Source organism: Chryseobacterium sp. Bi04 (assembly GCF_918698085.1).
Classification (GTDB): Bacteria; Bacteroidota; Bacteroidia; order Flavobacteriales; family Weeksellaceae; genus Chryseobacterium.
Genome location: NZ_CAKKLP010000004.1, coordinates 1 through 362,565, shown reverse-complemented (window position 1 = coordinate 362,565; position 362,565 = coordinate 1). Strand labels below are relative to the sequence as shown.

The window sequence follows — 362,565 nt, the reverse complement described above, 5'->3', positions numbered from 1 at the left end:
CCCTGCAGTACCAAAAAACCAATTACCTTTTCCTGTAAGGCTATACCAATTACTTGATACATTCACAGCATACTTCTCCATATGACTTCTAAACTGATCAGCCCAAGTAGATTTTTTTCCTACAAGAAGAACTTCAGGAATTTCAAAGCTAGGTCCATCATTCGGATTCTTCTTACCAACTCCATTAGCCATATTGCTATATCCATTGTAATTGGTTGGGTTTCCGTCATAATCCATTTGTCCCCCCAATTATTGGTAAAGCCATTTCCTGTGTTTGTCCACGTAGTTCCGGGAGGAGCGTCCAATAGTTCATCTATAAATGCTTGTGATCCATTCCGTTGGGATCAAACAAATTGATCGGGTTATTCATCACATAAGCATAAGGAGAATGAGAATAATAACTTTCTGCTAACTGGTCTATGCCATTCCATCTGGCAATATCCGGCATATATTCTCTCCAGCCGTAGCTGTACATTCCGGTTTCCTGCAGTTCCTTACCGTTGTACTTATTGCTTTTATAGCTGCCCTGTGCAAAATAGGAATTCCCGGTTTTTAAATGATTCATCCCAAATGGGTAGTAATCATTGGAATCTGTAATCTCAAGAGCTCCTGTGCTGTTTCTTCCGTAAGAAACCCTTACATTTCCCAGCTGGTCTATGTATTGGTAAATATCTTATAATCCCAAATAATAAACTCAAAAACATTTCTGGATTAAAGTTCTCTTTAGAATGCAAATCAATCATTTTAAAATGTAAAAACCTCACAAAAGTGAGGTTTTGGTATATTAGCTCAAAGTTATAAACTTTGCGCAGCTAGGTCTATGTATTGGTAAATATAACTAATTGTTAATAAAAAATGCCACACGAAAGGATTCGTGCGGCAGCGTAGGGTAGCATTGCCACTTTTAAATTTAATGTCTTATAATAAAATTAAGAACATTAAAAATTACATACCATGTTAACTTTTCTAGTTTTAACATATAAATCCCAGAATCTTTTTTAACAATTTCTAAACTTTCACATTCTGAATTCTGCTTTCCTTCGTCGAAAACTTCAGGAATATTAATTATTTCGATATCATCGAGAGGAATAATAAAGTTATTTGTTATCAGTCTGATATCTGTTAATAACCAGTAGTTATTTGCAGAAACAAAATAACCAAGAATAGGTATTTCATTTTCTAAAAATAAAATATTATTATTTATCTGATATTGTAAATTTTCATCTAAGTTTTCATACAAATCTGTTTTAAAAAAATCTTTCTTAATTCTTTTAAATTTAGCTCTAACAATATTTATATTTTTTATCATTTTAAAAATTTCACTAATTCTATACTATTTTTGCTGAGTTCCGCTGTTATTATACACTAAGACCTCTTTCTCAGAAACATAATAATTATGATTACCTTCTACTTCAAAGTTATAAACTTTTACTTTTTAATTTAAAACAAAATATTCCCTTACTAAAAACAGTAAAGGAATATTTATTAAAAAATTATTGAGTAATATTTTTAGATAATTTTAATTCTGGAATATAAAATGAGAAACCATATTCGTCAATTTTAGTTATTAATTTCTCATCTACAAGTTGATTCATTATTTCTGTAAATTTATCTTGTTCAATATATCCATATACAATTTTTATATAATCATAAATTGAAGAAATAGAGAAAATAGGAATATTTTCATTTTCTATTTGGGGAAAATATTGAAAAGAATACCTTATTTCATCAAAAGTAAAAGTTATACCAGTACCATGTACATGGTACTCAACATTAGTCTGATTTATTGAAAAAAAGTCTTTATAAATTATAAGCTTTTTTTTTACAGCTGCTATAGGTAATACAAAATGATTATAATCACTCAATTCAGGAATATTTTGTAATTGATAATTTATAATCAAATGTTCGTTGTAAAACACACATTTTAAAGCATATTCCCTTATCTTATTATATAATTTATGATAGTTCATTTTTTCTTATTTCTTTATAGTTTTTAATGACCAAATGTTTCTAAAAGTTCTCCAATATTTCTAAAAATAGAATGCTCAGATATTTGCCCTGCAGGTATTCTCTGATATGGTATTGACCCTTCATAACCAGCTTTTATAGCAGCTTGAATTCTATGATGTCCATCCAATATAAACGTCTTTCCCTCAGCTTCTACTACTTTTATTGGTTCTTTGAAAACATAAGGATCATTTTTCAGCAATTTCGCAGTAATGTCATCAATTGCTTTTGAACCTTGCATTCCAGGTTCAGTAGGAATCCATCTTTTAACTTGGCTTAATGAGCCTTCTAACCATTCGCAATTATTATGCACTAAAATTCCTTTCTCAGAAACATAATAATTATGATTGCCTTCAACCTCAAAGTTATAAACTTTTACTTTCTCATCCAAAAATGTAATAGATTCTACAGGAGAAATTTTTCCGTCTAAAGTAGTAAGAGGCATTCCTTTGGTAAGGTCTTTAGCTTCTATCCAGCTTCCTCTTACATAAAATGGATGTTCTGGTGTACAGCTAATTTCTGTATCATTTACAGAGATTCTCACCAATGAAGAAGAAGTATTACGAGATAAGGCTATCACTCTTTTTAATTCTTTTTTACCTGTTTCTTCATTGTAACTCCAGACAAGGTCACCTTCTTTAATGTCTTCAATCTTTATATTTCCGTTTTCTGCTACAACCAGTGTGCCCTCTGTAAAACAGATCTTTATCAAACCATTGGTAAGTCTTCCAAGAGGACCACAGATAATTTTACTTAGTCCGGCAGCCCTCCAACCAGCAGATAAGAGTTCGCCCCCTACAAAAGAACCCGGTAATTCCAAAAACAGAAACCTTTCAGCAGCTGATACCGACTGTCCTACTTTAGTGTTCTCTATGGCATCATAAAGCAAGGAGTTATTTTGATCAAATGTAAACTCTCCCAAAACTCCTGTAAATTTGCTATACATTAACAAACTGTTCTCGCCAATATTTTTATGATTGCTCCATCCTGACACACCTCCCTTGGCTTTAATAATAACTTCAGGAACTTCGAAGCTAGGTCCATCATTTGGATTCTTCTTACCAACTCCATTAGCCATATTGCTATATCCATTGTAATTGGTTGGGTTTCCGTCATAATCCATCTGTCCTCCCCAATTATTGGTAAAGCCGCTTCCTGTGTTTGTCCACGTAGTTCCGGGAGGAGCGTCTAATAGTTCATCTATAAATGCTTGTGATACCATTCCGTTGGGATCAAACAAATTGATCGGATTATTCATCACGTAAGCATAAGGAGAATGAGAATAATAACTTTCTGCTAACTGGTCTATGCCATTCCATCTGGCAATATCCGGCATATATTCTCTCCAGCCGTAGCTGTACATTCCGGTTTCCTGCAGTTCCTTGCCGTTGTATTTGTTGCTTTTATAGCTGCCCTGTGCAAAATAGGAAATCCCCGTTTTTAAATGATTCATCCCGAATGGGTAGTAATCATTGGAATCTGTAATCTCAAGAGCTCCTGTGCTGTTTCTTCCGTAAGAAACCCTTACATTTCCCAGCTGGTCTATGTACTGGTAAATATACTGATCTTTTGCATAATCATAAAATCCTTCTGCGGTGGCAAAAAACTGAAGATCCGGAGTTTTAGGAGCAACCCTTCTTGTTTCATCAATTGAAAAAGCTTCCGGCTCCATGGCCCTGCCGGATAAAGAAAACATCTCTATGCCGGTGCCTCCCCCTGTATCTACATTTTCAGTGGTCAGATACTGAAAGCCATCCAGGTAATCTGTCGTTTTTTTGGTAGTAGTAGATCCTACAACGCCTGTTATACTGGTACTGCTCTCTTTTCTTAATTTTGTTCCGTCTGCCCTGTATAAGGTCTTTACCGCAACAAGCTCATTACTGTTTTTGGTCATGAGCATTTCAGCGGGAAGATCAAGGAAATTATATTTAACATATTGTATTCCTTTATCCAGCATGGTGAGCATATTTCCATTCGCATCATAAGTGATGGGACCTCCACCCCCTTCATAGCCTGCAAAGTTTTGAGAATCATCGGTAATCTTTATCGCCTGATTCCCCGAATAGGTATAGCTCAGATTGTCTATTACCTTAGCGGTATTGCTTCCGGATGCTATTACCGAAGTCCTGTACAGGCTGTTGATATTCCCATTCAGGTCATAGTCTAAAGATTCCGTATTCTCTTTGCTGTAAGGATTATTCGGGTTTTGGTAATATCCTGCCTGAATCCTGTTCATACTGTCATATGAATACCCATATCTTTTTGGGGTCAGGGATGGATTTACCCCTACTGTTTCTACAGCTCTCCAGTCGATCTCCGCAATGCTTCCGTCGTATCTCGGAGTCACGTTCTTTCCTGGGAACTGAACCACATCAGGATTATCAATCCCTTCTTTTTGATGGTATTTGATTTTGTAAGCAAATAACTTCCCTCCAAGATCAGCTAGTCCCATCTGGTTTTTATTAATGTCTGTCAGCCAGCCCCGGACATTATAGGTATAATCAATACTCTGAAGATTGTTTCCTACTTTTTTGTTGATCAGTTGGGAAAGCTCATTATAGGTATTTTCCGTCAGCAGTTCCTCCGGCTTAGTGTTGACCTGATGATAATGCTGTTTAAGCCTTTTCTGGGCATCATAGATGAACCGTTCTTTAATGGTTACCCCAGGTTCATTTGCTTTACGGGCATGATAGGCAATGGATTTTTGCGGTGTTCCGGAAAAATCCAGTTCAGCTTCTGTTTGCGTAAATCCCCCTAAATGATTTTTACCATAGGTTCCAATTATTCTTCCCAGTGTATCATACCAGATAAATGCTGACGACCAGCTGTCATTTTCAACATTCTTGGTATAGCTTGCGGTAGAAAGTGTTTTTGTGCTTCTCACTGAGCTTAGACCGTTAGAAACAATGGTTGTTGGAACAGATGCTAAAGTAGCCTGGTTTTGTATTAGTGCCGGTTGGTCTGGTGATCCTACAGGATATTCATCATAATAATCAACACTCAGAATCGTCATACTTTCTGTTGGGAAAGCTGTTTTTGTATAGTAAATATCCATCCCGTTAAGGGTAAATGGAGTGGTACTTTGAGTTTCATTATTATTGGCATTGGAAGACATATTATTCAATGCAGCCTGCATTGCCGGTCTTTCTACTGTACTGGCAAAGAATCCGGTATAGACTGTTCTTCCGAATTTGTCGTACTTCGTAAACAGCCAGCCTCTTTTTGTGAAATTATTGCCTGCCGTTCTCAGGTTAGCATCCTGAGAAAGCACAAGACGGCCCTGCTGATCATATACCAGGTATTCCCAGCCCCTTCCAGGAAGTTTCTTTTCTATAACCCTGTGGTATTTGTCATATTTATACTGGTAGCAGAACTGGTCCTGTAAAGCTGGAGTTAATGCTGAAACTGAGGCTTTCGGGGGAATCACCAGCGAAAGATTGCCAAATTCATCATATACATAATAGGTATCTACATTTTCTGTAGTTCCATTGGCTTTTTTATTAATCTTTCGCGATAACAGGATTTGCTTTCCTGAATTAATAAATACCTGGGTCTCGTTATCATTCTCATCCTTAGTAACCGTTTTATATAATGTATTGGCATTATAATACCCATTGGTGGTATACGCGTCATTCGGAGCTGTAATAATAGAGACATCATTGATTTGAGCCGATGCATTCCAGCTGGTTACCGCTTTATATCTTTTAACTTCACCCGTATTATTGGATAGATACTCTAACTTCTGAGTATGAATACCGTTCATCTGCCACTCAGCTCCGGGAGCGGCTGCTTTTACCGCTCTGGATAAGGGAGATTGCTCATACTGAATTTCTGAATAGGCATTGGGAACCCCATAATAGGCATTTATTGAACTTTCTCCTATGCCCGGAATATACGCTCCATTTTGGCTGTCTACAGGCTGAGGCATAAAATCTTTGGTCTTCCTGCCTGACTGATCATACATAACCGGAACGGCTACATCTTTGCCATTGGGAGATGCTTTAATGGCAATACTTTGGGTAGTTCTTCCCAATCCGTCAAAATACTGGACTCCCTGAATCTGTGCAGCACCAGGCTGTTCTGAAGTAACAGGCTCTAAATAGGTCCTGCTGTATATATAATTTTCTGTAGTTGTTAAACTTTGCGCATGAAACAAAGCCACAACAAGAAAAGATATGATTGATATTATTTTTTTCATAGCTGATTAATTGTATAAATTATTATAGCTGCGGCTTTGTATTGTACTTGTAATCTTTAATAATATTTCCGTTAACATCCACTACTGAAGTTAATTTCCCGTTTTTATCATATTTATAAATCTCCCTCATGCCTCCCGGAGTTGTCACTGAAGTGACTCCAATTAAAGGATCATAGGTATAGGTAGTAATGATGAAATTCTTTACACCAGGATTACTTCTGAAACTGTCTAATGCATTCATGAGAGTGACTTCAGAAGAAGCATCTACATCTGCATTGGACTTTAAAACAATATCGTCGGCCAGGGTTCCGATATCTGAAAGTTTTGCCCCTTCTATTTTGGCAATAGGAAAGCTTTGATTGTACCCCCAAATGATAACCGACGGATTTCCTCCTGCAACATCAGGATTCGATGTCATTTGTTTTATATTTCCTTTGGAATCATATTCGTCATACCTAACCACTGTTTTTATACTATTGTCATTAGGATTGACAGCGATCACGGAAGATGGATATACTCCAATGGAGCCATTGTATTTCACTTCTGTTCTTGAAATGACCTTACCATTATTTTTTATTTCAGTAATTACAGGAACTCCGGTCATATTAGCATTCTCAAGATTTTGATACCCTGCTAATCCTATAGGATAGCTTATGTATTTTTCTGAAATACTACCATCCGACGAAGTTTCCTTTACAGAGGCTACTCTAAAGTTCGTGGTATTAAACTCAGTTTCTACTTTGTTTTCTACATATTGGTTATTATCCTGATAATTCTTAGTTGTGATTTTTGAACTTTTCAGGTAAGCCTTTTTAGTAAAACCTCCATCCACAGCGATATCCGGAAAATCATTTAACGTTTCAAAACTAAAATCATAATGAGAGGCAGAAACCAGTTTATTCTGGGCGTTGTATGCTTCGTTCTTTTCCTGTACACCCGATTTGGTTATATTATAGTACGGCCAGAAATTTACTGTGCTTCCATTATGGGTATATGGAAATTTAGGGTAATCATTGGGCGTTTTGAAATAGTAGTTGATATATCCATTGTTTCCACTGTTAGTCACTTTTACATTTTTATATAATACAATAGGAGTACTTACAGTTGAAGAACTTTCTCTTTCGGGATAAAAAATGCTTCCACTTACACTGTTCGGATCGCTGAATACATTGTAACTATAATCAGTTGATTTCTGTAAGGTAGGATTGAATTCAGAATTGTAATATTTCACATTCTTTATACGGATTCCCAACTGTGGATTATTGTTACTGGCATTTCTAAAAGGAGCCGGAATATTTTTTATTTCCTGAATCGTCATCTCTCCATGGCCTCCGGTACCTGACATTGTAATAGTATAAGTACCCGGGTAAAGGTCGAAGTTTTTTAATGACCTTGCATTTCCTTCTAATTCAGGATCATTATAGTTATAGCAGGTATAGGCAGATCCAGATCCTCCAATACTATAATCCACAAAAGAATCATCAGCAAAAACAGGTTTATATTTCGTCGCTTCAAAAGTTATATAGATCCTTTTTAATACTCCCGGATCTCCTGTCACCTGAAAAGTATAAGTATTGGTTTGTTTGGTGTCAACAGCTATTCCTTTAAATGTACTCATGTATTGCACACTGGGATCGTTAAAATAGCTGGGTGTTGCATAACCAGGAAGACTTTTATTGGTATAATATTCATTTGCATCGTAATTATACTCTATCATTCCTCCTGTCGGCATAACCATCTTATTAAGGGTTTTTACGGCATATCGAGCTAAATTTGTTGCCTCAGTAGCATTACATGGATCTCCAGGGCCATAACTGTTTTCAGGTGAGAAATAGGGCAGCTGACTATAAAGCAACTTAGTGGTTTCCAGTGGTGGCCCTGTCAGATTTTCTAAATTTATTTTATGAATACGCGTGAGGGTCCTCTTACTTGTTTCTTCGATAGATCCAAAAATACTGTATCCCATCATTATGTATTCAAAACCATATTGTCCTATTACATTTCCAATACTATTTTTAAGAGAAACTTTTGTAATACTATACGGGTCATTCATTGTATTTTCCAACGTCTGATCATAATTATAATCAAAAACAATAGACCCTAATCCCGGAGATGTAATATTCTTTACCTTACATATCTGATATAAAATATTAGTACTTCCCGGTACCATTTTATTCTCTTTTTGATATTCAAAACCAAGTAGCGCCACACCGGCAGCATTTTTAACCTGAGTAAGATAAAAAGCTGATTTATACAAGGTCCCACTCGTAATGGCATTTCTATAACTTCTACTCTGACCGTAGTCATTGAATAAATACTTAAAACCATTACCATCAGTTATAGTAAAGGAATTGATAATTAAAGTAGCATTATTGCTAGTCCTGGTATACTCAATCTTAACATTATTAGGAGTTAGGTTAAGTACTTTAAAAGTGTTATTATCTGTATTTCTTTCTATTTTGAATTTACCTGATATTCCCGGAAGATTGTAATAATAAACGTCATTAAATTTATTCTTTTGATAGTACTGCCAACTGGCATCATCATATCTTTCATCCAATTCATCAACGACTTCTCTTGAGATCACTCCTCCGGAAAACATCGTCCATCCCATACCAACCTCACTACCTGCCTGTGTTTCATTCATATTAGCCGGATGATACTGCAGCAATAAATTCGCAGAAATACTCTTGTCATTAGTTAGCAGCCTTAGTAAAGGATAATTAATATCCGGTATTCCTGTTGCCAACGATATGGGTGATTCAGTATAAGTAGGTAATGAAGATACTGAGGGAACTGGTCGTGGCAGATCTCCAAAATTAATATCTCCCTGTTGAGCATTTACGATAATGGACATCATAAAATTTATGATTATCCCTTTCATTAAAATAGAGTTCCTTCTCATTATATTATTTTTTAATCAGTTTAGCATTCGCCGTTTTATTTGTATCCGTTTTTATGGTCACCAGATAAGCACCTTGTACAAGAGCCTGTGTACTCAATTTGGTAACATTGTTTTTAGTTTTTATATTCTGAAGCTGTCTTCCACTCATATCATACAGCACAATATCAGCTTCTTTGAAATTAAAACCGATTTCTACATAAGCATAATCTGATACAGGATTCGGATAGATCTTGATATCATGTTTTTCTATTAACTGATCAACCTGTTTGTCTCCCAGCTTTACAATCTTCCAGTTTTCTTTTCCTAATTCTTCAGCACTGGTTCCTGCCAGAATAATAGAGCCGTCCCTATTTAATTTCAGATCCGAAAGTCTCTCCTCTCTTTTTCTGGAGTCTCCATTTACATGTTTTCGCCACTGCTCATTTCCGTTGCCATCAAGATAGAGCATCCAAAAGGTTTCATCATCTTTCTCTATTCTTCCTTCCGCCTGCGTATAACCACCCAACAATATTCCTTTGGTAGTATCCTGGTTCTTGGTTCTTAATTCTTGATTCTTGGCTCTGAATCACATTCATTCCCATTAAAATATCTCTGTTCTTGAAATTGTAGGATTTCTGCCAGATCTCTTCGCCTCTTTCGTTCAAAGAAATAAGCCAAAGGTCTGTACCTTCTTCGATACCTACTGATTTATTTCCGGATCTTTCGGATCTGGATTCTCCTCCGATAATAAAACCGTTTGAAGTTAAAGCCAGGGTTCTGATATGGTCATCCCCTTTTCCGCCGAAGTTCTTTTCCCATTCTAGTTTTCCGTTTTTATCTAGTTTGACGATCCAGTAGTCGCCTTCACCGAAGTTGCTGCTGGCTTTTGGCAGCTGGCTAATGGCTATTGAGTTAGCCGGTTTTTCAGTTGAAGGTTTAATCTCAGAATTCCCAACCTCGGAACTCCTTGAGTAGATTCCCAGTAATGCTCCACCGTCTTTTGTTGGGATCATTTTCTCTACTTCATCCAAGCCTCTTCCTCCCAGAATAAGCTGAGACAGTTCTTTTCCGTCTTTATCCAATCTCGTAATCCAGACATCTTTTGAACCATAGCCTTTGGATGAATTTTGAATATTTCCGGCTACAAAAAATCCTAGATCTGTGGTTTGAATGACAGCTTTGGCTTCTTCATCTGAAGATGTCCCCAAGGTTTTCTGCCAAAGTTCATCACCAAATTCATTCAGCCTGATCAGCCAGATATCCGATCCGCCTTTGGAATCGTCTTTTTTATCCAGGCCTTTTCCTGAATAAGAAGTTCCTGATACGAGAAACCCTCCGTCTTGTGTAGTTACTGTTGCGGATAAATAATCGTGGTTTTGTCCCGCAATATATTTCTCCCAAACCTGTTCGCCCTGCTGGTTGAGTTTGATCAGGTGAAAATCGTAGCCGTTGTTTTGCTTTTGGCTACCAGTAGCTGGCGACTGGCTTTTAGCCTGAATAGAGCTTCCGGTGATAAGATATTGCTGATCAATAGTGGTGATTACCTGATTGAGAAAATCCTGAGTGGAAGATTTGATGTCTTTCTGCCAGATCACTTCCTGGGCAGAAAGGCCCAAGATGGTGCATAAAGTCAATGCACTCATGTAGAGTTTTTTCATGGATTGTGTAATTATTATTATTTTAATTCGATTGCAAAAGTATTACTTTTACCTCACTGTGAAAAGATTTATTTTATCATATTGATTGTGAAATTTATTACAATACAATACTTTACTGTTTTATATGTGCAAGATATAGTTTCAAAGCGACAGAACCTGTCGTATTTTTTAGCTAATAAAGAAAAAAACGAATAGTAGAAAATGCTTCTGTAATTCATACATCTTCCCATCCAACCCTTGGAAATTGGGAATGTTTTGCTATAACTTTGCTGCCACGTTTTAAAATAGAAGCAGCAATGGGTGTCCTGAAAAAATTGGAGATAAAAAAGAAGAATCAAAAAGCAGAGGATAAAAATCTGTCTTTCCGGGTTTTTGATTTGACCGTGGGAAATCTGAAAGAATATACCCAACCACATAAGAAAGACCATTTCTGTATTATTGTGATGGAAAGTGGAAGCCTTAAGATTCATATTGAAGAAAAAATACACCTGCTTAAAGCCGGAAAAATTTCTGTCATATTTCCTGAACAGGTTAGCTTCGTTTCTGCCGTAAGCGACAGTCTTAAAGGAAAAATAATTTTATTTGAAGAAATATTATTCTGTTCTGACATTCTTAAAAATGAATTAAGCACCTATAATGTCAATCTTTCTACCCAATTGAACTGTACCATTCTTTCACCCGAAGATCTTAAACAAAGTCTACATACCATTTCAATCATTCAGAAAATTTATCAACATCCCAGTCTTATCAAAAAAGAGCAGGCAAGATTTCATATTAAAGTTTTCCTGTTGGGACTCATTGAATCGGTGCATGGGCTCCATCCTATTCTTCATAAAGATACTGCAGACAAGCCCATATATGTCCGGTTTAAAAAGCTCCTGAATGAGCATTACAAACAACACAGGACGGTCCAGTATTATGCTGAAGAATTAGCTGTTAGTACGAAAAAGTTAAACTCTATTACCAAAAAACACTGCAGTGAAACTGCTATTCAGGCCATCCACAACCGGATTTTAATAGAAATCAAACGTCAGTTGATGTTTTCTGATCTTTCACATAAAGAAATTGCTTTTGATCTCGGTTTTAATTCTCCCTCGGCTCTCAACAAATTTGTAAAAGCAAAACTTAAGGAAACCCCTACGGAACTTCAGCAGGAGCTGGCACAAATGTATAACGGATAGTCCTGTTTGTATAACATTACCTGTTTCGTCTTATCTAATTTTGTTTCATCAAAAATTAACTAAGAAAAATGAGTAAATTATTTATCGCAGGAGAAGTTTTCCATGGAGCGGGAAGCCTTGAAGAATTAAAGAATATTACCGGTAAAAAAGCGGTTATTGTAACTGGAGGAAGCTCAATGAGAAAGAGCGGAACATTGGATAAAGCAGTTGCTTACCTTACTGAAGCAGGTATTGAAACACAGATTTTCGAAGGTGTGGAAGAAGATCCGTCTTCCGGAACTTGTATGAAAGGGGCTGAAGTAATGAAAACTTTTGAACCTGACTGGGTGATCGGATTGGGAGGCTGTTCAGCCATTGATGCTGCCAAAATCATGTGGGTGTTTTATGAGTATCCTGATGCCGATTTTGAAACCATGATCAAACCGTTTACGGTACCGGTTTTAAGAAATAAAGCTAAATTTATTGCTATTCCTTCTACCAGTGGAACAGGAACTGAAACTACAGGTTTAGCCGTTATCACAGACCGTGAAAAAGGAGTAAAATATCCCATTGTTTCTTATGAACTGACTCCGGATATTGCAATTGTGGATGGTGAAATCTGTGCTTCCATGCCGGCTCATATCACTTCAAATACAGGACTGGATGCTTTGACACACTGTGTGGAAGCTTATGTTTCAAATATTGAGAATAACTATGCTGATGCCCTTTCAAAAGGAGGGTTGGAAATTGTTTTTGACAATCTTAAAGAAGCCGTAAACCATCCTGACAACATTAAGGCCCGTCAAAATATGCATGATGCCTCTTTCATGGCTGGTCTGGCATTCAATAATGCATGGTTGGGAATCGTTCATTCTTTATCCCACCAGGTAGGAGCTTTATATGGAATTCCTCATGGGGCTTCCAATGCCATCTTCCTTCCGAATGTGATCCGTTATAATGCTCTGGCAACAGACCGTTATCCTGATCTGGCTAAAGTAATCGGTAAGGAAACGGCTGAAGATCTTGCTCAGGCTATTGAAACATTACGTTCTGAGGTAAATAATAATGCTTCTCTTAAAGCATTTGGAATTTCAAAAGAGGATTGGGACAAAAACCTTGATTATATCACAGCCAATGCTTTGGCAGATCCTTGTACGGGATTCAATCCACGTGTTCCTTCATTAGATGAATTAAAAGCAATATACAATGCTTGTTATGAAGGTGTTGTTTATGCCGAAGAGGCAGTAGCTGCCTTCTAAAACTTAATAAAACGAGGAATGACAGGCTGATCATTCTTCCTTAAAATAAAAACAGGAAATCGAATTGATTTCCTGTTTTTATTTTTTATTGATAGATTACTACATTATCCTTTTTAAGCTGATAGCCGCTTTTTTTGAAAGGAACCAGTACATAACCGTCTTTTTTCCAAGCTTTTGCTTTTCCCGCTCTGGTAAGAATGATGCTTCCTGCTTCAACGTCTTTAACGAAAACCTCCGCTTTTTTCTTGTCTTTGCTGAAAATAACTGCTGCAATATAACCTCCGTCTGAAGAAACCTCTTTTAATTTGATTTTTTCTTCAAAAGTTCTTATACAGTCTTTTTTGATTTGAGAATACGTATATCCTGCTGAACCGATACATCCGTGAGCATCTCTATCGCCACCTAATACGGGTGTTTTTTGTGCGAATACTAAAGAACCAAGGAACATTGTGCTAAGTAAAATTGTTTTTTTCATGTTTTGTCGTGTTGTTATAACTATCGTGGTATTATTAAAAATCGTGCCAAAATACTTACAACACACTTACCTGTGAAAACTTTTTCGGATGTCCATTATAGAATTTCATTCTCGGGGTTGCTCATATTTTAACGATTCTTCTTTGGAACTGTTATCCCTGTATCGGTGTAATAGTGTCTGAACATTCGTCATTAAATAAAAAACAGGAAATCGAATTGATTTCCTGCTTTTATTTTTTATTGATAGATTACGACATTATCCTTTTTAAGCTGATAACCGCTTTTTTTGAAAGGAACCAGTACATAACCGTCTTTTTTCCAAGCTTTTGCTTTTCCCGCTCTGGTAAGAATGATGCTTCCTGCTTCAACGTCTTTAACGAAAACCTCCGCTTTTTTCTTGTCTTTGCTGAAAATCACTGCTGCGATATAACCGCCATCTGAAGAAACCTCTTTTAATTTGATTTTTTCTTCAAAAGTTCTTATACAGTCCTTTTTGATCTGAGAATAGGTATACCCTGCAGAACCAATACATCCGTGAGCATCTCTATCGCCTCCTTTTATGGTCATTTCCTGTGCGAATACTAAAGAACCAAGGAACATCGTGCTAAGTAAAATTGTTTTTTTCATGTTTGTTGTTGTATTGTTATAATACCTATCGTGGGTACTATAAAAAATCATGCCAAAAACACAAACAAAACACTTTGATGTGAAAAATCTCCTCCAGCTTCTTACTTAGTCCAGGTGATTTTTGAGTGCTTCACCTCGTCAGAATTTGTTCCGATCATCACATCAAATTCTCCTGATTCCCAGTCGTATTTCAGCTCTCCGTTATAGAATTTCAGATTCTCAGGGCTGATCTCAAAGGTTACTTTTTTGGATTCTCCTTTTTTCAGAAATACTTTCTGGAAGCCTTTCAGTTCTTTTACCGGTCTTGTAATACTTCCCACCATATCTCTGATATAAAGCTGAACCACCTCTGCTCCATCATAGTTTCCGGTATTAGACACGGTCACAGATGCCTGAATGGTTTGGTTTCCTTTTGGATTAGCATTAGAAACAGTCATATCCGAATAACTGAATTTTGTATAGCTTAATCCATATCCGAAAGAATATAATGGAGTATTACATTCATCCATATAATTGGAACGGAATCTTTGATATTCACATTTATCAACAGACTTCTGATCTAAAGGACGGCCTGTATTTTTAGCATTGTAATAAATAGGCACCTGACCAAGGCTTCTTGGGAAAGTCATCGGAAGTTTTCCTGAAGGGTTTACTTTTCCGAATAATACATCAGCAAGTGCGTTTCCTGCTTCTGAACCCGGGAACCATGCGTTTACAATAGCGTCGGGAATATCTTTTACATTCGTTAAAGCTAATGGACGGCCTGTGAAAAGGACCATTGCAATAGGTTTTCCGGTCTTTTTCAATTCGTTTAGCAAATCAACCTGAGACTGAGGGATTGTAATTTCACTTCTTGAAGAAGATTCCCCGCTCATTTCTGCAGATTCTCCGATTGCTAAAACAATAACATCGGCTTTATTGGCAATATCCACTGCTTCTTTTAACAATTCTTCTTTGGAACGGCTATCTCTGTCGGTTTTCTTTCCGTGAGCTGCGTAGATTTCTTCTAATTTTGCATCATAATCGATGTTCGTCCCTTTAGCAGAAAGGAACTTAACTTCCTTACCATAATTAGCCTGCAGCCCCTGTACCAGATTAACAGAAATATTATGTTTTGTAGCTACACTCCAGGTTCCGGCCATATTCATTGAATTATTAACCAATGGTCCGATAACAGCCACTGTTCCTGATTTTTTCAAAGGCAACACCTGGTTTTCATTTTTCAGTAAAACCATCGACTGAGCAGCAGCATTTCTTGCCACATTACGGTTTTCCATATTGTAAACCTCTTTTGCCGCCAGCTTGGCATCTCCATGTTTGTATGGATTATCAAATAAGCCTAAATCATATTTCGCTTCAAGAATTCTTTTGGCAGCCATATCAATTTCGGCCTGTGTCACTTTTCCTTCTGATAAAGATTTTTTTAAGGTTGTTAAAAAACCTTCTCCTACCATATCCATATCCACTCCGGCTTTTAAAGCCAAAGCAGAAACCTGCTGAATATCCCCCATTCCGTGATCAACCATCTCGTTGATACCGGTATAATCGGTTACTACAAAACCTTTGAATTTCCATTGGTTCCTCAGCACTTCAGTCTGAAGCCATCTGTTTCCTGTTGCAGGAACTCCGTCCACCTCATTGAAAGAGGCCATCACAGAGGCTACACCGGCATCAACAGCTGCTTTGTAAGGCGGAAAATATTCATTGAACATTCTTATATGGCTCATATCTACGGTATTGTAATCTTTACCCGATTCGCCTGCTCCATATAGTGCGAAATGCTTTACACAGGCAAGTATATTGGTCCCATTGGCTAAATCTTTCCCCTGGTATCCATACACCATATTTTTTGAAATTTCACTTCCTAAATAAGGATCTTCGCCCGAACCTTCAGACACTCTTCCCCATCTTGGTTCACGGGAAATATCAACCATGGGCGAAAAAGTCCAGTTAATTCCGTCTGAAGCAGCTTCTCTGGCAGCCACTCTTGCAGACTGCTGTACCAGGTTCATATCCCATGATGCAGCTAAGCCTAATGGAATTGGAAAAGTCGTTTCATAACCATGGATAACATCCATTCCAAAAATCATTGGAATTTTCAAACGGCTTTTTTCAACAGCTACTTTTTGAACGGCTTTGATTTTGTCAGCTCCTTTTATGTTGAACAATCCGCCTACCAATCCTTGCTCTACTTTTTTTCCAATATCGGAACTTTGAGCCATTCCTGTAGTAAAATCTCCAGAAGTCGGCAGGTTGAGCTGACCGATCTTCTCGTCCAAAGTCATTTTAGATAACAGATTATCTACAAAGGCTTTCTTTTTTGCCTGATATTGGGCTGTCTGATAAGACTGTACGGGTTTATCCACCATCTCCTGTGCCGAGAATACCGGCGAAAGGGCTAATGCAGCGAGTACGATTAGTTTTTTCATAAATCTAACTTCTTATTGTTCTATTATAATTAACGTGAGAACGTTATTTTTTGACTGATTGTATCTGATTGACCTATTTTTATTGTCTCCAAAAAAGACAATATTCAAAAATATAAAAATTATTCAATATGCCTTCAATAAAATCAAGGTTTTACGACGACTGAGCATTGTATTTCTTTAAGTCCTGTCTATTTTTCTTTTTTCTTTGATAACATCCATTCATACAGCTGAGGATTTGAATACGCCGAATCCCAGGAGTTGTGGTTATCATTCGGGAAGATCACCAATTCTGCAGACGGATTTACCGGATGCAGTTTCTGATAGAATTTAAAGGCATTTTCGGGCAGTACAATATCATCCATTCCGCCATGATATATTTTCATATTCAAATTTTTATACTGCTGAATATTGGCTGTCATCACCTGATCTGTAGGTGCACATACTGAAACTACTGCAGCAAACATTTCAGGATGCTCCATAGCTAATTTCAAAGTACCCCAGCCTCCCATGGAAAGTCCGGTAAGATAAATCCTGGAAGCATCAATTTTATATTTCTTCTGAATTTCTTTTATTAAATTATAAATGGTCACCGTATCCCACCACGAATCTGCAGGACATTGTGGCGCCAGAATAGCCACCGGCTCCTTGATCAGTTCTTTATAGGTGAAAGGGCTGTGTGCTTTTACCATTTCCAGGTTGCTACCTCTTTCTCCCGACCCGTGAAGAAATACAATTAAAGGAACATTTCCTTTTGATTTTTGAGGGTAATCCAGAATGTAGGATATTTTTTCAGGTCTTTTAATTTCTTTGTTAAGTTCGGATTTTATTTCCTGGGCCTTCATCTGTAATGAAAGGGGAAGGAGCAAAAAGGGAAGGTGTTTTAATTTTAATTTCATATTGTTATTTAGGTTTTGGCTAAAGCTATTGGATAGCTTTTTGTTTATTTAAACGGGCTAAAGCCCGTTTCTATTGATGTTAAATACTCATTATCATAGATTGGCTTCTTTGCGTAAACGGTATAAAGCCCGTTTTTATTGATATCAAAGTAGCCACGGGTGCACAATGATCCTGCACTCGTGGCTCATTGAAAGGTATCTATTTTATTCCGTATTTCGGGGACTGAAAGCTTAATTTTTTTAATCCCTGCTGAATTTCCGGTGCATTCATAAACAGTTTCCAAAGGAATCCTGACCTGTAGTTTTCTATCATTGGAGCTATTGTCCCCTGATCAATCGCCAGGTACCTTGGGGTAGACCAATTGTTATAATGAATAGAAGTAGCATCATAAGGTCCGGCGCTTCCTATAAATTCAGGTTTTTTGGTATACAGAAACCTCAGGAAATTCATTGATTCTTTTGGGGTGTATGGGAAACTGCTTAAGGCAGCTGTAGGGGTGATCACTCCGTTATCATTGGTGGGCATATGAGCCGTGTAGCCCGCAGTTCCGTCTTCATTTCTGGTATAACCAGCTGTCAGCCCCCAATAATTGGGACCATACCCTTTCCATTGCTTTGGATTTTCCACGCAATATTTGTAATCAATAAGAGTTTGGTTTTTATTTAATTCAAAATAGTTTTTGATCAGTTTATCGGAAAGTCCGGTTGGATCAAGTCCTATATATGAATATTGTGACCAAAAAAGCGGTCCGCCATATTCTTCGGCGTAATTATGTTTTACGTAAAGTGGTAATCCGTATTTTGTTTTGTCGGTAAGGTAGGTTCCGTTTCTGGTCCAGCCTTTATAGTAGGTTTCTGCATCAATGGCATACGTAGGTGAAGATGCTGCCAGGATATAGGTAATTAAGCATTCATTATAACCTTCCAGAGGAAAATTCATGTCCCACTGATATTCCGGAGACCAATGCCAGTATAATACTTTTTCGCCTCCTTTTGTATACCAGTTCCACTGAATCCCTTTCCAAAGCTCGTCGCATTTTGCGGCTAACGCTTTTTCTTCGGCATTTCCATTTTTAAAATACTCACGGGTCATCAGTATCCCTGAAGTAAGGAATGCTGTTTCTACCAGGTCTCCTCCATTATCTTTTTTACCGAAAGGTACGGTCTTACCTGTTTCACCATTAATCCAATGCGGCCACGCCCCTTTATGACGGTCTGCTTTTGCCAGAAAATCCATGATATGGGAAAGTCTTTTTACGGCTTCTTTTCTTGGAATAAATCCTCTTTCTACTCCAACCAGAATGGTAGCCAATCCAAATCCTGAGCCGCCGGTGGTGATTACATGTTTATCATTATCCGGGTAGATATTATCTTCGTGATAACGCTCTCTCCCCAACATTGAATTGGGTTCTGCATAATCCCAGAAGTAGGTAAGAGCATCTTTCTGTACCTTATCCATCAACTGTTCATCTGTAATACTGCTTTTGACTATTTTATCCTGCGAAGCTTCCTGTTTGGAACCCTGGATGTTTTTGCATGAATACACAAAAAACAGGGAGGCTACTGCAGCTGATACTACGATCCTTTTCATTGGTAAATGGTTTACTGGTTTATAAAATGAGAGGAGAATTTTCACTCTCCTCTTGTTTATGTATGTATTTTAGTAATTCGGGTTTTGCTGAGACAATCCTCCGGCTTCCATGATAAACTCATAAGGAAGCGGGAATAATTCATGTTTTCCAACAACGAATTTCTTATTACCGTCTGCTGCCATAGCTGCCTGTGCCTGCCCCGTTCTTACAAGGTCAAACCATCTGTCGTGTTCGAATGCCAGTTCCAGTCTTCTTTCTTTCCAGATAGCCATTCTTACATCTGCCTGGGTGGTAGCTGTTGTTTCTGCAATTTTAGCTCTTGTTCTCACCTGATTCAATAATGGAATTGCCACACTGGTTTGTCCTAATTCATTAAGTGCTTCTGCCTTGATCAACAAAACTTCTGCATATCTGAGATAACGGATATTGGTATCTGTAGCATCTTTGTCATAGAATGCTGATGAGTATGCCTTATAATTATAGAATTTATTTTCTACAGTATTTGGAATGTATCTTCCGTCGTATAACGTCATATCTCTGTGAATGATCGTGGCATCTCTTCTTTCTGTATCTCCTTCTGCTGTGTAAGCATCATACAAACCTTGTGTAGGGGTTGCAAATCCCCAGCCCCAGCCTCCGGAACCACGAACTCCCTGTACTTTACTGTACTGCTGGATTGCTCTTCCGGCATCACTTCCTGACCCCTGGATTTCAAAGATAGATTCTGCATTATTTTCCCCTGAAACTTTATAAATATCAATAAAATTAGGAGTCAATGAATATCCGGTAACTAGATCGCACTGTTCTGCTGCCAGCTGCCACTTCTTCTGGTAAAGATATACTTTAGCCAGTAATGCGTGAGCGGCCCCTACTGAAGCCCTTCCCACATCAGTAGCTCCATATGCAGATTTATTAGGTAATGCTTCTATAGCATCTTTCAGGTCTTTTTCAATAAATGCATAGATCTCTTCTTTGCTTACTCTGGTAAGCTGCATCTTTTTATCTACTTCATTTCCAAGAACCGGAACACGGTCTACTAAAGGAACTCCTCCAAAAGATCTTACCAGGGTAAAGTACATAAAAGCTCTCAGGAACTTAGCTTCTCCCATCAGTCTTTTACGTAATTCAGGATTAGCCTTATCCAGTTTTGGAATATATTGTAAAGCCTGGTTACACCTGTTTATTCCCTGATAGTTAGAAGCAAAAAGCTCCTTAAAGGAAGGTGTGGTTGCAGTAATATTGATGGCATCAAGAAGATTTTTATCTGATCCTGTGTCTCCTTCTGATGATCCTTTATCAGCATCATCAGAGATAATGGAAGTTACCCCTATCCAGGCAAACGTACTCATATTCCAATCTAAGAATTTGGCATAGATAGAATTTACAAAATAAGTTGCCCCATTGTCATTATTAAATTTTTCAAGGTCATCAATCGTCATTGACTCTGATGGTTTTACATCGATAAATTCATCACTGCAGCTTTGTACAGCAGCTACAGAACCTAATAACATTAAAGATATTAACAGTATTTTATTTCGTTTCATTTTTTTAAAAGTTTATGTTTACACCGAATACAAAAGATCTTAACGTAGGGTATGCATTCAATTCTACCCCTGCCATTTTATAAGGATCTCCCTCTGTTTTTGCATCAGTAGGGTTATATCCTGACAATTCTGTTGAATACCCCGAATATTTCTGCCATACTACCGGGTTGATAGCACTTACATAAAACTTTATAGACCTTACGTAGTCTACAATATCTTTTACGGTATATCCGATTGATATATTATTAATTCTGAAATAATCTCCGTCTTCTAAGAAATAGGTAGAAGCAATAGGATTATCTGTATAAGGCTTAGGGTTGTATGAATTAGAGTTAGAAGGGCTCCAGTAATCCTGTGCTACTGAAGATTCAACATTAATACTGTTTCCTCTCTGCGCTTTCTTACCGTTGTATACTTTAAATCCGAACGCTCCATATCCATTGGCTGCAAAATCCCAGTTTTTATAGCTTAATGATACATTGATCCCCAGGGTAGATTTTGGAATATAAGAATCGAAATACTTTCTGTCTTCGGCGTCAGCACTTCCTGTAACCCCGTTTCCGTTAAGGTCTTTATATTTCATATTTCCACTGGCATCTACTCCATCATACTCCCATAAATAGAAACTTCCCAACGCATGTCCTACTGTAGAACCGTTAAATAGTTTTACCCACTGCCCGTTACCCAGATCTCCACCACTCAACTGAGCAATATTCTTTTGAGTATCCACTCTGGTAAGCTGGTTTTGATTGAAGGAATAATTGGCTCCAAGAGAGTATGACCAGTCGTCTCCTACTTTATCAGCCCAGTTCAGGGAGAATTCCATCCCTCTGTTTCTTACTGCACCTACGTGAGAATAATAAGTTTCTGACTGACCGGAAGTTGTATAATTGGTAATTCCTAAAATAAGGTTATTTGTTTCTCTGTTATAAGCATCAATGCTACCTGTCAGTCTTTTGTTGAACAATCCAAAATCCAGTCCTGCAGAAGATTCTTCGGTAACCTCCCATCCTAAAACAGGGTCAAAACCTTTGTTTACGGTGATTCCGTTACTTACAGGATTTGCATTTCCATATCCATAGTTATAAGGAGTACCTGAGTTTAGGGGAAGATAGTTCAGAGGAACTCTTTGGTTTCCTAATTTACCCCAGCCTCCTCTCAGTTTTAAAAGATCAAAGAAGCTGTCTTTCATGAAATCTTCTTCAGAAATGATCCAACCGGCTCCAAATGATGGGAAAGTTCCCCATTTCTGTCCTGCGGCAAACTGTGAAGATCCGTCGCGTCTTACCGTAGCACTCAGCAAATAACGATTCATCAATTTATACTGTGCTCTGGCAAAATAAGAAACCGTAGTATTTCTATCGTATTTTACAGAATTAAGGGTCTGAACATTATTTACATAGTTCGTGTCCTTAATGTTCCAGTAGTTCTGATCATTTAAAAGTAAGTTCTTTCTCTTTACAATCAGCTGATCGATACCGTTTCTTACGGTTGTTTCCGTACCAATTGTGGCTTCAAGATCATGAACCCCGAATTTTTTATTATAAGTTAAATAATTTGTTAAAGACCAGTTGTAATAATCTTCTCTTGTATTTTCCAGGGTATTGTATGGATTGCTATTGGAGAAACCTGCTGCCGTCCTTGTAGGATCTTCTGCAAGCCATATTGCCACTTCATCTCTGAAATTATAGGCTTTATAATTAGAATACTCTCCATTAAACTGAGAAGTAAACTTCAGTCCTTTAAGGATATCAATATCCAATTTTAACCCTCCCTGCAATAATGTATTTTTATTTTGCTCGTTATTCAGCAACAGCTGGCTTACCGGGTTGGTTACATCATTAAATTTATTTCCTGTATAATCTACAAGACCTGTGGAAGTGTTTACATAAGGCATTCCAAACTGTCCTGACGGATAGTAAACGGGAACCATCGGAGACTGTTTATATGCTGTTGTAAAAGCATTAAAAGGTTTCGGGGTAGTTTTTGTAAAAGCTACACTGAAATTTTGCTGTAACGTAATCCCTTTAGCAATTTTAAACTCGTTGTTGGATCTGATGGTGGCACGGTTATAATCTGTACCTCTCAGAATCGACTGTTCGTCATAGTTACTTAAACTAAAGAAATATTTTACGGCTTCTGAGGATCCTGAAATAGAAAGGTTATGCTGATTATACACTCCTGTTCTTGTAATTTCTTTAAACCAGTCTGTATTTACCGGCTGGTCTGTAGAAAATCTGTTAACCCCTAAGGCTGCATTATTATAAGTGGCAAATTCTGAAGCATTGGCCATTTTTACTGTTTTCAATGGAGTTCTTATCCCCATTAACCCGTCATAGGAAACACTCAGTTTTCCTTTTCCGCTTTTTGTGGTAATAATGATTACCCCGTTAGCGGCTCTGTTACCATAGATGGCCAGGGCTGCTGCATCTTTCAGGATATCATAGGTAAGGATATCATTAGAGTTGATATTATTAATATTCTCTAAAAACATACCATCAACTACATAAAGTGGCGACCGTCCTCCTGTTACCGTTCCCAGACCTCTGATTAATACAGAAGGTGTAGATCCCGGCATATCCGAAGCTGTAATCTGTACCCCGGCAGCTTTTCCCTGAATAGCCTGCGAGGCATTTAAAACTTTAGTTTTTGTTACTTCTTCGGCACTGATAGAACTGATGGATGTTGTATTATCTACCTTTTTACGGCTACCATATCCAATCATTACGACCTCATCTATTTTCTGGACTTTAGCAGAATCTTGTGTAACCTGCGCATCCACGTTCATACCAAAGTATAAAACAGCAATAAGGCATGAATACTTTAAATTACCTTGTTTCATATAGTTTCAATTTTATTCGTACAATCAAATTTTGTGAAATGTCCCTATTTGACAGCAATTCAATTTCTCAAAAAAAGACATTAGCCAAAAATATAAAAAAAAATGAACAATGTTAATTTATCTTAAAAATTGAAAAAAAATTACATAATTTTACACAGAAACAGACGAACAGTTTAATTTTATGAATTTAAGATCAGAATATTTATCAATTTATCATCATATTATTAATTGTAAAAACAATGTTTTTACAATATAATTCACCAAATGACGGTGCTGAATTTAATATTTTGTTAAATAGATAATAGTATCTACCTTTGGTGCAGTTTTTGAAAAACCTAGAAAAAGGATCAATGAAAAAATATATTGTTGCAGCCGCTTTCATTATTGGAACCGGAGCAGTTATTACTACTACTGTACAATCCTGTACAACGCTGGCTACCTCTGATATGGGACTTTCCATTATCAAAAAGATGCTTCTCAACGGAATAGACAAAGGAATGGGTATTTATGCAAATAAGGAGGCTTTCCTACAGAATAATATGGTGGATAAAGCCCTTCCAAAAGAGCTCAGAGACATGAATTCTATGCTTGAAAAGGTAGCACCGTCATTGGTGGCTAAAGAAAGAGATTTTATTGCCCAGGCTGCCGCCTATACTGTAAATACCTCAAAACCGATCTTACAGGGTGCCGTTAACAGTCTGAATGCACAGGATGTAACCAGGATCATCCAGGGAACAACAGCTACACAAATCCTAAAAGAAAAAACATCTCAGCAGCTTGTTGCGGCTATTGCTCCAAAAGTAGATGAAAAACTGAATGAATACGGAATCGTTAAAACCATCAACACGGCTTTATCAGGGAGCAACTTTTTGGGGAATCTTTTAGGAGGCAACAGCAACACTGTAAATGCAGGCGGGCTGAGCCAGCTTGCTTCTGAACAGCTTGTGAATGGAATATTCAACATTATTGAAGACTACGAGAACCAGAACTCCAAAGCCCTGTTGGGACCATTTGGAAAATAAGGGAAATTTCGTTATATTTATATTATATTAATAATTGCAGATGGATATATTACAAGGAAATCAACACGCAAGTCCTGAGGATTTTTACAAATCTTTAAAGGAAAAACTGGAGGATCATCATGATTTTCCGGAGGATTATTTATTTAAATTTATTATCCCTACAGACCAGGCAAAGCTTACTGAAATATATAAGGTTTTTGACGGTATTAAATTTACTCTGGGAAACCGTGAAAGTAAAAATGGAAAATACACAGCCTGCAATATCAGTGCATTTGTTTTGGATGCTGATCAGGTGGTAACAATTTATCAGGAAGTAGCCAAGATAGAAGGCGTTATCCTATTATAAAAAATTTCAGCCACATACATTTGTGGTTATAAACCCGGCTGGCTTATTTATAGGTCAGCCGGGTTTATTTATACAACCATCATGGAACTTTTCAGTAAGTAAATTATCCCGGAATATTTTACTCTACTGCCAAAACTATATTCATTCTCTTTGTCATCCCGGAGGGATCTCAATCGCAAGCTTTAAAAATAATATTTAGATTCTTACAGAACAAATGGAGTGTTTAAAATTGCCTATTACTTCTTATTTGAAGAGAAACCAGCGAACGTCAGTAAGACACACAAATCCTTTATAAACAAAAAAGAGGCTGCTTCAGGTGGAAGCAGCCTCTTTGTATCTGGTCTTTATTTATTATTTCTCAATAAAGAACTTCACATTGTCTATAGGTCTACCCAACATAGCTACAGAGCCTTTCACCAGAATAGGTCTCTGTATCAGGGATGGATTTTCAGATAAGATTTTGATCCATTCTTCTTCAGAAAGGTTTTTATCTGCATAATTTTCGATATACAGCTTTTCTGTTTTACGGATAATATGAAAAACACTTTGATTCAGTTTTTTCAATACTGTTTTTATCTCCATCACGCTCAACGGATCTTCAACAATATTGATAATTTCAAAAGCTACCCCATTTTCATCAAGATACTCTAATACAGCATTTGATTTCGAACAGTTCCCGTTATGTAAAACCTTAACTACCATCTTCTATTGTTTTAAATTAAAACTTGCTTTCTTACAAATTTAGTAAGAATCTGACTGATCTTCTCTTAATAGTCTGGTAAATATTTGTTAAAACAGCCCGTGTAATTCGGCTTCAATTTTTTCCAGAATAAGTCCAAAATCCTCCGGCTTTTCTACAAAATCCAGGTCATCAACTTCAATAATCAGCAGCTTGCCTTCTGTATAATTGGAGATCCATTTTTCATACTTCTGATTAAGCTTTGAAAGATATTCTATACTGATAGATGCTTCGTATTCGCGTCCTCTTTTGTAAATTTTCTTTACAAGATTGGGCACATCAGATTTTAAATAAATTAACAGGTCCGGTGCAGACACAAAACTCTTCATTAAATCAAAAACAGATGAATAGTTACTGAAATCTCTGTCGGAAAGGAGTTTCATATCATTCAGGTTTTCTGCAAAAATGTGAGCATCTTCATAAATGGTACGATCCTGAATAATATTCTTCCCACTTTCTCTGATCTCCTTTACCTGACGGAATCTGCTTCCCAGGAAGTACACCTGCAGTGCAAAGCTCCATTTGCTCATATCCGAATAAAAATCTTCCAGATAAGGATTATGATCTACGTCTTCAAATTGTGCATCCCATCCGTAATGCTTGGAAAGCATTGTGGTTAGGGTTGTTTTTCCCGCGCCAATGTTTCCTGTAACTGCAATATGCATATTTTTCCTTTGTATTTGCTTATTAATTGATAAGTTTTTCTACCCCTTCAGTCTGAACTGCTGAAATATCTTCTACCAATTTCTCTAAGGTATGGTCTGAAGATTTCACTTCCGGCAGGGTCTCATCTGCTGTTTTTTCAGTGCTTTCTGCCGATTGTCCTGTAGGTTCCTGAATAATTTCCGGTTGAGATTCCGGTTGTTTTTCCTGTTCGGGTTTGCTTACTTTTTCAAAGCTGTAAAGATAAAGTTTGTTCCCCTTGATTTCAAAATAAGAAAGGATATTTTTATCCACAATTTGTGCTTCCGGATCTTCAAAAACAGTAGTCATCCCTTTTTCAGGAATATATTTTAAAATAGAATTATTGGTGATCACCAAAATAGTATCATTTTCTCTCCTGAATCTTTTCCCGTTTACGAGGGGAACTTCAAAAATTTTCTCAAACTTTGGCGTGTAAATTCTAATGTGATTCCTTGTTAAAATGTAGATTTTATTTTCATAGACCAGCATATCCGTAAGATCCTCAAAACTGATATCAAAAGGATAAGAGTTGATGGTTGTATCATTTCTGAAATTATACTGTATCAGCCGTTTTGTACTGTCATCTAAAAGCCATAACTGCTGCTGATCTTCAGCGTACACCATTCTTATAAATCCAAATTTCTGCTTAAAATCAATCCGCTGGATCTCATTCATATTCTGATCAACAAATTTCATTTCCTGGGCATTTTCTGAAAATAAAGGAACGTTCAGTGGATTCTGAACATTTTGTACTTTATAAGGAACAGTAAACATCAATTTCCCAAGCTGCTTCCCTAACGAATCATACTTGGTAAAACTGAAGTCTTTACTTTTATAGATATACAGATTTCCATAATCATCCGCAAGCATATCTTTAGCTTCCTTCAGCTTCAGGGTATCCAAAGGAAAAACTTTCTGCGCTGCGGATGAGCAGAAAACGAAAATCAATAATAAATATATTAGCTTCAAATTGTATGGTATTAAAGATAATCCTCCTTGTTGGAATGCCGGCAATTTACATACTTTTTCTGTAAACTGAAATTAAGTTTTCAATGGTCATTTATTTTATAGCAACCTCATAGATTTTAGCCCAGTTTTTTCCTGTCACCAACATATTTTCACCCTTAAAAGCAATTCCGTTTAACACATTGTCATCATTCCCCTGATTATTTTCTTTGGTTATTTGGGTAAAATCAAATTTTCCGACAGCTTCTCCCGTTTCAGGATTTATTTTCAGAACAAAAGGTTTAAACCAGACATTGGCATAGATAAAGCCATTGTGATATTCAAGTTCATTTAATTTTTCGTATGTCTCCGTATTTCCTGCTACGGAAACCGTTTTTACCACTTTGGAAGGATTACTGACATCCAAAAAGTAAAGATTCTTTGAACCATCGGTAGCGATGAGGTTTTTTCCATCATAAGTTAGCCCCCAGCCTTCTCCGATAATATTGGGTAGAGGAAATTCTGAAATTTTTTCCAATGTATTTTTATGGTAAACAAAGCCAATTTTACTTTGATAGGTCAACTGGTAAATCTTGTCTCCAACCACCGCACAGCCTTCAGAAAAAATATCGGCGGGTTGTTTTTTCACCATTGCCGGAGTTGCAGAACCCAGTGTATATTTTATCAGCTGGGAAGCTCCTTTCAGTCCATCACTTTCATATATGGTATTGCCTTCTGCCAAAAATCCTTCTACAAAGAAAGTAGGGTCATGCGGATAGTCTGCTATTATGGTATACGAAATATTTTGTTCGGGATTTTTAGCAAAAACATTAATGGTAGCATCCTGACTCAGGGTTTCTCCATTTTTAGTTTTAATTACAAAAACCACTTTATTGTCTCCTAATTCAAAAAACTGAGGATCTACTGTAAGATTGGCTGTTTCTTTATCTCCAAAGCTTATGCTGATACTTTCTGCATTATTTGTCACTTTTTCCGGAAGGTCCAGCTTATCTCCAAAATGATACCCTTCTGCCTCCTTTGCATTATTATAATCAGCCAGGGAATCAAGCATTTTTTCATTATTATTACAAGATACCAGCAGAAGAACTGCTGCAAGGCCGGTTATTATATTTCGTCTTATCATTTTTCAAAAATACTAAATTTTAGTCCTTACATAAAAATAGCGCTCCATGGGAACGCTATTTTTATACTTTATCTGTGAAATTATTTCACCTGAACTTCATAAATTTTCGGCCAGTTTTTACCTGTTACCAGCATATTTTCTCCTTTAAAAGCAATTCCGTTCAACACATCATCACTTCCTTTGGTATTCTGTTTTGCAATATCTGTAAAATCAAATGTTCCCACCACTTCTCCGGTAGCCGGGTTGATCTTTAGAATGATAGGCTTTTGCCACACGTTGGCATAGATAAATCCGTTATGATATTCAAGCTCATTAAGCTGATCATATGCCTGGGAACTTCCTGCCACCGCAATATACTTAATCAGTTTTGAAGGGTTAGCCGGATCAAGGAAGTATAAAAGTTTACTTCCGTCTGATGCGATAAGGTTTTTCCCGTCATAGGTTAATCCCCATCCTTCTCCAAACAGATTTGGATACGCAAATTCTGAAAGCAGTTTTAAAGAATTTTTATCATAGATATATCCTTTTTTGCTCTGCCATGTCAACTGATATACTTTATCTCCTACAATGGTACTACCTTCAGAAAAATCTTCCGGAGCCTGCTTTGTAGAAGCAAGTGGTGTAGTGGTTCCCAACGTATATTTCAGAATCTGTGAGGATCCGTTCTGCCCGTCACTTTCATAAATTGTATTTCCTTCAATCTGAAAGCCCTGAACAAAATTCTTAGGATCGTGAGGATATTCTGCGATAATCTGATAGGCAATATTTTTTTCAGGAGTTTTTGCAAATACATTGATGGTAGCATCCTGATTGAGTACTTCCCCCCCTTTTGTTTTAATATTGAAAGTAACAGCATTATCTCCCAATGTGAAAAATTTCGGATCCACAACAAGATTGGTTGTTTCTTTATCTCCAAAGCTTATGGTAACACTTTCTGCATTCTCCGTCACCTCTTTTGGAAGTTGAAGTTTATCACCGAAGTGATATCCTTTTGCTTCCATAGAATTATTATAGTTGCTTAGTGTATTAAGGATCTCCTTATCCTTATTACAAGATGCCAATAATAAAATCGCTGCGAAACCTGCTATTATATTTTTTTTCATTGATATTCTAAATATTTCTCCAAAAATAGCAAATTTTATTCCGTATTGCCAACATTATCCACAGCTTCACCAAATTGTAATATATACCCGTTATTGTCATAGATTGCAAATTCCCTCATTCCCCATTCAAAAGTTTCTATTTCATAGCAGATTTCTGCTTTTGCATTAAGTTCTTCCCAAAGTTCATCCACATTATTTACATTAAAATAAAATGAGCCTGTAAAACCTATCCCATGGTTTTTCTCATGTTTATTGGGTTGGGAAACCATAATATATACTTCATCTTTACGAAGCGAAGCCCATTGCCATTCATCATTTCTGCCCATTAATGTAAAGCCCAGGATATGCATATAAAAACCGATGGTATCATCCATATTTTCTGTCCACAACATAGGGCGCAGTGCTTTAAATTCTGTCATGATTCCTGTAATTCAAAATTTGTTTTATTGATTTTCATATTAATAGACAGCCATGTTTCACCATCTATATTCACTTCACTTTGGGTTTCCGGATCAATCCCGAAACCTACTTTCCGGTAGCATTCAATAGCTCCTGTATTCCAGTCATATACATTAAGTTCAGCGGTTTCTTTATCGAAATGACTGAACCCATATTCGAGCAGTTTTTGTACTACTTTTCTGCCATAGCCTTTTCCTCTGTTATTTTCATCCCAAATTAAAATTCTTCCCAACAGGAACGTATTTTCTTTTAAACAGATCTGTGCATGTCCAATGGTATGGTGGTCTCCATCCGTTATTTTAAATAAGGTCCTGTTTTCATCCAGAAGATCGGTTTCCAACTGTTTTTCAGTTAAAGGAAAGTGATAGGCAGGACCGGCAAACTGAAGAAGCATTCTTTCATCTTTTACTTTTGAAATTAATTCTGATGCATCCTCAGTGGTAAATAAAAATAAGTCGATCATCGTTTTAATTTTCTAAAAATCTTTTTAAACTTTCTCCAATAATCATATTCCAGCCTTCCGTAAAGCTTTTTCTTGAAAAACCTTCACCCAAATCGTCGAAACTCTCAATACCCTCATGAATCAATGTAACCACTGTTGCGTTGTGTTCGGAAAACATTTCCCATGTTACCACGGTTTTCAGTGGTGAAAAATCGGGATAAGCCCAGCTATATTTCAATATTTGAGAAGGAACAATCTCTAAGATCTCACATTGATGGTGATATTTTTTAGCATCTCCGGGTTCATAAAAATTAAATATTTTTCCTACTTCCGGTTCAAAATCCGGAATATTGAAATACCAGGATTTCATTTCGTGTTTATCCGTCAAGGCCTTCCAGACCTTTTCCGCCGGAGCATTTATCTTATATTGGACAACGATGGGTGTATTCATATTAAATTAACTGAGGTTAAGATTAATGTCAGAAGGTGTACAATGATCAGTGTGCAAACCCTGTAATTTTTGCTTCATCAAAATCCAGCTGCATTTCAATAGCCCTCATCACATGGTCATCAAATATTTTTTCCTTCTTCATTCTGTGAAGCTCATTTCTCTGAGCCTGGATCACCTGGCGCAACACATCTTTATTTTCGTTGATTGCCGTCACATAATCACCTGTAGAAGCCATACACTGAGCTTTATCGGCCATCAGCATCATTTCATTTTCAAGTTTATGTTTTTGGTGTCTTACCAAGCTGTTTCTCTCCGCCAGTTCAGAAAAATCATTATCTAAGGTATGCAGCGCGGTTTCCTTTAGTTTACGCATCAAAATCACTTCCTGTTTTTCTTCAGGCAGTTCACTTCCTGCATCTTTTATATTCAGCAGTTTCAGAATGGGCGATAATAATAATCCCTGTCCCACCAATGTGATCAATATAATAACGAAAGTTACGAATAAAATAATATTCCGGTGCGGGAATGCCTCTCCATTGGGAAGAAAGGCAGGAATAGAAAGTGCTGCAGCTAATGAAACCACTCCTCTCATGGCGGCAAAACTGATGATAAAAGGTTCCCGCCAGTCCGGTTTTGGGGCTTTTAGCCTCAATTCTTTTGAACAAAGCCTTGGAAAATACATCAAAGCGTAACTGTACAGTATTCTTGTTCCGATAATCGCTCCTCCAATGACCACACTATAGAAAATTCCTTCTGAGAATGTATAATCTGTCAACCCTTCCACAACAATAGGCAGCTCAAGGCCAATCAGGATAAAGATGATCGTATTCATTAAAAATATCAGCACACTCCAGACATTTCCGGACTGGATTCGTGAAGTATGACTCAGGTAGCAATGCGAATTATAAGACATTAGCAATCCTCCGGCAACTACCGAAAGGACTCCTGAAAAATGGAAATGCTCTGCTCCTACATACATGATGTAAGGAACAATAAGTGTAATAACGGTATCTATATTAGAATTGGTAGGTATCATTCTCAGTAAGGCTCCAAACAGAAAACCTATAGCCACTCCCATAGCGATCCCACCGATGGCCATGGTAAAGAAATCCTGCACGGCATCTCTCCAGATAAACTGCCCTGAAATAACTGCCGCTAAGGCAAACTTAAATACAATTAAACTGGAGGCATCATTAATAAGACTCTCCCCTTCCAGGATGCTGGTTATCTTTTTCGGGATTTTCATATGCTTCAATACAGAAGTAGCGGCTACTGCATCAGGTGGTGAGTTTACTCCTCCCAACAGGAATCCCATAGCCACTGTAAGCCCCGGAATAATAGAGGATGAAAGATAAGCCACCACTATGGATGTTAAAAATACAAGCCCGAAAGCCATAGAAAAGATCTGCTTTCTCCATTTATGAAAATCCTGCCACGAGGTAAACCATGCGGCTTCAAATAAGATAGGAGGCAGAAATATAAGAAAAACAAGATCGGGTTCTATCTCGATACGCGGCATTCCCGGAACAAGGCTTATTAACAGCCCTGCAATCACAAGAAAAATAGGATAAGCCACTTTCAGCTTCTGCCCAATCATTACTAATATCATTACAGAGAGCAGTACTGCAATAGATATAATAACATAACTGTGAATCATTTTGATTTAGTTTTTTTAAGTGTTATTTTGTTAACTCAATAAAAAGTTTCTATCCATCTCACAGATCTTCAAACCTCCGAAAAGAAGAGAAACCTTCAATCTTTTACCCATCGTTTAATCCGGATATCCTAGAGTACAATATTATTTTTCGGGAGAATTGCCGGCGGAAGGTCAGATTCATCCAGCATATCTCTCATATCAATTTCAATGGTACGGCTGATCTGCGTAATAGGTACATCATTAGGACTTCCTTCAAAAGGATTTACAGAAGCTTCCCCTACACTGTCCAAAGTATGGAAACACCATGTCACCAATAATGAGAATGGAATATTAAACCATACTGTCCATCCTTCCAGCGTTGTTCCTTCTCCTAATTTATCAAACTCTTTCAGTAATCCAAAGGGAACGAAAACAATGAATAACAGCAAGAGATAAGTGGTAATGGATGAAAAATTACGTGGATAAGGAAAATTTTTAATTCTTTCTGCTTTCCCCTGGCTATCTGTAAACTTTACCAACTGTTGATTGATCTGCGTCCACTGAAAGTCGTTAATCTCTCTTTTTTCATAAGCTTCGGAGAGTTCTTTGCTTTGGCTGGCCATCAATTGTGTGGCTCTGTTTTTTTTGCTTACAATATACTGAAGTTCCGTTTCCGAAAGATAGTTTTTCAGCTCATCCTCCAGTTTGGAAAGTTTTTCCGGAACATCATATTTCCTTGAATATTCATCAAACTGTACGGTGTTCATATTTTCCCAAGCTCTCGGTTCACGAAGCTGAAATCTTAAAGCCGTAAGCCAGGCATAATGCCGAAGAAACATCTCTTTTACTTTATGGGAATTTTTTGAAGAGAGCGCATCCCTTAGAATATATCCAAAACTACGGCTGTCATTAATGATAGCTCCATAAATCTGTCTCGCTTCCCAAAGCCTGCTATAACTCGCATTATTTTTAAATCCTACAATAAAAGCGACTGCTGTTCCCATGATTGCTATAGGCTGCCATGGAACATACAGAAATTTCCATCCCAAAAAATACAGTAAGGTGGGAATGGCTGATAATAAGGTTAAAACGTAAATACTGCGCCTTGTCCAAATAATGAACTCGAGGGTTCCAAATCTTTTTCCTGAATGCATATATGCTTGTTTTTTGTGTTAATTAATCTATTTAAAATAATGACTTTTTCATCAGGCATTCAGCATCATCGGGTCATTACTAATTTTTCGTAAACGGGATATTATTATAAAAACCAATCTGAATCTGGCCCCTGTTTCTGTTTTCCTGAATCTGGTTCATATAGCCCGCTTCTATCCTCATATTCTTATTGATGACATATCCTAAGGCTCCGTAAACCCTGTTTCTATCGAACACAGGACTGTTGAAGTGGAGAAATATTTCATTATATACAGAGGCATACAGGGTTTTCGGCAGCATTTCTTTTTGGGTAATCGGTATCGTTACTCCCAGCATATAACGGAATCTCATTCTAAAGTCTTCTTCCAGAAAGCGTTCTTCCAAACGGTAACGGTGCTGAAGATTGAAACGTCCAAACTTCTGTTTTGTAATAAACTGCTGGAAAATCCTGTGTTCTATATTTTCTTTTTTCTCTCCGTTTACATAAGGCTGGCTTAAAATAAAACCATATCCCAACAAAACATTATTGTTATTCTCAGTAAGGTCATATCCAATTCCCGTACGGATTAAAAGCTGTTCCAGATTTCCGAGTCCATCAAAGTTTCTGTACTGGATCTCATTATGGAAATTCAGCTTTTTGCTGATCTTATTATTTCCAAAATACATATACCATGCTCCAAGGTCACTTTTCTGTGCCCATGTAAATACCGAGCCCAATCCTAATATAGTGAATGCCAACTTCGTAAAAACCTTTCTCATATTTATCAATTACTATTATCTATCGTTTTAACAAAACTAATAATTTAAATCAATAATAACAAACAATATTTACATACACTTTAGATTAAATCCCTTTAAATCTGACACTTTCATATATGCTGTAAGTTTATCCCGGGATCTGTTCTATCAGAACTTCATCATTATTTTTACTGAAATAAGTACAGGTCATGGTGTTCAGGTCCATTTTCCAGCCTTCCACTCCATACTCTGCACAGTCATTACAAAACGTCATATAATCAGTTCCTCCCTGCTGATGAAGTTGTAATCTCCTTTTAAAATTTTCAAGGTTTATATTTTCTGAAACGGTGATGTTCTGATATTGGCTTCCGGTTTGTATCGACTGGTGGTTTGTATCGAAATATTCGGTATGCCCATCGGATACGTAAGTGATATAGTGGGAAACACCTAACCTTTTTATGGCCTGGATATAGGGAGGGAAATCTGCACCGCTCTTTACCTTTTGATGTTCTGTTTTAATGTCTTCAAGTCTGAATTTCATCTATTTAATTTTTAACGAACAGATCGTAAGTCTCTGTCTGTTCAAATTTAAAAATTTTTGGAATGCCAATTATTGTTCAATAAAAAACCGGCAATGTGACTGCCGGTATATTATAATTATTCAGAATACAGAATATAATTTTATGGATGCTGCTGCATTTTAGCAGGGTCATCATAGTTTACCATCCAGTTGATTCCAAATTGGTCCGTGAACATTCCGAAATAAGCTCCCCAGAAAGTATCTGCCATTGGCATTGTTACCTGTCCGCCTGCAGAAAGCCCATTGAATAACTTATCGGCTTCTTCTTTGGATTCTGTATTGATAGAAATGGAAAAATTGTTTCCTTCTTTAAAGTTTGAAGCCCATTCTCCACCGGTATCGCTTCCCATCAGTACTGTTTCTTTAGAAATAGGAAGCGCCACATGCATGATTTTATTTTTGTCTTCTTCAGAGGTTTCTTTGCCTTCCATTGGAGGCATTTCTCCAAAAGTCCCGATATAAGGGTATTCTCCTCCGAAAACCGATTTATAGAAATCAAATGCTTCTCTGCAGTTTCCATTAAATGTTAAATAAACGTTTACTGTTGCCATGATGTTTAAAAGTTAAGTTTTAATTAGTTTTTGATTTAGATTTTTGTATTTTAGGAGTAGAAACTACCTGTGCTGATCTATCAGGATCATATTTCCATCCGGATCTTTAAGGTAGATATGTTCCGGCCCTGAAGTACTTTCATCCGCTGGCCTTTCAATCTCTATTCCATTTTCTTTTAAGTGTTTCTGTATGGTTCTTACATCATCAAAAGAGTCAAGATTCTGGGCATTCTGGTCCCATCCCGGATTAAAAGTAAGCATATTACCATCAAACATTGCCTGAAAAAGACCTATCAGGGTAGATCCGTTTTTCATGATCAGGTAATTCTGTTCTGTATCTCCTGCCATTGAGGTAAAACCCAGTTTTTCATAGAAGTCTTTAGACTTTTGAAGGTCTTTTACACTTAAGCTGATTGAGAACGCTCCTAATTTCATATTTTTTTTGTTTTTAAAGCGAATTGGCTCCCTGCCATTACCAGTATCCATACCAGTATTCCTAAAACCCAGAACCAGATTGGAGTAGGTAAAGATGCCATCATATAAATGGTGATCAGTAAAAAAATGCTTCCGCAGATTATTGCTGCAGTATGTTTTCCGCTGTTAGAAATTTTTGTGGCTGTAAACCCTGAAACAAAGGCAGCTAAAGCATATGCCATAATAATAAAGAACAGAGCCATGAAGGGCGCTTCCCTTACATATTCCTTTAAAGCCTCCATATCATTAGGATCTGTACCTACAGGAGGTGGATATAGTTGATGGCCTATATTCTCAACAATCGTAATACCGATAGAACCCACGATAAGTCCTACCACAATAGCCAATATTTGTCTCAGGATACTCATTGATTTTTCAGATTGGTTTTAAAATCCAGACTACCGTCATAGCTTTTCCAATCACCCACAAATTCAATATACTGCCCTTCTACCTGTTCTGTTTTCTTATTCCATCTGAAAGTATAAATGAATTTACCTTTAAACACCCCCGAATGTTTTCCTTTATTTTCTTCTGCCCACTCATATTCTCCGAATACCGTTCCTTTTTTCTTGGCATCTTTATATTTTGAGATGGTAATTTTCCCTTCAAATTTTGCATAATTAGCATCTACCAGAGAATACCCGGATACAAAATATTCCTGATCATTCTTTTTATTCTGTTCAGAGATAGTAATTTTCAGTTTCAGCTCCTTTGCTTTGTTTCCTATCACACCAGCATAAGGTTTACTGTTGTTTAACCACACATTCGAAATATCAGGCATTTGCCCCAACACAAAATTGGCAGCAAGAATGAAGACTAATAAAAGTTTTTTCATAGATTATTTTTAAACACCAAACTGTGCTAAGTGGTGATTAAGATGTTTTGCAAACATATTATTCCACTCCTGAGCATTTAGTTTTCCAAAAGAAAAAGATTCCTTACCGTCAAAAGCAGCAGCTCCCAACTGTTGTGTTTTTTGGATAAAACCGATTAATCTGGTTTTCTCTTCTTCAAAGTTTTTTCTTCCTGTAATCAAAAACTGAGGAGCTGTTGGGGAGTCTCTGGGATACGCTTTTTCTCCAACGATCTTAGGTTTCAGAAACGTTTTCAGAATAAATTTCGCAATAGCTCCCGGCTTTTTATGTTTTTCAGGCTCATATACCATTTCATAAGTTACACTACAGTGGGCCAGCATCTGGTCGACGGTCATCTTCCCCCATAACCCGTGGGTATCTTCAACAAGCTTATGTATTCTATCAATATAGTTCTGAGCATCTTTTGCGTCAAACACGTTTTCCATATTTTCTCTAATTAAATAAAGACAAATATATCAGTTTTTTCTTTTTGATTTTATAGTTAATAAAAAAATGAATTGTAAATGATAAAATGATATCATGGATGGAAAAACTGACGCCATCAATAGCCACTAAGCCTAGTACCGATCATTAACAAGGAGTGAGATCAGACCCCAGTAGTGAAGACCACAAAGGTCAGGATAAGACAGTTGAGATGATAACCACTGTTTTTTATTGACATCAATCACTGCAAACCAGCAACTAGCAACTAGCAACTAGCAACTAGCAACTAGCAACAAAATTCAACTAAAAAACACTAGTCCACATCCTCTTGAGAAGCAGTCTCCACTATTGTTTCCTGAGGCACCTTTTTAAAAATAAGCCAAAGTTTAATCTTTAAAGCGATCCAGCCTATAACGGCATATACTACTACAAGAATGCTCAAATGTTCCAGATAAGGAAAAGTAAGCTCTACTGATCCTTTTTGAATCAATAAGATTTTAAATGCCTGTAAAAAAGGTGTCAGTGGGATAATATTAGCTATAAACTGTACAAAGGCAGGCATTGCACTTAACGGCCATGTAAATCCACTGATAATGAATGCAGGTGAAGCGATAACCATCAGGATTTGAGTCGCTTTTAAGGCATCCGGAATCAATATACTGATAAACACTCCCAAAAATGATGCAGATCCTACAAATACCGCAGTAAGAAGGATAAAATTGAGTATTCCTTCCGGCATCGGAACTCTAAAAACCATGTGCATAAAGTAGTAGATTCCCACAATAAGAATGGAAGATATCCATATTGGAATCACTTTAATAAGCATTGTTGGGAATGCCCATTTTTTCATTTTAAGATATTCTTTTACAAAAGACCCTCTTTCAAATTCTGCAGCAAAGCTTACCGCCATTGCCAGCAGTATGACCTGTTGCAGTACGACAGCCAGCATTGCCGGCCACATAAAGATAAGATAGTTTCCTGTAGTATTGAACAGCGTGATATAATTTGCTTTGAAAGGCTCATATTGTGTAGCTGCCTTTGCTGCCGGCATTCCGGCTTTCTGTAATGCTTTAATGGAAGCGCCAGCCGAGAAAGTTCCTATAGTAAGCTGAAGGGCCTTGGAGGCAAAGTTCGCTGTAAGAACGTTCCCGGTGTTGATATACACATTCAGTTCAGGATATTTTTTCTGAAGCATATCTCCTTCAAACCTGGAGGGGATAATGACTACCGCTGCCGCCTCATGCCTGATCACTTCATCTTTAATACTCAGCGGTTCCTGAAGGTATTTGATAATTTTAATGCTTTTGTTATCATCCAGCATTTCCGTCAATTGGTTAGATAAAGGAGTATTATCCCTGTCAACCACCAGGACAGGGGTATTTTCAACTTTTCCGCTTTTGTAGACAAACCCCAGCAAGGTTGCATAAAAGACCGGTGCCAAAAAGAACACTGTCCTTAAGGTAGAATTGCCGATAAAAAGCTTGAACTCACGTTTTAAAAGACGGAAAAATTCTTTCATTTATTTATATTTTAAATGACCAGATGGTTACGTTCTAAGAAAGTTATCCATCGTGCTCCGTTTCATATTATTTATTAAGGATAACATTAGCATTAACCAGGATATTTTTAGCCTTATTCATATCTTTAGGCTTTACTTTGATCTCATAAATGGCATCCTGCAGCTGGTAGTCAGGATAAGCTGTGGTGATATCCGCATATTTTGTCAGCTGTTTGATGTATACAATATTTCCCTGTAGGTTTTCTTTGTTATAAACGACCTGCATACTGACATCCTGTCCTTTTTTATATTTTGAAATGGCGCTTTCCGGGATCGTAAACCTGAAGAAAGTACTTTCCGGAATATATCCGTTGAATAGTGCAAAACCGGCTGTCGCCAATTCTCCGGTATTCAGGCTTATGGTTTCAATCTCCATATTATTGGTGGCAATGATATACCTTTCTGAATAGGCAACATTAGCTTCCTGCAATGCTCCTTTAGCCTGGGATGCCTGCCCTGCGGCCATTTCCACTTTTTCAACACGGGTTCCTCTTGTCACATCGTCCAGCTCTGCCACTACGGCATCATATTGGGCTTTTGCTCCCTGAAGTTTTGCATATACCTCATCATGAGCCTGTGGAGACATCAGGCTGTCACGGAACATATTGTTGGCTCTGCGGTAGGACTTTTGTGCAAAATCATACTGCTCTTTAAGACCCTTATATTTTGCCTGAAGCTGTCTCAGCTGATCTGCTGTGGCTCCGTTTTTAGCCATCTGTTCCTGGGCTGTTGCAGCGCTTACCGCTCCCTGAGCCTGAGCTATTTTTGCGGAAACTTCCGGAACATCAAGCTGCGCAAGGGTATCTCCCTTTTTTACAGTCTGTCCTTCGGAAACATATATTTTCACAATTCTTCCGGTCACTTTTGGGGCAAAAGAAATCACATCTTTTTTAGTCTTTCCTTCCGGTTCTTTTATTTTTTCATTTTTACTACAGCTTCCGAACAGAAACAGGGCAGCAAAGAGTACAGCTATATTTTTATGCATCATTTTAATTTTTAAGGGATTAAATAAAATTTGGTGATATCCAGCTCCTGGGTAGACCTCATCAGCTCTATTCCCGCTCTTCTCTGGTTGAAAATTGCATTCTGGTATTCCAGTTCCACGGATTCCAGATCATTTTCAGCTTCAATAAGCTGTGAAGATTTGCTCATACCATAACGGAATTCCTTTTCAGCCTGTACTAAAGCATTTTTTGCCAATTCTTTTTCCTTTGCTTTCAAAGTGATTTGTGCGGTAGCAATATCATAGTTGGTTTGATTGTTGGCAAGATTCAGTGTTAATTTTTTTAAAGCATCTTCTTTTTGATTCTGCAGCACTTCTTTCCCCACTTTAGCAGTTTCTTCAGCATGTTTCCCTTCTTTTCCGTCAAAAATCTCCCATTTAAAGCCTACTCCGGCTGTAATTAAAGGAAATACATTGATATTGTTAGGATTCCAGTCCAGCTTTCTTCCTTCATATCCTAATACCGGAACAGCAGGCACTACATTTTCAGAAGACTTAATCCGGTTTCCGTACAGTCCGATATAATAAGCAGAAGCCATCAGCTGTACTTTAGGAATCATCCATGTTCTTTCAGATTTTATCTTATAATCTGCAGCAGTAATCCCATGTTCCAAAGCACGGACCTCCGCCCTCTGCTCTATTCCTTTTTCCGGAGAAAGTAAATCTACCGGAGTCAGGACAGGCTCTATCATTCTTAGCCTTTCTCTATTGATTCCTGTGAAAATATAAAGCTGGGTAAGAAGCAATTCTTTTTTCCCTTCATATTCTACCATTTTTGCATTCAGAGTTGCCTGGGCAAGTTCTATTTTCTTATGATCATAAGGAGTGATCAGCCCATATCCTAAAGCTTTATCAGCTGTTTTTTTATTGATATCGAGTCTTTTTTTGCTTTCATCCAATACTTTTTTAGACTGATGGATCAATGCCAGCTGGTCATACGCTCTCGAAATACTGGCTGCCACTTCATCTCTTGTTTTCTCCAGAAGAATATCTTCAGACTTTTTCTTTTCTTCTACGGCTTTCTTAAGGTATTTTACCTTCCCCCCGGAATACAGCAGCATTTTAGCTTCAGCTTTGGCTACTCCCGAGAACCCGGATACATTAAAATTATTATTGAAAGTTCCTTCCGGAATACTGATAAAGGGAGCCAGGTTAATTTCCGGCGACGTCAGTCTTGCTGTTCCGTTTAGATACCCCACCTCTCCATTTAGTTCCAGAGTAGGAAGAAAGATATCTTTCAGCTTATGCTCGTCAAGATCGGTAAGTTTATTTTGGGTAACCTGCATTTTCAGGTTCGAATCCCGAACCATTGCACTGTCTAAAAGTTCTTTAAAATCCGGCGCAGACTGTGCCCAGCCAAAAGCAGGAAAAGCAAAAAAACCAAACGTAAAAATCAATAAATTGTTTTTCATGGTTTATGTTTATAACAAATATAATGCAAAATATGTTAAAAATCTCACAAGTAAGTTAAAGAAAACACTGAATATGGACTAAGTTTAAAACAAGTTTAACCACAATCATTTATTTATCAAAGTCCTCTCAAAATCGTTTAATTTTAATTTGAATTCTATTTAAGGGGTAAAAAAAAATTAGTTCTGTTGTTTATGGGAGGAGAAGAGCATCTTAATCTAATACAAATCAGGTTTAATAAATTTCTAATTTAATTTATATTTAAATAATGATCAATAAAAGCAGGCCCTCTCTTACAACAGAAATGCTCCGATAAAATATCGAAGCATTTCCTTCCTTGATTATAAAAAAAGTAAACAAACAAGTCTACTACCCCATTTTCTGTTTGATGTTAAAATACCTCAGCGGCCAGTGAGTACATTTCATCACTTCCATCCTTTTGAGGACCTGCTGCAATAGAATTTCCATAACCACAAATTCCATATAAGTTCATGGCAAAATCTTTAGGGCTTTTTACCGCTCTTATTTCACTTGAATAAAGCAGGTAATAGTACCCCCACTGGTTGTTCCAGGCTTCGGTATCCGTATTCTGCCACTGATCAAAATTAGCAGAAGTAAATGATAAGTTCACTCCCCTGCTATTGTGGGTAACTGGTCCATGCCAATGTGAGTAACTGGTAATCGTTACATCCGTCGATGGCTGATTAATTAACCTTACCTGAAGTCTGTTATTCCCAGTCAGGGCATTAGTTCCTGAGGTGGTAGATCCTCCTACAATTGCAAAACGAACCATTAAATTTAATTCAGGAATAATGAGATCCGGTTTTGAATAAACACCAGCTGAATTGGCAGCATTCCTACCCCGATATTTAGCCTTATACACAGTGCTTCCATGAGTTTCTGAATTTTCCTGCCCTCCAACTGATTTTGTCCATTTTGGTGCGGTGGGCGTACCAATATTAACATAAATTCCAGCTCCCATAGAAGCACTTCCTTTATGGTAGACTACCAGGCCTGTTGCCGGATTAGGAATGGTTGTCCCATCTGTAGACGATATAAGTGTAAGTCTGGTAGGTAAAAATCCTTTATTAGGTGATTCCAGATGCAATATTGCAGAAAGATCCGGTGTACTGGTATTTATTCCCACTTGGCCATTAACTAGGCTTAGACAGCAAATTGCGCACATTGCTAATATTTTTCTCCCTTTCATTTGATAATTGTGTTTTAAAAGTCCTTTTTTCGTTATGTGTTTGTTCTAATAATTGTAATAAATAATATCTCTTTATCCTGAATTATAATAAAAATAAGAGGGGCTCATCGGTGTGTGTTTTTAGAATCATTATTTTTAAATTTTTAATCACCCCTCTTTTTCTGTACATAATGAATACACCTTTTATCTGTATCCATTATTGATATAAAAATTTCTTTTAGAAGATTATGATTTAAAAAGAGTGAGAAAATTGCTACAAAATAATTTTGAATAATCACTCACCCTACAAAGCATCAAATCAAATAAAAAAAATTCATGACTGTTATAATCCAGATAATAATTATGACTTGCTTTCTGCTTTCCAATCTTTTTCACCTAATATTTCATTCATCAAAACGAATCATTTACATCAAAAAATCACTTTCTATGTAATTTGTATTATTAGATAGGTTATATTGAATAAAATGTGTGAAAAAGTGTAAAAAATTCATTTTCCATACAAATAAGTCATTCAACTATCATGTTTTTTTATAATTTTACATGACAAACTTAGTGGTACCGTATCTAAAATAATCAACAAAACAAAAAAAGATAAATCCATAACAAAAAAAATAATAAAACACTGAAAATGAAAGAATTAAATTTTAATTTTATATTTTCATACACGATAATATCCTCCATAATCGCATATGAGTTTATAAAAAACAACTTCTAACTATAATGATATTGTATTATGGAAAACATTAAAGACAAATTACGTGAGTTAGAATATTCATTTGCTAAAAAGCTCATATTTTTACTCTTACTGAAACAGGTTATCATTGTATTTTCTGATCTTTATTTTGTGGGCAGCCGTTACTTATTTTATGATGTGGTTTTAATATTAACCGTTACTCCCTGTTATGTATTCACGTTTGTTTCGGAAAATTATAATTTTCAAAAAGTAGGTAAGTTCGCGGTAAGCTATTTAATGCTTTTAAATATCATTTTCAGTATATTATACTATAAAGACTTTCCGAGCGTCATTTCCTACATTTTTATGTTTCCTGTAGCCCTGACGTTTTATTATAACATCCGGAAATCTATTTATATTTCAACAATTTTCTTTCTGACTATCCCCTTAAGCTTGTTATACAACTATTACTTTGTACATAACGTAGAGAAAAGTGATCCTTTGTATTACAATTTTGCAAATACCTATACACTAGCCTGTGCATTTATCTTGTTTTCCGTTTGCTTCTATTATCTTATACAGATTCAAAAGTTAAAAGCAGTTTTAGTTTTTTTAGAGGAAAATACTATTACAATTGATCCCTTTCCTGTGCTGGAAAAGAAAGAAAAAATCAAACTTGTTCAGGAATTTTCTTTGGAAGAGACAGATTTCCCTATCCCGTTTTATGAAGATTTATTTTCAAAAATTGAAGATCATATGAAAATCCAAAAGCCCTGGAGAAATCCGGACTACAATCTGAAACAACTCGCTAAGGATATAAGCTCTAATACCCAGTATGTTTCTTCAGCAATCAACAGCTGCACCAGAAACAACTTCAAATCTTACCTGAATGATTTCAGGCTGAATGCTTTTATAACGCTTATTAATAATAAAAATGAAGAATTTTCATTGGAAGATGTATATCTCACCATTGGTTTCTATAACAGATCAACTTTTAACAGGGTTTTTAAATCTAAATTCCAAATGACCCCCCAAGAGTATATCAGTACTAAATCCATCTAAATTATAAAGCAGTAAAGCTTTTATAAAACCAGATTAAAATAGTGAGAGTATTCCTGAAATAAGGTACAACAAAAAACTCCCCACATTGCTGTGAGGAGTTTTTGTTTATATAAGCGAGCTGATTATTTCTGAACTGCTTTTTTCATATCAGCATCCGGACGTAAAACTCTGTAGCGCACTTCAAAATCTTTAGGCACATAGAATACAATTGGTAATTTACTGTTGTAGCCCATTGTTTCCGGCTTAAGAGTCACAAACTTTTTTGTGAGCTTCTGTCCCGGGCAACCCATTAATGTTCCTGCGGTCTCTCCTTTGGATTCCACTTCATAATAGTTGTATCCCCATCCCTGAAGATCCTGGTTTTTCATTTCTCCCATCATGAAGTACTTATTACAGTCCAACATTTTTTCAGCCCCTACAAAAACCTCAACTTTTAAATCGTTTTCATTTTTTGCTACCGGCAACTGAATATATACTTGTTTATATCCTTCTTTAGCTTTTGGGAACATTTCAATCTGTAGTTTTTCAAACTTTTCAGCTTTCTTTTGTGCGAAAGCATTTACCCCAGCCATCAATATCAATCCTGTAATTAAAGTTTTTGAAAATTTCATTTTATTTGGTTTTAAAATTCTAATTACCTCCCTATAGCCAAAAATCATTCCAAAATCTGAACAGCAGTTCCTTTTGTATGGGCATTCATCTGCGGAGCATAGTAATTCTGCATGGTCGTGATCCCGTTAGAGAACTTCCCGGATGCATTGGCAACTACATCATATTCAAAAACATATTTTCCTTTCGGCATGTACTGGATATAGAAGTTGGTAGAAGCATCTTTTGCTGACTGGTAATAGCCCAGATTATTTTTCCACTGATAGCCTGACAATGCATCTATGGGTTCAAAACCTGCAGCACGCATATCTTTAATATGAATAAATTCCATAGCTCTGTCTGTATTCAGAATCATTCTTACCGTCACTTTATCTCCTACTTTTAATGGGGTTTCAGGGGAGATTTTCTGAAGCTCTTCTCCGTTTACTGTTTTTACTTTTTTATACAGCTCTTTGGTTACGGAAATATAGTTTTCTGAAGATTTAATCTTATCAAGATCTTCATAATACTGCCAGAATAATCCTCCCTGAACAATTCCGGGACCAGGTTTGGTAACCGTCACACTAGCCAGGTTTTTATCTATTCCATCTGTTTTTATCGTTGATTTCACATAGCCTGTAGCCTGAGTCTGCGGAACCAGCTCTTTTCCACCCCAAATAATGGTTGCTTTATCACTTTCGGCACCGGTCCATGATTTTCCTGAATTTAATAGGGTAAAGATCACTTCTGAAGTTCCTCTTGAGCTTCCCCATGAATTCACTTCTTTCTGTGTCACCAGCCAGATCTTCATTTCTTCAATCAATTTCTGATCGTTAGGTTTTAGTTTATTGAAAGCCTCCAGTGCACCTGCATGGTTCACGACTTTTGAACTGAACCAGCCCCAGTCGTTTAGATTCTGCTTCCAGTATACACCCTGTGTTTGTGTATCTGTAGACGTTTCTTTAAGGTAAGTCATTAATTTATCCGATACATCTTTCAAGCCGTAATCATTCATCAGTAATGCAGCACGGTGAAGGCCGAAGAATGTAAAGTCAGTAATTTTTGCCGTTTTTGCTTTCTGTTTTACCAGCGATTTCAATGTGGCTCCTTTACCCTTCAAAGGATATTGTTTTTCCCAATAGTTTCGGGTATCCAGATAATCTATAGCCCAGTTATTCCAGATATCTCCATTCTTCGGATCATAATATTTGCTGATCTCATTATCCACATACTGAATCAGGTTGGCCACTAAACTCTTCTGCTCTGAACTTTGGTAGTCTTTCAGATTATCTTTTACCCATGAGTTGATTTTTCCCAGGTTTTTAAGAATGTATAATGAAGTTCCGTAAGAGCTTGGATATCCCGCATACCATGAAAAGCCTCCGTCAGGATTTTGAAGCTTTTTAAAATCATCCCAGTCCTGGTTGATTGAATTTCTCATGGTGTTGGCATCAAACAATAATGCCAGTTTCTGCATTTGCTCCCCTTCATTTTTACTTTCCAATACCCAAGGAGTCTCTTCTAATAACAACTGCTTCAGCTCCTGATTTTTTTCAAGATTGGAGTTTAATAATCCTTTGTTCTGATATTCTTCAAAAATGGTTTTCATTTTCGGATTAGCCTTGAAAATTTCAGAGGCCACTACATCTGCAAACCACTTATTGAAGATTACATCAGCAGAGCTATTTGAGTCATTTTTAAGACTTGGAAGGGCAAACATAATTTCCCAGATCGGATTGGTAGTCAGTTCCAGGGTATTGGAAACATTAGACGCCGTTGCAGACGTATTATTTTTAAGGTTATCCAGTACAAATGTTTTTGTTTCGCCTTCTTTTACAAAAACCGGAACAGCATCCGTCACCAGCATTCTGTTTGGCAATACTGCTACAGCCTGCTGTTCTCCGTCAGAATAAGCTCCTGCTTTTGCCACTACTTTTAAAATAATAGAAGATACATTATCCGGAACTTTTAATTTCCATGTTAATGCGCCGTTCCCGTTTTCAGGAAGATCAAAATTCTGTGTTCCTGATACCACTCCAAATTTTGAAGAGATATTTTCATTGGTAAACGCATCTATAATCTGCAATTCTGCAGAACCATTTAGCTTTTTATCCGTTAGGTTAGATAATTTTGACTGTAAATTCAACTCATCCCCTTCTCTTAAGAATCTAGGATAATTTGGAGTAACAGAGAATTCTTTCTGTGTTACCACTTCTTTTTCCAGGGTAGCTGTTCTTGCATCTTTGGTATGTGCCAGGAACATCAGCTTCCATTTTGTAAGGGCTTCCGGAGAAGTAAACTCAAAGTTTACATTTCCTTCGGCATCAGTTTTAAGATCGGGATAGAAGAATGCTGTTTCGTTCAGGTTCTGACGAACAGGAACTTTATCTAAGCTTTCGGCAGACTCTTTTTGTGCACCACCATAAGCCGCGTCTGCTGCTAAGGCTTCATGTTTTGCAATTGGTGCAGACGGTACAGCCATCGTTGCTTTCCTCATAGATCTATAACTTGTAGCTTCTTGAGCAATAGTATTCAAAGGTTTAGGACATCCATTATATTGAGGCAACCCAGGAACCGTAGGACAAGTATCCTCTCCATCAGAAATACCATCTCCGTCAGTATCATCCCCAGTCCCTAATCTTCCATCAAGCCAGTTAAAACTTGGAACCTCTATATAATTTCCATTGAAATATTCCAGTCTTTTCTGATAACTTTTCTGTTGCAGATAATTTCTGACATCATAAGAGGTAAGAATACTAAATGGTACATATAATTTATTCCAGCTAAAAGTATTGGCAGCAAACTGATCCAGGGACATATCGTACATATTGGCTAATACCTCAGCATTTACCTTTTCTTTCTGATTTCCTGTTACTTTTACCGTCCATTTTTCTTTCGAATCAGGTTCCAGCTTATCTCTGAATGTTATGGTTTCAATTTTTAAAGGCTGTTCGGAATCTTTTATTTTTAAAGCTACGGCCTGGGTATTCACATCATTAAACGCAACGACCTGGAACTGAATATTCAACTGTGAAACTCCTTTGTCTTTTGGAACATCAGCAGTATATTCCAACAGTCCTTTTTTAAGCTGATGGGTTTCTGAAACTGTTTTTCCTGATCCATCCTGAACAAAGACATTCACCCACGCATCAGGAATCGCAGAGTACACATATATTTTCACTTTCTCACCCCTTGACACTTCATCTTTCGGAGCTATAACAGTCAGGAATGTTTTTTGTACAGGTTTCAAAGAAGTTTTGTCCCAAACACTGAAATATTGGGAAGATTTTATGGTATCCTTTCCTTCTATATTGAATAGCTCCAGCTGATAATCTCCTGCCTCAAGCTTTCCTAAATCTAACTGAGTTGAAAGCTGAGCATTATCAGTTGATGCAGGCTGCTGTTTTTCAATCAGAACTTTTTCTGTTTTCCAGTTTTTAATTTCATCATTCTTGTCAAACAGATCATGCGGAAACTTGCTGATAAATTCTTCTTTTGAATATTTCGGAAGATTTTGAATTTCAGACTTAAAATTATCCCTGAAAATACGATCCGGTGCGCTAAGTTTAGATAATTTAACCTGGTAAGATTTCTTAAGATTCTGTTCGTTATAGTTCTTTGTTTCTACTTTCAGGTTTACATTTTCACCAGTGAATGTATTTTGAATATTATCGGCTTTAATGTAGTGAGAAACTGAAGCTACTTTCAGCTGGGTATTGGCAGACTGTGTCTCCCCATTAATGTCTGTCACTGAAGCATTGATCTCGTAATTATCAATCTGTATGCCTTCCAGCTTTTCATCTTTTTTAAGATCCAAATGAATCACAAATTCTCCTTTTTCATTCGTTTTAGTCTCTCCAAGGATAGAATTTTCATTGGTATCATTCTGTGGATACCATGAGAAATACCTCCACCTGATATTGTGCTTCTTAATTTCGTAATGCACAGTGGTATTGCTTAATGCCACTCCCGAAAACATCAGTGTTTTTCCTTTCAGATCTATGGTTTGTCCATATTTATATTCATCTTTTACAGGATCGAAACTTACTTCAAACTTAGGTCTTTTGTACTCTTCAACCCTGATGTCTTTATAACCCTGGGTTTCTCCGTCTGTTCTCAGGTAAAAAGTACCGTTCAGCTTACCTTTTGGAAGAATAAAGCTGCCATGATAAGAACCAAACTCATTGGTGGTAAAGTCTTGTGAGGAAACGTCCTGGCTATTGGTATCCACCAGCGTTATTTTCTGCTTCCATCCTGAAAGTACAGATTCCACTTCTTTTTCCAGCTTCGTATTGACTACTTTGAAGTAAACTGTCTGACCGGGTCTGTATATCGCTCTGTCTGTAAAGATCTGCGCCGTAGTACGGGATTGTTTGTTCGGATTATAATCTTCCACATTTCCTCTGTTTCCGTACACCTGCATCATCTGGAAATCATTTGTCTTAGGCTGTTGGATCAGGAAGGTTCTGTAATATTCATTGCTTGCTGTAGAAGGAAATTTAAAAACTCCTTTTTCATTGGTTTTACCCTCTACTTTATTTAATGTTTTATTCGCTATAAATTCATAAAACACAAGATTTTCATTCACTGCAGGCTTTCCGTTTCCACTATTCACCAATTTCAATTCGTTGGAAAGCGGATTTCGGTCTGTTTTATTCTGATAGATAATTTTGTTCCCGGACACCAGGAAGTAAAAATTCTGTTTAGCATCTATATTCTTTAAATCTGCTCCTGCCACCGAATATTCCACAACATATACCCCTGAAGGAAGGGGCTTTATCTCCAGAGAAGTTTTGTGAAGCTGATAATCTTTAGGATCCGAAAGCTGATACGTTTCTTTTCTTACCAGATTCTTTTTAACCTTCTCAAATGTATTGCCGTATGAGTTTTGAATATACTGGAGCAGTGAAGTGAAATTATCTTTTACTTCATAAATATTCAAAGAAAACTCTTCAACATTTTTATATTCTGCCATAAAGTGGATCGGCAGGTTGTTCTGGGTCTGCTGCTCATATTTAATGTTCAGCAATGGGTTGACAATCTGATTTTCCTTATTTTTAATATTCTCCAGAAACGGAGATTTTGGATATTCGCTTTTAGCCTGTGCAGCAACGGCAATGGCTTCTTTTGTTTTCTTTTTGGCAATCAGCTCATTCATGATATCTTCCATGATGAGCACTTTATAATCGCCTTCTACATTAGATTTTACAAGCGCCTGCAGTTGTTCAAGTTTATCTTTACATTGATTAAAATTACAGTTTTCAACCAATTTTTCTTTCATAAAGTATAACTTCGGGTTCCCTTCATTCTGTGCGATCAGTTCGTCAAAGACCGCATTGATTGACGTACGGTTTTCTGCAAGTTCATTCTTTGTGAATATATTGTTTTCGGACAGAAAAGAGATCTTCTTCAACGCATACCAATCAAATAATGTAGGAAAATAAGCTATGTTTTTAACCCCTGAAAATACTTCCTTATATTTTGTTAGGGAGATTTTTTTCATTTCTGCCTTCTGCTGATCGAGATCCTGATAAGCTTTGGTTAAATAATTTTTAAAATCCAGTTTACTCCAGGTCTCAATTTGTGAAAGATCCTGGGAATTGATATTCGTTCTGCCGTCTATTTTCCAGGAATTTTGGTTATAATAATCCAGAAAAAAGCCATTTAACAGAACTTTGTATACCAACTTTTCTTCTCCCTTCAGCTTTTCCTCCGCTTTCTGAAGTTTTCCAAAGAATTTTGAAGCAGCATCATTCTGATCATCATCTACGGTTTGGTTTACAATACTGAATTCCGCCTTTAAAGAACGGATCAGCTGGAGTGCATTATTTTCTTTCATTGCCTGGTTTTGTATGTCTAAAATAATGGGAAGATTAGATTTGTAAGCTCCCTTGGTACTGTTTTCAACAATTTTTTTCCACTGGGCATCATAATATTTTTGCGCAAAAGCCGGTGAAAAGCACAGCATTAGAAGCAAAAGCATAAATATCTTGGAAAATCTTTTCATATATATTAATTTTGAAAAATGAACATTTTAAAAATACTGAAAAAAACCGTCATAGACAGCCAAATTTATGTCTCTTTAATGGGAACTTTTTTTGCAGTATTTTTCATGAAAGAGCAAAACACATTCCGTTTACCTACAATCCTGTTAATTTTCATCACGTATTTCAGCGGGTATCTGTACACTAAGTATCAATACACTAAACATTTTCTCAAAATACTGATCTTAAATGCTATAGCCGGGATCATTTGTGCTTTTTTAATCATACATAATCACAATGAAGTAAGACTTCTGAAATGGTTTATTATTGTTGTACTTGGATTACTCTACAACAGCTTTTTTCTAGATGTGTATATCCGGAAGATTCCGTTACTGAAAGTTTTTTATGTAGGATTAGTCTGGGCATTGGTCAACTGCTGGCTGACACTTCCTGAATTTGATATTCCTATTTTTCTGATCAGTTTTTTCTTTATCACGGCATTGGTTCTTCCTTTTGATATCCGGGATATGAACAGTGACACGGTAAAAACATTTCCGATGCTGATAGGGGTCCAGAATACCAAATATATTGCTTACGCTCTGGTGTTCATCAGTACTCTTCTTGGAATTTTTTACCTTCAGCCCCTGTATGCCGCAGCATTTTTCTTATCCGGCATCTTCACTTATATTCTCATCTATTTCGCTGATAATAAAAGAGATGACGCTTATTTTTCATTTGGAGTGGAAACCTGCTCTGCACTTCCTTTTTTATTTTTACTAATAATGGAGTATTTTTGACGAATGATTATCAAGAAACTCTCTCTTTACAATTTCAAAAACCATTCAGAAAAGAAGTTTGAATTTTCGCCGCAAATTAACTGTTTCGTTGGAAATAACGGTGCGGGAAAGACCAATATTCTGGATGCCCTGCACTATTTATCGGTAGGGAAAAGTTTTTTGGGAAACACCGACCTCAATAATATTAAAAGAGAAAAAGATTTTTTCACCATCGACGCTGAAGTGCAGCATGAAGACAGTGAAGATATCATTAGAATCACCCAGCCTAAGGAAGCTAAGAAGGTGATCAAAAAAAATGATAAAAGCTACGATAGGATGGCCGACCATATTGGGTATCTTCCGAGTGTGATGATCTCTCCTTATGACTCCAATCTTATTTCAGATTCAGGGGAAAGCAGACGGAAGTTTCTGGATTCTATGATCTCTCAAACAGATTCCGAATACCTTTTTGACCTGATCCAATATCAGAAAACCATCCAGCAAAGAAATGCATTGTTAAAATATTTTGCTAAAAACAGAGTATGGGACAAGGATTCACTGGAAATTTACGATAGTCCGATTACCCAATTCGGAACCAAAATTTTTAAGAAAAGAAAAGAGTTTGTAGAACAGTTAAATCCTATTGTCCAGAATTTTTATCAGATTATTTCTGGAGGAAAAGAAACGGTATCGGTGATCTATGAATCTCATTTATTAGAGAAGTCTTTTGAAGAGCTTTTAAAAGAAAATATTGATAGAGACCGGATGCTTACCTACACTTCAAAAGGGATTCATAAAGATGATCTTCTTTTCGAAATGGACTGTGTTTTAATCAAAAAAATTGGTTCCCAGGGGCAGCAGAAATCTTTTCTGATCTCCTTAAAACTGGCGCAGATGAGTCTTGTAAAGGAGCTCACCCATAAAACACCTATCCTTCTCCTGGATGATATTTTTGATAAGCTTGATGACACCAGGGTTTCCCAGTTGATTGAACTCGTGAATAAGGAAAGTTTCGGACAGATCTTTATTACCGATACCCATAGGGAACGTACCGAAAGTGTGGTAAAAAAAATTAACGAAGAAAGTATAATTTTTGAGATATGATTCAAAGAATTTACATCATTATATTTTCACTGCTTTTTTTCTTTTCTTTTAGTCAGAAGAAAAGAAAAAAAGCAGTAGATCTGCTGGATGATTATCATTCTCATCAACATGGTGAAGTTAATAAAGATTTCAAGCCTATCCCACTACAGAAGAGAATCAGCAGGTTTCCTTTTAATAAAGCTGCTAAAATTAAAATTATTTCTTATAATCTGGATTTTAGTGAAAAAAACAACTATGTACCTCCTCCACCCACTCCAAAAACAAAATCAGACAGTTCTGATCTCAAGGGATATTATGAAAGTTTTAAAAAAAGTCCTGAGCCTGTTGAACTAAGAGAGTTGATTGAAAAAGAATATCATGAAGGAATAAAGGAATCAAAAACCTTAACAATCACAGAAATATCAGAACTTACTGCGATCCTATATGATACCTGCAACAAGTATTATATCGATTTCACCTCTAAAAGCGGATGTTTTTTCCCAAGAAATGCCATACTTTTTTATGATGAGAATGATAAGGTTTTTGCTTACTTTGAGATTTGCTTCGAATGTTCCGAAATAGAATCTTCTCCAAAAGGTATGTTGGAACCCATCGAGACCTGTGAATTTCTTTATCCTTATTTAGAAAAGTTTTTCAAAAACAAAGGATTAACAACTGACTATCTACAGAAAAAACAGCATGAAGAATAAGAAAAAACGTGAATATCAATCGTCTGAACTTGTAAAATCTTTTGCCAGAATTTATGGTTTTGAGGATAAACTGGTGGCCTTTGAAATCAAAGATTTTCTGGAAGATTATCTTGATGCCAGTCTCTTCAATGAAATCAGAAGTGTAAATATTGAAAAAGGATGCATCATGATTAAAATAGACTCTCCCCTATTGAAAAATGATTTTAAAATGCGTAAAAGCTTTTATCTGAAAAAGTTTCAGGACAAATTCGGAGCAGATAAACTGAATGACCTTCAGATCCTGTAATTTCTTTTTACAAAGATGAACTCATAAAAAAATGCTACCTGAAGTAGCATTTTTTTATGTATTGTATCTATATCCTGAAACAGTTTAATGTTCTTCAGATTTATTAGAGATCGTATTGCTCATGAGGTCATCTGCTTTTTTATCCAAGCCTGAACTCAATGGCAGGAAGAACTTCAGCGGATGTTTCACAAAATACCTGAATATTTCTTTATAGATTTCGCTCACCTGCCCGAAATTCATTTTTCTTGATCTAAAGGCTAAGAACATCGATAAACTAAAACTCACCAGGAAGTTGAAGAATCCTATCAGGAATACGGTAAAGAAAGATATCCAAAAAGTATAGGAATCTACTGAGAAATCTTTTCCGTAAAGTCCTAACGCAAAGTTTCCGGCAGCAAAAGTAATGTGTCTTATATCAAGGTCCAGTCCGAAGAACATTCCTACCGGAGCAGTGGCCCCAAGGAATACACCAAACCAGAAATTGGAAACAATTCCGGGCCAGTTTTTAGCATAATATTTCGACAGTCCTTTCGCAAACTTCTTTCCGAGAAAATTTCTGATAGACAAATTTTTGGCAATTCTTTCCGGGATCTGATAAAATACAGAGTTGTTCCCAATATTCCCTGAGATGATTCCTGAAATAAAAAGATAAAATCCAGCAATACTCGCATGCAAAATTGCTTTGGATTTGAAAGGATCGAGGTCTTTTAGCAGCTTATCGGATCTCTCTACTGCAAGATTTTGAGAGAAAAAGACATCCAAACCATAAATAATGGCAAGGGCAATAGGGAAAGCCAGCAGTACATTTCCTACAAATGCTATAAACTGGCTTCTGAATAGTTTTGATACCAGATGGGCAAATTCCGTATTGTGTCTTTTGCTGTTTCCTTCTTCAGACAGTACTTTAGTCATCGTAGCGGCAGTCATTGCAGGCTGTTTTGTGGCCAGAGTAAATCCCATCAGGTAAATCATCACAAATCCCATGGCATAGTTCATAGAGTATAGGAATGCGTGCGAAAAATCACTTCCGGGGATATATCCGTATAGCATTTTTAATACACAAAGCGCTCCTACAATAATTCCACCACCACTCGCTTTATAGAACATAGTCATATATTCTTTACGGGTAGAGGTGATATAATGGGTTCCTGCTTCTGCCGTATGGTTGGTAATAAGATGGGAAATCAACCTTGTACTGTCGTTGATCAGGTCTGCTATATTATTTTTATGAGATTTATAGTTCAGGATATTAAAGATCAATTGCTTTGATTTGATCATCACATCTTCCTCCGTATCAATAACAAGCAACTGCACAATTTCATAGATCCTTTCCGTCTGCTGGCGGATCTTCAGCAATGATTGATTAATCTTTCCTGAAATACCATATTTAGCTGAATTTTTAAAAGCTATGTTTACAAATTCCTGACAATGTTCTGTATAGATTTTGATCTGCTTATACCGGCTATCTTTAGAGTGCAGCTGTAAATCGGGATCTGTAGTAAGGTCTTCGGCTAATGCCTCCAACTCATTCTGAAGGGCAAGAAACGGATTATCAAGATTTCTGTACTGTGGGGCCATTCTCACCACTTCCACTTCCATAGCCATCCCTGTAACCCTCCAGGAAAGGATATTCATAGAGAAAATAAGCTCCTTTTTAATGTTGGGCTTGATTATAAAATCAGAAGCTCCTAACATTACCAAAAATTCATCCATCTCATTTTCAGGAAGATTATGCATGTATTTCAGATCCGTTTTAGGCCTCATACTTACATTATCAATCATATACCACACCGTCTTTTCATTTTCTACGGGAGGTAAAACCTTATTCAGGATCCTTTTTTTAAGTTCCGGAAAGAAAGCATTTTCAGAAAGGATATTGGCTTCTGTCAGGGACAGGTTGAAAGGCCTGCCTCTAAAAATATTGTGTATATAGTATTTAAAATTCTCAGCAAAATTGGGATTGCTTCTGAGAAAATTAAGCACATAAGTAAAATCTGCCCTTTTAATGCTCTCTAAAAACTCTGCAAAAGGTTCTAAAGAAAGGGTTTCGTTCTTAAAAGAAAAGTATTTTTTAAGAACTGACTCAAAATTTGTGCTGGAATTAAACAATTTCATTAGTACAAAGATACTATTTCAAACTCACATTCCTCATCTGCCTCATGATCCAATTATGTTTCTTCCTTAAATAAGGAGATGGATTTTTAGGATCATATTTTTTCGGATTGGGCAATACTGCGGCAATCCACGCTGCATCTGAAGCACTTAAATCCCTGGATGATTTACCAAAATAATATTGAGCTGCAGCTTCTACTCCAAATACACCCTGCCCCATTTCAATAGAGTTCAGGTACCTTTCAAGGATAATATCTTTGCTCCATACTTTTTCAATAATAAAGGTATATACGGCTTCCAATCCTTTTCTTATCCAGCTTCTGCCCTGCCAAAGAAAAACATTTTTTGCCGTCTGTTGGGAAATCGTACTTCCTCCTCTTATTTTTTTGCCCTGTTCATTATGCTTCATTGCTTTTTCAATCGCAGTATAATCGAATCCGTTATGATCAAAGAATTTCTGATCTTCGGAAGCAATGACTGCCTTTTTCACATTATTTCCCATTTCATCATAGGAAATATAATCTCTGTGTAATTTTCCGTACTCAAAAAGCCCTCCTATCTGGGTAATGGTAACAGGCGGATTGAAAAATCTACCCCAAATGATAAAAACGACATTCAGAACAAGAACAATGAAAATCAGCTGTTTAATTTTTTTCCACATAAGTTATCGTAAAAGGAAGTGCAAAAATAAGCAAATAGTACGAGTTACTGCAACTCTTTCATATAGGTTAGCTGATAATCCGGCAGAAGTTCGGGATGGAAGATTTTAATATAATCTTTAAGGATAAGATCTGCTCTCACCACTCCACTTTCAAAGAAATCATTGGCTTTTTGTTTTTCTTTTCCGGCAATGGTATATATTTTCCCTTTATTGAATACATCCAGTTTTCCATAGAAAGCATTCATTTTCAGCATTTCTTTTTTAGAAGCGTGGCTTCCTGCATTCACCCAATACTGTACATTGCCTGTTTTTGCGTAGACTTCTTCAAAGCTCATCGTTAAAGCCTTTTCATCTTTATTGTCCTTTAAGATATAGGAAGCATTGGCATCAGCAATATAATGGGCAACAGAGGTATTACCCCCCGGAAGATACCATACATTACCATACATTTCATTAGCTAAAACAACAGGTTTTTCTTTTGCTTTTAATGCCAGCTTTTTCAGATCACCATAATTCTTTTCCACTTCCTGGTATGTTGCCTCCGCTTCTTTTTCTTTTCCTAAAAATTCTCCGAAAAGCTTTATATATGCTGTTTTTTCCAAGGGTTGCTGCTCCATGTACTCATCGAGAAATATCACCTGAATTCCGTTATTTTTTAACAGTTCGTATGTATTATCGAAACTTGCAATATGATTGGTAAAAATAGCATCCGGTTTCATAGAAATAATCTTCTCTACATCGTATTTCTGCTCACTCCCTACATTTTGGATCTTTCCTTCTTTAAGCAGGTTCAGAATTTTTTCCGAATAAATATACTCCGGACTTGAAACTCCAATGATTAGGTTTTCTGCTCCAAGGGCTGAAATATAGCCAGCCATACTCGCATTTAACAGGATGATTTTCTTAAAAGGAGTCTGGTTTTTATTAAAATTATAGGTAAAATTTCCCGATTTCAGTTGCAGAGCCCCGTCATGCTCTTTAAATTGGGTACGATTGGAGATATGGGTCCAATCTAAGGACGAAATTTTTGATTCTCTTTTACAGGCAATTAGCGAAAAAACCGTGAATAGAAGTAAAATTCTTTGTTTCATCTTTCAAAGAAAAGAAAAAAGTGCTATATTTGCAAACCCTTAAACAACAAGGTAACACCGGCCTCGTGGCGCAACTGAATAGCGCATCTGATTACGGCTCAGAAGGTTACAGGTTTGAATCCTGTCGAGGTCACTAGACCGACATTAGAAGTTTTCACTCTCTTATGTCGGTTTTTTTTATTTCCTAATCCACTGTTATACTGGTAGATACATTGAGCAACAATATTCATTTTAGGTGTTTGAAAACTTTTTCCGTCAAATTCGACTTTTTGAGGAAATATTAAACACCCTATCGTTCTTTTTGTAAGCAGATCACCCTGCTGGTAAAGGTTTGAAAGGTTTTCCATTGAATCTAGAGCGTTTTCTATTTTTGTCTTGATGTCAAGTTCTTTACTTTCTGAGACAATGTGCTGAAGTTCCAATTCTAGCTGTTCGATTTGGGTTTTTGTGAGCATTTTTATCTCTTTATAATCATCTTCATCTAACTTATCGGCGAGATATTTATCCCTCGCATTAAAAATTTTTTCATTGAGCAAACTGATCTCTTTTGAAATAGATTTTCTTTTCACATCTATATCGTAAGTGAACTGCTTATAATTGTCTAAAAGGATCTCTTTCATCAGGTCTTTGATCATTGGATTATATTCCAATTTTGAAATTTCATTTTCAAACAGTTCATTTAATCTTTCGGAGTTAAATCTAAACCCGCACTTATAATGGCAGTGATAGTAATAATAGGTTTTAGATTTACCTTTGGCACCACTTGCAGTAAGATTCTTTCCACATCTCGGACAGATCAAAAGACCTCGAAGCGGAAAACGGTCATTTCCAAATACACGTCCTCCCGGACCTTCTACTCTTCTTTTTTTGTCCATGATCTGCTGCGCTTGATAAAACAGTCTTTCGCTAATTAACGCTTCGTGTTTTCCATCAATATAATAAGCTTCTTCCTGCTTATAATCTTCTATATAAATCTTACCGCAATACACCGGATTTCTCATGGCTTTGGCAAATGCGCTTCTCGACATAGAAACACCCTCTCTTTTATTCATTTGCAATCTCACATGGTCAGCAGGAATATGCCCTTTCGAAATCTCATTAAATGCCCATATAATATTTGAAGCCTCCGGTTCTTTTATGGCAATATACTTTTTACCATCTTCGTGACTTCTGTTAACATATCCGTAAGGAGCTATTCCCATCAATCGCCCCTCCTTTTTTGCTCTTCTCATTCCATGGAATGTATTCAAGGCTCTTCTATCATTTTCAACTTCAGGGGTTGATAAATAAATTGCCAACATCAACTTATTTTCAGGAACTGACATATCCAACGGTTGTTCAATGGCTTGAGGAATGATGTGGTTTTTCTGGAGAAGGCTGATCATTTGATAAGCATCTCCAGTATTACGGCTAAACCGGTCCCATTTCGTAAACAGAACAAGACTGCTTTTATGACTTCTCTTTTTGATTTCAATCAGATATTTTTTCCATTCAGGGCGTTCAAAGCTCTTGGCTGAATGATCTTCGTAAATGACCTTGTTGATTAATATATTGTTGTTTTCACAATATTTACGTAGTCTCTCGTTCTGATCTCTCTGGGAATAGCCTTTTTCAGCCTGTTCATCAGTGGAGACTCGGATGTATAGATCTGCTATATTCATAGTGTTGATGATTTCATTAAAAAAAATTTTAGGTGGTAACACTGAAAAAAAAGTCACCGTAGAAATTCATCATTCTAATATGTCACTAAAATACAAATAATCAGTCAGATGTAAAAAATTCTTTAAGGGTAAGTTTTACAACAATATATAAAAACTCCATTATTTCTTCTGATTGTTCCTCGTTTACATCATAACCCGACTTTCTCAGAACTGACAAGGCTTTATCAGGAGGAATTCTCTTTAATTCAATAGATGGAATATATTTTTTGACGCCCGAATATGATCCCTTACTATGTTCTTTATGTTTTTTCATGATGATTGGCTTAATGATTATAAATCATTATTAATATAGATCATCAATCCTGGGATGTATTGAAATGTCTTCAGAATGGATATGATGGCGTTCTGTTGAAGTTAATTAACCATAGCTTTTTTCCATCAAAAACATCTAATTTTTGTAAGATATGCAAGAACAAATATTAATTTGCTTGATCACTGTTATTTAAAAAAGGATTGGAGCAAATAATTAAAATGGATTCTAGTAGCAACACGAAAAATAGTCTTCTTAAATATTTTACAATGCCTTTATCGGCAAAAATTGATAATTAAACGAAAGAAAATTTATGGATTTTTGCCGATAAAGGCAAGTTTTATAATCTAATAATATATTTAAATAAGGTGTCCGGTAGTACGAAATCATATCCTAACTCAAATTATCAACAGTTTTCATAATTGTTCTTTACAGGGATGGATAGCATAATTTCTATTTTTTTTCAGAAAAAATCGGTAAAAAGGCAGCTAAGGTATTGTTGCCAGCCATCGCTTGTGCCCTCAAAAGACTACGGCATAAACGGTTTCCTCCCTCAAGGTACCCTCCAATTATTCCGTTTCCTTTTGACTTTTTTCATTGTCAACACTTCATATCTGCTTTCTTTTTTCCGGTTTTCTTTTGAAAAATATTGATTAAAGCCTGACAAGGCTTGGAGAGAAAAGGAAGGAGAGAAGATTGAAAAGCTTTTGACCTAATAAAACAGGTACGGAGCAGTTCAATCATATTTTAAATAAATGCTGTTTAACTTAAGTACGGGAAATACAAGGCTCTGCCGTGCTCAGAGCAATAACAATGAAATATAATATAGTGAATGAGATCAAATTAATCTATACAAGAAAAGGAAATACCGAAAAAAAAGTACTGAACTCACAGGATGCTACAGATATTTTCCGGGAACATTTTGATGCAGATCAGATCGATTACAGAGAGTCATTTTATTCAATGTATATGAATCAGGCCAATAAGGTTTTAGGAATACAAAAAATATCAGAATCCGGGATTACCTCTTCTCTGGTTGATATAAGAATTATTATGCAGGGAGCTTTATTATGCAATGCCGTGTCATTTATTATAGCTCATAACCACCCTTCCGGTAACCTGGCACCTTCCCGTGAGGACATAAACATTACACAGAAAATAAAGGAAGCAGGACAACTATTAAATATTAATTTATTGGATCATTGTATAATAACCTCTATGGACTCCTTCTCTTTCGCAGATGAAGGTATATTATAAGAATCTTAACCTTTTGAAAAATAAAGAATCCAGAGCCAATAATCGGCCTGGATTCTTGTGACGTCGCGAAAAGGTGATTGCCCTTCAATGGTCAACCATCTTTTCGCAAGCATTAAAACATAATTCTAATTCTCCCCTTTTATCAAAAATTTATCAGCTAAAGACACTTGATTTGTTATTCTATTTTTTTGTTGTTAAACTGAAATTCAATTTTCTTCTCATTTCCAAAACTATCAGAGATCCATACCGTAAATGATTGTGAAACTTCCGAGGTTGAAGTATAATACAATCTGAACTCTTTCTCATAAAGAGGATAGCTATCATCAGGAAAATAGGGCTTTGTATTATAATACTGCAGCTTTCCTGTTCCTTCAAACTGAAAATACCTCAGATAATATTTCGTGTCAGAAAAATTACCTTCAGGAAGTATTGTAATACGTATCTCAACATAATCATCTTTAGCTATGTCCTTAGGAACCGGCATAACAGACACTTCAAAAGGAAAATTCTGCTGAATTTCTAAATCATCTTTCTGGCAAGATTGAACAAGTAATCCGATAATGTACAGTATTAAAGAAAACTTGAATAGTGTTTTAATTTTATTACTAATTATATTTTTCATTTTATATTATTTTTAAAAATTATATCTTATTCCAAAACCCAACAGAGGGTGAAACTGTGCCATTTGACTATTTTTTAAAAAGCGCAGCTGCCCGTTCACAAGAAATACCCAATGTTCCGTCAGATAGCTTTCAAGCAACAACTTACCACCCACACCATAAATAAGTTGATCTGCAGAGCTAAGCATTGAGCCATCGTAAATTAATTCATTACCTCCATTAACCTGCTCATAACCAACCAGTGCTCCAATTCCTAGATTAAGATTGACATTTCTCATGAAATCTCCCCATACATAAAAGCTGTAGCCACCGCCCAGCAGAAATGTATCTATCGGAATAGCATAGTTGGTGTATTTATAATTTTTCCTGCTATATTCTGCCAGACCAAAAAAGTAATTCCCATTCTTTACGTAAGAAACAAACCCCATACTTACTATATAATTTTGCTTTTTAGGAGATTTTGGAAATACTGAATAGGAAATTTCAACACCGGTTTGTCCGGGAATCATCTGCTGGGCAAATGATTTTACATTCATTGTACTTATGAAAAGTATTGCTATCAATAATTTGTTCATCTCAATTGGTTTTAAAATTTAAACTATTGATCAGTCTTGCATTGATCAGCTCCTTATTCTCAAGTTGAACTTTTTGATGCCGCCCTCCATTTCTTTCCAGAACTTCAATTTCTAACACCTGATCCTTTAACAGGGTAAACTGCTCCAGTAAATAAACAACTGTTACACTCGAATTATGTTTTGAGGTCATCACCGGCGAATAAATCCTGGTTGGTTGTAACAGCTTATCCTGAATAACAGTTCTCTTTAAATTCTTCTTATCTACAATTTTAAAATTGATTAATTCAATATCATACTCTACATTGCTTTTGTTATCAACTTGCAGGGTAAAGTAGAATTTATTGTCATTGACATGTAATGCACGAACAGAAAACTGAATACCGAAGCTCTTTGCTGCAATATGCTTTATTTCTTTTTTGCTCTTACGATACAGGTTTTCCATAATCAATTCTGTGAAAGATGAAGAGCTTCCTTTGAGATCTTCAAAAAGTACATCGGTTGAATTTTCAGTGTTTCTCTCCATCTTTACAAGATCGTAACTGAGGATATCAGGAGATGCACTGTAAAAAACATCGAAACTGTAAAATTTTCCATCTTCAGTAATAACCGAAAAATTGGTTTCCTCTTCAAAATCTCTGACTGCAGATTTGACTCTGAGAACATTGCCGATAGGCTCTGCCTTATTGGCAACCAACAGATCGCTTCCAAGATCAACATACCGTATAGATGAAGGAAATACCAGATGGGTCGTTTTACTGTAAGTAACCTGCAACCTGAAAGGTTCCAGCTTAGCCTGTTCCAATGAAACATAAGTCATCACGGAATCCTGACCCAATACCTTGCTTGCCAATAGAAGCAATAGTATTATGAGAATATAATGGCTCTTTTGCGTATTCATTCTTTAATTTTTTTATTAGTTATTTTTGGGCATGAGTAAAACCTGATGGCCAGCTTTTACAGTGATTTTTAATTGTCTCACTCTTTTTTGAAAATAACCCGACAATCCTTGCACTACTCCCCTGCTCAGATCAGCTGCAACCTGTTGTCCTGCCGATTGGGTCATCATAATATTGGTGCCTGAAGTCTGGCTCATGTTGGCAACAATATCACCTATTGCATTCCGCTCCGGTGAATACGGAACGTATAATCCCAATTGTCCATCATTATCATGAATATTGATTTCCACAGGATAGACATTACCTTGAGATTGGATGGAAGAGATTTTTAACTGAAGTCTTCCAGCCTGAAATTTAACTGCTGCAACCAGCATAGTGCCTGGAGGAATTTCAATACTTCCGAGCTGCATCGCTTCTGAAAGCCTTATAGATAATGTACTTTCATTAACCAATCTCTTAGTCTCATAGACCATACCTCTAATTGCATTTTTAGATTGGCCTAAAATCGTTTTTTCATTTTGAGCGTTATAAAACCTGTTCTTATTCAAACCTGTAATAAAAGCACTGTCAGACGGCTCTCTGTATAGCGAGGAAACAACACTGGAATGCCCCGGTTTTACCGATGTCAGTGTAATGTTCTTCTCAACAGGCTTTTCAACATCTTCTTTTGATTCAGACTCTTTCTGCTTTGGAGCTGTTGGAAGATATTTAGCAGCCATCTGATATGATTTTTCCATCAGTTCTAACTGGTCATTCATACCAAGGCCTACGGGAACAGAATTGTTTTGCATCGCTTCATTCTTTAGTCTTGAAATTTCTTTCCTCAGGTTATTGACTTCAGAATCGTCCTTGCTATAGAATGAACCCAAAGTCTGCTGTGCATTGCGGTAACTGTTCACGGCATTCTGATCGGATTGCTGAAGAGTACTCGTATTAGAAATTGAAGCGGAAGGATTACTAGTAGAATGTAGAGTGTTCTGGTCATTCCAATAGTCTGATAAGTCCGTTAACGCATTTCTTTTCTCTTCATTTTTTTTTTCCAAAAGCTGCTGTTCGTAAGCCTTTTGTTTGTCCGACTGCAGATGTCTATCTTTTGCTTGCGGAATGTCCGCATTAAATCCTGCCTCTTCAGCAATGGTATTATTAGATTTTGGTTTAAAAATAAGATATAAGCAAATTGCACATACGGCAGCCATCAAAAGATAGATGATAGGCTTTTTCAGTCTCTCCCATTGGACTTTCGGATGATCGTTCAACTCATTTTGAGGAAGATCATTTTCTGTGATTTTAATTTTCTCTGAATCTTTCATTCTCTATTCTTTTGTTGGTGAGTTTACTGTATCATTCTGTCCTGAATCTTTTTCGAAAGTTTTCTTAGAAATTCCATCAATGTGATCAATAGACATCGTATTACTTCTTTGGCCTGTAGAAATGCAGACATTGATAATGACAATAATCGTCAGCACAACATAACTACCGAAGAAAACCTTGGTCAGGAACCTTTGACGCTCTACCGGAAGAACTTTCCAACGACTTTCAACCTTTACAACATAATTTTCGATTGTATCTCTTAGTTTTTTCATTACTTTCCTTTTAGCGTTCAACCGTTTCTACATCTCTATTTTCAAGCACGTTGAATTTTTCAATGGTAAATCCCTGCGGATTGCTGTCAGACCGTACAGAATTAACCAATGAACAGGAGGTGATTAAATTTCTGATGGTAAGATTGCTGGATCTGATAATGAACTGCCTGGAGTACGTTTTTACGGCATAAGGATAACTTTCGAAGTTCGCAACAACGCTGTCCACTTCAATCCTCTGCTGAATATTTCCTGAAATGATCCTGTTATAGTAACCTTTTTCCTGAAGGTCTTTATAGTAGTTAAATGCAGATTGATCAGCCAAATTGAAAGCCCTTTTTACATTGCTTTCAATAGCATTCTTATCAGGAGCGATTGTGAAGAACAATTCATGAAATCGTCTTACATGCTCTCTCGCTTCCACAGGCCTGTTAATCGACATATCCTGCGATAGCGCTACCATTAATGATTTACCGTTATCCAACACATAGATCTTTTGACGCTGCTCTTCTGCAAACTGGTAGGACTTGAATACGACCACGCCTACCACACCAAAACATAACACCGCAAAAACAAACGTAAACAAACGAATCTGCTTGAAGCTGTTCTCAATATTTCTTAAAGTTTTAAATTCCATAGAACTGTATATTTATTTTAATAATCTTCCCGAAATATTTCCTGTTGCCGAACCTACTGCGGCTCCCGCAACATTGCCGGACTTTGAAGCGGTCTGGTTTACATTACGCATAAAATTACCGGCACCTCCTGCCTGAATCACCCAGCCTGTCACTGTTGGTACCGTAAAATAGCCTATGATCCCAATCACCATATAGATGATGTACACCGTATTGGAAGTATCAGGAATAAAGGTAGGATCTGCCAGCATTTCGATATCCCGTTCTAAAATCAAGGTTTGTATTTTGGCAAGAATCGCACTGAATATATCCGCAACAGGAAGCCATAGGTAAACACTGACATATCTGGTCAACCATTGGGTTAAAGTGGTCTGAAAGCCATCCCATACTGAAATCGCAAATGCAATGGGTCCCAAGATTGATAGTACGATCAGAAAGAAGGTTCTGATGGTATCAATAACTAAGGCTGCCGATTGAAACAATATTTCAAGAAACTCCCGAAAACCATCTCTGATATCTTTCTTGATGGCAAACATCTGCCGTTCAATATACATTCCGGACATCGTGACCAAATCTGAAGGTGACCATCCCAGCTCTTCCAGCTTTTTGTCAAATTCTTCATTGGAAATCAAATAGGCCATCTCTGGGTTTCTAAGCATGGCTTCACGCTCCAAAAGATCTTTCTTTTGCTGGAGGTCATTCATATCCATTACTTGATTTTCCAGCATGGCATGACTGCCCTGAACAATGGGACTCATCACCCCATTCAAACTTCCTAAAACCAATGTCGAGAAAAACATAATGCAGATGCCAATGGCAAATGGTCTCAACATGGGAAACAAATCAATAGGTTCCGCACGGCTCAATGACTGCCAGACTTTTAATGCCACATAAAACAAAGCGCCTAAACCTGCAACTCCTTTTGCGACAGCCGCCATATCGGCGCACATCGGCATCATTTCTTCATATACGGTACGCAGTACTTCGTGTAAGTTGTTAGGTTCCATTTTACCAGTATTTTTGGTTCGAGGTTCCGTAAAGATCTAACACCCTTTGGGTATTGTTTTGTTTTTTAGCTCTCAGGTAGCTGACCGAAATATTCTTGTTGGTGTAGTATCTTACCAGATTATGATACGCTTTAACCTCTTTATACACCCGGTCAACAACATCCATCCTTTCTTTATCATTAAGTGATAAGCCGCTGGAAGTAATAATCTCCTTCAGCTCTTTCAATAGCTCCGTACTTTCTGTAAGAAGCGCAGAATAACCATTGGCAATAGAAGCTAATTCCTGAGCACTGAAGTTGGGGTCATTCAGCATTTTACCGAAATTATTCACATACATTTCAGAAACATCACCCACCAAAAGAACAGTCTGCTGAACTTTTCTGGCATCTTTGACAAGGTTGTTGACCGCTTTAAGCTTATCGTAATATTCTTTGCCCTGCTCATACACCTTTTTGACCTCATTGAAGTTCTTAACGACGTTGGAAACGGTTGATGAAGTCTGCACAATTTCGTTGGCTGAATTCAGAATTCCGGATGCCAGATTAGCAGGATCTGTTACGACAAATTGCGCTTGTGCAAATGTTACGGTAGTGAAGAATGCTACCATCATGGTTTTGATGATTAAGTTTTTCATTGTTGTAAAATTTTAAATGATTTAATTGTCTTTCGTATTCGATTTGATTCTCTTTAGAGAAATCCGCTTGATGGCATGTTCGACATTCCCATCAAGTTCTGATGCAAGATTCATCACTTCCATCTTTTCTGTTTCTTCAGTAGTATAAGCCAGATATTCTTCGGTAGAAACTTCAGTCGCATAGACCGCAGAGTGCGTTCCTCCTAATCCAATCCAGACTTCCTTATACAATCTTCGTGGATCATTGTTCATATTGATAGAAAGTACCTGAGCTTTTTCCTTATCAGTCAATCCCAGCATGGCCTGAATGTCATCGAACTTGTTCATATACTTACGCTGATCGAGAAGGATTTTACAGTCCGAATTGTTGATGATACTTTCCTTCACAATCGGTGATTGTATGATGTCATCAACTTCCTGAGTCACCACAATAGCTTCTCCGAAAAATTTTCTGACTGTTTTGAAAAGATATTTGATATACTCTGCCATTCCCTCCTTTGCAATGGCTTTCCAGGCCTCTTCGATAAGGATCAGCTTTCTGATTCCTTTAAGTCTTCGCATCTTATTGATGAAAACTTCCATGATGATAATGGTCACAATGGGAAACAGAATTTTATGATCTTTAATGGCATCGATTTCAAAAACTATAAAACGTTTGGATAATAAGTCAAGCTGCTTTTCTGAATTGAGCAGATAGTCATATTCGCCTCCTCTGTAGTAAGGTTCCAGCACATTGAGAAAGTTGGCAATATCAAAGTCCTTTTCTCTCACTTTCTTCTGCTCCAGAACTTTCTGATAATCCTCTTTTACATACTCGTAGAAACCGTTGAAAGAAGGATGCTGATCATTGGATTTAATCTTTTCAATATATCCGCTGACTGCATTGGAAAGGGCCACCTCCTCTGAACGGGTCGGTGGTTCATCATCTCTTTTCCATAGTGTCAGAATCAATGTTTTAATACTCTCCCTTTTTTCGATGTCAAAGATTCCGTCATCGGTATAGAATGGATTGAAGGCAATAGGATTGTCTTCTGTATAAGTAAAATATACCCCGTCCTCTCCTTTGGTTTTACCTTTAATCAGTTCACATAATCCCTGGTAGGAATTTCCGGTATCCACCAGAAGAACATGAGCGCCCTGCTCATAATACTGTCGTACCATATGGTTGGTAAAGAAAGATTTACCGCTGCCTGAAGGACCAAGGATAAACTTATTTCTATTGGTGATAATCCCCTGCTTCATCGGCAGATCTGAAATATCCAGGTGAATAGGCTTTCCCATTAGGCGGTCAGCCATCTTAATCCCAAATGGTGAAGGCGAATCCTGATAGTTGGTTTCTTCAGTGAAAAAACATAGAGCAGGTTCAATAAATGTGTAGAAGCTTTCTTCACTTGGAAAATCGCCTGCATTCCCCGGAATGCCTGCCCAATATAATGTTGCTGTGTCGGTTGTATTATGACGGGGTTTACATTCCATTAATGCTAAAGCACTGCCTGTATCATTTCTTAACTGCTTTAGCTCAGCAGGATTATCGGACCATGACATGACATTGAAATGAGCGCGGATAGATTGCAGACCGAAAGAATGAGCTTCGTTCAGATACTTTTCAATCCACTCCTTATTGATCTGATTGGCTCTGCTGTACCGTGCAAGCGAATGCATGTTCCTAGCAGATTTTTCAAACTTGTTCAGGTTCTCATCACTGTTGTCAATGAACAAATACTGATTATAAATGTGATTACAGCTTAACAGAAGTCCTACGGGAGAAGCAAATGACAGAAGACAGTCACTGCGGTCTGTACTTAACTTTTCATAACGGCTGTGAGATGTAACAGTACCGGGCAGATCTTCTGTATCCGATAAGGTGTGCATAGTGATGCGATTGTTACCAATCCGCATTTCTTCAGATCCGAGCTTAATATCCTGTAATGATGGATGAGTATCTCGTGATAAAGTAAGATACTGTTCCAATAGTCCTGATCTTTCGCGGGTTCCTGAGATCTCATCTTCAGTCAGCCTTTCCAAATGAATGTAACCACTGTCATTCATGATCCGCTCCAGCTGGTCGACCGCTTCAAAAAAACGACTGATTACCTCTTTATCCTTAATCTCTTTGGGAATCAGCCTGCCTTTGCAGAGAGATGAGAAGTTGCTCTGCATCCGCATTCTTTCCTTACTGGTTTTTGTAATGAACAGGTAGCAGTAATGATTTAAAAAGGGTCTCTCATTGAAATGCCTTTCAAATGATTTTGACAAAAAACTCTGATCTTCTCTCGATAAATCAGGATTGTAGTTTTCTTTAATAAACCAGTCCTGTTTATGGACGACCGTAAAATCAGGCAGTGTTTTAATCGCCTTGAACCAGGCGGAATGCATAGCTTCGTACTCAGCGGAAGCAACGGTAAACAGTTCTGGAAGTTTTACTTTAAAGCAAATCGTAACATCAGCGTCCTTTGAAATGATGCAATCATTTTCAATCGCAAGCAATGGAAATTTACTCTCCAACGTTGCTGCTTTGGAAGAATTTCTCATACGTATGCTCTTTTACGGTTAGTTTTCAGATACCGGTAAATACTCTTACGGCTGATGATATATTTGGGATGTTTCTTGCGGGCGCCTGCTTTCATCAGACCGTACTCACCGTATTTTCTATTCAGTGCGAAGGTCTGCCAGATCAAAAGTCCACTGCTGGCTCCTCCAAGAATTAAGCACAGATACATATTAACGCCAGCCATATACATGATCATTACGGATACAAGTATCCCTAATAGTCCGCCTGAAAAAATAAAAAGGTATTGTGCTTTAAGACCCTTAAATTCTACCGTCCTGCCTATTCCCTTATTAATGTGATAGCTATTCATAATCATCATTTTAAAGGAAGAATGAGCGAAGAATAGTTGCGGCAACAATTAAAAAGATACATGCTCCGAACCAACTCGCAGCAGTCTTACTGGTGTCTGGATCACCGCTGCTGAACTTGTTGTAAACCTTAACACCTCCAATGAGTCCTACTACCGCACCAATCGCATAGATGAGCTGGGTAGCGGGTTCAAAATAAGAGGTGACCATCTGTGTAGCCTCGTTGATTCCAGCTGAACCGTTACCTTGACCGAAGACTGAATTAATTGTTGCCAATACTAAAACCGCATACAGCAATTTTTTTCTTTGTTTTTTCATAATGAATAGATTTTTAATGATGAAACCCGCACTTTACGGGCTTGAAGACAAAGATGTAATGGACCCGGAACTATTTGAGAGGGATGGCAGCAGGAGGAACCTTTTGGCCGTTAACTAACAGTATCCTTCTCGGCATTTGATTACAATTAATTGTAAATTTGTAGGGAATTTCAAAAAAGAAATCATGGATAAAAGATTCACTGACATTATTGAACTCATCAACCGATCTCGAAACAATGCGATAAGAAAAGTCAATGAAGAACTGATCGATTTATACTGGAATATAGGGGAATATATCAGCAAGAAGGTAGAACTGAGCGAATGGGGACAATCGGTGGTCAAAGAACTGTCTCAATACATCCAAGCCCATGATCCTCAGATCAAAGGTTTTTCCGATAAAAATCTCTGGAGAATGAAGCAGTTCTATGAGTCCTATAAGCAATTTCCAAAAATCTCAACACTGTTGAGAGAAATTAGCTGGTCTCATAATTTGTCCATTTTTTCCAGATGTAAAACTATTGAGGAACGCGAATTCTATATTAAGCTGACTAAACGTGAGAACTACAGCTTTCGTGAGCTTGAGAGACAGATTTCCAGCAGCCTGTTTGAAAGGACGATGATCGGAAATTCAAAACTCTCAACAGTGTTGAGAGAAACCAACGCAGACATTGCCAATACCTTTAAGGACAGCTATGTCTTTGACTTTTTGAATTTACCTGAAACGTTTAATGAAAGTGATCTCCAAAAAGGACTCATTCAGCAGATGAAAAACTTCATCCTGGAATTAGGTAGAGATTTTTTATTCATCAGTGAAGAATATAAAGTACAGGTAGGTAATTCTGATTTTTATATTAATCTTTTATTCTTCCATAGAGGTCTGCAATGCCTGGTCGCATTTGAACTTAAAGCAGATAAATTCAAACCCGAACATTTAGGTCAGCTCAACTTTTATCTGGAGGCACTGGACAGGGATGTCAAACGTCAGAATGAAAACCCAAGCATTGGCGTACTGCTGTGTAAAGACAAAGATAGTGAGGTGGTAGAATATGCGCTTAGCAGAAGTCTGTCTCCTACCATGGTCTCTGAATACAAGACCCAGCTTCCGGACAAAAAAGTTCTTCAGCAGAAGCTCCATGAATTGTTTGATAACAGACCAGATTGAAGTTTCTTTAAATAGTAAAGGGGAATTTGTTTAGACAAATTCCCCAATGTCGAAACTGTCCGAAGAATTATTACGTCTAAAAGAAATGATCTTGTCATCATCCGGAATGCTCGCTGTCACTAAAGTGGCAATTCTTTTCGAAGCATCTCCTAATGAATTCTCTAAGAGATCAAAAAGCTCGGTTTCCTGAATTTTTTGAATGATCTCTACTGCTTGCTGTTCTAAGTCAGTATCCAGCATGTCCTGCTGAAGCAACTGACCCGCAGTACTCAATTCCTGAAAGGTAACCCCTGTAGCGAACCCGCTTTCAATAGTAGAGTTTTCATCTATCCAATCTTCATACTCCTCCCATTCATCATTTTTGATGAGAATATCATTGATATTTTTACTCTGGTCAATAGGCTCAAATTCCTCTTCTTTGGTTTCTGATTCAAAATTATCAACAGTAAGTATATCAGATTCACCTTGTCTTTCCCTGGCATCGATTGGCAAAACCTGTCCTTCTCTTTGCTTTGTAGCTCCCATAATGGAAGGCACACTCTTATTGGTATCACTGTGATTTTTCCCTCGGACATTGACCGAAAATTTTCTGTCTAAAAGAATCAGCATAATAATGATGAGCAAAAAGATGATGATGAGTTGTTCCATATGATTAAGAATTAAAAGATTGGACGGTATTTATTGTTGAAATCATCAGTAATTTCCTTTTCAAACATTTCAAAATGATATGCCAGAATATTATCCAGATAAGCATACAATGGAATCTGGTCTTCTGCAATAATCTGAATAATACGCGAAAGCCGCTCATGATATTCAGGACGGATATAGATGCTTTTATCACCACGCTTAGTCATTGTATGATGAGTAAGAAACTGCTCCATATAAGTTATATCATTGCTCTTCTTACTCTTCAACTTATTTTTTTGTACTTCTTTTTCCTTTGAAACGTCAGCATTTTGAATCGGTAATTCTTTCTTTGGACCTCCCGCCATAATAGACATCAAATACTGCTCATCGATACCATTTTCCTTATTGTTCTTTTTTTCATTTTCCATACTGCTATAATTTGACAATTTTCAGAAATTCTTCTACAAACTGATCAAGCCTGCATTGCGTTAACAGCTTAGCATCTGCAGGCAGTAGTGTAGACCGAAAAACCGTCTTTGCTGCCGGCTCCCCTTCTTTCCGAAATCTTTTACTATCTGCAATGGTCGTTTCCATAAGCTGAAGCCTTAAGTCTGTAATCACTTTGCTGTAATTTTTGTACAACATGGTCCTTTCTCTTCCATCAAACTGATTCCAAAAAAGCCGGATGGTTTTTATTTCCGTATGTTTTTCTTTCATCAGTACATTAATCAGTACATCTGTAAAACTTAAAGTACTTTCCAATACAATACGATCTGCTGTTATGGGGGAAAAGATATGATTGACACTGGTCAATGTTTTCAGTATACCTGCGGTATTGACCGTGCCAGGTAAATCTAAAAATATGGCATCAGGGATTGTATCCGTATTATTGATGTACCGTTCAACCTCATTCATTACTGTTTCACTGCTGCTTTTAAAGATAGGATATGCTTTTTTGTTAATGGTAGTAAACTGTCTGTGTGCTAATTTTTTAAGAATCTCATTTTGCATCACTGTCTTTAAATCCCGTTCTCTCATCTGGAGTAAACTATACTGTGGAAAATCACAGTCGAAAACGGCAACATTATATCCTAAACGATAATGAAGAATACTTGCCAGAAGTACTGTAAATGTACTTTTCCCTACTCCACCTTTTTGAGTGGAAAATGTAATAATGGATGGTTGTTTTTTCGTTTCCATTTTGCTTGAATTTGAGTTAAACGTAATTTGAAAGAATGACTGAATGCAGGCCCCTGGCAGTCAATACTTCAGGTTCTCTGCCTTGTTTTCATTATTGCTGGCTGGGATTCTTGATATCTGCATTGACTTCTATCACTATTCACTGACTGCCATCCATCTTGCCATCCTGGGAGAATGATTTCCTGATTCCCATTTCTCACATATGATATCGTGATGGCTTGAATTCAGGAAAGCTGGAAAGCCGGATTTCCTCTGTTCAATATTTCTGTCAGATCTTCAGCTATGAAGTCATGCGCTCAATCTGATGCAAATGAATAGTATTTCTTTGGGGGATGTTTTTTCATGGTTGGTTTTGGCTTTAAGTGACTGTCCTTGGCATTCTTTCCAATACTGTCTCTTTAAAGCATAGTGATTTACTTTGTTCCAGAAAGCTGAGTGGTCAGGGGAAATTTACCGGTCTTCATACTACGCAGTATGACATCTGCTCTCTTAGTGATATTTCCTTTCACCCGAAAGGGGCAAGTTATGTTTTGAGTGCCTCATAACTTTTTTCGTGCCTCAAAACAACTTGCCCTGGCTGGGGCTTTAAAAACCACTCCGAAGTCGTGATTTTCTTAACATTAAATTAGAGAATATGGAAACAAATAGAAACAATAAAGGAGGGCGTAAGCCTAAGCTAAACCCAAGTAAAAACAGGTATGTATTTCGATTGACAGATGAAGAAAATGTTGGTTTTCTAAAATTATTTGAAGCTTCAGGCATGAGCAACAAAGCAAAATTTATTACAACAATTTTGCTTCAGAGAGAATTAAAAATTATAAAAGTTGATGTTTCAACGATGGATTATCATACTCAACTCACTAAATTTTTCTATCAGTTTCAGTCGATTGGAAACAATTACAATCAGATTGTAAAAATTTTATATCGAAATTTTACTGAGAAAAAAGCTTCTCTCTATCTCTTTAAACTGGAAAATCATACTAAAAATCTAGCTGTAATCTGTAAACAGGTGATAGAACTCACGAAAGAATTTGAGCAAAACCATATTCAAAAAACTACTTATAAATGATCGCAAAAATTGGAAAAGGTGAAAATCTTTGGGGTGCGCTTACCTACAATCAGCAAAAAGTAGACAACGAAAATGGAACGGTTTTATACACTAATAAGATTCCCGATTTGTGGGATCGACCTTATTCGGTCAAATTTTTTCATCAGTATTTTGAACCCTACTTGATTGCCAATAACAAAACTGAAAAACCGGTAAGACATATTTCTCTTAATCCTGATCCTAACGATAAGGTGGATGATAAAGATTATAGAGAAATGGCTCAGCAATATATGACGGAAATGGGGTATGGCAACCAACCCTATGTCGTTTTTAAACATACGGATATTGATAGAACTCACATCCATATCGTCACCACCTGTGTACAGATCGATGGGAAGAAAATATCAGATCGCTATGATCACCCCCGATCAATGGAAGCCTGTAGAAAACTGGAAAAACAATATAACCTGAAAGTCGCTGGTGAGAACAGAAATTTAAATCAAAGCTCTATTTTTAAACCTGTAGATTATACTAAGGGAAATATCAAAACACAATTATCATCCGTAATAAGACATATCCCTAAAATCTATGGCTTTCAAAGTATGGGTGCTTATAACGCTTTACTCTCTCAATTTAATATTTCCTGTGAAGAGGTTAGCGGAGAACTGCATGGAAAGATGAGAAAGGGAATGGTTTATTTTGTAACGGATGAAAATGGAAAAAAAATAAGCAATCCTTTTAAATCATCCCTTTTTGGTAAGCATGCAGCAGTAGAAAACATTCAGGTGCTCATTGAGAAATCTAAAGTGAAAATGAAAAATGATCCTTCAAAACATATTCTTAAAAGAACGGTAGAAACTGCACTCAGCACGAGTAAATCGGAAGCTTCTTTTAAGTCTCAATTTTTGGAACAGGGAATTGCTACAGTTATTAGAAAAAATAATCAGGGAAAAATATACGGAATTACATTCATAGACCATAACTCCAAATCTGTTTGGAATGGTTCACAGTTGAGTAAAGAACTTTCAGCCAACTCATTCAATACACTGTGGAATGAGGTAGAAATAAAGCGTGAAACAAAATACGATCATAATGATCACTTTAATTTATCTCAGGAAATATGCAAACAACAATTTCTTACGGATAGCATCAGCGGAGTTTTTGACGGATTTTTTAGCAGTTTATTATCTTCAGATACTAATGAGGATCAGGAGGAACAAATTTTCGAATCACAAATGAAAAAGAGACAAAGAAAAAGAAGAAAAAAATAATATTCTTTTGATAAACTACCTTTATAATTATACTCTCAGAGACATAGTCAGCCAATGTATTCTTGCAACGGCTCATTCATAATTAAGAATGTGCAATCCAGTATTTATGCGTCTAAAATGTAATATGCAGGGTGAAGACGATTTAAGAGGGCTTGCCAAAATCATGGCGTTTATGCGAGCGGTCAGCATTATCATGGTACTAATGCATCTGTACTGGTTTTGTTATGGATTTTTTGCACATCAACAATGGACACTGGAACTCATCAATAAGATACTTCATCATTTTAACAAGACAACGGGTCTTTTTTCTCAACCTATTTATTCTAAGCTGTTCACAATAGTTTTACTGGCTTTGAGTTGCCTCGGAACAAAGGGAGTCAAAAATGAAAAGATCACTTGGAAAAAAATTAGTATTGTTTTTTCTATTGGTTTTGTCTTATTCTTTTTAAACACAATCCTCTTACAATCTGCCAGCAGTTTCACTTCTGTACTTTATATTCTATCTACCGGTTCCGGATACATCTTCCTGATGCAGGCAGGAGTCTGGATAAGCCGTTTACTCAAAACCGACTTAATGACCGATGTTTTTAACAATGAGAATGAAAGCTTTCAGCAGGAAACCCAATTACTCTATAATGAATACTCTGTTAACCTTCCTACACAATTCTATTATCAAGGGAAGTGGCATCAGGGATGGATTAATGTGGTGAATCCTTTTCGTGCCACCATTGTCTTAGGAACTCCAGGCTCAGGAAAATCCTATGCTGTTGTCAACAACTATATAAGACAACATATTGAAAAAGGATTTTCCATGTATATCTATGATTTTAAATTCGATGATTTGTCTACTATTGCGTACAACCATCTTCTCAATCATTCTGCTGCTTATACCGTAAAGCCGAAATTCTATATCATCAATTTTGACGACCCCAGAAAAAGCCATCGATGCAATCCCCTAAACCCCAATTTTATGACAGATATTTCAGATGCATATGAAGCTGCCTACACCATTATGCTGAATCTTAATAGAAGTTGGATCCAGAAACAGGGTGATTTCTTTGTCGAAAGTCCCATTATATTGTTAGCGGCAATCATATGGTTTCTTAAAATTTATGAAAATGGTAGATACTGTACTTTTCCACACGCTATTGAACTGCTAAACAAAAAATATGAAGAGGTATTTACGATATTAACATCGTATTCTGAATTGGAGAATTACCTCTCTCCTTTTATGGATGCATGGCAAGGAGGTGCCCAGGATCAGCTACAGGGACAAATCGCATCGGCTAAGATTCCTTTGTCTAGAATGATCTCACCACAATTGTACTGGGTAATGACCGGCGACGATTTTTCTTTGGATATCAATAATCCCAATGAACCTAAAATATTGTGCGTCGGAAATAATCCTGATCGTCAGAACATCTATTCTGCCGCTCTGGGACTATACAATTCAAGAATTGTTAAGTTAATCAATAAAAAAGGACAATTAAAAAGTTCTGTCATTATTGACGAGCTTCCCACTATTTATTTCAGAGGCTTGGATAATTTAATTGCTACTGCCAGAAGTAACAAAGTTTCTGTATGTCTTGGGTTTCAGGATTTTTCTCAGCTAACAAGAGATTATGGAGACAAGGAAAGTAAAGTGATTCAGAATACGGTCGGCAATATTTTCAGCGGTCAGGTGGTTGGGGAAACAGCAAAAACCTTATCCGAACGCTTTGGAAAAGTACTGCAAAAAAGACAAAGTATATCCATCAATAGGAATGATACCTCTACCTCCATCTCTACGCAATTGGATAGTTTGATTCCAGCTTCGAAGATTTCTACCCTGACTCAGGGATTTTTTGTAGGTGCAGTATCAGATAACTTTGACGAAAGGATTCAGCAGAAGATTTTTCATTCGGAGATTGTTGTGGATAGTATTAAGCTTTCTCAAGAAATGCAAAACAATCAGAATATACCGCTGATTCGATCCTTTATTGATCAGGAGGGCAATGATTCGATGACCAAACAGATCCAAGATAATTACAAAGAGATTAAGACTGATGTTCTTAGCATCATCACGAATGAGATGGATCGAATAAAGAATGATCCTGATTTGCAGTATTTAATCAAAAATGATTAAAATAGAAACCTCAAATCATACTGTATTTGAGGTTTAATTTGATCTTCAGTTATTCAGCTTCATGAGTCATAAAATGCTGGTTGAGATTGTCACCAACCAGTTGAAGGAATTTGGTAGGTCCCTGTTTTCTGGTGCGGATTTCAAAGACCGTTTTATGGAAATTGCCAAGATCACAATCCAATGACTTTTCAACAAATTTTATGACTTCGCTTAATTCTATATTCCCCCCATTAAAACAACGCATTTGGTAAAGGGCATAGATCAGTTCTATAAGACCTACCTTTGATCCCGACCAGCTAAGAGGAGAAAGTAGTTTTGATGCTGTATCTTCACTAGAACCTTCAATCTGCCTTTTTACATACTGATCAAATTGCTGATTGGAAATAAATCTGGCGATCATATGATCGTGTGATGTTGTAAAATTGGGATCATAGTTATAAAAACCTGATGATAGCTTCATTTTCAAATCATATGAATTACGGACAAATATCTTATGGTCGAGATAAGTCGCCTCACGTTTATAATAGCTGTAGAATTCGGAATGTTCCAAATAGAAGTTTTTTAACTTCTCTTGCTCTGCCTCATAATATTTTTTTAAAGTTTTATTTCCTGCAGCCGGCTTATGGGCCTCAATATCCAGTACCGAAGAGTAATAAATAAATTTTGAAATAAACTGTGGTTTTAGCTTTTTAAAAAAAAGTACTTCTTCAGCAATATGATCAAAATGATGATCGGAAACCAGAAGTTTCAATTTCCTTATAGACTCGTCAATGATGAGTAAAGCCTTTTCAGAAATTTTGATCATATCATTTCCATCTGCGTAGACTTCATTAATCTTTACATCCAGATCTTCCAATAACTGTGAAGTTCTTTTAAAAATAGTTTTTGTTACCATGTCCTTTTTTCAGGAATTTACAAAAATTCGCTAAAGCAGGACTTAATCAACTAATACCCAGCTCCTTCTTTCGATTTCTTATATAATCTGCCGGGCGGATACCGTTGATATCGAAAAATAGATCTGAAAAATGCTGGCGGGTTGAAATACCCGATTCTTCCGCAAGAGCTTCAATGGTATACAAGAGATATTTTCTTTCTGAGTTGAGTAAGTGTGTGATATAAGAAATTCTGAGCCCATTGATATAGGTCTTAAAATTGGTGCCTTTGTTTTCATTGATGAAAGTTGAAAGATAAGATGTATTGGTGTTCATTTTAAGAGCTAGTATCCCTAATGTTAACCCCTTTTGTGTAAATCCGTTTTCAATTTCAAATTTCTGGAGTCTCAGATCCAATTCTTTATAAAGTTCTTCAGGAAGCCCCGTTTTTATAGTATTTACGCTAATATCCTGTTTATCAATAATTAATATATCGTATTGCTTATTATTGAGTTTGTCCTGCAATAACAGATATTTCAATTTTATATTTTGTTCCTTACGGTACTTTATAACGAAAAGACACAGAAAGAATATTGTCGATACAATAAATATAAGAATATACGTCATACGGCGCGAACTCATATTCTCCAATCTGTTTTTGCTTTCAGTGAGTAATCTTGTATCGTACTCTCTATGTATTTTCGACGATAGGTAGGTGAAATCTTTGTTAATAAGTTTATCAACCTTCAATAGCTGCTTGGTATAATACAGCTGTTTGTCCCGATCGCCTTTTTCCGAATAGTACGTTATAAGATCTTCGTACGCCGGTCTTACTTCAGGAAGAATAAATGTATGCCGGTTAAAAATCGAATCAACTTTCTCCAGATAATATAATCCTTTATTCTCGTTACTTACCATATGGTTCTTTCCCAAGTAGTAATAAATTACGGATAACCACGAAAAATCATTTGACTTTACCATCTCTTGTAAAGCAGAATGCAGATCATGGATACTTCCTGCATAATTTTTATGGTGATATGCGGAGATGCCGCGGCATTTCAACAGATAGCTTTTTTCCAGTAAAAACCGATCCTGATCAGCAAGATGCAGAAGTGCTTTATCAACGAGATCGTCTGCCATTTCATACTGTTTAAGATTTCGATAACAGATCACCATTTGATGTATCGAATTAAAATAGCCTCTTTTAAAATTGAATAAGGTATTCGGATGACTTTTTTCTTTACTTCTTTTTTCAAAGAAGGCACTGCATTGTTTAAACAAATCTAAAGCTTCCTGATAAAATCCCAAATAACTTTTTACAACACCCAGATGATATATGATTTTTTGATGCAGATACTCATCCTTACCATTCTTAGAATATTCATAAGCTTTCAGATACTCTGCCAGAGCAGGTTCATATTTCTTAAGGTTAAAGTAATAAAAGATTCCTTTGCCCAAATAGGCATCACCGATAAGCTCCGGCTGCTTCGACCTTAATGCTGCATAGATTGTACTGTCTGCATAGGAAAGTTTTCCTTCGTTGGACGGAGTGAAATAGACGGCAAATTTATAAGCTTCAGAAAGCCTTACAAAATCAGAATCCTTCTTTGCTTTTGATATATAAATTCTTAAATACCTGAAAGCCGTAGAATCATTCTTTTCAAGGTTTTCATATTGACTTCTCAGCCAAACATAGCCATTCCTGCTTTTCTCCGCATGGAAATCAGTGATGGGCAAAAACAGCAGCAATATGATCATGATACATTGTGAGGTCGTCATGGTGATTAGTTTTTGGCTGAAAGAGTCAAATTTAGCCAAAAAAAGACAATAAAAGCCAGATAATTAAGTAAATCACAATTATGTGTAATATTTATTGAAAATCATTTATCCATAAAGAGATTTTACAGGATTATAACCGTCATTATTTATAAATGGTGACGTCTTCTTTTGAAAAGCTGATCCAATATCAGTTTTTTATGCTCCGGTTTCAAAATACCTTTGGTCTAAGAATTCTAATAAATACCCCTAACCGGTTGGGAATAACTTAAATCAATATCAATATGAAAAAGTATATTCCTTACATCATTTTAACGATAGCAGTAAGCATAGCAACTTTAAGCTGCAGGCAGAACGATATGATGGATGAAGTTGAATCACAGATCATCTGCAATCCTGAAGACAGTAAATATTTTTCCCAAAAACTCAGGACACAACGAGAACAGAAATACATCCGGCGTCAGATCCCCCAATAAAGGATACCCACGACTGGCGGATCAATGGAAATAATCCTTAAAATATTAAGATATGATTCCCCATCACTTACCCCTGATCTGCAAAACAGGCTTACCATGTCCAAGAAGTGGCATTTGGGAAAGTATGGGGAATTTCAAAACAACCTGTCCGGTTTCCAAAGGTTCCAGAATGCCAGATTACTGCGGAGAGAAAATAAAGTGGATCCTGATAAGAGCAATTTAAATTAAATAATTACACCATGAAAATATCAACAATATCCATCAGCATTATAAGCTATTTCTTTATCTTATTATTTGTATATGCTGCCGTGAGCAAAATACTTGACTTTGAAAACTTTCAGATCCAGATTGCGCAGTCACCTTTATTGAGCACCTATGCAGGTATCACTTCATATGCTGTGATTATTGCTGAGCTTCTCATATCCTTTTGTCTCATACTTCCAAGATATCGTATATATAGTTTATACAGTTCACTTGGGCTCATGACCTCTTTCACAATATATATTTATCTGATTATTCATTACAGTGAATTTGTACCATGCTCCTGTGGGGGTATTCTCGAAAAACTGGGTTGGGATGAGCACCTTATTTTTAATATTGGCTGTGTTATCATGGCAGCCATAGGCATTTATCTCACTGTCAAGCTCAAACAAAGATTTTTAAAAACCTCCGTATGGATTATCTCTACGATCATTTTTAGCTTTTCCCTGGTACTGATCCCCTTCATTTCCTCCGAACAGATGATGAAGAAAAATAATAATTTTATAAGACGTTTTCCCCATCATCCGATTTTACAGGATAAGAGCCTTGATTTAGGAGCTAATTCTTATTATTTTGCAGGCATAAGTAACGGAAAAGTAATTCTCGGTAACTATATCAGCCCGCTTACCATTACGGAGATTGATTCTTCTTTCACAACTTTCAGCCAGCATACCATAAAGCTTGATCACTATGATCATCCATTTAAATCTTTAACGCTTTATATCCGAGATTCACATTTGTACCTTGCTGACGGAAGCGTGCCCGTCATCTATCGTGGAAATCTCAATACTTTTTCTGCAAAAACTGTGAGTTACAAAAAAATGTATTTTGACCAGCTGCAGGTATTGGACTCTACACAGATTGCGTTCAGAACTTTTAATCCTAATACCAAAATTCGTTCGTTAGGAATTTTACAATCAATCTCAGGCAATTATCATCTAAACGATAACATTATCAAAAAACAAAAGGATGGTCTTTTTGATACGGATGGCCAGCTTATAGCAGACAGCCGTACCAATACCTATTATTACATCTACTACTACCGTAATAAAATTGTTACCATAAAAACATCGGAAAATTCTTTCTCCGAGCAAAATACCATCGATACTACCCATATTGCAAAAGTTCAAAGCACCATACTATCCAATGGAAAAACAAAGATGACTGCTCCGCCCCTTGTGGTAAACAAAATGGCAACGGCCTGCCTGGGAGTAATTTTTAACCAATCGAATCTCATGGGAAGGTTTGAGAATAGGGACCAATGGAAAACCAATGCTATTATTGATATATACAATGCCGAGAATAAAAGTTATAGCGGAAGTTTTTATGTTCAGAACCAGCATAAAAATAAAATGACAGGAATGCTGGCTGGCGATAATTACTTCTATACACTTATAGGCAATGAGATCATCCGGTATCGTTATGCGCAGACGATCATGGAAGATTTCAGAAAAGGGGAAGCCGAAAACCTTAGATCAGAGTAGGCAAAACAACAAATCCAAATACTATGAAAAAGTTCATTCTGCCTGTCTTCATTGTCATGATAGGCGCAACATCTGCTCTGGCTAGCAATGTTAACAAAAGCAGCACGAAAGTCCCTGCAACAGGGTACGTTTTTCGCCCTGCCGAAGCTATTAAATGTGTCAATGCTCATGTGACATGTGACACATCAGGTAACGTTATGTGTACTGCAGATCTCGGAAATGGCCCTGAACAGCTTTTCCAAAGGATCAATAACACCTCATGTCCGAACTCACTTTTTGTAAAACCTTAATTTAAAAAGGATGCCCAAAAGGCATCCTTTACTTGTTAATCAATCCTGTTTATCACTTCCTTTCATCCAATCTGCTTTTGCCCCATCTTTAAGGTGATATTCAAACCACTGCTCGACTCTTCGGGCGATATCTATTTTATTGGACCGCTTCAGGAATCCATGAGCTTCATCCTGATAAAACAAAACGACAGCTTCTTTTTTATTTCTTTTTAATCCTATATAAAACTCCATTACCTGATTCCAATCTATATTTTTATCATTGATTCCTGTCCAGAGGAATATGGGTGCACTGATTTCGGATACATTGTAAATCGGGCTGTTTCGAATATACAATTCCTTATAATCTTTAAAACTTCCCGGCATTTTATACTGTCCGTTTTCAAACTGCCAATAAAAAGGTCTCAGGAAATTGTAATTATATGAAAAATAAGACCGCATCAAATCACTGTTTCCCGCTCCCGAGGCATAGGCTTTAAACCGGTCTGAATGGGTGGCTATAAAATTACTCTCATATCCTCCATGGGAATACCCGATGAGTCCCAGTCTTGTAAAATCAATGGACTTCAATCCGGATACAGCATCCAGGGCACTGTTCACACAATCCAGAGCCGAGAATCCCGTCCCTCTTTTGTCAAAAACAATATCGGGAAGAAACACAAAATACCCACCCTCAAGATAAGAACGTATGTTTAGGCCCTCAGTACGCTCGAAAAACCCATCACGCAAATACTGATTGCCTAAGTGGCTTTGTCTCTCATATACAATAGTGATCATGGGATAACGTTTTTTATCACTAAAATCCAAAGGGTAGTATAAAATACCGGTAAGGTCTGCTCCTTCGGAATTTTTATAGCTGATCCTCTCACTACGAATCCTTCCAACCTCTATATCATCCCGGTTGCTCTTATAAATGATTTTTGCTTTCGAGCCGTTAAATGCCTTAATATAGGTTGGAACATTATAATCCTCAATACTGACAGCCAGCAGCCTGCCATTCTTATGTTCAATTTTATCGATCCGTTCTCTTGTAGGAGCCAGCAGCATAACCTTTTTACCGGATTGGTAAGAATAAGAGAGGATGGCTGTCAGATCATTTTTTTTATCATACATTTTTATAATCAGGGGCTCTTTGCTGTTATATAGATTCTTATTCCCATTGGGGTAACTGCTTATACCCTCTCCTCGAATTGGATTTACAATGGTAGAATGGAACCCATCCCGTAAGGGAATTTTCACCAAATCACCGATGTCTGTTTGATACCGCAACAGCCCGCCCTCCGTTTCAAACATGATATATTGATCATCCTCTGAAAAATAGGGATCTCCGGCATCCGCTATTTTCAACTTTTTTTCAGTTAGTGCATAAATATCATAAAGCACCCAATTATTGCGGGGATTAGACAATACAAACCTTCCTGTCGACCCGTAATAGAGCATATACCCTCCCTTTCCGATATATTGCCGCTTCCCATTCTCCACTTTATAACGGTACAAATCAAACTCAGGATATTGGTGAATATAATCCTGCGTTTTATAGTAATTATAACCGATAACATACACGCTGTCTCCAATATTTATTTTCTCCAGCGCTGTATCATCAGAATCCATTCTTAGTCTGCGGAGCTTCGGGTCCCAGACCGCTATTTCTTCCGACTCCCCACCTTGAAACTTCACTTCCAGTTTACGGTCATCCGCATTCCAGATGTCAGGATTACCAGGTAACTTAGCTGGATCAGCAGCGTAAGTGAGCCCAACCAGAAAACGCTCTGCGGTCCCCAGCTGGGAAATTGAAGCCGTCTTAAAATCCCGGTTCATATCACTGCTCAAATGAAATGCTTCATGGTTTCCGCTAATATAAACCAGATCCGTTTTTCCATTCTTTTCTGTAACCCATGCACTGGCTCCCTTGTCAGACCAGCTGCAATCCAGTATTTCCTGATCAGATGAATAGATTGCTTTTTCCGGCATTTTCAGATCATACAGCAGGTTTTTCCCTACCTCCTTTTTCATAAAAAACACATCACTCCCCTTTACAAAAAACCTTGTAATATTTTTATATCTGTCTTTCAGATCCCCTTCTTTCCAGATTTCCAGATCTGTTCCTGAAGATGAAGCTCCCCGTAATACTACCCACTTATTCTGAGACTTTATAAATTCCGAACTGACCACATGATTCCAGCTTTTACTCACTCCGGAATTAAGGTTGATCATCTCAGCACTACCTTTTCTTATTAAAAGAAGATTTGAATGGCCGGTAAAATAAAACCTGGACACGCCTGCATACTGTTTCACGGTCTCAGGCTTTTTATGATCTACCAAAACAACGGTGTCCCTGCTTTCCTCATAGGTCTTCCGAAACGCTGTCCACTTTCTATCCGGTGATGTTTCCTGAAACATAATCGTGTATCTAAGATTATGATACCTGGGATTAAATCTATCCTTTTTAACAGTCTGGCTTATACCGGGTATCCAAAAAAACAGAATGACGATGTATAATAGTTTAATAGCCTTCATTCTGGGGATTTAAATTAGGGTTGAGTAATAGTTCATTCAGCGGTATAGGCCAAATCCTGTGGTAAGATTTCCAGTTGGGCTTTACAGCGAGAAGCCGATCTAACTTATCCATTCTTTTCAGATCAAAGAACCGCTGTCCTTTCTCCGTAAAGAATTCCCGTCTTTTTTCCTCCAGGAGTTCATTAAGAAACATATCCTGTGTAAGTCCTGTTGCAACAGCGGCAAGACCTGCCCTCTGTCTGATATGATTAAGATAAACAGCAGCTGCTGCTATTTTTCCCTGCCTGGCCATCGCTTCAGCCACAATACAATATCCCTCTTCCAACCTGAAAATAATCGAGTACTCTGTCGTATTGGGGTCTAGGCTTTTATATTTATAGGCCCTGTACCATGTCTGTCCGTTAAAGCTAACAGGAAGTGTCCAGTACTGTTTTCTAAGGTCTGTATCAGAGAAAGACGTCATAAGATCCGTTGAAAGCGCATAGGAAGAAGGCGCTGCATTGGTAAAATAATACAGCAAAGCCTCCGCGGTGCCATCATTCTCATTCTGAGGTTTCATCTGCCAGAGAATATGTTTTCCGGTCTTCAAAAACACTTTCTTTACATCCTCTTCAAAAGTATATAGCGGACTATTAACTACTTCCTTCCCCATCTGTTCTGCCTCTGTCCATTTTTTCCGGGACAGGTACACTTCAGCTAAAACCAGCTGTGCCACCTTACGGTTAGGGTACAGCCTCTCAGCATTCTGAAATTCATCAGCCAGCATTTCCATAGATTTTTGAAGATCTTTTTCAATATGGTTCAGCACTTCATTTTCAGGCATCCTTTGAAGGCTCTTATTGATCTTAAAATCTGTTGTTTCCGTATAGGGAATATCACCAAATAAACGCTGAAGATTAAAATAGATCATTGAACGCACCAGGAGCGCTGTGCCGGTAATGCGCTGTCTGTCCTTCAGCGGTATTGCAGAAGCCCCTTCCAGACCCTCTACAATCGAATTGGTCATATAAATTTCTTTATAAGCATTACGCCATATCAGTTCCACACTGATATTCCCGGCAAGCTGCTGATTATGATAAATATCCTGGCAGCATTGGTCGTACTTGTGAAGTAGGCATCCAGTTCATCCGTATAGCTTGATAAAAAAGCTGAAAGCCCGTTACTGCCTCCTGAAAACATGGAGTTATCCCTCACTTCTGCCAGCAGATTTGCCAATGCTGCATCGGCGGTATGGGTGTCTTCAAACACCGCAGCTGTACTGATCTGATCAGTGGGCGGATCAATTTCCACCATTTTTTCACACCCCGGAATAAGGATCAAAAAAAGCATCCCCGCCCCTATTATTTTAACGATATTGTATTTCATGATTTGATATTTAAAAATTAAGCTGTATCCCAAAAGCAAAGGTTTTAAGCGGCGGCAGATATCCGGGTACAGTAAACTCGGGATCCAGTCCGAAGTATTTTGTCCATGTCCAGAGGTTTTGCCCCTGCACATAAAGCGTTGCATTTTTAAAGAAGCTGTCACGGCCCTCAATACGGTAATTAAGCTGTATATTTTTAAGCCTGATGAAAGAAGCGTCTCCTATGGCTGCCGTACTATTCCTTAAGTTAGCCGTCAAACTGTTTATGGCGGTATTTCCACCCGCTGAGTAAGGCATAATGAGTCCTCCCGGATGATCCGCTGACCACACATCCAGAAAATCTACAGGCATATTATTCATGGTACCTGGCACAGCCATTCCTCTTATATAGTTCCAGCTTCTCTGTTTCACGAAATACAGCAGAAATGAAAGGCTTATATTTTTATAGGAAATCTGGTTCTGCCAGCCTCCGTAATATTTCATGCCTATATTTTCTATCGCCTGCGCATCTGCCGGAGCTGTAATTTTCCCATCCCCGTTAAAGTCTTTAAACCTGTACTGCCCTGTTACCGGATCAATTCCTTCATATTCAAAAACCCGTACCATGGAGGTAGGATACCCCACTTTATAGGTATTGGCATAGGTAGACCCTTCCAGTCCCGGAAATTCAATAAGCTTGTTTTTAGGAATACTCAGATTAAGCCCCATCTCCCATCGCAGAGGGGTCGATTTAAGAATATTGACGTTGAGTGATAGCTCCCAGCCTCTGTTTTCCACTGTAGCTCCAAGATTGGCCGTTACATTTGAAAAACCTGTGATAGAAGGCAGGGGAATCCCCACCAGCTGATCCGTTGAACGGTTTCTGTAAAAGGCAGCCGTCAGCATGATTCTGTCTTTTAGAAATCCCAGTTCCAGAGCCGTTTCCAGCTTCTTTGTCTTCTCCCAGCTATAGGCAGGATTATAAAGCCTTGACGGATACAGCCCCGTTATCCCGTCATAATTCGAATCCCCTATTGTATAGGTATTCAGAAACTGGTAATCTCCTATAAAATCACTTCCTGTTACGCCATAACTTGCCCGAAGCTTTCCGAAGCTCAGCCACTTCCAGGAATCGAATATCGGTTCTTTAGTAAAGAGCCAGGCAAGCCCTGCCGCTCCGAATTCCGCTACCCGGTTGGAGGGTCCGAATCTGCTTGAGGCATCACGGCGTCCTGTAATATTGAGTATATACCGATCCTTCCACTTATAATTAATCCTGGCATAGAGGGCTGCATATCGATAAGGATTGGTTACCTGATTGGAGATTATCTTCGTTGAGGCAGCGCCTATGTTTCCAATGAGGGCATTGCTCGGAAAACCTACCCCCGTCATTGAAGAAAGTTTAGTGGTTGTCTGCTGAAAAGTAGTTCCTACCAGAATATCCAGTTCATGATTTCCCAGTTTCTTTGCCCACGAAAGCTGAGGTTCTATAATATAGGAGAACATCGTATTGCTGCTTTTGGAAGCTGAAGAATTCTCTGAAGTCATTCCATAGGCCGGATTGTACATGGTACTGGGCAGTAAGGAAAGTTCCTCCAGGTTCTGGTAATTAATCCCGCCATTGGCCTTCAGTACAAAGTCTTTCCAAAATCGATAGGATAGGTTCACACTGGAATTCCACTGCCATACTTTATTCGAATAGGTACTCTCCAACGCTGCAAACGGATTGGTGAAGGTATTGTTCTCCCAGTTAAGGTTTCCATCCGCTCCATATAGTGCAGGCGCATTGGGACTCAGGGTCAGTGCCTTTAAAGTAAGATCCGTATTCACCACATTATTGGAAAGCGATGAAAACATATTGGAAGCCTCTATTCTGAATCTTCTATCCGCTGAGCTATGGCTGAATGAGGAATTCAGTATATTGGTTTTATAATGAAAATCCCCCGGAAATACCGTCGTCTGGTCATTATGGGAAAAGCTTACCAAAAAGGTGTTATTTTCTGTCCCGCCACTAAGGCTTGCCTGGGTTATGCTTCCTGTCGCCGTCTTCCCTATCAGTTCTTTCTGCCAGTTGGTATATCTTCCCTGATCCCAGACTCCATTCACATCATAAGCATTGGAAGGGAACGTCATTATCCCGTCATTCCTGTAAGCATCTCTACGCATGGAAAGATACTGCTGGGTATTCATCATTTTCATACGGCTTCCCACACTGCTTATACTGTAAGCGGTACTGATCATCCCGCCTAATCTCCCTTTCTTACCTTTCTTGGTGGTTACAAGTACCACACCATTGGCTCCCCTTGATCCATAAATAGCTGTTGCATCTGCATCTTTCAGAATCTCTATGCTCTCTATATCATTAGGGTTGATGGCATTGAGCGGACTTATATTTTTAAGCGGAACCACTCCCACTGAAAGAGCTGAGTTCAGCTGCCCTCCCACCGGAATTCCATCAATCACATATAAGGGCTGATTTCCGTCTACCACACTATTGGAAAGATTCCGCAGACTGTTCCTGCCCCGGATCTGGATATCATATCCGCCTCCTGCTACCCCTGAATTCTGGGTAATACTTACTCCTGCCATTCTACCCTGTGCCGCAGAAAGCACATTGGTTACAGGTTGATTTTCGATATCTTTTGCTGAAACTTTGGCGATACTACCGGTTCTTTCTTTGTCTTTAACCTTATAGTAGCCAGCGTTGAGAATAACTTCTTCGATTCCCTTTACTTTTTGTTCTAAGCTGATATTAACGACCTTCTGATTAGTAAGTGTGAATTTTTCTTCTGTATAATCAGGGTGTCTGAACAATAGGACGGTATTTTCTGCTGAAACCTGTAAAGTATAGGTTCCGTTGTTGCCGGTCATGGTTACCTGATCACTGCCCTCTTGGGAGATGACAACTCCTGAAAGGGGTTTGCCTGATGAGGTTATGGTACCGGAAATGGTGCGTACTTGGGCTTTTGTACCAATGCTTACAGCGGTAAACATAAGCCCAAAGAAAATGCCTCCTATATGGTAATAGGAATTTTTCATAGATTTGTAAAGGTTTTTAATTTTTAATTAATGACTTAACCATGCTCTTTCCTGATGTTTTAGTCGACTTACGGGAAAGGGCTTTTTTATTTGTTTCTGTTTCTTATTTTATCTTTTTGTTATTACTTTTTTGTAGTCCTTTTTCCAAGATGAGATAAGCTGCATCCAGCATCTTTGAAAGATGGATATAAGGTCTTACCAGATTGCTTTCCGGCCCATGCCTGTACATTTGCTGTGAAAAATAGACAATACCGGATATAAAATAATCAAACTCCTGAATGCTGTATTCCTTAAAGGCTCTTTTGAAAACCAATATTGGGTTTTCATATTCTTTATCAGACAGAGAACTTTTCATCATTGGAGAGCCGATATCAGACGGTGCATTCACCTGCCATTTCTTTGTCTTTTTACTTATCATATAACCTTCATGGATGAATATGCACAATGATTTATGAAATTGTAAAATGACAGAAGGATTTTCCTTTATCCAGCCTTTTCCGTTTACTGCATATTGCATCATGGAACTGAGTAACTGTTTAGCTGTAACGAGGTCATGGGTCTGAAAGAAAGTTTCAATAAACTGTAGTTTTCTACACTTCTTTCTAGCTGATCCAACAGCTGTTTTTTTGTTTTTCAATGGTTGTTTTACTGTAAATAATAGTTTTAAAGACCATGTAGGAGAAATCATAATGCTCCTCCCTACAAGGTCAAATGTGAATATGAATGAATTTGTGTTCCCGTGAAAGCTTTTTAAAGCCGCAATAGGTTGTACATTCCTATTGTATCGTATCAGTATACCTCTATTTTGTGAAGCGGCTTAGAATAAAAGATAATTGTAGAAAAGCAGAACTGCATAAATAAAAAAACGGCATGGGACTCTACATTATCCAATTCGGGGTACTGGTATACCTTTGACACAGATAAGAGAGCCCACGCCTAGGTCGTGAGCTTCCTGCTTATCGTCTCGTGTCATAAAAATTACCAGTTTTCGAATTGAGATTCTAAGCAATAGCTTCTAATATTTCGTTGAAGTATCGCAAAGTTACATTTATTATAACTTGTTATACAAATATACATAAAAAAAACAAAAGTGGGTAACAAAACCCACTAGTTTTAATATGTTTCTCTTGAAATTGCTATCAATTAAATTTGATATGTCTACAACAATAGAAAAAACAGCGTTTTTAAAGAGTTTTGGAAAAAGAATTGAAGTATTACGAAAAGAGAAAAAATTAAGTCTTAGACAATTATCCCAAAATTGTGATATTGATTATAGTGACATAAGTAAGATCGAAAAAGGGTTGAGAAATATTCAGATATCTACAATACTAGAACTTGCAAAAGGTTTAGAAGTACATCCCCAAGAATTGTTTAATTTTAAAGTAGATGGAGAGTCTTAACAAAATTTCAGGGTTCTTAATCTTTTAAGTAGCAAAATATTCAATAACTAATAATAAAATATTATATAAATTTCAAATCATCTTTAACATTAGCTGTCAAATCAATTCGACATTTAAAAAAGATTTCAATATCTGCCATAACAAATTCATTCTATAAGTTCCTAAAGAGATATAATGATCGAGATCATAGTAAAAGGAAAACGCAGTTTATAATATATAATCTGTGTTTCGGTTATTTAATTACATTGGTTATAAATATTGTCGAATTAACTTTTTAGCTAAAAAAAGTATCTGGCTTAAATCATAATATGTTTAAGCAACTAGGATATTATTAAATATCTCTTTGTTATGCAACGTCTTATTAGATAATTAGACATAAACTATATATGTTTTTGTTAAAATAAATTTAGCAGTAACTTAGTTTTTTAAATTAATGTATGATTAATGCTGCTATTATTTTAATTAAATTTGAAATCTATTTGCGAACTAATATAATTCTTCAGTAAAAAATATATGATCACTGATATAAGTTTTAAAAATTATAAACTGTTTAAAGAACAACAGACACTAGTATTAAAGCCATTAACTATATTAATTGGTAAAAATAATACTGGTAAAAGTGCTCTTTTAAAGCTGTTACCGCTACTTGAGGGAAGCCTAAGTACTCGATTTGACCATCCTATTGATTTAAATAATAATGAAGTTTCTCTTGGAGAATTTCCAAAAGATTTAATATACGGTCAATCTAACAAAGAGTTAGAATTTGAAATAAAGCAATTAAATTGGAAGAACGAAAATGAATTTTTAAAAGTAGGACTATATGTTCAAGATGATGAATTTAAAATTTCCCAATGGAACTGCAATAACATTATCGATTTAGAACTAGACAGTGCGGATAATAACAGTTATTTAAATAAAAAAACATCTAAAGTTATAAACGCTAAATTCCAAGGTTTCAATCTAAAATCAATGGAGTATAATGATGAATTATTACAATTACCTAAGTTTAGTTTAAACAGTGATTACATTGGAGGTATTAGACAAAAAGCAGAAACGTACTATACGTTTAACAATATAATTACTGAAAAGTCTGCAGCAGATGGTTCAAATCTTTATAATTTTCTTATAGAAGATTCACAAACTACAAATAAAAAATATTTTACCTTAGTATCCAATTGGTTAAAAGAAAAATTTGAAGGTTGGGAACTTAGAATAGAATATGATGGATATAGAAAAGATTTACCTGCAAGAATTTTTTTAGAAAAAGATACACTTAAAGTAAATTTATCACAAACAGGAATGGGTATATCTCAGATTCTGCCCCTAATTATAAGAGCATATAAACCATGTAGTAAAGAAACTGTTATTGTATTAGAAGAACCAGAAGCTCACTTACACCCCTATGCACATGCACAAATTGCACAATTATTTTTTGAATCTGTAGATCTAGATAAAAATAAAAAGTACTTAATAGAGACCCATTCACAAAATTTTGTATTAAGATTGAGAAGATTGGTTGCAGAGGGAAAACTTAGGCCTGATGATTTAAATATTTATTATGTAGACTATGATGAAGATCAAAACTTTAGTGAGTTAAAACCTATTGTCATTGATGAATTTGGTAAAGTAGATTGGTGGCCTGATGTCTTTGGAGAGACCTTGCAGGAAGCATCAGCAATTAGAACTGCGCAAATAGATAAGGGAAATGTGGATTAGAATAGACTGCTCATTATTTGAGACAAACCAACATATTAATAGTTTGAGACAGTTGTTGCAAATTATGACATATAAATCAAAATTTAATTTTTTTATTGATATTGGTGCTATTAAAAATGAAAGTATTTTCGATTTGTTTTATCCAGAAATAAATGAAATCATTTCGCATAATTATAGTCTGTTCATAAGTAGTAGTCCTACATGTAATATTACAATTAGTGAAAATCAAAGTGGACTTTCTATTGAAGAAGCTATCATTTTTCTAAGTAACAAATTTTATATCATACTGGAAAATAGTACATACGATGCACATTTCCTTCAAGCATTATTAAGGGAGTTTAAAAGCAAAAGTAAGAAAATAAATAACCATAAAGAAAACGGATGGCTGGATTTTCAAATGGGTGGAGGAGCAGAAAATATTATTCCATTTTTAAATGGCAAAGATTTAAAAACATATAGATGTTTTGTTCTAGTTGATAGTGATAAAGAATTTCCTCTAGAATCTAATAAAAAAACAGTGTTAGAAAATTTTTGTATAACAAATAATATCCCTTACCATATTCTGGAAAAAAGAGAAATGGAGAATTATATGCCTTCAGATATAGTCGAAAATATCAACCTACTGAGCCAGTCAATAAAGTCATATATTTTATTAAATAGTGCTCAAAAAGATTTTTTTGATTTAGAAAATGGCTATGCGATGAGCAGACCAAATTTAGAAATTAGAAAAAAATTAGTTCATACATTCTATTCTGATGTTTCTGATCCGAACTACGATAATCTTAGAAATGGACTTAAAAGTGAATTTCAAAATTTTAAAAAAGAATTTTCAGAATTATTTATTTCTGCAACCCAAGAAGGCTTACTCCAGCGAACCGCTGAACAAAACAATCCAAATGAATTAAGAGATATTCTTCAAAAAATAACAATTCAATTATGAAATCAGCATTAAAAATAGACACAAGGGTCCGTTCCTTAAGGAGTTATTTAGATGAATTCGAAAAAGGCGTATTTCAGGTGCCTGAATTTCAAAGAGATTTTTTATGGAGCACCGATGACATAATCCAACTGTTCGACTCTATCAGAAATAAATATCCAATTGGCTCCATACAATTTTGGCAACCAGTTTATGGTAACAGTGATATTTGGTTAGAAAGCAACAATTATATTGGTCCATATAAAGTCAAGAACACTAGTACAGAGCCTAAACCTATATATATATTAGATGGATTACAACGTCTTTCATCTCTCTTTGGTTGTTTAATAAATCCTGAAAAATATAACACAGACAGATTGTTGTTAGATGAAAACATATTACTAGAAAAATTCAGAATTTATTATGATTTGGAGAAAGAAGAATTTTTTCCTTTAAGAAAAAATCAAAAATATACAGATAATCACCAAGTACCATTACACGTTCTAATTAATACAGCTGATTTTCGAAAATTTGCGAGGGACAAATTAGAAAAAATTGATGATAAAAGTAAGATTGATATTTATTTAGACAGAGCTGATGAACTAAGTAAAATTATTTCAGAATATGAAATATCTTCTGTTGATATTCTGAATGCCACTCTTGATGAAGCTGTTGAAATCTTTTGGAGAGTAAATAAAAAAGGTATTCAAATATCTAAAGATTGGATTGTAAATGCACTAACAAAAGGTTCAAACTTCAGTCTAAAGGACGAAATTGACAAACTATATGAAACATTGAAATTTTATAATTTTCAAAATATTAGTAGAGAATTAATTTTCAATTGTATTCAAAGTTCATTTGGTAAACTCTCGTTCGATGTTGATGTAGTAAATCTTATAAAGGATGACAAAAATACATTCATTCAAATATCAAAAAAAACTCTTTTATCAATAGAAAAAGCTGTAAAATTTTTGTTTGAAAATCTGTTTGTTGTTGATAATAGACTTTTACCAACAAATTGGCATTTAATTTTTATAACTGAATTTTTTAACATATGTCAAAATCCCTCAATTATACAGCTTGAGGAATTAAAAAAATGGTTTTGGTTCACAACATACTCTAATTATTTTACCGTTTACAGTCCTAGCAAAAGAGCAAAAGCATTTCAACAATTCAGAGATTTTTTATATGGTTTTAATGATGAAATACTATATATAGAAAATAAAGATAGTAGATTTCAAGTACCAAAATATAAACCGTCCAACTTTGGATCAGTTAGATTTTGTGCAAACGTTCTTTTTCAATTAAGTAAAGCAAATGAAGAAATAAAGGTTGAAAACTGTTTAGGCTTTGAATCTATTAAACTTATAGAAGAAGAAAAAGAAACTTTGGGAAATTTAGTATATAAACTTTTAATTGTAAATGATACCATTTTAAATTATAACGGCATAAAGCACACAAGTTTATCTTTTCTCTTAACTGAGAACGTTTTTGAACAATCATCTGAGGGACTTTTTATTACTAATGAAATGCGACATTTGTTTGCTCAAAATAAAAATAGAGAATTAATTAAGTCGCGAGAAAATCTAATTAAATTACAAGAACAAGATTTTATCAAGAGTCTAGGTTTAGAAATTGAAATATAATTTATTATAAATAAATTAATAAAAACTCCGATATATTTAAAAAGTATAATTTAAATATATCCACTACAAAAATGATTTAAATTTATGGTCTAAAGTCTAAGAGTAGCATCAATAAGTCAAGGCTTGCAAAAGATTAGCTTAAATCTATTTAGGGCCAAAGATGGTAAAAAAACAACTTTACTCTGCAAAGACTTACAAAATCAACACTTCACATTTAAATGGTAAAGTAAAAGGGGTACAAGAAATAAATTCTACTAAGAAGCAATCTGCATGCAATAGCCTTTATAGATATACGGAAAAGGAGACCGAAAAGGTCTCCTTTTTTATTTACAGCATCTTGTATGATTAAGAAAGCCTAATTCAGTAATCATTTTACGGTTTACCATAAAATAATCTCATATAATTATCTTATTTTAGCTTAATATGACTTTTACTAACCAATCACAAATGAATCAAGAATATCATAAATGGCTCATCTACTGGAAAAAGAATTTAGCAGACTCCCTTAATACCAATATTGAAATTGACGGTTCCCAGCATTTTGAAATTGAAGATTTCAAAATTGAAAACAACTTTATTACAGATCTTCAAAAAATTAATACGCTCATTGATTTTGAAGAAAGAAGAATCAATGAAAAAAGAGGGATTAAAAATAAAGATGATGAAGAGTGGATCACTATAGACCATATATTTGTAGTAATAGCACCCTTTAAGCTTAAGCCCGCATCAGACCATCTTGTTCATCTCAAAGATAAGAAACCTAAATTTCCCTTCTGGTACTCTGCTTATTTAGACAGAAACGGGAAACTTTATATTCCTGATGAAATGTTTCCTCTGTTCCAAAGACAATATCTGGAACCCCTTGCTGATGAACGTACTGAATTTATTTTTGCGAACATTGAAGAAGTAGATTTAGCTACTACTCTAGGGAAAGAAAACTATTCAAAATATCCTGAGTATATACAATACGTTAAGGATGTATTTAAAAAAGTTATCGGTCAGGAGCTATACAAATATCAATCAGGAGCTTATGAAACGATCTTTAATGCTATAGTACTACTTCCACAAGAAGAAATGAATGCAGCAATGGGAATCATAGAGCTGTATGAAAAAATTCTTCACCAAAAGAATCTTCCCGAACTTTTACAATCTTTCATAACCTTAAACAACAATCAGGAAAAGTTACCTATCACTGTCCCTGATTTAATAAACACCAATGATTTGCACCTCGGGCAGATGGGTTTTGATTTTCCTATTTCCATTTCACAAAGAAAAAGTTTAAACACACTTTTAGGATCTAATGAAAAGGTTTTTGCAGTCAATGGTCCACCAGGTACCGGAAAAACAACGCTATTACAAAGTATAGTTGCCAATAAGATGGTTGAAAGCGCGCTTAGGGATGAAGATGCGCCAATTATTTTAGCATGCTCTACCAACAACCAGGCAGTTACCAATATTATAGACAGTTTCTCAAGATCCAACACAAGAGAAGGAAAATTACAAGGCAGATGGATTCCAGATGTTGATGGTTATGCTACTTACCTTCCCTCTACCAGTAAAAAAGAAACTGAATTAAAAGGTATTAATTATAAAAAACTGAATGGTAGCGGCCTTTTTAACGACATAGAAAATTTAGAGTTTCTACAGGATGCTAAAGAATATTTTTTAGAAAAAAGTAACGAATACTTTAATTCTACCGCCCTCAGTATATCTTCTGTAGTACAAAAATTACAAACAGAAATTTCAGACATTGAACAGATCCTTAAAGACTCTGGTGATACGTGGAAGGATTACTTACAATCCGAACATGTATTTAAGTCTAATTACCTTCTCAATAATTCGAAAGTTTCCAATTATTATCAGGAAGATTTGCTCAATGAAGATGTACTCAAAAATGATGTTGAGGACCTGACTAAAACTGAACAAAATATTATTACATATTTTAACAATGAACCATTTTTCAGAAAAGTTTTTTGCTTTCTGGGAATACAGTCTGCTCTAAAAAACCGAGCTTCGGAAGTAAAAATAATTCTTAGAGATTCCCAAATTGCAATTCCTGAAAATTTTGTGTTCAAGAAAAATGAAATTCTTGATACAATAGATTCTAAGATAAATACCGCTAAAAAGATTATTGGTTCCATTGAAAAATGGAAACTATGGAAGAATAACAATTCAATTAAAGGTAACCCTCCACGTTCAGAAGAAAAGTATTGGGAAAGTGAGCACCTAAAAATAAAAGAAAAAATAAGTGCTAACTGTTTTTATGATGAACTTGATATTTCACTGCGCCACAAAGCATTTCAATTGGCTTTACATTACTGGGAAGGAAGGTATCTACTACAACTTGAAGCAGATCTTCGTGATCCCAAATTTAATGGGAAAGGGAAAGAACCTATGATTAACAGATGGAAAAGACATGCAATGCTTACACCATGCTTTGTCAGTACATTCTTCATGGCGCCAAAGTTTTTCAGTTTTTATAAATTTTTAAGGATGACCGGAGAAGGCAACAAAATACATGATAATCCACCTCTATTTAATTTTATTGATCTTCTCATTGTTGATGAAGCAGGCCAGGTTTCTCCTGAAGTAGGTATTGCCACATTTGCTTTAGCTAAACACGCTGTTGTTGTAGGAGATGTAAAACAGATTGAGCCCATTTGGAACGTTACCCATAAAATTGATATTGGTAACCTTAAAAAGTGTGAAATTATCGAGGACTATGATGATATTGTTTACGAAAAACAATTTGACCCTAAAGGTTTTCTTTCTTCTACCGGAAGTATTATGAAAATGGCTCAAAATGCATCGGGATTTAAAGAGCCAAATTTGCATGAAAAAGGGGTCCTGCTAACAGAACATAGAAGATGTTATGATGAAATTATTAATTATTGTAATGTTTTAGCTTATGACGGAAAACTTATTCCATTAAGAGGAAAAGCAGAAAAAGATTTGCTTTTCCCGCCAATGCATTGTATTCATGTTGAAGGCCAATCAACAAGAAACCCAAATGGCAGCAGGTTTAATATTGAAGAAGTTAAAACAATTATTAACTGGCTGACAGACAACAAAACAGAAATTGAAAAGAAATATAAGTCAATTGAACACGCTGTTGGTATTATTACACCATTTACAGGACAAAAAAACAGCTTAAAATCGGCTTTAAAAGATGCAGGATTTAAAGTTGAGGACTTTAAAATAGGAACAGTTCACGCGCTACAAGGTGCTGAAAGACCTATTGTCTTATTCTCAATGGTCTATGGTGATGAAGATAAAGGCACATTATTTTTCGATAGAGACAACAAACCGAATATGCTCAATGTTGCTGTTTCTAGGGCCAAAGATAATTTCATTGTTTTTGCCAATACCAAGATTCTTAATAAAAATGCTAAAACCCCTTCAGGAGTGTTGTCGAACTTTTTAAAGTACCATACTCAAAATTAACCTTTCCATGAAAAATTATTACTGTTTAGACCTTAAATTTAAAGATGAAAGAATATCTGATAAAGAGCACCATGCTCATCTTTTTGTCTCAGATAAAGAAATATATATCCAAATTATTGAAAATGATATCACCTCAAGAATAGATGCTTATTATTCTAATTCAGAAAATCCTTTAGGTTTATTTGAAGAGAATTTTCACATTATTGACTCTAAAGTTTCATTAATTCTTGATAAAAGTAGAATTTATAAGGTCTTATCATTTCAAACCAATGAACAATATCGATATTTTACAATATGGTTAACCAATATTTGCATTATTAAGGATAATACAGATAAAGAAAATATCAACAATGGTATTACCTTTCTAAATAAAAATGGTTTACAAGTTGTTAATGAATTTTATTCTTTTTTCACTAATCTTCGTAATAAAAATATATTTTCAATATCAAGGATGGATGGTATGTCCAATTTCTATAAAATTGACAATATGTCTTTCAGACCAGAACTAGAATATACAAGTAATGAGCATAGAGGGAGTGAAGAATTTACTGTAAAAAAGCAAGGAACAATTAACTTCAAATTTGAAAACATTGACTATGATGAAATTAAGCATCACATTGAAATTATTTGCAATCTATTTTCATTCTTTTTCAATGTTAGAGTTACAATGGAAAAACTTATTTTCCGTACAGAAAAAGATATATATATATTTCGAGATACAGAGCCAAATAACCAAACATATGTTTCAGACATGGAAACGGTATCCATTTTTCTGAAAAAAAATAATCGAATTGACAATTTTTTGAAAAAGAAGTGGTACCTTAAATATAGTCAGAATGAAAAGAAAATTTCAAAAGCTATTGATAATATCCTTCATTCAAGGGAAGTTGATTTTTCATCAGCGTTTCTGCTTCTCTTCAATATTATTGAGATTTTTAATATTAAGCAAGAACAAGAAAAGTTTGCCTTTAATACTGATAAAAAATCTATTTCAGATCAGGTATATGAAACTCTAAAAAATTATCTGGTAGCTAAAAAAGATCAGATGGAATTTGAAAAGAAAATTAGAGGTATTATTGATAAGTTAGAATTTAAACCATTTAAGAGCCCATTAGAAGAGACTTTACGAATCAATAATGTTGATCCTGAAATTTTCGGGTATCCTTTTGCAAAACTAAAGAAAACAAGGGATGCTATTACACATGGGAGCCTCAATTCTATAAAACCAGATCAGCTACAACTACAAGTTTATTGTTTAAGAAAAATTGCAATATGTATAGTATTATCCCAACTTGGATTTAAAAACGATTTAAATAAAGAATTTCCTGACTAATAAAATTTTACACCTAAATTATAATAAAACATTTAAGAACAGGAAAATTTTCTGAAAGTTTTAAAATTACTATAATCCCTAAATCTATTTAAGATACTTTAATGAATAATATCATTAAGCTTACCCGTACAGAACTCTATGATAAGGTGTGGGCTACACCTCTAACTAAATTATCTAAAGAATTTAATTTGTCTGATAACGGACTAAGAAAGATATGTAAAAAATTTGACATCCCTTTACCTCCTATGGGATACTGGCAAAAATTACAATTTGGAAAGAAAGTAGTAAAAACCCTATTGCCTCAACAAGAAAATGAAAAAGAGATAAAAATTCATGTGGATAGAACTAAAAATGATCCTAATCCTATAAATTCACTCAAACAGATTGTTACCGAAAAAATCAAAAGCAATTCCGCATTAATTTTAAAAGTATCCGAACGGTTAAGTAGGCCGGACGAAATCGTTAGTAACGCACAAGCTAACCTTGACAAGAAAAAAGTTCATGATTCTTATGAAAAGATAAAAGGAACTATTTCTACTGATAGAGGGTTACCTAATATTGTTGTTTCTCCAAAAAATGTGTCTCGTTCATTAAGAATATTGGATAATCTGATAAAGAATTTTAAAACTTTAGGATATAAGGTAAGTGTAGATTCTGAAGGATTAAAATTTGCAGCATATGAAGATAAAATTGCACTATATATTAAAGAAAAAAGCAATATTAAAGATACAACGAATGAAAGAGGATGGAAAAGCAGAGATTTAATAGCAAATGGAAAACTAGCAGTTAAGATCGTGCAATATGGGACTATTGAATTTGCAGACACAGATAAGTTACTCGTTGAAGATCAAATTGAAAAAATTTTGATAAAAGTTGAAACTGAGTTTCAAAGAATGGCTGAAAATAGAAGAGTGTGGAAAATTGAAAGTGAAAAGAGAGAGGAGCTTAGAAAGATTGAAGAAGCAAAACAAAAATTGAAGGATGAAGAGCTTACAAAATTTATTTATTTCTATAATGATGCCCATCGATGGAAGAAGTTTATGATTTTAAAGGAGTATTTTGAGCATTTGAAATCTACTAATACTACAGACAAAGAATGGCTTGATTGGGCTGAAAAAAAACTCGATTGGTACAATCCGGCTAAAAATACAGAAGACAATTTAATGGAAGATGTTGATAAAAATTCGTTAGAAATCAAGAAGAAAAATAGATGGGAATGGTAAAGAATAAATTAATATACAAATCAGAATGCTATAGTAACGCTCTATTATAAAGAATTTATTAGAATATTTTCAGTCATATAAATCCATGAAAAAAAATAAAGAATTCAAAGGACTTTGGTACTTGCCAAGCAATCCAGAAAACAAAATTGGCGGAACATTAATAATCAAGCCTGAAAAGATAGTGTTAGAATTATTTGGTTGCTATCATACAGAATCAGAAAGTATAAAAAGAATATTGGAAAATAAGGTATCAACAGTAGAAACAATATATGGTGATATTAATGATAATAAAAAAATAACCTTATTTAATTGTCGAGAGTCATTAAATATAAATTCATTGAATTCTGTCCACTTAAGTACTTATGAATGCCTATACACCTTAGAAGGTTTACATTTAAATTCTACTGAAGATAAATTCTTTGATAAAATTTCTTTATTCTCTCCCATTTTTTCTCAATGGAAACAGCCTGCCATTATTGAAAAATCATTTTATTTTGGTGAACTTAATAATAAAGTGAAAAAAGTAGAAGTTTCTACGGATCAAGATTCCTACTGGAAAAAGAATTTTGATATCACAGAAGGATATCAATTGACCCTTAGCGGTGAGAGTCAATTTAATGGAAATTTTGAAAACACAGAATTTAATTTTAGCCAAACCACGGCTCTATCAATAGTATGTAAAGAAAAGAAGAGTTTTTCAGTTTTATTAGAAAAGGTATTTCTTACTTGTAAATTTATAACGTTAGCAACACAAATTCCTGTTCTAATAACAGAACTTTTTTTATATAATCAACAAAATATTCCTCAGAATTCTGATCCTATAAAATTATATTTCATAAGTAAGAAAAAGTCTACCCAAAAAGTTGATTCTACAAATTTTTTATTTACTTATGATGACATTTCTGATATTTTCCCTGAAGTAATACTAAAATGGTTTAAAGAAAGTGATCGCCTCACCCCAATTCGAAATCATTTAATAGCTAGTATTCAACAAAAAGGATACTTTTCAAGTCTTGATTTCCTAACTATTATACAGTCTTTGGAAGGTTATCATCAGAGATTTATAGGTACTGATAAGATTCTAAAGGAGAGAATAAACGATTTAATAAATAATTTCAATGCCGTACACCTTATTCGAAATAGCAATATTAAAGTTGACAGGGTAGTAAAAACTAGAAATTATTATTCTCATTTTTACGATCGTAAAGGAAATGAGTTATTAGGGCAAGAACTATTGGAGGAAACTAATAAACTACGAGTTTTACTAACTTGCTGCGTACTTTCACTAATAGGTATCGATAATAGTAAAATAAATGAAATTTTAAATAAAAAGAATTCCATTAAAAGATTATTTTAATTGTAATAGCTAAGATTGAATTAGTTGAATGAGTCAATACTTAATCTGACAGTTATAATCAAATTGAATAACTTTAGAATAGATTAAGCATTATGACTACGCAATCTATTTGCGCATTTACCTTTGATGGTTCGCCATTATATATCTTTTATAAGACATATTAATTCTTTATTTTACTCTCTCGAGTATTATATCGGATTCGCCAGCCAATAATAGCTTATAAAGCTCGATAACTTCATTCCAATCTTTAGGCTGATATTTAGTTTGTTCCCCTGCAAAAATTACCATAAGTGATAAATCTTTATTTACTTCAATTACATTTTCATCATCTGTAATAACCGAAACCCAAAATGCTCCATGTTCTTCATCCATCAATTGGAGATCTGATATAGCTTGTATAATATCCTGTCCATCTATATTGTCTTTTTGATAGCCGTCTGCATATTGAATATAATTTTCTGTCATATTATCATTTTTTTAGATTTTTGATTTATGTTAGCTGTCTCTATGGATAAACAAAACCTGGGTATTTTCTATCAAAATCTAATAACTTTTCATCGTCATATTTATCAAAAACGTATCCCGTGAACAAATCTATTTCACCCAAACCAAAATACAGCTTTTCAGTTTCGTAATATCTAACCTGGTTCTCCTCAAAATAGAGCAATGTGGTTTCTAAAGCATCCCCAGGACGATTTATTAGTTTTTCTTTGTTGATCCAAAACAATTTGTAGTCAGCATAACTTGCCTGAACTGTTATTTGTGCAGTTTCAAAGTCCAAATTGCTTAAAATGTCCTCAAATTCTTTCAAAAATGCTTTAAGCTCAATTTCATTATCAACAAAATACTTTGCTGTTCGCCCAAAAGAAATCAATATGTTTTCGTAAAAATAAGGGTATTCACTTTCTCCTAATGAGAAAATATTCGGGTGAAAATAATAGTATTTCTTTTTAATCATTTCTCGTATTATGAAATCCTTTGAAAGGTCATAATCTCTATCTATTAAAATAGCTCCATGAAAATAATTATATTCCATAATCTTATAGGAACGCCACAGGTCCTGATCTCTAATATAGTGAATTAAAAGAAATATCTAACAATTAATGCTTTTTTTATTAAATATCTGAGAAAAAATCCCGAATGATTAGGCTTGGGATTCAGGCAGACTTTTTCTCCAAAATCAATAGAATTCTATCTTATCTAATAACACCCTTTACATTTACTTTTATCAACATATACTTTATTACCGGATGAGTTGGTGTAATAACAGCCTCCTTTATCTCCCACATGTAAAGTATGACCATTATAAGAACATCCTGAATTGCCATCACAAGAAACCAAAAATAATGACACAAGCTAATAGTAGAATTATTTTTTTCATTTTACGATATATTATTTATTGCAAAAATATATAGCTTTGTCATTGATAAAATACGGCTATCCGTAATGCTTCTATATGGAGTCATTCTACATCACCCTCTTAGAAATCTGTTATTAGATTTTTCCAGATTAAGTCCTGAAGAAGAATGTTGCGCCAGGCATCACGCTACACATTTTGAAAGAGAGGTAGATTACGGCTTAACAATGCTGTAATTTCAAGATTTACAAGACTACGGAAAACCGTAATTAGTTCCTTTAAAGTTCATTTAGATTTGTAGATATAAAATTAACTACAATGAAAAAATCATTACTTTATCTTGTATTACTTCTCTCCGTTATTTCATGTACCAACTATTACACTGTTCGGCTACAGGAAGATACACCTCTTTATTCCAGCAGTGACAGCAGTAGATTAGTTACCATTATTCCTAAAGATACAGAAGTTTATTTATCATCAAAAGTGAATAAGAAAAATTATAGAAAGCTTAAATGGGGAAATTATTACGGGTGGGCTAATAAGCACAGCTACACCACTTACAGCAGCTATTCTAAAACATCATCGTATTCTTCTCCATCAGTAAGATCATCCTCTGGTTACAGTTCTCAATCAAATTCAGGCGGTTCAATACATGTTAAAGGTTATACGCGAAAAGACGGAACTTATGTTAGCCCACATACAAGGAGTGCTCCCAGAAGGAGATAAAGTTGCCATCAAAATTGCTTTTTCAACCCTTTAGAAAGCAATGATTACGGATTTCCGTAATAAAAGTAATGACCAAAAATTTACTTTTGATCTGGTATTAATCTGTTTTGATATCAAAATAATTATTAATTAATCTTTATTGTACTATGAATACAATCGAAGCAATCAAGCCAGGACCCAAGCCTAAAAAACCAGATGGAGAACCCGACAGAAGAAGAAGGGTAAACCCACCCAATCAACCAAAGCATCCAAAGCTAAAACCTCACGAACATGAAAGAGGAGATTAGACTTGGATAAAATGTAGAAGCAGCTCATTGGCTGCTTCTTTACTATATTATTTTTTTGAAATTAATTCTTATTTCCAAATTCAAATGATGTACTGAAATCATTTTTTAGAATGATAAAAGCATCAAACTTTTTACCGTTTTTACTTTTCATGTTTTTGATTAATGATGTTTTGTTTTGAGTTAACAGTAAAGTAAGATCTTTAATGCTGAGTTGTATTCCGCAAATAGTTCTGAAGAGAATCCAGTTACATTGTTCATCAGGACATTTTACGATTTTGTCTTTAATGACGAGGTTATACTGCTGGCATTTTGGGCATTTGAGCTCTAGGGTATTTTCTTGGGAAATATGAAGAGATAAAAGTTCATTGATGATTTCAGCTGTGTAGTCTTGGATGTCATTGATGAATTGATTTCTATTGAGCTCACCTTTTTCAATTTTATCCAATGCTATTTCCCATTCTGCGGTCATTTGGACATTGGCTATTTTTTTGTCTTTGACAAGGTTGTAGACCTGTAAGCCTTTATCGGTGGGATGCAGCGTTTTGCTTTTTCTGGTGATGTAGTTTCTGCTGAGCAGCGTTTCAATAATGGAGGCTCTGGTGGCTGGGGTTCCGATGCCAATATTGGATATCGCTTTCTGTTCTTCTTTATTTTCAATATATCTGCCAGCGTTTTCCATCGCTGATAAAAGATCAGCTTCTGTATAAAGCTTGGGAGGTTGTGTAGTTTTTTCCAGTAAGTTGGTTTTTGAAATCTTCAACTCATCGCCGATTTTGAGTTCTGGAAGTTCTGTAAGAGCTTCAGCATTATCCGGAATTTCATTATCAGATAAAATTCCTTTGATGGCACGCCAGCCTTTCTCCAGGATTGTAGAACCTTTGATCTGGAATTCATAATGATGTACTTTTATCATGATGTGGCTGACTTGTTTTGTACAGGCATGGGATAATGACTCCAATAAACGGTAAGCAATCATATCATAGATAGCTTTTTCATTTGCAGTAAGTGCGGATGGAACTTTCGTAGTGATGAGTAAACCGTGATGGTCCGTTACTTTTACATCATTAACGATTCTCTTGTTGAAGTTTCCGAATTTTAAAGTAGATATGGCTGATTTAAATTGATCGTTTGTATTGAGGATTCTGACCAGTTCAGGAATCTCTGTCCATAAATCTTCAGGAATATATTTGCTGCCGGTTCTGGGATAGGTAATGAATTTCTTTTCATACAGGCTTTGGGCAATTTTTAAAACCTCATCTGCAGAAAGGCCCAATTTTCGGTTGCCTTCTTTCTGTAATTCTGTGAGATCGAAAAGTAACGGAGATTGTTCCTTCACTGTTGTAATAGATACATCCTCGACAACAGCTCTCCCCTCCCGATCTATGGATTTTTGGATTTGTTCTGCCTGCTTTTTTTCTTCCCATTGTAATAGTGAAAGGCTGGTGAAATCTGTATATTCTTTTCTATGGCTCAGCTGAATTTGAAAGTACTTTTGCTTGGTGAAGTTTTGATACTGAAGAAATCGTTGACAGATTAAAGCAAGGGTTGGTGTCTGCACTCTGCCTAAAGAATATACATCTTGGTTTCCTGCTATAGTTAATGCCTGGGTCGCATTGATTCCTACCAGCCAGTCTGCTTCACTTCTGGCTTTAGCAGCTTCATACAAACCGTCAAAGGCTGAGCCTGATTGCAGGTTTTTAAAACCTTCCTGTATAGCTTTTTCAGTAAGGGAACTAATCCAGAGTCTTTCAAAAGGTTTATTGCATTGTATGTAGTGATAGATATAGCGGAAGATCAGCTCTCCTTCCCTTCCTGCATCTGTTGCTACTATGATACTGCTGCATTGATTGATAACTTGCTTTATTGTGTTGAGTTGTTTTAAAGCTGAAGGATCAGTCTCATAGCCGTTTGCTTTCTTTAGTTTTTTGGGAGTCAGAATAAAAGGATTGGGAAAGATAGGCAAAGAGGCTTTGTTAAAGCCTCTTATACCATAATCCTCCGGCATTCCTAATGCGATCAGATGTCCCAATGCCCAGGTGACACAATATCCGTTACCGGATAGATAACCATCTTTCTTTTGATGGGCTCCTAACAATTGTGCGATTTCTCTTGCGACACTCGGTTTTTCTGCGATGATTGCTTTCATATGATGGATTTAGATGTTTATTATAGTTTTTGTCTTCTTGGTTTTCTAACCTTTTTTTGCTGATCCTCCTGTTGTTTATTGGCAGGTTGTTGCTGTTTTGATTCTAAAGGTTCTTTGATATTTTTAGTCGCTTCATTGGTTTTACCCTGAGAATTAACAGCAGTTTGGGTTTTATTATCTTCTATAGGTTTTGCCTGCTCTTTAAGTTTATTAGGATGAGTGAATGAAAAGTCGGTTTTGGAAGTTTCTTTGTTGAAGGTAATGTAGCCTTGATAGGCTTTACCTTTAGCATCGGTAAGGCCATCAACGTACACGGTTTGCCCGGCTTTGAACTTTTCATATTGTGAATCGTCCAGCACTTTTCCTCTGAATACTCTGGGTGATTCTTGATCCGTATTTTGAGTTTGTTGTTGATTGTGTTGTTGGCTTTGTTGCGGCGCTTGATTATTGTTGAACAAAAATTCTACATACCGTTTATCTGCATTGAATTGTACGGTGGCATCGAAAGATTCTCCTTTTTTAGAAGTCATTCCTTCAAGATATAATGGTCCACCTTCGAGTAAGGTTTGCTTCTGATGTTCATCGAGTTGTATACCTTTGATTTCATTAGGAATTTTCATGTACTCCGCTCTATAAGCAACCAATTCGTTGGTGAGGCGGTCACGGCTGATGACTGATGGAATGATTTCATCGGTTTTAGGATTAACCAAATTTACTACCCTGCCCATATTTCCGGTTTCCTTTAGGTTCTTTTTGTCTTCATCACTGAACTGATGACCCAAGAATTTATTATTGAGGTTAGGTTCTTTTCGGATACCGTGCAGATGAACAGCAACTTGTCCGGTATCTCCTGTTTGAAGGGATAGTCGAACATCCATCTTGCTAACCGCCGTTCCCAGATTAATGGTAATGGGAATTAACGTATTTGTTTTAAAGCCTCGGAGTAATGAATCCATGGCATTCATCTTTTCAAGCTTTTCCTTATTAAGTCCGAATTTTTCCATCGTTTTCCAGTCGATTTGCTCAGGCTGAAAACGATATTCCTGATTTTCTGTGTTGTTGTCCATTGTATTTTGATTTTTTGGATTGTTGTTATGTTTAGGTAAAACTTCGTAGTCCTTCAGCTTTTCTTTTTCTTCAGGGGATGCCTGATCAACATAGTTCTGAAGATCCTTGGCGGTATTGACAGCATCATATTCTGAAACTTTGAAAAAGTTGAAATGCGTGGGATTTTTAAGCTGCCGATAAAAGTTGGAAAAGAAGTTGGAGAATAGATCGCCGTGTTTATCAACTCTGATCAGCGGGTCACTATCCTCCTTTTCTTGTGGAGGAACTTTTTGAAGGTTTCCTTCTTTATCTACACCTTTGACCATCTCAACCTGATTGGTATGAATGTTCAGGACAAGGAGTGTGTCTGCTGATGGTTTGAGTTCATCGGATTCCTGAGCGTTTATTATTTCTTGTTCCATTTTGTTTTATTTAATGGAACGAAGGTATAGGCTTAATTAAGTGACTGATAAAGATTGGAATGGTGATGAATGATTTGGCTGTGGATGTCTTGTTACTATCAAGAGTTTAAACATTCTCTGATCAATTGATGGACATCCGAAAGCTTATAGTACAGCTTTCCGCTGATGGTATAGTAAGGCAGCTTTTTATCAGTCCGGTACCGCTGTAATGATCGGGAGCTTATTTTTAAAAGCTGTAAAACATCCTGGTTATCCAGAAGCTGTTCTCCGTCTACTTCTATAAATCTGGACTGGTTCTTAAGCATCTGCTCTTTCAGTAGGTCAAATCTCTCTATGATTCTCTCCATCCAGGCTATAAATTCTGTTCTCTCAATATTCATAATAGTGATTTTTATGATTGCTGGTGATGTAAAATTGATCAACAGAAATCATATAAAATCACTACTTTTTCGTAGTAACGAAAAGATTTATTTTATTAGCAGTAAATCTTTTATCAAAAAAATCGATATTTATAGTAAAATAATAAAGACTATGGGCTTAACTGAACAGCTTTTTGGAAATGGTGCTGAAAGATTTTCAGACTGTGTTGAAATTAAAATAGCAGAACTTAATGAAAAATATAAAGATTTTCTTTCTAAAGAAAAAATAGATCTTTCAACAGCGTATATGATTTCGTTCGGACAGTCTGGAAGCGGTAGAGTCGGATTTGGCAGGACACAAGATATCTCCCCTGAGATTGATTCGGAAATTGACAAGATTTTACACGAATGTGCCGAAAAGCATTTGCAAAAATTATAACATACTCTTGAACAGGTTTATTCTTAAGACTTTATTAATCGAAAAGTCAGATTAATTCGTTCTTTCATTCGTATCGTTGATTTGGCAATGCGATGTTCCCAATTTTCTTGTAAGTCGCCCTTCATAATAAGGAGTGAGCCATTAGGAAGTGGCAAACTGTATTTGCTTTGATGATGATCTTTCTTTCTGAAATCAAAGTTTCTGGTTTGTCCAAGGCTGATGGATGCAATGACAGGTCGTTTTCCATATCGGCTTTCCTTATCCCGATGCCATGCTACCGAATCATTGTTATCCCGGTAAAAGTTGAGCAGGACACCATTGAATTGATAACCGAACTCTTTTTCTATTCTTTTTTTTAAAGCATAAAGTTCAGGAGTCCACTCATTTCTTTTAGCGGTATTATTATCGGCTGAATCATAAGATTGTGCATCACCATACCAGGCTGTTAATCGTGGAGTGAGAACCATCTTATCATACATCTTCTGAGTACGCTGTTCCCATGAGGCAGTTTGAAGCAATTGATCTTTCAAAAGATCTGCTTCTTCCTTACTCAGGAAATTCTCTCTGTATTCCAAAAGATCTTTTGGAAACTCATACAACTCTTCTGCATCAAATAAACTAAGCTGACTCATTGTAATTTTTCTTTAAATCATTTAACTTTGTCTTATTCCGTTTCTACGGAATAATTTTTTTTCATCATTTGTGTTTTTACTTCCCCTCGGGGAAGTTTTTTGATTATGCCATGTACTCAAAATAAATTCAATTCTTATCTCCCATTTTTTCTTTGATCTGTTTGATATCAGTTTTAATTTCTGTGATAAAGTTTTGAATATGATGTTCTGAAAATTCATCAGGCCCATATTCTTTGGTATTAATACTACAGGCAAATTCCCAGATTTCTTTAATTTCAGGCAATGGAATTTTATAAGGCTCATAAAATTGATTGTCAGCCTTCACCCATATACCATCTGCTTCATGAAACTGAAACCTTTTGTAACTGATTCCATCATTGGTGGTAATGAAAACATACGTTCTGTCTGTTTTCAAGTCCGAAAGATTTTCTACATATTTTCCCACGATATAGGTTCCGTTCTTATAGGGGGGCATTGAATCTCCATCAGCTGGAAATGCCCTAAACTTACCACCTTTTAAAAAAGGTAATGATATGATCTCCAGACTTTCTATGTATTCCGGATCTCCATAGCCATTCAAGTAGCCCATAGAAGCTTTTTGGGGGATAATCTCAATCTGATTGTTTCCATCTTGATCAACCTTTATAGGCAGAACGATCCTATTCTCAGGAAGTTCCATGAGTTCATCAATAGAAAATTTTCTGACATCTACAGTCAATAGTAGGTCAATGCTGATGTTATAGAATTTTGAAATTCTAAGCAATATTTCAATAGGAGGTTCTGTTCTGCCATATTCATAGGCAACATATCTGGATCGGGTAAGAAATAATAGATCTGCCAGTTCTTGCTGGGTCATATTTTTCTTTCCTCTCAAAAACACGATGTTATCAGAGAATTTCGACATTGTTACAATTTTAGACAGCAAAAATACAAAATTTGTTTCAAAACGTGACTAATTTTGTCACATGGAAAGAGCAATTGTACATATGGATCTGGATACGTTCTTTGTTTCCTGTGAAAGGCTGAAAAACTCCGAACTGGAGAAAAAGCCTGTGATCATAGGAGGTGGAGACCGTGGTGTAGTGGCGTCCTGCTCTTATGAGACCCGTTTTTTCGGAGTCAGAAGTGCGATGCCGATTAAAATGGCTTTACGGTTATGCCCTGAAGCAAAAGTAATTAAGGGAGATATGGAAATGTATTCCAATATGTCCCATATGGTAACAGAAATTATTCAGGAAAAAGTTCCTGTTCTTGAAAAGGCAAGTATCGATGAATTTTATCTTGATCTTTCCGGAATGGATCAGTTTTTTGGATGTTACAGGTGGACTCATGAAATAGCAGATAGCGTACAGAAAAATACAGGTTTACCTATAAGTTTTGCTTTATCCACCAATAAAACCGTATCCAAAATCGGAACCGGGGAATCAAAACCAACCGGAAGATTGGAAGTCAAACACCCTGATATCCAGCCGTTTTTAAACCCGCTTTCGGTAAAGAAGATTCCTATGGTTGGCGATGTTACTTTTCAGCTGCTGTCAAGACTGGGAATCAGAACCATACAGACTCTTTCTGAAATGCCTGTTGATGTACTGTGGCAGCTGATCGGTAAAAACGGAAATGAGCTCTGGAAAAAAGCACACGGAATTGATGAGACTCCTGTGGTTGCCTATTCGGAAAGAAAATCCATCTCTACAGAAGATACTTTTGCTCAGGACACTATAGATATTCGGGGGATCAAAAGTATTCTTTCCGGAATGGTTGAAAAGCTCTGCTATCAGCTTCGGGCAGAGAAATGGCTCGTATCGGTAGTGGTGGTAAAACTAAGGTATTCCAATTTTGATACGGAAACCAAACAATGCAGGATTCCTTACACCTCAGCTGACCATACCCTCCTCAGGTATGTTTTAGAACTCTTTAAAAAGGTATATACCAGACGTATGAGAATCAGGTTAGTTGGAGTAAAGTTTACCGGACTGGTTCACGGATGCCATCAAATGGATCTCTTTGAAGATACGGAAGAGTTGATATCACTGTATCAGACAATGGATAAAATCAAGAACAGGTTTGGAACTTCAAGCGTAGGAAGAGCTTCAGGTTTATTAAAATAATTACAAGATGTTTCTGAATTGTCATTCTTATCACAGCCTTCGGTATGGAACCATTTCTATTAAAGAACTGGTTAAGCAGGCCGTACGGTTTAATATTAAAACCCTGGCTCTTACCGATATCAATACCATTACCGGGATCTATGATTTCTACAAGCTTTGTCAGGATCATAATATCAAACCGATCGTCGGAGTGGAAATAAGGCTTCAGGATGAACTGTATTATATCTGCCTGGCCCGAAATCAAAAAAGCATTGCAGAAGTCAACAGGCTTTTAACCGCATATAACTGTGAAGGCATTGAAATCCCTAAAGCAAATCCTGATTTTACAGATACTTTTGTTATTTACCCACTGGAGAATATTCCCGAAAAATTAGCAGATCATGAATTTATAGGCATCAGACAGAACCAGTTAAACCTTTTGATTAAACCGGAATTAAAACAGTTCATTCATAAAATGGTTATTCTTCATCCGGTTACCTTTACCACCCCTGAAGAATATGAACTTCACAAAATACTAAGGGCTATTGATCACAATACATTGATCAGTAAGCTTACAGAAGCTGATTACTGTAAAGACAACGAAATGTTTACTGATAAAAAAGAGCTTCTGGCTCAATTTTACCATCAGTCACAAATTATTGAAAACACGAAGTATATCGTCAATAGCTGCCATTTTGATTTTGATTTTTCAACGCCTAAAAACAAAAAGCATTTCACTGACAGCAAAGAAAATGATTCTAAGCTTTTAAAAAAGTTAGCCTATCAGGGACTTTCTAAAAGATACTCCGAAGATAATCTGCAGGCGAAAGCAAGAATGGATAAAGAATTGGGGGTTATTGACCAGCTTAATTTCTGTGCTTACTTTCTCATCACCTGGGATATTATCCAATACAGCAACCGCATGGGTTTTATGCATATAGGAAGAGGCAGCGGTGCCAATTCTATTGTCAGCTACTGCATCGGAATAACTGATATATGCCCACTGGAACTGGATCTCTATTTTGAGAGGTTTTTAAACCTCAACCGTAAAACGCCTCCTGATTTTGACATCGACTGGAGCTGGCAGACCAGGGATATCATCCTTGAATATATTTTTGATAAATATGGTAAAGACCATGTTGCCTTCTGTGGAACCAATGTCGAATTTAAGTACCGTTCTATTTTCCGGGAGATAGGAAAAGTTTTCGGACTTCCCAAAGATGAGCTGGATACACTAGCAACAAAACCGATTCAGGAACATGATAATAATTCGGTATCCAGACAGGTTCATTACTACGGAAAACTTTTAGAAAAGTTTCCTAACCAGAGAAGTATGCACTCGTGTGGAATTCTGATCTCAGAAGAACCTATCACCAATTATTCAGCATTGGAAATGCCTCCCAAAGGTTTTCCGATTGTACAGTTCGATATGTACACTGCTGAAGAGATTGGTCTTGAAAAATTTGATATCCTCTCACAAAGAGGATTAGGAACTATAGATGACACTGTAAAGCTGATTAAGGAAAAAAGAGGAATCGATATTGATATCCGGGACACTTCCCTCTCAAAAGACGAAGCCCGATGCAATGAATTTTTGAGTTCCGGAAAAACCATCGGCTGTTTTTATATTGAATCTCCTGCCATGAGAGGATTACTCCGAAGACTGAAATGCGACAACTATAAAGTGCTGGTAGCTGCCTCTTCCATTATCCGGCCCGGAGTTGCCCAAAGCGGAATGATGCGGGAATATATTTTCAGACATAACCATCCCACAAAATTTGAATACTTTCATGAGGTTTTTGAAAAGGAATTAGGAGAAACCTATGGTATTATGGTGTATCAGGAGGATGTTATTAAAATTGCATTTCATTTCGGTGGGTTATCTGCCCCTGACGGTGATGTGCTGAGAAGAGCCATGAGTGGTAAAGGCCGGTCTTTATCCGCTTTACAGAGAGTAAAAGATAACTTCTTTGAATCCTGTAAAAAACTGGGACATCCTGAACAATTATCCATGGAGGTATACCGGCAGATCGAATCTTTTGCAGGCTATTCATTCTGTAAAGCACATTCTGCTTCCTATGCTGTGGAAAGTTATCAGAGTTTATATCTCAAGGTTTACTATCCTATTGAATTTATGGTTTCCGCGATCAATAATGGCGGAGGATTCTATAGAACTGAAGTCTATATTCATGAAGCCAGAATGTCGGGAGCCACTATTCATAATCCCTGTGTTAATTTAAGCCAGTATCAGACAACGGTGTATGGTTCGGATGTTTATTTAGGATTGATGCATATTGAAAGATTGGAAACGAGATTAGCACGGTTGATCCCTGAAGAAAAAGCTCAAAATGGAGATTATACTTCCCTGGAAAATTTTATTAGGAGAATTCCTATTGGTATCGAAACATTGCAAATTTTAATCTTTATCGGCGCATTCCGCTTTACCGGAAAACAGAAACATGAACTGCTGATTGAATCAAGATTTCTTCTGGGAAATAATAAAATTGCATTTAGACATCCAACATTACTTGATGAGCCACAGAAAGATTATCAGCTTCCCTCCATAGTTAGAAATCCATTTGAAGATGCTTTTGATGAAATAGAGATATTAGGTTTTCCCGTTTCTTTCAGTCCTTTTGATTTGCTACAAACCCGCTACAGAGGTAGTGTAATGGCCAAAGATCTTATAGGGTTTCACAAAAAACAAATTAAAATGCTCGCTTATCTCATTTCAAGAAAGCATGTTCCCACCAAAAAAGGAACGATGTATTTCGGAACCTGGATCGATGCTGAAGGAGAATATTTTGACACGGCTCATTTTCCGAACTGCCTCGAAGAATATCCTTTTCAGGGTGGTGGCTGTTATCTTCTATTGGGAACAGTAGAAGTAGAAGTCGATTTCCATTTTCCTACTGTTACCATTCATAAAATGTCCAAAATGCCTTTCATTCCGGATCCAAGATATTCAATGGATAAAGAAAAATCATTGGAAGCTCAGGGTAACCTGCATGAAGATATCAGTATGACATGGCGAAAACCTTATCCTCAGGAACATGAAATAGGATTGCCACGCAATAAGATGACTGAATAGTACAGAATAATAATCACTTAAGTTAAAATACACTATTGGCAAAAAACTTATTTACTTATATTTAATAATTATAAGGTCATTTTGCAGAAAAAACTTATTTATGAAATTAATGAAAAACCAACAATAGCCATTTAATACCAAAGGAATATATATACTAATAAATTTTAATATAGTATAGATATCTGTATCCAATGTCAGCTATAAATCCGCGAATGTATTATAACAACATGGAACTGTAAAATGTTTTTTTTCTTGCAATTTTAAACTTTTCAAAAAATTTGACCACTAAATCGTAAATTCATTAAAGCTATGCTATCTTTCTCTCACTCATTTATAAAGAAGTCTGATAATTTTTTTTTACAGTTTCAGTTTTCCGATAGATTAAACTGCAGCATTAATATTGTTATTTTCAAAGTGCCTAAAAAGATTCTGCTTTAGCCCGATCAAATATAAGAATAATCCCCGATATAAAAGTACCCAAAATTCTCTGTAATCCTAGTCCAATCCCGACCCTAAGGGCACCAATGATAATACAAACCTTATCAAATGGCATACCAGACAGCAAGAACGTAGCCTCCAATAATTAATATTAATCTGCTGACCAGCAATCTCGAATATTGTTTCTTGTTAATATTATCCTCCTCCTCATCTTCAAATAAAATACATGGTTATTTCTGTAAAAAGGAATTGACCATCCGTCGGTAATCATTGTCACTTATGTCGGATACTTTGATTTTAATCCTGAAGGGTGTTTCTTTTTCCTTTAGATCAATATCGATTACAATTACATCAACGAATACAGATCTTTCGATTTTAAGTGACCGTAAATAGTCCACCGGATATTCAACCAGAGGGGATACGATTCCTTTTTTTAATGGATGATAGGATTTGATTGAAAAAACTAAACCACTATTTTCGAACTGAAAGATTCTAAGATTCACTATTTTTCTAAGTATTAATATACTAATCACGAAAAACAGTATGGCCCATGGCCATCTTAAGCTAACCAGTATGAAAGATTTTAAAGTATATCCAACTAATACTAAACCACAATTAAACGCAAATAGGAATTGCAAAATCTTCATTTTTAGTATCACCCAATCTTTATTTGTTAAGATCATAAATTTGTTAATATTTTAATAGGGCTTGTTAAAACTAACTCTTTTCAGGGAGCTAGTATTTATATTCTGCATATGTCATTCGGATATTACAATATTTCTGTAGATTAATGCTTTTCAATTCATTTTTTATATAATGTCACTGACAGAATTTTGTAATCATTGATCTCTTAATACTGTTTTTTATTGCTGTCAATTATTGCAAGTAGAAATGATCATTATCTTAATAAAGATATTTTCTGAATTTTGGTAATACAAAATAATTTGGTCTCTTGTAATTTATCCCCGGAGGAGCTAATCATGTTAAGTTTTGCAAAAAATAGTTAATTAAGTAATAATAAAGAAATCTGCCAAATCTTTTCCTAAATAAAAGATGATTGAGGATGAACTTAAAAATGGATAATCAGACATCGTAGCATTAACAATTCTGAAATAAACATTTTGTAGTCCAAACACTTATTAATTCTTTTAAAGTAAACATTAAATTTTAAAAAGTAAAATGACTTTTTGATATTTCTAATCGTCTCTAAAGCGAATTTTAATTACTTAAGTAATGATAATGAATACTCTAACTCTGGATCTTTTTTTTCGGTTAATGCTTTTATAAAATATTTAGTCTCAATTGTATGAGTTGGAAATACACCCCTACAATCAGAAGCCATTGTAGCATTTTCATTAAAAAATATTTCAGATCGCGGGATTGATAAAATACTCTTTGTATTTGGTAATTTATAGTTAATAAACCAAGCTGCTGTTGTAAAATTACTACAGGAACCAGTTTCTTTTCCTACAAGATCCCCCCTCTTTTCCCTGCTGAATAGTGAAGCAAAATAAGCCGCTGCTGAAAAAGTCCCATTATTAATAATCAAGACTACTTTTCCGTCAAAAAACAGATTGTCTCTTGGATAGTTTTTTATATAGGTATCATCTAGTCTTGCATTACCGAAATAATAATCAGCTTTATCATCTTTTTCGAATCGTTGTCTCATAAAGTTATTCTGATCAATAATATCCTTATCAGAAAAGTATCTATTTGTTTGTAGATCAATTAAATAATCTTGATAAAGGATGTCAATAACTTTAGTACCGTATTTATACGAGGTATTAATTTGTGGGTGTTTAGTAATAAAAGAATAAAGTAAGGGAATATTACTTAAGGAGCCGCCATCGTTATCTCGTATATCTATAATTAGGTTTTTAGATTTAATACTTCTTATCTCTTGAAAATATTTAGAGAGTCTTTCATAAAAAGTACTTTCATCATAGTTAAATGATTTAATAGATAGATAATAAGTATCAGAATTAACTCTATATCCATACACACCATAGGCCGTGGAAATCAAATCCATTGGCAATATAGAATGGTTATCTTCATAATAAAATTTACTATATGTAATCCCACTAAGCTTGGCAACTTTTTGTTCACCTTTTAAAGTTTTGTACTTTATAGTATAAAGGCCTGTATCGTTGCTACATCGCAATGAAGCAATTAAGCTAAAATTTATGTTCTCAACCTTTATATTCCCATCTGCTTTTTTACCGCCTTTATCCAGTATATAATTAACACTGTAGTTATTAATTTCAAGAAGTTGGCTACCGATTTCAATATTGTATTTATTCTCGCCATTAACAAACACATTTCCGTTATGTATATAAGTTGCAATGGGAAATAATGAGAAAGAATTTAAGAAACTTTCTTGATAATTAGAATCAGGAATAAAAGTAACATGTCCATCTCCCAAAATTTTATTTGGAATATTGGCATAAAAATTAATAAAAGTTGGTTTTTTTTCTATTTCTTTCCGAAGGGAATCTACCTTTTTCTTAAAGGTTTCTTGGTCATTAAACCGATAGGGATTGGGATGTTGTTTCTGAATTATGTCAATAGCTATATCAAAATCTTTGAGATATCCATCTTTAGAAATTTCCGATACTGAGTATTGGGCGATTCCTAAAGTATAATTCATCAATACAATAATAATAAATATTTTTTTCATTTTCTTATTTAATATCAATTGATTATATTATTAATATTATGAGGTACTAAATTTAATTTTAATGTCGTTTAAACTAATAATCATCGAATATCAGATATCAAGATTTTATAAGTTTAATTTTATTATTACTATTCATATCTTATTCTAGTATCAAGTTAATATTTTTAAAACCAGGCAACGTTTTAGATTTGAAATCATTAGTATTTACATCGTTTGCCTGGTTAAACAAAAAAATGAAAAAAATCTACTTAGAGATTGTTTGTCTTAATTTAATTGACATTAGTTATTTAAAGATATTTTGCTTAAAAAATTATCATACTTTATAACAGATTATTTTTCCTATTTTATTAGATTAGCCTCTTTATCGAAATATTTTACCGGATAGCCTAATTTTTCCAGCCCTTCAGAAATATCCGATGCTTTACCGGCGATGAAAATTCTGCTTTGGTTGGGAAGAATCGTTGTTTTCACAGCATTGGAAACATCTGCAACGGTTACTTTGTCAATAGATTTTAAATAATTAGTATAAAAATCTGAAGGAAGGTTCTGAACTTTTTGGTTTACGGCAAATCTTGCTATTGTCTCAGGTTTTTCCAGAGACAAGATGAATGAGCCTTTCAATTTTGCTTTGGCATTTTCCAGTTCCTCAGGCTTTACGGTAGAAATGGCATTGAGCTCATTCATTAATTCTTTTACGGCTTTATCCGTCACCTCATTTCTTACGCTGGTTTCAGCGTAAAATATTGGAGAATATTTAGTCGTTTGTAATATTGAAACGACATCGTAAGTAAACCCGTTTTTCTCTCTAAGGTTCATGAAAAGCCTAGCTTCAGGCCCGCCTCCCAAAATATTGTTGGCTATGGTAGCCGGGAAGTAATTAGTATCCTTCATTGTAATGGTATTCAAATTGAGTACTGATAACACCGACTGTACTGCGGTGGGAACATCCACTACATTCACTTCTGTTTTGGAAACATTTGAAGCCGGTTCTAAGGCTGCAAATTGAGTATTAGATTTTTCCCAGTTTTCAAAAGCCTTTTCAATCAAAGGTTTCACCTGATCAAATTTTACATCTCCTACAATCACTAAATACGCATTATCCGGAGTGTAATATTTGTTATAAATATTTTGTACATCTGCCAGCTGGATTTTGTTGATAGATTCTACCGTTTCAAACTGACCTCTTGATGTATTTTTTCCATACATCAATGCATTAGATAATCTTTCAACGATGAAAGAAGCATTCTTCTCATTTGCCCTTAAAAGTTGAATAGTACCCTCTTTGAAGTTTTGAATCTCTTTAGCAGAAAACCTTGGATTAACAATTGCATCGGCCATAAGTCCCAATACTTCCGGGAAATATTTTGAAAGCGAGTTGGAAGTGGCTCCCTTTGAACTAAAATTAACATTTGCTCCTAGGAAATCAATTCTTTTATTAAATTCGCCTTTACCTATGCTGGCTGTTCCGTTTTTGAACTGTTTTGCCATAATTTGACTTACCCCTGTTACATTTCCTTCAAAGTAGGGAGGTACATCAATGGAAAGCATAGTATTTACTCTTGGCAGTTTGTTGTTTTCAACCACCATTACGGTAAGCCCGTTGCTTAGCTGGAAGGTTTTGGGTTGGGCAATGTTGATGGCAGGGGTAGGCCCTGGTTTTGGCATTGCATTGATATCAATTTTTTGTGCAGAAAGCATTCCTGCAAATAAAAACGCTGCTGCTATATAGGTAAATTGCTTTTTCATGGGTAAATTATTTTTTCTCAGGAACGTAGTTGATAATGATTCTTTGATTGGAATTCAGATATTTTTTAGCTGCATTTTGAAGATCTTGTTTGCTGATAGATCTGTAAATGTCTATTTCCTTATTGATAAGATTGGTATTTCCCATCAATACGTGATTGGTAGCTAAAGATGCAGCTATTCCCTGAATGCTTGAGTTCTGGTTGACAAACTGATTTTCAAACTGGTTCTGAAGCTTTTGATAATCTTCATCAGAAATTAAAGTTGTCTGAAGATTTTCAATCTCTGCATCAATATCAGCCTGTAAAATCTGTTTGGTAGTCTGTCCCATCGGAATAGCAAAGAATGCGAAAATACCGTAATCTTCAAGCCCTACATTGAATGCATCTATCTGAAGTGCTTTTTTATCCTGATCTACTAATTTTTTATATAAAACAGATGATTTTCCACTGCTTAAATAAGAAGAAAGCATGCTAAGAACGTAAGCATCTTTCTCTTTGTTGGTCGGTGTTCTGTATGCGAAAACATAAGCCGGAAGCTGGATGTTGGGATCAGTTGCCGTCACTTCTTTTTCCTGAGTGATAGGAGCGTCTTTAGGGAAATTTTTTGGATAAAGAGTTCCTTTGGGAATACCTCCGTAATATTCCTGAATCCATTTTTTTGTTTGTTCAGGTTTGATGTCTCCCGCCACCACTAATGTAGCATTGTTGGGAACATAGTATTTTTTATAAAATGCCTGGAATTCTTCAAGCTTTGCTGCATTAAGATCATCCATAGAACCAATAGTTGGCCAGTTGTATGGGTGATTGGTAAAAAGGTTTTTCTGAATGGTCGGGAAAAGATTTCCATAGGGCTGGTTATCCATTCTCATTCTTTTTTCCTCTTTTACCACCTCTCTCTGGGTATCTACTCCAATTTGATTGATTACAGAAGCACGCATTCTTTCTGATTCCATCCAAAGACCTAACTGTTCGTTGTTGGAAGGGAAGGTTTCGTAGTAATACGTTCTGTCGTTGGTTGTATTGGCATTGTTCTGTCCTCCGTTTGAAGAAACAATCTTAAACCATTCACCTCTTTTGATGTTGGAAGTTCCTTCAAATAAAAGGTGTTCAAAAAAGTGTGCAAAACCGGTTCTGCCCTTCACTTCATCCTTTGCTCCTACATGGTACATAACCCCTGTAGTAACTACCGGCGCAGAATTATCCTGGTGAAGAATTACATGAAGACCGTTCGGAAGATCATACTCTTCGAATTTGATTTGCTGAGCATTCAGTATCATTCCGAAGAAAGCTACGGCAGCGGCAGAGAGAAATTGTCTTCTTGTTCTCCTAAATTTTGTTATCATTTTAACAAGTTATTATTAATATTACACCTTTTCTTTAATTTACCCCTCTCTGATCTTAGTAAAATCACTTAGTTGATTTTTTCAACTGTGTCCTCATAAAGATAACTTACAAAAGAATTAATTATAATCACAATTATAGAGCAACCATTTAAATATTACAAAAAATACAGTATCACATATATATCACACGAAATCTATCTTAAAATTAATAGGATCTTGACTGAGAATTACCAACTGAAATTACAGCAAGAAATATTTTCATCAATTAAATCTATTTAAATATTAAAAACAATTGGAACTTCCTGAAAAGACAAAACAACATAATTAATCTTAGTTACCTTGTAATCTTCCCCAAGAACAGGTATGTATAAAAATATAGTTTCTAAATTTGGAATGCTATGAAAAACAGTAAATTTTCAGAAGTTCAGATTATTAAAATTTTGTCTGAGCAAAATCAAGGAAAAACGGTAAATGATATTTGTCGATAGCGCGGTATCAGCCAGCCAACTTTCTACAAATGGAAGAGTAAATATTGAGGGCTGGATGTACAACAGCTCTCTAAAATGAAATAATTAAAAAGAGAACTTTCTCAGTTAAAAAAAATCATGACAGAGTTTACTCTGGAAAATATAGTGATGAAAGATGTGATTGCAAAAAAGCTTTAACGCCTTATAAAGGCAGGAATTAGTTGCTTATTCGAAGGCAGCATTCAATATGAGTTCTCGCAAGGCATAGGATATTTTTGTCATTAAAAGTTCGGTTTTTATTACAGAAAGAATAAAAACGAAGAAGATAACAACATTCGGGAAGAGCTGTTTTTGCTTTCAGCATCATACATATATGGGGATTTTGGACGCTGCACCATCGATTACGAAGTTTGGGGTTTAGATCGAATCACAAGCGGTTTACAGGATTTACAAACGATGAAGCTGAATTTAAAAGATAAGCGTAAGAAAAGGCTTCCAGCAAGGGTAAAGAACCATTACTTCGTCCCATCTATCCAAACATAACTTGGAGTATGGACTTTATGCACGACACTTTGGAATGCGGCAAAGCGTGAGAAGCTTAAATACATTGACGATTTTAACAGAGAAATTTTGAATATCACTATTGATACGAGTTACCGTCTAAAAAAGTAATGAACGGCCTCAAAATGCTCTGCAATATCTCACACCAAGAGATTTTTGTTGAAATATGGAAAAATCAAAAATATCATCCAAAAGATTTTCCCACATTTCAACAAAACTTTAACAACAAGAAGTGATTAACAAAAAAATACTTTTGAGTGTCCTTAAACATGGTAAAATTACAGATCACGCAGAAATTATACGAATTAATAAGTTTAAATAATTCTTTTGCGATCAAAATACTATTGCAATGTGATTAAATTGGCCCTTATCAATTCTCATAGACTTTAAACCAAAATTATCACCATTGCAATAGATAAAATAATAACTAAAGAACGTCTACTCTTGTTAAACTTAATGACTATTCTTCTACTTACTCCTTCAAATACAACAAAATATTTGAAAAGCAAAAATATTAGAATGAAAAAAATCCGTTTACTATTGAAATCAAAAAAAAAAATTATATTTAATGATATACACCATGGTATAATATCTATCCACCTTATAAAGATCTTATGTCCATTCACCTATAAGACAACAAGTCATAGATCTATGTACACAATTTCTATTATATAAAAAAAACATAACCACTTCCAATTTTTATAAAATTTTAAAAATAAAACCGCAAAATACTCCTTCAAAAACTTTACAGGTCACATGCAAAATCATTTACTTGGCTTTGGTGGTAATAAATGTAAGCAACAATCACCTGGCTTATCATTTGGGTATTCATATATATATCCAAAAATCCTAACCCTATTGTCTGATTCTTTTTTTTCTAAAGCTTCTTTATTAGTAGTAACTTCGTTTTTTATGAAAACTTGTGACGTACCCTCTTTGAAGTTTTGAATCTCTTTAGCAGAAAACCTTGGATTAACAATTGCATCGGCCATAAGTCCCAATACTTCCGGGAAATATTTTGAAAGCGAGTTGGAAGTGGCTCCCTTTGAACTAAAATTAACATTTGCTCCTAGGAAATCAATTCTTTTATTAAATTCGCCTTTACCTATGCTGGCTGTTCCGTTTTTGAACTGTTTTGCCATAATTTGACTTACCCCTGTTACATTTCCTTCAAAGTAGGGAGGTACATCAATGGAAAGCATAGTATTTACTCTTGGCAGTTTGTTGTTTTCAACCACCATTACGGTAAGCCCGTTGCTTAGCTGGAAGGTTTTTGGTTGGGCAATGTTGATGGCAGGGGTAGGCCCTGGTTTTGGCATTGCATTGATATCAATTTTTTGTGCAGAAAGCATTCCTGCAAATAAAAACGCTGCTGCTATTATATGTCCAAAAATCCTAACCCTATTGTCTGATTCTTTTTTTTCTAAAGCTTCTTTATTAGTAGTAACTTCGTTTTTTATGAAAACTTGTGACATAGTTGCACAACTATTAAAAATAGCAAGCAACGGCAAAACAAATAAAATTTTGTAATTCATTTTCATAAAATCTTTAGTGTCAATATTAACCTTACAATTCATCAATTCTATCCTTTGTTATTGACTCATTAATGCAATTCTTAAGAAGTTTTCTCCTATTAATTATAAAAATAATCCAAGCATTAAATAAGCATACATCGTACATGCTGTATTTAATGCTATAAGATTAATCATATGTGAATTTAGAATCTTATCATAAAGTACATTATTACATCAACAAGAAAAATTAAATACCTTATTATTCTCCTGCAAATAGAATAATAAAATCAGAGAAAAGAAAAAAGATAAATATCACATACGTATCACATCTGATAAATATACTGACAATCGTTGGGTGAAGACTTCCTCAAACCTTCGCACTTAGAAATATAGTTATAATAGGATAGATATGAAAATAGTAAACTATCAGAAGTTCAAATTATTAAAATTCTATCTGAACAGAACTCTATATGAAGTATATCTAACTGTTTGGATAAACGGAATTGTTTTTAAGGTTAGTTAGAACTAAAAAGTCATTAACAAAACCATTTATTTGGCTATTGGTTTAAACCGTGAAGGGAAAAAGAAATCCTAAAGGATGTGGCTCGGAAAGAATGAAAGCTCCAGCTTTTGGATGAGTGTTCTGGTAAACTTCCCTGTTTTTGCTCAGCTTTTCTAGAATCTCAAACTCGCATCTGTTTAGTTCACCAGATAAAAATGCCTGTAAATATGTCGTTTGAAAGATAGAAAAGAATTTTCTACTGATATGAAAAACATCTACATTGTTCTCACAAAAGAAGCTGCAAAAAGCAGCTTTGGATAATTTTGCACACAAATGGGAAAATAAATATTTATAGCCAATACAATCACGGGGAAACACTTGGGGTGAATTAACCGTCTTTTTCAATTTCCAATCGAAATACGTAAAATCATTTACACCACTAATTTAATTGAAAATCTCAACGGAAATATCAGAAAATACACCAAAAACAATGTCATTCACAACAGGTGATGCCATATTAAATCAGTTATCTCGAGGTAAAAGAAGCAACCAAACAATGAACGACGACCACTCATAATTTGGGGATTTATTTTAACCAATTTATGCTTATTTTTGAAAATAGACTCATATTTTATAGTCTGAGCCCTGACTTTTTAACTTATGCACTTCCTGTGATAATGTCACAAAAAAAGTCCGATACAATATCGAACTCTTTACTTTATTTTACTTATTTCCGAAAGATTATCTGAATTTGGTTAAACTACTGGACAAAGTTTGTTTTTTTAAAACAACATTATTTTATTATCTTCTTTCTTATTAATTATTCTTCCGTAGTATTAATTATTATCACTTAAACGTTCAATAAAGAAAACAATTTTTGCATTTTCTTGATTAATATTTAAGTTTGGTACTGCGGGTAAGCTGCTATTCATGATCATTGATATTCTGTAAATATCATTAGTAGCATGTAAAATTAAGTTTACAGTACCTACATCTCTCTGATTAGGATTATAATCATAATCAATTTCAGTCCATCCAATTGTATCATTTGCTATAACAGGAGAAACTCCAATAGTCGTTCCAGCTTGATATCTATCATATTTTCCGCCATTTCCCAAAACTTCTGTGGCACTTGTCCAATATGTTCCTAATCCACTTGTATTATTGAAACGGAACTGTAATCTACCTCCAACATAGGAACTGGTACATCCAACAATTGGAATAGATGATGTGCAGACTTCACGACTACGATACCTGAATGAAACGTCGCCGATGGTTATAGAACTTGTGTTAATATCTTTAGCCGGCGGAACACTAACTGTGCCTGTAACATATCTAATGGTAGATATCGATGGCAAATCTACATTAAACCTTTCAATTGGAACATAGTCAATATTTCCAGCACTATCTCCGATCAATATTCTATTGTAAGCATTATTACCATCTTTGTTGTCAAGTGTACGAATTCTCAAATTCCCATTAACATCTAACGTTCGCTGAGGGTCAGTAGTGTTAATACCAACCCGACCTGTTTGTCCATAAAAAATAGCCGCAAGAAATAAGGGCAAAATAAATACTTTTTTTTTCATAATATTGTTTGTTTTATTATTTACTTAAATGATATAATCGTCAAAATATATAAAAGGATATGGGAAGATATTTTAATTAAACAGATAAAAAAATACTTTTGTAGATTACTTCTAAAATAGAATCTATGAAAAATAGTTTTAACGTCAATTTTCTAATTAAAGTTATGGTGTTAAATAAAACTTGGCCACGGAAATAATATTTATTTTCGACGCGGAGGCTCAAACCATTTTGCAATACAAATCAAAACCCGTTTGATAAAAACTTTAATTTTAAACTGGATCAAAACTAATTAGACTGAACGATTCATTTCAAATGAATACTTAAAATTTCACTCAAAATTAAATCTAGCAGATATGTTTTAAATTTTGCTAAAATTTATTATCAGTTATTATCACTCAAACGCTCAATAAAGAAAACAATTTTTGCATTTTCTTGACTTATATTTAAGTTTGGTACTGCGGGTAAGCTGCTATTCATGATCATTGATATTCTGTAGATATCATTAGTAGCATGTAAAATTAAGTTTACAGTACCTACATCTCTCTGATTAGGATTATAATCATAATCAATTGCAGTCCATCCAATTGTATCATTTGCTATAACAGGAGAAACTCCAATAGTCGTTCCAGCTTGATATCTATCATATTTTCCACCATTTCCCAAAACTTCTGTGGCACTTGTCCAATATGTCCCTAATCCACTTGTGTTATTGAAACGGAACTGTAATCTACCTCCAACATAGGAACTGGTACATCCAACAATTGGAACAGATGATGTGCAGACTTCACGACTACGATACCTGAATGAAACGTCGCCGATGGTTATAAAATCTGTATTCATGTCTTTGGCTGGTGGAACACTTACTGTTTTGGTAGCATATCTAATGGTAGATATCGATGGTAAATCCACATTAAATCTTTCAATTGGAACATAATCAATATTTCCATCGCTATCTCCGATCAATATTCTATTGTATACAGCATTATCAACTTTATTGTCAAGTGTGCGAATTCTCAAGTTCCCGTTAACATCTAACGTTCGCTGAGGATCAGCAGTGTCAATACCAACACGACCTGTTTGTCCATAGAAAATAACAGCAAGAAATAAAGGCAAAATAAAGATCTTTTTTTTCATATGACTTTTGTTTAATTGTTAATTTTTCAGCTCTAAGTTTTATCTTAGTTCATAGGAGTACAAAATTTACTAATGACTATCAAAATCTCATACTTTTTGTTACCGTACAAAACTAGAACTTAAAATATTCTGCCAAATAAAAACAGATATCACACATGTATCACATCGACAAAAATCATATAATGCAAAGCAAATAATATCTCATGAAATATAAACCTAAACCCTTTAACTGTAAATTAAAATAATAAAGTTCTATAAAAACCAGCATGAAATGATAAAACTAAAAACCTTTTTAAGCATTCATATTCAACATAACCAATTATTATTACCTTCTGTAAGAAAACCCTAATCTGTTAAAAATTGGAAAACAAATCAAATACCATCTCTGTATGAATTTTATTGTCCAAGTATTTTCAGCAACTATAGCCTAAGAGAAATAAGTAATCTCATTTATTTTCTCTTAGGCTTAAATTAATGGTTTATTTCAAAACAACAATTTAAATAGTGTCAAATAAATGTGACATCTAGGAGATATTTAATTAATTTTAAAAAACAATATTACGATGTACATTTGCAGCAAAAGTGATAAAACTAAACATAAAAATAACAGTTACTTTAAGAGAGATGTTAACTATTCTTATAACAAATATAGTATAACATGTGTCTTTGATTATTCAATAAAGATTTAAAACTTCTGAGAAAAACAACAGAGTAATAGTTAACAATAGTTCATTATCAGAATATTACAAACTCAAAGTTTACATTTAACCCGGAAAGATATAATGTGGATAGTTTAGACCTAACACAAAAATTTTAAATACAACAAAAATACACTAATGAAAAAAAAAGAACAGTTTAATTATTGTTTAGACTCGATTGATAAGCAAATTATCTACATGTTAACAGATCACACGAAAACATCTGTTGTTCATATTGCCAACAATTTAAAAATTTCACCGAGAGCAATTCAAAACAAGATTAAAAAGCTTGAAGAAGCACAGGTTATTGACTGCTCTACAACTCAGTTAAATTCAAAAAAAATTAGCTACGATCATATTTCATTTATAGGAGTTTCTTTAGATCAAAGAATCAGTCATTCTGATTTATTAAAATCATTGTACGAAATCAATGAAGTAGTAGAAGCGCATTTTACTACAGGAAATTATAATTTTTTCCTTAAGGTTATCTGCAAGGATAATAATCACTTATTACAAATTCTTGAAAAATTGCAAAAATTGGATTTGAAAACAGAAATTTTCATTGCTTTAAAACAAGCAATTTATAGATGATTGAAAGTATAGACTTAAAGATTTACTCGACCACATATTATTAAGTTTTTATAAAAAAATAATTCTTATTTACAGTCTATACTTTTTTAACTACTAAATAATAAGGAAAACTATTTAAATTCAATTCTCTTTTTTATAACAAAAATTTTGTTGGTGAGGACAAAAATAAATATAATATCAAAAAATTTGGACACAATACATGTAATTATAAATCTTATATACAGTCTTAAGGTTCTTTTCAAAACTATAAGAACACCTCTCATATTGATCGAACTACCTAATGCCTATTGTTTTCTTTGACTAAGCATTCGTTGGTAAGCTTAAATAGTCAATAAATGAAGAGGATGCTGGCATGTGATATCTTTGTGATAGTTAAATTAAATCAATATTTTAAAGTAAACCGTTTCTTTGCGAACAATATTAATTTATTAATTTATTAATTTATGAACAATATTAATTTTATTAATTCGAAAAAATGGATATAAAAGTGTATTTTCACGATTCAAACTGTCAAAAGAATTTATTACCATGAAATTTTTATTTCTCCTAATTTCTATATTGTTTTTCTCTAAAATGATGTTTTCACAAAAGACATTTGAACATAGAACAGTGCAAAAAAAAGAAATACAGATACTTTTAGATTCAGCGCACAATCAACAAAAAAAAGTAAATATACAAGAAAGCTATCTTTATGCACAAAAAGCATTGGCAAAGAGCAAAAATATTAATGATTCATACGGGATAGCTTATAGTAACTTTTATATGGGTCAGGCTTTATATGAATTAGGATATTATAATAAAGCATTAAAAAGATTGCTTCTTGCAGAAAAACAAGAATATTCTGCTACTGACACACAAATCATGGCTGAAATAAACAATACCACAGCAAAAATATACAGCATTCTAAATTTACCTGATCATGCATTGCAAGCCAATTATGAAAGTTTAATGTATATAAGTAAAACAACTAATACGATAAACAAAAAAATATTACAAATTAAAGTATATACCGATCTAGCTGCAAATTATTGTGATAAAATGGTAATTGACTCGGCCCAAAAATATATTTTAAAAAATCAAGAAATTATAAATCTAAATGAATTTAGTATTCCTCCACAACAATTAACTGACTTTTTTGCTCTTAAGGGATATTATTACTTTTTTAAAAAAAAACATGACTCATCAGCTTACTGCTTTAAAAAATCCTTATCAGTAGCAAAAAAATATAAATACAGAGGTGTGGGAGTAACATTTTTAGTTTGGGGAATGACAGAAACACTTCGAAAAAAACCTGATTCAGCTCTTTTTTATTATATGAAAGCTCTGAAAAATTTTCAAGAATTAAATTACAAAAGTTTAATTCCACGAACATATTATTTAATTTCAAATACTTATAATACTTTAGGAAATGTACAAAAAGCAAATGAATTTCAAGCAAAAGAATTCCCCTTACAAAAACAAATAGCTAAAGAATATTTTGAAGTAAATAATACAGCATTTGGCAACTTACTCCATGAGCAAGAAAATAAAACAAACATTAAAATAAAAAAACAAATTACTATTCTGGTTGTTTTCAGTATTTTATTTATAATTATTTCAACGTATTTTATTTTGAGAAAACAAAGGATCGTAAAGAAAAAAATAGATTCTCAAGAGGAGCTTATTGCTCAAAACAAAGAAAAAAATTATTTGTTAGAACTGAAAGTAAATGAAGCTTTTGACGATTTAATACAATTAGCTAAAGAAAATAATCCTGAATTCATTACCAGATTTCGGGAAACCTATCCTACATTTATTTCGAACTTAATAAAGATCAATCCAAAAATGCAAATCGGGGATTTAACTTTTTGCGCTTATTTATATTTAAATTTTTCATCTAAAGATATTGCTCAATATACATTTGTCACACCCAGGGCAGTTCAGATCAGGAAGAATCGCCTACGAAAGAAGTTAAATATAAACTCCGAAGAAGATATATATTTATGGATTAAAAACATTATATAATTTGAATTAGTCAATACTTAATCTGATAGTTATAATCAAATTGAATAACTTTAAAACAGATTAAATATTATGACAACACAACAAAAAATCATCAAAAATAAGTTAGGCGTACTTGAATTAGTACAACATTTAGGAAACGTATCCAAAGTCTGCACGGATTGGGTATTCCCGAGACAGCTTCTATAGATTCAAAAAACGGTATGAACAAGGAGGCGAATTGGCGCTATTGGAAATCTCCAGGACAAAGCCAGTATTAAAGAATCGTGTAGATGAAGCTATAGAAAGAGCTGTTGTTGATTTAGCCATTGAAAACCCTGCTTTGGGGCAGCTTAGAGTAAGTAATGGGCTTAAAAAGAAGGGCCTTATTGTACCTTCAGGCGGAGTTAGAAGTATTTGGTTTAGACACGATCTACTACCTTAACTACGATTAAAAGCTCTGGAAGCAAAATTTGCTCAGGACGGTATCGTTCTTACTGAATCTCAACTTTCAACACTAGAAAGAGCCCAGGAAGAGTTTTATACTATAGCTTTCAGAAAGAAAATTTACAAAAGCATTGAAGAACTACAATTAGACCTAAACAGCTGGTTGTCCTATTACAACAATGAAAGAACACATACAGGAAAATATTGTTATAGTAAAACTCCAATGCAAACATTTTTAGATAGTAAAACAATGGCAAAAGAGAAATTGTTGTAAAATCTTGCAAAAGAACAAAAATCTTACTTTTGGAAGTAAGGACAATATTGAATAACTGACAATTATTTTACCCCTTAACTGTCAAATAAAGTCGTGGCTATTACATATAATTGGAAAAAGCAAATTCTATAACAATTTAGAATGCAATTGAATATCACTATGATATCAAAAAAAACAATATGATTATTTTATAAACATCTTTTTCCATTTAGCAATAGTGTTTCTACTAATTTTATAATGAAGTGCTATTTGACTATTATTTAAATGATTTGCTTTTTGATATTCTAAAATTTCAAGAATGGTATGTAGATCATAAGAGCGATGATTTTGATTAAAAGAAGCTGTGGCTCTGTTTGGTATTCCAAATATCAATTGATTAATTTTTATGATATCCAACCCGGAAAGTTTATCTTTATTCAATATTCTACACATTTCTGCAGATTTTTCGGTTTTCTTATTTTCAATAATATCCGAATATATTTTCTTATAGTTCACCAATCCAAAATCTTCTTTAAATTTTGTCTTACTCATAATATATAATTTATTTTGCAAGGCTTATGTTCGTAAATCGTAACAGCAGAATTAAAAGCTCATCATAATTAGCCTTTTAAGAATTTGGTGAATATTTTCTAATCCAAGTATATAATGTCGTTTTTGGGATTCCATACTCCACAATCACCTCATTTTTAGTCATTTCGCCATTTAAAATAATTTCAAGTATATAATCAATCACCTCTTTGGTGTATATATTTTTTCTGAACTGAGGAATAGCTGATGCTTTTTCCCGTATATCATTATTTTGACTATTTATCTTCCTGGGCGGGGCATACATAATTAAGTGTTGAGAATATATTCTGAAAAGATCATATTCTAAAAGTTTACTTAATCGTAAAAGTAATTTTGAATCCAAACTTTCAGCTAAAAATATTTGTTCAACTTCTTTTTCAGTACAATTAACGAAATTACATATACGCGACATATCAATATCGGATTCAGTGACTAAAAGCCTAATTATTGTTCCAATATGAATTTCTTTCAAGTTTGTCATATTGTGGTATTATCTACTAATTTTATTAATAATATTTACAGTGCAAACTTATTAATAACATTTAGTTAAGCACAAAAAGTCAATATCACATGTATATCTCATTTGGTATGTTACTCATTTTTTAGTAAAGATTAGATTCAGTTTTTAAATAAAAAAACTTTAAATTTTCAAAGAGCGGGAACTTTTAAAGAACGCAATAGAAATATGCTGTAAACATAAATGCTGGATAATGGATTTTTATAAACGATAGTTATATGATGGAAGAAGATTTAGAATATTAAATATAGCTGATCATTATAACCAGAAATTGCTTTCTATGGAAAAAAATTGGTAAAGCATCTGCTCTGCAAGAGTAGTAAGAGTTTTTAGATTGTTTAAAATAGCAGAGAAGTAAGCATAAACGCATAAGAGTTGAAAATGGTCCCGAGTTTATATCTAAATCTTCAGTTATGGGCTCCAGAGAATTAATAGAAATTCATTATATCAACTTGAGAAATCTACTCAAAACAGTCTCATAGAAAGGTTGAATAAAAGTTGTAAAACTGAACTTCTTAATATTCATGTCTTTAAAAATTTACAGGATACTGAAGAGAAAGCAAATTAATGGAGGATTGAATACAATTATAACAGATCGCACAAAGCATTAGGGAATGTAAGCTCTAAAAAAATATAACAAAAAAATGAAAGAATCTATCATTTAGGATGAATTAGTCAATACTTAATCTGACAGTTATCAACAAATTGAATAACTTTAAAATAGATTAAGTAGTATGACAACACAACAAAAAATCATCAAAAACAAATTAGGTGTACTTGAATTAGCACAACATTTAGGAAATGTATCTAAAGCGTGTAAAGTAATGGGTTATTCCCGAGACAGTTTCTATCGATTTAAAGAATTGTATGAACAAGGCGGGGAACTTGCTTTACAGGAAATATCCAGAAGAAAGCCTGTATTAAAGAATCGTGTAGATGAAGCTATAGAAAAGGCTGTTGTTGATATAGCCATTGATAACCCTGCTTTGGGACAGCTTAGAGTAAGCAACGAGCTTAAAAAGAAAGGTTTAATAGTGTCACCAGGAGGAGTTAGAAGTATTTGGCTCAGACATGATCTGCATACTTTTAAATTGAGGTTAAAAGCGTTGGAAGCAAAATCCGCTCAGGATGGTATTGTTCTTACTGAATCTCAACTTTCAGCATTAGAAAGAGCGAAGGAAGAGAAAAAAGCTCATGGAGAGATTGAAACTCATCATCCTGGATATTTAGGAGCACAAGACACTTATTATGTAGGTAATATAAAAGGTGTTGGGCATATTTATCAACAAACTTTTATAGATACTTATTCTAAAGTTGCTTTTGCCAAGTTATATGACCGTAAGAATGCACTCATTGCAGCTGATATGCTCAATGATCAGGTCGTTCCTTTTTTTGAACAGCAGGAGCTTCGTTTACTTAGAATTTTAACAGACAGGGGAACTGAATATTGTGGAATAAGAGAACAGCATGAATATCAGCTTTACTTAGCTATTGAAGACATTGATCACACGAAAACCAAAGCTAAAAGTCCCCAAACCAACGGTATCTGTGAACGTTTCCATAGAACGATACAAGAAGAGTTCTATGCCATAGCTTTCAGAAAGAAAATTTACAGAAGCATTGAGGAACTACAATTAGATCTAAACAGTTGGCTGTCGTATTACAACAATGAAAGAACCCATACAGGAAAACATTGTTATGGTAAAACACCAATGCAGACGTTTTTAGATAGTAAAACAATAGCAAAAGAGAAACTATTGGAAACACTTGCTGAAGAACAAAAAATCCTTACTTTTGGAAGTAAGGACAATATCGAATAACTGACAAATATTTTTAGAACCAAACTGTCAGATCAAGTTGTGGCTATTACATTTAGGATGTCACAAAATTAGCTTGATTACATTGTTCGAATAGATTTTTAATGTTTGTACCTCGTGTTAAACTGAATATTTATTCTCTTATTTTCTGCTGAAATTCTCATTTCTTAAGGTACAATAACAAATAATTATAACATCCTGAAAAATTCCGTAGAAATCCCTGTTTATTTTTAATCATTTTAGTCTATATTTTCCTCTATTAAAAAAATTAATATTATAAAGCCCGGAACGGATACTATAATAATCCAATATCGCATATTTTAATATCATAATCCGTTTTATTAGCCATCTTGAATTAGCAATTTCAAAGCTACGATGCATTCTAATAATGTGAGTCTTTGCTTCTTTAGAAATTTCTACCTCACTCTCTGCCCAATCCTTTATTTCTTTCCATAATAAAACCCTAGTCTTTGCTGGCTTTTCTTCTCTTGTTTCAATTTTAGTAATCCGATTATTTTCGTGAATTCCTCTCATAGCTACTGGCCTATCCAATATACCTGGATAAAGATCTAAATAGTAAGATAAACGAAATAAAAATTCCGTATCTTCGTGCATTCGGAGAGATTTAAATAAAATGTTCATCTTAAATAAGGCATCTTTCCTTATTGTTAATGCATCTACACTGAATAACCCAAAACTTCCAATCATTCCTATTTGCCCTGGAAAAACATCTTCAGGCTTATATCTTTTATATACAGTTGTTAAACGCTCGCCAAAAACTTTATAGTATTTATTTTTAGCCTTTTGCGAATAATAACATACTCCGATCGCCCCATAAACCCCTTCTACTTTTGGATCTTTAAATAGCTCTTTTTCAGCATTGAATCGGTTAGGGAGGTAAAAATCATCTGCATCAAGAAAGGCTATAAAATCCCCTACAGCATTTTTAATTCCCAGATTTCTACTAAGACCCGCCCCACAATTTACATTATCTTTGTGCCGATATAGTTTTACTTTATTATGTTTTGACGTTAATTCTTTGCAAATCGCCAATGCATTATCTGGCGACTGATCTTCTATTAAAATAACTTCGCAAACCTCTTCAAGCCGTACAGCAGATTCTACTGCATTACGAATAAATTTCTCTGCATTATATACAGGAATAATTACTGATATTTTCATTTTAATATTCTTATGAACATTATTTATATGATCATTTAATTTTTTTTTCTCCTTATGATTGTACCTAGCAGTCCCTTTTGCCTTTGATATATCTGAATTGAAAATTTCACGTTGAAAAGTATATGCTGATAAATACAAGTACATTAAGAAGTAACATAACTACAAAAAAAATTATTTCACCACTATACCGTTCTTAGACTACCCTTCTGTTTGATTGCAAAAAAAATATTCTAGTTCTCCTTTTTTTATTTTGTGCATACGAATGCAATAACACTAGCGCAAGTAAGAAGGATACCGAACAGTATAGCAAAATCTAAGGATAATTACTACTTTTTTCTACTTACTTTTTTACTTTTTTCGTAAATAAGCCGGTTTTAATTCCGACTAGGTATCGTGAACAATAATAATGAAAGCAAATGTTGTTTGGACAATTTTAATAATAACTTAATCTCTCTATCCTTGAAAAGTTCTATGCTTATCTATAAAACTAGCAATAGATATTTCTTATTGTAATGTTAATATATAATCATATTTAATTTTTACAACTTCTGCTACTTTTTTATTTACAACTTTGGGAATTGTTATCTTAAAATCAATAGGCTTTACAACAAAGCTTCCCTGAAAATAAATCTTACCATCTTTAGTATAAATTGTTACTGGTGATGAAATAACCTTATCTGCTCCATGAAAGTTTAATATTCCTTGAATGGTAAACTTTTGCGGTGAAATAGTTATTTTTTTTTTGTCAAAATTTAACACTTTACCTTTAAATGTTACCTTGGGATATTTACCTGTTTCAGCATAGTTCTCATTAAAGTGTTCTTCCATTAAAGCTACTGTGAACTTAAAGTTTTTCACAAAAGAAATAGAAGCTATTCCACCTGTATCTGTATCGAATATAAAAACATTGTTATTTTCCTTAGCGCTAATGTCTTCAAATAATGGAACTGACGCTTCAAATGTTACTTGACCCTTTTTAGAGCTATATTTTTGGCCCAGTAGATTATTACTAAGCAGTAGTAGTATAAGAATTGATAATAAATTTTTCATGATTTTATCATTTAATTTTCAACAAGGCCACCTGCCTTCCACTGAGTGAAAAAGTTAATTTGACTTTGGGAAAGCGGTGCTGCTGGAGGCATTCTTCCCGAAGCGCCAGCCGGTCGTTGTATTCTATCTATAATATTATCTATATTATTTTTTGTTTGTTCATAGTTTGTTAGAAGCAGGACTGACCCAGGCCCACCTACTGAATGACAACCCATACATCTACTTTCAACAATAGGCTTTATTTCTACATTATAACTTACATCTTTAGTGATGACCGGTATATTATCTGAAATTTCCCCGTAGGTTCTACTGTCACAAGAAATTAACATAGCAACTAATGGCATTGTGTACACTATCTTTTTCATATTAAAAAACTCTATATAAATTAAACCCAAAATATATATTTCCTTTGCCCCAATTTCCTAGAGCATTGCTAAGGTACCCAGTATCTGAATTTAAAAATGAATTAGTAAATACCATTTGAAAAACATGTCCCCCAGTTTCCAAATCCATTCCTATTGATAAAGGATTTTTATAAAAACCATTTTTATCAAAATTCAGAAAATACTCCGCATTGATAGATATTCTCTTTGATATTTTATATCTCCCCCCCACTCCAGTTAAAAATTGATTTTTATTTTCAATATTTGGATCATAAAGATTTTTGTGAAGATATGACGGCGTTAACTGCACTGACAACTTATCACTAAATCTTCTGGAGATAAGAGCTTGGGTAAGATAAGTAAGCCGATCTCTAAACTCTAAATTTGAATAATTATCTCTGCTTAATTCCGTATTAAGGGCAACTACATTATAACCAACAATTTCAACAGGTGACTTATCATTTTGTTTCAGTAATCTATATTTAGCCGCGAATTCAAATGTTTTGAGATTTGTTTCCCTTGCGGCGCTCAACGATAACCAATCTTTAAGTCCATAAATTACACCTAATTTAGTAGATGACTCATCTAAACCAAAGAAGTTTTTAAATCCGTCACTAATATCTCCAAAACGGTGAGCGACTACCATATACCATTCTCCCTTTGCAGCAAGCTTAGTAGATTGTGCTGTTACAATTTGTAAAGCTTTAAAAGCAGGTTGGGAATTTTCTGGAACTTTTACAGTATCGATATCCTTTAATAAGTCTTGCTGTGAAAAGGCAAAATTTGAAAAAGACATTAACAAAAGTAATATTGATTTTTTCATAATATCATTTAATGTTTTTTTAGTTAAATTAGAATGGAGAGCTGGTGGTTTGAGCAATATCAACTATTAATTACTTTAGAAAACTATGGACTGCCCTAATATTAAGTAATAAGTGTCGTTTTTTTAGACAACTTTCAATAGATGAGTAATATTTCTACAGCAATAATACATTAAAAAAAAAAAATATAAAGAAAATCTAAATCTTACATACATATCTCAGCTATAAATATTCCCTCTTTTATTAATATTTTCAGCCAAATTATTTAAGCATAAAATAAAAATTATGATGTATTGTCGACCTGAAACTATATTGCAAAAGAACTGATAAATATGAATTATCAAATTGGCCGTATCAATGCTATGATATTGGTAAGGTTAAAAAAAACACATAGAGTACATTTTTAAACATTAATAACAAATATGGAATATAAATGGTTTTGGGACTCTTTAAAAAGAAAAATTTAACAAATTTACATTAATAAACACGTCTATAATTCCAGAATTCTTAATTGAGATAGGTATGTTGTATCAATATCTTTTTTCTAATCATTTGACTTCTATAAATTCGCTATTCAATATAGGTGCTTACCATGCATCTGAAATTTATATATGTAAAGTACATTTATATTAGTTACTAGATTATGAAAAAAAAATTCCTTTTTAGTGCATCCTTCTGTTTCTATGCCTCTGTCCATATTTTTGGACAAACAGAAAGAGAAAGAAGTGAAATTGTAAAAAATTATGACCAAATAAAATTGTTAAAGTTATTTGAGACCTTTCATGAAAAAGAAAAAACAGATAAAGCAGAAGCCATAGTATATGCAAAAAAAAACAATATTCCGCTTATTATTAAAACGAGGAAAGGATCACTGAGAGAATTAATAAGGATTGAAAACGGTAAGCCTGTCTATTATACTACCGATAATATAAATGCAGCAAAATCCACCAGAACAAATTTCCTTAATAGTGGAGGTGCTCTAGATTTAAACCTTAACGGAGAAGATATGGTCATTGGTGTATGGGATGGAGGAGCTGCTCGGGCAACACATATTGAATTTGATAACAGAGTCACAATAAAAGATAATGCTACTTTTAATAACATTAGTAACAGTGATCATTCAACACATGTTGTTGGGACCATTGGAGCAGCAGGGGTAATATCAAAGGCTAAAGGTATGGCTCCAAAATCCCAAATAGATGATTATGATTGGAACTCCGATAAATCTGAAGTGATTGCAGCAGTATCCAGAGGGTTACTATTATCAAATCACTCCTATTCGCTTCTATCAGATACACTTGATGATTCATTATTTGGAGCCTATACAGAAGACTCGAAAAACTGGGATGACATTTTATTTAATGCCACCTCCTACCTTGCAGTACACTCAGCAGGGAATGATGGGACTAATTATTATAATACTATTGGCAATGCAAAAAAAATAATTAATGCAAGTCCAATGGGTGGACCAACTGATTTGTTTGATAAATTAACTGGAGCCGGAACTTCTAAAAACGCTTTGATTGTAGCAAACGCACAAAGTGTTCTTGTAGATCGTTGTGGTAATTTTATAAGTGCATCTATTAATGATACGAGCAGTCAAGGGCCAACAGATGATCTAAGAATTAAACCCGATATTACAGGTTATGGAACGAATATATATTCTTCCGTTGCATTTAGTGGTTCATTAAGTAGTAATACTAATTATGATTCAAAGACTGGGACATCAATGGCTTCACCGAACGTAACAGGTACTTTAGCATTAATACAACAACATCACAAGAATGTTCAACAAAGATATATGTTGGGCGCAGAAATTAAGGGACTAGCCTTACATACTGCCGATGATGCTGGAATACAAGGTCCGGACTCGATGTTTGGATGGGGTTTACTGAATGCAAAAAAAATGGTAGAAACCATTAACGAAAAAGGAAAGGCCTCACTTATCGAAAATAAAACTCTACGTAATAACGCAAAAGAAACATTTACCATAAATTATGACGGAGTAAAAAATTTAACAGTTTCTATTTCGTGGTATGACAAGGGAGGAGTAATACAGGCACGAAATGAGCTAAATAATAATACAACAAAAAGATTGGTTAATAATCTGGATCTAAAAGTAACTCGAGAAAATGACAATACGGTTTACCAACCTTGGGTCCTAACATCTCGCTCTACAAATACAAGGGCAGAAAATGATAATGACAATTTTGAAAGAGTAGATCTTGGGATTGTTCCAGCCGGAAAATATACAATAGAAATCAGTCATAAAGGAATTTTGGATGGCGGATTACAAAATTATACATTGATTGTAACTGGTATAGCTACAGAAAGTATAGGAGACACGTTGATTGCTACGTCCCAGCCATGTACTAATAAAGACAATTCCAAAGCCATCATATATCCTAATCCTGTAGATACAGAGATTAATCTTCTTAATGTAGAAGATGGCACTCTTTATGTAATTTATGACCTGTCAGGAAGAGCTATACTACAAAGCACTCTTAAGGAAGCTAAAATTAATGTATCCTCTTTAATAAGTGGTAGATATATCTTAGTACTAGATGAAAATAGTTATAAGTTTATAAAAAAATAATTTCAATTATTTAATTAAAGCTATCGTTTTGAGACATCTTTTTGTTATCAGATAGCAAAATAGTTTTGAAAAAATATTTGTCCAATAATTTCAATCCTATAACTGCGTGGGATAGCAAAAAATCTATTAGACAAGTTGTAATTCAGAAGTTTAAATATTATATAAGTAATTTTTAGCTTTCCGAATTTAAAAAACATCATTACTAGTACTAGAATATACTGTTCATTTTAATAGTAATGTGATTGAAACAAATGCATAATATTGAATTTCATATGTAATCACTGGTTTTTCATTTTCTACAATAAGATTCATATCTTACATAATCATTAATTAAATAATCTTATTGTACGATAGAGAACAAAAAATTGCTTTCCTTTTTGAAACTAGTTTCAAAAAGGAAAGCAATAGTGATAATATTCTTTGTTAATTTTATTTTTGCTTATAGTAAACTAAACAATTACATTTTCTTTAACAAATTTAAATTAATATTATGATTACAATTAGATTAAAAAACTTTTCTAAATTATTTTTAAGTGTCTTTACATTATTGGCAATGGCCCTTATTTCGTTTTCTTGTGACAATAGTAATGATGAGGAAATCACGCAAAAAGTGGTTGACAATAACCTTGCAAATATGGAAGTTGTAAAGAAAAATTATGCTGCTTTTGGAGCAGGAGATATTCCTGGAGTACAAGCAGTAGTTTCCGAGAATACTGTATGGATCTATCATGGTGCCCCCCCTATCCCGTATACCGGAACCTATAACGGAAAAGAGGGCGTAAAAACATTTATAAATAATATTATAAATAATGTCAAAGTACTTAATTTCAAAGTTGATAAAATGGTTGCTGGAGAAAACAATACTGTGATTGTGACCGGAGAAGAAACACAGGAAATAAATTCGAATAAAAAAATCCTTACCCAAAAATGGATTCATGTCTATACGGTAGAAAATGGACTTATCACAAAATTAGAAGAATTTGCAAATACTGCAGCTGCTGTTGAAGCATTTCAGAATTAATTAATAAAGATTTTTCTAACAATTTAATTTTCAGTTTTTCTAAAAAACAGATAATAAGAATTTCTTATTGTCTGTTTTTTTTGAAATATGTGCTATTTGACCAATATTCATTTTTCTATTAACAAAGTATTTAATTTCTGTTAAGTTTTTTAGCAGATTTTTCTTTTTATCTACGAAGTAATCATAATCCATTAAAACAGCACAATAAAATTATTTATAGTATTACCAATGAGATATTTATGTGATAGACACTTTTTTTTAAAATAACTCCATACTTTATAAATTTGCTTTATATTATAAAAATTGATTGTCTATAAGGAGTTTCAATTATAAACAACTTTGGTAATAGATATTGATAGCTTTAAATTTGAGATCAAAAGACAAATGTTAAAAGAGATCATTTCTAAGCGTAAATAATGGTTAAAAATAAAATTTTAAAAATATGCAAACTTGTAAACAGGAAATAGCAGCTATTAAGGATACCATAGAAATTGTTTCAGGAAAATGGAAACTGCATATTTTGGGAACATTGGCTCGCACTGGAAAAATGCGTTTTATGGATCTACTACGTGATGTTGATGGTATTGCCACAAAAATGCTATCAAAAGAATTGCAAGATATGGAAATGAATCACTTAATAAGCAGAACTGTTGTAAGAACTAAACCAATCACAGTTGAATACAATCTTACAGATTTGGGAAGAACATTAATACCAATCATTGGTGAAATAACAAAATGGGGTATTGATTATAGGAGAGCACTTTATGAGGATTCAAGATCAAGCATGTAATATCATTAGATTAACTTCTGATAATAATATCAACATAAGACAAGATCAATAAGATTTCAACTGGAATAATGTAGAGATATTTCTGGAACTTATTTGGAATTTACATAAATATTTATTGTAAATTCAATATCAATAAAAATAGTAGAGCAAGGCAGCCCCGTCATTTGTACAAACTTGAAAAATAATAGCTTCTTTACAACGGTTTAAACTAAATATAGCATCATCAAGATAAAAATTGATTAAATGATATAACTTTGCTAATCCTGCTCTACTTTTTATTTTCAAAAAAGAAGTTATCTATTCTTTACAAATCCAAAACTTGCCTTAAAATGACAAGGCTTCGGTACTTACTGGTCACGAAACATTTTCTATAGTTGATAACTAAAGAACTATCTGTAAGTAACAATAATTGTAATAAGCAAAGTAATTTTAATTACTAGTAAAACTACAGATAACTTTTAAACCTACTATAAGCATCAATATTTAAGAGTATATTTATCAAAACAATTCTAAACACTACTCTTATTGAATTCACAAGATAATTTGCCTTATATTTTGAATATCATAAATTACTACATTATTCATTGCTTATATGATCTTCCGAAAAAAGTAATATTTAAAATATATTTCTGACTTGCGATAAATCTGGAAAAACAGTAATTTTTAGAAGTTTTTATTAATATCATTTTATCTGTATTGAAGAAGGGAAAACAGTTAATGAACTTTACTGGGAACACAGGATCAGCCAGCTCGCCCTTTTTCAGGTAAACAGCAAATGCGTTGGATTTAACACACAGCAACGCTCAAAAAGAATTGGAAGAGGAATTTTCACAGTACAGAAAATTGTAACAGAACCTACTTTGGAAAATCTTTTGATCGGAATGTGATTTCAAAAAAGCTTTAACATGCTCCGAAGCAGGAATTAATTGTTTATTGTGAAGCAAGTATACAAAATTCACACCTTAATTGAGGAATAAAAGGTAGAAACGTCTTCACTCACGGTAAGGTAAAAGTATCTTTCGTCGGATTATCCGAATATAAACTTAAGTATTGATTTTTATGCACAATACTAATGTGATGAAAGCGTAAGAAAATATCAGTAAATAACAGTCCTGAGTTTATTGCACAAAATCTGAAATCGTAATGCCAAGAATAGGAAATACAATCGCATTATTCCGACTGAAACGCCTACACAAAATTTCATAATGAATGATGTAACCTGAATCCTTGGACAGAATTTTAAGATTTTTATTTGTTCGAGAATATAAAAACAGATAAGATCATATGCGAAATCTTGATTTAGCTGCACAATAACGAACTGCGTATAACTTACATCAGTACTACCTTACACCTAATTATAACTCCACAACAAATATCAAAAAGAATTTATGCCTGCTTGAATTAGCACAACATTTAAGCAATATATTCAAGGATGTAAAGTAATGCCCTATTCCCGAGACAGTTTCTGTCGATTTAAAGAAATGAATTGACAAGATGGCGAGCTTGCCCTGCAGGAGGTTTCCAGAAGAAAACCTGTATTAAAAGAATCGTGTAGATGAGGCTTTTGAAAAGGCTATTGTTGACATAGTTATGGGAACTCAGAGTAAAAACGAATTCAAAAGAAAGGTCTTATTATTCTACATGCGAATTTAGAAGTATTTTGCTCAGAAATGATTTGCATATTTTCAAATTTAAATTACAAAGCGCTAGAAGATTTAAGATGGCAGAGGTCCTTTCACATAAGATAGAGCTAAAGAAAATCCGTGCAGAGATCGAAATACACCATCTGGGATATTTACATATATCATGTGAGATATAAAGAGGTCTGTTACATTTATCATCAAACTTTAATAGAGAATTATTCAAAAATTGTTTTGCAAAATTTATATAATTGTAAGAACGCTCTTATTTCTGCCTATACCCTCAATGATCAGGTGATTCCTTTCTTTGAAAAGCAATAGCTTCCTTTACTTAGAATTTTAACAGACAGGGGAACTGAATATTGTGGAATAAGAGAACAATATGAATATCAGTTTACTTAGCAATTGAAGACATTGATCACATGAAAACCAAAGCCAAAGATCCTCAAAACAATGGCATGTATGAAAGTTTTAATGGAACTATAAAGGAAGAGTGTTATGTCATAGCTTTCAGAAAGAAAATTTACAGAAGCATTGAAAGGCTACAATTGTATCCAAATAAATGGCTGTCATATTGCAACAAATAAAAAATACATACCGAAAAGATTGTTATGGTAAAACTCTATACAAAAGCTTTTAGACAATAAATTTATGGTAAATAAGGAATTATTGAAACTTATAGAAGAACAAAAAATCCTTACTTTTGAAAGTAAGGATAATATGGAATAACTGACAATATTTTAGAACCTAATTGTAGTATAAAGTTGCAGCTATTAAAATTTCTTTTCAGATCTTATTCTTCCATAAAGGACAAATCTCCATTTCGATTATAGATTAAAACCTTTGAGATCTTATCAACTAATTCCTTGCCGTGAATACGTTCTATTAAGTATAAAGAACTATCTAATCCTGAAGTAATTCCCGCTGCTGTAACTATCTTTCCATCTTCTACAAATCTGACCTTTTCAATGATTTCCACTTTAGAGTTTTGCCTTAATTTATCTAGTGCTTGATAATGTGTTGTAGCTTTTTTGCCATCTAGAATTCCAGTCTTTGACAACAATAAAGCTCCAGTACAAACAGACATCGTTACTTTTGTTTTTTCGTTTTGCTTCTTAATCCATTCAAATAGCTCAGAGTTTCCATTTAAAATACCATCAATTGTTTGAGGTCCACTTCCTGGAATAATTAAAATATCAGCTTGAGGCGCATTTTGAAACGAATATGTTGATTTCATCATTACAACATCTGCCTCTGTTGGAATTAAACGTTCTGTAGATTCTGAAACAGTGTATAAATTATAACTAGGATCTATCAAATTCGCTTTTGCAAAGACATCTACAGGTCCATTTAAATCCATAGCTTCTACATGATCATAAACAAGGAATGCTACATTGATTTTCTTTTTTTCCTTTTTCATTTCCTGAACAGCTGAAATCTGTGCTTTGCTAATTGCAGCAAAACCAAAAATTGAAATAAGAATAATGAGGGATTTTAATAATTTCATTTTTTATTGATTTAATGAGTTATGTTAATTATTTTATTATAGTTATTAAATATATTTTTAAGAGTAATTTCCATCTCTTAAATTTTATAGCATTATATCATTTTGGAATTGATTTTTAGTTTTTTTGTTGCTTTGATAGTATGAAGGTGTAATATTAAAGTGCCGTAAAAAAGCTTTACCCATAATATTGGAATTTGAGAACCCACAGTTTTCAGCAATTTCTTTCAAAGAAAGGTCTGTTTCCTGTAAGAGTCTCATGCATGACTCTATCCGTAATTTTTCAATATACTTAGCAGGAGTAAATCCAGTTTCTGAAAGAAATACTCTTGCAAAATTTCGAGGACTCATGTTCAGGTGAGAAGACAATCTTTCGACATTAAGCTTTTCTTGCAGATGTTTAGCGATCCATAATTGCAGGTTTTGTATCGGCTTTTTACTTGAAAGTTGTTGACTAAGTAGATTGCTAAATTGTGACTGATTACCGGGTCTCCGAAGATACAAAACAAGATAGCGCGAAATTCTTAAGGCTGCGTCAAGACCCTGATCTTCCTCTACTAAAGCTAAAGCGAGATCTATACCAGCAGAAGCCCCAGCAGAAGTATAAATATTTTGATCTTTGACAAAAATTGGGTCCGAAAGAACATTAATTTCTTTATACAAGTCTTGCAGTTCCTGACTATTTTTCCAGTGTGTCGTAGCCTGTTTATTATTCAATAAGCCGGTTTCGGCTAATACAAATGCTCCAACGCATATTGACCCTATTCTCCTTATCTTAGTAGCATGCTTCTTTATCCATTCTACTAATATTGGATAACTTTTCCACTTTTTATGACTGGGAAAACCAGCAATTAATAATGTATCAATTTTTAGCTTAGTATTAAATAAAATACTTCTTGTTAGAATCTTAACGCCACTTCTTGTTATAACCTCAAGTTCGTTGGTAGGAGAAACTATATGAACTTCATAATTAATATCATTATTTTGATCATTTGCCATAGTAAAAACATCTGCAGGTCCTGTAATATCAAGCGTCAATGCGTCAGGCATAGCGACAATAACAATCACATGTTTTTTCATTATCTCGATTTATTACAAAGGTATAGCTCATATAATAAGTTTACAAGGCCAATTTTAAATTGATTCCTGCCAAATGTGACTTTAATACAATATTTGATTAAATCCTTGTGCTGTGATACCTTTATTTATAACTGATTCTGATATATTACTATTTTTCTCTAATATTTAGTTTCCTGTTGGTAATTAGTTTCATATAGGAAAGTGATCGTGTTATTAAGGTAGCTATTGCCTAATATTGGAAATATAATTATCAATATATGGATTTTGTTTTATTAAGTAAAAAATCACTTTTTGTGCTTGTAACAGGATCGTTATTAATTTCCTGCAACGGGACAGGAGATGATAAAATGACGAAAAAGAAACGAGAATATGAAAAAAAACAATTGAATATTGTCAATCCAGATAAGTTGTTTGATCCGCTGCCTTATAGCTTTTCTCACAGCATTTCTGTAGATGCCCCTTTAAAATTTTGTTTTATAGCAGGGCAGAGTGGTGGTATTGGAGAACAGCAAATTCTCTCTAATAATTTTCGGATTCAAGTTAAAAATGCTTTGCAAAATTTGAAAGTTGCATTAAATAGTCAGTCTATGACCATGGATAACGTTGTTAAAGCTAACCTTTTAATTGTCAATTACGATCAAGAAAAATTGAAGATCTGGGAAGAAGAAGCAAAGAAAGTATGGAGAAATTCGCAATTTCCAACAAGTACCTTAATCCCAGTAAGCCAATTAGCACTGCCTAATATGTTATTTGAAATAGATGCAATAGCAGTGCAGGGTAAGTAATATTAATGGCTTTTTTATTGATAACGAAATTATTTATCATTTTAACTAAAGACTATTCATTGAATATAAGAGAATTAATCATTGGCAATATAGTTTGTAAGGTAAAAAGTATCAATAATTACAATCTTACAAGGATGTTATCATATTGATTTTAAGAAAAATAATACAATTACAAAAAGTTTTAATGAGGATTATCCGTAATATTAAAAATATGGAAATAAAACAATTAAATTTTATTAACCTGGTAGAATTAAATGCTCCAATATGCTTTGTAGAAGGTCCGTTAAAACTGTGTTTTATTGCGGGACACAGTAGCAGAACAGATGTAGAAAAAATTCTGACTAATGATTTTCGAACCCAAGTCCAAAACGCATTACATAATCTGAAAATTGCATTACAAAGGCAATCCATGACTAGTGAAAATGTTGTGAGGACTAATCTTATGATTGTTAATCCTAATCAAGACAAATTGAAAATTTGGGAAGAAGAGGCTAAAAAAGTATGGAGAAATTCACAATGTCCAACAATCACTCTAATTCCAGTAAATCGATTACTTTTTTTTAATATGTTATTCGAAATAGATGCAATAGCAGTGAAGCATGAATATTGTTAGTCGTTAATTCCAAGTCGTGTTATAACAATAGATTCGCTACAAATTAAGAGAGGGTTTTCTTAGCCATAGAAGATGCCGAAATAAAAAAGGAGACCTTTTCGGTCTCCCTTTCCGTATATCTGTGCTATAACAATAGATTCGCTACAAATTAAGAGAGGGTTTTCTTAGCCATAAAAGATACCGGAAATAAAAAGAGGAGACCTTTTGGGTCTCCCTTTCCGTATATCTAAAAGCCTGCTGCTGGTAGGTTGCTCCCCAGCAGAGCCTACTTCCTCTTGGGCTTTGAAACTAAATTAATATTTTTATGTTTTATATAACTTAAGTAAGTATAATTTCTGGGCAATATTACTTCATTCGAGTCCCAAAATTTTGCAGTAACATCAGGCTGAATAGGGATGAGATGTTCCAACAACTGTAACTTTTCCCAAGGCGTTTTTCCATTCAAAGAAGAGTGTGGTCTTTTCTTATTGTAGAACTCCTGCCATTCAATAGCTAAAGCATTTAAATCAAGATCTGGATCAGATAAATCTATTAGTGACCAGAATTCGGATTTGTCAGTCTGTTGGGTTCTTTCTACTTTACCATTTAAATGAGGGGATCTAGGCTTGATGGGCCTGTATTTGATAAAATGCTCATGCAATTCGTATTGAAAGGAATAATTAAAAAATTCCGTTCCCCAGTCAGTTTGAATATGCTGTATAGGAAAATAGAATGTATCCAAAATTTCACCTAAAAAATGTATCGTACTTTCTGCTTTTTTATTAGAGTAGATCCTAATAACTTTCATTCTTGTACAGTCATCAATAGCTGTAAATTGATAAGCCTTATTCCTGATTTTAGTGACATCCAGTTGAACTCTATCCCCTGGAACTTCTTTGCTGTATCTTTTGTAATCAGATTTTTTACGCCTTTTGAATACAGGATTAACTTTATGTTTAAAGAGTACCCGCCAAACAGTCATTGCAGAAAGCATGATTCCTTTTCGAAGCAGATGAATTGAGATTCTTGCTGCTCCCCATCTTTTTTTCTCTCTTAAATCAAGGATAATAGATTCAGTTTCTTTTGTAACCTTAGTATTAGTAAGGGTTTTAGGACGTCTTGACTTATCTGACAGTCCTTGTTCTCCTTCTTCTTTATATCTTTTTATCCATCGGTGAAGTGTTGATCTTGCAATTCCACAGCGTAAGGCCGTTTTCGTGACAGAACCCGATTCTAAATAGATTTTAAGCCAATCTTTGCGAGCCTTAACTTGCTGTTGTTGTTTATTCATGGATAAAGGTTTTAAACTTTACACCATAAATTTAAGTCATTTTTGTAGCGGATCTATTGATACTTTACAGTATATCTAAGCTTATTGCTGGCAGGTTGATCCCAGTGGAGCTACTTCCTCTTGGTCTTTGAGACTAAATTACTATTTTTTTGTTTTATACAACTTAAATACGTATAATTTCTGGACAATATTACTTCATTCGGGTCATCGGAGAAAGTATGATCCCTTTTCGAAGCAGATGGTGAGATTCTTACAGCTTCCTATCTCTTCGCTCTTTCTCAAATCAAATATCGAAATTCAAATTTCTTTTGTAACCTTAGTATCGGTAAGGGTTTTAGGAAGTCTTTACTAATCTGAAAATCTTGTTCTCCTTCTTCTTTATACCTTTTTATCCAACGGTAAACTGTTGATCATGCAATTCCACAGCGTAAAGCCATTTTTGTCACAGCCCCGATTCTAAATAGATTTTAAGCCAGCCTTTGTGAGCTTTGACTTGCTGTTGCTGTTTATTCATGGGTAAAGGTTTTAAAATTTACTCCATAAATTTTACTCACTTTTGTAGCGGATCTATTGATACTTTATATCTATGCTTTGCTAAAGCAGATATTTCAATGGCCATATTAGCAAAAATCTAAAAATAGATCCTTTAGCACACTTTTATTACAGGTTTTCCTTCTAATACCTTTTTTATACTCGAAATGATAAAATATTTCGGATTCTAATTATCAAAAAAAACTCTATATCCATTCGTTATCCTAATAGTTCCCTATTCTTCTATTAGAATATCTTTCCTTTAAAATACTAATAAGTCTCCATTTGATAGTGCTAGTTTGATCTGAATCAAAAATAATGTTTTCAATATTTTTGCTTTCTTTTCAAACTCTTATTTATGATACTAACAATCCAAATGAAAACCAGTTTCTTGGAGTGATTATGACTAAAAATCCTCCACTAAACAAATCAATTATGGAAGTTAATAAAGTTTATATCCAAGAACATTCAACTCTGTTATCGAGTCTGTCTATTTCTTTTGGGCAGACTCTTTTAATTTTTTTGACAGAATGTCTAGCTATTTCCACTTGCTTACCACAATAGGATATGTATATTTTAGCATTATAATTTTCTCTATATCAATTATAAATTTGTTTTTCATGGATATCTATTATGCTTCAAAGTATTTTATGATCATGATAAAAGCTGTATCATACTGTTAATTTGAAGTTTAAAAAAAACTTAACCGAATTCATATCTCATTGCTATATAAACTTTGTTTTCTTTATAGAAACTAAGACTCTATTTTCTTAGAACATCAATTTCAGTACATGGTGTGAGCAAGACCTAAGTGAAGCTCAATGCAACCTAATTTCAGATCAATGCTAAGCTTTCTTTCCTATGCATAAAAAAAATACCCCTAAAAAGTGTCTAACTTTTAGGGGCATTCCATTTTTTTTGGGCGGATTCTTTTATATATACTACTTGGTAGAAATATATTGTATGGCTGCTTCCAACACTCTATCTACAAATGTTTTTGGAGAATTTTCCATTTCTGACAACTCGGCATCTGAAGGTGGTGCCACATATATATCTGGTTTTATCCCAATTCCTTCAATAACTTCACCGTTTGCATCTTTGTGGGCCATTACCGGCATATAAAACTGTAGATAGCCTCCTGCTATTTTTTCTTGGGTACCTCCATTGAATGCATCAGACTCTGTTGTTAACCCGGCCAGTCCCCCTGCACTGTAATCCCCTACAGAAATAACATGAGATCCCTGACTTTTTAACATCAATGTTGACATTTCAGACATGCTCATACTTCCCTTATCAATTAAAATAACAGTTGGTATGTTGGATGGAATTCCAAATTTATGTGGATTGACATGCATAGGTATCCACGGAGTATAATTAAACCGGCCAGTTCCTTCTTTTGTTCTTTGATAGCCTACCAAAGCATTTTGAGTAATAAAACGATCGGTCCAGAATCTTGCATCAACTAAATAACCACCACCGTTGCCTCTCAAATCAATGATGACTTTTTTAATTTCTCCTTTATGCAATGCATTAAGAAATTGTTTGTAGAAAGGAGCGTTATTAATTATTCCTTGTGCATGCCTCTGAAATAATGGTAAATCATATCCATGTTTAGCATGAGTATCCATCCAGTTTTGAAACCACAATATGTAAGCTCGACTTTCGGGGGTTAATATATCAGCTGGATAAGTGCTATCTTTGTTATAAGCAACTAGGGTTTTTGAGTTTGCTAATGCTTTTTTCGTAACATCTAAAAAAGCATCTGATATGATTTCAGTATTTTTAAATGTGCTAATTTGATCATTAAAAGATTTTACTTCAACAGAATTAGGAAACGAATTCCATTGGTTTAATATATTGATTGTAAAGTTTTCTACTTTATTTCTTAAAGCTACATCGCTAATAGCATTGAGTTGTACTGAATTTTTAATAGCGGTTGTTGTTAAGACTAGTCCATTACCTGGATCCGGTTTTAGATAGGTGTCCAAAAGGTCAATTTTTAACGCATTTGATAAACTAAAGTTATTGAAACTAAAATAATAAGTATCCGGATTGGATTTTAGACTTCCCATTTGATAAGTGAACGTTCCTGTTCCTCCCAGGGAATCGAGCTTTATATTTCTAGTTATTGAGTCATTTCCAAGTTTATCCATCATATACGCTGTCTTTACTTTAAAGTCATATGTATTATTAGGTTGGCTCTTCATTTGCCCTCTGAATTGAATGTTGTTGGATTTCGATTTTGAATATGGCAATAAAACCAGCAGACTAAAATGACGGTCCATAATAGGGTCTACTATATCAGTGAAATACTGTATTGCTTTTTCTCGCCCTTCTAGAATTTCCTTATCATTACCTTTATTAAAAGTTTTTAATGCTTCAAATTTAGGATAATATTCTCTGTAAACGGCATCCCAGTCCATACCATCTTTTCTTTTCTGTTCATAAAAATAATTATATCGCTCGTCCATCACTGTCCAGAATACCTTAAAAAGGTCTGCGTAGGATTTTATATCATCAGCTGTATATCTTGCTGGTTCCTTTGTTGAAAGTTCATCTTCTGCAACACAAGAGTTAAAGGTTATAGCAGATAGAAGTATTCCGAATATAAGAACTAATTTTCTTGTCATATTATATTTTATTTAAAAGTTAATGAAGCTGGACATTAATTAAAATGATATGCAATACCTAGTGAAATCGTGTAAGATCTCATGGTCATTTTTTGACTTTTATTTGTTGCTGCTTTATTAACATCAGAAAGTCCATATTGATAATTGTAAGATCCATAAATATTAAATTTTTTGAGCGAGTATCCCAACTGAGCTTGTCCCTGTAGTCCATAACCAAACCTATTGAGTTGATTCTCATTCTTCTTAAAATCATAAGTATCTGATACTTTTGCATAATTTCTATGCTCATTTTCCTGAATTTCTGACAGAACTGGATATTGGCCGTTTCTTTCCATGTTTACCCAATATTCTGTATACATGCCTCCAGCCAATTTAATCCATACCCCCTTACCTTCATGTGGATTATTAAGAATATAACCTCCAACCAATAAAGGGAAAGCCAAAAAATCATTATCATATCTAGTAAACCATCCAGACTGAATTCCCGTTCTTTCAAATTGATAATTTTTTTGTAGATAGGATATTCCAGTAGAAACAAAAAGAGATTTCCAAATAATATATTCTGCAGAAAGGTTTACTCCGAAGCCATAACGTGCAGTATATTTGGAGTCCACTAGACTAGATAAATTAGCATTCATGGCTGAATATGTATATCCTCCATCAATAGCCACTCTAAGTTTATTTTGGGCAGATAGGCCCAAGCTAGTTAATAAAAACAAAGACAAGTATAGAACATTCCATAATTTATTTTTCATAAATTTCTATTTAATTCTGTTAGAAATATTTTTAATTATTTAATTTCAATTTTATAAAATCATGATAATGAAAGATATCTTTCATTATCATGATAATTATTGAAATCTAGAGCTATTTTTTAATAATTTTTTTAATAGTTTTTTCGTTCCCATTGTCCAATGACAGAATATAAACTCCTTGAATCAATGACTCAACATTGATAGAATGGCCTTTTGTTTCTCCAGACAATATTGCTCTTCCATGAGTATCTGTAAATTGGTATTTAAATTCTGCGGATGAAGAAGAACTAATCTTAATAACATCTTTTACAGGATTTGGATAAATATTTATTTTCTTGCTATCATCTAATGGGTTGACAGCAATTAACGAATTAATAGGGTTGACATTGCTAATTCTTAACATATAGTCTTCAACTTCACCAAAACCGAAATCCTCACATGGCGAAGTTGGTAAAGAATTATATTTTAATATCACCCTCATTTGCACATCGCCTGTTACTGCAGTTAAGGGAATCATTATATTACCCGAAACAAGATGATCTTTATTTGGAGCTTTAGACCAAGCAAGCTCTCCAGCATCAGTAAAGTCACCATCTCCGTTATAGTCAATGTAAACCGCATATGCATCATTAGCTTTCGGATGTCTATAAAGAAACGTATATTGTTCTAACCACCATGGCGTTATCGTAATAGTATAGGTATTTCCTTTTACTACATTCCCGATAACAGAAGTGAAATTCTCGTATCCGGACGGATTACCTTTTGAAGATTTATTAATGCCTGCAAAATTCACATTAACAATAGCTTGATTCGTCGTATTTACCCCAGCTGGAGCACATTTGGTTATTGTTTGTACTTTATTACTTTCAACTGAGATATTTCCTGCAGCATCTTTTGCTTTTATAGAGAAGCTATACGGAGTAGAAGGTAATAGCCCTGACACAGAATAAGTTGTTGCAGAAGTTGTAGAGTCGAGTAAGTTTGGTCCTTTGTAAATATCGTATCCTGTTACTGCTACATTATCTGTGGCTCCAGTCCACGATAGAGTCGTAGAATTGGATGTTGTAGAAGAGACTGTCAATTGTGGTGCAGCAGGTGCTTCTAAATCTGCCCCAGCAGCTGGGCCTGTGTATTCTTGACCCAAACCTACAGCATAAAATGCATTTTGAGTAGCTATAAGTTCCTGAGAATTTGCTCCAAAAAGATCTTTTGCGGATTGAATTCCATATAGTAAAGCACTTGCATAGTTGGAATTTGCTGTAAGATAAGACGTTTCTAACCTGTAGACTATTTTTGCTGCTTTTTCAAATCCTATACCTGTAACATTATAGCTATTTCCAATATCGTTTGTCCCTGATCCTCCCATTACTAAAAGGTAGTACCAGTAGTTTAAGACACCGCTATTGTAATGAACCCCACAATTATCATTGTAGTAAGGACTATTTTCATTCCCATTTGGAATACAGGTATTACTGGCATCTTTCCAATAGGTTCCTTTGTAGGTATCCGGCTGTTTTGTATATCCTGAATTGGGATTACTTAGTGATCTTAAATAATTAGGAGCTACGTTGGTAATATCCTCACCAATTAAGAAGTTCTGCTTCTCGGGTGCGTAGGCATTTTCAACCACGGCTCCCCAAATATCAGAAAATGCTTCATTTAAAGCTCCGGATTCTCGTTGATACACGAGTTTAGCCGTTTCCTGACATATTGCGTGGCCTAATTCGTGAGCGGTTACATCAAATGCCCCCAAAGGCTTAAGTTCATTATTTCCATCGCCATACATCATTGCGTTTCCATACCAAACTGCATTTCCATAATTGGTTCCTACATGTACGAAGCTATTAAGAGCAGCTCCTTGATTATCATAACTATTTCTGTTAAATGCAGTTTTGAAATAATCATAAGTTTTGCCTACTCCCCAATGAATATCCAGTGCTACATCATTCCCTGTTGATGAATGTTCTGCTGTTGTCCAGTTGTTGTCAGTATCAGTAATATTGTTTTTTGTAAGATTGTTAAGGTCCGCATTATTATTATTGTAGGTATTGACTCCTCCACCTCTTGTATTGTCTTTTAATGCATATGTTCCACTAACAAGAGTGGTTTCAATTGATTTTGTCCCGCTGTATTTTGTTTGGGCACTTCCGGTAACAAAAATTGAGGCAAAATCCTGTTTTGATTGGTTTTCCGGTCCGGCAGGAGAAGTACCACTCATTCCTTTTCCGTGAGAATGTTCTCCCGCATGCTTCATAATCTGGTCATTAAGCAATATTGCTCCGGATTTAGCATCTACATACACATGGGATCTTACGAAAGGTTCAGCAGAAAAGATATCAAACTTGTAGGACAGTAAAAGTCTGTATTTACCATTGGAAGCTTCAACCGGCAATAATACAAGTTCTCCTTTAGGTTGATAACCAATGTCTTTTCCGTGTTCGGTATCTGTCATTAAAGTTTTGCTACCCAGGTATTTCATGGCTTTATCAAGGGCTGTAGCTTCTGAAATACTTGCCTGAGTATTGACATTGCTCGCATCGTATATTTCACCATTCATACTTACAAGGTTTCCTTTTATATAGTGTAATATATAATTGGCAAATTCAACCTTTATACCTTTGTGGTAAAGCTGGTACCTGTCATCAGAAAAATCACTGAACAGTTTTGCCGATTTAGTTTTAATCATTGTAGATCCGGTGGGCAGAGCCAAAACCTCTGAGAAAAATTTTCTATTGTCCGAGCTTGCTAATTCTTTAGCTGTAGTTCCGGGGTTAAATATAATTAGTGAAGATCTGCCATCTTCACTTTTAATTCTTCGCTCAATAAATCGTTGAGCATTTAGAGCCATTCCACTCACTAAAAATGGAATACAAATAGCAAAAGTTAATTTGTTTTTCATAATAAATATTTTTTTTAATTGGTACGAATATCAATTCACTTCGCTATTTTAAGATATATTTTGCCCTAATTCATCATTTTATGATATAACATAAATATCACAAACAGTATATTTTATTGAAAAAAATACACTATTTATGATATTTCTTTTGGATATTAGAAATTAGAGACTAAGTGTTAATACCTTTAATGGTTATCAAATTATTATTTTTACAGATATTCACAATAACTGGGCATTTACATTCTGAATGAGTTATTTCTATGATGTTTTCTTTTAGATAAAAGGATAAATGAAATAGTAATTGTTGCAATGAATATTATTCTGATATTATTTCCATTTTAGTTATGCTGATTATAGATATCAATCAGTACTTATTAATATTAAAAAACTCATCTACTTGTAAGCGAAAAATGACCTTGAAGATAATTTATGTAAAGGATACTATTTGTTATGAATCAACATCTCCAATAAATAGGGTTAATTTTACGTATTCCTGATCCTCATATCTTTTAACAAGTAACATGAGGAAAATTTAGACTTGGAAATCTATATTTTTTACACAAAAAAATCCGCCTCACTTTTAAAGTTGTAAGACGGACTTATATCAAATAAACAAATATTAACTTCCAATCGTTATATTAATGTAGTTATCAAAATTAATCAATACCCATTATTTTGTTTAGCATTCGGGTTTGCCGAAATTTCCCTGATTGGAATAGGCAATGTATATCTGTAATCACCATTCGGAAGATTCTTCATCGGAATAATATCATCCGTATCATTTCTATCCATAGTGACATTCGCAGCTACTGCAAGCCTTTTCAGGTCCAAATAACGATGTCCTTCCAACGCCAATTCAATTCTACGCTCTTTTAAAATATCTGCATAAGCTACTTGTGGGCTCGTATAGTTATTCGTTACTGCAGCTCCTTGGTAATTTCTTGCCTCTCTCACTTGCTGAATAAGATCCCGAGCAATTGAAAGATTTCCTGCCGCCACTTCTGCTTCTGCCAAAATGAAGTACATTTCTGATAATCTGAAAACTTTAATATCATTTCTTGTAGGCGTACTTGTTTTACCAGGATATTTATCAATAACCAATGCATCCGTTCTGGTAGTACCAGATGTTGCACTTGCATAATTAGCGTTTGGATTTGACGTTGGATCTGAATAGGCATACTTTCTGATATCTCCTGGAATAGTCTGGAATAAATTATATAAATTTCTTCCCCAGAACCACATTGGAGTACCTGTTATATTCGACTGATTTGTATTCCATCTTGAACCAATCGTTTCACCAGCTCCTAGAGGAAGTCTGTTTAAAGAGAAGATAATTTCACCTCTTGATGAGTCATTCCAGAGATTTCTGTAAGGATTGAAAGAACTGGCAACACCATAAAATCTTTCATTCCATTTACTTGATCCGATCACTAAATCATTATTAAAATCAGGACTTTGTGAGTCGTCATTTTTAATAGTAAATGGAGTAGCTTGAGTTAATGATAAGTTTGAATTTGATATTACATCCTGAGCATATTGTTTTGCTAAGGCTGTATTTCCCCTGTACAAATTAAAACGAGCACTAATAGCGTTTACAAATCCTTTGTCTGCAAAATATCGGCCTGCAATAGTGGTAGAATATGCTAATATTTCCCTTGCATAATCCAAATCAGCATTAATGAAATCATATACATCCTGATTTTTGACCCTTGGTAGCTGAGCATCGGTAGCTGGAACATCTTTTAAAAGAATTACCCCTAAAGCATCAGGATCTTTCATATCAGTGGAAAAATATGCCTCCAACTGTACATAGCAATATGCTCTGACGGCTCTAGCCTGCGCAAGGATACTATTGTATTCTTCCTTTTCACTGCCAGAAGCAGGGTCAATATTCTTCGCTCCTTCAAGCAGCCTGTTAACTCTGTTGATTACTTTATAGTTGTTCATCCATATTCCAGCACTTGTATCATTATTTACGGTCCCTCCTGCTACAACAGCACTTGAAGCATCAAGAAAATGTCTGTGTAATGAATATTCCTGTCCTCCGCTTCCGGAACCCGGTTTTACTTCGTCTGTAAATACAGCGGTAAAATAGATCTCATCAATAGGATCTAACTGAGCATACACAGATCCATTTAAAACTTCTCTTAAATTGGAGATATTTGTATATATCTCCTGCTCCTGTAATTCTCCTGCCTGTTCGATATCTAATGCATCCTGACAACTATTCAATGTAAATGCAGCAGATGATAAAGTTGCAGTAACTAATACTGTATTTATAATTCTTTTCATAATTCTTCTATATTAAAAATCAACATTTAAACCTGCTGATACGGTTTTGGGGTTAGGATAGACAGTTTGTGAAGATGAAGTAACGGGCTCCGGATCAAATCCCTTCCAACTTGTCCAAGTAAGAAGATTCTCTGCCTGAATAAATATTTTAATACCTTTTACCGGTAGTTTACCTAATTGATTCTTAGTAAAGGTATATCCAATATTAATATTCTTAAGCCTGATAAAATCCGACCGGTGTAAGAACCTGTCTGAAGAGTCTGAATTTAAGTTAGCTGCTGTTAATGCAGGTACATCTGTGTCTCTATTTTGGGGAGTCCATGAGTTCAACAGATCAGCAGAAAGGTTTCTGCTAGCAACTGAATTTGGATCCATGATCCATGACTGTAGATTATCATCAATCCATCCTCCTTGTTGGAAAGAGAATAATGTATCAAGGAACCAGCCTTTGTGTTGGAAATTCAATCCGAAGCCTCCTGTAAATTTCGCAAATCTTGACTTTCCGGTTAGTAACCTGTCGGCAGATGTTGGTGCTTCGGTAACGCTTCCGTTTTTATCAAGGAATTGCAAGTTTCCATTTTCACGGTTTACACCAACATATGAATATAACTGATATTGACCAGCAGGACCGCCAATTGCGTTGACCACATCTCCAGCAAGATTTTCACTATTCATTGAAACAATCTTATTAGAGTTATATGCAGCATTTGCAAAAATAGACAATTTAGTATTTTCGGTTCTGATTACATTATATTTAATCAATCCTTCAATACCTTTATTATCAAGAATTCCGTCATTTCCTCTGATTAAATAAGCACCAGTAACTGATGATCTCTGAAGGTCGTTGAACATTCGTGATGTTCTTTTTTGATAATAATCTACACTACCTTCGATCAATCCTTTGAAATTAAAATCCAACCCAATGTTGCTTTGCTTTACCTCTTCCCACTCTAAATAAGGGTTTGATAAATTAACAAAATTGTATCCCAGCAAATTCTGATATCCCGATATACCGCTATACCGATCAATAAAGTTATTCGGAAGCAAAGTTAAGAGGTTAGCGTTATCACTAGAAATTCCTAAATTTTGATTACCGGTAGTACCAATTGAACCTCGTAGTTTCAGTAATTTAAACCCTGAATTAGCCATGAAGCCTTCTTTGTCGATATTCCATCTTACTGCTACTGACCAGAAAGTCTCCCATCTGTTGGCAGGAATGAAACGGTAAGAACCATCTCTTCTCACAACTCCACTTACTCCATACTTATCTTTGTAATCATAATCTATTGTACCGAAGTACGCTAATGTGCCGGCAGTTACTTTTGAAGCCATATTAGAAGGTCTGTAAATATTTGGTGTATCCGGGTTAAAAGGAATATAACCGGTTCCTGCACCAAACTCCCACTGTAGTGGGTTTAAGCCATCCTGTCTCTGAAAGGTTTCATTAACATGGGCTTTAATGTAATCCATATAAGCTGCTGCGTTAATTGTATGGTCTCCAAAGGATTTATTAAATGTTACATTGGTAATGCTGTTAAATGTTAAATCTCTTGTGGTTGTAAAATCTTCATACCCTCCATATCTGGAACCGTTCCCATTTGATACAACAATCGAAAGATACCCAAGAGGTGACCTTGCAAAATTTCTTTCATATTGTTTATATTCAATACCAGTTCTATTTCCAACACTTATTAAATCTGTAATTTTGTAGTTTACATTCGTATTGGCTGAGATACTTAGTTCTGTGAATCTGTTTCTGATACCACCATTGATATTATCCTGAAGTATCCATTCCCTGTTGTTTGTATTCGACTTAATAGCATTAAACAATTCTTGACCGTTTGCATATGGAGAGGCACCGATATATGGTCTTGAAAAAACGCTTCCAAATAAAGGGTTTTGAATAATATTATTGGAAATTCCAGTGTTTGTTTCACCATCTAACTGGTTTCTTCTGGAATATCCTAAGCCAATAATAGATCCGAAAGTTAGTTTTCCATTCTTAGATTTACCATTAAGGTTATTTCTCATTGTAAATCTTTTGAAATCTGTAGACCTTACGGTACCTTCACTATCCAGGTATCCTAATGAGAAAAAGTTATTGATATTTTCTCCACCTCCTGTAATTGACAGGTTGTGTTGTTGAGAAATACCGATACGGGTAAATTGTTTAGTCCAGTCTGTGTTAATTCCCCAATTATTAATCTGATCCTGTGTCAGGGTATTCCCTAGCCCTGTTTGTAAGTTTTTTTGAATTTGTAACAACTCTCTACTGCTTGCCATATTGTAGTTCGCACCAGGTAATTTGCTGAATGAAGTCAGTACATCATAAGAAACTTTCAATCCTGAATTGAATTTCCCCCCTTTTGTTGTAATGACAATAACTCCATTCGCAGCTCTGTTACCATAGATAGCTGTTGCCTGAGCATCTTTCAGAATACTGAACGTTTCAATATCATAAGAGTTCAGGTTTCTGAACTGAGAACCGGACGTAATTACTCCATCTACAACATACAAGGGATCCGTAGAACCTTCAAGGGAACTTGTTCCTCTTATTAATATATTGAATCTACCAGAACCTGGAGATCCTGAAGCTGAATTAACAACCATTCCCGGAGCTGTACCCTGAATTGAATTTAATACCGAAATATTAGGCCTGTTTTCCAACGTTTCTGCACCCACTGTTACAGATGAGCTAGTGGATTTAGCCTTGGTAGAGGTTTTGCTATATCCCAGAATAACTACTTCTCCAATCTTCGTTTCCTGTTTTGTAGTGTCATTTTTTTTTTCCTGGGCAAATACCGCTTGCCCAATGAAGAACAGCGCACCTACACTCAATACATTTAATTTAATACTCATTAATTATTTTATTTTTGAAATTATAAAAAATACAATCCTTCACATATTGTAGTTAATATGTTGACGGCATATCAGAAAGGACTATAGTTGTAAAGTAAGAATGAATCAATAGATATATAAGTTTATCAAGTCTTTTTTTGTTAGTATTATAGTTTTTGAAGATTGGGCTAATAGATATCTAGCTCAACATTCATTAGATTAATTTTCAATTATATTTAGAATAATGTTCCAGACGCTAAAGACATCATCACACAAAGTAATCTGTCGACGGATATTATAAACTGCTTTATTGATATATGTATAAAGTTTGCTGGGTGTAGAAGCGAAAATTATCAAATACTTATTGAAAAGCTTTTTTTAGAAACATTTTTTTGATATTTTTTTTGAATCTAAATTTGGGTGTTTTTTTTATGGAACATTTGCCAACTATAATTTTTTATTGAAAGAATTCCACAAGAACTAACATATTAAAAAAATAAATGTTCCTGTTATACCTTAATAAATGAAACAGAGAATAGATAAATAATGACTTTCCAAACTGGAAGAATAGTTAAATGTTTAATATACACCAGCTGCCTAATAATATATCGCTTAATGCAAGTACCCCTAACAAAGAAATTTTGTTGGCGATATTTTTTTTACTATCAATTTTCATCCTTTGATTATATATTTTAACTTTTTATCAATTGTCGTATTGGCCCAAATCACATCTCAAGCTACAACTTCACTCCTTTAATTTTATTTCTTTAAAAAATTATAACTTCATTGCAATACTACAGTAAAAAAATAATTATAAAAAATAGATACATATCACACATGTATCTCAATTAACGAAGCTGCTTTAGGTAATGATTAAGCTAGGTTTTTAGGCATAATTTGTTTTATAAAAATAATCTTCCCAAAAAAATCGTAGCACCTAAAAAGATAGTTTTCAAATTTGGAATGGATATAGATAACAGTAAATTTCAGAAGGTGGGATTATTTAATAATTTATCTAATCACCAACAAGGAAAACAATTAATGAGCTTTACAGGAAAGACTTGTACGGCTGGAAAAGGAAATTTCTAAGTACAAAACATCGTAGAGGAAACATACTCTTGGAAAATGTTATACTAAAAGAAGTGATTTAAAAAAGTGTTAACACTTCTTAGAAACGGGAACTAATTGTTTATTGGAACCTAGAATACTGAACAAGCACTCCCATTGGACATACAATAAGGAATCATTAAATGGTTCATTATAACCCTTGCATCACGATATTATTTATTGAAATATAGAAAAAGTAGCCTCAAAAGGGAAACGATTTTTTACTTCCATCAAATCATTTATTACAACAACAATAAATAATGAAAAATCTGTGTCTACATGTGCATTACAACACTTTCAATTGCCTGTCAATCCCTTGTTCTAGAGATATAAATGTTTCAATTTTTGCCACACCCTTTATCTTCATAAGATTTTTAAGAAGTTGCAGTAAATGATCATTATCTTTACAAAGAACTTTTAAGAAAAGTGTATAACTTCCAGCTGTGAAATGAGCTTCAACTACTTCATTAATATCCTGTAATGAATTTACAACTTCTGTATATTGTTTTGGATAATCTAAACAAATACCAACATAGGAACTTATTTTATATCCTATTCTTTTTGGATTTAAGATAGATACTGAATTATTGATTACCCCAGCAATTTCCATTTTTTTTATTCTTTGATGTACAGTTACCGTTGAAATTCCTACATTTTTTGAAATCACAACATGCGTTGATTTTTCATCTTCTGTCAGCATATAGATTATTTTCTTATCGATTGAATCTAGGTAGATCTCGAAATTATCAAATTTTTTCATTTTTTTCTAGTTATAATGGTTTTAATTTATTCAATTAGAAAGGGGGCAGATGTAGAATCTAAATCGACTTATAGATCATAGATTTCTGTTTCTTGTCAATTAGAAAAAGAGCATGAATTCTAAGCAAGGCATATACCCCAATCATTTCTAAGGAATGATAAAAAAAGATATTTTTGAGATTTACTGATATATTGAATTAATTACTGAAAATTCATTACATAAATACTATAATCAGGGAGAGCCCTAAATGTTATATATCCACCTACATGTATAAATCTGTGTTATTCATTTTTATCTAGTCCTAACTGGCAGCGCCGGATTGATCATACTTGGAATATTATTGCAGCTAACAAAAACAACAGTAACAGCTGTACGTCTACTTTCACAACTATCAGATGTTTGAGTAGCATAATAAGTTGTTCCTGCAGTAATAATTGTGTCTAATGGTAATTCAATAGTAGACGAACTACTAGAATACCATTTTACATTATTTCCCGACACCGAAATGTCTGCTAATGTATTGGTTGTTTTTATACAAACTGTTGAATTAGCAGTAAGATCATCTGTCTTTTTAATAATATTAATTTCATCTGACACAACACAGATAGTAGAAGCTCCATCAGTATAAGTAACCTCTACTTTGTAAGCACCATAACCAAAAGGACGAATATCCAGTGTAGAAGCTGTTCCTATTATCATATTATAATTGCTGTCGTTTAGTTTGTACCAGCTATACTTAGTATTAATATTTCCGTAAAACGATGATGTTTTAAGAGTATAAGTACTGGGGTCTTCGCTATCAATATAATGGCATCGCCAATCCTCCCCCAAACCTTCAAAAGATCCCGCATTGTATGGGTCATAGGTAATGTTATTATTGTTTTGGTTAGCAATAGTACTTTGTGCCCCAAAGTGAAATGTCTGCCCTGATGCATTGATGTCTTTAAGATTCCCAAAGTTGAAATCTCTGTTTCCTCCTGTTATGTTGATATTAGCTCTTGTACCTGTAGAATTACTTGTTATGTATGTTACTGCGCACGGAGTCCCGCCTAAGAACCAGTCTCCTATGGTTTGCGTTTTATTTACTTGCAATGTATAAGCCTTTCCGCTACTGAAAATCAATTCTTTATATTGGTTATCTCCAAATATGGCACCATCCCCTTTGAACTCTACACGGTTGAAATAAACCGTTCCTGAGTGAACCCCTCCCAAAGATCCTCCCCCGTTAACAGCAGTATTTCCAAAACTTACATTGTAGAAAGTTTGCCCCGAATAAGGCTGTAATCCACGAATTGGAAAATTAGAAGCATTAATAAAATCGGTAAAACGAATATGAGAAGTACCAGCGTTCAATGTAACATTGGGTGAGGATGTACTGAAAGATGAGGATGTGTCTTGCATATATACATTAGAACTTCCCAAATTGAGCATTCTTGCCTTTGTACCATTGTTTCCATAGAAGCTCAGCTTAATGGTTACATCATTTCCATTGGTACTAAATGTTCCTGCCTGATGAGAAAGACCTCCGCCAACAGAAAAGGCATCGGAAAGACTGAGGGAATTTTCTTCTTCAAAATATATAACTCCATTAGTACTACCCGTAACAACACCATTGCTGCTAATAGTTTTATCCTCTCCGGTATGGCGGTAGTAAATATTAGAAATATTAATAGAAGGCATACCACTCTGCCATACACTTGACCCATAAATATTAAAAGTCTGACTCACACTATTCTGTGTGAAAACTGGAGCTACAGCACTTCCTGTAAAAGTGATGTCATGGGTATATGAAACATTATCCACCATTACCGTTCTATTACTTGCTGTAAAACCAGACCCGGCATCAAAAAAAGTATTATTTCGGGGGCCAGGTACACAATACCCCCCCGCTCCCCCACTGGTTTGTGACCAGTGAGCTTTATCATTCCAGTTACCACTACCTCCTACCCAGTATAGGTTTTGTACACTATTGGAAAGGAAGGACCAACCCGTATTATTCCCATTATCTACAGAATTAGCAGACGTAAACGTAGCTCCTCCCGAAGCCTTGAGATCTTTCATAATTGCTCCCGACACATTGATCGTAACTCCAGATGCAGCTACAATATTAGCTTGTGTACCCGCAACACTAGAGCTGATAGTAGACCAGCCTCCACATTGCGGAGTGTTAGCAGAAAATAGCATGGTTATGGTTTGTGTTTTATTTGCTTGTAAGGAATAGGTTTTTGTGGGTGCTAAAATCAATTCTTTATATTGGTTATCTCCAAATATGGCACCATCCCCTTTGAACTCTACACGGTTGAAATAAACCGTTCCTGAGTGAACCCCTCCCAAAGATCCTCCCCCGTTAACAGCAGTATTTCCAAAACTTACATTGTAGAAAGTTTGCCCCGAATAAGGCTGTAATCCACGAATTGGAAAATTAGAAGCATTAATAAAATCGGTAAAACGAATATGAGAAGTACCAGCGTTCAATGTAACATTGGGTGAGGATGTACTGAAAGATGAGGATGTGTCTTGCATATATACATTAGAACTTCCCAAATTGAGCATTCTTGCCTTTGTACCATTGTTTCCATAGAAGCTCAGCTTAATGGTTACATCATTTCCATTGGTATTAAATGTTCCTGCCTGATGAGAAAGACCTCCGCCAACAGAAAAGGCATCGGAAAGACTGAGGGAATTTTCTTCTTCAAAATATATAACTCCATTAGTACTACCCGTAACAACACCATTGCTGCTAATAGTTTTATCCTCTCCGGTATGGCGGTAGTAAATATTAGAAATATTAATAGAAGGCATACCACTCTGCCATACACTTGACCCATAAATATTAAAAGTCTGACTCACACTATTCTGTGTGAAAACTGGAGCTACAGCACTTCCTGTAAAAGTGATGTCATGGCAGTTCCCCGGAACATCTAATATTACCGTTTTACTGTTTGCTGTAAACCCAGAATTCGCATCAAAGAATACATCATCAATAGGTCCTGGTACCACACCCGGAAAAGTTGTTCCTCCAGAGTTGGTACGCCAGTGATTGATATCACTCCAGTTACCACTACCTCCTACCCAATAGTATTTGGCTGCAAATGCATGATTGAAAGACATTAAAAGTAACAGAATAATTGGAATTGTTTTTATTTTTTTTTGTGTAAAAGTCATGATCTAGATGTTAGTCCACTTACTAGTGAGCAATAATTAACAATTTGAAAAAAGAAACAGATTATTGTTTTACTACGAAAACAACGTTCATATAAGTGGGTTTGCTAGTATCCGCGGTACTCAATATACTGTATGTAAGTACACCGTTTGAATTAATTACAACATTATTGAAAATTGTATTATCGTACCAAGTTACATAATACTCTAGCTGGTTAGCCGCAAAGGTGGGAATAGAACCTGTAGAACCTGTGCTACTCGCCATAGGTGTAGTAAACTGATTTTTGTAATTAGAGTAGAGATCTATAGAACTAATAGATAAACTTGTATTAATTGGGACTGAAGGCGAATAGAAAAATTTTGGAGCATTAACAAGTAATGGTTCCCATTTATCAATTGGATTTTTCCAATACCAATATCCTTCGGAAGTAACATCTTTAATCACCTCAGAAGATGCCCCTGTACTGTACACCAATGTTCCTGACCTGATTCCTATTGTATTAATTGCCTCTATTTGATTACCCGAAAGCTGTGGGATTGTTATCCCTGCTTTAGAACCTTTGATATAATTTGAAGGTAAAACAATATCAAAGGTTGCTTGAGGTGTGTCCGTATTAACTCCAATTTGAGAGCTGAAGAGGTTTATTCCCAAAAACAAAATAGTGGAAAAGAATGCCTTTTTCATAAAATATATTTAAAAAAATTTCGCACAAAACTATTTAAATTTAACCGCATCTATATAATTATTAACAGCCTTTATCTGGAATAACAATAAATGAGATATCTATGTGATATATAGAAGACTTACCCCCTTTTACAACCAGTTATTAAATATAAAATATACTAAAATTTCTTCAGCATATAACCATGGAGTAAGGCCCTTTAAAAATTATGCTAATGACTACTAATCAGTCTGTCGCTCCTAAGAAATTGCATCTATGTCCTTTAGAAATCCAAACACGCATCCAAAACTTCTTCTATATATTGTTTAACCGTTCTAAACATCCATTTTAACCAGGTTCCAGATTATATATACTGCCACTCAATGTAACTATATGTACAGAAACAGGTAAAACTTTAAATAGAAGTTCACGACCATTGTCAGTTCTCTTGCGATTACGTTTTGGTCTGTATGTAATTAATTCTTTAATTTTTAGCAATTTGGTTCTTGGAGGAATAGAAAGCTTAATTAATAAATTATTCCTATTATAACATCAATGAAATGCATCTTCTGAATCTCATAATATTATGAAATATAACTGCCGGCCAAATATATAATATATCATTTATAAAATTTGCAAATGCTTTGATGCCCACGTTAAGCATATGCAATATACAGAGTTATATTTTGAAAGTAATAAAGTAATGAAATATAGTTTACTTTTTAAAAATTAATTTTTTTTTGATTATTTAGATGATTTTAATTCTAAAAGCATCATGAAGTTTACCGATAGGTAGTATGTGAATGCTAGTAGGTACAAAGCCATTCCCCCAGATCATTTCCAAAAGACCGGCTTCGGAACAATACCAAAAAATTACAATTTTCAAATGAGATATATGTGTGATACACCTATGTTTTTTCAATCCATTTATCTTATATACATTTGGTACTTGATATTAAATTGCTTACCATTTAACTTAATATATTATAAATGAGGACATCTCATTAAGGGAATTGATAAAGATCAATAAAAGTGATATACTAACCTAATAATTAACTGATAATGTATACACAGCGCGGCTCAATGAAATGCTTTTTTTTAAAGTTTCAGTGAAATCAAAAAAGTTAATCTCACTTTATCGCAAAAAAAATGTCAAGGATAATAATGTAAAATCTACAATTACACATTATTATTAATAATAGGCAAGATGAGAGAATTAATGTCGACCAAGAAGTAGATCCGAAAATTGGATAACTTTTGAGGAAGTTGATATTGAAATGATATTGATGCAAAGAAGTAAGGTCAAATAATTGAGTGCACATTTCATTTAGATATAAGAGCCACTCTTACTTTTTACGAGACCTTATTTTGAATCATTTTTTGGTTTTCCATTTTCCAAAGAATTATGATTTTCTAAAGCTCAATACAATGCAATAAGTAGAAAAGTGTGTCACAACAATGCTCACATTTTTACCAAAACAGTTCTAGCTCATTATATAAAAAACTGAAAAATTTCATCATTGTTATACAAATATAGTTTATATAATTAATTTTATGGATAAAAGAAAGATTCTATTCAGATTACGTTCTATGGAAATGGGTGGTGTACAAAAAGTATTACTGGATCTTTTAAATAGATTAGATCAAAATAAGTTTGAAATTCATTTACTGCTCAACATATATCAGGGTGACCTGAAAAAAGAGATTCCCAAACACGTTAAGCTACATTATTTAGTAGAAGGAAGAGAAGAACTTTCAGAAAAAAAAACAATTCTATTTATTCAATTGGTATTAAGAAGGTTAAATCTGATAAAATATAAATATATCCCATCTCTATTTAAAAAAAGAATTGGAATAATACCTGATGTAGAAGTAGCTTTTATGCATGCTAATTTGCAGGATATTGTGAATAGTCCCTTTACAAAATCAAAAAAAATAAATTGGTTTCATTCAGACATCCGCTTTTTCGAATCCAAAAAGCAAGCAAACCAGACAATTAAATTTATGAAGCAATGTGATACTACAGTTTTTGTTTCTCGCACTACCCAAGCAAATGTCGAGTTATATTCTAAAGGTAGTATAGCAAATGGAATTTGTATATACAATATCTTTGATCACCAATCTATTCTGTCAAAGGCAAAAGAATCTATTTTTGATACTAAACAGCTAAAAGGTAAAAAGCACATCTTTGTATCTACAGGAAGATTGGTTTTTCAAAAAGGATATGATGTTCTTCTGGAAGCACATATAGAATTAATTCGCCAAGGAGTTGAGCATTATATTCTTATAATTGGGAACGGATTTGATTATAAACAGTTAAAGAAAAAAGTAATCTTGGAGAATGTAGAAGATTCATTTATTCTAATAGGGCAGAAAGACAATCCATATCCTTATATCTCCGGAGCTGACTATTATATTCAACCATCTCGCTATGAGGCATATCCTTTAGCATTAGGTGAAGCATTGGCTTTGAATAAACCCATCATAAGTACAGACGTAGGAGGAGTAAGAGAAATGATTATCCACAATAAAACAGGTTTAATTGTAGATTTTTCCATAGAAAGGTTAAAAGATGCGATGATGGTATTTATTAACAATCGAGAACTTGTGGAGTCCATCAAAGAAAACCAGAAAAAAATTAGTTTCAAGCTTCACAACCAAAAGATTGAGCAAGAAATATTACATATTCTATCATAGGTCATAGCCAAGTGAGGAGATCGTACCAACTTGCTAATTATTATTACTTTTAAAAGCTAAATTGAAGCCAACTAAAGATTTACTATTCCACTGCTGCTTGCTATTAATTTTTAGAATTAAATAGCCATAGACAAAAACTAAAAGAAATTATTTGATAAATATAGAGTTTGTAATTCTTGTTTAATTTGGCTTAATCGAACCAAATCATCGATAAAAGTGTTTGAAGATACACTCGTCTTGTTCACTGAAGGAGACAACTATTTGATAGTTGTCTCTTTTTTTTACCCATAAATATCTCTTTATCAAACTTTTGCAAATCTGACTTTTGGTGTTCGATATTTTAAATGTAAAATACTGAGCATGCTTGAAATAAACAGCCTGAAAGTACCACAATAGGCTTTTAATCTACAATCATTACGTATTCGAAATCTCCTTAAGGTTAGAACTTTTTTCTCTCTTTTGGCTTATTGTAGTTTTTTGCTATTAAAATATAGTAATTCCAATATAATTTTAGCATCCTTCTCATTTACCTGAATTCCATTCTTGGTTAAAATAATAATTGCTTGCTCATCGTCATTAAATAGTGTGTACTGATTAATTTAATTGTATCTATATATAGGACGACTGAAAAGTAAAAATAGCCTTAAAAAATTAAAAATAATTCTAACCAGCAATAAATACATTGGTACAATCTGTTCCAAGATTGGTATTAGATTACGACTTTAAATTATAAATACAACTACCTTTGGATTAGTAATTATCAGTTTATCAAGCAATTGCCATTCAACTGTCCCTCAAAAGCAGTAATAATCTATAAGTCAATGAGGTTCATTTTTTGTATCGAAATATTAAAAATTGTCAACAGGATTCAAACAAAAATATAAATAATTCATTTTCAAATACATATTTCTAAAATATTTTCTAAATCAGTAAAAAAAGAGTTTGGACAGCATCCTCTTAAGTTCACAAGACTACAAAGAGTCCGTCTCACAACTAGTGAAAACGGACTCTTTTTATGATTTCTCTCGACCTCCTTGTCAGAGAATGGTTTTTAAATAACGGATTCTCAACCCACATCATTTAGTTGTGAAACAAATTCCTTTTTATTTCAGGGTCTCCAAAACGTCCAAACTGTACCATTATAGACCGCTAGCTGTCTCTTTACAGTATCATACACCAGCATTCCGGCACTTGGATTGATAATATTTAAATGAGGGCTTGCTACTTTGGGCAGTATCATTGCTTTATCTGCATCAGCAAGTACCAGGATTCCTTTTGTGGTGTCTGTTCCTCCTGCAGCTGTACTTATACAAACCTTAGCTCCCGGCTGCTCTTCTCTATCAGCCGCCTGAATACTCAGATCTGCAGTTCCTGATGAGTCTACGCTCAGATCAAACCATGTGTTGGCATCTTTTAAGTATTTTACTTTATGATCTGTTGTATCAAAAAGAACAGTTCCATTTTCGGTAATTCCGGTTTTATCTGTAACATAGGGAAGAAGAAGACCTTTACTTTCGTTATCTCCAAATTCTAAAGAAACCGAACCGTTGCTTACGCTTTCTCTGCTTATTCCTATTTGTGCCTGTGTAGAAGCAGCCATTAAAAAACTGCCTAGTACTATTATATTTTTAACCATTGTAATTTTAGTTTAAAGGAAAACGAGAACCTAAATATTGCATTACTTTTCTGAGGCTCTCAAAAATTATATTTAATCAGGGCAGGTTTGTGTACTGATACAAAACCATGCAAATGAACCTCCATTCTGAGAAGTATACATTTTCAGACATTTATTGGTGGTATCATACACCAACATTCCTTCAACAAAATCAGCAGCCGGAATTCCTTCCGGGTTTCCAGAAGTGTCAAAAGGCATTCTGTTCACAACAAAACCTTTCGTTCTGGCTTCCAGAACCAGCCAAGCTCCGTTACGAACTGCCGGCCAGTTATCTGAATTCTGAATCCCGGCTCTTGTCAATGAACTGATTCCTACCTTACTAATCAATGCCGGGTTTCCTGCTGTAGCAATAGCTCCAGGCTTATAACAGACTTCAGTAGTTAGTACACCGAACGTGAAGTATCTTTTTGTGTTTTCAGAATCGAAATTATGATTGAATATCCATTTGTTACCTACTTTGGTACCAGGAATCAATAGTCTATTGGTTGTAAAGGTATCATCATCGCCAATTACCATATAAACAGTAGTACCAGGAATATTGAATTGGCCTTCGTAAGCGGATAGATCTGCTTGGAAATAGGTGTTTTCTAGGGTGCCTGTTCTCTGCGAAAGCCATTTTCTCTGTATGATTTTACCAGTATTACTGCCCAAAGTCACATTCACCATAGGTAGATCTGTGTCATTGTTATCACCAGCAATGAAGAACTCCTGATCATCAGAAATAACTGTTCTGGACGCATCAAGGTTATCTGTAACAAAATCATTACTAGTCGCCATCGTAAGGATGGCTGCGTTGTTAACACTTACCGATACCTTTTGATGCAAAGCACTGATGTCATCTCGTCCAAGACCAAATATATTGCTGTTATAAGATGTATTCTGAGCGCCATTCCATACAACAGTTTCTGCTGAAGATAAATAATGGTTTGTGGCAGTACGTCCCAAAGTAAGACCATATTTGATTGCCAAATAGGAATCTACTCTTCTGCGTTCTGTTTCGGTAAGGTTACCTGATCCGTAAATAATAGCTTCGCCTATATGACCAGCAGCATTATCGTTATCAGACCCATTACTATTGAATATTGTAGAACCAAAAACATGTCCACCTGTTAATATTCCTCTTGGACTAAATACTCCATTAGCTCCGTTGGCACCTCCATTTAAACCTCTAGACACAGTGGTATTTCCAAATCGATTATACATTATACTAGGAATAGTGGCCGCAAAATTAATACCGCCCGGTACAGCAAGATATCTATCTGTGATGTTTACAGTTACACTTTCTACCTCATCAGCTGTATTACCTGCAAATCTTTTATTAACTCCTATACCATCCCAATAAGCAATATCCCCTCTTTGAAAATTGATATTTGCCAATGCGCTGAAAATTCTATTATTAGCATTATTCAGAGGTGCCCATCCTTCTTTTGTAAAAGTAAAAATATCATAATCCGTGGAGGTTACCGTAGATGCGATCTGATCATTACCTAGCGATTGCTTTACTGCCGTAAAATTGATCCCTGGGTTATAATTGAAGTAATTGGCTGCACCTTTTACATATTTTGGAAATGTATTTTCATACATTTTGGAAGAGACCGTCCCAGAAAAGAAATCTGTCCATGATGTAACATCAGTTCCTTCACCTGTATTCACCGCATTTTTATCTGCTCTGTACCAATAACCTAAGTTATTGACTACTCCCCCAGGAGCATGAGCATAGCCAGCGAAAGTGAAGAACTCTCCGTTATTAAAAGTCACCGTTGCCATATTGTAAACCACACCATTCAACGTCGTTTCTAAAGTCATTGGGATAAACTGATCCGCGGCATCGAAACTTTCATTTGTTGAACGAACCAAATGAAGATTAGAAGTTCCTTTAGGCCAAGCAATAGTTACAGTCCCTGTATTCCCTGTGTTCTGAACCTTCCAGACAGAAGAAAACCTGTTATTAACTTCTCCGCCTGGTGCAGTTGGATATAATAGAGGAATGGATAATGATTGTTTTAATCCATTATCTCCCACAATAAGGAATTGTCCATCTATTAAAGTATTGGTGTTGGCGGAATTCGTATTAAATAGTGAATTTCCTGCTCCCACAATTAGTTTCTGACTAAGATTCACACTTTTTGATTGCTTCTGGTATAAAGTGCCAGTATCATCGCGGGCAATTCCGAAAACGTTATGGTAATAAGCTGTATTGATAGTTTCATTCCAGACCGTAGAACCTGTAGAGGAAACATAATTCTGCGACGCTTCCAGTGTAATACCATATTTGATTGCCAAATAACTGTGTATCTTTTGAAGATCAGCATCAGTCAAATCGCCTCCTGAAATGCTATGGTATAAAATTACCTCTGCAATATCTCCCTGAAAGTTATCTCCCGTAGTTCCGTCTGCACCCAAATAAGCACCGATACCGGTAGTGGGTAAAGCGTACGCCCCACCCGTTATAGGATATGGCGAAGTATAAATTTTTCTTGTTCCACTATTAAAACCTCTTTGAGAACCTTGGCTCGTTGTTTTAGGCAATATCGCCGAATATATACCAAATGTATTAGTTGACGACGGACCAGCCGCCGGGTAATTAAAATTATTACCAATTGTTGGCATTGGATAGACTGTGTTACTATTCACAGCCAAGAAAAACCCATCATCATTTCCGGCTATGGCAAATAAATTCCTATATGCATTTGTCATACTGGAAAGTCTTGCAACTGCAATATAATGTACAGAACCAGCAGGGTTCAAATAAGCTGTTGTCGTGTTTCTTAAGTAATTATTCGTTCCATCATAAGATAGCGTTGGGTTAAAGTTCCACATATTGGTATAAGTGGTCTGATCATTATATGGGATATATGCTGTACCACTTGGAGTCAAAATTACTGAAGTAGGTGAGGAAGAGTCCCATTGTGTCACCTTCTTGGAAGCATTGGTTGTAATACCAGCATCAGCTTTGTACCATACAGATAAATCCGTTGATACCCCACCAGGAGACTGACCGTAAAGCCAGACAGAAGAAATAACTGAGACGAAAAGAAATAATTTAAATTTTCTCATTTGTTTTATGTTTATAAAAATTGCTATTGTTGGAAATTATGCTCAACATTGGGCTTATCCAATGAAGAGGTCAGAATTAAGTCAGTCTGACCTCTTATATATAAAGACATTTGTGTGTTAAACTTATAGAAATATAAAGGGCGGCTGTACCTATCAGCCAAACTTATTTTTACCAATACAATATTAAAAACAAACATCAGAGCTAACAAAAAAAAAGCCACTCACATATACTCATTAGCTTACTTACATTTACTTGAAATCCATATTTGTTTAAAAATCAACGCATTAAATCCAATTAAATTAAAATGTAACGATCATATATGAATTGAGGTCTGTTTCAGAAGACAGATTGAGCTTCTTCCGTATCCTGTATTTTTTATTTTCTACAGAACGAATTGTTGTATTAGTTGCAGTCGCAATATCCTTAGTACTTAGGTTTAATTTTAGCAAAGCACAGATCTCCAATTCTGATGCAACAAGATTTGGACAGAATTCTAAAATTCTTTCGAAATAATCCGGAAATTGCGACTTGAAATAGGTAATAAATAAGGAATTTCTACTTATAGCCAGTTCATACAGATTATTGGATAAACTTATCTTATCAGTCTTTTTAATAAGATCATTCATTTTTTCTTTTTCGACGTAATATTTAATGACTATTTTCTCTTTCCTGTTAATAAAATACATCCCGACAAACGTACAAAAAGCAATCTCCATTGCCTTATAAACCCGAACGTACCATTGTTTTTCAGGTGAAAGATTCTGCTGCAAAAAAGTCAGTACAGAATAATCCGTAATGATGTTTATCAAAAAAAACAGTACATATAGCCCCAAAAGCATAAATACGATAACTCTGTCTCTATCATAATCAAAAAAAAATGCTACGGCAATTGATAATGATATATAACTTAAATAATTCATCACCCCTCTCCCACTTACTGTATCGCAATAAAAAATAACAACCCCCAAAAATATAAAGAGCAACATCAGTACGTGTCTATTGAATCGTATTTTGTTTGACAAAAAAATTGTGCAGAACATACATAACCCCATTCCCAAAAATATTGCTGCATAAACAGGTTCCTCAAGAAAAATAAGGTTCAATAAAAAGTTACTGATCAAAATAAAAACAAGAACAAGCGTATAAACATCAAATAAAATACTTTTCTCATATTCGATCTCATCGATGGCTAGGCGCTTCTTTTCTATTAAAGAAGAAAAAAAATTTGTGTACATAATAACTGTAATAAAAACTGCTCTAAACTGCTTTCAATTATAAACCTAGAACTCCCAAAATTCGTCATCATCTTCATATGATGTTTTGCTCAGATTCATATTCAATTTGGCTTGATATATCTCCCAACCGAAAACCAAGAAATTATTTCTCAAATTCTATGATCAATTGATTCGTAGCTCTTTGTTAATCTATCAGTAGAATTGTAAACTAAAAGTTCTGTTTTAGGATTTATAACCGGAGAAAGACTGCTTGTTGAAACCAATGCGGGTCTAAGGCCAAGAAAGCCTCTATTGGATGATTCCCCATGTAGCATAGCTGAAAGATCGGGGAAATTACCGGGTGGTACATTACTCGCTGCGATCATCCCCACCTGACCATATAGAAAAATGGTTGCCATGAATGCTAAATACAACAATAATTTTTTTTTCATGATTTTTGTTTTTTTGTAATTAAAAAAGTATTGTGTTTTAAAATAGCTGATTACCTAGGTTCATTGCCATAAATTTTAACAATATTATAAAATATAACTACATAACTTAAAGAAATGCTTGTGTGTTTTTCTGAATATATAACAACATATTTTACTGAATTATTTTATAATAACGCAACCACAGAAAGGCTTTCGGAATGATGCTAGGTAAGAAACAGCACTGCCTAACCTGTAATAGAATAAAAATAAAAAGATGGTCTTTAATAATAATATTATAATATACATCCGACCAACCCTTTATTTCAAAATTACTGGATTTGGCAGAGAGAAAGAGAGAGAGAGAGAGAGAGAGAGCCTACTAGGGGATTTGAAACCTATTATGGCCAGATAGGGAAACTGAAGATACATCACTTTAGATTATAACTGATTTCATCACAAGAATTATAAACAACGATATATCCGTGACCGGACAGTGAAGGTCCATAAATCAGCTTCTTTTACCCACACCACCCTTAATTATTAATATTTATATTATCTTTCAACCTCTTACAACAGCCAATTTGCTTGAAATATTCTTATATTTGTCAGAACATCATTTTAAACAAATTACCATTGAATTCAAATCGAATGAGAGCTTATCAAGCTATTCTATTTCTCATTGTCTTACACCTATTCACTTTAGGAAAAAGCCAGAAAATATCCGAAGAACAATTAAAGAACGAATTACATCAGATACAAAACAAGATCGGTGGCACAAGTGTCGTAAACAGCACCATAAAACAGCTGGAAAAATGCTACAGGACAGCAAAGGAAAATAAATACAATATTGCATTCCCCATTGGTACTGAACTAATGCGAACATATTCAACATTGGATAATGCGGAGAAAGTCATTGAAGTAGCAACGGACCTGGAAAGCTATATCAATGAAGATTCATCTCCACAGGACGTATCTAATATGTACAGGACGAAGGCGGAATCATTGGGAGATTTGGGATTTCTGGAAGATTCTCACAAAGCATATCAGGCTTCAAAAAAATATTTGGAAAAAATCAAGGACAATGATGTTCGTCATTATTACAGCAGCTTATTTTATTCCAACTATTCCAGTTATTTTGATCATAGCAAAAAACAACCGGACTCTGTACGCTTATGCCTTATAAAAGGGTTAGATGAGGCAGAAAAAATATCCGAAAAAAAGTCCAGTATATCACTGAGACAGAAATATGATTTGATTGTTTCCATACAGGCAAACCTAACATTGTATTATTTATGGATCATTCAGCCCGCCGAACCAGGGACGGCAGAGACCTACCTTTTAAAATCATTGAAGATTGCAGAAAACAGGGAAATAAGCTCGCTTAATGAAATGAACCTATACCGAACCGCAGGTGATTTTTATTTTGACCAAAAAAATAACGACAAGGCCATACACTATGCCCAAGAAGGCTTAGAGCTGGAGCGAAAAATTTCATCCCCTTCCGGCCGGGAAATTTTCTACGAAATCTTAGCGGAGGCCTATTTGGCTAAAAATAATACTATCGAGGGAAAAAAATACAATCAACTTCTTACAAAGCTCAGGGACAGTATTAGAATTGCAGAAAAACATTCGGTGAATAAAGTTACCACAGCAATAAAAAAAGAAAAGGATAAAGAAAAAAATAACACCCTCAGAAACTACCTCTATGTATTCCTCATTTTAATAATGCTGGGATGTGGTGGCATTTGGTACTATTGGAAAAACAGGAATAAGGTCCAACAACAGAGATTTCAGGAACTCATTACAAAAATAAAGCATGAGTCAGAAAACCGAAAGGATGAAATGGAGAAGGATGGAGAAAAAGCAATAAAAGCTCCGAATACAATTGCTGAGGAAACAGTCAATCAACTATTGAGTAAGATATCCAAATTTGAAAAAAGAGAAAAATACCTAAAAAGCGATATCACAATAGCCAGCATGGCAAGTAATTTTGGTACCAATACAAAATATCTTTCAGAAGTCATAAAATCCTATAAGGACAAGAACTTCAATCATTACATCAACAGCCTTAGAATTGAATACATTACCCGGAAACTGTATGAGGATGAAGTATACAGAAAGTATAAGATCACTTCTCTGGCAGAGCTATGTGGCTATGCCAATCATAGGGTCTTTCAGAATGCATTTAAAAGAGAAACAGGTCTAACTCCCTCGGATTTCATTAACAATCTGAAAAAAGAGACTGAACCGGAAATGCTGTAATACAAAACAATTTGAAGAAGTAGTAGCATCAATACGCTGGAATTTACAATATTACTCTTATACAATCAAAATTTTAATATTTTTCTTAAACCAAACAAAAAAAATCCCGCATTAACGGGATTTTAATTTCTTATATTTAAACTTATTTGATTTCTACAGGAACTGAGATCTTATCCCAATCCATGGTGAATCCATTACTGTTTATTTTATACACTAAAGTTTCCTGTGTTGCCGGTAAAGCCTTTGTTTTTACATCCACACGTAAAGCATCTTTAGATTCTTCGTATTTATAGGCGCCCCACTGTTTTGGCTCTTTGTTAAAAATCGCAGTCCAGGTTCCGCTTTGTTTAGGGATTAAGAAAAAGCTGTATTTACCTGCAGGAAGTTTTTTACCCTGAACGGTAATGTCTTTATCCGTTTCGAAAGTAGTTGCTTCATTGGCGCCTGCACGCCAAACTTTATCATAAGCTTCTAAACCACCCCAGATGGTACGCCCTTTAACAGAAGGACTGCTATAGGCTATGGTAATGGTTGCATCTTTAATTTTCCCCGTAGCAGTAGCCGGAGGGCTTGCAGGTTTTTTAGTTTCCTGTGCAAATGCATTTACTGAAATCGTCATTGCAGCAAAAACTACAGCAACAGTTTTAATCATTGTTTTCATAATATTTTTGTTTGTATGTTTATTTTGTTTGATTACGAATTTACTGCTTTCTGCTTATAAAACAATAAACCAATTGCCGAAAATATAATGACGGCCGCCGCCCCGATTACGTTAAGCCAAAGGAAAGAAACGATATCGAAATTGTAAATGGCAATAACCGTAATTTCTGATAAAATAGCTGAAATAAATACATTGGATCCGGTGATTTTTTTATAGTAAAAGGCGACCAGAAAAATCCCCAATATCGGGCCGTAGAAAAGAGAACCCAATACATTCACCGCTTCAATAAGGGAACCCATTTGGGTGGCAAACATGGCTACACCGATTGAGAAAATCCCCCAGGCTAGAGTGTGCAGGCGACTGTACTTCAATTCGGTGGCATCATCAGGAATTTCTTTTTTAAATATCAGATGAACATCTTTTAATGAGCAGGCGGCAAGGGAATTCAGCGCTGCGGAAATTGAGCCCCAGCTAGCCAGAAAAATGACGGCAAACAGTAAACCAATCATTCCTACAGGCAAGGTATTTTTTACGAAATACAGGAAAATGTAATTGGTATCTGTTTTCTCGGCATTATAGTTTGATGTATTGATAGCCTCTTCTACCCTACTGTGAAGTTCTTTTACCTGGGTTTGTGTGTTTTTAAAATCCTGAATTGTTTTATTAAGCTGGGGAGAATGAGTTTCTTTCAATTGTAGAATTTCCTTAGATTCTGCATTAAATTTTATTTGCAGATCCTTATGCTCTTTTTCAAAAACCGCAGCCTGTTCAGGTTGTGTTTCCTTTAAATGCTGATAAGAGCGTTCGTTAAAATAAATCGGAACCGGTTTCAGAGAAAAGAAAGCGAAAAGTAAGGCACCAATCAGGAGAATAGAAAACTGCATCGGAATTTTAACCAAACCATTCAACAGCAAGCCCATTTTTGCATTGGTATTATCTTTCGCAGTAATATACCTCCCGACCTGACTCTGGTCAGTCCCGAAGTAAGAAAGTGCCAGAAAAAACCCGCCGATTAAGCCGCTCCAGATATTGTATTTATCTTTCCAATCGAATTCTGTGGTGATTACATTGAGCTTTCCGGATTTCCCCGCCAGGTACAACGCATCGTTAAAACCAATTCCATTCGGCATATTCTGAATAAGCAGATACCCTGCAAAAGCCATGGTTCCCAGAATTATGAGAAACTGTAATTTTTGGGTATGAGCGATTGCTTTTGCACCGCCAACATAAGTATAAATCAACAGAATGCCACCTGTTAAAACATTGGTTAAGTAAATATTCCAGTTTAAAACACTTGACAAGATAATACTCGGAGCGTAGATGCTGATTCCCGTTGATAAACCTCTCGAAAAAAGAAAAAGCAGTGAAGTGAGCACTCTTGTTTTTTTATCAAAACGGTTTTCTAAATATTCATAAGCAGTATAAACATTTAAGCGCTGAAAAATCGGGATAAAGGTGATACAGATCACAATCATCGCCAATGGCAGACCAAAGTAATACTGCACGAAACGCATGCCGTCTGTATACGCCTGGCCCGGTGCTGAAAGAAATGTAATGGCACTTGCCTGCGTCGCCATTATACCTATAAGCACAATGTACCAGGGCATTTTATTATCTGCTTTCAGGTAGGATGCGTTGCTTTTTTGGCCACGACCGATGAATACGCCGTAAACAACCACTGCAACCAATGTAAAAATAAGAACGGTCCAATCTATAGTACTCATGCCCAGAATTTAGTAAACAAATAATAAAATGCGATCTGGAATACCAGTGCAACTGCCAATAATATATACCAGATATTCCAGTTTTTAAGTTGATTGTTCATCAGTTTTTCTGTGCAGATAAAAAGTTTAAAAATAAACGTGCTGCCCCAACATTTCCTGCAGGCAGCTGTCTGAAAAATGCCAACGGGGTGTAAATAAAATTACCCTTCCCGTATTGGGCATATAAAGTTGATCCCTGCAGAGGCTTTTCACCTGTATCATGCATTTCAAAAAGCGGTTCATACGCTGCATCCCATTGATCAGGGAAATACGCGCCACGCTCCTGTACCCAGCCTTTAAAATCATCCGCAGTAATTTTGTTCGGAAAGTTCAGTAATTTATGATTGGGATTTAACAACGTAACCTCAGCATTTTCTTCGGTAACCCGTTTATTGGCAATGCTGAAATTGTACATCCCCAATTGGTCTACGGCTGTATCCTGGCTGGTGTTATACTGCATCACCAAATTACCTCCGCCTTTTGCATAAGACCATAAAAAAGGCATCCAGCGGCCGAGCTTTTTCTCCGTGTTATTGGCACGAATACCAAGTACAATCGCATCATATTGAGATAATTTGTTTTGACTGCCGTTTCCGCCAGATTCATCTAATTTGCCATAAAAATCTTCGTCTTTCAAGACATCCACCTGAATCCCTGCCATGCGTAGGAACTCAGGAATGAAATCGCCCGCACCTTCTATGTACCCCACTTTTTTAACCTTCGCCTGAATATCGCCTTTCATTACGGTTACCGTGGCAGGCGCAAAATATTGTAAAGAAGGTAAATGCGGATACTGAATTAATATTTGTTTTTTATTATAAGTGACTTCATCGGCAACAAAATTGGCATCCAGTTGCAAACGAGATGAGTTTATTGTGGCAAGCTTAGCTTTTGGAATAACGTAATCGATGGTAATATCTTTCCCGTTGAGCGAACTTACATCAGCACCACCTAACAGTTCTCCGTTATACATCAGGTTTACTTTACCATTACTGATTTTTTTGCTGGAATTAACCTTTACATTTAAACTCAAATGTAAATCTTCATTTTCTTTTACTAAATAAAGTGGTTGTGTAAATTTAAGTTCCAATGCAGGAACAATGCGCAAGGCTTCGACCACATCACCACGCACCGGGTCTAATTTCTTGAAAGATAAAGGAAGTTTAACCTGAAACTTTTCAGAACCGATTTTTAAACCAACCCAAACATTGAGTGGTGATTCTGCCTCAGGCAAACCGATTAAAGTATCATTCGGAACTGAAAAAGTGGCGGCGTCCTTGGCCGGTTTTGCCAACCAATACGGTTCTGTGAGTGCTGTATCTGCAGGAATCTGAATGTCATGCTGAATGGTAATTAAAGAATCTTTTGATAGCTTTCTGTTGAAGCTTTCTGACTGACTTAACCATTGTACATTGTCTAAAATGACAGGATTTGCAGTTCTTGAAATCAGATTTAACCTGAAACTGTAATGGTCCCCGGCAACGGCTTCAGCCTGATTGGTCACTACCTCTCCCATAAAGCCTGCACAGCTTACAATAATATTGTCGAGAGATTTAATTTTATCCTTTTTAAGGTCTCCATCAGGTAGCGCCATGACCTTTTTCCGCAAAGCAAGCAAAGCAGGTAAACTGAGGTCTGGATTATTGAAATTGAAAGTTGAAATAATTTTATCTAATGATTGGTCAATATCAGTGTTTCCTTTTGCGGTCCACGTTTTAACAACTCCGTCAAAAAGTGTTGCTTTTGCAGGCTCGCCAGTAACGTGGGCAAAATATTCAGTTCTGATGCCGGCTACAGACTGTGTTCCCGCACCCTGGCTTTTATGTAAACTTCTGCTTAATCCCGCCAGTTCACCATAGCCCATTCCCAATTGCGCATCATATTGCCCAACGGTAACTTTCAGTTGATTTTCAGATGTTGTATTGACCCCGCCAAAACGGAAAGTATTCCACAATACGCGTTTTGGCTGCCATACATTAACATATTTCAGTTGATCTGGGAAAGCAGTTTTATCGCCTGCCAGCTTAAAAGCTTTTTCCGCCACCACGGCCGAAGCAGCATGCTGTCCATGGCCTGCCGCAGCAGTAGGAGGAAAACGGCAAATGATAACATCAGGACGGAATTGGCGGATTACCCAGACTACATCCGCTGTAATGTTGTCTGCATCCCATTGTTTAAAGGTGTCGGCCGTATTTTTAGAGAACCCGAAATCAATTGCCCGGGTAAAAAACTGTTGGGCGCCGTCTAACTTTCTTGCCTCTAAAAGCTCATGCGTTCTGATTAAACCCAATGCAGCCCCCTGCTCTGTGCCTAATAAATTCTGACCGCCATCACCTCTGGTTAAAGACAGATAGCCCGTTTCTACATTCTGGTCGTTGATCAACCAGGAGAGTAATCCTGTATTTTCATCATCGGGATGAGCCGCAAGGTATAAAACTTTAGGCAGCTGTTTAAGTGTTTTGATTTCACGGTAAATTTCAGATGATTTGGAGGGCCGAACCTGCTGGGCCGAACAAAAAACCGTATAAAAGCCAAGAATAAATACAGCGCTTACTTTTTTGTACATTTGAATTTGCTTTGCGGGGTAAATATAAGTAAATCGTTTTTCTTTCAACCTTAAAAGAAAAGCAACACTCTTTTTGCTATGTCAACTTCGATTGTTTTTAATGCTTAAAGTTAAATTGCAAGAAGTTTTATCAACAAAAAAATTTTTATTGACTAGTTTTTAATTCAAATTACTTGTTAAATTTGTTTAACTAATGATTAATTTGCATTAATGGACATACAACAGCTCAAATATTTTCTGGCATTGGCAAAAGAGCTTCATTTCTGGAATACGTCTGCGAAAATGAATATCACACAATCTGCTCTGAGCCGTCACATTCAGTCTTTAGAGAGTGAACTGGGAGTTCAGTTGTTTTACCGCGATAAGCGAAATGTGAAGCTTACTCCTGCAGGAAAGTTTTTGCAGGAAAAATGGGGCGAAGAGCTTAGCCAGATGGAGTCTTTTCATCAGTTGGCCCTACAGATTCATTTAGGCGAATCGGGAACGATAAGAATTGCGCATCCCGATTCTATTTCTTCTTCAGTCTTACCTGATTTTATAAAAAAAGTTTCCGTAGCTTTTCCAAATCTTAATCTGGAATTGTTTCAGCTGACAAATGACATCCAGGAAGATTATCTTAAAAATTACAAGATAGATCTGGCATTTTCACGGGATATCAATACGTATTCAGCCATTAATGAAAAGAAATTATGCCATGAAAATCTATCTTTCGTTGTTCCCGAAAATCATCATTTTAAAACCCTCTCTGATATTTCTGAAGAAACATTGAAAGAGCAAAAATTTCTTCTGACAACAGGCGATGACGGCAGCAGCTACAATGTACTGGTTCAGGAAGTTATTGATTTTTATAAAATCAATCTTGACTCTTACATTCGCTGTGAGTTTGGATCGACCGTTATTTCATTGATTAAAAACGGATTAGGCATTTCGATTCTGCCGCATTCTTATCATCTTCACCAAAATACCGGAATCCGCTTTATACCGCTTCCCTTTGTTACCGATTTGTATATCCAATGGCGAAAAGACGACCCTAATCCGATTCTTAAAAATATTCTGGAATTAGTTTAAAACCATTTCTATGTGCGGAATTCCATCTTCATCATAAGGCTTCCCTACTTCTTTGAAGCCCAGAGAATTGTAAAATTTCAACAGGTACAATTGTGCACTGATTCGAATGGTTGATTCTCCCAGAATATCTTTACAACCTTTGACAGAATGTTCCATCAGCTGTTTTCCCAATCCCAATCCTCTATACTCCGAACCGATAACAACACGACCAATTGAAGCGTCTCCGTAGGTTAAACCAGGAGGAACAATTCTGGTATATCCCGCCAGATTTCCATCCGCCAAACACATCAGGTGATGGCATTTTAAATCTTTATCATCTATATCCTGATACACACAATTTTGTTCTACAATAAATATTTCGTTTCTTAATTTTAATATTTTATAAAGCTCGATAGAGGACAGTTCTTCGAATGATTTTACAAAAAATTCAATTTTCATTTTTTATTATTTTTCAAATTCAACTTCATCATAATATCGGTCTGCTCCTCATTTCCAAGCCTGAAAATATGCTTGTCAAATTCTTCAAATCCATTTTTCTTATAAAATCTGATAGCCCGTACATTATTTTCCCAAACGCCCAACCAAACGTAATCTACATTTTTTTCTGTAGCAATGGCCATCGCTTTGTCATAAAGAGCCTGCCCTACTTTCTTTCCGTGAAAATCTTTAGAAACATATATCCTTTCAATTTCAAGCGCATTATGATCTTTAATTTCAGTTTGTGAAGAGCCGGTATTGAGCTTTACATATCCGATAACGTTATGATCTACCCTTGCCAGGTAGAATTCGGAGTTTTTATCGTTCAGTTCAGCACTAAGCTTTTCTGTTGCAAAACTTGTTTCAAGATATTGCGCCATACTTTCTTCCGTATTATTCTCAGCGAATGTTTCAGAGAACGTTTTTTTGCCAATCTCCTGTAATACTGCTATTTCGTTTTCTTTAATTTTTGTTATGCTAATTTCCATTTTCTATACATTCCATTCGTAATTCAACCAATCCTTATTTTCTTTTGCACCAAGACGATGATAGAATCTTTGTCCGGCATTGTTCCAGGGTGCAACGGTCCATTTTATTTGCGAGCAATTGTTTCTTTTCGCTTCGGCTTTCAAAGCATCCATAAGCTGTTCCCCAATTTTCTGACCACGGTAATTTTCATCTACATACAGCTCTTTCATATAAATAGAAGGTCTGTTCTCCGCAGTATAAGGAAGAAAATAATACACCAATATTCCTGCAATTTTACCTTCATCTTCCGCAACCCAACAATAAAAATCCGGTGGACTTTTTCTAAATCCGGATTCTTTTACAATTTCAGGGGTAATTTCAAAACTGTCGATGTAATTTTCGAAAATGGCCAGTTGCTCCATCAAAAACCAGATTTTCTCACTGTCGGATTCTATTGCTTTTCTGATAATACTATTTATACTCAACTCAATCAATTTATTGCAGCAAAATTAGCGTGTTAAATAATGCGAAAAAATGCTATTTTTTGATTATTTGATTTGATTTTCGCATTAAAGAGTTTCTATTGGTTGAGCTTATATGGCAATAAAGATTTAAATTATTCTCAGCTTTTTTTGATCGATTACAAAAATTAAACGCAAAGTTTCATTACTAATTCCGCTTTATTGTAAGTGGGCAAGGAAATGATCTTATTTACTAGCTCAAAGTCGGGAAGCCTTTGCGTGGCAGAGAGGAAATCTTCATTCACATATAAAAAGCTCCCGAAAGAGGCTGAATACATTAGATAGTCGATTATTCGAGTAATCGACTATCTAATGTATGAAAAAAATCCCCGGATCTCTCCGGGGACATATACTCTAACAATATATTTTTTTAATATGAATGAAAGGTAATTCCTTCATAAGTCCACCCATTTCCACCAGTACCAAGTTCAGCAAGATTTTTTGTGTAGAAATGACCATTTTTTGAAGATCTGTAATACCTGTAAACAGGAAAGGTTCCGGGTGCTCCTGGTTGTGCAGGCCAGCCTAATTCTTCTCTTAATACATAACCTGATGCCTCTAAGTAAGTTCTATCGTGAATGCTTACAGCTATTACCATATCTAGATTATTTGGATTCACATATAATGCTAAACCATACAAAGTAGTAGGAGCCTTTGAGGTTTTAAATGCCAACCCTTCATTGGACCAATTATACTGACCAATCGGACCGGTTTGGGAGCCATAATAATGTTTCATTAGTGAATTGCTATAGTATCTATAAATATAGTTCTGGTCAAATATATCCTTTAAAGAACTATCCTCTTTTTTTGATTGTAAGGACGCAATTGTTTTTTGATTTTCGGCTTGGATCTCAGATTCCTCTCTTCCGCATGATAATAATGTTAATGCACAGACTGATGCAAAAAATAGTTTTTTCATAGTTATATATAGTTTTTAATACGCTGCAATAATACGAAAAATAAATATTTTATATCATACATTAGGGAATAATAAAAAGATAAGTTCCCCTATGCGTCTGGAATCACGTTCTCCTAAATCTCCTGACTTTGGAACAAGTTTAAAAGAAATGATCTTAATCAATAGCTCAAAGACGGGAAACTCTACGCAGCAGAGGAAAAAGCAACACGATTTTTGCTGCTAATAAATTAGAATTCCAAGGAAAATATAAAAACCACTTATGTTTTTCTAATTGTATTCCGCGTAAGATAGATATAATTAAGCATGCAAAATGTTGCTGCCGCCCCAAAGGTATGCCATAAAAAGTGGGTTCCGAAACTCAGCCATTCCCATTTGTCGGCTATACGGAAGGTCAGGGCAAGAACAAACGACAATAAAGCAAAGCCTACCCATTTACCGGCTTTCCATTGGGTATACATCAAATACCTCAATACCGAGAAAAGTACAAATGAGGCCATGATTGCATAATTTAGGTTGATAAAAAGAGAAGTGTTATTAATTAAAATCCAGTTTCTTAAACCCAACATAAGTACCAGATATCCCAGAACCATTACAACAGCATAGTACCATCTGGTACTCTGAGCTACAAAATAAAATCCGGCAGATAAACAGAGCAACATAATGGGCATCCAGTCCATCATAATAAATACCGGCCATTGTCTGAATGAATGGTAAACAGTTCCCCCTATGGCACCAATATATAATAAAACTAAGCAGTAGGTTAAAAAAGGATATTCTTTAAAATTACCCTTCATTTTAAGGGTCCAAAAAATAGCTATGGCTAAAAATAATACAGCAGTTACTGCATTGAATGGCTCAGGGAAAAACTGAGCCATATCTGTTTCTTTATATAAGAGGCCTCCGTCCGGAGGTATTTGGTTTATTGGCATTGTCTTTTTTTATATTATATTTATATACTTGTTCTAAATATAGAAAAATTATGGTATTAAATAGAAGGCAAAATTCTATACAATGGACGCTCAAAAAACAGGCACTAAAATCTCGTACCAGACTTATGGATTACAATATAAACTGAAATAAAAAAAAATATTGCCTCAAAATTAGGAACAACAGAAAATAATAAAAACTTCATCTTGCAAAATGTAAATGTAGATGAAATTCATAAATCGGTAAACGACCTGGGAAATCCAGAATATTATATAAAAGCTTTTACTGAACTTAAAAACTCAAACATACAATCTTCAGTAGACCTCATAAATTACATTGCTAACTTACTTATAATGGAGATAGGAACAGCAATTATACATGCATTTATAGAAATGAAATTAATGGCCGAGAAAATGACATTTGAAGATCAAATCAATCTATTAATTGATCTTAAGAGTACTAAAGACATAGATAATATCCAGCATGTTATATCTAATTTGTTAGAGCAAAAAATAAATTCTAATTCGTAAGTAGAAGATATGAATTAAAAGAAAAGCCCAGCCCTCCGAAATGTTCTGGCTTTAAAATAAGTTTAAAGGAAATGATCTTATTTACCAGCTCAATGCAGCAAAAATCAAAACAAAAAATCCCAGCTTTTTTCGTTGGGATTTGTTTAAACAAACAACCTACAATTCTATCCTTGCAGGATTTACATTATTTTTTCACCAGCTCCACTCTACGGTTTTACGCCCTCCCTTCTTCAGAACTATTATCTCCATTTAGCATTTGGATAAAATCATCTATACTTCTTTAGGCTTTCCTATTTAAATATTAAATTGCACCTACTTTAAAAATCCATGGACAAATACAGCTTTTTGGAAGTAGCAGCGCTTATAGGGATATTTTTGGTGCTGTTTCTTGCCTTATTTTTGTTTACTGTTAAAACAAAATATAAATTAAGAAATCGCCTTCTCGCTTTCTTTCTTTTTACAAATGCTGTAGATGCATTAAAATTTCTGATGCGTGATTTCCCGGTTAATTTCATCAATCTCGAGGCGTTTCGCTGGAGTATTAACTATTTGGTTCCGGCATCGTTTTATCTCTATGTATTGTCCGTTTGTTTTTCCAACTTTCGATTAAAACCGAAACATTTATGGCACACCATTCCGTTTATTGCGTTCAATTTGTATATGGCGTATGGGATTTATTTTGAAGACAGAGCTTCGAAAGTGAGTTTCATCAATGCTTTAAGCGAATCACCTATCATGCAGTTTTTTCATATCCTTTTCGAAGTTCTATTTCAGGTTTATTTTATTGCTTCATTTTTGGTGATTAAAAAATCTAAAACCATCTATCTCGAGAATTATACAAATCCGGATATGTCTATCCTAAATGCACTTTATAAAATAACAATTCTATATTACATTTTACATTTTATAGTCCTTATAAGATGGCTGGTTACTTTTATCTTTGGGATGGGCGAGATCCGGGCCTGGATTGTAACCCTTGATGGGTTTGCGTTTTTATTCTGCACCTGCTGGTATCTATTTGTTGCGTTAACCAAACCTGAATTTTTCAGGGGAGTGAATTCCGACCTGAAACCTATTAAAGAAGTTATTCCGAAACAGAAAACCAACCCTTTAACAGTTGAGGAAAAAAATAAGGAAATCCAATTTTTAAAAGATTTTATGGTGGAAGAAGAACCTTACCTGGATTCGTCATTAACTATTCAGGACTTATCTGAGCAGGTAAAAATTCCCGTAAAAGATTTATCTACTCTGATTAACCTGTATATGGATAAACACTTTTTCGATTTCGTGAATGAATATAGAATTGAAAAAGCAATGCAGATCCTGAAAGATCCTTCTCAAAAAGAACTGACTGTTTTGGAAATTTTGTACCAGGTTGGCTTTAATTCCAAATCTTCGTTTAATACTTCTTTCAAAAAATATACGGGAAAAACGCCAACAGATTTTAAAAAACAAGCTTTGTAAAATCCGATTTTTTCCGGAAAATGAGTTCGATTTTTTTTAATCGGTCGCATATTAACGTGCTCTGGCGTATTTTTGCAGCAAAATAATTAAAAATAAAATGAATTACTATCAAAAAGTTTTCTGCAGCTTTGGTTCACCCATCAAGAAAATTGTTGTACTCAAGTTTATCAAAAGAATAGCATAAAATCAAATTCAAAAAATTACTAATGAAAAATATAATTGTAACCTTTCTTTTTCTTTTTTCAATACCTATATACTCTCAAAAAATTGAGAAAAACAGTCAAATCGTCAGGAATCAAATTGATTCTTTAATGACAAAATCCTATGAAAGAGGTTTATTTAATGGAAACGTCCTTATCGCTAAAAATAATAAAATCATCTATCAAAAATCATTTGGCTTTACCGATGAAACGAAACAATCCCTTTTAACTGATCAGTCAATATTTAACCCAGGCTCTATTGCAAAGGAATTTAATGCGGTCTCCATCATGATTCTAATGGAACGAGGTCTCCTTAATCTTGATGACCATATATCTAAATTTAATTTGGGACTGCCGAAATGGTCAGAAAAAGTTACCATAAGACACCTTATTAATTATGCCAGCGGTATTCCTAAAATCGAAAACAAACTCATAATTCCGAAAAATGATGAAGAGGCCTGGAAGATTCTGAGAAATAATGATACCTTGTTATTTGAACCCGGGACCAGTTACAGCTATGACAATAGCAATGTGTTTTTGCAAAGAAGAATCATTGAAAAGGTAACCGGAATGTCCTATCAGGAATTTGTCACTAAAAATATAATTAAACCGTTGAAAATGACCAATTCAGTATTCGATCCAGAATTGGGTTATAAAAACAGAACCTCTTGTTATGATATGGATAATGTCCGATGCCCGGAATTGGAATTTATAAGCGGCTGGCTTTGGGTAGACAGCAATGATCTGTACAAATGGCTTCATGCAATGAATTCTAATCGTTTAATATCCAAAAAATCCTTTCAGACTTTGTTGAATAATCCATACGCAAAAGACGAAGGCGGATCACTTGGCAGATACTTTGAAAAAGAAGACCTACAAAGACACAATGGTGTATCATATAAATTTGAATCCATTTTTTTAAACGATTTTAAAAATAACATTACGATCATTCTATTGTCCAATAACCTCAATAGAGCTTGGGATCTGGGGCATATTATTCACAACTTAATGCTGGGAAAAGAGTATGAAATTCCTAAAAAATCTATTTATCAAGCTATAAGAAAAGAATCTTTCATCGACATCAATAAAGCTATAGCAACTTACGATTTACTCAAAGAAAATTCTGAAAAAGAATATAGTTTTGAAAACCCAAGTGAACTGAATAAATTAGGATATGAACTGTTAAGAGGTGGAAATGTAGATTCAGCTATTAAAATTTTCAGTCTTAATGTTTCTGTGTTTCCTCAATCAGCCAATGTTTATGACAGCCGTGGGGAAGCTTATTTCAATAAAAAAGAATATCAATTATCAAAGGATGATTATCAGAAATCATTAGAGTTAGACCCAGCCAATAACAATGCAAAGGAAATGATTTTAAAAATCAATCAACTTTTGCCCACTAAAAAGTAAATCAACGACAAAAGTGTTTGTATAAACATGCGTTAAATCACTTAAGGAGACAACTATTTATGGGTTGTCTCTTTTTTATGCCCACTACAAGTTTATCTGTAGATCCACTGAAACTATTTTTAAAAGATCTATAAAAATTTCTAAAATAGATTACTTATACCCTATTTTTACAAAAAGATTACATGGACAAACTAAGTTTTCTGGAAGTTATTGCTGCGATAGCCGTTTTTGTATCACTGCTGCTTGCCGTATTTTTGTTAACGGTAAAAACAGAAAGAAAACTGGAAAACAGATTATTTGCGGCGTTCCTTATCATTAATGCCATTGATATCAGCGGACTTTTCATGCACCTTTTTGTGGATAGTTATAATCTGAAAGCTTTCAAAATATCTGCTTACTTATTGGTAATGCCGCTTTTCTATCTGTACGTAAATGCCGTTTGTTATGCTGATTTCACCTTAAAAAGAAAGCACTTACTGCATCTTATTCCTTTCATTGCCGCCAATTTAATTTTAGTTCCACGGCTTTATCTGGCAGAAGGTGCTGCTAAAGAAGATTTCTTTAAAGTGATGTGGCATTCCCCTGAAATGTTTTTTTATCAACTCATCGGAGAGCTGCAGTTTTTCTTTTATATCGTCGGTATATTCCTTGTCCTTAAAAAATACAAGAAGATTTACCTCGAAAATTATACCAACCCCAACACTTTGTTATACCAATGGCTGTCTCAGCTTGCCGTGATTTTCTTAATTATCCATGTATGTATTATTTTAAAAAACATCGTAAGATACACCCAACATAGAGATCTATTTATATGGTTGAATATTGTTGCGGGAACCGTGTTTTTATTGACTGCCTGCTGGTTTATATTAAAGGCATTACATTATCCTGAGCTTTTTCGCAGAATTGATTCTACCTTACAACCGACAAAAAATTTTGCTGAAACTTTTGAAACTGAAAATAAAACTGACGAAACAAAAAATATTCAGATCGAACAGCTTAAAAATTTCATGGTTGAAAAAGAACCTTTTTTAGAGCCTTCATTAACGATTCAGGAATTGGCGGATCAGCTGAACATTCCCGTTCGTGAGTTGTCTGTATTAATTAACCATCACCTCAATCAGCATTTTTTTGATTTTGTGAATGAATACCGCGTTAAAAAAGCAATGACCCTTCTGAAAGATCCCACGAAAAAAGAATATACGGTGCTAGAAATTTTATATGAAGTGGGGTTTAATTCAAAATCTTCTTTTCATACCTCTTTTAAAAAATATACGAACCAAACGCCAACAGCATACAGAAACAATTGATAACTAATCGATTGTAAATACTCAAACTCCGGATTGCAGATAATCAGACTCATTTTATTTGATTAAAATGAGTCCGACTTTTTTATACGGACTTTTTTCAAGATTCTCTACAGCATATTTGCATCAGATTATGAATATCAAATTAAAATTCTGTCCATGAAATATGCAACCCTTATTTTATTTTTTGCCGTACTTGGGTGTAAAAGTGTTCAGCCAACCCATACACAAAATATTGAAAATGCAATTATCAAAAATGCACTTCAGTTATTAGAGGACAAAAGATTTCATTCTGTTTCCATTGCAGTGCTTAAAGATGGAAAATCCACCATAAAACATTTTGGAGAATTAACTATTGGAAAAGGAAACAAACCCAACGATTCTACCCTTTATGAATTAGCTTCTGTCACTAAAACCTTTACGGGGTATATAGCCGCTAAAGCTGTACTTGATCAGAAAATAAATGTAGAGGATGATATCAGAATCTATCTTAACGAACCTTATCCCAATTTAGAGTTTAGAGGTGAGCCTATAAGAATCAAACACCTCATCACCCATACCAGTGGATTTCCTAATTTCCCGATAAAAAGCGAAAATAAAAAAGCCTTTTTTGAAGGATTAAAACTCATCAACATTGAAACGAAACCCGGACAAATCTATTCCTATTCAAACACAGCTCCGGAGTTGACAGCCTATATCCTTGAAAAAGTGTATCAAAAATCTTATGAGGAACTGGTCAGTGAATTTGTGTTGAAACCCAATAATATGAATCAAACCAAGTTTACACTCAGTGAAAATGACAGAACAAGATTGGTAAAAGGCTATAACGATAAAAACGTGTTAATGCCTAATTTTAAAAGAACTTTATGGGGTGGAATTTCAGGATTGCACTCTACCACTACGGATTTGGTGAAATATATGAAACTGCAGCTTGACCCATCCAATCCTATTGTCAACGAATCTCATCAAAAACTATACAAAGAAGGTGCTGATTTTTGGGAAGGTTATCATTGGTACATCATAGAAAATGGTAATCAATTACTATACAGACATCACGGAGGGATCTACGGAATGCAGAATTGGTTTGTGATTTATCCTAAACAAAATATAGGAATATCCATATTGACCAACACCAGCTTTAATGAAACAGGAGAAATTTTAGAAAAAGTAGTTAACCAGTTGTTTGATGATATAAAGGTCAATTAAACCTAATACTTTCACCAATAGCCCGATAGCGCCGTTTTTTAATTCGCCAAATCTGTTTTTACATTTATTTTTCACACCAATTCATCAATCATTTCAGCTGAGCAGATTTCCTAACTCTTAAAAAAGTTAATTCTTTTTATCAATCCTTATGAAAGAGGTACATTTAGCCACCATAAAACCTTATAACCACTTTTATACAATTGATCTATACAACACTTTTAAATATTGCGATTTTTCAGGGAATAGTCTTAGGCGTAGTTATTTTAAAATCTTCCCTATTCAATAGTAAATCAAATAAGTATTTAGCGTACTTACTGTTTGCACTTTCCATGGTTTTACTGAATTATGTTTTTGAACTTGAGGGTGCATTTAAGTCCTATCCTTTGCTGTGTTTTCTGGACTATATTGAGTGGATATTTTTACTGCCTGTCTTCATCTTCCAGTTTATAATAAACCGAATTGATGATACCGTAAAGAACAGACAAAGAACTTATTTGTATTACATTCCGTTTGCCTATTCCTCTACTTTTGTTATTCTATACCATCTTAATGATATTTTAGGAATTTATAAAATCCCAGGCTCAGGCATTTTTATCATCAATATACTTAGACTGATTCAGCTTTTATTTGCCTTTATCATCATACTCTTTCCACCTTTTTATTCTTATTTTATGATAAGGCATTTAAAAGACCCACAAGAGAAAAAATGGGTCATCACCTTATTAACGACGCTCTATTTATTATTATCTACCTGGCTAATTACGTATATGACCGGCTTCTTTTTGGGAATAGACATTTCCTCTACCATGAGTGTACTGGCTTTATCGGCTACATTTATCATGCATTGGACAGCCTATATAGGCATTTACAAATACAAGCTTGCCAAAAATAAAGATGCTGTCTACCATTTTCTAAATAATGATTCAGCTGTTTTGTCTCCCAATCTGCCAATTGTAGAAGTTAGTATACCACAAGAGTATAAGGAATCTATCACGGCAGATAATCTTTATTTTCAAAAACTGGAACTTCTCTGCAAAGATGAGCACATTTATACCGACAGTACATTAAACAGGGAAAAAGTAGCTGAAAAACTAGGCATAAGTGCAGGATATGTTTCACAAATTGTAAACACGATAACGGGAGACAACTTTGCCCACTACATCAATCAATACCGGGTGGAAGCTGTGAAGGAAATGATATCGGATCCGGAATACGAAAACTATACGTTGCTTACGATGGGACTAGAATCCGGGTTTACTTCAAAAACAACTTTTTATAAAGCCTTTAAAAAAGTAACCGGTCAAACACCCAATGAATACAAAAATACCAGCAAATAGGTACCATTTTCTCCATTTTTAAGCTTTTGAAACCCGTTCTAATTTGAATTATTTGAGTTTTGCACTTCAATAATTCAAATTAATTTTTTATGAAAAAGAACTTTTTACTACTCATCATGTTGTTTGCTTTTTATTCTGTTAAAGCTCAAAATGAAAATGGAACTGATGCAAATCCTTATCAGAAAAACAATGAAATTAGATTAAATTTAATCGCGCCATTAGCCGGTGCTGTGGAAGCAGGTTTTGAAAGACATCTCAACAAAAACTCATCACTCGGAATTTCTGCATTTTTCGTTTATGATAATACAGAAAATGAGGATCTGAATTACTACATTTCCCCATATTACAGGTATTATTTTGGAAAAAAATATGCTTCCGGTTTTTTTGTCGAAGGATTTGGAGCATTTACTTCCATTGATGGGAAAAAAATATACGCAGCGGACAACGTGACATTCACTGAAAAGAAAGATGTTTATGATGTTGCGCTGGGTGCTGGTCTGGGCTATAAACTCGTCACAAAAAAAGGATTGGTTTTTGAAGCTAATGCAGGCTACGGAAAACTATTGTTTAATGCAGACAAAACGGATCATGACGTGGTTGCAAAATTTGGTTTGAGTATTGGCTACCGGTTTTAATATCAAATATTCTTAAATCACAACAAGGATTTTTTGTGGCAGGTAAGGAAAGAATAAAATCCTGGCAAGAGTTGGGATTTGTTTCTAATTTTCTTTGTGCTTTCACTGGAGATATAAATACCATTATGGTATTATTTATTTGTGAAATAATACTATAATTAACACAATATACAGAAAATTAGGCAAATATTTCTATCAAATTTATTATACAGTCCTCCAGTTTTTAACAAATAATCGTTCTAACCGCTGAAGAGATAAAGAACTACCAAAACATCACCGCCGAAGAAGAGCATCTCAAGCTCAATGCTGCAATAGAATTTAAATAAGAGAAAACTCCCATAAACACAGGAGTTTTCTTCTATTATCGAAATATTTGAAATATGATGGGCTGATCAATAAGCATTCTGTTTCAAAAATGCATCAATTTCAGAATTTTCTATCTTAGGATTGGCCCCGGAATAACTTGCGACCAAAGCACCGACGGCACTTGCAAAATTAAGAGCTTCATCAGGATTTTGATCTGAAAGCAGTTTCGCAATCAGGCTGGCCAAGAAAGAATCTCCTGCTCCTACTGTATCTGCTACTTTCACAGGATAACCTTCGTGTCTGTACAATTGATTATTCCACAAGAGGATAGATCCGTGTTTTCCTAAAGTTACACAGATTGCAGGCGTGTTTGTTTTTTCTGATATAAACTTGATGTTTGATTCCAGATCCTCGGATTCAAATCCCATTCCGGCAGCAATTTCCAATATTTCCTCATCATTAAATTTGATAAAGTCTGCCCTGTTCATAAGTTTTTCCAGAAGCTGAATATTGTAAAAGGGCTTTCTTAGATTCACATCAAAAACTTTAAACATTTTATCATTGGAATCTAATATGGAGAAAAGCGTCTTTTGAGAAACGTCATTTCTGCAGGCAAGACTTCCATAGAAAAAAACATCCGCCTCTTTTACGGTATCCATTATTTTTTCATCAACACTGATAAAATCCCATGCAGAAGGAAATTTGATCTCGTACGTTGCAGAGCCGCGTTCATTTAAAGACACCTGAACAATTCCTGTATTATATTCCGGAGAAACAATGATTCCTGCAGTTTCAAGAGCATTTTCTTTGGTATGATCCAGAATTACCTTTCCTTCTTCATCATTTCCTACGGCACTGATCATAGCAACGGGAAAGCCATACGAAGCTGTTCTGAGAGCTAGATTGAGAGGAGCTCCCCCGATTTTTTTCTCTTCTCCAAAAACGTCGAAAAGGACTTCTCCAAAACTTATTACATTAATTTTCTTATTGATAAACATTAATTATATTTTTGATATTGATATTATAGAATAGTCTCTGAAGTAATAAAAATACTTCATTTTCTATTAATACTATTATAAATTCTGTTGGTGAATATCGTTTTCATTTCTATCTTGTTTTTAATATCCTTTATTTTGTTTATACAGTCCCTGGCTGAAATTGATCTGTGCCAAAGGAATCGGACAGTATTCTTCAATTCCTTGGTCAAATCCCGCCTGCGAATAGTAAGATCTTTTAGTTTTCTCAACAGAATAATAGCTGTTCATTGTTCCTGCTGTAACGCCCCATCTTACGAGGTCAAAGAAACGGCTTCCTTCCATGGCAAACTCCATTCTTCTCTCCCATCGCAATGCTTTTCTTGCGAAATCCTGGTTCCACGTACAGTTCACGCCCGGCTCATACTTACTGATCAGATTGTTGGTGGTATAACTTCCTGTAAGAACCGTACTATTGGCAGCCCGCTGTCTCACCTGATTGATTAATGGCAATGCTTCGTTGATTTGTCCCAGTTCAATTAAGGCTTCAGCTTTCATCAGCAAAACATCAGAATATCTGATGATAATCCTGTTTTTGGAATTTCCGTAGAAAGGGTCCACATTCACGGTACAGCCACATCCTACAGGCACATTTTCTTTTAATGAAGAATAATACCCATACGTTCCCGGGCTTCTGCTCCAGCTTTCCTGAAAGATTTTGTTTTCGTCGTATTTCCACGGCAGCCCTGGCAAAGCAACGGTGTGATATAATCTCGGATCTACTTTATAACTGTTCAATTGGTTGTAATTCAGATCCGAATCGTTAAAAGTATCGAACATCGGCAGCCCCTGCGATGTCGTTTTGAATGCGTTTACCAGATTCTGGCTTGGCTTATGAAAATCACAACATCCCAAACCTTGCGGCACAGAAAGCATATCTCCGAAATTAAGCCTTCCGAAAAGCGTTCCGTCATTATCAGAATATTGAATGGAAAAGACAGCTTCCGGGCCGTTCTCGTGTGTTCCGGGCATAAAATTATATCCGAAATCCGGCTCCAATGTATAATTTCCGATCACCTGATTGGCAGCATCAATAGATTTCTGAAGCGTAACCGGATTTACCTGTGTTACCGTATAGTTATCATCCTGCTCATACGCCTGGTAGAGCCTTACTTTAGCAAGATAAGCATAGGCAGCACTTTTCTTTGGCCTTCCCACTTCCGCCTGTATAGCAGGCAGATTAGCGGCTGCGAATTCAAAATTAGAAGCAATTGCTTCCCATAACTGCTGGTCGGTTTTTGCTCTGTTGGAGATTTTCGGATACTCATCAATCGGTGTATTTTCATCCACATAAGGCACATATTTAAATAACGTTTTCAGCAAAAAGTAGTAATGTCCTCTCACGAAGCTCATCTCGGCAATCCGCTTTTGCTTGTTCGGATATTCGGAATCTGAAAGCTGCTTAAGTGCGGCAATCGCTTTGTTACATCTTGAAATTCCCACATAATTGAGATACCATAACCTGTCTAATTCGCCAAAATCTGAACGGATGTTGTTTGAAATTTCAAAAAAGTGAAAGGTCTGGATATCATTGGTTCCGCTTCCTCCTTTGTAGGCATCATCAGAACGGACATTTCCATAGGGCCAAAGACTGAAAGGAGTATCATAATGGTCGTTTCCAAGAGATGCGTAGGCTGCAACCACAAAACCATCCACATTCTGAGGCGTTACTACATCGGCTTCGGAAAGTACACCTCTCGGCTCATTGTCTAGAAAATCGTTGCAGGAAGTAGTTCCCAGCAAAAAGGCAAAAGCTATTGTTAAAAGTATATTCTTTTTCATTTTTTATTATTTAAAAATTATAGGGAAAAATTAACTCCAAAATTGAACGTCAGCGGTAACGGATAACCGAATGCCGGTGTTTCGGGATCTATTCCTGTAAAGCTTTTGGATTTTATTGTCCAGAGATTCTGAACACTTGCATAAATCCTGAAATTAGCAATGTTATACTGCTCCATTAAAGATTTCGGAAATGTGTAACCCAACTGTAAAACCCTCAGCTTCAGATAACTTCCACTTTCCACATAATACGATGAGAACCTGGATTCTGCATTGCTGTCCACCGTCGTAAGTGCAGGAATATCCGAATTTGGATTCTGTGGCGACCACGCATTCAGAAGCCTTGTCCCTTTATTGGAACCTACATCATCCACGCTCCAGAAATCAGTCTGGTATTTTTTTGAATTGATGACATCTACATCGCCGATGCCTTGCCAGAATGTTGAAAGATCAAAGTTTTTATATGAAAAGTTGAGGTTGATACCATACATAAATTCCGGATTCGGATTGCCAATCCATGTTCTGTCTTTGTCGTCAATCATTCCGTCACCATTTAAATCCGCATAGCGGATTCTTCCCAAGCCTTTACCTGACTGAGTTGCAGAATTATCCACCTCTGCCTGAGTCCTGAAAAGCCCATCAGCAACATAACCGTACATTGAGTTGACCGGGCGTCCCAAGATATTATCCGTTGTTCCGTTTCCTCCATAATTATTGATAACAGATTGTGGAAGCTCGGTAATTTTGTTACGGTTCATCGAGATGTTCCCTGAAACTTCGTAGCGGAAACCTCCTGCGGTTTCATTCTGATAAGACAATGCAACTTCAATCCCTTTATTCTCCATCGATGCACCATTGATCCATCGGTCTCCTCCTTCTCCGATTACACCAAGATAAGGCGGCAATACCAGAATGTCTTTTGTTGCTTTTTTATACACATCGATACTCCCTGTCAGTTTTTGATTAAAGAATCCGAAATCCAGACCAAGATTGGTCTGCGTGGTCGTTTCCCATCTCAGGTCATCATTTTTTGTTTGAGTTGCGATAAATCCTGATGGCAGTAATCCGCTTCCAACACCGGAAATATCGTAAGCCGTACCGTAAGATGTTGCCCACGTTGGATTTCCTCCCGCATAATTTGCTATATACAGCGAATAAACCGCTGAATTGCTGATTTCCTGATTTCCGGTCTGTCCCCAACCTGCTCTTAACCTCAAATCTGAGAAAAACGGAATCAGATTTTCTGCAAAATGTTCTTTATTGATTCTCCATCCAGCCGAAAATGCAGGGAAAGTTCCGAAACGGTTATTTTTACCGAATCTTGAGGAGCCGTCATAACGTATTGTTGCTGAGAAAAGGTATCGGTTGTCATAATCATAAGAGAATTTCCCGAAGTAGGACAACAGGCTGTAATAGGTGGAGCTTCCGCCGTTGAACGCATCTCCTGTTCCTGCATCGGGATACATATAATCCGGTGTTTCTATCAGAAATCCTTCTTTTCTCAGCCAGGTATTTTTATATGTATCCCGGTACATTTCCATTCCGCCCAAAACATCAAAATGGTGATTTCCAGCTTTTGCGGTGTATTGTGCGGTATTTGACCACGTCCATTTTTCTGTGTCCGACTGGTCGATATTCACTGCATTGGTTTTGTTTTGCAGGTAGCCCGAAACATAGCTTCTTTGCAGCATTCTTTTGTAATAATTGGAAAGATCGATTCCGAAGCTGGATTTTAAGGTCAAATTTTTCACAGGCTGCAATTCGGCATAAACATTTCCGAAGAATCTTTGGTATTGGTAGCCGTTGTCTTTATTGTATTCCAAAAGTCGGACAGGGTTTTGCCTGTCATTCATTCCGCCAACCGGTCCGCCCCACCCGATTCCGTCTACAGTATGAACAGGAATAATGGGCAAAGCACGTAATGCGGGATCTAAAACGCCTGGATCCATCAGCTCATTGGTTTTATTGAAGGTGAAATTTTCTCCGATTTTCAGTTTTCCGTCAAAAAAATTATAAGAGGTATTGACACGGGCAGACAATCTTTTGAAATTGGTGAGCTTCACGATTCCATCATTGTTATAATATCCCAGAGAGAAAAAATAAGAACCTTTGTCCGAAGCGCTAGAAGCAGAAACATCCAGCGAATTAGCAACACCTGCCTGCGAAACCTCATCATACCAGTTGGTATCGGCAGATTTAATGGTTTTTGCAGCATCCAGATATTCAGGAACGTTGCTGTGGTATAAGGTTGGAACACCATTCTGAACACCCCAGTCAAAACTGTAGCTCAGATTATTGCTATTCGGATTAAGTCCGTCATTGATGTTCGCCTGCCAAAGTACCTGTCCGAATTGTTTTGCGTTCAGAACCTCTGTTTTTTTGGTGTATTGTGAATACGCCGTATAATAATTAAGGTCGATTCTCATCTTCCCTTTTTTACCTTTTTTGGTAGTGATAATGATCACACCATTAGCCGCCCTGGAACCGTAGATACTTGCTGAAGATGCATCTTTCAGCACCTGCATTGTTTCGATGTCACTTGGATTGAGTTCGTGCATTCCGGCTTTTGTAGGAACACCATCTATTACATACAATGGATCAGTATTGTTCAGGGTTCCAACCCCACGAATCAACACTTTTGTATTACCGCCGGAAGGAGATCCGTCGGCTGTTATGTTAACACCGGCTACTCTTCCCTGCAAAGATTTGATAGGATTAGGTTCGGCCTGCTTGTTCAGGTCTTTCATATCCACCACGGAAACCGCACCCGTAATGTCTGCTTTTTTCTGCTTGGTATATCCGGTTACAATGACCTCATCAATGTTTTTTATTTTCTCTGCAGCTAAAACAATGTTAAGAACCGTCTTTTCATCCACAACCACTTCACGGGTGGAATAATCCGGATAAGTGAAAACTAAAGTGTTGCCTTTTTGCAGGTCGTTGATCTGAAATGCACCACTGCTGTCTGTTGTAGTATTGGCACCTGTTTCCGAAACGGTTACGATAACCCCGCTCAACGGTTTCTGATTGGAGGAAACTACCTTACCTTTAATTACTTCCTGTGCAAATACAAATGAAAAAGGCAGAAGGCAGAAGGCTATGGCTATTTTGTATTTTTTCATAGTATAGTTTTTTTATTTGATCTTAAGCTGATGAGCATTGATGTTTAGAGTACTTCCTTTGGTATCTGTGGATAAGCTCAGCTCCGAAAAGCTTTCATTAGGGAAGAATATTTCGGTCATTACCTTTTCTCCGTTATTGAAGAAAATTTCGATGGACGTTTTATCCAATACAATTTTAAACGTTCCGTTTTGGTAGCTTTTTGCTAATGGCGCCTTTGAGATTTTGTCTGCAAAATTGTTCTTAAAATCTACTTTCCCGGATTTGGTACGGTCAATAAAAAGTTCCTGCTTATTATTATCAATTCCGAAAATCACTTGCTCTCCCAATGAATTTTTCAAAGCAAAACTGTAAACTCCTTTGGTCATTTTTTTAAGATCAACATCTATAACTGCTTTGGATAGGTCTATTTCTCCTTTGCTGACGAGCTTTTTATCAGAAACAAGGTTAATTTCTTTTTTAACGGCCTTCCCTTTGTAATTTTTAAGCTGGGAAACAGGAATATTTTTCAAAGTGTAACCCTCTTTGGACTTTTTTAAAGTCACTTCACGAGGAATAGTAGAGCTTCCTCGCCATTTTTCCGTAGGTACATTCGGCGAATAGTCCCAATTTGACATCCATCCGATAATTACTCTTTTATTATCCGGAACATTATCAAAAGAAACACTCGCATAATTATCTCGTCCCCAATCCAGCCAGACCACTTTTTCTTTTTCGAGCTGCTTTGTAAAAAGATCATCCATTTTGAAGGTTTTTCCGTCAAAATCACCTACAAAATACTGTGCTGCAGAACCTCCATTCGGACCACCCGGATTGATATTAACGATAAGCACCCATTTTTCTTCATGGGTTCCTTCTACCTTGATCGGGAAAAGATCCGGGCATTCCCAAACCCCGCCGTGCCCGCCGACATCTTTACCAAATTCTGAAAGGAATGTCCAGTCTTTCAGGTTTTTTGAGGCATAAAAATGCTGTCTGTCCTGTGCTGCCACTCCCATTACCCATTGTTTTCTTTTATCATTCCAAAAAACCTTAGGATCCCGGAAATCTTTTATTCCCGGATTTTTCAGTACAGGATTATTGCTGTATTTAGTCCACGTTTTCCCATTATCCAAAGAATAAGCTATAGCCTGAGATTGTGCATCGATTGCTCCAGCCTGCTCTTTTTTCATATCGTGGTACGTAAAAATGGCTACCACGGGAACATTCTTCCCATCGCCAAACCCAGATGTATTATCCTTGTCCACCACTGCACTTCCGGAAAAAATTGCCCCTTTTTCATCATAGGCAATTGCAGGAGCCAGTTCTTCCCATTGGATAAGATCTTTACTGATGGCGTGTCCCCAATGCATCTTACTGAAATCAGGCACACTCTGAAAAGGTGTATACTGATAAAATAAATGATAGGTTCCATTGAGATAAAACATCCCGTTCGGGTCATTCATCCAGCCTTTTTGAGGGGTAAAGTGATAACCAGGCCTGTATAGTTGCTCTTCAGGCGTTTTCGAGCCCGACTGTGCATTAAGCCCGGAATAAAATGTAGCAGCAACAATTAGAGTTGATATGATTTTCTTCATTATGATTATTTTAAAAAGAGTTTTTGAATTATTTAATCTGATTTCGGATAAGAATTGCTTGTAAATATTTGATTATTTGTTATTTATTCTTAATGCTATGGTCAAAAAGAAAGGCTAATTGCATACACAGCTGAGTAGAACGCCGTTGCGAACGGAAATGTTTTCAACTCCAAATAAGTCTTTGTGGCCATAGCGTTAAAAAGTTTACAACAATTCATTATCCCGAACTGAGCTTATTTAAAGACACATTATTCCATTTATATAAGCATTCTTTCGATGATTATATTGATTTTTAAATCTATTTGGTTAGTGTTCTGCTTAATTTCTCCAGTGATATACCTTTGGTTTCCGGCATCATAAACATCACGAATAATAATTGAAATACCATTGCCACGGTAAAGACTAAAAATACAGTCCCGGCTCCGATGGTAGAAAATAATGTAGGAATCAAGGATGGAATAATCGCAGCCAAAAGCCAGTGTGTGGAACTGCCGAAAGCCTGCCCCGATGCCCTAAGATGGTTGGGAAAAATCTCTGAAATGAAGACCCAGATCACGGTTCCCTGACCAATAGCGTGCGAAGCAATAAACAAGAATAGGAAAATAGGAATAGCCAATCCCGACCAATGGAAATAAAACGCCATAGAAACCAGCCCTAAAGAAATAATATAACCAACGGAACCTAGATACATCAATGTTCGTCTTCCGACCTTATCAATGAGATTAACGCCAACCAGGGTGAAAACCATATTCACAACGCCAATCCCGATACTGCTGAGTAGTGCTGTTTTCTCCCCCAAACCTGCTTCACCAAAAATCCTTGGTGCGTAATACAGGAATGCGTTAATCCCCGACATCTGATTGAAAAAGGCTACAAGAAAAGCCAGCATCAGCGGAAAACGGTATTTTTTCATAAAGATGTTTTCCTTTGGCGATTCTGCGTGGTCATCTTCCATCTGCATGATTAAAGTTTCAGAATCCTGATCCGGGCTCAGGATTTTCATCACTTTTTTCGCTTCTTCTATTCTGGAATGGGAAACCAGCCATCTTGGGCTTTCAGGAATGGTGAATACACATACTGTATAAATAGCCGCGGGAATTGCCTGTACTCCAAGCATCCATCTCCAGTCGTTATCGCCGATTCCGCTTAGTAAATAATTTGATAAAAATGCAATCAGAATCCCCAGGACAATATTGAACTGGTACAGGGAAACCATTCTGCCACGATCTTTTGCAGGTGCAATCTCTGAAATATAAGCCGGTGCAGCAATTGTAGAGGCACCAACGCCCAAACCACCGATAAACCTGAAAAATGCAAACAGATAAGGATCATTGGAAAGTGCAGTTCCTATTGCTGAAAGCGCATATAAGACACCAATGATCAGTAGCGTTTTTTTACGTCCTAATGTATTAGTCGGTATTCCGCCAAAAATAGCCCCTATCACTGTACCCCATAATGCCATTCCCATCACGACGGCTCCGTGAAATGCATCTGAGCTGTTCCAGAGGGTCTGCAGTTTTTTGTCTGCGCCGGAAATCACTACCACATCAAATCCGAAAAGAAATCCTGCCAAAGCTGCCGTGATAGACCACATAAGAATTTTATTCATCTGTTAAAATATTTATTTGTTTGTGGCTAATATATCCCGGGGCGGCAACCTGAAGGTTTAATTATGTAACTAAATGTTTCAGCAAGGTTAACTATTTGTTAAATAATCATAACTAATTAAATATCAATATATTATTTAATGAAAATTTTATTAAAGTTTAATCATGTTTCAAAAATGTAACATTGTTTTATAAAAATGTTACGTGTTTTTTGCTGTTTTTATGGTTTAAGAACAATTAATGTTATGAAAATTTTAACCGAAAAAGGATCAAGGTGTAGACTTTTTGGATAGTAACTTTTGGGAATTACAATTGCTCTGAGAAAACTGTTTTTCATCCGAATGAAGATGCGTTGTTGAAAATGTGTAATAAAAAAGCAGCAGTTTAAGCACTGCTGAAAAATATTAGATGTGAAGATTTTTTTCATTGTTGCCCTCTAAAAATTGTAAACAAATTGACTAATACAATGTTTATGGGATAAATTAACAGTTCGCTCCTAAGGAGCTTTGCTTTTTTGACTTTATTTTTTTTTATTAACAGTAAGTCCTTACAGGACGAAATGCAGCTCCAATAGGAGCTAAACTGTTAATAGAAAGAAAGTAATTGTATTTAAATTAAGCTCCAGAGGAGCGACCTGTTAATTGTATTTTTATTTTCATCGCACAACAATAATTTTTTTTATCTAAATAAGATTAAAGTATCAGATTTTGTTATTTATTGTTAAAAATCATATTCCGTAATTTTTTATCACTCCTTACCTTCAGACTTTCTAAAAGCATTCGGTGATACGCCAAACTTATTTTTAAAAACAGTGGAGAAATAATTCGGGGAAGAAAACCCGGTTTTGTAAGCAATCTCAGAAATCGTCAGTTCAGGATTTTGAAGCATTGATTTAGCTTGCTCCAGACGGAAATTGTTGATATAATCACTCACATTTACATCAAACATCGCTTTTATCTTTCTATACAGCTGAATTCTGGAAATATGGAGCAGGTCTGCAAGATTTTCTACTGAGAAATCGGGATTGTCGATATTCGTTTTGATGAGCTGGTTCAGATTGTTCACAAAGGTTTGTTCTATGCTTCCGAACGACTTGCTATCCACAATTCTGCCAATATTGTTTGTATAATAGTAACGCAGTTTTTCACGGTTGTAAAGCAGCGCACGCAGCGACTGTATCAGAATCGGGTAACTGAAAGGTTTTGTAAGATAAAGATCAACGCCGGATTTCAAACCTTGAAGGTAAGATTCTTTATTATCCAAGGCTGTCAGAAGAATGACCGGAATATGGGATGTGCGAAGGTCGTTTTTCAGGATTTCGCAGATTTCAAAACCATTTTTGTCAGGAAGATTGACGTCACAGACTATAATATCGGGAATTTCACTCAATGCCTTATCAATCGCATCCGTACCGTCAGAAACCATCACCTCAAATTCATTCTGAAGTTTGTTGCTTAAAAAGAAGGACAAATCCGAATTATCCTCTACCAAAAGAAGCGAGTAGCGTTCGCCCTGAGATTCCTGATTTTGAGTAATCGTCTCATCTTCCAATCCTGCAAAAGCCGCATCTTTTACCAGACTTTCGGCATCTGCGAGACTGGGTTCTTTTACCATCTGGTCTTCGTTAAAATGCTTGTTTCCCTTGTAAAGGCTGATGGTAAATTCTGTTCCCTGAAAAGAGCTCACTTCTATCTTCCCAAGATGAAGCTCTATGAACTGCCTGCTGAGATGAAGCCCAATCCCTGAACTGTTTTTTCTGTTGTTGGAACCTTTGAAATAGGCTTCAAAGACATTGCTGATCTCTTTTTCGGGGATTCCTATTCCGTTATCTTTAAAGCTGATGACTGCCTGATTGCCTTTTTCCTGAATCGAAATTTCAATCTTTCCATTGTCCGGCGTAAATTTGAAAGCATTCGACAAAAGGTTGAAATAGACTTTATCCATCAGGTTTCTGTCTATGTAAAGCTCAAGGCTTTTGTTCTGTGAATGAATTTCAAATTTAATATTTCTTTTCTTCGCTTCATTTTCAAAATCTCGGAAAATTGCATACGTAAAATCATAAATATTCGTCCTGGAAACTCTCAGATTAAAAGTCTGATTTTCTATTTTTCTGAAATCCAGCAGGTTATCTACCAACCTCAATAATCTGTTGGAATTTTTATTGATCAGCTCCAACTCATAGGATGGCTTTGTGCCTTTAGTTTTGCCGGAATCCATCATAGATTCCAATGAACTGAGGATAAGCGTAATGGGTGTTTTAAATTCGTGAGACAATCCTGTAAAAAAATTAACCCTCGCTTCATTACTGTCTTTCAACTCGTTGGCAATGGTTTCGATCTGGTTTCTTTGAATGGTAATTCTCTCGTTGGTAAGGGTAAGCTGCTTATTTTTTATCTTGATCGCATAGATAAGGTAAATAGAATAGGCCACGAGGCAAAACATCAAAATCAGCAATATGATAGACCAGCGGAACAATTCTTTTTGCGAAGAATAAAGTTCGATCTGCTTTTTAACCGCCTGTACCTGATTTTCTATAACACCCTGTTGTTCAATAATTTTATCAAACTGATTGCGCATAATTTCCGCATTCATCCTGTCGATGACCGTTGTGCTGAGCTTGATCCGTTTCGGAACGGCAACACCGTTATGAATTTTAATGGCAGTCTCAATGGCTTCTGCTCCACCTGTCGGATACAATAAAGTGGCATTCAGCTTTCCGTCCAGAACCATTTGTATTCCGCCGTCTTTTGTATTCAGCCCGTCAACCCCGATAAATTTGATTTGATTTTCTAAACCGGCATTCCGTGCAATCTGCCACGCATTAGTGGCAAGCTCATCATTAAATGCGAAAACATACAGACTTTGATTTCCCAGGGAATCCAATGTTTTCCGGAAAGCGTCTACAGGAAGGCCTCTCAATGTTTTTAAAAGATCTGCGTTAGGATTGTTTTTGATGATTTCCTGAAAGCCAAGGCTTCTTTCTACGGTTGGTGAAGATTGGTCGTCACCTCTTATTTCGATAACTTTTTTATAATTTTTGGAATCTGAAAGAATGTAATTGGCTGCTTCTTTGCCAATCTCCATGTTGTCTGCGCCAATATAGGTCGTATATTTTTCTGAATTGATCTTCCTGTCGAGCAAAATAACCGGAATATTTTTGGCAACCGCTTTTTCTACTACAGGAACCAAGGATTCCGGATCAATGGGTGAGATGATAATCACATCCACCTTACGGTCAATCATTTTTTGTATGTCCTGAACCTGCTTGCTAACCGAATTTTCTGCTTTCTGTATATTCAGCTCTACTTCGGAATGAAGTGATGCCTGTATTTCCATAGCATGGTTCATGGCCAATCTCCAGGGGTGATTTCCAAGTCCCTGTGAAAATCCGATACTAATTTTATCTGACGTTTTCTGAGATTCTTTACAAGAAGCAAAAAGAAGGAACAGAAAGAATAACATTTTATAAGCTTTAGGAAAGCCGGAAACTTTCAAAAATTTTATTATTAACATATTGACACAATATTAATAAAGTTGTTGCAGACAGGCAATTTTTAGTGATACTATTTTGTATTAAATCTGCTGTATTGAGTATGTGTATATATTTTTAATAATTCACCGTTTATACTTGCTGTAATAATAAAAGCTAAAGTGGGTGAGCTCAGCTCCTGTAATAAAAATTGTATTTAGTTATTGCTCATTCTTTGCCTATAATTACATTGTGGGTACAGCCCCGATTTGAGTCAGTAAACCAAGCAAATCAGGTTGTCCTACTTCTTCTATAATCTTGTTTTCAGACAAACGGTAAAAATTCACTGCACTAACTGCAATCGATTTTCCAGTTGCGGGTACGCCAAAAAAGGTTCCTTTATGGGTTCCTTTCATGGTAAATCTAACCGCTACTTTATCATTCTCAGCGATCATTTCTTCAATACTCCACTGAATATCCGGAAAGCCGTTGCGCATCATTCCAATAATCGTCAAATAACCTTTAGGTCCCTGCAATGGGTCGGCCTGGAAAGGTACGTGGAAACTCGCTGCCGGGCTTATTAACTGTTGTGCCAGATCTTCGTCAGCAGTATTGATGAACTGTAAAAATTGATTAAAGAATTCTTTTGTTACTTCCATTTCTATTTTTTTAGTTTGTAATATTGATTGGTTTTACAATGCAAAGATGGTTCACAATTGTCTTTCCTAACCATAAACAAGCTTAAGAAATAGTCTTAATATAGTTTAAGAATACCTATTATTTTAATGTTCTGTTTTTCCTGATCTTGCTGAGAAATTCAGGTGTAATGCCCAGGTAGGAAGCTATCTGAGTGTTGGGTAATCTTAAAGCGAGCTCGGTATATTGTTCCAGGAAATCCAAATACCGTTGCTCTGCATTTGAACTGAAATTTTGTAACAAACGGTTTTGAAGTTCAATGAACTTTTCCTCCACGATCACCCGAAAGTTTCTGTCAAACTTTGGTGAATGCACAAAAAGATAGAGCAGGTCCTGCTTCTCAATTTGCAGAATGGTCGAAGGTTCAATTGCCTCTATGAACAGTTTGCTTGGTTTTCCGGAATAGAAACTTCCCAGGTCAGCAACCCAATCGTTTTCTGCTGCGAACATCAGATTATGTTCTGTCCCTTTTTCATCGATACCGTACATTTTAAAGCAGCCTTTCTCAACAAATGTATAATGTTTACAAACGAAGCCTTCCTGCAAGATCATTTGTTTGCGTTTTATGTTTCTAGGTTTTATTCTTTCGGCAAGCAAAATTATATCCTCCGAATTTAAAGGAAGGTATTTTTTAAAATATTCGATTAATGGTTGTATGCTCAACTTTTGATATTGATTAGGATGAGTATTTAAATAAATTGCCGCTTTACAAAATTGAATTGTAAAAGATACATCAAATTAATATAACTTTTATACAGATAATATATAGGAGAAGTGAGTATAAGCAGATAGAATACCTTAACAGATGAACTGTAGTGTTTGGTGATAACAGTGTACAATAGCTGCTTTAACAAATCAATGTTCCTTTTGTAAGAGATTCTCTAAAAACAGGCAACCTCTTTTAAAAGCCAGCCTTTACAAGAGAAATTCACCCTTCCGGCAGGCATTTTTACTATTTCTGTTTGCAGAAACACTGATTTTACTTTTCAGTTAAACGACTGCCTGAATTTTAAAGGAGAAACGTTTGCCTTGGCCTTGAAAAATTTACTGAATGATTGTACATGTTCAAACCCCAATTCATAGGCTATCTCGCTCATGGAGAGGTCAGTGGTAGATATTCTTTCTTTGGCTCTTTCCATTAGCTTGTTGTGGATGTGTTGCTGTGTATTTTGTCCGGTAAGTGTTCTGAGTAAGCTGCCTAAATAACCTGGCGAAACGTTCAATTTTTCGGCAACGTATTGAACTGTCGGCAAACCTTCTGAAATCAGATCCTCGTTCTTAAAGTAGCCTGTCAACAATTTTTCAAGACGTTCTAATAGCTGATGATTGGCCTTTTCTCTTGTAATGAACTGGCGGTTGTAAAAACGTTCAGAATAATTGAGCAGTGCTTCAACGTGGGAAATGATAATCCGTTTGCTAAACTTGTCAATATTGGCACCGTACTCTTGCCTGATACTTTCTATGATCCCATTGAGTGTTATTTCTTCCTTCTCTGATAACAGCAACGCTTCGTTTACTGAATAATCAAAAAAATCATACTGTTTTATGCTCTTTGCAAGTGGCGTATTCCAAATAAAATCAGGATGAATGAGCAAAATCCAGCCTGAAGATTCTGGAGCATCTTCTTTCTCACTGATTTCAATATTGAGAATCTGATCCGGTGACATGAAGAACAATACACCGTCGTCTTCAAAATCGTAATGCAGCTGCCCATATCTATACTTTACACCGGCCATCCTTTTCAACGCAATAAAATAAAAATCAAACACAGCATTCATAGTGCTTTGACCGGGCAATCCGATAAAATCATCTTTTGTTACTATACTGATCAGCGGATGTTCAGGTTTGGATAAACCCCGTAACCGATGAAATTCGCTGATTGATTTTATTCTGACTGGTTTTGTATCTTCCATATACAAAGGTAGTTATTGTTCATTGTATGCTTTTGCAAATTCCTCAGCAAAAGCTTTCAATTTCGTTTTTCCCAGTTCGGGTCTGTTTTTTAAATAATTCTCAAATGTTTTTCCGCTGTGTGTCTCGGCCTGCATTCTTACGAAATCATGGGCAAGCTGTTGTGGAAATCCAGATTGAATTAAGCCGTTTAACAGCTGCTCTTCCGGTAGTGCTATCCATTTCAGATCAGGTTTGCCAATAGCTTCGCCTAAAATTTTTGCGGCTTCATCACAGCTCAACTCTTCGCTCGCCACATAACGGACTTTTTTTCCCTGAAAAGGTGCAGTCAGTTCTTCAAAAGCCACCCCGGCAATATCATTGGGTGAAACAAATGCAATTTTATCATCTCCACCATAGCCGGACATCAGCGCATCATGTTCTTTTATGGTTTGGATATCATTGTAAAAATTGGTGTAAAAAAAGCCGGGACGTAGCTCGGTGACCGTTCTGTCTGATAGCTGATTAAGCAGCAGAGAATCACTCGTATCAGCCGCCCAACCGGTTAGAAATACAACTTTTTCAATTCCATTTTGCCTGATTGCTTGTACATAGTTGGTTTCAATTCTTTTAAAATAGGCTGCTTGGTCTTCTTCCATAAAATTGAAAGGGATCATACAATACACAGCATCTGCCCCTGCAAAGGCTGTTGTTAGAAAATTGATGTCTTCCAGTGACCCGATTGCCGCTTTGGCACCAATGGATTCAATTTCCTTTTGTTTGTCGGCTTTGCTGCTAATAACGGTTACCGAATGTCCTTCTGCAATCAACGCTATTGTAAGTGGCTTGCTGATATTGCCTAATGAGCCTGTTAAAACGATATTCATATACTTTCATTTTTGTTTATACAAAGGTGCAACACTGTCCAAAAACGGATGTAGCCAAAACGACTGTTTTTTAAGTCAAAATGAAAAGTCTTTGCAAGGAGTCAAATTTGTTTTGGCTGGTGGATCCAAGTGACTTTTCTTTCTACCGTTTTTATCAGTCGGCTCTTCTTTGCCATCGAATCCTTTGTGGTACAAGAGTTTTATTACCATTCCTGAAACGGGCGATATCCTATCTCAGAACCTACAAAAACTAAAAATCTTACCAGATCCTTGAAGTATATCATAAGTTAAATTGTAGGTAGGTTAAACATTATACAGAGACTTTCAGCTGTTCTACAAAATAAGAAGGAGTAAAACCTGTTTGCTGTTTAAAAGCATTGACAAAAACCTTTGGTGTAGCATAGCCGCATTCCTCCGCCAAATAGGTTATTTTATATTCCCTGTAAATTGGGTCTTCATAAAGCTTCTTAATGATATAGTTGATGCGAAGCTCGTTAATATAACTTGTGAAGTTATGGTTCTTATAGGTTTTTATCACTTCTGAAAGATATTTTGGATTGGTAGTAAGGCTATTGGCCATCCAGGTAAGACTCAAATCCTTTCGGAGATATTTCTTTGAAGCCTCAAATTTTTCAAGCTTAAGAAGTAATACCTTTACTGTTTCATCTATAATTGTAATTGAGGATTTTATTCCATTGCTTTTGTTATTCTTTTCCGAGGTCAATTCTATTTTATTGACCTCAGCTTCATGGTGTATTTTAGCGATCAGATCTTCATATTTTTCATGAATGATCTTATGGCTTCTTCTACGGTGTATCATCATTCCTCCGGTAATAAGGATAAGAACAGAAGAAGAAATAACAGCAATTCTCTGTATCTTTTTCTCGCCATTGATTTTAGTTTCTGAAATCATTTTTTTGACAGGAGCTTCTACGGCTTGCTTTTCTGCGGAATTAATACTGTCATTCAATTTTGAAAAAAGATCGAGATATTTTTGTGAGCGTGAATGATCACCAATTCCCAGATAAGATTTTGCCAATACCATATATCCTGCTCTCCGGTTATAAGGCATACTGTTGGACTTCTCCAAAGCCAGCATATTCTCTCCATATTCTATTGCTTTCCTGTAGTCTTTTTTCATCTGGTAAAACTCCTGAAGTGACTGATATAAATCTATTTTTGTATCAGGACGTATTTCCCCTTTAACTACATCAAGCTGTTTCAAAGCTTCCATAAAATAGAATTCAGACAGCCCGACATTTCTTCCTTTATTTTTGGAATCCCTGAAGTGAATCCCCAGGTTTATATTTACAGAGATCAGCATATCAACCTTTTTCTCTAAAGGAACATCTTTACTATTATCACTTATTTTCAAAACTTCTTCCCTGCTTTTTTCCAGATAATACAAAACCTTTTTATCTGACCGTTCCTGAAAATACGGAGTCATATTATAATAAATAAAAGAAGTCTCGTAATGTCTCTTATCAGTTTCAGCAATCAGTTTTGCATATTTCAATGCAGCATCATACTCTTTTAGACTCTCATCATATAAACCCAGATTTTCATATAATGTTGCTCTTGTACAATATAAAGTGGTTAATATTTTATAATTTTTCTGATGAACTGCCAGATCTCTGACTTGGTTTGATATTTTCAAAGCTTTTTTATAATCATACAATTGGGAATAGACCAACATTATATTTTGAATCGTATTCAGTTCTCCTTTTTCACATCCTACTGACTTGGCGATATCATTAGCCTTTTGAAGCAATCTGAGGGCTTCTTTACTTTTTCCGGTGCTGTTAACAGAAATTGCCTGATCTATTAATTGATCTATATTTTTATTTTCAGGACATAAAATTGTTTCTGCATTTGCCATGGAGAAAAAAAGAAAAAACAAAAAAGAGATAAAAATAGTGTGTAACCTTTGAAAAAACAGATGGCTGCCTTTCCAGACAAGGCAAGATATCCGCAAAGATAATTTTTCAGACATAATATTATATTTTATAATGAGTTTGTATTTTTCATGATCCTGACAGTCAGCAACGGGATCTCCTTTGTTTTAAATCTATGGATTTTCTTAGATGTATTTCAGTTTCTCAATAATGGTATCTCATGGATTCAGCATCTATCTGTTTTACATTTTGTGTGAATGCTTATAAAAATAAATATACTTTCTTCATTAATTCTATGAAATTAATTCTTTCATATTATTAATCACATTCATAATAATTATCATTTATGCAAATTTAATGAAATATATATCCCAAAAATTCAAATACCTAGTTGGGATTTTTTTAAACGCTGCATAAATAAAGCAATAAAACACAACCAACTGATTATCAATATAGAAAAATTGTAAAACAGATTAAACAGCATATGAAACTTTCTGAATTATTCCAGTATTAAGCTTGTGCAGACATTACGGTAGTCATAATATTGCACCAAAATGACAACCGATTCTGAAAATAACATGATGAACAAGCTCTTCTCTCTGCATTCAATTGGAGGGGGAAGATTTTTCTTATTCATCCTGTTAATACTCAACTTTCAGATCGTAAAGGCTGTTTGTAAGCATAGTGAAGATTATTCATCAGATGCTCCTTCGTCATCCGCTATTCTATTTATATCAGAGGGTACTGTAGTTTCAGGTAAGGAACAGGTATATATTGATCAACCGGCAAAAAAGAAGGTAAAGAAGAAGTACAAAAGAAAAAGTGTATTCATATCCGGCAAAAAAAAGCAAAATAAAGAGGAAAGCCTTTCTCAACCTGTTAAAAGCAGCAATAAAACCATATTAAGTTTCAGCAGAGATACCCAATCAGAGAAATCTTTAATGGCTGGTTCTGACAATGAAAAGCAAATCATAAGGCCCAATCAGCATATAATGAAGTTCCATTTATTGGGGTCTGAAAACAGCATGATTCTCCAAATCTATCTCTTAGATAGTTTTCTGAAAACAATCTATAGAAACCATGGCCTTTCAAATGTAAGGTTTCTAAAAAACTTTAACCGGCCTCCACCACTTCTATACATGGCTATCATGTAACAAAATCAGATAGCTTTTATTCAACGAAAATTTCCACGTCATTCATTCATATTCGCTGGCTCATCCGATGCGAACAGGTAAGATCATTTCTTACTGTCAATAAAAAAGTAATCAAAAAAAATTTAATGCAATAGCCTGCATCATGCTTTGTATTGTCAACCACAGATTGAAATCGGAAAAGAAGAACAGGACTACCAATAGACCTTCATTGGTAAGATTTCCAATCGTAATAAATCACGGAAGAATAATCATTGATATCTACAGAGCAGCAAGCACTACAATAATAAAAGACCACCATCCTGATACATCTTTTGGAAGGAAACCAATACCATGAAAGAAAACATTCCATTTATATAAATCTTAAAAATCATGAAAAAACAACTTTTGCCCATAGCAATTCTACTTGCTGTAACGGGTACTGTAAAGTCTCAGATTGCCATAGGAAAACCGACAGTAACCAATACTTCGGTGTCTCTGGAATTTGCAGATACAGAAAACCGGGGACTGATACTTCCCTATGTAGAAACGAAAACAGGAATTACAGACAACGGCACCATCATTTATGATACCACCGACTACAAAGTAAAATACCTGAAGGACTCCGGTATGTGGACTGATTTAAGTGTCGACAACACCGGAACAGCCAATATTTTGATCCAGACTAACAAAACGGAATCTACGACCGCAAAATCAGTCATCGGATCAGCAGCTGCCACAGACAGTACACCCGGAATGTTGGTTTTATCCGATACCGACAAGGCGATGATATTACCCAAAGTGGCCAGTCCACACCTCAACATTATCGACCCTGCTCCCGGAATGATGGCTTATGACACCATTAAACGACAACTTGCTGTATATAATGGCACAGTCTGGACTTTCTGGAAACCTTAAATAATTAAAATATGGAAAAAATACACTTTTATTAATCCCAACTTTTATAAATACGGCTGCTTGCAATCAAGTAGGTATTAATAGCAAGTCTTCAAAGGCTGTATTGGAAATCGGCAATTCTTATCGATTTCCTCTAATGCTTCAGTCGTAAAAGCCGTAGTCCTATTTATAAAATATCACATTACAAAACACATTTGTCGGAAATCCGGCTAAAACTATTAAATCATGAAAAAACAAATCGTCTTTTTCTTCATATTCCTCATTATGGGCAATATGATGATTTTGGCACAAAACTGCAACATCAATGCAGGAGCCAACACCGTCATTTGTGGCACATCTGCCAATCTATCGGGGAGCCCCGGGGGAAGCACACTTGGAAATCCATTATGGACCCTTGTATCTAAACCTTCCGGTGCACCAGACCCGATTATCGTAACCCCTACAGGTTATAATACCAATGTCACAGGAATGACCTCCCCGGGAAATTATGTATTCCAGATTGCACAGAACTGTACTACAGGAACAGCAGCCTCACAGGTAACCATTACGGCACCGGGAGCTGTGTCTACCTTCACTGCAGGGCCTGACATCACTAATGTTTCTGCAAGTACCGGCACTGCAACCTTAAATGCAGTAATACCGGCAGGATATACGGCTTCGTGGACGTATTACAACATCTATAATAAAGAATATTATGGTCAGAACACCACCACGAATGCCACCATGTCTAATGCGACAACGGCAAGTCCTACCCTGACCCTTATAAAGAAAGCTAATCATGACATTGATCCGGCTTATCGTGCTGTTTTAAGGATAACATCCGTCAACAATCCGAACTGCTGGTACGAAGATGACGCCATTGTAAGGTTCATTCCCAATCCACAAATCAGTCTTTCGGCAACCCACAACAGATGCTATTCATCAACAGAAACCAACCGGTATATCAGCTTGAGTGGAACCTCACCAATGTTTGCAAGCAATACGGCGAATTCATCCGGAAACCCCACATTTGGGACAACAGTTACCTTAAATGTTATCAGCCAGCCGGCAGGAGGAAATATTTCATTTTATCAAATAAGGAATGATTCAGTCTACTTCAATGGTGTAAATGTTACAGGTAGCTATGTATTCACCATGACCATAACAAATGCAAACGGAACTTATACAACCCCTCAGATAACCTACAACTACAACGGAACAGATCCAAAGTTAGTCAGTTTTATTGATTCCTCATATCCTGAGCAGATGATGGTGTACTCTTCAGGTGGCAGTGGAGGTGCAGTATATTGCAATATGGTGGGTAAAACAACCCCTATCACATTTTATTTTAAGATTGATCCTTCGAATCAAGCATCCATAACCACTACAGTCAATAATTCAGGAATTACACCTCCTGGAGGAAATCCTACCCTGGTTTTGAACGGAGCAGGCACAATGAATAGAAATGTCATTGTAACTCCTCCTTCCGGAGGATGGAGAGCTGGGACTTATATTGTGGGATTATCTATAGGTGATGGCCTATGCAAGACCTCTCAGTCCTATTATATCCATATTTCAGATGGCAGCCGTCCGAATGTGTCTGTACCTAATACTACAATATGCTATTCAGGATCTGGTGTTGTGACGGCAACGGTTCCTTTACCTGCTGTATATCAGGGAGCAGTCAACAGCAGCTATCTTCAGGGATTTTCCGGCAGATATGATTTCACTTTGGTTTCCAAACCAGCCGGGGCTGCCAATCCTGTTTATGAATCCGGTAATCTCAGAACATTTACCAATACTTCTACCACGATAAGTAACCTGGATAAGCAGGGAGAATATATATTCAAGATAAAGGCCGTTCCTGGTGCAGGAGGAGTGGATCCCAGATTCCTTGATAAAGAATATGCCTGCTCAGGATCTTCCTTAGAAGGAACATTTTCAATATTCGTATCCGCACAGGTGGGTGCTAATGCAGGATCTGCTCAAACTTTGATAGGAGCAACACAAACCTCTTTTAATGCAAATAATCCGGAAGTTGCTGCTACAGGTGCCTGGACACTGTTAACAAAACCTGTTGGGGCTACCGATCCGGTAATTGTAACACCATCGGCATACAATACCAATGTTACAGGATTTAATTCTCCGGGTACCTATACCTTCAGATGGACAGTAACTACAGGTACCTGTACCAGCACAAGCGACTTGACGGTAAATGTTATAAATGCAGTTGCCGGAGGAGTTTACGGAGCAGATTTCTGGGTAAAATCGGATGATGCGGGGACTATTACCACAGCATGGAAAGACCAGTCTGCCAATGCAGACAATATCCCCAATGTAGGAGGAATAACGCTGTCTCCTGCAGACAGGGCACACAACTTCCATCCTTATACGACGGGATATTCTGCTTCAAAATACTTTTATAATACCAATAGTGTACTCAATACGACTAACGTTTATACGGACCCATCAATGAGAAGTTCGGTATCTGTTTTCTCGGCAGTAAGACCTACATCTACGAACGGAACAGGTCGTATTACAGGAATTGACGATGATGCGAATGCATCTGAACCAGGCATTTCTATTAATTCAGGAATACCTCATTTGTACAAATATTTTGGAAATGGCGGAGCTCAGGCAAATAGTAACACAATGAGTGCTGCTAATGCGTTTACGACAAATAAGAGCTCAGTATTCTCTGCAATTCAAGATCAGGCACTTAATTCGGGAAGAGGAGAAAGAAGACTTGGGTTAGACGGAATCTACGAAGCCTTTAATTTGGGCAGTACAACAAATACCTTTAATGTGCTTGGAAAACACTTAAGAATAGGACATGCCGGCTGGGATTCTCCAGGCGCTTTTCCTGGTGACATCATGGAAGTCCTGTGGTTCAAAAGAGCACTTACACCTGACGAGCAATCAAGAGTAAACTCTTACCTTGCTGTAAAGAATGGTACTACATTAAACGAAAATTACCTTTCTACAATCAGCAGTGTAGTATGGGACAGAACTAATAATGCAGGTTATAATAATAATATCTTCGGTATTGCAAGAGATAATATTACAGCATTGCATCAGAAACAGTCCGGAAGTACAAATATTGGACAGAAGCTTGTAATTTCCACTACCGGATTTGCAGACAGTAACAGTGCAAATGCAACAGGCTTAGCCAACGATTTACAATTCCTTCTTACAGGAGATAATGGTTTAAATCAAAGCCTTACAACGCCATTGAGTTACACTGCTGGTTCTAACGGGGCAACTAACTACCGTTTTGAATCAATCTGGAAAGTACAAAATACAAACACTGTTGGAACTGTAACAGTTGCATGGCCTAAGGGCGTGAAAAACCTGTATTTAGTACAGTCATCTGATGCAGCCTTCGATGGTACAGATACTTTTACACCGATGGCCACAGAAGTGACTGTAAATGGTGTAGTGTACAACACAGCAAATGTAACTTTACCAAACGGGCAATTCTTCACATTTGCAGGTTTTGCACAGGCTCCGGGAGGAGTTATGGGTCCTGATTTCTGGGTAAAATCGGATGATGCCGGGGCCATTGCCACAGCATGGAAAGACCAGTCTGCCAATGCAGACAATATCCCCAATGTAGGAGGAGTAACTTTATCACCGGCAGACAGAAACCATAATTTCTATCCGTTTACTACGGGATATACCACTTCTAAACTCTTTTATAATTCTGCTTCGGTAATGAATCCTTTGGGTAATGTTGAACTGCCTGGTTCCAATCCATCTATTTTCTCAGCTGTAAGACCAACAGCAGCCAACGGAACCGGACGTATTACAGGAATCGATGATGATACAAATGCTTCCGAACCTGGTATTTCGATTGCCAATGGAAAACCCAGACAGTATGAATATTTCAATACAACAACGTCCTCAGATTTTTCTGCAGCCTTCAACACCGGGGTTTCCAATGTATTTTCAGCAATTGCCAATAATACGGTAGCCAATGGTGGTACTTCCTCAATTGCCGGAGGAGAAAAGAGATTAGGCTTAAATGGCTCCTATGAATCTTTTTCCGGTTTTGCTACAGGTAACAAATTCCAGATCTACGGTACAAATCTGCGGATAGGTCATGCAGGATGGGATGCTCCCGGTGCTTTCCCGGGTGACATCATGGAAGTGATCTGGTACAAACGTACCTTAACCGCCAATGAACAGTCCAGAGTGAACTCTTATCTTGCGGTAAAGAATGGAGTAACCCTGAATGAGGATTACCTTTCTACCAATAATGATGTAGTATGGGACAAAACCATCAATACCGGTTATAACAACAATATTTTCGGTATTGCAAAAGATGAGGTTACCGTATTGAACCAGAAACAATCAGGAAGTGTTAATACTGGACAAAAGCTCGTTATCTCAACAACAGGGTTTGCAGACAATAATGCTGCCAACACTACTGATTTACCAAACAATCAGCAATTCCTGATGGTCGGAGATAACAATCTGAAGCAAGGGCTGAAAACGCCACTGGTATATACCGGCGGTGCCCATGGAGAAACTAATTTCCGCTTCGAATCGGTTTGGAAGACACAGAACACAGGAAATGTAGGACAGGTAACCGTTGCCTGGCCAAAGGGAATCAAAAACTTATATCTGGTACAATCTTCAGACGAAACGTTTGATACAACGGATAGTTTTACCCCAATGACAACGGAAATTACCATCAATGGAGTGATCTATGAAACAGCCAATGTAACATTAAGCAATGGGCAGTTTTTCACTTTTGCAGGTTTTGGACTTGCTCCGGGTGGAGTTGTGAATAATCTTTCTTATTGGTACCGAGCTGATAAAGATGCCATTAACACAGGAGATGGAACAGATATTACGGCATGGACAGACCAGTTCTCAGGGACCACTTCAGGACAGTTGGGAACCAATGCCCTACCAAAATTCAAGGTGGGCGGTGCCAATTATTTCAACTTCAACCCGGGAGCTAACTTTACAGCAGGAACACAAACTCTTGGTAATATCAATGTCCGAACATTTTCCGAAGATTCTTATGATGTATTTACATTAACTAAAGAAGGTATGACCAGCGGAGGTTCTCACTCTAGTATCTTCAGGTCTCTTGTGGATAATGCATTGCTTACCGGAGATATCCGCAGATGGGATGGACTGGGTATAGTAATGGATAACAGAATAGAACGACTTTCTAATACAGGTGGAAATACTGATTATTATGGAAGTCCGGCAGGAGCATTTTCCACAACAATCCCAAGTATAATGTACCATACGTTTACAGCACTTACAACGACTAAGGCTCTTAACGGAAGTGCTAATTTTGCAACAACCAACCATGCAGGAACTGGTGTAAGGAACCTGAATGGAGGACATTTATTCGGTGATTCCCAATTTGGAGGTAATGGCAGTGATAACCGTGGGTTCATAGGTAATTTAGGTGAAACCATTATCTACGGTTCCGGTAATCTTACACCGGCCGAACGTAGAAGAGTTGATTCCTATCTTGCCATCAAGTATGGTATTACGCTGGGACAGGTTAATACTGATCATTATCTGGATACAGATGGAAATACAGTATGGAACGGAGCAGCCAATACCACGTTCAATAATAATATCTTTGGAATATCTCGTGATGATGTTGAAATGCTGGAACAAAAAGTATCGAAAAGTGTCAATGCAGGAACAATTCTCACCGTTGCCACAATCAATGACTTTGCTTCTGCCAATCAACTTGCAGCGCGAACAGGATTTGCAAATGATAAAACATACTTCCTCCTTGGAGACAACAATATTACAGCAACACCGCTTGTCACCACTACGATTGCCGGAAATACAATGAAGAGAATCCAGAGAATATGGCTTTCTCAACGTTCAAATACTCCGGACGCCTTATATTTTGAAGCCGACCTCTCTGCCTACGGAACTACTTTCTCCGCAGGAAACAACATCCAGATGATTGTAGCAGATGATGAAGCTTTTACAACGAACGTAAAAACAATTACTGGAATATTTACAGGTGGAAGATGGGTATTCATTAATGATTTCAACCCAGATAGTGCTTTAAGGTACATTACATTTGCTGAAGGACAAACCTATTGCTATAAACCTGGAGCTACTGCTACTGCCGGTAATCCTGCCTTATCTACAAAAGTGGGAATTACTTCTCTTGGAAGAGCCGGAGCTGAAAGTACAGACAACTGGCCTATGGTAAGAAAAGGTGGCTGGCTGGCTTTGGAAGCAAAAACAAAAGGTTTTGCTCCGAACAGGGTTAAGTTCAATGCATCCAATCAACCTGTTGCTGCTGATGGGGTAACTCCTGTCATTACAGCTCCGGTAGAAGGTATGATGGTGTACGATACCACCAATAAATGTATGAAGATTTACACTCTTAAGGAAGGTGATGCATCCATGGCTTGGCACTGCATATCTACACAGACTTGCCCTGACTAACAAGAAGCAAGCTTTATCATTGATAGCTCCTTAGCTCCGGGAAGTAGGTACGGAACAGAGCTAAGGCTATCAATTTTAAATCAGTCTATTACAAAATGAAATGAATGATGATACACTATAAACAATACTACATGAATGATGCGGAATTGCATATACTTATAACACTTTAGGCTCTGAAATCAGATAATGACAAAAAAACGGTAATAATACCCTATCAACAATATTTTAAGTAAGGCATTTATGGAGCAATATCATCCAACTATTGAAATGTCCTTCTCTTTCCTTTTAAAAGAAATACTGCTTATGAATTCAAATTTTAGAAATATTCATATTGGAAAGTTCATACAACTACGGGTTAAGGAAAACAACATTGACTTACCTCGTATCTGCAACTTTATGAAATGTACAGAAATTGAAATCAACGAAATGTACATGCAGGAAGATCTATCCACTAATAATTTATTGAGATGGAGCAAACTGCTTGAATATGATTTCTTCAGACTATATTCCCAACATCTGATCCTCTATGCCCCACCTTCTGCTTCAATCCGGGAATCCAATGTTTCAAAACTTCCCCGTTTCCGGAAGAATATCTATACTCAGGAAATGATAGACTTTATTTTGGAACTCATAGAGAAGCAAGAAAAGACCAAGCGCCAAATTACGGATGAATACGGTATCCCGTATACCACCTTATGCAAGTGGATAGCAAAACATAATACCATAATAAATAACAGCATCAAATCAGAAATCAGAAATGAAAAAACAGAATCAACCTAATTATAAACTGATCTATTCAGACATTATTGAGCAAAAATACCCACATAAGAAAGCAGAATGCGAAAAATTATTAGAAAAAAAAATGCTTTCCGCCTTAGATATCCTGGAACTGAATAACAGAATATTTGGTACCAAAGACCAAGATCTAAAAAAAATGAATCAAAAACTTCGTTCTTATAATGAAACAGATATTTTACGCATCCTCGATTACCAAAAAAATCATAGAATAAATAACCTTCAGGTAGCCAAACATTTTGGATTGAGCAGAAATACAATGACCAAATGGCGAAGGATTTATCAATAACAAACGAAACGTTTTATAGGATTACTGAAATTAATAAAGGAGCTCTTTCAAAGCTCCTTTATTGTAAAATGATTGATATAGTTATCTTACTATTAAATAGGGATCTTTAATATTCAGTACTTGGTGAAACCAATGATTGCATCAAAAAAGTATTTTTTTTGAGAACAGCATAGTTTTTGACATTGTTATATTTTAAAAAAGATTAAAAAAATGTACAGCAATAGTATATGATAAGCTGTTGAAATTATATTAATTATTGGTTGTTATAAAAAATGCTAATTACTAATCATAAATTTTATTACTATGTCATTATTTTCAAACGATTTGAGCAAAGAGCCTGTATTTGACGGCATTGGTTACGAACCGTCATTCTTTTCAAGAAAAGCGATGGTATCTTCAAAAACAGATTACAGTAAAAAATCCTATAGCGATGGCAATACGGATCCAACAAAAAAGATTCTTGTTGTATGTACCGAGGAACGCTATATGACAATGAAAAATGGTAAGAAATTCTCTACAGGTAATCATCCGGTAGAAACACTTGTCCCGATCCTCCACTTTGAAGAGGCTGGGTATGAAGTTGAATTTTGTACGCCAACAGGACACTCTGTAAAATTTGAAATGTGGGCGATGCCCTATGAAGATGAGGATATTGGTAAGATTCTCGAAAAGTATAATTCACAATTAGCAAGTCCCAAAAGTCTGAAAGACTTCGTTGCCAGCAATATGAAGTCTGATGCTGAGTATGTGGCTGTTTTTATTCCTGGTGGACATGGTGCAATGCTAGGATTACCGGAAAACGAAGATCTTAAAAAACTCATCAAATGGGTAGCTGCTGAAGATAAATATCTATTGGCTATCTGCCACGGGCCGGCAGCAATGCTGAGTGCCGCAACTAATGGCAGCGGGACAGATTTTCCTTATAAAGGATATAAAATCAATTCATTTCCTGATGAAATGGACCTTACTTTACCGGAAAGCGGTTATCAGCCGGGAGAAATGCCTTGGTTTTACGGCCAAAAGCTTAAAGAACTTGGCATAGAAATTTTAAATAAGGAAATTGCAGGAGATTGCCACGTTGATAGAAAGCTGATTACGGGAGACAGTCCACTGGCAGCCGATGAATTTGGTAAAGTCTGTGTAAGGGAACTTCTTGCCAATGAAAAATCAAAATTGACATAAGCATAGATTAGCTTTTACTTTTAACAGCTAATCCAATACTGTTAAAATTCAAATATTAAATTATAAACGGCATCCTTTGAAGATGCCGTTTTACATTCTTACTTTTTAGATATATTATATGGCGTAAAACGATCCCATTCCCAAGGTGTAAAGGTATCGCCAATCAATTTTTCCAGCAATTCCTTAAATATTCGTTCACCATTTCCACTATTACACATTATTACGATAGCTATTTTCTTTTCAGGGAAGCTAATACTGTAATTACGCCAGCAGTCATCATGACCGCCTTTGAAAAATGCCTTTCCATAAGGTGTATTGATAACGCCTAAGCCTAAGCCATATGACAGGTTAATTTTATCATCGCGATGCGTAGTTTCATCGAGCATGGTTGGAAATTCATATAGTGAGCGGATACGAACCTGTGGCTTTACCATTTCCTTAAAAGTTTTAGCGCTCAGTCCTTCCCGACGCAGGACATACGAAATAAAGCGAGAATAATCACTTATGGTAGTAAGCATCGATCCAGCTCCGACTGCCTTTCGTGAACGGACTTTACCGCCAGCGTTTCCGTCTTCATCATAACCAATGGCAGAATTTGTTTCAAATTCAGTGCGCCAGAGATAACTGGTTCTGTTCATTTTAGCTGGCACAAATAGTTCCTCACGTGCTAAAGTTTCAAGATCTTTTCCCAGATATACTTCCTCAATGCGCTGCAGCAGTTTGAAACCTTCACCGGAATAAGCATAGCGGCTTCCCGGCTCAAAATATAATCTGTTTACCAGCGTGGTATCCCGTATTCCGGTCTTAACATTCATCCACCAAACATTCGGTAAACCTGTGGTGTGGCTCAAGCACATTCTCGGGGTAATTTTCTTCCAGCGTTCATCCTTTTCGAGCTCCTCATAGTTACCGTATTCCCTCAGCGGCTTTTTTAAGTAGTTAAACAAAGGTTTATCCAGATCAATAAGACCTTTCTCTGCCAGCCTCATATTGATATAGGCGAAAACAGCTTTACTGAAAGAAGCACCGTACATCACCGTGCTTGTATCCAATGGGATATTCTTTTCTTTATCTTTGAAGCCGTAGGCTTTCTGATACGTTACCCGGTTATTGTTTATTACAGCAAGCCCCAGCCCTTCGACCTTTGCAGCTGTCATCAAATGTTTAACAGTACTGTCAATCTGTGAAACGGTCAATGAAGTTCCATCGAGACGTTTGATCGATCTGGTTTGTCCTAAAGCTGTTGTGTTTTTTACGCACATCAGCAGAATTATAAGAGTTTTAATGCAAACGGATTTCTTTTGTAAATTAAGTATTTCCATACACATAAATTTTTAAGATTTATACTTATTAGTTTTATTTTTTTTCTGCCAACATGATATGGGGACTGAAACATAGCAGCTCCCGGTCCTGTTCCGTTAATTTAATCAATTCCAGAAGTTTATTTCTTTTCGTCATTTCTGCCCAGCTTTCAAAAAAATTACCGTCCAGCCAGGCAATTCCCTCTACAGGCAATACATCGAGCTGTTCAAATCCAGCCATTTCAAACTCCTCAATTAAGTCAGAGGGCCGATGACAGAAGCCTTTCGGAAGCATTAACGGATAATTTTCCGGCGGGAAGTGATCACCGGACTGTAGTTCGCTAATGCACATAGCAAAGAGCTTTTGATCATGGATAAGCCCACTTTGTAGAGCAGCTATTGCGGATGCCGAATGCGTTATGGCAAAACCCAAAAGAACGCCCCCTTTTTTTAATATTCTTCCCGCTTCTTTAAGTGCAGCCAGACGTTCATCTAACTGTTGTAAATGATAGAGAGGTCCATGAAGAAGGACCAGTTCCTGGCTTAAATCTGATAAAGGTAAATTACGGGCCTCCCCATGTAGACATGTAAACTGAAAACCGCGCGCTGAGCGCTTTTTTGCCTGTTCAATATGCTTTTTTACAGGGTCAATTAAAGTTACGCTATGCCCCATTCCCGCAAGCCACTGCGCATAATGGCCGGTGCCTCCGCCGATATCTGCAATGTGAGATGATTTATTGAGGTAACAGTTGATTAATATTTTAGTACGTTCAAATTCTAACGGACCTAAGCCGGTCGAAAGTCTATTTTCTTCTTGCCTTTTAGTGTAAAAGCTATCGATTGAAGGATCTATAAGATTCATATTGTTTCATTAAAATTAATACAGAATTTGTTGACCAGTCCTGGAAAAGGCCGGCAATAATGACGTCGAATGCGTCTGAATACTATTTAAGAAACAATTTTGATACTGTAAATATAAAAATTTCAAGTGTATGGAAATCATCATTTGTAATAATTTCTTATTTTTTGTATTACCCTTCTTAATGTCATAAAAAATAGCTTCTGAAAATTTTGAAAAGATTGAGGTTCTCTGCAACATTCCAAAAAACCTGTTTGTGCCCAAAATGCCCTGCTCTGGGGGTAGGCAAGGTAAACTTACAAGTCAGATTAATCATTTAGTAATTTATTATTCTCTATGTGAATTTTACGGAAAATACCTAAATACAGCCTTCAATATGACATTCAGAAATATTGAATATTTTTTATATACTCTAACTCATTCAGCTATTACCTAAAATGATCCTTTAGTCTTGCGTCTACAAATTTTTCATGGCATCATAAAAGAACAGAGCCACATTTATTCACGAATATTAATAACTTAATATACTTTTTAGTATATTTGCTTCATAATTCAATATCAATGTTGACCAAAGCTGAAAAAACAAAACAATTTATCCTGGAAACAGCTGTACCTCTTTACAACAAAAAAGGTATCTCGGGAGTGAATATTGACGATGTATTAGAAGAAACGAAACTAACCAAAGGCTGTCTCTATGGTCATTTCGAAAATAAAGATGACCTTACTACACAGGTGGTTGAATTAATGCTGAAAAAGATTTCCGATAAAATACATTTGGCAGTTTCAAATTCGAAAACGGCTAAAGCGAAAATTTCCGCATTCCTGGATTTTTACAAAGATCCTATAAATACTTATATTTCGGGTGGGTGCCCTATCTTCAATACAGCGGTAGAAGCAGATGATAATTTTCCGGCTATTAAACAAAAGATAGCAACATTAATCAGGCTTGGACAAGAGGAACTTAGTTCTATTTTAAGAGAAGGAATTGACAACGGTGAGTATTCTTCCAGGCTCGATCCTGTTGTTTTTGCATTTAAATTGGTAGCTTCTGTAGAAGGCGGTATTGTGATGTGCCGAACGATGGATACCATGAAACCTATGCAATCACTGATCAAAAATCTAAAAGCAGAATTAGAGCAATACACTTTATAATTTTTTTTAATAAAAAATAGACTAAAAAGTATATTTTAGAACATATTTAATAACATAAAAAATTTAGAAATGAACTTAAAAGGAAAAACCATCCTGATTACCGGAGGCGCATCAGGCATCGGATTTGAAGCGGCCAAAAAATTTTTAGCTATTGGTGCTAAAGTGATTATTACCGGGAGAAATCAGGCAAAGCTCGATGCTGCCAAAAAAGAACTCCCATCCATCATTACCATACAAAGTGATGCCGGAAAAGAAGCTGATGCCCAGGCTCTTTTAAATACTGTGAAAGTATTAGGAGGAATTGACATCTTATACAATAATGCGGGGGTTCTGGTACCACCCTTGAACCTGGGTATCCCCAATGCTAAGCATCTTGAAGGTGCGGCTTACGAAATGGAAGTGAATTATCTTGGTGTCATCAGGCTTAATAATATATTTCTGGATATGCTTACATCCAGAAATGAGGCTGCAATCATTAATACTACATCCATCTTAAGTATGACGCCTTCGTTGATTGAGGCAACTTACTCTTCCTCTAAAACAGCATTGGCATTTTATACGGTATCACTTCGTGAACATTTAAGGATTATCGGCAGCAAGGTGAAAATTTTTGAACTGATCCCTCCCCTTGTAGCCACCGAAATGACTGCAGATAGAAATGATAAAAAAATAAGCTCCCAAGAGATGGTCAAGGGACTGATCAATGGCTTGTCAAAAAATCATTACACAATTCGCGTGGGTGACTCAAAAATCTTTAATTTTATCAATAGATTTTTCCCGGGAATTGCATTTAATATCATTAATCCAAAACAGAATCATCAACTTTTAAAAAATTGAAAATGAAAGCATACATTATAAAAAAATACACGAAAGACGGTCTTCAGCTTGCGGATGTTCCGATGCCAAAAGCCGGTGACAATGATGTTTTGGTAGAGGTTCATTCAGCGAGTTTAAATCTTCTGGATTCTAAAATTAAAAAAGGAGAATTTAAACTGTTGCTGCCATACAAATTCCCATTGATATTGGGTCATGATGTTGCAGGAATAGTTACACAGGTTGGGAAGAAAGTAAGTAAATTTAAAGTTGGTGATGAGGTCTACTCAAGGGTGCAGGATTTCCGTATCGGAACTTTCGCAGAATATATTGCCATCAACGAAAGTGATGTGGCGCTTAAACCAAAAAACCTAACGATGGAGGAATCTGCCTCTATTCCATTAGTAGCACTCACTGCGTGGCAGGCATTAGTTGAAAATGCAAATTTAAAGAAAGGACAGAAAGTATTCATCCAGGCAGGATCAGGTGGTGTGGGAACTATAGCGATTCAACTTGCCAAATATTTTGGAGCTACTGTTGCCACTACCGCTAGTACAAAAAGTTTCGAACTATTGAAAAGCTTGGGAGCAGATGTTGTGATTGATTACAAAACACAGGATTTTGAAACGATGCTTAAAGATTACGATGTTGTTCTCAATAGCCAGGATAATAAAACATTAGAAAAATCAATCAGCATATTGAAACCAGGCGGTAAGGTCATTTCTATCTCGGGTCCGCCAACGCCAGAGTTTGCAAACGAAATAGGATTGCCCTGGTATTTGAAGATTGTATTGTCATTACTCAGTTTAGGGATCAGAAAAAAAGCAAAAAAACAGCATGTCGATTTCTTTTTCCTCTTTATGAGAGCAAATGGGAGCCAGCTTGACAAAATAACCCAACTAATTGAAGCTGATGTCATCAAGCCTGTGATTGACAAGATCTATACTTTTGAACAGACCCCTGACGCTTTGAAATATGTTGAAAGTGGACGCGCGAAAGGAAAGGTTGTGATCAAAGTAAAGTGACTCTAGCCGGAAAAGGAAAAATCAACTTGAAATCTCCCAGTAAATTAAAGCTGGTAAGTCGGATCTCAATTTTAAAAGTCATCCATATTACTATCCATCCGTTTTACCAATTCATATTAACGTGTTGCAGGGACTTATGTTGTTCCTGAATCTGGCATTGGTAAATGACCTCTGTAATTCTCCTTTCATCTTACTCATATTATTTTGTAAATATACCATAGAATCTGGAATCATAAGCGGGTTTTAAAAAGTGTAAATATTTTTTTGATAGTATATACATTGTCCCAAAATATCAAAAAACCGTCTTAATAAGACGGTTCTTCCTAAAATAATTAAAACTTGAATCTGAATATATTCATATATCTTGCTTAAAAAATATCAGTAAAATTAAAGCTTTATCTTTTCTACTATATACAAAACATCTTTTTCCATTTCATTACAGAATTACGGCTCAGATAGAAATGGCGTGCCAGCTGGCTATTATTGATTTTGTGTTTTTTTTGATAATCCAGCATTTCTAAAATATCTGATCTGCTGTATGACCGGTGTTTCTGGCTGCGTTTCACACTGGAGATATCTCTACCAAATATTTTCTTATTCAGGGTTATAATATCCAGTGCAGACAAGATTTCTTTTTGCAGTAGACTTTGACATTCTTCATATTTATGAGGAAATTTTTTCACAAGAATATCTGTATATATTTTATTATAATCAGGAAATTTTTTTTTCATCAATTATCGTGTTTATGATCCATATTTTCCAGTTATGGGCTGACTGTACTTTTGGAAGAGTACATTTATCCTTTATATTTTTCTATCCATTTATAAAGAGTAGATTTAGGAATACGGTATTCTTCTATGATCTGGCTTTTACTTTTTTCTCCGGTATGCACCAATTCCATAATAAAATCTATTATTTCCCTTGTATAAATGCTTTTTCGGAAGCTGGGAAGTATTGATTTTTCTTTTTTATCGCTTCCTGAGGGAGGTGAATACAATATTAAATGTTGAGAATAAACTCTAAAAAAGTCATACTCTAAAAGTTTGCACCATTTAAGCAGAGTATCCGTAGAAAGATCTTTTTGCTCAAGCATTTTTTTTACCTCTTCTTCTGTACAATTAAAAAAATTACAGATGCGAAGTGTTTTTACAGATACTTCCTCTATTCTCTGATGGATGAGTTTACCGATGTGTATATCTTTAAAGTGTGTATTCATTTTTTCTGTCGGATAATGCAGTCTGAAGCAAAATAACCGGAATCATAGCAATAGACTGGGATTTTTAATGTAACGTGATATTTCTATGTACTCTTTAGTTGGGAATTAAATGCAGGAAAACCCGTTCCTCCCAATGCATAGAGGTTTCCATCCACAAACCAGCCCAATACCCTATTGTTACTTTTTTTGGGGGGGGAGTTTCAGGTGTAATATTGGGATTCCAGTCTGCATATCCCAGTACGCCATTAGCATCTGCCACTACCATTTTTGTTGCTATAAATGTTTGGTTTTTAGTATCCGATTTTGTCCCGTCCGGTTTTGTAAAATGGCATTCGGACTGTTATGTTTAGAAAGTTCCCTTATCCTTTCAATACCATTAACATCAAGAGTTTCCGTAGGATTGGAAGTACTAATACCTACCTGGATAAAAACATTGCAGAGGTAAAACCTGCTATTAAAAATAATCCTTTTTTCATTTGTTTATATTTTAAAAATTAATTTTATTGGGGAGATTAAGCTTTACGGGTCACTGAGATAAATATTTTCTTTTCTCCACTTACTTCCATGCACCACCATTTGAATTCATACCACCTGTAGGTATTACTATCTATCTGTACCTGGAGATTGGTGGTTTCCACTTCAGCTGCATTAGTAGCCCAAAACACTATATTATTGGCATCAATCTGCAGATAGCTTCCTGCCAGCAGATTATTATTAAGTGAAGTTTCGTTCTCATTTACCTGGGTTGCAAATGATTGATAGCTTACAAGTTTGGGACTGTCTGATATGTTATAAATCCGTGGATCATAATATGTTGAATTGACCCCTTGCAGGTTCATTTCCAAACCGTCAATAGAAGGTAAGGCGGGAAGGCTGTTTGCTGTTATATAGGTTTTTAAATTAAAAGTACTTGCCTGTGCTGTAGTTACAGGTACAGAATATATCCTTGTAATGGCTTCTCCTATAGGCAGAACCCCACCATCATTTATTTTAGGAAGACCTTCAAGATATCCCAAAACACCGTTTACGTCCGCAACTAAAGTTTTTGTTGCAGTAAAATTCTGATTTTTAGTTTCTGATCTTGTCCCGTCGGGTTTTGTAAAAATGGCATTGCTGGTATTATGCTTGGGAAGCTCTCTTATCCTTTCAATACCGTTAACGTCAAGTACTTCTGTAGATACAGCAGTTTTAATACCTACTTGTGACCAAAGTGAGGAACAGGCCGAAACGGCCATTAGTAATAATCCTTTTTTCATTATGTTTTATTTTTGAATTGTGAAAGCCGGTAATGAGGGCATTACTAAACGGCTAAAATCCTGTGCAATAATAGGAAGATGATGATTAGAAAAATAATGGTAGGTGTTATGAATTACGAAATTCTCGTGTGCTTTTTAAAGATATAAACTAGTATTTTACAAAAAATGCATACTAATAATCAACTTGTTACAAAATACAGCATTCTTTCAAGGATTATTGTAATGGTGTTATATGATTAATGATGTTCTGTTAATCCGTATTCACCATATTTCATCATTCAGATTTTAAAATAAAAAAAATGGATAACGGATTTTATTTAAAATCACAATTATCCATATAAGTAATACTGATTAATTAATCAAAATTATCTTGTAGTATATCCTCCGTTGGCAAAAATAGTCTGCCCGGTGATCCACCATCCGTCAGTGACTAAAAATTCTACCAAAGGTGCAATGTCTTTAATATCGGTCAATCCGCCTAATGCCGCTGCTGATTTATGGTAAGCTACAGCATCAGTACTTTCCTGTCCGTAGAAGAAAGGAGTATCCATAGGACCTGGCGCTACTGCAGTTACAGAAATTCCTCTGTCACCAAATTCTTTAGAAGCTGCCCTTGTGAAATGCTCTACCGGTGCTTTGGCACCCGCATACGTTGAATACAGTCCCGTATATGCAGCTAACAAAGAGGTCACAATGGTACAGATTTTACCATGATCGTTCACTTTTTTACCTGCTTCTTGCAAAAAGAAATAAGCTGATTTTGAATTGACTCCGAACATAGCGTCATATTCAGTTTCGGTAGTTTCAATAAATGGTTTTTTCAATACCATACCAACTGTATTAATTGCAATATCAATACCCCCGTAAGTTTCTATAGCTTCATCAAAAAACTTTGTGATATTTTCTATTTTAGTAAGATCCCCCTGAAATAGAAACGCTTCAGCTCCTAAGGCCTTTACTTCAGCTAAGGTTTTTTCGCTTTCTGCTTTTGAACTTTCACTGTTATAGTGGATAGCGAGCTTAGCTCCTTTTTTGGCAAAATCTCTGCTTAATAATCCACCAAGGTTTTTTCCACCTCCTGCTATAAGCACTACCTTTCCTTTTAAATCATTGTGTGTCATAATCTTATTTTTAAGTTAAGTTTTATTTACATCTATAATAACTGATGAATATTCCTTCAGTTATTATGGGAAATTTATATTTTGATTGAGCACCAAGACATCTTTAAAACATCTTATCAATTTGTTACCTAGTCATAAGCTTTTGGTGAGATTGACATTATGAACATAGAACAATATTATAAAACCCAAAAAAAGCTTACAACAAATTGATGATAGGATATCTGAATTTCTCTTCATATTTTCTAAAGAAAACCACGTGATATCGTAAAACTTTCAATACTTTTTTTATGCAAATATTTCCATTGCGTCACTGCATTATTGGAGCTTTTAGGAATATAAAAAAGGCAATTGGAAATAAATTCTGAATACATTTTTAAATTTTTTTAAAACTATATCTTCCCTCTTTAAGAAAATCCATACAAATAAAAAACATAAATAAATAACTGAAAAACAAAGAATTATAAAAATTATTTAAGTGATTAATTCCGAAAAGCTAACATATTTACTATGTATTAAATCATACATTAGCCCTTACTTTGCTCAGAAACACACTTCAATGACAAAAAAAGTTCTATTCTGTCTATACCTGTTGTTTAATGTTACTGATGCACAGTGGAATAACAAATCAAAAATTGATACTGAAATAGAAAATACAAAAGACTTATTTGAAAATGAACTCAAAATTATGGAACTCACTAAAAATGGTAATCAAATTTCAAGGGACATAGATTATAAAAAAAGAATATCAGAAAGAAGTGAGCTTCTTTTGGATAGGTATTTTAATATGGAAAGTTTAAATTCAGAGAAAAAGGAAACTTCAAAAAAAAGTACACATCTTTACAAAGAATTGAATGACAGCATTAAAAATACAGAAAAAAAAGCTGTAAATACTCCTGTTAATTATATAATAGGTGAACAAGGAGAAGCGTATTCCCATAATATTGTAAAAATAGTTATTGCACCATCAGTTGTGATTATTTTCTTATTAAACAGCTGGGTTTTATGGAAACATAATCAAAAAAAGCCTGGTAAGGGAGATAAAATGATCGTTAATCACTTAAAAAATGAAACGAAAACCACGGAGTTTACATCCATCCCGGTAAAAGATAAAGATAAGACTCCGGATCATAATATCAGTATCTCTGAAGATACTACTGCATCTTTGCTCAATAAACTTTCAAAGTTTGAGAAGTCGGAAAAATTTTTAAAGAAAGATTTAACTCTCACCAATTTATCAAATTCATTACATACAAACCCACGATATCTTTCAGAAATCATTAAGCAGCATAAAGGTAAGAATTTCAACAATTACCTTAACGGACTCCGGATACATTATATTACCGATAAGCTCTATAACACACCCGTCTTTAGGGAATATAAGATCAGCTATCTTGCTGAAGCTTGTGGCTTTTCTTCCAGGGAAGTTTTTTCTGTAATATTCAAAAAAGAAATGGGTGTTACTCCCTCCTATTTTATAAGCCAACTCAAAAAAAATGAAAATGATAGGGAGTAATATTCATGAATAGTACAGTTATACCATGGATTTTTTTAATCACATTAAAACAGTAATCAGTATTATTTTAAGCTTAGGTATCGGCAGCTTACTCAATGGTACTGTGAAATTTATCCAACATCCCGGAAGAACAAAGCCCTATTGGGTCCATCTGCTGTGGATATTGTATATATTTCTATTGATGATTCATTTTTGGTGGTGGGAATATGGTCTCAGAGAGGTGAGAATATGGACATTTACTGAATATATATTTATCATCATGTACATTATTCTCTACTTTACATTATGTCAGCTTTTATATCCATCTGATGTTAAAGATTACGATGACAATTATAAGAATTACTTTTTTTCAAGAAAGAAATGGTTTTTTCTATTGCTCATTGTGATTTATTTTATTGATATTTTTGATACTTTAATCAAAGGGCCTGCTTATCTGGAAAAGCTGATGCCTTTATACGCAATAAGAATGGTCAGCCATATTTCATTATGTGCCCTATTTGCATTTTTAAAAAACCGCCAGTCAGTTTGGTATGGAGGTATGGTAGTATTTTTTATTCTGTTTGAATTGTATTTTATCGTTGACAAATTCTATAATGATTAATTTCCAGCCAGATCGTTTTATATTTTTTATAAGACCTGTAGAAACATGAATGTTCTTTGGAGAGGCCAGCAAGATTTTCTTATTCTCAAGATTTTCTTATTCTAATAATACAATCTTTATTCTTTTTCCCTGTATTTATGTTCCTGCAGTTTTCTTAAAATATACATGAAACGGAATGACAAACTCATGCAGGTGTAAGCAGTTGAAATTTCAAAAAAAACAAAAACTTCAGCTATACCTTTCTTGTTTTTAAATTGACGATGCATTAAAAATTATAATAATCATATTATCAGATACTATAATTTGTAAAACATTTGAAATCATAAATAAAAGTATCAACAAATGATCAGCAAAAAATTCACTTATTTACACTCTATTTTGATGTAATAAATTATGAAAATATCACATACTGCCTTTAAAAAGCCATATAATCTAGGGTAAACAATACTACATTTGGTGATATAACTAAATATAAATTTATGGAAAATTCATTAAAAGCATTGTTCCTCGCAATGGTACTCATTCTTTTACATTCATGTGGTTCCGTTACAACCTATGATGCACCTCTTGAGCCTGGGCAAACTGTTTACCAGAGACAGGATCCAAAGTTCAGACAAACTGAAACAAGATCAGAAAACAACAGCATCCCTGAGCCAGGACAGATAGAAATGAAATCTAATAACGAAAACAACAATGACAATATTCCGGAACCAGGACAAACAGAAATGAAGTCTAATGACGAGAACAATAATGATAATGTTCCGGAACCTGGGCAGACAGAAATGAAAGATGCAGAAGAACAGTAATCTCAGTAACTGTATTTAACCTACGAAAAATAATTATGATAAGCAGAGTTTTTATAATAACAGCAGCAATATTATCAAGTATTTGTGCATCCAATATAACCGCACAAACAGGAAAAGTATTTTCAGGAAAATTTTCCAGCGAGGGTGATGTTACGGCATCAGGAATCATGACACTGGAACTATCACAAACAGGTTCTAAAATAGAAGGAGTATCAAATTACCAGAGTGTTACTGATGATTCCAACAGTGGAATGCTTTCAGTAAATGGGTACGCTAAAGACAATGTAGCTTATATACGGTTCAGGGATCAGAGGGGAAATGTGGTAGCTGATGGCAGTGTGAGTCTAAAAGATGCAGCAACACTGTATTTTAAACAGACTACAAATTCCTCAATGCTCCCTTCAGTAGCCTATCTGTATGGGAAAGAAAGCCATTCTAATACACCTAATGTATCAGTAAGAAGCTATACAGGATCCTATTCCAACGAAGGAGATACCACGGCAAAAGGAATTATTTCATTTGATATATCACAATCCGGAAGCAAGATAGAAGGTACAGCAAATTATAAGACTAACGATGATCAGCTGGATACAGGTCTTTTATCTGTAAATGGCTATGTAAAAGGCGATACCGCTTATATTAGGTTCAGGGATCAGAAAGGACAAACTGTAGCGGATGGAATTTTATATCCGAGTGGCTCTAATACTGCTTTCAAGCAAACAACATCTTCTAATAGCCTTCCTTACAAAGCTACTTTGTACAGGTAATTAATAAATATATAAATAAAATGGAAAAATACAGGAAGTTTACATTTTTAAAGCAATGTAAAAGTACATTACTGATAGCTGGTTTAATAGTAGTGGTTAGCTGTGCTCCAACTGTAAATTACATTGGGAAAAATTATAACCCTACTGAAAATATTGATGTATTTTTAGATACGAATGATGTAAAGAAAAACTATGAGGTGATAGGAAAAGTGGATGGTATTTCGGGAATACTGGGTTCAAGTTATCAGGATATTCAGGATAAAATTGTTCAGAAAGCTAAAGAAAAAGGAGCTGATGCCGTCATTCTTTATAATATGGAACAAAGAATCATTGGTTCCACATCTTCATCGAATACTGAGCATAGACAATGGATGAAAAATACAACAACATCCTCAACTAATGTAACGGAGGATGTTTTGCATGCTGATTTCATCAAATATATTCCATAATTCCGGCTATCTTTACGGTTAGTCTATAATTGAAATTAAAAAATGAAATTAAAAGTCATACTTATAAGTTTATTTACAGTTGTTATTGCAGCAGGCTGTACAGAAAAAACAACAAAAGAAATAACCAAAACAAAAGCTACAGATAAAAAAGATAATCAACAGCCGGATAAAACGGCTTTGCCTTCAAAAGAAGGTGGTCTTACAATAGAAGGAGATCGTGTGATCATTCCCAATTTCAAAATAGAAGTCAACCTTTCTGATAAAGCCGTAGAGTTATTGCAAAAAAATAAAGAATCCATAATAGCTTCTTTATTTTTTTATGGTGATGTTCGCGATGAGAACTCCCTGCCGGAAGATATAAAAAAAGAACTGGGTCCTAATGGGTTAAAGCTTATGGTTTTTGATATGGAAAAGATAGATGTTACCCAATCCAATGAATTGGAAATTACCAATCTAAGCTTCCCTAAAAAATTATATGATGCTCTTGCCAGCAAAGATATCTATGTTAACATCAATGTATTCAGTGGGAGAAGGACGTTTAAAGATAATATTCTCGACATGGAATTTTATGATTCCAAACTCAATGAAATCATTTCTCACAGTAGTTTCATCAATTTAAACGGACGTCTTCTGACAGAGGATAAGAACTAAAAAAATTGTTATTTTCAAGCTCTTCCTTTTGGTATTGTACCGGTAAAGGAGGAGCATATTTTATATGCATGATCGAATTAAAAAATATTATTGAGGTGTTAAATCATGAATGTTTATTGCATTATCTTTTCTCAGATTATTAATAAAATAGGAAGGGGTAACGCCTGCCTCTTTTTTAAAGGTAACAGCAAAGACCTCTCTGGATGAAAAGCCACAAGCTTCCGCTAAGTAACTTATCTTATATTCTCTGTAAATAGGATCTATGCAGAGTTTATTAATGATATAGTTTATCCTCAGTTCATTAATATAATTATTATAGCTCTTCTCTTTATACTGCTTTATTATTTCTGAAAGATATCTGGTATTGGTATTCAGATCATTGGCCAGAGAGGTAAGGCTAAGATCTTTTTTAAGAAATTTTTGAGACTTTTCAAATTTTTCTAATTTTAACAACAGGGTTTTGACGGTTTCATCGGTAATATTAATGCTTCGTTCTATAGCAATATTTGAATTAGAAGCAGTGGCATTTGCCGTCTTTAGATTGGTGATGATTAATTCATATTTCTTATGCAGTTCTTTCTGTTTTCTCTTCCAGAAAAACCATCCGGCAGCCGAGAGTGTAAGAATAAGGATGAATATTGCTGCTAATATCTTCTGAATATTGCTGTTATGAATTTCACTTTGCTCATCTATAATGTGTTTCACCGGAGTGTTTATAGTTTTCTTTTCTGCATTTACCAAACTGTCATTCAGCTTTGTATAGAGATTCATATATTTCTTTGAAATTTCCTTTTCTCCCAGTTCTACACAAGATTTAAAGTAGACTTCATAGATATCCCTGCGGATGTAAGGGCTACTGACCTGTTTTTCTAATTTCTCTGCCTTTTCAGCGTAACGCTTAGACTCACTGTATCTTTTCTGGTCATAATAAAGCCATGCAAACTCATTCAAGGTGGCAATTTCAAGATTTTTGTTTGATCTGTATGTTTTATTTTGACATAGTTCCAATGCCTTTGAAAAAAAGGATTCAGCATCTTTTGCTTTATGCATTGCAATACTTGTCTTTCCTAAATTGATATACGCCAAAATAAGAGAATGATTCTTTTTATTAGCAAAATCCTTGCTATCATTCACTTTATTAATAGTTTCAAGGCTTTTTCTCTGATAATAAACTACAGAATCTACAGGTGCATTAATATGAGCTGAATAACTGGCTAAACCAATATATATAAGGGACTCCTGATAATATTTATAGTTATCGGACTCTATTTTGTGAATAGTATTTAAAGCTTTCCGAAATTCTTTAAGACTCTCAGCATTAAAGCCAAGCTCTGTATAAGAAGCAGCTCTAAGTCTGTATATATTTGATAATATCTCATTATCCTTCATCTCAATTGCCAGCCCCTCTGTGGCCTTGCTTAGCTCTACAACTTTTTTAAAATTTCCCAAATCGTAGTATTTAGCCATCATAAGGTTACTGCTTTCCAGTATTCCTTTTTTATATCCTGCATTTTTAGAAACACGATAGATTTCTTCCGAAAGCTGCAGCGATTTACCCGGCTCTTCTGAAGACAGTTCTTTCGCAAGAATTATTTTATTATCAATTTTCGAATTAGTAATTAACTGGCCATGTATTAGACTACAAAATACACAGGTGATAATGAAAATAAATTTCTTCATAAGGTTTTAATGATTAAAAAGGAAATGCTAATGCTAATTTATAACTAAAAAAATTACAAGTTACTAGAGTTAATATTTAATTTATTGTAACATTAAAGAAAAAGTACAGTGCTGCAATAAACCTACGTCTGTCCGGGAAATAAATTATCTTTGTTACCAGCAGAAATTACCTCAATTATGAAGTTAGAATTATACCAAATAGATGCCTTCACAGAAGAGATTTTCCATGGAAATCCTGCATGTGTTGTCCCATTACAAAACTGGTTACCCGATGAAATACTCTTAAAAATAGCCCGTGAAAATGCTGTGGCAGAAACGGCTTTCTTTATTGATAATGGCAATAGCATTCATCTGAGATGGTTTACCCCTGAAATAGAGATGGACTTATGCGGGCATGCTACTCTTGCTACGGCACACTGCTTAGCTTCCATCTTACATTATAAGAACAACAGAATTGTTTTTCAAACCAAAAGTGGTGAGCTGACCGTCGATATAAAAGATGGATTTTATTATATGGATTTCCCGTCAAGAATGCCCGAACCATCTACTCTTCCGGAAAATATAACAAGGTCTCTCAATATACAGCCTAAGGAAGTCTTCAAATCAAGAGACTATGTCCTGGTATACGAGTCTGAAGAAGACATAAAAAATATCAACATTGAAAGATCTGTTTTTGACATTATCAATCTGGATCCAGGGGGTGTTGTTGTGACAGCAGCAGGTACAGACAGTGATTTTGTTTCAAGATATTTTACGCCGCAGTCTTCAATTCTTGAAGATCCTGTTACCGGCTCTGCGCACTGCTCACTTATTCCGTTCTGGTCATTAAGATCAGGAAAAGATAAGCTTTTCGCCCGCCAGCTATCAGAAAGAGGCGGCCAGCTTTATTGTGAAAACAAAAATGAAAGAGTAATTGTGGCAGGTAAAGCCAGAACTTATTCTATCGGAAATCTATGGATAGAATAACGTTATTCTGATCAGGCTGTATGGCCTAACAATATCCTATCTTACCCACAAACGACAATAGGGCGTTAATTTTGTTAAATTGACGCCTGTTTTTATTGTTAACTACCAGGAAACTAATTTATTTCCAGTTACAATTTTCATTGTTATAGTTAAATATTCCAATAAAAATTAATGCTTTTCCTATATGAAAAAAATAAGTCATATTATGACTGAAATAATAATACAGCTAACAGCATTTTATTAATTTTATAACAGATTGGATCCCGTAGAATGAGAATTTTTATAAGGCTTCAAATCAGCTTTCCTTCCCGCTGGTTATTTTAAAATATAAGAATCTAAACTTTCATATGGGTCCATAGAATTTTTTTAACCCACTACATAGAAATTGATACAACCATTACAAAAAATATATTATGAAAACAGAACAAACAGTATCCGTACTTAATGATTTGTTGCAAATCACGAACGACAGAATAGAAGGATTTGAAAAAGTGGAGGGAAAAATATGGGAAATGTATCCTCATATCAAGGATGAATATGACCGGATGATCTCCCAGTCAAAAATTATGAAAAATGAGCTGATGAATCTGATCATTGAAAAAAATGGAGATCCTAAAGATTCAACTTCACTTGCAGGAGCAGTCCACAGAACATGGATAGATATTAAAAATTCATTTACGGTAGGCAATATTGAAGAATCTACCCTTGAGAATGTGGTATTTGGAGAAAGAGCCGCGATAGAAGCTTATCAGGCAGCCCTTGACAGCGGAGATCTTTGTGAAAAAAGTAAAGAGATTGTTTCAGAACAATTACACAGTCTGAAAGAATCCTATAATCAGTTTAAAAAAATTGAAGAATATAAAAAGAAAGAAAATTAGTTAACATATCACTCACCTCTTAATTTTGCTGAAATATCCAGACCGCAGTACTTTTATAAATTCCTGTCAATTTATATTTGGCTTCAGGATTAAAGATGCCATATAGACCTCACAGCCTATATGGCATTAGAATTAAATGCATCTAATCTTCCTGTTCTGCATCAAGATTAATGAATGTCTCTGCAATTTCGGTAAGATTATAATCTGTATCTTCTTCTTCCTGAAGTGTTTTTTCAAGCAGATCGGCAGCTTTATCATGTCCCATGGTAATGGCAAGCTGAGCAAGGCCTCCGTAGGTGGCAATTTCATAATGCTCCACTTTCTGTGCGGCAATAATGAGAGCTGCATCTCTGGTCATAGATCCTTCTTTGGTAGATTTTATGGTTTCTTCCCCTTCTTTTATAATTCCTTTTATAGCTTCACACTCCTTTTTCTCAGGTTCCTCGTCAATCAGTTTGAATACTTTCTCAAGCCGGCTTACATGTTTCTTGGTCTGAAGCTGATGGTCTTCAAAAGCGTCTTTCAATTCTTCTGTTGTTGCGGCTTCCTGCATTTTTTCCAACGCCTCTATAATGGCATTTTCTGCGAAATAAATATCTTTAAGAGCACTTACAAAGAATTGATGAAGAGAAGAGTTTTTCATGCCTTCCTTTACCGAAGCATTGTCTGCTTTCATTTTTTTGTCTGCTGTGGCATTTCCTCCGGATGTTGAAGCCGATGCAGTTGTATTGCTATTTTCTGTTGTTTTTGTTGCCATGATATGATGTGGTGTTTGAATTGAGTTAAAAGATTACCTCTTTAAAAAGTATAAAGAGGTAATCTAAAAAAATTATGAATTATTACGTCTTCCGCCAAATCCTGATCTTCCTGATCCTGAAGATCTTCCGCCACCATGAGAGGCCTGGCCTCCCATACGGGCAATTCTGGTACGCTCTGCTTTACTCATCGATGCAAAACCTCTTCTTGAAGTTCCATTTCCTGAGCTGGAGCCACGGCTTGAGCCTGAATTACTGTTATTTCCGGATCCTGAGCCTGATCCTCTTGAACCGCTATTGGAACCTGAACTTCCTGAATTTGAATTGGAAGATCTTCCGCCACCGTGAGAAGCTTCACCTCCCATACGGGCAATTCTCGTACGTTCTGCCTTACTCATGGAAGCAAAACCTCTTCTTGAAGTTCCATTTCCGGAACCTGAAGAAGACCTTCCTCTTCCTGATGAGCCAGATCTGGAGCCTGAACCAGATCTCGATCCTGAACCGGATCTGGATCCTCCTCTTCCTCCTGAAGTGAATCTACCCTGACTGTCTCTTTGTTGGTTACCACCACGGGAACCTCCTCTGCCACCAGAGTTTCTTCCCCTATTATCATCGTCATCATCATAGTCGTCATCATCGTAGTCATCGTCATCATAATCGTCGTCATCATAGTCTTCGTCATCATCATAATCTTCGTCATCATTGTCGTAACTATTATCATAGTCATCATAATAATCCTCATAATCAGAGAAATCATCATCATAATCTTCATCTTCAGAAGCATCACTATAACCATGGTCATAACCTAATTGATAAACTTCCTCCAAAGTAGATCTTTCATGGTTTGAAGAATTACTTCTTGAGCTACGATTGCTTGAATTTCTAGTGTTCATAACTGAATGTTTTAAAAATTAATATATAAGTGATGTATTGCTAATCTTAACTAGTATCAGAAAAGCAATGGTTTGGTTTTTGGTGATAATTTTCATTAAGCTGAACAGCTTATGTAACTTCCATAAAAGGAAGACTATAGATCTTTAATCAGATTGTTAGACCAAATTTACAACAGAATAATCCTGTCTTTTATGATTGGCATCATATTGATGCTAATTAGTATAAAATTTTTCTGTTAATGACTTTTAAACTTTTATTTCTCCACTTGAAGAAATCTTTTTTTCACAATCTGGGAATAGTGTACACAGAGATAGCAACAGCATTCATTGGATATAGTTTATCCCCAGATAACAATGACTCGCCAAAACTTTGTCCATCAGATAAAATAGTCTGGATAGATTCTTTTCCTTCCGCATTACAATTATTCAGTTTGGCTTCACCATCTACTGTTTTATAATAATATAATGAGGGTATCTTCTTTGGGAAAATAGTTTCTTCGGGATTATTCTTTACAGTCTATAACCATATTATCTCAGCATGTAAAGACACCTCAAAAAGTTGACTTAAACAATTAAACAGCTGTAAACTAGCTTAAGGAAACAGAAAGCCCTGCGTCGAAAACCACTGTAGCAAACATCAAAAAGAATAATAACAATGGTAAAAGCCAGCTATCCTATATAAAAGGATTAAAACATAAAGGTTAAAAACTGATTGGAAATTACTTTTTTAAAAATTTAATGGTAATACCGATTTGTCCGAGATGGTAAAAATCGTGGTGGATAAGTCCCGTAACCAGATACTGGAAATTATGCGGGAAAGACGGTTTGGCAAATAGATAAGGACTATCCAGATAGTCGTCATATTTTTCTTCCAGAAATGATATAATCTGTTGCTGACTGGCATAAAATTCTTTTAACAGATTTTCCCAGCCCTTTACTTTAAGATCCTCATTACTTCGCCAGTTAGCGGCATCTGTCATTTCAAGACCTCTTGGATTTCCTTTAAGCCTGCTAAAAGCCTCTTTACGCCATTCCGTTAAATGTGAGATAATTTCCGCAACACTGTGCATATCCGGAATAGGGTGCTCAAAAGCCGTTTGCTCATCAACCTGTAAAAGTTTTTTTTCGAAGTTTTCGTCAATCCACAAGTCAGCATTTTCAACATCTTTCAATTGCTGAATTAAATCTTTAATCAAAATATTTGTCATTTTTTTAATGTTTAAAGAGTATGATTTTATTCTGAATCTGTTCCAGCAGCTTTTGAAGCCATCTTTATTATTGCAACACAGCTCAAAATGAAAAGAAATCATTGGTTACGGGTGAGCATTTGACTAATTTAATAATAGATCTGCCGGTCTTTAATATTAACCAGTTTATCCTTTTCCATTTTTTTTACCGCACGAATTACCGTTTCTACCCGCAATCCTGTCAGGTTTGCAATCTGCTGTCTGGTCAGCGGGATCTGGTACTGTTCTCTTTCCCTGCTAAAATATTCTTTATAATAATCCAGCAGTGCTTTGATCTTGGACTGTGGGTCTATCGCTGAATTATTAAACAGCATGATATACTTATAATAAAGCCTATCTGAGAGGTGCTCGAATAGTCTAAACATAATTTCCTGATTGTTTGAGATCAGTTGAAGAAAGCTGGATTTTGCTAACTTCAGTACCTTGGTGTCGGTCTTTGCAATAGCGTTCATCGGATACTTTTTATTTCCAAAAAGCAGAGATTCTCCTATGCTTTGTCCTTCAGAAAGAATGTTTAAGGTGAACTCCTTACCATCCTCGTGGTAATTATTCAATTCTACAGTTCCACTTATAATCTGGAAATAATAATACGGTGTATCTCCATTCTGGTAGATAATTTCCTTTGCGGAATATTCCTCATATACTGCTCCATTGTCGAGCAAAAGATTTTCATCGATTATCATATCTTTAATAATATTTTGTTATGGTTACAATGTTGATCTTAGTAAAATTGGAAACAAACTGAATACAAATTTCAGACCATATCTATTTAATAATTTACCTTATAAAAAGTTGGGAACAGGCTTCCAGCTTCAACTGGGTATCTTATCTCAAGGTCGTATTTTTTTCAGAAAACATACTAAAACAGAGATATGGCTTTACAACCTGTTAAAAGAAGTGAATCAAGAATAATTCAATTGGAAATTGATTTTGATGAAGCAGATTTTTCTTAAACGCAAAGAAAAGATTCAAATCTTTTATTGATAAGGAAGCTAAGAGGGCGACAATGTCGCTGATGAAGCTGTATGGGTTATGCGTGCGCTTAGAAAGAATCAAGGAAGTTGATTCTACTTTTTGCTCCTTAAAGGATTACCATTATGCTATTAAGTCTTAGCATCCTCTATTCATAGTTGATCTATACTCAAAGAACTTTCTTTTAGTATATCTTCTGAAACGATCCAATAAAATCTCTTTTCAGCCATAGCCAGGCATATCATTCTATAGATTTCAATAAAAACAACTTTATATTGTCAATAACAACTATAAGTAGTGTAAATACAACTATATGTTTTGTGTATTTTGAGACTCTATTAACACATCTATTCTACCTTTGTAGTGTCGAAAAACTAAAATAAAAATACGATATATGTTAAATACTAAAATGATCGGCAGTAAAATTGTTGAGGCCCGAAAGAAAATAAATATTTCTCAAGCCAGGCTTGCCGAACAGCTGTTCATCAGCCCTCAGGCTGTAGGAAAGTGGGAACGCGGGGAATCAATGCCGGATATTATTACTTTAAACCGTCTGGCAGAAATTCTAAAAGTTGATCTGAACTATTTTTCGGAAAACCCAGGCTTTGAGAGTACAGAAATGGAGGCAGCGATACCTGATATGACACAGGTGGATGAAATGTCATCTATAAAAAAGGAGAAAAAACTGATCTGGGATATGTCAAATGGCAGCTGGGTGGATACTGACTTTTCGGGGTTGAAAAACCTGCATGAAAAATTCAGTTCCTCCAATATGCAGAAATGTCTGTTTATAGGTTCAGAAATGTCGGGGCTTCTTTTAAAAAACAATAATGTAGAGGGCTGTGATTTCTCAAATTCGGATATGGGCAGCAGTCATATTCAGAACTCCCATTTACTCAACAATACCTTTAGGAATACTTCGCTGAAAGAAGCTGAATTTTCAAAAAGCTATGTCAAAGGATGTGATTTTTCCGATGCGAATTTCAAGGGAGTAAACCTTCAAAAAAGCAGCTATATTGAAGGGTGCAACTTCTCCCATTCAGATTTTGGAAACAGCCGCATTCTCAATTCCCATTTATCCGATAATATCTTTGCTGTCTGCTCGCTCAAAGAAACTGAATTTTCTGAAAGCCATATAAATGAATGTGACTTCACGGGTGCTGACTTTACCGGAGTGGTTATTAAATCCGGCGGACTGGAAAAAAGCATTCTAACAAAGGCGATTTGGAACGGTACCTCTTTTTATGCAACACAAATTGCAGATCTGGTTTTTGAAGGTACATTAGAAGACTGCTGTTTTGAAAACTGCAGTTTTAAGAGAGTCATATTCCAGAATACAACTCTTATTAATACTTTCTTTAAAAACAACAATTTAAAACGTGTTCAGTTTATAAACTGCAAAGTGGATAAGATCACCTATGCTTTTTTAAAAAATGGAAAGGCAGATTTGACTGAAGTCACCATACTAACATTATAAAAAACACCTATGTCACAAAATAAAATGGCCATCTCGGTGAAGGGTTTGAGAAAATCCTATAAAAACGTTCCTGTATTGGCAGGAGTAGATATTGACATCACAGCAGGCAGTATTTTTGCGCTGCTAGGCTCCAACGGTGCAGGCAAAACTACGGTTGTTAAAATCCTTACTACCCTATTGAAACCGGATAGCGGGAAGGTTACCGTAAACGGATTCGATGTAGAAATGAGCCCCGAAATGGTGCGGCAGTCGATTAGCCTTACCGGGCAGTCAGCAGCTGTAGATGAGATCCTCACAGGAAGGGAAAATCTAATAATGATCGCCAAGCTGAGGCACCTCAGAAGTCCAACACTGGTTGCAGACCTTCTGCTGAAACGTCTCGGATTAACTGATGCTGCCAATAGGAGGGCTTCTACCTATTCAGGAGGGATGCTTCGTAAGCTCGATATTGCCATGAGCCTTGTAGGAAAATCACAGATTATTTTTCTTGATGAACCTACAACAGGGCTTGATCCGGAAGCCCGTATTGAAGTTTGGAAAATTATTAAAGAGCTTGCTGATAAGGGCACGACTGTATTCCTTACCACCCAGTATTTGGACGAGGCCGAACAACTTGCTGACAGGATTGCCATTCTGCATAAGGGTCAGATCATTGTAAACGGCACACTTGCTGAACTGAAAAAGCTATTTCCGCCAACAAAAGTAGAATATATTGAAAAACAACCAACCTTGGAAGATATATTTCTTTCAATCATTGCATAAAAAAAGAAAATAATGGAAACTATTAAAAGCTATTTTTTTACAGATATGAGCGTTATGCTTGGCCGGTCCATGCGCCACGTAATGCGCAGTGCCGATACGATCATTACAGTCACCATCATGCCAATTGCACTTATGCTGGTATTCGTCTATGTGCTAGGAGGCGCAATAAAAACAGGATCAGACAATTATGTAAATTACTTATTGCCGGGCATACTGATCATTGCTATTGCCAATAGCATTGGTTATGTCTCCTATCGTTTGTTTAATGATGTGCAGCGGGGCATATTTGAAAGGTTCCATTCCATGCCGGTTGCACGTTCAGCCGCAATATGGGGACATATTATGACTTCACTGATATCTAATCTTTTTTCACTTGTTATTATTGTTCTCATTGCATTAATAATGGGATTCCGTTCACCGGCAGGCATATTGTCATGGCTTGCCATAGCTGGTATACTTATACTTTTCATGCTGGCTCTGGCATGGATTGCCGCCATTGCCGGATTATCTGCAAAATCAGTGGATGGAGCAACTGCAATTGCTTATCCTATTCATTTTCTTCCTCTGATTAGTTCGGCATTTGTACCAACAGAGACGATGCCCGGTCCGGTCCGTGCCTTTGCAGAAAACCAGCCTGTAACCTCAATTGTGGAGACTATCCGTGCTTTACTCTCAAATCAGCCGGCAGGCCATGAAATATGGATTGCCCTGGCATGGTGCACAGGAATTATGCTGGTCGCTTACTTCTTTGCAATGCGGGCATATCAAAAACTGAACTGAAGACATGCTTAGAAACCCTTCCTGTTTTTTTCAAGTATATCTGCTATGGCCCGCTTAGAAAAAATTAATAAATTGGATTCTATTGTTACCACCTGAAACCTGCATTTATAAACATTATTTTTTTGTATTAAAACAGGTTAGTGATCTGAATTAATATAGAAACTGCTCCACAGCGTTTGAAGCATATCAAGGGATAATCAATCTGATTTCTTTTTCTAAAAATAAAGAGATTAAATATCAATTTTTAAAGCTCTTAAATGATTAATTTAGCACAGAATTAAATGCACTCATATTTCTATGAAAAATATATTCTGTGTATTGCTTATTTCACTTGTATCACCTATACTGGCACAAACTCAATTAGAAAAGGCAATTACAAATCTTGAGAATAATTACGAACAGGAAAAAGTATACGTACTGACTGACAAATCACAATATGCAGCCGGTGACAAAATCTGGTTTAAAAGTTTTGTATTTGAGGGCTATAACCGTTCTTCATTATCTACTACTTTATTTGTGGAATTGTACAGTTCTGATAAAAAATTAATAGATTGGAAAACTGTACTTCTGACTAACGGTGAAGGCAGCGGAGATTTTCAACTGAAAGAAAGCCTTCCCGAGCAAGTTTATTTTATAAGAGCTTATACGCCTTACATGACCAATTTTAATGAAGATTTTCAGATTGTTAAAACGATTCCTGTTTACAATCCAATCTCCACAGAATCATTAGTGATTGCTAAAGGTTCTGATTGGTCTGCTAAAGTCTTTCCGGAAGGGGGAACTTTCATTAACGGTATGCCTACAAAATTTGCCGTAAGATTATCAAGCGATACTTCTCTACCTGCAACCTGGACGGGAAAAGTAATAGATACGCAAAATCCCAATGCACCCATTACTACCTTTACCTCTTTTGATAAAAATGTTTCATCTTTTACCATGACTCCAACTTTAGGAAAAAAGTACCAGGCTATCATTCAGGATAACACAGGTAAAAGCAAAACCGTAGATCTGCCACAAGTTGCAGACAGTGGTGTTCATTTAGAAATTTCCAACTCTAAAGAAGGAATTAAATATAGCTTAAAAGGAGTTAATTTAAAACAAAAGCTTCAGAACTATAAAATTGTAGGAACCATCAATAACCATCTTGCTTACAAAGCCAATATTAACCAATTGATCAATGAAGCTTCCAGTCTTATTCCTGCAAAAATCAACAATGAAGCCAACGGCATTTTACAACTGGCCATTTTTGATGTGCAAGACCATCTGGTAGCCCAGAGACTTTGCTTCGTAAAACCTAATAGTTTACATATTGAGAAAGCAGAAATTATAGGTCAGAATATAAAACAGACACCAAGATCTTTCAACAGTATTGATCTTTCCCCGGAATCGTATTTTAAAAATTATACTGTTTTGGTAAGTGAGGATAGCGGTACCCAGAGTCCGGAAGAAGAAAATATACTGAGCAGCCTTTGGTTAACGGGAGATTTTACTTCAAAAATAGACAGTCCGGCCCAATATTTTTCTAAAAATGCCAATACTGAAGCGTTGGATGCACTGCTTATTTCTGAAAAATGGAAAAGATTTGACTGGAATTCCCTACTTAGTGGATCTGTACCAGCCATTAAAACGAATTCCCAACAATTTCTTTCTTACAGGATAAAACCTATTAAAAACAATGCCCTGCTAATTAACTCCAGTGTAATTTTAGCCTTGAAATTAGGCAAAAACGAACCCACGCTTACCCCATCCAAAACAGACCAAAACGGATATATCTATTTAGATAATCTTAACTATTCTGAACCTTTGAACGTTTCAGTTCTTGCAACTTCAGAAAAGAATCAGGAATCAAGCACTGATAATCTATTCGTCACCGTAGAGCCACTGGTTACGCCCACACCATTTAAAGGCAATTTTCCAGGTACAAAATATACCCTGGTAAAAACCAGCGGAAACAAAACCCTTCCCCCATCAATTTCCAGGGCCATCAACAGTCAGAAAAACAATCAAAAAAACGGGAGTACTGATGTAGAAATTGAAGAAGTAAAATTAACAGGAAAAAAGAAAGATCCAACAGCAGAATTAAACAGTCAACTATCTACCGGAATGTTTAATTCCCTGAATTCTACGATATTCGACTTTGTCAATGAAGACCAACATGCTGCAGGATCAACCGATATATTAGCATGGCTACAAGGAAGGGCAGCCGGCTTAGTATTTCAAAGAAATAACTCAGGAGAGAATGTTCCCTACATTCGTGGCAGCAAGGCTCAGCTCTATTTAGATGAAATGGCTACTGAACCGGGCATGATTATGAATGTTCCTATAAGCAATATTGCTATGGTAAAAATCATAAAAGGATCCGGATTGGTGGGTAATGCAGTATTGATCTACACGATGAGAGGAAATATGAAGCCTAAGAGCAATGAAAAAGAAGCTCAAAAGAACAACTCATCTGTCATAAAGGGCTATGATAAACCTTCGGAATTCCTTATTGAAACACTGGATACTGATGATCCTGCAAAGAAAATTGAAAATGATACCCGGGAAACACTCTACTGGAACCCTAATTTATTCGACAGCGAATACGTTCCACCGAGAATTAAATTTTTCAATAACGACACCGCAAAACAATATAAAGTACTGATCATCAGTTTTGACGAAGACGACCGTATTCTTTATCAGAATGAAATTTTTAAATAATATATTTTTGACTTGACTTAAAAAAGCCTTTCAAGCATCTTGGAAGGCTTTTTTAGTATTTGTGTCCTGCACGAAAAACTAAACCAACTTTTACCGGATTTTGATCTACATAATTAATTTTCTGTCTAATCACCCCGTTGCTCCATAACTCAATAGGCTTATTATCGTGTCTCCAAAACTGATATTGAGTTACATTTGAAGTTTTTGAACCTTCTTTAAGGAAGAAATCTAATAAAAATTCTTTTCTGCTTTCTGCAGGATTTTCCTTGATTGCTGTCACAATGGCTTTGCTTGTAAATCTTTTTAAATCACCAATCAGAGTTTCCGGTTTCTGCCCATTATACTTCTGAAAACTAAGTGTACATGGTTTGACATGATGCACCACTCTTGTATTTCCATCCCTTACGCTTTTAAACTTTCTAAAAGAATTTCTTTGTATTCATTTCTGATAAAAACAGCCAGCCAACCTACGACAGCAAAACTTATGAAGTATAATCGTTCAGGATTGTGGAATTTGTAATTACGACTCATCAATTATGTTTTTATAAAGATAAAAACTTAATGTGAAAGAGGGGTGAAGTAAAAACCACACGAAAGGATTCGTGCGGTAGCGAAGGAATTTCAACTAAAAGAATTGAAATTAGGATTTCCGATTTCTAATAATTAATTCCAGGTTTATAATTAGAAAGTGAAGGAAAACTCCTATTCCAATACAATATATTATAATATAATGAAAAGTGTAGAATATATTTGCCATTGGTGTTAATGGAGACATATTCCCCGTAAATATTGAAGATATAGCAGCAAGGGGGAATATAAATATCATAACTACTATAATTAATAAATCCTGACGAGAGTGGGATTTTTTGTTGTCAAATTATCTAAACTTTAAAAAATATTTTATTCTTTGAAATTCTTAATAATATTCTGTGAAAATACGGATTGAAAATTTTAAGATGTATTTTTACTTTGCATTTAATTATAATGATAAAAAGAAATAACACGTCAAGTTTTGTCGTAATCAGGATTTAACTTTGCTGTAGAAACGTTTCAAAAAGAGTATTATTAATCCTTAATTTATGTTTATGAAGAAATTAAAAGTAACCAATGGCTTCTATAAAAGCCAAGCAGAAAATAGCTAAAAGATAACCTAATAAGAAATGATAGAGAGGCTGTCTTATGTATTTTAAGACAGTCTCATTTTTTATTAAATTAGCTTTACTTCATATTTTTTATGAGTGTCATTAAAGCAGATAATTTCGACTTCAATTCTATCCCCAACATTATAGTTCATTTCAAAATCTCTATCAGGAATTAACTCCTTTCTTAAATAACCCACTCTTTCTGACTCTTCGAAACTTACAAAGATCCCATATTTTGTTATATTATTAATAATAACATTTTTAGCCTCACCTTTGTTGAGCTGTACATTTTCTACCATTTTTGTTTTATATCTACTTGATTCTATTAACTCGTTAGCTTTTTCAAAATCAAAGGGCAATGCAGTATAGCTGTCGATATAATTATTATAAACTTGATAATTATTTGTGTAATACCTATGTAAAAAATCAATTAATGTCTTAGCATTTTCTATTACCGAAGTTAATGATAAGTGTGAAGAGACTCCTTTCCCAGCTAGATTAGTTTGAATTTTCTGAGCTTCTACTTCTAAATCAATCCAAGTATCTTCACTGCATGTGCTTAAATACTCTATATTGTAAAGCAAATCTAAATGAATAGTGCCTGACGAATTTATAGATATTAAGTCATTATCTTGATATTTTTCTGTATCCTGACTTTCACTTATTATTAATCTCTGTCTTAAAAGTGTTAATAGCTCAAGTTTGAGTCTATTCTCCTCACAGCCTACAGCCATTAATTCATTTAGTAATTTCTGAATCGAATGAAATCCTTTAACTCCACTTTCTCCTTTTTCATTGGTTTTTTGTTGTAGCCATTTTAAAATATGAATTCTTGTGAATGGATTAGCAACTTTATCTTTTGGATCTGAAAAAAATAAGTTTTTTATCTTTGAAGATTCATCTTTGTAATACACTCTATCACTTCTGAAAAATACTTTGCTGATAATATGGTATGGCAAATTAATATCTCCCTTCTTTTGTTGAATTCTCAATATATCATTTTCAGATATATGACCACTTTTACAGAAATCTAAAAAGAGTTCTATTCCATATCTAATATTACTGCCAGCCAAACCAGCTATAACTTTTTTAAAGAAAGGGTTTTGGAAAAGAGATGATAATATGCATTTGAGATAAAAGAGTTCATCATTTTTAGGCAGAGAGACAGCTATTCCATTAGGTAAATAGTAATGTTGTCCATTTTCAGACTTTTCAGATAGTCGACTAGCATATTTAAATCTACTATAAATAATCTTTTCAAGTGATGGAGGAGTAATCCTAAATGTTAAATCTTTAATTACAGTATCTAGTGGCTTTTCTGTTCTGTGATGATCATAGGTTGTATCTCTCAAAGGTAGAAAAACTATTGCCCTAATCCGTTCTTTTATCCAATTTGCTACTTCAAACATAAGTAACTGCTCTTTAAGGTTTCTTTTATCACAGTTATCTAATACTATAATTAAGGTTTTTAAATCTTTAATTAAAAAGTTTTCAATAAGTGAGTCTAAAGTAATATCATCATCATTAAGATAATTCTGGATTTTATTATAGAGTTCAAAATTGTACTTTTCCTCATCTTTAATTAAAAATTTCGCTACTTTATCAAACTTCTCTATTTCATTTTTATAAAGTTTTTGTATGGTCTCTATATCATCAAAATCTATCTCTTTATAACAATCTTTAATTTGAGTAATAAGTGATTTCTTTACCCATGAATATATATCCTCTCTGTTTACTGGAGCATTGTTTAAGTCTAATCTTATCCATGTCAATCTTTCTCTAATATCTTCACTTAAAGCAACTTCTTTTAAATAGGTAGAAAATGTTGACTTTCCTGAACCTACACTCCCTATTAGGAGTAAAACTTGATTATTATATTTGTAAGCTTCACGAAGTTTTTCTATCAAAGGTTGTGGTTGAGAAGAGTCTTCAAGATGAACTGAATTCTCAACAGAAGGAACAATTTTTTTTCGAATCAGCTTATCTATGGGATTAATATGAGATTCATGCTTACTAATAGTTACATAAGCATTCTTAACAACATCAGCCATTTCCTCATCAACAATAGGATTAAAAAGGTGTCTGTATTGAATTGATATATTCTCTCCAAAGGTATTTTTTGTTTGCTTATTTTGAATAAACTTACCCCCCAACATAAATAGGGGTTTATAAAATCTTTTTGTTTTCCTAAGTTGTTGAGAAATACTTTCTACATGCTTCTTTATAGAGAGATAAGAATATTCTTCAATAAAACCGGTGGGAATGTCCCCTCCTATAGCTAAATCTTTTATCTGTAACTCTGCTATTGGGTTTGAATCATAATATCCAAAAAAAATTCTAATACCATCGCAAGCAATTACATACTTACAGGGATTTACATCTGTATCATAAAATCTATTTATTTCACTAGCATATAGACAGGCTTCTCTATAAGCCTCGTCAAGATCTTCATTGGGTTTTTTCGCTTCAATAACAAGGGAAGGTACTCCATCTATATTTATTACATAATCTGGATAATAAATTTTTGTTTTTGAGCCTTTGTCTATTTGGAATCTTTTAAGATTATGTTTTGTAAGTATGTAACTTGAAGAATAGTTTAGACCTTCGGGATAATTATTTGTTAAAAGTGGCAATATTACCTTTTGCTCTACATCACTTTCAGATTGTAGTAGTCTTTCATCAATATTATAATCAAACATAGAATAGTTTCTTAATTAAGAATGAGCGTATAAACTCAAATTTACAATTATTTTTTTTAAAGTCATTAATAAATTTAATTAGTTAAACTCCCCGCTACCGCACAAATCATTTCGTGGTTTTTACCATTATAAATCAAATATTCGAAAAACATCCAAGATCAACAAAGCCCCCACTACAAAGCCTGTAGGCACTTCCAAAGAGTCTGCAGGCTCTTTCCCCCGCTGCCGCACGAATCCTTTCGTGTGGTTTTTAGCATTATAATCAAACATTCTAAAAACAACAATATGATCTAAAGTCCTTTTTCATCAGAATAATCTATTGCACTGCTGTATCTATAATCTTCCGCACGGAAAACTACACCTGCTTTTACCGGATTTTGATCTACATAATTAATTTTCTGCCTAATCACCCTGTTATTCCACAACTCAATAGGTTTATTATCATGTCTCCAAAACTGATATTGAGTTACATTTGAAGTTTTTGAGCCTTCTTTAAAGAAGAAATCTAATAAAAATTCTTTTCTGCTTTCTGCAGGATTTTCCTTGATTGCCGTACAATGGCTTTGCTTGTAAATCTTTTTAAATCACCAATCAGAGTTTCCGGTTTCTGCCCATTTATACTTCTGAAAACTAAGTGTACATGCCAGCCTACGACAGCAAAACTTATGAAGTATAATCCTTCAGGATTGTGGAATTTGTAATTACGACTCATCAATTATGTTTTTATAAAGATAAAAAGTTTATGAGAAGGTGGTTGGAATAAAAACCACACGAAAGCATTTGTGCGGTAGTGAGGCGTATATAATACCACCAATGTCAAGACTGAAGGTCTAAGCGTCTTTTAGAATAATGGAAATCTATGACAGTGTAAAATAATTTCTATCTGTCTCTTTCTATTCTAAAGTGTGATATGGATCACATATAAATAGTGACTTGGATCCTTTTTTTAAAAGAATGATATTGCCAACTTTACAGTACTAATTAAATAAATATAAATGAGTAAAAAAGTTTTATTCGTGCTTACGAGTCACGACGAATTAGGGGATACTGGTAGAAAGACCGGATTTTGGACAGAAGAATTGGCAGCTCCTTACTATGCATTATCTGATAAAGAAGTAGAAATAACATTGGCATCTCCAAAGGGAGGTCTTCCGCCAATTGATCCGAAAAGTGAAGAGCCATCATCCCAGACCGATGCTACACGCAGAATGGATAATGATGAGGTATTACAGGATAAATTAAAAAATACACACAAATTATCGGAAGTTAAAAGTGAAGATTTTGATGCCGTATTTTATCCTGGTGGTCACGGTCCATTGTGGGATCTCGCTGAAGATAAGGTTTCGCAACAGCTTATCGTTGATTTTTATACCAATGAGAAACCTGTAGCATTTGTATGCCACGCACCTGGGGTTTTGAAGGATGTGAAAATAGATGGTGAATATCTGGTAAAGGATAAAAATGTTACCGGATTCACAAATACTGAAGAGGACGCCGTACAATTAACTGACGTAGTGCCTTTTCTGGTTGAAGACATGCTCAAAAGGAATGGCGGTGTATACAGTAAAATTGAGGACTGGAATCCTTATGCGGTTGTTGACGAAAGATTGATTACCGGACAAAATCCTGCATCTTCCGAAAAGGTGGCAGGAGAGTTACTAAAACTCATTTAAAAGATATTCAACATATCATTTATATTAGAAAAGCGGCAAAAGCCGTTTTTTTTAATATAAGTACGTTCATTCTCCGTTACCTATTAATTAATGATCAGAAATTGTTGGCTAAATTCCTTATGTTTTCTGCGGTGCTAAGGATCAATCTAGCTTAAAAAAGAAATAGACTACTGCTGCCCAGTCTTTTTTAACGCCTTTGGCATAGCCAATAGTACTGTGACTGCTGTTTTCTACCGTTCCATCATCTTTGATGTAACCCACGGTGGAATGACTACTGTTTTCTACCGTGCCATCTTTTTTAACATATCCTACGGTAGAATGACTTTCGTTTTCTATGGTGCCGTCACTTTTGATATACCCGATGGTCGAATGGCTTTTATTCTCGATCGTCCCGTCTGACCTGATGTATCCTACGGTGGAATGGCTGCTGTTTTCAATCGTGCCGTCCGGTTTGATGTAGCCCGTCGTGCTGTGGCTTCCCGACTCGATGGCTTGTGCACTTACCAGGAAAAGACTGAAGAGAAGGAAACCAGAGACTGCTGTTTTTATCATGATTTTAAAGTTTTAACGGGGTTATTATTTTTGTTTTGATGATGTATTAAAGATAGCGATTAATTAAAAAAAACAGCGCCACTTAAAGATAAGTGGCGCTATTTGAAAGATTTAAGGTCTAAAGAAACCTTTTTGGTATTAAAGTTTTACTATTTACCGCTTGATAACTTTCACCATTCTTACCAGGTCATTAGCAGCGTTCACTTTAACCAGATAACCTCCTGATACAAGTCCGGAAACATCAATAGTTCCTTTAGTATCATTGATTGCCTTCGTAAGTACCTGCTGTCCGGCTGCATTGTAAACCGATACCGACAGCATCTTCTGATCAAATGAAATGGTCAGGATATCCTGTACAGGATTGGGATAAACTTTCAGCTGATCTGCCTTTGCTGAAACTTCATCAACAGTTAAACCGGCTTTAGCGAAAGTCGAAACTTTATGAACAGTCACACTACCTGTACCACAGGCAACAGGTATAAAAATTTTCTTCTGAATATAAGTACCATCTCCTAACTGTCCCTTGAGGTTATAGCCACTGATTGCCAGAAATCCTTTATTATTTACAGCAAGTGTATTATTAGCTCCTGCTGCAATACTTTGCCAATCAGTTGCAGTTCCGATACGCATGGGTGTAGATCTGTCTATCTCTGTACCATCTCCTAATTGTCCCCAGCCATTATAGCCCCAGGTCCATAGTGTTCCATCTGTTTTTATGGCTAAAGTAGAACCATATGTGCCAGTCTTCACACCTTGCCAGTTGGCTTCTGTTCCTACCTGTGTCGGAATATTCTTTGAAATTGTAGTACCATCACCTAATTGTCCTCTGTCATTATACCCCCAGGTCCATAGTGTTCCATCTGTTTTCAGTGCTATCGAATGATCGGTACCTGCAGTAACAGTTTTCCAATCCGTTGCCGTTCCGATTTGAGTAGGGGAATTTACTGCTATGGCGGTACCATCACCTAACTGTCCTCTGTCATTATACCCCCAGGTCCATAGCGTTCCATCTGTTTTTACAGCAAGGGTATGAGCTTCTCCGGAGGCGATACTTAGCCAGTCTGTTGCGGTCCCGATTTGTACAGGTATGCTTTTGTTGATGATTGTACCATCACCTAACTGTCCCCTGTTATTATACCCCCAGGCCCAAAGTGTTCCATCTGATTTTATAGCAAATGTCTGCTTTCCCCCCGTTGCAATATCCACCCAGTCTGTTGCAGTTCCTACCTGCATTGGAATATTTCTCGTGGTTGTAGTTCCATCACCTAGCTGTCCTCTGCTATTCTCTCCCCAGGTCCATATGGATCCATTGGCTTTCATGCCTACTGAAAAATAAGCTCCAGCCTCAATTTTCATCCAATTATTTTCGGTCCCTATTTGTGTTGGGATATTTCTATTGATCATAGTTCCGTCTCCCAGCTCGCCATCATAATTATTTCCCCAGGCCCATAGCGTTCCGTCTTTTTTGATCCCCATTGAGTAATCAATACCTCCACTCACACTTTGCCAGCAGCCTGTTGCGGTGGTAGGAAGTGTAGTAAAGGAACCTCCCGGCATCCAGGCAAACGGGCTGAATCCACAATTGGATCCCACCCACCAATAGTACGTGGTATCAGGTAGTAAATTGGTCAGATTTGCTGTTGTAGAAGTAGGGGGAACACCTCCTTGAATACCTCCAAGTATTGGACTAGTACTGTAAAGATACACATATCCTTGACCAGGAGTCACCGTTGCTGCTGTCCAGTTTAGACTAGCCGTTTCAGAAGTAATATTGGATGATGAAAATGGTGTTGGAGGAATACAGTATCCGGGACAAGCCATAGCAGTTAACGTATTTTTGTTAACTTTTGTACCGTCACCTAACTGTCCATTGTCATTGCGTCCACAAGCTTTTAGAAAACCATCAAATTTTTGTACAAGAATATGACTCTCTCCGGCAAAAACCTGCTTGTTATCTGAAGAAGAATCTACTTGTGCAGGTGTGGTACTATTTCCTGTACTTGTACCATTACCCAACTGTCCAAAGTTATTGCTGCCCCATGACCAAACCGTTCCGTCTGTCCTTGTTGCAAATGTAAAACTATTTCCAACCGCTGCAGTTTGCCAGTTGGTTGCTGTTCCTATTTGTATTTGGGTATATTTTGAAATGGTAGTTCCGTCTCCAAGCTGTCCGTTACCGTTATTTCCCCAGGCCCATAGCGTTCCGTCGGTTTTAAGTCCTACCGAATGTTGCACTCCTGTATCAATACTTTTCCAATTAGCAGCATTTCCAATTTGTGTTGGGATATTTTTTGAAGTTGTAGTTCCGTCTCCAAGTTGTCCATAGTTGTTAATTCCCCATCCCCACAGTGTTCCATCGGTTTTTATCGCTAACGTCTGATAATTGGCAGCACGAATACTTTTCCAATTGGTAGCAGTACCGATTTGTGTTGGGATATTTTTTGATATGGTAGTTCCATCTCCCAGCTGCCCATAGCCGTTACGTCCCCATGTCCAGAGCGTCCCATCGGTTTTGAGTCCTACCGAATGTTCAATTCCGCCACCAAGACTTTGCCAGTCCGTTGCTGTTCCTATCTGAGTAGGAACCTTTCTGTCAATTAAAGTTCCGTCACCTAATTGCCCAAATGCATTATCTCCCCAGGCCCATAGTGTTCCATCTGTTTTAATGGCAAGAGTATGCTTATGGCCTACATAAATGCTTTTCCAATCATTTGTGGTGCCTATTTTTACAGGAACAGATCTGGCAGTTGTGGTTCCGTCCCCTAATTGTCCATCGCCATTAACACCCCATGCCCACAATGTTCCGTCTGTTTTGAGTCCTACCGAATGGTCTCCTCTTGTAGTAAGGGTTTGCCAGCAGCCCGTAAAAGCTGTGGTCTGTACATCAATAACATTTCTAAAAACAGGACCCCAAACACCCGTATTATCTTTGATACGGACATTAAATACATGTAAGCCATTAGCAGGTAAAGCAATTCCTGCATCAGCCAGCTGCTCAAAAGAGCTGTCAAAGTTTGCATCAGCAGCCAATAAAGCGGTTCCATTTCCCACACCCGGATCAGTATCCCAAAAATACTCAGCCTGAGAAACATTAATTACCGGAGATACCGAAGCTTGCTGGATATTAATGACATGGGTAAAAACCGGTCCCCAAATTCCCATATTGTCCTTAATGCGGACACTGAATGTATGCAAACCGCTACCCGGTGTAGCGACTCCTGTTGCACTGAGTTGTTCAATAACGCTGTCAAAAGTTCCATCAGCCGCCAATACGGGATTTCCATTTCCGGCTCCCGGATCAGTATCCCAAAAATATTCCGCCTGGGAAACAGCTATGATGGCAGAGCTCTGATTGGGCTGAACATCAATAATGTTGGTAAAAACCGGTCCCCAAACTCCCGTATTGTCTTTGACACGGATATTGAATTTATGTAATCCGCTGCCCGGTGTGGCAATGTCTGTTTTGGAAAGTTCTTCAACAACGTTATCGAAAGTTCCGTCGGCAGCCCATACCGGAGTTCCGTTTCCTGTTCCCGGATCAATATCCCAAAAATATTCTGCCTGGCTGATCAGTACTTGTGCCGGACACAGCATGACCGTCAACAAAGCAATTATACTGTAGATATAATTTTTCATATTGTTATATCATTAGAAATTATTTAGAAAAACCAGACCCGCTGATGTTAAATGTTCCACTGGTAACAGATCTTGGAGTGGACAGATAGTTTACCTGAGGTTTATTACCACTATTAGCCGGCCAGTAATTCATCCAGCTGTTAGAGCCTCCATAATGCCCGGCGTCGTTTCTTGTTAAGTCCAGATCAGTGTATTTTATACCAGGATTTCCGGCATTTACATTCATACCGGTTACCGTATAGGCTACATTGTCGAAGTTCAGGTTCAATGATCCTGAATTGTCATTTTGCGTCATGTTACCTTCTGTTACAAAAGCATTGGTGAACACATTATAGTTAGCTGTTATCGCAACACTATTACTTTTGTTTTGAATGCAGGCATTGGTCCCTCCTACTTCAAAAGAAGCGGCATTGTTCATCATAGCAATATTTCCCGAATTGATATTATTACCTAAGTTAACGTACAACGGAGCCGTATCTGCGGGAATAGGATTATAGATGGTATTGTTAATGATTTCGTTAGAGCTTCCGTGTTTAATATTATAAATATAAATACCGGCACAAAAATTATTGCTGAATTTAAAATTATAATTGGATTGTGAATTGGATATAAATGAGTTGGATACATTCCCGTAAACCTCAATATCAGATCCGATGGGACTGTTATCCTGCGTAGCTACCACGGCAATACTTCCTGCTTTATTAGCCGTACATCTACCGTGAGAAAACTTCAGGATTCCACTAATTGTACAACCGGAGATGTTAGTAGTGAAATTCACTTTATCTGTTAAAACATTATGCAGTTCACAGTTCACAATATTAACGAAAGTTCTTCCTGTACCTATTGGAAAATTTGCCTGTACATTATAACTGCCGTAATAGCCTGAGCTCATATTGCTGATCGTCACCGTTCTTCCCGTTGCCGGATTGATGCTGACATTTCCCTGAATGATATACTTGGCATAATTGGTTTCGGAAACAAAAGTCAGCGATTTGTTGATAGTCAGATTTTCTACATAAGCCTCTCCATTCGCTTTAGGCTGAATGATGATACGATCCCCGTCTGAAGCAGCTGTGATTGCTGTACTTACGGTAGGATAAGCACCGCCTGCTCCCCCATTCCGAACATATAGATCTGCTGCAAAAGCCATAGTACATGATAAGCCTGTGAAGGCAATGGTTAGTAGTTTCTTTGTCATAATAGTGTAAAAATTAATAAGTTTAAATTATATTGTTTGGTTTTAAATCATTCGTTAACTGGCATTTTCCAAATCACCCTTTTGCTGAGCACAGGATTATGGTATAAGGATTTAAATCAATGAATAAACATTGATTTTTAAAGGGTTGCATAGATCATATAGCATCATCACTGACACCCCATGAAACGTCCCCAACTTCAATAAAGACATTGCCGCCTCCAGATCGAAAGCAAAGTACCGGTTATACTTCATACCAGATATCCTTTACTTCTGATTGGCAGAAATAATCAAATAAATTCTATAGGTTCTATATGGGCTTATGGCGCTAAAGAAATTGTAATAACTTAGTGTTGTTTTAATTTGCTGGAAACAATAATTTTTGACGTATCCGTAAGAATAGGTACAGCGTAGTTTTGTTCATTTTTCATGATGTAATTAGTTTTCTGGTTAGTTTTTAGTTTTTTAAATAAAACAACACAATCTGTCATAATAACTTTATGTTGTTGATTACAAAAGTATATTTTTATTATGGATCATCAAAAATAAAAAGGATTTTTATCTCCACTCTCCTGTTCTCTGCAGTCTCCTGATTTTGAAGTATGTTCAAATATTTTTTTTTATTTTGCAGGCTTAAAGTCAGGAAACTTTGTACAACGGTTTCATAAAAATAGAGTCTTTTGATATTTTTTTACAGGATCTTTCAAAAGAAAGTCCTACATATTCCGTTTAATTCTTAAATTTAGCTCATGCAAAAGTATCTTTATCTCATCATTATATCATTCTCTCTTAGCAGTTGCTATACCTACCAGGTGAAAAAACAAGTGGATCCAGCGGCCAACAATAAGCAGGATTCTAAAAAGAATACAGCCCTTACTGGTACTACTGCTCCGCAAATGCAGAATACGGCAGCTGAAAGCCTGAACGCACCACAAGCCCCTGCTCCTGTGAATATTCAGGAGAAACTGGCAGCTGGTAAAAATGTTAAAATTGACGTTGAAGGCAGATCCTATAAAGTAATCGTTGACAAGTGGGAAAGCGACAGCCTGGTGGCACACCCGGTTCATAATCCTAAGAAAATTCTAAAATTTCATAAGAACCAGATCAATGCCGAGAAAATTGCCGAAAAACGATTTTCACAGCCTATAGCTGATATTCTTACGGTTACAGCTTATGCTGCAATTGGTCTTGGAATCTATCTTCTTGTCCGCTAGTTTTTTTAACGTTACTCGCTGAAGCCGCCTGACTTTGGAGTATGTTTTACAGGAATGTTTTTATTTTATTGGCTCAAAGTCAGGAGACTTTGCGCAACGGGGTTATTATAGAAAATATCAAAAGTTTTTATTTCGTAGTATAAAGCCTATCGTAGTGGTCAACTGTAAATTCATGTTTTTTCTGATTCTGTCATCTTTTTCCCTCTCAGAAAATTCTTTGAATCAATGGTTGATATTCATTCAAAACTTTACAACCCCTCTGATACAATATTCTCTAACCATTGCTGAGCAAGGGCTTCTACATAATCAACAAATGTCGTTACACGATTAATTGTGTAAAATGTATATTCTGATTGCCCTTTTAAAACTTCAACATTTTCAAAACTATGGTCAGTAGCAAAAAGTAAAACCTGCTTTGTGTTTGAATTATAAAAGGTTTCATTTCCATTCGCTTCTTCGGCGAAACAAACCAGATCTTTTGTGTCAATTTGTTTTACATTTTCATCTTTACAAACCTGGTCATATAGATCAATCCAGTCACCTAAGCCTTTTGTGAGTTCGGATTTAATAAAAATAAAATTCTGATTATCGGTAAGCATTTCAGTTTCTGTATCAAAATGGTTATAAGTTTCCTTTATACCGCCCATTTCATCTAAGAGTAACTGATGTTCAGATAAAATATCAATTTCAGTATGAATTTGTTCAATCTTGCATAACCAGCCACATTTAAAGCCATTCTTGTCCGTCCAAGTATATAGGTAATAGTTTGCTTTTTTGTTTTTAGATGTTGTTATATCAACACTCAAAATTGAAGTCGATTGTAGTAATAGTTGATATAAAGTTGGAAATGTATTGATAAATTCCGGACTAAAAGTTTTACTGATGATATGTTTAATTTCAACGCTATCATTTTGTCCTGCAAACCAACTTACCTCTTGCTTGAAATTTTCAAAATCATTTTTGTCCATTGTTTCTTAATTTAATGTTTTTTTTAACAGATAGCGTAAAATGCTAGCTGACGATGGCTGAGCAAATTTTGCATAAACTTTAACCTGTATTAATAACTTTTCGTTTTTAACTGCCGAATATACACTTTTAATTTTTTTTAAGATAGTCAATGAGTTGTTTGATCTGGAAAAAGACTCTTGTCTTTATTTGTCTAACTTATTTGACAGTTGGAGGTCTATTGACTAATTACCCCCCGCTACCGCACGAATCCTTTCGTGTGGTATTTAATACTATTAATCAAACATTCTAAAAACAACAATATCATCTAAAAGTCCTTTTTCATCAGAATAATCCATTGCACTGCTGTATCTGTAATCTTCTGCAAGGAATACTAAACCTGCTTTTACAGGATTTTGATGGACGTAATTAATTTTCTGCCTAATCACTCTGTTGCTCCACAATTCAATAGGTTTATTATCATGCCTCCAAAATTGGTATTGGGATACATTTGAAGTTTTTGAGCCTTCTTTAAGGAAAAAATCTAATAAAAATTCTTTTCTACTTTCTATAGGGTTTTCTTTGATTGCTGCTACAATTGCTTTGCTTGTAAACCTTTTTAAATCGCCAATCAGAAGTTCTGGTTTCTGTCCGTTTATACTTTTGAAAACTAAGTGTACATGACTCGACATAATGCACCACGCATGTATTTCCATTCCTTTACTCTTTTGGCAAAATCTTAAACCTTCTAAAAAAATTTCTTTATATTCATTTCTAATAAAAACATCCAGCCAGCCTACAACAGCAAAACTTATGAAATACAAACCTTCAAGATTGTGGAATTTGTAATTACGACTCATCAATTATGTTTTTATAAAGATAAAAACTTTATGAAAAAGTGATTGGAATAAAAACCACACAAAAGGATTCGTGCGGCAGCGATGGGTTTGTCATTTGCTGCTTAAACTACAAAAATAAAACCTTTATTCTTAAACACTTTATCACACTTAATTTAGTTCAAAATAAAATCTTTTATGAAGATTATGATGGGCAAAAAATAGACTAATAAGTTCTATATTTGAAGATACTTTAACCCATCACTCAATATGAAAGACATAAAATTAAGACCCACTCTGGTTACTGATTTAGATCTTCTTTTTCAGATTCAGCTTGACCATGAAGCCAATTATCTGGCAGCATTTACTTCACAGGATTCCAAGAATAAAGAAGCCTATCTGGCCAAATATACCAGATTACTGAATGATCCGACCGTCAACAACCAAACTATTATGGCCGGTACTGTGATCGCAGGAAGTATTGCAAAGTTTGTCCTGGAAGGCCATGCAGAAATCACCTATTGGATCGATAAAAGTTTCTGGGGACAAGGTATCGCAACAACGGCATTGAAAGATTTTCTTACCATTGAAGCGGCCAGGCCTATTGTTGGACGTGTTGCCTTTGACAATATTGGCTCACAGAAGGTACTGGAAAAATGTGGCTTTATCAAAATCGGTTCTGATAAAGGTTTTGCGAATGCCCGGCAAATGGAGATTGAGGAATTTATCTACAGGCTTGATATGTAATGCAAAGGAATGTAAAAAGCCTGGCAGCCAGAGTTAAACTTATTTTTCTGTTGAGCCTGTTCCAAACTCTTTGACTATAGAGATTACATTTCAATCAAGCCCTAGCAAACCGGCATTTGAAAATTTATTTCTGCCTATCGGTTTGTTCTTTTTATAAAACACCGTTCTACTAGCCTTTTTTATCTATTTTTACAGTAAAATAGATATAACCTATGAAAAAGATCATATTGGCCGGAATGGTGGCTCTGGGAGGATTTTTAACTGTACAGGCACAGTGTAAAGCTGTATCCACGATCACAGAAAATTTTGATACATGGAAAGATATTAACAAATGCTGGACTGCCCAGGCAGGAGGAAAGACAATGTTGTATGCCAGTGACAAAAAAATCATATTTTACTCAATGTACAGCCCGGGAGAAAATATGTATTTGGTTACTCCAAAAATTAAAGCTGGAAACTATAGTCTTAGTCTTGATATTTCTGACAACAGAGGAGAAACCACCCTGGAAATTTTCTCAGTAAGCAATACTTCCGATACCCAATCATATATTTCAATAGCGAAACCTTCCAAAATAACAGGAGATAAGAAAGCATTCAATATTTCTATAAAAAAAGAAACTCATTTAGGGCTGAAAGTTTTACTGAATGGGGTCCATCAGGCAGTGTATTTGGATAATTTTTCATTAAAACCAAAGAAATAAATTCCTGAATATTAATCTGTCACAGATAAATTAAGACTGGAGAAATAGAAATTCCATTAAAAAAGGATAAAAACCTGCACACAGCAGATCTCCAAAATCAGGAGGCTTTGGAGATTCTGAGAAATCAGGTTTTTGCTTTGTTCTTGAAAATCTACAGGTGGATTCTACTCTATTCAATACAGATTATTTAACAGCTTTAATATCATTCGATACTTAGGATAAATGAACTACTTTTAATTTTCTTTGATCCTTTTTGCCCAACTCTGGTAAATGGGATACCAGACGCGGTCTCCATTAGAACCATTGCAGACTATTACAATACCGCTCTTTGTGGGCAGGTGCATAAATACCCCGGCACTCCAGCCTTCATTCTCGCCGGTATGTCCAATTGTTTCAAGCCCTTCATAATTCATGAACCGGTAGCCCAGACCACTTTTTCCCTGATCAGAAAATGGTACAACCGATTTCTCCATTAATTGTATCGTTGTTGATTTCAAAACTTTATTCAATTGATCTGGATCAGCAGTTATGGATAGCTCAGCAAAATGAGCCAGATCCAGAACTGTGGTTTGCAATCCTGCCGCCGCCTGTTCTGTAAATATCCTGTTCTTTATGGGTTTCCCTGAAGCATCATAGGCAGTTGCAGAACCTGCCATCATATCTTCCGTCCATTCATAGTGGGTATGACTCAGTCCTAAAGGTTTAAAAACATTCTTCTCCATATAAACCGCGAACTTCTCTTTTGTTCTTTCTTCCAGCAGTAATTGTGCAAGTGTATAGCCACCACCCGAATATTCCCATTTCGTTCCCGGCTCACTAATCAGGCGTACACTTTCTCCGTTTCTTTTTGTCTTGCCAGAAAGTGACTCTTCTAAACTTAACAGTGGAACTCCCTGCTCTGAACCTCCATACCCATGCACCGAAAGCCCCGCTGTATGGCTGAGAATACGTCGTAAAGTAACTTTTGAGATATCATATTGAGATACAGGTAATTTCCAGCGTACTAGTGACTGATCAACTGGATCATCCAGCTTTATGAGCCCTTTTTCAGTCATTTGCATTAATCCCCATGCAGATACCATTTTGGATACAGAACCCACATTAAAAATAGTTTCTGTAGTGATTGGTTTTTTACTTTCCATATCAGCAAACCCGATGCATTGTGTCCAGGCTACTTTTCCATGTTGGATAACTGCTATGGCTACTCCGGGCACATGATTATTTTTGGTGGCTTCCAGACCTACACGCTGGATTTCCATATAGAGTGAGTCTGTTTGGGAAACAACATTTTCGGTATTTCCGGTTTCAACCACCTGTTTTGTGGCTGAACAGGAAAAAAGAAGTACGGTAAAAGAAAAAGCAACGAGCCCCTGTATCCTGTTTTTGATCATTTTTCTATGTATTTGTAATACCTTCCGTTTCAGAATATGGCAAACCATAATGAAACGTAAAGCCAATTTATATTATTTTTCCAAACCATAACCGTGACTAATCTGACTGCGAGTTTCCCAGTATCTCTTTGTAAATATTTCCGGATTAGTTTTAGTTTCCAGGAGTGATAAAATCCTTTTGAACTGGGGTTCAAGGTAAAAACCTTTGTTCAAATCCATTTTTCCGCCGGAGTAATAAATCGTAGCAGTGGATGTCTTATACTTTCCAAGTCTCACCATATCAACCTTCATCATATCATTCCAGGAAATAATATACTTCTTAAAACCGCCGACAAAACGTATCCCATCATTTGAAATAATAAGTTTTTGGCGGGTAAATAAAAACATGGAAACAGCAATAAAGAAAATCAGGGGAGCTAAAAAAAGCAGCCATCCTGCATTTTTTATCATGAGAACGTTAATCCCTAATACAAATACCAAAATACTTAGTATACGATAGGTTATTTTCTGCCATCGTGGTGCTGAAAACACTTCTTCAGTTAATAGTTCTCCCATATTGTAAATATATGATTTTCTGCAACAAAACGACATAATTCTCACCTATCAGATCATCCATAAATATAAAGTCCATTCATGGATCAACTACCTACCATAACAAAGCAAAAAGACAACCTTATATGACTGTCTTTTTATACTTAAATTATCCAATCCAACATTGATGTAGATTTTAATATTAGACCGTATTCCTGATTATGTCCAGCTAGATTAATATTTGGTTAAGGGCACTTTTAAAGCATCCTAAAATAAATTCTGTGTAATATAATTGGGCATCTAGACCCTGGGTTTTCTGATGAAGCTCTATACGTTTGGAAAGGATAGTCTCTCCTTTATAGCTAAATGAACAAAATGAAAAAACTTTAAATCCTGAATTTCTTACAGATGCAGCATATCCTGTAGATGCAATTCCCCAATCTGTTTCAAATAAGGCGGCCCCCTTTATAGCCATTATATCTGCCATCCTTTGAGTCTCAAAATCATTTTCCGGTGCTTCAATCCGGTTAATATTTAAAAATTTTACTTTTTCCGGTAATGTAAAGGTGGTAATCCCTCCTTTGTAAAATAAACTTGCATTGGGCATTTGAGAAAAAGACAGTTGTATTAATCCTGAAGTTACACTTTCTACTATAGAAACCGTTTCGTTCACTGTAATGAGCGAAGTACTGATATACTCAAGTAAGTTTTGCTGGAATTCCATGGTATATATTATTTAATGTTTATCTAAAATCTTTTTGAGCTATTAAAACCCATTGTCAAATGACATTATAATCATCCAATGCCGTGGCAAAATAATGTTCAATGGTTTCGTCAGCATTTTTGCACATCTGTAAAAGATCACCTCTTGAGGTATCTTCAAAAACAAAATCATCATGAACATCAATGAGAAACTCGGTCACCTTTTCTGTATTCATCAGGTCATAAGTCATTAAATCATTTAAGTTATCCAATCTGTGTTCTTCATTAAAAAATGGAATTTTACGGGAAATGGAATTTTTAAACTGAAAGAGATGTATTGTTTTCATGACTTATGGTATTGGGTATTAATGGAAACCAATCCTGTGTATTAAGGTATTATTTGGGTATTCCCTGCATTAAATTTATTGTATTTTTACCACTACAATATGGATAAAAAGGACAGAGACCAAGGGTTTCTATCCTATAATTAAAATCTTCTGAAACAGATCTACTATTTTTTCGGATTCTAATAAGCTCATTATGAAAATTGACTGTTTTTTTAAGGATTTTAACCCCTTTTTCATGGTTTATATTGGGTCTTTTCTAATTTCTCGGTGTATTTTTTATTCACCTGTCAGATTTTAATCTTTAATATCGTGAAAGTTTCATTTCCTGTTTTTCACCATCTGTAATTTTTCAGATTCTGACAGCCTTTGTTTATTATCGCATTAAGCGATTATTATAGAATCTGTACTATTAATATACAAGAATACTACAATACAAAGATGGATATTACAGCACACAGTACGCTACACATATTTATAATAATCTTGCATATATCACACCTTTTTACAAATCTTCTAAATTTCCAAGCCGTTTTTTCTTCAGCTGTTTATAAAATGAGGGTGAAAGTCCGGTGATTTTCTTAAATTGGTTAGAAAGATGAGCAACACTGCTGTAGTTGAGCTTATAGGAAATCTCTGTAAGATTAAGCTCATCATATAATAGCAATTCTTTTACCTTCTCTACTTTATTAATAATGATAAAATGTTGCAGGGTCATTCCTTTAACTTCAGAAAAGGTATTGGCAAGGTAGGTATAGTCGTATCCAAGCTTTTCACTCACATAATCCGAGAAATTTTCTTTGGGAAGAGCATCAGAATAATGAATCATTTCCGTCACTACATTTTTTATTTTTTCTATCAGAATACTTTTTTTGTCATCTAATATTTCAAGGCCTGCTTTAAGCAGATTTTCTTTCAATACATGTCTTTGTTCGGTACTGATATCATTTAATAATTCTATTGTACCCAGATCCACGACAGCACCTTTAATCCCCAGTCTTTCCAGTTCCTGATGGACAACCATTTTGCAGCGCAGGCTTACCATATATTTTATGTATAACTTCATGATCCTTACTGTTTACAGCTTGTTAATCATCATCATCTTAACAGTTATTCACTCAAAGTTACTCCATTAAATTAGAATACCTATGATTTATATAACAAATTGAAAGACTATTACAAAGCTTTCTTTTTTTATAGACGAAATTTACATACAACCAAAAATATTTACAATGTCAAAAGAAAAAGACGGGAAAAAGAAGACGGACAAAACACCTCCTCAAAATCAATAAAAGAGAAGCGGGAAGATAAAATAAACCCAATACAGATATGTTTATTAAGGCACTATTGTAATGAAAAGATAATTTAAAAATATAGCAATAAGTACAACTCCCTGCATAATATTGGTTCTGCCGGTTGCCAGTGAAACGGTTATAATGAAAAGGGACAGCCCCAGAAGGATAGTGGATTTAATATCTACTCCTAATGTCATTCTTATACCGGTTATTACAGATATAATGGCAATGGCCGGAATACTCAATCCAATACTTGCTAAAGCAGAACCGAAAGCCAGATTTAATGAGGTTTGAATCTCATCACTTTTTGCTACTCTCAATGCAGCCAGCCCTTCCGGAAGAAGAACTATACCGGCAATGATGATACCTACCAGAGATCTGGGAGCCCCCGCTGAAACCACTATATTTTCAACATCTTTTGAAAGGAGCTTTGCCAGGAAAACGACCACTCCCAAGCTTAAGAGCAACAGTACCCCACTGATATACAGCTCCTTTTTGGAAGATTTTTTTTGATGATCTTTTGCTGATATGTTTTCCTGCAGTTTATTTTGTGGGGAAATAAAAAAGCTCCTGTGCCTCATCGTCTGAATCATGGTAAACCCCAAGTATAATCCCAAAGAAATTAATGCTATAAAAAGTAACTGAAAGGAGGTATATTCGCCTCCGAGGTGACTTACCGTATAATTGGGCAGGATAAGAACAAAAATAATTACAGAAGTAAGAGTAATCAGGGCTGTACTTACTCCCTGCAGGGTAAAGCTTTGTTCCCTGTATCTTAAAGAGCCTATCACAATGCAGCTCCCGATGATTCCGTTCAGGATAATCATCACGGCAGCAAAAACCGTATCCCGGGCAAGGGTAATGGTCTCCAACCCTTTAGCCCCCATCATGATGGAAATGATCAACCCCACCTCTATCACAGTAATGGCAAATGCCAACAGTAAAGTTCCAAAAGGTTCACCCAGCCGATGGGCAATGACTTCGGAATGATACACTGCCGCAAGGACACTTCCCATAAGAAATAAGGTGAGGAGTATAGAATAATAACCAGAGGAAAAGACAGCACTTCCAAAATAAAAGAGCCAGGCTAAAATGGGAACTAAAAATGTCCACATCCATAAATATTTTTTTTTCTTCATAAAAAACAGCACTAATTTTTGCTACGATTGATTCGTCCCTTGAAAGGACTTTGCGGGTTTATATTTCTTTTTGAAAAGGGCTTGGATTATAGATTTGAGGGTTTAGAGATGCTAAAATTGGAAAATTAAATGACAAAAAGGAGATAGCCCAGAACTTAAAATTGGCAATTCAACGTAATATGGCACTAAGATACAAATTATCAGGCATTTATTAAAATAATACCAGTATCAATGCAATTCCAAAAAGCCACAGGACTTTTCCACTTTTTACAGGTAAGTTTCCCTCAGTTATAGAAAACAAAATGGAAGCTTTGTAATATGTGTGATATATGCAACATTAAAACAACAATCTACAATACAATGAATTACAAAAAAACCAACTTTGTATGGTAACAATGATGTTATACCAAAATCCACATTATGGACACAAACCACAACAAAGACAACGAATTTTCTAAAACTCCGGGAGACTGGATTTCACAGTCTAAACAGCTGAAAGAAAAATTCTCTACATTAACAGACCATGATTTAAAGCTTGAAAAAGGCAAGGAAAAGGAAATGCTTGAAAGAATTGGAAACAGACTGAGAAAAAATCGTGAAGAGGTTATGAATATTATAAAAGAACTAAATCTTTCATAATTATTTCCAAATAGCAATTAAAACCTATGCATAGAGTTATATCTTTCAAAAAGTTTTGATTAAAAGGGGGATGGAAAGTTAGGAGGTTCTATCCCTTTTTATGTACAGTACACCATTCATTTTACTTTCAAAACTAACCCATGATGAATCATAAAGAACTTGAGAAATCAAAAATACACGTTACCAGCCAGATTGTAGGCTACCTTTCCAATTCTGTACTAAGCAGAACAATAATAGAAAAGATAACCGGCAATATCAGTGCAATATCATTTGATGACGGAGAAGGGCTGCCAGAAAAGACATCCCCCTTTGATACTTTTATACAGATTATTGAAGGTAAAGCAGAAATAATAATTGACGGAATTCCTTATTTTTTGGAAGAAGGCGAATGCATTACCATTCCTGCCCATCAATCGAATGCTATCAAAGGGAATAAGCGCTTTAAAATGATTCTAACACTCATAAAAAGCGGCTATGAATAGCAACGTGAATAATATATCAAGCTTTAAAAAACATTGGTGTAATAAAATATTAGTCTATAATTCACAAATAGGATTCCTCACGAAAAATGATACAGAAAAATAACATCACCTGTATACGCAGGTTTTTGATGATCTCTGATTAACAGCTTTGCCTCAACCAGCACTTTTACCGTTCCTTTCAGATTGGTCACAGATTTCACTGTGGCTTGTAACTGGACGTCACTATTGACCGGAACTGCCTGTCCAAATTTAAAGTTCTCGATCCCATAATTGATTTCCATCGTTACATTTCTCACATCAGCAATTTGCTTCCAGAGATAAGGAATCAATGACAATGTTAAATAGCCATGAGCAATGGTAGATTTAAAGGGGCTTTCATTTTTTGCCTTTTCTTTATCTACATGAATCCATTGATAATCTAAGGTGGCCTCAGCAAATTTGTCGATTTGGTCCTGGTCTATTGTATGCCAGCCGGAGACTCCGATCATCTGACCTTCATAAGCCTTATATTCATTATAACTGTTGATAGTAATCATATTATTTGGTTGCCCCGATAGGGTCTGTATGTTGGATGAACATTTATTTTTGCCAGAGTCATTGGTACAACAACTTTGCTTCAAACCGATGTCAGTATTTTAGTATTCAAATATCAGTCCGAATTAATTAATTTCAAATCAATTAATTTCTTTTCAGCAAATTTTTAAAAAACCTCTTGCTTTATGCAAGAGGTTAATGAACACAATGTAACTTACATTAATGTTCTTTCAAACAATATTCCAGATACTAAAAGTGTATGGATTTTGAGTCTGTAAAAAAAATCTGACTGCAATTATGCAGTACATGATTTTTCACATCTGCAAACAGGTTTAATTATGCTAATTTTACGTTAACAGCGTTTAAACCTTTGTCACTTTTTTGTACTTCAAAAACTACTTTATCATTTTCACGGATCATTTTTGTGTTTAATCCTGAAGAATGTACGAATATGTCTTTACTCCCGTCTGCTGGAGAAATAAACCCGAAGCCTTTTGCTTCATTGAAAAATTTTACGGTGCCTTCTTGCATTGTAATTAATATTAAAAATTGTGTATATTTTGATCTGTAAACTCTACAGATTTATTTATAAAATAGCTGTTATCAATCAGCAAATCATTTTTTTTTTGCTCTCTTTCTCTACAAAATAGACTGACTGATCAATAATAGTTTGTGATATTGGATAAGTAGGGTTTCCTGTAACTTCTACAGGGTTGATGAGAATTGTTTCTGCAAATTTCCGTACGTTTAGCGGCATGGTTGCCGAAAAGAACAGGGTCTGCTTTTTCTGCGGAACCAGCTTCAGAATTTTTTTCACATCATTTACCAATCCCATATCAAGCATTCTGTCTGCTTCATCCAACACAAGAATCTCAATTTTAGAGAGATCAATATGCCTTTGGTTCACTAAATCTAAAAGTCTTCCGGGAGTAGCTACCAGAATATCCACCCTTTTTCTGAGTGCAGCAAGCTGACTTCCGGCTAAAACACCTCCATAAATAGAAAGTTGTGATAATGGTAAATATTTACTGTACACGCCAAAGTTTTCTTCTATCTGCAGTGCCAGTTCCCGGGTTGGAGTAAGTATTAGAGCCCGTATTTCTTTATGTTCAGGGGTATACCTTTTAAGTAACTGCAGAATAGGCATAGCAAAGGCAGCCGTTTTTTCGGCTCCTGTCTGTGCACATCCTACGATGTCCTTTCCTGCTAAAATCTGTGGAATTGCAGTATACTGTATTTCGGTAGGTTTGGAATAACCAGCTTCTGTAACAGCACGGATAATGGGATTGATTAAGTTTAAATTTTTAAAATTCATTATAAATTCCGGGCTTCCGGCAGTTTGTAAGCAAATCTGTTTATCAGAATTTGTGTTGATGTATTTTAGGATAAACAAATAAGGAATACTCTTTCTCAGCTTATCATTTTGCTTGCTCTAGCTGTAGCAATAATATTAAAAATATTACTGATTAACCTGCAATAACGTATCGCTCCTATATACAATAGGACTTTTATAATCTCTATCTTCCGCAATTGAAATAAGATTATAAATGGCAGCTGAAAAAGCAAAACTGAAAGAAAAAATTGTGATTTTAAACTATTACAGAGTAGCAAAGGCAGTGACCTGTTTTATAAACATCTGCAAACATACAATAAAGAAAGCAAACAAACCCACTTTTAATGAATTGATTATCAAAAATTTATTCGTAATTTATGCACTTTAAACGAATTGTTTGCAGGCGCGGATGATTTTAATCTTCCTAACTATGCAAACACCTTCTCCCACAACAGACCCTTACCGAAAAACATTACCATTACAAGCTGTGCCGCATGTACGAATTGCTTATTTTATTATGGTACATCATAAGCCTGAAGTATTTAAAGCCATGTTTCAGAAGATTTATACCAGGGATCAGTTCTATCTTATTCATATCGACCGGAAATCTACATCACAGTTCACAGAAGAGATTCAACAGTATGCTGTTCAATTTCCCAATGTCTATATTTTAGATAGCCTGAATATTGTATCAGGAGGCTTCAGTATGATTCAGGCTGAACTCAACGCGATGGAGTTTCTCCTGAATGTGAGCCGGGAGTGGGATTATTTTATTAACCTTAGCGGTGAAGATTATCCACTTAAATCTCAACAAATCATCCGTAAATTCCTTACGGTCAATAACGGCCGAAATTATCTTTTTTATTATGATCAAAAGTTTTACAGGCCGGATACCCTGCAGCGAATACAGAATCATTTTACTGAACTAGCCCATGTAATCTCCTCATTCATTTATAAAAGAGAGTTTATGAAAGGAGTGACACCTTATATTGGCGGAAAATGGTTTATGTTTACAAGAGAAACCTGCCTATTCCTTACCAACAATAAAAGAGTAATGGATTTTGAAGAGTACTACCTTTATACGTTCTTACCTGCTGAATCATTTTTTCAGACCGTTCTTATGAATACATCCTTCAGTGATATTATTGTCAATGATGATAAAAGAGCGGTAATCGGGAAATCAATTTTCAAAAACAAGCAGGACATCCTGCATTATATTAAGTCTCTGGAATCCAGCAACCAGCTTTTTATCAGAAAAATAAATAATAAAACAGATGAAAGCGTCCTGACTTATATTGAAAACAGTTTCCATATTCCTTTACCGGAAGTTGATGAAATTGAAAAAGAACTCAAAAGAGATGGCTATGAAAACAACTGATTTTTTACTATCGTTTACATTATATAAATCCCTAAATAATAATAATAATAATAATAATAGCACCATGTTCAATGATGCTATTTTATTTTATAGTACTAAAATTTAAAATTTATTGGGTAGACTGTGTTATTACTGAGTTGGTTTTTTGGACAAAATCATTCCACTGTTTATTCAGGTGGGCAACGGCAACCTTTTTTTCATTATCATTCATAGAAGAATAAGTAATGGAATTGAAAACCAGTTTTTTCAAGGCTTTTACATCCAGCTCCCAGTAGACAAAAGCGACCCAGAAATCGTAGCTAAGCCCTTCATATCCATATACCGACGGATCATCACTGTTAATGGAGCACTGTACTCCATTACTTAACAACACTCTTGCCGGATGATTCCTTAAGTCACTTACGTATCCTAAAATCTGGTTGCTGATTGGGCTTACTTCAACCAGTTTATTCTGTTTTTTGATCAGCTCCATTGTTTTGGGAAAATAGATCAGGTTTAAACCATGACCAATCCTTCGGTTATTCAACAATGAAGTATCAAAAACATTTTTATTAAATACTGAATTACTTTCACCCGCATGGAGGAAAAGAGGCATTTCTACCCCATACTTTTTACTAAGTCCGTCCAATGCGTTCCAGTTTTTCTCAAAGAAATTAATAGGATGGCCTGCCGCTTCATCTGCCACAAGATCAAACCCGGAAATCATCTCCGGAAATTCTTTTTTGAGTTCAAAAGCTGTTTTAAGCTGCTTTTCAATATTTTCAGGATCTAAAAACTTAAAACTTGAATAAATGAGTTTCAGGCTGAACTGAGGATCTGACTTCTGCACTTCTTTAACAATATCCTGCAAGTCGGTAATCGATTTCTTTAAAGGGTATTTACCGTGTTGGAAATCATAAAGCTCTTCAAAAACATATCGGATTTCCACATGCTGTACTTTATCTTTCGCCAAATCCTGGAAGCCTTTCAGATAATATTCCTTAAAGAAAGGACGGTAAGGCAACAGCAGATTAATGCGTTGAAAGCGTTTCTCAAACTCAATCCAATAGTTGGTATAAGTGCATAATTGATCCCGCTTCAGGGTGAGAAGCTCCAATAATTCTTTTTCAAAATGAGGATCTGAAAGAAGTTTTTTATCAAGACTTACAAATCCTTTTGGAACTTTCCCATTTTCAAAAAATGCCAGCTGACCTACAATAAATTGATCACTGTCTTTTTGGTCATACACATAACATTCTTTATATTTTCTTGCAGTTGCAACTACCCATTTCATATCGGTAACTCCTCCACTGTGGGTATGCAACAAGCCGCCTTTAGGCATTGTTTGAAAAACTTTATACAGCTTACTGTCTTCTATCAACGGTTTTAATTCATTAAAAGAGCTGTTATATAAAGGGATCTTTTGTTTCTCTGTTTCGCTAAGGAATTGCGTTCGTAGTTCAAATAATTTTTTATCTAATGTAAGTTCAGCATCAGATAAGTGTATATCGGCATCAAAAGAAACTGCTTTATTTTCCTTTTCTAACGACATCCAGTTCTGCTCATAGGTGGATTTTTCAACCACTTTAGTTTGTGCCCCGAATAAAGGAAATCCAAAAAGCAGGATATAAGTAGAATATTTTCTCATCATAATAGTAAGGTTCGTTTTCCACAACAGTTTTTTGGAACAACTCATTGTGTAAATGAAATTATTTTCAAAAATATAATTAATTTTCCTGTTAAAAGAACTTCAATCGAAGAAGATAACGGAAAATATCTCCTAATTCCGTCAAAATATGATACTTGAATATTTTTATTTTTTTTATTAAACCCTATCTTTTAGCAGGAGATATTAATTATTAGCTATTTACCTTTACATGGAAAAGCCAAAAACTACCCTGCCTATGTAATCACATTCATATCCATCATATTTTGTATAAGGAACAGGTTTTTCCTGTTCATTAAAACAAATAGCACCATTTGAGTAAAATGGTGCTATTCTATTATAATTGTTCTCAATTTCCAAATATGATCAGTCAAATTTAATGAACATCTGATCAAAATTCATGGTCATTTTGTTGAATTGGCGGATCACGTCCTGGCCAATATTTCCATAAACCGTTTCTTTATTAATTTTAGCTGTTAGCACACTTACATTTTCAAGAGGAACTTTCTTATCCAGGATATGAAAAGTGTGGTTGATCTTAAACCCTTCATATTCAATTTTCCCACCGGCTCCACCCATGCTGATTTTAGTTACCTGATACTCTTTGTCAATATTTTTTTTATTCTCCTGATAAAAAGGGGCATACAAAATGGTATGGTCGGCTCCCGTATCGAATGAATAATGCTTCCCATCGATAAAAATAAGGGGAGATAATCCGTCAATAGCCAGATTGGAGACTGTATTTATTTTCGTTTCTGTGTCGGGTACTATAAAATAATCGTCCTGCGTCAGCTGAACTTCTTTTAATGCTTCTATAACGGGAAATCCGAGGATACCATTGATCTGGTATTTGATTTGAGGAAAACTGAGTGCGCTATCTGCAAACACCAGAAAAACAGAGTTTTCCACGGTAATATTTCCGAGAACCAGTTTTTTGCAGACCGCAAGATCGGCTTTAACGGAAATACCGGTAATAGCATCTACGTCAATAGCTGCCGGAATGATCTTCATATGTAAGCGCTGAGCAGCTGAAGTTGAAATCGTAGAAATATTAGCTCCTGTATCAAAAATAAAGTTCATGGTATCTTCTCCAATATTCACTTTCAGGTTTTTCAATCCTGCCCCGTCTTTTTCCATTTTCAAACGGGTTGCACCATTCAATACCACTTTCTGACGGGGCTCATTTTCCAGCGCGGTCCAGATTTTCAGATTATTCTTCAGGTCATTTTTTTCATCTTTTGTAAGCAAACTTTCATATTGTTGAAGAGTTTCCTGTACTGCTTTTTTAGCTCCGGCATAATCATACTGTTTCATACAGTTATCTTCTTTAATATGCCAGATTTTAAGCTTCAGCGAGTCTGGAAATGAAGTTTTTAAGGCTTCCAGTTCAGCTATTTTCCTGTTAGATTCTTCAGGTTTGTTAAATGCATTATCAAGCACCGCTTCTGTAAAATATTGATATTCCACAGGCAGTTTTTTCTTATGTACCGCAAAAGATGAATGCGCTTCAAAAAAATTCTTTTGCTTTATTTGAGCATATATCGTATTAAATGCTGAAGCAGATGTTTGTCCAAAACCTGTAGACATAAATAGCAAGATAAATAACACTGCTGTACGTATTGTATTTATTCTTCCGAATGATTCTGTTTTTAAAAACATTCTTACATAATTCTGAGTATTCCTCATTATAATAGCGTTCATTTATTGAGTTTTATCTGAATCTGCTAATTTATTAAAACTAATCATGTTTTAACGCAAAAATTATTTTAAAATGGTACCTCATCAGGCAATAGAAAATCAAATTCATGACAGTTACAACAAAGTAAATTGACTCTTACAACAAAATGAAAGGGAAAAATCCGGAATACCTTTGCTGTATACCATTAAAATACCAAAACAATGCAAAACAGTAATTATCAGGGTGCAATGCAAAAGCCTATTATTTCAGGGTTTAATGCACAGTCAACAGCAGAAGAAGTGATCAAAGAGATTGATCTTACAGGAAAGGTTGCCATTGTAACCGGAGGAAATACAGGTATCGGTCTGGAAACGACTAAAACTTTGGCTGCAGTGGGAGCAACCGTTATTGTACCTGCCCGGAACATAGAAAAAGCGATAGAAAACCTGAAGGGAATTGATAACGTAGAAATAGAGCCGATGGATCTCATGGATCCTTTGTCTATTGATGATTTTGCGGAAAAATTTCTCGCATCCGGAAGGTCTCTTCACCTGTTGATCAACAATGCAGGTATTATGTGGGTGCCACTGCGCAGAGATGAACGGAGTATTGAATCGCAGCTGGCTACGAATTACCTGGCTCAGTTCCAGTTAACAGCAAAATTATGGCCGGCTCTTAAAAGTGCTCATGGAGCCAGAGTGGTCAATGTATCCTCACAAGGACATCAGTTTGCCCCTTTCAATTTCGAAGATCCCAATTTCCTGACCCGTGAATATGAAACCCTTCAAGGATATGGCCAATCTAAAACAGCGGTTAATCTTTTTTCTCTTGAGCTAGATAACCGGGCAAGATCAGCGGGAGTAAGAGTATATTCTGTACATCCGGGGTCAATTGCCGGTACAGAATTGGGAAGAGAAGCTCCCCTGGAACTTTTCCAAAAAATGGGATTGACAGACGCTCATGGAAATATTTCTGAGGAAATACGCTCTACCTTAAAAACAATTCCTCAGGGTGCTGCCACAACAGTATGGTGTGCCATCAGTCCACAACTTAATACCATAGGAGGAGTATACTGTGAAGATACGGATATTGCTCCATTAGCTCTTGAAAACACAGTAACAAAAGGAGTAAAACCATACTCCTTAGATCAATCCAATGCCAACCGTTTATGGGACTGGAGTGAGAAAATAACAGGCATCAGATTTCTTGTGGAATAAGGCAAAACAGAACACTGCAAAATGTATTATATTTATTAATCTAAAAATATCATGAGCTATGGATCATATTTCAAAATACCTGACAAAGGAGATCAAATTATCCTGTTATGAGGATAAGCTATTCAAGTCAGATCTTATGTTTGATGATCATATGCTGGTGTGGTTTATTTCCGGCGAAACCAAAATCATACAGGCAGATAAAACGTATTATTTCCATGCCGGCGATACTTTTTTAATTCCCCGAAATCAGCTGGCTACAGTTGTCAACTATCCTAAGGATGGGCTGCCTCATAAAACCGTTGTACTGCATCTCTCTGTAGAGCGCCTGAAGCAATACTATGAAAAAATTGATCTACCTAAACCCATACGGCCGGAGCAATGTATCTATAGTTTTAGTAACCATCCGTTACTGAAGAGCTATTTAAACTCTTTGCTGCCCTATTTTGAAATGGAGGAAACCTTTCCTGAGCATATTGCTTCTCTTAAAATGACTGAAGCTATTGCAATCCTCAGATCTGTAAATCCAGATGTAGATAAAGTTCTTGCTCATTTTGATGCTCCGGGAAAAGTGGACCTTGTCAATTTTATGGAACGGAATTTCATGTTCAATATGCCTTTGGAGAAACTTGGGTATCTCACCGGTCGCAGTCTTTCTACCTTTAACCGGGATTTTAAAAGACATTTTAACAGTACTCCTCAGAAATGGCTGATTGCCAAAAGGCTTGAACTCGCCTACTACCAGTTGGCAGAAAAAAACAGGAAACCTAAAGACATTTTCCTTGAAGTAGGATTTGAAGATCTCTCCCACTTTTCTTTTGCTTTTAAAAAGAAATACGGAATATCGCCGGCCAAGCTTAAGCCTGGCTTACGGTAAAATGGACTTCTTCAGAATGGTAAGATCGCTTTTTTATTTAAAGTTTTAAATTTCTGCTGTTTTCAAATTAAATCCCCAAAAAGCACTCCTATTTGGGGATTCTTTAGTCTTATTTATGAGAGCTGTTCAACAGTCTGTATTTAAGCCTAGAAAATGGTTTCTCAATTAAATACCTGTACAGCAGCCCTCCTCCAATACAGGCAAAAAAGCAGATCATAAGGCTTATATTGTCTGAAGTTTGAACTCCCAAATAATCAAGACCGGTTTGTACCATATGAATGATTCCTTTATGAGAAAGGTAAACGGCATACGATAAAGCAGCCAGCTGCGTGGTAGCATAGCATCTAAACCGATAAAAAAATGAAGATTCAGATACAGCAGACATTACCAGTATCCCGTAACTAACAGCCACCAAAGTAAATCCAAAGACAGAAGCTTCTTTTGAAGCCTGCTCATTACAAACCCAGAATGAAACTCCCAGCAGTACCAATCCCAGGAAAAAAAGCTTATTTCCATGACGGCGAACAAACCTCTTAAACACTGATGAATACTGCATTAAATAGCCAATCAACACCCCTATTCCCAAACCGTCTAACCGGGCATAGGTCGGATAATAGATGTTCATATACCATAAACGCCAGAACTCCGAAGAATTACTATCAGCGGAAACTAAAAACTGGTTCCACATGAAGAATCTGAGTACTAGAGAAAAAGGGATCAGCAGAATAATTAAAACAGCTATATATTGAAACAGCTTGATCCGCTTTACCATCAAAAGAAATAAAGGAAGGAGAAGATAAAACTGCTCTTCGATGCACAATGACCAGGCATGGGAAAATGTACCCTGATCAATTACATTCAATCCTAAATTCTGAGTAAAAGAAATGAACTTCCATAAAGGCGGCAAAGCTTCCCTCTCCCTGAAAAAAGGAAAAGTAAAATACAGCAACAGGGTAACCCCATATGGTGGAATAATTCTGAAAAAACGTTTCGTATAAAATATGTTCAGACTGATCGTTTCCTTATTTTCTATTTCTTTAAACAGCTGGCTCGATATCAAAAAACCACTTAATACGAAAAAAAGATCAACGCCCGTCCAGCCGAATCTTCCTACACTGTCAATCCAGACCGGATGCCTGAACGCCCGATAATGATACATTAAAACCAATATAATGGCCAGGGATCTCAGATGATCCAACCCGTACAACCTTTCTGACTGTTCTTTCATTTCATTTTTTTGCAAATGTTGCCAGTTTCTGGAATACTTTTTACCGTGACATTTGGAAAACAGCTAAAATGATGTCAACAGTAGAATAAGCCGTCTGAATATCAAACCATGTTATTCATCCTCAATTGATAGTCTTCAGCAACATTTTTTACCTGCTCTGTTTTAGATTTTATATTTTTGAAGATGAAAAATGAGTCAGAGGTTCATATCAGACGTACCCTATATTTCCAGTTATTTTTTTGGTCAGCTTTATTTCTGTTTGGTATTGCAAGAAATTATGGCGAATATGATGGGTTGTCTGCAGAGATCATCATTTATAATTTCTGCCATTGGATTTTTCAGATTATTGCCGCTAATTTTATTTATTTCTTTCTCTTCAGATATTTATTTGACAGGAAAAAATATCTTGAGTTTTCTGTATCCTTGATTATAAGCCTTTATCTTCTCTCGGCCATCAACAGGTTCTTTATTGTTTACATTGCTGAACCTCTTTTTATCAATGAAACGAAAGACAGCATTTACAGCATTTTTACAGATCTGAAATATCTTCTGCTTTATTATACTTTTCCTATCATCAGCGGAGCATTTATCTTTATTTCAATGATGTTTTTCATGCGCTACAAAGATGAAAAAGAGAAAGCTGCAGACCTTCAAAAAGAAAAAGCCGAACTGGAGTTACAAGCCCTCAAATCCCAGCTAAATCCTCATTTCCTTTTTAATACCCTGAATAACATCTATTCGCTTTCACTCAGCCATTCTGAAAAGACTTCTCGATCTATCAGCCAGCTTTCGGATATTTTAGATTATATTTTATACAAAGGGCAAAAAAAATGGGTATCTGTTTCTGATGAGCTGGATATTCTTGAAGATTATATTGCTTTGGAAAGCCTCCGGTACAGTACTGGCCGGTTAAAGATAAGCAGGCAGACCGTATTAAACTCCTCCAATACTATCCCACCACTTCTCTATCTCAGTTTAGTAGAAAATGCCTTTAAACATGGGGCTGGCAAAAATATTAGGCAGACAGAAATAAAAATAGAGATGGAAACCAATGCCAAACATTCGGTCTTTATAATTGAAAATACTTTTCATGAGGAACAGGCTGCTAATGAGAAAGGAATTGGCCTTCAAAATATAAAAAAACAGCTCCGGCATTATTATGATGAAAATTTTACTTTCAGAATTTCCCGGGAAAACAATATTTTTAAAGTTGAAATAATCACGCCTTCACAATATGATTAACTGTATTATAGTAGATGATGAGCCTTTGGCAGCAAAATTACTGGAGAACCATATCTCCAGAATCGATCATTTGAAACTAATCGGGAAAGCTGAAAATGCGATGGAAGCCTATAAAATAATTCAGAATCAACCTGTAGATCTGATGTTTCTGGATATTCAGATGCCTCACTTAAACGGAATTGATTTTTTAAGGTCACTGTCTCAGAAACCGGCAACTATTTTCACCACGGCTTATCGTGATTTTGCCATTGAAGGTTTTGAACTGGAAGCAATAGATTATCTCCTTAAGCCCATTACTTTTGAACGCTTTTTTAAGTCGGTAGAACGTATTCTAAGAAATACAGCGGCTCCCCAGGAAGATTTTATCATATTCAAGACTGAAGGAATGCAGCGGAAAATTTTTCTTTCAGAAATCATTTATTTTGAGAGCCAGGGAAATGACATTAAAGTAGTGTTGGCTACAAAGGAAAGTTTTATTTCAAAAAATAAAATAACAGATTTACAAGTAATCCTTATTTCCAAAGGTTTTGTAAGAATTCACAGGTCATTTTTGATCAATGCTGATCGGGTTACTGCTTTCAACACTACCGAAGTATTTCTTGGCAGTCATCATATTCCTGTCGGAAGAAGCTACCGGCAAGAGTTTGACTCTTTCATATTGGCAGTTTCAAAAAACAGATTATTGTAACCTTACTGATGAATCATGTATTATTTAAAAATGCTATCCGTTTCATAGCTTTCTTTTTCTGATCATAAAAATTAACACTTATTTTAAATAACTTTATCTCAGATAGTCTGAAAACTAATTTTCAGTCTGTTTTTCAACACCTTACACCTGATAATTTCCGATCTGTTTTTTTCAGAGATTTAAAAAGGAGGATATGCGTGAAAAATAAATAAGCATCTGATCTTCAAACCATTACTTACAACCACCATTTCATAGCTCCCACAGGCAATTCCTCATGAATATCAAAAAAAAGTATTACTTTTGTTTAAAGAATAAAAATTGTTATTTAACTTTTTTATTAGTAAGTTTATATACACCAATTTGTAAAACATTAAAATTCAATTCATGAGAAAAATAATTCTACTTATTACATGCATGTTCAGCATTTCAGTTTTCTCACAAATTAAAGTGTTGAAAAATGAGAGTTTAGTGGAAATTGGTAAAGATAATTCCGTAGGTTTATATAAAAAAGAAGATAAGTTTACCATCAATTACCAGGATCTGAACACCAGCAACCTGAATACCATCCGATCTTTCTCATTCCAAAATCTGAATGGGGATGTATCAGGGCTTTATAAACTTATCATGGAAGGTTTTGTAACAGCTATTCCCGATGAAAATATCATCCTGGAACTTCCTAATGATATTATCGAACTTCATTATGAAAAAAACTATGGTCAGCAGACACTCCAGTTTATCCAGATTATCAACAAGAACCGGAAGTATATCGGAAAATCTCAGTTTTTAACCCAAAAACAGGTTGAGAAAATTTTTGGTAAAACAAATGGTAAGTATGCATTGTATGAAAAATCGGCTGTTGTCAATTCAAAATCAGGTCCAAATACAGCCTCTACAGCAACACCAAGATCTACTGGCGGCAGTAAGAAATCAAAAAAATAAGTATAATTTAAAAATATTGTGAAACTCATTCCATCGAATGAGTTTTTTTATTTTATTTTTGCACAAAGACATTAATCATTATGCCGCTTCAGATAATCAATTTGACTAAAAAGTTTGGGGAACAAACTGCCCTTAACAATATCAACATTTCTATTGATAAAAATGAGATCATCGGCCTTCTCGGTCCTAATGGTGCCGGAAAATCCACTTTAATGAAATCCATCGTTGGTGCATTGAAAATTGACCAGGGCGAAATTATTTTTAATGGTCAAAATATTTCTGAATATGCCATTGAAAGTAAGAAAAAAATAGGATTCCTTCCTGAAAACAATCCACTTTATCTTGAAATGTATGTTAAGGAATATCTTCAGTTTGTAGCAAATATTCATAAAATTTCTGAAGCCAGAGTAGATGAAGTGATTCAGCTTGTAGGGATCACACCGGAAAAGTCAAAAAAAATAAGTCAATTATCTAAAGGATATAAGCAACGTGTTGGGTTGGCCCAGGCTATTATTCACCAACCCGATTTGTTAATTTTGGATGAACCCACTAATGGTCTGGATCCTAACCAGATTATTGAAATCAGAAATGTGGTAAAAGAAATTGGTCAGCAAAAGACGGTTTTACTTTCTACCCATATCATGCAGGAAGTGGAAGCTCTTTGCTCCCGCGTTATCCTTATTCATAAAGGGAATATCCTTCAGGACTGTCCTATTGATGAGTTTAAAGGCAAATTTAACAGCCTGGAAGAAGCTTTTGCAAGCTATACTGCTGTATCCAGCTAAGATTTACAACTTTAAATAAGAGAAATCTGCGGGAGAAATATCAACCACAAAAGTCACAAAAGATTTATACACTCAAGATTTTTAAAAGTGGCTATCACACTGCTGAAAAGTACACATAAGTTTTATGAAAATCTCTGATTTTCTTCTAACCTATATGCAGTAATTTTTAAACTTGCTTAAGTGATCTAAAGTGTTAAAATAAGCCTTTCAAACAATGGCATTGTGTCATTCAGCTGAAATCTAAACATAATATAAATCTGCTCAATCTGAGGGAGAATAATATCAACCACAAAAGCCACAAAAGATTGAAACACTTAAAATTTTTTAAGTGACTATCACACTGCTGAAAAGTACACATAAGTTTTATGAAAATCTCTGATTTTCTTCTAAAGTGAACTTACCTATATGCAGTAATTTTTAAACTTGCTTAAGTGATCTAAAGTGTTAAAATAAGCCTTTCAAACAATGCATTGTGTCATTCAGCTGAAATCTAAACATAATATAAATCTGCTCAATCTGAGGGAGAATAATATCAACCACAAAAGGCACAAAAGATTGAAACACTTAAAATTTTTTAAGTGGCTATCACACTGCTGAAAAGTACACATAAGTTTTATGAAAATCTCTGATTTTCTTGTATATATATACATTTAGATTCCTGCGGAATGACAAGGTAAATGGAAAGCCCCATCATTATCTTTTAACTTCAAGGAATTTGAAATCAGATGCTCAAATATACCAATTGAAGACTGAACATTCCCCTCCACCGGAGGGGTGGCAAATCGAAGATTTGACGGGGTGGTAAATACTACTGCCACATAGTAAACTTATCTCTGTAAAAATGGCTCTATATTTGATGAAACTCTGATTAGTAACCAATAACCTTTAAAATATGATTAAAAGCTTCTTATTAGGAACTTTCTGCCTGGCTCAGTTTTCTTTTGTATATGCGAAAGAAGTTCCGAATGAATCAAAGGACCATCATGTAACCTCTTATGCTACTTTTCAAAAAGTACCCAAAACGGTCATTATTAAAACAAAGAAATTTAAGATAAGAATTGACAAACAGCCCAACGGTAAGTATTTGTATCAATCATGGAATGCAAACGCTAAAATCACGGCAAAACCAAGCATGATCATCAGTGATGGGGAACTGGTTCCTGACGGTACGGGAGGCAATTACTATATCGTTTTTAACAATCAGGGATACACCTATCAGGTTTGGAGAAACTATCTTACTGATTCAGCCAAAAAAGCACCTTATACCCTTACTGTAAATGATGAAAATGATCAGGAAATTGTACGCGAGGACGGACAAGTAGTGAAGAAATAACTGGATCTAGTATGGATCTCAACCCATAAAGCACTGTAGTATTTCTTCATATTTTACCATATAAAATCCTGCATTGTGATGCAGGATTTATGTTATGTTCCTAATTTTTTCAGTTCCGTGTGATACTGGCTGATTTCAAAACTTTCTGAGGCCGCATTATATCCAATATCAAAAATTTCTTCCAGCCTGTCTTTTCTCCGTTCAAACATTCCGTATGTTGATAATTTCTGTGAAGTAATAAACCAGTCACAATATTCAAACTTTATTTTTTCAATCCTGTAGGAAAGCAGGTCGTAAGAACGTGAAACGATAGCTTTGATTGATTTTAGGTCATTAATATGGGTATCATGGGGTGGTGATACAAAAACTCCGATAAGCTTGTCACATTCGTCCCTGATAATGTCTGCCGGAAAATTATTGAGCACTCCCCCATCACAATACATTTCTTCATCAATGATGTAAGGCGTTGTGATTCCCGGTATAGAACAGGAGGCAATAATAGCATCTACAATTTCGAAATTTTCATCAAAAATTTTCTGTGTTCCTGAAACCAGCTCTGTGGCTACAATTTTCACTTCAATATCCAGATCCTTTAATTTCATATCATGAAAAATGGGCTTAAGATAATTCCTAAAAATGACCGAAGAAACCAATCCGGGTTGATTGAACGTAAAATGTTTCCAGTTGAAAAAATAAATTGAATTGAAGAACTCAAGAATTTCTTCTGGTGTTTTGCCTACAGCATGCAGGCATCCTACAATAGATCCTGCACTACAGCAAGAAAGGATATCTACCTCTATGTTTTTTTCTTTCAAGAATTTTAATACTCCTGCATGGGCGATTCCTTTCGTACCACCTCCTGATAAAACAAGTCCTACTCTTTCAAAATTCATAGAATAAATGTAAGAAATCGGCGTGAGAAAAACAGATTAATTTTTATAAATGTGTTGATTTTAAAATTATTTTAATAAAAAACTAGTATTTATGGTTTATAGGTTTATTTAATTTACTGGTATCATTTTTACCTTACTGTCTTCTCATTTTCTCTTGTCATAATAAAAACACTCCCATAAAAGTTTACGGGAGTGCTCTGTTTTCTTATTCAGATAAAAAAATGTTTTATTTCAACAGATATTCCTGCATAAATCTAATCATGGCAAGACGTTGAAAATCGATATTTTCTTTTTTTCTAAAACCATGGCCTTCATTTTTTGCTTCAAGGTACCAAACTGTTTTTTCCTGCCCCTTTAACTTATCCCTCATCTGAATAGCTTCTGATACAGGAACTCTGGGATCATTGGTTCCCTGAACGATAAACATAGGTTTTTTAATCTTATCGATATTATTCAAAGGCGCAATTTTCGTGAAAAATTCTGCCATTTTAGGAATTCTTTCATCTCCATATTCTACTCTTCTCAGGTCTCTCCTATACTCTTCAGTATTTTTAAGGAATGTATTGAAATCGGAAATCCCCACTACATCCATGGAACACCTGATTCTGTCGGCATACTCATACGCTGTAGCCAGGGTCATAAATCCTCCGTAGCTTCCTCCTGTGATCATAATCCTGTCTTTATCCAGATCCGGTTGCACTGCAATCCAATCCAGTAAAGCACCGATATCTTTTACAGAGTTCATTCTCAAATATCCGTTATCTGCGGCAATATAGGCCTTTCCAAAGCCTGAAGACCCTCTTACATTAGGTGCAATCACTGCGATACCCATTTCATTCGGAAAATAATTGGCCTGCCCAAGTGATGTGGCCATAGACTGCCCTTCAGGACCTCCATGAATTGAAATAAGAACCGGTCTTTTCCCTGTAAATTTTGCTGGTGCAGGATAGTAGAATCCTGTAATTTTCATACCGTCAAAACTTTTCCATTCTATCAGTTTTGGAATAGCCATGTCCGTAGGCTGCATTTCTCCCTGCTCACTTTCTGTCCATTTTTCAATATTTTGAGAGGCTATATCCATTTTATAGATATCAGATCCTGAATTAGCTGCAGATTGTGAGAAATAAAGAGATTTTCCATCTCCTGAAAATTTCCCTCCCCCAATAAGACCAACCGGAATATTGCTTACCGGTGTATATTTCTGGTTATCCGTATTCAATAAATACAGTTTGTTGATCCCACTCTCATTGGTAATGAAAGATAGTCTGGATTTATCTTTAGAAAGATCATAACCTTCTACATTCCACGGAATAGCAGTGGTCAGATAACTGATCTTTTTTGTTTTCACATTCAGAACGGCCAATCTGCTGAATTCATTATCCCTGTCTGTAATATAATAGATTTCATCAGGTTTTTTTCCAAAAGAAGCATTGAGCTGAACAATTCCTTTTTCTTTTCTGTCTGTAACAGGTTCTAATTTCTTTGTTTCTGTGTCGTAGATATACAGATAAGAATCATTGGCAGAAACATATTCTGTGATCAGCAACTTCTTATGATCATCAGAAATATCGCTGATTCCCCATCCTCCACCTTTAAGTTCCAAAACAGGCTTGGTTTCTTCGGGTCTTAGGGGATTCATATAATAGATATCACGGTCACCTCCATTTCTTTTGGTAGAGGTAAAATAAAATCCTGAACCGTCTTTTTTCCAGGTAATACCACCATTTTGGGTTCTTCCTCCATCGGTAAGCAGCTTGGATTTCAATGTCTTCAGATCTAATGTATACAGCTGCCCAAATTCGTTTCCTCCCGTATCTTTTGAGTAAACAAGATATTCCCCTTTCGTAGGCTCGTAAGAAGCAATATTAACAGGTTCATCAAAGAAGGTAACCTGTCTTCTGGCGCCCAGAGGCATAGAAATCTTATACAGCTGGTTAGTAGAGGCGAAACGGGTAACGGCAATGATTTCTTTTCCGTTAGGATGGATATCTGCCAAAGAAGCATTTCTGCTTTCAGAATATTTTTTAAGACTCTGGCCTAAACTTTTTGGGATTGGCAGAATATTTTGTGCAATAAGATTTTCATTGGGAGCTACAAATTCATTTTTTTCCTGTGCAGAGAAGAAGGCTCCTGCTAAAGCGAAAGCGGCTATGATAGATTTATTCCTCATGTTAATTTTTCACCGAAATTAGGTATTTTTAATAGAAAAACCACAGACAAAATCTGTGGTTTATAATATCAATAAAGAGTTTTGCTCTTTTGTATCTTAAATATGAATCACTTCACCGTAAGCTGCTGCTGCTGCTTCCATGATAGCCTCAGAAACAGTTGGGTGAGGGTGAACAGACTTAATGATCTCATGACCTGTAGTTTCAAGTTTTCTTGCTACAACAGCTTCAGCAACCATATCAGTTACTCCTTCACCAATCATATGACACCCTAACCACTCTCCGTATTTAGCATCAAAAATAACTTTGATGAAACCATCTGTATTTCCGTTTGCTGTAGCTTTACCACTTGCAGAGAGAGGGAATTTACCTACTTTAATTTCGTATCCTTTTTCCTTAGCCTGCTTTTCTGTAAGACCTACAGAAGCTACTTCAGGATGACAGTAAGTACATCCCGGGATATTACCATAGTCGATCTTTTCAACGTGCATTCCTTTGATTTTCTCAACACAAGTGATTCCTTCTGCTGAAGCTACGTGAGCCAATGCCTGAGTTGGGATGATATCCCCAATCGCATAGTAACCCGGTACTGAAGTTTCGTACCATTCATTTACTAAAACTCTTCCTTTATCTGTTTGGATTCCTACTTCTTCTAAACCGATGTTTTCGATGTTGGCAGCAATACCTACAGCAGATAATAGGATATCGGCTTCTAATGTAATATTTCCGTTAGCCGTTTTTACGGTAGCTTTTACTCCTTCTCCACTTGTATCAACGCTTTCTACAGAAGCATTGGTCATAATTTCAATTCCTGTCTTCTTCAGAGATTTCTCTAAGTGTTTAGAGATTTCTTCGTCTTCTACAGGTACGATATTTGGCATAAATTCTACAACAGTTACTTTTGTTCCCATTGTATTATAGAAATCGGCAAATTCTACTCCAATCGCTCCAGAACCTACAACGATCATAGATTTTGGCTGCTCAGGAAGAGATAATGCCTGTCTGTATCCGATTACTTTTTTACCGTCTTGTGGTAAGTTTGGTAATTCTCTTGAACGAGCTCCTGTAGCAATGATAATATGGCTTCCTGAATATTCAGTTACTTTACCATCTTTATCTGTAACAGAAACTTTTTTACCTTTCTGTACAGTTGCTGTACCAAGAATTACATCAATCTTGTTCTTTTTCATTAAGAATTCGATTCCTTTGCTCATTTTGCTGGCTACCCCACGGCTTCTCTGAATAACATTCGGGAATTCAAAGCTAGCTTCCACTTTATTCAATCCGTAATCTTCAGCATGGTTAATATAATGAAAAACCTGAGCAGATTTCAATAAAGCTTTAGTAGGAATACATCCCCAGTTAAGGCAAATTCCCCCTAAGTTTTCTTTCTCGATAATTGCGGTTTTGAAACCCAACTGTGCTGCTCTGATCGCAGTAACATATCCACCAGGACCACTTCCAATGACAATAATATCGTAATTCATTACTTTAAAAATTTTTATGCGAATTTAAGGAAAAATATTGGATGTTTCATGTTTCTGGAAATAGATGTAAAAATGCACCAGCAAGCTTATTTTATTTAAAATTAAATAAAATAAAAGCACAAAAAATCGCTCTTTTTCAACAAACAGCATTCAGAATTGAAAATTTCATAAAATAAAATAAGTAAAAACACACTTATCTCATTTTAATAAGTGTAAGAAATCTATATTATTTCATACTTCTAAGTAATCGTTTCTGGCTTTGATATTTTTTATTTAAAGCTTTTAACTGATCTCTTTTCATTTGTTTGGTGGCAAGCGGATGATTCAGAATTAATTTCTTTTCAGTATTGTATCTTTTATCGAGCTCACGCATTTTGGCATCTACCAATTCGGTTTTCGACGGATGCGGCGGAAGTGGAGGATGTTTTTGGGCTGAAACATGCATTGATAAACCTACGAACAACAGGGTGAAAATAAATAACTTATTCATGATGTTTATATTTTTAAAATGATTTTAATAAATTAATTATGTTTAATTAAATTCATTTTGGTTTATAATAAAAGTGCACATATCATACCATGATCAAAAATTACAACATAGAGTTTACAATCATTAAAAAACATCAACAATAGTTTATTTATAACTGATTATTTTCATCATATTATGATATTATAAAAATATTTAATTATTTGGGGAAGAAAATTATCAAATAACCCTCAAAAAAACAAAAAACGTCTTTCCATGTGATCTGTGAGAGAAAATAAAAATGCATCAATCATCGTCAATTACTATATTAATCAGTACTATAGCTATTATCTTACGATTTGGAATTTGCTGCAGACTTGTTTAAAAATAAGTCTAAAAAACATACATCACTTACATAGGAATTAAATTATTAAATTAGAAAATATGTAGCATAAAGTAAATTACGTATGTTTTTTTCATATTTTTGTAAAAAACAATTTTAAAAATATGAAAAAATACATTTCGATTCTCTTATTTGGGGCAGTAACCTTAAGTGCATAGGTTGGTATTAATACCACAACCCCCAACAGTACTTTAGCAATAAATGGTTCTCTGAGAGCAGGTTATAAAGAAGTAGCTACTACCACATATGCCATTACAGCTACTGACCACTATATTACCTACAACGGAACAGGTAATACCACTTTTACGCTTCCTGTTATTGGGAGTGGAACGGCCAGCTATACAGGTAGAATTTATAAAATTAAAAATATTTCTACCTCTAACCTTACCATCCAGCCTTCCGGAGGTAATACTTTGAGGATAGACAGTACTCCTGTTCCCTCTTTTGTAGTGCCGGTAGGAGCTTACGCAGAAGTGGTGAACAATGGGAATACCACCGGCGGAACCTGGGATCTCTCTTTCACGGTTCTTCCTAAGCCAAGTAATGTGGAAATTTATGGATCTCAATTGTCCATTCCTCCTCATGGAAACGGATCACCGGGAGTTGCAGACTGGTCAAACCATACCAATACTTCTTATGATACAGGATCCGGAACGGACCTATGGTGGCTTATCAGTAAATCATCCGTAACCAATGCCCATACAGCTTCTTATTCCAATACAAGCAGAATGACCATTGTTTATGAATATCAGGGAACTCCTTTCAATGTAACCAATATGTATCCTATTCTTACAGCGGGAAATAATTCAAGTTTTCCTGATGTATTTACGGCATCATTTGTAAGTCTTGCCAATAACGGAACCGGTGGAAAGACCAGACTTACGGTATCTGTTGCCCGTATAGACTTCATTGGAGCCAATGGTACCAACAACAGTAACTGGACTGGTACATTCTTACTGAACCTTCTGTTGGCAAGAAAATACTAAAAGATTCAAACATTATACCTTCAAAAGAGCAGCATAAATCTGCTCTTTTTATTTTGAATTACTGTTTGATCTGAATAACTGCAGCATATTTTAATGCGGCCCGGTCCTGCGGAAGCTTTACCTTAATTGTATTTCCATTTTTCTTCCATTGAACTGCAGAAGAAATCCCCAGAACTTTCAATGATTTTGGAGTGAATTGTTCCGGAATAGTAAAGATAAGCTCTGATGGAGCCTTGTATTCTGACTTTGACTGTGTATCCAAATGGAAAATATTTAATGTATGGCCATCTTTGCTCCGGGTATAGTAAAACTCTCCTTCATGATAAGGGGACACGCTTCTTGTTGCAAAAACCGCTGATTCATTTTTCTCCATCCAACCGGAAATTTCTTTTAATCGTTCATACACTACAGCATCGTAGTCGCCATCAGGGCCTGGTGCAATATTCATCAGGTAATTTCCTCCCCGGGAAATTATCTTTACCAGTGTTTCAATGATTTTTTGTGATGATTTATAATTGTCATTGGGAACATAGGAGAAAGAATCTCCCATAGTAATGCAGCTTTCCCAAGGGACAGAAAGTGCCTGTTCCGGAACCGCCTGCTCAGGAGTTATATAATTTTCCCATTTTCCGGAGACAGTACGGTCTACAATAATAATCCCGGGTTGATTTTTACGGGCCATTGCCCCTATTTTATCCATGTCAATATCCTGCTGCACCTTGATCGTCCTCTGCCACTCTACTTTCGGGTCTATGGTATTGAAAGGGCGAACCCAGCCCCCATCGAGCCAAAGAATATCGATTTTTCCGTAACCGGAAGTAATTTCATTCAGCTGGTTAAAAGTAAAGTTCTTAAAGCTTTTCCATTTTTCAGGATATTTCTTAGGGTCATAATTTACATTTCTGTCTTTTGGAGGAAAGTATGACCACCAATAGTCGTCGGAATGCCAGTCAGGTTTTGAAAAATAAGCGCCAATTTTAAAACCTTCTTTTCTGAAAGAATTAAAAATCTCTTTTGTTATGTCTGCCTTCGGATTCTTCGAAAACGGGGTTTTTGTTGATGTTATTTTGTAATCGGACTGTTGGGTATCAAACATGGCAAAACCATCATGATGTTTTGTTGTAAAAACCACATATTTCATCCCTGCTTTTTTTGCTGCATCTGCCCATTTCTGTGGATTAAACCCTATGGGATTGAAGGTAGTCTGAAGATTTTCATAGTTTTTCACATATTCATTATATGATTTCCCATGTTCGGGCTTTCTCTGCGTCCATGACTCATCTTCAGGACATAAGGTCCAGCTTTCAACAATTCCCCATTGGCTGTAAGTTCCCCAATGCATAAACAAACCGAATTTCAGATCCTGCCATTGTTCTAAATTCTGTACAACAACAGGATCTATAGGCTTTTGGTATCCTTCAGAAACATTATGGGCCTGTGATAAAAGCTTTGTGGCAATCAAAAATGAAGAAAGGACAATGATTTTTGTTTTTTGTCTGGCTGGCATAGAGGAATCGTTTGTGCTAATTTAACTATCTTTCCATAATATACAATATCAGGTTTTCAAAAGATGATGTATGGCTTCATCCATTCCCGGATAAGAAAAATTAAATCCTGTTTTACTCAGTTTTTCAGGATAAACATTCCGGCTTTTGAGTAACAGCTCGGTTTCTGTTTTCAGCAGAATAGAAGCTATTTCCAGCTGCCAAACCGGCGCATTAAGGCCAAAAGGAATATTCAGCTGTATTCTTAATTTTCTCATCATCTCTTCATTAGACACAGGATTTGGAGCTGTTATATTGACGGCCCCCGTCATGTTTTCGTGATCTATAATCCATTCCACAGCTTTACAGAAGTCATCAATATGAATCCAGCTTACCATTTGCTGACCCCGTCCCTGCTTACCTCCTAGTCCCAGCTTTGTAATCAGTTTTAATTTTGGAAAAGCACCTCCGTTATCCCCCAGGACAATAGAGGTACGGAGTGCTACTTTTCTGGTTTCATTGTTCTTAATGGTAAAGAACTCCTCTTCCCAACTCTTACAGATATTCATTGAAAAATCATCGCCTATTACTCCATTTTCTTCAGTATTCAAGTGCTTTTCTGAATGTACGTAGATGGTTGCAGAGCTTGCATTCAGCCAGATTTTCGGTTTATCCGAACAACTGTTTACGGCTTGCTGCAATACTTTAGTGCTTTCTATTCTTGAAGAATAAATCTCCTGCTTATTTTTCTCAGTATAGCGGCAGTCAACAGATTTCCCGGTAAGATTGATCAGAACATCTGCTTTTTCAAGGCTATTTTTCCATTCTCCTACAGTTTTTGCATTCCAGTACAGTTCATTTTTACGCTTGGGGTTTCGGGTTAAGATCAGCACCTTATTTCCTTTTTCTGTAAAATACTTTTCCAGGTTTTCGCCGAGAAATCCGGATCCACCTGCTATAATTATTTTCATTTTTTGAAGTTTAAAATGTTGTTTCTAAATACGGAATTCTTATCCTAAATATCTCTTTGTTTTTACTTTAATATCCGAGCCTTCCGCGAGCATTACTGAAACAGGCTTATGATGGTTCAGATATTCAAAATCCTGACCGTAGATTGTACTGAAATCAATTTCCAGCTCATGATCTTTTACCTGATAAAAATCCCATTTTGGGTGGCAGACTTCATATTCTGAGGTTTTATCATCTTTTTTTGTAAAGCCGTAATAATGCTCTGTGATAAATTCAAATTCAGAATCTGGCTCCATGGGCTGCGCAATATTGTCTGCCGTAATCTGAATAGAATGCCAATTTTTATCTTTCCACGAATATTTGATCAGCAGCTCATTTCCATCTTCGTAGATATTATTTTTCATGGGTAATGTATGATAGTTTTCTTTATAAATAGAATTAGCTACAAAACTTAAAGCCGGTTTAGGAACTATTTCTTTGATAAAGACCACTCCTCTTTTCCAAATTCCATGTTCTTTTTTCTTTACATAAAACCGCAGATTTACTTCTTCAAAATTTCTGTGAAAAGGAATCGGAAGGCCTAATAATTTTGTGTTTAAAAACATAAAGCCAACCAGACTTACATAACATTTCCCTTTATAAAAATCCAGTTCAGTACTTTCAGGTAAATAGCCCAACAATACTTCAGGATTGATTTCGTAATTAATGATGGCTAATTTCCGCCATTCGGCCTTTAAAAAATTCATAATTGTGTATTTTTTGATGATTATATTTTTGATATCATTTTATCCTATCCTTGAATAGACTGCTGCCCGTGGCTCATTGCAGATTCTTCTGCGATGGTTTTTATCATCTTATTTCTTTCCAGAAGGAAGGCTTTAAGGTAACGGGTGAGGTAGATTGTATTAAACAGCTTTCCTATGATTCCTAGTGGAGATTCAAATTCAAAGATATCTGTCATCACGGTTTTCCCTTCTATGTCTCTGAACCTATGCTGATGACGCATAGATTTAAAAGCTCCTTTCAACATGATATCAGTGAATTGATATGGTTTTTCCATACTGATGATCTTAGTGGTAAGCGTTTGATATATCCCCAGATGCTTTGCTCTCCAGGTTACGGTTTCATTTTCCTCAATTAAACCGGATGTACGCCCTGCAATTGCTTTTTCATGAGATATTGAAGTTGATTTCTGGTGCAGATCAATATCTCTGGCCAGATCAAAAACGCGGTGTATATCGGCATTGATCAGTGTTTCTAAATATATTCCAGACATGTTCAAAAAGTTTGTTTTTTATGTAATTCAGGTAAGGTTTTATCTATTCTTTCTGCCAATTCCGGGAGTTTAATGGTGGGAACTGCCGGAAAAAGATGATGTTCCATATGATAAAACATACTGAAGGTCAGTTTATTTTTCCAGAACCCTCGTTGCGTTCTTGCTACATTAGGGTTTTCATGAGTGTCGTGATGAACTGTCCACACTGCAAAAAAGGCCATCAAAAATTCACCAGAAAACATGATCAATATATGGTACATCAGAAAATGGATTTGAAAATAAAAGATAAAGAATGTAAAAACACCTATTGAAAGCAGCTCCAGCAACATATTTTTCACATATGTTTTATTTGCTTTTCTTAAAGTAATCCAGTGAATCAAAAACATATGTTCGGGGCCATATAGTATTGCCTCATACCATTTCATAGAAGCCGGTTTTCCTTCATAATCTTCTTCAGAGAGACAAAATTTATGATGCCTGATATGATTGAACTTTACAGCATGAATGGAAGCCATCATTAACATACTGTTCAGATACAATGACAGCCATGTCAACAACTTTCCGGTTCCTAATGAATTGTGAAAGCCATTATGTACCTGCCTCAATGCTGTCAGAAAATAAAATCCTGAAAATGGCAATGCGATCCAATAATATCCATGATACGCTAAAATCAGTGAAATAAAAAGCCATGGAAGGCTGATATTATTTTCAATCAGCATTTCTTTAACAGAAAGTTTTTTAAGATCTTTCCATTCTACCTGTCTGATAAGTTCAAGGTGGTTCATTGTCTTTATTTTAAAGGATTGTTAAAATAATGATAACCAAAGCTATCGTTCTGAATAGAATCCAGGAAATGGCAGGAGTATAGTTGAGCTTTAGTATTTTACATCTTCTCAAATGTTCCAGAAACATAATAAAGACAACTATCCCGAAATATATCATGTAAAAAACAGAACTAAAATCCGTCCATAAAGTCGGGATCAGAAGTAATGTTCCGATTAAAGAAACAGTCATCATATTTCCCAGGTAGTCCCAGATTTTATCTTTTAAATAGATTCTTAGAAAAATAGTCTGCCAGACAATCTGTCCCAGGCAAACGGCAAACTCTCTTAAAAAATTACGGTTTAAGTTCAGATCCAGTTTTCCGGAAAACATGCTTAAAATCCAGGCAGAGAAAACCGCAACAAAAGCAATATACAATAATCTGTATTTCAAGTTAAAATCAGGAACACAGGCATCTTCCGCATTATTTTTTACTGATGGAATAATTTGTTTTCTATTGTAAGAGACAAAAGAATAGAGTTTTTTGAAAAACCAATAAAGAGGTTGTAGTCTTACTATCTTTTCCAACAATGGGAAAGAATTCCCTATAATCAGAAGAAGGCTGTCTAATCCATAGATCACTTCATTGCTGTTATGGTTTACCAATACAATTTCATTTTTTGCCCGATGTAAATCTATCAGATCTTTATTTCTTACTGAGATTTCCGTAAAAGCTTCTCTGCCGTTTTCATCAAGCATCCCAGATTTTGTGAAGCCCTGGGAATATAGATTACACATCGGACATTCGTTGTCGTAGATTAGTGTATGGTTTTTTAAGGTTTTCATGGTCATTATTTGTAAAATTTATATGTTTTGTAACAGTCGTATACATAAAGTCCTGCCATTACAGGGCTGTATAAAAGAGCTGCAATTAAAATATATCCAAAAAAATCATTAAGAATTTTCTCTTTAAATAAGATCATTACAGTAATCCAGAAGGGTATCACTACTATTCCATAGGTGATATACCACACTGACTTTTTTATCCCAAGAAATAATTTTACGAGAAAAGTAATCAATTGTGGAATTCCTACTATAAAATAAAATAGTACCAGCCCGGATAAACCTCCCATTATAAAAGCCACAGGCCCAATTATTAAAAAAACATCTGAGTATAGAAGTCAATTTTTGTAAACTCTTTCATGATAATTATTTTTAATGAGTTCCTCTTTTTCTGAAATACAAAATCAGAAATAAATGAATGATAAAGTTTTTCATAATTATTATCTATTTAAAACTTTCAGTAATTTTTGAAAATTAAAATGAAATAAAAAAGGATTTTTCATCCTCTTTCTATTTCAGCAAGTTAGTAATCTTCCCTACCAGCCAGTGATCATCACTTTTTATGGCCAGATCCATAATATTGTTGATCTTCCCGGTGACAGAGCTGAAATCTTCCATTAATTTAATGAATTCTTTTGCTCCTTCTGTATCCTTATCTTCAATATTTTTTAGTTCTTCAAGGAAGGAAATTACAGGTTCAATTTCCCTTTTTCTACGCTCCTTGGTAATTTGCTTGAACAGATACCATACATCTTTTTCTGCAACGAAATATTCTTTCCGGTCTCCTTTAATAAATTCTTTTCTTACAATTCCCCAATCCATTAAGGCACGCAGATTCATATTGGCATTTCCTCTTGAAACTTCCAGCTGTTCCATTACTTCATCCGTAGACAAAGGTTTATCACTTGCCAACAGTAAGGCATGTACCTGTGCCATGGTACGGTTAATCCCCCAATTGGTAGCAAAGGTTCCCCAGGTCTGAATATATTTTTCTTTGGCTTCTGAAAGTTGCATTGTGTTTAGCTTTTCAATTTATATTACAAATCTAATTATATTTTTTGAATTTTCAATAATTTTTGAAAATTAATTTTAAAATAAAACAGACATCCTTTGGGAATGCCTGTTTACATCACTATTTAATTGTTTTATAGCTTTCTACCAATCTCATAAATTCCGCTCTGTACCCTTCTTCAGCTTTATTTTTGTTCTTCCAAAGAAATGAACATGACTTTATTGGTTCTGCAGACATTCATTCACTGCAATTTTCCTTGCCCAGGCTTCAAAGGTTTCAGGATTCTGAAGCTGGCCAATCTTTGTAAATATCTTGTAGAAGCTATCTGCCAATACCTCTTCAATATCTTCATCATTTTTCAGATAGCGTCTGCAGACAGCGTACAGTCTGCCCGCCATTTTCTCGTAGATCTTCCGCTGGGCATTGCGGTCATTACGCTGGCATGCTAATAATAATTTTCGTTCCATAGTCAGGAGTTATATCAGGATAGATGCAGAAACTTTTGAGTAGGTTGGAAACATGATAAACTTTTCCTAAAATAGAGTAAATATATGAATAGGCAAAGAACGCTGAGAAAGCAAAAAAACGGATCCGAGAACTCTAAAAAGAGATAAATGGAATGTATCAAATAATCCTGGATTTATCTTTTATGTTGACTTCCCGCCTGTTTAAACTAATTAAAAATTTAGTCACAAAAGCTGAATGAAACGTTATAAACACTTTAGTTTATTTTAAGTTTAAACTGATTGAAAATAAAAAGTACACTTAAGCAAAAAATTTTTGATTTTTTTAAAACTTACGTGAGCTTTAGTGAGCTTATTTTCATAACATTATTAAGTGTTCAAGAAACTTTGTAACTTTTGACTACGTCGAAATAACATTCATCGACTGAAAGGAGATAATCTTCGATTTGTGGTTAAAATAAAAAGTGTAAACAAGTTCATTATTAGCTTTTTTAATCATTTCTCTTTTTTTTATAAAAAAATTTCATTTTAAATTTAACTTTTCTCTCTGTAACAAATCTCTATTATCAACGACTATTAATACAAATAATCTTTTTATAGTAATGAAAAATGCGAAAATCGCATCATTGCTTTTTGTTTTGTCTGCAGGAAGTATGATGTTTGCCCAAGATGACTTAATCAATAAGTTAAAAAACAACCACTCACAAAATGCTAATTTTCAGTTCACAACGCTAAAGGACGTTGGTGCTACTTCTGTAAAGAACCAGGGTTCATCAGGAACTTGCTGGAGCTACTCAGGAAATTCTTTCCTTGAATCTGAAATGCAGAGAATGGGCAAAAAGCCTGTAGATCTTGCTGAAATTTTCACGGCCAGAAACTCTTATCATGATAAAGCAAAGTTATATGTTTTAAATAACGGAGCTATCAGTTGGGGTGACGGTGGAGAACTTCACGATGTAATCAATATGTACAAAAAGTACGGAGCTGTTCCTCAAGATGTTTATTCTGGATTAAAATCCGGACAAACGGTAAACAACTTCAAAGAAATGCAGGGGAAAATAAAGCCGGTATTGGATAGCCTGGTTCAGGCTTCTTCAAAAGGAAAACTTTCTGATAACTGGATGGATTCTGTGGATGCTATTCTTGATGAATATTTAGGAAAGGTACCTGCTAATTTTACATATGAAGGGAAAAACTACACTCCTAAAACATTCGCGAAAGAAGTGGTGGGAATTAATCCTGAAGATTATGTAGAATTATCTTCTTACAAAGATTATCCTTATTACCAGAAATTCGTAGTTCCAATTCCTGATAACTGGAGCCATGATTCAGACTGGAATGTTCCGATGAAAGATTTTACTTCTATCATCGACAATGCCGTAAATAAAGGATATTCTATCGGCTGGGCAACTGATGTTTCCGAGCCTTATTTCTCTTACAAAAATGGAGTGGCTTATGTTCCTGATATGGACTTAGAGCAAATTACTGCTGAAAATAAGCAGACGTTGTTTACAGAGCCTAAAAAGGATAAAACAATTACTGAAGATATGCGTCAGAAAGCTCTAAACAACCTTTCTACTACCGATGACCACGGTATGCATATCGTAGGTTTGGCCAAGGACCAGACCGGTAAAGAATATTATATGGTGAAAAATTCCTGGGGAGTTACCAATGACTTTGCAGGATACCTTTATGTATCAAGACCTTATGTTGAATATAAATCAACCGCTATTTTGGTTCACAAAAATGCAATTCCAAAAAGTATTCTGAAGCAGTTGAAACCAACAAAAAATATTGGTTTATAAGAAATCACTTCTGTCGTTATAAGGCAGTTTTAGATATTTAAATCTGTTAAAAACCCGCTCCCGGAAAATCCGGGAGCGGGTTTATTTTATTTTAACTGGTCCATACTAAGTGCTTTTTTTGTGCAAAATTATAAGTGATATGGCATATGTTAACTTATTTCGCACATAGTGCTAAAGAGTTCGGAAACCAATGTACTGGATTTGTGAATCTGCCCTACAGCATGTGGATACAGGATTAAAAATAGAACCGGCTTTCAGAAATTCTGAAAGCCGGTTCTTAATAAATAGGTGAAAAAATTAAATATAAAATAAAGTGAATTATGATGATTAAACCGAATGGTGAACCGTCAATTTTGCTTCGCAGTGAATAAAATATGCTGTTAAAAAATTGACAGCGAAACTCATTCCCTATTCACCACTCTATTTAAAATAATACGCCCATACTTTCTGCTGAGAAATCAAGAAGTTCTTCTGTGTTTCCTTCTTTGATTTTTTGGACCCATTGGTAATCCTGCAAGATTGCTCTTCCTACTGCCACAAGATCAAATTCTTCATGATCAAGTCTTCTGATCAGTTCTGTAAGGTCAGTTTTTTCTGTCCCTTTACCTGCAAAAGCATTAAGAAAATCTCCGTTTAATCCCACAGAACCTACCGTAATCGTTGGCTGCCCGGTAATTTTCTTAGCCCAACCTGCAAAATTTAAATCAGAACCCTCAAATTCAGGTTCCCAAAAACGGCGTTGTGAACAATGGAAAATATCTACTCCTGCCTCTTTTAAGGGCAATAACCATTCTTCCATTTCATTGGGAGTAAAAGCTAACCTCGTTTTATAATCCTGCTGTTTCCATTGTGAAAGACGGATGATAATGGTAAAGTCCTCTCCCACTGCTGCTCTGATGGCTTTTACTACCTCCACGGCAAATCGGCTTCTTTCTTTTAATGTTTTACCGCCATATTCGTCTGTTCTGGTATTGGTTACTTCCCAAAAAAACTGATCAATAAGGTAGCCATGTGCTCCGTGAATTTCAAGACAGTCGAATCCAAGGTCTTTTGCAGATTTCGCTGATGCCGCAAATTGGGCAATGGTATCCTGAATATCTTCAATCGTCATTGTAGAAGCTTTCTCCATAGCAACCAATGGATAATCTTCAGACATTCTTGTATCTCCTACATGCCAGATCTGTGGACCCATTTTGCCTCCATGTTGATGTACGGTATCAATGACGTTTTTCCATCCGTTTAAGGCTTCATTTCCATAAAAATCCGGGATATTCTGTAAATTTTTTGATCCGGGTCTGTTGATAACAGTTCCTTCGGAAAGGATCAATCCAACTTCTGAAGCTGCCCTTCTCCCGTAGTAGTCTGCTATATTCTGTGTAGGAACTCCATTATCAGACTGTGCTCTGGTCATAGGAGCCATTACGATTCTATTTTTAAGCTGTAAATTCTTATATTGAAACGGTTTAAATAATGACGATGTACTCATTTTTTAATATTGTTTTATAATTGTTACACAAAGTAACTAATAATAGTTCGTTTTTGTATCTTTTATTAAAAAAATAGTGGTAACTTCGCAGTAACTTACATTAGTAACATCAAAGTAACATATGGAATCTCAATTCTATATGTGCTTAAAATAAATATCTCCCTATGAAAAAGAATGAATTAATGCAATACAGCTGCCCATTGGGTAAGGCAATGGCTGCATTGGGAAGCAAATGGAAACCCATTATTGTACTGGTGATCAAAGACCGGAGATTACGCTTTGGAGAGCTTGCTGTGCGCATTAATGTTATTTCAAGAAAGGTGCTGACCGATCAATTACGGGAAATGGAAAGTGATGGCCTGGTGATTCGTGAAGAATTTAAAGAACTTCCTCCAAGGGTAGAATATTCCCTGACAGAAAAAGGACTGGCTTTACTGCCTATTTTATACCTGCTGGAGGAGTGGGAAGCAAAATACCAGGTTAAAGAATTGCCTACAAAGGATTGTAGCATGCTGAATAAAGAAAGTAAAAAGGCTGTTAATGTTTGACAGCCTTTAGTTTCATTTCAACTTATATTATCACTACTATAAAATTAAAATAACGTCATATATAATTTAATCATAAGCTATAAAGACAGTATATTTAAAAATGGCAGACGGGATACAGATTTTGAAAGACTTTGTTGGAAATACAATTTCTGAAAAAGATTTTGAGCAACAGCTTTATACCAATCCGGATTTAGAAAAAATCCTTTCAGACCCTAGCATTACTTGGCAAGGAACCTATTTACAGGATACCAATCCATTTTTATTTTTGGCAGAACAGGATTATAAGAGTTCTGTCGGAAAATTAAACGCCCATGGAGCTGTAAAGCTATTTCTTTCAAAAATAGGAGTTGAATTTACTTCTTCAACCGAATACTCAGATGAGTATAATCTGATTCTAAGTACAAGCCCCAAATATATAGATGCTGACCCAGACTTTATTGAAAAATACATTTTACCGGAAGATAAAACCCTTTCAAAAGCTGATCAAAAGCTCTATATGAAACAACGGTATGCTCATCTTTTTAAATATCAGACGAAACCTCCTCAATGGATACAAAATCCTAATTGGCCGATTAAAAACGACAAACCTTTCTTCTTTTTAGGACAAATAGACATTAAAGACTGTGATCTGTTCCACGATAACGGATGTGTTTACCTGTTTGTTGATCCTGAAACAGAAGCTATTGAGACGGTGAAACAATTTTATTAATAATTAGAGCTTCATCCAAGGGTACTTTCAAAAAGGTAAGTATAGAACGGAAAAGTAAGTATATAGCTATTGATGAGTTTATAGTGCAAATTTGTATAAAAATTCCATTATGAATTATAAAGAAATAGCTAAAGAAACCATTGGTCATCTGTATAAAGCACATACAAGCATCCGAAAATCCGGAATTGAAGAAAAGCTTATTGCCCTGGTAGAACTACGGATTTCACAGATCAATGGATGTCCCTATTGCTGCAGCTACCATGCTAAAGAGCTTCTCAATTTTGGTTTTGAGCAGGATGTTATTAACAGGCTACCCGGTTGGAGGCATACCCATGCATTTGATGCTAAGCAAAAGCTTGTTTTAAGCTGGGCAGAGGCTGTCATTCACCATACTGATGATTGGCATGAGATCAAAGAAAAACTGGCTGAACATTTTTCAGAGCGGGAGATTGTAGAACTGACAGCAAGTATCACTTTAATGAATACGCTGAATAAGCTACGGATCACTCTAGCTGAAGCAGATTAAAATTTCAGATCTACTTTTTATGATGAAAAACGGCGAGCTTTCAGAAATCTGAAAGCTCGCCGTTTTTTTATTTTAAACCCCAATTAGAATATCGCAGGATATTTCTGAGGATTTGTTTCGTTAAACATAGCATAGATCTTTTCTACCATATCATCTGTAGAAGGCTTGCTGAAGTAATCTCCATCACTTGCATACGCTGGTCTGTGATCATTGGCAGAGATCGTTAACGGATCTGAATCCAGATATCTGAATGCTTTCTGCTTTTCTAAGATCTGCTGTAAGATAAATCCTGTAGTTCCTCCTTCAACGTCTTCATCAATCACTACTAATCTGTTGGTTTTCTTTACACTTTCAGCAATTTCGTGAGATAAATCGAAAGGAATTAATGACTGAATATCAATAACTTCTGCAGAAATTCCTAATTTTTCCAGTTCAACAGTAGCTTCAGTTACCACTCTCCAGGTAGAACCATAAGTTACCAACGTAACGTCTTTCCCTTCTTTAGTCACTTCAATTTTACCTACAGGAACAGTGAATTCTCCTAAGTTATCAGGTTGTTTTTCTTTTAATCTGTATCCGTTCAGACATTCTACAATAATAGCAGGTTCGTCCGTCTGAAGCATTGTATTGTAGAATCCGGCAGCTTTAGTTAAGTTTCTCGGAACTAATACCAAGATCCCTTTTGAAAGGTTCAGAATCCCCGCCATTGGAGAACCTGAGTGCCAGATTCCTTCTAATCTGTGACCTCTTGTTCTGATGATTAGAGGAGCTTTCTGACCACCTTTTGTTCTGTACTGTACGGTTGCCAGATCATCACTCATTCCCTGTAAGCAGTAAAGGACATAATCCAGGTACTGGATTTCAGCAATAGGCCGTAGCCCTCTCATTGCCATACCAATCCCCTGACCAAGAATGGTAGCTTCACGAATTCCGGTATCAGCTACACGTAATTCGCCATACTTTTCCTGCATTCCTTCAAGCCCCTGGTTAACATCACCGATATTTCCGGCATCTTCACCAAATACTAAGGTTTCAGGATATTTTGTAAAAATTTTATCAAAGTTATTTCTTACCACTACTCTTCCATCTACATCTTCAGAGCTATCTGAGTATACAGGCTTGATTTCTTTTACATTTTCAGCCTTCCATTGTGACTGGGAGTACAGGTGGGAAGAATAATTGTCTTTTTCAATTTCAAAAACTTCATTGTACTTCTGCATCAGTTGATTTCTTTCTGCAGAATGCGTTCCTCTTGTTGCCAGTAAAGATTTTCTGATTAAATGGAAAACATCTTTTTTAGCTTTAGAAACCAGTTTATTAAATTGAGCAATATAAGTTTCAACTTCAGTATTCTGGCCTTTAAGATTTTCCACTAAAGGTAAAATAGACTGAACTAAATCTGTAATTGTTTTCTGGTAGCTGTCCCAAGCCATTTTCTGGCCCGCTTTTGCTATTTTTTTAGCCTCATCATCAATGGCATCCAGTTCTTCAACGGTAGCAATAACTTCGTCTTTACCATCAATTTCAATAGAATAGTTCAAAATCCATTCTTTGAATTTCACTAATCCATCGAATTGCGTTTCCCAAACAAGACGCTCTTCATTTTTATATCTTTCGTGAGATCCTGATGTAGAATGCCCTTGAGGCTGTGTAACTTCTATTACGTGAACGACTACAGGAACACTTTCTGTTCTTGCAAAATGCTCAGCTCTTGCATACGCATCCAATAAAGCAGGATAATCCCAGGCTTTTACCTGAATAATCTCGCAACCTTGGTTTTCTCCTTCTTTTCTTTGGAAACCGCTTAACATTTCACTGATGTCAGCTTTAGCTCTCTGATTTTTAGTAGGAACTGAAATTCCATAGCCATCATCCCAGATGGATACAATCATTGGAACCTGAAGTGCACATGCAGCATTCAAAGTTTCCCAGAAATGACCTTCTGCTGTAGAGGCATCTCCTATTGTTCCAAAAGCAATTTCATTACCTCCTTTCGAGAATTTCTCAGAACCTTCAAAGGATACACTTTTATACACTTTAGAAGCTTGAGCCAATCCTAATAATCTTGGCATTTGTCCTGCAGTAGGAGAAATATCAGAAGAAATATTTTTCTGTGCTGTAAGATCTTTCCAGCTTCCGTCTTCATTTAAACTTCTTGTTGCAAAGTGTCCGTTCATTTGTCTTCCGGCGGAAGCAGGTTCCCTTTCTACACTTGTATCAGCATATAGCTGTGCAAAGAAGCTTTCTACTGTCAAAGCATTTACTGCTAATGCAAAAGTCTGATCCCTGTAATATCCTGAACGGAAGTCTCCATTTCTGAAAACTTTCGCCATTGCCAACTGAGGAAGTTCTTTACCGTCTCCAAAAATTCCAAATTTAGCTTTTCCTGTGAGAACTTCTCTCCTTCCGAGATAAGACATTTCACGGGAGATCCTTCCTAACTTATAGTCTTCAAGTATCTGATTTTTAAAATCTTGAAAGGATATCTGCTGTGTTTCAATATAGGTTGTTTGCATAGCTAAGTAAAAAAGTTTTTTATTCTTCAAGTATTTTGCTAATATACAATTTTTAAATTAATTTTAATTTTTAATAATCTTTATTAAAAATTTGATAATAAAAAAAATTGTGCTTTATTTTGATAAAAATTGTAAAAGATGGAAAAAAAGTCCCCTCATATCCTTAATGCCTCAAGCAATCTTTTAGGATTCTCGCTGATCATTATCACTTCGCTAAAAATCACTAAAATCAGTCGCAATACATATTTAGACGAATTCGCCGGGCTTGCGTGCCTGCTTTTTGCATGCAGCTGTTTCTTTTCATTTCTGGCTATCAGAACAAAAGAAGAAAAGAAGGAAAGCCAGTTTGAGACTATTGCGGATTATTTATTTTTATTCGCTTTATTTTGTATAGTTCTAGCCGTTATTATTGTAACCATGAAAATACTTTAATTAATATTATTCTATTTATTAAATTAAAAACAGTTTAATATTACCAATTAATTAAGTAAACGTTAAAATTAATAAATAAAAACCATTTAAATAAGCAAAATAACTCACATATGAATGAAATACTTGTTTTTTAGCTGTCATATTTGTAATTTCACTCCTATAAATTTCAAAAAAAAACGAGATGAAAATTACATTATTAGTATTGGCAAATGCTTTGGCATTTCCTATGCTTACTTTTGCACAAGTAGGGATTAATACAAATAATCCACAGGCTGTTTTCCACGTTGATGCAGCAAAAGACAATCCAACAACGGGAAGTCCTTCTGTACTGCAGCAGGCTAATGATTTTGTTGTAACGGGAACAGGAAATACCGGTATTGGAACTACCATACCTACAGACAAACTGGATGTTGGCTCGGGAAATGTCAGAATTCGAAATATTAATTCCAATATTGGAGTGGGAGGAAACGACAGAGTTGTAGTAGCCGATGCAAACGGAGTATTAAAGACCATCAATTTTACAGATTATTCGTTATTTCATGCCCGTCTTACAGCCAGTCAAAGCCTTACAACCCTTTCTATTACTACGTTACTGTTTTCTACTCCGTTAGCAACTTCACCATTTTATTCTTATAATACGGGTACAGGAGTTTTAACGTTCAACCAGCCGGGCAATTATCTGATTACCCTGCAGGCCAGTTTCTCAAACGCGGCAGCCGGAACCCAGCTGCTTCTGGGAGTACGTCCTGTTCCTGATGCCAATTATCTGGGAAGGGGAAGCCATTATAACGCTACGGCAACCTCCGGAACCGTAGGAGAACTTATGAATTATACTACGATGCTTGTTATTCCTACTGCCGGTTATCAAATCCGTTTTACAGCTGCACCTAATCAAAACTGTACAGTTCTAGCAACGGAAACCGGAAGTACCGGAAGCGGGAACGTAACCAATGTAACGATTCAGAAAATTTAAAAGAAAAAATCGGAATGCAGTAAGCATTCCGATTTTTTTATTATTTATTTTAACTTTTAAAATTTTCTTTCGATAACATAGCTCAGCATACTGTGTAAAGAGCTTCGTGCTTCAGAGTCTGGAAATTCATTAAGAATATCTTTAGCCTTTTGCTGAAATTCTTTCATAGTTTTTACTGCATATTCTAATCCTCCGGAACTTTTAACAAATTCTATAAGTTCTTTTACTCTTTTAGGATTATTATTATAGCGTTTTATGGTATTAAAATAATATTTTTTATCCTTTTCGCTGGCTGTTTCCAGAGCATGAATCAAAGGAAGGGTCATTTTCTGCTCTTTAATATCAATTCCTACAGGCTTCCCAATTACATTAGAGCTTAAGAAGTCGAAAAGGTCATCTTTAATCTGAAAAGCCATACCGGTATAAGTACCGAAATTCTGCATTTTTTTAGCAAGTATTTCGTCTGCATTATTGGAAAGAACTCCAATTTCACAGCAGGCAGCAATTAAGGTAGCTGTTTTCTGACGGATGATTTCATAATAGACATCTTCTGTAATATCCAGTTTTCTGGCTTTTTCAAGCTGAAGAAGCTCTCCTTCAGACATTTCGCGAATTGTTCTGGAAATGACTCCCAATAAATCGTAATCTTTATGATCTGTAGATAATAATACTGATTTTGATAAAAGGTAATCCCCTACCAAAACAGCAATTTTATTCTTCCATAAAGCATTAATAGAAAAGAAATTACGGCGTTTGAAACTTTCATCCACCACATCATCATGGACTAAGGTAGCCGTGTGAATCAGCTCGATCATAGAAGCGCCACGATAGGTCTTTTCATTAACATTCCCCACCAGTTTGGCACAAAGAAATACAAACATAGGTCGCATCTGTTTCCCTTTGGTTGTAACAATAAAGCGGGTGACTTTATCTAATAAGGGAACTTTACTTTGCATTGATTCATAAAACTTCTGTTCGAAAAGCTTCATTTCCTCATTGATCGGTTGCTTAATGTCTTCTACAATGTTTGCCACAATCTGCGAATGCTGGGTGAATAATTATTTATTCTCACAAAGATAATTTTTTTCGGTCAATTTTAAGAAAAATTAATCTTTGAGTTTTTCTTTAGGAATAAAATAAAATGCCTGCTTTGTTCTCACTACTGAATATTTAAATTTTTCACCGGAAATATAAATCCCGTTTTCATCCACTGCTATTCCTTCTATCTGACCAATGGCCGTAGAGCTTCCAAGATAATAATGCTTTGGCTTTTCTTTAAAAAAGACACCTGGCTCTGTTTCTGTAAAAACATCCAGAAAAACCTCTGTTTTCTTGGTATAACCAACTAAATAAAGTTTCTTATCAAAGTAAGCAGCATCTGTTACCATGAAATTGGTTTTATAAGATTCAGCCTTCACAGCTCCTTGCTTTTCGTATACTTCGGGATCTATGGTATAATGGGTAGTGGCCTTTGAAGCCCATTCTTTTGTAAAGAGGTGAATTTTTCCATGGGCATATACCATGGCTTCTGCATCAAAATTTGTATTATAGTAGCTCGATATATAATCGGTCTGCTCCGGATAATGGAACAGAATTTCCTTTAATCTGCTGTTTTGCAGGCTGTCGTTCTGTACGGGCACTTTAAAAATCTTAAGATGCCTCCTGCTTCCGTCATTATTTCCAAAATCTCCTATATAAAAATGAGTACCATCATTGGTAAGAGCTTCCCAATCAGTATTTTTAGCATCAACTTTTAAAGTGTGTAAAATCTCTCCTGATGTTTTGCTGATCTCAAACAGCTCCGGGGTATTACCACTATCGTTGAAAGTATATAGTTTTCCGTTAAACATATTCAATCCGGAGGTTTCCTCAATTTTATGATCCAGATAGCTGGCTCTGTATTTTTTTATTTTCAGAAAATCAGTCTGCTGTGAAAATGCGGACTGACCAACGATAATACTAATAATCAGAAAGATTTTTTTCATAAGGCAAAAATAGAGCTTTAAGTTTAAATAGGGAGAAGACGAGATTCTAGGTGTAAGGTGTTAAAAATGTAGTTACTTTTTGATCATTGATTTTATTTTATGGAAAGAGCCACAAATTTGACGTGTGGTCATTCTCCTTCTCCAGAGGGTGGCAAATTGGAGATTTTACAAGGTAGTTTAAAAGAAAACGGGCCAAAAGCCCGCTCTCATGATAGATTTTTATTTAAAATTAACTTATAGGTTAAGCAATTTTCTGTTCTTCCTGATTTTGCGGCTGTTCTTTCTTTTTAGCCTGTCTTGCAAAATACTCTTTCTGATATTGTCTTACCGTTTTTCCCGTTCCGTCATGCCTCCATCCCGGAGAATTAAAAATATAATTGATTCTGTCTGTGAATTTTAATCCCGGTTGTTTAAGATCTTTCCAGATTTTTCGCCATTCATAAAAAAGAACGGTATCGGGTCTATTGTCCGGCATTTTGGGATAGATTCCGTATTTAATAGGAACATTAGGATCTTCTTTTTGAAAAGTACCGAACATTTTGTCCCAGATAATAAGACACATTCCCATGTTTTTGTCCAGATATTTAATATTGCAGGCATGGTGTACCCGGTGGTGAGAAGGGGTTACCAGAATATATTCCAGGATTCCCATAGTTTTCACGGTCTGTGTATGTACCCAGGTTCCATATACCTGCCCGATGGCATAAACCACCATGATATGCCAGGGATTAAAGCCCAAAAAGGCCAGAGGAGAAAAATATAAGTATCTGTAAAGTGGCTGCAAAACAGGGCTTCTGAATCCTGTTGTCAGGTTAAAATACTCTGAACTGTGGTGTGTAATATGAACAGCCCAGAATGCTCTGGAACGGTGATCCACATAATGCAGCACATAATAGGCAAAATCTGTAATAATAAAACAGATCAGAAAATACCAGATGCTAAAATCCCATGAGAAAAGCCTGTGGTGGTAAAAGAAAAACATTACCCCCATTGCAAAAGCTTTCATAATAAGATCGAGACCGAAATTCATCAATGCCAGATAAACATTGGTAACGAGATCTTTCCCACTGTATAATTTAGCTTCAGAAACATGGCTGTAAATCATTTCGGCCAAAATAACTGTAGCGTGAAGTGGAATTGACCATGCATATACATTTTCTAACCCATCTTCATTCATAAAAAAGTCCATCATCACAAAATAATTTATGCAAAGGTAGGGCTTTAGACAATGTAGCAAAGGGGGTTTTAACGTTTTTTAAGGAAATTTTAATCGGTCGCTTTATTGGCCAATTGTCCGCAGGCAGCATCAATATCACCACCACGGCTTCTTCTGACCATTACTGTAATTCCGGCATTTTCAAGCTGACGGATATAGTTTTCTTCCGCCTGTTTGTTGCACTGATCGTATTTTCCGTCTCCAATTGGGTTGTATTGTATAAGGTTTACTTTAGAAGGAACCTGTTTACAGTATTTGATTAAAGCTTTGATATCTTCATCCCCGTCATTGATTCCTTTCCATACACAATATTCAAAAGTAATGACTGAGCCTGTTTTCTGGTACCAGTACTGCAGGGAGTCCATGATATCCGTTAACGGAAATTTATCTGAGAAAGGCATAATCTCATTACGCTTTGATTCGATGGCAGAGTGAAGAGACAGTGCCAGTTTCACACGCAGTTCATCGTCAGCAAGCATTTTGATCATTTTAGGAATTCCAGATGTAGATACAGTAATTCTTCTTGGAGACATTCCTAATCCTTCTGGCTGGGTGATCTTTCTGATGGCTTCCACTACATTTTTGTAGTTCATCATCGGCTCTCCCATTCCCATGAATACGATATTGGTAAGGGGTCTCTCAAAATACATTTTACTTTGGCTGTCAATCAGGGCCACCTGATCCACAATCTCTGCCACTTCAAGGTTTCTCATCCTTTTCAGTTTGGCTGTAGCACAGAATTCGCAGTTTAATGAGCAGCCTACCTGTGAAGAAACACAGGCTGTAGTTCTTGTTTCTGTTGGAATAAGAACAGATTCTACCAATAATCCGTCATGGAGTTTTACTCCGTTTTTGATTGTTCCGTCGGCACTCTTTTGAAGAAGATCTACGGACACGGGATTAATGGTATATTCTTCGGAAATTTTTTCACGAAGTGATTTCGAAAGATTCGTCATTTCATCAATCGAGTGGAGATTTTTACTCCATAGCCAGTCATAGACCTGTTTCGCACGAAACGGTTTTTCTCCTAAAGATACGAAGTAGTCTTTAAGCTGGTCTAACGATAATATACGGATATCTTTCATTTCAGGTGATAGGTTGTAGATGACAGGTTGCAGCTGGACTAATAGCTGCAACCTATAACCTAATATCTTTTTATAGAATTAACATTGCATCACCGTAAGAATAGAATTTATACTTTTCTTTTACGGCTTCCTGATAAGCATGCATTACGAAATCTCTTCCCGCAAATGCAGCAATCATCATCAATAATGTTGATTTTGGTGTGTGGAAGTTGGTGATCATTGAATTAGCTACTCCAAAATCGTGAGGTGGATAAATGAATTTATTTGTCCATCCGTTGAAAGCAGAGATTTTTTTGTTTGAAGAAACAGAAGTTTCCAATGCTCTCATGGTAGTAGTTCCTACGGCACAAACTCTTCTGTGAGTTTCTACAGCTCTATTGATGATTTCAGCGTTTTTCTCATCAATGATGATTTCTTCAGATTCCATCTTGTGCTTGGAAAGATCTTCTACCTCAATCGGGTTGAATGTTCCTAATCCAACGTGAAGGGTAACTTCAGCAAAATCAATCCCTTTGATCTCCAATCTTTTCATTAGGTGTCTTGAGAAGTGAAGACCTGCCGTAGGGGCAGCTACTGCACCTTCTATCTTTGCATAGATCGTCTGATATCTCTCAGCATCTTCAGGCTCTACTGCTCTTTTGATATATTTTGGAAGCGGAGTTTCTCCTAATTCCTTTAGTTTTGTTCTGAATTCATCGTAAGAACCGTCGAATAAGAATCTTAAAGTTCTTCCTCTTGAAGTGGTATTGTCTATTACCTCAGCTACCAAAGATTCATCTTCAGTAAAGAATAATTTGTTACCAATTCTGATTTTTCTCGCTGGATCTACTAATACATCCCAAACACGAGTTTCTTTATCAAGCTCTCTTAAAAGGAAAACTTCAATTTTAGCTCCTGTTTTTTCTTTATTTCCATAAAGGCGTGCAGGGAAAACTTTGGTATTATTAAAAATAAATAAATCCTTCTCATCAAAATAATCCACAACGTCTTTAAATAATTTGTGCTCGATAGTTTCTGTTTTTCTATCAAGAACCATTAATCTAGCTTCGTCTCTGTGTTCTGATGGATGCTCTGCTAATAATTCCTCAGGAAGATCAAAATTAAAATCTGATGTTTTCATTTTAAATTACGGTTTAAAAATTATTGAAATTACAAGGTGTAATTTTCGGAGTGCAAATATACGACATTAAGCACCCCTTTGTCAAGTATTATTTACGATCAAATATAAAACCGTGATTATACGGGGATTTCGAAAGAAAAAAAAGATTTATTTTAGTCGCCAGTAAAAAATTACCGATGGAAACAGTAAGTAAAATTTATTTTCTTAACAGCCCCTACCCTAACGGGCATCAAATTATTGCATTCAATTGGAGTGGCAGAATAGATGAAGATGAATCGGTATGGTTTGATTTTCATTTAAAAACAGAAAAGTATTATGCGGATGATCAAAATGAAGATATTGAAGAAGAGGAAACTTTATCCAACTGGGATTCCAAAATAGTATGGGGTAATTACCATGCCTGTATTTTATCGTCAACCTACTGGGGCGATCAGGGCGGAATAAGAATAGACAAGCCAGGGGAAAAAGTGGATTTTGACTCTGTCACTAAGAGTGAACTGCACAGCAATGACCTGCCTTCTTACCGTGATTTTGAAGAAGAAGATCTTGCCTTTAACATCTATTTACTGGGACATGACAGCTGTGCCGGCCACAAAATAAAATTTTCAAAAAATGATAATCACCGCTACACTATTGAATGGACCGGCAAAATAGCGCTGACATATTCTGGTGATGATGAATTTTCACATGATTTTAAAGCACATATTCGAGGTGCAGCATTTGACGGGTTTCATTATCCCAAAAACTGGTCTGTAGAAAAAGCTACAGAAGTATTCAAAACCAAACTTGCAGATTTCGAAAACTATGAGTTTGTGGATTTAAATCCTAAAAGCAATAAAAGAGAATTTAAGGTATGCAGAATCAACAAGTAATATAGAAAACAAATCAAAAAATTATAATTATGAGCAAATATTCAATAGAAGCCTTTATTAATGAAACAAAAGAAAATCCACAACAAAGAGACTATTTTGAACTGGAAACCAAACACCTTTTAGAAATCAATCTTAATAACCAGGCTGTATGGACCAAAAGAGGAAGTATGGTAAGCTATGTAGGCAATATCAATTTCGAAAGACAGGGCATGCTGGCCGGAGGTATAGGTAATCTTTTAAAGAAAGCCATTAGTGGCGAAGGTGCCAGGCTGATGAAAGCTGAAGGAACAGGCAAGCTGTATGTAGCAGATTCGGGGAAGAAAGTCCGTATTCTGTATTTAAATAATGAAGCTGTATGTGTGAATGGCAATGATATTTTAGCGCATGAGCAAAGTGTAAAGAGCGATATAACCATGCTTAAAAGTGTAGCAGGGATGATGTCGGGAGGCCTTTTCCAGGCCAGACTTTCGGGAACAGGTCATATTGCTATCACTACGCATGGGGATCCTTTGACTTTATTGGTTACTCCCGACACTCCTGTTTTTACAGATCCTAACGCTACTGTGGCTTGGTCCGGAAACCTCAAGCCCGGAACTGAAAACAAATGTTTCTTTTAAAAGTCTTATCGGAAGAGGAAGCGGTGAGGAATTTCAAATGAAGTTTTCAGGAAACGGATGGGTGCTGATCCAACCTTATGAAGAAGTGTATCTTACGGAAAAATAAAGCTCTTTAACCTTGGGCAATTTTTGTACTTTCGTATCAGTTAAAAACAAAAGCAGATGAATAACCTGATCAAGTTAGTTTTTGTACTGGTTATATTTCCTTCTACAATTATTGCCCAAGCATCAAAGGAAAATTACGCATATCATATCGACCTTCTTCATCTATCGAATGATGAAGTCAAAGTTTCTTTTACGCCACCCAAAAATAACCTTAAACAAGGGAAGTTTATTATTCCCAAACTGGTTCCCGGGTTTTATCAGGCCATGAATTTCGGTCAGTATGTTTCTAATCTTGTGGCTACTGATAAAAAAGGAAAAAAAATACCTGTCGAGCGTCTGGATCAAAACAGCTGGATGGTACATGACCTTAAGCATGTCAACAAAATATCATATCAGGTAGCCGATGGATGGGATTCTTTAGAAAAAGATACCCATGGAGCTAAATCTGCGGGCAGTACATTTAGTAAAGACAGTGTTTTTGTCATCAATTATAATTCTTTGGTGGGATATTTTGAGGAAATGAAAGATATTCCCTATCAAATTAATATTACAAAAAATAAAGATTTTTACGCCTCTTCTGCGCTGGATTACAAACAAAAAGATAAAAATACAGATGTCGTATGGGCCAAAGATTACCGCCAGCTGGTGGACTCCCCTGTTTTATACTGTGTTCCTGATACCACCTGGCTGAAAATAGGGCATACTGAAGTTCTTGTTTCATTTTATAATAAGAAAGAAAGGCATTATTCAAAAAAAATAGCTCTTGAGATAGAGAACATTTTGAAAAACCAGCAAGCTTATCTGGGAGGATCATTACCGGTAAACAAATATGCCTTTTTGATTTACTATGAACCTTCAAATGAAAGCGGATTCATGGGAGATGGGCTGGAGCATTCTCAATCGACAGTCTGCCTGTACCGGTCTGGGAATATGAAGTTTCTTCCCAATGCTCTAAACAGGGTCGCTTCTCATGAATTCTTTCATATTATTACTCCTCTCAACATTCATTCAGGAGAAATTCAGCATTACGATTTTCTACATCCTTCTCTATCCAAACATCTGTGGCTATATGAGGGAATGACGGAATATGCAACCATCCATATGCCTATAAAACAAAAAATGATTGGCCTGGAGGATTTTGAAAAAACCCTGGAAGAAAAGATAAAGGGTATGAAAGAGTTTGACAACAAGCTGTCTTTCACGGAGATCAGTAAGAATGCCATGGAAAGACAAGACCAATATATGAATTTTTATCAAAAAGGACCATTACTGGGCATGTGTCTGGATATCAGATTACGGGAGCTTTCCGGAGGAAAAATGGGAACTCAGGATCTAATGTTACAGCTGATGAAAAAATACGGTGAAGGCAAATATTTTAATGATGATGACCTGTTTGATGAAATTACAAAAATGACTTTCCCGGAAATACATACATTTTTCAGGGATTTTATTGAAGGTACCCAACCCGTTCCTTTGAAAGAATATCTGGGAAAAGTTGGTTTTACATATGATGAAACTACCGGAAAAGTAAGTCTTTCCTCTAATCTCAATGCAAAACAGTTAGCGTTAAGGAAAGCATGGATAGATCAGTAAACATTCAATATAATAATATGGGTTATAATACGTAAATAATTGATTACTTTTAACGTAAGTAATTCAGTACTAAACTAAAAATATATTCCCCATGAAAAAAATACTGTCAGGAATGCTGCTGATGATGATTCATCTGGCCTATCCTCAGATACAGAAAGTTGAGCAGGTCATTGACTCCTGCGTGCAGAAAGATAATTTCAATGGGAGTGTATTGGTTGCTAAAGGTGGCAGGATTGAATTACTTACCTACAAAGGTTTATCAGACAGACACTATAATATTCCTTTTTCAGATGAAACCAGGTTTCATATCTTCTCGCTGACCAAAACTTTTACGGCAGCATTGATCATGCAGCTTTATGAAAGAGGAAAAATAAATTTAGACGCTCCTATTTCCACCTATTATCCCGAATATAAAGGAGAAGCGGCCCAAAAAGCAACGATAAGAAATTTGTTGACCTACAGCAGTGGTAGAGAAAACAAAGACATCAGTTCGCCTGAACTTATTCATCAGGCTTATGATAATACGATATGGGATCTGGATGATTTTATCAGTACTTTTCTCTCTGAAAAGCTGATCGATAAACCTGGCACAAAATTCAGCTATAACAATGGTGATTTTATTCTCCTTGGAAAGATTATTGAAAAAATATACCACCAACCTTTTGAAAACGTTCTTAAAGAGCAGATATTAACTCCTCTGAAAATGCAGAACACAGGATTTCTTCATCACAATGATATTATCCGGAATATTGATGATGGTTATACGGCTGATGGTGAAAATGTATTTGCTCTTCATACACCCACCAACACCTATATTGACAATTTTTATTCTGCCGGAGCCATGTATTCTACTCCCAAAGATCTCCTACTCTTTGATCAGGCCTTATTCAACCATACCTTATTTAATAAAACAACACTAAACACCATGCTTACTCCTGATAAAAAACTTGAAGATACAGCACTTGGATTTTGGGTATATCCTAAAAAATTCGGTTCTGTACATACTCTTTTTGTAGAACGTCAGGGTGAAGGCTATGGGCATAGTGCCAACTGGGTACATCTAGCCGATAAAAATGATCTTACCTTAATTATTCTGTCCAATACAAAAGACATTAAGTATTTAAATAAAATGAGAGAAAGACTGATTATGGCTTATTTTGGACAGTAAGAGGCTAGATACTAGATATCAGAGATGTACACCATAAGCTATTTTATATTCTCCCACTCTAATACTCTAATACTCTAATACTCTAATACTCTAATACTCTCCCACTCTAGTACTCTAATACTCTCCCACTCCAGTACTCTCTTCGCCGCGATTTACAAAAGTTTTAATATATTTAGAAAAAAAATAGATGGACAATAGTACTTCCCGCAGGAACTTTCTAAAAACAGCAGCTTTGGCGAGCTTTGGAGCATTGGTGGTACCCAATTCTTTATTTGCCTATTCAAATGATTTTAAAACAGATAAGAAAGTGCGTGTCGGCTTTATCGGTGTTGGGCTTCGTGGACAGGAGCATGTAAAATTACTGGCAAAACGCAGTGATGTGGAAATTGTAGCATTTGCAGATCCTGATAAAAGAATGCTTTCCGCTTCCCAGAAAATATTAAAAGACAATAATAAATCTGCTGCTCAGGAGTTTTCAAACGGGGAATATGACTATAGAAATCTTTTAAAATTAAAAACAATAGACGCTGTTGTTATTGCCACTCCATGGGAATGGCATCTTACGCAGGGTGTGGAATCTATGCGCGCCAAAAAGATTGTGGGAATGGAGGTTTCCGGAGCTATTAAGCTTGAGGACTGCTGGGAATTCGTGAAAGTATATGAGGAAACGAAGGTTCCTATTTTTATGATGGAAAATGTATGCTACCGAAGAGATATCATGGCTATTCTGAATATGGTCCGTAAAGGAATGTTTGGAGAACTGGTTCATGGAAGAGGCGGCTACCAGCATGATCTGAGAGGTGTTCTTTTCAATGACGGGGTGAACCCATATAATTCCGGAGCTGAATTTGGTGATAAAGGTTTCAGTGAAGCAAAATGGAGAACTGAACATTATGTAAAACGTAATGGAGAACTGTATCCTACTCATGGATTAGGTCCGGTTGCCATGATGATGGATATCAACCGTGGAAACCGTTTAACAAGGCTTTCTTCATTCTCCTCAAAATCTGTAGGACTGCATAAATATATCGTAGAACATGCTAAAGGTGGAGAAAATCATCCGAATGCCAAGGTAAAATTCAATCAGGGTGATATCGTCACTACCCAAATTGCCTGTGCGAATGGTGAAACAATACTGTTAACCCACGATACCAGCTTGCAGAGGCCTTACGACCTTGGATTCCGTGTACAGGGAACTGAAGGATTGTGGCAGGATTTCGGATGGGGAGATTTTAATCAGGGAAATATTTATTTTGAAAAAACAATGAACCACAGCCACCGTTGGGAAAATACGGAAAAATGGATGAAAGAATTTGATCATCCGATGTGGAAAAGGTTTGAAAATACAGCAGCAGGTGCAGGACATGGCGGAATGGATTTCTTTGTGATGAATACGTTTATTGAATGCATCAAACGGAATATAGAATTTCCAATGGACGTTTATGATCTTGCTTTATGGTACTCCATTACGCCGCTTAGTGAAGAGTCTATTGCCAAGGGCGGCCAGGTTGTTGAGATTCCTGATTTCACCAATGGTAAATGGAAGACCCGTAAACCTGTATTTGGAATGACCGATGAATTCTAAAAAATCATTACTTATATTGGCCGGCGGATTAGGCAGCCGTTATAAAGGTCTCAAGCAAGTGGATGGAATACTCGATAACGGCTCTCCGATTTTGGAGTATTCTATCTATGATGCTCTTGAGGCTGGCTTCCGTAAAATAGTGATTATCGTTAACAGATTAGTTCCCAAAAGTTATATTGACCGCCTTAATGCTCTATCCCAAGCAAAAGGGTTTGAGCTGCATTGGGTATATCAGGAAATGGATCGTATTCCTGTTCCTGATTTTGATTACTCAGAACGGCAGAAGCCCTGGGGAACCGCTCATGCTGTTCTTTGCGCAAAAGATGTGATACATGAACCTTTTGTAATGATCAATGCAGATGATTTTTACGGAAAAGAAGCTTATCATCTGGCAGCTGACGAAATTGAACTTCATCATATTTCAGCAGTACAGCTGGCTATGGCAGCTTATCCGGTAAGTACTACATTAAGCGGGAACGGAACTGTTGCCAGGGGAATCTGTACTTTAGATCCGGACAGTTTCCTTGTCAAGGTAGAAGAACAGACGTCTATTCAAAAGGTGAATGATTCAATTATTTATACAGAAAATGGGCAGTCTATAGAAATAGCTCTTGATACCTTAGTATCCATGAACTTTTTCATTTTCCATCCCGGTATTTTTGGTACCCTGGAAACTTACTTTTATGATTTTATAAAATCAGACCCGATGCGTAATCAGGAATTTTATATTCCTTCCGCCATACAGAGAATGATGGATGAAAAAAAGGTAAAAGTAAAAGTGAAAATCTCACCTTCCCAATGGATGGGAGTTACTTACGCAGACGACAAGAAGAGCATTAAAGATTTTCTGACCTCAGAAATTCAAAAAAACAGATACCCGGAAGATTTATGGAACTAAACAGCATTGTGAATCAGTTTATTGGCACCAATAGTTATAACATTTCCCCCATTACGGATGGACTGATCAATACGACCTATCTTTTAGAAGATAAAAATCAACAGAAAAAGTTTATCCTGCAAAAGATTAATCGTGCCGTTTTCAAACAGCCGGAGATTATCATCAATAACCATATTGTTGTCAATCAACGTTTAGAAAATGGAAATTATCCTCTGCAGCTTATAAAGCCCATTCCATCTTTAACGGGAAGTTTTATCGTCTATGATGAAAATATGGATTCATGGAGGTTATCCAGTTTTATAGAAAATGCAAAAACCCTTTTTAAAATTCATGATCAAGCCTCTGCCTATGAATCTGCAAAAGCAATAGGATGTTTTCTTAATGCCATTAATACAGGAGATATTCCGGATATCCAGTCCCCAATTCCTGATTTCATCAATTTTGAAAAAAGAATTTCAGATTACAGGGATTCATTACATGCTGCCGATGTAGCCCTTATAGAAAACGCTTCTCCTGAGATTGAAGAAATTAACGATTTGCTGTTCTTACCTCAATACTGGATTGAAATGGAAAGAAATAATGATCTCCCCCGCCGAATCATACACGGAGATCCTAATGTCAGAAATATTCTTTTTAATACCGATTTCAGTCCTTTAGCGGTTATTGATCTGGATACCATCATGATTTCTACCTTATTGTATGATTTCGGAGATATCGCAAGGTCTTACACCAATACAACCAATGAAGATGACGGAAGTGCTATAAAAAACTTTAGTCCATCCATATACAGGGCTGTAAAAGATGGATTTCTGCTTCATTTAAAAGAAAAGCTGGTATTCAAAGAACTTGAGTATCTTGATTATGCAGCCCAGGTGGTAATCTATATTCAGGCAGTTCGTTTTCTGACAGATTATCTGAATGGAAGCACATATTATTCGATACAATATCCTGAGCATAATCTCAACAGGACACGCAATCAGCTGAAACTGTTAAAAGGATTAAGGAAATACTTGAAAGCTGATTAATTTCCCGCCTAACAGATTGATCAGATTGTTGATATAGTAAGACTGATGCTTTCTCTATTCCTAACACATATACAGTAGAAAATCAGATACTTTCATCGAAATTTTGATTAAATCAGATCTTCGGTTTGTAGTGAAAAATCGATTTACGCCATTAACCACCCCGTCAAAAATTCTTCGAATTTTCGCCACCCCTCCAGAGGAGGGGAACATTTAGTCTTCAATTGGTATATTTGACCATTTGATTTCAAATTCCCATGAAGTTAAAAGATAATGATTGGAATTTCCATTTACCTTGTTATTCGCAGGAATCTAACTGTATATATAAGAAAATCATAGATTTTTAAAAAACTTAAATGAACTTTTCAGCAGTTTGATATTAACTTAAAAAAATCTAAAGTGTCTAAAATATTTTGTGGCTTTTGTGGTTTATCTTTTCTCACAGATTGAGTAGCTCAGGCAGATTCTTACTACGTTTAGATTCCTGCGGATGACAAAGTGTGTGCATAGACTGTGTTTAGTATTTGTCATTCCGCAGGAATCTTAATGCTGACTGTTATCTTTATGATTCAATTTTAAGTATTGAATCATCAATCCAGAAATTCCAGGATCTTCTTCCACTCTTCATATTTCTTTTCAAAGGAAACGGTATGAAGCGGACTTGTAGAAGGTAATAAAAAGACTGGAAGTCTATAGTTTTTTCCTAGAAGTTTCTGTAGGTTTTTATAAGACTTTCCTCCGTTGCAGAAAACAGCTCTGATGTTAGGGTGTTCTTCCAACAGCTCAGCAATTTGATTGGCCTCTTCGTTTTTAATCTCAGAATCCAGGCTTCCTTTTCTTTCACAAGAATCAATAACATCCCAGAGGGCAATATGGTATTTCTTTAAAATATTGATTCTTTCCGTGTAATCTTCTGTAAATTCTTCATTCAGCAATTCAAAAATAATCTTCCAGAATTTGTTTTGTGGATGAGCGTAGTATTGCTGCTTTTCCAGTGATTTCACTCCCGGAATAGAACCTAAAATTAAAATTTCAGACTGTGTATCGATAAGTGGTAAAAATGAAGAAATACGGTTTTGCATGCTCAAATATATAAATTTTGTCTAAAGCCATTAGAACTTTTTGACCATAAAAAAACGGGCCAAAGCCCGTTTGTATTGATCTATAATTGTTATTACTTTTATAATGTTTCTTTCAACCAATCGAAGAATTCCCTCTGCCATACCAATCCGTTTTGTGGATGAAGTACCCAGTGATTTTCATTTGGAAAATAAACAAGTTTAGATTTCAGTCCTCTTAATTTTGCAGCCTGGAAAGCTTCCTGCCCTTGTTCATAAGGTACACGGAAATCAATTCCTCCCTGAACAATCATGATTGGCTTATTCCATTTTTCCACAAAATTGCTTGGATTGAATTCTGTATAGGCTTTTGGAAGTGGCTTTTCCCATGGAGAGCCGATATCCCAGTTCGCAAACCAAAGTTCCTCAGTGGTCAGGTACCATGATTTCATATCAAATAATCCATCGTGGGCGATGAACGTTTTGAATCTGTTTTCGTGTATTCCTGCCAGCATAAATACGCTGTATCCACCATAACTTGCTCCTACAGCAGCTACTCTGTCTCCATCTACGTACGGTAATGTTTTTGCGTAATCAGTGGCTGCCAGATAATCTCTCATGGGCTGTCCACCCCAATCTTTAGAGATCTCCTCATTCCATTTTGTTCCCCATCCCGGCATTCCTCTTCTGTTGGGAGCCACTACGATATAGTCATTGGCAGTCATTAAAGCAAAGTTCCATCTTACGCTGAAGTACTGTGTCAATGCAGACTGTGGACCACCCTGGCAATATACCAGCGTTGGATATTTTTTATTAGGATCAAAATTTGGTGGATAATGGAACCATACCCCCATTTCTTTACCATCCGAAGTTTTTACCATTTTAAGTTCAGATTTACCCTGAGCCAACTTAGCATAAGCCCCTTTATTAGCTTCAGTTACCTGCTTCATTTCTCCGTTTTTAAGATTTACTGAGAAAATTTCTGTGGCATGGTTTACATCTGTTCTTCCTACTAAAAGTGACGTTTTATTATCTGTAAAGATTTCATTAACATCAAAATCTCCTCTGGTAATCTGCTGTACTTTTGCAGATTTTGAATCCAGTGAGAAAAGCTGTTTTGTTCCTCTGTAAGCTGCCGTAAAGTAAACTGTTTTTGAATCGGCTCCCCAAAGCACATCTCCCGATACGCTGTCGTCCCAACCTGCAGTAAGATTCGTAGTCTTACCAGATTTCCAATCCATGATCTTTACATCATTTTTATCTGCTTCATAGCCATCTCTGGCCATACTCTGCCAGATCAATGATCTTCCATCCGGGCTGAATTTGGGATTAAGATCATATCCTTTATTAGATTCTGTAAGGTTCTTGGTAGTTCCTGAAGCTAAATCGTAAGCAAAAATATCTGTATTAGTACTTGTTGCATATTCTTTACCGCTTTTAGGTTTGGTAACGTATAAAAGCTGTGCAGAATCCGGGCTCCAGATAAAATCTTCAGCACCTCCGAAAGGTCTCTGAGGAGAATCCCAGGTTTTCCCTTCTAAAAGATCTTTAGCAGCATCTACTTTATCGGAAGTATTGACAACAAATACGTGGTTGTATTTCCCTTCATTAAAATAATCCCAATGCCTGTGGTTCAGGTCTGTGTATACCTGAGCTGTTGTTTTAGGAGTATCACTGTATTTATCTTTACCCATCAATTTTTCAACCAAAACCTGTTTGCTGAAAGCGATTCTTTTACCGTCAGGAGAAATAACAATGTTATCTGCCTCACCTATGGTATAGAATTCTGTCCAGGTTTTTCCGGCATCTTTTGAAAGATAGATGATATCACCTTCCTGTGCATAGATTCCATTTTTATCCCACTGAATCAGGGCTTTTTTACCGAAATCTATTTTTGAAGACTGATTATTAAGAACATTTAGAAAATAATTCTCATTTTTTGTTTTCTCTGTTTTCAGATCTACCTGTCCTACTTTATAAATAAGGGAAGCTTGATCCGGTGAAACGGCCTGTACTCCTACTTTTTTCAAAGTCCAAAGAATTTCAGGCGTCATTAGTTGTTGTGCATTCATTAAAAGCGGAGCTGCCAGAGCCAGCAGGCTGTACTTAAGTTTCATATGTTAGTATTCATTTTTTACAGATTCATAAAACCAGATAAGGCTCATAGAGTCCTTTTATTAGATTCAAAGATTGCCAAAGTTAATATTTAAAATAAAAACGGACGAAAGAATTAACATTTAAGTTTTACGATATTGAAAATAAATAGTTAATATGCAAATGAATTTTTATTAATTTTATAAAAACTAAACTAATATCCATTTTACATGAAAAAATTTCTCCTTTTTTCTGCACTCTTTGTGTCTTCTTTCTTTTTTTCACAGTTAACGATAAGCCCTTTTCCCAATCATTATTATAACGCTTATCAGGCAACTATTTCAGGAAACGGAACTATTTATTATACTACTGATGGAAGCACACCTACATTAAGTTCTGGTTCAGCAGTCAATAATGTACAGATTCCCATTGATCAGAATAAAGAAATCAAAGCATTTCTTGTTGATGGCCAGGGAAGTTTATCAGCTGTCATCAGTAAAAAATATTATACAGGAAGTATTCCTACGGCTAATATTTACTTTAAAATTCCTTCTACATGGACCGGAAGCTGTGTAATGATTGATATGGTGAATCCTAATTCTATTGACGGATTTGCGATGGATACCTTCTGGCCAGGGATCGTAATGCAGCCCGCAGGATGTGAATCCTGGTATAAGGCTGCCAGAAATTTTGAAAGTGCCAATGTACGTTTTAACAATTGTACCCTCTTTGAAAATATTCCTTCAACTATCAGTACAAATTTGATTCCTATGGAAAGTACTTTGTATTATGATTTTACTGACGGGATCATAACAACTCCACCCTCATGTTTATTTTTAGCGACTCATGAAACGCAGCAAAAAAACAGCAATGTTTTAATTAAAGTTTACCCGAATCCTGTTTCAGATATTTTAAAAGTAAATACTGACAGGAATTTTCAGGAATACGAGATTCTAGATGTGAATGGAAGAGTGATTGTAAAAGACCAGTTTGTAAAAGAAATTTCTATTCATCAACTTATTTCAGGAAATTATTTTCTAAAACTGAAAGATTCAAAGGGAAATTTAGTATTGTTGAAGTTCATTAAAAAATAAAAAAATCCGCTTGTTGAGCGGATTTATATTTTGATCTGTATGTTTTTAATTACTCTCCATCTGAGAACATTGAACTTGCCAAAGAAGTGACAATGGACAATAGAATGCTAAATATAAATGCCCACCAGAAACCATCTACCACCATACTGTCTATAAAATAATCTGCAAGCATAATAATTGCCGCATTAATTACCAAGGCAAAGAAACCTAGTGTAATAATGGTAAGGGGAAGTCCGAAAAGGCTTAAAATAGGTTTAACAAAAATGTTTAAAACTCCCAATACAATGGCAAAGATGATTGCCGTTGAAAATCCTTCAAACTGTACTCCCGGTAAAACTTTTGTTAAAAGATACGCAACTATCGCCGTAATAAATAATCGGATAATTAAGTTCATATTATTATTTTTTAATGTTTATGGGGGATATTGAGCAAAAGCCATTCCATTTCGGTAAAAAAAATTCAATAAAACCCTTTGTTTAAAGATATTTTAGCCTTTCACCATCCTGAAGCTTTTATTTTATTTTCATCATGGTCACCAATGAAGTCGCCACATGACTTTCTGAATCTGGACCTTCATTCTGAACATAAATTTCCGTTCTGATCACACTGATTTTGGTACCGCCCTTAATGACATATGATTTTGATATCAGAGCATCACCCATTGCAGGTCGTAAATAGTTCACCTTTAGCTCAACTGTCACTACGTAGCAATCCTCCTTATAATGGCTTACGGCTGCATATCCCGAAGAAACATCCACTAAAGAAGCGATCATTGCCCCATTGAACATTCCCGCTTTCCTGGTCATCATTTCCATCTTAGGGATTTTTATAGAAATAAAATCTGTTTCCACTTCCAGCAGTTCTGCCCTGTAGAATTTCAAGGTTTCCGAGCGGTTGAAGCTGTCTGTAATAAGTTTTGTTTTCTCTGGAGTCATTGCTTTTTGAATTTGAATGTAAATGTAAAGATTGATTTAAAAAGTAAAGAATTAAAAGACTAAAAATTGAGTGATAGGCCCGTATTTTTATTCGCCAACAACAAAAAGCTTGCACGCTTTAATTATTGCAGGAGTAATGCTTAATCTGTAAGCTTAGGTTTATTTTTATGATATAAAAGTTTAGCTTTGTATTAAAGGGATGATCATATGGATTTTAAAAGTTTTTTTTCGTGTCTAAGCATTCTGATGTGCTGTACTTTTCATGCCCAAACCTTATCTTTATATGGAGGTTCAGATCAAAACCAATATCTGGGATGTTTAAACTGTGATACTTTTAATAAAGATTCAGTGTGGAACACTTATGGTGATTATGGAAATGTATACAGTTCAAAATCAATCTGGAATTCTTACGGTAATTATGGAAGTTCATACAGCACTTACTCTCCCTGGAGCTCTTATGCTTCCTACCCTCCGGCTATTATCGATCAGGATGGAAATTTTTACGGATATCTTACCTTGAATACATATAAGTCTGAAAGATCCGGTCTGGAACTGGCTCAGGTGTTGTGCAAATACCATGAGGATATCAAAAAAGATATCAGTGGTTGGTATGACAGGCTGTTCAGGTAATTTTTTAATTGAGAGGGTATATTGACCACCCCGTCAAAAATTCTTTGAATTTTCGCCACCCCTCCGGTGGAGGGGAATGTGTAGTCTTCAATTGGTATATTTGAGCTTTTATTACCTGCGAAATGAAAAACACATTGTATAAAAGACTCTAAAGTATTTTTTAAACACTTTAGTTCCCTTAAGCAAGTGTAAAAATTACTGCATATGGGTAAGTTCACTTTAGAAGAAATCAGAGATTTTCATGAAGCTTATATGTACTTTTCAACAGTTTAAAGGTCACTTTTAAAAATCTTAAGTGGTTAAATTTTTTGTGACTTTTGTGGTTGATATTTCTCTCGCAGATCAAGCAGATTTTTATTATGTTTAGATTTCAGCTGAATGACACAAATACATCGTATGAAAGACTTATTTTAACACTTTAGCTCACTTAAACAAGTGTAAAATTACTGCATATGGGTAAGTTCACATTAGGAGAAAATCAGAGATTTTCATAAAACTTATATGTACTTTTCAACAGTTTAAAGGTCACTTTTAAAAATCTTAAGTGGTTAAATTTTTTGTGACTTTTGTGGTTGATATTTCTCCTGCTGATTGAGCAGATATTTTGTGTAGGTTTTAAGAAAGCAAGACATTAAAATCATTACTTAAAGTCAGGACTCCTTCTGTTAATCCTTCCGGGTGAGTATTGAAGCCTTTCAATTTTGAGCTTTTCCCTTTTAAAACCAGGTCCATCAATTGTTTATCAGACAGTTTTTTACCAAAAATTTCAAAACTAATTTTAAACCCGCAGTTTTTGAAATCGGAACAGCCAACTGCTGTTTTTCCTTTAATCAGGTTATGTTCTTTACACTTTGGACATTTTGTTTCTTCCCAGGACTGCAGTTCTTTTTTCTGTGCCGGTTCTCTTTTTTTCTTTTCCTTCACCTCTTCTTGCTCTTCCTGCAGAGTAATCACTTTTCCTTTGCCATAAACTACTTTTGCGGTAAGCTCCGTTACCATCTGGATCAGTTCTTCTTTAAAAAGATTGGCTTCATATTCACCTTTCTCAATTTTACGAAGTTTTGATTCCCATTCTCCGGTAAGTTCCGGACTTTTTAGAAGTTCATCCTCAATGGTATCAATCAGCTGAATTCCAGTTTGTGTAGCAATCAGATTTTTCCTTTTCTTTTCTATATATTTTCTTTTGAAAAGGGTTTCGATGATGTTGGCACGGGTGGATGGTCTTCCGATACCGTTATTTTTCAGAAGTTCACGAAGTTCTTCATCTTCTACCTGTTTCCCGGCGGTTTCCATTGCCCGCAGCAATGTAGCTTCGGTATAGGCTTTTGGAGGTGTCGTTTTTCCTTGGTGGATCATTGGATCGTGAGGTCCTGTTTCTCCTACAATAAATTCGGGAATGGTCTGTTCTTCTTCCTTCTCTTTTTCTTTATCGGCAGATTCTTCTTTAGGTTCTTTGGCATAGACAGCTCTCCATCCTGCTTCAAGAACTTGCCTTCCACTGGTTTTGAAAGGGATAGTTCCTACTTTTCCTTCTACCAAAGTATTGGAAATTTTACATTCCGGATAGAATACGGCAATAAAACGTTTTGCAATCAGATCATAAATCAGTTTCTCCTCCCTGCTCAGATTCTGAGAAGGCGGGATTTCCGTAGGAATGATCGCATGGTGATCAGTTACTTTGGTATCATCAAAAACTGCTTTCGATTTTGGAATCGGAGCTTCTAATAATGGAGCAATCAGGTCCTGATAAGGATACATTTTCTGAAGAATTCCTCCTATTTTCGGATATAAACTTTCGGATAGATAAGTGGTATCAACACGCGGATAGGTTACGTGCTTCTTTTCGTAAAGACTCTGGATATAATTCAGCGTGTTTTCTGCTGAATATCCATATTTTTTATTGGCCTCTACCTGAAGTCCCGTCAGGTCAAAAAGTCTTGGATTCTTTTCTTTTCCTTCTTTTATTTCGAAAGAAACGATCTCAAATGGATTTACTTTAAGATATTCCAGCCCTTTTTCAGCACGTTCCAGCGTTTTTAAACGGTCAATCGCTGCATTGAAAATAACGTCACGGTATTTAGTCTTCAGTTCCCAATATTCTTCTGTGGTAAAGGCATCGATCTCTTTCTGACGCTGAACCAGCATCGCCAATGTCGGAGTTTGCACCCTTCCTATAGAAAGAACGGCTTTGTTTCCACCAAATTTCTTAGTAAAAAGTCTTGTCGCATTGATTCCTAGCAGCCAGTCTCCTATGGCTCTTGCATTTCCGGCCAGGTAAAGGTTTTTATAATCTTCAGCAGGTTTTAAACTGGCAAAGCCTTCCTTGATAGCTTCTTCCGTTAGTGAAGAAATCCATAAACGCTGGATCGGTTTGTTGCATTTCGCCTTCTGCAATACCCAACGCTGGATCAATTCTCCCTCTTGCCCGGCATCCCCACAGTTAATGACCTCATCACATTCTTCAACCAATCTTTCGATTACTTTAAACTGGTTTTCTACGCCTTTATTCGGAATAAGCTTTATTCCAAAGCTGCTGGGAATAATAGGCAACAGAAATAAATTCCAGGATTTGTATTGCGGACCGTAGTCGTGAGGTTCTTTTAAGGTACAAAGATGTCCAAACGTCCATGTTACGCAATAGCCGTTTCCTTCCATATAACCTTGTTTAGGCGTGGTAGCACCCAATACTTTGGCGATATCTCTGGCAACACTGGGTTTCTCGGCAATACATAATTTCATGAACTCGGGTTTATTGTAGGGGTGCAAAAATCGGGATTTTTTTTGACTTTCGCTAATTTAGTTGAGAGTGGATAGCTTGGAGTTGAAAGATAGTGAAATTAAGTTCTATATTCTAAAGATTTAGAGTATAACATTATAATCGTCCTATCTATTTATGAAAAAAGCCCCCTTATCAAAAGGGGGCCGAATCAACAATATTAATGAAACTAAGTTCATTATTTCTTTTTTGCTTCAGAAATGGCATCAGCAATTCCACCGCCTGCGGTTTCAAAGAAGGCAGGACCAGCCAGCAGATATACTTTTTCTAATTTTTTTGTGGTGGAAAGTTTGTGTTCTTTCAGATAAGTTTCAGAGCGGTTCGCATGTACGATTCCTCTTACTACGTTTCCAGCTACCAAAGCAGTTGGAGAATCTATTCCTGCATCTTTCAGGTCACTGGCAAAGGCAAAATTGGTAACGCCTAACCTCATAGCTTCACGGGCTGCCACTTCTCCTACGGAAGTCATCAGGTCAGGGGTGAATTTGTTACGGTCACCCAAACCGATCAGCAATAATTTCTTTGCAGACATCGATCCCTCAGGCGGGGTAATCAAAAGGGTTTCTAAAGAATGTCCCTGAAACTGGCCTGACTTTCTAAGGTTGGTTAATTCTCCTTTTAAAGCTTCATCCAGATGAACCAATCCGTTCAATTTAGCGGGTAAAGCCTGAGCGTTAAAAATATCTCCTTCCGTATATTCGAAAATACAGGCTACCTGAAGCTGGGAATCGGCTGAAGAAGGTCCCTGTACTAATCCTATCATGGAGATTCCATCTACGATTCCCCAGTTTTTAGAAGTTCCTAAAGCAGTGGTTTTTGCAGTGGCTGTAGTAGAGATCGTTTGTGCAAAGCTTAAACCAGTTAATACCAGTAATGCGAAGACTAATGATTTATTTAGGGTATGTTTTAATATATTTTTCATATTTTTTTTGGTTACTGATTATTTTTGTTGCCGGGCAGAAGGTTCTTTTTATAATCTTTGTTTTATAAAGTCATAGGTACTTCCATCAATAGGATTTCCGTTCCTTCCCCGGTTATTTTAATATCTAAATCCTTGATATCCCACATTCCGAAACCATCTCTTTCTTCTACTGGCTGACCCTCGATTTGTGCACTTCCTTTAAGGATAAAAGCATAGACTCCGTTTCCTTTTTTCCTGATCTGATAACTGACTTTCTTATCCTTTTCAAAAGTTCCCAGATGAAACCATGCATCCTGATGAATCCATACTCCTTCATCATTGGCATCTGGGGAAAGGATCTGCTGAAATTCGTTTTGACGTTTCGTTTTATCTAATGTAATCTGGTCGTATCTTGGGACTACATTTCTTTTGTTGGGATACACCCAGATCTGGAGAAACTTCACCGGCTGATCAGTATTTCTGTTGAATTCGCTGTGCATAATTCCGGTTCCTGCACTCATCACCTGAACATCCCCGCTTTTGATTACGGCTGTATTGCCCATGCTGTCTTTATGTTCAAGATCTCCTTCCAGAGGAATACTGATGATTTCCATATTGTCATGAGGATGGGTTCCGAAACCTCTTCCCGCTTCTACTTTGTCATCATTCAAAACTCTCAGTACTCCGAAATGCATTCTTTCAGGATTATGGTAGTTGGCAAAGCTGAAAGTGTGCTGGCTTAGCAACCATCCGTGATCAGCTTTTCCCCGTGAATCTGCTTTATGGATGACAGAGTTGTCTTTAATTTTTGATTCCGTATTGGGTAAATGATTATATCCGATAGGTTCTAACGGTTCGATTTCATCAATATCATTTTTCATGGTATTTCCAAGAGAAGCTGATGCTACAAACATTCCTGTTCCCAATAATCCTTTCTTTAAAAAATCTTTTCTGTCCATATCAAGTTATTATTTGTTTGTTTTTGATAGGACAAATGTACAGCGGTGAAAAACCCTGCACATTTAACTAGTTTAATAAATGACTTTTCAGCAAAAAAAATGCCGGATACTTTTTTGTATTCGGCAGTATGATTATATTGATTGTTGGAATAAAAAGATTTTTGGAAATCGCAAAGGCGCAAAATATTTATTACGTAACATGTATTAAGGCGCAAGGATTTATCTACGATAAAATTATTGAGATACTCATTCAACATTTGTTATCAAAAAAAATCTGTGTAAATCTGTGTGATCTGCGGGTAAAAAATCTCAAAATTTATTTTTCTTTTGAAGCCAACCGTTTTCTGATGGTGCTTACAAATTCCTTCGAAACCCCTAAATAGGAAGCAATATAATATTGAGCTACCCTTTGTGGAATTGAAGGATATACTTTGATAAATTCAATATATCTGTCTGAAGCAGTCTTTGAAATGGTATTCACTAAACGGCTCTGTAAGGTCGTTAAATTCCGCTGTACCAACATCCTGAAAACTCTCTCAAACTTGGGGATTTCCTGTAATAATTTCTCTTTGGTTGCAGGATTCAACATATAAATTTCTGAGTCCTCCAGAGTTTCAATATATACTTTTGATGGTTTTTGCTCCTGAAAGGAAGCAATATCGCTGATCCACCAATCTTCAATAGCAAACAATAAGGTAACCTCAGAACCGCTATCATCCAAGCAGTACATTCTTACACATCCTTTGTGAATATATCCTTCAAACTGGCAGATTTCTCCTTCTCTTAATAAAACAGTCTTCTTGGGAAATGTCTGACAAACCAGAACATCTGTAAAAATTTTCTCTTCTTCCGGACTTATAGTGATGAACCGTTCAATATTCCTGATGATATTTTCAAACATAAATTAAAGTTTACCCTTGCAAATTAGGAAAAAGACTGTAAACTTCGTTCTTTAACAGTCCGCTTCCTCCTCCATAATGGTCAATCACTTTAACATCTTTATCTAAATAGGCACAGAATATCTTAATCTCTTTCTCAAAGTTATCGGATAATCCGGAACTTAAAAGAACGATATCTACCTTATTTTCTGTTATATAGTCATAGCTGGCATTCTCATCACTTTGAATTTCAGCTGTCCAGCCGTCGTTATTTCCTATAATCCGTTGTAAAACATCCAGAATTTCCTGATTCTTTCCGATGATTAAAAAATGTAATGTTTTCATTAAGTTTCAGTATTGATGGTTCTTATTGGTTACGAGTTGAGGGGTTGATGGTTGAGAGTTTATAGGTAAGAGCGATGTAACGTATAAAAACCGGAAAGTGGAAGAATAATAAGTAATTTTCTTTTGAAGCTATTAACTCTCAACTCTTAACTCTTAACTCTTAACTCTCAACTCTCAACTCCCCTACAAATGTTTATTCCCCGTTATTTTCAATTCATTCAAATCCAGCTGAGATTCGGCTTTTCTAATCTCATCATCACCGAATAATTTTTCACGTTTCATTTTGAATAAATCCTTTCTCTGTAATGCAATAATATCGAGCATGACCTTATGATATTCCTTCAGATCATTCTGCCTGTTGGTGCACATTTCAATAGAGCTCAGATGGTTTTGGTGGAGTTTAATATCATTTTCCAGCGCTTTTTTAAGGTTCTCTACCAGGTTATTACTGCTTACCGTAGGCTCATATTCTTTGATCAGCCTGTCAATTGCCAGTTGATCCAGTCTCATTTGAATTCCTGCCTGCTGCTCATGAGAAGGTAAAATAGGATCAATTTCCTCTATTTTAGTTAATTTAATAATCAAAGGCAGTGTAAGTCCCTGGAAAACCAACGTTACAAAAATAACGATAAACGTGATAAAAATAATCAGGTTTCTCATAGGAAACTGAGACTGCTCATTCATCATAACCGGAATGGATAAGGCTGTTGCCAGAGAAACAACTCCCCGCATTCCGGCCCAACCTATAATCAAGGGATTTTTCCATCCCGGGCTTGGGTCCAGTCGGGCTTTTTTACTCAGCCATCTCGGTAGATGGGCTACCGGGTAAATCCATAACAGGCGAACCACAATTACGATACCACTTATAATTAAACCATATTTTATACCCTCCATTAAAGAGGTTTCTCCCAGACCATTGATAATATCCGGAAGCTCAAGTCCTATTAATACGAAAACCAACGCATTCATTACAAAGATCAACGTATTCCAGACTCCTGTCATATTAATTCTTGTCGTTCCGGTTTTAAAAATCTCATGGGCACGAAATGACATAAAAAGTCCCCCGCTTACCACAGCCATCACTCCTGAAAAATGGAAATGCTCTGCGGAAAGAAATAAAATATAAGGTGTAATTACCGTAATAGCGGCATCAATTGCCGGGGTAGTAGGCAAAAACTTATGAATGGCATAAAAAATATGAGCTCCGATAATTCCTACAACAATTCCCATTCCTGCCACAAGAAAAAACTGGCCGGTGGCTTCATGCATTGAGAAAGCTCCCGTCATTACCGCAACTAAAGCAAACCTGAAAACAATCAGTGAAGAAGCATCATTGATCAGGCTTTCCCCTTCCAATATGGCAAGGGTTCGTTTAGGAACCTTTAATCCTTTTAATACAGTGGCTGCTGCAACAGCATCGGGTGGAGAAACTATACCTCCCAATAAAAAGCCTAATGCCAGGGTAAAACCGGGAATCAGAAGCTGTGAAGTATAAGCAACCACCAGAGAGGTCAGGAAAACAAGTCCAAAAGCTAACAGACTGATGGGGCGTTTCCACTTCCAGAAGTCATTCCAGGAAGTATACCATGCCGCTTCATATAAAAGCGGTGGTAAAAAGATTAAAAATATAATATCGGGATCCAGTTTTAAAACAGGTACTCCCGGAATCATGCTGATTCCTAATCCGGCAAGCACCAGAAAGATAGGGTAAGCAATCTTTATGCGCTGTGCCAGCATTACCAGCATCATAACGAGTAATAAAAGACCCAGTATTAAAAGTAGTTGTTCGTGCATCTTTTTTAGAAGATATAAGTTTTGGCTAAAGCCAATGGATTGATGATATATTGTCGGGTGGCTAAAGCCCACCTCTATTGAATTTTGACAATACTATCTTTTAATTTATTTAAATATAACCGAATTCGCCAGTTCAATTTCCTCCTGATTAATGGAATGTCCGAAATTGGCGTACACTTTTTCTGTAACCTCAGCATTCATTTCTCTTAGAATATTGGCTGTAGCATACACTCTTTCTATGGGAACATGGAAATCAGGATTACTGGTTGCTAAAAGAACCGGAGTTCCTGCAAAATCACCTTTATAGTGATCCCGCTCGATCTTATCACCAATCACTCCTCCGATAATAGCCACTGCTCCACCCAATTTTTGTGCATTACGGGCCAAAAATTCCAGCGTAAGACAGGCGCCCTGGGAAAATCCGAAAAAATAAATGTTTTCAGGTTTAATGCCTGCATCTACAGCAGCTTTTACTGTTTGATCTACCATTTCCAGGGCAGATGACAACCACGGTTCATTCTGATCAACCGGAGCGATAAACGAATAAGGATACCAGGTATGATTCAGCGCCTGTGGGGCTAATAATGCATAGTCTTTTACATTCAGATGTTGGGACAAACTTAGGATATCCTGGGCACTTCCACCACGTCCGTGAATCATAATCAGGGCTTTTTCTGCCTGTTTTAATGGTATTCCTGCTGTTTTTATGTTTAAAATATGACTCATTATTTCTATCTGAATTTTTCTGTTGGATAATTAATTGTAGGGAGAACTTCCGCTAAACGTTCCCTTTGTTCTTCAAATTGTTCCGGTAACATCAAATCTTCCCCTAATGATGCAGCTTCTTCATCTACATCGAACCCCGGACCCGAAGTGGCAATTTCAAACAACACACCACCGGGCTCTTTAAAATATACTGATGTGAAATATTTCCGGTCTTTCACTTCTGTATGCTCCAAACCATATGCATTGAGCCTGTCTACCATCTCAAGTTGCGACTGTGCATCCGGAGTGGCAAAAGCTACATGATGAACAGTACCTCTTCCAGCCAGCCCTTTTAACGTATTAGGCATATACAAAAGATCTACATATTTCCCTGGCAGATCTTCTGTTCCCAGTCTCAATCTGTCAGCGCTTTCAATAATAACTTTATGGTCCATCTGAGTCGTTAAAAGGGCAGCTGTTCTTTCATAGGCATCCTGCCAGATTTCTACATGGTGAATTCCTTTTAACGCATATTCTTTGGGAATATAGCCGTTGTCATATCCTTTTCTTTCATCTTTATCATTAAAAACCAACTCCAGTCCTAGCCCGTCAAAATCTTCGAGATAAATAAAAACTTCATCAGAAAATCTTTGCTGTGGCTGTTTATATTGAATATTAAACTGATCCAGACGATTTGTCCAATACTCCAATGCATCCATAGAAACCGAAAAAGCAGTAGTATTCAGCATTTCTTTGCCGTGTCTTCCATTAATCAGGTCTTTACCATAGGGAAAAGTTGTCAAAATAGTTCCCGGCGTTCCATATTCATCTCCGAAATAGAAATGATAAACATCGGAGTATTCAAAATTAACTGTTTTTTTGACCAATCGAAGTCCTAAAACTCCGGTATAAAAATCTATATTTTCCTGAGCATTGCCGGTAATAGCCGTAACATGATGCAATCCTGTGATAAGTTTCATAAAGTTGAAAATTGAAAGTTAAATTTATTGACTGATTGTTGTAATGTAGAGTTTTTACATATATTTCCGGATTATTCCAGAGTGGGAAGGAAAAATGACGACCAACCAAACCTGTCAGTAAACTTCCATTCTATACCCTTCTCTCCTACTCACCGTGATTACAACGTTTCTTTCATCCACACATCATTATATTCTTCCGGATGACGTTTGAACTGTGCATGAACATAGGGACACAAGGGTACAATCTTCAAGTCGTTTTCTCTTGCATAAGAAACCAGTCTTTCCAGTAAAATTTTGGCAAAGCCTTTTCCTTCATATTCCGTATTCACTTCAGTATGGTACACGGTCAGTTTTTTTCCAATCACTGAAATGTCCATTTTTCCTGCTTTATGATCATCTGAAAAAAGTTGAATTTCTCCTTTTCTTCCTTCTAAAACTATTTCTGTTCTTTCCATTTCTTTTATTTTTATTAATGCTGTTTACTATATTATTCTTACTGTCAAAATTACTGTCTTTATCACAGCAGAGTAATGATCTATGATAACTTCGGTAATGCTTCTTCTATTTTATCACGCATTCCTTCATATTGTACAGGAAGTTTCAGGTGATTTCCCAGTTCATTCAGTGGTTCATCTACAGTAAACCCCGGATTATCTGTGGCAATTTCAAATAATACACCTCCAGGTTCACGGAAATAGAGTGAGTAAAAATAGTCTCTGTTGATCTTAGGAGTGATACTTAAGCCTGCAGATAGTACTTTTTCACGGTATTCCATTAAAACAGCATCATCTTTTACTCTAAACGCAATATGATGATTGGTTCCTGCAGCATTTCTTCCGGATGGCATTTTATCATTCTCAATAATATCTACGAAATTGGCCGTATCAATAGCATCTGTAGCCAGCCTGTATCTTTCCCCTTCCTGCTTTTGAAGATCATATCCTAAAATATCCGTTAAAATCTTAAGGGTAGGATCAGCTTTTTTTAAACTTAAAGTAACATTATGAAATCCCTTCAAAGCATGCTCTTCTTTGATATCATCAGTGGTCCATACTTTTCGTTGATCCTCAGCGGATGGCTCTATGAACTGTAACTGCAAGCCGTCCGGATCTTTAAAAGAGATCAGCTTTTCCCCGAAGATCTCTCCTTCCTCCATATCTACATTAAAATTTTGAAAACGGCTTTTCCAAAATCCCAGGCTTCCTTTCGGAACTGAATATCCGATATGAGTAGCCATACCGCTTCCATTGGTACCCTGACCAATTCCTTCCCATGGAAAGAAAGTAAGGATCGTTCCCGGTATTCCGTTTTCATTTCCAAAATAGAAGTGATAGGTTCCCGGATCATCAAAATTGACGGTTTTCTTGACCAGCCTTACCCCTAAAACCTGAGTATAAAAATCTAAATTTCTTTTTGCATTATCTGCAATAGCTGTAATATGATGCAGACCTAATATTCTATTGTCCATGTTTTTAAATTTGATGCTAAATTATGATCAATAGAAATCCTGTGCATTTAACTAGTTTAATAAATGAATCTATTACAGATACCAGCCCCTGAAAAAACGCACAGTAAAAAACTGCTTTATACAATTCTTAAATAATCAAACTTATTTTAATCATTCCATAACAGCATATTCCATCGCATTTCCACAATAAATGAATTAAAAACTATTTTTCACCAACATTCAATCAAAAAATAAAAACAAATAAAATACTGAATTACAAATATTTAAATCCGTTACAGTAAATTAATATTCAAAAAGCCTACTTTTTTAGTGGACTAATAAAAATTATATTATATATTTGCAATCGTATTCAGGAAATAAAATAAAATGAAGGCAGAATTAAAAAATAATTCAATAAAGAAACATACCATCAAGAACATGATGATGTGTATCTGTATGCCTATACACCAAGAATACTGTGGATGACCTTACTTTTATATAACATATTTTTTAAAGGCTCTACAACATTGTAGAGCCTTTTTTATTAACAACAAACAACATTAAAAAATAACAATGAGCACTTCTAAAAACAAATGGCTGGTCCCATTGGCATTTACCAACATCTATGTAATATGGGGGATTACATTTTTAGCCATATCATTTGGGTTGAAAGGTTTTCCTCCGTTCATTCTTTCGGGATTAAGATTTCTGGTTGCAGGAATTCTGATGATAGGATATCTCCTGTCAAAAGGAGAAAAGGCTAATACGATGATCAACTGGAAAAAAAATGCTATTACCGGTATTTTAATTCTTACCGGAGGAACAGGTCTTGTGGCCTGGGGAGAGCAGTATGTAACGGCACCGGAAGCGGCCATTTCTATTGCAACCGGACCTTTTTGGTTTATTGCCATTGACAGAAAGAACTGGAAATATTATTTTTCAGATAAGTTTATTCCGATAGGCCTGGTCATTGGTTTTGTAGGATTGGTATTATTTTTAAAGGGAAGTGTAAACTCAACGGCAGCTCATGCAGCCACTGACGGCCATCTTCGTATTACCGCTTTTATCGTGTTAGGATTAAGCTCTATAGCCTGGGTACTGGGTTCTTTATATTCAAAGAAAAACCCGGCTTCGCAATCTACTTTTATGAATATTGCCCAACAGCTTATAGTAGCTGGATTGGCCTCTTTTCTGATTGCATTTTTACGAAAAGAATGGACCGTTTTTTCAGTTTCCGCCATCCCATTATCAGCATGGTTGGGTGTTTTGTTTTTGATCTTCTTTGGATCTATAATCGCTTATTTGTCGTACATTTGGCTATTGTCCGTAAAACCCGCCGCTTTGGTAAGCACTCATACCTACATTAACCCTATTGTAACGGTTATTGCAGGCTGGATTGTTGCCAATCAGAGCATCAATGGAGGTCAGTTGTATGGTTTATCCATTATATTGCTGGGAGTATTGCTGACGAATGTCACCAAATATTTTAAACTTTCGAAACGGTCAAAAGTGAAGTTAAGAAGAGTGAAACGATTTTTTAATAAAACAGGCAGACGATACCAGCCTATTTAAATAGTATAAAACATCAGAATGATAGAAATTAAAAATATATCAAAAACATTCCATCAGAAAAAGCAATCTTTCAAGGCGCTGGATCGTGTGAGCCTCACTATAGAGAAAGGAGATATCGTAGGAATTATCGGATTTTCAGGAGCTGGAAAAAGTACCCTTATCCGTACGGTAAATCTGTTGGAAAGACCGGACGAAGGGCAGATTATTATTAACGGAAAGGATTTCACTCAACTAAGCTCAAAGCAACTGGCTGAAGAGCGTAAAAAAATAGGGATGATCTTCCAGCACTTCAACCTTCTTTCTTCAAGAACTGTTTTTGATAATATCGCGCTTCCTTTGGAGCTGGATCGTACAAGTAAAGATCAGATTAATAAAAAAGTGAATGAGCTTCTGAAAATTGTAGGCCTTGAAGATAAGGCCCACGATTATCCGCGAAGCCTTTCCGGAGGTCAGAAACAGAGAGTTGCCATTGCCAGGGCATTAGCCAATGATCCCCATCTTTTACTCTGCGATGAAGCTACCAGTGCACTTGATCCTGCCACCACACAGTCTATATTACAGCTGTTAAGAGATATCAATCAAAGATTGGGAATTACCATCCTTCTTATCACTCATGAAATGGAGGTCATCAAAGCAGTCTGCAATCACGTTGCCGTGATAGACAAAGGAAAATTATTAGCAAAAGGAACTTTAAGTGAGATTATTTCGGATCGGGAAAACCCGGTAATCCGGCAATTTATAAATTCAGATAACATGACCCTGCCGCAGGAACTCAATAACAGACTTCAGAAAGAACCACAGGATGGTTTATTTCCGCTGGTCGAAATAGAACTCAATGAAAATATAAGTGTTGAACAACTTCTTTCAACCTTATATAGTCAATATAAAATTCCATACAAACTTTTGAAGGCTGATGTAGAATATCTTGGAAACTCCAATTTTGGAAAACTGCTGCTTCAGCTTCAGGGGAAAGAAGAAGAAAATCAACAGGCCATCTACTATTTCAATCAAAATAAAATTCAAAATACAGTAAAAGGATATGCTTAGTGATACGGTAATTGCTCTTTTAGCAAAAGGAGCCTGGGAAACAATTTATATGACATTCGTATCCGGATTTTTTGGATTCGTTTTAGGCCTTCCGGTTGGGATTTTGCTGTTTTTAACAAGAAAAGGACAACTGTTGGAAAATACCGTTTATCATAGGGCACTCTCTATTTTGGTGAATATTTTCCGTGCCATTCCTTTTATTATATTAATTGTATGGATGATTCCGTTTACAAGAATTTTAGCAGGAACCTCCATTGGGGTTAACGCAGCATTGGTTCCTTTAAGTATAGGAGCAGCCCCGTTTATTGCGAGGCTAGTGGAAAACAGCCTCATTGAAGTTCCTTACGGTTTAATAGAAACGGCAAGAGCTTTGGGAGCTTCACCCTTTCAGATCATCAGAAAGGTATTGCTTCCGGAAGCCCTTCCTTCACTTATCAATAATGCTACCATCACTTTAATTACTCTGGTAGGCTATTCTGCGATGGGCGGTGCGGTAGGTGCCGGCGGATTAGGACAGGTTGGCTATCAATATGGTTACATCGGTTATGATATTGTGATCATGAATACTGTATTGATTTTACTGGTTCTGTTAGTATTTATTATCCAGTTTGCAGGAGATCGGCTGTCAAAAAGGTTTGATCACAGGTAGAAATTCTGAGCGTAAAGGAGTAAGATCTGCCCTTTTACAATTCCTTTTTCTTATTTAAAAGAACGACAATGAAAAAAATAAAGATTTTAAGTTTATTTGCTGCCGGCATATTATTATTTACAGCTTGTTCCGGAAGGAAAGATGATCCGAATTTTATCCGGGTGGGAATTACCTATGGCCCGGAGCAGGAAATTGCTGAAGTGGCAAAAAAAGTAGCGAAAGAGAAATATAATCTTGAAGTGGAATTGATCCCCTTTAATGATTATGTTGTTCCCAATGAAGCTTTGACCACCGGGGATATTGATGCCAATGCTTTCCAGCATGTTCCTTATCTTACTGAACAGTCGAAACAGCGGGGTTACAATCTGGCTGTGGTGGGAAATACATTTGTTTTCCCTATTATAGCGTATTCTAAAAAAATTCAAAATATAAATCAGCTACAGAATGGAAATACGGTGGTTATTCCTAATGACCCTACCAATGGAGGGCGTTCTCTGCTTCTGTTACAGAAAAACGGCTTGTTACGATTAAGAGACGGTGTCGGGCTGCTTCCGAAAGTGACCGATATCACAGAAAATCCAAAGCAGCTGAAAATTATGGAGATTGAAGGCGCACAGATCCCAAGAGTTTTGGACGACAGAGATGTGGTAGTAGGTATTATCAATAATAACTTTGCAGCCCAGGCTGGGTTGGATTCTGAGAAACAGAGTGTTCTAAAAGAAGATAAAGATTCTCCTTACGTCAATGTAGTGGTTGCCAGACAAGACAATAAAAACAGTCAGAAGGTAAAAAATTTCGTCAAAGCTTATGAGTCTGATGAAGTGGAGAAGAAAGCCAAAGAAATTTTTAAAGGAGGAGCCGTGAAAGGATGGTAGTGCTGAATTTGAGAATCTTAAGGCCCAAATTTTTAGTGTTTTTACGAACACTGATTCATAAACGTCAAAAGTGAATTATCTTCATCCCGTTTCTCATTTTTAGTCTTCGAAAATATAAAAGAACTGTCAAACAATTATGTAGACAGTTTTTTTACGGATTATTTTTCATTTTCTCAATTTGAGATAATAAAAATTTTAGCTATTTTTGCTTACAATCAAATAAAAAGGCATTATGTTAAAGAAAACCGCCATTGTAAGTTTATTCACTCTTATTTCTGTTTCTTATATGGCTCAGACAAATAATACTCTACCGGTTTATTTAGACGAATCCAAACCTGTAGAACAACGTATCCAGGACGCTCTTTCCAGAATGACACTGGAAGAAAAAGTGGCTATGCTGCATGCCCAGTCAAAATTCAGCTCACCGGGTGTTCCCAGACTGGGAATTCCTGAATTCTGGACTACTGACGGACCTCATGGGGTACGTCCTGAGGTAATGTGGGACGAATGGGACCAGGCAGGTTGGACCAATGATTCTATTATCGCCTACCCTGCCCTGACGGCTTTATCTGCTACATGGAATAAAAAAATGTCATGGAACTATGGTAAAGCTTTAGGAGAAGAAGCCCGCTACAGGAAAAAAGATATCCTTTTAGGACCCGGAGTAAATATTTACAGGACTCCCCTGAACGGAAGAAATTTTGAATATATGGGGGAAGATCCTTATCTGACTTCAAAAATGGTAGTTCCTTATATTAAAGGAGTACAATCTAATGGTGTAGCAACTTCTGTAAAACATTTTGCCCTCAATAACCAGGAGATGTTCCGTCATACAAGTAACGTGAATGTAGATGACAGAACGCTTTATGAAATCTACCTTCCACCCTTCAAAGCAGCAGTAACTGAAGGAGATTCCTGGACGATTATGGGTGCTTACGATATGTACAAAGGCCAGTATGCCAGCCAGAATCAATATCTTCTGAATGACATTCTGAAAAAAGAATGGAAATATAAGGGAGTGGTTGTATCCGACTGGGGAGCTGTCAATAATACGGAACAAGCCATCCACAACGGGTTGGATCTTGAATTCGGAACATGGACCAATGGTCTTTCTGCCGGAACTAAAAATGCTTATGACAACTACTTTCTGGCAAAGCCTTATCTTGATTTAATTAAATCCGGAAAAGTAGGAACCACGGAGCTTGATGATAAAGTAACCAGGCTGCTTCGTCTTGCCTATCAGACCACCATGAACAGAAATAAACCTTTTGGGAATATTGCTTCTGAGGAACATAAAGCTGTAGCAAAAGAAATTGGCGAGGAAGGAATTGTTTTATTAAAGAACCAGGGGAATGTTCTTCCCATCGATCTTAATAAAGCCAAAAAAATCGCCGTGATAGGTGAAAATGCTATTAAGATTATGACTGTGGGTGGTGGTTCGTCATCATTAAAGGTAAAATATGAAGCGCTTCCTCTGGACGGAATCAAATCCAGATTTGGAAAACAGGCTGACATTCAATATGCAAGAGGGTATGTAGGAGATATTGGTGGAGAGTATAACGGGGTAAAGTCCGGACAGGACTTAAAAGACAGCCGTTCTGAAACAGAGCTTTTGAACGAAGCTGTAGCATTGGCTAAAAAGTCAGATTATGTCATCTTTGTAGGCGGACTGAATAAAGCAGACTTCCAGGACAGCGAAGGAAATGACAGAAAAAGTTATGGCCTTCCTTACAATCAGGATCACGTCATCTCTGCACTGGCAAAAGCCAATAAAAACCTTGCAGTAGTCCTGGTATCCGGAAATGCTGTGGCCATGCCATGGATTAAAGAGGTTCCAAGTGTTGTACAGGCATGGTATCTGGGTTCCGAAGCAGGAAATTCTATTGCTTCCGTTTTAGCAGGGGATTCTAATCCTTCCGGAAAACTTCCTTTTACTTTTCCAGTAAAACTGGAAGATAACCCGGCTCACCAACTTGGAGAATATCCGGGACAAAAAGAAGAATTTGCAGCAGGAAAAGGAAAAGACCAGAAAAACCCAATCAATATTACCTATAACGAAGGAATTTTTGTTGGATACCGTTGGCATGATACCAAAAACATCAAGCCTCTTTTCAGTTTCGGACATGGATTAAGCTATACTAGCTTTGAATTTGGAAAAGCAAAAGCGGATAAAACGGTAATTTCACAGGGTGACACCATCACTTTTATAGTGAGTGTAAAAAATACAGGAAAGAAAGCAGGTGCTGAAGTAGCCCAGCTTTACATCAGTGATTTAAAATCATCTGTTCCCCGCCCTGCAAAAGAGCTGAAAGGTTTCGAAAAAGTATTTTTAAACCCCGGAGAACAAAAAGAAGTAGCTTTTACCATCGATAAGACTGCATTAAGTTATTTTGATGCCGGTAAACATGACTGGGTAGCAGAACCCGGAGATTTTGAAGCTCTGATTGGAAATTCTTCAGACGCAATTAAAACGAAAGTGAAGTTTACACTGAAATAAACACAAGATTATTAATGGAAACCGACTGCCTTCGTTGATTTCTATCGATATACAATTATAAAAGCAGATCCTAACAGGAATCTGCTTTTTATTTGTTATCAAATTCAGCTTTATATTTTTCTCAGGTTTTGTACTTAACAGATCTAAAATCTGAAGGAGATAAAAATTAACCAAAAAAACGTCAGGCTTCCAACTTACCTTACATGAAATGAAAAGCAGGCTTCTCGCTGAAACCTGCTTACCTATCTTGTACTACTTTGCTCCTCCTGAATTTTTCTCAAGATCAGTTTTAGTATTTTCTTTTACTTTCTGATTTCCGAAACGTTTTACAAAAGTAAGTGAAACTCCGTACCAGTCCCATTTTGAATACTCTCTGAAAGTCCCGTCCTGGCTGTACGTTGTATTATCTGCATAGGGTCTTTTAAAAATATTCATCAGCTGCATACTCAGTTCCATCTGAGTTTTGGGGAATATTTTAGTGACTGAAATATTATGGAAAACATTGGTATTATTGGCGTATGAATTTCCGTTATTCTGATTGGCAAGTTCTACCCATGCACTTACATTAATATTTTTACTGAAGAGATTGGTATATGATATATTGGCGGAAGCTCCCCAATAGCTGATATAATCTTTACCCCCCAGCCTGTTTTTCTCATTAAAATCCTTATTGTTAATATAGTACCATCCGAATCCCGCATTTACATTCAGTTTATTTTTCAGGAAGTTCTGGTTGGTATTGGCAAAAAGGTAATATTTCTCAACTTTTCCATCGAAGTTCCCAGGTAATGAAACGGTTCTCCCGTTTTCCGTTACATAGGTAGTCCAGTAATCCTGATTGGTATGCATATACCTTGCAGAAATAAAGTACTTTTTCAAAAGTCCGAATTTCAGATAAAGCCGGTCATTAGGGTTAGGATTCAGATAAAGATTTCCTCTGGAATATGTTCCATTGATTTCAGGTGCCAGAAAAGGGTTAAATTCAGAATACCAAGGTCTCCAAATGCTTCGGTTATAGGTAAGACTCAAATCAAATTTCTCTGAAAAATTATATTTCAGCAATAGATTGGGAAGAAAAGTTCCATACGCATCTTTTCTCTCTGTACCTGCAACATCCTGTCTTACTTTATAATCAATATATTCATACCGAAGCCCGATTCTTGTTTCCAGTTTTCCGAAAAATGTTTTACTGTAATTGGCATATAAAGAACTTAGATTATCCTCATAATGAAAGGTATCATTTCTCGAAAGATTATAATATTCTGACTTTGGATCGTTCATACTGAATCCATAAAGGCTGTTGGGAATAACATGATTGTTGATTTCCGTTTTACCTCCTACTTCTATCGTACCTCCGGATTTACCTAAAGGCTGCGTATAATCTATTTTCAGAAAATAATTACGCATTTGGTTTGAGCTGATAATTCCTAGCTGCTGAGCGGTTTTCACTCCCTGTTTATCAATTTCCTTATCAATTAAATTATCATTGTCATTGCTGGAATAATTGGTCCCTAAATTAATATCTAAAATCCTATTCTTTTCTTTATCATAGTATTTGTAGAAGGCATTAGTCCCTAAATTACGGCTGAATCCCCACATATTTTGAGTCTGATGAAAAGAATCATCAGGATTTCCATTAGTGAAGATCATTCCATCAGATTCTGCCAGAGATAAATTCCTGTTCTGTGAATACTCAAATACAAATCCGATATTATTTTTGTCATTCAACTCAAATTCTGAGGTAGAGGAAAGAGAAGGACTTTCATTTCTCGTCTCGTTTTCCATATTAAACTGGGTCGTTTTATTACTTGCATACCGGTTATCCCATGTTTCAGTCTTCTGTACATAATTTCCGCTATTGTAACCTCCTATCAGGGTCTGGGTAAATTTTTTCTTATGGTAGTTCAGGTTGAAATTCGTGTATTGTGAATTTTTGGTACTTTGCCTGTTGTTTAAGGAGATACTTCCTTTCAATCCTTCGTCATCCCTTTTTTTCAGGACAATATTGATCACGGAGCCCGAAGTTTCATACCTTGAGGAAGGGCTTGTAATCACTTCAATCTTCATCAGGTTATCTGCCGGAATTGTTTTAAGATATTCTTTTAATTCTTTACCTGTAAAAACTGATTTTCTATCATTAATATAAACCGTTACGGTCTGCCCTTCTGCTTTTACAGCATCATTATTATCAATACTCACCAAAGGGGTCATTCTCAGAACATCCCACGTTGTATTTCCTGCAAGAATAGCACTGTTGGCAACATTAAATACCGTTCTGTCTACTTTAGATTCTACCGTCGGTTTTCTGGCCACCAGAGTAACGGCTTCAATCTCTTTTTGCTTAACAGTATCTTTTGCAACCTGGGTTTGGGCCAAGGTCAAAGAACCTGCTAATAATGCTATTGGAAATAAAATTGTTTTCATTTGAAATTATAGTTTATTCTATAAGACCACTATGAGGAGCTATTTGTTACACCCAATAGTGAAAAAGTCGAATAAATACTTAATTCTTAGTAAGATATCGGATTCCCAAGCAATAAAAAAAACAGCAAAACAAAACCGTTTACAATAAAACGCCAATAAAAACAACATATAACCATCAAATTCACAGCGAATTATTCAAAACCATACAGTATTCCAAATTTCATTTTCACTTAAAAATCATTTACTGTTTTATACACAAAAAAAGGCCCGGATCTCTCTCACCCGGGCCGCTAGCAATAGCAAATTTACAAGGATTAATATTAAAAAATATGCTAGTTTATATTTTCAAAATAATGGATAACGCCTACTTCCGGCAGACGAAATTTATCCTTATTAAGATCAGTCTCCTGATTGTTGCTGTTTTCTAAAAAAGAGTTGCTGAATAACGCATAAGAAGGCTGTTCTGCAAGCCCATTTTTCAGCAGCTGATGAGCTTCTACAATGGTTTTACCGTATAATTTTCTGAAACTTCCGATATTATATTGTGAAAATGTTCCGTAGTGCACAATAAACTTCAAGGATAATGCTATAGTAGTACTTAAACTTTTACTTAATTCTTCAATTTTTTTATTAAAGGCATTCCTCATTTTCATGAGTATTTTCGAAATATTCTGATAGGAAGGATTTTCGTCATACCTATAAAATAAAATGGCATCTCCTTCAATCTCTGAGATTTCAAAATAACGACCGTTCACATCGATCAGTGTAGAAAGTAGTTGTCTTACAATATATTCTCCTGTATAAAGTTTTGTATTGAACACAAATTCTGTAAATCCGCTAAAATCCGGAATAAGAATGATTCCCTCCTGTATATTTGTATTCTTCATAATGATAATGGATTAAAAACCTGCTTCATCGGTAAAGACGAAGCAGGTTCAATTTTACTTTATTGCCATCCGCCTCCTACAGAACGATAGAGTGCCGTTATGGCATTCAGTCTTTGCGCTTTCAGGGAAGCCAGTTCCAGTTCAGCCTGAAGCTTATTGGTTTGTGCAATGATCACCTCTACATAAGTGGCTGAATTATATTTAAATAAAATATCAGCTTTCTTCACCGCTTCATTGGATTTTAAAGCCAGTCCTTCCGCTATTTTTTGCTGTTCCTCAAGCTTCTGAATTTGGACTAAAGCATCAGAAACTTCGCCTACTGCTTTTAAAACAGATTGTTTAAAGGTAATTTCAGCCTGATCTGCCAACACCTTAGACTGCTCATACTGTGTTTTCAGCTGCTTACCATTCAAAATAGGCTGTGTAATAGCTCCGGCAGCCATTCCGAAAAGTGATCCCGGCACACTGAACCATTTGCTGATCTGAAATGCGTTCACTCCACCCTGAGCAGTAATGCTCAATGAAGGATACATGCTCATTTTAGCCACATGGATAGCCGCAGCACTTTTCCTTACCTCAAGTTCAGCACTTTTAATATCCGGTCTGTAGCTTAACAGCTCTGAAGGGATACCTGCTGCGATATGGTCCGGAGACGCTACCGTATTCAGGCTCGCACTTCTTTCAATCTTACCGGGCATTGAACCTGTAAGCAGACTTAGTGCATTTTCCTGTGTGGTAACGGAACTTTCAATAGCCGGAATTGATTTTAAGATCTGATCCCTTACAATTTCCTGCTGTTGTACCGCCAACGCTGTAGTCAATCCAAGTTCCTGTTGTTTTGTCAGAAATTTCAGGGTATTTTCTGCATAGGTAAGGTTAGATTTTGTGATCTCTAACTGAGTATCCAGCATTAATACATTATAATATCCCTGCACTACAGCTGCCACCAACTGGGTTTTCACAGCCTTTCCGGCTTCCTGGGTTTTAAGATATTCGGCCAGCGCCTGCTCTTTTCTTCCTTTGATCTTCCCCCAGATATCGGCTTCCCAGGAAAGGTTGACAGAAGCTGTATAATCTTCCATATACCTTTTCCCCATGAACTGCCCTGCCATCATCCCGTTCATACTGTTATCCGAAGGGCGGCTGATATTTGCGTTGGCAGCAGCACTTACCGTAGGAACATTTCCCCATTTACTCTGATTATAAGCCAATGAGGCAAACTCAATCTGTTTTAAGGCTAGCTGAAGGTCATTATTCTGTACCATAGCTTTGTCAATCAATGCTACGAGAACAGGATCTTTGAAAAAATCTTTGTAGCTGATCTTGGCGATATTCTCGTTCTGCTCTACAGCTATACTGTCACTTCTGAAAGCCTCAGGCATTTTCAATTCAGGACGTTCATATTTCTGAACTTTGCAGGACATAGCTGTTCCTGAAATGAATGCGATATAGACTATATTTTTAATTTTCATTTTTAAAATCATTTGAATTAATATTCCCAGTCAGCATCCGTTACCACTCTTCCATTGATTCTCTCATGTAAAGCCTGGAATACCACGAAAAGAACAGGAACTACAAAAATTCCTAAGATCGTTCCGAAAAGCATTCCTGAAATGGCAGCATATCCAATAGAATGGTTACCCAACGCTGACGGACCTACTACAAATAGCAACGGAAGCAATCCGGTAATAAATGCTAAAGAAGTCATCAAAATAGGACGCAAACGGGCTTTGGCCCCCTCAACGGCAGAAGCAATGAGGCTTTTGCCCGCTCTACGTCTCTGTATTGCAAATTCCACAATCAGGATACCGTTCTTGGCCAGAAGCCCGATCAGCATCACCAGTGCAATCTGAACATAAATATTATTGGATAGATCAGCCAGTGTAATCCCCACAAATACTCCTGATAATCCTACAGGAATAGCAATTAATACCGCTAGTGGAAGGATATAGCTTTCATACTGGGCTGATAAAAGGAAGAATACAAATACAATACACAATCCGAAAATCATCACCGACTGTGAGCTGGACCCTGCTTCTTCACGGCTCATACCTTTATAATCATACGTATATCCCGGAGGAAGCACCTGCTTGCTGACTTCATCAATAGCTGCCATAGCCTGACCTGTACTGTATCCCGGAGCTGCCATCACTGTTAAATTAGATGAATTAAAAAGGTTAAAACGATCCACCACTTCAGCTCCCGTCACTTGTTTTAAACTTACCAATGTATTAACAGGAACCATTTGTCCCAGGCTATTTTTAACGAAAATTCCGTTCAGGGATTCTTTATCCTGTCTTGTCTCCGGAGTGGATTGTACCAATACTCTATAATATTTTCCAAATCTGTTGAAATCCGAAGCCTGAATACTTCCGTAATACCCCTGCATTACTCCCAATACATCAGAAACATTGACTCCCAGCTGGGCAGATTTCACTTCGTCGACAAGGACTTCAAACTGAGGATAGGTAACATCAAATGTTGTAAATGCTACCGCTACTTCCGGCCTCTGCATCAAAGCACCCATCATTCCGTAAGATATGTTTCCTAAATTCTGAAGTTCTCCATTCGTACGGTCCTGAAGCACAAGCTCCATTCCACTGGTATTTCCAAAACCATCTACCGTTGGGGTATTGATCACAAGGAAATTTGCTCTTTTATCCTGAGAAAGCATTCCCTGGGTTTGTCCTATAATGTCATTGATATTATTAACAGATCCTCTTTGTCCTGCCTTTTTTAATTTAACAAATATAGAAGCGGCAGAAGAGGACATAGAGCCACTGAATAAATTCAGCCCGTCTACAGAAATCACTTTATCGACTGCAGGATTTTTCATCAGAAGATCTTCTGTATCGGACACTACTTTTGACGTTCTGTCTTTCGATGCTCCCGGAGCCAGATTGGCTGTTACAATTATGAAACTCTGATCTTCATCCGGAATAAACCCCTTAGGAGTGGTCATAGACATCCATGCAAACAAGCCTCCGAAAGCAAAGATCAGGATGAAAGCAATCCATTTCTTTTTTAACAGGAATAATACCGTTTTTCCGTAACGGAAAGTCAGTTTATTGAAACTCGCATTAAAACCGGCAAAGAAGCGGTCTTTAAAATTCATTTTCTCATGAGAACCACCGTGATGCTGTTTTAAGAATAAAGCACATAAAGCCGGGCTCAGGGTCAGTGCATTCACGGCAGAAATAATGATGGCAATAGCTAACGTTAATGCAAACTGCTGATAAAATAGCCCTGTAGAACCACTCATAAAGGCTACCGGAACGAATACCGCAGACATAATCAAGGTAATAGATACAATAGCTCCTGTGATCTCGCTCATGGCTGACATGGTTGCCGCCCTCGGATTCAGTTTTTTATGCTCCATTTTAGCATGGACCGCTTCTACTACTACAATGGCATCATCTACTACAATACCAATGGCGAGCACCAGAGCAAATAAGGTCAGAATATTGATAGAGAATCCGAAAACTTTCATGAAAAAGAAGGTTCCGACGATAGATACCGGAACTGCAATAGCCGGAATCAAAGTAGAGCGGAAATCCTGTAAGAAGATGTATACTACAATAAATACAAGGATAAATGCTTCAATTAAAGTATGGATTACCTGTTCTATAGACTGGTCCAACGCTTCTTTTGTAGCATACGGAATTTCATAATCCATTCCTTCGGGAAAGGATTTTTCCAGTTCTTTCATTCTCTCCTGAAGGGCAATTTGTACTTCATTGGCATTGGATCCTGCCATCTGGAAGATCGCCATCGTTACAGAGGCTTTTTTGTTATAATTGGAAGAAACCGTATAACTGTAAGCTCCAAATTCTATCTTGGCGATATCCTTTAATTTTAAGACAGAACCATCGTTCAGTGCTTTAATTGTAATATTTTCATACTGTTCCGGCTCTGTGAATTTTCCTTTGTAGCGAAGTACATATTCCATTACCTCTTTACTTCTCTCCCCCAATCTTCCCGGTGCCGCTTCAAGGTTTTGGGTCTGAATAGCACGGGAAACTTCTGCAGGAGTAAGATTATAGGAAGTCAGCTTATTCGGATCCAGCCAGATACGCATTGAATAATCTTTATTTCCGTATACCATGGCATCCCCTACTCCTTTTACCCTTTTTAATTCCGGGACAATATTAATCTTGGCATAGTTTTCAAGGAAAAGATCATTCATTGAACCATCTTTACTCGTCAGGGAAACCATGGCGATCATACTGTTTTGTCTTTTCACGGTAGTAATTCCGGCCTGGATTACCTCAGCAGGAAGCTGGTTTGTTACCTGTGCTACCCTGTTCTGAACATTAATGGCTGCCTGGTCGGGGTCTGTTCCCAATTTAAAAATAACAGTAATACTTAATGTTCCGTCATTACTTGCTGTAGAAGTAATATAATCCATATTTTCTACCCCGTTAATCGCGTTTTCCAGCGGTGGAGCTACAGATCTTGCAATCGTTTCAGCGTTGGCTCCCGGATAGGCTGCCGTTACCATCACGGTAGGCGGTGCAATGTCCGGAAATTTTGTGATCGGCAGACTTACCATCCCCACAATTCCCAGAATAACAAGCAATACGGAAATAACCGTTGCCAGTACGGGTCTTTTTATAATTTTCTTTAACATGATTTCTTCTTACGATTTTTTCTGTTGAGCATTCTTCTTCTGAGCCACTACAGGAGTTCCCGGCTGTAACCTGTCGAAACCGGAAACAATGTATTGATCACCAGCCTTAAGCCCGGTAGATACGATGAAATAATCTCCTGCTTTTCCATTGACTTCAACGGGCAGCATGGCAGCCTTTCCATCTTTAATGGTAAATACAAAAACTTTATCCTGAATCGTTCTTGTAGAAGCAATGGGAAGTAAAACAACATTGCTGTAAAACTGATCCAGCACGATTTTTCCGGTATTTCCGCTTCTCAGCATGTTTTTCGGATTATTGAATTTCGCTCTTAAAGTAATAGAGCCTGTGGTTTTATTAAACTGTCCCTCTACAGCATCAATTCTTCCTGTTTCAGCATATTTCTCTCCTCCTGAAAGCAATAGAGAAACCGCTGGTGTATTTTTGATCACTTCATCAATACTGCTTCCTACATATTGTTTCTGAAAATTATTAAAGTCATTTTCACTTAAACTAAAATAGGTGTATACCTGATGAATATCTGAAAGCAGCGTGATAGGATCCTGATTTCCAGGGGTCATTAAACTTCCCAAACGGTAGTTGAACCTTCCGATAAACCCACTTACCGGTGCTTTAATCACAGAAAAATTAAGATTAATCTTTGCAGATTCAATAGAAGAAGTGGTCTGGCTTACCGCTCCTCTTGCAGCATTATAAGATGCTTCCGCCTCTTTTACCTGAATTTCCGAAACCATTTTATTTCTGAATAGCTCCTTCTTTCTGTCCAGATCAATTTTAGAAGTGGAAAGGTTCGCCTGAGCGGTAATCAAAGCGGCCTGGGCACTTTTAAGCTGCTCTCTGAATACCTGATCTTCAATTTTGAAAAGAGGCTGCCCCGCTCTCACAAAATCTCCTTCGTCTACAAAAATTTTACTTAAATATCCTGTTACCTGAGGTCTGATCTCAACATTGGAAACGCCCTCTACAGATGCTGCATATTCCCTGGAAACAGAAGCATCTCCCTGCTTCACTGTTTCTACAGGAAGTTCGGGTGCCTGCTGCTGATAAGATTGATTTTGATTATTTTTCCTGCATCCCGCCAAGACAATAAGCGAGAGGAAAAGTATGGTTGATTTCTGAATTAAAAATCTTTGCATAACAATATTCCTTTTAAATTTACCGCACAAAATTCGAACGAAAAAAATTCAATAGGATTATTCAAAAAACTTCTTGTTTTGTCAAAAAGACGCCTAGTTTTTAAAAACATGAGAAATATCATTCATAGGTAATTTAAATGATAGATATTCATATTTTTAATCAGAATTATATTTTAAATTTAGCAAAAAGACGTCAATCAATATAACTCATTCATTATCAGTATAGATCATCTTTTCTATATTCCAAAGGAGATCTGCCCGTATGTTTTTTAAAAAACTTGCTGAAAGAGGCCTGGTCTGAAAACTTCAGCTGCAGAGCGACTTCATTGATGTTTAAATTAGGGTTCTTAAGTAAAAGCCTGGCTTCTACAGCCAACACCTGATGAATAATTTCCCGGGGAGATTTAAACATCGTTTTATTAATAACTTTGGTAAGGTATTTCCGGCTGATGCATAATTTATCAGCATAAAACTGAACATTATGCTCTTCTTTGAAATGATCCTGAACCAGTATAAAAAAACTGGTGGTAAGCTCATCTTCCCTATGGGTCACCAGATGTGGCTTTTCTATTTTTTTGAAATAATTATCAATCTCGTAGATTACCAGTGAAAAGTGATGCCAAATCATTTCATTGAAATAATAATTGTCTTTTTCCTTATTATTCAGCATCTTCAATTCGTCAAGATGAAACTGAAGCTTTCTGTACATATCAGGTTCATTCCTGATAATATGGGTAGGGTCTGATGACAGGCTTTTTAACACATTATTCGACTTATAATTAAATCCTGCCTGAGAAATAAAATCTACAGAAAAGAAGATATATTTAGCATTATAATCTTCAGCAATATTTTCTACCCAAAAAGTTTCTGCCATTGGACAAAAAACGGCATCTCCCTGAGACACCTCATAACTAGTATCATCGAGTCGAAAGCTGACACTTCCCTTCTGTACTAAAAAAATGCAAAAATAGTCTGAACGGTAAGGAATATTTGGTTTTATAATATAATTTACCTTGTCAATATCCATGACAACAAATTCTTTGATCCTGAGATCAAATTCCACCTGTTCCAGAACTTCATCAAAAGCCAATTGTGAAACAAAATCAGGTTCTGTCTGCTTTTTTTTAGCCATCAAAGATAAATTAGGACACGAAGGTAGTGAATAAAAAAATTTAAATACTAAATAGAGATGTTTATATTTTGGCTAAAGCCAATGGGTATTCAATTATTTAAAAAATGGGCTAAAGCCCAATTCTATTGATATTTTTATAGGTATAAATTTTTAAGACATCTCCCTTAATGTAATTATTGATGAAACATTGTATTATCCAACAATTCTACTGCAAGCTAAAAATATAGTACAATGAAAATAAATAAATCGATAAATCCGCCTATTGCTCTTTATATTACCTCAATAATCAATTCCTTATCATACCCGTTATCTTTTTCATCTATATATCCATGGGGATTGCAGATAACTTCCGTTTGTCCTACTTTATACCTGCAAGGAGTATGAATATGTCCATGAATCCAGTATAATGGATTATGTTCCGTTATAAAAAATTCAAGATCAGAAACATAAGCAGAGGTCAATGGATCTTCCTTATAGTATTCGGGTACAGACTGAATGCTTGGTGCATGATGGGTGACTACAATATTTTTAAGTCCTTTTGAATTTTCAAGACTTTCCTGTAACCATAGTTTTGAGAACTGGTGTATTTTAAAAGTATCTACGGTTCTCAATTTTGAATAGGAAGGATCCCGTCTTATCATTTTGTAATCATTCATTTTAGACTGGCATAGCATTCCGTACTCCATAGCATTCCCGAAAATGGAGAAATCAGTCCATAATGTTGCTCCATGAAAACGGATTCCGTCAATATCCACAAAAGAATTTTCGAGTACAAAAACATTTGAGCCCTGAGCCGCTTCTTTAATTTTGTAAAGCGTTTTGGGATATGCCCCTTTATAATATTCATGATTGCCAAGAACATAAACTACTGGTTTATCCGGGATCTTAGACTTTATCCATTCTACTCCTTTGGTTCCCAAGTTTACATCTCCAGCCAATACTATAACATCCGAATTGTCAAAACACAGTTCAGTACTTCCAAATTCCTGATGAAGATCGCTAATGATTTGTATTCTCATACTGCAAAAATAAAAAGAACAAATAGAATTACAGGATCAGTCTCAAAAGTTGTGGACTAAGCAAATTGGATTAAACTAAAACTTCTTGTTTGGATGACATTAAATATGTGATTTTTATATTTTGACCTGAAAATGGGATGGAAATAACCTTTTATTCACGCAAAGGAAAAATAATTCGGATGCTCTATTTTAAGAAAGCAAAGAAAGGCGACTTTGTCGCTGAATAAGCGATATAAAAAGTTTAGCTTCATCAAAATCGATTTCTAATCGATTCATTCTTGGCTCACTTAAAAATCAAACGTAATAAAAATAGAACTTTGCGTCAAAGAAAGGTGTATTGAGGTAAATTTATATTACCCCCAACTTTTGCACCTGATCCGAATTACACCCAAGAGATGTTAGTCTCAATAAAAAAGAACCGGCACAAGTACCGATTCCCTTTCTCATATAGTTTGTGTAATTTTAAGGCCACTTATGATGAAACTGCCATCTCAGCACGTTTCATTTTTAAGCTTCTTATTATAAAATAGGATAACATTCCCAATGCTAAAACAGCGTAACCAATCAGGATAATCAGATTCAGACTTCCCACAGCAAATTCTGATGGAAAAACCTGACTCATTAAAGTCATGAAAGATAAACCTATCCCAGCTCCCAAGAAGTAACTTGTAGAACTCAAACTTGATGCCACACCGTAATTGGAAGGTTCAACATCCTGAATTCCCATGACGGATAAAGCGGTAAAACAAAAGGTCATCCCAATTCCTGAAATACATGCAGCTCCCAATAACACTACTGTTAACGGATGTCCTGTATAGACAGCTCCCAATAATAACATTCCTCCCGTCAGCATAAATAACCATCCAAAAATTCCCATTTGAGAAGAATTTAATCGTTTGGAAACCTGTGGTAAAATAAATTTGGCCGTTAAAGCTGAGACAATACTGAACGGAACCAGCATTAATCCTGCTGAGGCAGCAGTATATCCCATATCTTTCTGAAGCATTAATGAAATAAGAAATAAAAAGCCGATAAAAAATGCTCCAAGAGTAAAGAAAGCGGCATTAGAAACCACAAGTGATTTATATTTAAACAGTTGTAAATCAATTAACGGCTCAGCTACAGACTTCAATCGGTAGAAAACCATTACTAAAAGCACCATAGCGAGTACTAGAGAACCGATCACCAGAAAAGGCTGTTCTTTAATGTGAATCAGCTCATGTGTTCCATAAGTTAAGCTTAAAAGCCCTAACACCATCAGGATCCCTGAAACGGCATCTGCTTTCTGTACGGTTTCGCTTTTCTCATCTTTTGGCAAATAGTAGTAAGACAGGATCAGTGTAACTAAAAGAATCGGGACATTAATCAGGAATACCCAATGCCAGCTTAGATAAGTACTGATGATGCCTCCTACAGAAAGGCCACTTCCGGAACCAATAGCCGCAAAAGAACTGAAAATTCCAATAGCATGGTTTCGCTCCTGCTCGCCTCTGAAAGTATTGGTCACAATAGATAATGCTGACGGCATTACAAAGGCAGCTCCCAATCCCTGCAAAGCACGGAATATTGCCAGCACTTCAAATTTTTCCGATAATCCGGCTCCTAATGATGTTAACATGAAGATAAAAGCTCCCAGTAAAAACATTTTCTTTCTTCCAAGCTGATCAGAAAGTTTTCCTCCAATGATCAGGAAACCTCCAAAAAACAATACATATAGGGTCTGCAGCCACTGAACGGTTTCTGCACCAATATGGAACTGTTCTTGGATAGAAGGAATCGTTAAATTAATAATGGCAATATCCAAAGCCTCTACAAATGTTCCCACCGATGCTAAAATTAATATTACATTCTTCCTTGTATCCATATATTCAAATTTCCTGCAAAATTAAAATTAACAGAACATATGTGAAAATTTTACAGTAAATTTGGAACAATAATACAATTATATACATCACAAAAGAACAATTAAACTGTATTAAAGACATATTATTATAAAAACAGAACAAATGGCAACAGAAAATTACAATCCGGATGAAAAAGACCTGTCTATTCTCCGCCTTCTCCAAAAGGATGCTAAAATGAGTGTCCGGGATATTTCAGCAAGGATCAACCTGAGCCCCACTCCAACCCATGAGCGTATTAAGCGTATGGAAAAGCTAGGGATCATTAAAGAATATACGGCTGTAGTAGACCGTAAAAAAGTGAATAAAGGAATGATGGTTATCTGCATGATTGCCTTGAATGTTCACAATAAAAAAACAGCAGGAAAATTCATTGAGGAAGTAGGAAAACTGAAGGAAGTTGTGGAATTCTACAACATCAGTGGTGATTTTGACTTTATGCTGAAGATTCTGGCTCCTAATATGGATGAATTTCATGAGTTTTTTGTAAACAAACTTTCAGAAATTGAAGGAATTGGCCAGACAAAAAGTATTTTCGTGATGAGCAGTATTAAAGAAAGTGCTCAAATTCTTTAATTTTTTCAGCTTATCATCAGCTTATTTTTTTCTTCGGGGCATCTATTATTTTTGCTCTCACGGAAGATTATAAAGATACATCAGAGATCTGTTAAAAATTAAACACTTTTCTTTTTTAAGATTTTAATCTGTACTTTTTCCTGTATCATGCAGAATCAGATTTCAGTTTAAAAATTTTAATTCCACAACAGCATCCCAATAAAAACATCTTATTTTTTGTTCAAAAAAATACAATTTCCTAAAAGCTTACTTCATAATAAAAAACATAAATTTTACATTTTCTACTGTTTTTTTATTGAAAAATCATCCACTCATAATCTAATAATTTATGCAGCCAACAAAAAAAAAATCATTTCTTATTTCTTTTACTTGATTTTCACTTCAAAAACAATTAAAAATTAATCGACTGATTATCAATAAATAAGCAAGCTACACACATACATAGTGTAGCTGTGTCGTATGCTATTTTTTGGAAATATTCTCTGTAATTAGATATGTTTGCAATGTGAAAAATATAAACTTCAAAAAAAATTAAAATTAACAATCATTAAAATTATTTTGAAAAAGTAGAAAGTGAATTGCAAGCCTCCCCTTTTAGTTATTTAAATCTAGTAAAAAGTAAAAACACAACACAAATGACAAAAAACACAAATGACAAAACTAAAGGGGGAGCGTTTTTAAAAAATTAAACAAATAATATCAAACAGAAACACAAACGAAAAAAAAGGAGCCTATTAACACAATACTTTATGATGAAAATAATATCTTAAAACACAATTAACCGAGAAGTATTTTTTCAGAACGAATACTTCTTAAGATATTACAACTTATATTATTTGTTTATTAAAGATTGCACATACAAATGTGTAATCTTTTTTTATGTCCTAAAGAAAATGGCTATCCAGATCTTCCTTCATATTGAACTTGTTTGCCCTTTTTATTTCAATCATTTTAAGCTTAAGATAAACTAAATTCATAGCATTTCACTCAGCTTGTGACTAAAGCTTTAATTAGTTTAAACAGACATATCATAAAAACAGCTGTATAGATTTATACAGCTGTTTTTTATGATATTTTAATTGATCTATTGTATTGAGGATAATTACTTCCAATAATTCCAAACTGATCCATCAAATATTGCCAATGTTTTACTGGCCGTATCGTAACAAATCATACCGGGATATGGATTCTTAACGTTGCTATGAGGTATGGCTACCTTTGGAAGTATCATTGCCTTATCTGGAGCCTCCAGTACCAGAACTCCATCTGCAGAGCTGGAAGAATTCCCTATAACTACACCTTTCCCTGATTCTGCTGAATTATTTACAGCTACGGCATTTGAATTTCCTGCATCTGACAAATCTTTCCATACATCATTTTCGTATACTTTTACTTTTTTATCAGTCATATCAAAGATAAAAGTTCCATTAACCAGTGTTCCTGTGGGAAGTCCGGAGGTAGCCGGAAGAATTAATCCTTTTGTATTGTTGGAAACATTATTAAAATCCAATACTGTACTGTTTCCATCTACAGACTGCTTATCAATAGCTACCTGGGCAAAAAAGGAATTAAAAATAATAAGCGCAACTGCAGTACTGATATTTTTTATATTTTTCATATGTTTATTATAAATTAGATTAATCATTACAGCTTTTCTCTACACATTTCCATTCGGTGCCGTTATAAAGTTTCACACATTTATCCTGTATATCATATAAAAGCATGCCTTCTTTTGGATCTGCAACGGCATCACCAGGCTGTGGCGTCTGGCTCACATGCTGTACTCTTGTAATGACAAAACCTTTATTTTTAGATTCCAGAGCGATGAAACCATTAGGTATATTTTCCGGCCACGCAGCATTTTTCTGCTGTACAGTAATTCCAAACTTAGTAAAACCATCAGGAGTTCCTGAAGCACCGGGCTTTGTACAAACATCATCAATTTCGTTAATGATAACAGGTGCATTACCACAACTTGTTTTATCATTTAATAATCCATCAGGCCATAAAGACGGGCATGTAGCCTGTGTCGCGTTGGGCCCGCAGAAACTTGAACCACCGGCACCAAGATCACTAACGGATCCCATAGCAATGGCTACTATCTGGCTATCATTACTGATAACAGATCCGGGACCTCCTCCACTTACATCAGCTTTTGCAATACAGTAGGCTTTTCCATTGGGAGCTCCTATATATTTAACGGAAGGATAAGTTGTTGACTGCTGGGTAAATGTTCCGCATATCTCCACAACACTCCCTGCATCCATTTCTATAGTAGAGCTGGTTCCCGGAAATGCACCCATAAAAGTAGGATCTCCCTGAGAAACAGATCCTGTAAGTGACAGGAATGATTTCTTTCCTAGTTTAATTTTCGAATTTTTCTGGGTTCCGAATGTTCCAATCGTAATGGATCCTGTAGATTTTACACTTGCCCCATCCAGGATATCCAACTCTCCATTAACCTGAATATCAACAGACTGCAACTGCCCGGATTGTATGATAAGTGTTGCCCCATTCGGAATCGCAATACTGCTGCTCACTGTAAGATTTCCATTCAGACAATAGGTATTGCCACTGAGTATTGCCTGTCCTGTGTAGGGTATACACTGAGCACTGACCATGCTGCAGAAGGCAAAAATTAGTAAAAAAGATATTTTTATACTAATTGTGGTAAAATTTAAATTATTCATACGACTTTAATCTATTTTAACATTTTTTATATA

The 362,565-nt window shown here is 35.7% G+C and carries 302 protein-coding genes, 1 tRNA gene and 4 pseudogenes; 111 read left to right on the top strand and 196 right to left on the bottom strand.

Going from position 1 to position 362,565, the window contains the following annotated elements; genetic code table 11:
- From LQV47_RS09545 to LQV47_RS09510, 9 genes and pseudogenes are all read right to left on the bottom strand, one after another.
- The coding region (locus LQV47_RS09545; protein WP_230036247.1) for a hypothetical protein at nt 1–237 on the bottom strand (237 nt) is incomplete at its 3' end.
- A 76-nt stretch (nt 238–313) separates the two neighbouring features.
- Nucleotides 314–598 carry an RHS repeat-associated core domain-containing protein gene (locus LQV47_RS09540; protein WP_290368645.1) on the bottom strand — a complete coding sequence of 95 codons (285 nt, stop codon included), beginning with the start codon at nt 596–598 and terminating at the stop codon, nt 314–316.
- Between the two features lie 312 nt (nt 599–910).
- Nucleotides 911–1,309, bottom strand: a complete 399-nt coding sequence (locus LQV47_RS09535) for a hypothetical protein (protein ID WP_047486175.1) — start codon at nt 1,307–1,309, stop codon at nt 911–913.
- A 24-nt stretch (nt 1,310–1,333) separates the two neighbouring features.
- A pseudogene (locus tag LQV47_RS22575) lies at nt 1,334–1,429 on the bottom strand (hypothetical protein); the annotation flags it as partial.
- Nucleotides 1,430–1,493: 64 nt separating this feature from the next.
- Nucleotides 1,494–1,970: a hypothetical protein gene (locus LQV47_RS09530; protein WP_230036244.1), complete on the bottom strand. Its 477-nt coding sequence runs from the start codon at nt 1,968–1,970 to the stop codon at nt 1,494–1,496.
- Between the two features lie 23 nt (nt 1,971–1,993).
- Complete coding sequence (locus tag LQV47_RS09525) at nt 1,994–6,205, bottom strand: polymorphic toxin-type HINT domain-containing protein (protein ID WP_230036242.1); 4,212 nt, start codon at nt 6,203–6,205, stop codon at nt 1,994–1,996.
- A gap of 22 nt (nt 6,206–6,227) precedes the next feature.
- On the bottom strand, nt 6,228–9,065 hold the full coding sequence (locus LQV47_RS09520) for an RHS repeat protein (RefSeq protein WP_230036240.1): 2,838 nt from the start codon (nt 9,063–9,065) through the stop codon (nt 6,228–6,230).
- A gap of 49 nt (nt 9,066–9,114) precedes the next feature.
- Nucleotides 9,115–9,615 (bottom strand): T9SS type A sorting domain-containing protein, encoded by a 501-nt coding sequence (locus tag LQV47_RS09515; RefSeq protein ID WP_230036238.1) that lies wholly within the window; start codon nt 9,613–9,615, stop codon nt 9,115–9,117.
- Nucleotides 9,572–10,747, bottom strand: coding sequence for a hypothetical protein (locus LQV47_RS09510; protein WP_230036236.1), 1,176 nt, complete (start codon nt 10,745–10,747; stop codon nt 9,572–9,574). Before LQV47_RS09510 ends, LQV47_RS09515 begins: the two co-directional genes overlap by 44 nt.
- Before the next feature lie 266 nt (nt 10,748–11,013).
- Between LQV47_RS09510 and LQV47_RS09505 the strand changes: the two genes are divergently transcribed.
- Together LQV47_RS09505 and LQV47_RS09500 are read left to right on the top strand one after the other, a co-directional pair.
- Complete coding sequence (locus LQV47_RS09505; protein WP_230036234.1) at nt 11,014–11,928, top strand: helix-turn-helix transcriptional regulator; 915 nt, start codon at nt 11,014–11,016, stop codon at nt 11,926–11,928.
- A gap of 68 nt (nt 11,929–11,996) precedes the next feature.
- On the top strand, nt 11,997–13,166 hold the full coding sequence (locus LQV47_RS09500; protein WP_230036232.1) for an iron-containing alcohol dehydrogenase: 1,170 nt from the start codon (nt 11,997–11,999) through the stop codon (nt 13,164–13,166).
- Nucleotides 13,167–13,251: 85 nt separating this feature from the next.
- On the opposite strand, the gene LQV47_RS09495 is transcribed toward LQV47_RS09500, so the two are convergent.
- The 7 genes from LQV47_RS09495 to LQV47_RS09465 form a co-directional block, all read right to left on the bottom strand.
- Complete coding sequence (locus LQV47_RS09495) at nt 13,252–13,641, bottom strand: hypothetical protein (RefSeq protein ID WP_230036230.1); 390 nt, start codon at nt 13,639–13,641, stop codon at nt 13,252–13,254.
- 236 nt (nt 13,642–13,877) lie between these two features.
- Entirely contained in the window at nt 13,878–14,267 is a 390-nt protein-coding gene (locus LQV47_RS09490; protein ID WP_230036228.1) for a hypothetical protein, read from the bottom strand.
- Nucleotides 14,268–14,368: 101 nt separating this feature from the next.
- On the bottom strand, nt 14,369–16,696 hold the full coding sequence (gene bglX, locus LQV47_RS09485) for a beta-glucosidase BglX (RefSeq protein WP_230036226.1): 2,328 nt from the start codon (nt 16,694–16,696) through the stop codon (nt 14,369–14,371).
- Nucleotides 16,697–16,884: 188 nt separating this feature from the next.
- Nucleotides 16,885–17,592 (bottom strand): prolyl oligopeptidase family serine peptidase, encoded by a 708-nt coding sequence (locus tag LQV47_RS09480; protein WP_230036224.1) that lies wholly within the window; start codon nt 17,590–17,592, stop codon nt 16,885–16,887.
- A 199-nt stretch (nt 17,593–17,791) separates the two neighbouring features.
- On the bottom strand, nt 17,792–19,183 hold the full coding sequence (locus LQV47_RS09475) for a glucoamylase family protein (RefSeq protein ID WP_230036223.1): 1,392 nt from the start codon (nt 19,181–19,183) through the stop codon (nt 17,792–17,794).
- 69 nt (nt 19,184–19,252) lie between these two features.
- A complete protein-coding gene (locus tag LQV47_RS09470; RefSeq protein WP_230036221.1) occupies nt 19,253–20,728 on the bottom strand; it encodes a RagB/SusD family nutrient uptake outer membrane protein in 1,476 nt (491 codons plus the stop codon).
- A 4-nt stretch (nt 20,729–20,732) separates the two neighbouring features.
- The gene (locus LQV47_RS09465) at nt 20,733–23,570 is read right to left on the bottom strand and encodes a SusC/RagA family TonB-linked outer membrane protein (RefSeq protein ID WP_230036219.1); all 2,838 of its coding nucleotides are present in this window, start codon (nt 23,568–23,570) and stop codon (nt 20,733–20,735) included.
- A 350-nt stretch (nt 23,571–23,920) separates the two neighbouring features.
- Here LQV47_RS09465 and LQV47_RS09460 point away from each other — a divergent pair, with 350 nt between their 5' ends.
- Nucleotides 23,921–24,592, top strand: coding sequence for a DUF4197 family protein (locus LQV47_RS09460; RefSeq protein WP_230036217.1), 672 nt, complete (start codon nt 23,921–23,923; stop codon nt 24,590–24,592).
- A 40-nt stretch (nt 24,593–24,632) separates the two neighbouring features.
- Nucleotides 24,633–24,938 carry a DUF493 family protein gene (locus LQV47_RS09455; protein WP_230036216.1) on the top strand — a complete coding sequence of 102 codons (306 nt, stop codon included), beginning with the start codon at nt 24,633–24,635 and terminating at the stop codon, nt 24,936–24,938.
- Between the two features lie 351 nt (nt 24,939–25,289).
- Here LQV47_RS09455 and LQV47_RS09450 read toward each other — a convergent pair whose 3' ends face one another.
- The 21 genes from LQV47_RS09450 to LQV47_RS09350 all read right to left on the bottom strand — a co-directional run bounded on the left by LQV47_RS09450 (nt 25,290) and on the right by LQV47_RS09350 (nt 42,515).
- Complete coding sequence (locus LQV47_RS09450; protein WP_230036214.1) at nt 25,290–25,640, bottom strand: ArsC/Spx/MgsR family protein; 351 nt, start codon at nt 25,638–25,640, stop codon at nt 25,290–25,292.
- A gap of 87 nt (nt 25,641–25,727) precedes the next feature.
- The gene (locus tag LQV47_RS09445; protein ID WP_230036212.1) at nt 25,728–26,342 is read right to left on the bottom strand and encodes a deoxynucleoside kinase; all 615 of its coding nucleotides are present in this window, start codon (nt 26,340–26,342) and stop codon (nt 25,728–25,730) included.
- 22 nt (nt 26,343–26,364) lie between these two features.
- Nucleotides 26,365–27,330 (bottom strand): hypothetical protein, encoded by a 966-nt coding sequence (locus LQV47_RS09440; RefSeq protein WP_230036210.1) that lies wholly within the window; start codon nt 27,328–27,330, stop codon nt 26,365–26,367.
- 91 nt (nt 27,331–27,421) lie between these two features.
- Nucleotides 27,422–28,447 (bottom strand): glutaminyl-peptide cyclotransferase, encoded by a 1,026-nt coding sequence (locus tag LQV47_RS09435; protein ID WP_230036261.1) that lies wholly within the window; start codon nt 28,445–28,447, stop codon nt 27,422–27,424.
- Nucleotides 28,448–28,530: 83 nt separating this feature from the next.
- Nucleotides 28,531–29,553, bottom strand: coding sequence for a glutaminyl-peptide cyclotransferase (locus LQV47_RS09430; protein WP_230036208.1), 1,023 nt, complete (start codon nt 29,551–29,553; stop codon nt 28,531–28,533).
- Nucleotides 29,554–29,588: 35 nt separating this feature from the next.
- Nucleotides 29,589–29,972: a VOC family protein gene (locus LQV47_RS09425; RefSeq protein WP_230036206.1), complete on the bottom strand. Its 384-nt coding sequence runs from the start codon at nt 29,970–29,972 to the stop codon at nt 29,589–29,591.
- A complete protein-coding gene (locus LQV47_RS09420; protein WP_230036204.1) occupies nt 29,969–30,475 on the bottom strand; it encodes a GNAT family protein in 507 nt (168 codons plus the stop codon). The genes LQV47_RS09425 and LQV47_RS09420 overlap by 4 nt, the downstream gene beginning before the upstream one ends.
- Before the next feature lie 4 nt (nt 30,476–30,479).
- Nucleotides 30,480–30,905 (bottom strand): SRPBCC domain-containing protein, encoded by a 426-nt coding sequence (locus tag LQV47_RS09415; protein ID WP_230036202.1) that lies wholly within the window; start codon nt 30,903–30,905, stop codon nt 30,480–30,482.
- A 46-nt stretch (nt 30,906–30,951) separates the two neighbouring features.
- On the bottom strand, nt 30,952–32,562 hold the full coding sequence (locus LQV47_RS09410; RefSeq protein WP_230036200.1) for a Na+/H+ antiporter: 1,611 nt from the start codon (nt 32,560–32,562) through the stop codon (nt 30,952–30,954).
- 128 nt (nt 32,563–32,690) lie between these two features.
- Nucleotides 32,691–33,695, bottom strand: coding sequence for a bestrophin family ion channel (locus LQV47_RS09405; protein ID WP_230036198.1), 1,005 nt, complete (start codon nt 33,693–33,695; stop codon nt 32,691–32,693).
- Nucleotides 33,696–33,774: 79 nt separating this feature from the next.
- On the bottom strand, nt 33,775–34,452 hold the full coding sequence (locus tag LQV47_RS09400; RefSeq protein WP_230036196.1) for a DUF2490 domain-containing protein: 678 nt from the start codon (nt 34,450–34,452) through the stop codon (nt 33,775–33,777).
- Between the two features lie 127 nt (nt 34,453–34,579).
- Complete coding sequence (locus tag LQV47_RS09395; protein ID WP_230036194.1) at nt 34,580–34,972, bottom strand: DUF1398 family protein; 393 nt, start codon at nt 34,970–34,972, stop codon at nt 34,580–34,582.
- Nucleotides 34,973–35,112: 140 nt separating this feature from the next.
- Nucleotides 35,113–35,562, bottom strand: coding sequence for a VOC family protein (locus LQV47_RS09390; RefSeq protein ID WP_230036193.1), 450 nt, complete (start codon nt 35,560–35,562; stop codon nt 35,113–35,115).
- A 63-nt stretch (nt 35,563–35,625) separates the two neighbouring features.
- Complete coding sequence (locus LQV47_RS09385; protein ID WP_230036191.1) at nt 35,626–35,997, bottom strand: VOC family protein; 372 nt, start codon at nt 35,995–35,997, stop codon at nt 35,626–35,628.
- Nucleotides 35,994–36,404, bottom strand: coding sequence for a hypothetical protein (locus tag LQV47_RS09380; RefSeq protein WP_230036189.1), 411 nt, complete (start codon nt 36,402–36,404; stop codon nt 35,994–35,996). The genes LQV47_RS09385 and LQV47_RS09380 overlap by 4 nt, the downstream gene beginning before the upstream one ends.
- Nucleotides 36,401–36,871 (bottom strand): hypothetical protein, encoded by a 471-nt coding sequence (locus tag LQV47_RS09375; protein ID WP_230036187.1) that lies wholly within the window; start codon nt 36,869–36,871, stop codon nt 36,401–36,403. Before LQV47_RS09375 ends, LQV47_RS09380 begins: the two co-directional genes overlap by 4 nt.
- 9 nt (nt 36,872–36,880) lie before the next feature.
- Nucleotides 36,881–37,336 (bottom strand): DUF1569 domain-containing protein, encoded by a 456-nt coding sequence (locus tag LQV47_RS09370; protein WP_047486225.1) that lies wholly within the window; start codon nt 37,334–37,336, stop codon nt 36,881–36,883.
- 311 nt (nt 37,337–37,647) lie between these two features.
- Nucleotides 37,648–38,853: an ABC transporter permease gene (locus LQV47_RS09365; RefSeq protein WP_230036185.1), complete on the bottom strand. Its 1,206-nt coding sequence runs from the start codon at nt 38,851–38,853 to the stop codon at nt 37,648–37,650.
- A 67-nt stretch (nt 38,854–38,920) separates the two neighbouring features.
- A complete protein-coding gene (locus tag LQV47_RS09360; RefSeq protein WP_230036259.1) occupies nt 38,921–39,877 on the bottom strand; it encodes a biotin/lipoyl-binding protein in 957 nt (318 codons plus the stop codon).
- Nucleotides 39,878–39,888: 11 nt separating this feature from the next.
- Nucleotides 39,889–41,307, bottom strand: a complete 1,419-nt coding sequence (locus LQV47_RS09355; RefSeq protein ID WP_230036183.1) for a TolC family protein — start codon at nt 41,305–41,307, stop codon at nt 39,889–39,891.
- Nucleotides 41,308–41,696: 389 nt separating this feature from the next.
- Nucleotides 41,697–42,515 (bottom strand): hypothetical protein, encoded by an 819-nt coding sequence (locus LQV47_RS09350; protein WP_230036181.1) that lies wholly within the window; start codon nt 42,513–42,515, stop codon nt 41,697–41,699.
- A gap of 733 nt (nt 42,516–43,248) precedes the next feature.
- On the opposite strand from LQV47_RS09350, the gene LQV47_RS09345 reads away from it, so the two are divergent.
- On the top strand, nt 43,249–44,250 hold the full coding sequence (locus LQV47_RS09345; protein WP_230036178.1) for an AraC family transcriptional regulator: 1,002 nt from the start codon (nt 43,249–43,251) through the stop codon (nt 44,248–44,250).
- A 122-nt stretch (nt 44,251–44,372) separates the two neighbouring features.
- Here LQV47_RS09345 and eco read toward each other — a convergent pair whose 3' ends face one another.
- Nucleotides 44,373–44,861, bottom strand: a complete 489-nt coding sequence (gene eco / locus LQV47_RS09340) for a serine protease inhibitor ecotin (RefSeq protein WP_230036176.1) — start codon at nt 44,859–44,861, stop codon at nt 44,373–44,375.
- 44 nt (nt 44,862–44,905) lie between these two features.
- Entirely contained in the window at nt 44,906–50,845 is a 5,940-nt protein-coding gene (locus LQV47_RS09335; RefSeq protein WP_230036174.1) for an alpha-2-macroglobulin family protein, read from the bottom strand.
- Between the two features lie 18 nt (nt 50,846–50,863).
- Between LQV47_RS09335 and LQV47_RS09330 the strand changes: the two genes are divergently transcribed.
- Genes LQV47_RS09330 through LQV47_RS09315 form a run of 4 tightly spaced genes read left to right on the top strand, consistent with a single transcriptional unit; the run spans nt 50,864 to nt 53,677 of the window.
- A complete protein-coding gene (locus LQV47_RS09330; RefSeq protein ID WP_230036172.1) occupies nt 50,864–51,619 on the top strand; it encodes a hypothetical protein in 756 nt (251 codons plus the stop codon).
- Between the two features lie 3 nt (nt 51,620–51,622).
- The gene (locus LQV47_RS09325) at nt 51,623–52,702 is read left to right on the top strand and encodes a DNA replication/repair protein RecF (protein ID WP_230036170.1); all 1,080 of its coding nucleotides are present in this window, start codon (nt 51,623–51,625) and stop codon (nt 52,700–52,702) included.
- Nucleotides 52,699–53,391: a hypothetical protein gene (locus LQV47_RS09320; protein WP_230036168.1), complete on the top strand. Its 693-nt coding sequence runs from the start codon at nt 52,699–52,701 to the stop codon at nt 53,389–53,391. Before LQV47_RS09325 ends, LQV47_RS09320 begins: the two co-directional genes overlap by 4 nt.
- Complete coding sequence (locus LQV47_RS09315; RefSeq protein WP_230036166.1) at nt 53,381–53,677, top strand: hypothetical protein; 297 nt, start codon at nt 53,381–53,383, stop codon at nt 53,675–53,677. The genes LQV47_RS09320 and LQV47_RS09315 overlap by 11 nt, the downstream gene beginning before the upstream one ends.
- An 84-nt stretch (nt 53,678–53,761) precedes the next feature.
- On the opposite strand, the gene LQV47_RS09310 is transcribed toward LQV47_RS09315, so the two are convergent.
- From LQV47_RS09310 to LQV47_RS09300, 3 genes are read right to left on the bottom strand one after another with little or no spacing between them, the layout of a single operon-like run.
- Complete coding sequence (locus tag LQV47_RS09310; RefSeq protein WP_230036164.1) at nt 53,762–55,792, bottom strand: site-specific recombinase; 2,031 nt, start codon at nt 55,790–55,792, stop codon at nt 53,762–53,764.
- A 13-nt stretch (nt 55,793–55,805) separates the two neighbouring features.
- The gene (mtgA, locus tag LQV47_RS09305) at nt 55,806–56,450 is read right to left on the bottom strand and encodes a monofunctional biosynthetic peptidoglycan transglycosylase (RefSeq protein ID WP_230036162.1); all 645 of its coding nucleotides are present in this window, start codon (nt 56,448–56,450) and stop codon (nt 55,806–55,808) included.
- 44 nt (nt 56,451–56,494) lie between these two features.
- Nucleotides 56,495–57,541 (bottom strand): ABC transporter substrate-binding protein, encoded by a 1,047-nt coding sequence (locus LQV47_RS09300; RefSeq protein ID WP_230036160.1) that lies wholly within the window; start codon nt 57,539–57,541, stop codon nt 56,495–56,497.
- A 59-nt stretch (nt 57,542–57,600) separates the two neighbouring features.
- Here LQV47_RS09300 and LQV47_RS09295 point away from each other — a divergent pair.
- Nucleotides 57,601–57,674, top strand: a tRNA-Arg gene (locus tag LQV47_RS09295).
- On the opposite strand, the gene LQV47_RS09290 is transcribed toward LQV47_RS09295, so the two are convergent.
- Nucleotides 57,640–59,202, bottom strand: coding sequence for a recombinase family protein (locus LQV47_RS09290; RefSeq protein ID WP_230036158.1), 1,563 nt, complete (start codon nt 59,200–59,202; stop codon nt 57,640–57,642). The genes LQV47_RS09295 and LQV47_RS09290 overlap by 35 nt on opposite strands.
- A 100-nt stretch (nt 59,203–59,302) precedes the next feature.
- Nucleotides 59,303–59,515, bottom strand: a complete 213-nt coding sequence (locus tag LQV47_RS09285) for a hypothetical protein (protein WP_230036156.1) — start codon at nt 59,513–59,515, stop codon at nt 59,303–59,305.
- An 810-nt stretch (nt 59,516–60,325) separates the two neighbouring features.
- On the opposite strand from LQV47_RS09285, the gene LQV47_RS09280 reads away from it, so the two are divergent.
- Nucleotides 60,326–60,769: a JAB domain-containing protein gene (locus LQV47_RS09280; protein ID WP_230036154.1), complete on the top strand. Its 444-nt coding sequence runs from the start codon at nt 60,326–60,328 to the stop codon at nt 60,767–60,769.
- Nucleotides 60,770–60,944: 175 nt separating this feature from the next.
- Here the strand turns inward: LQV47_RS09280 and LQV47_RS09275 are convergent, their stop codons facing one another.
- From LQV47_RS09275 to LQV47_RS09225, 11 genes are read right to left on the bottom strand one after another with little or no spacing between them, the layout of a single operon-like run.
- Nucleotides 60,945–61,391: a DUF3872 domain-containing protein gene (locus tag LQV47_RS09275; protein ID WP_230036152.1), complete on the bottom strand. Its 447-nt coding sequence runs from the start codon at nt 61,389–61,391 to the stop codon at nt 60,945–60,947.
- 12 nt (nt 61,392–61,403) lie between these two features.
- Nucleotides 61,404–61,964 carry a conjugal transfer protein TraO gene (locus LQV47_RS09270; protein WP_230036150.1) on the bottom strand — a complete coding sequence of 187 codons (561 nt, stop codon included), beginning with the start codon at nt 61,962–61,964 and terminating at the stop codon, nt 61,404–61,406.
- A gap of 1 nt (nt 61,965) precedes the next feature.
- A complete protein-coding gene (gene traN, locus LQV47_RS09265) occupies nt 61,966–62,862 on the bottom strand; it encodes a conjugative transposon protein TraN (RefSeq protein WP_230036148.1) in 897 nt (298 codons plus the stop codon).
- A 15-nt stretch (nt 62,863–62,877) separates the two neighbouring features.
- Nucleotides 62,878–64,170 carry a conjugative transposon protein TraM gene (gene traM, locus LQV47_RS09260; RefSeq protein ID WP_230036146.1) on the bottom strand — a complete coding sequence of 431 codons (1,293 nt, stop codon included), beginning with the start codon at nt 64,168–64,170 and terminating at the stop codon, nt 62,878–62,880.
- A gap of 3 nt (nt 64,171–64,173) precedes the next feature.
- A complete protein-coding gene (locus tag LQV47_RS09255; protein WP_230036144.1) occupies nt 64,174–64,443 on the bottom strand; it encodes a hypothetical protein in 270 nt (89 codons plus the stop codon).
- Between the two features lie 10 nt (nt 64,444–64,453).
- Nucleotides 64,454–65,077, bottom strand: coding sequence for a conjugative transposon protein TraK (gene traK, locus LQV47_RS09250; RefSeq protein ID WP_230036143.1), 624 nt, complete (start codon nt 65,075–65,077; stop codon nt 64,454–64,456).
- Nucleotides 65,078–65,089: 12 nt separating this feature from the next.
- Complete coding sequence (traJ, locus tag LQV47_RS09245) at nt 65,090–66,082, bottom strand: conjugative transposon protein TraJ (RefSeq protein WP_230036141.1); 993 nt, start codon at nt 66,080–66,082, stop codon at nt 65,090–65,092.
- Nucleotide 66,083: 1 nt separating this feature from the next.
- Nucleotides 66,084–66,716 (bottom strand): DUF4141 domain-containing protein, encoded by a 633-nt coding sequence (locus tag LQV47_RS09240; protein WP_202269778.1) that lies wholly within the window; start codon nt 66,714–66,716, stop codon nt 66,084–66,086.
- 21 nt (nt 66,717–66,737) lie between these two features.
- On the bottom strand, nt 66,738–69,248 hold the full coding sequence (locus LQV47_RS09235; protein ID WP_230036139.1) for a TraG family conjugative transposon ATPase: 2,511 nt from the start codon (nt 69,246–69,248) through the stop codon (nt 66,738–66,740).
- On the bottom strand, nt 69,245–69,577 hold the full coding sequence (locus tag LQV47_RS09230) for a DUF4133 domain-containing protein (protein WP_230036137.1): 333 nt from the start codon (nt 69,575–69,577) through the stop codon (nt 69,245–69,247). Before LQV47_RS09230 ends, LQV47_RS09235 begins: the two co-directional genes overlap by 4 nt.
- Nucleotides 69,578–69,587: 10 nt before the next feature.
- A complete protein-coding gene (locus LQV47_RS09225; RefSeq protein ID WP_142016305.1) occupies nt 69,588–69,893 on the bottom strand; it encodes a DUF4134 domain-containing protein in 306 nt (101 codons plus the stop codon).
- 184 nt (nt 69,894–70,077) lie between these two features.
- Between LQV47_RS09225 and LQV47_RS09220 the strand changes: the two genes are divergently transcribed.
- Nucleotides 70,078–71,055: a PDDEXK nuclease domain-containing protein gene (locus LQV47_RS09220; protein WP_230036135.1), complete on the top strand. Its 978-nt coding sequence runs from the start codon at nt 70,078–70,080 to the stop codon at nt 71,053–71,055.
- Between the two features lie 30 nt (nt 71,056–71,085).
- Here LQV47_RS09220 and LQV47_RS09215 read toward each other — a convergent pair whose 3' ends face one another.
- Genes LQV47_RS09215 through LQV47_RS09205 form a run of 3 tightly spaced genes read right to left on the bottom strand, consistent with a single transcriptional unit; the run spans nt 71,086 to nt 72,882 of the window.
- Nucleotides 71,086–71,703, bottom strand: a complete 618-nt coding sequence (locus LQV47_RS09215; RefSeq protein WP_230036133.1) for a hypothetical protein — start codon at nt 71,701–71,703, stop codon at nt 71,086–71,088.
- Nucleotides 71,704–71,714: 11 nt separating this feature from the next.
- Complete coding sequence (locus tag LQV47_RS09210; protein WP_230036131.1) at nt 71,715–72,110, bottom strand: DUF3408 domain-containing protein; 396 nt, start codon at nt 72,108–72,110, stop codon at nt 71,715–71,717.
- Nucleotides 72,111–72,114: 4 nt separating this feature from the next.
- A complete protein-coding gene (locus LQV47_RS09205; RefSeq protein ID WP_230036130.1) occupies nt 72,115–72,882 on the bottom strand; it encodes a ParA family protein in 768 nt (255 codons plus the stop codon).
- 634 nt (nt 72,883–73,516) lie between these two features.
- Between LQV47_RS09205 and mobA the strand changes: the two genes are divergently transcribed.
- The 3 genes from mobA (at nt 73,517) to mobC (ending at nt 77,326) form a co-directional block, all read left to right on the top strand.
- Nucleotides 73,517–73,951 carry a conjugal transfer protein MobA gene (gene mobA, locus LQV47_RS09200; protein ID WP_230036128.1) on the top strand — a complete coding sequence of 145 codons (435 nt, stop codon included), beginning with the start codon at nt 73,517–73,519 and terminating at the stop codon, nt 73,949–73,951.
- Nucleotides 73,948–75,201, top strand: a complete 1,254-nt coding sequence (gene mobB / locus LQV47_RS09195; RefSeq protein WP_230036126.1) for a conjugal transfer protein MobB — start codon at nt 73,948–73,950, stop codon at nt 75,199–75,201. The genes mobA and mobB overlap by 4 nt, the downstream gene beginning before the upstream one ends.
- A gap of 124 nt (nt 75,202–75,325) precedes the next feature.
- Nucleotides 75,326–77,326 carry a conjugal transfer protein MobC gene (gene mobC / locus LQV47_RS09190; RefSeq protein ID WP_230036257.1) on the top strand — a complete coding sequence of 667 codons (2,001 nt, stop codon included), beginning with the start codon at nt 75,326–75,328 and terminating at the stop codon, nt 77,324–77,326.
- Between the two features lie 49 nt (nt 77,327–77,375).
- On the opposite strand, the gene LQV47_RS09185 is transcribed toward mobC, so the two are convergent.
- Nucleotides 77,376–78,221, bottom strand: coding sequence for an RteC domain-containing protein (locus tag LQV47_RS09185; RefSeq protein WP_230036124.1), 846 nt, complete (start codon nt 78,219–78,221; stop codon nt 77,376–77,378).
- A gap of 46 nt (nt 78,222–78,267) precedes the next feature.
- Nucleotides 78,268–79,977 carry an AraC family transcriptional regulator gene (locus LQV47_RS09180; RefSeq protein WP_230036122.1) on the bottom strand — a complete coding sequence of 570 codons (1,710 nt, stop codon included), beginning with the start codon at nt 79,975–79,977 and terminating at the stop codon, nt 78,268–78,270.
- Between the two features lie 281 nt (nt 79,978–80,258).
- On the opposite strand from LQV47_RS09180, the gene LQV47_RS09175 reads away from it, so the two are divergent.
- Genes LQV47_RS09175 through LQV47_RS22570 form a run of 4 tightly spaced genes read left to right on the top strand, consistent with a single transcriptional unit; the run spans nt 80,259 to nt 82,485 of the window.
- Nucleotides 80,259–80,450 carry a hypothetical protein gene (locus LQV47_RS09175; protein ID WP_230036121.1) on the top strand — a complete coding sequence of 64 codons (192 nt, stop codon included), beginning with the start codon at nt 80,259–80,261 and terminating at the stop codon, nt 80,448–80,450.
- A gap of 24 nt (nt 80,451–80,474) precedes the next feature.
- The gene (locus LQV47_RS09170; protein ID WP_230036119.1) at nt 80,475–80,678 is read left to right on the top strand and encodes a hypothetical protein; all 204 of its coding nucleotides are present in this window, start codon (nt 80,475–80,477) and stop codon (nt 80,676–80,678) included.
- 11 nt (nt 80,679–80,689) lie between these two features.
- Nucleotides 80,690–82,195, top strand: coding sequence for a MauE/DoxX family redox-associated membrane protein (locus LQV47_RS09165; RefSeq protein ID WP_230036117.1), 1,506 nt, complete (start codon nt 80,690–80,692; stop codon nt 82,193–82,195).
- Nucleotides 82,196–82,218: 23 nt separating this feature from the next.
- Complete coding sequence (locus LQV47_RS22570; RefSeq protein WP_226798637.1) at nt 82,219–82,485, top strand: DUF6520 family protein; 267 nt, start codon at nt 82,219–82,221, stop codon at nt 82,483–82,485.
- Between the two features lie 39 nt (nt 82,486–82,524).
- Here LQV47_RS22570 and LQV47_RS09160 read toward each other — a convergent pair whose 3' ends face one another.
- From LQV47_RS09160 to LQV47_RS09140, 5 genes are all read right to left on the bottom strand, one after another.
- Entirely contained in the window at nt 82,525–84,999 is a 2,475-nt protein-coding gene (locus LQV47_RS09160; protein ID WP_230036115.1) for a prolyl oligopeptidase family serine peptidase, read from the bottom strand.
- Nucleotides 84,986–86,005 carry a RagB/SusD family nutrient uptake outer membrane protein gene (locus LQV47_RS09155; protein WP_230036113.1) on the bottom strand — a complete coding sequence of 340 codons (1,020 nt, stop codon included), beginning with the start codon at nt 86,003–86,005 and terminating at the stop codon, nt 84,986–84,988. The genes LQV47_RS09160 and LQV47_RS09155 overlap by 14 nt, the downstream gene beginning before the upstream one ends.
- Nucleotides 86,006–86,034: 29 nt before the next feature.
- The gene (locus LQV47_RS09150) at nt 86,035–86,364 is read right to left on the bottom strand and encodes a hypothetical protein (RefSeq protein ID WP_230036111.1); all 330 of its coding nucleotides are present in this window, start codon (nt 86,362–86,364) and stop codon (nt 86,035–86,037) included.
- A 10-nt stretch (nt 86,365–86,374) separates the two neighbouring features.
- Nucleotides 86,375–89,380 carry a SusC/RagA family TonB-linked outer membrane protein gene (locus tag LQV47_RS09145; protein ID WP_230036109.1) on the bottom strand — a complete coding sequence of 1,002 codons (3,006 nt, stop codon included), beginning with the start codon at nt 89,378–89,380 and terminating at the stop codon, nt 86,375–86,377.
- A 103-nt stretch (nt 89,381–89,483) separates the two neighbouring features.
- Entirely contained in the window at nt 89,484–90,068 is a 585-nt protein-coding gene (locus LQV47_RS09140; protein ID WP_230036107.1) for a hypothetical protein, read from the bottom strand.
- A 466-nt stretch (nt 90,069–90,534) separates the two neighbouring features.
- On the opposite strand from LQV47_RS09140, the gene LQV47_RS09135 reads away from it, so the two are divergent.
- The 8 genes from LQV47_RS09135 to LQV47_RS09100 all read left to right on the top strand — a co-directional run bounded on the left by LQV47_RS09135 (nt 90,535) and on the right by LQV47_RS09100 (nt 102,415).
- Nucleotides 90,535–90,780, top strand: coding sequence for a helix-turn-helix transcriptional regulator (locus LQV47_RS09135; RefSeq protein ID WP_230036104.1), 246 nt, complete (start codon nt 90,535–90,537; stop codon nt 90,778–90,780).
- 513 nt (nt 90,781–91,293) lie between these two features.
- Nucleotides 91,294–92,496, top strand: a complete 1,203-nt coding sequence (locus tag LQV47_RS09130; protein ID WP_230036102.1) for a DUF3696 domain-containing protein — start codon at nt 91,294–91,296, stop codon at nt 92,494–92,496.
- Between the two features lie 64 nt (nt 92,497–92,560).
- Nucleotides 92,561–93,436 (top strand): hypothetical protein, encoded by an 876-nt coding sequence (locus LQV47_RS09125; protein WP_230036101.1) that lies wholly within the window; start codon nt 92,561–92,563, stop codon nt 93,434–93,436.
- Nucleotides 93,433–95,058, top strand: coding sequence for a DUF262 domain-containing protein (locus tag LQV47_RS09120; protein WP_230036099.1), 1,626 nt, complete (start codon nt 93,433–93,435; stop codon nt 95,056–95,058). Before LQV47_RS09125 ends, LQV47_RS09120 begins: the two co-directional genes overlap by 4 nt.
- Before the next feature lie 447 nt (nt 95,059–95,505).
- A complete protein-coding gene (locus LQV47_RS09115) occupies nt 95,506–98,502 on the top strand; it encodes a DEAD/DEAH box helicase (RefSeq protein WP_230036097.1) in 2,997 nt (998 codons plus the stop codon).
- 7 nt (nt 98,503–98,509) lie between these two features.
- Nucleotides 98,510–99,835: a HEPN domain-containing protein gene (locus LQV47_RS09110; RefSeq protein ID WP_230036095.1), complete on the top strand. Its 1,326-nt coding sequence runs from the start codon at nt 98,510–98,512 to the stop codon at nt 99,833–99,835.
- 101 nt (nt 99,836–99,936) lie between these two features.
- Nucleotides 99,937–101,058 carry a hypothetical protein gene (locus tag LQV47_RS09105; RefSeq protein WP_230036093.1) on the top strand — a complete coding sequence of 374 codons (1,122 nt, stop codon included), beginning with the start codon at nt 99,937–99,939 and terminating at the stop codon, nt 101,056–101,058.
- An 85-nt stretch (nt 101,059–101,143) separates the two neighbouring features.
- Nucleotides 101,144–102,415, top strand: a complete 1,272-nt coding sequence (locus LQV47_RS09100; protein WP_230036091.1) for a HEPN domain-containing protein — start codon at nt 101,144–101,146, stop codon at nt 102,413–102,415.
- 168 nt (nt 102,416–102,583) lie between these two features.
- On the opposite strand, the gene LQV47_RS09095 is transcribed toward LQV47_RS09100, so the two are convergent.
- Both LQV47_RS09095 and LQV47_RS09090 read right to left on the bottom strand, forming a co-directional pair.
- Entirely contained in the window at nt 102,584–102,880 is a 297-nt protein-coding gene (locus LQV47_RS09095) for a hypothetical protein (protein WP_230036089.1), read from the bottom strand.
- Nucleotides 102,881–102,920: 40 nt separating this feature from the next.
- Entirely contained in the window at nt 102,921–103,451 is a 531-nt protein-coding gene (locus LQV47_RS09090) for a hypothetical protein (RefSeq protein ID WP_230036087.1), read from the bottom strand.
- Between the two features lie 639 nt (nt 103,452–104,090).
- Here LQV47_RS09090 and LQV47_RS09085 point away from each other — a divergent pair.
- The gene (locus tag LQV47_RS09085; RefSeq protein WP_230036085.1) at nt 104,091–104,498 is read left to right on the top strand and encodes a hypothetical protein; all 408 of its coding nucleotides are present in this window, start codon (nt 104,091–104,093) and stop codon (nt 104,496–104,498) included.
- Nucleotides 104,499–104,644: 146 nt separating this feature from the next.
- Nucleotides 104,645–104,785, top strand: a complete 141-nt coding sequence (locus LQV47_RS09080) for a hypothetical protein (protein ID WP_167497828.1) — start codon at nt 104,645–104,647, stop codon at nt 104,783–104,785.
- Nucleotides 104,786–104,846: 61 nt separating this feature from the next.
- Here the strand turns inward: LQV47_RS09080 and LQV47_RS09075 are convergent, their stop codons facing one another.
- From LQV47_RS09075 to LQV47_RS09065, 3 genes are all read right to left on the bottom strand, one after another.
- Complete coding sequence (locus tag LQV47_RS09075) at nt 104,847–106,931, bottom strand: type IA DNA topoisomerase (protein WP_230036083.1); 2,085 nt, start codon at nt 106,929–106,931, stop codon at nt 104,847–104,849.
- Between the two features lie 20 nt (nt 106,932–106,951).
- Nucleotides 106,952–108,400: a DUF3945 domain-containing protein gene (locus tag LQV47_RS09070; RefSeq protein ID WP_230036081.1), complete on the bottom strand. Its 1,449-nt coding sequence runs from the start codon at nt 108,398–108,400 to the stop codon at nt 106,952–106,954.
- A 98-nt stretch (nt 108,401–108,498) separates the two neighbouring features.
- Nucleotides 108,499–108,780, bottom strand: coding sequence for a helix-turn-helix domain-containing protein (locus LQV47_RS09065; protein ID WP_230036079.1), 282 nt, complete (start codon nt 108,778–108,780; stop codon nt 108,499–108,501).
- Between the two features lie 13 nt (nt 108,781–108,793).
- Here LQV47_RS09065 and LQV47_RS09060 point away from each other — a divergent pair, with 13 nt between their 5' ends.
- Nucleotides 108,794–109,198 carry a hypothetical protein gene (locus tag LQV47_RS09060; RefSeq protein WP_230036077.1) on the top strand — a complete coding sequence of 135 codons (405 nt, stop codon included), beginning with the start codon at nt 108,794–108,796 and terminating at the stop codon, nt 109,196–109,198.
- A gap of 23 nt (nt 109,199–109,221) precedes the next feature.
- Here LQV47_RS09060 and LQV47_RS09055 read toward each other — a convergent pair whose 3' ends face one another.
- Together LQV47_RS09055 and LQV47_RS09050 are read right to left on the bottom strand one after the other, a co-directional pair.
- Entirely contained in the window at nt 109,222–109,830 is a 609-nt protein-coding gene (locus tag LQV47_RS09055; RefSeq protein ID WP_230036075.1) for an alpha-ketoglutarate-dependent dioxygenase AlkB, read from the bottom strand.
- A gap of 127 nt (nt 109,831–109,957) precedes the next feature.
- Nucleotides 109,958–110,734, bottom strand: a complete 777-nt coding sequence (locus LQV47_RS09050; protein WP_230036073.1) for a LexA family transcriptional regulator — start codon at nt 110,732–110,734, stop codon at nt 109,958–109,960.
- Between the two features lie 61 nt (nt 110,735–110,795).
- On the opposite strand from LQV47_RS09050, the gene dinB reads away from it, so the two are divergent.
- Entirely contained in the window at nt 110,796–111,938 is a 1,143-nt protein-coding gene (gene dinB, locus LQV47_RS09045) for a DNA polymerase IV (protein WP_230036072.1), read from the top strand.
- A 7-nt stretch (nt 111,939–111,945) separates the two neighbouring features.
- Nucleotides 111,946–115,008, top strand: a complete 3,063-nt coding sequence (gene dnaE, locus LQV47_RS09040; RefSeq protein ID WP_230036070.1) for a DNA polymerase III subunit alpha — start codon at nt 111,946–111,948, stop codon at nt 115,006–115,008.
- 668 nt (nt 115,009–115,676) lie between these two features.
- Here the strand turns inward: dnaE and LQV47_RS09030 are convergent.
- The 5 genes and pseudogenes from LQV47_RS09030 to LQV47_RS09010 all read right to left on the bottom strand — a co-directional run.
- Nucleotides 115,677–116,093, bottom strand: coding sequence for a hypothetical protein (locus LQV47_RS09030; RefSeq protein WP_230036068.1), 417 nt, complete (start codon nt 116,091–116,093; stop codon nt 115,677–115,679).
- Between the two features lie 575 nt (nt 116,094–116,668).
- Nucleotides 116,669–118,123 carry a S41 family peptidase gene (locus LQV47_RS09025; protein ID WP_230036066.1) on the bottom strand — a complete coding sequence of 485 codons (1,455 nt, stop codon included), beginning with the start codon at nt 118,121–118,123 and terminating at the stop codon, nt 116,669–116,671.
- A 351-nt stretch (nt 118,124–118,474) separates the two neighbouring features.
- Nucleotides 118,475–119,869: pseudogene (locus LQV47_RS09020) on the bottom strand (pitrilysin family protein); the annotation flags it as partial.
- Nucleotides 119,870–119,876: 7 nt separating this feature from the next.
- Complete coding sequence (locus LQV47_RS09015) at nt 119,877–121,145, bottom strand: pitrilysin family protein (RefSeq protein WP_230036253.1); 1,269 nt, start codon at nt 121,143–121,145, stop codon at nt 119,877–119,879.
- Nucleotides 121,146–123,183: 2,038 nt separating this feature from the next.
- Nucleotides 123,184–123,591, bottom strand: a pseudogene (locus LQV47_RS09010) (insulinase family protein); the annotation flags it as partial.
- Between the two features lie 1,051 nt (nt 123,592–124,642).
- Here LQV47_RS09010 and LQV47_RS09005 point away from each other — a divergent pair.
- Nucleotides 124,643–124,765 carry a transposase gene (locus LQV47_RS09005; protein WP_354960630.1) on the top strand — a complete coding sequence of 41 codons (123 nt, stop codon included), beginning with the start codon at nt 124,643–124,645 and terminating at the stop codon, nt 124,763–124,765.
- A 326-nt stretch (nt 124,766–125,091) separates the two neighbouring features.
- Here the strand turns inward: LQV47_RS09005 and LQV47_RS09000 are convergent, their stop codons facing one another.
- Both LQV47_RS09000 and LQV47_RS08995 read right to left on the bottom strand, forming a co-directional pair.
- A complete protein-coding gene (locus LQV47_RS09000; RefSeq protein ID WP_230036064.1) occupies nt 125,092–125,844 on the bottom strand; it encodes a hypothetical protein in 753 nt (250 codons plus the stop codon).
- 382 nt (nt 125,845–126,226) lie between these two features.
- Nucleotides 126,227–126,979 carry a hypothetical protein gene (locus tag LQV47_RS08995; RefSeq protein ID WP_230036062.1) on the bottom strand — a complete coding sequence of 251 codons (753 nt, stop codon included), beginning with the start codon at nt 126,977–126,979 and terminating at the stop codon, nt 126,227–126,229.
- Between the two features lie 836 nt (nt 126,980–127,815).
- Between LQV47_RS08995 and LQV47_RS08990 the strand changes: the two genes are divergently transcribed.
- The 3 genes and pseudogenes from LQV47_RS08990 to LQV47_RS08980 all read left to right on the top strand — a co-directional run bounded on the left by LQV47_RS08990 (nt 127,816) and on the right by LQV47_RS08980 (nt 130,969).
- Nucleotides 127,816–128,268: an Lrp/AsnC ligand binding domain-containing protein gene (locus LQV47_RS08990; RefSeq protein WP_230036060.1), complete on the top strand. Its 453-nt coding sequence runs from the start codon at nt 127,816–127,818 to the stop codon at nt 128,266–128,268.
- Between the two features lie 573 nt (nt 128,269–128,841).
- Nucleotides 128,842–130,272, top strand: a complete 1,431-nt coding sequence (locus tag LQV47_RS08985) for a hypothetical protein (protein WP_230036058.1) — start codon at nt 128,842–128,844, stop codon at nt 130,270–130,272.
- A 69-nt stretch (nt 130,273–130,341) separates the two neighbouring features.
- A pseudogene (locus tag LQV47_RS08980) lies at nt 130,342–130,969 on the top strand (helix-turn-helix domain-containing protein).
- Between the two features lie 183 nt (nt 130,970–131,152).
- Here LQV47_RS08980 and LQV47_RS08975 read toward each other — a convergent pair.
- Both LQV47_RS08975 and LQV47_RS08970 read right to left on the bottom strand, forming a co-directional pair.
- On the bottom strand, nt 131,153–131,500 hold the full coding sequence (locus LQV47_RS08975) for a helix-turn-helix domain-containing protein (RefSeq protein ID WP_230036056.1): 348 nt from the start codon (nt 131,498–131,500) through the stop codon (nt 131,153–131,155).
- Between the two features lie 76 nt (nt 131,501–131,576).
- A complete protein-coding gene (locus LQV47_RS08970; protein ID WP_230036054.1) occupies nt 131,577–132,017 on the bottom strand; it encodes a transposase in 441 nt (146 codons plus the stop codon).
- Between the two features lie 439 nt (nt 132,018–132,456).
- Between LQV47_RS08970 and LQV47_RS22565 the strand changes: the two genes are divergently transcribed.
- A complete protein-coding gene (locus tag LQV47_RS22565; RefSeq protein ID WP_354960628.1) occupies nt 132,457–132,621 on the top strand; it encodes an integrase core domain-containing protein in 165 nt (54 codons plus the stop codon).
- 166 nt (nt 132,622–132,787) lie between these two features.
- Entirely contained in the window at nt 132,788–133,873 is a 1,086-nt protein-coding gene (locus LQV47_RS08965) for an IS481 family transposase (protein WP_230036052.1), read from the top strand.
- Between the two features lie 231 nt (nt 133,874–134,104).
- On the opposite strand, the gene LQV47_RS08960 is transcribed toward LQV47_RS08965, so the two are convergent.
- From LQV47_RS08960 to LQV47_RS08945, 4 genes are all read right to left on the bottom strand, one after another.
- On the bottom strand, nt 134,105–135,052 hold the full coding sequence (locus LQV47_RS08960; protein ID WP_230036050.1) for a glycosyltransferase family 2 protein: 948 nt from the start codon (nt 135,050–135,052) through the stop codon (nt 134,105–134,107).
- A 504-nt stretch (nt 135,053–135,556) separates the two neighbouring features.
- Nucleotides 135,557–136,102 carry a YceI family protein gene (locus LQV47_RS08955; RefSeq protein ID WP_230036048.1) on the bottom strand — a complete coding sequence of 182 codons (546 nt, stop codon included), beginning with the start codon at nt 136,100–136,102 and terminating at the stop codon, nt 135,557–135,559.
- An 11-nt stretch (nt 136,103–136,113) separates the two neighbouring features.
- Nucleotides 136,114–136,467 (bottom strand): hypothetical protein, encoded by a 354-nt coding sequence (locus LQV47_RS08950; protein WP_230036047.1) that lies wholly within the window; start codon nt 136,465–136,467, stop codon nt 136,114–136,116.
- 1 nt (nt 136,468) lies between these two features.
- The gene (locus tag LQV47_RS08945; RefSeq protein WP_230036045.1) at nt 136,469–137,308 is read right to left on the bottom strand and encodes a DUF5777 family beta-barrel protein; all 840 of its coding nucleotides are present in this window, start codon (nt 137,306–137,308) and stop codon (nt 136,469–136,471) included.
- Nucleotides 137,309–137,949: 641 nt separating this feature from the next.
- Between LQV47_RS08945 and LQV47_RS08940 the strand changes: the two genes are divergently transcribed.
- The 4 genes from LQV47_RS08940 (at nt 137,950) to LQV47_RS22560 (ending at nt 143,940) form a co-directional block, all read left to right on the top strand.
- Entirely contained in the window at nt 137,950–139,902 is a 1,953-nt protein-coding gene (locus LQV47_RS08940; RefSeq protein WP_230036043.1) for a S8 family serine peptidase, read from the top strand.
- A 490-nt stretch (nt 139,903–140,392) separates the two neighbouring features.
- Complete coding sequence (locus LQV47_RS08935) at nt 140,393–140,923, top strand: nuclear transport factor 2 family protein (RefSeq protein WP_230036041.1); 531 nt, start codon at nt 140,393–140,395, stop codon at nt 140,921–140,923.
- 442 nt (nt 140,924–141,365) lie between these two features.
- On the top strand, nt 141,366–141,713 hold the full coding sequence (locus LQV47_RS08930) for a helix-turn-helix domain-containing protein (protein ID WP_230036039.1): 348 nt from the start codon (nt 141,366–141,368) through the stop codon (nt 141,711–141,713).
- Between the two features lie 2,062 nt (nt 141,714–143,775).
- Nucleotides 143,776–143,940: an integrase core domain-containing protein gene (locus LQV47_RS22560; RefSeq protein ID WP_354960592.1), complete on the top strand. Its 165-nt coding sequence runs from the start codon at nt 143,776–143,778 to the stop codon at nt 143,938–143,940.
- A gap of 206 nt (nt 143,941–144,146) precedes the next feature.
- On the opposite strand, the gene LQV47_RS08925 is transcribed toward LQV47_RS22560, so the two are convergent.
- Nucleotides 144,147–144,860 (bottom strand): DJ-1/PfpI family protein, encoded by a 714-nt coding sequence (locus tag LQV47_RS08925; RefSeq protein ID WP_230036037.1) that lies wholly within the window; start codon nt 144,858–144,860, stop codon nt 144,147–144,149.
- Between the two features lie 84 nt (nt 144,861–144,944).
- Complete coding sequence (locus LQV47_RS08920; RefSeq protein WP_230036035.1) at nt 144,945–145,937, bottom strand: DJ-1/PfpI family protein; 993 nt, start codon at nt 145,935–145,937, stop codon at nt 144,945–144,947.
- Between the two features lie 257 nt (nt 145,938–146,194).
- Here LQV47_RS08920 and LQV47_RS08915 point away from each other — a divergent pair, with 257 nt between their 5' ends.
- Nucleotides 146,195–146,722, top strand: coding sequence for a RidA family protein (locus LQV47_RS08915; RefSeq protein WP_230036033.1), 528 nt, complete (start codon nt 146,195–146,197; stop codon nt 146,720–146,722).
- Nucleotides 146,723–146,933: 211 nt separating this feature from the next.
- The gene (locus LQV47_RS08910) at nt 146,934–147,335 is read left to right on the top strand and encodes a RidA family protein (protein WP_230036031.1); all 402 of its coding nucleotides are present in this window, start codon (nt 146,934–146,936) and stop codon (nt 147,333–147,335) included.
- A 265-nt stretch (nt 147,336–147,600) separates the two neighbouring features.
- Here the strand turns inward: LQV47_RS08910 and LQV47_RS08905 are convergent, their stop codons facing one another.
- From LQV47_RS08905 to LQV47_RS08865, 9 genes are all read right to left on the bottom strand, one after another.
- Nucleotides 147,601–148,605: an IS481 family transposase gene (locus LQV47_RS08905; protein ID WP_230036029.1), complete on the bottom strand. Its 1,005-nt coding sequence runs from the start codon at nt 148,603–148,605 to the stop codon at nt 147,601–147,603.
- Between the two features lie 1,472 nt (nt 148,606–150,077).
- Nucleotides 150,078–151,766, bottom strand: coding sequence for a S41 family peptidase (locus LQV47_RS08900; protein WP_230036027.1), 1,689 nt, complete (start codon nt 151,764–151,766; stop codon nt 150,078–150,080).
- Between the two features lie 35 nt (nt 151,767–151,801).
- A complete protein-coding gene (locus tag LQV47_RS08895; RefSeq protein WP_230036025.1) occupies nt 151,802–152,521 on the bottom strand; it encodes an outer membrane beta-barrel protein in 720 nt (239 codons plus the stop codon).
- Between the two features lie 112 nt (nt 152,522–152,633).
- On the bottom strand, nt 152,634–155,420 hold the full coding sequence (locus LQV47_RS08890) for a M4 family metallopeptidase (RefSeq protein ID WP_230036023.1): 2,787 nt from the start codon (nt 155,418–155,420) through the stop codon (nt 152,634–152,636).
- Between the two features lie 660 nt (nt 155,421–156,080).
- Entirely contained in the window at nt 156,081–157,712 is a 1,632-nt protein-coding gene (locus LQV47_RS08885; RefSeq protein ID WP_230036021.1) for a RagB/SusD family nutrient uptake outer membrane protein, read from the bottom strand.
- Nucleotides 157,713–157,724: 12 nt separating this feature from the next.
- The gene (locus LQV47_RS08880) at nt 157,725–160,571 is read right to left on the bottom strand and encodes a SusC/RagA family TonB-linked outer membrane protein (RefSeq protein WP_230036019.1); all 2,847 of its coding nucleotides are present in this window, start codon (nt 160,569–160,571) and stop codon (nt 157,725–157,727) included.
- A 1,372-nt stretch (nt 160,572–161,943) separates the two neighbouring features.
- Nucleotides 161,944–162,417 carry an Lrp/AsnC ligand binding domain-containing protein gene (locus tag LQV47_RS08875; protein WP_290368644.1) on the bottom strand — a complete coding sequence of 158 codons (474 nt, stop codon included), beginning with the start codon at nt 162,415–162,417 and terminating at the stop codon, nt 161,944–161,946.
- A 291-nt stretch (nt 162,418–162,708) separates the two neighbouring features.
- The gene (locus LQV47_RS08870; protein ID WP_230036015.1) at nt 162,709–165,582 is read right to left on the bottom strand and encodes a hypothetical protein; all 2,874 of its coding nucleotides are present in this window, start codon (nt 165,580–165,582) and stop codon (nt 162,709–162,711) included.
- Nucleotides 165,583–165,643: 61 nt separating this feature from the next.
- Nucleotides 165,644–166,264: a hypothetical protein gene (locus LQV47_RS08865; RefSeq protein ID WP_230036013.1), complete on the bottom strand. Its 621-nt coding sequence runs from the start codon at nt 166,262–166,264 to the stop codon at nt 165,644–165,646.
- Between the two features lie 1,531 nt (nt 166,265–167,795).
- Between LQV47_RS08865 and LQV47_RS08860 the strand changes: the two genes are divergently transcribed.
- On the top strand, nt 167,796–168,938 hold the full coding sequence (locus tag LQV47_RS08860; RefSeq protein WP_230036011.1) for a glycosyltransferase: 1,143 nt from the start codon (nt 167,796–167,798) through the stop codon (nt 168,936–168,938).
- Between the two features lie 1,108 nt (nt 168,939–170,046).
- On the opposite strand, the gene LQV47_RS08855 is transcribed toward LQV47_RS08860, so the two are convergent.
- The 4 genes from LQV47_RS08855 to LQV47_RS08840 all read right to left on the bottom strand — a co-directional run bounded on the left by LQV47_RS08855 (nt 170,047) and on the right by LQV47_RS08840 (nt 175,337).
- Nucleotides 170,047–170,574, bottom strand: a complete 528-nt coding sequence (locus LQV47_RS08855) for a hypothetical protein (RefSeq protein WP_230036009.1) — start codon at nt 170,572–170,574, stop codon at nt 170,047–170,049.
- A 72-nt stretch (nt 170,575–170,646) separates the two neighbouring features.
- A complete protein-coding gene (locus tag LQV47_RS08850; protein ID WP_230036007.1) occupies nt 170,647–173,670 on the bottom strand; it encodes a hypothetical protein in 3,024 nt (1,007 codons plus the stop codon).
- Nucleotides 173,671–173,970: 300 nt separating this feature from the next.
- Nucleotides 173,971–174,591 (bottom strand): hypothetical protein, encoded by a 621-nt coding sequence (locus tag LQV47_RS08845; protein WP_230036005.1) that lies wholly within the window; start codon nt 174,589–174,591, stop codon nt 173,971–173,973.
- 464 nt (nt 174,592–175,055) lie between these two features.
- Nucleotides 175,056–175,337, bottom strand: coding sequence for a hypothetical protein (locus LQV47_RS08840; RefSeq protein ID WP_230036003.1), 282 nt, complete (start codon nt 175,335–175,337; stop codon nt 175,056–175,058).
- 627 nt (nt 175,338–175,964) lie between these two features.
- On the opposite strand from LQV47_RS08840, the gene LQV47_RS08835 reads away from it, so the two are divergent.
- Nucleotides 175,965–177,578: an AraC family transcriptional regulator gene (locus LQV47_RS08835; RefSeq protein WP_230036001.1), complete on the top strand. Its 1,614-nt coding sequence runs from the start codon at nt 175,965–175,967 to the stop codon at nt 177,576–177,578.
- Nucleotides 177,579–177,720: 142 nt separating this feature from the next.
- Here LQV47_RS08835 and LQV47_RS08830 read toward each other — a convergent pair whose 3' ends face one another.
- From LQV47_RS08830 to LQV47_RS08820, 3 genes are all read right to left on the bottom strand, one after another.
- Nucleotides 177,721–178,239, bottom strand: coding sequence for a DUF2911 domain-containing protein (locus LQV47_RS08830; RefSeq protein WP_230035999.1), 519 nt, complete (start codon nt 178,237–178,239; stop codon nt 177,721–177,723).
- A 32-nt stretch (nt 178,240–178,271) separates the two neighbouring features.
- Nucleotides 178,272–179,963, bottom strand: a complete 1,692-nt coding sequence (locus LQV47_RS08825) for a sodium:solute symporter (protein WP_230035997.1) — start codon at nt 179,961–179,963, stop codon at nt 178,272–178,274.
- Between the two features lie 100 nt (nt 179,964–180,063).
- Entirely contained in the window at nt 180,064–182,568 is a 2,505-nt protein-coding gene (locus tag LQV47_RS08820; protein ID WP_230035995.1) for a PIG-L family deacetylase, read from the bottom strand.
- A gap of 210 nt (nt 182,569–182,778) precedes the next feature.
- Between LQV47_RS08820 and LQV47_RS08815 the strand changes: the two genes are divergently transcribed.
- Entirely contained in the window at nt 182,779–183,636 is an 858-nt protein-coding gene (locus LQV47_RS08815; protein ID WP_230035993.1) for a LysR family transcriptional regulator, read from the top strand.
- On the opposite strand, the gene LQV47_RS08810 is transcribed toward LQV47_RS08815, so the two are convergent.
- From LQV47_RS08810 to LQV47_RS08790, 5 genes are all read right to left on the bottom strand, one after another.
- Nucleotides 183,628–184,074 carry a GNAT family N-acetyltransferase gene (locus tag LQV47_RS08810; protein ID WP_230035991.1) on the bottom strand — a complete coding sequence of 149 codons (447 nt, stop codon included), beginning with the start codon at nt 184,072–184,074 and terminating at the stop codon, nt 183,628–183,630. The genes LQV47_RS08815 and LQV47_RS08810 overlap by 9 nt on opposite strands.
- Nucleotides 184,071–184,601 carry a GNAT family N-acetyltransferase gene (locus LQV47_RS08805; protein ID WP_230035989.1) on the bottom strand — a complete coding sequence of 177 codons (531 nt, stop codon included), beginning with the start codon at nt 184,599–184,601 and terminating at the stop codon, nt 184,071–184,073. Before LQV47_RS08805 ends, LQV47_RS08810 begins: the two co-directional genes overlap by 4 nt.
- Nucleotides 184,602–184,604: 3 nt before the next feature.
- Nucleotides 184,605–185,066, bottom strand: coding sequence for a GNAT family N-acetyltransferase (locus LQV47_RS08800; protein WP_230035987.1), 462 nt, complete (start codon nt 185,064–185,066; stop codon nt 184,605–184,607).
- Nucleotides 185,067–185,472: 406 nt separating this feature from the next.
- Nucleotides 185,473–186,021 (bottom strand): hypothetical protein, encoded by a 549-nt coding sequence (locus LQV47_RS08795; protein WP_230035985.1) that lies wholly within the window; start codon nt 186,019–186,021, stop codon nt 185,473–185,475.
- 257 nt (nt 186,022–186,278) lie between these two features.
- A complete protein-coding gene (locus tag LQV47_RS08790) occupies nt 186,279–186,950 on the bottom strand; it encodes a hypothetical protein (RefSeq protein WP_230035983.1) in 672 nt (223 codons plus the stop codon).
- Nucleotides 186,951–187,154: 204 nt separating this feature from the next.
- Between LQV47_RS08790 and LQV47_RS08785 the strand changes: the two genes are divergently transcribed.
- The 7 genes from LQV47_RS08785 (at nt 187,155) to LQV47_RS08755 (ending at nt 195,034) form a co-directional block, all read left to right on the top strand.
- Nucleotides 187,155–187,478: a hypothetical protein gene (locus tag LQV47_RS08785; protein ID WP_230035981.1), complete on the top strand. Its 324-nt coding sequence runs from the start codon at nt 187,155–187,157 to the stop codon at nt 187,476–187,478.
- A gap of 327 nt (nt 187,479–187,805) precedes the next feature.
- On the top strand, nt 187,806–188,942 hold the full coding sequence (locus LQV47_RS08780) for an AraC family transcriptional regulator (RefSeq protein ID WP_230035979.1): 1,137 nt from the start codon (nt 187,806–187,808) through the stop codon (nt 188,940–188,942).
- Nucleotides 188,943–189,253: 311 nt separating this feature from the next.
- Nucleotides 189,254–190,552, top strand: a complete 1,299-nt coding sequence (locus LQV47_RS08775) for a serine hydrolase (protein ID WP_230035977.1) — start codon at nt 189,254–189,256, stop codon at nt 190,550–190,552.
- Between the two features lie 182 nt (nt 190,553–190,734).
- Entirely contained in the window at nt 190,735–191,859 is a 1,125-nt protein-coding gene (locus LQV47_RS08770; RefSeq protein ID WP_230035975.1) for a helix-turn-helix transcriptional regulator, read from the top strand.
- 156 nt (nt 191,860–192,015) lie between these two features.
- Nucleotides 192,016–193,062, top strand: coding sequence for a serine hydrolase domain-containing protein (locus tag LQV47_RS08765; protein WP_230035973.1), 1,047 nt, complete (start codon nt 192,016–192,018; stop codon nt 193,060–193,062).
- Between the two features lie 329 nt (nt 193,063–193,391).
- Nucleotides 193,392–194,399: a helix-turn-helix domain-containing protein gene (locus tag LQV47_RS08760; RefSeq protein ID WP_230035971.1), complete on the top strand. Its 1,008-nt coding sequence runs from the start codon at nt 193,392–193,394 to the stop codon at nt 194,397–194,399.
- A gap of 89 nt (nt 194,400–194,488) precedes the next feature.
- Nucleotides 194,489–195,034, top strand: a complete 546-nt coding sequence (locus tag LQV47_RS08755) for a DUF3575 domain-containing protein (RefSeq protein WP_230035969.1) — start codon at nt 194,489–194,491, stop codon at nt 195,032–195,034.
- Nucleotides 195,035–195,426: 392 nt separating this feature from the next.
- Here LQV47_RS08755 and LQV47_RS08750 read toward each other — a convergent pair whose 3' ends face one another.
- The 11 genes from LQV47_RS08750 to LQV47_RS08700 all read right to left on the bottom strand — a co-directional run bounded on the left by LQV47_RS08750 (nt 195,427) and on the right by LQV47_RS08700 (nt 213,278).
- Entirely contained in the window at nt 195,427–196,338 is a 912-nt protein-coding gene (locus tag LQV47_RS08750) for a carbohydrate kinase (protein WP_230035967.1), read from the bottom strand.
- A 120-nt stretch (nt 196,339–196,458) separates the two neighbouring features.
- Nucleotides 196,459–198,156 carry a RagB/SusD family nutrient uptake outer membrane protein gene (locus tag LQV47_RS08745; RefSeq protein WP_230035965.1) on the bottom strand — a complete coding sequence of 566 codons (1,698 nt, stop codon included), beginning with the start codon at nt 198,154–198,156 and terminating at the stop codon, nt 196,459–196,461.
- A 17-nt stretch (nt 198,157–198,173) separates the two neighbouring features.
- On the bottom strand, nt 198,174–201,275 hold the full coding sequence (locus LQV47_RS08740; protein ID WP_230035963.1) for a TonB-dependent receptor: 3,102 nt from the start codon (nt 201,273–201,275) through the stop codon (nt 198,174–198,176).
- A gap of 12 nt (nt 201,276–201,287) precedes the next feature.
- Nucleotides 201,288–202,850 carry a glycoside hydrolase family 32 protein gene (locus LQV47_RS08735; RefSeq protein WP_230035961.1) on the bottom strand — a complete coding sequence of 521 codons (1,563 nt, stop codon included), beginning with the start codon at nt 202,848–202,850 and terminating at the stop codon, nt 201,288–201,290.
- 298 nt (nt 202,851–203,148) lie between these two features.
- Nucleotides 203,149–204,459 carry a sugar porter family MFS transporter gene (locus LQV47_RS08730; RefSeq protein ID WP_230035959.1) on the bottom strand — a complete coding sequence of 437 codons (1,311 nt, stop codon included), beginning with the start codon at nt 204,457–204,459 and terminating at the stop codon, nt 203,149–203,151.
- 745 nt (nt 204,460–205,204) lie between these two features.
- Entirely contained in the window at nt 205,205–207,970 is a 2,766-nt protein-coding gene (locus LQV47_RS08725) for a substrate-binding domain-containing protein (RefSeq protein ID WP_230035957.1), read from the bottom strand.
- Between the two features lie 201 nt (nt 207,971–208,171).
- Nucleotides 208,172–208,585: an ester cyclase gene (locus LQV47_RS08720; RefSeq protein ID WP_230035955.1), complete on the bottom strand. Its 414-nt coding sequence runs from the start codon at nt 208,583–208,585 to the stop codon at nt 208,172–208,174.
- A gap of 118 nt (nt 208,586–208,703) precedes the next feature.
- Nucleotides 208,704–209,285, bottom strand: a complete 582-nt coding sequence (locus LQV47_RS08715) for a Crp/Fnr family transcriptional regulator (RefSeq protein ID WP_290368643.1) — start codon at nt 209,283–209,285, stop codon at nt 208,704–208,706.
- A gap of 323 nt (nt 209,286–209,608) precedes the next feature.
- Nucleotides 209,609–210,535 (bottom strand): helix-turn-helix transcriptional regulator, encoded by a 927-nt coding sequence (locus LQV47_RS08710; RefSeq protein ID WP_230035951.1) that lies wholly within the window; start codon nt 210,533–210,535, stop codon nt 209,609–209,611.
- A 12-nt stretch (nt 210,536–210,547) separates the two neighbouring features.
- Nucleotides 210,548–211,399 carry an NAD(P)H-binding protein gene (locus LQV47_RS08705; protein WP_230035949.1) on the bottom strand — a complete coding sequence of 284 codons (852 nt, stop codon included), beginning with the start codon at nt 211,397–211,399 and terminating at the stop codon, nt 210,548–210,550.
- Nucleotides 211,400–211,709: 310 nt separating this feature from the next.
- A complete protein-coding gene (locus LQV47_RS08700) occupies nt 211,710–213,278 on the bottom strand; it encodes a helix-turn-helix domain-containing protein (protein ID WP_230035947.1) in 1,569 nt (522 codons plus the stop codon).
- A gap of 570 nt (nt 213,279–213,848) precedes the next feature.
- On the opposite strand from LQV47_RS08700, the gene LQV47_RS08695 reads away from it, so the two are divergent.
- The 6 genes from LQV47_RS08695 to LQV47_RS08670 all read left to right on the top strand — a co-directional run bounded on the left by LQV47_RS08695 (nt 213,849) and on the right by LQV47_RS08670 (nt 224,031).
- Nucleotides 213,849–214,448, top strand: a complete 600-nt coding sequence (locus LQV47_RS08695) for a hypothetical protein (protein WP_230035945.1) — start codon at nt 213,849–213,851, stop codon at nt 214,446–214,448.
- 369 nt (nt 214,449–214,817) lie between these two features.
- Nucleotides 214,818–215,342, top strand: coding sequence for a hypothetical protein (locus tag LQV47_RS08690; RefSeq protein ID WP_230035943.1), 525 nt, complete (start codon nt 214,818–214,820; stop codon nt 215,340–215,342).
- A gap of 225 nt (nt 215,343–215,567) precedes the next feature.
- Nucleotides 215,568–221,765 (top strand): hypothetical protein, encoded by a 6,198-nt coding sequence (locus LQV47_RS08685; RefSeq protein ID WP_230035941.1) that lies wholly within the window; start codon nt 215,568–215,570, stop codon nt 221,763–221,765.
- A 396-nt stretch (nt 221,766–222,161) separates the two neighbouring features.
- Complete coding sequence (locus LQV47_RS08680) at nt 222,162–222,545, top strand: hypothetical protein (RefSeq protein ID WP_354960581.1); 384 nt, start codon at nt 222,162–222,164, stop codon at nt 222,543–222,545.
- Complete coding sequence (locus tag LQV47_RS08675; RefSeq protein ID WP_230035937.1) at nt 222,523–222,849, top strand: helix-turn-helix domain-containing protein; 327 nt, start codon at nt 222,523–222,525, stop codon at nt 222,847–222,849. The genes LQV47_RS08680 and LQV47_RS08675 overlap by 23 nt, the downstream gene beginning before the upstream one ends.
- 303 nt (nt 222,850–223,152) lie before the next feature.
- Nucleotides 223,153–224,031, top strand: a complete 879-nt coding sequence (locus LQV47_RS08670; protein ID WP_230035935.1) for a DJ-1/PfpI family protein — start codon at nt 223,153–223,155, stop codon at nt 224,029–224,031.
- 98 nt (nt 224,032–224,129) lie between these two features.
- Here LQV47_RS08670 and LQV47_RS08665 read toward each other — a convergent pair whose 3' ends face one another.
- Complete coding sequence (locus LQV47_RS08665) at nt 224,130–225,353, bottom strand: serine hydrolase domain-containing protein (RefSeq protein ID WP_230035933.1); 1,224 nt, start codon at nt 225,351–225,353, stop codon at nt 224,130–224,132.
- A gap of 34 nt (nt 225,354–225,387) precedes the next feature.
- Nucleotides 225,388–226,194: a class I SAM-dependent methyltransferase gene (locus tag LQV47_RS08660; protein ID WP_230035931.1), complete on the bottom strand. Its 807-nt coding sequence runs from the start codon at nt 226,192–226,194 to the stop codon at nt 225,388–225,390.
- Nucleotides 226,195–226,752: 558 nt separating this feature from the next.
- Here LQV47_RS08660 and LQV47_RS08655 point away from each other — a divergent pair.
- The 3 genes from LQV47_RS08655 (at nt 226,753) to LQV47_RS08645 (ending at nt 229,181) form a co-directional block, all read left to right on the top strand.
- Nucleotides 226,753–227,343 carry a TetR/AcrR family transcriptional regulator gene (locus LQV47_RS08655; protein WP_230035929.1) on the top strand — a complete coding sequence of 197 codons (591 nt, stop codon included), beginning with the start codon at nt 226,753–226,755 and terminating at the stop codon, nt 227,341–227,343.
- A 69-nt stretch (nt 227,344–227,412) separates the two neighbouring features.
- Nucleotides 227,413–228,180 (top strand): SDR family NAD(P)-dependent oxidoreductase, encoded by a 768-nt coding sequence (locus tag LQV47_RS08650; RefSeq protein WP_230035927.1) that lies wholly within the window; start codon nt 227,413–227,415, stop codon nt 228,178–228,180.
- A 2-nt stretch (nt 228,181–228,182) separates the two neighbouring features.
- Nucleotides 228,183–229,181: an NADP-dependent oxidoreductase gene (locus LQV47_RS08645; protein WP_230035925.1), complete on the top strand. Its 999-nt coding sequence runs from the start codon at nt 228,183–228,185 to the stop codon at nt 229,179–229,181.
- A gap of 407 nt (nt 229,182–229,588) precedes the next feature.
- On the opposite strand, the gene LQV47_RS08640 is transcribed toward LQV47_RS08645, so the two are convergent.
- The 5 genes from LQV47_RS08640 to LQV47_RS08620 all read right to left on the bottom strand — a co-directional run bounded on the left by LQV47_RS08640 (nt 229,589) and on the right by LQV47_RS08620 (nt 232,774).
- Nucleotides 229,589–229,912, bottom strand: a complete 324-nt coding sequence (locus LQV47_RS08640; RefSeq protein ID WP_230035923.1) for a helix-turn-helix domain-containing protein — start codon at nt 229,910–229,912, stop codon at nt 229,589–229,591.
- A gap of 65 nt (nt 229,913–229,977) precedes the next feature.
- Entirely contained in the window at nt 229,978–230,397 is a 420-nt protein-coding gene (locus tag LQV47_RS08635) for a transposase (RefSeq protein ID WP_230035921.1), read from the bottom strand.
- 94 nt (nt 230,398–230,491) lie between these two features.
- Nucleotides 230,492–230,662, bottom strand: coding sequence for a hypothetical protein (locus tag LQV47_RS08630; protein WP_230035919.1), 171 nt, complete (start codon nt 230,660–230,662; stop codon nt 230,492–230,494).
- A 247-nt stretch (nt 230,663–230,909) separates the two neighbouring features.
- On the bottom strand, nt 230,910–231,653 hold the full coding sequence (locus LQV47_RS08625) for a hypothetical protein (protein WP_230035917.1): 744 nt from the start codon (nt 231,651–231,653) through the stop codon (nt 230,910–230,912).
- A gap of 365 nt (nt 231,654–232,018) precedes the next feature.
- Complete coding sequence (locus LQV47_RS08620) at nt 232,019–232,774, bottom strand: SDR family oxidoreductase (protein ID WP_230035915.1); 756 nt, start codon at nt 232,772–232,774, stop codon at nt 232,019–232,021.
- A gap of 556 nt (nt 232,775–233,330) precedes the next feature.
- On the opposite strand from LQV47_RS08620, the gene LQV47_RS08615 reads away from it, so the two are divergent.
- The 6 genes from LQV47_RS08615 (at nt 233,331) to LQV47_RS08590 (ending at nt 237,561) form a co-directional block, all read left to right on the top strand.
- Complete coding sequence (locus LQV47_RS08615) at nt 233,331–234,287, top strand: helix-turn-helix transcriptional regulator (protein WP_230035913.1); 957 nt, start codon at nt 233,331–233,333, stop codon at nt 234,285–234,287.
- A gap of 25 nt (nt 234,288–234,312) precedes the next feature.
- Nucleotides 234,313–234,888: a hypothetical protein gene (locus LQV47_RS08610; RefSeq protein WP_230035912.1), complete on the top strand. Its 576-nt coding sequence runs from the start codon at nt 234,313–234,315 to the stop codon at nt 234,886–234,888.
- 479 nt (nt 234,889–235,367) lie between these two features.
- Nucleotides 235,368–235,694 carry a hypothetical protein gene (locus LQV47_RS08605; RefSeq protein ID WP_230035910.1) on the top strand — a complete coding sequence of 109 codons (327 nt, stop codon included), beginning with the start codon at nt 235,368–235,370 and terminating at the stop codon, nt 235,692–235,694.
- 35 nt (nt 235,695–235,729) lie between these two features.
- Nucleotides 235,730–236,461, top strand: a complete 732-nt coding sequence (locus LQV47_RS08600; RefSeq protein ID WP_230035908.1) for a hypothetical protein — start codon at nt 235,730–235,732, stop codon at nt 236,459–236,461.
- Nucleotides 236,462–236,481: 20 nt separating this feature from the next.
- Entirely contained in the window at nt 236,482–236,910 is a 429-nt protein-coding gene (locus tag LQV47_RS08595; RefSeq protein ID WP_230035906.1) for a hypothetical protein, read from the top strand.
- A 42-nt stretch (nt 236,911–236,952) separates the two neighbouring features.
- Complete coding sequence (locus LQV47_RS08590) at nt 236,953–237,561, top strand: hypothetical protein (protein ID WP_230035904.1); 609 nt, start codon at nt 236,953–236,955, stop codon at nt 237,559–237,561.
- A gap of 87 nt (nt 237,562–237,648) precedes the next feature.
- Here the strand turns inward: LQV47_RS08590 and LQV47_RS08585 are convergent, their stop codons facing one another.
- On the bottom strand, nt 237,649–239,241 hold the full coding sequence (locus tag LQV47_RS08585) for a tetratricopeptide repeat protein (RefSeq protein ID WP_230035902.1): 1,593 nt from the start codon (nt 239,239–239,241) through the stop codon (nt 237,649–237,651).
- 177 nt (nt 239,242–239,418) lie between these two features.
- Between LQV47_RS08585 and LQV47_RS08580 the strand changes: the two genes are divergently transcribed.
- Both LQV47_RS08580 and LQV47_RS08575 read left to right on the top strand, forming a co-directional pair.
- Entirely contained in the window at nt 239,419–240,207 is a 789-nt protein-coding gene (locus tag LQV47_RS08580) for a PhzF family phenazine biosynthesis protein (RefSeq protein WP_230035900.1), read from the top strand.
- A 413-nt stretch (nt 240,208–240,620) separates the two neighbouring features.
- On the top strand, nt 240,621–241,085 hold the full coding sequence (locus tag LQV47_RS08575; protein ID WP_230035898.1) for a PA2169 family four-helix-bundle protein: 465 nt from the start codon (nt 240,621–240,623) through the stop codon (nt 241,083–241,085).
- Nucleotides 241,086–241,227: 142 nt separating this feature from the next.
- On the opposite strand, the gene LQV47_RS08570 is transcribed toward LQV47_RS08575, so the two are convergent.
- The 4 genes from LQV47_RS08570 to LQV47_RS08555 form a co-directional block, all read right to left on the bottom strand.
- Complete coding sequence (locus LQV47_RS08570) at nt 241,228–241,842, bottom strand: ferritin-like domain-containing protein (protein WP_230035896.1); 615 nt, start codon at nt 241,840–241,842, stop codon at nt 241,228–241,230.
- A gap of 72 nt (nt 241,843–241,914) precedes the next feature.
- Complete coding sequence (locus tag LQV47_RS08565; protein ID WP_230035894.1) at nt 241,915–242,733, bottom strand: KGG domain-containing protein; 819 nt, start codon at nt 242,731–242,733, stop codon at nt 241,915–241,917.
- A gap of 719 nt (nt 242,734–243,452) precedes the next feature.
- On the bottom strand, nt 243,453–243,941 hold the full coding sequence (locus LQV47_RS08560) for a DinB family protein (protein ID WP_230035892.1): 489 nt from the start codon (nt 243,939–243,941) through the stop codon (nt 243,453–243,455).
- 128 nt (nt 243,942–244,069) lie between these two features.
- Nucleotides 244,070–244,663, bottom strand: a complete 594-nt coding sequence (locus LQV47_RS08555; RefSeq protein ID WP_230035890.1) for a Crp/Fnr family transcriptional regulator — start codon at nt 244,661–244,663, stop codon at nt 244,070–244,072.
- 683 nt (nt 244,664–245,346) lie between these two features.
- On the opposite strand from LQV47_RS08555, the gene LQV47_RS08550 reads away from it, so the two are divergent.
- From LQV47_RS08550 to LQV47_RS08535, 4 genes are all read left to right on the top strand, one after another.
- Complete coding sequence (locus LQV47_RS08550) at nt 245,347–246,429, top strand: pentapeptide repeat-containing protein (RefSeq protein WP_230035888.1); 1,083 nt, start codon at nt 245,347–245,349, stop codon at nt 246,427–246,429.
- 9 nt (nt 246,430–246,438) lie between these two features.
- Nucleotides 246,439–247,191 carry an ATP-binding cassette domain-containing protein gene (locus LQV47_RS08545; protein ID WP_290368642.1) on the top strand — a complete coding sequence of 251 codons (753 nt, stop codon included), beginning with the start codon at nt 246,439–246,441 and terminating at the stop codon, nt 247,189–247,191.
- A gap of 12 nt (nt 247,192–247,203) precedes the next feature.
- Nucleotides 247,204–247,971, top strand: coding sequence for an ABC transporter permease (locus LQV47_RS08540; protein ID WP_230035886.1), 768 nt, complete (start codon nt 247,204–247,206; stop codon nt 247,969–247,971).
- Between the two features lie 297 nt (nt 247,972–248,268).
- Nucleotides 248,269–250,671 carry a hypothetical protein gene (locus tag LQV47_RS08535; protein WP_230035884.1) on the top strand — a complete coding sequence of 801 codons (2,403 nt, stop codon included), beginning with the start codon at nt 248,269–248,271 and terminating at the stop codon, nt 250,669–250,671.
- Nucleotides 250,672–250,723: 52 nt separating this feature from the next.
- Here LQV47_RS08535 and LQV47_RS08530 read toward each other — a convergent pair whose 3' ends face one another.
- The 4 genes from LQV47_RS08530 to LQV47_RS22555 form a co-directional block, all read right to left on the bottom strand.
- Nucleotides 250,724–251,053, bottom strand: a complete 330-nt coding sequence (locus LQV47_RS08530; protein ID WP_230035882.1) for a hypothetical protein — start codon at nt 251,051–251,053, stop codon at nt 250,724–250,726.
- 20 nt (nt 251,054–251,073) lie between these two features.
- A complete protein-coding gene (locus tag LQV47_RS22490) occupies nt 251,074–251,202 on the bottom strand; it encodes a hypothetical protein (protein ID WP_290368641.1) in 129 nt (42 codons plus the stop codon).
- 676 nt (nt 251,203–251,878) lie between these two features.
- The gene (locus tag LQV47_RS08525; protein WP_230035880.1) at nt 251,879–254,512 is read right to left on the bottom strand and encodes a type I restriction endonuclease; all 2,634 of its coding nucleotides are present in this window, start codon (nt 254,510–254,512) and stop codon (nt 251,879–251,881) included.
- A 505-nt stretch (nt 254,513–255,017) separates the two neighbouring features.
- Nucleotides 255,018–255,224, bottom strand: coding sequence for a hypothetical protein (locus LQV47_RS22555; protein ID WP_354960569.1), 207 nt, complete (start codon nt 255,222–255,224; stop codon nt 255,018–255,020).
- A 283-nt stretch (nt 255,225–255,507) separates the two neighbouring features.
- Here LQV47_RS22555 and LQV47_RS08515 point away from each other — a divergent pair, with 283 nt between their 5' ends.
- On the top strand, nt 255,508–256,185 hold the full coding sequence (locus LQV47_RS08515; RefSeq protein ID WP_230035878.1) for a type 1 glutamine amidotransferase domain-containing protein: 678 nt from the start codon (nt 255,508–255,510) through the stop codon (nt 256,183–256,185).
- A gap of 141 nt (nt 256,186–256,326) precedes the next feature.
- On the opposite strand, the gene LQV47_RS08510 is transcribed toward LQV47_RS08515, so the two are convergent.
- The 3 genes from LQV47_RS08510 to LQV47_RS08500 form a co-directional block, all read right to left on the bottom strand.
- The gene (locus LQV47_RS08510; RefSeq protein WP_230035876.1) at nt 256,327–256,737 is read right to left on the bottom strand and encodes a 5-fold beta-flower protein; all 411 of its coding nucleotides are present in this window, start codon (nt 256,735–256,737) and stop codon (nt 256,327–256,329) included.
- A 153-nt stretch (nt 256,738–256,890) separates the two neighbouring features.
- A complete protein-coding gene (locus tag LQV47_RS08505) occupies nt 256,891–260,373 on the bottom strand; it encodes a T9SS type A sorting domain-containing protein (protein WP_230035874.1) in 3,483 nt (1,160 codons plus the stop codon).
- Nucleotides 260,374–260,392: 19 nt separating this feature from the next.
- Nucleotides 260,393–261,571 carry a hypothetical protein gene (locus LQV47_RS08500; RefSeq protein ID WP_230035872.1) on the bottom strand — a complete coding sequence of 393 codons (1,179 nt, stop codon included), beginning with the start codon at nt 261,569–261,571 and terminating at the stop codon, nt 260,393–260,395.
- Nucleotides 261,572–262,317: 746 nt separating this feature from the next.
- Between LQV47_RS08500 and LQV47_RS08495 the strand changes: the two genes are divergently transcribed.
- On the top strand, nt 262,318–262,782 hold the full coding sequence (locus LQV47_RS08495; RefSeq protein WP_230035870.1) for a hypothetical protein: 465 nt from the start codon (nt 262,318–262,320) through the stop codon (nt 262,780–262,782).
- Between the two features lie 248 nt (nt 262,783–263,030).
- On the opposite strand, the gene LQV47_RS08490 is transcribed toward LQV47_RS08495, so the two are convergent.
- Complete coding sequence (locus LQV47_RS08490) at nt 263,031–263,750, bottom strand: hypothetical protein (RefSeq protein WP_230035868.1); 720 nt, start codon at nt 263,748–263,750, stop codon at nt 263,031–263,033.
- 273 nt (nt 263,751–264,023) lie between these two features.
- Nucleotides 264,024–264,587 carry a transposase gene (locus LQV47_RS08485; RefSeq protein WP_230035866.1) on the bottom strand — a complete coding sequence of 188 codons (564 nt, stop codon included), beginning with the start codon at nt 264,585–264,587 and terminating at the stop codon, nt 264,024–264,026.
- Between the two features lie 246 nt (nt 264,588–264,833).
- On the opposite strand from LQV47_RS08485, the gene LQV47_RS08480 reads away from it, so the two are divergent.
- The gene (locus LQV47_RS08480) at nt 264,834–265,310 is read left to right on the top strand and encodes a GNAT family N-acetyltransferase (protein ID WP_230035863.1); all 477 of its coding nucleotides are present in this window, start codon (nt 264,834–264,836) and stop codon (nt 265,308–265,310) included.
- 212 nt (nt 265,311–265,522) lie between these two features.
- Entirely contained in the window at nt 265,523–266,011 is a 489-nt protein-coding gene (locus tag LQV47_RS08475) for a hypothetical protein (protein ID WP_230035861.1), read from the top strand.
- A gap of 233 nt (nt 266,012–266,244) precedes the next feature.
- Here LQV47_RS08475 and LQV47_RS08470 read toward each other — a convergent pair whose 3' ends face one another.
- From LQV47_RS08470 to LQV47_RS08445, 6 genes are all read right to left on the bottom strand, one after another.
- On the bottom strand, nt 266,245–267,402 hold the full coding sequence (locus LQV47_RS08470; RefSeq protein WP_230035859.1) for a serine hydrolase domain-containing protein: 1,158 nt from the start codon (nt 267,400–267,402) through the stop codon (nt 266,245–266,247).
- 72 nt (nt 267,403–267,474) lie between these two features.
- Nucleotides 267,475–267,957 carry a hypothetical protein gene (locus LQV47_RS08465; RefSeq protein ID WP_230035857.1) on the bottom strand — a complete coding sequence of 161 codons (483 nt, stop codon included), beginning with the start codon at nt 267,955–267,957 and terminating at the stop codon, nt 267,475–267,477.
- A 205-nt stretch (nt 267,958–268,162) separates the two neighbouring features.
- Nucleotides 268,163–268,657: a CinA family protein gene (locus LQV47_RS08460; protein WP_230035855.1), complete on the bottom strand. Its 495-nt coding sequence runs from the start codon at nt 268,655–268,657 to the stop codon at nt 268,163–268,165.
- A gap of 55 nt (nt 268,658–268,712) precedes the next feature.
- Complete coding sequence (locus LQV47_RS08455; RefSeq protein WP_230035853.1) at nt 268,713–268,982, bottom strand: heme oxygenase; 270 nt, start codon at nt 268,980–268,982, stop codon at nt 268,713–268,715.
- 502 nt (nt 268,983–269,484) lie between these two features.
- Nucleotides 269,485–270,045 (bottom strand): AraC family transcriptional regulator, encoded by a 561-nt coding sequence (locus LQV47_RS08450; protein WP_230035851.1) that lies wholly within the window; start codon nt 270,043–270,045, stop codon nt 269,485–269,487.
- 270 nt (nt 270,046–270,315) lie between these two features.
- Nucleotides 270,316–271,413, bottom strand: a complete 1,098-nt coding sequence (locus LQV47_RS08445) for an ionic transporter y4hA (protein ID WP_230035849.1) — start codon at nt 271,411–271,413, stop codon at nt 270,316–270,318.
- Between the two features lie 420 nt (nt 271,414–271,833).
- On the opposite strand from LQV47_RS08445, the gene LQV47_RS08440 reads away from it, so the two are divergent.
- Together LQV47_RS08440 and LQV47_RS08435 are read left to right on the top strand one after the other, a co-directional pair.
- A complete protein-coding gene (locus LQV47_RS08440; RefSeq protein WP_230035846.1) occupies nt 271,834–272,052 on the top strand; it encodes a hypothetical protein in 219 nt (72 codons plus the stop codon).
- A gap of 140 nt (nt 272,053–272,192) precedes the next feature.
- Nucleotides 272,193–272,534, top strand: a complete 342-nt coding sequence (locus LQV47_RS08435) for a cupin domain-containing protein (protein WP_230035844.1) — start codon at nt 272,193–272,195, stop codon at nt 272,532–272,534.
- A gap of 77 nt (nt 272,535–272,611) precedes the next feature.
- Here the strand turns inward: LQV47_RS08435 and LQV47_RS08430 are convergent, their stop codons facing one another.
- The 3 genes from LQV47_RS08430 to LQV47_RS08420 form a co-directional block, all read right to left on the bottom strand.
- Nucleotides 272,612–273,070, bottom strand: coding sequence for a MaoC family dehydratase (locus LQV47_RS08430; protein ID WP_230035842.1), 459 nt, complete (start codon nt 273,068–273,070; stop codon nt 272,612–272,614).
- Between the two features lie 334 nt (nt 273,071–273,404).
- Entirely contained in the window at nt 273,405–273,599 is a 195-nt protein-coding gene (locus tag LQV47_RS08425) for a cold-shock protein (protein WP_047486471.1), read from the bottom strand.
- Between the two features lie 76 nt (nt 273,600–273,675).
- Complete coding sequence (locus LQV47_RS08420) at nt 273,676–274,383, bottom strand: DEAD/DEAH box helicase (protein ID WP_230035840.1); 708 nt, start codon at nt 274,381–274,383, stop codon at nt 273,676–273,678.
- A 448-nt stretch (nt 274,384–274,831) separates the two neighbouring features.
- On the opposite strand from LQV47_RS08420, the gene LQV47_RS08415 reads away from it, so the two are divergent.
- Entirely contained in the window at nt 274,832–275,779 is a 948-nt protein-coding gene (locus LQV47_RS08415) for a beta-1,6-N-acetylglucosaminyltransferase (protein WP_230035838.1), read from the top strand.
- A gap of 109 nt (nt 275,780–275,888) precedes the next feature.
- On the opposite strand, the gene LQV47_RS08410 is transcribed toward LQV47_RS08415, so the two are convergent.
- Both LQV47_RS08410 and LQV47_RS08405 read right to left on the bottom strand, forming a co-directional pair.
- Entirely contained in the window at nt 275,889–277,454 is a 1,566-nt protein-coding gene (locus LQV47_RS08410; protein WP_230035836.1) for an adenosine kinase, read from the bottom strand.
- A 336-nt stretch (nt 277,455–277,790) separates the two neighbouring features.
- Nucleotides 277,791–279,125 carry a retropepsin-like aspartic protease gene (locus tag LQV47_RS08405; RefSeq protein ID WP_230035834.1) on the bottom strand — a complete coding sequence of 445 codons (1,335 nt, stop codon included), beginning with the start codon at nt 279,123–279,125 and terminating at the stop codon, nt 277,791–277,793.
- Nucleotides 279,126–279,323: 198 nt separating this feature from the next.
- On the opposite strand from LQV47_RS08405, the gene LQV47_RS08400 reads away from it, so the two are divergent.
- Together LQV47_RS08400 and LQV47_RS08395 are read left to right on the top strand one after the other, a co-directional pair.
- A complete protein-coding gene (locus tag LQV47_RS08400) occupies nt 279,324–280,319 on the top strand; it encodes an SDR family NAD(P)-dependent oxidoreductase (protein WP_230035832.1) in 996 nt (331 codons plus the stop codon).
- Nucleotides 280,320–280,377: 58 nt separating this feature from the next.
- The gene (locus tag LQV47_RS08395; RefSeq protein ID WP_230035831.1) at nt 280,378–281,193 is read left to right on the top strand and encodes an AraC family transcriptional regulator; all 816 of its coding nucleotides are present in this window, start codon (nt 280,378–280,380) and stop codon (nt 281,191–281,193) included.
- Between the two features lie 109 nt (nt 281,194–281,302).
- On the opposite strand, the gene LQV47_RS08390 is transcribed toward LQV47_RS08395, so the two are convergent.
- Nucleotides 281,303–282,421: an acyltransferase gene (locus tag LQV47_RS08390; RefSeq protein ID WP_230035830.1), complete on the bottom strand. Its 1,119-nt coding sequence runs from the start codon at nt 282,419–282,421 to the stop codon at nt 281,303–281,305.
- Between the two features lie 183 nt (nt 282,422–282,604).
- Here LQV47_RS08390 and LQV47_RS08385 point away from each other — a divergent pair, with 183 nt between their 5' ends.
- From LQV47_RS08385 to LQV47_RS08365, 5 genes are all read left to right on the top strand, one after another.
- Complete coding sequence (locus tag LQV47_RS08385; protein WP_230035828.1) at nt 282,605–283,663, top strand: sensor histidine kinase; 1,059 nt, start codon at nt 282,605–282,607, stop codon at nt 283,661–283,663.
- On the top strand, nt 283,656–284,351 hold the full coding sequence (locus LQV47_RS08380) for a LytTR family DNA-binding domain-containing protein (RefSeq protein ID WP_230035826.1): 696 nt from the start codon (nt 283,656–283,658) through the stop codon (nt 284,349–284,351). The genes LQV47_RS08385 and LQV47_RS08380 overlap by 8 nt, the downstream gene beginning before the upstream one ends.
- A gap of 384 nt (nt 284,352–284,735) precedes the next feature.
- Nucleotides 284,736–285,290 carry a hypothetical protein gene (locus LQV47_RS08375; RefSeq protein WP_230035824.1) on the top strand — a complete coding sequence of 185 codons (555 nt, stop codon included), beginning with the start codon at nt 284,736–284,738 and terminating at the stop codon, nt 285,288–285,290.
- A gap of 80 nt (nt 285,291–285,370) precedes the next feature.
- Nucleotides 285,371–286,075: an ATP-binding cassette domain-containing protein gene (locus LQV47_RS08370; RefSeq protein ID WP_230035822.1), complete on the top strand. Its 705-nt coding sequence runs from the start codon at nt 285,371–285,373 to the stop codon at nt 286,073–286,075.
- Between the two features lie 892 nt (nt 286,076–286,967).
- Nucleotides 286,968–287,408 carry a hypothetical protein gene (locus LQV47_RS08365; protein WP_230035820.1) on the top strand — a complete coding sequence of 147 codons (441 nt, stop codon included), beginning with the start codon at nt 286,968–286,970 and terminating at the stop codon, nt 287,406–287,408.
- 92 nt (nt 287,409–287,500) lie between these two features.
- Here LQV47_RS08365 and LQV47_RS08360 read toward each other — a convergent pair whose 3' ends face one another.
- The 4 genes from LQV47_RS08360 to LQV47_RS08345 form a co-directional block, all read right to left on the bottom strand.
- A complete protein-coding gene (locus LQV47_RS08360) occupies nt 287,501–288,301 on the bottom strand; it encodes a patatin-like phospholipase family protein (RefSeq protein WP_230035818.1) in 801 nt (266 codons plus the stop codon).
- A 226-nt stretch (nt 288,302–288,527) separates the two neighbouring features.
- Nucleotides 288,528–290,471, bottom strand: coding sequence for an alpha/beta fold hydrolase (locus tag LQV47_RS08355; protein ID WP_230035816.1), 1,944 nt, complete (start codon nt 290,469–290,471; stop codon nt 288,528–288,530).
- A 96-nt stretch (nt 290,472–290,567) separates the two neighbouring features.
- Nucleotides 290,568–291,956: a dihydrolipoyl dehydrogenase gene (gene lpdA, locus LQV47_RS08350; protein WP_230035813.1), complete on the bottom strand. Its 1,389-nt coding sequence runs from the start codon at nt 291,954–291,956 to the stop codon at nt 290,568–290,570.
- 226 nt (nt 291,957–292,182) lie between these two features.
- The gene (locus LQV47_RS08345) at nt 292,183–292,446 is read right to left on the bottom strand and encodes a hypothetical protein (protein WP_230035811.1); all 264 of its coding nucleotides are present in this window, start codon (nt 292,444–292,446) and stop codon (nt 292,183–292,185) included.
- A 792-nt stretch (nt 292,447–293,238) separates the two neighbouring features.
- Here LQV47_RS08345 and LQV47_RS08340 point away from each other — a divergent pair.
- Nucleotides 293,239–293,811, top strand: coding sequence for a hypothetical protein (locus LQV47_RS08340; RefSeq protein ID WP_230035809.1), 573 nt, complete (start codon nt 293,239–293,241; stop codon nt 293,809–293,811).
- A gap of 58 nt (nt 293,812–293,869) precedes the next feature.
- On the opposite strand, the gene LQV47_RS08335 is transcribed toward LQV47_RS08340, so the two are convergent.
- The 9 genes from LQV47_RS08335 to LQV47_RS08295 form a co-directional block, all read right to left on the bottom strand.
- Nucleotides 293,870–295,318, bottom strand: coding sequence for an alpha-L-fucosidase (locus tag LQV47_RS08335; RefSeq protein WP_230035807.1), 1,449 nt, complete (start codon nt 295,316–295,318; stop codon nt 293,870–293,872).
- A 48-nt stretch (nt 295,319–295,366) separates the two neighbouring features.
- Entirely contained in the window at nt 295,367–296,266 is a 900-nt protein-coding gene (locus LQV47_RS08330; protein ID WP_230035805.1) for a TIGR01777 family oxidoreductase, read from the bottom strand.
- Between the two features lie 39 nt (nt 296,267–296,305).
- Nucleotides 296,306–297,010, bottom strand: coding sequence for a DUF2071 domain-containing protein (locus LQV47_RS08325; protein WP_230035803.1), 705 nt, complete (start codon nt 297,008–297,010; stop codon nt 296,306–296,308).
- Between the two features lie 44 nt (nt 297,011–297,054).
- Complete coding sequence (locus tag LQV47_RS08320; protein WP_230035801.1) at nt 297,055–297,540, bottom strand: SRPBCC family protein; 486 nt, start codon at nt 297,538–297,540, stop codon at nt 297,055–297,057.
- Between the two features lie 2 nt (nt 297,541–297,542).
- Nucleotides 297,543–298,325: a fatty acid desaturase gene (locus tag LQV47_RS08315; protein WP_230035800.1), complete on the bottom strand. Its 783-nt coding sequence runs from the start codon at nt 298,323–298,325 to the stop codon at nt 297,543–297,545.
- Between the two features lie 10 nt (nt 298,326–298,335).
- Nucleotides 298,336–299,148 carry a DCC1-like thiol-disulfide oxidoreductase family protein gene (locus LQV47_RS08310; protein WP_230035798.1) on the bottom strand — a complete coding sequence of 271 codons (813 nt, stop codon included), beginning with the start codon at nt 299,146–299,148 and terminating at the stop codon, nt 298,336–298,338.
- Nucleotides 299,149–299,153: 5 nt separating this feature from the next.
- Nucleotides 299,154–299,447, bottom strand: a complete 294-nt coding sequence (locus LQV47_RS08305; protein WP_230035796.1) for a hypothetical protein — start codon at nt 299,445–299,447, stop codon at nt 299,154–299,156.
- Between the two features lie 208 nt (nt 299,448–299,655).
- Nucleotides 299,656–300,159, bottom strand: coding sequence for a helix-turn-helix domain-containing protein (locus LQV47_RS08300; RefSeq protein WP_230035794.1), 504 nt, complete (start codon nt 300,157–300,159; stop codon nt 299,656–299,658).
- A gap of 216 nt (nt 300,160–300,375) precedes the next feature.
- Nucleotides 300,376–300,624, bottom strand: a complete 249-nt coding sequence (locus LQV47_RS08295) for a sigma factor (protein ID WP_230035792.1) — start codon at nt 300,622–300,624, stop codon at nt 300,376–300,378.
- A gap of 599 nt (nt 300,625–301,223) precedes the next feature.
- On the opposite strand from LQV47_RS08295, the gene LQV47_RS08290 reads away from it, so the two are divergent.
- Nucleotides 301,224–302,426, top strand: a complete 1,203-nt coding sequence (locus LQV47_RS08290; protein WP_230035790.1) for a C1 family peptidase — start codon at nt 301,224–301,226, stop codon at nt 302,424–302,426.
- 424 nt (nt 302,427–302,850) lie between these two features.
- Here LQV47_RS08290 and LQV47_RS08285 read toward each other — a convergent pair whose 3' ends face one another.
- Nucleotides 302,851–303,912, bottom strand: coding sequence for an NADH:flavin oxidoreductase (locus tag LQV47_RS08285; protein WP_230035788.1), 1,062 nt, complete (start codon nt 303,910–303,912; stop codon nt 302,851–302,853).
- Between the two features lie 164 nt (nt 303,913–304,076).
- On the opposite strand from LQV47_RS08285, the gene LQV47_RS08280 reads away from it, so the two are divergent.
- From LQV47_RS08280 to LQV47_RS08270, 3 genes are all read left to right on the top strand, one after another.
- Nucleotides 304,077–304,460 (top strand): helix-turn-helix domain-containing protein, encoded by a 384-nt coding sequence (locus LQV47_RS08280; RefSeq protein WP_230035786.1) that lies wholly within the window; start codon nt 304,077–304,079, stop codon nt 304,458–304,460.
- Between the two features lie 100 nt (nt 304,461–304,560).
- A complete protein-coding gene (locus LQV47_RS08275) occupies nt 304,561–305,169 on the top strand; it encodes a hypothetical protein (RefSeq protein ID WP_230035784.1) in 609 nt (202 codons plus the stop codon).
- A gap of 109 nt (nt 305,170–305,278) precedes the next feature.
- Entirely contained in the window at nt 305,279–305,695 is a 417-nt protein-coding gene (locus tag LQV47_RS08270; RefSeq protein WP_230035782.1) for a carboxymuconolactone decarboxylase family protein, read from the top strand.
- 83 nt (nt 305,696–305,778) lie between these two features.
- On the opposite strand, the gene LQV47_RS08265 is transcribed toward LQV47_RS08270, so the two are convergent.
- Nucleotides 305,779–308,211: a thiamine pyrophosphate-dependent enzyme gene (locus tag LQV47_RS08265; protein WP_230035780.1), complete on the bottom strand. Its 2,433-nt coding sequence runs from the start codon at nt 308,209–308,211 to the stop codon at nt 305,779–305,781.
- Between the two features lie 138 nt (nt 308,212–308,349).
- Between LQV47_RS08265 and LQV47_RS08260 the strand changes: the two genes are divergently transcribed.
- A complete protein-coding gene (locus LQV47_RS08260) occupies nt 308,350–308,643 on the top strand; it encodes a hypothetical protein (RefSeq protein WP_230035778.1) in 294 nt (97 codons plus the stop codon).
- Nucleotides 308,644–308,824: 181 nt separating this feature from the next.
- On the top strand, nt 308,825–309,616 hold the full coding sequence (locus LQV47_RS08255) for a hypothetical protein (protein ID WP_230035776.1): 792 nt from the start codon (nt 308,825–308,827) through the stop codon (nt 309,614–309,616).
- A gap of 56 nt (nt 309,617–309,672) precedes the next feature.
- On the opposite strand, the gene LQV47_RS08250 is transcribed toward LQV47_RS08255, so the two are convergent.
- The 5 genes from LQV47_RS08250 to queA form a co-directional block, all read right to left on the bottom strand.
- Nucleotides 309,673–310,650: a polyprenyl synthetase family protein gene (locus LQV47_RS08250; RefSeq protein WP_230035774.1), complete on the bottom strand. Its 978-nt coding sequence runs from the start codon at nt 310,648–310,650 to the stop codon at nt 309,673–309,675.
- A 72-nt stretch (nt 310,651–310,722) separates the two neighbouring features.
- Nucleotides 310,723–311,601, bottom strand: coding sequence for a hypothetical protein (locus LQV47_RS08245; protein ID WP_230035772.1), 879 nt, complete (start codon nt 311,599–311,601; stop codon nt 310,723–310,725).
- A gap of 241 nt (nt 311,602–311,842) precedes the next feature.
- A complete protein-coding gene (locus tag LQV47_RS08240) occupies nt 311,843–312,793 on the bottom strand; it encodes a sterol desaturase family protein (protein WP_230035770.1) in 951 nt (316 codons plus the stop codon).
- Between the two features lie 74 nt (nt 312,794–312,867).
- Nucleotides 312,868–313,902, bottom strand: a complete 1,035-nt coding sequence (rlmN, locus tag LQV47_RS08235) for a 23S rRNA (adenine(2503)-C(2))-methyltransferase RlmN (protein WP_209801710.1) — start codon at nt 313,900–313,902, stop codon at nt 312,868–312,870.
- Nucleotides 313,903–313,972: 70 nt separating this feature from the next.
- A complete protein-coding gene (queA, locus tag LQV47_RS08230; protein ID WP_230035768.1) occupies nt 313,973–315,022 on the bottom strand; it encodes a tRNA preQ1(34) S-adenosylmethionine ribosyltransferase-isomerase QueA in 1,050 nt (349 codons plus the stop codon).
- A gap of 176 nt (nt 315,023–315,198) precedes the next feature.
- Here queA and LQV47_RS08225 point away from each other — a divergent pair, with 176 nt between their 5' ends.
- The 7 genes from LQV47_RS08225 to LQV47_RS08195 all read left to right on the top strand — a co-directional run bounded on the left by LQV47_RS08225 (nt 315,199) and on the right by LQV47_RS08195 (nt 322,885).
- Nucleotides 315,199–315,894: a hypothetical protein gene (locus LQV47_RS08225; RefSeq protein WP_230035756.1), complete on the top strand. Its 696-nt coding sequence runs from the start codon at nt 315,199–315,201 to the stop codon at nt 315,892–315,894.
- A 29-nt stretch (nt 315,895–315,923) separates the two neighbouring features.
- The gene (locus LQV47_RS08220; protein WP_230035731.1) at nt 315,924–316,511 is read left to right on the top strand and encodes an AIM24 family protein; all 588 of its coding nucleotides are present in this window, start codon (nt 315,924–315,926) and stop codon (nt 316,509–316,511) included.
- Between the two features lie 162 nt (nt 316,512–316,673).
- Complete coding sequence (locus LQV47_RS08215; protein ID WP_230035727.1) at nt 316,674–318,209, top strand: hypothetical protein; 1,536 nt, start codon at nt 316,674–316,676, stop codon at nt 318,207–318,209.
- 91 nt (nt 318,210–318,300) lie between these two features.
- Nucleotides 318,301–319,377, top strand: coding sequence for a serine hydrolase domain-containing protein (locus LQV47_RS08210; RefSeq protein WP_230035726.1), 1,077 nt, complete (start codon nt 318,301–318,303; stop codon nt 319,375–319,377).
- A 187-nt stretch (nt 319,378–319,564) separates the two neighbouring features.
- Nucleotides 319,565–320,962, top strand: coding sequence for a Gfo/Idh/MocA family oxidoreductase (locus LQV47_RS08205; RefSeq protein WP_230035725.1), 1,398 nt, complete (start codon nt 319,565–319,567; stop codon nt 320,960–320,962).
- Nucleotides 320,952–321,860: a sugar phosphate nucleotidyltransferase gene (locus LQV47_RS08200; protein WP_230035724.1), complete on the top strand. Its 909-nt coding sequence runs from the start codon at nt 320,952–320,954 to the stop codon at nt 321,858–321,860. The genes LQV47_RS08205 and LQV47_RS08200 overlap by 11 nt, the downstream gene beginning before the upstream one ends.
- Nucleotides 321,851–322,885, top strand: a complete 1,035-nt coding sequence (locus LQV47_RS08195; RefSeq protein ID WP_230035723.1) for an aminoglycoside phosphotransferase family protein — start codon at nt 321,851–321,853, stop codon at nt 322,883–322,885. Before LQV47_RS08200 ends, LQV47_RS08195 begins: the two co-directional genes overlap by 10 nt.
- Nucleotides 322,886–323,472: 587 nt before the next feature.
- Here LQV47_RS08195 and LQV47_RS08190 read toward each other — a convergent pair.
- Both LQV47_RS08190 and LQV47_RS08185 read right to left on the bottom strand, forming a co-directional pair.
- Nucleotides 323,473–323,964, bottom strand: a complete 492-nt coding sequence (locus LQV47_RS08190; RefSeq protein WP_230035722.1) for a DNA-deoxyinosine glycosylase — start codon at nt 323,962–323,964, stop codon at nt 323,473–323,475.
- Nucleotides 323,965–324,062: 98 nt separating this feature from the next.
- Nucleotides 324,063–326,057 (bottom strand): S9 family peptidase, encoded by a 1,995-nt coding sequence (locus LQV47_RS08185; RefSeq protein WP_230035719.1) that lies wholly within the window; start codon nt 326,055–326,057, stop codon nt 324,063–324,065.
- 207 nt (nt 326,058–326,264) lie between these two features.
- Between LQV47_RS08185 and LQV47_RS08180 the strand changes: the two genes are divergently transcribed.
- Nucleotides 326,265–327,128, top strand: a complete 864-nt coding sequence (locus LQV47_RS08180; protein WP_230035718.1) for a chitobiase/beta-hexosaminidase C-terminal domain-containing protein — start codon at nt 326,265–326,267, stop codon at nt 327,126–327,128.
- Nucleotides 327,129–327,177: 49 nt separating this feature from the next.
- On the opposite strand, the gene LQV47_RS08175 is transcribed toward LQV47_RS08180, so the two are convergent.
- Together LQV47_RS08175 and LQV47_RS08170 are read right to left on the bottom strand one after the other, a co-directional pair.
- Nucleotides 327,178–327,522, bottom strand: a complete 345-nt coding sequence (locus LQV47_RS08175) for a phage holin family protein (RefSeq protein WP_230035717.1) — start codon at nt 327,520–327,522, stop codon at nt 327,178–327,180.
- Nucleotides 327,523–327,640: 118 nt separating this feature from the next.
- A complete protein-coding gene (locus tag LQV47_RS08170; protein WP_230035715.1) occupies nt 327,641–328,063 on the bottom strand; it encodes a PaaI family thioesterase in 423 nt (140 codons plus the stop codon).
- A gap of 207 nt (nt 328,064–328,270) precedes the next feature.
- On the opposite strand from LQV47_RS08170, the gene LQV47_RS08165 reads away from it, so the two are divergent.
- The gene (locus LQV47_RS08165) at nt 328,271–328,693 is read left to right on the top strand and encodes a hypothetical protein (protein ID WP_230035713.1); all 423 of its coding nucleotides are present in this window, start codon (nt 328,271–328,273) and stop codon (nt 328,691–328,693) included.
- 615 nt (nt 328,694–329,308) lie between these two features.
- Here LQV47_RS08165 and LQV47_RS08160 read toward each other — a convergent pair.
- The 10 genes from LQV47_RS08160 to LQV47_RS08115 form a co-directional block, all read right to left on the bottom strand.
- Entirely contained in the window at nt 329,309–331,432 is a 2,124-nt protein-coding gene (locus LQV47_RS08160) for a type IA DNA topoisomerase (RefSeq protein ID WP_230035711.1), read from the bottom strand.
- 215 nt (nt 331,433–331,647) lie between these two features.
- Complete coding sequence (locus tag LQV47_RS08155) at nt 331,648–332,391, bottom strand: M17 family peptidase N-terminal domain-containing protein (RefSeq protein WP_230035709.1); 744 nt, start codon at nt 332,389–332,391, stop codon at nt 331,648–331,650.
- 62 nt (nt 332,392–332,453) lie between these two features.
- Nucleotides 332,454–333,329, bottom strand: coding sequence for a pirin family protein (locus LQV47_RS08150; RefSeq protein WP_230035707.1), 876 nt, complete (start codon nt 333,327–333,329; stop codon nt 332,454–332,456).
- Between the two features lie 316 nt (nt 333,330–333,645).
- Nucleotides 333,646–334,230 (bottom strand): Crp/Fnr family transcriptional regulator, encoded by a 585-nt coding sequence (locus tag LQV47_RS08145; RefSeq protein WP_230035706.1) that lies wholly within the window; start codon nt 334,228–334,230, stop codon nt 333,646–333,648.
- Nucleotides 334,231–334,240: 10 nt separating this feature from the next.
- A complete protein-coding gene (locus tag LQV47_RS08140; RefSeq protein ID WP_230035704.1) occupies nt 334,241–334,552 on the bottom strand; it encodes a hypothetical protein in 312 nt (103 codons plus the stop codon).
- A 183-nt stretch (nt 334,553–334,735) separates the two neighbouring features.
- Nucleotides 334,736–336,346: a Na+/H+ antiporter gene (locus LQV47_RS08135; protein ID WP_230035702.1), complete on the bottom strand. Its 1,611-nt coding sequence runs from the start codon at nt 336,344–336,346 to the stop codon at nt 334,736–334,738.
- 105 nt (nt 336,347–336,451) lie between these two features.
- The gene (locus LQV47_RS08130; RefSeq protein WP_230035700.1) at nt 336,452–337,072 is read right to left on the bottom strand and encodes a dienelactone hydrolase family protein; all 621 of its coding nucleotides are present in this window, start codon (nt 337,070–337,072) and stop codon (nt 336,452–336,454) included.
- Between the two features lie 5 nt (nt 337,073–337,077).
- Nucleotides 337,078–338,031 (bottom strand): VOC family protein, encoded by a 954-nt coding sequence (locus tag LQV47_RS08125; protein WP_230035698.1) that lies wholly within the window; start codon nt 338,029–338,031, stop codon nt 337,078–337,080.
- 158 nt (nt 338,032–338,189) lie between these two features.
- On the bottom strand, nt 338,190–338,486 hold the full coding sequence (locus tag LQV47_RS08120; RefSeq protein WP_230035696.1) for a GNAT family N-acetyltransferase: 297 nt from the start codon (nt 338,484–338,486) through the stop codon (nt 338,190–338,192).
- An 80-nt stretch (nt 338,487–338,566) separates the two neighbouring features.
- Nucleotides 338,567–339,499, bottom strand: a complete 933-nt coding sequence (locus LQV47_RS08115) for a ring-cleaving dioxygenase (protein ID WP_230035695.1) — start codon at nt 339,497–339,499, stop codon at nt 338,567–338,569.
- Between the two features lie 552 nt (nt 339,500–340,051).
- On the opposite strand from LQV47_RS08115, the gene LQV47_RS08110 reads away from it, so the two are divergent.
- The 5 genes from LQV47_RS08110 to LQV47_RS08090 all read left to right on the top strand — a co-directional run bounded on the left by LQV47_RS08110 (nt 340,052) and on the right by LQV47_RS08090 (nt 346,118).
- Nucleotides 340,052–341,050 (top strand): EamA family transporter, encoded by a 999-nt coding sequence (locus tag LQV47_RS08110; protein WP_230035693.1) that lies wholly within the window; start codon nt 340,052–340,054, stop codon nt 341,048–341,050.
- Nucleotides 341,051–341,068: 18 nt separating this feature from the next.
- Entirely contained in the window at nt 341,069–342,097 is a 1,029-nt protein-coding gene (locus tag LQV47_RS08105; RefSeq protein ID WP_230035690.1) for an ATP-binding cassette domain-containing protein, read from the top strand.
- Nucleotides 342,090–342,746, top strand: a complete 657-nt coding sequence (gene metI, locus LQV47_RS08100) for a methionine ABC transporter permease MetI (RefSeq protein ID WP_230035689.1) — start codon at nt 342,090–342,092, stop codon at nt 342,744–342,746. The genes LQV47_RS08105 and metI overlap by 8 nt, the downstream gene beginning before the upstream one ends.
- A 68-nt stretch (nt 342,747–342,814) precedes the next feature.
- Nucleotides 342,815–343,621 carry a methionine ABC transporter substrate-binding lipoprotein MetQ gene (gene metQ / locus LQV47_RS08095; protein WP_230035687.1) on the top strand — a complete coding sequence of 269 codons (807 nt, stop codon included), beginning with the start codon at nt 342,815–342,817 and terminating at the stop codon, nt 343,619–343,621.
- A gap of 232 nt (nt 343,622–343,853) precedes the next feature.
- A complete protein-coding gene (locus tag LQV47_RS08090; RefSeq protein WP_230035685.1) occupies nt 343,854–346,118 on the top strand; it encodes a glycoside hydrolase family 3 C-terminal domain-containing protein in 2,265 nt (754 codons plus the stop codon).
- A gap of 252 nt (nt 346,119–346,370) precedes the next feature.
- On the opposite strand, the gene LQV47_RS08085 is transcribed toward LQV47_RS08090, so the two are convergent.
- From LQV47_RS08085 to LQV47_RS08050, 8 genes are all read right to left on the bottom strand, one after another.
- Nucleotides 346,371–348,542: a TonB-dependent receptor gene (locus LQV47_RS08085; protein ID WP_230035683.1), complete on the bottom strand. Its 2,172-nt coding sequence runs from the start codon at nt 348,540–348,542 to the stop codon at nt 346,371–346,373.
- Nucleotides 348,543–348,874: 332 nt separating this feature from the next.
- On the bottom strand, nt 348,875–349,429 hold the full coding sequence (locus LQV47_RS08080) for a DUF2652 domain-containing protein (protein ID WP_230035681.1): 555 nt from the start codon (nt 349,427–349,429) through the stop codon (nt 348,875–348,877).
- A 59-nt stretch (nt 349,430–349,488) separates the two neighbouring features.
- Nucleotides 349,489–350,901: an efflux transporter outer membrane subunit gene (locus LQV47_RS08075; protein WP_230035679.1), complete on the bottom strand. Its 1,413-nt coding sequence runs from the start codon at nt 350,899–350,901 to the stop codon at nt 349,489–349,491.
- Between the two features lie 17 nt (nt 350,902–350,918).
- Nucleotides 350,919–354,059 carry an efflux RND transporter permease subunit gene (locus tag LQV47_RS08070; protein WP_230035677.1) on the bottom strand — a complete coding sequence of 1,047 codons (3,141 nt, stop codon included), beginning with the start codon at nt 354,057–354,059 and terminating at the stop codon, nt 350,919–350,921.
- Between the two features lie 9 nt (nt 354,060–354,068).
- Entirely contained in the window at nt 354,069–355,214 is a 1,146-nt protein-coding gene (locus LQV47_RS08065) for an efflux RND transporter periplasmic adaptor subunit (RefSeq protein WP_230035675.1), read from the bottom strand.
- 217 nt (nt 355,215–355,431) lie between these two features.
- Nucleotides 355,432–356,346, bottom strand: a complete 915-nt coding sequence (locus LQV47_RS08060; RefSeq protein WP_230035673.1) for an AraC family transcriptional regulator — start codon at nt 356,344–356,346, stop codon at nt 355,432–355,434.
- Between the two features lie 269 nt (nt 356,347–356,615).
- Nucleotides 356,616–357,365, bottom strand: coding sequence for a metallophosphoesterase (locus LQV47_RS08055; RefSeq protein WP_230035671.1), 750 nt, complete (start codon nt 357,363–357,365; stop codon nt 356,616–356,618).
- Between the two features lie 472 nt (nt 357,366–357,837).
- Nucleotides 357,838–359,229, bottom strand: a complete 1,392-nt coding sequence (locus tag LQV47_RS08050) for an MFS transporter (protein WP_230035669.1) — start codon at nt 359,227–359,229, stop codon at nt 357,838–357,840.
- A gap of 142 nt (nt 359,230–359,371) precedes the next feature.
- Between LQV47_RS08050 and LQV47_RS08045 the strand changes: the two genes are divergently transcribed.
- The gene (locus LQV47_RS08045) at nt 359,372–359,842 is read left to right on the top strand and encodes an Lrp/AsnC family transcriptional regulator (protein ID WP_230035667.1); all 471 of its coding nucleotides are present in this window, start codon (nt 359,372–359,374) and stop codon (nt 359,840–359,842) included.
- Nucleotides 359,843–360,944: 1,102 nt separating this feature from the next.
- Here the strand turns inward: LQV47_RS08045 and LQV47_RS08040 are convergent.
- Both LQV47_RS08040 and LQV47_RS08035 read right to left on the bottom strand, forming a co-directional pair.
- On the bottom strand, nt 360,945–361,460 hold the full coding sequence (locus LQV47_RS08040) for a hypothetical protein (RefSeq protein ID WP_230035664.1): 516 nt from the start codon (nt 361,458–361,460) through the stop codon (nt 360,945–360,947).
- A 19-nt stretch (nt 361,461–361,479) separates the two neighbouring features.
- Nucleotides 361,480–362,532, bottom strand: a complete 1,053-nt coding sequence (locus tag LQV47_RS08035; protein WP_230035662.1) for a hypothetical protein — start codon at nt 362,530–362,532, stop codon at nt 361,480–361,482.
- Nucleotides 362,533–362,565 lie beyond the last annotated feature (33 nt).

Coding starts and splice junctions, on each gene's coding strand:
- LQV47_RS09535 (WP_047486175.1), bottom strand. CDS start 1,309: ATGATAAAAAATATAAATATTGTTAGAGCTAAATTTAAAAGAATTAAG.
- LQV47_RS09530 (WP_230036244.1), bottom strand. CDS start 1,970: ATGAACTATCATAAATTATATAATAAGATAAGGGAATATGCTTTAAAA.
- LQV47_RS09525 (WP_230036242.1), bottom strand. CDS start 6,205: ATGAAAAAAATAATATCAATCATATCTTTTCTTGTTGTGGCTTTGTTT.
- LQV47_RS09520 (WP_230036240.1), bottom strand. CDS start 9,065: ATGATGTCCATTATCGTAAATGCTCAACAGGGAGATATTAATTTTGGA.
- LQV47_RS09510 (WP_230036236.1), bottom strand. CDS start 10,747: ATGAAAAAACTCTACATGAGTGCATTGACTTTATGCACCATCTTGGGC.
- LQV47_RS09500 (WP_230036232.1), top strand. CDS start 11,997: ATGAGTAAATTATTTATCGCAGGAGAAGTTTTCCATGGAGCGGGAAGC.
- LQV47_RS09495 (WP_230036230.1), bottom strand. CDS start 13,641: ATGAAAAAAACAATTTTACTTAGCACAATGTTCCTTGGTTCTTTAGTA.
- LQV47_RS09490 (WP_230036228.1), bottom strand. CDS start 14,267: ATGAAAAAAACAATTTTACTTAGCACGATGTTCCTTGGTTCTTTAGTA.
- bglX (WP_230036226.1), bottom strand. CDS start 16,696: ATGAAAAAACTAATCGTACTCGCTGCATTAGCCCTTTCGCCGGTATTC.
- LQV47_RS09480 (WP_230036224.1), bottom strand. CDS start 17,592: ATGAAATTAAAATTAAAACACCTTCCCTTTTTGCTCCTTCCCCTTTCA.
- LQV47_RS09475 (WP_230036223.1), bottom strand. CDS start 19,183: ATGAAAAGGATCGTAGTATCAGCTGCAGTAGCCTCCCTGTTTTTTGTG.
- LQV47_RS09470 (WP_230036221.1), bottom strand. CDS start 20,728: ATGAAACGAAATAAAATACTGTTAATATCTTTAATGTTATTAGGTTCT.
- LQV47_RS09465 (WP_230036219.1), bottom strand. CDS start 23,570: ATGAAACAAGGTAATTTAAAGTATTCATGCCTTATTGCTGTTTTATAC.
- LQV47_RS09460 (WP_230036217.1), top strand. CDS start 23,921: ATGAAAAAATATATTGTTGCAGCCGCTTTCATTATTGGAACCGGAGCA.
- LQV47_RS09455 (WP_230036216.1), top strand. CDS start 24,633: ATGGATATATTACAAGGAAATCAACACGCAAGTCCTGAGGATTTTTAC.
- LQV47_RS09450 (WP_230036214.1), bottom strand. CDS start 25,640: ATGGTAGTTAAGGTTTTACATAACGGGAACTGTTCGAAATCAAATGCT.
- LQV47_RS09445 (WP_230036212.1), bottom strand. CDS start 26,342: ATGCATATTGCAGTTACAGGAAACATTGGCGCGGGAAAAACAACCCTA.
- LQV47_RS09430 (WP_230036208.1), bottom strand. CDS start 29,553: ATGAAAAAAAATATAATAGCAGGTTTCGCAGCGATTTTATTATTGGCA.
- LQV47_RS09425 (WP_230036206.1), bottom strand. CDS start 29,972: ATGACAGAATTTAAAGCACTGCGCCCTATGTTGTGGACAGAAAATATG.
- LQV47_RS09420 (WP_230036204.1), bottom strand. CDS start 30,475: ATGATCGACTTATTTTTATTTACCACTGAGGATGCATCAGAATTAATT.
- LQV47_RS09415 (WP_230036202.1), bottom strand. CDS start 30,905: ATGAATACACCCATCGTTGTCCAATATAAGATAAATGCTCCGGCGGAA.
- LQV47_RS09410 (WP_230036200.1), bottom strand. CDS start 32,562: ATGATTCACAGTTATGTTATTATATCTATTGCAGTACTGCTCTCTGTA.
- LQV47_RS09405 (WP_230036198.1), bottom strand. CDS start 33,695: ATGCATTCAGGAAAAAGATTTGGAACCCTCGAGTTCATTATTTGGACA.
- LQV47_RS09400 (WP_230036196.1), bottom strand. CDS start 34,452: ATGAGAAAGGTTTTTACGAAGTTGGCATTCACTATATTAGGATTGGGC.
- LQV47_RS09395 (WP_230036194.1), bottom strand. CDS start 34,972: ATGAAATTCAGACTTGAAGACATTAAAACAGAACATCAAAAGGTAAAG.
- LQV47_RS09390 (WP_230036193.1), bottom strand. CDS start 35,562: ATGGCAACAGTAAACGTTTATTTAACATTTAATGGAAACTGCAGAGAA.
- LQV47_RS09385 (WP_230036191.1), bottom strand. CDS start 35,997: ATGAAATTAGGAGCGTTCTCAATCAGCTTAAGTGTAAAAGACCTTCAA.
- LQV47_RS09380 (WP_230036189.1), bottom strand. CDS start 36,404: ATGAGTATCCTGAGACAAATATTGGCTATTGTGGTAGGACTTATCGTG.
- LQV47_RS09375 (WP_230036187.1), bottom strand. CDS start 36,871: ATGAAAAAACTTTTATTAGTCTTCATTCTTGCTGCCAATTTTGTGTTG.
- LQV47_RS09370 (WP_047486225.1), bottom strand. CDS start 37,336: ATGGAAAACGTGTTTGACGCAAAAGATGCTCAGAACTATATTGATAGA.
- LQV47_RS09365 (WP_230036185.1), bottom strand. CDS start 38,853: ATGAAAGAATTTTTCCGTCTTTTAAAACGTGAGTTCAAGCTTTTTATC.
- LQV47_RS09360 (WP_230036259.1), bottom strand. CDS start 39,877: ATGCATAAAAATATAGCTGTACTCTTTGCTGCCCTGTTTCTGTTCGGA.
- LQV47_RS09355 (WP_230036183.1), bottom strand. CDS start 41,307: ATGAAAAACAATTTATTGATTTTTACGTTTGGTTTTTTTGCTTTTCCT.
- LQV47_RS09350 (WP_230036181.1), bottom strand. CDS start 42,515: ATGAAAGGGAGAAAAATATTAGCAATGTGCGCAATTTGCTGTCTAAGC.
- LQV47_RS09345 (WP_230036178.1), top strand. CDS start 43,249: ATGGAAAACATTAAAGACAAATTACGTGAGTTAGAATATTCATTTGCT.
- eco (WP_230036176.1), bottom strand. CDS start 44,861: ATGAAATTTTCAAAAACTTTAATTACAGGATTGATATTGATGGCTGGG.
- LQV47_RS09335 (WP_230036174.1), bottom strand. CDS start 50,845: ATGAAAAGATTTTCCAAGATATTTATGCTTTTGCTTCTAATGCTGTGC.
- LQV47_RS09330 (WP_230036172.1), top strand. CDS start 50,864: ATGAACATTTTAAAAATACTGAAAAAAACCGTCATAGACAGCCAAATT.
- LQV47_RS09325 (WP_230036170.1), top strand. CDS start 51,623: ATGATTATCAAGAAACTCTCTCTTTACAATTTCAAAAACCATTCAGAA.
- LQV47_RS09320 (WP_230036168.1), top strand. CDS start 52,699: ATGATTCAAAGAATTTACATCATTATATTTTCACTGCTTTTTTTCTTT.
- LQV47_RS09315 (WP_230036166.1), top strand. CDS start 53,381: ATGAAGAATAAGAAAAAACGTGAATATCAATCGTCTGAACTTGTAAAA.
- LQV47_RS09310 (WP_230036164.1), bottom strand. CDS start 55,792: ATGAAATTGTTTAATTCCAGCACAAATTTTGAGTCAGTTCTTAAAAAA.
- mtgA (WP_230036162.1), bottom strand. CDS start 56,450: ATGTGGAAAAAAATTAAACAGCTGATTTTCATTGTTCTTGTTCTGAAT.
- LQV47_RS09300 (WP_230036160.1), bottom strand. CDS start 57,541: ATGAAACAAAGAATTTTACTTCTATTCACGGTTTTTTCGCTAATTGCC.
- LQV47_RS09290 (WP_230036158.1), bottom strand. CDS start 59,202: ATGAATATAGCAGATCTATACATCCGAGTCTCCACTGATGAACAGGCT.
- LQV47_RS09285 (WP_230036156.1), bottom strand. CDS start 59,515: ATGAAAAAACATAAAGAACATAGTAAGGGATCATATTCGGGCGTCAAA.
- LQV47_RS09280 (WP_230036154.1), top strand. CDS start 60,326: ATGAAATATAATATAGTGAATGAGATCAAATTAATCTATACAAGAAAA.
- LQV47_RS09275 (WP_230036152.1), bottom strand. CDS start 61,391: ATGAAAAATATAATTAGTAATAAAATTAAAACACTATTCAAGTTTTCT.
- LQV47_RS09270 (WP_230036150.1), bottom strand. CDS start 61,964: ATGAACAAATTATTGATAGCAATACTTTTCATAAGTACAATGAATGTA.
- traN (WP_230036148.1), bottom strand. CDS start 62,862: ATGAATACGCAAAAGAGCCATTATATTCTCATAATACTATTGCTTCTA.
- traM (WP_230036146.1), bottom strand. CDS start 64,170: ATGAAAGATTCAGAGAAAATTAAAATCACAGAAAATGATCTTCCTCAA.
- LQV47_RS09255 (WP_230036144.1), bottom strand. CDS start 64,443: ATGAAAAAACTAAGAGATACAATCGAAAATTATGTTGTAAAGGTTGAA.
- traK (WP_230036143.1), bottom strand. CDS start 65,077: ATGGAATTTAAAACTTTAAGAAATATTGAGAACAGCTTCAAGCAGATT.
- traJ (WP_230036141.1), bottom strand. CDS start 66,082: ATGGAACCTAACAACTTACACGAAGTACTGCGTACCGTATATGAAGAA.
- LQV47_RS09240 (WP_202269778.1), bottom strand. CDS start 66,716: ATGAAAAACTTAATCATCAAAACCATGATGGTAGCATTCTTCACTACC.
- LQV47_RS09235 (WP_230036139.1), bottom strand. CDS start 69,248: ATGAGAAATTCTTCCAAAGCAGCAACGTTGGAGAGTAAATTTCCATTG.
- LQV47_RS09230 (WP_230036137.1), bottom strand. CDS start 69,577: ATGAATAGCTATCACATTAATAAGGGAATAGGCAGGACGGTAGAATTT.
- LQV47_RS09225 (WP_142016305.1), bottom strand. CDS start 69,893: ATGAAAAAACAAAGAAAAAAATTGCTGTATGCGGTTTTAGTATTGGCA.
- LQV47_RS09220 (WP_230036135.1), top strand. CDS start 70,078: ATGGATAAAAGATTCACTGACATTATTGAACTCATCAACCGATCTCGA.
- LQV47_RS09215 (WP_230036133.1), bottom strand. CDS start 71,703: ATGGAACAACTCATCATCATCTTTTTGCTCATCATTATTATGCTGATT.
- LQV47_RS09210 (WP_230036131.1), bottom strand. CDS start 72,110: ATGGAAAATGAAAAAAAGAACAATAAGGAAAATGGTATCGATGAGCAG.
- LQV47_RS09205 (WP_230036130.1), bottom strand. CDS start 72,882: ATGGAAACGAAAAAACAACCATCCATTATTACATTTTCCACTCAAAAA.
- mobA (WP_230036128.1), top strand. CDS start 73,517: ATGGAAACAAATAGAAACAATAAAGGAGGGCGTAAGCCTAAGCTAAAC.
- mobB (WP_230036126.1), top strand. CDS start 73,948: ATGATCGCAAAAATTGGAAAAGGTGAAAATCTTTGGGGTGCGCTTACC.
- mobC (WP_230036257.1), top strand. CDS start 75,326: ATGCAGGGTGAAGACGATTTAAGAGGGCTTGCCAAAATCATGGCGTTT.
- LQV47_RS09185 (WP_230036124.1), bottom strand. CDS start 78,221: ATGGTAACAAAAACTATTTTTAAAAGAACTTCACAGTTATTGGAAGAT.
- LQV47_RS09180 (WP_230036122.1), bottom strand. CDS start 79,977: ATGACGACCTCACAATGTATCATGATCATATTGCTGCTGTTTTTGCCC.
- LQV47_RS09175 (WP_230036121.1), top strand. CDS start 80,259: ATGAAAAAGTATATTCCTTACATCATTTTAACGATAGCAGTAAGCATA.
- LQV47_RS09170 (WP_230036119.1), top strand. CDS start 80,475: ATGGAAATAATCCTTAAAATATTAAGATATGATTCCCCATCACTTACC.
- LQV47_RS09165 (WP_230036117.1), top strand. CDS start 80,690: ATGAAAATATCAACAATATCCATCAGCATTATAAGCTATTTCTTTATC.
- LQV47_RS22570 (WP_226798637.1), top strand. CDS start 82,219: ATGAAAAAGTTCATTCTGCCTGTCTTCATTGTCATGATAGGCGCAACA.
- LQV47_RS09160 (WP_230036115.1), bottom strand. CDS start 84,999: ATGAAGGCTATTAAACTATTATACATCGTCATTCTGTTTTTTTGGATA.
- LQV47_RS09155 (WP_230036113.1), bottom strand. CDS start 86,005: ATGACCAATTCGATTGTAGAGGGTCTGGAAGGGGCTTCTGCAATACCG.
- LQV47_RS09150 (WP_230036111.1), bottom strand. CDS start 86,364: ATGAAATACAATATCGTTAAAATAATAGGGGCGGGGATGCTTTTTTTG.
- LQV47_RS09145 (WP_230036109.1), bottom strand. CDS start 89,380: ATGAAAAATTCCTATTACCATATAGGAGGCATTTTCTTTGGGCTTATG.
- LQV47_RS09140 (WP_230036107.1), bottom strand. CDS start 90,068: ATGATTTCTCCTACATGGTCTTTAAAACTATTATTTACAGTAAAACAA.
- LQV47_RS09135 (WP_230036104.1), top strand. CDS start 90,535: ATGTCTACAACAATAGAAAAAACAGCGTTTTTAAAGAGTTTTGGAAAA.
- LQV47_RS09130 (WP_230036102.1), top strand. CDS start 91,294: ATGATCACTGATATAAGTTTTAAAAATTATAAACTGTTTAAAGAACAA.
- LQV47_RS09125 (WP_230036101.1), top strand. CDS start 92,561: ATGACATATAAATCAAAATTTAATTTTTTTATTGATATTGGTGCTATT.
- LQV47_RS09120 (WP_230036099.1), top strand. CDS start 93,433: ATGAAATCAGCATTAAAAATAGACACAAGGGTCCGTTCCTTAAGGAGT.
- LQV47_RS09115 (WP_230036097.1), top strand. CDS start 95,506: ATGAATCAAGAATATCATAAATGGCTCATCTACTGGAAAAAGAATTTA.
- LQV47_RS09110 (WP_230036095.1), top strand. CDS start 98,510: ATGAAAAATTATTACTGTTTAGACCTTAAATTTAAAGATGAAAGAATA.
- LQV47_RS09105 (WP_230036093.1), top strand. CDS start 99,937: ATGAATAATATCATTAAGCTTACCCGTACAGAACTCTATGATAAGGTG.
- LQV47_RS09100 (WP_230036091.1), top strand. CDS start 101,144: ATGAAAAAAAATAAAGAATTCAAAGGACTTTGGTACTTGCCAAGCAAT.
- LQV47_RS09095 (WP_230036089.1), bottom strand. CDS start 102,880: ATGACAGAAAATTATATTCAATATGCAGACGGCTATCAAAAAGACAAT.
- LQV47_RS09090 (WP_230036087.1), bottom strand. CDS start 103,451: ATGGAATATAATTATTTTCATGGAGCTATTTTAATAGATAGAGATTAT.
- LQV47_RS09085 (WP_230036085.1), top strand. CDS start 104,091: ATGAAAAAATCATTACTTTATCTTGTATTACTTCTCTCCGTTATTTCA.
- LQV47_RS09080 (WP_167497828.1), top strand. CDS start 104,645: ATGAATACAATCGAAGCAATCAAGCCAGGACCCAAGCCTAAAAAACCA.
- LQV47_RS09075 (WP_230036083.1), bottom strand. CDS start 106,931: ATGAAAGCAATCATCGCAGAAAAACCGAGTGTCGCAAGAGAAATCGCA.
- LQV47_RS09070 (WP_230036081.1), bottom strand. CDS start 108,400: ATGGAACAAGAAATAATAAACGCTCAGGAATCCGATGAACTCAAACCA.
- LQV47_RS09065 (WP_230036079.1), bottom strand. CDS start 108,780: ATGAATATTGAGAGAACAGAATTTATAGCCTGGATGGAGAGAATCATA.
- LQV47_RS09060 (WP_230036077.1), top strand. CDS start 108,794: ATGATTGCTGGTGATGTAAAATTGATCAACAGAAATCATATAAAATCA.
- LQV47_RS09055 (WP_230036075.1), bottom strand. CDS start 109,830: ATGAGTCAGCTTAGTTTATTTGATGCAGAAGAGTTGTATGAGTTTCCA.
- LQV47_RS09050 (WP_230036073.1), bottom strand. CDS start 110,734: ATGTCGAAATTCTCTGATAACATCGTGTTTTTGAGAGGAAAGAAAAAT.
- dinB (WP_230036072.1), top strand. CDS start 110,796: ATGGAAAGAGCAATTGTACATATGGATCTGGATACGTTCTTTGTTTCC.
- dnaE (WP_230036070.1), top strand. CDS start 111,946: ATGTTTCTGAATTGTCATTCTTATCACAGCCTTCGGTATGGAACCATT.
- LQV47_RS09030 (WP_230036068.1), bottom strand. CDS start 116,093: ATGAAGATTTTGCAATTCCTATTTGCGTTTAATTGTGGTTTAGTATTA.
- LQV47_RS09025 (WP_230036066.1), bottom strand. CDS start 118,123: ATGAAAAAAATATTTATTATTATTGTATTGATGAATTATACTTTAGGA.
- LQV47_RS09015 (WP_230036253.1), bottom strand. CDS start 121,145: ATGATACTGAATGCTCAGCAAATCAAATTCGAAGAGTATGATCTTCCG.
- LQV47_RS09000 (WP_230036064.1), bottom strand. CDS start 125,844: ATGAAAAAAAAAGTATTTATTTTGCCCTTATTTCTTGCGGCTATTTTT.
- LQV47_RS08995 (WP_230036062.1), bottom strand. CDS start 126,979: ATGAAAAAAAAGATCTTTATTTTGCCTTTATTTCTTGCTGTTATTTTC.
- LQV47_RS08990 (WP_230036060.1), top strand. CDS start 127,816: ATGAAAAAAAAAGAACAGTTTAATTATTGTTTAGACTCGATTGATAAG.
- LQV47_RS08985 (WP_230036058.1), top strand. CDS start 128,842: ATGATGTTTTCACAAAAGACATTTGAACATAGAACAGTGCAAAAAAAA.
- LQV47_RS08975 (WP_230036056.1), bottom strand. CDS start 131,500: ATGAGTAAGACAAAATTTAAAGAAGATTTTGGATTGGTGAACTATAAG.
- LQV47_RS08970 (WP_230036054.1), bottom strand. CDS start 132,017: ATGACAAACTTGAAAGAAATTCATATTGGAACAATAATTAGGCTTTTA.
- LQV47_RS08965 (WP_230036052.1), top strand. CDS start 132,788: ATGACAACACAACAAAAAATCATCAAAAACAAATTAGGTGTACTTGAA.
- LQV47_RS08960 (WP_230036050.1), bottom strand. CDS start 135,052: ATGAAAATATCAGTAATTATTCCTGTATATAATGCAGAGAAATTTATT.
- LQV47_RS08955 (WP_230036048.1), bottom strand. CDS start 136,102: ATGAAAAATTTATTATCAATTCTTATACTACTACTGCTTAGTAATAAT.
- LQV47_RS08950 (WP_230036047.1), bottom strand. CDS start 136,467: ATGAAAAAGATAGTGTACACAATGCCATTAGTTGCTATGTTAATTTCT.
- LQV47_RS08945 (WP_230036045.1), bottom strand. CDS start 137,308: ATGAAAAAATCAATATTACTTTTGTTAATGTCTTTTTCAAATTTTGCC.
- LQV47_RS08940 (WP_230036043.1), top strand. CDS start 137,950: ATGAAAAAAAAATTCCTTTTTAGTGCATCCTTCTGTTTCTATGCCTCT.
- LQV47_RS08935 (WP_230036041.1), top strand. CDS start 140,393: ATGATTACAATTAGATTAAAAAACTTTTCTAAATTATTTTTAAGTGTC.
- LQV47_RS08930 (WP_230036039.1), top strand. CDS start 141,366: ATGCAAACTTGTAAACAGGAAATAGCAGCTATTAAGGATACCATAGAA.
- LQV47_RS22560 (WP_354960592.1), top strand. CDS start 143,776: ATGAAAACCAAAGCCAAAGATCCTCAAAACAATGGCATGTATGAAAGT.
- LQV47_RS08925 (WP_230036037.1), bottom strand. CDS start 144,860: ATGAAATTATTAAAATCCCTCATTATTCTTATTTCAATTTTTGGTTTT.
- LQV47_RS08920 (WP_230036035.1), bottom strand. CDS start 145,937: ATGAAAAAACATGTGATTGTTATTGTCGCTATGCCTGACGCATTGACG.
- LQV47_RS08915 (WP_230036033.1), top strand. CDS start 146,195: ATGGATTTTGTTTTATTAAGTAAAAAATCACTTTTTGTGCTTGTAACA.
- LQV47_RS08910 (WP_230036031.1), top strand. CDS start 146,934: ATGGAAATAAAACAATTAAATTTTATTAACCTGGTAGAATTAAATGCT.
- LQV47_RS08905 (WP_230036029.1), bottom strand. CDS start 148,605: ATGAATAAACAACAACAGCAAGTTAAGGCTCGCAAAGATTGGCTTAAA.
- LQV47_RS08900 (WP_230036027.1), bottom strand. CDS start 151,766: ATGACAAGAAAATTAGTTCTTATATTCGGAATACTTCTATCTGCTATA.
- LQV47_RS08895 (WP_230036025.1), bottom strand. CDS start 152,521: ATGAAAAATAAATTATGGAATGTTCTATACTTGTCTTTGTTTTTATTA.
- LQV47_RS08890 (WP_230036023.1), bottom strand. CDS start 155,420: ATGAAAAACAAATTAACTTTTGCTATTTGTATTCCATTTTTAGTGAGT.
- LQV47_RS08885 (WP_230036021.1), bottom strand. CDS start 157,712: ATGAAAAGAATTATAAATACAGTATTAGTTACTGCAACTTTATCATCT.
- LQV47_RS08880 (WP_230036019.1), bottom strand. CDS start 160,571: ATGAGTATTAAATTAAATGTATTGAGTGTAGGTGCGCTGTTCTTCATT.
- LQV47_RS08875 (WP_290368644.1), bottom strand. CDS start 162,417: ATGAAAAAATTTGATAATTTCGAGATCTACCTAGATTCAATCGATAAG.
- LQV47_RS08870 (WP_230036015.1), bottom strand. CDS start 165,582: ATGACTTTTACACAAAAAAAAATAAAAACAATTCCAATTATTCTGTTA.
- LQV47_RS08865 (WP_230036013.1), bottom strand. CDS start 166,264: ATGAAAAAGGCATTCTTTTCCACTATTTTGTTTTTGGGAATAAACCTC.
- LQV47_RS08860 (WP_230036011.1), top strand. CDS start 167,796: ATGGATAAAAGAAAGATTCTATTCAGATTACGTTCTATGGAAATGGGT.
- LQV47_RS08855 (WP_230036009.1), bottom strand. CDS start 170,574: ATGGTTAAAAATATAATAGTACTAGGCAGTTTTTTAATGGCTGCTTCT.
- LQV47_RS08850 (WP_230036007.1), bottom strand. CDS start 173,670: ATGAGAAAATTTAAATTATTTCTTTTCGTCTCAGTTATTTCTTCTGTC.
- LQV47_RS08845 (WP_230036005.1), bottom strand. CDS start 174,591: ATGAATTATTTAAGTTATATATCATTATCAATTGCCGTAGCATTTTTT.
- LQV47_RS08840 (WP_230036003.1), bottom strand. CDS start 175,337: ATGAAAAAAAAATTATTGTTGTATTTAGCATTCATGGCAACCATTTTT.
- LQV47_RS08835 (WP_230036001.1), top strand. CDS start 175,965: ATGAGAGCTTATCAAGCTATTCTATTTCTCATTGTCTTACACCTATTC.
- LQV47_RS08830 (WP_230035999.1), bottom strand. CDS start 178,239: ATGAAAACAATGATTAAAACTGTTGCTGTAGTTTTTGCTGCAATGACG.
- LQV47_RS08825 (WP_230035997.1), bottom strand. CDS start 179,963: ATGAGTACTATAGATTGGACCGTTCTTATTTTTACATTGGTTGCAGTG.
- LQV47_RS08820 (WP_230035995.1), bottom strand. CDS start 182,568: ATGTACAAAAAAGTAAGCGCTGTATTTATTCTTGGCTTTTATACGGTT.
- LQV47_RS08815 (WP_230035993.1), top strand. CDS start 182,779: ATGGACATACAACAGCTCAAATATTTTCTGGCATTGGCAAAAGAGCTT.
- LQV47_RS08810 (WP_230035991.1), bottom strand. CDS start 184,074: ATGAAAATTGAATTTTTTGTAAAATCATTCGAAGAACTGTCCTCTATC.
- LQV47_RS08805 (WP_230035989.1), bottom strand. CDS start 184,601: ATGGAAATTAGCATAACAAAAATTAAAGAAAACGAAATAGCAGTATTA.
- LQV47_RS08795 (WP_230035985.1), bottom strand. CDS start 186,021: ATGAAAAAACTATTTTTTGCATCAGTCTGTGCATTAACATTATTATCA.
- LQV47_RS08790 (WP_230035983.1), bottom strand. CDS start 186,950: ATGCCAATAAACCAAATACCTCCGGACGGAGGCCTCTTATATAAAGAA.
- LQV47_RS08780 (WP_230035979.1), top strand. CDS start 187,806: ATGGACAAATACAGCTTTTTGGAAGTAGCAGCGCTTATAGGGATATTT.
- LQV47_RS08775 (WP_230035977.1), top strand. CDS start 189,254: ATGACAAAATCCTATGAAAGAGGTTTATTTAATGGAAACGTCCTTATC.
- LQV47_RS08770 (WP_230035975.1), top strand. CDS start 190,735: ATGGACAAACTAAGTTTTCTGGAAGTTATTGCTGCGATAGCCGTTTTT.
- LQV47_RS08765 (WP_230035973.1), top strand. CDS start 192,016: ATGAAATATGCAACCCTTATTTTATTTTTTGCCGTACTTGGGTGTAAA.
- LQV47_RS08760 (WP_230035971.1), top strand. CDS start 193,392: ATGGTTTTACTGAATTATGTTTTTGAACTTGAGGGTGCATTTAAGTCC.
- LQV47_RS08755 (WP_230035969.1), top strand. CDS start 194,489: ATGAAAAAGAACTTTTTACTACTCATCATGTTGTTTGCTTTTTATTCT.
- LQV47_RS08750 (WP_230035967.1), bottom strand. CDS start 196,338: ATGTTTATCAATAAGAAAATTAATGTAATAAGTTTTGGAGAAGTCCTT.
- LQV47_RS08745 (WP_230035965.1), bottom strand. CDS start 198,156: ATGAAAAAGAATATACTTTTAACAATAGCTTTTGCCTTTTTGCTGGGA.
- LQV47_RS08740 (WP_230035963.1), bottom strand. CDS start 201,275: ATGAAAAAATACAAAATAGCCATAGCCTTCTGCCTTCTGCCTTTTTCA.
- LQV47_RS08735 (WP_230035961.1), bottom strand. CDS start 202,850: ATGAAGAAAATCATATCAACTCTAATTGTTGCTGCTACATTTTATTCC.
- LQV47_RS08730 (WP_230035959.1), bottom strand. CDS start 204,459: ATGAATAAAATTCTTATGTGGTCTATCACGGCAGCTTTGGCAGGATTT.
- LQV47_RS08725 (WP_230035957.1), bottom strand. CDS start 207,970: ATGTTAATAATAAAATTTTTGAAAGTTTCCGGCTTTCCTAAAGCTTAT.
- LQV47_RS08720 (WP_230035955.1), bottom strand. CDS start 208,585: ATGGAAGTAACAAAAGAATTCTTTAATCAATTTTTACAGTTCATCAAT.
- LQV47_RS08710 (WP_230035951.1), bottom strand. CDS start 210,535: ATGGAAGATACAAAACCAGTCAGAATAAAATCAATCAGCGAATTTCAT.
- LQV47_RS08705 (WP_230035949.1), bottom strand. CDS start 211,399: ATGAATATCGTTTTAACAGGCTCATTAGGCAATATCAGCAAGCCACTT.
- LQV47_RS08700 (WP_230035947.1), bottom strand. CDS start 213,278: ATGGCAAATGCAGAAACAATTTTATGTCCTGAAAATAAAAATATAGAT.
- LQV47_RS08695 (WP_230035945.1), top strand. CDS start 213,849: ATGACAACCGATTCTGAAAATAACATGATGAACAAGCTCTTCTCTCTG.
- LQV47_RS08690 (WP_230035943.1), top strand. CDS start 214,818: ATGAAAAAACAACTTTTGCCCATAGCAATTCTACTTGCTGTAACGGGT.
- LQV47_RS08685 (WP_230035941.1), top strand. CDS start 215,568: ATGAAAAAACAAATCGTCTTTTTCTTCATATTCCTCATTATGGGCAAT.
- LQV47_RS08680 (WP_354960581.1), top strand. CDS start 222,162: ATGAAATGTACAGAAATTGAAATCAACGAAATGTACATGCAGGAAGAT.
- LQV47_RS08675 (WP_230035937.1), top strand. CDS start 222,523: ATGAAAAAACAGAATCAACCTAATTATAAACTGATCTATTCAGACATT.
- LQV47_RS08670 (WP_230035935.1), top strand. CDS start 223,153: ATGTCATTATTTTCAAACGATTTGAGCAAAGAGCCTGTATTTGACGGC.
- LQV47_RS08665 (WP_230035933.1), bottom strand. CDS start 225,353: ATGGAAATACTTAATTTACAAAAGAAATCCGTTTGCATTAAAACTCTT.
- LQV47_RS08660 (WP_230035931.1), bottom strand. CDS start 226,194: ATGAATCTTATAGATCCTTCAATCGATAGCTTTTACACTAAAAGGCAA.
- LQV47_RS08655 (WP_230035929.1), top strand. CDS start 226,753: ATGTTGACCAAAGCTGAAAAAACAAAACAATTTATCCTGGAAACAGCT.
- LQV47_RS08650 (WP_230035927.1), top strand. CDS start 227,413: ATGAACTTAAAAGGAAAAACCATCCTGATTACCGGAGGCGCATCAGGC.
- LQV47_RS08645 (WP_230035925.1), top strand. CDS start 228,183: ATGAAAGCATACATTATAAAAAAATACACGAAAGACGGTCTTCAGCTT.
- LQV47_RS08640 (WP_230035923.1), bottom strand. CDS start 229,912: ATGAAAAAAAAATTTCCTGATTATAATAAAATATATACAGATATTCTT.
- LQV47_RS08635 (WP_230035921.1), bottom strand. CDS start 230,397: ATGAATACACACTTTAAAGATATACACATCGGTAAACTCATCCATCAG.
- LQV47_RS08630 (WP_230035919.1), bottom strand. CDS start 230,662: ATGGTAGTGGCAGATGCTAATGGCGTACTGGGATATGCAGACTGGAAT.
- LQV47_RS08625 (WP_230035917.1), bottom strand. CDS start 231,653: ATGAAAAAAGGATTATTACTAATGGCCGTTTCGGCCTGTTCCTCACTT.
- LQV47_RS08620 (WP_230035915.1), bottom strand. CDS start 232,774: ATGACACACAATGATTTAAAAGGAAAGGTAGTGCTTATAGCAGGAGGT.
- LQV47_RS08615 (WP_230035913.1), top strand. CDS start 233,331: ATGACAAAAAAAGTTCTATTCTGTCTATACCTGTTGTTTAATGTTACT.
- LQV47_RS08610 (WP_230035912.1), top strand. CDS start 234,313: ATGGATTTTTTTAATCACATTAAAACAGTAATCAGTATTATTTTAAGC.
- LQV47_RS08605 (WP_230035910.1), top strand. CDS start 235,368: ATGGAAAATTCATTAAAAGCATTGTTCCTCGCAATGGTACTCATTCTT.
- LQV47_RS08600 (WP_230035908.1), top strand. CDS start 235,730: ATGATAAGCAGAGTTTTTATAATAACAGCAGCAATATTATCAAGTATT.
- LQV47_RS08595 (WP_230035906.1), top strand. CDS start 236,482: ATGGAAAAATACAGGAAGTTTACATTTTTAAAGCAATGTAAAAGTACA.
- LQV47_RS08590 (WP_230035904.1), top strand. CDS start 236,953: ATGAAATTAAAAGTCATACTTATAAGTTTATTTACAGTTGTTATTGCA.
- LQV47_RS08585 (WP_230035902.1), bottom strand. CDS start 239,241: ATGAAGAAATTTATTTTCATTATCACCTGTGTATTTTGTAGTCTAATA.
- LQV47_RS08580 (WP_230035900.1), top strand. CDS start 239,419: ATGAAGTTAGAATTATACCAAATAGATGCCTTCACAGAAGAGATTTTC.
- LQV47_RS08575 (WP_230035898.1), top strand. CDS start 240,621: ATGAAAACAGAACAAACAGTATCCGTACTTAATGATTTGTTGCAAATC.
- LQV47_RS08570 (WP_230035896.1), bottom strand. CDS start 241,842: ATGGCAACAAAAACAACAGAAAATAGCAATACAACTGCATCGGCTTCA.
- LQV47_RS08565 (WP_230035894.1), bottom strand. CDS start 242,733: ATGAACACTAGAAATTCAAGCAATCGTAGCTCAAGAAGTAATTCTTCA.
- LQV47_RS08560 (WP_230035892.1), bottom strand. CDS start 243,941: ATGACAAATATTTTGATTAAAGATTTAATTCAGCAATTGAAAGATGTT.
- LQV47_RS08555 (WP_230035890.1), bottom strand. CDS start 244,663: ATGATAATCGATGAAAATCTTTTGCTCGACAATGGAGCAGTATATGAG.
- LQV47_RS08550 (WP_230035888.1), top strand. CDS start 245,347: ATGTTAAATACTAAAATGATCGGCAGTAAAATTGTTGAGGCCCGAAAG.
- LQV47_RS08545 (WP_290368642.1), top strand. CDS start 246,439: ATGTCACAAAATAAAATGGCCATCTCGGTGAAGGGTTTGAGAAAATCC.
- LQV47_RS08540 (WP_230035886.1), top strand. CDS start 247,204: ATGGAAACTATTAAAAGCTATTTTTTTACAGATATGAGCGTTATGCTT.
- LQV47_RS08535 (WP_230035884.1), top strand. CDS start 248,269: ATGAAAAATATATTCTGTGTATTGCTTATTTCACTTGTATCACCTATA.
- LQV47_RS22490 (WP_290368641.1), bottom strand. CDS start 251,202: ATGAGTCGTAATTACAAATTCCACAATCCTGAACGATTATACTTCATA.
- LQV47_RS08525 (WP_230035880.1), bottom strand. CDS start 254,512: ATGTTTGATTATAATATTGATGAAAGACTACTACAATCTGAAAGTGAT.
- LQV47_RS22555 (WP_354960569.1), bottom strand. CDS start 255,224: ATGAGTCGTAATTACAAATTCCACAATCCTGAAGGATTATACTTCATA.
- LQV47_RS08515 (WP_230035878.1), top strand. CDS start 255,508: ATGAGTAAAAAAGTTTTATTCGTGCTTACGAGTCACGACGAATTAGGG.
- LQV47_RS08510 (WP_230035876.1), bottom strand. CDS start 256,737: ATGATAAAAACAGCAGTCTCTGGTTTCCTTCTCTTCAGTCTTTTCCTG.
- LQV47_RS08505 (WP_230035874.1), bottom strand. CDS start 260,373: ATGAAAAATTATATCTACAGTATAATTGCTTTGTTGACGGTCATGCTG.
- LQV47_RS08500 (WP_230035872.1), bottom strand. CDS start 261,571: ATGACAAAGAAACTACTAACCATTGCCTTCACAGGCTTATCATGTACT.
- LQV47_RS08495 (WP_230035870.1), top strand. CDS start 262,318: ATGCAAAAGTATCTTTATCTCATCATTATATCATTCTCTCTTAGCAGT.
- LQV47_RS08490 (WP_230035868.1), bottom strand. CDS start 263,750: ATGGACAAAAATGATTTTGAAAATTTCAAGCAAGAGGTAAGTTGGTTT.
- LQV47_RS08485 (WP_230035866.1), bottom strand. CDS start 264,587: ATGAGTCGTAATTACAAATTCCACAATCTTGAAGGTTTGTATTTCATA.
- LQV47_RS08480 (WP_230035863.1), top strand. CDS start 264,834: ATGAAAGACATAAAATTAAGACCCACTCTGGTTACTGATTTAGATCTT.
- LQV47_RS08475 (WP_230035861.1), top strand. CDS start 265,523: ATGAAAAAGATCATATTGGCCGGAATGGTGGCTCTGGGAGGATTTTTA.
- LQV47_RS08470 (WP_230035859.1), bottom strand. CDS start 267,402: ATGATCAAAAACAGGATACAGGGGCTCGTTGCTTTTTCTTTTACCGTA.
- LQV47_RS08465 (WP_230035857.1), bottom strand. CDS start 267,957: ATGGGAGAACTATTAACTGAAGAAGTGTTTTCAGCACCACGATGGCAG.
- LQV47_RS08460 (WP_230035855.1), bottom strand. CDS start 268,657: ATGGAATTCCAGCAAAACTTACTTGAGTATATCAGTACTTCGCTCATT.
- LQV47_RS08455 (WP_230035853.1), bottom strand. CDS start 268,982: ATGAAAACAATACATCTCTTTCAGTTTAAAAATTCCATTTCCCGTAAA.
- LQV47_RS08450 (WP_230035851.1), bottom strand. CDS start 270,045: ATGAAGTTATACATAAAATATATGGTAAGCCTGCGCTGCAAAATGGTT.
- LQV47_RS08445 (WP_230035849.1), bottom strand. CDS start 271,413: ATGAAGAAAAAAAAATATTTATGGATGTGGACATTTTTAGTTCCCATT.
- LQV47_RS08440 (WP_230035846.1), top strand. CDS start 271,834: ATGGACACAAACCACAACAAAGACAACGAATTTTCTAAAACTCCGGGA.
- LQV47_RS08435 (WP_230035844.1), top strand. CDS start 272,193: ATGATGAATCATAAAGAACTTGAGAAATCAAAAATACACGTTACCAGC.
- LQV47_RS08430 (WP_230035842.1), bottom strand. CDS start 273,070: ATGATTACTATCAACAGTTATAATGAATATAAGGCTTATGAAGGTCAG.
- LQV47_RS08425 (WP_047486471.1), bottom strand. CDS start 273,599: ATGCAAGAAGGCACCGTAAAATTTTTCAATGAAGCAAAAGGCTTCGGG.
- LQV47_RS08420 (WP_230035840.1), bottom strand. CDS start 274,383: ATGAATTTTAAAAATTTAAACTTAATCAATCCCATTATCCGTGCTGTT.
- LQV47_RS08415 (WP_230035838.1), top strand. CDS start 274,832: ATGCAAACACCTTCTCCCACAACAGACCCTTACCGAAAAACATTACCA.
- LQV47_RS08410 (WP_230035836.1), bottom strand. CDS start 277,454: ATGAGTTGTTCCAAAAAACTGTTGTGGAAAACGAACCTTACTATTATG.
- LQV47_RS08405 (WP_230035834.1), bottom strand. CDS start 279,125: ATGAACGCTATTATAATGAGGAATACTCAGAATTATGTAAGAATGTTT.
- LQV47_RS08400 (WP_230035832.1), top strand. CDS start 279,324: ATGCAAAACAGTAATTATCAGGGTGCAATGCAAAAGCCTATTATTTCA.
- LQV47_RS08395 (WP_230035831.1), top strand. CDS start 280,378: ATGGATCATATTTCAAAATACCTGACAAAGGAGATCAAATTATCCTGT.
- LQV47_RS08390 (WP_230035830.1), bottom strand. CDS start 282,421: ATGAAAGAACAGTCAGAAAGGTTGTACGGGTTGGATCATCTGAGATCC.
- LQV47_RS08385 (WP_230035828.1), top strand. CDS start 282,605: ATGAAAAATGAGTCAGAGGTTCATATCAGACGTACCCTATATTTCCAG.
- LQV47_RS08380 (WP_230035826.1), top strand. CDS start 283,656: ATGATTAACTGTATTATAGTAGATGATGAGCCTTTGGCAGCAAAATTA.
- LQV47_RS08375 (WP_230035824.1), top strand. CDS start 284,736: ATGAGAAAAATAATTCTACTTATTACATGCATGTTCAGCATTTCAGTT.
- LQV47_RS08370 (WP_230035822.1), top strand. CDS start 285,371: ATGCCGCTTCAGATAATCAATTTGACTAAAAAGTTTGGGGAACAAACT.
- LQV47_RS08365 (WP_230035820.1), top strand. CDS start 286,968: ATGATTAAAAGCTTCTTATTAGGAACTTTCTGCCTGGCTCAGTTTTCT.
- LQV47_RS08360 (WP_230035818.1), bottom strand. CDS start 288,301: ATGAATTTTGAAAGAGTAGGACTTGTTTTATCAGGAGGTGGTACGAAA.
- LQV47_RS08355 (WP_230035816.1), bottom strand. CDS start 290,471: ATGAGGAATAAATCTATCATAGCCGCTTTCGCTTTAGCAGGAGCCTTC.
- lpdA (WP_230035813.1), bottom strand. CDS start 291,956: ATGAATTACGATATTATTGTCATTGGAAGTGGTCCTGGTGGATATGTT.
- LQV47_RS08345 (WP_230035811.1), bottom strand. CDS start 292,446: ATGAATAAGTTATTTATTTTCACCCTGTTGTTCGTAGGTTTATCAATG.
- LQV47_RS08335 (WP_230035807.1), bottom strand. CDS start 295,318: ATGCCAGCCAGACAAAAAACAAAAATCATTGTCCTTTCTTCATTTTTG.
- LQV47_RS08330 (WP_230035805.1), bottom strand. CDS start 296,266: ATGAAAATAATTATAGCAGGTGGATCCGGATTTCTCGGCGAAAACCTG.
- LQV47_RS08325 (WP_230035803.1), bottom strand. CDS start 297,010: ATGAATTTTTTAAAGGCCGAATGGCGGAAATTAGCCATCATTAATTAC.
- LQV47_RS08320 (WP_230035801.1), bottom strand. CDS start 297,540: ATGTCTGGAATATATTTAGAAACACTGATCAATGCCGATATACACCGC.
- LQV47_RS08315 (WP_230035800.1), bottom strand. CDS start 298,325: ATGAACCACCTTGAACTTATCAGACAGGTAGAATGGAAAGATCTTAAA.
- LQV47_RS08310 (WP_230035798.1), bottom strand. CDS start 299,148: ATGAAAACCTTAAAAAACCATACACTAATCTACGACAACGAATGTCCG.
- LQV47_RS08300 (WP_230035794.1), bottom strand. CDS start 300,159: ATGCAACTTTCAGAAGCCAAAGAAAAATATATTCAGACCTGGGGAACC.
- LQV47_RS08295 (WP_230035792.1), bottom strand. CDS start 300,624: ATGGAACGAAAATTATTATTAGCATGCCAGCGTAATGACCGCAATGCC.
- LQV47_RS08290 (WP_230035790.1), top strand. CDS start 301,224: ATGAAAAATGCGAAAATCGCATCATTGCTTTTTGTTTTGTCTGCAGGA.
- LQV47_RS08285 (WP_230035788.1), bottom strand. CDS start 303,912: ATGAGTACATCGTCATTATTTAAACCGTTTCAATATAAGAATTTACAG.
- LQV47_RS08280 (WP_230035786.1), top strand. CDS start 304,077: ATGAAAAAGAATGAATTAATGCAATACAGCTGCCCATTGGGTAAGGCA.
- LQV47_RS08275 (WP_230035784.1), top strand. CDS start 304,561: ATGGCAGACGGGATACAGATTTTGAAAGACTTTGTTGGAAATACAATT.
- LQV47_RS08270 (WP_230035782.1), top strand. CDS start 305,279: ATGAATTATAAAGAAATAGCTAAAGAAACCATTGGTCATCTGTATAAA.
- LQV47_RS08265 (WP_230035780.1), bottom strand. CDS start 308,211: ATGCAAACAACCTATATTGAAACACAGCAGATATCCTTTCAAGATTTT.
- LQV47_RS08260 (WP_230035778.1), top strand. CDS start 308,350: ATGGAAAAAAAGTCCCCTCATATCCTTAATGCCTCAAGCAATCTTTTA.
- LQV47_RS08255 (WP_230035776.1), top strand. CDS start 308,825: ATGAAAATTACATTATTAGTATTGGCAAATGCTTTGGCATTTCCTATG.
- LQV47_RS08245 (WP_230035772.1), bottom strand. CDS start 311,601: ATGAAAAAAATCTTTCTGATTATTAGTATTATCGTTGGTCAGTCCGCA.
- LQV47_RS08240 (WP_230035770.1), bottom strand. CDS start 312,793: ATGATGGACTTTTTTATGAATGAAGATGGGTTAGAAAATGTATATGCA.
- rlmN (WP_209801710.1), bottom strand. CDS start 313,902: ATGAAAGATATCCGTATATTATCGTTAGACCAGCTTAAAGACTACTTC.
- queA (WP_230035768.1), bottom strand. CDS start 315,022: ATGAAAACATCAGATTTTAATTTTGATCTTCCTGAGGAATTATTAGCA.
- LQV47_RS08225 (WP_230035756.1), top strand. CDS start 315,199: ATGGAAACAGTAAGTAAAATTTATTTTCTTAACAGCCCCTACCCTAAC.
- LQV47_RS08220 (WP_230035731.1), top strand. CDS start 315,924: ATGAGCAAATATTCAATAGAAGCCTTTATTAATGAAACAAAAGAAAAT.
- LQV47_RS08215 (WP_230035727.1), top strand. CDS start 316,674: ATGAATAACCTGATCAAGTTAGTTTTTGTACTGGTTATATTTCCTTCT.
- LQV47_RS08210 (WP_230035726.1), top strand. CDS start 318,301: ATGAAAAAAATACTGTCAGGAATGCTGCTGATGATGATTCATCTGGCC.
- LQV47_RS08205 (WP_230035725.1), top strand. CDS start 319,565: ATGGACAATAGTACTTCCCGCAGGAACTTTCTAAAAACAGCAGCTTTG.
- LQV47_RS08200 (WP_230035724.1), top strand. CDS start 320,952: ATGAATTCTAAAAAATCATTACTTATATTGGCCGGCGGATTAGGCAGC.
- LQV47_RS08195 (WP_230035723.1), top strand. CDS start 321,851: ATGGAACTAAACAGCATTGTGAATCAGTTTATTGGCACCAATAGTTAT.
- LQV47_RS08190 (WP_230035722.1), bottom strand. CDS start 323,964: ATGCAAAACCGTATTTCTTCATTTTTACCACTTATCGATACACAGTCT.
- LQV47_RS08185 (WP_230035719.1), bottom strand. CDS start 326,057: ATGAAACTTAAGTACAGCCTGCTGGCTCTGGCAGCTCCGCTTTTAATG.
- LQV47_RS08180 (WP_230035718.1), top strand. CDS start 326,265: ATGAAAAAATTTCTCCTTTTTTCTGCACTCTTTGTGTCTTCTTTCTTT.
- LQV47_RS08175 (WP_230035717.1), bottom strand. CDS start 327,522: ATGAACTTAATTATCCGATTATTTATTACGGCGATAGTTGCGTATCTT.
- LQV47_RS08170 (WP_230035715.1), bottom strand. CDS start 328,063: ATGACTCCAGAGAAAACAAAACTTATTACAGACAGCTTCAACCGCTCG.
- LQV47_RS08165 (WP_230035713.1), top strand. CDS start 328,271: ATGGATTTTAAAAGTTTTTTTTCGTGTCTAAGCATTCTGATGTGCTGT.
- LQV47_RS08160 (WP_230035711.1), bottom strand. CDS start 331,432: ATGAAATTATGTATTGCCGAGAAACCCAGTGTTGCCAGAGATATCGCC.
- LQV47_RS08155 (WP_230035709.1), bottom strand. CDS start 332,391: ATGAAAAATATATTAAAACATACCCTAAATAAATCATTAGTCTTCGCA.
- LQV47_RS08150 (WP_230035707.1), bottom strand. CDS start 333,329: ATGGACAGAAAAGATTTTTTAAAGAAAGGATTATTGGGAACAGGAATG.
- LQV47_RS08145 (WP_230035706.1), bottom strand. CDS start 334,230: ATGTTTGAAAATATCATCAGGAATATTGAACGGTTCATCACTATAAGT.
- LQV47_RS08140 (WP_230035704.1), bottom strand. CDS start 334,552: ATGAAAACATTACATTTTTTAATCATCGGAAAGAATCAGGAAATTCTG.
- LQV47_RS08135 (WP_230035702.1), bottom strand. CDS start 336,346: ATGCACGAACAACTACTTTTAATACTGGGTCTTTTATTACTCGTTATG.
- LQV47_RS08130 (WP_230035700.1), bottom strand. CDS start 337,072: ATGAGTCATATTTTAAACATAAAAACAGCAGGAATACCATTAAAACAG.
- LQV47_RS08125 (WP_230035698.1), bottom strand. CDS start 338,031: ATGAAACTTATCACAGGATTGCATCATGTTACGGCTATTACCGGCAAT.
- LQV47_RS08120 (WP_230035696.1), bottom strand. CDS start 338,486: ATGGAAAGAACAGAAATAGTTTTAGAAGGAAGAAAAGGAGAAATTCAA.
- LQV47_RS08115 (WP_230035695.1), bottom strand. CDS start 339,499: ATGGACAATAGAATATTAGGTCTGCATCATATTACAGCTATTGCAGAT.
- LQV47_RS08110 (WP_230035693.1), top strand. CDS start 340,052: ATGAGCACTTCTAAAAACAAATGGCTGGTCCCATTGGCATTTACCAAC.
- LQV47_RS08105 (WP_230035690.1), top strand. CDS start 341,069: ATGATAGAAATTAAAAATATATCAAAAACATTCCATCAGAAAAAGCAA.
- metI (WP_230035689.1), top strand. CDS start 342,090: ATGCTTAGTGATACGGTAATTGCTCTTTTAGCAAAAGGAGCCTGGGAA.
- metQ (WP_230035687.1), top strand. CDS start 342,815: ATGAAAAAAATAAAGATTTTAAGTTTATTTGCTGCCGGCATATTATTA.
- LQV47_RS08090 (WP_230035685.1), top strand. CDS start 343,854: ATGTTAAAGAAAACCGCCATTGTAAGTTTATTCACTCTTATTTCTGTT.
- LQV47_RS08085 (WP_230035683.1), bottom strand. CDS start 348,542: ATGAAAACAATTTTATTTCCAATAGCATTATTAGCAGGTTCTTTGACC.
- LQV47_RS08080 (WP_230035681.1), bottom strand. CDS start 349,429: ATGAAGAATACAAATATACAGGAGGGAATCATTCTTATTCCGGATTTT.
- LQV47_RS08075 (WP_230035679.1), bottom strand. CDS start 350,901: ATGAAAATTAAAAATATAGTCTATATCGCATTCATTTCAGGAACAGCT.
- LQV47_RS08070 (WP_230035677.1), bottom strand. CDS start 354,059: ATGTTAAAGAAAATTATAAAAAGACCCGTACTGGCAACGGTTATTTCC.
- LQV47_RS08065 (WP_230035675.1), bottom strand. CDS start 355,214: ATGCAAAGATTTTTAATTCAGAAATCAACCATACTTTTCCTCTCGCTT.
- LQV47_RS08060 (WP_230035673.1), bottom strand. CDS start 356,346: ATGGCTAAAAAAAAGCAGACAGAACCTGATTTTGTTTCACAATTGGCT.
- LQV47_RS08055 (WP_230035671.1), bottom strand. CDS start 357,365: ATGAGAATACAAATCATTAGCGATCTTCATCAGGAATTTGGAAGTACT.
- LQV47_RS08050 (WP_230035669.1), bottom strand. CDS start 359,229: ATGGATACAAGGAAGAATGTAATATTAATTTTAGCATCGGTGGGAACA.
- LQV47_RS08045 (WP_230035667.1), top strand. CDS start 359,372: ATGGCAACAGAAAATTACAATCCGGATGAAAAAGACCTGTCTATTCTC.
- LQV47_RS08040 (WP_230035664.1), bottom strand. CDS start 361,460: ATGAAAAATATAAAAAATATCAGTACTGCAGTTGCGCTTATTATTTTT.
- LQV47_RS08035 (WP_230035662.1), bottom strand. CDS start 362,532: ATGAATAATTTAAATTTTACCACAATTAGTATAAAAATATCTTTTTTA.